The 461,373-nt window shown below is 38.1% G+C and carries 425 protein-coding genes, 3 tRNA genes, 1 other RNA gene and 1 pseudogene (2 of these 430 cut by a window edge); 172 read left to right on the top strand and 258 right to left on the bottom strand.

Annotation, left to right across the window (positions count from 1 at the left end):
- Together HDE70_RS08355 and HDE70_RS08360 are read right to left on the bottom strand one after the other, a co-directional pair.
- A protein-coding gene (locus HDE70_RS08355) for a GNAT family N-acetyltransferase (protein ID WP_183889346.1) crosses the window boundary here: on the bottom strand, nucleotides 1-220 show its 5' portion. 206 nt of this gene lie to the left of the window's left edge; the window shows 220 of its 426 coding nt (coding positions 1-220); it begins with the start codon at nucleotides 218-220; its stop codon lies off the left edge, out of view.
- 10 nt (nucleotides 221-230) lie between these two features.
- A complete protein-coding gene (locus tag HDE70_RS08360) occupies nucleotides 231-677 on the bottom strand; it encodes a DoxX family protein (RefSeq protein ID WP_183869682.1) in 447 nt (148 codons plus the stop codon).
- Between the two features lie 207 nt (nucleotides 678-884).
- On the opposite strand from HDE70_RS08360, the gene HDE70_RS08365 reads away from it, so the two are divergent.
- Complete coding sequence (locus HDE70_RS08365) at nucleotides 885-2,357, top strand: PLP-dependent aminotransferase family protein (RefSeq protein ID WP_183889348.1); 1,473 nt, start codon at nucleotides 885-887, stop codon at nucleotides 2,355-2,357.
- A 73-nt stretch (nucleotides 2,358-2,430) separates the two neighbouring features.
- Here HDE70_RS08365 and HDE70_RS08370 read toward each other — a convergent pair whose 3' ends face one another.
- From HDE70_RS08370 to HDE70_RS08400, 7 genes are all read right to left on the bottom strand, one after another.
- Nucleotides 2,431-3,432: an MlaD family protein gene (locus tag HDE70_RS08370; protein ID WP_068398743.1), complete on the bottom strand. Its 1,002-nt coding sequence runs from the start codon at nucleotides 3,430-3,432 to the stop codon at nucleotides 2,431-2,433.
- On the bottom strand, nucleotides 3,433-4,206 hold the full coding sequence (locus tag HDE70_RS08375) for an ABC transporter ATP-binding protein (RefSeq protein ID WP_183869685.1): 774 nt from the start codon (nucleotides 4,204-4,206) through the stop codon (nucleotides 3,433-3,435). It abuts the gene before it with no gap.
- 1 nt (nucleotide 4,207) lies between these two features.
- On the bottom strand, nucleotides 4,208-5,014 hold the full coding sequence (locus tag HDE70_RS08380) for an MlaE family ABC transporter permease (RefSeq protein WP_183889350.1): 807 nt from the start codon (nucleotides 5,012-5,014) through the stop codon (nucleotides 4,208-4,210).
- 228 nt (nucleotides 5,015-5,242) lie between these two features.
- Nucleotides 5,243-8,152 (bottom strand): FAD-binding and (Fe-S)-binding domain-containing protein, encoded by a 2,910-nt coding sequence (locus tag HDE70_RS08385; RefSeq protein ID WP_260160174.1) that lies wholly within the window; start codon nucleotides 8,150-8,152, stop codon nucleotides 5,243-5,245.
- Between the two features lie 27 nt (nucleotides 8,153-8,179).
- Complete coding sequence (locus tag HDE70_RS08390; RefSeq protein ID WP_183889354.1) at nucleotides 8,180-9,709, bottom strand: aldehyde dehydrogenase family protein; 1,530 nt, start codon at nucleotides 9,707-9,709, stop codon at nucleotides 8,180-8,182.
- Nucleotides 9,710-9,737: 28 nt separating this feature from the next.
- On the bottom strand, nucleotides 9,738-10,643 hold the full coding sequence (locus HDE70_RS08395) for a DUF1338 domain-containing protein (protein WP_183889356.1): 906 nt from the start codon (nucleotides 10,641-10,643) through the stop codon (nucleotides 9,738-9,740).
- A 5-nt stretch (nucleotides 10,644-10,648) separates the two neighbouring features.
- Complete coding sequence (locus HDE70_RS08400) at nucleotides 10,649-11,710, bottom strand: saccharopine dehydrogenase family protein (RefSeq protein ID WP_221270747.1); 1,062 nt, start codon at nucleotides 11,708-11,710, stop codon at nucleotides 10,649-10,651.
- 75 nt (nucleotides 11,711-11,785) lie between these two features.
- Here HDE70_RS08400 and HDE70_RS08405 point away from each other — a divergent pair, with 75 nt between their 5' ends.
- On the top strand, nucleotides 11,786-12,676 hold the full coding sequence (locus HDE70_RS08405; protein ID WP_183889358.1) for a LysR family transcriptional regulator: 891 nt from the start codon (nucleotides 11,786-11,788) through the stop codon (nucleotides 12,674-12,676).
- A gap of 26 nt (nucleotides 12,677-12,702) precedes the next feature.
- A complete protein-coding gene (locus tag HDE70_RS08410; protein ID WP_183889360.1) occupies nucleotides 12,703-13,374 on the top strand; it encodes a GDSL-type esterase/lipase family protein in 672 nt (223 codons plus the stop codon).
- Nucleotides 13,375-13,421: 47 nt separating this feature from the next.
- On the opposite strand, the gene HDE70_RS08415 is transcribed toward HDE70_RS08410, so the two are convergent.
- Entirely contained in the window at nucleotides 13,422-14,408 is a 987-nt protein-coding gene (locus HDE70_RS08415; protein ID WP_183889362.1) for a polysaccharide deacetylase family protein, read from the bottom strand.
- Nucleotides 14,409-14,600: 192 nt separating this feature from the next.
- On the opposite strand from HDE70_RS08415, the gene HDE70_RS08420 reads away from it, so the two are divergent.
- From HDE70_RS08420 to HDE70_RS08440, 5 genes are all read left to right on the top strand, one after another.
- The gene (locus tag HDE70_RS08420; protein WP_183889364.1) at nucleotides 14,601-15,398 is read left to right on the top strand and encodes an AraC family transcriptional regulator; all 798 of its coding nucleotides are present in this window, start codon (nucleotides 14,601-14,603) and stop codon (nucleotides 15,396-15,398) included.
- A gap of 232 nt (nucleotides 15,399-15,630) precedes the next feature.
- Nucleotides 15,631-16,224: a TetR/AcrR family transcriptional regulator gene (locus HDE70_RS08425; RefSeq protein WP_183869695.1), complete on the top strand. Its 594-nt coding sequence runs from the start codon at nucleotides 15,631-15,633 to the stop codon at nucleotides 16,222-16,224.
- Nucleotides 16,225-16,277: 53 nt separating this feature from the next.
- Nucleotides 16,278-17,441, top strand: coding sequence for an efflux RND transporter periplasmic adaptor subunit (locus HDE70_RS08430; protein ID WP_183869696.1), 1,164 nt, complete (start codon nucleotides 16,278-16,280; stop codon nucleotides 17,439-17,441).
- Between the two features lie 6 nt (nucleotides 17,442-17,447).
- Nucleotides 17,448-20,654 (top strand): efflux RND transporter permease subunit, encoded by a 3,207-nt coding sequence (locus tag HDE70_RS08435; RefSeq protein ID WP_183869697.1) that lies wholly within the window; start codon nucleotides 17,448-17,450, stop codon nucleotides 20,652-20,654.
- Between the two features lie 28 nt (nucleotides 20,655-20,682).
- Nucleotides 20,683-22,089, top strand: a complete 1,407-nt coding sequence (locus tag HDE70_RS08440; protein WP_183889366.1) for an efflux transporter outer membrane subunit — start codon at nucleotides 20,683-20,685, stop codon at nucleotides 22,087-22,089.
- Nucleotides 22,090-22,092: 3 nt separating this feature from the next.
- On the opposite strand, the gene HDE70_RS08445 is transcribed toward HDE70_RS08440, so the two are convergent.
- Both HDE70_RS08445 and HDE70_RS08450 read right to left on the bottom strand, forming a co-directional pair.
- Nucleotides 22,093-22,830, bottom strand: coding sequence for an NUDIX hydrolase (locus HDE70_RS08445; protein ID WP_183869699.1), 738 nt, complete (start codon nucleotides 22,828-22,830; stop codon nucleotides 22,093-22,095).
- A 57-nt stretch (nucleotides 22,831-22,887) separates the two neighbouring features.
- Complete coding sequence (locus tag HDE70_RS08450; protein WP_183869700.1) at nucleotides 22,888-23,409, bottom strand: hypothetical protein; 522 nt, start codon at nucleotides 23,407-23,409, stop codon at nucleotides 22,888-22,890.
- Nucleotides 23,410-23,570: 161 nt separating this feature from the next.
- Between HDE70_RS08450 and HDE70_RS08455 the strand changes: the two genes are divergently transcribed.
- On the top strand, nucleotides 23,571-24,248 hold the full coding sequence (locus tag HDE70_RS08455; RefSeq protein ID WP_183889368.1) for a pseudouridine synthase: 678 nt from the start codon (nucleotides 23,571-23,573) through the stop codon (nucleotides 24,246-24,248).
- Nucleotides 24,248-25,039 carry an alpha/beta hydrolase family protein gene (locus tag HDE70_RS08460; RefSeq protein ID WP_183889370.1) on the top strand — a complete coding sequence of 264 codons (792 nt, stop codon included), beginning with the start codon at nucleotides 24,248-24,250 and terminating at the stop codon, nucleotides 25,037-25,039. Before HDE70_RS08455 ends, HDE70_RS08460 begins: the two co-directional genes overlap by 1 nt.
- Before the next feature lie 7 nt (nucleotides 25,040-25,046).
- Here the strand turns inward: HDE70_RS08460 and HDE70_RS08465 are convergent, their stop codons facing one another.
- The 11 genes from HDE70_RS08465 to HDE70_RS08515 all read right to left on the bottom strand — a co-directional run bounded on the left by HDE70_RS08465 (nucleotide 25,047) and on the right by HDE70_RS08515 (nucleotide 32,130).
- Entirely contained in the window at nucleotides 25,047-25,466 is a 420-nt protein-coding gene (locus HDE70_RS08465; RefSeq protein WP_183867208.1) for a thiol-disulfide oxidoreductase DCC family protein, read from the bottom strand.
- A 13-nt stretch (nucleotides 25,467-25,479) separates the two neighbouring features.
- A complete protein-coding gene (locus HDE70_RS08470; RefSeq protein WP_183867207.1) occupies nucleotides 25,480-26,301 on the bottom strand; it encodes a hypothetical protein in 822 nt (273 codons plus the stop codon).
- A gap of 9 nt (nucleotides 26,302-26,310) precedes the next feature.
- Nucleotides 26,311-26,859 carry a hypothetical protein gene (locus HDE70_RS08475; protein ID WP_183889372.1) on the bottom strand — a complete coding sequence of 183 codons (549 nt, stop codon included), beginning with the start codon at nucleotides 26,857-26,859 and terminating at the stop codon, nucleotides 26,311-26,313.
- A 58-nt stretch (nucleotides 26,860-26,917) separates the two neighbouring features.
- Nucleotides 26,918-27,232: a hypothetical protein gene (locus HDE70_RS08480; RefSeq protein WP_183867205.1), complete on the bottom strand. Its 315-nt coding sequence runs from the start codon at nucleotides 27,230-27,232 to the stop codon at nucleotides 26,918-26,920.
- A gap of 144 nt (nucleotides 27,233-27,376) precedes the next feature.
- Complete coding sequence (locus tag HDE70_RS08485) at nucleotides 27,377-28,024, bottom strand: response regulator transcription factor (protein ID WP_183867204.1); 648 nt, start codon at nucleotides 28,022-28,024, stop codon at nucleotides 27,377-27,379.
- On the bottom strand, nucleotides 28,021-28,824 hold the full coding sequence (locus HDE70_RS08490; protein ID WP_183889374.1) for a sensor histidine kinase: 804 nt from the start codon (nucleotides 28,822-28,824) through the stop codon (nucleotides 28,021-28,023). Before HDE70_RS08490 ends, HDE70_RS08485 begins: the two co-directional genes overlap by 4 nt.
- Nucleotides 28,805-29,482 carry a hypothetical protein gene (locus HDE70_RS08495; protein WP_183867202.1) on the bottom strand — a complete coding sequence of 226 codons (678 nt, stop codon included), beginning with the start codon at nucleotides 29,480-29,482 and terminating at the stop codon, nucleotides 28,805-28,807. Before HDE70_RS08495 ends, HDE70_RS08490 begins: the two co-directional genes overlap by 20 nt.
- A 9-nt stretch (nucleotides 29,483-29,491) precedes the next feature.
- Nucleotides 29,492-29,977, bottom strand: a complete 486-nt coding sequence (locus tag HDE70_RS08500) for a hypothetical protein (protein WP_183889376.1) — start codon at nucleotides 29,975-29,977, stop codon at nucleotides 29,492-29,494.
- Between the two features lie 148 nt (nucleotides 29,978-30,125).
- Nucleotides 30,126-30,683 carry an NADPH-dependent FMN reductase gene (locus HDE70_RS08505; RefSeq protein ID WP_183867200.1) on the bottom strand — a complete coding sequence of 186 codons (558 nt, stop codon included), beginning with the start codon at nucleotides 30,681-30,683 and terminating at the stop codon, nucleotides 30,126-30,128.
- Nucleotides 30,684-30,755: 72 nt separating this feature from the next.
- Nucleotides 30,756-31,649, bottom strand: a complete 894-nt coding sequence (locus tag HDE70_RS08510) for a dihydrodipicolinate synthase family protein (protein WP_260160181.1) — start codon at nucleotides 31,647-31,649, stop codon at nucleotides 30,756-30,758.
- Nucleotides 31,650-31,659: 10 nt separating this feature from the next.
- Nucleotides 31,660-32,130: a cupin domain-containing protein gene (locus HDE70_RS08515; RefSeq protein ID WP_183867199.1), complete on the bottom strand. Its 471-nt coding sequence runs from the start codon at nucleotides 32,128-32,130 to the stop codon at nucleotides 31,660-31,662.
- Between the two features lie 89 nt (nucleotides 32,131-32,219).
- Between HDE70_RS08515 and HDE70_RS08520 the strand changes: the two genes are divergently transcribed.
- The 3 genes from HDE70_RS08520 (at nucleotide 32,220) to HDE70_RS08530 (ending at nucleotide 36,249) form a co-directional block, all read left to right on the top strand.
- The gene (locus HDE70_RS08520; protein WP_221302022.1) at nucleotides 32,220-33,686 is read left to right on the top strand and encodes a PLP-dependent aminotransferase family protein; all 1,467 of its coding nucleotides are present in this window, start codon (nucleotides 32,220-32,222) and stop codon (nucleotides 33,684-33,686) included.
- A gap of 49 nt (nucleotides 33,687-33,735) precedes the next feature.
- On the top strand, nucleotides 33,736-34,848 hold the full coding sequence (locus HDE70_RS08525; RefSeq protein WP_183867198.1) for an aminotransferase class I/II-fold pyridoxal phosphate-dependent enzyme: 1,113 nt from the start codon (nucleotides 33,736-33,738) through the stop codon (nucleotides 34,846-34,848).
- A 132-nt stretch (nucleotides 34,849-34,980) separates the two neighbouring features.
- Entirely contained in the window at nucleotides 34,981-36,249 is a 1,269-nt protein-coding gene (locus HDE70_RS08530) for a YeiH family protein (protein WP_183889378.1), read from the top strand.
- 15 nt (nucleotides 36,250-36,264) lie between these two features.
- On the opposite strand, the gene HDE70_RS08535 is transcribed toward HDE70_RS08530, so the two are convergent.
- The 3 genes from HDE70_RS08535 to HDE70_RS08545 are packed head-to-tail and all read right to left on the bottom strand — an operon-like array spanning nucleotide 36,265 to nucleotide 40,299.
- Nucleotides 36,265-37,530, bottom strand: a complete 1,266-nt coding sequence (locus HDE70_RS08535) for a hypothetical protein (protein WP_183889380.1) — start codon at nucleotides 37,528-37,530, stop codon at nucleotides 36,265-36,267.
- Nucleotides 37,531-37,532: 2 nt separating this feature from the next.
- Nucleotides 37,533-39,599 carry a hypothetical protein gene (locus HDE70_RS08540; protein ID WP_183889382.1) on the bottom strand — a complete coding sequence of 689 codons (2,067 nt, stop codon included), beginning with the start codon at nucleotides 39,597-39,599 and terminating at the stop codon, nucleotides 37,533-37,535.
- Nucleotides 39,600-39,621: 22 nt separating this feature from the next.
- The gene (locus HDE70_RS08545) at nucleotides 39,622-40,299 is read right to left on the bottom strand and encodes a hypothetical protein (RefSeq protein WP_183889384.1); all 678 of its coding nucleotides are present in this window, start codon (nucleotides 40,297-40,299) and stop codon (nucleotides 39,622-39,624) included.
- An 88-nt stretch (nucleotides 40,300-40,387) separates the two neighbouring features.
- Between HDE70_RS08545 and HDE70_RS08550 the strand changes: the two genes are divergently transcribed.
- On the top strand, nucleotides 40,388-41,287 hold the full coding sequence (locus HDE70_RS08550; protein WP_183867193.1) for a retropepsin-like aspartic protease: 900 nt from the start codon (nucleotides 40,388-40,390) through the stop codon (nucleotides 41,285-41,287).
- A 2-nt stretch (nucleotides 41,288-41,289) separates the two neighbouring features.
- On the opposite strand, the gene HDE70_RS08555 is transcribed toward HDE70_RS08550, so the two are convergent.
- The 5 genes from HDE70_RS08555 to HDE70_RS08575 form a co-directional block, all read right to left on the bottom strand.
- Nucleotides 41,290-44,232 (bottom strand): DNA polymerase III subunit alpha, encoded by a 2,943-nt coding sequence (locus HDE70_RS08555; protein ID WP_183889386.1) that lies wholly within the window; start codon nucleotides 44,230-44,232, stop codon nucleotides 41,290-41,292.
- A gap of 4 nt (nucleotides 44,233-44,236) precedes the next feature.
- Nucleotides 44,237-45,391: a DNA polymerase IV gene (dinB, locus tag HDE70_RS08560; RefSeq protein WP_183867191.1), complete on the bottom strand. Its 1,155-nt coding sequence runs from the start codon at nucleotides 45,389-45,391 to the stop codon at nucleotides 44,237-44,239.
- Between the two features lie 151 nt (nucleotides 45,392-45,542).
- Nucleotides 45,543-46,934, bottom strand: coding sequence for a DNA/RNA non-specific endonuclease (locus HDE70_RS08565; protein WP_183889388.1), 1,392 nt, complete (start codon nucleotides 46,932-46,934; stop codon nucleotides 45,543-45,545).
- A gap of 299 nt (nucleotides 46,935-47,233) precedes the next feature.
- Nucleotides 47,234-48,493: an MFS transporter gene (locus HDE70_RS08570; RefSeq protein WP_183889390.1), complete on the bottom strand. Its 1,260-nt coding sequence runs from the start codon at nucleotides 48,491-48,493 to the stop codon at nucleotides 47,234-47,236.
- Nucleotides 48,494-48,500: 7 nt separating this feature from the next.
- A complete protein-coding gene (locus HDE70_RS08575) occupies nucleotides 48,501-48,887 on the bottom strand; it encodes a winged helix-turn-helix transcriptional regulator (RefSeq protein WP_183867188.1) in 387 nt (128 codons plus the stop codon).
- Nucleotides 48,888-49,000: 113 nt separating this feature from the next.
- Here HDE70_RS08575 and HDE70_RS08580 point away from each other — a divergent pair, with 113 nt between their 5' ends.
- The 11 genes from HDE70_RS08580 to HDE70_RS08630 all read left to right on the top strand — a co-directional run bounded on the left by HDE70_RS08580 (nucleotide 49,001) and on the right by HDE70_RS08630 (nucleotide 63,618).
- Entirely contained in the window at nucleotides 49,001-50,425 is a 1,425-nt protein-coding gene (locus HDE70_RS08580; RefSeq protein WP_183889392.1) for an MFS transporter, read from the top strand.
- 206 nt (nucleotides 50,426-50,631) lie between these two features.
- Nucleotides 50,632-51,153, top strand: coding sequence for a hypothetical protein (locus HDE70_RS08585; RefSeq protein WP_183867186.1), 522 nt, complete (start codon nucleotides 50,632-50,634; stop codon nucleotides 51,151-51,153).
- Nucleotides 51,154-51,253: 100 nt separating this feature from the next.
- The gene (locus tag HDE70_RS08590) at nucleotides 51,254-51,820 is read left to right on the top strand and encodes an RNA polymerase sigma factor (protein ID WP_183867185.1); all 567 of its coding nucleotides are present in this window, start codon (nucleotides 51,254-51,256) and stop codon (nucleotides 51,818-51,820) included.
- 95 nt (nucleotides 51,821-51,915) lie between these two features.
- Nucleotides 51,916-52,968, top strand: a complete 1,053-nt coding sequence (locus tag HDE70_RS08595; RefSeq protein WP_183889394.1) for a FecR family protein — start codon at nucleotides 51,916-51,918, stop codon at nucleotides 52,966-52,968.
- Between the two features lie 168 nt (nucleotides 52,969-53,136).
- Nucleotides 53,137-56,583 carry a TonB-dependent receptor gene (locus tag HDE70_RS08600; RefSeq protein ID WP_260160185.1) on the top strand — a complete coding sequence of 1,149 codons (3,447 nt, stop codon included), beginning with the start codon at nucleotides 53,137-53,139 and terminating at the stop codon, nucleotides 56,581-56,583.
- A 26-nt stretch (nucleotides 56,584-56,609) separates the two neighbouring features.
- Nucleotides 56,610-58,493 (top strand): RagB/SusD family nutrient uptake outer membrane protein, encoded by a 1,884-nt coding sequence (locus HDE70_RS08605; protein WP_183867183.1) that lies wholly within the window; start codon nucleotides 56,610-56,612, stop codon nucleotides 58,491-58,493.
- A gap of 3 nt (nucleotides 58,494-58,496) precedes the next feature.
- Nucleotides 58,497-59,456: a formylglycine-generating enzyme family protein gene (locus tag HDE70_RS08610; protein ID WP_183889404.1), complete on the top strand. Its 960-nt coding sequence runs from the start codon at nucleotides 58,497-58,499 to the stop codon at nucleotides 59,454-59,456.
- A gap of 41 nt (nucleotides 59,457-59,497) precedes the next feature.
- Nucleotides 59,498-60,817, top strand: a complete 1,320-nt coding sequence (locus HDE70_RS08615; RefSeq protein ID WP_183889406.1) for a Gfo/Idh/MocA family protein — start codon at nucleotides 59,498-59,500, stop codon at nucleotides 60,815-60,817.
- Between the two features lie 30 nt (nucleotides 60,818-60,847).
- Nucleotides 60,848-61,837, top strand: a complete 990-nt coding sequence (locus HDE70_RS08620; RefSeq protein WP_183889408.1) for an FAD:protein FMN transferase — start codon at nucleotides 60,848-60,850, stop codon at nucleotides 61,835-61,837.
- Nucleotides 61,838-61,861: 24 nt separating this feature from the next.
- Nucleotides 61,862-62,788, top strand: a complete 927-nt coding sequence (locus HDE70_RS08625) for a hydroxypyruvate isomerase family protein (RefSeq protein WP_183889410.1) — start codon at nucleotides 61,862-61,864, stop codon at nucleotides 62,786-62,788.
- A gap of 32 nt (nucleotides 62,789-62,820) precedes the next feature.
- Nucleotides 62,821-63,618, top strand: a complete 798-nt coding sequence (locus HDE70_RS08630) for a TerC family protein (protein ID WP_183889412.1) — start codon at nucleotides 62,821-62,823, stop codon at nucleotides 63,616-63,618.
- Here the strand turns inward: HDE70_RS08630 and HDE70_RS08635 are convergent, their stop codons facing one another.
- Complete coding sequence (locus HDE70_RS08635) at nucleotides 63,619-63,921, bottom strand: hypothetical protein (RefSeq protein WP_183867177.1); 303 nt, start codon at nucleotides 63,919-63,921, stop codon at nucleotides 63,619-63,621. It abuts the gene before it with no gap.
- A gap of 67 nt (nucleotides 63,922-63,988) precedes the next feature.
- Entirely contained in the window at nucleotides 63,989-64,228 is a 240-nt protein-coding gene (locus HDE70_RS08640; RefSeq protein WP_183889414.1) for a hypothetical protein, read from the bottom strand.
- Between the two features lie 177 nt (nucleotides 64,229-64,405).
- Here HDE70_RS08640 and HDE70_RS08645 point away from each other — a divergent pair, with 177 nt between their 5' ends.
- Complete coding sequence (locus HDE70_RS08645; protein ID WP_183889415.1) at nucleotides 64,406-64,663, top strand: hypothetical protein; 258 nt, start codon at nucleotides 64,406-64,408, stop codon at nucleotides 64,661-64,663.
- A 17-nt stretch (nucleotides 64,664-64,680) separates the two neighbouring features.
- Here HDE70_RS08645 and HDE70_RS08650 read toward each other — a convergent pair whose 3' ends face one another.
- The 4 genes from HDE70_RS08650 to HDE70_RS08665 are packed head-to-tail and all read right to left on the bottom strand — an operon-like array spanning nucleotide 64,681 to nucleotide 68,079.
- Nucleotides 64,681-66,192 (bottom strand): S8 family serine peptidase, encoded by a 1,512-nt coding sequence (locus HDE70_RS08650; RefSeq protein ID WP_183889418.1) that lies wholly within the window; start codon nucleotides 66,190-66,192, stop codon nucleotides 64,681-64,683.
- A gap of 37 nt (nucleotides 66,193-66,229) precedes the next feature.
- Nucleotides 66,230-66,601 carry a hypothetical protein gene (locus HDE70_RS08655; RefSeq protein WP_183889420.1) on the bottom strand — a complete coding sequence of 124 codons (372 nt, stop codon included), beginning with the start codon at nucleotides 66,599-66,601 and terminating at the stop codon, nucleotides 66,230-66,232.
- A gap of 31 nt (nucleotides 66,602-66,632) precedes the next feature.
- On the bottom strand, nucleotides 66,633-67,709 hold the full coding sequence (locus tag HDE70_RS08660; protein ID WP_183867172.1) for a hypothetical protein: 1,077 nt from the start codon (nucleotides 67,707-67,709) through the stop codon (nucleotides 66,633-66,635).
- Nucleotides 67,710-67,713: 4 nt separating this feature from the next.
- Entirely contained in the window at nucleotides 67,714-68,079 is a 366-nt protein-coding gene (locus HDE70_RS08665) for a hypothetical protein (RefSeq protein WP_183867171.1), read from the bottom strand.
- A 525-nt stretch (nucleotides 68,080-68,604) separates the two neighbouring features.
- On the opposite strand from HDE70_RS08665, the gene HDE70_RS08670 reads away from it, so the two are divergent.
- Complete coding sequence (locus HDE70_RS08670) at nucleotides 68,605-69,186, top strand: hypothetical protein (protein ID WP_183867170.1); 582 nt, start codon at nucleotides 68,605-68,607, stop codon at nucleotides 69,184-69,186.
- Nucleotides 69,187-69,237: 51 nt separating this feature from the next.
- Here HDE70_RS08670 and HDE70_RS08675 read toward each other — a convergent pair whose 3' ends face one another.
- From HDE70_RS08675 to HDE70_RS08690, 4 genes are read right to left on the bottom strand one after another with little or no spacing between them, the layout of a single operon-like run.
- Complete coding sequence (locus HDE70_RS08675) at nucleotides 69,238-69,852, bottom strand: class I SAM-dependent methyltransferase (RefSeq protein ID WP_183867169.1); 615 nt, start codon at nucleotides 69,850-69,852, stop codon at nucleotides 69,238-69,240.
- A gap of 34 nt (nucleotides 69,853-69,886) precedes the next feature.
- Nucleotides 69,887-70,810 (bottom strand): hypothetical protein, encoded by a 924-nt coding sequence (locus HDE70_RS08680; protein WP_183867168.1) that lies wholly within the window; start codon nucleotides 70,808-70,810, stop codon nucleotides 69,887-69,889.
- 36 nt (nucleotides 70,811-70,846) lie between these two features.
- Complete coding sequence (locus HDE70_RS08685) at nucleotides 70,847-71,662, bottom strand: family 16 glycosylhydrolase (protein ID WP_183867167.1); 816 nt, start codon at nucleotides 71,660-71,662, stop codon at nucleotides 70,847-70,849.
- A gap of 35 nt (nucleotides 71,663-71,697) precedes the next feature.
- On the bottom strand, nucleotides 71,698-73,548 hold the full coding sequence (locus HDE70_RS08690; RefSeq protein ID WP_183889422.1) for a glycoside hydrolase family 30 beta sandwich domain-containing protein: 1,851 nt from the start codon (nucleotides 73,546-73,548) through the stop codon (nucleotides 71,698-71,700).
- Between the two features lie 451 nt (nucleotides 73,549-73,999).
- Between HDE70_RS08690 and HDE70_RS08695 the strand changes: the two genes are divergently transcribed.
- The 5 genes from HDE70_RS08695 (at nucleotide 74,000) to HDE70_RS08715 (ending at nucleotide 81,816) form a co-directional block, all read left to right on the top strand.
- On the top strand, nucleotides 74,000-76,432 hold the full coding sequence (locus HDE70_RS08695; RefSeq protein ID WP_183889424.1) for an outer membrane beta-barrel protein: 2,433 nt from the start codon (nucleotides 74,000-74,002) through the stop codon (nucleotides 76,430-76,432).
- Between the two features lie 126 nt (nucleotides 76,433-76,558).
- Nucleotides 76,559-79,120: an excinuclease ABC subunit UvrA gene (uvrA, locus tag HDE70_RS08700; protein ID WP_183889426.1), complete on the top strand. Its 2,562-nt coding sequence runs from the start codon at nucleotides 76,559-76,561 to the stop codon at nucleotides 79,118-79,120.
- On the top strand, nucleotides 79,096-79,608 hold the full coding sequence (locus HDE70_RS08705; protein ID WP_183867163.1) for a hypothetical protein: 513 nt from the start codon (nucleotides 79,096-79,098) through the stop codon (nucleotides 79,606-79,608). The genes uvrA and HDE70_RS08705 overlap by 25 nt, the downstream gene beginning before the upstream one ends.
- A gap of 27 nt (nucleotides 79,609-79,635) precedes the next feature.
- Nucleotides 79,636-79,842, top strand: coding sequence for a YdeI/OmpD-associated family protein (locus HDE70_RS08710; RefSeq protein ID WP_183889428.1), 207 nt, complete (start codon nucleotides 79,636-79,638; stop codon nucleotides 79,840-79,842).
- 93 nt (nucleotides 79,843-79,935) lie between these two features.
- A complete protein-coding gene (locus tag HDE70_RS08715; protein ID WP_183889430.1) occupies nucleotides 79,936-81,816 on the top strand; it encodes a sensor histidine kinase in 1,881 nt (626 codons plus the stop codon).
- 44 nt (nucleotides 81,817-81,860) lie between these two features.
- Here the strand turns inward: HDE70_RS08715 and HDE70_RS08720 are convergent, their stop codons facing one another.
- The gene (locus HDE70_RS08720) at nucleotides 81,861-82,454 is read right to left on the bottom strand and encodes an LURP-one-related/scramblase family protein (RefSeq protein WP_183889432.1); all 594 of its coding nucleotides are present in this window, start codon (nucleotides 82,452-82,454) and stop codon (nucleotides 81,861-81,863) included.
- 135 nt (nucleotides 82,455-82,589) lie between these two features.
- Between HDE70_RS08720 and HDE70_RS08725 the strand changes: the two genes are divergently transcribed.
- Nucleotides 82,590-82,958 (top strand): YccF domain-containing protein, encoded by a 369-nt coding sequence (locus HDE70_RS08725; protein WP_183889434.1) that lies wholly within the window; start codon nucleotides 82,590-82,592, stop codon nucleotides 82,956-82,958.
- Nucleotides 82,959-83,073: 115 nt separating this feature from the next.
- Nucleotides 83,074-83,147 (top strand) — tRNA-Arg (locus tag HDE70_RS08730).
- 73 nt (nucleotides 83,148-83,220) lie between these two features.
- On the opposite strand, the gene HDE70_RS08735 is transcribed toward HDE70_RS08730, so the two are convergent.
- The gene (locus HDE70_RS08735) at nucleotides 83,221-83,610 is read right to left on the bottom strand and encodes a winged helix-turn-helix transcriptional regulator (protein WP_183867158.1); all 390 of its coding nucleotides are present in this window, start codon (nucleotides 83,608-83,610) and stop codon (nucleotides 83,221-83,223) included.
- 102 nt (nucleotides 83,611-83,712) lie between these two features.
- Between HDE70_RS08735 and HDE70_RS08740 the strand changes: the two genes are divergently transcribed.
- The gene (locus HDE70_RS08740) at nucleotides 83,713-84,570 is read left to right on the top strand and encodes an enoyl-CoA hydratase/isomerase family protein (RefSeq protein WP_221302023.1); all 858 of its coding nucleotides are present in this window, start codon (nucleotides 83,713-83,715) and stop codon (nucleotides 84,568-84,570) included.
- Nucleotides 84,571-84,646: 76 nt separating this feature from the next.
- On the opposite strand, the gene HDE70_RS08745 is transcribed toward HDE70_RS08740, so the two are convergent.
- The 6 genes from HDE70_RS08745 to HDE70_RS08770 form a co-directional block, all read right to left on the bottom strand.
- Nucleotides 84,647-85,039 carry a RidA family protein gene (locus tag HDE70_RS08745; RefSeq protein ID WP_183867157.1) on the bottom strand — a complete coding sequence of 131 codons (393 nt, stop codon included), beginning with the start codon at nucleotides 85,037-85,039 and terminating at the stop codon, nucleotides 84,647-84,649.
- An 88-nt stretch (nucleotides 85,040-85,127) separates the two neighbouring features.
- Nucleotides 85,128-85,820 (bottom strand): helix-turn-helix transcriptional regulator, encoded by a 693-nt coding sequence (locus HDE70_RS08750; protein WP_183889436.1) that lies wholly within the window; start codon nucleotides 85,818-85,820, stop codon nucleotides 85,128-85,130.
- A 105-nt stretch (nucleotides 85,821-85,925) separates the two neighbouring features.
- Entirely contained in the window at nucleotides 85,926-87,050 is a 1,125-nt protein-coding gene (locus HDE70_RS08755; RefSeq protein ID WP_183889438.1) for an FAD-dependent monooxygenase, read from the bottom strand.
- Nucleotides 87,051-87,131: 81 nt separating this feature from the next.
- Nucleotides 87,132-88,013, bottom strand: a complete 882-nt coding sequence (locus tag HDE70_RS08760; protein WP_183889439.1) for an AraC family transcriptional regulator — start codon at nucleotides 88,011-88,013, stop codon at nucleotides 87,132-87,134.
- 141 nt (nucleotides 88,014-88,154) lie between these two features.
- Complete coding sequence (locus tag HDE70_RS08765; protein ID WP_183889441.1) at nucleotides 88,155-90,752, bottom strand: ATP-binding protein; 2,598 nt, start codon at nucleotides 90,750-90,752, stop codon at nucleotides 88,155-88,157.
- A 69-nt stretch (nucleotides 90,753-90,821) separates the two neighbouring features.
- Nucleotides 90,822-92,027, bottom strand: coding sequence for a DUF2252 domain-containing protein (locus HDE70_RS08770; protein ID WP_183889443.1), 1,206 nt, complete (start codon nucleotides 92,025-92,027; stop codon nucleotides 90,822-90,824).
- A 169-nt stretch (nucleotides 92,028-92,196) separates the two neighbouring features.
- Between HDE70_RS08770 and HDE70_RS08775 the strand changes: the two genes are divergently transcribed.
- From HDE70_RS08775 to HDE70_RS08785, 3 genes are all read left to right on the top strand, one after another.
- Nucleotides 92,197-92,715, top strand: coding sequence for a GNAT family N-acetyltransferase (locus HDE70_RS08775; protein ID WP_183889445.1), 519 nt, complete (start codon nucleotides 92,197-92,199; stop codon nucleotides 92,713-92,715).
- 105 nt (nucleotides 92,716-92,820) lie between these two features.
- Complete coding sequence (locus HDE70_RS08780) at nucleotides 92,821-95,085, top strand: tetratricopeptide repeat protein (protein WP_183889447.1); 2,265 nt, start codon at nucleotides 92,821-92,823, stop codon at nucleotides 95,083-95,085.
- A gap of 152 nt (nucleotides 95,086-95,237) precedes the next feature.
- Nucleotides 95,238-96,053, top strand: a complete 816-nt coding sequence (locus tag HDE70_RS08785; protein ID WP_183889449.1) for an SMI1/KNR4 family protein — start codon at nucleotides 95,238-95,240, stop codon at nucleotides 96,051-96,053.
- A gap of 72 nt (nucleotides 96,054-96,125) precedes the next feature.
- Here the strand turns inward: HDE70_RS08785 and HDE70_RS08790 are convergent, their stop codons facing one another.
- From HDE70_RS08790 to HDE70_RS08810, 5 genes are all read right to left on the bottom strand, one after another.
- Nucleotides 96,126-97,472 (bottom strand): hypothetical protein, encoded by a 1,347-nt coding sequence (locus HDE70_RS08790; protein ID WP_183867149.1) that lies wholly within the window; start codon nucleotides 97,470-97,472, stop codon nucleotides 96,126-96,128.
- Between the two features lie 21 nt (nucleotides 97,473-97,493).
- Nucleotides 97,494-98,159: an SMI1/KNR4 family protein gene (locus HDE70_RS08795; RefSeq protein WP_183867148.1), complete on the bottom strand. Its 666-nt coding sequence runs from the start codon at nucleotides 98,157-98,159 to the stop codon at nucleotides 97,494-97,496.
- Between the two features lie 10 nt (nucleotides 98,160-98,169).
- A complete protein-coding gene (locus HDE70_RS08800) occupies nucleotides 98,170-99,033 on the bottom strand; it encodes a WGR domain-containing protein (RefSeq protein WP_183867147.1) in 864 nt (287 codons plus the stop codon).
- A gap of 44 nt (nucleotides 99,034-99,077) precedes the next feature.
- A complete protein-coding gene (locus HDE70_RS08805; RefSeq protein WP_183867146.1) occupies nucleotides 99,078-99,554 on the bottom strand; it encodes a hypothetical protein in 477 nt (158 codons plus the stop codon).
- Between the two features lie 100 nt (nucleotides 99,555-99,654).
- Nucleotides 99,655-100,308 (bottom strand): alpha/beta fold hydrolase, encoded by a 654-nt coding sequence (locus tag HDE70_RS08810; protein ID WP_183889451.1) that lies wholly within the window; start codon nucleotides 100,306-100,308, stop codon nucleotides 99,655-99,657.
- 90 nt (nucleotides 100,309-100,398) lie between these two features.
- Here HDE70_RS08810 and HDE70_RS08815 point away from each other — a divergent pair, with 90 nt between their 5' ends.
- Together HDE70_RS08815 and HDE70_RS08820 are read left to right on the top strand one after the other, a co-directional pair.
- Entirely contained in the window at nucleotides 100,399-101,250 is an 852-nt protein-coding gene (locus HDE70_RS08815; protein WP_183867144.1) for a hypothetical protein, read from the top strand.
- A gap of 12 nt (nucleotides 101,251-101,262) precedes the next feature.
- Complete coding sequence (locus tag HDE70_RS08820) at nucleotides 101,263-102,132, top strand: hypothetical protein (protein ID WP_183889453.1); 870 nt, start codon at nucleotides 101,263-101,265, stop codon at nucleotides 102,130-102,132.
- A gap of 43 nt (nucleotides 102,133-102,175) precedes the next feature.
- On the opposite strand, the gene HDE70_RS08825 is transcribed toward HDE70_RS08820, so the two are convergent.
- Entirely contained in the window at nucleotides 102,176-102,556 is a 381-nt protein-coding gene (locus HDE70_RS08825; protein ID WP_183867142.1) for a hypothetical protein, read from the bottom strand.
- Between the two features lie 1,063 nt (nucleotides 102,557-103,619).
- On the opposite strand from HDE70_RS08825, the gene HDE70_RS08830 reads away from it, so the two are divergent.
- Nucleotides 103,620-103,853, top strand: a complete 234-nt coding sequence (locus HDE70_RS08830) for a hypothetical protein (protein WP_183889455.1) — start codon at nucleotides 103,620-103,622, stop codon at nucleotides 103,851-103,853.
- Between the two features lie 60 nt (nucleotides 103,854-103,913).
- The gene (locus HDE70_RS08835; RefSeq protein ID WP_183867140.1) at nucleotides 103,914-104,411 is read left to right on the top strand and encodes a D-glycero-alpha-D-manno-heptose-1,7-bisphosphate 7-phosphatase; all 498 of its coding nucleotides are present in this window, start codon (nucleotides 103,914-103,916) and stop codon (nucleotides 104,409-104,411) included.
- 87 nt (nucleotides 104,412-104,498) lie between these two features.
- Here HDE70_RS08835 and fsa read toward each other — a convergent pair whose 3' ends face one another.
- A complete protein-coding gene (gene fsa, locus HDE70_RS08840; RefSeq protein ID WP_183867139.1) occupies nucleotides 104,499-105,164 on the bottom strand; it encodes a fructose-6-phosphate aldolase in 666 nt (221 codons plus the stop codon).
- 103 nt (nucleotides 105,165-105,267) lie between these two features.
- Nucleotides 105,268-105,367, bottom strand: an RNA gene (ffs, locus tag HDE70_RS08845) — signal recognition particle sRNA small type.
- Between the two features lie 438 nt (nucleotides 105,368-105,805).
- On the opposite strand from ffs, the gene gltB reads away from it, so the two are divergent.
- The 3 genes from gltB to HDE70_RS08860 all read left to right on the top strand — a co-directional run bounded on the left by gltB (nucleotide 105,806) and on the right by HDE70_RS08860 (nucleotide 112,497).
- On the top strand, nucleotides 105,806-110,317 hold the full coding sequence (gene gltB / locus HDE70_RS08850; protein WP_183867138.1) for a glutamate synthase large subunit: 4,512 nt from the start codon (nucleotides 105,806-105,808) through the stop codon (nucleotides 110,315-110,317).
- A gap of 2 nt (nucleotides 110,318-110,319) precedes the next feature.
- Entirely contained in the window at nucleotides 110,320-111,786 is a 1,467-nt protein-coding gene (locus HDE70_RS08855) for a glutamate synthase subunit beta (RefSeq protein WP_183867137.1), read from the top strand.
- Between the two features lie 189 nt (nucleotides 111,787-111,975).
- Nucleotides 111,976-112,497: a hypothetical protein gene (locus tag HDE70_RS08860; protein ID WP_221302024.1), complete on the top strand. Its 522-nt coding sequence runs from the start codon at nucleotides 111,976-111,978 to the stop codon at nucleotides 112,495-112,497.
- Nucleotides 112,498-112,540: 43 nt separating this feature from the next.
- Here the strand turns inward: HDE70_RS08860 and HDE70_RS08865 are convergent, their stop codons facing one another.
- Together HDE70_RS08865 and HDE70_RS08870 are read right to left on the bottom strand one after the other, a co-directional pair.
- Nucleotides 112,541-113,071 carry an RNA methyltransferase gene (locus tag HDE70_RS08865; RefSeq protein WP_183889457.1) on the bottom strand — a complete coding sequence of 177 codons (531 nt, stop codon included), beginning with the start codon at nucleotides 113,069-113,071 and terminating at the stop codon, nucleotides 112,541-112,543.
- A 15-nt stretch (nucleotides 113,072-113,086) separates the two neighbouring features.
- Nucleotides 113,087-114,238 carry a galactokinase gene (locus tag HDE70_RS08870; RefSeq protein ID WP_183889459.1) on the bottom strand — a complete coding sequence of 384 codons (1,152 nt, stop codon included), beginning with the start codon at nucleotides 114,236-114,238 and terminating at the stop codon, nucleotides 113,087-113,089.
- Nucleotides 114,239-114,383: 145 nt separating this feature from the next.
- Between HDE70_RS08870 and HDE70_RS08875 the strand changes: the two genes are divergently transcribed.
- The 7 genes from HDE70_RS08875 (at nucleotide 114,384) to HDE70_RS08905 (ending at nucleotide 120,437) form a co-directional block, all read left to right on the top strand.
- A complete protein-coding gene (locus HDE70_RS08875; protein ID WP_183889461.1) occupies nucleotides 114,384-115,409 on the top strand; it encodes an aldose epimerase family protein in 1,026 nt (341 codons plus the stop codon).
- 10 nt (nucleotides 115,410-115,419) lie between these two features.
- On the top strand, nucleotides 115,420-115,989 hold the full coding sequence (locus tag HDE70_RS08880; protein ID WP_183867133.1) for an NADPH-dependent FMN reductase: 570 nt from the start codon (nucleotides 115,420-115,422) through the stop codon (nucleotides 115,987-115,989).
- Nucleotides 115,990-116,016: 27 nt separating this feature from the next.
- Nucleotides 116,017-116,673 carry a DsbA family oxidoreductase gene (locus HDE70_RS08885; protein WP_183889463.1) on the top strand — a complete coding sequence of 219 codons (657 nt, stop codon included), beginning with the start codon at nucleotides 116,017-116,019 and terminating at the stop codon, nucleotides 116,671-116,673.
- Between the two features lie 15 nt (nucleotides 116,674-116,688).
- A complete protein-coding gene (locus HDE70_RS08890) occupies nucleotides 116,689-117,303 on the top strand; it encodes a phosphatase PAP2 family protein (RefSeq protein ID WP_260160196.1) in 615 nt (204 codons plus the stop codon).
- Nucleotides 117,304-117,452: 149 nt separating this feature from the next.
- On the top strand, nucleotides 117,453-119,321 hold the full coding sequence (locus tag HDE70_RS08895) for a TonB-dependent receptor plug domain-containing protein (RefSeq protein ID WP_183889465.1): 1,869 nt from the start codon (nucleotides 117,453-117,455) through the stop codon (nucleotides 119,319-119,321).
- Between the two features lie 85 nt (nucleotides 119,322-119,406).
- Nucleotides 119,407-120,123 carry a pirin family protein gene (locus HDE70_RS08900; RefSeq protein ID WP_183889467.1) on the top strand — a complete coding sequence of 239 codons (717 nt, stop codon included), beginning with the start codon at nucleotides 119,407-119,409 and terminating at the stop codon, nucleotides 120,121-120,123.
- Nucleotides 120,124-120,125: 2 nt separating this feature from the next.
- Nucleotides 120,126-120,437 (top strand): hypothetical protein, encoded by a 312-nt coding sequence (locus HDE70_RS08905; protein WP_183889468.1) that lies wholly within the window; start codon nucleotides 120,126-120,128, stop codon nucleotides 120,435-120,437.
- 74 nt (nucleotides 120,438-120,511) lie between these two features.
- Here the strand turns inward: HDE70_RS08905 and HDE70_RS08910 are convergent, their stop codons facing one another.
- On the bottom strand, nucleotides 120,512-120,946 hold the full coding sequence (locus HDE70_RS08910; protein WP_183867128.1) for a YtxH domain-containing protein: 435 nt from the start codon (nucleotides 120,944-120,946) through the stop codon (nucleotides 120,512-120,514).
- 220 nt (nucleotides 120,947-121,166) lie between these two features.
- Nucleotides 121,167-121,619 (bottom strand): DoxX family protein, encoded by a 453-nt coding sequence (locus HDE70_RS08915; protein ID WP_260160197.1) that lies wholly within the window; start codon nucleotides 121,617-121,619, stop codon nucleotides 121,167-121,169.
- 147 nt (nucleotides 121,620-121,766) lie between these two features.
- On the opposite strand from HDE70_RS08915, the gene HDE70_RS08920 reads away from it, so the two are divergent.
- The 5 genes from HDE70_RS08920 to HDE70_RS08940 all read left to right on the top strand — a co-directional run bounded on the left by HDE70_RS08920 (nucleotide 121,767) and on the right by HDE70_RS08940 (nucleotide 128,894).
- Nucleotides 121,767-122,114, top strand: a complete 348-nt coding sequence (locus tag HDE70_RS08920; RefSeq protein ID WP_183867127.1) for a hypothetical protein — start codon at nucleotides 121,767-121,769, stop codon at nucleotides 122,112-122,114.
- 52 nt (nucleotides 122,115-122,166) lie between these two features.
- The gene (locus HDE70_RS08925) at nucleotides 122,167-124,791 is read left to right on the top strand and encodes an MGH1-like glycoside hydrolase domain-containing protein (RefSeq protein ID WP_183889470.1); all 2,625 of its coding nucleotides are present in this window, start codon (nucleotides 122,167-122,169) and stop codon (nucleotides 124,789-124,791) included.
- Between the two features lie 33 nt (nucleotides 124,792-124,824).
- Nucleotides 124,825-125,901 (top strand): glutamate 5-kinase, encoded by a 1,077-nt coding sequence (gene proB / locus HDE70_RS08930; RefSeq protein WP_183867125.1) that lies wholly within the window; start codon nucleotides 124,825-124,827, stop codon nucleotides 125,899-125,901.
- 46 nt (nucleotides 125,902-125,947) lie between these two features.
- The gene (locus tag HDE70_RS08935) at nucleotides 125,948-127,192 is read left to right on the top strand and encodes a glutamate-5-semialdehyde dehydrogenase (protein WP_183889472.1); all 1,245 of its coding nucleotides are present in this window, start codon (nucleotides 125,948-125,950) and stop codon (nucleotides 127,190-127,192) included.
- Nucleotides 127,193-127,388: 196 nt separating this feature from the next.
- Entirely contained in the window at nucleotides 127,389-128,894 is a 1,506-nt protein-coding gene (locus HDE70_RS08940; protein ID WP_183867123.1) for a malate:quinone oxidoreductase, read from the top strand.
- On the opposite strand, the gene HDE70_RS08945 is transcribed toward HDE70_RS08940, so the two are convergent.
- Together HDE70_RS08945 and HDE70_RS08950 are read right to left on the bottom strand one after the other, a co-directional pair.
- The gene (locus tag HDE70_RS08945) at nucleotides 128,891-129,763 is read right to left on the bottom strand and encodes a lysophospholipid acyltransferase family protein (RefSeq protein ID WP_183867122.1); all 873 of its coding nucleotides are present in this window, start codon (nucleotides 129,761-129,763) and stop codon (nucleotides 128,891-128,893) included. The two genes, HDE70_RS08940 and HDE70_RS08945, sit on opposite strands and share 4 nt — an antisense overlap.
- Nucleotides 129,764-129,914: 151 nt before the next feature.
- Complete coding sequence (locus HDE70_RS08950) at nucleotides 129,915-130,376, bottom strand: Lrp/AsnC family transcriptional regulator (protein WP_183867121.1); 462 nt, start codon at nucleotides 130,374-130,376, stop codon at nucleotides 129,915-129,917.
- Nucleotides 130,377-130,597: 221 nt separating this feature from the next.
- On the opposite strand from HDE70_RS08950, the gene HDE70_RS08955 reads away from it, so the two are divergent.
- A complete protein-coding gene (locus HDE70_RS08955; protein WP_183867120.1) occupies nucleotides 130,598-131,464 on the top strand; it encodes an RNA polymerase sigma factor RpoD/SigA in 867 nt (288 codons plus the stop codon).
- A 17-nt stretch (nucleotides 131,465-131,481) separates the two neighbouring features.
- Nucleotides 131,482-131,874, top strand: a complete 393-nt coding sequence (locus HDE70_RS08960; protein ID WP_183867119.1) for a hypothetical protein — start codon at nucleotides 131,482-131,484, stop codon at nucleotides 131,872-131,874.
- Nucleotides 131,875-131,936: 62 nt separating this feature from the next.
- On the opposite strand, the gene HDE70_RS08965 is transcribed toward HDE70_RS08960, so the two are convergent.
- Nucleotides 131,937-132,257 (bottom strand): hypothetical protein, encoded by a 321-nt coding sequence (locus HDE70_RS08965; RefSeq protein ID WP_183867118.1) that lies wholly within the window; start codon nucleotides 132,255-132,257, stop codon nucleotides 131,937-131,939.
- A 133-nt stretch (nucleotides 132,258-132,390) separates the two neighbouring features.
- Here HDE70_RS08965 and HDE70_RS08970 point away from each other — a divergent pair, with 133 nt between their 5' ends.
- Complete coding sequence (locus tag HDE70_RS08970) at nucleotides 132,391-133,203, top strand: mechanosensitive ion channel family protein (protein WP_183867117.1); 813 nt, start codon at nucleotides 132,391-132,393, stop codon at nucleotides 133,201-133,203.
- 15 nt (nucleotides 133,204-133,218) lie between these two features.
- On the opposite strand, the gene HDE70_RS08975 is transcribed toward HDE70_RS08970, so the two are convergent.
- From HDE70_RS08975 to ribD, 5 genes are all read right to left on the bottom strand, one after another.
- Nucleotides 133,219-134,448, bottom strand: coding sequence for a multidrug effflux MFS transporter (locus tag HDE70_RS08975; RefSeq protein WP_183889475.1), 1,230 nt, complete (start codon nucleotides 134,446-134,448; stop codon nucleotides 133,219-133,221).
- Between the two features lie 77 nt (nucleotides 134,449-134,525).
- Nucleotides 134,526-135,401, bottom strand: coding sequence for a nucleoside phosphorylase (locus tag HDE70_RS08980; RefSeq protein ID WP_183889477.1), 876 nt, complete (start codon nucleotides 135,399-135,401; stop codon nucleotides 134,526-134,528).
- Nucleotides 135,402-135,435: 34 nt separating this feature from the next.
- Nucleotides 135,436-136,050 (bottom strand): IMPACT family protein, encoded by a 615-nt coding sequence (locus HDE70_RS08985; protein ID WP_183889479.1) that lies wholly within the window; start codon nucleotides 136,048-136,050, stop codon nucleotides 135,436-135,438.
- The gene (locus HDE70_RS08990) at nucleotides 136,040-136,903 is read right to left on the bottom strand and encodes a DMT family transporter (protein ID WP_183889481.1); all 864 of its coding nucleotides are present in this window, start codon (nucleotides 136,901-136,903) and stop codon (nucleotides 136,040-136,042) included. Before HDE70_RS08990 ends, HDE70_RS08985 begins: the two co-directional genes overlap by 11 nt.
- Nucleotides 136,900-137,955, bottom strand: a complete 1,056-nt coding sequence (gene ribD, locus HDE70_RS08995) for a bifunctional diaminohydroxyphosphoribosylaminopyrimidine deaminase/5-amino-6-(5-phosphoribosylamino)uracil reductase RibD (protein ID WP_183889483.1) — start codon at nucleotides 137,953-137,955, stop codon at nucleotides 136,900-136,902. Before ribD ends, HDE70_RS08990 begins: the two co-directional genes overlap by 4 nt.
- An 83-nt stretch (nucleotides 137,956-138,038) precedes the next feature.
- On the opposite strand from ribD, the gene prmC reads away from it, so the two are divergent.
- Complete coding sequence (gene prmC, locus HDE70_RS09000; protein WP_183889485.1) at nucleotides 138,039-138,881, top strand: peptide chain release factor N(5)-glutamine methyltransferase; 843 nt, start codon at nucleotides 138,039-138,041, stop codon at nucleotides 138,879-138,881.
- A 1-nt stretch (nucleotide 138,882) separates the two neighbouring features.
- Here prmC and xerD read toward each other — a convergent pair whose 3' ends face one another.
- Nucleotides 138,883-139,782, bottom strand: coding sequence for a site-specific tyrosine recombinase XerD (gene xerD, locus HDE70_RS09005; protein WP_317617400.1), 900 nt, complete (start codon nucleotides 139,780-139,782; stop codon nucleotides 138,883-138,885).
- 42 nt (nucleotides 139,783-139,824) lie between these two features.
- On the opposite strand from xerD, the gene aroQ reads away from it, so the two are divergent.
- Nucleotides 139,825-140,244, top strand: a complete 420-nt coding sequence (gene aroQ, locus HDE70_RS09010; RefSeq protein ID WP_183867110.1) for a type II 3-dehydroquinate dehydratase — start codon at nucleotides 139,825-139,827, stop codon at nucleotides 140,242-140,244.
- Here aroQ and HDE70_RS09015 read toward each other — a convergent pair.
- Nucleotides 140,219-141,244 carry a glycosyltransferase family 2 protein gene (locus HDE70_RS09015; protein ID WP_183889487.1) on the bottom strand — a complete coding sequence of 342 codons (1,026 nt, stop codon included), beginning with the start codon at nucleotides 141,242-141,244 and terminating at the stop codon, nucleotides 140,219-140,221. The two genes, aroQ and HDE70_RS09015, sit on opposite strands and share 26 nt — an antisense overlap.
- 106 nt (nucleotides 141,245-141,350) lie before the next feature.
- On the opposite strand from HDE70_RS09015, the gene HDE70_RS09020 reads away from it, so the two are divergent.
- From HDE70_RS09020 to mgtE, 3 genes are read left to right on the top strand one after another with little or no spacing between them, the layout of a single operon-like run.
- Entirely contained in the window at nucleotides 141,351-141,962 is a 612-nt protein-coding gene (locus HDE70_RS09020; RefSeq protein ID WP_183889489.1) for a WbqC family protein, read from the top strand.
- Between the two features lie 3 nt (nucleotides 141,963-141,965).
- Complete coding sequence (gene corA / locus HDE70_RS09025; RefSeq protein WP_183867107.1) at nucleotides 141,966-143,090, top strand: magnesium/cobalt transporter CorA; 1,125 nt, start codon at nucleotides 141,966-141,968, stop codon at nucleotides 143,088-143,090.
- A gap of 45 nt (nucleotides 143,091-143,135) precedes the next feature.
- Nucleotides 143,136-144,485, top strand: coding sequence for a magnesium transporter (mgtE, locus tag HDE70_RS09030; RefSeq protein WP_183867106.1), 1,350 nt, complete (start codon nucleotides 143,136-143,138; stop codon nucleotides 144,483-144,485).
- Nucleotides 144,486-144,516: 31 nt separating this feature from the next.
- Here mgtE and HDE70_RS09035 read toward each other — a convergent pair whose 3' ends face one another.
- The 11 genes from HDE70_RS09035 to eat all read right to left on the bottom strand — a co-directional run bounded on the left by HDE70_RS09035 (nucleotide 144,517) and on the right by eat (nucleotide 156,648).
- The gene (locus HDE70_RS09035; RefSeq protein ID WP_183889492.1) at nucleotides 144,517-145,533 is read right to left on the bottom strand and encodes a hypothetical protein; all 1,017 of its coding nucleotides are present in this window, start codon (nucleotides 145,531-145,533) and stop codon (nucleotides 144,517-144,519) included.
- Nucleotides 145,534-145,543: 10 nt separating this feature from the next.
- On the bottom strand, nucleotides 145,544-145,969 hold the full coding sequence (locus tag HDE70_RS09040) for a hypothetical protein (protein ID WP_183889494.1): 426 nt from the start codon (nucleotides 145,967-145,969) through the stop codon (nucleotides 145,544-145,546).
- A 72-nt stretch (nucleotides 145,970-146,041) separates the two neighbouring features.
- Nucleotides 146,042-146,452, bottom strand: coding sequence for an organic hydroperoxide resistance protein (locus HDE70_RS09045; protein WP_183867103.1), 411 nt, complete (start codon nucleotides 146,450-146,452; stop codon nucleotides 146,042-146,044).
- Between the two features lie 45 nt (nucleotides 146,453-146,497).
- On the bottom strand, nucleotides 146,498-148,660 hold the full coding sequence (locus tag HDE70_RS09050) for an FUSC family protein (protein ID WP_183867102.1): 2,163 nt from the start codon (nucleotides 148,658-148,660) through the stop codon (nucleotides 146,498-146,500).
- Between the two features lie 66 nt (nucleotides 148,661-148,726).
- Nucleotides 148,727-149,941, bottom strand: a complete 1,215-nt coding sequence (locus HDE70_RS09055) for a TCR/Tet family MFS transporter (RefSeq protein WP_183889496.1) — start codon at nucleotides 149,939-149,941, stop codon at nucleotides 148,727-148,729.
- A 26-nt stretch (nucleotides 149,942-149,967) separates the two neighbouring features.
- On the bottom strand, nucleotides 149,968-150,696 hold the full coding sequence (locus HDE70_RS09060) for a ThuA domain-containing protein (protein ID WP_183889498.1): 729 nt from the start codon (nucleotides 150,694-150,696) through the stop codon (nucleotides 149,968-149,970).
- Between the two features lie 42 nt (nucleotides 150,697-150,738).
- Nucleotides 150,739-152,106: an aldehyde dehydrogenase family protein gene (locus tag HDE70_RS09065; protein ID WP_183889500.1), complete on the bottom strand. Its 1,368-nt coding sequence runs from the start codon at nucleotides 152,104-152,106 to the stop codon at nucleotides 150,739-150,741.
- Complete coding sequence (locus tag HDE70_RS09070; RefSeq protein WP_183889502.1) at nucleotides 152,103-152,816, bottom strand: gamma-glutamyl-gamma-aminobutyrate hydrolase family protein; 714 nt, start codon at nucleotides 152,814-152,816, stop codon at nucleotides 152,103-152,105. The genes HDE70_RS09065 and HDE70_RS09070 overlap by 4 nt, the downstream gene beginning before the upstream one ends.
- Nucleotides 152,816-153,964: an iron-containing alcohol dehydrogenase gene (locus HDE70_RS09075; protein ID WP_183867097.1), complete on the bottom strand. Its 1,149-nt coding sequence runs from the start codon at nucleotides 153,962-153,964 to the stop codon at nucleotides 152,816-152,818. Before HDE70_RS09075 ends, HDE70_RS09070 begins: the two co-directional genes overlap by 1 nt.
- A 12-nt stretch (nucleotides 153,965-153,976) precedes the next feature.
- Nucleotides 153,977-155,335, bottom strand: coding sequence for a glutamine synthetase family protein (locus tag HDE70_RS09080; RefSeq protein WP_183889504.1), 1,359 nt, complete (start codon nucleotides 155,333-155,335; stop codon nucleotides 153,977-153,979).
- Nucleotides 155,332-156,648: an ethanolamine permease gene (gene eat, locus HDE70_RS09085; RefSeq protein ID WP_183867095.1), complete on the bottom strand. Its 1,317-nt coding sequence runs from the start codon at nucleotides 156,646-156,648 to the stop codon at nucleotides 155,332-155,334. Before eat ends, HDE70_RS09080 begins: the two co-directional genes overlap by 4 nt.
- Before the next feature lie 603 nt (nucleotides 156,649-157,251).
- Between eat and HDE70_RS09090 the strand changes: the two genes are divergently transcribed.
- The 5 genes from HDE70_RS09090 (at nucleotide 157,252) to HDE70_RS09110 (ending at nucleotide 164,546) form a co-directional block, all read left to right on the top strand.
- Nucleotides 157,252-158,481 carry an aspartate aminotransferase family protein gene (locus tag HDE70_RS09090; protein WP_183867094.1) on the top strand — a complete coding sequence of 410 codons (1,230 nt, stop codon included), beginning with the start codon at nucleotides 157,252-157,254 and terminating at the stop codon, nucleotides 158,479-158,481.
- A 1-nt stretch (nucleotide 158,482) separates the two neighbouring features.
- Nucleotides 158,483-159,505 carry a zinc-dependent alcohol dehydrogenase gene (locus tag HDE70_RS09095; protein WP_183867093.1) on the top strand — a complete coding sequence of 341 codons (1,023 nt, stop codon included), beginning with the start codon at nucleotides 158,483-158,485 and terminating at the stop codon, nucleotides 159,503-159,505.
- 18 nt (nucleotides 159,506-159,523) lie between these two features.
- Nucleotides 159,524-160,189, top strand: coding sequence for an HAD family hydrolase (locus HDE70_RS09100; RefSeq protein WP_183889506.1), 666 nt, complete (start codon nucleotides 159,524-159,526; stop codon nucleotides 160,187-160,189).
- A 64-nt stretch (nucleotides 160,190-160,253) separates the two neighbouring features.
- Nucleotides 160,254-161,399 (top strand): MFS transporter, encoded by a 1,146-nt coding sequence (locus tag HDE70_RS09105; protein ID WP_183867091.1) that lies wholly within the window; start codon nucleotides 160,254-160,256, stop codon nucleotides 161,397-161,399.
- 258 nt (nucleotides 161,400-161,657) lie between these two features.
- Nucleotides 161,658-164,546: a TonB-dependent receptor gene (locus tag HDE70_RS09110; RefSeq protein ID WP_183889508.1), complete on the top strand. Its 2,889-nt coding sequence runs from the start codon at nucleotides 161,658-161,660 to the stop codon at nucleotides 164,544-164,546.
- Nucleotides 164,547-164,757: 211 nt separating this feature from the next.
- Here the strand turns inward: HDE70_RS09110 and HDE70_RS09115 are convergent, their stop codons facing one another.
- Nucleotides 164,758-167,439, bottom strand: a complete 2,682-nt coding sequence (locus tag HDE70_RS09115; RefSeq protein ID WP_183889510.1) for a CBM35 domain-containing protein — start codon at nucleotides 167,437-167,439, stop codon at nucleotides 164,758-164,760.
- Nucleotides 167,440-167,714: 275 nt separating this feature from the next.
- Here HDE70_RS09115 and HDE70_RS09120 point away from each other — a divergent pair, with 275 nt between their 5' ends.
- The gene (locus tag HDE70_RS09120; protein WP_183889512.1) at nucleotides 167,715-169,223 is read left to right on the top strand and encodes a hypothetical protein; all 1,509 of its coding nucleotides are present in this window, start codon (nucleotides 167,715-167,717) and stop codon (nucleotides 169,221-169,223) included.
- A complete protein-coding gene (locus HDE70_RS09125) occupies nucleotides 169,220-169,744 on the top strand; it encodes a hypothetical protein (protein WP_183889514.1) in 525 nt (174 codons plus the stop codon). The genes HDE70_RS09120 and HDE70_RS09125 overlap by 4 nt, the downstream gene beginning before the upstream one ends.
- Before the next feature lie 76 nt (nucleotides 169,745-169,820).
- Here HDE70_RS09125 and HDE70_RS09130 read toward each other — a convergent pair whose 3' ends face one another.
- The 5 genes from HDE70_RS09130 to HDE70_RS09150 form a co-directional block, all read right to left on the bottom strand.
- Nucleotides 169,821-170,966 carry a tetratricopeptide repeat protein gene (locus tag HDE70_RS09130; protein ID WP_260160206.1) on the bottom strand — a complete coding sequence of 382 codons (1,146 nt, stop codon included), beginning with the start codon at nucleotides 170,964-170,966 and terminating at the stop codon, nucleotides 169,821-169,823.
- An 89-nt stretch (nucleotides 170,967-171,055) separates the two neighbouring features.
- Nucleotides 171,056-172,156, bottom strand: a complete 1,101-nt coding sequence (locus HDE70_RS09135; protein ID WP_183867088.1) for a tetratricopeptide repeat protein — start codon at nucleotides 172,154-172,156, stop codon at nucleotides 171,056-171,058.
- 105 nt (nucleotides 172,157-172,261) lie between these two features.
- The gene (gene gyrA, locus HDE70_RS09140) at nucleotides 172,262-174,865 is read right to left on the bottom strand and encodes a DNA gyrase subunit A (protein ID WP_183889516.1); all 2,604 of its coding nucleotides are present in this window, start codon (nucleotides 174,863-174,865) and stop codon (nucleotides 172,262-172,264) included.
- Nucleotides 174,866-174,963: 98 nt separating this feature from the next.
- Nucleotides 174,964-175,857, bottom strand: a complete 894-nt coding sequence (gene hemF, locus HDE70_RS09145; RefSeq protein WP_183867086.1) for an oxygen-dependent coproporphyrinogen oxidase — start codon at nucleotides 175,855-175,857, stop codon at nucleotides 174,964-174,966.
- A 120-nt stretch (nucleotides 175,858-175,977) separates the two neighbouring features.
- Nucleotides 175,978-176,466, bottom strand: coding sequence for a fasciclin domain-containing protein (locus HDE70_RS09150; protein WP_260160518.1), 489 nt, complete (start codon nucleotides 176,464-176,466; stop codon nucleotides 175,978-175,980).
- A gap of 289 nt (nucleotides 176,467-176,755) precedes the next feature.
- Between HDE70_RS09150 and HDE70_RS09155 the strand changes: the two genes are divergently transcribed.
- The 5 genes from HDE70_RS09155 to HDE70_RS09175 all read left to right on the top strand — a co-directional run bounded on the left by HDE70_RS09155 (nucleotide 176,756) and on the right by HDE70_RS09175 (nucleotide 181,677).
- Nucleotides 176,756-177,241, top strand: coding sequence for a DUF4442 domain-containing protein (locus HDE70_RS09155; protein ID WP_183867084.1), 486 nt, complete (start codon nucleotides 176,756-176,758; stop codon nucleotides 177,239-177,241).
- 28 nt (nucleotides 177,242-177,269) lie between these two features.
- Nucleotides 177,270-177,902 (top strand): helix-turn-helix domain-containing protein, encoded by a 633-nt coding sequence (locus HDE70_RS09160; RefSeq protein WP_183867083.1) that lies wholly within the window; start codon nucleotides 177,270-177,272, stop codon nucleotides 177,900-177,902.
- A gap of 30 nt (nucleotides 177,903-177,932) precedes the next feature.
- Complete coding sequence (locus HDE70_RS09165) at nucleotides 177,933-179,297, top strand: MATE family efflux transporter (protein WP_183867082.1); 1,365 nt, start codon at nucleotides 177,933-177,935, stop codon at nucleotides 179,295-179,297.
- 100 nt (nucleotides 179,298-179,397) lie between these two features.
- Complete coding sequence (locus tag HDE70_RS09170; RefSeq protein WP_183867081.1) at nucleotides 179,398-180,315, top strand: cation diffusion facilitator family transporter; 918 nt, start codon at nucleotides 179,398-179,400, stop codon at nucleotides 180,313-180,315.
- Nucleotides 180,316-180,489: 174 nt separating this feature from the next.
- Nucleotides 180,490-181,677 (top strand): metallophosphoesterase, encoded by a 1,188-nt coding sequence (locus tag HDE70_RS09175; protein WP_183889518.1) that lies wholly within the window; start codon nucleotides 180,490-180,492, stop codon nucleotides 181,675-181,677.
- A gap of 45 nt (nucleotides 181,678-181,722) precedes the next feature.
- On the opposite strand, the gene HDE70_RS09180 is transcribed toward HDE70_RS09175, so the two are convergent.
- Together HDE70_RS09180 and HDE70_RS09185 are read right to left on the bottom strand one after the other, a co-directional pair.
- Nucleotides 181,723-182,067: a hypothetical protein gene (locus HDE70_RS09180; protein WP_183867079.1), complete on the bottom strand. Its 345-nt coding sequence runs from the start codon at nucleotides 182,065-182,067 to the stop codon at nucleotides 181,723-181,725.
- A 64-nt stretch (nucleotides 182,068-182,131) separates the two neighbouring features.
- Nucleotides 182,132-185,530, bottom strand: a complete 3,399-nt coding sequence (locus tag HDE70_RS09185; protein ID WP_183889520.1) for a glycosyltransferase — start codon at nucleotides 185,528-185,530, stop codon at nucleotides 182,132-182,134.
- A gap of 142 nt (nucleotides 185,531-185,672) precedes the next feature.
- Between HDE70_RS09185 and dinB (HDE70_RS09190) the strand changes: the two genes are divergently transcribed.
- Together dinB (HDE70_RS09190) and HDE70_RS09195 are read left to right on the top strand one after the other, a co-directional pair.
- Nucleotides 185,673-186,806: a DNA polymerase IV gene (dinB, locus tag HDE70_RS09190; RefSeq protein ID WP_260160209.1), complete on the top strand. Its 1,134-nt coding sequence runs from the start codon at nucleotides 185,673-185,675 to the stop codon at nucleotides 186,804-186,806.
- Nucleotides 186,807-186,866: 60 nt separating this feature from the next.
- Complete coding sequence (locus HDE70_RS09195; protein WP_183867077.1) at nucleotides 186,867-187,442, top strand: pentapeptide repeat-containing protein; 576 nt, start codon at nucleotides 186,867-186,869, stop codon at nucleotides 187,440-187,442.
- 25 nt (nucleotides 187,443-187,467) lie between these two features.
- Here HDE70_RS09195 and HDE70_RS09200 read toward each other — a convergent pair whose 3' ends face one another.
- The 9 genes from HDE70_RS09200 to HDE70_RS09240 form a co-directional block, all read right to left on the bottom strand.
- A complete protein-coding gene (locus HDE70_RS09200) occupies nucleotides 187,468-188,640 on the bottom strand; it encodes an esterase-like activity of phytase family protein (protein ID WP_183889522.1) in 1,173 nt (390 codons plus the stop codon).
- 137 nt (nucleotides 188,641-188,777) lie between these two features.
- Entirely contained in the window at nucleotides 188,778-189,569 is a 792-nt protein-coding gene (locus HDE70_RS09205) for a M12 family metallopeptidase (protein ID WP_183867075.1), read from the bottom strand.
- Between the two features lie 178 nt (nucleotides 189,570-189,747).
- Nucleotides 189,748-190,539, bottom strand: a complete 792-nt coding sequence (locus tag HDE70_RS09210; protein ID WP_183867074.1) for a M12 family metallopeptidase — start codon at nucleotides 190,537-190,539, stop codon at nucleotides 189,748-189,750.
- Nucleotides 190,540-190,605: 66 nt separating this feature from the next.
- Nucleotides 190,606-192,429 (bottom strand): cytochrome c peroxidase, encoded by a 1,824-nt coding sequence (locus HDE70_RS09215; protein WP_221302025.1) that lies wholly within the window; start codon nucleotides 192,427-192,429, stop codon nucleotides 190,606-190,608.
- Complete coding sequence (locus HDE70_RS09220) at nucleotides 192,416-193,807, bottom strand: purple acid phosphatase family protein (RefSeq protein WP_221302026.1); 1,392 nt, start codon at nucleotides 193,805-193,807, stop codon at nucleotides 192,416-192,418. The genes HDE70_RS09215 and HDE70_RS09220 overlap by 14 nt, the downstream gene beginning before the upstream one ends.
- A gap of 1 nt (nucleotide 193,808) precedes the next feature.
- Nucleotides 193,809-194,897, bottom strand: coding sequence for a phytase (locus HDE70_RS09225; RefSeq protein WP_183889524.1), 1,089 nt, complete (start codon nucleotides 194,895-194,897; stop codon nucleotides 193,809-193,811).
- Nucleotides 194,898-194,919: 22 nt separating this feature from the next.
- Entirely contained in the window at nucleotides 194,920-196,182 is a 1,263-nt protein-coding gene (locus tag HDE70_RS09230; RefSeq protein ID WP_183867072.1) for a right-handed parallel beta-helix repeat-containing protein, read from the bottom strand.
- Nucleotides 196,183-196,201: 19 nt separating this feature from the next.
- Nucleotides 196,202-198,964, bottom strand: a complete 2,763-nt coding sequence (locus HDE70_RS09235) for a TonB-dependent receptor (protein ID WP_183889526.1) — start codon at nucleotides 198,962-198,964, stop codon at nucleotides 196,202-196,204.
- A 282-nt stretch (nucleotides 198,965-199,246) separates the two neighbouring features.
- Nucleotides 199,247-200,842, bottom strand: a complete 1,596-nt coding sequence (locus HDE70_RS09240) for a tetratricopeptide repeat protein (RefSeq protein ID WP_183867070.1) — start codon at nucleotides 200,840-200,842, stop codon at nucleotides 199,247-199,249.
- Nucleotides 200,843-201,062: 220 nt separating this feature from the next.
- Between HDE70_RS09240 and HDE70_RS09245 the strand changes: the two genes are divergently transcribed.
- Entirely contained in the window at nucleotides 201,063-201,263 is a 201-nt protein-coding gene (locus HDE70_RS09245) for a DUF3606 domain-containing protein (protein ID WP_221270626.1), read from the top strand.
- A 15-nt stretch (nucleotides 201,264-201,278) separates the two neighbouring features.
- On the opposite strand, the gene cls is transcribed toward HDE70_RS09245, so the two are convergent.
- Nucleotides 201,279-202,739 carry a cardiolipin synthase gene (gene cls, locus HDE70_RS09250; RefSeq protein WP_183889528.1) on the bottom strand — a complete coding sequence of 487 codons (1,461 nt, stop codon included), beginning with the start codon at nucleotides 202,737-202,739 and terminating at the stop codon, nucleotides 201,279-201,281.
- Nucleotides 202,740-202,948: 209 nt separating this feature from the next.
- Between cls and HDE70_RS09255 the strand changes: the two genes are divergently transcribed.
- Nucleotides 202,949-203,314, top strand: coding sequence for a PleD family two-component system response regulator (locus tag HDE70_RS09255; protein WP_183867068.1), 366 nt, complete (start codon nucleotides 202,949-202,951; stop codon nucleotides 203,312-203,314).
- A 2-nt stretch (nucleotides 203,315-203,316) separates the two neighbouring features.
- Here HDE70_RS09255 and HDE70_RS09260 read toward each other — a convergent pair whose 3' ends face one another.
- The 9 genes from HDE70_RS09260 to map form a co-directional block, all read right to left on the bottom strand.
- Entirely contained in the window at nucleotides 203,317-204,501 is a 1,185-nt protein-coding gene (locus HDE70_RS09260) for an aspartate aminotransferase family protein (protein ID WP_183889530.1), read from the bottom strand.
- Between the two features lie 92 nt (nucleotides 204,502-204,593).
- A complete protein-coding gene (locus tag HDE70_RS09265; protein WP_183889532.1) occupies nucleotides 204,594-205,847 on the bottom strand; it encodes a sensor histidine kinase in 1,254 nt (417 codons plus the stop codon).
- Between the two features lie 22 nt (nucleotides 205,848-205,869).
- Nucleotides 205,870-206,544 carry a response regulator transcription factor gene (locus HDE70_RS09270; protein WP_183889534.1) on the bottom strand — a complete coding sequence of 225 codons (675 nt, stop codon included), beginning with the start codon at nucleotides 206,542-206,544 and terminating at the stop codon, nucleotides 205,870-205,872.
- Nucleotides 206,541-207,821, bottom strand: coding sequence for an NAD(P)/FAD-dependent oxidoreductase (locus HDE70_RS09275; protein WP_183889536.1), 1,281 nt, complete (start codon nucleotides 207,819-207,821; stop codon nucleotides 206,541-206,543). Before HDE70_RS09275 ends, HDE70_RS09270 begins: the two co-directional genes overlap by 4 nt.
- Nucleotides 207,822-207,928: 107 nt before the next feature.
- On the bottom strand, nucleotides 207,929-209,122 hold the full coding sequence (locus HDE70_RS09280; RefSeq protein ID WP_183889538.1) for an anhydro-N-acetylmuramic acid kinase: 1,194 nt from the start codon (nucleotides 209,120-209,122) through the stop codon (nucleotides 207,929-207,931).
- Nucleotides 209,123-209,126: 4 nt separating this feature from the next.
- Nucleotides 209,127-210,560, bottom strand: coding sequence for an AcvB/VirJ family lysyl-phosphatidylglycerol hydrolase (locus HDE70_RS09285; RefSeq protein ID WP_183889540.1), 1,434 nt, complete (start codon nucleotides 210,558-210,560; stop codon nucleotides 209,127-209,129).
- Nucleotides 210,561-210,569: 9 nt separating this feature from the next.
- Complete coding sequence (locus HDE70_RS09290; RefSeq protein ID WP_183867061.1) at nucleotides 210,570-213,164, bottom strand: phosphatidylglycerol lysyltransferase domain-containing protein; 2,595 nt, start codon at nucleotides 213,162-213,164, stop codon at nucleotides 210,570-210,572.
- 91 nt (nucleotides 213,165-213,255) lie between these two features.
- On the bottom strand, nucleotides 213,256-214,485 hold the full coding sequence (locus tag HDE70_RS09295; protein ID WP_183889542.1) for an MFS transporter: 1,230 nt from the start codon (nucleotides 214,483-214,485) through the stop codon (nucleotides 213,256-213,258).
- Between the two features lie 16 nt (nucleotides 214,486-214,501).
- Nucleotides 214,502-215,302 (bottom strand): type I methionyl aminopeptidase, encoded by an 801-nt coding sequence (map, locus tag HDE70_RS09300; protein WP_183889544.1) that lies wholly within the window; start codon nucleotides 215,300-215,302, stop codon nucleotides 214,502-214,504.
- A 415-nt stretch (nucleotides 215,303-215,717) separates the two neighbouring features.
- Here map and HDE70_RS09305 point away from each other — a divergent pair, with 415 nt between their 5' ends.
- From HDE70_RS09305 to HDE70_RS09325, 5 genes are all read left to right on the top strand, one after another.
- Nucleotides 215,718-216,176, top strand: coding sequence for a GNAT family N-acetyltransferase (locus HDE70_RS09305; RefSeq protein ID WP_260160217.1), 459 nt, complete (start codon nucleotides 215,718-215,720; stop codon nucleotides 216,174-216,176).
- Between the two features lie 138 nt (nucleotides 216,177-216,314).
- Nucleotides 216,315-217,022 carry an aquaporin Z gene (aqpZ, locus tag HDE70_RS09310; RefSeq protein WP_183889546.1) on the top strand — a complete coding sequence of 236 codons (708 nt, stop codon included), beginning with the start codon at nucleotides 216,315-216,317 and terminating at the stop codon, nucleotides 217,020-217,022.
- Between the two features lie 78 nt (nucleotides 217,023-217,100).
- Nucleotides 217,101-217,943, top strand: coding sequence for a helix-turn-helix domain-containing protein (locus HDE70_RS09315; RefSeq protein ID WP_183889548.1), 843 nt, complete (start codon nucleotides 217,101-217,103; stop codon nucleotides 217,941-217,943).
- A 59-nt stretch (nucleotides 217,944-218,002) separates the two neighbouring features.
- Nucleotides 218,003-218,689: an ankyrin repeat domain-containing protein gene (locus HDE70_RS09320; RefSeq protein WP_260160219.1), complete on the top strand. Its 687-nt coding sequence runs from the start codon at nucleotides 218,003-218,005 to the stop codon at nucleotides 218,687-218,689.
- A 13-nt stretch (nucleotides 218,690-218,702) separates the two neighbouring features.
- Nucleotides 218,703-220,115 (top strand): amidohydrolase family protein, encoded by a 1,413-nt coding sequence (locus tag HDE70_RS09325; protein ID WP_183889550.1) that lies wholly within the window; start codon nucleotides 218,703-218,705, stop codon nucleotides 220,113-220,115.
- Between the two features lie 191 nt (nucleotides 220,116-220,306).
- Here the strand turns inward: HDE70_RS09325 and HDE70_RS09330 are convergent, their stop codons facing one another.
- The 6 genes from HDE70_RS09330 to HDE70_RS09355 form a co-directional block, all read right to left on the bottom strand.
- Nucleotides 220,307-221,491 (bottom strand): MFS transporter, encoded by a 1,185-nt coding sequence (locus HDE70_RS09330; protein ID WP_183867055.1) that lies wholly within the window; start codon nucleotides 221,489-221,491, stop codon nucleotides 220,307-220,309.
- A gap of 136 nt (nucleotides 221,492-221,627) precedes the next feature.
- Nucleotides 221,628-222,203, bottom strand: a complete 576-nt coding sequence (locus HDE70_RS09335; protein ID WP_183889552.1) for a helix-turn-helix domain-containing protein — start codon at nucleotides 222,201-222,203, stop codon at nucleotides 221,628-221,630.
- 66 nt (nucleotides 222,204-222,269) lie between these two features.
- Nucleotides 222,270-222,536 (bottom strand): hypothetical protein, encoded by a 267-nt coding sequence (locus HDE70_RS09340; protein ID WP_183889554.1) that lies wholly within the window; start codon nucleotides 222,534-222,536, stop codon nucleotides 222,270-222,272.
- Nucleotides 222,537-222,580: 44 nt separating this feature from the next.
- Nucleotides 222,581-225,379, bottom strand: coding sequence for an outer membrane beta-barrel family protein (locus tag HDE70_RS09345; protein WP_183889555.1), 2,799 nt, complete (start codon nucleotides 225,377-225,379; stop codon nucleotides 222,581-222,583).
- 180 nt (nucleotides 225,380-225,559) lie between these two features.
- The gene (locus HDE70_RS09350; protein ID WP_183889557.1) at nucleotides 225,560-226,510 is read right to left on the bottom strand and encodes a FecR family protein; all 951 of its coding nucleotides are present in this window, start codon (nucleotides 226,508-226,510) and stop codon (nucleotides 225,560-225,562) included.
- A gap of 128 nt (nucleotides 226,511-226,638) precedes the next feature.
- Nucleotides 226,639-227,223 carry an RNA polymerase sigma factor gene (locus HDE70_RS09355; protein WP_183889559.1) on the bottom strand — a complete coding sequence of 195 codons (585 nt, stop codon included), beginning with the start codon at nucleotides 227,221-227,223 and terminating at the stop codon, nucleotides 226,639-226,641.
- Nucleotides 227,224-227,371: 148 nt separating this feature from the next.
- Between HDE70_RS09355 and HDE70_RS09360 the strand changes: the two genes are divergently transcribed.
- Nucleotides 227,372-227,833 (top strand): GNAT family N-acetyltransferase, encoded by a 462-nt coding sequence (locus HDE70_RS09360; RefSeq protein ID WP_183867050.1) that lies wholly within the window; start codon nucleotides 227,372-227,374, stop codon nucleotides 227,831-227,833.
- 4 nt (nucleotides 227,834-227,837) lie between these two features.
- Nucleotides 227,838-228,209, top strand: a complete 372-nt coding sequence (locus HDE70_RS09365; RefSeq protein ID WP_183889561.1) for a DUF2784 domain-containing protein — start codon at nucleotides 227,838-227,840, stop codon at nucleotides 228,207-228,209.
- Nucleotides 228,210-228,383: 174 nt separating this feature from the next.
- Here the strand turns inward: HDE70_RS09365 and HDE70_RS09370 are convergent, their stop codons facing one another.
- Together HDE70_RS09370 and HDE70_RS09375 are read right to left on the bottom strand one after the other, a co-directional pair.
- The gene (locus tag HDE70_RS09370) at nucleotides 228,384-228,917 is read right to left on the bottom strand and encodes an RBBP9/YdeN family alpha/beta hydrolase (protein WP_183889563.1); all 534 of its coding nucleotides are present in this window, start codon (nucleotides 228,915-228,917) and stop codon (nucleotides 228,384-228,386) included.
- Nucleotides 228,918-228,955: 38 nt separating this feature from the next.
- Complete coding sequence (locus HDE70_RS09375; RefSeq protein ID WP_183889565.1) at nucleotides 228,956-229,627, bottom strand: hypothetical protein; 672 nt, start codon at nucleotides 229,625-229,627, stop codon at nucleotides 228,956-228,958.
- A gap of 266 nt (nucleotides 229,628-229,893) precedes the next feature.
- Between HDE70_RS09375 and HDE70_RS09380 the strand changes: the two genes are divergently transcribed.
- A complete protein-coding gene (locus tag HDE70_RS09380; RefSeq protein WP_183889567.1) occupies nucleotides 229,894-230,301 on the top strand; it encodes a DUF2007 domain-containing protein in 408 nt (135 codons plus the stop codon).
- Nucleotides 230,302-230,373: 72 nt separating this feature from the next.
- Here the strand turns inward: HDE70_RS09380 and HDE70_RS09385 are convergent, their stop codons facing one another.
- Nucleotides 230,374-231,117: an SDR family oxidoreductase gene (locus HDE70_RS09385; protein ID WP_183889569.1), complete on the bottom strand. Its 744-nt coding sequence runs from the start codon at nucleotides 231,115-231,117 to the stop codon at nucleotides 230,374-230,376.
- A 184-nt stretch (nucleotides 231,118-231,301) separates the two neighbouring features.
- Here HDE70_RS09385 and HDE70_RS09390 point away from each other — a divergent pair, with 184 nt between their 5' ends.
- The 5 genes and pseudogenes from HDE70_RS09390 to HDE70_RS09405 all read left to right on the top strand — a co-directional run bounded on the left by HDE70_RS09390 (nucleotide 231,302) and on the right by HDE70_RS09405 (nucleotide 236,048).
- Nucleotides 231,302-232,120, top strand: a complete 819-nt coding sequence (locus tag HDE70_RS09390) for an SDR family oxidoreductase (protein ID WP_183889571.1) — start codon at nucleotides 231,302-231,304, stop codon at nucleotides 232,118-232,120.
- Between the two features lie 61 nt (nucleotides 232,121-232,181).
- A pseudogene (locus HDE70_RS27485) lies at nucleotides 232,182-232,649 on the top strand (hypothetical protein); the annotation flags it as partial.
- 260 nt (nucleotides 232,650-232,909) lie between these two features.
- Nucleotides 232,910-232,993 (top strand): hypothetical protein, encoded by an 84-nt coding sequence (locus tag HDE70_RS27490; protein WP_411268046.1) that lies wholly within the window; start codon nucleotides 232,910-232,912, stop codon nucleotides 232,991-232,993.
- Nucleotides 232,994-233,502: 509 nt separating this feature from the next.
- On the top strand, nucleotides 233,503-234,696 hold the full coding sequence (locus HDE70_RS09400; protein WP_183889573.1) for a cytochrome c3 family protein: 1,194 nt from the start codon (nucleotides 233,503-233,505) through the stop codon (nucleotides 234,694-234,696).
- A gap of 275 nt (nucleotides 234,697-234,971) precedes the next feature.
- Nucleotides 234,972-236,048, top strand: a complete 1,077-nt coding sequence (locus HDE70_RS09405) for an acyltransferase family protein (protein ID WP_183889575.1) — start codon at nucleotides 234,972-234,974, stop codon at nucleotides 236,046-236,048.
- Nucleotides 236,049-236,406: 358 nt separating this feature from the next.
- Here the strand turns inward: HDE70_RS09405 and HDE70_RS09410 are convergent, their stop codons facing one another.
- The 3 genes from HDE70_RS09410 to HDE70_RS09420 all read right to left on the bottom strand — a co-directional run bounded on the left by HDE70_RS09410 (nucleotide 236,407) and on the right by HDE70_RS09420 (nucleotide 239,474).
- Nucleotides 236,407-236,580, bottom strand: coding sequence for a hypothetical protein (locus tag HDE70_RS09410; RefSeq protein WP_183889577.1), 174 nt, complete (start codon nucleotides 236,578-236,580; stop codon nucleotides 236,407-236,409).
- Nucleotides 236,581-236,930: 350 nt separating this feature from the next.
- A tRNA-Lys gene (locus HDE70_RS09415) sits at nucleotides 236,931-237,003 on the bottom strand.
- A gap of 188 nt (nucleotides 237,004-237,191) precedes the next feature.
- Nucleotides 237,192-239,474 (bottom strand): GH92 family glycosyl hydrolase, encoded by a 2,283-nt coding sequence (locus tag HDE70_RS09420; RefSeq protein ID WP_183867042.1) that lies wholly within the window; start codon nucleotides 239,472-239,474, stop codon nucleotides 237,192-237,194.
- Nucleotides 239,475-239,660: 186 nt separating this feature from the next.
- Between HDE70_RS09420 and mnmA the strand changes: the two genes are divergently transcribed.
- On the top strand, nucleotides 239,661-240,752 hold the full coding sequence (gene mnmA / locus HDE70_RS09425) for a tRNA 2-thiouridine(34) synthase MnmA (protein ID WP_183867041.1): 1,092 nt from the start codon (nucleotides 239,661-239,663) through the stop codon (nucleotides 240,750-240,752).
- A 4-nt stretch (nucleotides 240,753-240,756) separates the two neighbouring features.
- On the opposite strand, the gene HDE70_RS09430 is transcribed toward mnmA, so the two are convergent.
- The 3 genes from HDE70_RS09430 to HDE70_RS09440 form a co-directional block, all read right to left on the bottom strand.
- Entirely contained in the window at nucleotides 240,757-241,689 is a 933-nt protein-coding gene (locus HDE70_RS09430) for a bifunctional metallophosphatase/5'-nucleotidase (protein ID WP_183889579.1), read from the bottom strand.
- Nucleotides 241,682-242,440, bottom strand: coding sequence for a 5'-nucleotidase C-terminal domain-containing protein (locus tag HDE70_RS09435; protein WP_183889581.1), 759 nt, complete (start codon nucleotides 242,438-242,440; stop codon nucleotides 241,682-241,684). The genes HDE70_RS09430 and HDE70_RS09435 overlap by 8 nt, the downstream gene beginning before the upstream one ends.
- A gap of 126 nt (nucleotides 242,441-242,566) precedes the next feature.
- Nucleotides 242,567-243,076 carry a glutathione peroxidase gene (locus HDE70_RS09440; protein ID WP_183867038.1) on the bottom strand — a complete coding sequence of 170 codons (510 nt, stop codon included), beginning with the start codon at nucleotides 243,074-243,076 and terminating at the stop codon, nucleotides 242,567-242,569.
- A gap of 226 nt (nucleotides 243,077-243,302) precedes the next feature.
- Here HDE70_RS09440 and topA point away from each other — a divergent pair, with 226 nt between their 5' ends.
- Genes topA through pbpC form a run of 4 tightly spaced genes read left to right on the top strand, consistent with a single transcriptional unit; the run spans nucleotide 243,303 to nucleotide 254,337 of the window.
- Complete coding sequence (gene topA / locus HDE70_RS09445; RefSeq protein ID WP_183889582.1) at nucleotides 243,303-245,900, top strand: type I DNA topoisomerase; 2,598 nt, start codon at nucleotides 243,303-243,305, stop codon at nucleotides 245,898-245,900.
- Nucleotides 245,901-245,903: 3 nt separating this feature from the next.
- On the top strand, nucleotides 245,904-246,308 hold the full coding sequence (locus tag HDE70_RS09450) for a hypothetical protein (RefSeq protein ID WP_183867036.1): 405 nt from the start codon (nucleotides 245,904-245,906) through the stop codon (nucleotides 246,306-246,308).
- A gap of 56 nt (nucleotides 246,309-246,364) precedes the next feature.
- Entirely contained in the window at nucleotides 246,365-251,944 is a 5,580-nt protein-coding gene (locus HDE70_RS09455; protein ID WP_183889584.1) for an alpha-2-macroglobulin family protein, read from the top strand.
- Nucleotides 251,945-251,946: 2 nt separating this feature from the next.
- The gene (gene pbpC / locus HDE70_RS09460) at nucleotides 251,947-254,337 is read left to right on the top strand and encodes a penicillin-binding protein 1C (protein ID WP_183889586.1); all 2,391 of its coding nucleotides are present in this window, start codon (nucleotides 251,947-251,949) and stop codon (nucleotides 254,335-254,337) included.
- Here pbpC and HDE70_RS09465 read toward each other — a convergent pair.
- The 4 genes from HDE70_RS09465 to HDE70_RS09480 all read right to left on the bottom strand — a co-directional run bounded on the left by HDE70_RS09465 (nucleotide 254,334) and on the right by HDE70_RS09480 (nucleotide 256,679).
- Nucleotides 254,334-255,038, bottom strand: coding sequence for a lysoplasmalogenase (locus HDE70_RS09465; RefSeq protein WP_260160229.1), 705 nt, complete (start codon nucleotides 255,036-255,038; stop codon nucleotides 254,334-254,336). The two genes, pbpC and HDE70_RS09465, sit on opposite strands and share 4 nt — an antisense overlap.
- Before the next feature lie 109 nt (nucleotides 255,039-255,147).
- On the bottom strand, nucleotides 255,148-255,462 hold the full coding sequence (locus HDE70_RS09470; RefSeq protein WP_068398171.1) for an RNA recognition motif domain-containing protein: 315 nt from the start codon (nucleotides 255,460-255,462) through the stop codon (nucleotides 255,148-255,150).
- Nucleotides 255,463-255,573: 111 nt separating this feature from the next.
- Nucleotides 255,574-255,813 carry a hypothetical protein gene (locus tag HDE70_RS09475; RefSeq protein ID WP_183867033.1) on the bottom strand — a complete coding sequence of 80 codons (240 nt, stop codon included), beginning with the start codon at nucleotides 255,811-255,813 and terminating at the stop codon, nucleotides 255,574-255,576.
- Between the two features lie 98 nt (nucleotides 255,814-255,911).
- A complete protein-coding gene (locus tag HDE70_RS09480; protein WP_183867032.1) occupies nucleotides 255,912-256,679 on the bottom strand; it encodes a queuosine precursor transporter in 768 nt (255 codons plus the stop codon).
- Between the two features lie 69 nt (nucleotides 256,680-256,748).
- Here HDE70_RS09480 and HDE70_RS09485 point away from each other — a divergent pair, with 69 nt between their 5' ends.
- From HDE70_RS09485 to HDE70_RS09510, 6 genes are all read left to right on the top strand, one after another.
- Nucleotides 256,749-257,894: a methionine aminotransferase gene (locus tag HDE70_RS09485; RefSeq protein ID WP_183889588.1), complete on the top strand. Its 1,146-nt coding sequence runs from the start codon at nucleotides 256,749-256,751 to the stop codon at nucleotides 257,892-257,894.
- 29 nt (nucleotides 257,895-257,923) lie between these two features.
- Nucleotides 257,924-258,730, top strand: a complete 807-nt coding sequence (locus tag HDE70_RS09490) for a nitrilase family protein (protein ID WP_183889590.1) — start codon at nucleotides 257,924-257,926, stop codon at nucleotides 258,728-258,730.
- Between the two features lie 124 nt (nucleotides 258,731-258,854).
- Complete coding sequence (locus HDE70_RS09495; protein ID WP_183889592.1) at nucleotides 258,855-259,889, top strand: N(4)-(beta-N-acetylglucosaminyl)-L-asparaginase; 1,035 nt, start codon at nucleotides 258,855-258,857, stop codon at nucleotides 259,887-259,889.
- 11 nt (nucleotides 259,890-259,900) lie between these two features.
- A complete protein-coding gene (locus HDE70_RS09500; protein WP_183889594.1) occupies nucleotides 259,901-260,641 on the top strand; it encodes a copper homeostasis protein CutC in 741 nt (246 codons plus the stop codon).
- A 30-nt stretch (nucleotides 260,642-260,671) separates the two neighbouring features.
- Nucleotides 260,672-262,459, top strand: a complete 1,788-nt coding sequence (lepA, locus tag HDE70_RS09505; protein WP_111635660.1) for a translation elongation factor 4 — start codon at nucleotides 260,672-260,674, stop codon at nucleotides 262,457-262,459.
- 30 nt (nucleotides 262,460-262,489) lie between these two features.
- Nucleotides 262,490-263,371 (top strand): bifunctional 5,10-methylenetetrahydrofolate dehydrogenase/5,10-methenyltetrahydrofolate cyclohydrolase, encoded by an 882-nt coding sequence (locus HDE70_RS09510; protein WP_183867026.1) that lies wholly within the window; start codon nucleotides 262,490-262,492, stop codon nucleotides 263,369-263,371.
- 63 nt (nucleotides 263,372-263,434) lie between these two features.
- Here the strand turns inward: HDE70_RS09510 and HDE70_RS09515 are convergent, their stop codons facing one another.
- Nucleotides 263,435-263,779: a Rieske (2Fe-2S) protein gene (locus HDE70_RS09515; RefSeq protein ID WP_183867025.1), complete on the bottom strand. Its 345-nt coding sequence runs from the start codon at nucleotides 263,777-263,779 to the stop codon at nucleotides 263,435-263,437.
- Nucleotides 263,780-263,877: 98 nt separating this feature from the next.
- Here HDE70_RS09515 and HDE70_RS09520 point away from each other — a divergent pair, with 98 nt between their 5' ends.
- Nucleotides 263,878-264,501: a 7-carboxy-7-deazaguanine synthase QueE gene (locus tag HDE70_RS09520; protein WP_183867024.1), complete on the top strand. Its 624-nt coding sequence runs from the start codon at nucleotides 263,878-263,880 to the stop codon at nucleotides 264,499-264,501.
- A 66-nt stretch (nucleotides 264,502-264,567) separates the two neighbouring features.
- Nucleotides 264,568-266,469, top strand: coding sequence for an OmpA family protein (locus HDE70_RS09525; RefSeq protein ID WP_183889596.1), 1,902 nt, complete (start codon nucleotides 264,568-264,570; stop codon nucleotides 266,467-266,469).
- Between the two features lie 59 nt (nucleotides 266,470-266,528).
- On the opposite strand, the gene kdsA is transcribed toward HDE70_RS09525, so the two are convergent.
- Both kdsA and recQ read right to left on the bottom strand, forming a co-directional pair.
- Nucleotides 266,529-267,344, bottom strand: coding sequence for a 3-deoxy-8-phosphooctulonate synthase (gene kdsA / locus HDE70_RS09530; RefSeq protein WP_111635656.1), 816 nt, complete (start codon nucleotides 267,342-267,344; stop codon nucleotides 266,529-266,531).
- Nucleotides 267,345-267,352: 8 nt separating this feature from the next.
- On the bottom strand, nucleotides 267,353-269,542 hold the full coding sequence (gene recQ / locus HDE70_RS09535) for a DNA helicase RecQ (RefSeq protein WP_183867021.1): 2,190 nt from the start codon (nucleotides 269,540-269,542) through the stop codon (nucleotides 267,353-267,355).
- Nucleotides 269,543-269,630: 88 nt separating this feature from the next.
- Here recQ and HDE70_RS09540 point away from each other — a divergent pair, with 88 nt between their 5' ends.
- Complete coding sequence (locus HDE70_RS09540; RefSeq protein ID WP_183889598.1) at nucleotides 269,631-270,596, top strand: SIS domain-containing protein; 966 nt, start codon at nucleotides 269,631-269,633, stop codon at nucleotides 270,594-270,596.
- A gap of 12 nt (nucleotides 270,597-270,608) precedes the next feature.
- Nucleotides 270,609-271,700 (top strand): mannose-1-phosphate guanylyltransferase, encoded by a 1,092-nt coding sequence (locus tag HDE70_RS09545; protein WP_183867018.1) that lies wholly within the window; start codon nucleotides 270,609-270,611, stop codon nucleotides 271,698-271,700.
- Between the two features lie 19 nt (nucleotides 271,701-271,719).
- On the opposite strand, the gene rlmB is transcribed toward HDE70_RS09545, so the two are convergent.
- Complete coding sequence (gene rlmB, locus HDE70_RS09550; RefSeq protein ID WP_068398125.1) at nucleotides 271,720-272,490, bottom strand: 23S rRNA (guanosine(2251)-2'-O)-methyltransferase RlmB; 771 nt, start codon at nucleotides 272,488-272,490, stop codon at nucleotides 271,720-271,722.
- A gap of 207 nt (nucleotides 272,491-272,697) precedes the next feature.
- On the opposite strand from rlmB, the gene dnaB reads away from it, so the two are divergent.
- Nucleotides 272,698-274,275 carry a replicative DNA helicase gene (gene dnaB, locus HDE70_RS09555; protein ID WP_183867017.1) on the top strand — a complete coding sequence of 526 codons (1,578 nt, stop codon included), beginning with the start codon at nucleotides 272,698-272,700 and terminating at the stop codon, nucleotides 274,273-274,275.
- Between the two features lie 22 nt (nucleotides 274,276-274,297).
- Here the strand turns inward: dnaB and chrA are convergent, their stop codons facing one another.
- Together chrA and HDE70_RS09565 are read right to left on the bottom strand one after the other, a co-directional pair.
- A complete protein-coding gene (gene chrA / locus HDE70_RS09560; RefSeq protein WP_183889600.1) occupies nucleotides 274,298-275,497 on the bottom strand; it encodes a chromate efflux transporter in 1,200 nt (399 codons plus the stop codon).
- Between the two features lie 8 nt (nucleotides 275,498-275,505).
- Nucleotides 275,506-275,841, bottom strand: coding sequence for a tetratricopeptide repeat protein (locus HDE70_RS09565; RefSeq protein WP_183867015.1), 336 nt, complete (start codon nucleotides 275,839-275,841; stop codon nucleotides 275,506-275,508).
- Nucleotides 275,842-275,968: 127 nt separating this feature from the next.
- Between HDE70_RS09565 and HDE70_RS09570 the strand changes: the two genes are divergently transcribed.
- The 6 genes from HDE70_RS09570 to HDE70_RS09595 all read left to right on the top strand — a co-directional run bounded on the left by HDE70_RS09570 (nucleotide 275,969) and on the right by HDE70_RS09595 (nucleotide 281,873).
- Nucleotides 275,969-276,706, top strand: a complete 738-nt coding sequence (locus tag HDE70_RS09570) for an electron transfer flavoprotein subunit beta/FixA family protein (protein ID WP_183867014.1) — start codon at nucleotides 275,969-275,971, stop codon at nucleotides 276,704-276,706.
- 44 nt (nucleotides 276,707-276,750) lie between these two features.
- On the top strand, nucleotides 276,751-277,722 hold the full coding sequence (locus HDE70_RS09575; RefSeq protein WP_183889602.1) for an electron transfer flavoprotein subunit alpha/FixB family protein: 972 nt from the start codon (nucleotides 276,751-276,753) through the stop codon (nucleotides 277,720-277,722).
- Nucleotides 277,723-277,769: 47 nt separating this feature from the next.
- The gene (locus tag HDE70_RS09580; protein ID WP_183867012.1) at nucleotides 277,770-278,387 is read left to right on the top strand and encodes a bifunctional nuclease family protein; all 618 of its coding nucleotides are present in this window, start codon (nucleotides 277,770-277,772) and stop codon (nucleotides 278,385-278,387) included.
- Between the two features lie 67 nt (nucleotides 278,388-278,454).
- Nucleotides 278,455-279,720 carry a NupC/NupG family nucleoside CNT transporter gene (locus HDE70_RS09585; RefSeq protein WP_183889604.1) on the top strand — a complete coding sequence of 422 codons (1,266 nt, stop codon included), beginning with the start codon at nucleotides 278,455-278,457 and terminating at the stop codon, nucleotides 279,718-279,720.
- Nucleotides 279,721-279,732: 12 nt separating this feature from the next.
- Nucleotides 279,733-280,830 carry a DUF3667 domain-containing protein gene (locus HDE70_RS09590; protein ID WP_183889606.1) on the top strand — a complete coding sequence of 366 codons (1,098 nt, stop codon included), beginning with the start codon at nucleotides 279,733-279,735 and terminating at the stop codon, nucleotides 280,828-280,830.
- A gap of 98 nt (nucleotides 280,831-280,928) precedes the next feature.
- Entirely contained in the window at nucleotides 280,929-281,873 is a 945-nt protein-coding gene (locus HDE70_RS09595) for a ketopantoate reductase family protein (protein ID WP_183889609.1), read from the top strand.
- Here HDE70_RS09595 and HDE70_RS09600 read toward each other — a convergent pair.
- Entirely contained in the window at nucleotides 281,870-282,046 is a 177-nt protein-coding gene (locus tag HDE70_RS09600) for a hypothetical protein (RefSeq protein WP_183867008.1), read from the bottom strand. The two genes, HDE70_RS09595 and HDE70_RS09600, sit on opposite strands and share 4 nt — an antisense overlap.
- Before the next feature lie 96 nt (nucleotides 282,047-282,142).
- Nucleotides 282,143-282,541 (bottom strand): hypothetical protein, encoded by a 399-nt coding sequence (locus tag HDE70_RS09605; RefSeq protein WP_183867007.1) that lies wholly within the window; start codon nucleotides 282,539-282,541, stop codon nucleotides 282,143-282,145.
- Between the two features lie 112 nt (nucleotides 282,542-282,653).
- Between HDE70_RS09605 and HDE70_RS09610 the strand changes: the two genes are divergently transcribed.
- Together HDE70_RS09610 and HDE70_RS09615 are read left to right on the top strand one after the other, a co-directional pair.
- Entirely contained in the window at nucleotides 282,654-283,247 is a 594-nt protein-coding gene (locus tag HDE70_RS09610) for a 2OG-Fe(II) oxygenase (protein WP_183867006.1), read from the top strand.
- A gap of 32 nt (nucleotides 283,248-283,279) precedes the next feature.
- Entirely contained in the window at nucleotides 283,280-284,455 is a 1,176-nt protein-coding gene (locus HDE70_RS09615) for a retropepsin-like aspartic protease (RefSeq protein ID WP_183889611.1), read from the top strand.
- 112 nt (nucleotides 284,456-284,567) lie between these two features.
- Here HDE70_RS09615 and HDE70_RS09620 read toward each other — a convergent pair whose 3' ends face one another.
- Entirely contained in the window at nucleotides 284,568-285,854 is a 1,287-nt protein-coding gene (locus HDE70_RS09620) for a citrate synthase (protein ID WP_183867004.1), read from the bottom strand.
- A gap of 118 nt (nucleotides 285,855-285,972) precedes the next feature.
- Nucleotides 285,973-286,509, bottom strand: a complete 537-nt coding sequence (locus HDE70_RS09625; RefSeq protein WP_183867003.1) for a DUF3347 domain-containing protein — start codon at nucleotides 286,507-286,509, stop codon at nucleotides 285,973-285,975.
- A gap of 352 nt (nucleotides 286,510-286,861) precedes the next feature.
- Between HDE70_RS09625 and HDE70_RS09630 the strand changes: the two genes are divergently transcribed.
- Both HDE70_RS09630 and HDE70_RS09635 read left to right on the top strand, forming a co-directional pair.
- Complete coding sequence (locus HDE70_RS09630) at nucleotides 286,862-289,291, top strand: TonB-dependent receptor (protein ID WP_183889613.1); 2,430 nt, start codon at nucleotides 286,862-286,864, stop codon at nucleotides 289,289-289,291.
- Nucleotides 289,292-289,301: 10 nt separating this feature from the next.
- On the top strand, nucleotides 289,302-290,168 hold the full coding sequence (locus HDE70_RS09635; protein ID WP_183889615.1) for a DUF4249 domain-containing protein: 867 nt from the start codon (nucleotides 289,302-289,304) through the stop codon (nucleotides 290,166-290,168).
- A 7-nt stretch (nucleotides 290,169-290,175) separates the two neighbouring features.
- On the opposite strand, the gene HDE70_RS09640 is transcribed toward HDE70_RS09635, so the two are convergent.
- Nucleotides 290,176-292,056: a sensor histidine kinase gene (locus HDE70_RS09640; RefSeq protein ID WP_183889617.1), complete on the bottom strand. Its 1,881-nt coding sequence runs from the start codon at nucleotides 292,054-292,056 to the stop codon at nucleotides 290,176-290,178.
- Between the two features lie 155 nt (nucleotides 292,057-292,211).
- Here HDE70_RS09640 and HDE70_RS09645 point away from each other — a divergent pair, with 155 nt between their 5' ends.
- Nucleotides 292,212-293,216: a GNAT family N-acetyltransferase gene (locus HDE70_RS09645; protein ID WP_221270623.1), complete on the top strand. Its 1,005-nt coding sequence runs from the start codon at nucleotides 292,212-292,214 to the stop codon at nucleotides 293,214-293,216.
- Here the strand turns inward: HDE70_RS09645 and HDE70_RS09650 are convergent, their stop codons facing one another.
- The gene (locus HDE70_RS09650; RefSeq protein WP_183866999.1) at nucleotides 293,217-293,765 is read right to left on the bottom strand and encodes a phosphatase PAP2 family protein; all 549 of its coding nucleotides are present in this window, start codon (nucleotides 293,763-293,765) and stop codon (nucleotides 293,217-293,219) included.
- A 307-nt stretch (nucleotides 293,766-294,072) separates the two neighbouring features.
- Between HDE70_RS09650 and HDE70_RS09655 the strand changes: the two genes are divergently transcribed.
- On the top strand, nucleotides 294,073-294,273 hold the full coding sequence (locus HDE70_RS09655) for a hypothetical protein (RefSeq protein WP_183889619.1): 201 nt from the start codon (nucleotides 294,073-294,075) through the stop codon (nucleotides 294,271-294,273).
- A 61-nt stretch (nucleotides 294,274-294,334) separates the two neighbouring features.
- Here the strand turns inward: HDE70_RS09655 and HDE70_RS09660 are convergent, their stop codons facing one another.
- The gene (locus tag HDE70_RS09660; protein WP_183866997.1) at nucleotides 294,335-295,477 is read right to left on the bottom strand and encodes a histidine decarboxylase; all 1,143 of its coding nucleotides are present in this window, start codon (nucleotides 295,475-295,477) and stop codon (nucleotides 294,335-294,337) included.
- A 161-nt stretch (nucleotides 295,478-295,638) separates the two neighbouring features.
- Between HDE70_RS09660 and HDE70_RS09665 the strand changes: the two genes are divergently transcribed.
- From HDE70_RS09665 to arsB, 5 genes are read left to right on the top strand one after another with little or no spacing between them, the layout of a single operon-like run.
- Entirely contained in the window at nucleotides 295,639-296,109 is a 471-nt protein-coding gene (locus HDE70_RS09665; RefSeq protein ID WP_183866996.1) for an Lrp/AsnC family transcriptional regulator, read from the top strand.
- A 46-nt stretch (nucleotides 296,110-296,155) separates the two neighbouring features.
- On the top strand, nucleotides 296,156-296,485 hold the full coding sequence (locus HDE70_RS09670) for an ArsR/SmtB family transcription factor (protein ID WP_183866995.1): 330 nt from the start codon (nucleotides 296,156-296,158) through the stop codon (nucleotides 296,483-296,485).
- Nucleotides 296,486-296,522: 37 nt separating this feature from the next.
- On the top strand, nucleotides 296,523-297,059 hold the full coding sequence (locus tag HDE70_RS09675; protein WP_183889621.1) for a DUF6428 family protein: 537 nt from the start codon (nucleotides 296,523-296,525) through the stop codon (nucleotides 297,057-297,059).
- Nucleotides 297,060-297,071: 12 nt separating this feature from the next.
- The gene (locus HDE70_RS09680) at nucleotides 297,072-297,491 is read left to right on the top strand and encodes an arsenate reductase ArsC (RefSeq protein WP_183866993.1); all 420 of its coding nucleotides are present in this window, start codon (nucleotides 297,072-297,074) and stop codon (nucleotides 297,489-297,491) included.
- Between the two features lie 13 nt (nucleotides 297,492-297,504).
- Entirely contained in the window at nucleotides 297,505-298,593 is a 1,089-nt protein-coding gene (gene arsB / locus HDE70_RS09685; protein WP_183889623.1) for an ACR3 family arsenite efflux transporter, read from the top strand.
- Here the strand turns inward: arsB and HDE70_RS09690 are convergent, their stop codons facing one another.
- Nucleotides 298,594-299,016: an acyl-CoA thioesterase gene (locus HDE70_RS09690; protein WP_183889625.1), complete on the bottom strand. Its 423-nt coding sequence runs from the start codon at nucleotides 299,014-299,016 to the stop codon at nucleotides 298,594-298,596.
- 150 nt (nucleotides 299,017-299,166) lie between these two features.
- On the opposite strand from HDE70_RS09690, the gene HDE70_RS09695 reads away from it, so the two are divergent.
- The 5 genes from HDE70_RS09695 to HDE70_RS09715 all read left to right on the top strand — a co-directional run bounded on the left by HDE70_RS09695 (nucleotide 299,167) and on the right by HDE70_RS09715 (nucleotide 305,255).
- Nucleotides 299,167-301,275: a carboxypeptidase-like regulatory domain-containing protein gene (locus HDE70_RS09695; RefSeq protein ID WP_183889631.1), complete on the top strand. Its 2,109-nt coding sequence runs from the start codon at nucleotides 299,167-299,169 to the stop codon at nucleotides 301,273-301,275.
- Between the two features lie 55 nt (nucleotides 301,276-301,330).
- Nucleotides 301,331-301,978, top strand: coding sequence for a hypothetical protein (locus tag HDE70_RS09700; protein WP_183889633.1), 648 nt, complete (start codon nucleotides 301,331-301,333; stop codon nucleotides 301,976-301,978).
- A 1-nt stretch (nucleotide 301,979) separates the two neighbouring features.
- Nucleotides 301,980-303,080 (top strand): sensor histidine kinase, encoded by a 1,101-nt coding sequence (locus HDE70_RS09705; protein ID WP_183866988.1) that lies wholly within the window; start codon nucleotides 301,980-301,982, stop codon nucleotides 303,078-303,080.
- On the top strand, nucleotides 303,073-303,828 hold the full coding sequence (locus HDE70_RS09710) for a LytR/AlgR family response regulator transcription factor (protein ID WP_183889635.1): 756 nt from the start codon (nucleotides 303,073-303,075) through the stop codon (nucleotides 303,826-303,828). Before HDE70_RS09705 ends, HDE70_RS09710 begins: the two co-directional genes overlap by 8 nt.
- 74 nt (nucleotides 303,829-303,902) lie before the next feature.
- Nucleotides 303,903-305,255 (top strand): DUF6138 family protein, encoded by a 1,353-nt coding sequence (locus HDE70_RS09715; protein WP_183889637.1) that lies wholly within the window; start codon nucleotides 303,903-303,905, stop codon nucleotides 305,253-305,255.
- Here the strand turns inward: HDE70_RS09715 and HDE70_RS09720 are convergent.
- Nucleotides 305,252-307,279, bottom strand: coding sequence for an ATP-binding protein (locus HDE70_RS09720; RefSeq protein ID WP_260160521.1), 2,028 nt, complete (start codon nucleotides 307,277-307,279; stop codon nucleotides 305,252-305,254). The two genes, HDE70_RS09715 and HDE70_RS09720, sit on opposite strands and share 4 nt — an antisense overlap.
- 103 nt (nucleotides 307,280-307,382) lie before the next feature.
- Here HDE70_RS09720 and HDE70_RS09725 point away from each other — a divergent pair, with 103 nt between their 5' ends.
- Entirely contained in the window at nucleotides 307,383-308,576 is a 1,194-nt protein-coding gene (locus HDE70_RS09725; RefSeq protein ID WP_183889641.1) for an NAD(P)/FAD-dependent oxidoreductase, read from the top strand.
- A 34-nt stretch (nucleotides 308,577-308,610) separates the two neighbouring features.
- Here the strand turns inward: HDE70_RS09725 and HDE70_RS09730 are convergent, their stop codons facing one another.
- Nucleotides 308,611-310,239 carry an ABC1 kinase family protein gene (locus HDE70_RS09730; protein WP_183889643.1) on the bottom strand — a complete coding sequence of 543 codons (1,629 nt, stop codon included), beginning with the start codon at nucleotides 310,237-310,239 and terminating at the stop codon, nucleotides 308,611-308,613.
- A 184-nt stretch (nucleotides 310,240-310,423) separates the two neighbouring features.
- On the opposite strand from HDE70_RS09730, the gene HDE70_RS09735 reads away from it, so the two are divergent.
- On the top strand, nucleotides 310,424-311,896 hold the full coding sequence (locus HDE70_RS09735) for an amino acid permease (RefSeq protein ID WP_183889645.1): 1,473 nt from the start codon (nucleotides 310,424-310,426) through the stop codon (nucleotides 311,894-311,896).
- Nucleotides 311,897-311,944: 48 nt separating this feature from the next.
- Here the strand turns inward: HDE70_RS09735 and HDE70_RS09740 are convergent, their stop codons facing one another.
- The 5 genes from HDE70_RS09740 to HDE70_RS09760 form a co-directional block, all read right to left on the bottom strand.
- Nucleotides 311,945-313,099 (bottom strand): FAD-dependent oxidoreductase, encoded by a 1,155-nt coding sequence (locus HDE70_RS09740; RefSeq protein ID WP_183889647.1) that lies wholly within the window; start codon nucleotides 313,097-313,099, stop codon nucleotides 311,945-311,947.
- Between the two features lie 6 nt (nucleotides 313,100-313,105).
- Complete coding sequence (locus tag HDE70_RS09745; RefSeq protein ID WP_183866981.1) at nucleotides 313,106-313,702, bottom strand: TetR/AcrR family transcriptional regulator; 597 nt, start codon at nucleotides 313,700-313,702, stop codon at nucleotides 313,106-313,108.
- Between the two features lie 131 nt (nucleotides 313,703-313,833).
- Entirely contained in the window at nucleotides 313,834-315,117 is a 1,284-nt protein-coding gene (locus HDE70_RS09750) for a short-chain dehydrogenase (protein WP_183889649.1), read from the bottom strand.
- Between the two features lie 39 nt (nucleotides 315,118-315,156).
- Nucleotides 315,157-316,026 carry a hypothetical protein gene (locus HDE70_RS09755; RefSeq protein WP_183889651.1) on the bottom strand — a complete coding sequence of 290 codons (870 nt, stop codon included), beginning with the start codon at nucleotides 316,024-316,026 and terminating at the stop codon, nucleotides 315,157-315,159.
- Nucleotides 316,027-316,062: 36 nt separating this feature from the next.
- On the bottom strand, nucleotides 316,063-316,761 hold the full coding sequence (locus HDE70_RS09760) for a hypothetical protein (RefSeq protein ID WP_183889653.1): 699 nt from the start codon (nucleotides 316,759-316,761) through the stop codon (nucleotides 316,063-316,065).
- Nucleotides 316,762-317,004: 243 nt separating this feature from the next.
- Between HDE70_RS09760 and HDE70_RS09765 the strand changes: the two genes are divergently transcribed.
- The 3 genes from HDE70_RS09765 to HDE70_RS09775 all read left to right on the top strand — a co-directional run bounded on the left by HDE70_RS09765 (nucleotide 317,005) and on the right by HDE70_RS09775 (nucleotide 320,898).
- On the top strand, nucleotides 317,005-319,071 hold the full coding sequence (locus tag HDE70_RS09765) for an OPT family oligopeptide transporter (RefSeq protein WP_183866977.1): 2,067 nt from the start codon (nucleotides 317,005-317,007) through the stop codon (nucleotides 319,069-319,071).
- A gap of 205 nt (nucleotides 319,072-319,276) precedes the next feature.
- Nucleotides 319,277-319,349: transfer RNA gene (locus HDE70_RS09770), tRNA-Lys, on the top strand.
- A 244-nt stretch (nucleotides 319,350-319,593) separates the two neighbouring features.
- Nucleotides 319,594-320,898 carry a site-specific integrase gene (locus HDE70_RS09775; RefSeq protein ID WP_183889655.1) on the top strand — a complete coding sequence of 435 codons (1,305 nt, stop codon included), beginning with the start codon at nucleotides 319,594-319,596 and terminating at the stop codon, nucleotides 320,896-320,898.
- A gap of 110 nt (nucleotides 320,899-321,008) precedes the next feature.
- On the opposite strand, the gene HDE70_RS09780 is transcribed toward HDE70_RS09775, so the two are convergent.
- From HDE70_RS09780 to HDE70_RS09895, 24 genes are all read right to left on the bottom strand, one after another.
- Nucleotides 321,009-321,473 (bottom strand): hypothetical protein, encoded by a 465-nt coding sequence (locus tag HDE70_RS09780; RefSeq protein ID WP_183889664.1) that lies wholly within the window; start codon nucleotides 321,471-321,473, stop codon nucleotides 321,009-321,011.
- A gap of 717 nt (nucleotides 321,474-322,190) precedes the next feature.
- Nucleotides 322,191-323,324: a PepSY-associated TM helix domain-containing protein gene (locus tag HDE70_RS09785; RefSeq protein WP_183889666.1), complete on the bottom strand. Its 1,134-nt coding sequence runs from the start codon at nucleotides 323,322-323,324 to the stop codon at nucleotides 322,191-322,193.
- A gap of 11 nt (nucleotides 323,325-323,335) precedes the next feature.
- Nucleotides 323,336-325,519: a TonB-dependent siderophore receptor gene (locus tag HDE70_RS09790; RefSeq protein WP_183889668.1), complete on the bottom strand. Its 2,184-nt coding sequence runs from the start codon at nucleotides 325,517-325,519 to the stop codon at nucleotides 323,336-323,338.
- A gap of 174 nt (nucleotides 325,520-325,693) precedes the next feature.
- Nucleotides 325,694-326,074, bottom strand: a complete 381-nt coding sequence (locus HDE70_RS09795; protein ID WP_183889670.1) for a hypothetical protein — start codon at nucleotides 326,072-326,074, stop codon at nucleotides 325,694-325,696.
- Between the two features lie 185 nt (nucleotides 326,075-326,259).
- Nucleotides 326,260-327,090 carry a DUF4595 domain-containing protein gene (locus HDE70_RS09800; RefSeq protein ID WP_183889672.1) on the bottom strand — a complete coding sequence of 277 codons (831 nt, stop codon included), beginning with the start codon at nucleotides 327,088-327,090 and terminating at the stop codon, nucleotides 326,260-326,262.
- A gap of 30 nt (nucleotides 327,091-327,120) precedes the next feature.
- The gene (locus tag HDE70_RS09805) at nucleotides 327,121-327,894 is read right to left on the bottom strand and encodes an MbnP family protein (protein ID WP_183889674.1); all 774 of its coding nucleotides are present in this window, start codon (nucleotides 327,892-327,894) and stop codon (nucleotides 327,121-327,123) included.
- A 23-nt stretch (nucleotides 327,895-327,917) separates the two neighbouring features.
- On the bottom strand, nucleotides 327,918-328,070 hold the full coding sequence (locus HDE70_RS09810; RefSeq protein WP_221302028.1) for a hypothetical protein: 153 nt from the start codon (nucleotides 328,068-328,070) through the stop codon (nucleotides 327,918-327,920).
- An 18-nt stretch (nucleotides 328,071-328,088) separates the two neighbouring features.
- Complete coding sequence (locus HDE70_RS09815; RefSeq protein ID WP_183889678.1) at nucleotides 328,089-329,420, bottom strand: c-type cytochrome; 1,332 nt, start codon at nucleotides 329,418-329,420, stop codon at nucleotides 328,089-328,091.
- A gap of 5 nt (nucleotides 329,421-329,425) precedes the next feature.
- Nucleotides 329,426-330,871, bottom strand: coding sequence for a c-type cytochrome (locus HDE70_RS09820; protein WP_183889680.1), 1,446 nt, complete (start codon nucleotides 330,869-330,871; stop codon nucleotides 329,426-329,428).
- A 180-nt stretch (nucleotides 330,872-331,051) separates the two neighbouring features.
- Nucleotides 331,052-331,447, bottom strand: coding sequence for a hypothetical protein (locus HDE70_RS09825; RefSeq protein ID WP_183889682.1), 396 nt, complete (start codon nucleotides 331,445-331,447; stop codon nucleotides 331,052-331,054).
- A gap of 50 nt (nucleotides 331,448-331,497) precedes the next feature.
- Nucleotides 331,498-332,364, bottom strand: coding sequence for an AraC family transcriptional regulator (locus tag HDE70_RS09830; RefSeq protein ID WP_183889684.1), 867 nt, complete (start codon nucleotides 332,362-332,364; stop codon nucleotides 331,498-331,500).
- A gap of 28 nt (nucleotides 332,365-332,392) precedes the next feature.
- Complete coding sequence (locus HDE70_RS09835; RefSeq protein ID WP_183889686.1) at nucleotides 332,393-332,779, bottom strand: hypothetical protein; 387 nt, start codon at nucleotides 332,777-332,779, stop codon at nucleotides 332,393-332,395.
- Nucleotides 332,776-333,402, bottom strand: a complete 627-nt coding sequence (locus tag HDE70_RS09840) for an SCO family protein (protein WP_183889688.1) — start codon at nucleotides 333,400-333,402, stop codon at nucleotides 332,776-332,778. Before HDE70_RS09840 ends, HDE70_RS09835 begins: the two co-directional genes overlap by 4 nt.
- 5 nt (nucleotides 333,403-333,407) lie before the next feature.
- A complete protein-coding gene (locus HDE70_RS09845) occupies nucleotides 333,408-333,710 on the bottom strand; it encodes a hypothetical protein (RefSeq protein ID WP_183889690.1) in 303 nt (100 codons plus the stop codon).
- An 86-nt stretch (nucleotides 333,711-333,796) separates the two neighbouring features.
- Nucleotides 333,797-334,525 carry a DJ-1/PfpI family protein gene (locus HDE70_RS09850; RefSeq protein WP_183889692.1) on the bottom strand — a complete coding sequence of 243 codons (729 nt, stop codon included), beginning with the start codon at nucleotides 334,523-334,525 and terminating at the stop codon, nucleotides 333,797-333,799.
- Between the two features lie 10 nt (nucleotides 334,526-334,535).
- Nucleotides 334,536-335,462 carry a transporter gene (locus tag HDE70_RS09855; RefSeq protein WP_183889694.1) on the bottom strand — a complete coding sequence of 309 codons (927 nt, stop codon included), beginning with the start codon at nucleotides 335,460-335,462 and terminating at the stop codon, nucleotides 334,536-334,538.
- Nucleotides 335,463-335,464: 2 nt separating this feature from the next.
- Nucleotides 335,465-336,511, bottom strand: a complete 1,047-nt coding sequence (locus HDE70_RS09860) for a cytochrome-c peroxidase (RefSeq protein WP_183889696.1) — start codon at nucleotides 336,509-336,511, stop codon at nucleotides 335,465-335,467.
- A 5-nt stretch (nucleotides 336,512-336,516) separates the two neighbouring features.
- Nucleotides 336,517-337,374: an MbnP family protein gene (locus HDE70_RS09865; protein ID WP_260160265.1), complete on the bottom strand. Its 858-nt coding sequence runs from the start codon at nucleotides 337,372-337,374 to the stop codon at nucleotides 336,517-336,519.
- Nucleotides 337,375-337,376: 2 nt separating this feature from the next.
- Nucleotides 337,377-338,462, bottom strand: coding sequence for a cytochrome-c peroxidase (locus HDE70_RS09870; protein ID WP_183889698.1), 1,086 nt, complete (start codon nucleotides 338,460-338,462; stop codon nucleotides 337,377-337,379).
- Nucleotides 338,463-338,466: 4 nt separating this feature from the next.
- Nucleotides 338,467-339,249, bottom strand: coding sequence for an MbnP family protein (locus tag HDE70_RS09875; RefSeq protein WP_183889700.1), 783 nt, complete (start codon nucleotides 339,247-339,249; stop codon nucleotides 338,467-338,469).
- A gap of 199 nt (nucleotides 339,250-339,448) precedes the next feature.
- Nucleotides 339,449-339,670: a hypothetical protein gene (locus HDE70_RS09880; protein ID WP_183889702.1), complete on the bottom strand. Its 222-nt coding sequence runs from the start codon at nucleotides 339,668-339,670 to the stop codon at nucleotides 339,449-339,451.
- A 528-nt stretch (nucleotides 339,671-340,198) separates the two neighbouring features.
- Complete coding sequence (locus HDE70_RS09885) at nucleotides 340,199-341,170, bottom strand: DJ-1/PfpI family protein (RefSeq protein WP_260160267.1); 972 nt, start codon at nucleotides 341,168-341,170, stop codon at nucleotides 340,199-340,201.
- A gap of 9 nt (nucleotides 341,171-341,179) precedes the next feature.
- Nucleotides 341,180-343,522 carry a TonB-dependent receptor gene (locus tag HDE70_RS09890; protein WP_183889704.1) on the bottom strand — a complete coding sequence of 781 codons (2,343 nt, stop codon included), beginning with the start codon at nucleotides 343,520-343,522 and terminating at the stop codon, nucleotides 341,180-341,182.
- 273 nt (nucleotides 343,523-343,795) lie between these two features.
- Nucleotides 343,796-344,185: a hypothetical protein gene (locus HDE70_RS09895; protein ID WP_183889706.1), complete on the bottom strand. Its 390-nt coding sequence runs from the start codon at nucleotides 344,183-344,185 to the stop codon at nucleotides 343,796-343,798.
- Between the two features lie 955 nt (nucleotides 344,186-345,140).
- On the opposite strand from HDE70_RS09895, the gene HDE70_RS09900 reads away from it, so the two are divergent.
- The gene (locus HDE70_RS09900) at nucleotides 345,141-345,674 is read left to right on the top strand and encodes a hypothetical protein (protein ID WP_221302029.1); all 534 of its coding nucleotides are present in this window, start codon (nucleotides 345,141-345,143) and stop codon (nucleotides 345,672-345,674) included.
- A gap of 106 nt (nucleotides 345,675-345,780) precedes the next feature.
- Here HDE70_RS09900 and HDE70_RS09905 read toward each other — a convergent pair whose 3' ends face one another.
- Nucleotides 345,781-347,514 carry a hypothetical protein gene (locus HDE70_RS09905; protein ID WP_183889708.1) on the bottom strand — a complete coding sequence of 578 codons (1,734 nt, stop codon included), beginning with the start codon at nucleotides 347,512-347,514 and terminating at the stop codon, nucleotides 345,781-345,783.
- On the bottom strand, nucleotides 347,514-348,608 hold the full coding sequence (locus tag HDE70_RS09910; RefSeq protein ID WP_183889710.1) for a dsDNA nuclease domain-containing protein: 1,095 nt from the start codon (nucleotides 348,606-348,608) through the stop codon (nucleotides 347,514-347,516). The genes HDE70_RS09905 and HDE70_RS09910 overlap by 1 nt, the downstream gene beginning before the upstream one ends.
- 174 nt (nucleotides 348,609-348,782) lie before the next feature.
- On the opposite strand from HDE70_RS09910, the gene HDE70_RS09915 reads away from it, so the two are divergent.
- Entirely contained in the window at nucleotides 348,783-349,496 is a 714-nt protein-coding gene (locus HDE70_RS09915; protein WP_183889712.1) for a DUF4145 domain-containing protein, read from the top strand.
- A 660-nt stretch (nucleotides 349,497-350,156) separates the two neighbouring features.
- Here the strand turns inward: HDE70_RS09915 and HDE70_RS09920 are convergent.
- Nucleotides 350,157-350,546 (bottom strand): GNAT family N-acetyltransferase, encoded by a 390-nt coding sequence (locus HDE70_RS09920; RefSeq protein ID WP_183889714.1) that lies wholly within the window; start codon nucleotides 350,544-350,546, stop codon nucleotides 350,157-350,159.
- 37 nt (nucleotides 350,547-350,583) lie between these two features.
- Complete coding sequence (locus HDE70_RS09925) at nucleotides 350,584-351,495, bottom strand: hypothetical protein (RefSeq protein ID WP_183889716.1); 912 nt, start codon at nucleotides 351,493-351,495, stop codon at nucleotides 350,584-350,586.
- A 132-nt stretch (nucleotides 351,496-351,627) separates the two neighbouring features.
- On the opposite strand from HDE70_RS09925, the gene HDE70_RS09930 reads away from it, so the two are divergent.
- Nucleotides 351,628-352,356, top strand: coding sequence for a hypothetical protein (locus HDE70_RS09930; RefSeq protein ID WP_183889718.1), 729 nt, complete (start codon nucleotides 351,628-351,630; stop codon nucleotides 352,354-352,356).
- Nucleotides 352,357-352,359: 3 nt separating this feature from the next.
- Here the strand turns inward: HDE70_RS09930 and HDE70_RS09935 are convergent, their stop codons facing one another.
- Nucleotides 352,360-353,271 carry a hypothetical protein gene (locus HDE70_RS09935; protein WP_183889720.1) on the bottom strand — a complete coding sequence of 304 codons (912 nt, stop codon included), beginning with the start codon at nucleotides 353,269-353,271 and terminating at the stop codon, nucleotides 352,360-352,362.
- A gap of 341 nt (nucleotides 353,272-353,612) precedes the next feature.
- Nucleotides 353,613-354,389 (bottom strand): hypothetical protein, encoded by a 777-nt coding sequence (locus HDE70_RS09940; RefSeq protein ID WP_183889722.1) that lies wholly within the window; start codon nucleotides 354,387-354,389, stop codon nucleotides 353,613-353,615.
- Between the two features lie 423 nt (nucleotides 354,390-354,812).
- Here HDE70_RS09940 and HDE70_RS09945 point away from each other — a divergent pair, with 423 nt between their 5' ends.
- From HDE70_RS09945 to HDE70_RS09955, 3 genes are read left to right on the top strand one after another with little or no spacing between them, the layout of a single operon-like run.
- Entirely contained in the window at nucleotides 354,813-355,598 is a 786-nt protein-coding gene (locus HDE70_RS09945) for a hypothetical protein (protein WP_183889723.1), read from the top strand.
- Entirely contained in the window at nucleotides 355,598-356,152 is a 555-nt protein-coding gene (locus HDE70_RS09950; RefSeq protein ID WP_183889725.1) for a hypothetical protein, read from the top strand. Before HDE70_RS09945 ends, HDE70_RS09950 begins: the two co-directional genes overlap by 1 nt.
- Nucleotides 356,153-356,185: 33 nt before the next feature.
- The gene (locus HDE70_RS09955; RefSeq protein ID WP_183889727.1) at nucleotides 356,186-356,419 is read left to right on the top strand and encodes a hypothetical protein; all 234 of its coding nucleotides are present in this window, start codon (nucleotides 356,186-356,188) and stop codon (nucleotides 356,417-356,419) included.
- A gap of 178 nt (nucleotides 356,420-356,597) precedes the next feature.
- On the opposite strand, the gene HDE70_RS09960 is transcribed toward HDE70_RS09955, so the two are convergent.
- Together HDE70_RS09960 and HDE70_RS09965 are read right to left on the bottom strand one after the other, a co-directional pair.
- The gene (locus HDE70_RS09960; protein ID WP_183889729.1) at nucleotides 356,598-357,326 is read right to left on the bottom strand and encodes a class I SAM-dependent methyltransferase; all 729 of its coding nucleotides are present in this window, start codon (nucleotides 357,324-357,326) and stop codon (nucleotides 356,598-356,600) included.
- 715 nt (nucleotides 357,327-358,041) lie between these two features.
- Nucleotides 358,042-358,368 carry a hypothetical protein gene (locus HDE70_RS09965; RefSeq protein ID WP_183889732.1) on the bottom strand — a complete coding sequence of 109 codons (327 nt, stop codon included), beginning with the start codon at nucleotides 358,366-358,368 and terminating at the stop codon, nucleotides 358,042-358,044.
- 157 nt (nucleotides 358,369-358,525) lie between these two features.
- Here HDE70_RS09965 and ligD point away from each other — a divergent pair, with 157 nt between their 5' ends.
- Entirely contained in the window at nucleotides 358,526-359,494 is a 969-nt protein-coding gene (ligD, locus tag HDE70_RS09970; protein WP_183889734.1) for a non-homologous end-joining DNA ligase, read from the top strand.
- A gap of 107 nt (nucleotides 359,495-359,601) precedes the next feature.
- On the opposite strand, the gene HDE70_RS09975 is transcribed toward ligD, so the two are convergent.
- From HDE70_RS09975 to HDE70_RS10105, 27 genes are all read right to left on the bottom strand, one after another.
- Nucleotides 359,602-359,784, bottom strand: a complete 183-nt coding sequence (locus tag HDE70_RS09975; RefSeq protein ID WP_183889736.1) for a DUF3606 domain-containing protein — start codon at nucleotides 359,782-359,784, stop codon at nucleotides 359,602-359,604.
- A 91-nt stretch (nucleotides 359,785-359,875) separates the two neighbouring features.
- The gene (locus tag HDE70_RS09980; RefSeq protein ID WP_183889738.1) at nucleotides 359,876-360,160 is read right to left on the bottom strand and encodes a hypothetical protein; all 285 of its coding nucleotides are present in this window, start codon (nucleotides 360,158-360,160) and stop codon (nucleotides 359,876-359,878) included.
- Between the two features lie 104 nt (nucleotides 360,161-360,264).
- Complete coding sequence (locus HDE70_RS09985) at nucleotides 360,265-360,939, bottom strand: SOS response-associated peptidase (RefSeq protein WP_183889740.1); 675 nt, start codon at nucleotides 360,937-360,939, stop codon at nucleotides 360,265-360,267.
- A gap of 67 nt (nucleotides 360,940-361,006) precedes the next feature.
- Nucleotides 361,007-361,201 (bottom strand): hypothetical protein, encoded by a 195-nt coding sequence (locus HDE70_RS09990; protein WP_183889742.1) that lies wholly within the window; start codon nucleotides 361,199-361,201, stop codon nucleotides 361,007-361,009.
- A gap of 117 nt (nucleotides 361,202-361,318) precedes the next feature.
- Nucleotides 361,319-364,261 carry a DNA polymerase III subunit alpha gene (locus tag HDE70_RS09995; RefSeq protein ID WP_183889744.1) on the bottom strand — a complete coding sequence of 981 codons (2,943 nt, stop codon included), beginning with the start codon at nucleotides 364,259-364,261 and terminating at the stop codon, nucleotides 361,319-361,321.
- A gap of 4 nt (nucleotides 364,262-364,265) precedes the next feature.
- Nucleotides 364,266-365,426: a DNA polymerase IV gene (gene dinB, locus HDE70_RS10000; RefSeq protein ID WP_183889754.1), complete on the bottom strand. Its 1,161-nt coding sequence runs from the start codon at nucleotides 365,424-365,426 to the stop codon at nucleotides 364,266-364,268.
- A 250-nt stretch (nucleotides 365,427-365,676) separates the two neighbouring features.
- Nucleotides 365,677-365,871 carry a hypothetical protein gene (locus tag HDE70_RS10005; protein WP_183889756.1) on the bottom strand — a complete coding sequence of 65 codons (195 nt, stop codon included), beginning with the start codon at nucleotides 365,869-365,871 and terminating at the stop codon, nucleotides 365,677-365,679.
- Nucleotides 365,872-365,888: 17 nt separating this feature from the next.
- Nucleotides 365,889-366,263, bottom strand: coding sequence for a hypothetical protein (locus HDE70_RS10010; protein WP_183889758.1), 375 nt, complete (start codon nucleotides 366,261-366,263; stop codon nucleotides 365,889-365,891).
- 45 nt (nucleotides 366,264-366,308) lie between these two features.
- Nucleotides 366,309-366,788 carry a hypothetical protein gene (locus tag HDE70_RS10015; RefSeq protein ID WP_183889760.1) on the bottom strand — a complete coding sequence of 160 codons (480 nt, stop codon included), beginning with the start codon at nucleotides 366,786-366,788 and terminating at the stop codon, nucleotides 366,309-366,311.
- A gap of 40 nt (nucleotides 366,789-366,828) precedes the next feature.
- Nucleotides 366,829-367,302, bottom strand: a complete 474-nt coding sequence (locus HDE70_RS10020) for a J domain-containing protein (protein WP_183889763.1) — start codon at nucleotides 367,300-367,302, stop codon at nucleotides 366,829-366,831.
- Between the two features lie 4 nt (nucleotides 367,303-367,306).
- Nucleotides 367,307-367,480 (bottom strand): hypothetical protein, encoded by a 174-nt coding sequence (locus tag HDE70_RS10025; protein WP_183889765.1) that lies wholly within the window; start codon nucleotides 367,478-367,480, stop codon nucleotides 367,307-367,309.
- A 59-nt stretch (nucleotides 367,481-367,539) separates the two neighbouring features.
- Nucleotides 367,540-368,112: a hypothetical protein gene (locus HDE70_RS10030; protein ID WP_183889767.1), complete on the bottom strand. Its 573-nt coding sequence runs from the start codon at nucleotides 368,110-368,112 to the stop codon at nucleotides 367,540-367,542.
- Nucleotides 368,113-368,666: 554 nt separating this feature from the next.
- Complete coding sequence (locus HDE70_RS10035) at nucleotides 368,667-368,843, bottom strand: histone H1 (RefSeq protein WP_183889769.1); 177 nt, start codon at nucleotides 368,841-368,843, stop codon at nucleotides 368,667-368,669.
- Between the two features lie 62 nt (nucleotides 368,844-368,905).
- The gene (locus tag HDE70_RS10040) at nucleotides 368,906-369,895 is read right to left on the bottom strand and encodes a hypothetical protein (protein ID WP_183889771.1); all 990 of its coding nucleotides are present in this window, start codon (nucleotides 369,893-369,895) and stop codon (nucleotides 368,906-368,908) included.
- A gap of 22 nt (nucleotides 369,896-369,917) precedes the next feature.
- A complete protein-coding gene (locus tag HDE70_RS10045; protein WP_183889772.1) occupies nucleotides 369,918-370,973 on the bottom strand; it encodes a hypothetical protein in 1,056 nt (351 codons plus the stop codon).
- Nucleotides 370,974-372,029, bottom strand: a complete 1,056-nt coding sequence (gene traM / locus HDE70_RS10050) for a conjugative transposon protein TraM (protein ID WP_183889774.1) — start codon at nucleotides 372,027-372,029, stop codon at nucleotides 370,974-370,976. It abuts the gene before it with no gap.
- Nucleotides 372,030-372,274: 245 nt separating this feature from the next.
- Entirely contained in the window at nucleotides 372,275-372,892 is a 618-nt protein-coding gene (gene traK / locus HDE70_RS10055; RefSeq protein WP_183889776.1) for a conjugative transposon protein TraK, read from the bottom strand.
- Between the two features lie 13 nt (nucleotides 372,893-372,905).
- The gene (traJ, locus tag HDE70_RS10060; RefSeq protein ID WP_183889779.1) at nucleotides 372,906-374,096 is read right to left on the bottom strand and encodes a conjugative transposon protein TraJ; all 1,191 of its coding nucleotides are present in this window, start codon (nucleotides 374,094-374,096) and stop codon (nucleotides 372,906-372,908) included.
- Between the two features lie 10 nt (nucleotides 374,097-374,106).
- A complete protein-coding gene (locus HDE70_RS10065) occupies nucleotides 374,107-374,742 on the bottom strand; it encodes a TerB family tellurite resistance protein (protein WP_183889781.1) in 636 nt (211 codons plus the stop codon).
- Complete coding sequence (locus HDE70_RS10070) at nucleotides 374,729-375,382, bottom strand: hypothetical protein (RefSeq protein ID WP_183889783.1); 654 nt, start codon at nucleotides 375,380-375,382, stop codon at nucleotides 374,729-374,731. Before HDE70_RS10070 ends, HDE70_RS10065 begins: the two co-directional genes overlap by 14 nt.
- Nucleotides 375,366-376,067, bottom strand: a complete 702-nt coding sequence (locus HDE70_RS10075; protein WP_062548558.1) for a hypothetical protein — start codon at nucleotides 376,065-376,067, stop codon at nucleotides 375,366-375,368. The genes HDE70_RS10070 and HDE70_RS10075 overlap by 17 nt, the downstream gene beginning before the upstream one ends.
- An 84-nt stretch (nucleotides 376,068-376,151) precedes the next feature.
- Nucleotides 376,152-378,620: a TraG family conjugative transposon ATPase gene (locus HDE70_RS10080; RefSeq protein ID WP_183889785.1), complete on the bottom strand. Its 2,469-nt coding sequence runs from the start codon at nucleotides 378,618-378,620 to the stop codon at nucleotides 376,152-376,154.
- Nucleotide 378,621: 1 nt separating this feature from the next.
- Entirely contained in the window at nucleotides 378,622-378,942 is a 321-nt protein-coding gene (locus HDE70_RS10085) for a DUF4133 domain-containing protein (RefSeq protein ID WP_183889787.1), read from the bottom strand.
- Nucleotides 378,943-378,944: 2 nt separating this feature from the next.
- Entirely contained in the window at nucleotides 378,945-379,277 is a 333-nt protein-coding gene (locus tag HDE70_RS10090; RefSeq protein ID WP_062548555.1) for a DUF4134 domain-containing protein, read from the bottom strand.
- Between the two features lie 55 nt (nucleotides 379,278-379,332).
- Nucleotides 379,333-379,851 carry a hypothetical protein gene (locus HDE70_RS10095; protein ID WP_183889789.1) on the bottom strand — a complete coding sequence of 173 codons (519 nt, stop codon included), beginning with the start codon at nucleotides 379,849-379,851 and terminating at the stop codon, nucleotides 379,333-379,335.
- 132 nt (nucleotides 379,852-379,983) lie between these two features.
- Nucleotides 379,984-380,841 (bottom strand): RteC domain-containing protein, encoded by an 858-nt coding sequence (locus HDE70_RS10100; protein ID WP_183889791.1) that lies wholly within the window; start codon nucleotides 380,839-380,841, stop codon nucleotides 379,984-379,986.
- Nucleotides 380,842-381,108: 267 nt separating this feature from the next.
- Complete coding sequence (locus tag HDE70_RS10105) at nucleotides 381,109-382,362, bottom strand: hypothetical protein (RefSeq protein WP_183889793.1); 1,254 nt, start codon at nucleotides 382,360-382,362, stop codon at nucleotides 381,109-381,111.
- Between the two features lie 410 nt (nucleotides 382,363-382,772).
- Here HDE70_RS10105 and HDE70_RS10110 point away from each other — a divergent pair, with 410 nt between their 5' ends.
- From HDE70_RS10110 to HDE70_RS10120, 3 genes are all read left to right on the top strand, one after another.
- Entirely contained in the window at nucleotides 382,773-383,354 is a 582-nt protein-coding gene (locus tag HDE70_RS10110; RefSeq protein ID WP_062548551.1) for a Crp/Fnr family transcriptional regulator, read from the top strand.
- A gap of 252 nt (nucleotides 383,355-383,606) precedes the next feature.
- A complete protein-coding gene (locus HDE70_RS10115; RefSeq protein WP_183889795.1) occupies nucleotides 383,607-384,065 on the top strand; it encodes a MauE/DoxX family redox-associated membrane protein in 459 nt (152 codons plus the stop codon).
- 12 nt (nucleotides 384,066-384,077) lie between these two features.
- Nucleotides 384,078-384,380, top strand: coding sequence for a hypothetical protein (locus HDE70_RS10120; RefSeq protein WP_183889797.1), 303 nt, complete (start codon nucleotides 384,078-384,080; stop codon nucleotides 384,378-384,380).
- 32 nt (nucleotides 384,381-384,412) lie between these two features.
- Here HDE70_RS10120 and HDE70_RS10125 read toward each other — a convergent pair whose 3' ends face one another.
- The 6 genes from HDE70_RS10125 to HDE70_RS10150 form a co-directional block, all read right to left on the bottom strand.
- Nucleotides 384,413-385,933: a TlpA family protein disulfide reductase gene (locus HDE70_RS10125; protein WP_183889799.1), complete on the bottom strand. Its 1,521-nt coding sequence runs from the start codon at nucleotides 385,931-385,933 to the stop codon at nucleotides 384,413-384,415.
- A gap of 22 nt (nucleotides 385,934-385,955) precedes the next feature.
- A complete protein-coding gene (locus tag HDE70_RS10130) occupies nucleotides 385,956-387,362 on the bottom strand; it encodes a RagB/SusD family nutrient uptake outer membrane protein (RefSeq protein WP_183889801.1) in 1,407 nt (468 codons plus the stop codon).
- A 7-nt stretch (nucleotides 387,363-387,369) separates the two neighbouring features.
- A complete protein-coding gene (locus HDE70_RS10135; protein ID WP_183889802.1) occupies nucleotides 387,370-390,597 on the bottom strand; it encodes a SusC/RagA family TonB-linked outer membrane protein in 3,228 nt (1,075 codons plus the stop codon).
- Between the two features lie 423 nt (nucleotides 390,598-391,020).
- The gene (locus HDE70_RS10140; RefSeq protein ID WP_183889804.1) at nucleotides 391,021-391,515 is read right to left on the bottom strand and encodes a hypothetical protein; all 495 of its coding nucleotides are present in this window, start codon (nucleotides 391,513-391,515) and stop codon (nucleotides 391,021-391,023) included.
- A complete protein-coding gene (locus tag HDE70_RS10145; RefSeq protein ID WP_183889806.1) occupies nucleotides 391,512-391,874 on the bottom strand; it encodes a hypothetical protein in 363 nt (120 codons plus the stop codon). The genes HDE70_RS10140 and HDE70_RS10145 overlap by 4 nt, the downstream gene beginning before the upstream one ends.
- A gap of 93 nt (nucleotides 391,875-391,967) precedes the next feature.
- Entirely contained in the window at nucleotides 391,968-392,267 is a 300-nt protein-coding gene (locus HDE70_RS10150) for a hypothetical protein (RefSeq protein ID WP_183889808.1), read from the bottom strand.
- A 646-nt stretch (nucleotides 392,268-392,913) separates the two neighbouring features.
- On the opposite strand from HDE70_RS10150, the gene HDE70_RS10155 reads away from it, so the two are divergent.
- Nucleotides 392,914-393,444, top strand: coding sequence for a hypothetical protein (locus HDE70_RS10155; RefSeq protein ID WP_183889810.1), 531 nt, complete (start codon nucleotides 392,914-392,916; stop codon nucleotides 393,442-393,444).
- Nucleotides 393,445-393,628: 184 nt separating this feature from the next.
- Here the strand turns inward: HDE70_RS10155 and HDE70_RS10160 are convergent, their stop codons facing one another.
- Genes HDE70_RS10160 through HDE70_RS10170 form a run of 3 tightly spaced genes read right to left on the bottom strand, consistent with a single transcriptional unit; the run spans nucleotide 393,629 to nucleotide 396,213 of the window.
- Nucleotides 393,629-394,096 (bottom strand): hypothetical protein, encoded by a 468-nt coding sequence (locus HDE70_RS10160; protein ID WP_183889812.1) that lies wholly within the window; start codon nucleotides 394,094-394,096, stop codon nucleotides 393,629-393,631.
- Entirely contained in the window at nucleotides 394,086-395,279 is a 1,194-nt protein-coding gene (locus tag HDE70_RS10165) for a PAAR-like protein (RefSeq protein ID WP_183889814.1), read from the bottom strand. Before HDE70_RS10165 ends, HDE70_RS10160 begins: the two co-directional genes overlap by 11 nt.
- Nucleotides 395,272-396,213 carry a hypothetical protein gene (locus tag HDE70_RS10170; RefSeq protein WP_183889816.1) on the bottom strand — a complete coding sequence of 314 codons (942 nt, stop codon included), beginning with the start codon at nucleotides 396,211-396,213 and terminating at the stop codon, nucleotides 395,272-395,274. Before HDE70_RS10170 ends, HDE70_RS10165 begins: the two co-directional genes overlap by 8 nt.
- A gap of 1,319 nt (nucleotides 396,214-397,532) precedes the next feature.
- Between HDE70_RS10170 and HDE70_RS10175 the strand changes: the two genes are divergently transcribed.
- The gene (locus HDE70_RS10175) at nucleotides 397,533-398,069 is read left to right on the top strand and encodes a hypothetical protein (RefSeq protein ID WP_183889818.1); all 537 of its coding nucleotides are present in this window, start codon (nucleotides 397,533-397,535) and stop codon (nucleotides 398,067-398,069) included.
- 12 nt (nucleotides 398,070-398,081) lie between these two features.
- Here the strand turns inward: HDE70_RS10175 and HDE70_RS10180 are convergent, their stop codons facing one another.
- The 4 genes from HDE70_RS10180 to HDE70_RS10195 all read right to left on the bottom strand — a co-directional run bounded on the left by HDE70_RS10180 (nucleotide 398,082) and on the right by HDE70_RS10195 (nucleotide 402,514).
- Nucleotides 398,082-398,738, bottom strand: coding sequence for a TetR/AcrR family transcriptional regulator (locus HDE70_RS10180; RefSeq protein WP_062548538.1), 657 nt, complete (start codon nucleotides 398,736-398,738; stop codon nucleotides 398,082-398,084).
- Between the two features lie 77 nt (nucleotides 398,739-398,815).
- Nucleotides 398,816-400,855: a conjugal transfer protein MobC gene (gene mobC / locus HDE70_RS10185; RefSeq protein WP_183889820.1), complete on the bottom strand. Its 2,040-nt coding sequence runs from the start codon at nucleotides 400,853-400,855 to the stop codon at nucleotides 398,816-398,818.
- A 10-nt stretch (nucleotides 400,856-400,865) separates the two neighbouring features.
- Nucleotides 400,866-402,122 carry a relaxase/mobilization nuclease domain-containing protein gene (locus HDE70_RS10190; RefSeq protein ID WP_183889822.1) on the bottom strand — a complete coding sequence of 419 codons (1,257 nt, stop codon included), beginning with the start codon at nucleotides 402,120-402,122 and terminating at the stop codon, nucleotides 400,866-400,868.
- Nucleotides 402,107-402,514: a mobilization protein gene (locus tag HDE70_RS10195; protein ID WP_183889824.1), complete on the bottom strand. Its 408-nt coding sequence runs from the start codon at nucleotides 402,512-402,514 to the stop codon at nucleotides 402,107-402,109. Before HDE70_RS10195 ends, HDE70_RS10190 begins: the two co-directional genes overlap by 16 nt.
- A gap of 915 nt (nucleotides 402,515-403,429) precedes the next feature.
- On the opposite strand from HDE70_RS10195, the gene HDE70_RS10200 reads away from it, so the two are divergent.
- On the top strand, nucleotides 403,430-405,085 hold the full coding sequence (locus HDE70_RS10200) for a PAS domain-containing sensor histidine kinase (protein ID WP_183889826.1): 1,656 nt from the start codon (nucleotides 403,430-403,432) through the stop codon (nucleotides 405,083-405,085).
- A gap of 359 nt (nucleotides 405,086-405,444) precedes the next feature.
- Here the strand turns inward: HDE70_RS10200 and HDE70_RS10205 are convergent, their stop codons facing one another.
- The 8 genes from HDE70_RS10205 to HDE70_RS10240 all read right to left on the bottom strand — a co-directional run bounded on the left by HDE70_RS10205 (nucleotide 405,445) and on the right by HDE70_RS10240 (nucleotide 411,722).
- On the bottom strand, nucleotides 405,445-406,134 hold the full coding sequence (locus tag HDE70_RS10205) for a VIT family protein (protein ID WP_183884171.1): 690 nt from the start codon (nucleotides 406,132-406,134) through the stop codon (nucleotides 405,445-405,447).
- A gap of 1 nt (nucleotide 406,135) precedes the next feature.
- Nucleotides 406,136-406,798 (bottom strand): cytochrome b/b6 domain-containing protein, encoded by a 663-nt coding sequence (locus HDE70_RS10210; protein WP_183884170.1) that lies wholly within the window; start codon nucleotides 406,796-406,798, stop codon nucleotides 406,136-406,138.
- Nucleotides 406,799-406,850: 52 nt separating this feature from the next.
- Nucleotides 406,851-408,068: a DUF3570 domain-containing protein gene (locus HDE70_RS10215; protein WP_183889828.1), complete on the bottom strand. Its 1,218-nt coding sequence runs from the start codon at nucleotides 408,066-408,068 to the stop codon at nucleotides 406,851-406,853.
- Between the two features lie 9 nt (nucleotides 408,069-408,077).
- Nucleotides 408,078-408,308: a DUF4266 domain-containing protein gene (locus HDE70_RS10220; protein WP_111636083.1), complete on the bottom strand. Its 231-nt coding sequence runs from the start codon at nucleotides 408,306-408,308 to the stop codon at nucleotides 408,078-408,080.
- A gap of 1 nt (nucleotide 408,309) precedes the next feature.
- A complete protein-coding gene (locus HDE70_RS10225; RefSeq protein WP_260160292.1) occupies nucleotides 408,310-409,242 on the bottom strand; it encodes an FAD:protein FMN transferase in 933 nt (310 codons plus the stop codon).
- 8 nt (nucleotides 409,243-409,250) lie between these two features.
- Nucleotides 409,251-409,685 (bottom strand): thioredoxin family protein, encoded by a 435-nt coding sequence (locus tag HDE70_RS10230; RefSeq protein WP_183889830.1) that lies wholly within the window; start codon nucleotides 409,683-409,685, stop codon nucleotides 409,251-409,253.
- Between the two features lie 88 nt (nucleotides 409,686-409,773).
- Nucleotides 409,774-411,048, bottom strand: a complete 1,275-nt coding sequence (locus HDE70_RS10235; protein WP_221302030.1) for a sensor histidine kinase — start codon at nucleotides 411,046-411,048, stop codon at nucleotides 409,774-409,776.
- The gene (locus HDE70_RS10240) at nucleotides 411,045-411,722 is read right to left on the bottom strand and encodes a response regulator transcription factor (RefSeq protein ID WP_111636085.1); all 678 of its coding nucleotides are present in this window, start codon (nucleotides 411,720-411,722) and stop codon (nucleotides 411,045-411,047) included. The genes HDE70_RS10235 and HDE70_RS10240 overlap by 4 nt, the downstream gene beginning before the upstream one ends.
- Before the next feature lie 184 nt (nucleotides 411,723-411,906).
- Between HDE70_RS10240 and HDE70_RS10245 the strand changes: the two genes are divergently transcribed.
- Nucleotides 411,907-412,686, top strand: coding sequence for a DNA-formamidopyrimidine glycosylase family protein (locus HDE70_RS10245; RefSeq protein ID WP_183889833.1), 780 nt, complete (start codon nucleotides 411,907-411,909; stop codon nucleotides 412,684-412,686).
- A gap of 205 nt (nucleotides 412,687-412,891) precedes the next feature.
- Here HDE70_RS10245 and HDE70_RS10250 read toward each other — a convergent pair whose 3' ends face one another.
- The 3 genes from HDE70_RS10250 to HDE70_RS10260 form a co-directional block, all read right to left on the bottom strand.
- The gene (locus HDE70_RS10250) at nucleotides 412,892-413,329 is read right to left on the bottom strand and encodes a restriction endonuclease (RefSeq protein ID WP_183889835.1); all 438 of its coding nucleotides are present in this window, start codon (nucleotides 413,327-413,329) and stop codon (nucleotides 412,892-412,894) included.
- A gap of 168 nt (nucleotides 413,330-413,497) precedes the next feature.
- Nucleotides 413,498-413,779, bottom strand: coding sequence for a helix-turn-helix domain-containing protein (locus HDE70_RS10255; RefSeq protein ID WP_111635236.1), 282 nt, complete (start codon nucleotides 413,777-413,779; stop codon nucleotides 413,498-413,500).
- A 578-nt stretch (nucleotides 413,780-414,357) separates the two neighbouring features.
- Nucleotides 414,358-414,591, bottom strand: a complete 234-nt coding sequence (locus tag HDE70_RS10260; RefSeq protein ID WP_183866955.1) for a hypothetical protein — start codon at nucleotides 414,589-414,591, stop codon at nucleotides 414,358-414,360.
- Nucleotides 414,592-415,284: 693 nt separating this feature from the next.
- Between HDE70_RS10260 and HDE70_RS10265 the strand changes: the two genes are divergently transcribed.
- Together HDE70_RS10265 and HDE70_RS10270 are read left to right on the top strand one after the other, a co-directional pair.
- Nucleotides 415,285-415,464: a hypothetical protein gene (locus HDE70_RS10265; RefSeq protein ID WP_183866954.1), complete on the top strand. Its 180-nt coding sequence runs from the start codon at nucleotides 415,285-415,287 to the stop codon at nucleotides 415,462-415,464.
- 5 nt (nucleotides 415,465-415,469) lie between these two features.
- The gene (locus tag HDE70_RS10270; RefSeq protein WP_221270620.1) at nucleotides 415,470-415,679 is read left to right on the top strand and encodes a hypothetical protein; all 210 of its coding nucleotides are present in this window, start codon (nucleotides 415,470-415,472) and stop codon (nucleotides 415,677-415,679) included.
- A 393-nt stretch (nucleotides 415,680-416,072) separates the two neighbouring features.
- Here the strand turns inward: HDE70_RS10270 and HDE70_RS10275 are convergent, their stop codons facing one another.
- Nucleotides 416,073-416,861 carry an AraC family transcriptional regulator gene (locus HDE70_RS10275; RefSeq protein WP_183889837.1) on the bottom strand — a complete coding sequence of 263 codons (789 nt, stop codon included), beginning with the start codon at nucleotides 416,859-416,861 and terminating at the stop codon, nucleotides 416,073-416,075.
- 92 nt (nucleotides 416,862-416,953) lie between these two features.
- On the opposite strand from HDE70_RS10275, the gene HDE70_RS10280 reads away from it, so the two are divergent.
- A complete protein-coding gene (locus HDE70_RS10280; RefSeq protein ID WP_183889839.1) occupies nucleotides 416,954-417,178 on the top strand; it encodes a hypothetical protein in 225 nt (74 codons plus the stop codon).
- A gap of 114 nt (nucleotides 417,179-417,292) precedes the next feature.
- Here HDE70_RS10280 and HDE70_RS10285 read toward each other — a convergent pair whose 3' ends face one another.
- Together HDE70_RS10285 and HDE70_RS10290 are read right to left on the bottom strand one after the other, a co-directional pair.
- Nucleotides 417,293-417,727: a VOC family protein gene (locus tag HDE70_RS10285; RefSeq protein WP_183866951.1), complete on the bottom strand. Its 435-nt coding sequence runs from the start codon at nucleotides 417,725-417,727 to the stop codon at nucleotides 417,293-417,295.
- A gap of 48 nt (nucleotides 417,728-417,775) precedes the next feature.
- Nucleotides 417,776-418,363, bottom strand: coding sequence for a uracil-DNA glycosylase family protein (locus HDE70_RS10290; protein ID WP_183866950.1), 588 nt, complete (start codon nucleotides 418,361-418,363; stop codon nucleotides 417,776-417,778).
- Between the two features lie 50 nt (nucleotides 418,364-418,413).
- On the opposite strand from HDE70_RS10290, the gene HDE70_RS10295 reads away from it, so the two are divergent.
- Complete coding sequence (locus HDE70_RS10295) at nucleotides 418,414-419,610, top strand: winged helix-turn-helix domain-containing protein (RefSeq protein ID WP_183889841.1); 1,197 nt, start codon at nucleotides 418,414-418,416, stop codon at nucleotides 419,608-419,610.
- 96 nt (nucleotides 419,611-419,706) lie between these two features.
- Here the strand turns inward: HDE70_RS10295 and HDE70_RS10300 are convergent, their stop codons facing one another.
- The 4 genes from HDE70_RS10300 to HDE70_RS10315 form a co-directional block, all read right to left on the bottom strand.
- Nucleotides 419,707-420,150, bottom strand: coding sequence for a hypothetical protein (locus HDE70_RS10300; protein WP_183889843.1), 444 nt, complete (start codon nucleotides 420,148-420,150; stop codon nucleotides 419,707-419,709).
- Between the two features lie 485 nt (nucleotides 420,151-420,635).
- Entirely contained in the window at nucleotides 420,636-421,439 is an 804-nt protein-coding gene (locus HDE70_RS10305; RefSeq protein ID WP_183866947.1) for a helix-turn-helix domain-containing protein, read from the bottom strand.
- A 19-nt stretch (nucleotides 421,440-421,458) separates the two neighbouring features.
- The gene (locus HDE70_RS10310; RefSeq protein ID WP_183866946.1) at nucleotides 421,459-421,860 is read right to left on the bottom strand and encodes a GlcG/HbpS family heme-binding protein; all 402 of its coding nucleotides are present in this window, start codon (nucleotides 421,858-421,860) and stop codon (nucleotides 421,459-421,461) included.
- A gap of 6 nt (nucleotides 421,861-421,866) precedes the next feature.
- The gene (locus tag HDE70_RS10315) at nucleotides 421,867-422,799 is read right to left on the bottom strand and encodes an SDR family oxidoreductase (RefSeq protein ID WP_221270618.1); all 933 of its coding nucleotides are present in this window, start codon (nucleotides 422,797-422,799) and stop codon (nucleotides 421,867-421,869) included.
- A gap of 219 nt (nucleotides 422,800-423,018) precedes the next feature.
- Here HDE70_RS10315 and HDE70_RS10320 point away from each other — a divergent pair, with 219 nt between their 5' ends.
- The 3 genes from HDE70_RS10320 (at nucleotide 423,019) to HDE70_RS10330 (ending at nucleotide 426,441) form a co-directional block, all read left to right on the top strand.
- Nucleotides 423,019-424,962 (top strand): oleate hydratase, encoded by a 1,944-nt coding sequence (locus tag HDE70_RS10320; protein WP_183889845.1) that lies wholly within the window; start codon nucleotides 423,019-423,021, stop codon nucleotides 424,960-424,962.
- A 184-nt stretch (nucleotides 424,963-425,146) separates the two neighbouring features.
- Nucleotides 425,147-425,902: a TonB-dependent receptor gene (locus HDE70_RS10325; protein WP_183889847.1), complete on the top strand. Its 756-nt coding sequence runs from the start codon at nucleotides 425,147-425,149 to the stop codon at nucleotides 425,900-425,902.
- A gap of 26 nt (nucleotides 425,903-425,928) precedes the next feature.
- Nucleotides 425,929-426,441, top strand: a complete 513-nt coding sequence (locus HDE70_RS10330) for a DUF4249 family protein (protein ID WP_183889849.1) — start codon at nucleotides 425,929-425,931, stop codon at nucleotides 426,439-426,441.
- Between the two features lie 38 nt (nucleotides 426,442-426,479).
- Here the strand turns inward: HDE70_RS10330 and HDE70_RS10335 are convergent, their stop codons facing one another.
- The gene (locus HDE70_RS10335; RefSeq protein ID WP_183866943.1) at nucleotides 426,480-426,833 is read right to left on the bottom strand and encodes a glyoxalase superfamily protein; all 354 of its coding nucleotides are present in this window, start codon (nucleotides 426,831-426,833) and stop codon (nucleotides 426,480-426,482) included.
- 3 nt (nucleotides 426,834-426,836) lie between these two features.
- A complete protein-coding gene (locus HDE70_RS10340) occupies nucleotides 426,837-428,132 on the bottom strand; it encodes a M20 family metallopeptidase (protein WP_183866942.1) in 1,296 nt (431 codons plus the stop codon).
- A 162-nt stretch (nucleotides 428,133-428,294) separates the two neighbouring features.
- Here HDE70_RS10340 and HDE70_RS10345 point away from each other — a divergent pair, with 162 nt between their 5' ends.
- From HDE70_RS10345 to HDE70_RS10360, 4 genes are all read left to right on the top strand, one after another.
- Complete coding sequence (locus tag HDE70_RS10345) at nucleotides 428,295-428,630, top strand: NIPSNAP family protein (protein WP_183889851.1); 336 nt, start codon at nucleotides 428,295-428,297, stop codon at nucleotides 428,628-428,630.
- Nucleotides 428,631-428,804: 174 nt separating this feature from the next.
- Nucleotides 428,805-428,960, top strand: a complete 156-nt coding sequence (locus HDE70_RS10350) for a DNA polymerase beta superfamily protein (protein WP_183889852.1) — start codon at nucleotides 428,805-428,807, stop codon at nucleotides 428,958-428,960.
- Between the two features lie 38 nt (nucleotides 428,961-428,998).
- Nucleotides 428,999-429,268: a DNA polymerase beta superfamily protein gene (locus tag HDE70_RS10355; protein WP_183889854.1), complete on the top strand. Its 270-nt coding sequence runs from the start codon at nucleotides 428,999-429,001 to the stop codon at nucleotides 429,266-429,268.
- A complete protein-coding gene (locus HDE70_RS10360) occupies nucleotides 429,265-430,329 on the top strand; it encodes a DNA polymerase beta superfamily protein (protein WP_221302032.1) in 1,065 nt (354 codons plus the stop codon). Before HDE70_RS10355 ends, HDE70_RS10360 begins: the two co-directional genes overlap by 4 nt.
- A 140-nt stretch (nucleotides 430,330-430,469) precedes the next feature.
- On the opposite strand, the gene HDE70_RS10365 is transcribed toward HDE70_RS10360, so the two are convergent.
- Nucleotides 430,470-430,910 carry an SRPBCC domain-containing protein gene (locus HDE70_RS10365; protein WP_183866939.1) on the bottom strand — a complete coding sequence of 147 codons (441 nt, stop codon included), beginning with the start codon at nucleotides 430,908-430,910 and terminating at the stop codon, nucleotides 430,470-430,472.
- A 167-nt stretch (nucleotides 430,911-431,077) separates the two neighbouring features.
- Nucleotides 431,078-431,728, bottom strand: coding sequence for a DUF1349 domain-containing protein (locus HDE70_RS10370; protein ID WP_183866938.1), 651 nt, complete (start codon nucleotides 431,726-431,728; stop codon nucleotides 431,078-431,080).
- A gap of 94 nt (nucleotides 431,729-431,822) precedes the next feature.
- Here HDE70_RS10370 and HDE70_RS10375 point away from each other — a divergent pair, with 94 nt between their 5' ends.
- A complete protein-coding gene (locus HDE70_RS10375; protein ID WP_183866937.1) occupies nucleotides 431,823-432,587 on the top strand; it encodes a helix-turn-helix transcriptional regulator in 765 nt (254 codons plus the stop codon).
- On the opposite strand, the gene HDE70_RS10380 is transcribed toward HDE70_RS10375, so the two are convergent.
- A complete protein-coding gene (locus HDE70_RS10380; protein ID WP_183866936.1) occupies nucleotides 432,588-434,975 on the bottom strand; it encodes an outer membrane beta-barrel family protein in 2,388 nt (795 codons plus the stop codon).
- A gap of 158 nt (nucleotides 434,976-435,133) precedes the next feature.
- Here HDE70_RS10380 and HDE70_RS10385 point away from each other — a divergent pair, with 158 nt between their 5' ends.
- The 3 genes from HDE70_RS10385 (at nucleotide 435,134) to HDE70_RS10395 (ending at nucleotide 437,750) form a co-directional block, all read left to right on the top strand.
- Nucleotides 435,134-436,579: a sensor histidine kinase gene (locus tag HDE70_RS10385; protein WP_183866935.1), complete on the top strand. Its 1,446-nt coding sequence runs from the start codon at nucleotides 435,134-435,136 to the stop codon at nucleotides 436,577-436,579.
- Nucleotides 436,576-437,268 (top strand): response regulator transcription factor, encoded by a 693-nt coding sequence (locus HDE70_RS10390; RefSeq protein WP_183866934.1) that lies wholly within the window; start codon nucleotides 436,576-436,578, stop codon nucleotides 437,266-437,268. The genes HDE70_RS10385 and HDE70_RS10390 overlap by 4 nt, the downstream gene beginning before the upstream one ends.
- Before the next feature lie 86 nt (nucleotides 437,269-437,354).
- Nucleotides 437,355-437,750, top strand: a complete 396-nt coding sequence (locus HDE70_RS10395) for an immunity 22 family protein (RefSeq protein ID WP_183889856.1) — start codon at nucleotides 437,355-437,357, stop codon at nucleotides 437,748-437,750.
- 13 nt (nucleotides 437,751-437,763) lie between these two features.
- Here HDE70_RS10395 and HDE70_RS10400 read toward each other — a convergent pair whose 3' ends face one another.
- Together HDE70_RS10400 and HDE70_RS10405 are read right to left on the bottom strand one after the other, a co-directional pair.
- On the bottom strand, nucleotides 437,764-438,069 hold the full coding sequence (locus tag HDE70_RS10400) for a hypothetical protein (RefSeq protein WP_183889858.1): 306 nt from the start codon (nucleotides 438,067-438,069) through the stop codon (nucleotides 437,764-437,766).
- A gap of 102 nt (nucleotides 438,070-438,171) precedes the next feature.
- On the bottom strand, nucleotides 438,172-438,963 hold the full coding sequence (locus HDE70_RS10405; RefSeq protein ID WP_183889860.1) for a response regulator transcription factor: 792 nt from the start codon (nucleotides 438,961-438,963) through the stop codon (nucleotides 438,172-438,174).
- A gap of 127 nt (nucleotides 438,964-439,090) precedes the next feature.
- Between HDE70_RS10405 and HDE70_RS10410 the strand changes: the two genes are divergently transcribed.
- Nucleotides 439,091-439,642: a hypothetical protein gene (locus tag HDE70_RS10410; protein ID WP_183866927.1), complete on the top strand. Its 552-nt coding sequence runs from the start codon at nucleotides 439,091-439,093 to the stop codon at nucleotides 439,640-439,642.
- 22 nt (nucleotides 439,643-439,664) lie between these two features.
- Here HDE70_RS10410 and HDE70_RS10415 read toward each other — a convergent pair whose 3' ends face one another.
- Complete coding sequence (locus HDE70_RS10415) at nucleotides 439,665-442,061, bottom strand: outer membrane beta-barrel family protein (protein ID WP_183889862.1); 2,397 nt, start codon at nucleotides 442,059-442,061, stop codon at nucleotides 439,665-439,667.
- A gap of 111 nt (nucleotides 442,062-442,172) precedes the next feature.
- Nucleotides 442,173-443,231 carry a helix-turn-helix domain-containing protein gene (locus HDE70_RS10420; RefSeq protein WP_183889864.1) on the bottom strand — a complete coding sequence of 353 codons (1,059 nt, stop codon included), beginning with the start codon at nucleotides 443,229-443,231 and terminating at the stop codon, nucleotides 442,173-442,175.
- A 137-nt stretch (nucleotides 443,232-443,368) separates the two neighbouring features.
- On the opposite strand from HDE70_RS10420, the gene HDE70_RS10425 reads away from it, so the two are divergent.
- Nucleotides 443,369-443,932, top strand: coding sequence for a hypothetical protein (locus HDE70_RS10425; protein ID WP_183889866.1), 564 nt, complete (start codon nucleotides 443,369-443,371; stop codon nucleotides 443,930-443,932).
- Here the strand turns inward: HDE70_RS10425 and HDE70_RS10430 are convergent.
- Nucleotides 443,929-444,891, bottom strand: coding sequence for an aldo/keto reductase (locus tag HDE70_RS10430; protein WP_183889868.1), 963 nt, complete (start codon nucleotides 444,889-444,891; stop codon nucleotides 443,929-443,931). The two genes, HDE70_RS10425 and HDE70_RS10430, sit on opposite strands and share 4 nt — an antisense overlap.
- A 120-nt stretch (nucleotides 444,892-445,011) precedes the next feature.
- On the opposite strand from HDE70_RS10430, the gene HDE70_RS10435 reads away from it, so the two are divergent.
- Nucleotides 445,012-445,365 (top strand): winged helix-turn-helix transcriptional regulator, encoded by a 354-nt coding sequence (locus tag HDE70_RS10435; protein ID WP_183889870.1) that lies wholly within the window; start codon nucleotides 445,012-445,014, stop codon nucleotides 445,363-445,365.
- 229 nt (nucleotides 445,366-445,594) lie between these two features.
- Here HDE70_RS10435 and HDE70_RS10440 read toward each other — a convergent pair whose 3' ends face one another.
- Nucleotides 445,595-445,762, bottom strand: coding sequence for a hypothetical protein (locus HDE70_RS10440; RefSeq protein WP_183889872.1), 168 nt, complete (start codon nucleotides 445,760-445,762; stop codon nucleotides 445,595-445,597).
- 431 nt (nucleotides 445,763-446,193) lie between these two features.
- Between HDE70_RS10440 and HDE70_RS10445 the strand changes: the two genes are divergently transcribed.
- A complete protein-coding gene (locus HDE70_RS10445) occupies nucleotides 446,194-447,684 on the top strand; it encodes a serine hydrolase (protein WP_221302033.1) in 1,491 nt (496 codons plus the stop codon).
- Nucleotides 447,685-447,709: 25 nt separating this feature from the next.
- Here HDE70_RS10445 and HDE70_RS10450 read toward each other — a convergent pair whose 3' ends face one another.
- The 3 genes from HDE70_RS10450 to HDE70_RS10460 are packed head-to-tail and all read right to left on the bottom strand — an operon-like array spanning nucleotide 447,710 to nucleotide 449,769.
- The gene (locus tag HDE70_RS10450; RefSeq protein ID WP_183889874.1) at nucleotides 447,710-448,969 is read right to left on the bottom strand and encodes a Na+/H+ antiporter; all 1,260 of its coding nucleotides are present in this window, start codon (nucleotides 448,967-448,969) and stop codon (nucleotides 447,710-447,712) included.
- Nucleotides 448,970-449,001: 32 nt separating this feature from the next.
- Nucleotides 449,002-449,550, bottom strand: a complete 549-nt coding sequence (locus HDE70_RS10455; RefSeq protein ID WP_183889876.1) for a hypothetical protein — start codon at nucleotides 449,548-449,550, stop codon at nucleotides 449,002-449,004.
- A complete protein-coding gene (locus HDE70_RS10460) occupies nucleotides 449,551-449,769 on the bottom strand; it encodes a DUF4287 domain-containing protein (RefSeq protein WP_183889878.1) in 219 nt (72 codons plus the stop codon). It lies immediately after the preceding gene.
- Nucleotides 449,770-449,995: 226 nt separating this feature from the next.
- Here HDE70_RS10460 and HDE70_RS10465 point away from each other — a divergent pair, with 226 nt between their 5' ends.
- On the top strand, nucleotides 449,996-450,598 hold the full coding sequence (locus tag HDE70_RS10465) for a hypothetical protein (RefSeq protein WP_183889880.1): 603 nt from the start codon (nucleotides 449,996-449,998) through the stop codon (nucleotides 450,596-450,598).
- 152 nt (nucleotides 450,599-450,750) lie between these two features.
- Entirely contained in the window at nucleotides 450,751-453,126 is a 2,376-nt protein-coding gene (locus HDE70_RS10470; RefSeq protein ID WP_183889882.1) for an outer membrane beta-barrel family protein, read from the top strand.
- Between the two features lie 61 nt (nucleotides 453,127-453,187).
- On the opposite strand, the gene HDE70_RS10475 is transcribed toward HDE70_RS10470, so the two are convergent.
- The 5 genes from HDE70_RS10475 to HDE70_RS10495 form a co-directional block, all read right to left on the bottom strand.
- Complete coding sequence (locus HDE70_RS10475; RefSeq protein ID WP_183866915.1) at nucleotides 453,188-454,375, bottom strand: glycoside hydrolase family 88 protein; 1,188 nt, start codon at nucleotides 454,373-454,375, stop codon at nucleotides 453,188-453,190.
- A 49-nt stretch (nucleotides 454,376-454,424) separates the two neighbouring features.
- The gene (locus HDE70_RS10480) at nucleotides 454,425-455,669 is read right to left on the bottom strand and encodes an alginate lyase family protein (RefSeq protein ID WP_183889884.1); all 1,245 of its coding nucleotides are present in this window, start codon (nucleotides 455,667-455,669) and stop codon (nucleotides 454,425-454,427) included.
- A 46-nt stretch (nucleotides 455,670-455,715) separates the two neighbouring features.
- Nucleotides 455,716-458,178 (bottom strand): glycoside hydrolase family 2 TIM barrel-domain containing protein, encoded by a 2,463-nt coding sequence (locus HDE70_RS10485; protein WP_183890947.1) that lies wholly within the window; start codon nucleotides 458,176-458,178, stop codon nucleotides 455,716-455,718.
- Between the two features lie 2 nt (nucleotides 458,179-458,180).
- Nucleotides 458,181-460,862 (bottom strand): glycoside hydrolase family 2 TIM barrel-domain containing protein, encoded by a 2,682-nt coding sequence (locus HDE70_RS10490; protein WP_221302034.1) that lies wholly within the window; start codon nucleotides 460,860-460,862, stop codon nucleotides 458,181-458,183.
- Between the two features lie 68 nt (nucleotides 460,863-460,930).
- Nucleotides 460,931-461,373, bottom strand: partial view of a hypothetical protein gene (locus HDE70_RS10495; protein WP_183889886.1) — the 3' portion only. 70 nt of this gene lie beyond the right edge of the window; only the last 443 of its 513 coding nucleotides appear in the window; the start codon falls outside the window, past its right edge — the gene reads right to left on this strand; the stop codon is at nucleotides 460,931-460,933.

A 461,373-nucleotide genomic window follows, 5' to 3' on the forward strand; every position in this document is an offset into this window, starting at 1 on the left:
TATAGATCGTTTTCCCCGTAAAAAGCTTCTGGATATAACGGTATCCTGCAAAGCCCGCAATTTCTCCATTATCAATTATATAGATTAAATGAAAACCATTTTTAATCATCTCTGATAATTCCTGCTGGTAAGTATCTTCCCGCAAATTGGTTCGAAAAGTACTGAGCACATTCCAGAATCCGGACAGCTCATCTGTTGGTTTTAAAGTTAATATTTCCATGTTTTAAATTCTATAAGACCTCTTTAGATAGATAATTATCCAGACTCCATTTGTATACAGGAATACAGGCAAGCAAAAGACTTGCTGCGCTATCTGCAAACACGGAATAATTAAATGGTGCCCTTATTCCTAAGAATATAGCCATACTTAATCCAAAAGCCAGTGTAAGCAAAAAGCTGCCTTGTGCTGCCAGCCGCGTTTTGTAGCCTGTAATTAACAGTACAGCAAAAGCTGCTTCTGCCAGGGTCGCAATCAGCCCCATGAATCCAGCGGCAGATTTTCCTAAGAATGGCATAAGCGTATTGGTATAGCTGATAAAGTTTTCCCAGTTACCCCAGGCCACATTTTTTGTGCCCGCAGGTCCAAGAATTCCCAGACGATCTAAAACAGGGAGGATAAAACCTAAACCCAGTGCCAGGCGTAAGAACAATTGTGGGATTGAAAATTCGTTTTTCATTTTTTATTGATTTGATAACTCAAAAGTAGCACAGTAAACAAAGGCATTCATGTACCAGTTCTACCTAATTGAATAGTCCAGAATAATACAAGAACTAATCATAAACTTTACCGGAATAAAGAAATTTGTATCTTTAAAATCTGCTGTATCAGGTTGAATTTGCGCTTTTCAGCAGGCTTATTATTATAAATTTACAGCTTAAAACAAATGCTTCCTTTTAAAACCCTGATCATAATTGATGAAAGCAGCTCTGTAGCTGTATATAGACAAATTGCTGATTGTCTAATTGTTATGATAACAGATGGGGTAATACAACCCGGAACTTTTTTACCCAGTACAAGGGAAATGGCTGTATTACTTGATAAACACCGGAATACAATTGTTGCTGCTTATGAAGAGTTGATCACGCAAGACTGGATTGAGACTTTGCCCAGAGTAGGAATCAGAGTGGCTCTTGATCTGCCCTTAATCAAACCAAGGTCTTTTCAGGAAGGTGGAAAAAATAAAACCTATTCCGATCCTGCAAAATTCAGTTTCAGGCATGATATCCCTGGCCCTGTTCAGCATAGTTTTCCGTTAAAACGCAACTCAATAATTGTTAATGATGGTTTTCCGGATGCTGATCTGGCTCCGTTTGATAGTATGCTTCGGGAATATAGAAAATTGATGCAAGGTTCAAGACTCAAAACATTAATGTCTCTTAAGGATTTTGGGGGTACGCAAGCATTGAAAAATTCTACAGTCAATTTCCTGAATGATTCCCGTGGATTAAACATATCAACTGATAATCTTTTGATTACCAGAGGTGCACAGATGGCTATTTATCTTGCAGCGGCTATGATCCTTAAGCCTGGTGATCATGTACTGGTAAGTGACCCAAGCTATTATATTGCTGACGAAGTCTTTAAACAGCTGGGTGCCAATCTTATCCGGATACCGGTGGATGAGCATGGAATCGATATCGAAGGAGTGGAGAACGCCTTAAAAAGCACGAAAATCAGTTTACTTTACATTATTCCTCATCATCATCATCCAACAACTGTGACGATGAGTCAGTTGCGCAGAACCAGGTTACTCGAATTGATAAGATCTTATCAATTGCCAGTTATAGAGGATGACTACGACTATGATTTTCATTATAACAATAGCCCGGTTCTTCCGCTTGCAAGCTCAGCTCATAATAGTAATGTACTTTATATAGGGTCTTTTACAAAGCTTTTAGCACCTTCTTGCAGGATTGGATATTTGATCGGTGCGGCTAATTTTATTATTCAGGCTACAAATTTGAAAAGATTGATTGACCTGAGAGGGGACACTATGATGGAAGAAGCACTGTCAGTTATTATTAATAATGGAGAGTTAGACAGGCATATCAAGAAATCCAAAAAAGTATACAATGAGCGCTGCGACCAAACTTCATTGATGGTAGCTAATCAGCTTTCTCATGCCGTAGATTTTACTAAACCACAGGGAGGTTTAGCCTTGTGGTTGAAATTTAAAGCGGAATATCCACTAGGAGATATAATTTCAAAAGCCCGTTCCGCTGGTTTATTATTTGCCGGTACTGCCTACTACGAAGGAGAAGATCAAAAACATAACGGAATGCGTTTCGGATTTGCTTCTTTAAAAGAAAGCGAAATGCAGCGTGCTGTAGAAATCCTGCGAAAAATCACAATTTAATCAAGAAATAAAAAGCAATAAAAAACCGGCCGCATTTAATTATGCGGCCGGTTTAACTAGCTGATAAGCTATATTATTTAGGATCTTGTGTTGATTTTTCTTTGGCAGCTGCTTCCGCTTTAGCTTTCTTTTTAAAGAATCCTCTTAACAGGAAGTTATGTTGTAAAGCTTCCATGTTTTCATCCAGTTTTTTAGTACTTGATTCCAGATTAGAAACTGTATTTTTCAATTTAGCAGCAGTTTGTTCATCATTCAGTAAAACACCTACAGCATTTTTATCCGAATTCAATTTATTGCTGGTTACCTTCAGGTTATTCGTCATTTCAGAAGCTGATGCTGCTGTATTCTGTAAACTTTTAACCGCTGTTTTTAAGCTCGCAAACACAGTAGTGTCAGTTAGCAATTCGTTAGTCAAAGTACCTTTGGTATTCAGTTTAGAAGTATACTGGGCAACTGCTGATGTTACTCTTGCAGTACTTGCTGAAGCATTCTCCAGATTAATGGTCATCTGACGTAAGCGGCCTGCCATCACAGTATCGGCCAGTAAAGTTCCCAGTGTCCCTTTACCTTGCAGCATATCTGTCGTTACCTTTTTAAAATCTTCAGTAATCACCAGTATATTTTTATTGTTGGCCTGTAAAGTCTTCATGATATCTTCAGGGCCTAAAGCAGTGGCGACATTAATACGGTCTCCATCTTCCACTTGTGGCGCGTCACCCTGACCAGGCAGGATTTCAATCATTTTATTTCCTATAAAGCCTTCAGAACCTTGTTTAGCCACAGAGTTCTTATGGATATATTTTTGTGCAGCTTCTTCGATGTGCATCGTAACTTCTACTTGTGCATTCCCGTAAAAATTGATTTTGCTTACTGTTCCGATTTTTACCCCCGAAAAGAAGATGTTATTACCAGCCTGTATACCATTTACGTTATTGAAAACTGCTTTTAGGGTAATACTGCTCACAAATCGTTTTTGCTTCCCACCTAAAGTAAGTACCGCGGCAATGAAAATAGCAAGTCCGATAAAGATGAATATTCCTACAACTATTGATCTTTTGTTTTCTGTAGCGCTCATTTATTGTGTAAAATTATAATTGTAAAAAGATTGAACACGTTCGTCTTTACTCGCAAAGACTTCATCAAATGTTCCCTGTATCGCAAACTGACCATCTAAGAGCATAGCAATTCTATCGCCAGTTTCTTTAGCACAGGTTAAATCGTGTGTAATAATAATAGATGTTGTCTTATATTTTTCCTGAACCTCGTTGATCAGGTTATTAATTTCAATACAGGTAATAGGGTCAAGGCCGGCTGTAGGCTCATCATAAAGCATAATTTCTGGTCTTAGGATCAATGTGCGTGCAATACCTATTCTTTTACGCTGTCCACCGGAAAGTTCTGAAGGCATTTGTTCTATTGTTTGTGATAAACCAACCGCATCCAATACATCTTCCACTTCACGATTGATTTCTTTACGTCTCAGATTTCTTGAATTTCTTACTAAAGGGAATTCAAGATTTTGACGTACAGTCATACTATCATATAAAGCACTATTCTGAAACGAGAAGCCTACTTTTAATCGTAAGGCCATCAATTCTCTGGTACTTAAATGCTCTACGCTTTGCCCGAGTACATCTACATCTCCCGCGTCAGGAAGAAGTAAACCTGATATAACTTTGATCAATACAGATTTTCCAGTACCTGAGCGGCCCAGTACAACCAGGTTTTCCCCTTGATAAACCTCCAGGTCCACACCCCTCAGTACTTCAAGGTCACCAAAAGCTTTCTTTAAGCCTTTGATAGAAATAACCGCATTATTTCTGTCTATTGCTTTCTGTTCTTTTACCATATTAACGGAAAGCATTTACAATTTGAACAATAATAATCTCTTCCACAAAGATCAGGAACATGGCGGCAACTACTGCCGAATTCGCTGCTCTTCCAACACCTTCAGTACCTTTGGAAGAATTGTATCCGTGATAACAACCAACTACGCCAATCGTAAAACCAAATACCGTTGATTTAAAGGTAGTTGAAAATATATCTAAAAAGCTGATGGTATCAAATACTTGTGAGAAAAACATGGAGAAACTGGTTTGCTCATTGCTGTGGACACTTAAAAAAGCGCCCATTAAAGCTACACAAGCGGTATACATTACCAGTATAGGGATCATAAAGGTAGTTGCCAGTATCCTGCTAACTACCAGGTATTTAAAAGGATTGGTTGCCGATACTTCCATCGCATCAATCTGCTCTGTAACTTTCATTGATCCAAGCTCGGCACCCATATTAGAACCTACTTTACCGGCAGCAATTAATGCGGTAACTAAAGGAGCTAATGCACGGATAATCGCAATAGAGATCAGAGAGGGTAACCAGGATGTTGCACCGAAATTGGCAAGTGAAGGCCTGGATTGATTGGTAAATACAATCCCGGTAATGAAACCAGTAAGTGAGATCAGGGGCAGGGATTTATAACCCACTTCATAACATTGATGTATGATTTCTTTAAATTCGTAGGGCGGTACAAAAACTTCTTTAAAAAAGCGAAGTACAAACTGATAAGCGTGATATATACCGAAGAACATGCTGTCAAGTTTTTTAGAAATGACGTATTTGCGAGGCGTGATGTTCGGATTTTCTATGTTAGGATCCATTCTTTAGGTTTGTGCAGCCAAATATAATTTAAATCAGGGTTTTATTTTTTCTATTTATATGTAAGCAATAAAAGCGCAAAATTGTTTTGGTTTTATGCTGACTATAGCTGCATTTTGGTCAAATGTAATACATCAGTAATTATTCACAAGTTGGATTACATTAAAATGACAAAATAATGATGTGTTCGTTTAAACACCAGTATCTTGAAAACAGGCTTAAAAACAATTTTAAACCAGTGCATCATACAATACTTCTATTGGGTGTAATGCCTTTTTACTGGTGCCATCCTTGATCTGATGCCGGCAACTTGTTCCGGTCGCAGCAATAATTACATTTTCTGGTTGCTTTCTGACTTCAGGAAACAGAACCAATTCTCCGATTTGCATAGATATTTCGTAATGCTTCTTCTCATAACCAAATGAACCAGCCATACCGCAACAGCCAGAAGGAATAACTTCTACTTTATAATTTTCAGGAAAAGCCATTATTTGTTTAGAGGCGCCTACAGCTGCCCATGCTTTCTGCTGACAGTGCCCATGTAATTGGATCAACCTGTTTTCTTTAGTGAAACTGGACTGAGAAATGTTTCCATTTTCAATCTCCCTGGCAATGAACTCATCTATCAATAAACAATTTTTAGCAAGTTTTTCTGCCATCTCTAACTGCGGCAAATCTACCAGATCAACATACTCATCCCTGAATGTCAATATCGCAGAAGGTTCTATACCAATTAAAGGGGTGTCTTCAGTGATAATTTTGCTGAGCTGGAATACATTATGCTGTGCAATCTTTTTAGCTTTGCGTAGCAAACCTTTGGAAATCCAGGTTCTCCCACTTTCCAGATGCTCAGGGATAATTACTGTATAACCTAATTTCTCTAATAAAAGGACCGCTTTAATCCCTATTTCGGTATCCAGATAATTGGTGAATTCATCACAGAAAAAGTAAACAGATTTTTGTTTTAAAACATCAGGTTCAACACGCTTTTGATGTTGAGTAAACCATTTTCTTAAAGTTGTTTTATACAATAGCGGGAGGGAACGTTCCTGAGCAAAACCACAAGTCTTCTTAATAAAAGCATTCGTAGTTTTATTGCCGATACTCCAATTGTATAATCCCGGAGATAAAGAGGCGACCCGGTTAAGCTGATTAAAGCCAGCTACTATCCAGGTTTTCAATGGAACCCCATTCGCGTCATAATAACCCTGTAAAAATTCAGCTTTAAGTTTGGCCATATCCACATTCGAGGGACATTCTGATTTACAACCTTTACAGCTCAGGCACAAATCCATCACATCTTTAAGTTCCTGATGATCGAAACGATTGATTTTTGTGGAATGTGTGAGCATTTCGCGCAGCATATTGGCTCTTGCCCTGGTGGTGTCCTTCTCATTCCTTGTAGCCATGAAAGATGGACACATAGTGCCACCGGCTAAATGAGATTTCCGGCAATCACCTGAGCCATTACATTGTTCAGCATGCTGTAAAATATTCTGATTCTGATAACGGAATACGGTCTTGATTTCAGGTGTTTGCTGATTGGGTTCATACCGGAGCATGGTATCCATAGCAGGCGTGTCCGTAATCTTTCCGGGATTGAAGATGTTTTTGGGATCCCAGGTTGATTTAATGTCCTTTAGCATTTTATAGTTACGCGGGCCAATCATTTGCTCAATGAATTCACCGCGCAGCCTGCCATCACCATGTTCGCCACTGAGTGAACCATTGTATTGTTTAACAAGTTTAGCTATTTCTTCTGCAATTACCCTGAATAAGCGGTTACCTTCTACTGTTTTAAGATTCAGTATAGGCCGCAGGTGTATTTCTCCTGAACCAGCATGTGCATAATGAACGGAAAACAGGCCATGCTTTTTAAGGATTTCATTAAAATCGCGGATATAAGCCGGCAAATCTTTTACATCCACAGCTGTGTCTTCAATCACAGCTACTGCTTTTTCGTCGCCGGGAAGATTGCTTAATAAGCCAAGACCTGCTTTTCTTAAAGACCAGATTCTGGACATATCCGGGCCAAATACCAAAGGAAAATGATAGCCCAGCCCATTCGCCCTCATTTCTGCCTCAACTCTGGCTGCCTTTTCTGTAATTTCCTGTTTATTCTTTCCTGAATACTCTACGACAAGAATAGCAGCGGGGTCACCTGAAACAAAAAAACGATTTTTTGATTGCTCCATATTTTCTTTGGTACATTCAAGAATCAGATGATCTATCAGTTCACTTACCCTTGGCTTATACTTTAAAGCGATCAGATTAGCCAGCAATGCATCGTCAATACTATTGAAATGTATACACAATAATGCTGTTTCTTCTTTTAAAACAGGTTCCAGGTTAAGTTTGATCTCTGTAATGAATGCCAGTGTACCTTCGGAGCCAGCAATGAGCTTACAGAAATTGAAGTCTGCTGTTTCCGCTGTAAAAGGAGAGGTGTCCAGCAAAATATCAATCGCATAACCAGTATTTCGCCTCTCGATGCTTTTAGCTGGAAATTGCTCCCGGATACTCAGCTGATTTTCATAATTGCTGAGTAAGGACCTGATATTTCTGTACAGCTCATTTTCTAAAGAATCACCTTCACACTTTTTAATGAATTCTTCAAATTCAAGGGCTTTAAAATCTACCGCAGAACCATCAGAAAGCAAGGCTTTAATTTCCAGCGTATGCTCCCGGGTACTTCCATAAATCAGGCTGTTTGAACCACAGGAATTATTACCAACCATTCCGCCAATCATCGCCCTGTTAGCCGTTGAAGTTTCGGGCCCGAAATACAGGCCAAATGGTTTAAGATACTGGTTAAGCTCATCACGAACAACTCCGGGCTGTACTTTTACCCATCTTTCTTCTGCATTAATTTCCAGGATCCTGTTAAAATACCTGGAAACATCAACCACAATACCTTTACCTACAACTTGTCCTGCAAGTGAAGTGCCGGCAGTGCGGGGAATCAGCGAGACCCCATGTTTGGTGGCAAACAAGATCAGTTTTTCCAGGTCTGAAACAGACCTGGGTATCGCAACAGCGAGTGGCATTTCCCTATAAGCTGAAGCATCTGTAGCATATAAAATACGCGTCTGATTGTCAGTGAAAAAATCCCCGTCCAGTGAGCCGGACAGGGATTTCATTTGGTCATTGCTGATAGTCATATCAATCTAAAGATCGAATTTAATACCTTGTGCCAGTGGTAATTTATTCGCGTAATTGATTGTATTGGTTTGTCTGCGCATATATCCTTTCCAGGCATCAGATCCACTTTCTCTACCACCACCTGTTTCTTTTTCACCACCGAAAGCACCGCCAATTTCAGCACCAGAAGTACCGATATTCACATTTGCGATACCGCAGTCAGATCCATTAGTAGATAAGAATAGTTCAGCTTCTCTCAGGTTTAAAGTCATGATTGCAGATGAAAGCCCTTGCGGAACACCATTTTGAAGGGCAATTGCTTCTTCCAGAGTTTTATAACTCATGATATATAGAATAGGTGCAAAAGTTTCTTCCTGTACAATTTGATAATGATTTTTCACTTCTGCAATACAAGGTTTAACATAACAGCCTGAACCATAAGGGCCGCCCGCAAGAACGCCACCTTCTGCAATAAAGTTTGCACCCTGAGCCCTGCCTTTTTCAATAGCCTCTAAATAAACCTCTACAGCAGCTTTATCAATCAGCGGGCCAACATGATTGTTCTGATCTAACGGATCTCCAATACGAAGTTGTCCATAAGCTTTGACAAGCTTAGTTTTAAACTCTTCATAAATTTCCTCATGAATGATTAAACGCCTGGTCGAAGTACATCTTTGTCCTGCTGTTCCTACTGCGCCGAATGCAGCGCCAATAATAGCGATATCCAGATCCGCATCTTTGGAAACGATAATCGCATTGTTACCACCAAGTTCAAGAATCGTTCTTCCGAAACGACCTGCTACCGCAGATGAAACCAGACGGCCAACTCTGGTTGATCCTGTAAAAGAAACCAGCGGAATTCTTGGATCGTTATTAATCAGATCGCCAACAGGATTTCCTGTAATTAACGCGCTGATTCCTTCCGGCATGTCATTCGCTTTTAAAACTGACGCAATAATATGCTGACAGGCAACTGCACAAAGTGGCGTTTTAGAAGAAGGTTTCCAAACACAAACATTTCCGCAAACCAATGCTAATGCAGTATTCCAGCTCCATACAGCTACAGGGAAGTTAAATGCAGAGATTACACCAACAATACCCAGCGGATGCCATTGTTCGTACATTCTGTGATCTGGCCTTTCAGAGTGCATCGTCAAACCATACAGTTGTCTGGATAGTCCAACGGCGAAATCACAGATATCTATCATTTCCTGAACTTCCCCAAGGCCTTCCTGTAAGCTTTTTCCCATTTCATAAGAAACCAGGATACCCAGATTTTCTTTATTCAAACGAAGTGCTTCACCCAGTTGCCTCACTATTTCACCTCTTTTTGGTGCAGGCACATTACGCCAGAATAAAAATGCTTCAGCACTCGTACTGATTACTTTTTCATAATCTTCAGGACTTGTTGTGCTTACTTTTGCTATTTCTTTGCCATCTACAGGCGATGAAGAAGTGATAACTTTTGCGCCCGATTCCATCCATTGATGTCCGGTTGAAGTACCACTGTTATTTTCCGCAATGCCTAATTGGCTTAATACTTTTTTGATATCCATATCTTTAATAATATATCTTTTAATAATTTCAGGACTTTACTTGTCCGGTGTAAGTGCTTTCGAAAATCTTATCAGCATTGCTGGTTTCAAAACCTTCTCTCCGGTGTACTGGCTGAATCTCTTCAGGTTTAAGATGACTATAAGCAGGCAGCACTGAACGTTCCGCAAACTCTACATAACTGCCGGCAATCTGTGTTTTTGCACCATCAGCAAACTCGACTTCATGTAAGCCGGCCACGGTACTGCTTTGACTTAATAAGCCGTCAGCACTTGTTTTAATTTTTCCGCCAGCATCATTCAGTTTGATTCCCAGACCTTCTACAAACTGATTAAAATCAGGGAGAGACTGATAACCTTCAGGCAGTGCGTGGACACTGATTGTATAATGGTTCAGGTAATACCGATTATAAATTACCCAGGCAGCATACTCACTTTCCTGGAGCAATGCAGTATAATCTTTTAAATCTGGTAATTTCCATAATGGATGGTGTAAAAATGCAGCGATAGCTTCACCATCGTTCAGATCCAGCGCATCCACAGGATCTGATTTGATATCACCCGTATATTTTTTGATAATCTCCTGTGTATTTTGACTCAGCTGATCTACTTTAAGTTCGCTTAAAAAGATTCGCGGATATTCAGGAGCAGGAGGGGCGTACCAGTAGGCATCCAGTTTCTTCTCTTCAAAATAGTAATGATCTCTCTTTTGATAACCATGAAACAAAAAGATCTTTTCAAAAGATTTGATGCCAAGGTCCGGAACTCCAAGCGTTCTGAAAGCGATATGATCATTTACTATTTCATCCTGAGAATTGACCACACCATTTTTTAATAAAGCGGCTGTGATTTTATTGACCTCTGGCACGGCTTCGCGGTACCGGTCAAAAAGTTCAGTCAGAAAAATATCTAATGGACTGTTATGATTAAAATTCATGTTCTTTATTTAAAGAGACTACCGCATTTTGTATTTAAAAGGGCTTCGAACGAAATTTCTTCCTGTTTGATAAAGCCTTTTGAAGGTAATGACCCATTGGCAACCATTTCTACCACTGCAACAATACTTGCTGCTGTAGTCCAGGAAATAGCTCTCCAGGAATTACCATTTAACTCAATCGGGCCGTAAGATCTACAGAATTCATTGCGTTTCAATTCATTGTTTTTCCATCCTTCGGCATCTGCATAGATAATAACAACATCTTCATCGACCGGAGGTTTGGCATTTTTAAGAATATCTTCCAATCGTTGTTTATCTTCCTTCATATGTAATTCATTAATCAGGAAGTTCATCAGGTCACAATGTCCCGGATAACGAATAGTTTTATAATCAAGTCTGTCCAGTTTGCCGGCATAGGTTTCGCACATCGTACCCAAACCGCCAGAGGTATAAAACGCTTCATATAAAGCACCATTAATCTGGATAGCTTCTTTGCCCTGTAAAGAGGGGACCATTTTTCGCTGGCCATGGTGAATAGCTTCAGCATCGTTAATATATTCATTAACTACCCCAGCAGCAGACCAGTTAAATGCATAACCCATTGCGCCGTTCGGATACTTTGGTAGAGCGCCAACACGCATATCAATTGATCTTAGTTTTTCAAAATCATTTCCCAGATGGGCACCAATAATACCTATTAATCCTGGGGCCAAACCACATTGAGGAGCCATTACAGCCGTTGCTGTTTCACTTAGTTTTCTGATTTCATTAGTCGTAGGAACGTCCTCAGTTAAATCAAAATAGTGTTTTCCTAAGCTGTGTGCGATTCTTGCAATCGGACTGTTTAAGAAAAACGGCAGGGCAGAAACCACCGCATCAAACTGACCGATCATCTTTTCCATTAAAACCAGGTCAGATACATCGCCAGTGGCAATAGCGAATGGAAGCTCATAATCATAATGTGGAGCTTGTTTATCCATTCCGGTCACTTCGAACTGGTCACTTAGCAATGTGGCTACCAGCGTACCTACCTTGCCAAGGCCCAGGCTTAAAATTTTATTGATCATTATAAAGTTTATTTTGGTTTACAATCTCAAATATCATTAGTTTTACCATTAGTAATAATTCTGATTACTTAAACTATGATAAGTATCACTAATCAAATAGAACTGCGGCACCTTAATTATTTTAAGCTGCTGGCCGAAGAACTGCATTACCGGAAAGCTGCTGAAAAGTTATTTATATCCCAGTCGGCTTTGAGCCAGCAGATTAAGCAACTGGAACAATGCCTTGGTCATTCATTATTTGACCGGAATAACAAACGTGTGGTCTTAAATGAGGCCGGAAAACTCTTTTATAAAGATGCCGTTCAGGTCATTCAAAAAATGCAAATAGCTGTTAATAATGTACAGCTGCTGCAAAAAGGGAATACCGGGCAGCTTGGAATTAGCTTTGTAGCCTCAGCAATGCAGTCTATACTACCAGTTTTACTTAAACAGTTCAACAGTGATTGTCCGAATATTGAATTCCATTTAGAAGAGTTAACCAATAAAGAACAGTTGCTGGCCTTAGAAAAGGGAGATATTGATCTTGGCTTTATGCGTTCTAACCAGGTTGGACAAGAGATGATGATCAAAAGTGTATATAAAGAGACTTTTACACTAGTATTGCCAGCAGATCATCCCATGTCTGCTCAGGATTTCAAACATATAGGGGAGTTAAAAGATGAATATTTTATACTTTTTCCAAATGATCAGAGCCAGCTGTATTATCAGCAGATCATTAATTTATGCGCTGATCAGGGTTTTACACCAAAACTATCGCATCGCTCTATCCATGCGCCAACTATATTCAAACTCGTGGAGAATGGAATGGGACTTTCTATTATCCCGACTTCCTTAGCTACCCCGGGCAATCAAGGGGTTAAATTTATCGAATTGAAAAACATACCTCAGCAAACTGAGCTGTATGCGGTATGGAAAAAGATCAATGATAATCCTGCGTTGCCTTATTTATTAGAAATGCTTGTCTGATGCTATTATTATAGATAGTTTTGGGGATGTTGAAAATTTTTAAAGCAATCGCGTTTAGCTCCACATTCCTTTTACTATTTAATTTCAATTCTTCTGCACAGGATAAGCCTGCATTTTGGGATGATATACAAGCTATCAAACAATATGACAGAGTTTATGCACCTCCAAAAGACCCGATTTTATTTATTGGAAGTTCTTCAATCAGGTTATGGGTTGATTTTACCAGAACATTTAAAGATTACACCGTATTAAACAGAGGAATTGGTGGCGCAGTGACCAGTGACGTAGACCGTTATCTGGAAGATATTGTATTTCCTTACCATCCAAAACAACTGATCATTTATGTAGGTGAAAATGACCTGATTAAAGCAGCATCCGGAGAGGAAGTATTCCAGAGTTTTAAAAAGCTGTATACTGATATAAGAGTTAAATTACCCGTAGTCCCTATTGTTTATATAGCGATCAAAGCAAGTCCTTCCAGAGCACAATACTTATCAAAAGGGGTAAAAGCTAATCAATTGGTACAAGATTTTTTAAAAGGAGAGCAGAATACCGTATTTCTTGATATCTACAAGCCGATGTTTGATAAAAAAGGAGAAATGCAGCCTGAATTATTTAAAGAAGATATGCTGCATATGAATGCTTCCGGATATGAAATCTGGAATAAATTACTGAAACCTTACTTATTAAAAGATTAAGATACAAGATGATCCCTGCCCGTAATAAACCAGGGATCATCTTGTATTTAGCGATAATCAGGATCAATCATCGTGGTATGATCCTTAAATGCCAGATTTGCAATCTCATCCTTTCGCATAAATTTAACACCAGGTTGTTTAGCCGCGTAAGCTAGAAACTGATCTAAAACTTTGACTTGTGCAGGTGTTCCACTGATTCTATCATGCGTGCTAATTGACATTTGTCTGCGGTATTTTTCACCTTCCTCATACAATTGATCAAATTCCAGTCTTAACTGTTCACCAAATTGTTGTGAAGAAAAATAACGGCCTTCCAGCAATTGGATATCATTACAGCGCAGGGTGTAAGGAACAACGGCAAAATTCTTTCCTTTTACAGGGATTAAAAAAGGTTCATCCCGGCTTAAGTCATCAATATGATAAGTAAAACCGAGCTCCTGTAATATAGCCAGCGTATTTTTACTTCTTCGTAACCAGTTGCAATTGTAACCAACCGCTGTTTTTCCAGTGATCTCTTTAATAATTGCAACGCCATCCTGAATAAATTTCTTCTCTTGTTGGTAAGATAGATTATACTGTGGTGTCCAGTTTAAACCGTGCGCTGCTGCCTCATGGCCGCGTTTTACAATTTCACGCGCCAGATCAGGACTATGTTTTACCGCCTCACCGATCATATGGCTGGTCACTTTGATATTATATTTATCCCACAGCGCTAATAAACGGGGAATTCCCTGTTTATAACCATACTGAAACCATGTTTTAGCAGGTAAATCGGTATAACCTTTTTCCAGGTTTGGTGGAAAAGGGCTGTCAAAACCCGTTTCTGGTTCTCCGCCAGCTTCAAATTGCATGGAAATGGAAATAACAAGCCGGCTGCCATCAGCCCATTTTGACGGCTTTTGTAAATCTCCTACAGGAGCCTGAGGTTGTGATACCGGCTTATCAATTACTTTTGAAAATCCTGTAGCAGGTAACAGGAGGGAGCCTGCACCTAAAATTGCTGACTGGCGGATAAAATCTTTTCTTGTACTCATCTTATTTTCTGCTGATTAGTTGATCAATTGATATTTTATTAAAATCCAGGTAGCGATATAATACAGCAAAATATGCCCCATGGTAAGCGGGCAAGCACATAGGTTATATTGATATCTTTCATAAGTCAAATTTGAGAGGAAAACAGACCAGATTATAAGTAGAACACTGCTAAGTTTTTGTATCTTTCCGCTATGAAGCGCTATCGCCAGTTTTTGCCTGTAATTATTTCAGATTTTGAAATTACGAACTGGGAGCATCCTGTGCATAATCATAACCACTATGAGCTGATCTATATCAAAAAAGGAACGGGTCTTCATCATCTCAATAAGGGAATTATCAATTATAAACAGGGAGATCTGTTTTTGCTGGGGCCTGAAGATGAACACTACTTTGAAATCAAAGAGAGTACCCGTTTTGTTTTTCTGAAATTTACTGATTTCTATCTTCATGGAGAGGAGAAAGTAAAAGATCAGTGGGTTCAGGAAATGGAGTATCTGATCAAGAACAAGGAAATTGGTTTATCAGGGTTTGAACTGAAGACTATCGATCAGCTGGTAATAGACTCTATTTATGAAGTTATTATCAATCTGAAGCCCGATCTTCAGACCAATGAGCGTTTAATCTGGCTTCAGATCATGGCCCTTGCGACCATCCTCAGAAGAAACCTTCCTGAAATTACTTCCCAAGAAAGAAAGGGTAAAGAAATGGAATCGGTTTTCGCTTATATCCACGAACATATTTACACGCCTCACCGGCTTAAAGCACAGGTTATGGCCAGTCATTTTCATACGACTCCTGATTATATCGGCCCTTATTTTAAAAGAAATACAGGGATAACCATGCGTGATTATATCGGAAACTACCGCAGAACACTTATTCAAAAAAGAATGGCCAGCGGATACTACAGTCTGAAACAAATTGTACTCGAATTTGGACTAACCGATGAAAGTCATGTCAGTAAATTACTAAAAAATAAACAAAACCTATAATTCATTCCATCCTGTAGAACCAGTTGTTCGTCGGTGTGTTTCTGCCGTTGGTCAATTTCTTCTATCTGGCATTCCTTATTTGACTAATTTGGTCTTAAAGTCGATTGTTATAAAAAACAATAATCGTATTTAAAGCTCAGCCTTGATTGCATTCATGTGAAAAGAGGCTGGGTATTTGCTAATATCATTGTTTAACAAAATTGTCAAACATTAATATTAAAAACAGGTCACAATGCCAGTAAAAGATAAAGGAACAGAACAACTAATTAAAGATACCGCCAAGAAATTGTTTTTTGCGGATGGAAAGTTACATGCTACAACTCAGGACATCGCCGATGCCGCAGGTGTAAACAGAACTCTTGTTCATTATTACTTCAGATCCAGAAAACTATTATTTGAGCAGGTTACTGAGGAGGCTATGAATGAATTGCGTCAGATCATGTCGGATGCTTTTACAGGGAAACTGACATTTAAAGAAAAATTAAAAAAACTGATCAATGTTTTCATGGATCAGACCATAGCCTATCCTTACCGGGAATTGTTTCTGATTACCGAGACTAACCGTTATAACCAGGAACATGCAGACGAGGTTCATGACACACATACTAAGCCGTTTCTGGCAGAGATCAAAGAGGAAATGGACAAAGGAAATATCCAGGTAATGGATCCCCGTCATTATATGATGAACCTATTTGCGCTAATGGCTTATCCATTACTATCAGCTAATCTGAGTAAAAGCTTTATGAGAATAAGTGATCAGGAATATCATAAACTAATGAAACAAAGAAAGCAGCTCATTTTTGAGATGATCTATCCTATAAAATAAATCGTATTCAATATAAATTCACAATAGAAACCAATCAGCAAGAAAAAGTAAATATGAAAACATCAATACAGATTGGGCTCCTGTTCATTACAGGACTAACCCTAGCCTCATGTGGCAACGATAAAAACAAAGCGGCACAGGCCGCAGCCGCAGCTGGGCAGGTTAAGGAATATAAAGTCCTGAAACTGGAACCCAGATCTGCTACATTAAATACAGACTATCCTGCAAGTATCCAGGGGCAGCAGAATATCGAAATCAGGCCAAGAGTAGATGGCTACATCGACAAAATATTTGTGGATGAAGGTGCGATTGTTAAAATCGGCCAGCCGCTATTCAAAATCAGCGCGCCGCAGTACGAGCAGGATGTAAGAACAGCGAATGCCAGCATTGCAAATGCAATGGCACAACTAAACGCTGCTAAATTGGCTATCAATAAGGTAAAACCATTGGTAGAGAAAGATATTGTAAGTAAATACGAACTGGAATCAGCACAGTACACTTATGAATCTGCACAAGCAGCAGTAGCCACTGCGAAAGCAAGTCTGGCCAATGCCAAAACGAATTTAGGATTTACCACCGTAACCAGCCCTGTAAATGGAGTAGTTGGTTCTATTCCTTTTCGTTTAGGAAGTTTGGTAAGCAGCACAACCGCAGATCCTTTAACCACTGTTTCCAGCATAGGTAACGTATATGCTTATTTTGCGCTGAATGAAAAGCTATTGTTAGATTTCACAAAAGATGGCAGTGGTTCATTTGCCCAGAAGCTGGCTAAATTACCTAAAGTGTCTTTATTACTTTCTGATGGATCGCCTTATACTGAAGAAGGGCGTATAGAAACAGTAAACGGATTAATTAATACAGCTACAGGTTCAGCAAATATCAGGGCCCGTTTCCCTAACCCTAAAGGTATTATCCGCAGCGGGAGCAGTGCAACTGTAAGAATCCCTAATGCTGTAAAGGATGCAATTCTGGTTCCTCAAAGCGCAACTTTCGAATTACAGGATAAACGCTTTGTAGTTGTAGTAGGGCAAGATGGTAAAACTAAAAATGTTGCAGTAACGGTAATGCAAAATACCGCTGGTAATTTCTTCGTGGTTGAAACCGGTTTAAAAGCAGGTGATCAGATTGTATTAGAAGGCGTTGCAACTTTAAAAGATGGTACACAGATTAAAGCAAATGCCGAAAATCCAGAAACTGTTTACGCAGATTTAAAATAAGAACAGATGTTTAAGATATTTATACAGAGACCAGTTCTCTCGACAGTAATCTCAGTGATTATTGTTATTCTGGGTATACTCGGACTCACGTCCCTGCCTATAGCCCAGTACCCCGATATTGCACCGCCAACAGTTAACGTTGCTGCCAGTTATACTGGGGCAAGTGCTGATGTGGTTTTAAAAAGTGTGGTTATCCCCTTAGAAGAGCAGATTAATGGGGTGGAAAACATGACTTACATGACTTCTACTTCTGCGAACGATGGTACAGTAAGTATCAGTATCTATTTCAAAGTAGGTACAGATCCGGATTTAGCCGCAGTAAACGTTCAGAACAGAGTTTCAAGAGCAACCAGTTTATTACCTGCGGAGGTTACTCAGGCAGGGGTAACGGTGACGAAAAGTCAAAGCAGTAACTTATTGATTTTCTCTTTATACAGTGATAATAAGGCTTATGACCAGACATTCTTGCAAAACTATGCTAAAATTAACTTAGTACCACAGATACAACGTGTTACCGGGGTAGGTAATGCATCCGTTTTTGGTGCCAAAGATTATTCGATGCGTATCTGGCTAAAACCAGATCTGATGCAACAATACGGTTTAATTCCGGGCGATATTACCACAGCACTGGCAGAACAGAATATTGAAGCTGCTCCAGGAAAATTCGGAGAGAACAGTAATCAGTCATTCCAATATGTTATCCGTTATAAAGGCCGTTTAACACAAGTAAATGAATTCGAAAATATAGTCATTAAATCGGCAGGTAACGGACAGTTATTGCGCTTGAAAGATGTGGCTAAAGTAGAACTTGGTTCTTTAAGTTATGCTTCTACCATTGAAACAGATGGTAAAGAATCGGTAGCGATGGCTATTAGTCAGACGCCCGGATCTAATGCAAGGGACGTAATTAATCAATCGAAAAAGATCATTGATGAGGCTGCAAAAACATTCCCCAAAGGAATTAAATATGCAACACTTGTCGATGTCAATGAAAACCTGGATGCTTCTATTGATAAAGTAATCCATACCCTGGTTGAAGCATTTATCCTGGTATTTATCGTTGTATTTATCTTTCTTCAGGATTTCAGATCTACATTGGTGCCGGCAATTGCGGTTCCGGTAGCGATTGTAGGTACTTTCTTTTTCCTGAACCTGTTTGGTTTTACCATCAATTTGCTAACACTTTTTGCTTTGGTACTCGCCATTGGTATTGTGGTCGATGATGCGATCGTAGTCGTCGAGGCGGTCCATGCTAAACTGGATCATGGCTATAAATCTGCCAGAAAAGCTACGATTGATGCAATGGATGAAATATCCGGTGCAATTATCTCGATTACTTTAGTAATGGCAGCGGTATTTATTCCGGTAACTTTTATTACAGGTTCTACCGGGGTATTCTATAAGCAATTTGGTATTACACTGGCAGTTGCGATTATTTTATCGGCAATCAATGCATTGACTTTAAGCCCGGCATTATGTGCTTTGCTGCTTAAACCTCATAAAGATGACAAGCATAATCAAACGTTTTTACAACGTTTCTATACTGGATTCAACGTTGCATTTGACAGCCTGACTAACCGTTATAAACGTTCTGTACAATTCCTTTCAGTAAAAAAATGGATTGTTCTAGGTTCAATTTTAATTGCCGGTGCAGCTTTGTTTTACATGATGAAAACTACACCTTCTTCTTTTGTTCCGGCAGAAGATCAGGGAACTATCTTTGCCAACATCAGTTTGCCGCCTTCATCTTCCATGGAGCGTACAGCAGCAGTGACAGTTAAGGTAGATAGTATTGCAAACACGATACCCGAAGTACAGCATACATTACGTATTGTTGGACAGAATTTCACCGCTGGTGCTGGTAGTGCATACAGTATGGTAATTCTGAAGTTAAAAACATGGGATCAGCGTAAACGTACTGTAGATGATGTTGTTAAAGAGTTATTTGGTAAAACTGCCGGAATCAGAGAAGCAAGTATCTTCTTTATTTCTCCGCCAACTATCCAGGGTTTTGGACAAAGCGGAGGTTTTGAATTTCAATTACAAGATAAAGGCGGACATAGTACGGCTGATTTCTTTAAGATCAACAATGAGTTTCTGGCTAAGTTAAGTCAGCGTCCTGAAATTCAGTATGCGACCACTTCTTTCAATCCTAACTTCCCTCAGTACATGATGGATGTAAATCTGGAAAAGGCTAAAGATGCAGGCGTTAGCGTGAATACTATTCTGCAAACCATGCAAGGATATTATGGTGGTTTGTATGCTTCGAACTTTAATAAGTTTGGTAAGCAGTACAGGGTAATGGTTCAGGCAGCTGATCAGTTCCGTGCTAATCCTGAAGGGCTGAACAAGATCTTTGTCAGAAATAGTGCAGGCGGAATGGCCCCAATTACTGAGTTTATAAAAATGAACAGAGTATATGGCCCTGAATCTATTTCCAGATTTAACTTATTTAGTTCTATTGCAATTACTGGTGCACCGAATCCTGGTTTTAGTTCCGGAGATGCAATTAAGGCAATTCAGGAAGTAGCAGCCCAATCTTTGCCTCAGGGTTACGGATTTGATTTCTCGGGCCTTACCCGCGAAGAGCTGGCTTCAGGAAGTGAAACCGTGTTTATATTTATCCTGTGTCTTGTTTTCGTTTATTTCTTATTGAGTGCACAGTATGAGAGTTATATCCTTCCTTTTGCGGTGTTGTTATCTATTCCGTTTGGGTTGGCAGGAGCTTATCTGTTCTCCATTATCTTTAAACTGAACAGTAATATCTATTTGCAGATTTCCCTGATCATGCTGATCGGCCTGTTAGCAAAGAATGGTATTTTGATTGTAGAATTTGCGTTGGAGAGAAGACGAAAGGGGATGCCGATTGTACAATCTGCTGTGGAAGGTGCCGTTGCCCGTCTAAGACCTATTCTGATGACATCATTTGCGTTTATCTTCGGTTTAATGCCTCTGATGTTCTCTAGTGGTGCAGGTGCGGTTGGTAACAAATCTATCGGAACAGGTGCGGTAGGAGGAATGTTGATCGGAACAATTTTAGGGGTTTTCGTGATCCCGGTATTGTTCATCATCTTCCAGGGTTTACAGGAAAAAATCAGTGGCCCGGCTAAACCAAGTTACGATTATGATGAAGAGGAGGAAGAAGAAGCACAGGAAACTAAAAGGATAGAAGGTGCGGATGAGCATAAATTGCTTGAACCACCAACTGCTTAGTTGATTTTAAATTTTAGAACAGAATAAGATGACTCATAAATATAACAAACAGGTTTTTGCTTTACTGGTCGCCGCCACCTTTTTCAGCGCGTGCTCAGTAACGAAAACCTACGAAACACCCAAAGTGAAGACTGATGGATTGTATCGCGGACAAAATTTAACAGACTCTGCAACTATGGCGTCACAGCCATGGCAGACACTGTTTACAGATCAGAAGCTAAAAGTACTGATTCAAAAAGGTCTGGATCAGAATGTGAACCTGAAAAATGCAATCCAGAATATTTTACAGGCTCAGGCTTCTTTGCAGCAGGCAAAACTGGCTTTTCTGCCAACGCTGAGTGCAGATGCAAATGCCACAAGAAGTAAACAGTCATCTGCGGGTTTAAATTTTCCTCCCGGGATTAATATCAATACGCTGACTAATACTTATAAGTTATCCATGAGTACTTCGTGGGAAGCAGATATCTGGGGTAAATTGAGCAGTACTAAACGTGCGGCTTTAGCCAAGTACCTGGAAACAGATGCGGCTAAGAAAGCCGTCCAGACACAATTGATTGCTGATATTGCAAATAACTATTATGGATTATTAGCGCTGGATCAGCAGCTGGCTATTACGCAAAAAACACTGGAAAGCAGGATTGCAAATGTAGAAACGATGAAAGCACTGAAAGAAGGTGCCGTAGTTAATGGTGCAGCTGTAGTACAAAGTGAGGCGAGCCGTTATGCTACTGAAGTTTCTATACCAGATTTGAAAAGGAGTATCCGTGAAACAGAGAATGCAATCAGCATATTATTGGCTGAGAGTCCGGGATCTATTGACAGAAGCACTATGGACGCACAAGCTATTCCCTCAGATTTAGCGACTGGTGTTCCTGCGCAGTTATTGCAGAACCGTCCTGATGTTCAACAGGCTGAACTTGCTTTCAGAGGGGCTTTTGAGAACACGAACCTGGCCAAAACTTATTTCTATCCAAGTTTGACTTTAACAGCTTCAGCTGGTTTTTCAAACCTGACTCTGAAAGACTTTTTTGACCATTCTGTCTTCTACAATTTAGTAGGTGGGTTGACACAGCCAATTTTCAACCAGGGATTAAACAAAGCACGTTTAAAAACTGCGCAGTCCGCACAAATCCAGGCATTGAATAACTTCCAGCAAAGTTTACTGGTTGCGGGGCAGGAGGTTTCCAACGCACTTTATGCTTATCAGACTGCGGTAGAAAAACAAGATTCAAGAGCTAAACAAGTTGCTGCACTGGTTAAAGCAGTTGATTATACACAGGACTTATTACGCTTTAGCTCTGCTACAAACTATACTGATGTATTAACGTCAGAACAAAGTTTATTAGCAGCGCAATTGAGCGGTGTAAGTGATCACTTGCAAAAAATGCAGGCTGTGGTTAATCTTTACCGTGCTTTAGGTGGTGGCTGGAAATAGCGATTACCAATCGAGCCCTTGCAGGGACTCGTGATATTTCAGAGGATCAAAGCTGTAAAGGTAGGGTGATTTATGCGCCCCGCCTTTACGCAGGTCTTCTTGCTTGATCAGGATATCAAAACGCATAATACGGCGATAAAAATTACCTCTGTTTAATGGTTTCCCTAATATAGTTTCATAGAGCTTTTGCAGTTCCGGCAGTGTAAACTTCTCCGGAAGTAAATTCAGGCCAATTGGTTTATAACTTAGTTGTTGTCTTAATACAGTCAGTGCATTCATATAGATTAATTGATGATCCATCGCCAGTTCCGGCAAATCATCGATACTTCGCCATTCACAGGTTTCACTATATTCATCAGCAATCACATTTACCTCGGTGTAATCTACAAGCGCGTAAAACCCGGCAGAGATAAAACGTTGTTTGTACCACAGGTCATCTTCATAGCCCTCAAAAAATCCTTCAGAACGGTTTAAAGCACCAAATACCCCGAATTCTTGCAGGTAAACACGCTCTGCACCTGTCCGTTCAAGCAAAACACGTTGCGCGGCATCTTGTAAACTTTCATTTTTAAGAATATAACCACCTGGTAATAACCATTTTTGGGCAACATTCATTTTGAGTAATAAGACTTTAAGCTGGTTTTCATGAAACCCGAATACTACGCTGTCTACGGAGATATGGGGCAAACAATTTTCCCACATCCACTTACTTTTCTTTATTATGCCCTGATCTAATTTCATGATGGGGCAATATAAGAATCTGTTTAAAAAGATCTGGGGAAAATTGGTTAATCGTATTTATTTGAATTCTGCACTTTCCAGTATTTCTTGCATAATCTGCTCAGATTTCTCTTTTTCGCCTGCTATTAATTTATATTCAATTTCAATATTAAAAATTTTCCTGGTTTTGGGATTGTAAACTTTGGCCCTATTGTGGCCTAAAGTTTTAATGTGAAAACTAATATTTAAATAAGAATTACCTTTAATACTTTTAATTTCCGAATTATAATCATTCTCAGCTGTAGGTTTCAAATATCTTTCATAAGATTGCTGTTCTGATTGCAAATACTCATAAGATCTTTCTCCATTTACAACTGCAAAACGAAGAATGATGTTATCAATCTTGTAAATATCTTTTGTAAGCCTTTTAAAAGCTTCCCCAGTACCGAAAGCACTCATGCTTTCTTTAAATTTCTGGTCATCAAATGCATTAGCTCCCTTAGGTAGTATAATACTGATTTCGGGACTAAGAAAAATTCTATTTTGTTTGTTAATACTAAAGGATAATATAATTGTTAATAGGACTGTTGCAATTTTCATAAGTATAAATTTAGTATAAAAAACATGGGTAATATGCATGAACCAGGAAAGCAGCGCGCTTTTGAATTAGGAAACCCATTTTATGTTCGATATTATTACTACAAATCAGAACTTTCATCTTCTGGAGAATTTATAAAAAGCTATATTCGCGAAAAAAATTAATGCTTGAAATCGTATACCAGGATGATCATATCATTGCGATCAATAAACCACACGGACTACTTGTACATCGTTCCTCCATCGCAACCGATGCGAAAGAATTTGCCTTACAACTCTTAAGAGATCAAGTTAACAGACGCGTAAGTCCGGTACACCGGTTAGACAGAAAAACAGGCGGTTTATTATTATTTGCTTTTGAGAAAGATGTTGAAATTGCACTGCATCAGCAGTTTCAGAATGGAGAAATACAAAAGAAGTATCTTGCAATTGTCAGAGGATATGCTCCTGACAGTCAGGATATAGACTATCCCTTAGTGAAAGAAAACGGTGCAATTCAAGAAGCTTTTACTTCGTTTGTTACCCTAAAAAGAGCAGAACTGGATATTCCTTTGGGTCAACACCCTACTTCAAGATACTCTTTAGTAGAAGCAACCCCTACAACCGGGCGGATGCACCAGCTTCGCAAACACTTTGCACACATCTTTTACCCAATTATAGGTGACCGTAAGCATGGGTGTAACAAACAAAACAGGTTCTTCAAAGAGCAGTGGGAAATGACAACGATGCTATTACACGCTTCAGAACTCAGCTTCAAACACCCGGTTACTAAAGAAGATATTCATCTGAAAGCCAGTGTACACGAAGAATTTAAAAGAGTGATGGATCTGATGAGCTGGTAATGAAAATACTATTATCCATTCTTTTACTTTTAGCGGGAGCTGGCAGCTTGTCTGCACAGCAAAAGCCATCTGTCGTATCAGCAGCCAAATCGCTAACTAGCGTAGTTAAAATGGATACCCTCAACTGGGTCGATCAATCCAGAAAACGCTTTGTGCCAGTAGCGATTTATGAACCTGAAAAATCTATAGCTTCTCAAAGAAAATTAAATCAGGTCATTATTTTAAGCCATGGTTACGGCCAAAACCAATGGGGATCGTATAAAGCGTATAGTTACCTGGCCAATTTTCTGGCCTCAAAAGGTTATACTGTAGTAAGTATTCAACATGAGCTCTCCACAGATGATTTGCTTCCCACTACCGGTAAACCGATTGAAACACGCTGGTCGAACTGGGAGCGGGGAGTTCAGAATATTTTATTTGTAATCAGGGAATTGAAAAGAACCAGGCCCGATCTTGACTATAAACACCTTAACTTAATCGGACATTCCAACGGGGGAGATATGAGCATGCTTTTTGCGACACAACACCCTGAATTAGTGGATAAGGTGATCTCTCTTGATAACCGGAGAATGCCATTTCCAAGAGTTAGTAAACCCAGGATATACAGTCTGCGCTCTTCAGATCAGCCAGCTGATGAAGGTGTTTTACCTGCACCTGATGAACAGCAGCAATTCGGAATAGAGCTTGTGAAGTTAAAAAACACTATACACAATGAAATGGACGACAATGGGAAAGCCTGGCAGCAGGAAGAAATTAACCAGTTGGTTTTAGGCTTTTTGTTAAAAAAATGAGCTGGGTTCAAACCAGGAATTTCTTTCTCATTTCAAGAGTCGGCACTACACAACTGTTCATTTGCCCAAACCACGAATACCGGCGGTTGGCAAATAACGTATAACCATAATTCCGGATAGAACGTGGAATAAATTCTATCAGGAACAACAACCATGACCACCTGCTCTTTAAATGTTTGGCTATGTGAATAATCCCATCAGACTGGGTGAGCACCCTTCTGTTGTTGATCACCACTATACTATTCAGATCTTGCAGGTCTATGTGGTGAATTGCTGATAACTCTTTCGCGACATCACTTTGTAAAGAAGCAAAAACGAATCTGTTATGCTGATCGTGACTGATGACATAATTGATATAACTGTTACAGAAATTACAAATTCCATCAAACAGTATAATATCTTTTTTTCCGGCTAGGTTTAATAACATTGGCATTTCCTGATTAGTACAAATAAGCTTGAATCTGGTGATTGATGAAAAACAAAGCAGGGTAAGCAGCCATAAAAGCCCAGAAGAATGAATTTAAGCCCATTATAATAGCCGTAAACAAGTGGAACAGAAAACCCCAGATGATAAACACCAGTGCATAATTAAAAGGCAGAATCAAACATAACGGAAATAAGGTTTCCATGATCATCACATTCCAGCACAGAAATACATTCAGACCCGGATATTTTTTCATTAATAGTGCAGCCCATTGTGAACCATAAGTTTTAGTTGAAAACACATCCTTAATCGCTGTAGAAGCACGCCATTCTGCCGAAGCAAGTTTAGCAATACCAGCTACTGTATAAGAAAGACAAGTTTGCAAGCCTATAAACCAAAGACCTATTGTAGCTAAACGTGACCCCGAACCTAAAGGGAAATGACAAAGAAAAAGTGTGATAATAATCAGCATATTCATCTGATCTGACCCATCACTTCCATAAAAGGTAATCATAGAGCTTGCCAGCAAACTGCAACCTAGTAATCCAACTAAAATCCAGCCATAAGTACTCTCTAAAGGGAAAAATATCAATCCTATAATAATCACACATCTCAATGCAAAAATAACAGCCAGTCCTTTCTCATTAAATAATTTGAATAACGGGCTGAAAAATGAATTGTAATCTTTCTTTTCCCAACGTAACTGCATTACATTCCAGGATAGTAAACCTGTAGCAGAGAAGATCTGTATCTTTTTAATATACTCCATGGTGGAGATAAACAAGCCAATACTTAAAATGATTAAAATGAGCTGATTGGTTTCTATAATAGATATCATAATTGAAATTTATATTTGGTGAAATACAGACAATAAAATAACAGAAGGCGGGTTTTCTTTCAAATACCCGGAAGTTTCGGCAAGCATAAACTGTCTGTGGCCAGAGCCGGTTTGGCATTCACAATTACTTACCGCATGCAATACAATCAAATAAGGCATGGAGAACATAAGCAGATCATATCCATTAGCCCCTTTATAATGCGGAATACTTGCAATCAGGCTCTGAATTACATCTGATAATATCTTTTTATCCCTTTTATCAGGATTCCAGCACCATGACCATAAAGAACGTTCTTCGGTAATGTCCATCTCTTCCCATTCACTATTATTCTCTTCATCAATTTTATCTCTGTACAATAAATGATAGTCGCTTTTTCCAGGATTAGGCGCAAAAAACGTCCATAAGGGGATAAGGCCGAAAATATCAATCGTGTGCCTGATATAGTTAGAAAATTTAGTACTTCTGAACTGGCATAAAATTGTGAGCAAAAACCATATCGCAAGAAAACTTGCTACTATAGCTTCATAAATGATATTGATGTCTGTATGCGTAGCCATATTGAAGAGGGTTAAATTTTAAAGGCGGGTGCAATCAGGCCCGCCCTTAAAACAGTAATTAATTAAACTTTTTACGAAGTTCTATTAGTTGCTGAACATTGATACCAGCTTTAGCATGCTGCTCTAAAGATTTGGTTGCTTCGTCATGTGTTTCTCTACCTAAAACAGCAGTTGCTACTTCTACGATGTCAGTCACATAAGGAGTTGCTTTTACTACAACTTTAGTAGCCTGAGCTGTTACTCTTACTACTGCTGTAATAAATGCTTTTACATCTCCGATTTCTGCTTCTACTCCTTTGTGGTCACCTTGCATTTCTGCAATAAGGGCATCAAGTGCAGCTAATTCTGCATGTGTTAATTTTAACTTTGCCATAATTTAATTTGTTAAATAAAATAGTTTTTTAGGTGCATTCATTGAAGCTTCATTGCACAGCATAAAGGACGGGAGATCACAGGAAAATAGCCATAGTAGATCTACGCAAAGAAAATAATGAGTAATTCTACTTAGCCAAAAAGGTTAAATCAGCCCATTCTTTACAGCGAACAAAACAAGGCCGGCAGTATTGCGGACACCAATCTTATCAATAAGACGTTGTTTGATACCTTCTACAGAACGGGGACTTAAAAAGATTGCCGAACCAATTTCTATGGCTGTTTTCTCATCACAAATTAATTGCAGAACTTCCAGCTCACGTTCTGATAAGGCAACTTTATTTGTAAATGTGGGCTTGAAATTTCCCTTATGAATCAACTTTTTGAGCAATGCCTTATTCATCAGCTCATTAAAATAATAACCATGTAAATGTACCGCATAGATTGCCTCCCTGATATCAACAGGATTAGCATCTTTCAGTAAATAAGCATGTGCGCCAATTTCCATCAGATGAACTACAAAACTATCTTCATCATGTAAAGTGACCGCAATGATTCTGATATGCTCATATTTCTTTCGTATTTGTTTGGTAGCCTCCATACCATCCATTCCCGGCATCCTCAGATCCATCAAAATGACATCTACTTCATTTTGTGCCAATCCATCCAGCAGCTCAGCACCATTCCCCGCTTCCAGGACTACCTCCATGGTTTCATCCTGATTTAAACCTACTTTTAAGCCATCCCGGAATATTGCATAATCATCTGCTATTGCTATTTTTATTCTGCTCATATATTTATCTGGTTAGTTGGAACGTGAATATCAATCTGATAACCTGTTTCCCGTTGGGAGAATATCAGTTCTCCATTCAGAAATATGGCTCTGTTTTGTATGTTCTTAAGCCCCAGGCCATTTTTCTCAAACCGCAACTCTTCAAAGCGCTGCTGAGTCAGGCCCAGACCATTGTGTGAAATTTTCATGATTAGTTCCTGACTGGTATATTCAGAAATGATATGAATTTTAGTAGCATTCGCATGCGTAATAATATTATTAAGCAGTTCCTGAATAATACGATAAACGCTGATATCATTTTTCATAGGGTAGTGGTGTACATGATCAAGCTCAACTGTAACCACAATCAGGGACTCATGCGTAATTTTTAGAGCGAAATGACTAATTGCTTCATTTAGCCCAAACTCCTGCAAAATTGCGGAATGAAGACTGTGGGATATATTTCTCACCTTTTTAATGCCTTCGTCCAGTAATTCCCTGGCTTTATTATAAATACCCAGATTATATTCTCCCGCACCTAATTTGATACTGTGGAAATGTAATTTTGAAGAGGCCAGAATTGCACCGACTTCATCATGCAATTCTTCGGCTATACGATGCCTCTCGGCTTCTTCACTTTTGATTGCCGCTTCTATCAGTTGATTCTTCTGCCGTTCACTTAATGCCTGGAGAGAATTCTGATACTGTAATTTTTTACGTTGTGTAAATATAAAAATCAGCAAAAAGCTAATAAACAGCAATAGCATTGCCGCAATACCTACTACAAGAAAAAGTCTGATATCAATGTTTACCAGATGCATAAAAACCTTTAGCAATGAAGAGGTTAAAAAAGATATAAGAGATATTATGGACATTCCATAGATTGATCGCGAAATTTATCATGTGTATAGTAAGTTCATTGTACAAAAGAAAAATAAAGAAATTAACAGCCACATACAAACCAAGCCCGGTGGCAATCCAGAAGTCACTTGTGAATATGTTCACATTAACGTTTTCGTGAACCTTAAATAAAAAATAGCTCAGTGAGTAAAACAACAATAAAATTGCCTCAACTGATAATAACCGGCTGCTCAATCGCCAGTAATCAAAAAAGTTTTCATAAAAAATAAAGTTGACCAGTAGAAAAACGATAAAGGCAATTTGAATTGTCTTTTTTAATTTTACTATAACTTGTTGTTTAAGGCCAATAAAAAATGAACTGAATAAAAAGAACGTTACCACTGAGTGTAAATTATATAGCCAGTTGTTTGAACTAAAGCTTACAGGCAGTACGATTCTAAACTTCCAGACGATATCAATGATGATATTTATTCCCAGTGCAATCCATATATAAAAAACAACCGGTTGATGAATGGCCGGTTGTTTTTTATAGAGCAGGACGGCAATGGGAATGAACAACGCCCAGACTTCTGACCAATCCAGAATAACTTGTAGCATATGCAATAGCTGATGTAGCATTTTCCTGGTTTATGTAGCAGGAGGGGACGGATTAGTATCTTTAGGGGGAGGACCGGATAAGGCCGGTTTCTGTGCAGTACCAATTGCCGAAGCATCATTGTAATGCGCTTCTACACTATAATACACATTCCTGTCTGAATTTACATTTGGAATCAGAACTAAATAATCAGGCTTTTCAGGATTATCAATTAATTCCAGCATTTGAGTTAGTGAGAGTACATTATTGCTGAGTATTACAGGGCCGCAGATTTCCTGAGTTTTGTGTTCGTAATCTGATAAAGTATCATAATACGTACTGTATATACCATCAGGATGAGCAGCATTTACCATGTGCGCATAGGCAACTAGTTGCAGTGGTTTATCTGCATGATCAGTTGCTGGATAATAGTAAGAAAATACAAAGTTATCTATTCCATCAGAGCTGTCAATTAACTCTTCAATAGCGCTAACTTCGTACCTTAACCAATAAAATCTGAGCGTTTGTAGATCTTTCATTTTTCGAATATTTGGGGTTTGATGATCCAAATATATAGTAGAAAAATCTAGAACCTACAACGTAGAAATACGCATTTTTCAATTTAGGTATTTTTACGGTTTGATTATTTAAACCCGCCTCTATTCATATTTGAACGCCTTTATCGGATTAGCAAGGCAATAAAAGTTCATTGATAGTATCTTTAAATTTAAGGATTACTGTTTTAATCTCTTCCAGTGTTTTTTCGTCTGTAATCTTACCCTCACCATTAATTTTTGTTTTGGCGAAAGGGATCAGCAATTGCAGGTCCTCTATATTTTTTGCTTCTATAACCTTAAGTGTTTCCAATAAGGATGCATGTCCGTATTTTCCGTCAGTAGAAGCAGTGATCAGCACAGTAGGCTTATTGGAGAATTCGGCACTGGAAACCGTCCAGTCAATTGCATTTTTCAAAATTCCCGGAACGCCATGTGCATATTCCGGCGTACAAATCAATATACCATCAGCAGTCTGGAGCAGGGTTCTGAAATCAAGGACTTTTGCAGGTGTATTTTCAAAACTCTCCTCAGGATTAAATGCTGGCAAATCCAGCAGGTCTTCAAACATTGTGATTTCGAAGATATCATTTGATAGCTCCCCAATAGCTTTAATTAAAAGATAATTGGTAGAGTTTTTTCTTGTGCTGCCTGAAATGGCAACTATGTTTTTTAGGGATAAAGGTTTCATAAAGCAATAATACGCAATGAAACCATCAATAGACAATGGAACTTAAAATGCCCCATTGTCTGAAGCTATGTGCTAGCTGCATTCTTTTAAAAGTCCCTGCAATTGTTCTTTATCTGCCTTTGTAAGTGGCATTAAAGGTGATCTGAGGTAACCTGCCGGGATACCTTTAAGTTCAAGTCCTGCTTGTATAGCTCTTGGTAATCCTTTACTCACAATAAATTGCAATAAACCAACTTGTTTATAAAATATAGCTCTTGCCAGCTCATAATTGTTGTTTTGTACCGCATGATATAAATCCTTCGTTAATTCTGGAATTAAATTAGGGGCAGCAGTACACCAACCTGTAGCACCAGCAGCAAATGCAGCCAGTGCAAGAGGATTAGAGCCATTGAAAAAAGCAACCTCTTCTCCAAGCGCTCTGCGCAGATCATGCATCCTTTGCAAATCACCAGTGCTTTCTTTAATCATAGTGACATTGGGTATTTCCAGTAAACGCTTTAACAGCGCAGGCGACATATCGATACCACCTGTTGCCGGGTTATTGTAAGCCATGACCGGAATAGAAATTGCATTGGCAACTTTTTCATAATGTGTAAAAACTTCGTCGTCGGTTAGTTTCCAATAAGACATTGGAAGGATCATTACCGCAGTAGAACCTGCTTTTTCTGCGAAGCGCGCATGGTGGACTGTGCGTTCCGTAGTTAGATTAGACACCCCTGTAACAATAGGGACCCGGCCTGCTACCTGCTGAACAGTTGCCTCAGTGATAGCTTCTTTTTCCTGGTCGGTTAAATAGGGTAAAACCCCCGTACTGCCTAGCGGTGCAATTCCATTAGCCCCTGAAACTATTAATCTTTCTACCAGCACTTTAAACAAGCTGATATCAACTTTTTCCTGCGCATCAAACGGAGTAACTGGGTAGGCAATAATGCCTTTTATTTCATCTTTATTCATGTGTATGCTCATTAATAAGTTATTAAAGATCTCTTCCTTCTTCTTCACGTAATGCTACGCCCAGGTTTTGCAGTTGTGGGGCATTTTCACAAGCAAGATATTTTGCGGGTTCACTTTCGCTTAAATTCTGGTGACAGTGCCATGCCCAGCTCGGGATATAAACTGCATCACCAGCTTTCCACTCTACTTTGAGGCCTTCAACTTCTGTATATCCATGACCTTCCAATACAAAAAGTACAGTTTCATAAGTATGTCTGTGTTTGTTAGTCAACTGCCCCGGAAGTAAGCCACCAATAGTCATGCTCACGTTTTTAGCAGGCAGATCCACGAAGAAAACAGGATGTTTCCTTTCTGTTGAAAATTGGTTATGCTCACCAGCCTGTTCCACATTTCTGTGGATTAACTTATCCGGCATGATAAAAGTTGGCCTCGCAAAAGTCTGGTGAAAATCTTTGGATGTAAATGCTGATTTGTTTTCTTCTGTAGTTTCCATTTCTTTATTATTTAAGGTTATCAATTATTTATACGACAAAAATAGATTACATTGGACCCCATATAATCCTCCAGAATCTACATAAACACATGGTCCAGATCCTTCGTCCTTGGAAAACTATGCTGCCTGTCACTTTGGATAGTGGCGAAGCGGTATATCGTCAAATCGCAACAGGTATAATTGAAGAAATCAAAAAAGGCAGGTTAAAACCGGGGATGGCCTTACCGGGTACCAGGCAATTGGCAGCCGATCTGAAACTGAACCGGAAAACAGTAATTCTGGCTTATGATAGTTTAATTGCAGAAGGATGGCTCACTACTGCTTATAAGCAAGGGACATTCGTTTCGGATAAACTCCCTCAGAATATTAAGCTTTACCGGGATCATAAAGCAGCAATAGCGCATAAAGATATTCCATTCAAGTACCGGGAACAGCAGTATACGGCTTATCTAGATAAAGAGAAAAGCCTGGTTGTTTTTAATGATGGTTTACCTGATGTCCATTTAGCACCCATGAATGAACTAATGCGTGCTTATAAAAGAATATTTCAGCAAAATGCAAAGTGGCGGATGATGGGGTATGGAGATCCGCGGGGAACTGAACGCATAAGAATCGCAATTGCCAGTATGTTGATCCACGATCGGGGAATGAGCGTAGAAACGGGACAGCTTTGTATCACCAGGGGAAGTCAGATGGCCTTATACCTGGCCGCAAATGTTTTAGTAGAAAAAGGCGATTGTATCGTGGTAGAAGACCCTGGTTATGCGCCGGCATGGAAAGTTTTTGAGCGTGCAGGAGCGAGGTTGCTGCCGATAAAGGTTGATCAGCATGGTATTTGTGTGGAGGATTTGGAAATCCTTTGTGCAAAGACCTCAATTAAAGCGGTATATGTTACCCCACATCACCAGTTTCCAACAACGGTCAGTATGAAAATTGACAGGCGTTTAAAGCTGATTACACTTTCCAATCAACATGGCTTTGCAATTATTGAAGATGATTACGACCATGAATTCCATTTTAGTTCCAAAAGTTTATTTCCACTGGCCAGCCATCAAAATGCGGATAATGTGATTTACATTAGTTCACTGAGTAAAATTGTCGCGCCTGCTTTAAGGATTGGTTATATCAAAGGGCCGCAGAAATTCATAGAATCAGTAGCTGCTTTAAGAAAGATGATTGATGTACAGGGGGATAATGTGATGGAACATGCGGTTGCGGAGTTAATGGAGGAAGGCGCAGTTAAAAAGCATGCAAAAAAAGCTTATGCCGTTTATAAAGAACGGAGAGAATTGATGGAGAAAATGCTTCAGGAGTATTTTGGAGATTCTATTACTTTTAAAAAGCCGGAAGGCGGGTTGGCTTACTGGATTACTTTCAAAGAAAACAGAGATACAGGAGTTTTAGCAGCAAAGTTATTGGAAAAGGGCGTGTCTGTTATTCCAACTGAACCATTTTCTTTTGATGGCAGTAGCTTGAATGCATTGAGATTAGGTTATGCTTCTTTAACAAAAGACGAAATGGAGATGGGATTGAGGTTGATTGGAAAAATGGTTTAATATATATTAGCAACCGCAATACGCATAGCTTAAACCTAAAAACCTATATATGAAAATAAAAGATTTTGCTGTAGAAAGATACTTTGCCAGATATGAATTTACAGCTAAATATCTGTTATCAAGTTCTGACTGTGATGGTTACCCAATGGAATATGTGCTTAACCTGGCTACAGCAGAAGAAAAAGAAAGATGGAATGGCTTAAAGCTAGGTTATACAGAAACACGTGGGAGCCTGGAACTCCGTACCGCAATTCAGCAGCATTTCAAAACTATTGAACTGGATGAAATCGTCGTTTCTTCACCCGGTGAAGCAAATTTTGTCCTGATGAATGTTTTACTTTCCCAGGGAGATCATGTGATTTGTATGTCACCGATGTATCAGTCTTTATATGAGATCGCTAAATCTTTAGGCTGTGATGTTTCCTCGTGGAAAGCCAGCCAGGAGCATGACAATTGGTACTATGACCCTGAAGAACTTGAAAAACTGATCAGTCCTGCTACAAAAATGATCATTATCAATTTCCCGCATAATCCTACTGGTTTTATCCCGACTCTTGAAGATTATAAAAAGATAATAGCCATAGCTAAAAAACATAACATCGTTCTTTTTTCTGATGAAATGTACCGCTTTTTAAATCATACGCAGGACGAAGATTTACCCTCTGCCTGTGATTTGTATGAAAATGCAGTCAGCCTTTGGGGCACGGCAAAAACCTTTGGCCTAGCCGGTTTAAGATTGGGCTGGCTGACTTCAAAAAACAAAGACATCCTGCAAAAAGTAGAGAATTTTAAAGATTACCTGAGTATCTGTAACAGTGCAACCAGTGAAATACTAGCTACTATTGCACTCAACAACATGGATAAATTTGTGCAACCTAACTTATTGAAAATTAAAAGGAACCTTAAATTGTTTACTCAGTTTCATCAGGACAATGCAGACTTTTTTGATTTTCCCAAACCAGTTGGAGGTTCAACAGCTTTTATCAAGTTAAAAATCAAAGGAACATCCCTGGAATTTGCAGAGCAGCTGGTTAAAGAAACAGGGATTATGTTATTACCAGCTGAAACTTTTGAATACGGCGACAAACACGCAAGAATCGGATTCGGACGGGAAAACCTGCCAGAGATCCTGGAAATATTCGGAAAGTATATCAGGAAATAAAGCGAAGAAAGAGCATCAAATGTGAAGACTGCTAATTTAGCATACTAAATTAGTAGTCTTATACTTCGTATAAGTTAAATTTTAATATATTAGTGCGCTTAACCAATTGGAAGCCTGACCTTAATTGTTAAAATGACTGATAAAATTAAACCTCTCCATGAAGATTGGACAGTAGTTATCCTGGGATCTCTTGTAATTCTCTTTTCTCTTGTTTTTTATATTGTTCCTGTACCTGTCTATAAATGGAGCAGCCCTGCTGAACTTGGAACTGCTATTTTTAATACAGGCAACCTGACGACAATCTTCATTCAGTTTATTTTTGTACTGATAGTAGGTGCTATTGGCGCGCTGGTAACCGGTAAGCCAGTTAAAAACTTCTTAATCAGTTTTCCTGCGGTTTACCTGCTGACCATTTTTGCACTTGTCCTGGCAGGAAATTCATTTATCAAATCAATTAACCTGGAAGCTGTAATCTTTAGTCTGGCTATTGGCCTGATCATCGGTAATCTGTTTAAACTTCCGCAATGGTTCAAAGACACGCTATCTACAGAGCTTTTTGTTAAAATTGGGCTTGTATTACTGGGAACCACTGTTATTTTCTCAGATATCCTCAAAGCAGGCTCATTAGGGCTGATGCAGGCATTAATTGTAGTACTCTCTGTATGGTATTTTGCGTTCTGGCTTTGTAAAAAGCTGAAAGTAGATGATGAATTGACGATGATGATCTCCAGCGCAGTGTCTATTTGCGGCGTTTCTGCTGCAATTGCGACTTCAGGGGCTATTAAAGGTGATCCCAAAAAGTTGTCTTACGTGATTTCTATGGTACTGATCACTGCCATTCCAATGATGATTTTTATGCCCTATATCGCGGCTTATTTCTCTTTCCCACAACAAGTAACTGGTGCATGGCTGGGTGGCAGTATTGACACCACAGGAGCAGTTGTGGCGTCCGGAACTTTAGTAGGAGAGGAAGCATTAAAAATCAGTACCATCGTTAAATTTTCACAGAATGTGCTGCTCGGAATTGCAGCTTTTGCCATTAGTATTTACTGGTCTTATAATAAAACTGCCAAGGGCAGCGATGTAGTAGAAAAACCCACTTTAAAAGTAATTTGGGAGAGGTTTCCAAAGTTTGTACTGGCTTTTATAGGCGCTTCGGTAGTTTTCTCCTTCTTTTTATCGCCGGCTACAGCAGCTCCGGTAAAGGACAGCCTTAAGAACCTGCAAAATGCATGGTTCACGCTTGCTTTTACCAGTATCGGACTGGAGACTAACTTTAAAGATCTGTTTAAGAATGAGAATAAGAAGCCACTGTATGCATTTTTATTAGCACAGTTGTTTAACATCTTCATCACCTTAATTATTGCCTGGTTCCTTTTTAATGACGCAGCGCATATTTAAGTAAAAGACGTTAAGCTAAAAGTTGATGTCGCCGTTAAACTTCAATTCAATTTCAACTTTCCCGACCTCACGATTTTGTTTGATCGCCTTCACCTTCAGCGCGCTCAAATCTTTGATATAACTGTTAAATATGGTAAACTGGTTGTGTTTGCTGAGCTGATCAAAATCAAGTTCCGCAAACAGGAAATAAGGGGTTATCACAGTTGCAGAGGCTATAGGTCTGGCTTTATTCGTGCTGAATTGTAACTCCCGGTTATCATATTTACCGTATACCTCATATAAAGGAAACAACTCTTTATTCAGCTGATTATCTGAACCAATAACCCTTTGCTTTTGCAGGTAATGAACCAGTGGGGATGTATTCCCCTTGAAGGATAAAGTGATTTCCGGAACCTTGACCTCTTTCTGAACTACCTGTTCAACCTGCTCAAATTCATCATTGAAAGTATAACTGATTACTGATTGAGACTGATTTACTGAATTTCCAACTTCCATAGCTGCGTACCCTTTATAATATTTTAACAGCGAATCCTTTTCCAAAATATAATCTTTGAACCTGATGTCTTTAGTTAATAACCCGCTTAAATTACCATTGATCCACGCATTAACACTTAATCCTTTAGCTAAAGCAGCGGGACACTTCAAAGAATCCGTTACTCCAAAACCCTCCACAGGAAAGGTGCCGGTTAATAAAATATGGTGATCAGCTAAGCTTGCCTGTCCGGAGTAATTTTTGAAATCATAAACAATAGGGGCGCCTTCCTTTTTCAGCCTGACAATCCGATCAGCTGTATCTGCTAAAAAGCTTTTTCCTGCCAGCAATTCTCCCATGATATCATTTACATTTTCCTTTAGTAAAGAATAGCAGAACACTACGTTCCTGTCATCATATGCTATCTTTATACTTTGATCCTGATTATTTCCCCATACTGATCCCTGCGCATTTACTATAAAATGATTAATCCTGAATGCTTTTTTAAGATAAGTCTTTAGTTCTACAGTATCGGTTACCGGAAGAGAGCAGAAAAACGTCAGTGCTGATTTATTAGTCACCGTATAAATGAAGATATTAGCTGGTACACCAAACCCACGGGCATCGCTTTTTAAATTGCTCAAACCTCTCTTTTTCACGATATGATCTACATTGATTTTAAAAATCAGTGAAGCCTGCTGATGAATCCTGTTCTGATAAGAACTGTACTGTCTGTATTGAAGTAAGCCGTAAACAGCTAACAGCAACAGTAAAACTACACCTGTTGCTGTTATGAATATCTTTCTCATGTTTATTTTTCTACATCTTCCGCAATAGAGAATAAGTATTTTAAAGCATTTTGCTCCTTCGCCGGGATATCCATACTGATTTCACCAGAAAACACATTTCCTTTAATCTGGTTAGATTTCAGATAAATATCCCCTAAAGAATTCAGCAGTTTGTTGGTTCTGATCAATTGTACAGGATTGGTCAATTCATTTTCAGGAATCTTTCCGGCCAGCCTTTTAGAACTGAAATACGCAGAGAAGTTACTTTTCAGAATTGCATCCCTATGTTTAGCGGAAACCTTCGCCTGGTATCGATTACTAACGATCTGTTTAATCTCATCCACGTTTGTTCCGACAAAAATAATCCCCTCATGAATCGCGAAATAAACAGGCATAGGGGTTTTTGAAGTAAAAATCTCATAATAGCCTTGCTGATTTTTCACAACATTTTTCTTAACTCCATATGCAATCAGCTTATTTAATAACCTGGTATCTTCTGTAGAAACCATCAACAGGAAATCAGGAGAGGTTTCTTTTTTAGTTTTGGTGACTGTGTCTTTCTCAAAATTATCCTCATTGTACTCATAAGTTTTATAAGTAACCTCATTTTGCTTTAAGCCATTGAAAATGAAAAGCGCATCCCCCTTAATGACTTTACTAACTGCTTCCTCATCCAGTAACAGGGAGAATAAATCGGTCGCCATGTCTGCTTCATCCTTATAGATTGAACCGTACATCCTGTTCATTAACTTAGGGTATTCCTGCAAATAAGCCTTAGTATCCAATGCATAAGCCATATACCCTGTAAGCTTATCCTCATTCACATAGTTCAAAAACTTCTTGTTTACCTTTCTCTTATTGATTTTGATAAAGGCTTCTGCCATTTCGTTACTTAAGGTAATCGATGAACCAATTCTGATGGCATTCTTTTCCAGGTAAAGTTTCACATTTGCACTTCCATAACCGTTTAGAAAATTGATGCCTTTAAAAATTGCAGCTGGCATAAAATCCAGCATTGCTTTTTCAGTATTTGCAAGCCATGCTGTAACTTCTGCTTTTTCATCTATACTTTTAACAAAGTCTTTATTGCTTAAGATAGAACTGTGGTTATCCTTAGCGAAGAAACCAGATATCATCTTTTTTGTCCAGCTAACTACTTCTTTATTCTTTATAGCTGCAATCCGTTTATTCGCATTTACTGTAGCTGTGTCAATTTCAATATCCTGCCCGTAAGCAGAAACCGGAGCATTTTCATCAATAATAATATCCGAATTAGTCGTATCAATTATCGCATAACTTTCTTCCTTAAGAGGCTGTTCATCAATGCTGATCGCTTTCTTTATCTTTTTTCTTTTCGGATATTTCTTTGATATTTTATGTTTTGGAAGATTATGGCGCCCAGATTTATGTTTACGCAAAACAGCTTTCTTTTTCTTTACCGGTACTGTTTCTTCCAGGTAAGGTTCCGTAGCCGTTATGGCAGAGTCTGCATCTTTTGTATAATCAAGACCACGGTAAGCAGGTTCAGCCGCAGTCGTTGCAGAATCTGTTAAACTATAATCTTTGGTTACCGGTAAACCTAATCTTTTACTCACTTCTGGTCTGGAAAAATAAGCGTCTTTTCCGCTGCTCTTTACAAAAAGCAACATTTCATTATTCCATATCACCACTTCTGTAGAATCATGGTTATAAAAAGATCTTAACTGATCATTTCTAGTAAATTTCTTATCAGACTGCTTGAATAAATCATCTATCTGTCCGGAATTGTTGACAGGAGCGAGGACACAGTTATAACTTACACTATCATTACTCTGGTTGTAATAGTAAAAAACAGAAGCCAGGTTAATCCCAAAATCTGCAATAGTTTTAGTCTGGCCTTTCACAGATTCAGGCATTTTTTCAAGCATTTTTTTTCCCAGAAAAGTAGTATTGAACTCTTTTACGGACATCAGTTCGATCAGGTTGTCCCCCTTAAGGGTAACAACAGCTTTGGCATCTGCCGGAATTTTATGGGTCAGGTCCTGCGCATTTGCGCCCAGCGCAACTATAGAAAAAATAGCAGTAACCGCACATTTGGAAAGATGATTCATGAGAATGATATATTATAGAATGTTATTTAGACAGGATAATTTGATTAGAGATATTGGTTTTGCCGTTAATCAGGCCCAGAACACCTGTATTCAGCAAAATAGCTTTTTTAGATTTAGAGACTTTAGCCAGCGGATTAGTGGAACTCACAACCGGTTTTTCAAATCTGTAGATACTGGTATAAGTCGCTTCTTTAAAGACGTTTTTTACTTCTGGCTTTAGCTTATTATATTGTATAAATGCTTCTTTAGTATGGGTATAATTGCGCTGAAATGTTCCGGTTGCTATATTAAAAGTATATGAAGAGTTATTTACCGCATTAATTTTTAGCTTCTTAAGGACACTTTGATTGATATTATTAATATTAGAAACTTGTTCAAAAGCGAAACTTAAATTCACGATATAATTGTCGAAATCTACTTTCTTTTTGACGTTACTAATCCCTTTGGCCTTTTTTAAATAGGCAACTATTTCGTCCATTTCTCTCTGGATGGTCTGTTTAGTTGGTACTTTATATCCATTGATACTATCTAAAAGCATAATAGAGGCTACCTTAGTTCTGCTCGCACTCAAATTCACCGTTAGATTTACTGTTCCTGAGCCATCATTGGCCATGTTAATCTCTTCAATGATTTGAAAACAAGAAGAAAAGCAACATAGAGTTAAGAGTAATAGCAGATATCTGAGCGTTTTATTTTGCATTTAAAAGGTAGAATAATCGTTATATAATATTTTTTAAAGGTAGAGTTTTTTTCAAATCTTCTTTTGTATCTTCCACTTTCCATTTTTTATGCCAAAATCAACGCTCTGCTACTTAAAACCTTTATTATTTCTATTTTTCATCGCATTAACCAGCGAGACATTACAAGCACAGACCACAGTTCCGATCACTATAACCAACCAGGGACACGTGATGGTCAAAGCAAAAATCAATGGTGTTGAAGGCAATTTTGTGTTCGATACCGGCGCAGGCTTAACGCTGGTCACCAAAAAATTCGCCAGTAAAATCAAAGGATTAAACAAGCAGGATGGAGGTTATACAGCCTTCAGAGCGACGGGAGAAAAACTTGATGCCGATCTTTATGATGCCGCTTCTTTAACTATAGGAAGTTTTACTGAAACACATCCGGTGCTGACCATTTTTGATGTGGACTTTGGCCCGATAGACGGATTGATTTCTTTAATGAGCTTTAAAAAACAGGTAGTGACCCTGGATTATACCAATAAACAGTTGATTTTTGAAACGCCAAAAAGCTTTACTGAGCTGAAGGCCAGGGGTAAAACAGTTGCTTTACAACTGCAAATATCAAGAGATAAATCATTGGATATGTTCGCTTATTTTAATATCAATGATAAATTGAACCTGCAATTTTCTATAGATAGTGGTTCGGGAAATAACGTTTACCGCATCAACTCTAAATACATGCCTTTACTGGGAATCGATAGTACAGATACTGCTAAAGTGAAGGTGAATGCCAAACCAAGTGATTTTAATCCTGCTATATTAACCAAAATTTACACCACTAACCTGCCATCGATAGCACTTAAAGACCTTCCTTCGGCAAAACTTGAAAACCAGAAAGTTTCCTTTGTAGAAGGGCTGATTTATGACGGTATCGTTTCACTCAACTGGATCGGAAAAAAGATTACTATTGATGTCAATCATGCACAGCTGATTATCAATGAATAGTATTATTCCAATACAGGATTGCCGGTAATAGGTAATTTGGCAAATTTGATCACTTCTATACTTGGATAGCCAAAGTCTTCCACTACTTTACCTAAAATCAGGTAACAACCTGCTCCACGGAACGGGTAGGATGGGGTACTGCCTGAAAAGTGCGTGGTATCAAAGAAATTGCCCTCCGCATCCAGAAAAGTGCCAAACCACATCTTTTTATTGTTCTTGGTATGTACCGTCTTTTCACATACATAAAGTCCAACCATTTTAACGATCTGCCCTGCGTAGCTGATCAGGTCGCTGGTTTGGGGATGTCCGCGGTAATCAGTTTGCAATAAATCAAAAGGAGACAAGCTAAGCGGAAAACCCAATAGTTCAAGTTCGTGATACGCATCTTCCAATGTGGTATTCACTAATTCGGGCAATTGATAATGTTTATGCTCTGCTTCAAATAACTGTGCGTGATTCAAAACTTTCACTTTATTACCGAGTAAAGAATGTACATCCCAAAGTAATTCCTTTTTACTGCGTCCGGTAAAACGTAAAGCTCCTGTACGGATCAGGATAATTGCCTGATCCAGGCTAATCGCTGTACGTTTTACAAAATCGTCCAGGTTAAGATAATCACCATTTAAATGCCGTTCTTCAGGAATCTGTTCCATCAGCTTCAAGGTCAATCCCAGTATACCTATAAAGCCCAGATAAGCATCAATTCCATGTAAAGAGACTACCGGAGTACTTTTATTCACGCAAGGCAGATGCACCCGCGCACCCGCTTTACGTAATTCATGTACATATAACCAGCGGGGATAAAAACCACCGTAATTATTCAATACAGCCACCATAAACTCTATCGGATAATACGTTTTCAGAAATAAACTCTGGTAACTTTCTACTGCAAAACTCGCAGAATGTGCCTTGGAAAAGCTGTAACCTGCGAAGGAAGAAACTTGCCGCCATACTTCTTTAGTCGTTACTTCTTCGCGTCCGAGTTTTTTGGCGCCTGCAAAGAATTTATCAATTAACTTATCAAACTCCATACGCGAACGGTATTTCCCGCTCATTCCTCTGCGTAATATATCAGCATCACTACCATTCATCCCTGCATAATGAATACAGACTTTAATCACATCTTCCTGGTACACCATGACCCCATAAGTTTCCTGCATCTGTTCTTTCATCACCGGGTGCAGGTACTTCACCGTTTCTGGCTGATGGTAGTTCTGAATATAAGTCTTCATCATGCCGGATTGTGCCACACCGGGGCGGATAATGGAACTCGCAGCAACCAGTGTAAGGTAATTGTCGCATTTGAGTTTAGCCAGCAGCTGGCGCATTGCAGGTGATTCAACATAAAAACAACCAATTGTATTTCCGGATTGCAGCCTGACATTCAGTGCCGGGTCTTTCATAAAGTTCTTTACCTGGTGCACATCTATTTTTAAACCCAGATTCTGCTCCACCAGCCTTGCGGCTTCTTTAATGTGACCAATACCCCGCTGACTTAAAATATCATATTTATCATAACCGATCAATTCTGCTTCATACATATCCCATTGTACGGTAGCCATTCCTTTAGGTGGCAGGTCCAGCGCTGTATAATAAGTAATCGGCTCTTCAGAAATCAAAACCCCACCCGCATGAATACTGCGCTGGTTAGGCATACTGCTCATCAACCCGGAAACAGCCATGATCTTTTTAAAAGTGGGATTACTCTGGTTGGCCAGATCCTGCGTACGGTCTGTAAAGCTGTCAATTTCAGCTTTGGGCAATCCCATGACCTTCCCAATTTCCCGGATTACAGAACGGTCTTTGAAAGTAGACATCGTCCCTAATAAAGCGGTATGTTCCGCACCGTACTTCTCAAAAATATACTGCTGTACATTTTCCCGTTCATCCCACGAATAATCGATGTCAAAATCGGGAGGGGAAGTTCGCTGCGCATTGAGAAACCGGTCAAAGTAAAGGTCTAACTCCAAAGGGTCAACATCAGTGATCCTCATACAGTAAGCTACTGTACTGTTCGCTCCTGAACCACGCCCTACATGATAATAACCCTGGCTTACTGAATACTGAATAATATCCCAGGTGATCAGAAAATAAGCACAAAAATTCAGGTCATGAATAATTTTAAGCTCATATTTCACCTTCTCCAATGCCTTTTCATGGCCTTCTCCATAGCGTTCTGCCAATCCTTTCATAGCCAGTTCTTCCAGCAATTCTTTGTCTCTGGCCATGCTTCCGGTAAAGGTTTTCCGGTTCAGTTTAATCTTACCCTGCTCATAATCCATCACACAGCTATCCAGCAGCCGCTGCGTATTTTCCAGGATAAAAGGATATTTACTGTACCGGGTTTCCAATTCTCCCGGGGCAAGGAAAGTATCCGAAGGACTGCATTTATCAGCCGTGCTTGTTTTGGTTAAAAGTGTATTCAAATCAATACTACGCAGGTATTCATGTAAACGATAACCTATTTTATCCAGAAAAACGACAGGTTGTAAAACGACAAGTTTAGCCGCAAAGGCTGTGATATCTTTGCCGTAAAGCTGGTGCAGCTCATCAAAACGAATTCCCATGACCTCATTTTCTCTGAGTATTTTCCCATGTGTATAAGGATAAACGATGAAACAGTGCCTAAATACAGGTGGCTGATCGGGCAGTTCCTGCTGTTTCAGGTTATGAAAGGTCAGGAAATCATTCAATTCCTTCATGCCTTCTTTATTCCTGGCAATGCCGATGTAGAGTAATCTTTTGTTTTTGCGGAATTCTAATCCACCAATTGGTTTAATCCCATTTGCATTACATGCCCTCCAAAATTCCATGACCCCGGTAGAATTATTCAGATCGGTCAGTACCATCCGGGTAATTCCATTAGCCACGGCTGCTTCGATCAGCTTAGGGATTGCAATTGTGCCATAACGCAGGCTATAGTGGGAGTGGACGTTCAGATACATCAGCTTAAATTTTCAAGTCCAGTACAGAAGCCATTGTGATTGCTTTTCCACCAAAGCGCTGACGTATTTTATCCATCGCCTGGCATAAATTATATTGCTCCTGCGAGTTCTCATACAAATCAATCTGCTCAAAACCATTCACCAGGTTAGACAGGCGTACACCAACCAACCGGATCAGCATGCGTTTCTGATACAATTGTTTGAATAAATCTTTCGCTTTGCGGATCAGAACAGCGTCCATGGAAGTGTAAGAAATCGTTGCCTGTTTAGTTACATCCTCAAAATTGGAATAGCGGATGGTCACTGTGATACAAGCGGCGATTTTCTGCTTTTGCCGCAGTTCAAAACCCAGATCCATCACCATCGAGGTAATCAGGTTATTGATAGTTTCCACATCAATAGAATCGGCTTTAAAAGTACATTGTGTGCCTATACTTTTTTGTTCCTGGTAAGGGATAACCTCAGACTCATCAATCCCCTTTGCCTTTTGTAATAAAGACAACCCATTTTTACCGAGTAAGCTGACCATCTGGTCCGGGTGGATCTGTGACAGGGTAAAAATCTTTTTAATCCCCATATCACTGAGCTTCATAAAGGTTTTTTCACCTAATCCGGGAATTTTTCTGATTGATAACGGGTTCAGAAACGGCTGTACTTCCTCTTGTTTCACATCGCGTTCTCCATTCGGTTTACATTCATTGGTTGCCATTTTAGAAACCGTCTTATTGACTGATAAACCAAAGGAGATAGGCAACCCTGTTTCCCGGATCACGGTTTGGCGCAGTTCATGGGCATATTGACGTGTACCATGAAAACGGTCCATTCCCGTCATATCTATATAATGCTCATCGATACTTGCTTTTTCAATCAGCGGAACGCGGGATCTTAAGATTTCGGTAATTTCTTGTGAAGCCTGAGAATACGCATCCATATTCCCCCTGATAAAAACAGCATGTGGACAAAGCATTTTTGCCATACGGGAAGACATGGCAGAATGGACACCGAATTTACGGGCTTCATAACTACAGGAGGAAACCACACCACGATCAGAAGTCCCGCCGATAATAACCGGTATGCCAGCTAGTTTAGGATCTTTCCGGACTTCGACAGAGACGAAGAAAGAGTCCTGATCCATATGTATGATGTGTTTCTCTGCCATAAAACGGTTTATTTTTACACAAATGTATGTTAAAAATAGTCGTTATAACAAGTAATTTACTAAATATATTAGTAATTACATCTGGTGATAAAATAAAAAAGGAGGGTGAAACTTATCGTCTCCTCCTCCTTTTTAAATTTACGGATTCAGCTTAAACGCCCGAATCGGTACGGTTTTCAAGAACCGTTTGTATGCTTTGACTCACGTTAGACATGATGTTAATGCCTGCGGCTGTTTCAATAGATTTTACAGTAGTCAGGTATTGTTTCCAGTCTGCATTGACTGTACTCTGATCGTTTGGTGTATCTACAGCAATCACACGTGTTGAGGTAGTAATGCGTGAAAGATCGTTGTTGCCATTAGGAAGTACAACGATAACTTTCCAGACGCGGGAAGGTACATTTACTTTTCCACCATCAATAGTAGTCTGGTAACCATTTGAACCTGTACCACCAGATCCATAAGATCCCATAACTACATAAACTTCATTACCAGCAGTTACTAAAGAACGTACATAATTTTCAAGATTTGCCCACGTTTGCTGATTGTTTTTAGGCGCTTGTGGAATCATGTTGGTCATTAAAAACGTAGCTGAGTTTGCAGTGCTGTTTGAAGTCCGGTCACCTGAAGGACAATTGTGTCCGCGGTCAAATCCAGAACCAGAATAGCTTGTATTGCTTACACCATACCAGCCAGAAGGCAGGTTGATATCTGCTCTGAAGTTGTCAGAACGGGAAGCGCTGCCCAGATCAGCACTGCTGATATGCCATGATACCCAGTTAGGCGTACCTTTATCTCTGTTATAAGACTCTGTAAAATAAGTCTGATCCATCAGGTAATTTGCTGTTGAATTGATGCTTGGTTGTGCATTACTTGGGTTTCCCAGCAATAAGTTGTTATTGTCGGCGGTGTTACCCGGAGTACCCGGCGTACCTGGATCTGTGCCCGGATCGGTAGGAGGAGTGCCACCACCTGTACTAAAGCTGACATCATCGATGTTAATACGTGCAGTACCACCTGATACTTTACGGATTTCAAAAGTCAGGTTGCCTGTTTTAGTAATTGCAAAAGTTGCAGTAGCTAATTGGCTGGAAGAAGTAGTGATCGTAGCGCCCACTTGTGAATAAGTGCCGCCGTTATCACCTGATACCCATAATTGCCAGGTAGAAGCGTTATCAGTTCCGTATACAGCATGTTTAACGGATACTGAAGTTGGACTGCTGACATTAAAGTTCATCCCAAGAATACCGTTGTTACGGATACGTACAGATTTTGTTCCTGCTTTGATATCGGCACTTGTTGAACCAATCAATGCATCGTCAAGGCTCCATGAGCCGGTAGTTAAGGTAACATCTCCGGTAGCATAAGAACTTTTGCTCCCTGATTCAAAGTCTTCAGTGATGACTGTAGCGGTAGCTTGATTAGCAGCGCTCTGATTAGAAGGGTTTGGGTTAGATGGACTGAAGTCTTGCGTAGTGTTTTTCGAGCACGATGCAAATGCCAGTGACAAGCAGCTGGCGAAAAGTAGATTTCTGAATTTCATAGGTTGATTAATATTTAGGTAAAGAGACTCATGTAATATTAAAGTTATATTATTTGAGTGTTATCTAATTAAAAATATATCAATTGATATGAAAAATAAAAATTACTGATAGGAAACCGGTAATTCAGACAAAAGATTCTGCCCTAAAATCAAATAGCTGAAAAAGGTATTTTTACAGGAGTTTTGTAGGGGTACTGTAGGGGTTGTGGTATACATTAAACTAGTATTGAAGTAGCCTTCAACCTACAACACAACCCCTACAGTACCCAGCCAGAACTACCCGGAATTCAGTAAAAAACTTATGCTATTACTGATACTTTCTCTGCTTTATTACTTCCGGTTTCTTTCAGCAGCAAACTCACCACTATAGCGATCACGATTCCGGCAATCCAGAATAATCCGGCAGACTGGAAATGACTGGCTTTATCTGTTGCGCCAGTTAATGTTTTACCAAAGAAGTGGCTAAACAATGGGCTTACTAAGGTAGTTACACTAAAAGTGATGAAATTAATTGCCCCGGTAGCACTTCCTTTCACATGATCAGGATTAGATTCTTTGATAATTGAGTAGGGGATCATGGCAGCTCCGGAGGCTACACCTAACATAAACGTACTCACATACGCTGGTACCAGGTTTGGCAAGAACAATAATTGTAATAAACTTAAAATCATCAGTGACGCACCACCAATCAGCACAGGCTTACGCTGACCAATTTTGTCGGTCAGATAACCCAGCAGCGGACAACCAAATACCCAGCCCATAGGCACCATTGCACAGGCAATTGTGGCATCATGAAAGCTGAAAGCCCTGTCTTGCTGGAAAAAGGCTACACCCCAGGTCATGGCAAAAATAGTGGTTGGTGCAAATAAAAGACCTGAAATAATACCACAAAGCCAGGACTGCATGTTAGAGAATACGACTTTATAAGGACTTAAAAAACCTTTTGAATGCAGTTGTTTGGTCGATTTCTGTTCTTCTTTAGCTTTTGGGATAACCAGTAATAGTCCAAAAGCAACGAGGATTGTAAAAACCCCTGAGCCAATCCAGAAAAGTTTCTGGTCAACTCCTTTTTCAATCAAAGGGCCTACTACGAATTGTCCGGCAGACCCACCCAGCATCCCTATACATTGTGTAAAACCAATGGCTGTAGCTAATGACTTAGGGGAGAACCCTTTGGTAGCCAGGTAAACACAGCCGGGAAAAGCAAATGCACAGCCTGCTCCCTGTAATAAACGCCCGGTATTTCCTGCAAATTCGCTTGAAATCACAAAAAGTAAGGCGCCGATCCCCAGGATCACTGCACCGGCAAACAAAGAATATTTAGCGCCAAACCTGTCGAGTGCTATCCCCGCAATCAAACTGCAAGTTGAATAAGTATAATAATAGGTGCCTATAATAGACACCAGGCCAATGGTAGAAACATTAAACACTGCTGATAATTCAGGGATCATAACTGCCGGAGCAGCCCTGATCACATAATCCAGAAAGTAAAAAAGAAGGCCGAAAACCCAGGCAATAACGTAATATTTGGTAGCAGACGATTTGTTGATGTGATCCATGAGGAGTTTAATGTGTATTAACTTTAGTCAATTGGCAATAGTTATCGCCCCAGTCTGACAAGACCTGCATAACCGGGATCAGTGTTTGCCCCAGTCCGGTGAGTTGGTATTCTACTTTAGGTGGTGATTCTGCATAAACTTTTCTGGAAATGATGCCATCGCGTTCCAGTTCACGCAATTGTACAGTTAAGGTAGTTTGCGTAATATCCTGCATTTTCTTTCTCAGTTCTCCGAACCTTGCAGGACATTCCTGACGGATTGCATTTAATAAAAGTAATTTCCATTTCCCGCCAATCACCTTCCATGCGTTTGTCATTGAACAGTTATCTTCCGGCTGCCCGTAATTTTCTTGTTTTATAACCAGCTGAGGGTCATCATTAGTACTGTTTTCCATACTTAGTATTGTCCGGCAAACTACTTGTTTAACTTCAATGGAGCTTCCATCTTTGGGTGGTAAAGTTAACCATAATCGGGCGATCGCCCCTATAAAAACATATTAAAATAGCTATGAGCAAGCAAACTTCCAAATGGATAATACTCATTATCCTGTCCTCTTCAATCTTTTTATCCGTTATTGATATCTTCATAGTCAATGTTGCGATACCTGCTATCAAGAAAGGAATTCATGGTACAGACGGCGATATACAACTCGTGATTGCTTTATACCTGCTGGGTTATGCTGCATTTTTAATTACTGGTGGCAGGGCAGGAGATTACTATGGCAAAAAGAACGTTTTTATCGTGGCGATGCTATCGTTTACTTTTGCCTCGCTGTTATGTGGGATTTCTCAAACAGCTTTTCAACTGAATACGGCCCGTTTCTTCCAGGGAATCAGCGCTGCTTTTATGGTACCGCAGGGCATCACTTATATTCAGCTTCTTTTTCCTGCTCCGCAGGAACGTATAAAAGCAATGGGGATTTATGGAAGTATAGCGGGAGCAGCATCTGTGATTGGCCAGTTTCTGGGAGGCATATTACCGGATACCCATTTTTTTATCGCAGGCTGGCGCCTGATTTTCCTGATTAACCTTCCACTGGGTATTATCTCGGCCTTTCTGGCAGCAAAACTATTGAAAGATAACACGATCACAAAGACAGGTAAATTTGATTACTCTGGCGTACTGTTATTGACCATAGCATTGGTCAGTTTGATTTATCCATTGATACGCGGATCGGAACTAGGCTGGCCCTGGTGGAGTATAGTCCTGATCGTATTATCAATTGTGCTGCTGTTTATCTTTTTATATGATCAAAAGAGAAAGCTGCTGCAAAGAAAGGAACCTCTGATTAATGTCAGGTTGTTCGGTTATAAAGATTTTAATATAGGCCTTTGTGCAGTTTTGTTTTATTTTATGGCACAGGATTCCTATTTCCTGATCAATGCGATCCTGTTACAAACCGGATTTGGGATCAGCTCTTCGGAAACGGGTATCTTTTTTGTCTTTCAGGGAGCCGGATACGTACTTGCTTCGCTGGTAGCGATCCAGCTGATCCCGGTTTATGGAAAAAAAGTTTTGCAGGCCGGCGTCCTGATTATGGTGACTGCATTAATTCTCCATATCCTGTTTTTTAAATCAGCAGCCGTGAGCCGGATGATCTTTTTACCAATTTTATTCATTTATGGTACTGGTTGTGGTTCTGTATTACCTTCTTTACTGACCATGGCACTGAAAAGTATTCCGCCGAAATTTGCTGGTGCAGCCTCAGGTACTTTTTCGACCTTTCAGCAAACAGCAATTGCTTTGGGAATTGGCATTGTAGGGGGAGTCTTTTTTTATGTATTAGGAAAGGCCGGAACACTTCAGGCTTATTTATCCGCTTATCAAACGGCTACCATAATCAATGTGATCCTCTTATTATTTGTGAGCGTTTTTCTCTTCCTTTTACCGGAGAAAAACACCACTTTAAGGAATAATCGGGTAAAAAGATAAAACGTTTTAAAATATTCAGCAACAAAAAAGCCTGTCGTTTGTTAACCTTAACGATAGGCTTTTTTGTTTGCCAGAATCATAAATTTATAGTAGTTTGGCTCAACAAGCCGCCAATAGTTTTATTAACCTGGCTATGGCAGCTTCTTGCTAAACAATTAAAAATAACGGTGGGATAAGGAACTGGAAATCCCTTTGTGAATTATAAAATGGAGATCATTAAAAACATTTATAAGTTAGTAGGTATTGTCAGGCATATAGACCTGTTGAGGTTGGAAGAAGGCGCTAAACAATGTTTGACTCAATTTGATATTAGTTTTGAGATTATCACAGCCAGATCTTCCGCATTAAAAGTAAAAACCCGGCAATGGAAATGCACAAGCGGTCAACCTTTAGAAATCCCAAAGCTAATCTCCCTTACTCAGGATCTTTTTGACAGATTTATTACTGGCGTGCCCGTAACAGTTTATCCTATAGCTTATACACCTGCGGTAGCAGATGAAGTTGAACCCGACTGGATCAGTGATAAAATGCTGAATATGGGGGTTACACTAAAAGATATCCACCAGGATACCGGAGTTGACCGGTTAAATCTTTCTTCCTGGATCGATGGACTTCAGCCGATGAGCCAGGATGTTAAAGCCATGTTCTTTTATTATTTCGAAAGCATACAGCTACGAAAAAATCCATATTCAAGCCCTAACACGTTTAACGAACCTTGTTACAATTGATTTCAACCCTTTAAAAAACTGATAACCTTTTGCTCTGGCGCAGAAGAGATTTGGATGGTATGGTTAAATTGTTAAATTTGAGTTAACCAAATATATCCCGATGCCTAAACCTGCTACAGACCTCTCTTATCTGATCTGTGATATAGCTTTATATGATAGTGAAAATGCGTATGAAAAGCTTTTTAAAAGTCTTTTTCCTGCATTATATCGCTTCTGTTACTATTTGTTAAAGTCAAGAGAACTGGCTGAAGAGGTTGCAAATGATGTAATGATTACGCTTTGGAAAAACAGGAAGAAATTACCTGAAGTGCAAAATATTAAAGTTTATGCCTTTGTCATTGCACGTAATCTTTGCTTAAATTTTTTAAATAAACATTCCAAAAGAGAACTCATCTTTTTGGAAGACATTGATGTACAAATCGTACTGGACAGCCTGAACCCCGAACAGATCCTGATCAATGATGAGCTGAAAAAGAAGTTAGAACAGGCTACTGAAGCTTTACCTAATAAATGTAAACTCGTTTTTAAGCTGATCAAAGAGGATGGATTAAGTTATAAAGAAACAGCTGCGATTCTGAATATCTCTACAAAGACTGTTGACGCCCACCTGGTCACGGCTGTAAAAAAACTGACTGCCGTTCTTAAAGTCGAATTTAACCTGATGTAATCTTTATTTATTTTTTTTCATTCCGGACTAGGGAGTTTCCTGATATATATTGTCTTATCTACACTAACCAATATAAAACTCTTGCGGCGGTCTTTATGAAAAGAAGCAGAATTATAGAATTATTAGCTCGTAAAATGGCTGGTGAGGCGACCCCATATGAATTGGAGGAGCTGAATATGCTTATTGATAGCTATCCTGACTCTGTTTATTATGAAGAAGTCCTTAAACAAATCTGGCTCAACAATGAACAGGACGAAGCGGACCTTCCAGATGTAGACCGCATTTATCAATGTCACAGGTTACGGTTTTATGATGAGCTGACAACGCCTGTACCAGAAGAATCAGTTCCATTCTTTCGTCAATATAAAAACTTATCTATCGCAGTTCTTGCTTTATGCTTAATCTTCTTTGCCGGCTTATTTTATATCCACAGCAATGAACAGGATAATTTCAACACACAGCTGATTGCAGGAAAAGGGGTACGCAAAAAAGTGAAACTGCCGGATGGTACTTTAGTCTGGCTCAATTCTGACAGCAAATTAGCTTACCATTCAGATATTAATAATAAAAAGGTACGTATTGTACATTTAACCGGCGAAGCTTTTTTTGATGTCGCCCATCATGAGTCGCAACCGTTCATAGTGCGTACCAATAAAATTGCCATTAAAGTGTTAGGCACTGCATTTAATGTGAAGGCTTATCCTGTAGATCAGAAGTCTGTAGCTACACTATTACGGGGTTCTATTGAATTATCTGTCAATGAAAGGCCTCAGCAAAAGATCATTTTAAATCCTTCGGAAAAATTTGTACTGCAAGATGGTCAGCAGGGGGTAATGAAAATGGATTCTCAGGATATTACCTTAATGATTGAGCATATTATGCCTATCCATATTGGAGGTAATGAATATATAGAAGAAGTTTCCTGGAAAAATAATACGCTGGTCTTCCACAATGAATCATTCGTTGATTTAAAACCAAGACTTGAACGCTGGTTTAATATCAAAATTCATCTGGGTTCATCCAGAGCAAAATCTTATCGCTTTACCGGAGTCTTTAAAAATGAAAATATTAAAGAAGCCCTGACGGCTATGCAGTTAATCAAACCCTTCACCTTTAATCTTAGCGCACATGACGTGACCATCTACTAAAAAAAGGGAGTAAATGCGCCAACATTCCCTCCCTTTTCAACCTTCCAATCCGTAATGTAACAAACGGTTTATCAGATTTTTAACTTTGAAATTCACAAATCTATGAAAAAAAAAGGACTGTGCAATAAAGTTCTATGCGTCCACTTTTCCCAAAAAAAACTAATATTAATGCTAAACTGGATCTTTGTTTTGTCTTTTCTCTTTTGTTTTCAGGTATCTGCCAGCAGCTACTCTCAAAACAAAAAGATTGATTTAAACCTTCAGCGAATAAAACTAAAGGATGCTTTGGTTATTCTGGAGCGTAAAGGGAATTTTCGTTTGCTGTACAGCGAAGAAGATCTCCCGCTGGATAAAGATATTACCCTGATGCAAAAGGACATTCTGGTCTTTGATGCGCTGAATTTCCTTTTGAAAGGCACTGACTTGAAATTTCAAGCTATGGAAGATGATCTGATCGTCATCAGGCCTAAAAATGGAGCTGCTGCTGATATCGTGGTCAGGGGGGTAGTAACTGATGAAAAGGGTGGTGGTATTCCGGGAGTCAGCATTAAACTCAAAGAAACCACTGCCGCTGCAACTACTGATGCGTTGGGTAAATACAGCATTAAAGTTCCTGACAATGGCGTACTGATCTTTTCCTATCTGGGTTACAATACACAGGAAGTTCCGGTCAATAACCGCCCTGTAATCAATGTCAAACTACAGGAAAATAGCCAGGCATTGACAGAAATCGTTGTGGTTGGTTATGGTACGCAGAAAAAGGCAGTGGTATCTGGTGCAGTCACTTCGGTGAAAGGTTCGGAACTGGCCAAAGCGCCAAACGTCAACCTGTCTAACTCTTTAGCGGGGCGTTTACCTGGAGTAACAGCATTACAATCAAGCGGAGAACCGGGGGCTGATGGCTCTACCATCCGGATTCGCGGGGTAAATTCATTAGGAAATAATGATGCCCTGATCGTAATTGACGGAGTACCAAACCGCGCAGGTGGTTTAGAAAGGATCAATCCGAATGATGTAGAAAGTGTGTCTGTGTTAAAAGATGCTTCGGCAGCAATTTACGGATCGCGCGCAGCAAACGGGGTAATCCTGATTACGACTAAACAAGGTAAATCCGGTAAGCCTCAGCTTTCTTATGATTTTAGCTATGGTCTGCAACAACCAACCAGAACGCCTAAAATGGCCAATTCAACACAATATGCAGAGATCTTAAATGAGCTGAATATATTTGGTGCAGATTTGCCTGTTGACCAGTGGAGTGCGGCCTCACAGGCATTTAAAGCTACTGGTACTTATAAAAGAACTGATAATGGAAATGTATTATCGGCCGTTTACCGTCCCGATGAGATGCAGAAATTTCGTGATGGTTCTGATCCCTTGCGTTACCCGAATACCGACTGGTTCAAGACGACTTTAAAAAACTGGTCACCTCAGCAAAGACATAATTTGCAGTTAACTGGTGGTGCAGAAAACATTAAATACCTGGTGTCTTTAGGTTACCTGGATCAGGATGGTTATTATAAAAAATCTGCTACGGGTTATAAGCAATATGATTTAAGGATTAACCTGGAAGCCGCAGTAAGTAAATATGTGACTTTAACTTTAGGTCTTACCGGCAGGGAAGAAGCCCGTAATTATCCAACTGTTGGTGCTGGTGATATTTTCAGAATGCTGATGCGTGGTAAGCCTACTGAACAGGAAGTATGGCCAAATGGGTTACCGGGGCCGGATATTGAATTTGGTTACAATCCTTACGTGATTACAACAGACCAGACAGGTTATAACAGAGATCAGCGCGATTATTTTCAATCGACTGGTAAAATTGATATCAAAGTACCGGGTGTAGAAGGGCTGAAACTTACAGGTACAGCTTCTATTGACAAGTTTGCGGGCAGACAAAAAAGATGGCAGACACCGTGGACTTTATATTATTGGGACAAAAAATCTTTTGAAGCTGACGGAGTTACACCTTTGCTGACCGGATCTGTACGCTCTGAACGTACCGACGCCAGTTTAGGGGAAACAGCAGGCGCACAACTTGCCATTAATTTAATGGGGATGGCTACTTATGATAAGAAAATCGGAGACCATACTTTTAACCTGATGGCAGGGGTAACCAAAGAGACTGTTAACAATGATGGTTTTAGTGCAACACGCAGGTATTTCCTTTCTACAGCTTTACAACAATTAGTGGCAGGAAGTGATAGAGAGCAAACTGTTGGCAATCCTACAGACGGGCCTAATAATTTATATAACAGAGCACGCTTAAGTTATTTTGGCAGAGCTGCTTATAATTACAAAGAAAAGTATCTGGCAGAGTTTTTATGGAGAGTGGATGGGTCTTATATCTTTCCGGAGAATAAACGGTTCGGATTTTTTCCGGGAGTTTCGGCAGGATGGAGAGTATCGGAAGAGTCCTTCTTTAAAGACCATATTAAGTTTATCAATAACCTGAAAATCAGAGGTTCATATGGACAAATGGGCGCTGAAGCTTATTTTGGTGATGCTTTGGCTGAGTACCAGTATTTAAATACCATGGGCTTTGGAAATTACATTATTAACAATCAATACAGCCAGACTTTAACAGAAAACCGTGTACCTAATTTAGATTTCGGATGGGAAGTAGCCAACAATGCGAATCTGGGTTTGGATGCTTCGTTTTTAAATAATAAGCTGAGCTTTGAGTTCGATTATTTTTATAACAAAAGAACTAAAATCCTGATCAGCAGGGGAAGTTCTATTCCAGGCAGTTCTGGTATCACTGATAAGTTGCCTCCTGTAAATTTGGGAAAGGTAAACAACAAAGGATTTGAATTTAAATTAAGTTACAATGACCATGTTGGCGAACTGAACTATGGGGTAAGTGTAAACGGTGGATATTCTAAAAATAAGATCATTTTCTGGGATGAAACACCAGGGGCACCTTCATGGCAGCAATCTACAGGAATGCCAACGGGTACAGATTTAATTTATGAGTATATAGGGGTGTTTAAGGATGCTGCGGAAATTAAAGCTAATACGATTAATTACAGTGCGTTAACTAACAATCTGCTGCCGGGCGACATGAAGTTCAGAGATGTAAACGGAGATGGTAAAATTGATGGGAATGACCGGATCAGGTCTGACAAAACCAGCACACCAACTTTCACTGGTGGTTTTAACCTGACTTTACAATATAAGAACTTTGATTTTTCAGCTTTGATACAAGGTGCGAGTGGCGGGGTGCAGATTGTAGGTTTAACGGAATCGGGAGATATTGGAAACTTCCTGGACTGGTCTTATCAAAACCGCTGGACAATTGATAATCCAAGCAGTGAGTTCCCTCGCTTGTCGAACCGTGGTAAAACGTATTATACAGATTTTAACAATGCGGGCAGAAATACCTATTGGCTGCGCAGCAACAATTATGTCAGGCTGAAAAATGTAGAGATCGGGTACACGTTGCCATCTGTTTGGTGTAAAAAAGCCGGTATTAGTGCGGTAAGAGTTTATGTTAACGGCTTAAACCTGATTACAGTGGATAAAATTGGAATCTGGGACCCGGAATCAACAAATTCCAGTGCGCAGTATTATCCACAGGCAAGAGTGATCAATACAGGGATCAAAGCCACTTTTTAAGCTTATAATCTATAGATCTAAACAATATGAAATCGATATTCAAAAATACATATATACTACTGACTACTGCACTGCTGGCCTCCTTTGCGAGCGGATGCAAGAAAGATTTCCTGAGCGTTACGCCACCTACTCAGATACCTTCAGAACTGGTTTGGAAAGATCCGGCGCTGGCACAGGCCTTTGTAACCGAAATCTATAATGGTTTAGGAAATGGTGGGTTTCCAGAGCAAATGTTGTCTTCTGTGACTGATGAATCTTTATTTACCCATCCAAACAGAGGGATTGATCTGGTAAATGCCGGAATTATTAACCCTACAAATTTAGGCTGGGTCGACGATACCTGGGCTTATAATAAAATGTATAACCGGATCAGGTCCTGTAATATCACTATCGAAAAGTTATCCGGAGCAGATAATGGGATTACTGATAAAAATGTAAAGGACCAGTTATTGGGTGAAGCACACTTTTTAAGAGCTTATTTTTATCATCAGCTGACCCGTTTTTACGGCAGTGTACCATTGATTACTAAAGTTTATGCACTGGATGAGGATTATTCAGCGAAAAGGGCAACCTATGAAGAGTGTGTGAATTTTATGGTCAAAGATTGCGATGATGCGATTAAGGAGTTAACAGGAAAGTCTACGCAAAAGGGAAGAACTTCTGCTTTAGCTGCAATGGCTTTAAAGTCAAGGGTGCTCTTATATGCGGCAAGTGATTTACACGATTCACCGACTGCCAGATCAAAATCTAAAGGAGTTATTTCGGGCTATGCCAATCCGGAATTTCTTGGGTATCTGACAGGAGATCGTATGCAACGCTGGAAAGCAGCACAGGATGCAGCTAAAGCTGTAATAGATGCAGGCAGTGGTTATAAGCTGTCCCTGAGCGAGAAAGCATCTGTTAAGGATGGGATCAGCAATTATAAAAGTATTGCGATGGGCGGAGAGAGTAAAGCGCCGGGTATAGATCCTTCGGCGAGTTCAGAGCTGATATTTGCCCGGTATTTTATTGACCGGAGTGATAACCGTTATGCGCGTGCGAATGGCCCGAATGGCTATCATAACTGGGCTGGTAATACACCCATTGGTTTAATGGTAGATGATTACGAAATGACAGACGGGACTAAGTTCAGCTGGGCAAATACAGCGCAGAAGAGTGCGCCTTATCAAAATCGTGATCCACGTTTTTATGCTACTATACTGTATGATGGCGCTGGATGGAAGCCAAGGGATAAGGTTTCTGGAAATGTCGATCCTGCGAACCAGATTCAGACTGGTGAGTATGATTTGAAAGAGGGCAGTAATGTGATCAATTTCAAAGGTTTGGATACCCGCGGAAGTTCTATTGAAAACTGGAATGGAAGCTGGACAGGTTATTATATGCAGAAATTTACAGATCCGGACCCATCTATTGTAGATGCTTCGATGCCTCAATTTGTGCCGTGGCCATTTTTCAGGTACACAGAAGCAGTGTTGAATTATGTGGAGGCGAGCATTGAGTTAGGACAAACTGACCAGGCAATCGTTTGGTTGAACAGGATCAGGTTCAGATCTGGTATGCCAGCTGTCAGCTCAACTTCACCAAGTGAGTTAAGGGAGATTTACCGCCACGAACGCAGAATTGAAATGGCTTACGAAGAGCAGCGTTATCATGATGCACGCCGCTGGATGATTGCCGAAGAAACATTGGGCAGGCAGCCTACTTATATCAAAGTTTCGGGCAAGTTTAAATCCGGACAAACGATGTCTGCGCCTTATCATTATGACACTTCAGTTTACGATTATACTTACACGCCAACCATTGAAACTGCTCAGGAGAGTCGTTTATGGGCAGAAAAAGTATATTTCAGACCATTTGAGCGTGATGAAGTTTTTAAAAATAAAGAGTTAAAACAGAACCCCGGCTATTAAATTATGAGCGTTAAAGTATTATTTACAGTCCCATTGCTGCTGAGTGCATTTCTTTCATTTGCACAAGAGAAATCTTATACACAGCAAATTGAAGGCACCAAACTAAGTTTCACCATGCAGGCTATCCCCGCGGGAGAATTCCTGATGGGGAGTAAAAAGGGAAAAGCAGACGAACTGCCTGTACACCGGGTAAAACTGGATGCTTTCTGGATGGCTGCTTTTGAGCTGACCTGGGATTTATATGAGCCTTTTTTGTATAAGGATTATGAAACTTCGCATAGTACAGGGCCTGTACCTGCAAATGTAGATGCGGTAACCAGGCCTACCAAACCTTATCTGGATATGACTTTTGGAATGGGAAAGGAGAATCATCCCGCGCTGGCGATGACGCATTACAATGCGATACAGTATTGTAAATGGTTATATGCGAGAACGGGAGTATTTTACCGCTTACCTACAGAGGCTGAATGGGAGTATGCTTGCAGAGCAGGGAGTACTACTGAATATACTTTCGGGGAAACTGCTGCCGGATTGAGTGATTATGGCTGGTTTAAGGAAAATAGCGGCGGCAAAACTCATCCTGTAGGGCAAAAAAAACCGAATCCATGGGGCTTGTTTGATTTGTATGGGAATGTAGCTGAATGGACATATGATCAGTATGCGGCCGATTTTTATGCGGCGCAGCAAAATGGAGTTGCGGTTAATCCTGTAGCTGCTCCTTCAAAATTATATGCCCATGTGATTCGCGGAGGTTCTTATGAGGATACCCCGTCAGATTTACGTTCAGCAGCAAGACTGGCTTCAGATCCGGTCTGGAAACAGCTTGATCCGCAGATCCCAAAAAGCAACTGGTGGTTTCCTGAAGCTCCATTTATTGGAATGCGTTTAGTCAGACCTGTAAAGACACCTTCTAAAGCTGAAATCATAGCTTATTATGATCAACCTGTGATTGCCGATTATTAAAACACAATAAACAACCAAATAGAACCTAAAAAGATTTTACTATGAACAATGAAGAATTGCGTGAAAAACGCCGTGAATTTTTAAAGTCTTCGGCACTGATTGCCGGAGGTGTATTGTTAAATCAATTCGCTTTTGCAGGCGGACACACTTCAACTGATGATACGATTAAGATTGCCTTGATCGGTTGTGGAGATCGTGGAACTGGTGCAGCTTTCCAGGCTTTGAGCACGGTTCAGAATGTGAAGCTGGTGGCTATGGCCGATGCTTTCCAGGATAGAATAGACAATAGTTATAAAGTCCTTTTTGATAAATTTAAAGATAAAGTTGATGTGCCTAAGGAACGTCGTTTTATTGGTTTTGATGCTTATAAGCAGGCTATTGCCCTGGCAGATGTCGTTTTATTGGTGACGCCCCCGGGATTCAGGCCTGGCCATTTTGAAGAAGCGGTTAAACAGGGGAAACATGTTTTTATGGAAAAACCTGTAGCAGTTGATTCACCAGGAATCCGTAGGGTACTGGCAGCAGCAGAGATTGCCAAACAGAAAAAACTAAATGTAGTAGTCGGTTTACAGCGCAGATACCAGGCCAATTACAGAGAAACGATGAAAAGGATACAGGATGGGGCGATAGGTGAAATTTATAGCGGACAGGTGTATTGGAATAGTGGCGGGGTTTGGGTTAAAAAGCGTGAGGCTCAGCAAACTGAAATGGAGTATCAGATGCGGAACTGGTATTATTTCAACTGGCTTTGCGGAGATCATATTGTAGAGCAGCATGTGCATAATATTGATATTGCCAACTGGGTAAAGGGTGCTTATCCTGTTTCTGTACAGGGAACCGGCAGCCGTGCCTGGAGAACGGGAAAAGATTATGGTGAAATCTATGATAACCATGCAGTAGAATTAACATATGCGGACGGAGCTGTGATTTACAGTCAGTGCCGCCACTTTGAAGGAACTGAAAACCGGGTGGATGAAACTTTCCAGGGAACGAAGGGCCGCACGTATTTATCAGCTGGAAATCATGGGGTGTTATGGGATCATAAAGGGAAAGAAATATTCAGTCATCCAACTAAAGGAAATAAAAATCCTTATCAGACAGAACATGATGAGTTATTTGCTGCAATTGCTAAAGGTGAGTTTAAGTTCAGTGATGCGGAACGCGGAGCGAAAAGCTGTTTTACTTCAATTATAGGCAGGTACGCAACTTATTCTGGGCAGACGATCAAGTGGGATGATGCTTTGAAAGCAGATAATAGTCTGTTCCCGGCAGAACTGAACTGGAATTCTAATCCTCGGCTGATGCCTGATGGGAATGGATTATATCCAATTCCAACGCCTGGAAAAACTAAGGTAATTTAATTATAAGCGGTGGTTTTTATCCATAAAACTATGGTGATTGTTGTATTGCTGTTGCTTTCCTTCTTTGTACAAAAGAAGGGACAACAGCAATATACTTTACGTGGTTACGCCCAGGGAACTGACTATTCCATTAAGTATTTTGCTGAATCACCTTTAGTAAGTGGAGCTGAAGTGGATAGCATTTTGTTAAAGATAGATTCATCCATGTCTCTATATCAACCCTATTCTTTGATTACTAAATTTAATAACGCTACTAAAGCTTTAAGTATAGATACTCATTTTTTACGCGTGATCAATAAATCATTTGAGATTTATAAGGCTACTGATGGCAGGTTTGATATTACTGTAGCCCCGCTGGTCCAGGCATGGGGTTTTGGGCCAAAACCGATTACCGTATTTCCGGATAGTACCAGGATTAAGGAATTACTGAAAAATGTGGGGATGAACCTGCTCAGTATTCAAGGGAATGAGCTCTTTAAAAAGCAGCCGGGTGTACAGATTGATCTGAATGGAATTGCACAGGGATATAGTGTAGATGTGGTCGCGGATTATCTGCTGCATAAGGGTATCCGATGTTTTGTGGTAGAAATAGGCGGGGAGATCAGGATGAAAGGGCCAAAACCTGACGGAACGGCCATGCGGGTTGGTATCGAAGGGCCAGCTTTAAATGAGCAGTCAGAACCTCAGCTCAGGCATGTAATTAGTTTTAAGGAAGGTGCAGTGACAACTTCTGGAAATTACCGGAAGTATTTACAGGCTGGTGGAAAAAGGATCTCTCATTTGATTAATCCGAAAACAGGTTATCCGCTGGATAATCAATTGATCAGTGTGACTATTTTTGCAAAAGATGCTTTAACTGCCGATGGGTATGATAATGCAGTGATGGCCATGTCTGTAGAACAGGCGCTGGCCTTTGTAGGTGCAAAGAAAAACATGGAAGCTTATATTATTTATCACCGCAAAGATGGGAGCGTTACAGACACGCTGACTGCCGGATTTAAGAAAATGATTGTAAATTAACATGATATATTAATCAATTTTAATATGAACAGAATAGAATTTTTAAGAAATAGTGCAATAGCAACCGGTGCAATGATTGCAGGCTCTTCCGTAAATGCGGTAGCCAGCTCTTCAGAAAAAATGCAGGCGTTGGCTGGCAAAACATTTAACCTCGATTACGCGCCTCATGAAGGTATGTTTGCCCAGCATGCTGGTAAAAGTTTTCTGGATCAGATCCAGTTTATGTACGACCAGGGGTTCAGGTCAATTGAAGACAATGGCTTTTTAAACAGACCTGTAGCAGAGCAAACAAAAATCGGTGATTTACTGGCTAAACTTGGCATGCGGATGGGTGTATTCGTGGTAGATGGCGGTGATAACTGGAAAACATCACTGACTACTGGTAAAAAAGAATTCAAGGCTAAGTTTGCAGAGACTTGCCACCGTTCTGTAGAAGCTGCAAAACGGTGCAATGCCAAATGGGTAACTGTAGTACCTGGGTTTTATGAACGCAAACTTCCTTATGGAATCCAGATGGCAAATGTGATCGATGCGATGCGCGCAGGTGCTGAGATTTTTGAGCCGCATGGCCTGATCATGGTATTGGAAACTTTAAGTGACACACCAGAACTATTTCTACAGCAAACACATGAGACTTATAGTCTTTGTAAAGCAGTTAATAGTCCGTCCTGCAAAATCCTCTTTGATATTTATCATATGCAACGGACTGAAGGGAACCTGATAAACAATATAGACCGCTGCTGGGAAGAAATTGCCTACTTGCAGATTGGTGATAATCCAGGAAGAAATGAACCGGGGACTGGTGAAATTAATTACAAAAATCTATTCAAACATTTGTATCAAAAGGGATATAAAGGTGTAATGGGAATGGAGCATGGCAACGCTATCAAAGGCAAAGAAGGGGAGTTGCGCGTTATTCAGGCTTATAGAGAAGCAGATAGCTTCCTGTAGGAAATGTTCAGGTTTTAAAGTAAGTTTGGCACATGGATTTTTTACACACGATTCTGGGCCCGGATATTAAAGCTGGATTACTGATTATTTTAAACCTGATTGTTATAGAAAGCTTGCTCTCAGTAGATAATGCTGCGGTATTAGCCACCATGGTTATGGACTTGCCCAGGGATCAGCGTAAAAGAGCCTTGAAATATGGGATTATCGGTGCTTATGTATTTCGTGGAATTTGTTTATTCCTTGCGGCCTGGTTAGTCAAAATATGGTGGCTAAAACCTTTGGGAGGTCTGTATCTTTTATATCTTGCTTTTGATTTTTTCAGAAAGAAAAGCGTGAAAAACAATCCGCATCAAGAAGAACAAATTGATAAATCAAAAAGCTGGTTTTATAAAAACACAGTTGGCCTGGTTGGAACATTCTGGGCAACCGTGGCTCTGGTTGAAGTTATGGATTTAGCCTTTTCTATTGATAACGTGTTTGCGGCTGTCGCTTTCACAGATCATATTTACCTGATTTATATCGGCGTATTTATTGGGATTTTAGCGATGCGCTTTGTCGCGCAGGCATTCGTCAGACTAATGGAGAAATTCACTTTTCTGGAAACGGCTGCTTTTACGGTAATTGGTGTGCTGGGCATTAAACTGACCTCATCGCTTTTGACACATTTCTTCCCTGAATCACAAATCACTTATTTACTGGAGAGTGAGAAAACAGATCTTTTCGTTTCTATCTTCACCGTTGCTATTTTTGTTTTACCAATTGCGTCCTCTTTGTTATTTAACTTCCCTAAAAAGAGTAAAACACACGAGGAAATTGAAAAAGAAGAGTGATCAGCTTTTAATCAGGATTAACAGGGCTACAAACAAGCTCAAATCAAAAGTGAAAGTACATACCCAGATAAATCCTCTGGATAATCCCATATTACGGTAGTAGTAAAATTCCTTCTTTTTATAATTACTTAAGTAATAGCCTACTATCCCAAGTGTAATCACCTTGAACCAGATAATCACTGGCTGGAATTCTACACCCATCAGTTGGTAAGCTGCCATACCAATTAAAAAGAGGGTCAAAGTGGCGGCCATTAAGCCGAGATAAGAAGTCAGCAAAAGCCTTAAAATTTTGAGAGTTTTCATACTGGAGCAGGTTAGATGCTTAAATATATATAATTAAATAACTATCCTGACATTTTTAGTAGTAATATTAATGCGATTTCCTGATTTTTTTTCTGGGCGACGGGACATGATATTCTTCCTCCGGATAAATATTCCATTCATTGAGCGCTTGTTGCAAGCTTCCAAGCGTAGATTCTTCCATATTAACCAGGGCAGTTTCAGGCCACAGGCTATTATCCAGTATCTGTACATGGTGGTTTTCCAGAATTGAGCATACTTTTTCCAGGTTTGGCTCTTCAATCCCCTGATATTTTATAATGAAATTCATTTTCGAGGCATAACATTTAAATAAATTTAATCAATATTTTGATTAAATACTGTACTGAAATTTTTATGTGGTAATTGGCCAGCCACGTATTTGACACCCTTTTCAAGTATTTATACGTAAACAAAACCGTAATTTACACCTATTGATGGGATCTTTGAGAACTGATACTTTAGTATCATGCATAAATACACCTATATCGCGGACGTTAATGAAACAAAATTGACATTAACGATTAATACTGCAACAGCAGTTGTGCCACTTTACCAGGTCTTTACCAATGGTAAATTAGTGGGATGCTTACTGAAAGAAAAAATGGAAGAAGATTTATTTTGGAGCGGAACAACACTGCTAACCCAAATACTGGCCGCAGAGATTGGTGACTTCATCAAAAGAACTGACGAATTGTTTATTAAAGAGGGATCATTATTGAATTGAAAATGATCCCTCTTTAATTATTTTGTCGCTGCCGGTGGCTGTAACATACCTTTGCCTTCATATAGATTTCCGAATCCCAGGGCTTTGATATTAATAGAAAGGTATTTTACCATTTCATCTGCCCTGGTTTGATTTCTCGGTAAATTAAGCAGGTCAGGATTGCCAGCCAGTATTCTTGCTGCCATACCTGTTGCTGCCGGACAGGCCATGCTGGTTCCATCCATCACAGCATAAAGGTTATTGGGATAAGTAGAGATAATCCCGACTCCGGGTGCAGTCAAATCAGTTTCCGGACCAATATTAGAAAAATCAGCTATAAAATTAGCTTTATCTGTACCATAAGGCTCCTGCACTGATCCACTCTCAACGCTATCGGGAGGAAAAGTATTCAGTCTGCCCATAGCTGAGACCGCAATAGAAAGACTATCATTGGCAGGAAAACTTACCGGGCTTCTGTTATCATTGCCATTTGCAGCAAAACAAACAATTCCGGCATTATAGGCTTCTTTGATATAACTCGTAATTCCTTCATCGGCCTGAGATTCTCCAAGACTCATATTGATCAGGTCACATTGATCAGTTATGGCTTGATTGATCGCTTTCATGATGTCAAAATTCGACGCACCGCTACCTTTCGGGAAAACGCGGTAACTCATGATTTCCACGCCGGCAGCCACACCATTCAATGCACCATAGGCACCAATTATTCCACCCACATGTGTACCATGACCTTCTCCGTTATCCTGGTAATCAGTTTCTTTTTCACCTCTGACCAGGTTTTTTCCGTCTGTAACTTTCAGATCACGGTGAGGTCCAACGCCAGTATCAATAATGCCAACACGGACTTTTTGTGTAAGCTTAGGCAAATTAGCGGTATCATAAAAGTATCTTAAGCTGTCTTTAAAATCAAGCTTGATGGGTACAAGCTGAATGTCCAGCGTAGCGTCCAGCTGCACATCTTTTTTAAAATACCCCCAGTAGCTATGGTCTGCGTAGATATAAATACGCTCCGCAATACTTTTATCGAGATTTAAAGAAATAGTTCCCTGTGCATTCGTAATGCCGGAAGCTCCTTTACTCGCTGTGAAATCAGTAAAAAGCACTACTGTAGCATTTGAAATACCTTTGCCTTCAGGATCTTTAATGGTAACGGTTACCGCTGTTTTTGTTTCAGCCTGTTCAACCTGGATCAGTATTTTTTTTGGAGAACAAACCGCAGGTTCATAAAATTTCTCTTCAATAATCCTTAATCCAGGATAGGAGAAGCGAAAATTAGCGAGCTCATCTGCATTAATCCGGATAAGTTTTGCACCTTGTTTTTCAATAGAATCCAAAACGACAACAGGAATGTCATCACTTGATTTTTGGTGCATATTTCTGCTGGCCAGACTAACCGTAGAAGAATGTTCAACAGAATTACTAAGCATAGTGAGGAACCTGGCTACATTAGGGCTGTCTTGTTCGGTAATATTGGTACGGAAGACGGGGAGCAGAATGTAGTTTTTCGAAGCAAAATTGTTCTTTTTCATAAGGACGAGGATTTAAAATTAGGTGAGGGAGGAATATTTACCACCAGGTGGTATTGAAGCGTCTTTTCGTTTTGATGGTTTGCCTGAAACCAATCGTGGCAGCAGTTGGGGGATCAGCTTTTGAGCCCAGCACCTGGTTGGTACCGGTTGCGGTAGCATAAATCAGAAAACCATTTAGCAAAGCAATAAAATACCTGGAAATCTCATTTCCGGCAGATTGTGTCAATAGCGCCGCCGCAAAAGAGATCAGGATAGAAACGAGCAGGGCAAGCCACTTCGGATTAAAATCAAAAACTTTCTGGATCGTACTGCAAATAATATAAACCGCACCAGTAGCACCTGCTAAAGTACTCAGACTAGCTGTAGTGAAAAAATCTCCGGGAATACCTGCGGAATGTAGCTCTTGCATGGCTTAAAGGATTAGATAAAACATTAGGTTTCTATTTCGCGAAATCTCTGGACATAATTGAACTGAATGAATATTTAGCAACAATACCAAAAGAGAGCCGCTCGTGGAACTGGTCTGTACTATGAAGGCTGTTAAAGACATCGTTTGACTGCAAGTAAAGACCGCCTGCAAATTTACCTTCACTTTTATAGAAATTGATTGCAGTACCCGCCTGAAAGACCTTATTAATCTCTTTCTCCTGTAAAGGCAAAATAATCCGGGTATACAATGTATTCCAAACCAGGCGATAATCACTGCTGACACGACCATAATATAGCGCGTCAGTTTTAATATTTACCCTGTTATAAGCCATATAACCACCCTGGTAAGCATTGATCTTACTTTCGGTAGATAATTCAGAATTATTTACTATGGTGGTGTTTTTCAGCGTATAACTGGTCAGCGTTAAAGAATCAAGATTATTGTAACGTTCATAGCCTAATGCAATACCAAATACCCAGCGTGGCGCATATTCATAATTTAAACCAATATCCACAAAACCTCCCCGGAAATTCACTTTTTCGAACCGTTTGGGCAGGGAAGGGGCATCTTCTGGCTGGTATAGCCTGAAGTTATCTGCATTCAGACCCGCATTGATATAAGTGGTCAGAGATTGGGTATGCCTGGTGCTGCGATTCTCTTCGATTTGCCGGTTCAATAGCTTAATGGCATTGATGGCTGTCTCATTTTTATCAGGGTTTGCGTCTTCAATTTCTCTAATCCTTTTTAATAATTCGAGTACGGTAGTCTGATAGCTCTTTCTTAAACCAATGAAAATACCAACTTTAGACTGTGGGGTCAGTTTACCGCCATTAAAGAGATCAGCTATTCCTTCTCTGTTATTTCCACTGGCAGACAAGCCCCAGATAATTTGTGAAGGCTTTTCTATAGCAAGCTTTCTGAAATTATTCCATGAAGCAGCTAAAGCTGCTTCATTCAGGTTAAATGAAACATTTGAATTTTTAGTGATGATAGCAGATTCTCCTCTTGCATCTTCGGCAATAATTTGCGCACCAGCCCCGCCTGAAAGGACTACACATAACAGTAATAGCAGATAAAGCGTTTTCATAACGTTATTTTATAAGTTGATTATAATCCAGGTTCCCTTTTGCATCTGTATACACTTTGATTGTATTTGCGGCCAGCGGTACACCATCAACCTGAATGTCTAAAGTCCAGAAATCACCAGACAGGCCGCCTGCATATAGGGTAACCTGTAAGCCATCTTCTTCCAGCAGACATAAATACTTTTGAGAGCCTTTGGTCGTGAAATTATCGGGGTTGCTATCCTGGTCGTGGGCCAGGTCAATATTGGTATAGCCAATATGGAAACCATTTTCAAGGAAAGTTACATTGGAAGACTTTTTCAGACTGTAAGTTACAGCAACAATTTTCCCCGATTTGCCCTTGGCAGCATGAGAAAGCTTGAAAAATTTCATAGAGTAAGTTGTTAGTAGTCAGTATCAAGATAAGGATTTATAAATATCAATTACACTAATTAGAAATAATTTTCTCCACCAAATTGACAGGTTATACACATGTTTTTATGGCTAAAAAGAACATCTGATGAAAAATCATATTAGCAAGGCTAAAAGTTTTCTTAAAATCAAGCACATAAGAGAATTTACGGCTAATTAAAGGAAGTAAAAGAAAATATATCCTTAAAAATTTTAATAAATACAATCATTACTATAAATATTGTAATTAATATTATTATAAATTGAGTTTAAAGCTGCTTATTCTTATAGTATTCAATCGTTAAAGGTTAATTATCAACTAAAAAATAAATATAAATTAAACCTGTAGTTATACCACATAGATGCACGCATCAGACTGTAGCGCAGGCTTATAAACAATTGTTAAAAAAATCAAAAAAAATTAAAACATTTCACTAATCATTGGGTTTTTAGGGTATTCAAGCAAGAATAGCCTGATAATTTTTAACAGTTTAAAACAAATATCTTATGAAAAAATTTACTTTATGCCTGCTAACTGCAATCTTAGGAGTTGGCTTGTCTGCAAATGCACAAATCCAAAAAGGTAACGTAATGGTTGGTGGTAATCTGGCTAATCTGGGCTTAGATCTGAATGGTTCTAAAAACTTTAGTTTAGACATTACACCGAAGGCAGCATGGTTTATTCAGGATAATGTAGCCTTGGGAGGTTACGTGAATTTAGGATTAAAAACCGTTAAGGATGGCCCGACTACAACAAACTACGGTTTTGGTGGTTTAGGCCGTTACTATGCTGGTTCAGACACCGAAGTACTTAAACACGGTCGTTTCTTTGGAGAGGCTACAGTTGGTTTTGGTGGTACAAACACAAGTAAAGGTGGTAGTAACACGAACGGTTTAGCATTCAGTTTCGGCCCTGGTTTTGCTTATTTCATTACACCTAACATTGGTTTAGAAACCTTGTTAAAATATAATGCAACAGCAGGATTTGGAAATACAGGCTACCAGAATAACCTTGGTTTGTCTTTTGGCTTCCAGATTTATCTGCCAGGTCAGCGTTCAATCAACAAAGTTAAAGGTGACGTAAAATAGTTTAAACCCTATGATAAGAAGCCCTGTTGTGAAAACAACGGGGCTTTTTGTTTATAATTTTTGCAGACACCAGGTAGTCATGCAGCGCAGGTTCTGAACATTTGTAGTTTTAACAGGCTCATACAGATATCCACTGAGCTCTTTCGTATAGTTCAGTAAAGTTTGTTCATTTACCAGAAAACGCTCTGTTCCGTCCGGTAACAAGTACCGGCCGTTGCCTAAAGGAGAAATCAGCTCTTCTATTCCGATGTCAGAAGCAAGTCTGGCAAAAAAGAAACCTCCTGGTTTAATAACCTTCCACATCGCCAGCAGCATCTCTTTAAAGTGCATTTCATTTTTGGCAAAATGCAGCACTGCACTGCAAATCAGCAGGTCGAAATATTCTTCACCAAAAGGCATATCCTCGGCACTGGAAACCCTGAAATTAATTAATGGATGTGTTGGTGAAAGGCTCTCAGCTAAGGCTTTAACTGTATTAATAGCGGCAGGGTTGGGGTCTATTCCGTATACTTCAAAGCCGTTATTCAAGAAGTAGACCAGGTTACGACCGCCGCCACAACCCACATCTATTACTTTTTGACAATGGCTATAATGGCCTTTCAATAACTGGTCAAAGAGATAAATATCTATGTTACCATAAAGCTGTTGCAGAGAAGATGGTGTCATTGCTGTATATTATTTTTTTGAAATATACACCAATTTACAGATTTAAACCAATACCCGCAGCTAAACCAGCTCCGTGCCTTGTAGCGCTGTTAAATTGAGATTGAACAGCTTTACCGTCTGCTAAAAACAGCTCATCGGTACCTTTACCGGTATTGGAGTAGCTATAATTACCTCTTGCAAAAACAGATAAAACAGAGGTGAAGTGAAAGTTTATCTGCAAAAGGCCATCTGTTCCATAACCGTTAGCGGTATGCCGGAAACTTACGGGATGTTCGAATGAGTCAATCAGATTCCAATCGGCAGTTGCTTTATATTTAAGCTGTTTATAATTCACCATTCCATGCAGTGAAAGCTGGTTACTAAGCCGGAAATCGGCTTCTATACCGATGATCGGACCTGTCCAGTTAGCCTGGTAAGTACTGTTTAAAGTTTTGATAGCAGGATCAGTTTCTTCGTTGAAGTCTTTGAGGTGTAAATGTTGTGCGTCTTTCAGATAACCTGCAAATGGGCTGAGTTTAAGAAAAGGGTTAATTTTAAATTCATAACCACCAGCTACTGCATAAGTGCGGGTAAGGCCTTCGTTGCTATTTAAATTGGCCTGGTAAACAGGATTAGTCCTGTTATCAGAACCATAGTCTGTATCAGAGACTTGTCCGGTTTTAATAAAACTACGTTGATAACTTATTTTCAAAAAAATAGGAGACCAGATATTCAAACGAATATCCAGTCCCATACCCGGGCCTTTTATATCTTTCCATTTGACCTCTGATAATACATTGGGGTTTTGTCCCATGCTGTTGCCAGCGATCGACCAGTTAAAATCTTGTGTGCTATAAGTACCATAAATATTGAGTTCTATGTTGTTTTTTTCGTAACTGCGTTTTGAATGGATAGCAGTGGATTGCGACCTGGCAGATAGTGCAATAGCGAACAGAAAAAGAAACAAGTAAAATCTCATGGTATTTATAGCTAAGCTGAGGGCCCTTTTCAAAAATTATGAACCTACAATTTTGTAAACCTTCACGTAATCTACATACATTTTTGCAGGTAATCTGCTCTCATCAATGGTTTGTCCCGGAAGGTTACCACCAACAGCCATGTTTAACAGTAAGAAAAACGGACGGTGAAACTCGTCAGTACCATTGATACTATTGGCAATGTTTCCTACATGAAACTGTACGTTATCTACATACCAGGTAATCGCAGTAGGAGTCCAGTCTACACGGTAAACATGATAGTCCTGAGGATTGGTGTTTGTATGGCCGCCATAAAAAGCATAAGCCTGGTCAAACCAGTGCATCGTACCCAATACTTCTGAAGAGGTATTTACATTCTCCATAATATCGATTTCTCCGCATTTTGGCCATCCTACGCTACCAATATTCGCACCAAGCATCCAGAACGCAGGCCATTGTCCTTGTCCCTGAGGTAATTTGATTCTAGCCTCAAATCTGCCATAAGTGTATTCCTTTTTACCTCTGGTAATCATTCTTGCAGAGGTATAAGGTGCTCCGCCAACACTCTGTTTTTTTGCAGTGATAATCAGATTACCTCCACTTACAGTCGCATTATCTGGCTGGTAGTATTGCTTTTCATTATTTCCCCAGCCGCCAGCGCCAGTTTCAAAACTCCAGTTTGCCTGGTTTACTGCATTTCCATCAAATTCATCAGACCATAGCAGCTGATAAGTTACTGCACGAGGGTCAGTATTGGTGGAAGAATTCTCTGAGGATGCATTCACATCCTTTTTACAAGAGCTCAAAAGTTGTGCGCCAGCTATCAGGCACAGCATTAAATTAATTGTTTTCATAGGTGATAGGATTAGATTTGGTTATTAGGATTTGATTAATTCAAACTAAAGGCTTCCCATCCTGAGATAGTTGGCCTGGTACAGGTCATTTCATTTACACCATTTTCTGAAGAAAGGTAAAAACCGTTATTGCCACGAAAAGAAATTTTACCATCAGCATTGACTACCCAGTCGAATTTTTCCCATTCACTGATCGTAGCTCTGCTGCAAGTCACTGAAGCGGCACCGTTTTCAGAAGAAACATATTTGTTCATAGACATCAGCGCAATTTTGCCGCCACCTGCATCTACAATTGTGAATTTTTCCCAGTCCCCTGGAGTTGCCCGGTTACACCACATCGCTTTAACGCCGTTTTCGCCGCTCACAAACTGGTTGTTGAAACCTCTTAAACTTACAATTTGTCCGATAGGTGCTGTACCTGGATTTCCTGTTGCAGAGCCAGACCATTTAAAGGTAGCTACTGCACCGGCAGGAAGGGTATAAGTAAAAGATTGCGCTCCCCATTTAACTTTAAAGGTATTGCTTGATGATCCGCTGTTAGAAGCAATCAGTACTTTAGTACCATCGGCATTTTTAAAGGCTACGTTCTGGATGCTGCCTGCTATATTTGAAGCGATCCTTACTGCTCCAGGTCTCACAAATTTAGAAGCATGTGCAATAATGTAATAAGATACATTTCTGGTTACATTGCTTCCGTTAACTGTTAAAGCACCTTCACAAGTACTGCATCCGCCTTGCGTGTGCGGGCCATAATTTTGATCAGCAGCAAGATTCCATTCCAGCACATTACGGCTCCAATTTCTTGTAGCGCCAATAATCAGCGTATTCACGTGCCATTGTAAGTCACCGGCAAAGTTGCTTGGCCCGCCAACCCATTGCTCTGTGAAATAAATATTTTTATTAGGATAAGCATTATGCACGTCAGTCAGGGCACTGATATTTCCACTGTACAAGTGAAAAGCAGAACCATCCACGTAAGCATTTGCCGCAGCGTCGTTTAGTACAGCCAACGGATAATCAGTACGGTCTGTATTGTGATCATAAGCAATAATTTTAGTATTGATCTGATTTGATCTGAATTGTGGCCCAAGGTTGTTTTTGATGAAATTAGCCTGGTCAGTGGCCTGCATCACCATACTTGGATTGTTATAAGGGTTTAAAGGCTCGTTTTGCGGAGTGATCGCATCAATCGTAATGCCCTGATCGCGCATCGCTTTAATGTATTTAACCAGGTATCTTGCGTAAGCATCATAATATTCTGGTTTTAAACTACCATTCACATAAGCTCCGTTTGTTTTCATCCAGACAGGCGCTGTCCATGGTGAGCCCAGGATTTTAATATTCGGATTGATAGCCAGAATACTTTTTAATACAGGAATCAGATCTGTCATTTCCCGGCTGATGCTAAAGTTATTCAGGTTATTATCTGTTTGACCTGCGGGAAGGTCGTTGTACGTAAAAGGTTGAGCACTTAAATCAGATGCGCCAATAGAGATCCGTAAATAGCTGATACCTATATTGGATCCGGTTGTTGCAAATAATTCCTGAAGTAAGGTGTTTTTCTGTCCTGCGCCAAGTCCGTTAATTAAAGAGGCACTTGCTCCGGTTAAGGTATAACCAAACCCGTCAATTCCCTGGTAGGAAGTGGCTTCGTCAACGTTAATGGTCGATGGATTGGTCCCGGCATCTGGTGCGAAGGTTACGTTGGCCTGTGTTTGCAATAATTTGCTTTTGTCTGAGGTCGTTATCCATACGCTTACAGATTCATTAGCACGTGCAATTGTTGGTGCTGCCGCTGCTCCAGCGGATGAGAGATCCTTTTTACAGGAAAATAAGACGGCACAGCATAGGAGTGCACAGCCTAATAAAGACATGTTTTTGTTCATAGGGTAAATTATAATATTTGGTTATTGGTTTAGGGAACGGCCGTAAATGTGACTCAACTGAGAGAGAAAAGGGGATGCTCGGATAAAATGTAGTTACAATATAATGCATTATTTAACAACATTTTGCTAATTAATTTAATATTTCACAAAAAGGGTTTATAAACTGTATTTATTGTTAAATATAATTTCTTTCTTTTGATGGAAACAAGGTTTTAAACACTTGCTGTAATTGCGTTAATTTTACACTATGAAAAATAATTAAACCTTTTAGTAAAAATATATTATCCGTTAAATCATTATTTATTTAGCATAAAAAGCCTATTATATTTTAATATTTAACTTCAAATTCTCTTACAGAATAAAATTTGCTTAGAAACAAGTTTATTACACAAGCTTTGCAACAATTGAAATATGCTTGCGTCTTATGATCAAATTACCAACCTAAAAACCAATGACCAGGAACTACACAACCTTATTATTTTTATTCTGCCTCTCTATTTTTTTTACTTTACCTGCTGCCGCACAATCTCCAACAGGAACTATTAAAGGCTCGGTCATTGATTCTGCCACGAACAAACCGATCGACTTTATGACGATTGCCCTTAAAAGGGATAATGCTGTGATTAAAACCATGGTGGTTAATGCCTCAGGGAACTTTAGCTTTGAGAAGATCGCTCCGGGTAAGTACATTGTAACCGCAATTGCTATTGGCTATAATGCCAAAAACGTTTCAGTAACCCTCACCAACGGAGCTGCCGACTTAGGAAGCATCCTGATGGTTTCCCAATCCAATAATTTAAAGGAAGTTTCCGTTACCGCAGACCGCCCTTTGATTAAACAGGAAATTGACCGGATTAGCTATGATATCCAGGCAGATCCTGAAAGTAAAGGACTTACTGTGCTTGATATGATGCGTAAAGTACCATTGTTATCACTTGATGCCGATGATAATATCAAATTAAAAGGAAGTGGTAATTATAAGATACTGATTAATGGCAAGCCTTCTACCATGGTAGCCAGAAGCCCTAAGGATGTATTACGTAGTATGCCAGCTTCTTCTATTCTTAGAATAGAGGTAATTACTACGCCGCCTGCCAAATATGATAGTGAAGGCTTATCGGGTATTATCAATATCATTACTTCAAAGAAAATTGACAACGGCTATAATGGAAGTTTAAATTTACGTTATCAGGGGCCGGTTGGCGGACCTGGAATGGGAGGTTTCGTCACTGTTAAACAAGGTAAGTTTGGAATGACAGCTTATGGAGGAACTGGTTTTTACAGTTCACCACGAACAGAATCTTCTACGAACAGAACGACAACGGGAGATTTACCGACTACATTAATCAGTAATGGTACACGCAGATTTGATAACAATTACCGCTATGGTGGTGTAGAGTTAAGTTATGAAATTGACACTTTAAATTTGATCACTATGGAATTGAATCCTTATGGAGGTTATAATAAATCTTATACCAGCCAATTATTCAGTTTGACGGATGGCCATAACAATATTGGCTACAACCAGCAAGGTACAAACAGATACGGATGGAATGGTTTTGATGCGACACTGAATTATCAATTAGGTTTTAAAGGCCATAAAGATCGTCTGCTGACTTTTTCTTATAAAAACGGCAATTCGGGAAATCCGCTGGAAAACCACCTGATTTTTCTGGACAGAGCTAATTTTACTGATCCGGACTTCAACCAGAAAAACAATAGCCGAACCAAGGAGCAAACGTTGCAACTGGACTATATACATCCTTTAAAAAGTATTACTGTTGAAGGTGGGGTTAAAGGAATATTGAGAACAAACAAAAGTAATTTCGAATACGAAAGCCTGAACAGCGCTACGGGGGAATTTGAGACCGATCCTGCACGTACGAATAAGTTCAACAATGATCAGGACGTTATTGGTGCTTATAATTCTTATGCTTATAACCTGAAAGACTGGGGCTTTAAAGCCGGAATACGTGCTGAAGGTACCTTTGTAAAGGCAGACTTTATTAGCGCGGGGTCTAATGTGAATACGAATTATTTCAATCTGATCCCTACTTTATCAGTTAACCGCAAGTTTAAAGATCAGAGCAGTTTGAATTTCGGCTACACGCAAAGAATAGAAAGACCGGGTATTGATAATTTAAACCCTTTTGTAGACCGTTCTAATCCTAATTTCTGGACTACAGGTAACCCTGATCTGAAAGCTGTACTGAGTAATAATTTTGAACTGACTTACAGTAAGTTTAAAAAAGGATCAATAAACGTAGGGTTAAGTTACAGATTTGCAAATAATACGATTCAGAACGTTGCAGTTTACAATGAGGAGGATAAAATTACCAGATCTACGTTTTTTAATATAGGTAAAGATAAAGCATTGAGTACTAATCTGAATATTAACTACCCGATTACTCCGAAATGGAATGTTGCGATGAATGGAAACATTGGCTATATCTGGATCCAGGGTGCTATTGACGGACAGCTGACTAAAAATGATGGATTAACAGGACGTGCTTATATCAATACAGGTTACAAATTTGAGCATGGATGGAAAGCAAATGCAAGCGCGACATTTGAAGCACCAGAGATCCAGTTACAGGGGCAAACCAGTGCATTTTTCTTCTCTTCTTTTAGCGGAAGTAAAGAAATCATCAAAGATAAGCTCACACTCTCTGCTGGTATCAATAACGTCTTTTCAAAATTCAGATACTACACCAATACTACACAGGGAGCTAATTTTACACAAAACTACCGTTCCCAAAATTATAACCGGGCTTTTAACGTGAGTTTGAACTGGCGTTTCGGAAAATTAAAGGATGCAATTAAAAAGAACCAGCGTGGCATTGATAACAGTGATGTAAAGAAAAGCAGTACTTCGGGAAGTTAATTGCTATAAATTTAAATCAATTCACTGGCTTGACTGTTGTTCTGTAAAAGACAATCTATAAATTGCCCGTGCTCAATAAAGGTTCATTATGGCCTGAAAAGAGGCAGGATTGTACGGAATATTAGAATGACAAACAAGAAAGAACAAACATTTACAGGCTTCGTTAAAGTACGCGGAGCACGCGAACATAATCTTAAAAATATAGATCTGGAAATCCCCCGTGATGCATTAGTTGTATTCACGGGTGTTTCTGGTTCCGGCAAGTCTTCCTTAGCTTTCGGCACCTTGTATGCTGAGGCACAACGCCGTTATCTGGAATCGGTATCTCCTTATGCCAGAAGACTATTTAATCAGATGGCTATTCCTGAAGTGGATGAAATAGAAGGCCTGCCTCCAGCTATTGCTTTACAACAGCAACGCGGGTCTGGAACTACACGTTCTTCTGTGGGCAGTGTAACTACTTTATCCAATTTACTGAGAATGTTGTATTCCAGAGCCGGAGATTATCCGGACGGACAGTCTATTATCTATGCCGAGGCATTTTCTCCCAATACGCCCGAAGGAGCGTGTCCGGAATGCCATGGTTTAGGCAGAGTCTATGAAGTTACGGAGAAATCCATGGTCCCTGATGATTCGCTGACGATCCGGGAGCGTGCTATTGCAGCATGGCCTGCTGCTTGGTTAGGTCAGAATTTCAGAGATATCCTGACCACATTGGGTTATAATGTAGATGTGCCCTGGCGTGATCTTCCAAAAAAAGAACGGGATTGGATCCTGTTTACGGAAGAAAAACCGGTAGTACCTGTTTATGCCGGATTTAATCCGGCACAGGTGAAAGAGGCACTTCAAAATAAACTGGAGCCCAGTTATATGGGGACTTTCACTGGTGCTAAAAAATATGTGCTCCATACTTTTGCTAATACGCAGAGCCAGCTGATGAAAAAGAGAGTGTCAAAGTATATGCTGAGTGGCGAATGTCCGTTATGTCACGGTAAGCGTTTACGCCAGGAATCTCTCTCCGTGAAATTCGCGGGTCTGGATATTGCGGAAATGTCCAGGGTTACGCTTTCCCGCTTGAATGAGATTTTTAGCCCCTATGCGGAAGAAAAAGCCACACGTTTAACTAAAGCTGAAAAGGAGCATCCTGAAAAAGGTATGGTCAGACAGCGGATTGCTCAGGATCTGGTTGCCCGTATCGGCGTTATGCTGGATCTGGGCCTTGGATATCTGAATTTGGAAAGAAGTACGCCTACACTTTCACCAGGAGAGTTGCAACGTTTAAGATTAGCGACACAGGTACGCTCTAATCTTTTCGGTGTTGTTTATGTATTAGATGAACCTTCCGCGGGATTACATCCCGCAGATACTGAAGCGTTGCTTAGAGCGCTGGATAGATTAAAGGATTCAGGAAATTCACTTTTTGTTGTGGAACATGAAGTTGATGTGATCCGGCATGCCGACTGGATAGTAGATGTAGGGCCTTTTGCGGGTGAAAAAGGAGGGCATGTTTTGTATAGCGGACCACCTGAAGGCCTTCGTGAAGTTGAAGATTCTCAGACCAGAAATTATATTTTTGGAGAAGAGCGTATCATCCCGCGAACAACCAGAACACCTAAAACATGGCTTCGTTTAGAAAATGTTACCCGTAACAATCTCAATAATTTAGCTGTTTCTTTTCCGCTGGGTGTATTTACGAGTGTAACGGGAATTTCAGGTTCAGGGAAAAGCAGTTTAGTAAGCCAGGCCTTAGTTGAACTGGTGGCTGGTGGGCTGGGACAGCAGGCAGACCTCAATGCAGAAGAAGAAACAGAGACACTGGAGACCACTAAAGTGCTCACGATAGACGGAAAGATAACGGAAGGAATGGAAGCGATCAAACGCCTGGTCCGTGTAGATCAGAAACCTATAGGCAGAACCCCAAGGTCAAACCTGGCTACCTATACCGGGTTATTTGACCAGGTCAGAAAGCTTTTTGCAGCAACCGAAATGGCAAAAAGCCGCCGTTATGATGCAGGACGTTTTTCATTCAATGTAGTGAAAGGCCGATGTCCGCATTGCGAGGGAGAAGGGTTTGTAATGGTTGAATTGTTATTTTTACCTAGTGTATATGCACCTTGCCCAACTTGCAAGGGAACAAGATATAATCCCAAAACACTGGAAATAAAATATAAAGAAAAGAATATTGCTGATGTACTGGGGATGACTGTAGACGCTGCCTGTGAGTTTTTTAGTGCAGACCCGCAGGTATTCCGTGCATTAGACGTGGTGAGGCAGGTTGGTTTAGGCTATTTGAGATTAGGGCAGCCGGCAACGGAGCTTTCTGGCGGTGAAGCACAGCGAATTAAACTCGCTACCGAACTCCAGCGTGTTCAGCATGGCAATACCCTCTATATTCTGGATGAACCAACTACCGGGCTGCATCCATCCGACGTAGAAAAATTAATGGTACAGCTGGATAAACTTGTGGAACAAGGAAACACGGTTGTTGTGGTGGAGCATGATATGCATGTTATCGCAGCAAGCGATTGGGTAATTGATATTGGCCCTGAAGCAGGCGAAAAAGGAGGGATGGTTGTCGCTTCCGGCCCTCCGGCATTGGTTGCGAAGTCGAAAAATAGCCGTACTGCACCTTATTTGAATAAATTTTATAATCCTGAACACACATGGAAAAGCCCGAGGCCACTATAAGAATGAGATTACCGCTCCCAATGGGTAAAGCGTTGTTTGCAGGGGTATTGTTATTTATCGGATTTGTGGCTACCTTGATTTTATCTTTTGAATATCAAAATCAGCTGGAAGAGTTCATTGGAATAAACCTTGCTCAAATATCAATTGTTACAATAATGATAGTAATGGTTATTCCGTGGGTAATTATTGCCTGGGTGCTGCTCAGAAGATTTGCACATTATGGCCTTTTAAGCTTATACAATGATTATTTAACGATTACCAGTATAGAAAGTAGAAAACTCATTAAGAAATACCCTGCAAATGTAATTGCTTTTGTAAAAATACAGCACCTGTCTTATAGTTTTACTTTTAAGGATGATTATAGTTTCAATAGTATTAACATGTCTGTAGATCGGAATTGTGAAAATCAGCTGCTGGAATTCAATCCTGTTTTTCACGCTTTCATCCAGCGAAATCAAATACCTATACAAGAAGGAGTAGTGCTGTAATTTTAAGAATGCATTAAATCAATTTAAATGGAAACTAACGATATGATACCGGCAGATTTGCAAAAACTGTTTGATCAAAAAGAAACGGCTTATAAAAATTTTCAGTCATTTTCGGCTTCCTCTAAAAGGATCATCCTGGAATGGATACTGAAAGCAAAAAAGACGGAAACAAGAGAAAAAAGAATAGTACATACCGTTGAGCTTGCAGAAAGAAACATAAAAGCTAATCATTAATCACTGATAAACACCTGATTTTAAACATGGCCGGATATTTGATTCCTTTATCAACGAGTGGATTTTTTAATCGAGCTGCTCACTGCCTATCTTATGTTTAAATGTTTTGTTTTCCTCTCTCTGCTTAGTATTTCCTTATTTAGCGCTAATCACATATTTGCTCAGACCCATGAAATTAACAGGCTTGAATCGGGTCTTCCGTTAGTCAAAGACAGTCTGAAATATGTAGATGTACTAAACCGGATAGCGATGTTATCTCATATGGATTATCGTGACTCCTGTAAGTTTTATGCACGGAAAGCTAAAGCGATTGCTATCAGGCTTAATTATAGTAAGGGGATAGCGGACGCTTCGAACTGCGAAGCTATAGCTAATGTTTCAGTCAACAATTACCTCTCCGCAAAATATTTCAATGAGGCGCTCAGGATTTATAAATCAATTAATGATCAGGAAAATGTATGCCAGGTGCTCATGAATATTGGTTTACTGATGGATGTAGATAAAGATGAAAAAGCAGCCTTAAGGTATATTTACCAGGCTTATGACAAGAGTAAATCACTGAAACACGATTCGATCCGTTCACTGATCATCAGCAATATTATGTCTGTAGATCAGAATCTTAGCCAGAAAAAACTGGCTCAGTTACTTCAGGAGGGCCGGGCAATAGCCGAAAAATACAAAGACGAAAGATTACTCTTGTTTTATGAAGGGGCACGGGGAATGCAGCTTTATAATGCTGGAGAAAAACAAAAAGGAATAGCTATACAGACTAAAATACTGCACAAAGCAGATAGTTTAGGACTTCAAAATACAAAGGTAGAAGCCTATATTGGTTTAGGTGATACTTTTCTTGACTCTGAGAATGCGGAGATCGGTCTTGATTATTATAAAAAAGGATTAGATACTTCCAGAAAATATGGCTATCCGGAACTTTATTTGTTATTCGCAGAACGGCTGTATAATTTTTACAAATCGCATAACCAGAAGGACAGCGCTTACTATTATATGTCGCTTTTACTTGATAAACGTGACATCATTAGTAAAGTGACCAATAAGTCCGGATATAACTACATGAACTTTGCATTGAACGAGAATGAGAATAAACAACTCAAACTGAAAGAAAATTCAAGTCTTAAGATAATTGCTCTGCTGGGTTGCTTGTTTGCCTTAAGTGTGGCTTTGTTGTTTTTGATTTACCGCTCCTTAAGGATTAAAAGACAATATGGAGAAGTACAGCATGAATTACATGAAACCGCATTAAAGCAAAATACAGAACTTCAGCAAACCAACCATTTTAATACGATGCTGATTTCTGTCATTGCCCACGACATCAGACAACCTTTCAGCACGATCGTTATGCTTTCCAGCGTCTTCAATACTGATGTTGATTTGTTAACTGAACAGGAGAAACTGGAGATCATGGCAGAATTGAGTGAAACTTCACAAAAAAGCCTTTCTTTTATGGACGGGTTGCTGGAATGGATTAAATCTCAGAAAAGTGGCTTCAAATATCAGCCTTCAAGGCTTTTGCTTAACGAGTTGATTGCTGAAGCAAATTCTTTCTTTAAAATAGCCCAGGCTAAAAAGAATATCCAGCTGGTTATGGATATTCCAGTGCAAACTGCAGTACTTGCTCATCAGCATATGTTACTTTTTATCATTCGGAATGTGCTGAACAATGCGACCAGATATTCTCCGGCAGAAGGAATTATTCACATCTCCAGTTATTCAAAAGATCAGCAGATCGTAATTGCCATCAAGGATCAGGGGCCGGGAATGAGTCAGGATAAGGTAGACCAGCTTTTCAAATCAAATGCAAGTGACTGGGAAAATACAAACGATCAGGGAGCTGGCCTTGCGCTAAGTATTTCTTATGAAATGGCGTTGATGATGGGTATAAAAATATATGCTACAAGTAAAATAGGAGATGGAACTACTTTTTATATCTCCAGAATACAAAAAGATTTAGCGTAAACTCCTGACTTGAAGATGAATATTATCAAAAATAGGCTTTCAGCCTATTTTTGATTTTTTAATACCATATCAATAGTAATCGCTGCTGATAAAATAGCAACTTTATGTTTGCTTTGCGTATAATTGGGATCAATATGTACGTTATATTTATCAGCCTTCGTGAAAATCTCCCGCATTGCACCAGCCCATTTTTTACTGATCGTACCTATTTCAGCTTCATTGTTGTCTTTGATCTGGAATGACCAGGCTTTCCAATCTCCTTTAATCTCAGCGATTAATTGACCTGAAGTATCTAAAATTCTGAAAGTTGGCTTAAATAATTTAAACTTCTGCTGAATAGAAGCCAGTTCATTTCCATCGGGATCACTGACTACAATTTTTGACATGAAAAATTTCCAGCCTCTGGAAATAGTAGCCTGTAATTCATCATCATTGTTTACAATTTCCAGCTTAAATGGTAAAGCAGGTTTACCGATTAAAAGTGTCAGGACTTTTTGTCCAAATGATAAGGTCTGTTTGACCGCACCAATATTTTCACCAGTTTCATTGAATATATTATAAACGTTCGCGAACTTGAAAAAATGTACTTTTTCATCAATAAAATAATCGTGACCGTTAAAGAAATCTGTCTTACTCATAAATTTGCTTTAATAATGATCGGCTAATTTGTATCAAATAATTGGAAATTTATAATTAATGATAATAATTATCACGCGAATTGTAACTAATCCGGTAATTAGTTATCTTAATTACAAAATATAAAAGCACACAGTATGAACTTTTTATGCAATATAATATGGATTATTTTTGGTGGAATATTTATTTTCTTTGAATATATAATAGGAGGGCTGCTTCTTTGTCTTACCATCATAGGAATCCCGTTCGGACTTCAATGTTTTAAATTTGCCATAGTCGGACTGGCACCGTTTGGCGTTAAGATCACGGATACTTCATCAAACACGGGCTGCCTGTCAACTGTTATGAATATTATCTGGTTCTTTTGCGGTGGTGTGTGGATTGCACTGACACACTTATTTTTTGGAATACTTTTATGCATCACTATTGTAGGTATCCCATTCGGAAGACAACATTTCAAATTGATGAACCTGGCATTTTCACCATTCGGAAAATCTATCAGTTAACGACAAAATTATTCTGCCTGATTGCAAAGTAGTTAGTGTTTTTCTTCAAAAAAAATGCATTTCAGATTTGCGACTTCTGATTTTTTCTCCTATCCTTGCGACCCTTAACAGGAATGCATCCATAGCTCAGCTGGATAGAGCAACGGTTTTCTAAACCGTAGGTCATAGGTTCGAATCCTATTGGGTGTACGCAAAAGCTCTTAACTTAATTGTCAGGAGCTTTTTTGTTTTGGCTTTTGGCGTTAAATATAATTGCATTCAATTATATTCCTATTTCTGTCGGATTAACCATTCTGATAACTTGTCGATGTTGCTTTCCCCAATCTATTAAATTTTCCACAATAGGGTATAAAGACTTGCAATAATCCGTCAGCATATATTCTACAGTTTTCGGAAAATCAGGATCTTCAATTCTTATGACCAATTTGTTGAGTTCCATCAATTGCAAATCCCTGGAGAGCATAGTAAATGTTATACCCGGTATATTTCGTGCGATGTCACGATAACGACGTAAACCATTGTATAAAGCTATGATAATAGGCATACGCCATTTGCCACTTAATACATAAAGTGCATCCTGGGCATACTTGATTTCTTCCTGGTTTTTAATCGTACAGATATACGGTTTCTCTTTATTTTCTTCATCTACCATGTGCTATGGTCTGTTATAGCATTTCCAAAAATTAAAAATGCAGCTTTTACCTTTACTAAAAGTAACCATAAAAATAGGAACAAGAATCTTAACAATAAAAAAATGACGCAGATTAGTACAGTAAAATTTAAAGAGAATGAATATCAAATGTTACATTTCAACATCAAGGACGGTGTAGCAAATATAACCTTAGACAATGCCCCCGTAAATGCATTGAGTGGCAAGCTGATAATAGAATTAAAACAGGTACTCAATAATTTATCTACTGATAAGAACGTTAAAGTGATCATATTCGACAGTATAAATCCTGATTTTTTCATCGCTCATGTAGATATTAATATTTTGGAAGAACAGGCTATACTAGAAGAATTAGGCAAAGCTGCACCACAAGGGCTAAACATCTTCCAGGCAGTTGGCGAAATGCTCAGAGAACAACCTCAAATAACAATTGTAAAATTGAAAGGTATAGCACGTGGTGGTGGCGCCGAATTTGTTGCAGCTGCTGATATGAGTTTTGCCTCTTTGGAAAAAGGAAAATTGTCTCAATGTGAAGCGCTGATGGGTATTATTCCCGGAGGTGGGGCTACACAATACCTTTCTTCGAAAATGACCCGTGGCCGTGCTTTAGAAGTTATTTTAGGTGCCGATTTATTCGACGCTACTACTGCCGAACGTTATGGCTGGATTAATCGTGCCATACCGGATGCGGAAATAGACACATTTGTAGATCGCCTGGCTCAAAATATTGCAAACTTACCTGACGGTGTAATAGAAACAACAAAAAAAGTATTGTCACCGATCAGAAACGTACAAGGTTTTCAATTGGAAAATGATGGTTGGGCTGCGTTGGTGTTTAATCCGGAAACAGCACGAATCATGAAAGGAGCCATTCAAAATGGGGCACAGACAGTAGAGGGTGAATTAAAGCTCGAAGGGATTCTTAGAGCTTTGAATAAATAATCCTTACAGATATTTATATACAGACCAGACGTGATATTCCAAAATGGAACTTCAAGTCTGGTCATTGTTTTAATTGTTATTTCACTACAGTTGCCTCCATTTCAACTGTTAAGGTTGCAAAAAGACCTTTCACTTCAATTAAGGTAGTCGCCTGTTTAATACCGTGCTTAGTAATCCACTCCTGGTACAGGTCAATGCAGTTGCTGAAAAATTCTGTTGTCGAGGTGGTAAAAATATTCAATCTCACGATACCCCCGCATTCATAACCCGATTCTGTGATTAATTGCTCCAGATTTTCAGTGGTTTGGATAAATTGTTCTCTCATGCTACCATTGCTTGGTATCCCATTAGCATCTATGGCCACCTGTCCGGAACAATAAAGCGTACCTTCAGGTTGTTTGATTTCTACTGCTTGTACAGAGTTAGTTCTTTCGCCCCATTTCCAGGGATCAATTGTTCGCTTTTCCATTTAATTTTTTATGTAATGATGATTTATATTTTAATTACACAAAAATCAGCGTCGCAGTTGACAACCTTATGTCAGGGGTACAAAACGATTAATAATATTTATCAAAATATTCTTGCAGGGTCATTTTATGGGGGCTAAATTTTTCGTCGAGTATTTCCAGCCTTTTAATTCTATCTAACCGGAAGTATCTAAAGTCATTGCGTAACCGGCACCAGGCAACTAATAACCAATTCTCTGTGGTACTGAGTAAAGCAAAAGGCTCTATCAATCTTTCACTATCCTGATTAGCTTCGTTGAGATATCCGATTTTTACCACCGAATAATTTGTAAGGGCAAATTGCAGATCAGAAAGATTATTGCTGTTTTTTTCACTGTTAATATTTTGATTAAATCGGGTACGTTCTGCAAGCAGATTGGCTTTGTCTTTTACTTTATGTCCTAATACTGCTTTAATCTTTTCAATAGCTTCAACATAATCTTTAACAAATGAGGCATCTTTATTCTTTAATACTAACTGTTCGGCAAGAATTAATGCGTTGGCCTGTTTTTCGGTAAACATGACCGGTGGAACTCTATAGCCCTCCATCAAAGTATAACCTTTACCGTCTTCTGTCAAAACGGGTACGCCTGACTGCTCCAATGCCTTGATATCCCTGTAAATAGTCCTGATACTTACAGCAAACTTTTTAGCCAGCTCTGGTGCGGTCATTATTCGTTTTGTTTGAAGCTGGGTCAAAATTGCGGTCAGTCGGGAAAGGCGATTAGTGTCGTTGTTGTTCATTATTTAATGATCGTCAAAATTGCCACATTGCTTTAGTGCTCAATCAAAACAATTGGCCTGATGCAAATTCGCTTTTGAACATGATACCAAATGTAAGCATAAAAGCTAAAAAGGCTTTTGCTGAGCATTTCTTTTGCGGATAGCTTCATCGGTTTTCAGTACAAGCATCTCTAATCCAAATTTTATAGCATTGGCTTGAACTTCTTCAATAAAAGGACGAAAATTAGTATTGTAATCCTGAAATGCCAATTCAAAATTCCCGTTGTGTTTCTGCATAGCATCAGCTAATGCGCCAGCTCCATCAATTGCCAACGATCCACCCATCCCAGCAGCTGGCGAAGCACAATAGCCTGCATCACCTACCAATGCCACTCTTCCTTTAGTCCACGAGAGCATTTTTATCTGACATAATTTATCGAAGTAAAAAGTTTCTGTATGCTTTACTTCTTCCAGTAATTCTGCGATTCTCCAGCCTTGCCCGGCAAATTGTTCTAAAATGATTTTTCTTTGTTGCGCTTCATCACGATAATCGTAAGGAATTTCTTTTTCTGAAGAGAAGCAGAGCACAATATCAGTTTTATTGTTGTAGGCATTAAGCATAACTGCTTTATAGGGCACATTGTACATTTGTCCTGTATTTTGTCTGATCAACAGTTTATTTACGATTGTTATAGAAAAATACTGTCCAAGAGAATGTAAGTATTCATCTTCATGACCAAACCAAATCCGCCTTACAGCGGAATGTAAACCGTCACAGCCAATGACCAGGTCAAATTCATGTTGCGGCCCGTTTTTAAGCGTAACTTGTAGACCATCTTTTGTTTCTTTTAGTGCTGTAATACTATTATTGAAAATAAATTCTACCTCATTTTTTACGGCATCAAATAGAATATCCAGTAAGATATCCCGCTCAATTTCAAATTCATCGTCAGTGAGTTCTTCAACCTCTTGTTTCATAGGTATTGAACCTTCAGTAATATCATTGGAGTTTTTAAATTCCATAACCTCCATGTTCAATCTGTTAGCTTTAATTGGCTCAAAAATCCCCATACGCTTAACAATGTCTACTGTATTTTCGCGAATATTCACAGGCGTACCTCCTTTGCGAAGTTCATTTGCAATTTCAACTACAGTAACTTTGTAACCTGATTTGTTCATCCAATATGCGGTGGAGAGTCCGGCAAAACTTGCACCCGAAATGAGTACCTTTTTTTCTTTTAATGTTTCCATTTTTTATACGGGTTTATTTGTCGACGTAAAGAAAAGCCGTATAACAGGAATAAAAAATGCCTATACAAAGTAAGTATTGGACTAATCGAAGTTTTTGTTACGGAAGGTCAATGCAGTCATCCCTGTAACATTGGCAAACAGCCTTGAAAAATAGGGGTAATCATCATAACCCAATTCTATAGCAATTTCATTTACAGATTTATCAGAATGATAAAGCAAACGTTTTGCCTCTAAAATTATACGTTGATGTATATGATGTGAAACGGAATAACCTGTTGTCTTTTTGACACATTCGTTTAGGTAAGGTGTAGATAGGTGTAGTTTTTGGGCATATTGAGCCGGGCGTTTAAGCGTAGTATAATTACCTTCCAATAAGCCCCTGAAGTCTTTGGTAACAATTTCAAACCGTGAAAATTTGTCTGTCGGTTTAGTTTGTGCTAAATATTGTGAGAGCACCAGCGCGACCAGTGCGTTACAACTATCTTTTAATAATGAATGATATAGTTTGTCGCTTTTCCGTTTAGAAAATTGAACAGCCATTGATACTGCTTCTGAAATAAGGAAAAACGTTTCTTCATTCAGCACTAATGGTTTTACGGGTGTAATGGCTTCCAGTACTTCCAGATATTCAGGATTCAGGCTTTCATTGTCCATTGCCCAGCTGCTAACGGTCACATTTTCTAATGCGATGATACGATGTACCTGATCGGGGTGAAGGTAGATGAAAGACGACTGGTTAATTTCGTACTTTTGAAAATCAATTTCCAGGTGAACTGTTCCCTCTTCAAGTAAGAAAAAGGAATGCCTGTCTTCCCGATGTGATTGATTTGCAATTTCAAGCTCTTTTGAAGTTGCGTTATCTAAAGTGGGCAAACTTTTAAAAGACACCTTTTCAATAGCAATGCCTGCGTCAAAATTATCAGTCATCGTATTTACAGGGATGGATTTACTTTGTTTGCGCATCGCTCTCGATTGAAAATGAAAGGTATTAAATTATTTTTTCAATGCTATACAATATTTAGTTCATTCTGACGCTTTAGTATATGAGAGCGTTAATTTAGATAAGCGGAAATGGTCTTCGATCATTTCCGCTTTCTTTTTGTATTATGCTATAACCGCATATATAGGTAAGCTAAACCAAAAAGTACTACCTGCCCCAAATTCACTTTCTACCCCGATTTTTCCCTGATGTCTTGCTATAATTTCGGCACATAGATAAAGGCCAATACCAAAACCCGAAATAATATCATCATTGACAACCCTGTAAAAGCGATCGAACAGTTTATCCTTATCTTGTGGCTTAATTCCTCTTCCCTGATCTTTAACTTCAACTAATAACTCGCCATTTTTAATTTTATTACTAACCAGAACCTGACTTCCTTCGGGTGAATATTTTACGGCATTACTCACAAAGTTATGGATGACCTGACCTACTTTATCCCGGTCAGCATTTAAAATTACTGATTCAGCTTCAGTGAAAATCACCTGATGACTGAATATGGTAGAACGTGCTTCTTCATCTGCCTCCTTAAAAAGAGAGGTGATATCAAAATTCTTTTTCTCTATATGAATTTTACCAGAATCTAAACGGGAAACGTTCAAAAAGCCGTTGATCATTGTAATCATTTTTTTAATCTGGCTATTTGCTTTATCATGCATCAGTATTGAAGTACTTTCCTGTGCTTTTTTAGCTCTTTGCTCTAAAATCTGCAAATAGCCTTTCAGAGAGGTCAGCGGCGTTTTAAGTTCATGACTTACCATCGAAATAAAATCATTTTTACGCTGCTCATCTTGCTTTTGCTCGGTAATATCTATGATCGCTCCGGAAAAGTAGATTTCCCCATCTGCTGTATATTGATTGAGTTTTCCAACTGCTCTTACCCAGCGTAACTGCTGATCATGAAATCCAGTTAATGAATATTCTATAAAATAATCTTCTCCCTTAACAAATGCAGCTTCGACAGCTGCGAGTACGCGTTCCCGGTGCTCTTCTGAAATCTGTACTACAGCAGCATCATAAGGCATTTCTTCCTCAGGATAATAGCCAAAGATCTCTTTTAAGCGGGGAGAGGCTACCATGACACGGGTAGTCTGATTGATTACAAAAGTGCCAATTTTAGCCGCTTCTACAGAAAAGCGAAGCATATCTTCTGCTTTTTGCACTTCTTTTTTTGAATCTACCTGCCGGGTTACATCAGTTGCTACAATCAGAATTCCGGTAATAACTTCCTTATCATCCTTAATGGCCTGATAAGTTATATTAAAATATCCCTCCACAAGCTGACCATTCCGATTTACAATAGCCTTGGTTTCATTAAAAACATGGGTTATTCCAGTGGTATATACATCATCAAGCAGCTTTAAAAAAGGTTGTCCTTCTAATTCCGGTATAGCATCAGCAAAACGCTTTTGAACTATATCTGCCGGTTTACTGATGATACCAAGCATGGTATCATTTACGGATTCAATAATCATTTCTCTGCCGTTACAAACCATAATACCCGCAGTTGCCTGCTGTAATATTCCACGGAACCTGGATTCACTTCTATTCAGGTGCCCATTTACTTCTATCAGATAATCCTGAGAACTAATCAGATCTTCGTTTGAAGCTGTTAGTTCTTCATTGATTACCGCCAATTCTTCATTCATTTCTGTTTCCCGCAACCGGCTCGCTATCTTTTCACTGACATCAGTGCCTACAACGATTACCCCGGTTACATTGCCCAATTCATCTTTGAGCGCTTTATAAGTAACATCAAAATATTTCTCTTTCACTATGCCCTGGTCGAGTACAGGTGCTTTAACTCCCAATCCTATATGATCTTTCCCTGATTCCAAAACATTCCTGATTACTTTAAGGTAGGGGTGAGCAATCAGTTCCGGTCTTGCGGTTAATATAGGCTTTCCAATAATTTCAGCAGTCCTGCCCAGCATATTAAGCATAAAAGCATTAGCCTGTTCAATAATCAATTCAGGCCCGCTATAAATAGAAATCGCTACCGGAGCCTGTTCAATAAGTTCACGAAAACGATGCTCACTCTTTTTCAGGTTCCCGTTCAGCAGCTGCAAATGTTCTCTGGATTCATTCAGTTCTTCGTTGATTACGGTGAGTTCTTCATTGATACTTTGCATCTCTTCACGATGTTGCATCAATTCGTCATTAATCATTTGTTGTTTACCAATTTCTTCTAGTGCCGACAACCTCAATTCCAGCTGATCCATAACAGCTGAAGCAAGTCCTTTTAAGATTATTTCTTCCTGTTTAGAAAATGTACGGGGTTGTTGATCAATGATACATAAGGTTCCAATCAAAAAGCCATCATGTGTAATCAGTGGTGCGCCTGCATAAAATCTTAAGCCAAAGTCTCCTGCAACATTCGGATTTGCAATCAGACATGGTTCTTTTAAAGCATCTTCAAATATTGTTGGCTCCGGATTCAAAACAGCCAGTGCACAAAGGCTCTTGCCCCGGTTTGCCTCTTTAGCTTTCCCCATGCCTGCATTAGCCTTGAAGAACACCCTTTCAGCATCAACCAATGATATCAAAGAAATTGGAACATTAAATATTTGTGTACATAAACGTGCAATATTGTCAAAGGAAGCCTCAGAAGGGCTATCCATAATCCTGTATCGTTTAAGTGCTAAGAGCCTTTCGGAATCATTATCCGGAATAATATCCATTCCGAAAGTATTTTCAATCATTTGATTCTTTTAAAGAGGTTAAGAAAGTTTGTAAATATAAGTTATTCACAGAATAATACCTGCTACATGTTATTTACCGGTATAGATTCCTGAATCAAATCCGGACTTGAACAGTTTAAAATCTTTTTTCACCTTTTGTGCATATTTAAAGGCATAGTCAATTAGTTCTTTCTGCCAATTTGTACGGGTACCGAATTCAATAAGCTCATCAGCAATAGCAGATCCTTTTCTACCTGAACTTCTGATATGAGCAGATGCAGTTAATGCAGCCATATCATCAATTACCTGAAAAATATCTCTATACTGATCCTGAATCAGCCTGAACTTGATTTTATCTTCAGAAGGCTGCATTTCTTTGACCACAAAAGAATCACCCTTGAATACAGTGTGACTTAACAGTGAACAAGGCATATGCTGAGAAAGTTCCTGTGCAAACACCACACGTTCTGATTCAGTTTGCCAATCAGGTTGCGATGCTTTAATATAAGGAGTTAGTGCACTTGGTTGTGATTGTTTCATATCTACAATCAGGTATTTCCCTTTTTTAAGGACGTTTTCTAATAAAAACATATAGCGTTTAGTACCCACACTACCAGTGCCGGCAAGACGAAAGACCACATCCCGGACTTTATAATTATAAGGGCTCTTGCTGTGGTTATTGATCCAGTCTGTTAAATGTTCAACTAACTCTTTTCTAAGCTCTTTATCTACCTCAAAATGTCTTTCATCTGCCAGGGATAGTACCAGTCTCCGTTTTCTGACTTCAGTACGTTTATCTAACAGACGGCTCTGTTTACGCTTGGATACCGCCATCAGAAAAGTACATATAATACCTTTGGCAATTCTTGGTTCAATAGCAAGCGCTTTCCCCCTGGCTAAAACAGCAGCATAATTTTTCAAAAAGACATTTGCCATATTCATTGCTTTAAGATCTTCCAGTTCTAAAAAATCAAAGCAAAGGAAAATGCTGGTCAGCATTCTGACCAATTCAAACGCTACCGGTGCAAGGAGTGCTTCATCAAAATCATTCAGATCAAAATAAACCTGTCCGTCATCGGCTTTATAACTTCCAAAGTTCTCTACGTGAAGATCCCCGCATATCCAGCTCAAAGGAGAACTGGGCATTGATTTCCAAAGTGATAAATCCTGATAAAAGATTTCACAGGTTCCTCTAAAAAACCGGAAGGCACTTTCAGTCATTGCCTGGTATTTGAGTTGTACCATATCAGCAAGCATGCCTTTATTGGAGGCAATAATTCGTTCGGATAAATTCATATCTGGGGCAGTGTAGTATTAGATTTCATATTGAGCGACTAGATTGGCGCTATAACCTATAATAAGACAAATGGTTTTAATTTTGGAGTGTTTTATCACATTTTATTATTAAACATCAAATTATCTCCAGGTGCAGGTATATGATATTATATTTGTTTTTTATTCCATTATGTCAGTTTCAAAAGCTTCAATTTCTGATTTATCAGCGCTATTAAACTTAGTCAATACTACTTATCGTGGTGAAACTTCTACCAAAGGATGGACATCTGAAATTCTTCTATTAGCGGGTGATATCCGGATTGATGAAGAAATATTAACTGATTACCTTATAAATCCGGCCGTTTCAGTATTAAAGTATATGAATTCCGAAAATCAGCTAATTGGCTGCGTTTACCTGGAACAGAAAGAAGAAAATCTTTACTTAGGTATGCTCGCAGTTAATCCCGGATCTCAGGATGGTGGTATCGGAAGATTGTTATTGCAAAGTGCTGAAGAACATGCCAGACAACTTATCTGCAATAAGATCAATATAACTGTTATTGAAGACAGAACAGAACTTATTGCCTGGTACCAAAGAAGGGGATATGTAATCACAGGTAAAAAGTTCCCTTTTCCTGTTGAATATCATAAATATGGCAAACCGTTAAAAGAAATTATTCTGATTGAAATGGAAAATAATCTCAAATAATAGAACATGAACAGCACTCTTTATTTCGCGTAATATTATATTTGCCATTTAATTGAGCCTCGCTATTAGAGCGATCAGCATATGGCTGATTTTGACAAACGCAACATGACTACTATACAAGACTTACAATCCCTTTATAATCAAGGTGAATTATCAAAATGCCTGGAATCTTTGAATCCTTTTTTACTGGTAAATCCAGATAGCATTGAAGCGCTGCTGCTTAAAGCTAAATGCGAATATCAGCTAGCCAGTCAAAGTTTTAATACTGAGCGAAATGATATATCATTATATACAACTGCTTATCATAGTTTTGAATATGTTTTAAAAATTCAGCCAACACACGAGGAAGCAATGTTATATGCTGCTTACATCAATATTTTTGTGACGCAGGATAATTTACCAGAAGCACAGGTTTACTGTGATATCCTCGTTCTTTCAGAAAATGAAGATACCAGGTTAAAAGCAATCGGTTATCGCCGCCAGGTTAATTTTATGCTGGGCAATATGGAACTGGTTCTGGAAGATATAGAACTGATGATCAGTCATTATAAAGCATTATTTCCTGAGAACAGAAGTATTCTGGATAAGGAATTAAGCTTATTGTATCTGGAAAAAACTAACATTTATCTATGGCATAAAGAAGATGCTTTGAAGGTGTTCCAAACTTTCAGGGAGGGTAAAGCATATCCACATCAAAATTATCTGACTCATAATGCTGTTGCACTGCTTGCTTTAGATTACCAGCGATTGGAACTGGCTGGAGAAGCTGCTTTTATGGCTTTTACTTATAGCGATGATCAGCCGAATCAAGAGTTGATTGACTTGTATCACAGAATCAATGGCCTGAGTGACAAAAGCAAGTTAAATAAGCTTTTAGTGCATAGTTTAATACTTGCTCTGAGAAGATTTTCAAAGCAGCTAAAGGCAGATGAGGTAGAAATATTAAGTCTTTCTCTTAGTTATATGAAGATTTACCCTGACTGGGATGTGCCTTATCATTTTGCAGGTACATTTTTGTTTGATGAGCAAAAATATAAAGAGGCTTTACCTTATCTGAAGAAAAGTTTAGAATTAGGGGGCATGGCACGTGGGCTTCGACGCTATATTGACGCCCATTTTCGTGTTACAGGACAACTACCAAATATCGGGTCTCTGCCTGCTGATTCTCCTGAGGCCTATTATGCTGCTGGCTGTGATTTTTATTATGAATCTATTCCAAAAATCTGGACTGAAGAACTTGCTGAAGAATTACAAGAACTTAAAATCAAGTTTTATGAGGTTTCTTATCAAGGTTTTTATGAATATTTTTATACGAATGCCGGTGAAAGTTTAGCTAACGAAACCCACACATTTGCGATGTGCTGTAATAACTATGGCATAGCACTTACTGAAATTGGAAATTTTGAAAAGGCAACTGAGGTACATTCTATTGGGTATTCCCTTTCTCCATTTTGGGAGCAACTGAATAGTTGGGGAACAGCACTTAAAGGATTGGAGAAATATGAAGAGGCGATAAAAATATTCGAAGCAGCTTCAGCTTATAACGGTGATTACCTGTCATTTTCGGATTATTTAAGGATAAAGGCAGAGATATTAGATATGACTTATAAACTGGGGCTTGATGAAGATACTTATGAAATTCTAGATGCGATAACTAAAGAATATGATTCTTTTCTGGAACTTAACATAAATGAACTTACAGAAGATCATTTATTTGAACTAAGCGAACAATATATTATTATCCAGAATGTCCGACACGATTTACTGAGTAAAGGGAGTCCGGAAGACGCAATTAAAGCCTGGCAAAATGAGCTGGTTAAAAACCCTGATGATAATTCTGCATGGTTTATGCTGATGCAGGAATATTATATAATTAAGGATTATAATCAATGTATTGCTTGTGCGGATAACTATCAATCGGTAAAAAAAGATGCAATCCAGGATACATCACGGTGTAAAATCCATTATATGCGCGGATTATCTTATATGAACCTGGGTAATTATGAGAAAGCAATTGTAGATTTAAATGCTTTAATTGCACCGTTAAAAATAGTTTATCCTGACAATGAATATGAATTGAGCAGGGCCTATATTCATTTGGCTGATTGTTATTTTACGTTAAAGAAGTGGGATAATTGTAATGAGGTTGCTTTTGAGGCGATCCAATGTTATATCAGAAATAACTGGGGCTGGGATGATGAACTATTGAAAGTTAAATTACAATATGCAGATGCTTTATATACCACAGGATCTAAAGGTGAAGCTCTGGAAAATATAAAGAATATTCTAGAGGCATACCCTGCAAACGCAGATGCTCTTCAAAGAAAAAAGAACTGGAAAACAGGATTGTTCTCTTTTTTAAAGTTTTAAATAACTGATTCTTTTAGCCAGTCCTATTGATCAGATTTTAACTGCTGGACTGGCTATACAATTTATTTCTTTGTATGTGACTGATTACAAAGTTTCTTTATAAATTGGGAGAAAATTGGATTTAGGATCGGTTAACGAACCCTATTAAAGTCATGAAAGAAAGTGAAATAAAAACAATCTGGGCGGTACCCAAATACTTACCTTATGTTCAACCAGAGTTAACAAACGAGATTTTATCTGATGCTGAAAAACAACTAGGGTACAAGCTTCCTAAAGCTTACATTGAATTACTAAAGATTCAAAACGGTGGGTATACACGTTTTACATTGAGCGGAGATACCGGACAGCTCTTTGGAATAGGCCCTCAATTTCCTTCGATAATAGCTAACAGTCTTGCAGACTATACAGGTACAGTGAGTTATGAACTCCATGGACTTATCCCATTTGATGGCGACGGACATTGGTACATTTGTTTTGATTATAGAAGCGGTAGCGCTGATCCTGAAATTACTTTTATTGATCTGGAATGTGACGAGGAAGAAGTCATTGCTGACAGTTTTAATGCGTATCTTGGTTTACTTGAAATAGATGTAAACAATGTGTATGTAATTGATACAGAATCAGTAATAGAGGAAACTTTAAAAGAGATTTCAAAGATTACAAATATTGAATTTGAGAAACCTGATTTCTATAATTATGGATATGCAGATTACAAAGGTGGGTATAAAGATGGCCTTATCTGGGTAAGCCCTAATCAGGTACCTGATAGTTTTATTCGGGAAGAAGATGAAAATTATGAACAATTAAAACCTGCTGTTGTGACTACTTCTTTAAGATACCCTGAACTATCAGAAAGTTGTTTATTGATCAGTTTTTCTGATAATAATATCAGAAAAGAGTTTATTAAAGTATTAACAGATAGTTCGATTAAGCTACAGGAGTTAGAGGATTTATTGGATTTTGATTAACAATTTTGATTAACAATTTTGATTTATAGGGATACTATTCTCATAGCGTACATGAAAGAGGATTGATACCTATCAGGAAAGTCTTTCAATTTTCTTCTGGAATTTTTCGGTGTATTTATTCCAGGTGGATTCTTGTTGTTTGTTATCATATAGTTTTTTGGCATAATGATATACTTCTTCACGGAAATGAAAACCCCAGATTTGTTCTATGTAGTCAATGCCTGAGTCCAATGCTTTTAAAAGTACTGTGATTTTAGAAACCTTAGCAATTTCACAGTATTTGTCCAGCCATAATCCACGTCCCAGTTTCACGTAGTCTACTAATAATTCTTCTGTGATGAACCGTTCAGGCACATTATCCATTTCCGAGTCATTATAATGGATGACCTCTTTGATTAGTGATTTATCCAGATAGGCTGTTGGGATAGACGATATGTTTGTTTCATGTTTGGCTGCCAGATAGCAAAGATCTTTAGTAATCAAATGTTCTGGAATATATTTAAGATTGATACCTTTCTTTTCTATTTCCTGCTCGCAAATGCTTTGGGTCAGGAAGGTATCCGAAAAATAAGAGAAGCAAAAGGCCCCGTATTTTTCATATACTCTTTTAAAGAAGTATTCTGTTTTAATGGCTTCTGGAATACGTTTTAAGTTGCCCCAGTATTTAACCGCTTTTAATAACCAGTAGGCTTCATCTTTAATTGGTAATTGGGCTGCTTTGTTGAAGACGTACTCGCCTTCATTCAGATCGAATATCAATTCTTCAAAGGCAGGGGTAGGGTTGTCTAAGAGCTTCGTTAAATTGGGAGAGCATAACCAGTCTTCACCAGTTTCTTCATCTTCATAACAGGCATTTTCTGACGGGTATTCACCAGTTTTATCATTGTAATAAAATAAATCAGCTTTATAATTATTCAGATGGGTATAGTGATCGTTGATAATCAGTACGGGAGAGGTAACGGTTGAATCACATTTGAGATATCCGTGGTTGTAATGACTGATAAAAACTTCTTCGGTGGTTATATTTCCTTTGATATACGTAGTAGATCCGCCAGCGACAAAACTTTGACAGGTCACCTGACCAGATACATATAAAAATGCACCATAGTCGCCTTCTTCATTAAGGATAGATCCTTTTACGGACAGATTTCCAAAAATGAGTATTCCTTCTACAAGTTCATCAGATTTTTGAGCTTGTAAACCAGGAAACTGTTTAATCCAGTTTTGATCATTGCTCTTCCAGCCCAGATCAATATCCAGTCTTAAATGTTCTGGAAAATCCACATCACCATTACTGACAACGAAAATAGCTTCTTCTTCAAATTCTTCACCTTGACAGGGAAAAATGTTTCCCCAGGATTTAGTGAAGTGATCAATGGTCAGGAGTTCTTTGAATGTTGTAAAATAGAAGTTATTCATTATCTAAAAGCACTTATAGTTTTATATCGCCGATTCTTTAATTGTATTGTCCAGCCATAGTTCATACCAACTCAAAAAGGAGATTTTCCCTGTATTTTCAAGTTCTACAGATGGATATATACCGCCATCATTGACACGATCATCTGTCCATATATTACCTTTTTCTTCACCATTGACAATCAGGCTGATTGTAATTCCACATCCATAATCTGAAATATTTAATCTGCCATAATCATTCTGAGGTAGGTTAATAAGTGCCGATTTTTTCGTCAGCAGTTGTTCTTCTAATTCTTCATTTCCGTCTTCATAAGCTTGCTCTATTTTTTCATCCAGTGCGGCAAGCTCTTTTTCAACGTTCCAGCTATCGGTATAGGGAAATGGCTTTGAAAGCTCAAAATAACTATGCTGAGCTTTCTCTGAATTATCAAAATACATAATCCGGCTGTCTATTAAAGTATTTAAGCCATGAAATGGGCCTGCTCCACCATCTCCAAGTGTGGTTAAGAAAGCAATGTATTCTTTCGGCAGGCTTACCTGATACTCATCCTCAAATTGTTTGATACGATCAAGTGTAAGCGGTGGATTTAATACGTATTTATGGTTCTCGGCACCAAACTGTTTAAATTCGGAATCAAATTCTTTTAACTGAATCAGTTTGCCTTTAATTCTTTCTATTTGTTCGTCCATTCAAACGTATCTATGATGGTTTTCTGATAGCAACTATTTCTTCAACTAGTTTAGGATAGCGCTTATGATATCCTGCACCACTTTCAGTTTCTCTGTTCATTTCTTCGAAATCATCATAATGAACTACATCAGGATATAATTCAGAAACAGCATCACTGATTTCAGATTCATCCTCATTATCGTGATTGATACTGTAAGCTTCGTCAGCTACATACAATAATCCTTCTGCCCAGTCACCACCAATGCTAAAGTCAAAATCTGGGGATAAAAATGTATTAAGATCTGTTTTTAATCCTTCGAAGAACTCTTTCCCTTTTAACAACAACCAGCATCTGAAGTAAATAAATCCATCGCCAGAAATAGAATCATCAAAGGTAATTACACCATTTTCATTTTTAAAATCGTTATCCAGGATAACATATAGCTCTGCAATTTCTGCGGTATAGAGTTCATGAAGTTTTTCCTGCAAACACTTCTCAAATAAGATTAGTCGCTGTTTTCCGCTTTTAGAGAGTAGTTCTGTCAGATTTTCTATATGTTCGTCAGGGTCATAATCTTCCCAGTTTGAGTTTCTGTATTTATTTGATTTCCGAATAGATTCCCAAAAAAACAGATCTGCTACTTCACCTTCTGAAAGCTCTTCCTTAACTGGAATATCAGCGTTATCATTCAACTCCACATAACCTGATTTGGTTTTCTGTGCGATTAGTTTAGCCGTTTCTGCCTCACATTCTGCCTCTGTGGTAAATTCTTTGAGTAACTCACGACCTTTTGTGCCTACTTTACCAAATGTTATAGCTTGAGTCTTATTTTCTGTAGTTATATTCCAAAATTTATTAGAGTTATTGTCCTGGTTTACAAATCTTCTGGTCATAGCTTGTTAAATTGGTTCTGTTATAATTTACTGGTTAAAAAAGATTATTTCTTCTTTTTAAATTCTTTCCATTGTTCAAATCTTTCATCGATCCTTGCTTTAAGCAAATCATAGTTGCTCCATGAATTTTCAATTCGATACAAAGTATCCTGGTCAAGCAGGTTGTTAACGACTCTGATATTGAGTAGTCGTGCATAATCACCTAAATAATCCTTATGGACTTTTGCAAATTTTGTTCCGTCTTCATAGTAGGCTCTGGCAAATTCATTTCCAGTTTTATTCAAGTCATTGCTGGTTAATTTACCGTCACAATTGCTCATCAGATATTCACTCCCAGTAAATGTTCTGTTTTTCACATTTTGGATATCATCCTCAAAATTACAAACTTGTTCTTCTGATAATAAATCATTTTCGATGAACCACGTAAGGAATATGCCGATGTGTGTGGCACCATTTATTTGCGGAAGGTCAGGAGGGAAGTCACCACCATAATGCCAGGAGGCATCGTCGTATTTCTTCATAAATCTATATTCATTGCTTTATATGATATTGCTAATATATCAAATTTAATATATTTCGATAAAGAGAATTGCAATGCGTATTGAAAAATGAAAAGTTGATTTAACATTTAGAGGTTATAATCTTTATGATAGCTGTGGCATTTGCGTAAACCATAAAATGCCCGCCACCCTTAATTATAATATCAGGTTTTGTTGTAAATCTAAAAGGTAAAATGTTATCTGCTGTTCCATGAATATGGGTCAGATTCACTGGCCGCTCTGTGTTTCTCCATTCGAGGATACAGGTCAGTGCCCATTTCATGAAGTATGGATCACTAGCTGTAACGAGTTGTTTGAGCAAAGTGATTTCTTCCGGTGTTTTAGCCCCAAGTAGTTTAAGGCCTATACCGTTACCCTTTTTCAAAAGACTAACTGGCACTAACTTCTGTAATCTTAATTTTCCGGCTGCACGGTAGTACCAGGGCAGCCCTTTAAATGAAGTGGTACTTGAAATCAGAAAAGTATGTACAGGATTCAGTTCTTTAGCAATTTCCGTGGCCAGCATACCGCCAAAGGATAAACCGACTAGATAAAATGGTACAGATGTATCTATTGACAGGGCAAGTCTGGCTGCATAATCAGCCAAAGATTCATTGGGATGAGGGGAAATCCACTCAAGATGTATTAATTCAAAATCAGGTGGAAAGATGAGCTTTCTGAAAGCACGTCTGTCTGCTCCTAAACCACTGATAAAATATACAGTTTTATTCTTCATTTTGAACTTTCTAAATCAGTGATAGGAACTTATACAAAGTTACGCTTTATTATAAATTTAATTCAAAATTAAGCTTAAAAGGCTTCTGCAATGAAATTAATAACTATTTTGCGCCAAATGAGAAAGTGTGTGGTGATAGCATTGTTGCTATATATAAGCTGTGGGGTTAGTGCACAGGTAAAGAAGCAGGCTGTTTATCTTGGGTTTGAATTAATGAATCCTGAGTTTGGCAGCTATTTTCCCTTGCAATTATTCAACCTCAAAGGGGTGAAAAACATGAAGATCAACAGTAATGAAAATGAACTGTTTAAAGATCTTCGGATTGAATTTAACAGCAAAGGTCAATTGATTAAGGCAGTAGGAAAAAAAGATTCTCTGGTGATCACTTATAGAGACAATGCACCAATCAAATTCACAACTAAAAATCAAGCGCTCGAATTTCGCTATTCAGGAGATACGGTTATCGTAATGGATCATCAAATAATTGCCTTGTATAATTTACGTGGCTCTGTTTTCCTGAATACAAAAATATATGCACTTGAAGAAGGTAACCAGACAAAGACAAGTTTGGTATTAAAAAGTTCGAGGATAGTTGAATTTAAAGGTGATAGTTTGCAATTAATAGCTGATCAAAATAATAAACCACGCTATATTACGAGTTCAAAGAATCAGATTCTGCCTTTTACCAGAACGTATAATATGGGAGATCAGGAGCAGAGCTATCTTGTTCAGGATGCTTATGCTAATGATTCGCAGGGAAATTTGATTGTAGACAAGACACTGAGCCTTGAAGACAGACTTCGTTTTCTATTTACAATGAAAAATGGAAGACCTGTAAGCATTTCCACGACCAGACATTTTTTGTCAGAAGATGGACAGACGGTACGTAAATCTACGCTGAGCCCGGGAGTTCCGGTGATTAGCTATGAATATTTCAATTAGTACAATAATAGCATGAAAAAGTATATAATAATAGTATTGATGCTATTGATAAACTGTGGGGTTATCGCTCAGGAAAAGAAGGCAAAAGAAATAAAAAATGCAGCTAAAGCGGCTATGTATCTGGCTTTTGATCAGGCTACCAGAGATCGTTATGTTTTTCCTATTCAATTTTTCAAGCTCCATAAAATAAAAAAGGTTATAGCCAGTAATACAGCTGATCCTGACAATGACTTTATTCTGGAGTTTGATAAAAACGGACGATGGATTGGCCTGGGTAATAAAGGCGATAATCTAAGATTAAAGTATAAGAATAATATGCCAGATGAATTTACAAACAGAACAGGCAAAATGGTTGACTTTAAATATTCAACAGATACACTAATAGTTAAGATAGAGTCAAGGGCATGGCAGTATACTCTTAATGGCAGTATGTTTTTAAGGATAAAATGTTATATTCAGGATAAAGCTGATTCTTCAGGAAAACTGACAATCAGTACGAATCAGGTCACTATTAGAAAAAAAGCTGGCACTCCGGAAGTTATTTCAGAACCGGCCAATTTGATAGAACAGGACTATCTTCCAAGAGAGATCACCACATACAGTAACACCAACTGGGATTTACCACTGTCGATTGATAGTGATGATCTTGCGTACAAAGGAAGAACTGATATCGGCAACGTGAGCAGAGAAAGGTATTACAAAGACAAAGAGGGGAATTTTGTTGAAGATAGAACTGAATCAGGTTATACCACACACCATGTTTTTAAGATGAAGGATGGAAAACCGCTAAGCCTTACCACGAGTTACAAGGGAAGACAATTGAAAGGGACTCCTGAACCAAAACCTGAAATCACTACTTATAAGTACACCTATTTTCAATAAAAGTTATCAATAAGGATTAAGTCCTTATTGATAACTAAAAAGATTACATCCATTTTGAGGCAAAGCGATAAAACTCGTGTCTGAGTTCATTGAATAGCCTTTCTTCTGTCAGATAGTCTTCATGTAAATTGTGATTGTCTGAAATTGTGATTTTCTCTACTGAACCATCAAATTCGCTGATCTGATCTTTGATGTTGTTGTTATTCTCGTGGATACTGCTCTTCAGCTCATCAATTGCATGCTTGTGGATGATAAATTCATTCTGAAAATGCTCAACCTGCTCTGCTACCTCTTTGTTGGTATTGTCAGCAAGGATCTCTTCCAGTCTTTCTTGCAGGATTCCAAGTTCCTGAGCATAAAAGTCAAGGCCCCTCAAGGAGTCGCTATGTAAATTCGTAATATGTTTAATACTTAGCTGTTTCATAGTACTAATATATCTATAATTATAATGAGGGTTTGTTAACTCAAAATAATCTTTCACATGCTGATTTATGGCTGACACTCAACATTTAAGCAAGTCATCCCGGATTTCCAACAAACACAGCTACTGCTGCTTTAAAAATGAAACCGCCCAGGATTCCCTTTAAAAATTTACCCGTTAAACTTCCCATAATAAATAAATGTTTTCCACCTATGTAAGCTATTCGCGTTAAAGATTATCCTGATGCGTAAAAAATGTCCGCAATTGTCCGCAGCTGTCTGCAATTGTCCGCATTTGTCCGTGGGTTAGTCCAAGGGAAAATTATAATTTCATTAATCTTCAACTGGTTATGGTTTGGTTCTGCCTGAGTGTTGGTCGGGGTGACACCAGGTTGAAAACAGGCTGTAAGCATGGCAAGTCCAATTGATTTCAACTAGTTGTTTTGACTTGGACTTGCCATGGACTCACGTTACTTTAGCATTGCTCTTACCCTAACGACTACTCAGGCAGTACCCGGCCGGTATAGATTTATTATTTAGCTATTTTGAATTTATTTACTACCAGCCCGGCCTTGTTTTGGCTGAGTCATTCCCATGCAAATTGAAAGCTTTCAGCGCAAATCCACAGGCATAAGCGCATCCGTGATCTGTTTAGCACGTCAAAAATTTATGCTTAAAAAAGAGACTGCTCCACAAGTTGATGACTTGATCCCTTAAAGAGAGGAAGAAACGAAAAACCCGGCGATATACTGCCGGGCTTTTACTATTTGGGTGTGTTGTTGCATTCTATTGGGTGTGTCGTTGCATTAAAAGCATTCTAAGTAGCTGTTTACTGTATTCTACACTTATGACTGTAAAACCCGCTATTGGTTTAATCGGATATTAAAATAAATTATTGAAAGATTAAATCATTTGTTCCTCGTAAAATAGAATATATCGGCAAAAAGGATATACGCATGAATAACAAGTGTTTAAACACATTTGTGTTTACACAATTTAACCACAAGATGAACAAAAGTAACATAAATTTAATTTGTTTTCTTATTAAAGGTTAATTACATTTGAGTATGGATATATTTAACAGAGAAAAATACGACCTTGTATTTAGTAGCGGTTTAGAAGCCAACAATGCGGTAAAAGACGGAGAGTCCCGCACAGTAATGAATAAATACATTGCATTTTGTGAAAAATTAATAACGGAGAATCCCGACACTAAAGTGGACGATCTTTGCGATTCTGCAATAACCGGATTCCGCTATTTGAAGAAATATGGAGAAATCCCCGTAGTAAATACACTATAATTCACAAATCATCATTGGTTTTTCATTTATATTTTGATCTTTGGCAGCAAATCAAAAATAATGAATAAAGCAATTTTTTTAGACCGTGATGGGGTCCTTAATCATGAGCGGAATGATTACATCTGCCGGGTAGAAGATTTTGAAGTACTGGAATATCAGATTCCTCCTTTAAAAAAATTCTTTGACGAAGGCTATCTTTTGGTAATTATTACCAACCAGGGAGGAATTGCCCTGCAACGTTATACGGAAGATACATTGGCTGAGATGCACGAAATACTGTTCAATAAGTTTGAAGAACACGGTGCCGAGATTATTCATGCTTACTACTGCCCGCATCACCCGACTGTAAATGGTGAATGTGAATGCCGCAAGCCTAAATCCGGAATGCTGCTTGAAGCCATTGCAGAATATAATATTGATCCTGCATTGTCAGTAATGATTGGTGATAAACCAAGAGATGTAGAAGCTGCAAATGGAGCAGGAGTGAAGGGTATCCTGATCGCACCTGATGAGCAGATTGATTATGATAAAGTAAAAGCAGTTCTGGAAGGGGAATAGTTTTTAGATCTTCTATAAAAGGCAAAAAGGCCGTTTCATAAATGAAACGGCCTTTTTGCTTTCTAACCTTATATATTAAGCGATAACTTAAGCCTTAGCTTCAGCTGCTTTTTTGTGATCAGCAAGGAATGTAGCTAATCCGCTATCAGTTAATGGGTGTTTTAACAGACCTAAAATAGCTGATAATGGGCCAGTCATTACGTCTGCACCTAATTTAGCACAGTTGATGATGTGTAATGGTCCACGGATAGAAGCTGCAAGAATTTCAGTTTCATAACCGTAGTTGTCAAAAATTAAACGAATGTCTTCGATTAATTGTAAACCGTCTGTACCTATGTCATCTAAACGACCCAGGAAAGGAGATACATAAGTAGCACCTGCTTTGGCAGCTAATAAAGCTTGTCCTGACGAGAAAATCAATGTACAGTTCGTTCTGATTCCTTTTGACGAGAAATATTTGATGGCTTTAACACCGTCTTTAATCATCGGAACTTTAACTACGATCTTTGGATCAAGTTTAGCTAAAGCTTCGCCTTCTTTAATAATATTTTCAAAATCTGTAGAGATAACTTCAGCACTCACATCTCCGTCAACGATCGCACAAATTGCTTTGTAATGATCGATAACATTCTGATCGCCTGAAATACCTTCTTTAGCCATAAGGCTCGGATTGGTCGTTACACCATCTAATACACCAAGATCTTGTGCTTCTTTGATTTGCTCAAGATTAGCTGTGTCAATGAAAAATTTCATGATTTATATGATTTAAGGAAAAATAAACTATGGATAAATTTAGCGTATGCTCTGGACGGAAGATTGTGCAATGAAAGCATAGTCAATCTGCTAAAAAATAAAAAATGGGCAAGCAACCTTTATCGCACCGCTACAACCTTCTACCCTTGCTTCGTTCCCGCCCTGGGGGAGTTCAAAGGGAGCTGATCGTAAAGGACTTGCCCACTGCAAATGTAGCAAAAGAGTTCAGTCTACAAAAGCGAAATCAAGAAATAATTGATGTTTTTTATTGAAAAATTGATAATAGATTGAATTTTAAGGGTTTGTATTTGAATAAAAATTTAATTTATATCTATATTTAGTGAAATAACCTTAAAAATTGGGCTGGCAACCTAAATTTCCGCTCTTTTTTATCCCGACAAACGAAATAAAAAGAGAGATTTTGTCTGAAAACTTCTGATTACGACTTAGATTTAGAGAGCTAATGCAAAATAATTCTAAATAATACGTTTACGAAGTTGACAATAATTACATACATTTATTATCAACTTCATAAACTAACCAGCGTCAAATTATGCTGTTATTTATTTTTCGCAAAAAAAATGTCAAAATGGCAATTATTCCGGTAAATTATTATCTTAGTGTTTCGAATACATTAAGATATGGAACAAATAGAAGAAAATCAGGGCTTATACAATTCAAGCTTTGAGCATGATGCTTGCGGTATTGGTTTTGTTGCCCACGTAAAAGGAAGGAAGTCACAACAAATAATTTCAGATGCTATTACAATCTTAGAGAATCTTGACCATCGGGGGGCTTGTGGGGCTGAAATTAACACTGGTGATGGTGCCGGGATTATGATACAGGTTCCACATGAGTTTTTATATGACGAGTGCCTTAAAATTGGGTTTAGCCTGAATCAATCTGGTGACTATGGTGTTGGGATGTTATTTCTCCCAAAGGATGTGAGAGCGCGCGAAGAATGCCGGGAAGTGATTTACCGCGCTGCTGAAAAATTAAACCTGGAAGTATTAGGGTTTAGAAAAGTAAATACCAATACAGAAGGTATTGGAGATATGGCTTTATCTGTAGAGCCTGAAATGGAGCAAGTATTTGTAGCGAGACCTGACCAGATCGCTGCCGGTGCTGACTTTGAACGTAAACTATATGTATTCAAAAATTACCTGACTAAAACTATTCTGAATACAGTTAAAGGAATTAAAGCAGATTTTTATATCGCTTCTTTTTCTTCTCGTACTATAGTTTACAAGGGTCAGCTGACTTCCATGCAGGTACGCACTTATTTTACAGAGTTAAGCGATAAAAGAGTTGTTTCTGCGTTTGGATTAGTCCATTCAAGATTTGCAACAAATACTTTTCCCTCGTGGAGACTGGCACAGCCTTTCCGTTACATTGCCCACAATGGCGAAATCAACACCTTACAAGGCAATTTAAACTGGTTCCGTGCCAGCGTAAAATCTTTTGCCTCCAGTTACTTTACTGCCGAAGAATTAAACATTCTGTTACCGGTAATTGATGAAACGCAATCTGATTCTGGCTGTCTGGATAATATTATAGAGTTATTACTGCATGCGGGCCGTTCTCTGCCACATGTATTGATGATGCTGATACCTGAGGCATGGGATGGCAATGATGACATGGATGAGCTTAAACAAGCTTTCTATAAGTTCCACGCGACTTTAATGGAGCCTTGGGACGGACCTGCGGCTATTGCTTTTACGGACGGTAATTTAATTGGTGCAACTTTAGACAGAAACGGATTAAGGCCTTCGAGATATGCGATCACTAAAGATGACCGCGTAATTATGGCTTCTGAGTCTGGCGTATTAGCTTTAGATCAAAGTCAGATTATTGAAAAAGGAAGGTTGACACCAGGAAAAATGTTCGTGGTAGATATGGAGCAGGGCAGAATTATCAGTGATGATGAAATCAAAACTGAAGTTTGCAGCCGTCGTCCTTATGCGGACTGGTTAAATCAATACCAGATCCGTCTGGAAGAGTTGTCTGATCCAAGAGTGGTGTTTACAGGCTTATCTCAGGAATCTATATTTAAATATCACCAGGTATTTGGCTATAGCAGGGAAGATATAGATCTGATCTTAAAACCAATGGCTATTGAGGCGAAAGAACCAATAGGATCTATGGGGACTGATATTCCTCTGGCTGTTTTATCACAGAAACCTCAACATCTGTCTTCTTATTTTAAACAGCTTTTTGCACAGGTGACAAATCCGCCAATTGACCCGATCAGGGAAAAGGTAGTGATGAGTCTTGCCGGGTTTATGGGTAACAACGGTAATTTACTAGAAGAACATGCCATGCAATGTCATTGTGTGGGTATTAAACATCCGATATTAACTAACCTGGAGTTAGAGAAAGTAAGAAGTATTGATACCGGTGTATTCCAGTCTAAAACATTACAAACTTATTTCAGAGCTGATGGTAAACCGGGATCTCTGGCTAAAGGTTTAGAGCGTTTATGTCGTTATGCGGTTGATGCAGTTGAAGATGGTTTCCAGGTGATTGTGTTATCTGATCGTGCATTGGATTCAGAACATGCTGCAATTCCTTCTCTGATGGCCGTATCTGCGGTGCATCACCATTTAATTCGTAAGGGTCATCGTGGAGCTGTAGGAATTGTTGTTGAGGCTGGGGATGTATGGGAGGTTCACCATTTTGCCTGCTTAATTGGCTTTGGTGCTACTGCTGTCAATCCTTATCTGGCTTTAGAGACTATTTCAGACTTTGACAAGGAGAGTGGTCTTAAACCAGAAAAATTAATTCAGAATTATATATATGCTGTAAACAGTGGTTTATTGAAGATCTTCTCAAAAATGGGAATCTCAACATTACAATCATACCATGGTGCACAGATATTTGAAATATTAGGTATCCACAAAAGCGTAGTAGATAGTTATTTCAGCGGCGCAGTATCAAGAATCGGCGGATTAGGATTGGATGATATCGCCAAAGAGGCTTTAATTAAACACGGCCGTGTATTTGGTAAATCTACGCGTCCCGATATGTTGCTGCCTACTGGTGGAAATTATAAATGGAGAAGAAAAGGTGAACAGCATTTGTTTAATCCACAAACGATCCATTTGTTACAGAATGCAACCCGTAAAAATGATTATAATGTTTATAAGCAATATAGTAAGCTGGTTAATGAGCAAACTAAACAGGCTTACACAATCCGCGGTTTATTCGAATTCAATTACAACCGTGCACCTGTTTCATTGACGGAGGTTGAACCTGTTGAAGCTATATTAAAACGTTTTGCTACAGGAGCGATGTCTTTCGGGTCTATTTCCCATGAAGCACACTCTACTTTAGCGATTGCAATGAACCGTATTGGCGGAAAAAGTAATACTGGTGAAGGTGGTGAAGATGAATTAAGATATGAAATCCTGCCAAATGGGGACTCTATGCGTTCTGCGATTAAACAGATTGCTTCGGCAAGGTTTGGGGTAACGAGTAATTATCTGACTAACGCAGATGAGTTACAGATTAAAATGGCCCAGGGAGCGAAACCTGGTGAAGGTGGACAGTTACCTGGACATAAGGTAGATGACTGGATTGCAAAAGTCCGTCACGCAACACCGGGTGTAGGCTTGATTTCTCCGCCTCCACACCATGATATCTACTCTATTGAGGATTTAGCACAATTAATTTTTGACCTTAAGAATGCCAACAGAGCAGCAAGGATCAATGTTAAATTGGTCTCTAAAGCTGGTGTAGGTACAATTGCAGCTGGTGTAGCGAAAGCACATGCTGATGTGATCCTGGTTTCTGGTTTTGATGGTGGAACAGGGGCATCGCCGCTTACTTCTATACAACATGCTGGTTTACCATGGGAATTGGGACTTGCTGAGGCGCATCAGACTTTGGTTAAAAACCGTTTACGCAGCAGGGTCGTTTTACAAACTGACGGTCAGTTAAAAACGGGTAAGGATATTGCGATAGCGGCTTTATTAGGTGCTGAAGAATGGGGGGTAGCTACAGCTGCTTTAGTAACTTCAGGTTGTATCATGATGAGAAAGTGTCATTTAAATACTTGTCCGGTTGGAGTGGCAACACAAGATCCTGATTTGAGAAAGTTGTTTACTGGTGATCCTGATCATGTGGTTAATCTTTTTCACTTCCTGGCTGAAGAACTTCGGGAAACAATGGCTGAATTAGGTTTCAGAACTGTTGAAGAAATGGTTGGCCAGGCAGATGCTTTGAGTTTACGTGCAATTGATGATGCAGACTGGAAATTGAAAAATCTTGATCTTTCTGCAATTTTATATAAAGCACCTGATAATGGTTTGAGTTTATTCAATACTGAATCACAGGATCATGGAATCAGCAATGTGCTGGATCATGAACTGATTGCGGCTTCGCAGCCTGCTTTATTGAATAAAGAACCTATTTTCAAAGAATTTGAGGTTAAAAATACAGACCGTGCGTTGGGTACTATGTTATCAAACGAAGTGTCTAAAATCTATAAAGGAGTAGGCTTACCTCCTGATACGATCAACTTCAAATTCCATGGTTCTGCGGGACAAAGTTTTGGCGCTTTTGCGGCAAGAGGAATCTCACTTGAATTAGAAGGTGAAGGAAATGACTATGTAGGTAAGGGATTATCCGGAGCACGTTTATCAATCTATCCGTTCCGCGAGGTAACCTATGTACCGGAACAGAATATCATTATTGGTAATGTGGCCTTATATGGTGCTACTTCGGGTGAATTGTTTGTAAGAGGGCTGGCAGGTGAGCGTTTTGCAGTTAGAAACTCTGGTGCTACAGCTGTAGTGGAAGGTTTAGGAGATCATGGTTGTGAGTATATGACGGGTGGTGAAGTACTTGTTCTGGGAAATACAGGCAGCAATTTTGCAGCTGGTATGAGCGGAGGAGTAGCTTGGATTTATGATGTGAATGGCGATTTCCCTAATAAATGCAATAAGGAAATGGTAGATCTTGATCCTTTAAATGAGGAAGATGAATTACGGATCAACAGTTTACTAAAAAAACATATCCAGTTGACAAAAAGTAAATTAGCTGAATTCATATTAAGTGATTGGACAACACAGTCTGCACATTTTGTTAAAGTATTCCCTAAAGAATACAAAGCGGTTTTATTAAAAAGAAGTAATAAAGTTAAGACATCATAATTATGGGAAAAGTAACCGGATTTTTAGAGTATGAGAGAACTGCTCCTGTAAAGCAAGATGCAAAAGAGCGTTTAAAACATTATAATGAATTTGTTGTCGCGTTTGAGCAGGATCAGGTCAAACAAGAAGCTGCACGTTGTATGGATTGTGGGGTACCATTTTGTCAGTCGGGTTGTCCGCTGGGAAATGTAATACCTGAGTTTAACGAAGCGGTATATAAAGCGGAGTGGGAGGTGGCAGCCAATATTTTACTGAGCACCAATAACTTTCCCGAGTTTACAGGTAGGATTTGCCCTGCGCCTTGTGAGTCTGCTTGTGTATTGGGAATCAACAAATCTCCTGTTTCTATTGAAGACATAGAAAAACATATTATTGAAATTGCCTTCAATAAGGGATATATTAAAGCAGAACCACCATTGATCCGTAGCGGTAAAAAAGTAGCGGTAATTGGTTCTGGCCCTGCTGGGTTAGCGGCGGCTGCCCAACTAAATAAAGCTGGGCATGAAGTGGTAGTTTATGAGCGTGACGATACACCAGGCGGATTACTAAACTATGGTATTCCTGATTTTAAATTGCAGAAAGATGTAGTGGCCAGAAGGATCAGCCTGATGGAAAAAGAAGGAATTGAGTTCAAGTGTAATGCTAATGTTGGTGTTAATGTTGAACTGAATACCTTATTGCGAGAGTATCAGTCAATTGTTCTGGCTGGCGGTTCTACGATTCCACGTGATTTAAACGTAACTGGAAGAGCAGCTAAAGGGGTACATTATGCAATGGATTTCTTAAAACAGCAAAATAAAAGAGTTCGTAATTTCAGTATTGATGAGGAACAAATCCTGGCTACCGGAAAAGATGTTATCGTAATTGGTGGAGGTGATACAGGATCTGATTGTATCGGAACTTCAAACCGTCAGGGGGCAAAGTCTGTAACTCAGTTTGAGATTATGCCTATGCCTGCTCAAAGCCGTACCGAGAATATGCCATGGCCTTCTTATCCAATGTTATTGAAAGTAACCAGTTCTCATGAGGAAGGTTGCAGCAGAGCATGGGGTGTAAATACAAAGGCTTTTATTGCGGATGAAAATGGCGCACTTAAGGCTTTGCAGGTTGTGGATGTGGAATGGGAAATTGATGCAGTTGGACGTCCTGTGAATTTTAAAGAAATTGAAGGCACGGTACGTGAATTACCTTGTCAGCTGGTATTGCTTGCCATGGGATTCTTATATCCTCAGAAAGAGGGACTTCTGGAGAAATTAGGAGTTGAATTGGATAACAGAGGAAATGTAAAAGCCGAAGAAGGTAAATATCAAACTAATATCGCCAAGATTTTTGCAGCAGGAGATATGAGAAGAGGACAATCATTAGTAGTTTGGGCAATATCCGAAGGTAGAGAAGCGGCGAGAAAAGTCGATGAATATCTGATGGGATCCAGCAGACTACCTACTAAGGATGGTATTCCTTACGCATAAGAATTTAAAATCAACCTTAACCAAAGAAAAAAACTAAGGACAAAACAATAATAACTATTACTAACCAAAAAGAAGAGCCGTTCCATATCTATGGGCGGCTTTTTAATTTCAATTAATTTAATAGGACAATAATTAATTATTATTTCTATATTAGTGCATAAATTATGTATTTATCCTCTATTTAATCACATGAAAAGAAATAATGTATTCATTTTGTTGCTGATGTTAACGGCAATAACTTTCTTCACTTCTTGTAAAAAGAGTATAGATTATAAAAATGATTATGACCGGAGCCACGACTCCTGGATGAGCTTCAGGAAATCATCCAATAATTCTTATAGTTATAAAGTCAGCTCAGGATCATGGACTGGCACGAGCAATGAAACTGTGATTACCGTGAAAGATGGTAAAGTCACTAATCGCACTTATGTATATAAAATACCAACTAAAACACCAGGTGAGGGTATTATAAAGGAAGAATGGCAAGAAGATCAGGCTACACTGAATACGCATTCTGCTGGTGCACCTACTTTAACTTTAGATGATGTTTATCAAAAAGCCAAAACTGAATGGTTATTAAAAAGAAAGGATGCCGAAACCTACTTTGAAGCAAATAACAATGGAATGATCTCTACCTGCGGATATACGATGAATGATTGTCAGGATGATTGTTTTAACGGAATTAAGATTGCATCAATCATAAAACTATAAGATAATGAGGGGTTTTCAATTTCAAAACCCCTCATTATCTTATTTACAATCTTAACTTAGCATAGAAATCCCACAACACTATTCCCGCAGAAATTACGATGTTAAAAGAATGTTTAGTACCAAACTGCGGTATTTCAATACATTTATCAATTTGCCCCATTACATCATCACTCACCCCATTAACCTCATTACCAAAGATCAGAGCGTATTTTTTTGCTTGATCTGGTTTAAAAGTATTCAGCATAATGCTGTCTACGGCTTGTTCAATAGCTATAATTTCATATCCATCTGCGCGTAAATCTTTAATTGCATCCAGCGTTTCTTCGTAATGTACCCAAGCTACAGATTGTGTTGCGCCAATGGCAGTTTTCTCAATTTCACGATGCGGAGGCTGTGCAGTGATACCACAAAGAATCATTTTCTCTATAGCAAAACCATCTGCTGTTCTGAAAGCAGACCCCACATTATTCATGCTGCGCACGTTATCCAGTATCACAACTACCGGTAGTTTATCCTGTTCTTTAAATTCCTCTATACCTACACGGTTTAATTCAGCTGTCTTTAATTTCTGCATGGCGCAAAAATAGAATTAAATTGTGGTAGCTCCATTACCAATTTCACTGATATATACATCTGGTGCATAACCAACGTGTTCTGTATAGTAAGCGGTCAGTTTTTCTCTGAAATCTGCCTCTGCATCTTTTTTTAGCAGCGCTATTGCACAACCGCCAAAACCAGCACCTGTCATTCTTGCGCCTGTAACTTCAGGATAAGTTGCACAGAATTCCACAACGGTATCCAGTTCTTTACCAGTAACTTCATATAAATCCTTCAATGATTGATGTGAAGCATACATCAAACGGCCAAATTCATCCAGATCACCATTATTTAATGCTTTTGCTGCAAGATTTACCCGGTCATTTTCTTTGATAACATGGGTAGCCCGTTTTAAGATAGTTTCATCTTTAATCAAATGGCTGTGTAAGGCAAATTTATCAGCAGTTAATTCACATAGATTTTTCAGCGTGATTTCCTGATTTAAGGCTTTAAGTGCAGCCTGACATTCGGCTACTCGTTCATTATATTTTGATTCTGCGAGCTCACGTGGTTTATTTGTATTAATGATGGTTAAGACGTGATCTCCAAGGTTGCAGTCTACAATCTTATATTTCAAAGTGTCACAATTCAATACAATTGCTTTATCTTTTTCTCCGAAAGCAACGGCAAACTGATCCATAATACCACTGTTTACGCCAATAAACTCATTTTCTACCTTCTGAGCAAGTTTCACTAATGCTAAACGGTCATAATCCAGACCGAGATAAGCGGTGATTGCATAAGCCGTGACAACTTCTATGGAAGCGGAAGATGATAGTCCTGATCCCACAGGAATATTGCCAGCATATAAAAGATCAAAACCTACCGGGATTTGGAAATTTTTTAGAATTTCATTAAAAACTCCTAACGGATAGTTATACCACGCAGTACCTTCTTTTTCATAAGCAGGCTTTAAAGGGATCACTGCTTCTTCAGGAAAATTTACACTTTTAAAACGGATAACCTGATCGTTATTTGGCGCAAGACAAAGCCATGTACCCAGCGTAATTGCACAGGGCAGTACTAAACCTCCATTATAATCAATATGTTCACCGATCAGATTTACGCGGCCGGGAGTAAAATAAGTAGCGGCCGGTTGCTGGCCGTAGGTATCAAAGAATTTACTGGATAGTTCAGATTTCATTACTGTTTTGTGGTTTGGTTGATCAATGGAACAACAGCTACTGGTCAAAAAACAAATTTAAACTGATTAAATGTTCATTCGGGTTTAAGATTTGCTTGTATTATTTGTAGTATTGTTATTGTAAATATCGACTAATATACGTTTTATGAAAGAAAATAAAATTAGCACCGGGCGATTTATTGATGATAAAGAAATCTTTGCGGTAGAGCTAACTAACAGTCTTGGCAGCAAGGTGAAAATATATAACTATGGAGCTATTGTAAGTGAATTTATTGTAAAGAATGCAATAGGAGAGAAACAGGATATCGTATTAGGTTTTGATGATATTGATGGCTATCTGAATGAAGATTATCTGGCCAATGACTACCCTTATCTGGGGGTCATCGTCGGACGTTATTCTAATCGGATTAAAGACGGAAAATATAGTATTGATGGGGTAACCTATGAAATGGCTCAAAGTCTTCATGGTGGTTTAACTGGTTTCGATAAAAAGGTCTGGGATATTTTGCCTACGGTTGACCCGAGTTTAACATTACAATATGTAAGCCCTGATGGGGAGGAAAGTTTTCCAGGTAATTTAACAGTTCAGCTTACATTTAAGTTATCCGACGCAGACGAATTAATTCTTGATTATAAAGCATTTACTGATGCACCCACAGCACTTAACCTGACACATCATACTTATTTCAACCTAAATAAAGATGGTGAAAATATAGCTGGCCATTATTTAAGAATTCCTGCGAGTAATTATTTAGCACAAGATAAAGATTATGTAGTGACTGGTGCATTGGTTCCTGTAGCGGGTACGAGTCATGATTTTCTGGGTGGTAAAACTATCGGACAGGATTGGGATGTTGAAGAAGGGTATGATCAGAGCTTTGTACTGGATAAACCTTACGGCGAATTAGGATTGGCTTCGGAAACTACAGAAGCATCTTCAGGATTAAAACTTGAAGTTTATACGACAGAGCCTATTGCTCATTTTTATACTGCTAAGTATCTGAATACAGCCACTGGTAAAGGTGGAAAAGCTTATGGCCCGTATAGTGCTTTTTGTATAGAGACACAGCACTATCCGAATAGTGTGAATGTTCCGGAATTCCCAACTACAATTTTGCGTCCTGGACAGACTTATGCACAAACCACAATTTTCAAAGTAAGTCATAAATAAATAAACGGACATGGATCGGTTAAAAATCATTAGTGCTACAGTTAGACCGGGTAGGAAAGGGCCTTTAGTGGCAGAATGGATTGCTGAAATAGCAAGAAAATCGGGTACTTTTGAGGTCGAGTTGATAGATTTAGGCCTTCTGGATCTGCCTTTAATGGATGAAATCAATCATCCTGCGATGCAGAAATACGAACATGAGCACACCAAAAAATGGAGTGCTAAAATTGAACAGGCTGATGCTTTCATATTTGTAACTGGCGAATATGATTTTGGATATCCTTCGCCTTTGAGAAATGCGTTGGAATATCTGTATAAAGAATGGAATTACAAAGCTGCCGGAATAGTAAGCTACGGTGGTATTTCTGCCGGAACAAGAGCTGCCAATGCGCTGAAGAATGATCTGAGCACTTTTAAAATAGTACCTTTGTACGAAGCAGTGAATTTTTCTTTCTTCACAGAGCTGATTAATGAGGACGATATTTTCGTGCCTCATGAACGTTCTGAGAAAGCAGCACAAGTGATGCTGAAAGAATTAGTACGCTGGACAAAAGGGTTGAAATTAATCAAGGCTGACCTATAAAAGGTTAACCTTATAAATGAAAATACAATGAAAGTAGATATCTGGTCGGATGTGAATTGTCCGTTTTGTTATATAGGAAAGAGAAAGTTTGAGTTGGCACTGGAACAGTTTGAACATAAGGATAAGGTTGAGGTAGAATGGCACAGTTTTGAGCTGGACCCAAATGCAGAAACCAAACCAGAATTGAATGCTTATGATTATCTGGCAGAGAAAAAAGGACAGACCAGAGAATGGTCTGTACAAATGCATGAACAGGTTATTGGTGCAGCTGCTGAAGTGGGTTTAAAGTTTGATTTTGATCAGGTTGTAATCGCGAATTCTTTTAATGCACACAGGCTGATTCAATTGGCTAAAACAAAAGGGCTTGACAATGAAATTGAAGAGCAATTATTTATTGCACACTTCACAGAAGGAAAAAACATTGATGATTCTACCGTTTTAATTGAAACAGGTAAGGCTGCTGGATTAGATCAGGCTGACATCGAAGCTTTGCTTTCTGATCATACTTTTACAGAAGAAGTCCGTGCAGACGAACAGATTGCACAGCAAATTGGCATCAGCGGGGTTCCTTTCTTTATTATCAATCAAAAATTAGCAGTTTCTGGTGCACAGCCTCCTGCTACTTTTTTAGGGGCATTGGAACAAGCCTGGACTACCAGCTTATCAGAGGGACAGCAATCCTAGATAATGGACAGCCTTTTGAAAAAACATATAATGGTATTGCAGCTTGTTGTTTTTGCTGCAATACCATTTAAATTAGCTGCACAGGGCGGTTTATCTCCTGATAATCCTATACAGAAAATTGATAACCGGATCATGATTGATCTTTCTGAACATAGGACACCAGAAAAAACTAACGTGTTCATGTTTTTATCTAAGTATAATAATCTGGTTAATGTAGCGGTTCCCGTAGGCATATTTGCCGCTGGTGTAATTGACAATGATAAAGGAACCCGCCAGAATGCAATGTATATTGCCAGTAGTTCTGCTGTTAATTTACTGCTGACACTGGTTATTAAAAAAATTGTAAAACGTCCAAGACCATTTTTGGGACAAGTTAAAATCAATGCGGTCTATTATCCGGGACAAACATCTTTTCCTTCTGGTCATACTTCCTCTGCTTTTACAACAGCAACTGCTTTAACACAGGTTTATCATAAATGGTATGTGATCGCACCTGCTTATTTATGGGCATCTTCTATTGGATATTCCAGAATGTATTTAGGTGTACATTATCCTTCTGATGTAGCTACTGGTGCATTGGTTGGTACAGGCACTGCACTCTCTATGGGATTTTTAAGACCCGGCCATTAAACCATGTTTTCGAAAAATCACCAGTTACACTTACTATAAGTTAAGCTTATCTTCTGAATAAATAAATTAAATCTTCTGACCGGTTAAATAGAAGAGTTCTAAACAATGTAATCACGTATTGCCTATATTCGCTGCAATTTTAATCGAATATGAAGAAAATGATACCTATGTTGGTTACATTATGTCTGTCTGCGGGTTACGCAGCAGCACAAAGTGATACTACAAAAAATCTAAACGAAGTGATGGTCAGAGAGAACCGCCTTAAACTTCCGTTCTCTAAACAAAACCGTAATATCTGGATAATTGATAACCAGCAAATTAAGAATCTGCCTTCAAGGTCGATTAGTGAATTACTGAGTTATGTAACAGGAGTCGACGTTCGTCAGCGCGGGCCTGGTGGGGTACAGGCAGACATCAGTATTGACGGTGGAACCTTTGACCAGACGCTTGTTTTAATCAATGGGGTTAAGGTTTCAGATCCTCAGACGGGTCATAACATGATGAATTTACCAATTTCTGTAGATGACATTGACCATATTGAGGTATTAAGAGGCTCTGCATCACGCATATATGGCACAAATGCTTTAACAGGAGCAATTAACATTGTAACTAAAGCTGTAACCAGAACCAGTGTTTCTGCAAATGTATTTACCGGGAGCAGTTTTAAAAAGGATGAAGTTAGTGGAGACACTTATGCAAATTACGGGGTGCGCGCTACCGGAACATTGGCGTTAAAAGAATCCAGTCACTTGTTTTCTGCCGGGCAGGAAGCTGGAAATGGGTACCGTTATAATACTGCTTTCAATAACCAGAAGTTCTTTTACGAAGGTAAAGTCAACGTAGGAAAAACAGATCAGCTGGAAATTACCGGTGGTTATATCCATAATAAATTTGGTGCAAACGGTTATTATTCATCTCCGGGTGATAAAGAAGCCGAAGAAACAGTAAAAACAGCGATTGCAGCTGTAGCTTACAAAACGCAGCTAACTTCTTTTTGGAGTTTGATGCCAAGATTGAGCTATAGAAATAATGTTGATGATTATTTATATATCAAACAAACTCCAGATAAGTTTCATAATCACCACGTTACCCAGGTATTGAGTGCTGAGCTGAACAATAGTTTTCAAACCGGAATTGGTGAATTTGGTTTAGGGCTTGAAACCAGAAAAGAAAAAATCAACAGTACAAACCTGGGCAAAAGAAACAGAGATAATGCTGGCATATACGGAGAATATAAATTTGACCTGGTGAAGAATTTGCTGGTAAACGTAGGGAGTTACGTGAATTATAACTCTGATTATGGGTGGCAGGCTTTCCCTGGCATTGATGCGGGATATAATTTTTATGGAAACTGGAAAGTTTTTGTGAATGTTGGAACAGGGCAACGTTTACCAACTTTTACTGATCTTTATTATAAAGGGCCAACCAATATTGGTAATGACCAGTTACAACCAGAAAAATCCCGCTATGCTGAGGGAGGGATTAAATACAACTCAACGCATTTTGTATTAAATGCAAGTCTCTTTAAACGCAGAATTACTAATTTTATTGACTGGGTAAAGGATAAAACAACCGATCCTTGGCAACCTAAGAATTTTAGTGAATTGAATACCATGGGCTATACATTAAGTGCAGATTATAATACCGGCGCGCTGGAGAACTCTGCTTTTAATAGCTTAAGGTTTGGTCTGGCTTATACGTATCTTGATCCTAAGGTTAAAACAACCTTACCGGAAGCTAATATCTCCCGTTATGCTGTAGAATCTTTAAAAAATCAACTGACCGCTACTGTAAATGCAGAATTTTTGAAAGTAATGGCACTAACCGTAACTGCAAGATATTGCGAACGGATTAGTTATAAAGATTATACTGTGATGGATGCAAGATTAACTTATAAATTAAAGCGCAGCAGTATTTATGCAGATGCTTCGAACATCTTCGATGTGAACTTCATACAGGCCGGAGCAGTTCCAATGCCTGGTGTATGGGCAACATTGGGTTATAAAATTGCTTTATAGCATTTTTATTTATTTCTTATTCTATGGTAAGATGCAGCAGGATTATTGGAAGTAAATTTGTATAACAAACCAAAAGAATAAGAATATGGCACAAACAGTTTTGCATACTGCAACCTCAAGAGGTGGAGCAGATCACGGATGGTTAAAAAGTTATCACACTTTTAGCTTTGCTAGTTACTACAATCCTGAAAGAGTAAATTTTGGTGCATTAAGAGTTTTAAATGATGATGCAGTAGATGGAGGAAGGGGTTTTGGAGAACATCCACATGATAATATGGAAATTATTTCTATTCCTTTATCTGGGTCATTAGAACATAAAGATAGCATGGGTAATATAGGGACTATTGAACCAGGAGAGATCCAGGTTATGAGTGCCGGAACCGGAATTTATCATACAGAATATAACAAAAATAAAGATCAGACAGTTAAATTTTTGCAGATATGGGTATTCCCGAATAAAAGGAACGTTGAACCAAGGTATGATCAGGTAAAAATTGATACTCCTGAAAAACCAAATACTTTGGTACAGATCTTATCGCCAAAGCCAGATGATGCAGGTGTATGGATTCATCAGGATGCCTGGTTCAATTTAGGAAAGCTGGAAAAAGGAAGTCAGGTAGACTATTCGTTGCAGAAAAAAGGAAATGGTGCCTATATCTTTGTTTTAGAAGGTGATATTGAGATCAATGGTCAGGCATTATCTAACAGAGATGGTTTTGGGATCTGGGACACAGATAATTTCATTATACAGGCATCAGCGGATGCGGAATTTTTAATTATGGATGTTCCAATGGAATTCTAATTATGGAAAACAGGACAGAGATTTTAGTAATTGGCACGCATGAAGACATTTTACAGACTATACTCAGGTTGTTAAATGCAGAGAGTTTATGGCATGCTGAAGGTGTTTCCAACTGTGAAGAAGCTATTGCGAAATGTAAATCTCATGCTTACCAGGTAATATTGCTTGGCGGTGGATTAACTGAACTGGAAGAAATGAAGTTGAAAACGGAAATCAGATTAATACATCCCGCAATACATATTATTCCACATTATGGTGGTGGGAGCGGGTTACTTTATGCGGAAATTCATGGCGCACTAAATACTGCGAAATAAAACCTGATTCTATAAACATAAAAAAACCGGCTATCTGCCGGTTTTTTTATGTTTATTATTCTAACCAGAATAAATTAAGCGTTTTCTATATCGCTTTTTACAGCATTCGCTTTATCCTTAATTTCTTCTTTAGCATCCTTGATATCATCTTTAGCATCGTTGAATTTAGATTTTACAGTTTCAACTGCTCTATCTTTTAAATCAACAAGCTCATCGGCTCCGTTTTGCAATTTTTCACCGTAAGTCTGATATTTATTTTTTGCAGTGTCGGCTATTTGATCCGCACCATCTTTTAGCTTTTCTTTATAAGTCTGCAATTTATCCTTTGCATTATCTGCAAGATCTTTAGTCTTATCTGCTAACAGGTTCCTGGTTTCTGATCCGCTGCTTGGTGCAAATAATACACCTAAGGCCGCTCCAACTGCTAATCCAGCTAATAAAGCTACAACAACAGGAGTTTTATCAGTTTGCTTGCCTAAGTGGTCATTAATTAATTTTTTGTAATCCATGGTAATTAGTTTTTTATGATTAAACTGTATTAATTTCAAGTTGGTAAACAGATTTGTTGTAATTATGCTTACAGATTATACTGTTCAAAAACCAGTCCATTTTAGATTTTTGAGAAAAATAAATAATATAAAAGCTTTTAACCTACCGGCCGCATCAGACAGTTTAAAAAAAAAGGCCCCCCGACTAATCAGAAGGCCGTTAGTATAAATGGTGAATCTGTTAGCTTTCAGAAGTAACAGGCTTTCTAACTGTTTCAATGGACAGTACACCGTCTCCTTCAATCAGAAAGCAAACCAAACCGGCCAGGACCAGGCATGAAAGCCAGAATTCTGAATAAGGTCTGAATATTTGCTGCTGTGGGAAATTAACATAGAAAACTGCAACCATTAATATTGGGATAATTAACAGGCAGAACAGGCGTGTATGTGTCCCTAAAGCAATGAGCAGACCGCCAATAATATGAAGTGCTATAATTAAGTGTGCAATTAAACTGATGGACACCGCTGTCCCCAAACCCGAATCTTCCATCAGGACGGTAAACGCATGTAAATTGAGTGCAAATGCAACTCCTTTCCAGATCAGTGTTATGCCTAAAACTATTCTCAGATAGTCCAGCCATTTCGGATGGTGGTGATCCCCCCAGTCCTGAATTTTTGATAGTAGGTTCATCATGATGTTATATTTTGGTTACATCAATGTACGAAATAATCTCCTGCATATCAAGCTATATAAGGTTAATTATATTGTTATTATAACCATTGGATTAATATGCCCGATAACAAATTAAATTAAATAAATTTGCACACTTATAAATTATACATGATCGAGCCAACATTATATTACGAAACCATCAACAGGAATGCAGTCCTGATCAAAGCGAAAAAACCATTTTATGACTGGATCAACTATGTAGACCCTGAATTCCCTGTAATTGATAATGATGAAGGGACTGTATATCTGATCAAGGAACAAAAAACAAAGGCAAAAATTGAAAGCTGGTTAAAGAAAAACTTTGATCAATTGTTTAAAAATGAGCTTAGAGACTACCATACAGATGAGAATGACTGGCCTCAGAAACGTACTTATAAAGTTTTCCAGGAATGGTTCACCATTGAAATATCGTCAATGATCGTTGATCTTCAAGATACTGATATTGTAAAAAGTTAAGCTATTCTGTGATCCTTTCTTTAATTCGTTTAACAATCGTTATTATTGAAATATGAACTCCAAAGAACACCTTAATCCAGAACAGCAGCGCCTCAGCAGCCATTACAATCAAGAAAACAACTGGCTTAAGTGGGGGCCTTATGTATCTGATCGTCAATGGGGCACAGTGAGAGAAGATTATAGCTATAATGGAGAGGTCTGGGACTATACAACCCATGATACTGCCAGAAGTAAAGCTTATCGGTGGGGTGAGGAAGGGATAGGGGGTTTTAGTGACGACCAGCAAAACTTATGTATTGGCCTTGCACTTTGGAATGGTAAAGATGCCATTCTTAAGGAACGCCTTTTTGGCCTGACCAATGCCGAGGGAAATCATGGAGAAGATGTAAAAGAGTTATACTATCATCTGGATAGCAGTCCTACACACAGCTACATGAAAATGCTGTATAAATATCCTTTTCAAGCCTTTCCTTATGAATTACTTTTGAGTGAAAATGCAAAGAGGAGCAAAACAGAACCGGAATTTGAATTGATTGACACTGGTTTGTTCGATCATGATGAATACGGAGATATTTTTATTGAATATGCTAAAAATAAAGAAGAGGACCTGCTGATTAAATATACTGTATTTAACAGATCTGCCGCTCCGGTAACTTTAGATATCATCCCTCAGCTATGGTTCCGGAATACCTGGTTTGATGGAGAACATGGGGTTAAACCTGAAATTTTGAATCAGGGTAATCACACCTTACTATTAAGATCAGACCATATTGGGGATTATCATTGTTATGCAGATGGGAATTCGAAATTTCTGTTTACAGATAATGAAACCAATAACCAACGTTTATATCAGGCTGATAATGTGAGTCGTTATGTCAAAGACGGAATCAATGAATATATAGTTAATGGAAATAAAAATGCTGTTAATCCTGATAATCTAGGAACAAAAGCAGGCATCTGGTATCATTTAACCATTCCAGCGGGTGAAAGCAGTACCGTCAGAATCAGGCTAAGCAAAGATAAAGTGTCACAGCCCTTTAATGATTTTGATGAAATATTTTCATTGCGCCTTCAGGAAACAGACGCCTTTTATGCAGCTAAACAAGCTGAGACCACCGATACAGATGAAAAATCAATGCAGCGTCAGGCATGGGCCGGGATGTTCTGGAACAAGCAATTTTACAGTTTTGATGTCAATAGATGGCTGAATGGGGACGCAGGACAACCAGCACCTCCTAAACAAAGAAGAACTGGCAGAAATTCACACTGGAAACATTTTGTAGCTAACGATATCCTTTCTATGCCTGATAAATGGGAATATCCATGGTTTGCAGCATGGGATCTTGCTTTTCATTGCATCAGCTTTGCACCTTTAGACCCTGATTTTGCCAAAGAACAATTAAGATTAATGGTTAGTGCCAATTATATGCACCCAAGCGGACAATTGCCTGCTTACGAATGGGATTTTGGCGATGTAAACCCTCCGGTTCATGCGATGGCCACCTGGCATGTATATCTGGCAGATAAAGCTCTTAAGGGTGAAGGAGATATTAATTTTCTGGTAGAAATTTTCAATAAACTACTGCTCAACTTCACCTGGTGGGTAAATCAGAAAGATAGCGAAGGAAACAATATTTTTGAGGGTGGCTTTCTTGGCCTCGATAATATCGGGGTATTTAACCGGAGTCAGCCAGTACCAGGGGGCGGTTTTCTGGAACAGGCAGATGGTACCAGCTGGATGGCCATGTATGCATTAAATATGCTGCAAATCAGTATGGAGCTTTCGCTGCATTTTGACGTATTTGAAAGTATGGCTATCAAATTTTCTGAACACTTTTTATATATCGCAGGTTCAATTTCCAATATGGGAGAGGATGCTATCGGACTGTGGGATGAAGAGGATGGTTTTTATTATGATATGCTCAGAAGACCAGACGGATCTGCTGACCGATTGCGCCTGAGAAGTTTAGTTGGCCTGATCCCAATGTTTGCCCAGATTGTATTTGATGAGAGTAAATGGGGTAAGCTGCCGAAATTAAAAGAGCGCCTGGAGTGGTTTATGCTTCAAAGACCTGACTTGGTTCAACTGGTAAGTCACTGGACAGATACCAAAGGAAATAATCAGCATTTACTTTCCCTGTTAAGAGGACACCGGATGAAATTATTACTGAAACGCATGCTCGATCCGAATGAATTTCTTTCAGATTATGGTATTCGTTCTGTTTCCAAAGCCTACTGTGCCTATCCTTTTAATTACCAGCTGGATGGCATGGATTATACTGTAAAATATATTCCTGCTGAAAGCGATTCAGGAATGTTTGGCGGGAATAGTAATTGGAGAGGCCCCATGTGGATGCCTGTCAATTATCTGATCATTGAATCTCTTAAAAATTTCCAGGAGTATTACACCGATGATTTTAAAGTGGAATGTCCAACTGGTTCCGGCGAATTTCTAAGTCTTAAAGAAATCGCAGCTTTATTAAGTAAAAGGTTAAAGTGTATTTTCCTGAAAAATGAGGACGGTGAACGACCCGTATCGGGTGGGAACCCTAAGTTTAACCATGACCCTCATTTTAAAGATTATATATTATTCCATGAGTATTTCAATGGCGATAATGGTAAAGGGCTTGGCGCTAGTCATCAGACTGGCTGGACAGGCTTGATTGCTCTTCTTTAGTTTTTTATTTATAACCTTTACGCTCAATAAACTATGGCTGTTGCCTATAAAAGAATCGTTGTTAAAATCGGTTCAAATGTCCTCACGCAACCTGATGGACTGCCTGATCATGCCCGCATTGAACACCTTGTTGCTCAAATCGTCAGCCTTAAAAAGGCTGGTATTGCAGTAGTTGTCATTTCTTCTGGTGCTGTTGCCGCTGGCAGAAGTATGATCAGGATATCTGAAAAACAAGATGCTGTTGCAGCAAGACAACTCTTAGCATCTATCGGACAAATTAAACTGATTAATACTTACCTGTCCCTGTTTGAGAAACAGCAGATGCTTTGTTCGCAGGTACTGGTCACCAAAGAGGATTTTCGTGACCGCAAGCATTATTTAAATATTAAAAATTGTTTGTCCATTTTATTGAAACATCAGGTTATTCCTGTGATCAATGAAAATGATGTTGTATCTGTTACGGAACTAATGTTTACAGATAACGATGAACTGGCAGGGCTGGTGGCTTCTATGCTGGAAGCAGATGCTTTGATTATCCTTTCTAATGTAGATGGTATTTACAATGGCGATCCAAAAGCTCCGGCTTCCAGTGTGATCAGAGAAATCAGAAAGGATGATCATATTGGTTCATTCATCAATACGACAAAATCTGGCTTAGGCAGAGGTGGGATGGTCACTAAATTGGGAATGGCACAAAAAGTTGCAAAACTGGGTATCCCGGTTTATATTGCCAATGGCACCCGAAACAATATTCTAACTGATTTAATAGCTCAAAAAGCAGAACATACCTATTTTGTACCGGAAAAGAATACCTCAGGGAAGAAAAAATGGATTGCACATTCTGAGCATTCTGCCACAGGAAGTGTTCAACTGAATAAAGGAGCTGAAGAAGCGCTGATTTCTGGTCAGGCACGCAGCTTATTACCAGTTGGTATCACGGCAATACTCTCTCCATTTCAAAAGGGAGATATTATCAGGCTGCTTGATGAAGACGGAAACCTGATAGGTTTGGGAATAGCGGATTACGGTTCAGATAAAGCAAAAGAAAGAATAGGACAAAAGGGACATAAATCTTTAGTTCATTATAATTATTTTTATGCTGTAAGCTAATACAGCATTCCAATATGACAACATATTGGCTCTAAATGAAAAGAAAATGGAATATCAGTTATATTTTGAAAACGCTTTAAACGCGAGCCGTACCTTATGCCGTTTAGATCAGCTGGCAGTTAATGAAATTCTGAAAGATCTCGCTAATCATGTGAAACTGTTTGCAGAAGATATATTATTTGCGAATGATCTGGATTTAAAACGGATGTCTGCTGAAGACCCTAAATATGACCGGTTAAAATTAACCAGAGAACGGCTGAATGATATCACACAGGAAATATTAAATGTAGCTCAACTGGAAAGTCCGCTTGCTGAAGTCATGGAGGCGAATACACTTCCAAATGGTTTACATTTATCCAAGATCAGGGTTCCCCTGGGCGTGATAGGAGTTATTTATGAAGCAAGACCTAATGTGACTTTAGATGTTTTTTCACTCTGCTTCAAAACAGGAAATGTAGCCGTATTAAAAGGAGGAAGTGATGCTGAATTTTCTAACCAGGCACTAATTAAAATCATTCATCAGGTTCTGCTTAAGCATAGCGTAGATATTCATGTCGCTGTATTATTACCTTCAGAAAGAGAAGCAACTGCGGCACTTTTAAATGCAACAGGTTTTGTGGATGTTTTGATCCCAAGGGGCAGTCAGGCATTAATAAATTATGTACGTGAACACAGCAATGTCCCTGTAATTGAGACAGGAGCGGGGATAGTCCATACTTATTTTGATTTATCGGGCGATAAAGAAAAAGGCAAGGCAATTATTTTTAATGCTAAAACCAGGAGAGTAAGTGTTTGTAATGCGCTGGACTGCCTGTTAATTCATACAGAACGTTTAGATGATCTTTATACTTTAATAGCACCACTGGCAGCAAAATCTGTTCAAATTTATGCAGATCCTGAAGCCTTTGAAGCTCTGGAAGACCTGTATCCTGAGAGTTTATTATATCACTCCAGTCCTGAAGATTTTGGAACGGAGTTTCTGGATTACAAAATGGCTATTAAAACAGTAGCAAGTCTGGAAGATGCTTTATCGCACATCGCCCTTTATAGTTCTAAACATAGTGAAGCTATAATTGCGGAGGATGAAAATCAACTGCTTACATTTTTGAATGTAGTAGATGCTGCTGCTGTTTACGCGAATGCCTCAACTGCCTTTACTGACGGCGGACAGTTTGGCCTTGGCGCTGAAATTGGGATCAGTACTCAAAAACTTCATGCAAGAGGACCAATGGGACTTAAAGAATTAACAAGTTACAAATGGGTAGTCAGAGGTAATGGGCAGATTCGTTAATTTAAACACATATTTTCATTAAAAAGACCTGATTCTGACAATTCTAACTTAAAATCAGAACAGAATCAGGATCAATTTTATGTTTTATCAGATACTGGTAAAAATATTACTTATTAAATTGAAATTTAGGACTCTTTTCCCGGTCATTATATTAATTTTGTGGCCGATATAAAGAGAATAAATTATCTATCCTTTCATGACCAGTAAAAGTACTAATTCAGATAAAGCAGTTGATGTCGTGTTAATTGGCGCCGGTATTATGAGCGCAACACTTGGTGTACTACTCAAAGAACTCTCACCGGATTTAACTATACAAATTTTTGAACGGCTTGATGTCGCGGCAGCAGAAAGTTCTGATGCCTGGAATAACGCAGGAACGGGGCATTCGGCCTTTTGTGAATTAAATTACACCCCTCAATTAGCAGATGGTACAGTAGAAACAGATAAGGCTGTAGCGATTGCTGAATCCTTTGAAGTATCGAAACAATTCTGGTCATTTCTGGTACAGAATAAACTGGTTAACTCTCCTGAGACTTTTATTAAAAGTATTCCACACATGAGTTTTGTGTGGGGAGCAGATAATGTTGCCTTTTTGAATAAACGATTTAACAATTTACAGGAGTGTGAATTGTTCAAAGAGATGACTTATTCTGAAAATCCTGAACAACTGGCGCAATGGATGCCTCTGGTAATGGAAGGAAGGAATCCTGAGGAAAAAGTAGCAGCAACAAGGATGATGCTGGGTACAGATGTAAATTTTGGTGCTTTAACCAGGATGATGCTGACTACTTTGCAAAGCAAGCCTAATGTGGCCATGGATTTCAATCAGGAAGTACGTAAACTGAAACAAAAAGATGGTTTATGGGAAGTTAAAGTTAAGGATGAAGAAACTGGCAAAAGAAAAACAGTAAAAGCTAAATTTGTTTTTATTGGTGCTGGTGGTGGTTCTCTTCCTTTATTAGAAAAATCTGATATTCCTGAAGGAAAAGGTTTTGGTGGTTTCCCGGTTAGCGGGCAATGGTTAAAATGTGTGAATCCAGCTGTAATTGAACATCATCATGCTAAAGTATATGGCAAGGCATCAGTTGGTGCTCCGCCAATGTCTGTTCCTCACCTGGATACCAGGATGATTGATGGCAAAAAGGCTTTACTTTTTGGTCCCTATGCAGGATTCTCTACACGTTTTTTAAAAAACGGGTCCTTACTGGATCTTCCGCTGTCTATTAAAGCAAATAATATCCGTCCGATGATCGCAGCAGGTCTTGATAACCTGCCATTGACAAAATATCTTATAGATCAGGTCAGACAATCCCCTGAAGATCGCATGGAGGCACTGAGAGAATATCTTCCGGCTGCTGAAATGAAAGACTGGGAGTTAGAAACCGCAGGTCAGCGTGTACAAGTTATCAAAAAAGATGAAAAACACGGTGGTATCCTTGAATTTGGTACTGAAGTGGTTGCTGCCGGAGACGGCTCTATTGCCGCTTTATTAGGTGCTTCACCGGGTGCTTCAACCGCAGTATCTATTATGATCAGCTTAATGAAACGTTGTTTTAAAGAAGAGATGGAAAGTGAAGAATGGAAGACTAAGCTAAAACAAATGATTCCTTCTTATGGCAAGACTTTAAGCGATGATCCACAGCTTTGCAGGAATATTCGTGCACAGACTACACACGCACTTAATCTTCAGCTTACTGATTAATCAGGCTGATGTTTCCATCTTTTATGACTCCATAACCAGTAAGCAGGCTCGTCTTCAATTAGTTTTTCTAACAGGTGGGTATGCTTCTGGGTTATTTCATTGATTGGCGTTCCAGCAGGGTCAGGGCATATAGGCATACATTCTACCTCATAATATCCTCTTTTCACTTTGGTAAGCTGAATATAAAATACTGGTCTGTTTGTTTTTATAGCTATTTTCTCCATTCCCTGTTGAACTGAAGTCTGCTGATTCAGAAAGGTAGTCCAGTAATGAGATTCACTTTTTGGGGGCGCCTGGTCGTTGCCAAATAAAAACATAGTTGGCCTTCCTTTAGTTTCTGTTAACACCCTTAAAGTTTGACGCATGGGTACAACTTTATTTCCAAACCTGGTTCTTATTCTTTGAAAAAAATCATCAAAGACCTTGTTGGAAAGAGGTTTATAAATGGCATAAGTATCGCATTTCAAAACAAGTCCGATAGACAACGCTCCCCATTCCCAATTACCATAATGACCAGAACAGGCCAGAACACTTTCGCCACGTTCAAAATAGGCATTAATGAGTTCAATATTCTTGAATTTAAAACGTCTGCGCAATTGACCTTCAGAGATGGTTGCCATTTTAATAATTTCAAAAATAAGCCCTGAAAGATATTTGTAGAATTCCTTTTCTATAGCCAGAAGTTCTTTTTCGTCCTTTTCAGGGAAAGTATTTTTAAGATTTAATCTGACTACAGCTTTGCGATATCCTAAAACATAGTAAATCAGTAAATATACAAAATCAGAAATTGCATATAGCACTGGTAATGGCAATAATGAAAGCAGATAAATAAAAAATATTGCTAGGTAAGAAGCGGCCTTTTTTAACATTAATATTGATTAAGGTACAAACTTAATTTTTTTTCCTCCTTCTTAGGTTACATTTTTTCAGAAATTCAGTGGTTTACCCGTTTAAGATGAGTTCAGATGACCGGATCTTAAACCGGCTCCCGATTTTATTCTCCAGAGCCGGTTTATTCACTTAAAAATTGAATCCGGTATCAGTAATGATATTATCGAGGACCAGATAACTTTCAAGCGCCTGTACATTTTTGATGTTGGCTATGTTTCTTTGTATGCCTGAAAAGGAAGTATTATCGGTAGTCACAATCTTCAGCTTAATATTATACTCACCAGTAATTGTACAGCACTCACAGACTTCTTTGATCCGGGAAACCTCTTCTTTAAATGTATTAATGATTTCATCAGAACAGTGACTCAGCTTGAGATGAATAAAAGCCAGAACCTCCTGGTTTAATTTCCTGCGGCTCAGTACCGCTACTGAAGTTACAATATAACCTCTTGTCTTTAATCTCTTTATACGATCACAAATAGTAGTAGTTGATATATTTATAATTCCAGCAATTTGTTTGTGCGGACGTGAATTATCCTCCTGTAAAAGTTTAAGAATAGAAATATCTATCGTGTCAAGCTTCTTCTCCATAATTATGTTTTTGTAATTCGTGAATATAACGCATTAATGTTTATTTAATTAAATAGATTAACCTTAGATAAACTTTTTATTCTACGGTTTACTAGCAATAAAATAGAGTTTAAATGAATTATTTTCGGTTTACATCCTTATAATCGTTATTTTATCGGATTAATAGCATCAACTTTCTTTATTCGATTCTTATCTACAACTTTACTCAATAACCTAAATATATGAGAGAATTAAAGATCAATTGTGCTATCATGGGCAGAGACATGGAATCACTAAACAGATATCTTCTGGAAGTGGGCAGAATAGCATTGCTCACGATTGAAGAAGAAATCCAGCTCACAATCAAAATCAGGCATGGGGATCAGGTTGCGCTGGACCGTTTAGTAAAGACGAACCTGAGATTTGTAATTTCAGTAGCAAAAAAGTATCAGCATCGTGGGTTAAGCCTGGGTGACTTAATTAATGAGGGCAATCTGGGCTTGATTAAAGCCGCCTCTCGTTTTGATGACACAAAAGGGTTCAGGTTTATTTCCTTTGCGGTATGGTGGATCAGACAAGCTATTATGCTGGCTATTTCACAACAAACACGTGTTATTCGTTTACCACTGAATATGATCAATTCCATTACTAAAATAAATGGCACCATAGCTTGTCTGGAACAGCGATTGGAACGGCTGCCGACTACAGACGAAATTGCAGGGGAAATGGATATTAAAACTCAGCAGGTAGCCGGTTATTTAAGTAAGGTACGCAGATGTATGTCTTTGGATGAAACGATGAAACCAGATTTTAGTAATACATTATTAGAAGTAACTCCAGCTCATCAGCCATATCCTGATCATTTGCTGATTGTTGATTCTGACAGGATAGAGGCTACACAACTTTTAAAGATCTTAACCAAAAGAGAAGAAAAAGTATTGAGTTTGTTTTTTGGCTTAAAAGGAATGCAACCTTTATCACTTGATGATATCGCTTTGATTTTCAAATTAAGCAGAGAACGCATCAGGCAATTAAAAGACTGTGGAATAAAAAAGCTGAGATTAAAGCTCCGCAAGGAAAAAGCCGCTAAGAGAAATGGAAATTTATAAATCAAAAGAGAAAACTTATGCCATATTTATACTTAGCAGAAAGCTATAATGAACTTGATTTGCTGACCAGACTGGTCTATAAAATAGAAAATACCGAAAGGCCATTAAAAGAATTGAGTGAAGCGCATTATCTTTCGGCCGAATTACAGCGTATTAAATGTTCAGCTTCAAGGGATATCCTGATTTTTGGAAGTCATGCAGACAAATACCTGAACTTTCACCTTTGCCAGGTTTATGCCTTACATATCCGGATCATAGATATGTTAAAGTATCTGGATGATAAAATGTATTTATGTGAACGGGAAGCGTATGTCTATAAACATTGCAAAATCTTTCACCTGGAAATGGGTAACCTTGCGGTATTTTATGAAAGGCTTGGTAAAATGATGATCAGAGCTGAAAACAGGTAACTCAGTCATTAATGAAATAATTGAGTTACCCGTACACTGTGCTTGCTTGCTGACATGTCAGATTAAACAAATGCCGGAACTGATGAGTTTGGGTCATTTCCCTGAATTTGATTTCTCCGTATTTGCGAAGGGTCAGTTGGTCTTGCTGGATATGTATCTTTAATACCCTTTACAGCTTCATACATCAGGAAACCTCCCAAAAAGGTTTCTTGTAAACCTATTACCGGATGCTTATAAAAACATCTGATACCCCTTTGAAAAATATAAGCGCCGGCTATAATTGATACCAGCCGTTTAGCTGTACCCAGATTTTCTGCATTATTGGTAGTCAAAATCTTCTTAGCGGCTAAAATGGTTAAGTTATGAGTGATTTTGTTTAACATGTGTTCTCTATTATTTCTACTATATGAATTCAACATCCGTGCCACCTTTTTGTTTTGTAATCCTGGAAAATCTTAAACTTTTCGATTGGGATCACGTTATTATTTAATCAAATAAGAATTTAAAGATTCAATTATGAAATTAGCTAATCAGAACAATAGTGACTTACTTTATGATAGGGCGATTACGTGGCTTGTAGAAAAAGGACCTAACATTCTTATAGGAATAGCAGCCTTATCAGTTGGATTATGGCTCATTAAAATTTTCTCCCGATGGATCAAAAAAAGATTTTATAATAAGGATGTTGATCCTTCTTTAAAACCTTTTTTCATCAGCCTTTCTGTCACAGCACTGCGCGTTTTACTTGTGTTCACAGTAATGCAGTTTATCGGCATACAGATGACAGTATTTGCAGCATTAATTGGTGCTTTAGGAGTTGCAGCAGGTCTGGCTTTATCAGGCACATTACAGAACTTTGCAAGCGGAGTACTTATCCTGATGCTTAAGCCGTTCAGGGTCGGAGACAATATTATTGCACAAGGTCAGGAAGGAACTGTAACTGATATTGAGATTTTTTATACCACAGTTACCACTTTTGATAACAGAGCAGTAGTTATACCCAATGGAAAACTATCAAACGAAGTTATTATCAACATCAGCACTAAAGGAAGCCGGAGGCTCGATATTGAAGTTAAGTTTAGTTATGGTATAGATTATGATCAGCTGTTTAAGCTGGTTACACAAACCATCAATGATTCATCAGACTTACTAAAAGATCCTGCCCATCGGATAGGAATTTCACTACTGGAAGAAACAGGATATAAAGTAATGATCAGTGTCTGGTTAAAATCACATGGGTTCAATGATGCTAAACTCCTTTTTCAGGAAAAACTGATGGAAGCATTAAAAAAAGGGGGTATCCCGCTTCCGGGTATTACCCCCAAATAACTGATCCGGTCCGTTTTAATGAAAAGATATGACTGCGCTATCTTTGTCCAGTTCGACCTTATGTTTGATATTTTTTCTTCCAAAATAAAGAATAGCTAAAGCAAGAATTGAAGTTGAAGCCATAATAGATACCATCGGTACTGATGAATGTGCATCAAACAAACTTACAACAACCGAAGCTAATGTACCCAGCCCCATCTGAATTGCTCCCATTAAAGCTGATGCACTGCCTGCATTTTTAGTAAATGGGGCTAATGTAAGGGCAGACGCATTTGGACTGGCAAAACCAAGACAGCTTAAGAATATAAATAGTAAAATGATTGTTTCTGTCAGGCCAAACCAACCATTGACGCTACCAATCAAAAATACAATACCAGTAATCGCCTGGCAGGTCAATGCTCCAAATATAAGCTGCTCACTGCTGTATTTTCTAAGCATCAGTGTATTGACCTGGCTGGCACCAATTAAACCGATTGATAAGAAAGCGAATATCCAGCCATAAGTTTTCTCACTTACAGCAAAAATCTTCATAAATAACAGGGGAGAGCCCGATATATAAGCGAAGAGCCCTCCGAATGCTACAGCTCCTGTAAAGGCATAAGTATAGAACTGTGGCTCTTTTAAAACAGCAAGGAACCCCATTATAATAGGTTTCGGCTTTAAAGAAATTGTGGTATCAGGCTTATAAGTTCCAGGAAGTCCAAAAACACTTGCAATAAGGTTTAGCAGCCCTAATAACATTAACACCAGGAATACAGCGTGCCAGCCATAAGTAGAAGTTATATAACCACCAACGGTTGGCGCAATCATCGGAGAAACTCCTACAACCAACCATAATAAGGCAAACACTTTGGCATTCTCATGGACAGGAAATAAGTCTCTGACCATAGCAATTGAGGCTACAGCGGCAGCACAACTACCCAGCGCCTGTACACACCTGAGTACGATTAATGCATCAATACTTGTAGTATAGGCACAACCTAAAGAAGCAAGGATATAAATAACCAATCCGATAAACAACGGTTTCTTTCTGCCAAAACGATCTAACAATGGCCCGTAAAGTAACTGTCCGAGGGAAATTCCTATGAAAAACCCAGATAATGATAAGGAAACACGTGCAATTGAAGTATTTAAATCTTTAGCAATTGCAGGAAAACCCGGCAAATACATATCGATAGAAAATGGGCCCAATGCAGTTAGTGAACCTAATAGAAGAATAAGGAAGAAGTGCTTTTTTTTTGTCATTGAAGGTGATTGCGAAGAGAATTTCGCGATTGATATTATTCAGCACCCATCTGATTGAACAGGTGCTGAATTCGTAATTAATTAGAAGCTGTAATTCTTTCTAAGACAAGCTTAATAGCCTTATCTACAACTGAATTCGGATCTTTACTAAACTGATAATTTACCCTGCTCGCTAAGATAGCGTTAACAGAAAGTGCCTTATGTCCAAGAACTTTCGCCAATGCATAAATACCGGCAGTTTCCATTTCAAGATTTGTAATTCTATAGTTTTCATACTTAAAAGTATTCAGTTTCTGAATAAAATCAGGCACTGCATTCTGAGCTCTTACCTGACGACCCTGAGGCGCATAAAAGCCAGGCGCTGTTACTGTAATTCCCTGTTCCATTCCTTTTCCTATCGTATTCAGCAATACTGGATCTGCCGAAGTCAGGTAGGGGTTTACAGCATGTAAATCCTGGAAATGTGTTTTTACATGTTCAAAAAGACCTTTTTCTTCATCTGGTACTCCATGAACATAATAATGCATTAAAGCATCCAGACCAAGTCCGAAAGTAGAAGCAAGGATAGTTCCCATAGGCAGGTCAGGCTGTACAGCTCCCGAAGTCCCAACTCTGATAATAGCTAATGAAGTTAACTTTTCTTTCACCTCACGGGTTTTGAAATCTACATTGACCAGTGCATCCAGCTCATTGAAAACGATATCTATGTTGTCAGTACCGATTCCTGTAGAAATTACAGTAATACGTTTCGTACCGATATAACCTGTGTGCGTTAAAAACTCTCTTTTTCCTTTTTTAAGCTCAATACGGTCAAAATGTTTAGTTATTTCTGAGATCCTGTCAGGATCGCCTACAGTAATTACTGTATCCGCGACATCTTCAGGAAGTATATTTAAATGGTAAATGCTTCCATCCGGATTGATGACTAAGTCTGCTTCTGATAATTTTTGCATGGTAATTGGGTTAATGATATTCTAAATTAAGGTTTTAAACAGTGCCAAGGTATTTTATTTCAACACCTGACTGTTTTTCGACTCTTTGTAAAACTTTATTCAATTGGGATTTTCTAACTTCAAATCTGATGGTACATTCATTATCAAACTGTTGATTAAGAACAGTCAGCTGTTCTTCCTTCACCAAACGCATCACATCGTTCATGACCAGGTAATCAAACTTAATCTCATAAATATCGTTAACCGTCTTATCAACAATCACAGCCATGTTAACTGCCTCTACAGCAGCAGATTTATAAGCGTTGATTAAACCAGGAACTCCAAGTAATGTACCTCCAAAATAGCGAACTACAATGATCAGTATATTGGTCAGACCAGCTGATAACAAGGCATTTAAAATAGGTCTGCCAGCTGTACCAGAGGGTTCACCATCATCATTTACACGATAAACACTTTTATCAGGCGTAAGGCGGTAAGCATAACAGAAATGGTTGGCCTTTGTATGTTCAGCTCTTAATTTCATCAAATGTGCTTTAACATCATTTTCTGAAAGCAGCGGATAGGCAAAAGCGATAAATTTACTCCCTTTATCTTTAAAGGTTCCTTCTGCGGGATGATCTATCGTCTTATAGGTATCATCAAACAGCATATTTTTGCGATAATGTAATCAGTAAAATGGCCGCAAGAGCCATGGCTATACCGACATAATTCAACTTACTGACTTTCTCTTTAAACAAGACTATACCAATTATACTCCCTAGAATAATTACCCCCATATTCATTGCAGCAAATACCGTAGAAGGATTGTCGGCCATTGCCCGGTGAGCTTTCATATAAAACAGGATATTTCCAAAATTGAAGCATCCCAATACAATACCACAAAAGAAATTGATCAATTCAACTTTTTTCTTTCTGACTAAAACAACATATCCTAAAATAACTGCCGCGATTATAAACGAGATACAAAAAATAACCATTAATGTACTGGTATAAGGAATAGACTTATCCAATGCCAGTTTTTTAAACATGACATCAATCAGCCCGAATCCAATAAAGACCAGAATGGGATAAACATAAGAGTTTGTTTCCGTCTTCACAGTCGACTTACGGGAAAGCGTGAGTACAATAGCTAAAAAACCGACTAAAAGTCCGGCAACCTTTAATCCTCCAAAGTTTTCTCCGAAAAGATATAACGAAGCCAGAATAGGGATAAATAAAGACAAACGCTGTGCGATATCTGATTTCACTATTCCTATGTTTCTGACAGATGCCCCAAGGATAAGAAATAAGACAGGTAATAATACACCAATTGCAATAGCAAGTGTAGTCGGCACCGCTACAAGCTGAACCAATTCTGGCCTGAAGAAAATATAACTTAGAATTATGGCCGCCAGGTAATTCCACATTACCGCTTGCAGCACATGAATATTATAGCGTTTTGCCAGTTTTAGCAAGACTGCTACGGTTACACTACAGCTGATACTGAGTAATATGTATATCATTTATTATTGTAATTTTTATATATAGTTAACTGATCTTTATCTACTTGCGTAACTGATATAATGTTTCCATTGATCACAGGGGAATGTATTCCAGTATCCCAGCTTGAAGAGGAATTAAAGACTCTGGCCTCATCCCATAATCCAGAAGAGATAAACTGGTTCAGAATATTCGCACCACCTTCAATAATAATAGATTGTATATCCATCAAATACAATTGATAAGCGATCTTCTGCGGAAGATAATATTGCATATCTTCCATTTCAATAAAATGGATATTCCCCTCTACACTCGTTTTCTGTTCGTTGAATATAATGGTTTTAGCATCTGTATTATATAATTGACTATCTGCTGGTATTTCAAGTTTACGATCAATAGCAATCCTGATTGGGTTTTTCCCCGGCCATTCCCTTGCACTAAGGGCAGGATTGTCTGCAATTGCAGTCTGTTTACCAACTAAAATGGCATCTTCCTCCGTTCTCCATTTATGAACCAGCTTTTTTGAAAGCGGGCCACTGATCCACTGCTGCACAGAATTCTTAGGTGCAAAGTATCCATTCGCTGTTCTGGCCCATTTCAAGATAATATAAGGCCTCTGCTGAGCAATTCTTGTAAAAAAACGACGATTCACTTCAAAACACTCTGCTTCAAGCACCCCGGAAACTACTTCAATGCCTGCATTTTTTAATCTTTCAATCCCCTTGCCATCTACGTCAGGAAAAGGATCACGATTACCAATCACTACCTTTTTTAGTTGATGGCGAATCAGTAAATCAGCACATGGAGGTGTTTTCCCAAAATGAGCACAAGGTTCAAGACTTACATAAGCAACCGCATTTTTTAATAATTCTGCCGCCTGTTCACCATACCGGTCTGTAACAGAACGGATAGCATTCACTTCAGCATGAGCCTGACCATATTTCTGATGATAACCTTCTCCTATAATCTTTCCTCCGCTGACAATTACGCAACCTACTAATGGATTTGGGCTTACCTGACCGTTCCCCATTTCTGCTAACTCCAGACAGCGTTTCATGTACAATTCATCGCTCATATGGACAAAAATAGCTTCAATTTATGAGCTATTGAAATATTTCGACCACAGAGATGCAACATTTATTAATACTTTTGCATTTAATGAATGTTAAGCAATTAGAACAATACTTTATCAAAGAACTATCCGCACTGTATGATGGGGAAGAAGCAAAGCAATTGTTTTGCCTGGCAGCCGGACAAATATCTGAATGGAACAGGAGTCAATTACTAATCAATGCAACGACGCAATTAAGCGCGGAACAATCTTCAGCTTATAACTATATCCTGCTGGAACTGAAAAAGGGAAGGCCGATGCAGCACATCTTTGCAGAAGCATGGTTCTACGGGCTTAAATTTAAAGTCACTGAAGCTGTCCTGATTCCAAGACCCGAAACAGAAGAATTAATAGAGTGGATTCTGGATACAGTAAAAACACAACCCGTTTCCAGCATATTGGACATTGGTACCGGCAGCGGATGTATTGCGATTACTTTAAAAAAGAACCTTGAACAAGTAGAAGTAACCGCACTTGATGTTTCTGCTGAGGCATTAAAAGTGGCCGCGGAAAATGCAATAACTAATACAGCTGCTGTTAATTTCATTCATTCAGACATCCTGACTTATAGCAGTCCGTCCAAATACGACCTGATTGTAAGTAATCCACCATATATTACTGAAAACGAAAAAAAAGAAATGCATCAGAATGTTTTGGATTACGAACCACATCTGGCTTTATTTGTGAGCAATGAAAATCCTTTATTATTTTACAAAGGCATCGCAGATTTCGCACTGATCAATCTGCATCCAAAAGGGAAATTATTTTTTGAAATTAACGAGTATCTAGGTAAGGAAACAGTAGAGATGCTTTCTGCTAAAGGATTCACTGACATTATCTTAAAACAAGACATGCAAGGTAAAGACCGCATGATTTTATGCAATTTATAAATTACGTTCTAGGGTGAAACTGTGTGATTATACCTCTTAAATAATCTTTGTCCAAATGCGTATACACCTCTGTGGTAGTAATACTTGAATGGCCTAACATTTCTTGTACAGCCCTCAGATCTGCACCACCTTCAATCAAATGAGTTGCAAAAGAATGTCTGAAGGTATGCGGACTGATCGTCTTTTGTAAACCTATGGCAACTGCCAATGCTTTAATCATAGTGAATACAGAAATCCTGGATAACCTTGAACCCATTCTATTCAGGAATATATAGTCCTCATTTCCCTTTTTAATGGCCAAATGTACCCTAACCTGGCTTAGATAAATATCAATATACTTCAGCGCAACTGCTCCAATAGGGACAATCCTTTCCTTATTTCCTTTACCAGTTACTTTAATATATTCCTGCGTAGGGTTCAGGTCTGAAATACGAAGGGTTATCAGTTCAGTTACCCTTAGTCCACAACCATACAAGACTTCCAAAATTGCTTTGTTTCTCATCCCTTCTGGTTTAGAAGCATCTATAGCCTCAACCAAAGCATTAATTTCTATCACATTCAATATATCAGGAAGCTTTCTGCTTAATTTAGGAGAGTCCAGTTGCTGAGCAGGATCAATATCAATTAATTGTTCCAGCATCAGATAATTGAAGAAAGACTTTAATCCAGAGATGACCCTGGCCTGCGTATTAGCCAGCATACCAAGCTCACTCAACCATTTAACAAAATCATGTAATACGCTATCAGTTATACTTTTAACAGAAAAATCCTTACCAATAACTTCATAATACTGAAACAGCTTGGCAACATCATTCAGGTAGGCATCGACAGAGTTTTCAGAAAGTCCGCGTTCCAGTTTTAAGTAGGCCCTGAATGCATTATAGTAAGGATAATTAATCACTCGAATTTTTATTTATTAGTTTTTAAGTCTAAGTTTGAAAGGATGAAGATACAGATTATTAACGGACCTAATTTAAATCTGCTGGGCATACGCGAACCAGGAGTGTACGGAAACAAAAGTTTCGAAGGATACTTTACAGAATTAAAAGACAAATACAAATATATAGAACTCGAATATTTCCAAAGTAACGTAGAAGGGGAGCTGATCAACAAATTACATGAAGTTGGCTTTTCATTCGATGGTATTATTTTAAACGGCGGAGGATATACACATACTTCAGTAGCCATTGCGGACGCAATTTCGGGCATCAATACACCAGTCGTAGAAGTACATGTCTCTAATATTTATGCCAGAGAAGAATTCCGTCACGTTTCTCTGACCGGAAAAAACTGCAAAGGCGTATTAACCGGTTTCGGATTAGACGGCTATCGTCTGGCTATCGAAAGTCTTTTAGCTGGCTAAACTTTCTGATTCCCTTTATAAAAAAACTCCAGACCACACTGGAATGATAAACGCCGGTGTGTTTGGAGTAGGCTAATTGCGTTTTAGCTCTTTTAGCGCCCGTCTTTCTAAGGTTGGCTAAGAACTGAAAATGTGCCTTATTCACAGCAAATGCGAATTTGGTTTCTCCCTTAATCAGAAACTGTATCCAGGCTACAAAGTCAATAGTCATCCTGAGGGTTATACTCCATACCGCTTCCAGCGCAGGAAGGTTCTTTTGCATAATCATCAGGTTATTTCTAAAGTTCAAAAACACTTTATAAGGACTATTTGTCGCTAAAGTGCCTCCACCAACATGGTAAACCTCCGCATCAGGACAATAAATAATATGATATCCGAGGTTCTTTAAACGCCAGCAAAGGTCAATTTCTTCCATATGCGCAAAAAGATCAGGATCTAAACCTCCCGTTTCTTCCCATTGTGCTCTTTTAATAAAAAAGGCTGCACCACTTGCCCAGAAGATCTCTTTAGAATCGTTATATTGCCCTAAATCATCTTCTACCTGATCAAAAATCCTTCCCCTGCAAAAAGGAAAAACATTAATATCCAGAAAACCACCCGCAGCACCAGCATATTCAAATTGAGTTTTATTCTTCTGCCATTTAATTTTAGGCTGAGCAGCCGCGATACGAGAATCCGCTTCCATTGCCTTAATGACAGGTTCAATCCAGTTTTCAGGAACCTCTACATCAGAATTCAGTAAAACATAATAATCGGCACTTACCTGTTTAAGAATCCGGTTATAGCCCTCTGCAAATCCATAATTATGATCATTCACAATAATCTGTATCTCAGGAAAATTGGCTCTTACATAATCCACAGATCCATCTGTGGATGCATTGTCACCTACAACTAACTGAAGATTCGTATACCTGGTTTTAACTACTCCGGGTAAAAAATCAGACAATAATTGTTTTCCATTCCAATTGAGGATCACAACAGCTACACTCGGCTCTGACATTAGCTTAATTTCTCGTTTACGTTCATAAAAAAATGGAGATCAAATAGGAAAAAAGCCTTTTTTATCATTATTTTGCCTGATTGAAAATGCAAACATAAATTAACCAATGCACAATCCAGCTATATTTCCTCTTTTTTATCTTCCTCCTGTAAGTTATTTCTCTGCTTTAAACGCTCATAATTACGAATTCATTTTAGAAAAGGAAGAACATTTTCCTAAACAAACTTACCGTAACAGAACCAGAATTTATTCACCAAATGGTGCTTTAGACTTGTTTCTGCCAGTAATTAAAGGTTCAAAATACCATACAAAGGTCAAAGATGTAAAAATAAGTTATGATTTTAAATGGCAGCGCCTGCACTGGTTAAGCTTAGAAAGCTGTTACCGGAATTCTGCCTACTTCGAATATTATGAAGATGAACTCGCAGTTTTCTATAACAAGAAATTTGAGTTCCTTTTTGACTATAATCTGGAAATATTAGAGTGGATCTTCAAACAACTAAAAAAACCGGCAGATTTTAATTTCACTACAGAATACGTTAAAGAAATAGCTCCTGAAAATGATTACAGGCTTAAACTTCATTTCAAAGAACCTGAATTGATTACCCCTGCAAAACCTTATTTCCAAGTATTCGAAGATAGAATGGGATTTATGCCAAACATGAGTATCGTTGATTTGTTATTCAATCAAGGTCCTCAGACCAAAAACTATCTTTAAAATATGGGCATTGATAAAAAAGGCAAATCACGTAAAAAGAAAAAACGTTTAAAAATACCTCTGGCGGGCTCCAGTCCGGGAGTAGTATATATTGATGAAAATTCACTAAAACCAGTAATTACACTTCATAAGATCAATGCAACAACTTATGAAACGAAAGAGCTTCCCAATATCAATCAGATTGCTCAGTTGCTGGCAGATAAGAATTTCACTTTCTGGATAGAAATAAAGGGATTCGGATCTCCGGAATTATTCGAAACCTTAAACAGTGAACTTCATGTCAACCGGTTGATCCTTGAAGATATTACAAGATCCTATCAAAGACCAAAACTAGAAGAATACGATGATTATGTTTTCGCGGTCAGCAGAATGCTTTTGCTCGATGAAGAAAAGAATCTGGAAAACGAGCAATTATCATTTATCCTGACAGATAATGCCTTGATTACTCTTCAGGAAAACTATTCTGACTGTTTTAGCCCGGTTATCCAAAGGTTAAAAGCAGGCAAGGGGAATATCAGGATTTCGGGGAGCAGCTACATTATGTATGCACTCATGGATATTGTTGTAGATAAGTATTTTGAAATCCTTAGTTTCTGGAGCGAAGAGCTTGACCTGATAGAAGATCGCCTGTTTGATAAACCGGATAAGAGTTTTATGTTCGACGTTCAGCTGATCAAAAGAAACTTAATTAATATACGCAGAGTTGCATGGCCAGAAAGAGACAAACTAAATGATATGCTTCGCAGTGATAGTCATCTGATCACTGAGCAAACCAAACCCTATATTCGTGATGCTTATGATCATTGTATACAAGTTATTGATATAGTGGAGTCTCTGAAAGAGATTTCGGCCAGTAATATTGATATGTATCTATCAATTATCAGTAACCGGATGAATGAAATCATGAAAGTACTCACGATCATTTCTTCCATATTTATCCCACTTACTTTTATTGCCGGAGTCTACGGAATGAATTTTGCCAAAGAAGATCCGGTAACTCATAAATTTATGCCTTACAATATGCCCGAGCTGTACGCTTCGCACGGATATTTGTATACGATGTTGATTATGGTAGTTATTGCAGTGCTTCAGGTTATCTATTTTTGGCGAAAAGGATGGTTTAAGTAAATGTCAGCGGTCATAAAAGAGAAAATATAATTACCTTAGCCTGGCATGCAATCCTATGAACTAGACAAATCTGATGTTACCAGAATAAAATCCGCCCTCAATGGCAGCGATAATCAATTAGCTGTAATTCTGGATGAATATCACGCGTCCGAAATTGCCATCTTATTTGAAAGCCTGACACAAGAGGACAGACAGCGTATTATCAACCTTCTTCCCGTTGAAACTGCATCAGAGATTTTTGCCGAGATGCATGAGGAAGCGCACCCTGAAGAATTACTTTTCCAGCTTCATCCGGATAAGCGTACAGAGATTGTAGAAGAACTCGATTACGATGATGCGACAGATATTATTTCGCAACTAGAAGAACACGAGCAAAAAGAGATCCTTGAAGACCTGAGTGAAGATGACGCCTCTCATATCAGAAACCTGCTGAGTTACGATGAAGATACAGCAGGAGGGCTGATGAACACGGAGTTTATCCGGATTCAGCTTCACCTGAAGAAAAAGGATGCTATTGACGAGATCATCAGACAAAGTGAGGAAATTGAAGAATTCTATACCATTTTTGTGGTAGATGAAAACAACGTATTCCAGGGAATTGTCTCCTTAAAAGATATTATCAAAGCTAAAGGCAATGTAGAAATCACTTCACTTGTGAAGTCTGATGTGGCCTGGGTAAGTCCGGATACAGATCAGGAAGAAGTAGCAAGACTGATTTCTCAATATAATATTACCAGTATTCCTGTTCTGGACAACCAGATGAAACTATTGGGGAGAGTAACTTTCGATGACGTTATTGACGTTTTAGAAGATGAAAACACAGAAGACATTCTGAAAATATCCGGAGTATCAGAAGATGAAGAATTAAGTGGTAACTGGGTAGAGGCCGTAAAATCAAGACTACCCTGGTTAATTATCAATTTAGGAACTGCTTTTCTGGCTTCGGCAGTGGTCAGGCACTTCGAACCAACCATTGCTAAAATTGCAGTGCTTTCTGCTTACATGACTATTATTGCAGGAATGGGGGGTAATGCAGCAACTCAGGCACTGGCTGTAACTGTCAGGAGGATTTCCTTATACGATTTGACTGATAATCAAGCTTACCGGACCGTCTTAAAAGAATTTACTGTAGGTCTGATCAACGGTGCCGTAACCGGATTAATTGTTTTCATCTTTGCTCTTGTATTTGATGCAAATCCATTATTAGGGCTTGTTATTTTTCTGGCAATGACAGGCAACCTGGTTATTGCAGGTGTAACAGGAGCGGGGATACCACTTATGCTGAAAAGAGTAGGTATCGACCCTGCAATTGCTTCATCTATCATCATCACCACTTTTACCGACGTATTTGGCTTTTTACTTTTACTCGGAATGGCCAGTAAATTATTGCTTTAAGTTGGTAAAAGCTGCTTTAGTACAAAGCAGCTTATTCGTCGTCCATATTAATCTGTGAAGGAGAATAGTCAAAAAGACCCAAAATAGTATTTGCTTCGTCAATAAAGCGTTCGATCTTTTTAGTATTTCTGAAATTAATCAAAATCAATTGCCTGGTCTTTCCCTGACCAGGAAGATCAAGAATAGCCTTTACTTCTGTACCGGTATAGATAAAGTTCATAGACTTACGAACAATCAAAAACTGGATAAAATCATCAAATGAATAAGTCTTTCGAATAGCACCACCTAAAGTTGAATAGATAATCTGGCGGTTACCCTGATCAAAACTTACAGAAGTGAAAAACGCATTTACGAAAACCGCACCCAATACTAAAGGAAGATAAGTAACCATTAATCTTTTATAAGTTTCCCTGTCATTCATAAAATCCGGATAAGCCAGGATAACAAAAGTCAGCGCAATTAGTAATATTCCTAGAATAAGACCACCTGTTTTGTTAAAAAGCACCTTATAAATTCCATTTTCTTCTTTAAAGAACTGAAAATCAAAAACGGGTGATTTAACATGCAGGGGACGATTAGAGAACACAAGCTCATTGATCCTCGGTAAAACTTCTTCCTCATAAGCGATCAGGTTTTTATTCGTTAATTTGGAATAACCACAAGAAATAAGAATTCCTTTCCCATGTCTGTTTTCCTTGGAAAACACCTTATAACTTATAGCCCCCATCGTATCATAGGGAGTAATTGTCGCAATCTGATCAAAAGGAATACTATTGGTTGTTATTCCGAATACCCTGGTATATAATTGCCTGCTATCCCCATCAAAGATAGCTTTTCGCTCGCCGCTCCCGTATAAAACAAGTGCAAGCAATACAATCAGGCCTTCAAATATCAACAGCGTAGAAACGTTGGTTAAAGTATCGGTCAGGAATAAAGTAATATTCAGCACAGTAAATGCAATCAGATAAATTATACTGATTCTGCGCGCCATTCTCGCCGGGTAAATAGTCAGGGTATCAGCTTCGTTAATCCAGTAGGTTTTCGCCATTTTGTTTATATTAGTTTAGATTGCAGGACTCACAAAGGTAAGTAACCTGGTAATATTTTTTACCGTCCTCATAACGGGTAGTTCCACTGGAGATTATCTTTTCTCCTCTTAAAAAAGTCTTTTGATCAACGCCGGTCAGCTTTTGATACTTTGTCTTTGTTGGAACTAAGTAACTGATAGTTTCTGTGGTCATTGCCGGAGTATAGTAAATAAACAAGTACTCCTGCGCAATTTTATGATGATACAAATATAAAAATCCACCTGCTTTTCTCGGGCCACCATAAACCTCTTTAAAGCCATTTTTCTTTAAGATCTGCGGATGTGAAACAGCAGCATCTTTCCAAAACGAGAACATACTGCTGCCTTGAAATGTTTGTGCTGCACAATACGTGCTAAAAAAAAGCGGGAGCGCAATAAGGATTAAGTATTTCTTCATTTTATAATATAATTTATCTCATAAAAAAGCCGCTGCCTTTGATAAAGCAGCGGCTCTATATTTATTTAAGCACTATATAGCGGTAACTCTTGTTTCAATATTACCTCTTGTAGCTTTTGAATAAGGGCATGCCTTATGTGCTTTGTCAGCCAGTTTCTGAGTTTCCTCATGACTGAGCCCAGGAATATGTACATCCAGTTCTGCCGACAACACATAAGCATTTCCATCCTGATTAAACGAAACCTGTACATTTACAGTAGCATCAGCTACCTCTACACCTTCATTTTTTGCTACCGCATGTAATGCACCCAGATAACAAGGGCCCCATGCCGCAGCAAATAATTGTTCAGGATTTGTTGCTCCTCCCTGACCACCCATTTCTTTAGGTGTTCTTACTTCAAATTCTATTGTTCCGTCACTTGATTTTATATGGCCATCACGACCTCCTTTAGCTAGTACCGCAGCTGTATATAACTTTTCCATGTTTTCTTGTTTATGCTATTACAACAAAAATCTATGCCTTAAGTTTTATATTTTAATCCTTTCAGTTAATTTAAAGATATCATAAGCTACCTTCTGGATCATCTCATACTGCTCAATAACCATCATTTCATTCGGGTCAATCCCTTTCTTATCATCCTGTATACTTTTGATTAAAGGCACGTTACTAGGCTCTTCATTATTTTTAATCAGGTACTCCACAGAAAGATTCAACAGGTAAAGTGTATTGTTTACCGTTGGTTTTAAATCCTCAGGATGGGTTAATATAAAAGAGTGCTCCTTAAAATAAAGCGAAAGTGTCGCTGTATAAGAAGACAGCAAATGATTTAGTGCTGTAAACTGATGCATCTCGGGCATTAACCGCTGTTTGCTCTTAGGCTCAGAAAACATCTTTTGAAAAATAGAAGATAGATTCGCAGACGTGACATAAACCTCTTTGCGTGAAAGTCTGTAATTGGTCAGGTTGTGTTCGGTTTCCGTATACAAAAGTGTAACCTGATCAAAATAGGCCATATTTGCCCTTAAAGTACTCAGCATAGCTTCCTTTAAATTCTTATTCTCCCAATTAGGGAATAGCGTATAACTCCCTAATAAAGCGATTGCTGAACCAATTAAAGTATCAAAAATCCTTTCCCTGGCTACAGACAAACTACCCATTCCTAAAAAGTCGAACAAGACCAGGATATAAGGCGTCATAAACAACACACTCACAATATAATTCTTCCTTTGAAAGCTGTAGGTCCCGATCATACAAAACAACAGGATAAAAAACAGTGTATGCTTATCATGGATATAAATCAGGATTCCCATCCCGATAAGCGCACCGACAACCGTTCCTATTAAACGCTCGTAATTTCGCTGCTTGGTCAGACTAAAAGCTGGTTTGGAAATAACCAGTACAGTTAGTAAAATCCAGTAACTATGGGAGGAATCCAGCATTTTGGCAACCAGATACCCGATCAGCATGGCAATTGATACGCGCATGGCATGTCTGAAAGTAGAAGAACTAAAGGTAAGGTTATCAAAAAACAGCTTGGCATCAAACTTCTGTCTTGTAATAAAACGCTCTGTATCTACCGCACTGCTATTCTTTAAATTCTTTTTCTCTTTCTTATTGAAGTATCCATTGATAGTTTTAACCCTTGCAGCTATATTTTCAATATTTACTTCTATATTTTTCAGTGCAATCAGACCCAGTGTATTATACTTGCCGTCTGTATTATCTTTTTCAAGTGCATTGATTTCATCTTTCAGCCGTTTCACATCTTCCGTTAATACCGCAGGCGGACGGGGAGTACCACCAGTTTTAAGTGCAAATGCAATCTCATCCAGCTCCCAGGCAATCCGGTTGATAATTCGTTCATAGCGGGAAAGTATTCCAGCCTTATCAAACTGATCATGGAGTTGTTTATAATTATAATACGTGGACATCACCTGTTCATACAGATCCACCATATCTACAAAAACCAATAACAAGAAACGGCCTTCCGGCGTTGACTCCCTCACAATTTCACGCGTCTTAAAAAGTACCTCTCTTACCGCATCCTGCTTTTCATGAACAGCCACCTGAAGCTGGATCAGCTCTGCATAATTGTCATCATAATTAGTACTTTCATGATAAAACTTAGCCTTCGCTCTTAAGAATTCACTGACCTCATGAATAGAATCACTCAGCGTTTGCTGCACCAGGCGATAAGGCCTGAGTCGGTAAAAGAAATAACTTAAAACGGTATACCATAAACTACCCGAAAAAACCAGTCCAGAATAGATCAGTACATCTTTCCATGGCCTTACGTCATCAATACTCAAAACCATGATCAGCAAAGATGCCGTACCCACTAAAGCCGCTCTTGTACCGTAAAGGAAAAACATAGAGAACAGAAAACTACAAGCCACCAGCAGCACTGCAATAAAATACTGGTTTTTATTCGTTAAACCGACAATCACTGACAACACCGTGATCAGTACCGTAGTCACTAACATCGCATTTCTTCGGTGAACAATCGGCCCGGGGGTGTCAACAACGCTTACACATAGCGCACCTAACGATAAAGTCATTCCATATTTAAGCAGACCAAACTGAGCCAAAATCAAAGAGGGCAGAAGCACCCCGAAGGTGATCCGCAGCCCATCTGCAAAATAGGTGCTCAGTAAAAAATCATGTATACTTCTGACGGGACGGTTAAACATTTCTGGAGGTTAATATTTGAATGGAGCAATAATCTGACCGAAACAACCTGATTTAATAAATGTAAATCAGGAATGGTGCTTTTTAAGTGCAGCAGAGCAAATAAACAGGCCGATAAGCGTTAGAAAAGCAGCCATTAAAAATGGTGCACCAGGAAAATAAATTGAATGTTTTGGATTGGTGAAATAAGCAAAAAGGTTATTCATCATTAGCGGGCCGAAGATTGCCGCAACACTCATCAAACTCGCCGTAAACCCCTGTATCTCACCTTGTGCATTTGCTTCGACATTGTTGGAAATAATCCCTTGCATCGCCGGACCATAAATACCCGCCAGCCCATAAGGGAGCATGAAAGCGAACATCATCCAGCCCTGTGTCGCGAATGCAAAAAGAACAAATCCGACTATGTATAAAACCAATCCATAAAAAACAGCTTTTTCCTGTCCGATTTTAGGAATAATTATCCGGATCAATCCACCCTGTACTACACCCACTACAATTCCGACAAAACCCAGAGAATATCCTACCCAGGCTTCATTCCAGTGAAACTTTTCCATGGTATAATAGGTCCACGTAGACTGAACTGCATGTGCTGCCAGGTATAAAAGAAATAAAGCAGCCAAAAGACCTATCAATTTAGGATATTTTACAACCCGCAACAAAGACCCGACAGGATTTGCCCTTTTCCAGTCAAAACTTCTTCTGTTTTCTTTGGCTAAGGATTCTGGTAAAATAAAATAACCATAAAGCCAGTTGACTAATGCCAGCACAGCTGAAATAATAAAAGGGATTCTAAGCCCAAACTGACTGAATATACCACCAATAACAGGCCCTACAATAAAACCTATACCAAACGCAGCTCCAATCATTCCAAAGTTCTGTGCCCTTTTTTCCGGCGTACTTACATCAGCAATATAGGCCATAGCTGTAGTAAAGCTTGCCCCGGTAACTCCTGCCAACGCCCTCCCTACAAATAACCATCCAATAGTTGGTGCAAAAGCCAGGAAAATATAATCAATACCCAAACCGAACAGCGAAGCTAAAAGTATAGGTCTGCGTCCAAATTTATCGCTTAAACCACCTAAAACAGGGGCACTGATAAATTGCATAACAGAGTATGACATAGTCAGATAACCACCGTAAAGCGCAGCAACACTTATTCCGCCACCAGTAAGTTCTTCAATTAATTTGGGCAGGACAGGGATGATAATTCCAAATCCCGTAAAGTCAATCAATAATGTAATAAAAATAAATCCAATTGCGGATTTCTTTGGAGAGGCCATATGATAAATTAAACCGTAAAATTAGATTAATTTTTGCCAATTGCATATTGAATACCACCTAATAAATGTTGAAGATAATTCTGGTCAGCATAAGATTCCTCAGTATGACCTAATTCTGTATACCAGGATCTGCCGCCATCATATTTATGATACCAGGCCATTGGATGTACCTCACCATTGATACCTCCTGTATAAGACTTTTCATCTATTGTAATTAACACTTTGATATCTTTACTCACGTCTTTGAAATTGTACCACTCATCTTTCCTGGTCCAGACTGCTGGCAGGTGTTTCGTTGAGATATGCGACCGGTCTGTTACATGCAGTACCGCTTGCTGCTGCGCAGGATGACTTACAAAATAAGCACCAACCAATTTACCATACCATGGCCATCCGTATTCCGTATCTGTAGCTGCATGTACGCCGGCAAATCCGCCGCCACCTTGTATATACTTCTCGAAATCCGCTTGCTGATCATCATTCAACACATCACCTGTAGTTTGAAAGAAAACTACAGCCGCATATTTTTTTAACGAATCTGTATTAAAATAAGCTGCATTTTCAGTAGTATCCACCACAAAACCGTTTTCCTTACCTAATTTAATAATCGCTGTTTTTCCAGTAGCAATAGCACTATGTCTGAACCCGGCTGTTTTAGAAAACACAAGAATACGGGGTTTAGCTGACTGCCCATAAGCAGTTACGATCAAAAATGGCAGTAAAATAAAGCTGAATAACAGGGTTAGATTTTTCATATTGAAATATACTTATAAATCATAATAACATAAGAATTAATATTAACCTTTAAGAAGATGCCACGACTTGGTTTTAGTAAATGTCCTCAGTCCCTGATGAGACAAAGTTGCGCCAATCCCCGAATGTCTTCTTCCGCTCCAGGGAAGGCCTGCACTTACCCGGTCACAACAATTCCAATAGCCAGTTCCAGAATCTACCTGAGAAAGTATTTCCTTTGCCCGTTCCAGGCTACCCGTATAAACGGACGCCGTTAGGCCGTATACAGAGTCTTTCATCAGCCGGAGCGCCTCAGCATCATCTTTCACCTTCATAATGCCTATAATCGGCCCAAAACTCTCTTCCTGCATAACTTTCATATCATTAGATACTCCGGTCAGCACAGTAGGCTCAAAATTATACCCTTTACCAACAGTTCTTTTTCCACCACTCAATAAGACTGCGCCATTAGCTAAAGCATTCTGAACCTGCTCATTCAAAACATCAATTTGTTCTTTACGCGTTAATGCAGCAATATAAACACCTTCTTCAGTTGGAAGACCTATCTTCCATGACCTAACCTCTTTAACAAAAGCAGAAACGTATTCATCATACACAGCCTCATGAACATATATCCTTTCCACTGCACAGCAGCTCTGTCCATTATTATAAAATGCGCCATCCGCAGTTCCGGCAGCTACCGCTTCAATATCCTTCACATCATCAGCCACATATAAAGGATCTTTACCACCCAGTTCAAGTTGACAAGGAACCATTTTGGCTGCCACCCGCTGATAAATATGCTGCCCCGTGCGGTAAGAACCTGTAAAATAATATCCAGCAAAATCCATATCCAGCAAAAGTTCGCCAGTTTCCCCAGCACCTAAAGCGACCTGAAAAACCCCGTCAGGTACTCCAGCCTTTTTAAGCAGCTTTTCGATTTCCAAACCAGTTAATGACGCATATTCAGAAGGCTTATACAGTACCGCATTTCCAGCCAGCAATGCAGGTATAAAAACATTCACACCAACCAGGTAGGGGTAATTCCAGGCAGAAATATTACAGATTACCCCAAGCGGATCATAAGAGATAAATTCCTTCAGGTCAATTGTATTAACAACCTGTTCATCAGACAGATATTTAACAGCATGATTATACATCCATTGAATTCTTGCCCTTGCACCATTAATCTCATTGCGGGCTTGCTGTAAAGGTTTTCCAACCTCCGAAGTCAGTATACCAGCAAGCCTTTCTTTTTCCACTTCCAGTAAATCATCAAATTGCTGAATCACTTTGATCCGTTCAGATAAACCTATTTTAGCCCATTCCTTTTGTGCTTTTATTAATATTTCAAGTTTTGTATGCAACAAAGACTCAGTATCTTCCTGAAGTGTTGCAATGATCTCTTCTGTAGCAGGATTTATTACGTTCATTTTTCCATTTTTTTTACCTCTTCCAAAAACCGGTCTTTGAGCTTCTGAGAGAGTGGATTTATTTCCTTTTCCTTCATTCTTTCCGGATGCCATTGCACCGCAAGCATAAAAGACTTATCTGTTTTGTCTTTAAATTCCAGACCCTCAATCAGTTGATCCGGGCTGTCAGCATAACAATTTGCTATTAAATTCTTACTTAAGCTATATCCGTTAACTCCTTGATGATGTGCACTATTAACTATTCCATTTTCTGATCCAATTATAGCGTATAACATAGAGTTATGACCTATATTGACATAATGCACCTTATCTTCAGTCTCTTTTTTATGAATCAAATTTGCTGAACCAATGTCTTCCAGAACTTTTCCACCTTCCAGGATATTGATGTATTGCATCCCTCTGCAAATCCCCAAAACAGGTATCTTCAAAGCCTGTGAATAATCATAGATCAGCTTTTCAAACTCATCTCTTTCCGGCAGGAAAATATCAGGTTGCCCGGGATATTCCAGAGCACCTCCATAAAAAGAAGGAGTGACGTCAATCCCTCCGGTCAACAGAAAACCAGCACACAATTCAATATCCTTTACATTGTTTTTTTCGAAGGACAATTCAATCAGCTCTAAATTATCACCCAGATCAGCAGGTGTAAACCAATTCCAGTAATTTTGAAAATTAGTCTCCGTATAACTTATTCCAATCTTCTTTTTCATTAAAGTGCCTTTAAATACAACTGCTTAAAATCCTCCCGGCTTACCGGCTTTGGATTATTAGGGTGTGCAAAATCGGCTAACGCCAGATCTGCCAGCGTTTCAATATGTTCAGATTTCACCCCAATTTCACTTAACCGCTGAGGGATATGAACCTTTGAATTCAACTCAGCCAAATAGTTCACTACCGCTGCACCGGTTTCTTCTTTCAATTCCAGAGTTCTTGCAATACGCCTGAAACGATCTTCAAAACCAGCAATATTAAACTCCATCCCATAAGGGAGATTAACTGCATTTGCTAAGCCATGATGCGTGTCCAGCAAAGAAGAAAGCGGATGTGCCAGAGAATGTACCACACCTAAACCTTTTTGAAAAGCAATAGCGCCCATCATAGAAGCCATCAGCATTTTGCTTCTGCTTTCTAAATCCGGATGATTGGTTGCTTTTTCAAGCGAATCTTTGATCAGGTATATGCCTTCCAGTGCAATCCCATCACATAAAGGGTGTGGATTCTTCGCTAAAAAAGCCTCCAGATTATGTGTAAGCGCATCCATACCCGTTGCCGCAGTTATAAAAGGAGGTAGATCCATCGTCAATACCGGGTCAGCAAATACGATCTTTGCCATAAGTTTCGGAGAGAACAGGATTTTCTTCTGGTGGGTCACATCATCCGCAATAATTGCACTCCGGCCAACCTCACTTCCTGTACCCGCAGTAGTTGGAACAGCAATAAAATGAGGCACATCATTTGTTACATAAATATCACCACCAATAAGATCATCATATTTAAACAGATCTTCCCGGTGATTTACCCTTAAAACAATAGAGCGGGCCACATCCAAAGCTGCACCTCCGCCAATTCCAATAATACTGTCCCGCAAAGTGTTATCCCACACCTCAGTTCCCTTATAAACATCACTCTTTACCGGATTTTTATGGATTTCGCTAAACACCTCAACAGAGAGCTGATTGGCCTGTAAATCACTTACAATTCCCTTAAAAAAAGGTAAACTGGCAATAGTCGGATCAGTCACAATCATCGGGCGCTTTAACCCATTCTGCTGTAAATAGGCAGGTAATTCTTTAACCGCACCTGCACCAAAGCGAATGATCGTAGGAAAGTTATACTGATAAACCTTATCAAATGTCATAGCTATAATCGTTTAAATAATTTCAAAGTATCTTTTGAGTTCCCAATCGGTTACTACATTTGCATATTGTTTCCATTCCCATTCCCTGGTTAAAGAAAAATGCTCCACAAAATCAGCTCCGAACAACTCTTTTGCAACTGCCGAATGCTTCATCAGCTGCGTAGCTTCATGAAGATTGTGTGGTAAAACACCATAGGCAATTTCCTGGTAGCCATTGCCCGCAGTGGCTGGCTGTGTTAATTTCAACTGATGCTTAATTCCATATAATCCGGCAGCAAGGCAAGCTGATAAAGCCAGGTAAGGATTAGTATCCGAGCCAACAACCCTTGTTTCCAGTCTTGCAGCCTTTTTACTTCCCGGTAAAGCTCTTAAAGCAACCGTTCTGTTATCAATCCCCCAGGTCAAAGTAGTCGGTGCCCATGCGCCCTCCACAAGTCGTTTATAACTGTTCACTGTAGGGGCAATCAGCGGTAAAATATGTGGAAGACAATACAACTGTCCGGCGATATAACTTTTCATCAGTTCACTCATTTTATCCGGATCTGTTTCTTCATAAAACAGGTTTTTCTTCGACTCCTTATCCCATAAACTCTGATGCACATGACCACTGCATCCGGGCAGGTCTTCACTGAACTTCGCCATAAAAGTGGCCATAATCCCATGCCGGTAAGCAATCTCTTTCACTGCCGTTTTAAACAGCACAGCCTGATCTGCTGCCTGCAAAACCGGTGCGTATTTTATAGCTGCCTCATACACCCCAGGCCCGGTCTCCGTATGTAAACCTTCAATCGGAATCCCAAACCTGCAAAGCAAATCAAACAAATCGGTCATGTAATCATTTTTCAGGGAACTCCGTAAAATAGAATACCCGAACATACCGAGAGTTAAAGGCGTAAGCTGATGGTAACCTTTCTGAGCCGCACTTTCAGGTGTTTCGGAAAAATTGAACCATTCAAATTCCTGCGAGAAATAAGGAAGAAAGCCCTGTTGTTCAGTATCCGCAAGTACTTTACGCAATAACTGCCGCGGACAAGTATAAGCAGGAACATCACTTTCATCCACAAAGTCTCCCAGAAAAAATGGCACCTCATTTTCCCATGGAATTTTACGGAACGTACTTAAATCAAGTTTGACCAAGGCATCCGGATAGCCCGTATGCCAGCCCGTAAACTTGACATTATCATAAGCCACATCGCCCATATCCCAGCCAAAGGTGACATCACAGAATCCAATCCGGCCTTCAACAATAGTGGCAAATTTTTCAGCGGCAATATACTTGCCCCTTAAAACGCCGTCTATATCGGCAACAGCTACTTTTACTTTTCCCGAAGGATGTTGTTTTACATACGCTAATATTTCTTGAACTGTCATGGAGCAGAGGATTTAAACGTTCGGTATAACAAAAAGGTAATGGCCAATATGGAAAAGTAAATCAGCCCTAACTTAAAACTAAAGATCAGCATCGCTATGATGGAAACCACAGCTATAACCAGCGAAATTATCGGAAACAAAGGATAAAAAGGGACGCGAAAAGGACGATCCAGCTCAGGCTCATTCTTCCTTAAAAGCAGGATTGAAACCATAGATATAATATATAAAGTCAAAGCACCGAAAACAGAAATTACGATGATCTCTGAGGTTTTACCTGATAATAGTGCAAAGATCCCGATCACCATATTCCCAAACAAGGCATTTGCAGGTGTCTGAAAACGCGGAGAGATCTTACCTAAAAAAGAAGGAATGTTATGTACACGTCCCATTTCATAAGTAGAACGTCCGGCAGCGAGAATCAGCCCGTGAAAGGAAGCAACCAAGCCAAATAAGCCTACTGTAATTAACAAATGATACATCAGATGATTACTTCCGGTTATTTTGGCCAGCGCCAGTGGAAGAGGGGAATCTGAAGTTTCACCACTTATCCCGTTTTTATAAACTATTGCTTCCCATCCGGCGATACCTGTAGCTGCAATAAATACCAGCACACACAATACAACCAACGTAAATATCGCCCATCCAAAGCCCTTGCTAATATCTCTTTGAGGGTTTTTGGTTTCTTCCGCTACATTCGCCAGCCCTTCAATCCCTAAAAAGAACCAGATTGCAAAAGGGATGGCTGCAAAAACACCGTTCCAACCATTAGGGAAAGAATTGTGCGTCAGATTTACCGCTTCAAACTTCGGCAGTGCCAAGCCCGAAAACAGCAATAATTCGCCAACAGCCAGCACAGTCACTATGACTTCAAACGAAGCAGCAGCTTTAATCCCGTATATATTTAAACCGGTAAATATAAAATAGATCACAATCGCACTTGTTAAAACAGGAACCTGTGGAAAGAAGGCGTTAAAATAGGCGCCAATAGCGAAAGCAATTGCAGGAGGGGCGAGTATAAACTCAACAATCTGTGCAATTCCGGCAATAAAGCCAATATTTTTGCCCATTGCTCTATTGGCATAGTCAAATACGCCGCCAGCCTTAGGTATTGCACAAGCAAGTTCGGTATAACTGAACGTGAAAGTGACATACATCATAGCCACTCCAATAGTCGCAATAGCCATTCCGCCAGTACCGCCTTTTTCAAGGCCTAAATTCCAGCCGAAATACATGCCTGAAATTACATAACCAACACCAAGCCCCCAAAGCATAAATGGAGTCAGTGTTTTTCTTAAGCCCTTATTTTCTGTCATTTATGCTTCAATTACGCCCGTTACTAAATATAGGATATTTATTTAAAAATGTATCTGCCTGAGAAAATTCAACTCACTTTCTTTAAAGGAAAAACAAATCACATCATATTTGATAAAAGCCCGGTTCTAAGACTCTTGGATAACCAGGATCTGATTAAAAGACTTAGTAATTTTCATTTCACAGGAGGCAGATTACCGAAATTTCTCAATCAGGATATTTTAAAAAGTATAAAGTGTTAAAAATACACGACAACAGACATCAAAAAACTGCTCCCATTATTCACAGACGCATATAATATTAGTTTAAAGCCTTGTTTTATCGTATTAGCAAGATTTTCGTTCACCACGTGAATAGGTATGTTTCGTCAAATAAATTATGATCTTAAATTATAATTACGAAAGTTTATACACTAATTATTTAAATCAGTTGAACGAATATAAAACACAAATACAGTTCCGTCATATTGTTTTCAGCAGCAGAATTGGCACACAGCTTATTTTTTCTTTTAATGACCAAAGTTATCTTAATGTTAAATTAATAATTTCATAAACCCTGTATAAACACGTTAATAGCAAATAAAAAAAACCAAATACAATCAAAAAATGGCAGACAACATTAAATTCATTAAGGGTGAAGGTATTCGCCTTTACACCCCAGAAAACGAAGAGTACATTGATGCTGTTTCCGGGACTTTTAATCTCTCTTTGGGATATAGTCATCCGGAATTAGTAGATGCCTTAAAAAAACAAGTAGAAGACCTGATCCACGTATCTTCATCTTTTACTGGTGAACTGGCACAAGAAGTACTGGACAGCATTCTTGATGAAGCTCCGGAACATATTACCGATGGCTGGATGCGTGACATCATTGGCTCTACAGCAAATGAAGGCGCAGTAAAGATTGCGAATAAATTCAATGGTAAAAGTGAGGTATTGAGTGTATCACTATCACACCATGGGCAAACACTTTTCACAACTAATATCTCCGGAAATGCTTTCAGGAGAAAATCCTTCCCCAATACAATAACAACCAACAACGCTGTTATTCCGGCTCCATATTGTTACCGTTGTCCTTTTTCGGCAAAAGGCCCGGATTGCGGATACCTTTGTGCAGAAGCAATTCATGATTACGCGCAGTACGGAAGTTCAGGAGGTGTATCCTGCATGATTATAGAGCCAATTCTGGGCAATGGCGGGAATATCATCCCACCAGACGGCTACTTTAAAAAAGTCAGAGAAATATGCGATGAACTGGACATTACCCTGATTGCCGATGAAGTACAAACAGGGATAGGAAGAACAGGTCATATGTTTGCCAGCGAACATTATGACATTAAACCGGATATTATTACGCTTGCTAAAGGTTTAGGTGGTATTGGTATCCCGGCAGCAGCTATTCTTTATAAAAAAGAATATGCAGTACTCGAAAAATTTGAACATTCCTATACTTCAGGAGGGAACTTGCTCTCTCTCACCGCTTCACAGAAAACAATGGAAGTAGTTTCCAGACCAGGTTTCCTGGAGAATGTACAGGTATCAGGAAAAATACTAGGCGATTTCTTATATAAATTAAAAGAAAACTACCCTGTTATTGGCGATGTACGTGGTATCGGTTATATGTGGGGGCTGGAAATCGTGGATAAAGACGGTGCACCCGACGTTGATCTGGCCAATAAAATCGTTGACGTAGCCTTGTCAGATCACAAAATGATTCTTAGAGGATCCCGTTACGGATTTGGAAATGTGGTTAAAGTGCGTCCGGCATTAACCGCCACACAAGATGATATCGAAGAAATTTACTTCCGCTTAAACAAAATATTCAGTCAATTATAAAATGAAAGCAATCGTATACAACGGAGCCTGGGATATCCAGCTCAAAGAAAGAGAAGAACCCGTAATCACAGCTGCCGATGAAGTCATCGTCGAAATCAAAGCTACAGGTATTTGCGGAACAGACCTGAGTATTATTTCTGGTGAATACAATGCAAGTCCGCGGGTAATTATCGGCCACGAATCCGCAGGGATTATTGTAGCTAAGGGTGACGGTGTCGAAACCTGTAGCATAGGACAACGTGTTATCATTGATCCGACCTTTTATTGCGGCTACTGCGAGAACTGCCGTAAAGGCCTTCGCAATCACTGCCTGCTGAAATCAAGTACAGAAGCAGGCGTTTCTATTGATGGTACTTTTACCAAATACTTTAAAACCACCAAACAGTTTATTTATCCACTGAACGATAACATTCCTTTTGAGCAGGGCGCAATGTCCGAACCGCTTAGTTGTGTACTTACCGCAGTAAAAAAACTGGCAGTAACCCCATATATGCGTACTGCAATTCTGGGTGGCGGGCCAATTGGTTTGCTGTTTTATATGGCATTAACCCAGCACGGTATACAAGAAGGTGTAGTTTACGAAGCTTCCCGTGACCGGATTAAACTCATCGAAGAAAACAACGTCCTGTCTAAAAACTGGAAAATAGAGCCTTCATTTATCCCACAAAAGAATCAATATGACCTGATCATTGATACTACAGGCTCACTATTGGAAAAATCAATGCAATCGATCGCAGATGGCGGTAAAATCTGTATGATGGGCTTACGCAACAACCAGCAGACCATTAATGCAAGAGAAATTGCCGACCGCAGTATCTCAATTATTGGTTCTATTGATTCTATGGACACTTTTAGACATGCCGTAGACCTGATCAATAAAGGTAATTTAGGATTGGAAAAAATCATTACCAACGAATATGGTCTGGACGATTTCAAATCAGCGATCAAAGATCTGGGTTGCGACGTAGGCACCAAAGTAAGAAGTAATAATATTTCGAGTCTTAAATCTGTAATCAGAATTTAACCACATTAAAAACTAACCATGAGATACATCATATTTGATATAGACGGAACATTGACAGATACCACGCAGGTAGATGATCACTGTTTTACACAAGCCTTAGAAGAAACTTTCGGTTTCCATGGCTTTGAAACAGATTACGGACATTATGAGAATACAACAGATTCTGGCATTATCCATCAGCTGTTTATGGAACGCGACCAGCGTACCTATACCGAAGCAGAAAGAGATCTCTTTATCAGGAATTTCTTAGTTTTACTGAAAAATGCACACACAGAACGTAATGAATGTATGAAAGAAATACCTAAAGCAGGTAAAATACTTCAGGCACTTTGCGCGCAGGAAGGGGTCAGTGTTGGTCTGGCTACCGGTGGCTGGAGAGAGTCAGCCTTATTTAAATTGAGCTGTGCAGGAATTAGTACTGCTGGTTGTGCAGCTGCCTCATTTGCACAGGACGCAAGAGCAAGACGTGACATTATAGGCAATACTATTCTGCAAATGAATACTCTGCACCGGATAGATATGCCTTTGTCAGAAATCATCTATGTAGGTGATGGGAAATGGGATTACCAGGCGACACAACAATTAGGTATACAATTTATTGGAATCGATAACAAAAAGTTAGAAGATCTTGCAGATATTGTAAAGATTGCAGATTACGACGAATTACAACTGCACCTGGTATAAAAACAAAAATTAACACCAAACAGGGCATTGGATAAAAATCCAATGCCCTTCTTAAAACATAAATATGCCTTTATCTATTGATAAAAAACGTTCTCATCGTATTGCAACCAGTATCTTCTTTTTTATAGCCGGGCTTACTTATTCCAGCTGGGCATGCCGTATCCATGATATTAAATCTTTCTATACTTTGAGTGATGGAGAACTGGGAAGCGTGTTGTTTGCTTTACCAGTAGGCTTAATGATCAGCTTACCAATATCCGGGTGGATGGTTACCAAATTTACAAGCCGTAAAGTATTGATTGCCGCAGGCCTGCTATTTCCTTTCGTGTTATGTATCATTGGATTGACTTCCCATATCTGGCAATTGGTTATTGTTTTATTTCTCTTTGGATTTTTAAACAATGTTTTTGAGATCGCAATGAACACACAGGCTGTAGGAATAGAAGAGTTATATAAAAGGTCAATTATGGCCTCCTTTCACGGATTATGGAGCTTGGCAGGCTTTACTGGTGTCGCTATCGGAACCCTGGCTATTGCTCTTAAATGGCCTTTCTGGATACATTTTTCATTGGTTGGTATACTTTGCTGGATCCTGGTTTTTTATTCCTGGCGTTATCTGTTACCGGAAGACGGCGCTTCAGAATCACAACCCTTATTCGCAAAGCCTGATAGTAATATTTTGAAGCTGGGCCTTATTGCTTTTGCGAGCCTGATTACAGAAGGTACTATGTTCGATTGGAGCGGTGTATACTTTAAAACAGTAGTTACAGTTCCCGAAGCACTAACCACAATGGGATCAATCGCATTTATGGCTACAATGGCAGGCGGACGTTTTGCAGCAGATAAGTTTGTAACCCGGTTCGGGATCAGCAAAATCCTGCAATTCAGCGGAATTATCAGTACAACCGGGCTATTACTGGCAGTTATGTTTCCAAATATTTATACGGCTACTTTAGGCTTTTTAATGGTAGGAATTGGTGTATCATCTGTAGTCCCCCTGGTATTGGCATTAGCTGGAAAGTCTAAGACTATGGCTCCGGGGATGGCAATCGCAGCAGTATCTACAGTTGGGTTTTTAGGCTTTTTGATCGGCCCGCCGATGATTGGCTTTATTGCGCAGGCAACCAATCTTCGCTGGTCATTCTTATTAATTGCCATACTTGGATTTGGAACTACATTATTAGCTTCTCAGATTAAAAAAATGATTTAAAAACTAATATACAACACACTGTAAGTCAGCCAATAAATACACAAAAACCGGCTTTTAAGAGCTTTAAAAGGAATCTTCAATGAATTCATACTGAATATGAAAGGGGAGAGCTATGACCCTTATTTCAGCCTCAAATTTAACATTTACGGTATTAAATTAATGGTTTTACCCACCAAAATAATTGGGACTTAAACGTTGTAAATTTTCATTTAATTACATTAAATTTAAGTAAGTGTAAACCAAATAATAAATTAACGTATGATGAGAAGATTTACAAAACCAGTATTCTTGCTTTTAATGCTCTGTATCACAGCAATCTGTGTTCAGGCACAAAGCGTCGTAATCAGCGGATCAGTAACTGATAAGCTCAGCAAAGAACCTGTCCCTGGCGCAGGAATTACCGTTAAAGGAAAAACAGTCGGTACCACCACCAATCAAAGTGGAAAGTATGCATTCAGTACCAAACAAAAAGCACCTTTTATTCTTATTATTTCATTTCTTGGCTATACCACCGTTGAAAAGTTGATTACCGGAAATACAACCGATCTGAATATAGAACTGGAACAGGAAGGTATTCTCGGACAAGAAGTTGTTATTTCAGCTTCCAGAACTCCGGAAAGGATATTAGAATCTCCAGTGTCTATAGAAAGAATGGGAAGTAGTGCAATCAAAGAACAAGCCGCTCCGTCTTTTTATGACGCACTGAATAATATGAAAGGAGTTGAAGTGAGTACCCAGAGTTTAACTTTCAAATCTATCAACACCAGAGGCTTTAATTCGAACGGAAATACCAGGTTCAATCAATTTGTCGATGGAATGGATAATCAGGCTCCGGGGCTTAATTTTGCGGTAGGTAATATTGTCGGGATTAATGACCTGGATGTGGACAATGTAGAATTGCTGCCTGGTGCATCATCAGCGCTTTATGGTGCAGGCGGGATTAATGGTACGATGCTGATGACTTCCAAAAGCCCGTTTGATTATCAGGGCCCAAGTTTTCAGTTTAAGACAGGGATTAACCATGTCAACGATAACAATACCGGCGTACAGCCTTATAATCAGCTGGACGTCCGTCTTGCAAAAGCCTGGAATAATAAATTCGCTGTTAAAGGAACCTTCTCTTTTCTTCAGGCACAAGACTGGCAGGCAGATAATTTCTCCAACTTTGACCGCGCCGCAAGAACCGGAAAAGATGGCAACAGAACTTCAGACCCGAATTATGATGGGATCAATGTATATGGTGATGAGGTAAGCCAGAACATGCGTAATGTGGCACAATCTGTACTCAATGCCGGGACTTCTGGCTTTGTTCAGGGTGCGCTTGGTTTGCCAGCTCCTCCAACTGCCGCACAAATTGATGCATTTAAGTCAAATCCAGCCGGATTAAATGCGTTAAATGGCTTTCTAAGAACAAATGCAACCATGAGACCATTTTACGCAGGGCTGAATACACCAGGTTTGTTACCCGATCAAAACGTATCCCGGACGGGTTATGAGGAGAGTTCACTGGTAGATTACAAGACACAATCACTTAAAATCTCCGGTTCGGCGAATTACCGTTTCAGTAAGACTGTAGAGGCTATTGCGCAGGTTTACTGGGGCAGTGGTACCTCTGTTTATACAGGATCGGATCGTTATTCTTTGCGGAATTTTAGTATCGGACAGTACAAATTGGAGTTAAAAGGACAGGATTTTTTTGTCAGGGGTTATACCACACAGGAACGTTCTGGTGATTCTTATATCGCTTCAATCCTGGGAAGTTACATCAATGAAACTTCTAAAAAATCAACAGATTGGTTTCCGCAGTATGTAGGAAATTATATTGGTGCGAAGTCCCAGGGCGCTACAGATGCAGTAGCCTATGCGGCGGCAAGAGCAGCAGCAGATCAGGGCAGGTTTGTTCCGGGTTCCAGAGAATTTGCACTGGCTAAGGAACAAATATTGAATACAACCATTTCAGGTACTGATTTTAAGAAAGGGATTTACGGAGCAAAGTTCAATGATAAAACTAATTTATATCATTACGAAGGCATGTATAACTTCAGTAATCTGTTTAATAACGTTGTTGAATTTCAACTGGGCGCATCTTATCGTTTATATCAGTTAAGATCCAACGGAACGATTTTTAATGATCTGGTGGATGAAATTAATATCAAAGAATACGGCAGCTTTGCACAATTGGGCAAGAAGTTTTTTGAGGATAAACTTAAACTGACAGTTTCAGGCCGTTATGATAAAAGCAGCAACTTTGATGGCCGGTTTACACCAAGAGTGACCGGTGTCTATACCGTCGCAAAAAATAACAATATCCGGGTTTCTTACCAGACCGGATACCGAAATCCGACTACGCAGAATCAGTACATTGATTTATCAGTGGGTGGCGGCTCTCAGAGGCTGATTGGCGGTATTCCTGAAATTCTGAATAAATATAGCTTGTTTACCAATCAGGCATTTACAGATGTTAGTTATAGAGCTTTTCTGGCTGCTGCTGCCGCTGGAAAAGCTGATCCGGCTTTATTAAAAGGGTATAGTTTCGATGCGAAAGGGGTGAGGCCTGAAAGTGTTCAGGCTTTTGAGGTGGGTTATAAAGGTTTATTAGGGTCTAAATTCCTGATCGATGCTTACGCTTATTACAATATTTATAAGGATTTTATTACTGCGGTCGATGTTTATCAGAGAAATACTGACGGATCTGGTTTTACAAAATTCGGTGTTCCGGTAAATGCGACAGGCAAAGTAACTTCTTATGGTGCAGCACTGGGAATTGACTATTTACTGGGCAATTATAACCTGAGCGGCAATATATCTTATAATAACATTGGAGATATTCCTGATAATTACATCAATGATTTCAACACGCCAAAAATCCGCTATAACCTGGGTATAGCAAAAAAAGAAATCATTAAAAATGTTGGTTTTAATGTAAATTATCGCTGGCAGGGCAAATTTTATTGGAATTCTTCCTTTGCTTCCGGCAATGTTCCTGCATTCGGTTCACTTGATGCACAGGTTAATCTTAAAATCCCTTCAGTGAATTCTATGATTAAAATTGGCGGTTCCAATGTGCTGAATAAATACAATTTCACTTCTTACGGGAATCCGGCAGTTGGCGCGATTTATTATGTGGCTTATGCATTTAATCCTTAACAAGACCTTTTATATCGTGTGGAATGAATATTCCACACGATATAAAATTATAAATTATAAAACTCCTGATTTTAGCACTTAACTACCAGTAAATGTGTACATTATTCCTTTTTATATTATTGTTATATAATTAACATTATGTTAAGTACGTTTTTATCATACGCCCCTGACCACCAAAATCAGCTTCAAATTCTGAGCTAGAACTCATTTTCTAATTTTTTATAATCTTATAAGTTTTCACCACACCATCCGAACCTGTCACGGTCAACACGTAAAAAGGATCCTGATAATCTTTCATATTTAATTCCAGATTTTTACTGTTTACATGCGTCACTGTCTGAACGATCTGACCAGTTCTTAGCGAAGTTAGTTTTGCAGAAGAAATTACAGTTTCACTATTTAACTTCAGCCAGTCTATAACAGGATTTGGAAAAGGAAGAAATTCTTTTGGCGTTTCAGGAATAATTTTCCGTTCAGGAATATTTGAAGCCTGGCTCGAACCACCCAGATCAAAACGATAAATTGCAGCATCTGCGGCTCCTAAATTTGCAGTTAATGTGCCTGATGCCGATGAATTATTCCCGCTGTACAACTCTTTAACTGAATAATTCTGCGAAGGATTTAATCCGATACGGTTCATATCAATAGTATAGGATTTAGCCGATGAACCGTAATTTAAAACGGCCAGATAAAAATATCCCCCTATCTGCCTGGTAAATAACTCACTTGCCCCCTGCCCGGTATTTCCTTCTACGGGCCTGAATGCAACTCCGTTTCTTGCGATATCCAGTACATCCTGGTTCTGAAATAAAGTCTGCGCTCTGCCGCTCCATTGGCCGGTGGTAGAAAAATCATCCCCGGCAATTAATGTTCCGTTGACCACACCAGAAGTTACCCTGGCTTTATTCGTACCTAAAGACTCATTTTTAAGCACTAAATGATCACCATCAATGTAATTATAGATATAAGTTTGCCACCAGCCATAGTTTGTGCTGTTCAGCGTATATTGAGTTTCTCCGATAGCAGAATACGCATCACAGGCAATCCTTCTGGTATGTGCATACCGGCCAGTAGCCAGATTTGGCGAAATAGCTGCATAAACCAGCATTTTACCCTCCAGCTGATCAGTCAGATATTCCATTCCTTTGCGAAAAGCCTGCATCCCGGTATGTACAGATGGATCATAATAACTATCCGCTTCAATCGCTGCATGACCAATAAAGTCAATCTTTATCATTTCAAAGCCAGCTGTTTTAAAGCGGCCAATCATATAACCAATGCGCTGTTTAGTGGCAGGATGTGTTGGATCGATAGCCCGGCAACCATCCAGATCATGGTAAGCACCATTTTGTTTAGTCCAGATCTCTGTATAATTAACTGAGCTTCCCTCTACAGTTCTGCTAGTTTTACTCCAATCTACAAACGGAGCCCAGTATATTCCAGGTTTCAGGCCTTTACTTTTACAATAATCAGCAAATTCTTTTAATTGACTATCATTCAGATTATCCCAATAAGAATCAAGATCTATATAAGCCGTATTTCCATTACGGTACCCTTTTAAACTGGTATTCACAAAATCAACTACTCCTTTCGCATTTGTTAAAGAAAGATTGCTTTGAATTGCTCCCCAGCTATTCCATCCAAAAGGCGTTGGCTGTGTCCAGCTAAATATATAACGCGATTCAGCTATACTGTTAGACTTACCATATTCTTCCATCCCTTCACGCCAGTCGTTAAAATAACCAACCAGCATTTTGGGAGATTTTGCGGTTGAGGTTCCTACCCCTACCCATCCATGCCCTCTTTTATCCCTGGTAGTTTGTTCTTCCACAAAACCGCCAAATATTTCCAGTGCATTAAGGTTTGTACCCGTACCATTGATTTTAATCCCGGTTTTCCAGTCACTGTGCTCTATTGAACCGAATACAAGGCCATTACGACTGTTATTGTCATAAATTGCACTGACTTCAGCGCTGGTGGTATTTACAGCACTGCTTAAGGATTTAGCATCATATCTTATAAAAGTATCATTATCAAAAGGAACATATAAAGCTTTAAGATCTCCACTAAAAGGGAGTTTTGAATTAGTTGAAACCAAAGGCGACATATAATAACTGTTAGCACCGGCACCATTCAGGATGACCTCAGTATAAAAATAATTTCTTGAATTATAGACATAAAAAACTTGCTGCATTGGGATTAACCCATTTCCAGACATACTGATAGTATGCTTTGTTCCCGCACCAAATCCATCATTAATGGCAACAGCAGCGTAAGTACGGGTGGTATAACCGGTACTCGAATTTGTCGCATTTGCCTTCGCACTCGCATAAGCATCTATAATCGTTTTAGTATTATTAAAATAAACGTCGTACTTACCAGTCGATAGATTATAAGCGATCCGGTTACCTGTGCCGAAATTGATAGTCTTTACCGCTGCATCTAAAGGAGAAATTTCCAATTTATCGACATTAGGTGCCCAGCCCGAACTGTTGTCCAGTCTGATCCTATTATTTCCCTGATTGAGTGTCACAATTGTGGTTACAGCAGCTACAGTACTCCACTCCCCAGAAGGAAAACAAGGTAATTCTACGCTTGTACTATTATTAACTTTCAGAAATAAAGACCGGGGATCATTAGTCGCATAATAAATAGTAAGATTATAGGTGCCCGCTGTATTGACATTAACGGTATTGACCTGGCTTCCATTAGTTGTTCCACCAAGGTTACCAACCATTTTTGCTCCCGAACAGGTGGTGCAATTCTGAATATTCGCACCGTTAGCTAATACGCCAAATTCGGCTTCATAAGTGGTCTGCTGAGCAAGAACAGACTTCATCGGAGAGATAAATAAAATACATGCCAAGGCGGCAATATGGAATAAGCTTCGCATAAAATAGAGGTTAATTATATTTGGTTTAGTGATGTTACCCCTAAATTAACCAGAACCACTGAGCTAAGATTATGCTTTTTTGGCCTTATATTAAGTTATACTCTGAAAAATAGATTATTAAAGTTAAATGGATTAATCATCTTTAGTAAGATCAACATAATATATTATGCATTAGCACTTAAATTATCGTATTATTATATATAAATTTGACGATTATTAAACTCCTTTTCCTTCTAATTTATATTTAAAATTAATCTCCAAAAAAGACTATTAGCATGGCAAAAGGCAGTATCATTAAAATTTCAGGTGGTCATATGACTGAGACGGCAAAATTAGATTACACTTTGTATGCTGACAAAATTCAATCCAGTGCTGCAAGAAAAATAGTTGAACATTCTAATGACGGAATAATTTACGGAGAGCCACTAGCTCCACCGGTAAAAGAGGCCACTGACTTTGATATTAAGATTGAGATCTTAAAGAAGGAAAAGACCTTTTTGCCTCTTGGCATCGTCGATTACAAGGGGAAATTAGAAAACAAATTATTATACTTTAAGGTGACTATAACTGGAAAAGGCGTTCAACAATGGCAATTAAGCATTAAAAAAGAGGATAAAGTAATTTACACAGGATATTCGGCCACTTTTGAACTTAAAACTGTAGAAATAAAGGCAGGATCAAAAAGTAAGAATGAAGATAAAACGCAATCTATTGCAGAAAAAATAAACCCGAGGTTTTGGCCAGCCGGTGAATATGAAATCATATGGGATGGGTTTGATAATGAAGGTATTTACAATAGTAAATTATTGACAGATGAGGGTAGTTTTACAGCTATTATTAAAGGTCAAGCTAATTATAGAGCTAAGTACGCAGTTACAGAACCGTTCTCTTTTAATTATGCAGAAGTAAAATGGGTAGATTTAACGATAAACAAATTAAATAAACAAATTGATGTTACCCTCCGTGTAAAACTAGAAGATGGTGGTTCAAAGGGTATAGATCCAATAAAGATGGGTGGAATGGCGGATCCCAATAGGACAATAAATCCATGGGATTATATACCCGCTGAAAGTATAGCAAAAGAAAAAAAAGAACCTTACAAAATTCCGGTACGTAGCTTTGAAGAATTAAAAAAATTGACGTTGTATGGTTTGGCCGAATATTGGAGCAGAAACCAAAACAAAAAGAAGTATACAGAGACAGATGAAAATATAAAAATTAATAACGAACCTTATAACGTTTTTGTTAATGCTATAGATACAAAGAAAAATGCCTTAAATAGTGTTGATTTGGTTTTTAATACAAATGGCGATTGGGATAGAAGTGGCAATCCCGGTATATTAGCAAAATTATCTTATAATGTTGGGTATATAAAGTATTCTAACGGTTGGGGTTATCAAGAAGCCGCAAATGAAGATATTGATTTTTCTTTTACTGCTGCTCATGAAATAGGTCATCCAATATTACAAGCATATAGAGGATATGGATACTCCTGGCAACATAAAGGAAGTTCTTATTTATTTCCTCAGGACACTAAACCCACCCCAGATGAAAGTACAATTGTAAAAGCTTGGAAAGATGCTACACATATGGATCAATATCCTTATATATCCGGAGAATATTATCCCGAAAGTGGAGAATTAGATCTAATGAAATATTATAAGCAAAAAATAAACAAGACTACAGGAAGGGCGGAGCCCGTACTTTTAAAGTATCAAAGATCAGTAGCAGCTCAAGAAGATGTTATTGGATTGCTATGGTTAACTAAATTAGAGATAAAATGAAAAACAAGATCCTTATATATTTATCAGGTATAATTGCTATACTAGCCTTATGCTTTGGTGCCTTCTACTATAATTTCTTCGGTGGTTCAGACCCCCGGATAAAAGAAGCTGAAAATAAAAATAGTATGAAGACCTTTTCAGTAATCAACAATACTGATTCGCATTTATTTCTTGTCTCTTGTTTTCAATATTCCAAAATAGAAATTGAAAACTACAAGAAAAAAGGAATAAGTATTTCAAATTTGCCTGAATTTCAATGCAAAGACACCTTAGAATTGAAGGGCAAGAATGATTTAGGTTATAACCAGTTAAATCAACAATTACCATTAGCCAAATTTGATGCCGTAAGACTACCCGCCAGTTTTCTACTTACAATTTTAGACACTAACAAAGTGGTTCTAAAAAAATATAACAGGGCAGTTTTAGAAAAAATGCCTTTTGATACCTCAGGAAAATCAAAAGAATGGTATTTCAATATAGAAATTCAAAATAATAAAATACAACTTGTAAATGCAAAATAAACGCAAAAAGCATCAGAAAATCAAACCCTTGCGAATCCTCTTCTGATGCATTTTATATTTTCAGACCTCTACCCTTCTAAAACTCTTCTAACTGGGCTTTCAATTCCTGAGCCCTGTCAAATCTGTTTTTACGCGTATAAATATCAATTAATAAATTAATAGTCGGCTTATCCTTTCTATTCACATGATGCGCTTGTGATAAAATGATCTCAGCACGGTTAAGATTAGAAGTAAATGCCAGGATATCCTTTTTAGGAGTAGCCAATGCATCATTGCTCAAATTAAGATAAACCAGACCTAACTGATATAATGCGTCAAAATAATTGCGGTCTATCTCCAAAGCCTTGTTGTAAGCTAATTCGGCAGTCCCCATATTTGTATTTTTCTGATGCAGATAACCAAACAAATAATATAACAACTTACTTCTGGTCTCTACCTTTAAAGTATTTTCAATTACCTGTCTGGCTTCAGTATACTTTTCAGTATCCAGCAACAAGTTGATATAATCATTATTTAATAAATCATTATAAGGATTGTAAATCAATCCCTCCTGTAGTGTTTTTAAAGCCAGGTCATTATCCAGCTTACGCTTATAAATATCAGCCATACGCTGAAATACTACAGCATTCATGATTCCATTCTCTTTAGCACGTTTGTAATAAGCTAAAGCTTCGTCCTCATTTTTAACACCCTCCGCACTTAAAGCAGCATTTACAGCCAAAATTGTATCCTTAGGAAAGAAATCACTTACCTCTTTCAAATATTTATAGGCAGCGCTAAAATCCTTCGCCTGGTAAGCAGACTTTCCTTTTTGCTGTTTCTTGATATTTACGTTATAGCTTGATGCTTTGATCAAACCTGAGTTATCTTCAAACTTATCAAACCTTTTAGCAGAATCTATCGCATTAATAGCCAGATCAAAATATTTATCAGAATTATCCTGACTTGGATCAATAATAGCAATATAAGAACTCAGGTAAGACTTTAGCGCCCAGGTTTCAGGCCATTTCTTTGTTTCTCTATCCTTTTCAGCAGCCTCTGCCGCTTTAATACCTTCTGCCAAGATCGACAATTGTGTCTTTTGATCCTGTTTGTTTGCAATTGCTGCCTGAAGCTTTCCTACACTATTTCTCGCAATATAGAGTTGGGTCTTTTGGGAAAACGCTGAAGTGGAACTCACCATTAAAATAGTAACTGCAAATAAATATCGTTTCTTCATCATATGCTTCATTAGGCTTAGCTACAAATTTATACAAAAAAAAAGAGGGATAAAATTTATCCCTCTTTTAATATCACATTTGTGATCAATAATTATTTTTTTGGTGCAGCAGCTGGCGTACCATTTTGCGCATCCAGTAATTTTTTAGTCGCCTCATAGTTTACTTTGTCATCTTTAAAAGCATAAATAACTTTTAAGTTTTCTAAAGCAGAAACCATTTTAGGATCTAATTCATAAGCTTTTTTGTAGTAAGGTAATGCCTGATCAATAAAACCTTTCATCTTAGCAGTTACATCATCAAATTCCTTTTTCTTTTTAGGGTCGATTTTGTTTCTTTTTCCTTGTAAATCTAAAGCTTGTTTGTAGTAAGTATCGCCCATAGCATATTGGTATGAAGCATTTTTACCGTCTTTAGCAATTAATTTAGCTAATGATTCCTGAGCTTTTGCAACATTACCCTGTTTGATATAAAGGTCAGTCTGCATACCAGAGAAATAAGAATTCTCAGGATATTTAGCTAATGCAGCTTCTAATAAAGCAGTACCAGCAACTGTATCTTTCACCTGGCTGAATTCAGTAGAAATGATTTCACTGTATAAAGATTCTGAATCTTTAGATCCTAAATCAATTGCTTTTTTGAAGTTTTTAACCATTTCAGGATAATCATTAATCTGTTTAGCAGTAACACCTGCGTTTACAAAGGTTGAAGTATCCTGAGGATTTTTAACCGTTAATTCATTGAAAAACTGAAGTGCCGACTTGAAATCTTTTTTATTGTAAGCAAAAATCGCTCTGTTTCTTAAAGCATTAGACAAAGTTTGTTCCGCTTCTTTAATGTTTTCTTTCTCACCACCTTTTGTATCTAATTCTTTAGCTTTTGCAATAGCCTCTTCAGCGATCTTATCCTTAGCAACTGCATTTGCAATATTTAAAGAATCTACAAATGAGATTCTTGATGCAAATAATGCTCTGTAAGACCACGCCTCAGGCATATCTTTAGACTTTTCGTTTGCAATAGCATTGTCAGTAGTCTTTAATCCATCTTCAAGAGATTTTAAGGTCTCATCTAAAGTCTTAGCGCTAGGTAAACTTGCTAATGCCCAGGTATTTTTAGCTTTGGAAACTTCACTCTTCTGAGCGTTTGCATAGGTGGCAGCACCTATTAAAAGCATACTTAAAACTACTTTTTTCATATTGTAAATTGGTTTTAATGAACATAAACCCTGGAGCTTAAAAGGATAAGAGATATCCGTTACTACTACAGGGTTTATTGGGTCTGTTTTTAATTTAATTTATACTTAGTTTTCTTCTGTTTCTTCAGTATCATCTGCTTCACCTTCTTCATCCTCTTCTTCAGTTTCAGCTTCCTCAGTACCAGCTTCTTCAGGCAATACATCAGCAGGATCTACAAACAACAGCTCTCCGTTAACTTCTTCTTCAGGATCATCCTCATGCTCGATTTTCGCAACAGATGCAATAGAGTCATTACCTTTTAAATTAATCAGACGAACACCTTGTGTTGCTCTTCCGATAACCCTAAGCTGACTTAATACAATTCTGATAACGATACCCGATTTATTGATAATCATTAAATCATCAGCATCAGTAACCGCTTTAATAGCGATCAGATCACCTGTTTTCTCCGTAATAGTAATTGTTTTTACACCTTTACCACCACGGTTAGTAACGCGGTAATCTTCTACATTAGTACGTTTACCGTAACCTTTTTCAGAAACTACCATTACCGTTGCTGATGGATCATCAACAGCAATCATGCCAACAACTTCATCAGCAGCATGACCTAAAGTAACACCTCTTACTCCGGTAGCTGTTCTGCCCATCGGTCTTACTGTCGCCTCATTGAACCTGATAGCACGTCCAGACCGCAATGCCATGATGATTTCGCTTGATCCGCTTGTTAAACTAGCTTCCAGTAACTGATCACCTTCATTGATATTAATTGCATTGATACCATTTACCCTTGGTCTTGAATAAGCTTCCAGAGAAGTTTTCTTAATCGTTCCCTTTTTGGTACACATGATAATATAATTGTTCTCCAGATAGTCCTGATCTTTCAGATTCTTAACCTTAATATAGGCCTTGATTTTCTCTTCCTTAGGAATATTGATAATGTTCTGGATCGCTCTTCCTTTACTTAGTCTTGAACCTTCAGGAATTTCGTATACCCTTAACCAGAAACAACGTCCTGTTTCAGTAAAGAATAACATATAGTTGTGGTTAGAAGCAATCAGTAAATGCTCAATGAAATCTTCATTTCTTGAATCACTTCCTTTAGAACCTTTACCACCCCTTGCCTGTGTACGGTATTCAGTTGCAGGTGTACGTTTGATATAACCTTCATGAGAGATTGTGATCACGACTTCTTCATCTTCGATAAAGTCTTCCATGCTCATATCTTCGGCTGAGTGAACGATAGTAGTTCTACGTTCATCACCGTATTTATCCATCATTTCAGCAAGCTCATCCTTGATAATCTGCATTCTAAGACTTTCATCAGCTAAGATAGATTGCAAGTATTCAATCGTTTTCATCAACTCATTAAACTCTTCTTTGATCTTGTCTCTTTCCAGTCCTGTTAAACGGCGTAAAGTCATATCCAGAATCGCTCTCGCCTGAATATCACTTAAACCAAACTGCTCCATTAAGCCTGTTCTTGCTTCTTCAGGAGTATTTGACGCTCTGATTAACTTAATTACTTCATCTAAATGATCTAAAGCAATTAATAAACCTTCCAGAATGTGTGCACGTTTCTGCGCTTCATCCAGTTCAAACTTAGTACGGCGTACAATTACATCATGTCTGTGATCTACAAAGTGTCTGATCAGATCTTTCAGATTCAGCATCTGAGGTCTGCCATTCACTAAAGCGATATTATTTACACTGAATGAAGTTTGTAATGCAGTTTGTTTGAAAAGGTTGTTCAATACAATCGAAGCATTCGCATCACGTTTAATTTCATAAACGATACGGATACCATCCTTGTTTGATTCATCCTTAATATTAGAAATACCTTCCAGTTTTTTCTCTCCGACTAATTCAGCAGTACGCTCAATCATCATTGCTTTGTTAACCTGGTAAGGAATTTCAGTAACGATAATCGTTTCGCGGTCTTTAACAGTTTCGATCTCAGCTTTAGCGCGCATTACAATACGTCCTCTACCAGTTTCAAAAGCATCTGAAACGCCATTATATCCGTAAATTATTGCTCCGGTAGGAAAATCCGGGCCTTTTACGAATTTCATTAACTCAGGAATAGTAATCTCTGTATTTTCGATGTAGGCGATAGTCGCATTGATTACCTCTGTAATATTGTGAGGAGGCATATTTGTTGCCATACCTACTGCAATACCCGAAGAACCATTAATTAAAAGGTTAGGAACTTTTGCCGGAAGCACTGTTGGCTCTTTTAAAGAGTCATCAAAGTTTAACTGAAAGTCTACAGTATCTTTATTGATATCTGCAAGCATATCTTCAGCGATTTTCTGGAATCTCGCTTCCGTATAACGCATTGCTGCCGGAGAGTCACCATCAATCGAACCGTAGTTACCCTGACCTTCTACCAGTAAATAACGTAAGCTCCATGGCTGTGCCATACGAACCATAGTCATATATACTGATGAATCACCATGCGGGTGATACTTACCCAGTACTTCTCCTACAATACGGGCTGATTTCTTGTAAGGCCTGTTATTCGCCAAACCAAGATCAAGCATCCCGTAAAGTACACGACGGTGTACAGGTTTTAACCCATCGCGTACATCAGGTAACGCCCTTGATACAATAACAGACATCGAATAATCGATGTAGGCAGACTTCATCTGCTCGTCAATATCAATTTTTATAATTTTGTCGTTTTCCTGATTTTCTAAATCTTCTGCCATAAAATATTGATGTTCGTTAAAAACGATTTAAATAAGGTAATGTTATAACCTTGCGAATTTAAGAAAATATTGCCGTTTAAGCGCATTGTGGAAAAAAATTAAGCCCAGTCTATACCTTTTATTAACTTGGTCAGAGTTGCAGCCTCTGGGCTGTTTTCTGTAGTCTGGTGATTATATATCCACTTTGCCATTGGTGGTAAGCTCATTAAGATAGATTCTATCCTTCCGTTTGTCTCCAAACCGAACTTTGTACCTGAATCATAAACTAAATTAAATTCTGCATAACGGCTTCTTCTTACGTATTGCCATTCCTGCTGCTCCGCTGTAAATTCAGTATTTCTGTTCCGCTCAATCAGCTCAGTATAAGCCGGAACGAACGAATTACCAACCGCAAGGGAGAAATTAAACAATTGATCCCAGTCCAGCCCGGTATTTTCAGGTTTCAGCCTGTCATAGAATATTCCGCCTACACCACGCATTTCATTGCGGTGTTTAATGAAGAAATAATCATCTGCCTGTTTTTTGAATTTCGGATAAAACGAAGCATCAAACTCATCGCAGGTTTGTTTTAGCAACTGATGAAAAAAGCGGACATCCTCATCAATTACATAATGTGGTGTTAAATCTATCCCGCCACCAAACCATCTGGTTTGCTCATCCATTTCAAAATAACGGATATTCATATGTATAATAGGTACAAATGGATTCGAAGGATGAATAACGATAGATACTCCGGTAGCGAAAAATTCATCATTTTCTACCTTGAATGCCTTTTTGACTGCTTCCGGTAATTTACCATATACAGCAGAGAAATTAACTCCACCTTTTTCAATTACATTTCCATTCTGAAAAATGCGTGTGCGGCCACCGCCTCCACCCTCTCTGGTCCAGATTTCTTCTTCGAACTGCACTCCGCCATCGGCTGAAGCCAAAGCCTGGCAAATTTCATCCTGGATCTTTTGGTACGCTTCTACAACTTTATCTTTTAACATCGTTCCGTGAATATATATAGGGGAACAAAGTTAGATTTTTATATAACATTTGTTATATAAAAAAGGCTTTGCTATTCAACCAGCAAAGCCTCAAAAAAAAATCAACTACCTATTATTAAACTATTTTTTTGGCATTAACACTGCGTCAATAACATGCGTCACCCCGTTGCTTGAAACTGCATCAGTAATAGTAATTTTTGCATCATTCACATACCATTGACCATCTTTTTTACTGAATTTAATTTTTTGTCCCTGAACAGTAGTCAGTTCTAAACCATCTTTTAAATCAGCAGCTTTATAATTTCCTGCAACTACGTGATAAGTTAAAACACCAGCCAGGTCTTTTTTCATTTCTGGTTTAAGCAACTTAGCTACTGTACCAGCTGGTAATTTATCAAAAGCTTCATTAGTAGGTGCAAAAACAGTAAAAGGGCCTTTTCCACTTAACGTTTCAGCTAATCCAGCAGCTTTAACAGCAGCAACCAATGTAGTATGGTCTTTAGATTCAACAGCATTTTCTACAATATTTTTTGTAGGTACCATTAAAGCTCCACCCACCATAACGCCTTCCTGAGTGCTCATTTTAGAAGTATCAGCCATACTTGACATTTTACTGCTGGTATCTGCCATTTTAGACGTAGCTGTATCCGTAGCAGTCTCATGTTTTGATGAATTGCAAGCTGAAGCTAAAGAAAGAAATGCAACAGCCATTGCAACCGTAAAAATTTGCTTTTTCATAAAGTTTAATTTTGTTATATCAGTTTTGTAAAATGATATACGGGATCAAAAGCCAGCCGGTTTTTTTAAAGCAGAATATTCTCTGAGAACTGTAAAATTTATCACATTAATTTTTACAGTTTCTACAAGATGCCAATAATCTTTCTGATATTTAAAGCTCATGATAGTATCAGAAAGAACACTTAAATGGGGACTGCGTTTTTATCCCCCACTACTTTTCCAGCGTATTTGGGTTAAAAAATTCCATAAAGGGTTCAGGGGAGCTGATGTTAAAATCTATAAAAGCCTTTTCAATAAAAACTATAATGGTTCCATATTTGGCGGAACTATTTATGCCGCAACAGATCCATTTTATGCTTTATTATTCGATCAGCTTTTACAGCGCCAGGGATTTAAAATCAGAGTATGGCTCAAAAGCGCAAGTATACAATATCTGAAACCAGGGAGATCAGCCTTATATTTTACGATTCTGATTACCGATGAAATGCTGAATGATGCCATTGAAGCGTTGAATACCAGTGGAAAATTTGTTAAAGCATATCCCATGGAAATTAAAAACAGAGATGGCGAGGTTTGTGCCACAGTGATGAATGAGGTATATGTCAGAAACCTGCACAGTGGCGAGAATGGCCCGGTAGCTTATTAAATAGAAATGTCCGTTAAAACCTCTAAAAATGAATATCAGGAAACTTATTTTGCAAGGAGAAGGAACTACACTGGATTTTAAAAAGACAATTAACAACTATGAAAAGATTGCAAAAAGCCTCGTAGCCTTTGCAAATAATAAAGGAGGACAACTATTGATAGGCGTGGCCGATGACGGCACGATCAAAGGCGTTAAATCTGAAGAAGAAGAAAAGTACATGATTACCAAATCCGCGCATCAATTCTGCAAACCAGCGATTGAACCGGAATTTGAAGAAATATACGTTGATAGTAAACTGGTACTGGTCGCTAAAATTCCGCAAAGTGATACCAAACCCCATTACGCGCTCGACGAAAACAAAAAATGGTGGGTCTATTTCCGGGTCAATGATAAAAGTATCCTGGCCAGTAAGATCATCGTTGATGTTTTGAAAAAAGAAAACACCCATAGCGGGCAGCTGATCACTTATACAGAACAGGAACAAAAGTTATTAAAATATCTTGATCAGGAAGGGCGGATTACCTTAAAACAATTTAGTAAACTCACTAAAATCTCTAATCAGAAAGCGCAGAAAATACTCGTCAGTTTCATACTTGCTGACCTGATTCAGCCCCATTCTTCCGAAAAAGAAGAATATTTTACCATGACAACACTTAAATAGCCGTACCTTTGCCGGTTCAATTCAATTGTTATGTTCAGTTCCTTTTACGCAAAATACAAGCCTTATTATTCAGATAACCTTAGATTAGCTATGCCTATTGTGGTTTCTCAGTTGGGTCAAACCCTTGTGCACCTTGTCGATAGTGTGATTGTTGGTCATTTTGCAGGAACGGTCCAATTAGCAGCAGTTTCGCTGGTGAATAGTTTGTTTATGATCATCCTCGTGTTGGGAATGGGTATTTCCTATGGATTAACTCCCCTTATCGCACAGGAAAACGGGCGTAAGAATTATAAAGAATGCGGAAGATTATTATCAAATAGCTTATTAATTAATATCATGATAGGTATCTTCCTGTATCTTTTGACACACTTTGGAACCTTATTGATCATTGATAACCTCGGACAATCCCCGGAAGTTGTTGCCTATGCAAAACCTTACCTTGGATACCTTAGTTTTTCTATCATTCCATTGATGATTTTTAATACTTTCAAGCAATTTGCAGAAGGACTGGGTTTTACCAAACAGGCTATGTTTATCTCTATCTGGGGAAATATTATCAATGTTATCCTTGGGATAATCCTGGTTAAAGGAATGTTCGGCATTGCGCCTATGGGCGTTAAAGGTGTAGGGATCTCTACCCTGGTCGACAGGATCTTAATGGCTACTGTGATGTGCATTTATGTCTTTAACTCTAAGAACTTCAAAATATACCTGCAAAACTTTAAACTGACGCTGATTGATAAAATAAGAAGTATTAAAATCTTAAAAATCGGTGCACCCGTTGCTTTGCAATACTCTTTTGAGATTAGTGCATTCAGTGGTGCTGCGATCCTGATTGGTACCATTGGCGCTGTAGAACAGGCAGCTCATCAGGTGGCCATTAACCTGGCTTCTGTAACTTATATGCTGGCCAGCGGAATTGCCTCAGCAGCCACCATTAAAACAGGTAACAACCTGGGTAAAAGCAACTTCCTTGACCTCAGAAGATCAGCCATAGCAAGTTACCATGTCGTTGCTGTCTTTATGAGCATTACCGCTGTAGCTTTTGTTTGTGCGAACCATATTTTACCTTATATCTATACGGAAGATACCGCTGTAATTCATATCGCAGCTCAACTATTGATTATTGCTGGTTTCTTCCAGTTATTTGATGGGACACAAGTAGTTGGACTCGGAGTTCTAAGAGGTCTGGGGGATGTAAATATCCCAACGGTCATCACTTTTGTTGCTTACTGGATTATTGGTATCCCATTAGGTTATTTTTTAGGTATTACTTTAAAAATGGGCGTAAACGGAATCTGGTACGGTCTGACTTTTGGACTGCTTACCGCTTCTGTCATGCTGTTTTTCAGATTCCAGAAAAGGACAAGAATGCTGATCCCTGTTACTGCATAAAAAATACGCGGGATCGTTTTAAAACATTTTGTCCTTTTGTTTTGTACAGTAAAGGTTAAAGTCTTTTTAACATTCTTATTTTCTTGCGTATTTTACACCTATGGCTAATCAAAAAGCATCCATTTATAGTGCGCTGGCAGCGAACCTGCTCATTGCCATTACCAAATTTATAGCAGGCGCATTCAGCAATAGTGCCTCTATGATTTCAGAAGGAATTCATTCCCTCGTTGATACCGTTAACCAGCTTTTACTGCTTTTCGGATTAAAAAGAAGTAAAAAACCGGCAGATGCACTGCGCCCTTTCGGTTATGGAAAAGAGCTCTATTTCTATTCATTTATTGTTTCTATCCTGATTTTCGGTTTAGGTGGAGGAATCTCTATTTATCAGGGTATTATCCATATCTCAAATCCCGAACCGCTTGGAGATCCAACCTGGAATTACGTAGTACTGGCTTTATGTGTTGTTTTTGAAGGTACATCTTTAGTGATTGCCGCTAAAGCTTTCAACAAAGTGAGAGGTCAGGAAACCTGGTGGAATGCGATTGTAAAAAGTAAAGATCCTTCCAGCTTCTTAATACTTTTTGAAGACGGTGCTGCTGTTTTGGGATTATTCACCGTCATGATTTGTATGGTACTCAACCACTGGCTTAATTTACCAAAACTGGATGGCGTAGCCTCTTTACTGGTCGGGCTGCTATTGGTTGGAGTTTCCTTAATACTGGCCAGAGAAAGTCGTAGCTTATTAATGGGCGAAGGGATCTCTGCGATGTCCAGGCAGAAAATCGTGGAAATCACTGAAAGAGTTCCGGGAATTTCCAAAGTTCTAACCGTTGTGTCTACTTATCAATCACCGGATGAAGTGTTATTAATGCTGATCGCAACTTTCAAAGAAGATTTGAATACCCATCAGATCAATGAAGCTATTGACATTATCCAGGCTGCGATCAGAAAAGAATTCCCGCTCATCCGTTATATTATTATCCAACCAGAAGAATTTACCAGGCAATTTAAATTTTAAGAATTTGATGTTTACTCCTGAAATAGCTGTACAATCCGGCACGGTTTTGCAGGGGTACTGGCGTAGTACTGGTATACCACAACCCCTACAGTACCCCTACAAAACATAGCCAGAAACCCTATTTTTAGTATTTACTACCTGACGCCCGGAATTTATTTATATTTATTGCATATTATGAAAAGAAAAATCAGTCCCCTCCCCTTTATACTTTTTGCCATTTTTATCTTTCTGTTAAACTGGTACGTACTTTCGGGGTTATTAATTATAAGCACATCGGCTTTGACTACACCAGTCTTCTGCCTGTTTATCATAGTCGCTATTGGTTCCCTCTTTCTCGCAATCAGAAGAATGAATGCACATGGCATGGACATGTTTTTCAAGGTATCCAGCCACTTGCTGCTTACGCTTTTTGCTGCCGAAGTAGTGGTCTCAGTTTTCCTGCTTATCGGTGATGTACCGCGGATTTTTACAGGCGCAGGAAGAAATCTTTACTGGGTAGAACTATCCTTTCTGATGTTCCTGCTAACTATTGTACTTTTTATTTACGGAATGATCTTTGGCAAATACAATTACAAAGTCATCAATCATGTACTTTATTTCGATGACCTGCCAGATAAATTTGACGGTTTCAAACTCGCACAAATCTCTGACGTCCACGCTGGAAGTTTCAATAATCCAGCTGCTGTACAGCGCGGAATCAGCCTGATCAATGCACAAAAAGCTGATCTGTTTGTTTTCACAGGAGATCTGGTCAACAATAAAGCAGAAGAAATAAAGCCCTGGATCAGCTATTTTTCACAGATCAAAGCACCATATGGTCAATTCTCTATTTTAGGAAATCACGATTATGGTGATTATATCAAATGGGAAAATGAGCTTGAAAAAGCTAAAAACCTGCAACAATTAAAAGCCTATCACCAGGATCTGGGCTTTAAATTACTACTGGATACGCATGTTGAAATTAAAAAAGACGATCAGCATATTATCCTCGCAGGAGTAGAAAACTGGGGACTTGGCTTTGGCGAAAGAGGCGATTTGCCAAAAGCACTTGCCGGCACAAATAACAGCGAATTTAAAATCTTATTGTCCCATGATCCAAGTCACTGGGAAGAACAGGTTAAGGTTTTTGGTAATAAAGTACAATTAACACTTGCTGGTCATACCCATGGAATGCAGTTCGGCTTGGAAGCATTTGGTATTAAATGGAGCCCTGTTAAATATCGCTATGCACATTGGGCAGGTATCAAATCAGAAAACGGCAGAGTATTGAATATTAACCGCGGTTTTGGTTTCCTTGGTTTTTCAGGGAGGATTGGCATCTGGCCGGAAATCACAGTGATCGAACTAAAGAAAACCGTTTAAAACAAAAACCCGCTTATCTCTCGATAAGCGGGTTTTTTATGTCTCTTATTTCGCGTCCTGCGCGTAGATATAAATCTTACTGTTTCTTACCGGCTGACCTTTAATAGCCAGGTATTCACCTTTATTATCTCTCAGCATTTTGATTACAAACGGATCATCTCCTTTAGCTCCAAGATCAAAAGCGATCTTAAGCCTGTCAATATGTGTATCTGCATTCACTTTCCATTTTCTATCCTGATACATAAAGTGTGCAAAAATTACGCGGGTATCACCTTTAGTTTTGCCATCTAATCTTACAAAGATTGGATTCTCTTTTTTTAAAGGTTCAACAGCTTTTACATAGAATTCATTAAAATCTGCAAATATTTGTTTTGCGTTATCGTTAGTCATATTATTATTCTTTCGTGTTGTATATGTTAATGTATTATTATTAATTAGTAAGGTAAACAAGCCGCTAAGACTGCTCTTTTACATTACCGGTACGTTTTAGAACTCCCCAGCCTTCCAGCTCCCCTTTCAACGCCTTACGTACCGATCTGAATAAGACCAGGTACATCAATTGTCTCCAGTAAAAACGTTGCGGGATGATATAAATCAGTTTCTTATAAGACTCTTTCTCCATTCTGAAGGCGATTCCTGCAAAGAACAAATCTACCAGAATAAATACACAATAGAAGAAAAATACCTGTCCAAAACCATTATCAAGGCTTAATAAGCTACCCATTCCTTCTAAGGTAAGTGAATTTACGGAAGATAAAGAAAACAGCCCTGTTATAATAGAAAGCACCATAAAGAAATCTGCCAGCGGAGAAAACAGCGGAAGTATAATTTGATAGATCAGGATATTCGGCATCCCCACCATTCCAAAATACCCATATTTCTTATTCAGGATAGTTTTCCTGTTTTTCCAGAAACTCTGCATTACCCCAAAACTCCATCTCAGCCTTTGTTTCAATAACATGTTCACAGTTTCAGGAGCTTCCGTATAAGCAATCGCCGTATCACAATTTCTTACCGTATAACCAGCTCTTAAAATACGCATCGTTAAATCACAATCTTCCGCAAGTGTATCGGTTGTAAAACCACCAACTTCCAGGATAACCTGTTTTCTGAACGCGCCAATTGCCCCCGGCACCACAGTAATAGTATTTAAAATATCAAACGCCCTTCTGTCCATATTCTGAGCAGTAATGTACTCAATAGACTGCCAGTTTGTAATCAGGTTAATCTTGTTACCAACCTTTACCGTACCCGCTACAGCAGCAATTTCCTCGTCATAAAAATAACGCATCAATTCATGGATTGCATCAGTTTTCAGTTGTGTATCTGCATCAATACAAATCACAAAATCAGCCTCAGCAAGTGCAATACCAAAGTTCAAAGCAGACGCTTTACCCCCATTTGGTTTAGTATATATTTTGATATTCGGCAGCTGGCTGAAATGTTCCTTAACCAATTCTACAGTACGGTCAGAAGAACCATCATCCACAAAAATGAACTCTGCATTGGTATAAGTCGTTTTCAGCAAACTGTTTAAAGTTTGTACTACAGTCACCTCCTCATTATAAGCAGGGATGATGATACTCACTTTCATCACTGGATCTTTCAACAACAATAAACTATCTTTTTTACTTGATATTTTTTGTTTAACAGCTAAAATCGCAATAAAAATACTTCTCAGCATGGCTAAGATAATGGCCATGATAAACACGTAGTTTAAAATCAGTGTTCCGTAAGAGAACACATTCAGGAACAATGTATTTCCCGACATAATAAAACCATTTCCACCCGAATTAACCGGAGGCATCAGCTCATCTTTTTTCTTACCGATCAGATTTCCTATCGTTACAAATTCATAACCTTTATCCTTGAAATATTTGATAATTCTTGGCAGAGCTGCCACAGTAGCTGCGCGGTTACCACCAGCATCATGTAACAACAGCACGTTCCCGTTATCCTGGTACTTGACAACCGCGTTAAAGATTTCATCAGCACTAATTCCCGGGCGCCAATCCTGAGGGTCAATAGACTCCCCGATATTGATATAATTCTGATCCCTGCTTTGTGCTACCGGGAGAATCTCTGCCGAAGTTGAAGGCTCTGCATCCGCATTAAACGGAGGCCTGAACAAAATTGTACTATGTCCGGTTACAGACTCAATCAGTTTTCTTGTGGCATTCAACTCAAAATTCACCCTTTCCGGCCCTACTTTTGACATGTCGGGATGGAAAAAAGTATGGTTACCAATCTCATAACCCAGGTTAAACTCCTTCAATAGAAGCCCCATATTCTGCTCTGCCATAATCCCTACCACAAAGAAGCTGCCTGGTACCTTTTCCTTTTGTAAGATATCAATAATCTGAGGCGTATAAACCGGATCAGGTCCATCATCAAAAGTCAATACAATCTTTTTCTCTGCATGGCCATATCTGCGAATGGTATATTTTGTAGGAAGATCGACATAAATCTGATCCGCAATCACAAAATTCTGAGTATCCAGCTTCACATCAATCTTACCCTGTTTAGGCACTGATACTAAATCCAGGACCTCACCTTCACCAGAGTAATCAATTCTATCATTTAACCCGATATGAGTCAATCTTTTGATATCCACACCACTTTTTCTTACCGAATCGATACTCAGATCTTTAGAAATGAAAGACCATAATCTTGGATCTTCAGCCCCCATACGCCAGATCGCAATACCTGCAACATCCCAGTCGTCGGCTTTTCTGATCAGGTTAAAATTGGTTGCAGCATCCGTAAAATACACCTGGTGATGTAAACCAGACTCATCTGTATAATTATAATTCAGATTCGCTGAAATTGGGTCATACTTTATTTTCCCGCCATATCTGCTAGCATTGGCAATAGCCTGCTGATAGGTCACATTTTTTCCGACATCCTGATCCGGCCAGTCATATCCATAACAAGCAAGCGCAAGGATAACTTTTTCAGAAGAAATCTTTTCACATATTTTATCCAGCTGCTCCTCTACCCACTGTTGGTGAGAAACATCACCCGCATTACTACTTTCGCTATGCTGATCATAAGCCATTACAAAAATATAATCATTATACATTGATAAGATCTGCAAGTTATAATCATCATTTTCCGGAGAAATATCCTGTGTTACAATCAGGTTCTGCGCATGCAGCTTATCGTACAGGTTCTTTTGGAATTCGGCCAGTGGGGCATCAGACTTTTCTTTGATTTCTTCGAAGTCAATATTTACACCATGAAAACCGTATTTCTTTAGAGATTTAATCAGGTTAGCAATAAACCTGTTTTGTAAAGACTTATTTTGCAGCAACTTGTGGATTGCATTTCCATCAAAACGATCTTTACTAAAGTTGGAAACCATCGCGATGGCTACTTTTTTATGCTTATTGATCACTTGCATCGCCTCTACATTAACCTGATCAATCAGGGTATCTGCCCCATTCTTGATAAAGAAAGACTCTGTTACCACCATATCAAGCTGTTTGATATGATCTTTTAAATCGGTCAGTGACTGAGGATCCCAGTTCACATAAAAACCAGCATTGATCCTTGCTTTGTTATTCGGATGTTTAAGTCTGTTTAACTTTTGGTGCTCCTGTATACGCAGCAACCTTCTTTTAGAAATTTTGAAATCTGAATACGTTTTTGATTTCTTGATTTGCTCAATCTGTTTCTTGCTTAATGTAGCTGTACTATTGATAATGGGCAAATTCGGATAGTGATTGGATAGCAGCGTATAAGCTACACAAGCTGATGCAATAATAAATACAATAAGGAGCATCCTTGTTACCCATTGAAAAGTTATCCATCTGCTTTTCTTTGTGGTTTGAAAAATCTGTTTTTCGGGCATTTGAGAAATAAATAATTATTATTTAAGATAAAACTACAGCCATCCCCTGCTTGAGGCAAAGGGAAATATTGAGTGCGCTATAATTAAAAAAATCCTAATATTGCTCAAATATAAGGAGAATTTGACAAAAAAACCGGAGATAATGGGGAGATTTACCGAACCAGAATTAACGATGTCAGATCCAGCAGAAAAAACGCTTCAAAGAAAAATAATTCATATCGATATGGACGCATTTTATGCGACCGTAGAGCAGCGTGATTTCCCCGAATACAGAGGTAAACCTATTGTAGTAGGCGGCTCTCCTGATGGTCGTGGCGTAGTAGCGACGGCGAGTTATGAAGCGCGGGAATTTGGCATCCATTCGGCCATGTCGTCCCGTAAAGCCATACAACTCTGCCCACATGCCATATTCGTCTACCCCAGGTTTGATGCTTATAAAAGTGTATCGGTCAGTATTAGGGAGATCTTCAGACGTTATACAGATCTGATTGAGCCACTTTCATTGGATGAAGCTTTTTTAGATGTCACTACGGATAAATTAAATATCGGCTCTGCGCTTGAAATTGCTAAACAAATAAAAGATGCGATTAAAAACGAGCTTAACCTTTCAGCTTCAGCCGGGGTTTCCAGCAATAAATTTGTAGCCAAGATTGCTTCAGATATGAACAAACCAGACGGGCTGACCTTTATTGGCCCCTCTAAGATCAATGCTTTTATGGAACAGTTACCCGTAGAAAAATTCTTCGGTGTAGGTAAAGTTACAGCGGATAAAATGAAGAAGATGGGCCTGTATACCGGAGCAGATCTTAAAAAGCTGTCTGAACAGGAGCTGATCCGGAAATTCGGCAAAACAGGCAAATTCTATTATAAAATAGTAAGAGGGATTGATGACCGCCCGGTACAACCCCATCGTTTAACCAAATCGCTGAGTGTAGAAGATACTTTTGGAAAAGACCTCATATCCACAGAAGAACTGGTTGCAGAACTCGAACTCATTGCCGAAAAAGTAGCAGAAAGATTAGAGAAGAACAGGCTAAAAGGAAAAACCCTAACACTTAAAATCAAGTTTGACGATTTTAAACAGCTCACCAGAAACGTATCATTTTCTGCCGGGGTCTCTGATTATGCGACTATTATTACTTCAGCAAAAGAACTGCTGCTTAAAGTAGAAACTGAAGACCGGAAAATCCGTTTGCTGGGTATTACCCTAAGTAATTTTGGAACGCCAGTTAACTCTGGCAAATTTACAGATCCAGATCAGCTGGAATTATTCTAGCTTTTGCAGATTATGTTTTAATTTGCAAATTAATCACTCAATAAAAAGAAAATCAATTATATGGCACAGGTATTCATAGAAGAAAAAACATTTGAAAAGATAGACTTTAAAGTAAATCCGCTGGAAAAAGGCGAATATGAATATTGTACTTTCAAAAACTGCGATTTCTCCAATGCCGACCTTTCAAGCTTCGTTTTCCTGGAATGCGACTTTTCAGGTTGTAACCTGAGCCTGGCCAAGCTGACAAAAACAGCTTTACGGGGGATTAAATTTAAAGACAGTAAGTTATTAGGTCTGTCTTTTGACAGTTGTAATGAATTTGGCCTGGAGCTGACTTTTAACAACTGCACCTTAGATCATTGCTCCTTTTACCAGGTAAAGCTTAAAAAAACAACCTTTAAGGATTCCAGGATTCACCAGGCAGATTTTACCGAGGCCGATTTAAGCAGTTCTGTTTTTAACAACTGCGACCTCAACAGTACAACATTTGAAAATACCATACTGGAAAAAGCCGATTTCATTACTGCTTATAACTATACGCTTGATCCTGAATTGAACAGAATCAAAAAGGCTAAATTCTCTATGGCCGGAATAACCGGACTTTTAACGAAGTATGATATCGATATCAAAGCATAACAATTCTTCTGAAAAAACAAGCTACTTAAGGAATTACCTCAAACAACATGAACTGATTCTGCTCCTTCTCATTGAAGTTATTATCTGCTACAAAAATTAAAGTCTGATGTCCATTTGGCAAAACAGGCCCTATAGTTGCCCCTTCAATATTATCTATATAAATGCCCAGGTCATCCATGTTTAAAAGCATCTTCTTTTTTACAGGATGACTTGCCGGGTTTTCTTTCAGAGATTTTGTCGTTAAAATATTTGTTGCCCCCTTCAGCTCTGCCAGGAATACTTTAATAGAAGTTCCTTTCTGCCCTTCAGAATAAGAACGTTCAGTAACCAGCATACGGTGGTTACCCAGCCAAAGGATGTCAGGAATCCCATTAACATATTCCCCATCTGCTTTTAATGGCGGTAAAGCCACCGGCTCCAGCTCGTAAGCATATTGCCCGGTATTCTTTTTAGTCTTTAAATCAAACTGGTAAATTCTGACAAAGGCATTATTTCTGACACCTACCTCTGCACGCGGCCCATCCTGATACAAAGGTTCTTCCAGGTTTACATATAAAGTCCTGAAATTATCTGCAAAAGTAAGTCCTTCTAAAACCCCGTTTCTTCTGGGGCCGCTTTCTATACGCTGCATTCTCAGATTATCCGGCAAAGGAATAGAATCCACATATTTCCCATTGGTCGCAATAATATTGATAGTTGGATCAATCATTACGGTGTCCCCTGCTTTCATTACCCGGTCCCCCTCACTTGTCCAATACAAGTGCCTGGTTGCGCCATTGTAACGCATGGCTTCCGGATCTGTAGTCCGGGTGGCCCCTTTACTGAGTTTGGGATACGCAGAACCATCCTGCTGATAAAGCGTATTCACGGCTATCATACTGACATTATTGATTCCAGTAGCAGAAAGGGAGATTTTCGCTGTATAAAACCTGGCCGGATTGATCGCTGACCGGTCATCGCTGATCAGATAATAAACCTGTTTTACCGGATCAAAATCTATGGCAGATAAACCACCAACTGTGGTCCCTTCAAATTGCTGGTTATGTGGAAAAACATAAGTATTGATATACTTCAAACTACGCACTGAAGATAATACCTGCTGTTTGGGAATTACATTTTTAGTCACTGAACAACTGCCTAAAATTAAGGCAATTAGTAAGGCAAAGGCTATTTTGGAGCACTTTTCACGTTTTAACATAGCAATTGGATAAATGGAAATTTTATTGTCTCCACTAAAACGCCGCTAATATACGTTGAGAACCAAAATAAAAAAGGATGCTTATCAAATAAGCACCCTTTTTTAAAAATAACAATTAATTGATTAACTCATACTTATTAGCTCCTTCCTGGATAGTAAGTCTTCATATATAACACATCTTTTGCAGAGATAGTCGTGTTATTAGCTGCAATAGTTTTGTTGTTAGTTGTAAAACGAGCTTCAACCGGGTAATGCATAATTGATGAAGAATCATAGGCAGTGTAATTTAAGCCTGTTCTTGATTCTACGGCTAACACGTTGAAATCTACATCTGCTTTAGACCAGTTATTAGGAGGTCCCATGTAGTAATCATATACCGCCTGCGTATTCCATGGAATATTAGCATCAGGATGAGACTGCTCATGGTTAAGTCCTAAAGCGTGACCAAACTCATGTGTAACTGTTCTTCTGAATTCTGTGTCGCTGGTGCTGTCATTAAACCAGCCATAATTCATTGAAGGTGAGTAGTTTTTAGACTCCTTGCCTACATATGACCACGAACCGTCATTGGCAAAAGCAATTTTAATATCAGCCGCTGCGTTGTCTGCAACAAATGAAAAGGTAATGTTTGCAGAAGTTTCCCAGGTTTTAGCATACTGTTTTACTTTGCTGCGGACATAAGTTGATCCACCAATAAATTTCACTTTAATGGTACTTCCATTTGTCCAAAGTTGATTTGCGGGGCCGTTCGCCTCTGTTTGAGGGCCAGTGTGCACAGGCACTTTCATCTGGCAGGTAAAGCCGGTGTGTAATCCGGTTTCCTGAACCTTTTGATCGTCTTGAACTGGCGCTGAATTCTCAGCATTTTTCTTACAGCTGGTCAGGCAGAACAGCATAGCTGTACTGATCAGTAAAAATTTGTTTTTCATGGTAATAGGTTTAGTTGTATAGGTAACAGCAATTTATGAATAATATTTTTATTACAAAACAATATTTGACATTTCTCTTAATATTTTGTTTCAAATCGAATTGTTCTGTAATATTTAGAAAAAAAGTGGCGCTCAATTGATTGAGCGCCACTTCAAGCTAAATGCTGTTATTTATCAGTTAACTTCTGCCTGGGTAGTAAGTTTTCATATATAAAACATCTTTCGCTGAAATTGTAGTGTTATTGGCTGCGATAGTTGTATTGTTAGTAGTAAATTGAGCCTGTACCGCATAATGCATAATTGAAGTCGGATCATAGGCAGTATAGTTTAACCCTGTTCTTGATTCTACACTTAATACGTTAAAGTCAACCTGTGCTTTGGACCAGTTATTTGGTGGCCCCATATAGTAATTATAAACTGCCTGTGTATTCCATGGGATATTAGCATCAGGGTGAGACTGCTCATGGTTAAGCCCCAAAGCGTGACCAAATTCATGTGTAATTGTTCTTCTGAATTCTGTGTCACTTGTTGCATCAGTAAACCAGCCATAATTCATTGACGGTGAATACTGTTTAGAAGTTGTACCAATGTAAGACCAGGAGCCTCCGCTTGCAAATCCAACTTTAATATCAGCTGCTGCATTGTCTGCAACAAATGAAAAAGTAATATTAGCAGAAGCTTCCCAGCTTTTAGCATATTGTATAACTTTGTTACGAACGATGGTTGAACCACCAATAAACTTCACTTTAATAGTACTCCCGTTAGCCCATAATTTATTTGCCGGGCCATTAGCCTCTGTTACCGGGCCGCCCGGGGCCGGTTGTTTCATTTCGCAGGTAAAATCCTGATGTAATCCGGTTTCCTGTACTTTTTGATCGTTCCCGATTGGCGCTGAATTCTCAGCATTTTTCTTACAGCTAGTCAGGCAGAACAGCACGGCAGTACTGAACAATAGAAATTTGTTTTTCATAAAAATAGATTTAGTTGAATAGATGTAAAGCAATTTATGAAAAAATAATTCTAAAATTATATACTATTATAGATTATCCGTTAATGATTTCATAAAAGTCACTATGTTTTTCATTTCTATTTCCGTAAGATTTAAAGGTTTAGCAGAAAGCGTTTGCCCAGACAGGTTAAGTCCTAAACCTGCTCCGCCCCCTTTATTATAGAAATCCACCACCTGGTACAAATCCTTAAATGCGCCATTGTGCATATAAGGAGCAGTCTTTTCAATATTGCGTACGGTAGGGGTTTTAAATGCAGCCTCATAATAACTGATTGGGAAAAAGTTATACCTGCCCCGGTCATGATCTTGTTTCGGGTATTTAAAATCAGCATTCTCAGGAGCCCCAAGAACCTCATATTCAGTGAGTTTATAATAAGGAGGGATCAGTCCGTTGAAAAGCGGGGCGAAATGACAACTACCACATTGCCCCTTCCCCATAAACAGATTAAAGCCTTTCAATTGCCTGGCATTCATAGCCCGGCGGTCGCCATTTATATACCGGTCAAAAGCTGAGTTGCGGGGTGCAAGACTTTGTACATAGGCCGCCAATGCAGTCGCTATTGCATCTATATGGATTAAATTTCCTTTTAACAATGGAAATGAACCTTTAAAATCACGCTGATAAGCTGCTGACCTGCTGATTCTTTCCATGATCACCTGATGTTCTCCATTCATCTCCTGTGGATTAGCAATCACCGCTTTGACCTGTTCTTGCAGACTTTTGACACGACCATCCCAAAACTGGCTATATTGAAAGCCCGCATACAATAAGGTTGGTGCATTGCGCGGAACATTGCTTTTACCATCAAAAGCCACGCTGGTTTTCAATGGCTCGTTAAAATACTGATCCGGACGATGACAACTGCCGCAATTCCTTTTCAAATTGCCTGACAGTGCATTTTCCAGAAAGAGCTTTTTCCCCAAAGCAACCATTTTAGCATCCGTTTTTACTGCTCCGGGAAATACGTTCAAAGGGATAGCGTCCCGGCTAAAAATATGTTTAGCCTTATAATTCAGTGCACTTTGGGTATTCAGATCAGCTTTTGAAATCCTGATAAACCCTGATAACTGTTCTTGTAAAGGCAATGCATAAACTGTTAAAAATTCCATCCGGTCAAAACTGTCAAAATCCGGATGCTGATGTAAATAAGCCACTGTCTTATTCAAACCTTGAAGCAGGGAAAGCGATACGGGATCTGCTCGATTCAGCAAAGGTAAAAGGGCTTTTTGAACAGCACGGACACTCTGTTCTGCCTCCATTATCCCACTTTTCAATTCAGGCGCATCATATCCAGTAATACTTAAGGTTATCACCCTAACTAACTCTAAACGTAAACTTTCCAATAGCTGTTTATCAGTTGCAGTAAAACCATACAGTAAAGCTGGTAAATCTGAAGAGGAACTTGTGAGCAGCTCTGCCTGTGCAACTAATTCTTTTTGATGCATCAGAGGCTGAGCTTCGAATAACAGGGCTTCTATCACCTGGAATCCCGAAGGCTCCTGATATTCCATATAAGGCTCTTCTACCTCTACTTTTGCGGGTTTATTATAAATCAGCGAAGAACTCTGGAAAAAGTAGTCCATGAAAAAGGCGACTCTTTTATAAGCCAGGCGGCTATTTTTTAAAGCGTTTTTAGCACGGGTAATGCTTTGAGGATTTTCATTCAATGCTGTAACTGCCTTTTGCAGCTCATTTGTACTTTGTGCAAATAGCTTGAAATTGACTTTAATTTCCTCTACTAAAGGAATTAATCCTGTAGTGTCTGTTGATTTTTTTAAGCCTAAAACAACAGACAGACAGGTAATAAATAATAAAAACTGGATAACAAGCTTCAGTTTATTTCGGTACATGGGCTCCGGCAACTTTCTTAATGATCGTAAACTGATCGCGGATTTCTCCATCGGCACAAACCCATTTCAGTTCTAAACGGTTACCTTCTATTTCTAAAACACTTGCACCGCCATGTTCTGCATCAGAAAAATACATCGCATTGTGCGGATAGGTTGCTTGTTTACCCCCCAGTTTACCAGCAGAACCACTCACTACATAAACAGTCCCCTGGTTATGTGCGGGATCTTTCCGATAAGGCGCTGAATCCGGGCTTCCATCATTTTTTCCTGAAGAAGTACTCAGGTTATGTTTTTTAGCATCAAAGGTATTCGCAGGCCCATAATGCCCTTTCATCATTCTGCTGCGTTCATAATCATGACTATGACCGTTCAATACAAGATCTACTCCTTCACGCTCCATAATACGGATAAAATTTTCCCTGATTTTAACCAGTTCTTCTTCCTGATCAGAATTATGTGAACCCATAGTATAAGGCGGGTGATGCCAGAAAGCGACAACCCAGCCTTTGTTTTTATTGGCTGCCAGATCTTTTTTAATCCATTGCACCTGCGGGCCTAAAGTATCATATAAACGGTAGGTACGGTCTTCTTTTCCATAAGAGTCCAGAGAAAGGAAATGTATGTTTCCAATGTCAAAAGAGTAAAAGGCCTGTGTATGCGAAGGCACACCACCTGATTCTCCGTTAACAGGCATAGAGAAATTCTGGTAATAAGCAGTCTCATGAGTTTCCTGTGCATGTTTTTCCGTAAGATCAGTATCATGGTAATCATGATTTCCTGGCGTTGGGAACAAAGGATATTTTTTCAGCAGATCGTCTTTATAAATATTGAAAAACTTACTCTGAAATTCTGAATCTGTTCCATCAGAATAAGCATTATCCCCCAATAAAATCCAAGCAGTCAGATCTTTATCACCCGTATATTTAAGTACTTGTTCTTTTACCTTGCGCTGATTAATAGAATTGTCCCCGCAATCCCCCAAAGCAGCAATGCGGTAATGTCCAACTTTACCCGGTTCAGGTAAAGTAGTAAAGTAGTTATCCTGATTGCCTTGTAAAGTATCTTTAAGGCCACCAATTGAATAATAATAACGGGTAGCAGGCTTCAATCCTTTCAACTGTACACGATGCTCAGTTAATAGCGTAAGATCTTCAGCAGCCTGATCAAGTTTGGACGGGCTTGTTCCATACCGCACTTTACTTCTGGCAGAAACATCAGTTCTCCAGCGGATTAGTATCTCTGTACTGCTGGCCACTTGTAAATAAGGCCCTCGGATTAGCCTGACAGGTTCGGTTGCCGCACCTTTTTGTTTTACCTGTGCGCAGAGCATCACACTCAGCGCACAGGAGAAAAATAACAATACTGATTTTTTAAGCATTCTATCGGTTGATTTTAAGTTTTTTACCTGCTATATCTTCCCAACGGTAATAATGGAAGGTCTTGTCATCACTCATGACTACAAATAAACCATGTTTAAAAGTCTCATTCAGTGGAACATTAACTACCTCTGACCCATCACTATGATTTGCACTTACTTTTACTATTTTCAAAAGTTCATGTGCATAAGGATTTTTGGCTGTACCTGCTCTGTTAAAGATATGAAATTGGTTTGCCCCCTGATCTGACACTAAAATATAACCTTCATTAGCTGAGGTCTTATAAATAGAAATACCTTCATGATCTTCTTTAAAACCTGTGGTCGCAAATAATGCCAGTTGTTCATTTCCCTTTTCAGGATCGGCATAATATTGACGTACACCGAATTGTTCATCTGAGTAATAAATATAGCCCAGTTCATTATCTACTGCAATGGCTTCAATTTCCTTTTTACCGCTGTACTGACCAAACTTTCTAACCAGTTCTGCTTTAACGTGACCTGTTCCATCATCAGTTAACAGGTATTGCCATAGATAAGTACCGTCTTTAGGCCCCGTTTTACGGCCAACAATCGCATACATCTTTCCTGCTTTGCTGGTATAAATAGAAATCCCCATCAGATCTCTGAATTCGGGTGCTGTTTCTCCTTCAAATACCGGAAGGCCTCCATTGTCGACCGGCTTCAGGTCAGGCAAAGAAAATATCCGGAGTTTATGGGTAAAACGCTCTGTAGTAATGGCGATATCAGTCGCTTTACCATTGAGCTTCAGGCCATAAGCAACATCCACATTGTTCGGCCGTTTAAGACCTTTGACAACCAGGTTATGCTGGATCTTACCTTGTAAGTTAAAAACATATAATCCGCCTTCAGTTGCTTTGTCTGTACCAATGACCAGGCTTTTTGAAGCATCCTGAGGATTAACCCAGATTGCAGGGTCATCAGAATCGAATTGTACTTGCTCTGAGATGATTACAGGTTGAACTATTGCAGTATCTACAGCAACCGCCGTAGTATGGGTAATTTTCTGATTGCAGCCTGCCGCTAAAACCGGCAGGGCAAGCAAAAGAAATTTTGTAGGGTATCTTAACATAAATTGATTTGCTTAAGGCTGATTATTTTAATCCAAATGCGCCGATATTGACAGATGGTGCTGGTGAAGGATAAAGGATTCCGTTAACGGTTAATCCATCCGGGAAATTACGGACAAAGGCTACTGTTCCTTTATTCAATGCTGCTGAACCTGGCATTAAATGGAAGTCCCAGCTTTCATTTAATGTTGGGTTATCCGTAGCAGTATTGAGTGGGTAATTCACAAATTTCGGATCGTTCTCCCCTGCCACTTTACCAATCACATCATTTGTTCCGCCAACAATATCAGTCTTTGGCTGAAACTGATCAACTGTAGCCTGGCTGTATCCATAATATAAAGAATTTTTGAAAATTGAACGTTTATCTTCCGGAAGTTTCAGATCTCTTTTAATTCCGAAACGGGTATTAGCGAATAAATTATTATAAAGTTCTGCAAATACCGTAGATTCTAACCATACAGATCCACCTTTTGCAGTTGGTCTTCTCCAGCCGGTGTTCAACATCGTATTGTTATAAGCCACTACGTGTGCCTGCGGGGTACGATCACCAACATTGGAAAGTTTAAGTGCATTGGTATTGGTTGCGTAAAACAGGTTATAACTGATATCGGCCAAACATCCAGATTTGATATTAATTCCCTCACCACCTACTAAACCAGTGCTATAGAACCTGTTATTTGAAAAGATAATCTTTCCACCTTCTATATAAGTACAATCATCTCTGAAATACCTGAAAGTACTGTTAGTCACGACCAGTTTACCTTTTACATTTGAAAACCATAATGCCGGTGTATTTTCACCACTTTTAGCTTTGTATAAGCCCATTTTCACAGACGTTGAAGCTTCTGTAGTTGCACCGCCACCATATTCAATTGTCGTGTTATCCAGTAATAATTCTGTACAACTTGGTGCAGCAAGGATACCGCCCCAAAGCTTACCAAATTTATTCGCAGCAGTTCTATAATTCTCTTCTACTGTGATTTTAACCGGATTTGCAGCACTTCCCATGGAGTATAAATTCCCCAGAACGATAAATTCTGGTTTGGCGACCGTATCCATGATCACCGTTACACCCTCTTCGATAGTTAAAGTTTTAGTTGCAGGAACAATAATGTCTCCAGTTACCCGGACTACACTTCCTTTAGTCCATATCCCAAATACTTCACCCGAAACACCATTTCCATTTTGTGCAATCGGTGTCGTATCTACATCTATATTCGCTTTTTTACAGCTCGTAAATAGTGCAGCCATTAAGGCTGCTACTATGAATAATCTATTTAGTTTCATATACTTTTATATAATTCGTTTATAACTTATAGCGTAAGCCTATCAGGTAAGTTTGTTCGTAAAAATCTTTTCGGATCAGGGTTTCATTGCCTCCTTCTTTTTGTTTTGGCAAGTCTGCATTTAAACTGTTTTTACCTTTGATAAATAACTCGTTAGGTGTATTCAGCAAGTTTCCAGCTTTAATAAAAACACTGATGTTATTCTTGAATTTCTTCTCTACAGAAGCATCCATTTGGATGAATCCTTTTTGCCATAAATCATTGTCCACAAACTGAGAGATCGTATTGATTCTTTCACCTGTATAAGATCCTGCCAGTTGCGCATCCCAGCCATGTTTACTGTCTTTATAAATCAAAGATAGATTTCCGGTATGTGCAGACTGACCGAACAAAGGCCTGCTTTGCTCTACATTAATTAATTTAAGATCACCACTTTCAGTTCTGATCCTGCTGCTTTTATCGGTAGTGATTCTGGAATGTGTATAAGTGTAATTAGCTTTAATCCCTATTTTATTGAAGAACTTGATATAATCTACTTCTAAACCGTAATTTTTAGCCGTTCCAAAATTACCAGGTGTATAATACTGATCCTGTCCCCTGGTCGCATCTGCCTGTATAGTATATTCAATCGGATCTTTGATGTTCTTATAAAACGCACCTGCCAATAACTGATCAGTGTTGTTCGGGAACAATTCATAACGTAAATCAAAGTTATCAGCAATAGCACGTTTCAAATCCGGATTACCACGTTCCTGATATTCTTCAGTCACAGTTTTTGAAGGCACAATCTCATAAAATCCAGGACGGTTCAGAGAGCGGAAATAAGTTGCTCTTAAGTTTTCATTTTTACTCAGGCCATATTTCAGGTTCAGACTTGGAAGCAGGTCTGTATAGACCTGGCTACCAGCCGGATTTGACTCTCCCGCAGGAAATAACAGGTTGTATCCTTGATTGGTATGCTCTACTCTTGCCCCGCCGATTACTTCCAGTTTCGCGATTTTAAAATTGAACATTCCATATCCAGCTGTAGTTTTTTCAGAAGCATCATAAGTCAATGGATTGGCTACTGCCCCTTTTGGATTCTGAACCTCCCAGTTAATGTCTGTATAGTTCATGAAATCAGTTCCGTATAAGCCTGCTCTGTTTAATGGATAAAGGACGTAGTTATTATAGAAACTGCCTCTTTGTTTATCTCTGTAAAGCCCGCCACCTGTAAAATCAACTTTTGTACCTGCAATATCTGCCGTATAAGTAATGTCCAGATAACCCGCTTTGTCTTCATCTGTGTTTCTTGACCATCTGTGATCACTTTCTTTAGCTGTGGTCCGGTTATCCAGAAAATTTCTGCGTGTTCCGTTTAACGTGATCGTTGTTTCATCCGGAATATCATTTTTAGCCGTAGAGTAAACTGCTGACCATTGTACTTTTAATTTCTTCGGAATCAGTATATGTTCACCATGCAAAGTGCTGTTATAAATTTGCTGCTCTGTATATCTTGAACGCGTTGCATAAGAGATCTCTGCGCTCCCTGTTGCTGCATTGTATTCTGAAGTAGAGAAATTTGTTGTGATCTGATCACGTGTCTGTATACTGGTCAGGTTCACATAAGAGTTAACCAGCGACAGTTTATTTCTATCATTAAAATTATAATCTATTTTACCGTGTAATCCGTAACGTTTCTGCTGTTCGCTAAACTGTCTTTCGGCCATAGAAGTAATTCTTGAAAACTTATCTGTTTCTGCAACAGTTGAGTTAAAGAAAGTACTGTTTGTACCACGGTATGTATTCTGATAACTGCCTGCAATTAATACGCCCAGTTTGTTATTTAAAAAGCGTTGTCCAATAGAAATACCACCTACCAGGTTAGGATCTGCCTGTTTTGCTTTGTAATCCACTGTTCCTTTGGAAAAATCGGCTGCTTTAGCTTCATAAGCTCTGCCATTATTTTCATAAGGAGATTTCGAATTGATTGCACCTGCATCAAAAGCAAGAAATTTACGGTCAAAAAGCATCTGGCTGTAACCTGTAGCCAAATTTGCATTCACTTGCAATTTAGAAGGTGCATCTTTCATGACCATATTAACCACACCACCCACGGCATCACCTTCCATATTTGGTGTCAATGACTTATAAACTTCCAAACGCTCCAGTAATTCTGAAGGAAAAATATCCAGAGGTACATATCTGAATTTGTTATCAGGACTTGGTATTTTGATACCATTTACCAAAGTATAGTTATACCTTTTGTCCATTCCGCGAAGAATAGCATATTGCCCGTCTCCATTATTGCTTCTTTCAATGGTTACGCCCGACACCCTTTGTATGGCATTGGCTACCGTTAAATCCGGGGAAATTTCCATTGCCCTTCCAGAAACCACATTCATCACCTGCATAGATTTCTGCTCTATTTTTCTGGCTGTACGTTCTGTAGAACCTTCCTGTTTAGCTGCAATCACAATTTCACTCAGGTCATTGGTATTGTCTTCACTCAGATACACATTAAGCGAAGGATTATGTTCCTTGTCTACTTCAATCTGTTTGGTAAAGCTTTTATAACTGATATAAGAAACCTTAATAGTAAAAGTTCCTGCCTTCACGTGTTTGAACTCGAAAGAACCGTCCAAACCTGTCTGGGTTGTTTGTGTTGTGTTTTCCAGCTTAACCGAAGCACCAATCAAGGCTTCCCCGGTCCGATGGTCGTACACATGTCCTTTAATGTTACCGGCTTTTGCCACCGCTATGCTTAAGAATAAGCAAAGAATCGTTTGTAAAATTAATTTCATTGTTCAAATTGTTTGTTTGTGAGCGTGTTGTTTTTTCGCTGTGACAAAAGTGTGTTATCATTTCTCAGCAGACTAAAAATCACCGTGTACAAAATGTAAACACCGTGAACCGGACTGTATACAAAGCGCATACAGCGTATACACACCTATCATAACCAATTGATTTTCATATAATTAAAAAGAACAAAGCCGCCGTTATCATTCAGTTAGCGTAACATTAAGGAATTGTTAATAGCCGAAATTTGATTTTTGTAGTCAGATCCGATCCCGTTCTTAAGCAAATCAAATTGTCTGAATGAAGGTGCTTAAATTATCTCCCTGACCGATATTCAGTTTTTTTCGCAGCCGGTACCTGGCTACTCTCAGGCTATCCTGAGAAATACCGAAGATTACGGCCATGTCTTTGGAACTCATATTCATTTTTAGCAGGGCGATTAACCGGATATCATTTACAGTCAGTTCTTCGCAATGCGCCTTAAGGTTATCAAAAAATGACTGGTGCAATTGTTCGAATACCTGGGTAAAATCTTTCCACTGCTGGTCATGATTGATATTCTGGTTTAATTGTCTGACCAATTGCTGCAATTGCTTTTTCTGATCCCGTTTATCTTCTTTGATCATCTCATCGAGCTTGGTACGTAAACTATCCAGAAAATTATTATGCTGTATCACTTGTAAAGTATGCGTAGTGAGCTCCCTGCTTTTAAGCTCTAATTGTTCCTGCTGCGCCTGGTTAAGCTGCTCATTTTTTTCTGCGATGGCCTTGTTTTCCCTCAGCTTCAGCCGCTGACGGGAGATCGTCAGTATGCCCATGACAATCAGCAGCAGAATAACCACAACTACTGCTATACTGATAATCAGGTTTACCTTTTTGCTGTTTTCCAAAGCGGCAATTTCATCGTTTTTCTTATCTATATTATAGATGATCTGTAAAAAGGACATTTGCTTATTACTTTCATCAGAATACAGGTGGAGCACATGTTTACGGCTCAGTTCCATATAATAATAGGCACTATCATTTTGTCCGGTCAGGTTATAGGATTTAGCAATATCCCGGTAGGCAGAAGCCTGCTGATATTCATTTTTGGTAGCGATGGACAAACTTAAAGCAGTCCTTGTATATTTCAACCCTTGTTTATAATCACCAGTTTTACGAAAAATATCACCCAGATTATTGATCACTTCAATACTGGAAACTTCGTTGTTTACGGCTTTGTATAATTTCAGAGATGCATCGAAGTAATATTTCGCGGAATCATAACGAACCAGATCTTCGTGAATACTCCCCAGGTTCTCATAGATTTTAGCTTCTCCCTGTTTATATCCTGCCAGCTGGTACTCTTTTAAAGCATGCCGCTGATAATAAAAAGCACTATCATAACGCTGTTCTTTCTCATACAAATGACCAATATGTCCGTAAGTCTCTCCTAATCCTATATGATTATGCGTCATTTTATAAAGCTTCAACGCCTGATCATACTGCTTTCTGGAAGACTTTTTATTGAAGTTCTGCTCATAGACTACTCCCATATCATTCAGATTATCAGCCAGTAAGTCTTGTTCGCTAAGCTGTTTGAATAACTTATCTGCTTGCTGATGGTATTCCAGAGATTGCGCATAATGCCCCTGGGCGTAACATATTTTCCCCATCTGCTGCAAGCACATTCCAATAATCTTCTTGTTATTGTCTATCAGCGCCTGATGATAAAGCTTTTTCAGCTGGATAAATGCAGAATCCGGGAAACGGTTACTCAGCGCTAAAGTATGTTTAAGTTCTTGTTCAGGACCTGATTTTGCCTCAGCTTTGCTCAGATGAAATAAACAGATGAATAGTAAAATCGAGGTTTTAAGATATAATTTGCAATTGACAGCTATCATTGGAGAACAATTAAACAGCCGCTTGATTGGAGATCCGGCCCCTGCAAAGGAAGCCTTCTAGTGTTAATACAATGTTAAGCCAATGGTAATGAATACTGAAATGTTAGGTTTTGTTTAATAACATGATAACATTAATTGTACAAAATAAGAAATAAAAGATTTAAATTTAGGCATAGGTATTGATATACATTCCATACTAAAACTATTTAACACAGATTATATGCTCAGACACACCTATTACGATCAGAACGAAACGAATATGCCGGAAAACAAATTGATCGACTTACAAGAATATTACGAGATTGAATATTGGTCTAAAAGATTTGGTGTAACACCAGAATTATTAAAGCGCGCAGTAAAAGAATCAGACAGTGCTGTCGCTGACGAAGTAGAAAAATATATCAGAACTAAATACGCTTAATAAAAAGGCGCTCCATTACATTAAAGGAGAAAACAGACGACTTAACTTTTCAGGAAACTGTTTATATAAAGGTCTTTTTTCCCACTCTTCAGGATTAATCTGTATCGCATCTTTCAGATCCTGATAGAATATTTTTGTCATTTCCTGAGCGGTATGACTATCGTAAATGACACTGTTCACCTCAAAGTTCAGTTCGAAACTTCTATTGTCCATATTGGCGGTTCCAATTACAGATAATTGCTGATCTGACACCATTGTTTTCGCATGGATAAAACCTTTCTGATATTCATAAATCTCTACCCCTGCGCTCATCAGATCGCCATAATAAGACTTCCCTGCGGCAGAAACCATTCTTGAATCCGATACTCCGGGAACCAATAAAACTACTTTTACGCCACTCAGTGCCGCCACAACAAGTGCATCCAGTAAACTTTCGCCCGGAATAAAATAAGGTGTCGTGATTAAAATTTCTTTCTCTGCCATCCCTATCGCCTGTATTAATGAAAACAGAATGGTAGGATTGTCTGAGTCAGGTCCGCTTGCAGCAATCTGCATCACCGCATTTTCACCGTTTTCCTGGGAGGCCGAGAAGAAATCTTTTTGCGGAACAAGTTCTTCATCTGCACAAAAATTCCAGTCACAGATAAACAGGTACTGGAGATAATAGATCCCTGGACCTGTTATTTTTAAATGCGTATCCCTCCAATAAAGCTGATTTGGGCGTTTTGGACTATTGATATAACGGTCACTGACATTAATTCCGCCCGTAAATGCAATATTTCCGTCAATGACAATGATTTTGCGGTGATTTCTGTAATTAATCCGGTTGGCTAGTGCAATAAACAAGATCTTATAAAATGGATAGGCCTGTACTCCCGCATCAATCAATTCGGGAACAACCTTTTTACGGATGCTGCTGCTGCCAAAATCGTCATAGATTAAACGTACCTGCACTCCTGCCCTTGATTTCTCCATTAAAATATCTTTGATCGCATTGCCTATTTCATCATCTTCATAAATATAATATTCAATATGGATGTGATGTTTTGCCTGTTTTAAAGCTTCCAGTACCGCAGGAAATTTCTCTTCCCCATTTTTTAAGATCTCCACTTTATTATTTCCGGTCAGGTTACTCAATCCATCATTCAAAAGGAGTTTAACCAATTTCTGATATTTCAGGAGTTCAACAGGCACGCTGTTCCATGTCTTTTCAGATTCTTTTAAAATCTGCTTTTCAATGTGACGTTGCATCAGTTCATTCTTAACGATCTTTTTGCTGTATAGTTTTCGCTTGCGGTAATTGGTTCCCACGCAGAAATAGATGATAATCCCCAATACTGGAAAAAAAACAGTTAGCATCAGGTAAGCCAGGGTTTTACTGGTTGAATTGGTATCATAAATAATGCGCAGACAGGTTGCGATAACAACCAGAGTATAAACAATTTCCAATAAGAGTATCCAGCTGATTTCTTGCATATTATTTTAAAAAGATAGCGTAAAGCATATTCCCCAAATGTAACCAAAGATTTAATTCTGCTGTCCACAGATTTACATTTTAAGGTGGACAAAAATAAATAGTAGTCATTCAGTATCAACAGATTGAGTATTTGGCTATTTCATCTGAAAAAAGCAAACCTTGGCATAAAATTGGTGGTATAATTTTCAATTAACGAAACTCATAACCAATGAATAAGAAAATTTTAATATTTGATGACGATCAGGAGGTACTTACTGCAATGGAGTCATTACTTGATTTTGTAGATTGGGATTTAATTACCTTTTCAACCGGCCAGGATGCCCTAAAGAAAATTGAAAGGGAAAGCCCTGATTTAATTCTGATGGATGTCGAATTAGATGGATTTGATGGCAGGGAAATTTGCAGGTCAATCAAAGAAAACCAGGCACTGCAACATATCCCTATCATCCTTATTTCAGGGCAGCTCCGTCCCGAAATGATCATAGATACGGAGTTTGGCCCGGACGATTTTTTACCAAAACCATTTAATATTGGTGATCTGATTGATAAAGTCTATTTTCAGCTGGCTTCTTAAATTTACAATGCGTCCAGCGCTTTTAAAATTGTGGAGCAGGCTTTCCTGATCTCTTCTTCAGTGATAATTAATGGAGGAGCAACCCTTAAGGCTGTTTCACAATGTAAAAACCAGTCTATAATAATACCATCAGCGGCACAAAGCTGGCTTACTTTTTCTACTTGCTCAAAACTGTCCAGTTGAATACTCATCATTAATCCCTTACCCCTAACCTCACGGATGAGCTGGTGAACGAGTAATGTTTTAAATAATTCCCCTTTTGCAGCTACACCAGCTACCAGATTTTCTTCCAGGATAACTTCCAGACTTGCCAGACCGGCTACGCTCGATACCGGATGTCCGCCAAAAGTAGTAATATGCCCAAGAATAGGATTTTCTTTGAGCACCCCCATCACTTCCCTGTTAGCGATAAATGCCCCAATTGGCATTCCGCCTCCCAATGCTTTGGCCAGCAGCAGGATGTCTGGTACAATATCATAATGTTCAAAAGCGAAGAGTTTTCCTGTACGGCCAAACGCGGCTTGTATTTCATCCAGAATAAGTAGAGTACCAGTCGCAGTACATTTATTCCTTAGTTTTTGCATATAAGTTTTAGAAGCTACCCTGATTCCTGCCTCTCCCTGTACCGTCTCCATAATCACACAGGCTGTATTTTTAGTGATCAGCTCCAGGTCTTCTTCTTTGCCATAGGTTATAAAACGAACATCAGGCAGCAAAGGACGGTATTTCTGTTTAAAGTGTTCATTGCCCATTACGCTTAAAGCACCGTGTGTACTGCCATGATAGGCATGATGACAGGAAATAATTTCGGACCTTCCAGTATAACGCTTCGCTAATTTTAGCGCTCCTTCTGTGGCTTCCGTTCCCGAATTGACAAAGTATACGTTATTCAGCTTTGAAGGCAGCACACTGATCAGTTTTTCTGCAAACCTGACCATCGGAGATTGTACAAATTCACCATAAACAGTAAGGTGAAGGTATTTATCCAGTTGTGCTCTGATCGCATCCAGTACTTTTGGATTTCTATGTCCAATATTGCTGACTGCAAATCCAGAAACAAGATCCATATAACTTTTCCCGTTTAAATCATACAAATACATTCCCTCTGCATGGTCAACTTCAAGCATATTCGGACTGGTAGATGTTTGGGCGTTATTACGTAAAAAAAGTTCTTTGTGACTGATCATTGGATTTTCTGAATTTTGCGGTAAAACTACTTATAATTTAAACAGGCTCTAAGGAAAAGAAGATCTTTTCCTTGTAAAAATCGGTAAGGCGTTTAGAATTTCAGGCTAAATATATGGTGCTCTGCCTGGTAGCTGTAACTCAGCTTATACTGATAAAGATTGCAGATTTGACTGGTAATGGCTAGTCCCAGCCCGGTCCCTTCAGAAGAAGCATCTTTATAAAACCTTTCAAACACACTATGACCATTCAGTGCTTTTTGTGATCCGGTATTGGAGATGGTAAGCAACCCGGTTTGCAGCGCTATTTTTATTTTTCCATGCTGCTTGTTATGCCTGATGGCATTGTTGATCAGGTTATTCAGCAGAATATCTGCCAGATATTTACTCATATGTAACTGCTGGGGCTCCAGGTACTTTTCCACTTCAATCTCATTGGCAATAAATAGTTCATTGAATTGGCGAAGCTTTTGCGCCAGTAAAACATCCAGTGCTATATCTTCCTCATCCTTAATCAGGTTATTCTCAATTTTGGCCAGTAATAACAACGATTGATTGAGCCGGGATAATTTATTGACCGCCAGATAAACATCCTCGATCAATTCTCCCTGTTTATCTGTTAACGATTCTGTTTGGATCAGTGTATCAAGTTTAGAGTTAATGACTGCTAAAGGGGTCATCATTTCATGCGAAGCATTATCGGTAAAACTTTTCAGTTCTTTGTAGTCTTGTCTGACCCTGGAAGACATAGAAATCACGGATTGATTTAATTCCTGAAATTCATCAATCTGAGTATGCTGCACTGAAAACTCATTTTTATCAGCCAGATTAAAGGCTTTGAGTTGTTTAAGCATCTCATAAAATGGACGCCACAAGCTACTGAGGACAAATCGATTAACTACTGTCAAACTAATCAGTAACAATACAATTATCCCGAGGGTAATCAGAAAAATAAGCCTTACCAGATCTTCTGCTTCCAGACTGGATTTGGTGATAGTGACTGCGTAATCTTTTTCACCAAGTTTAACCGATGTATTCAGGCTGCGTCCTGGTTCTGTTTCTTTTTCCTCCGGATTATAGTACCAGGTATTACTAAAGCCCCTGTCTGTGGTATCCCCTTTTTTTAATTCATGATAGGTTACCTTCTGATCTTTAAAGTCACTGGGCAAAGGCAGTTTATGATATTCACGGACACTGGCCAGAATTTCTTCTTCTTCAATTTTAAGGTCGTTGTCCAGCTTATTGGTTAAGATATAGTGGATAGCAAAATAATAAATAGCCCCGCTTAACACCAATATGATGAGTGAAGTGAAGAGATTTACCCTGTTATATTTTTGTGCTAATCTCATCCTTCTTTTGATATGACTCTTATTAGCTGCTAAATTTGTAGCCTACGCCATACATAGATTTAATGTAGTCATTACATCCCGCTTCCACCAGCTTTTTTCTCAGATTCTTAATATGTGTATAGATAAAGTCAAAGTGATCAGAAAGATCAATTTCATCACCCCAAAGATGTTCTGCAAGCGCACTTTTAGTAATTACTTTCCGTTGATTGGCAATAAAATAGACCAGCAGGTCATATTCTTTTTTGGTCAGATTGATATTGGTTTCGCCTACTGTTGTCCGCATGGCCAGGGTATCAATATTGATTTCGTGGAAAACAATCAGGTTATTTCCATCAAAACTTTTCCTTCTTACAATAGCTGATACTCTTGCTTTTAGCTCAGACAAATGAAAGGGTTTAACGAGGTAATCATCAGCACCCAAATTAAGTCCGGACAGTTTATCATCCAGAGAATGCCTTGCTGAAATAATCAGTACCCCATCTGTTTTATGCATTTGCTTCAGCTTGCGTAAAAGCTCCATTCCATCGCCATCCGGCAAAGTAAGGTCAAGCACAATACAGTCGTAATTATAAATATTTATTTTAGTTAATGCTGCCGCGTAATCCTCTGCTGTTTCACAAATGTTCCCTTCTTCAGTGAAATATGCAATGATGCTGTCCCTCAGGGCTGTTTCATCTTCTACTAAGAGGATTTTCATGGTGCAGGTTCCTCATGGATATCAACAGGTCTGATAATCATCCTTAAAGACTGATCTTTGGAAAAGTAAGCTACAGTCCAGTTGTAGAAAGTCCTGAACCTGTTACGGTAAGAAATTAATGACATCAGGTGAATAAATAACCACGCAAGCCACGCTATAAATCCGTTCAGGTGAATCCTTGGTTTTGGTAAATCTACTACTGCCTTATTGCTTCCTATAATTGCCATGCTTCCCCTGTCTTTATAAATGAAACTGCGCGGCACTTTTTGTTCTGCAATACGGATAAAATTCGAAGCCAGGTTTCTACCCTGCTGAATTGCAACTTGTGCAACCTGCGGGTGACCTTCCGGATAACCAGGATCACCGGATTGCATAGCGGTATCACCAATGGCATAAATATTTTCCAGTCCCTGTACTTTATGGAAGCCGTCAACGGTCATTCTTTTTCCACGTCCATAACTCGTCGCAGGGATTCCTTTAAAACTCATTGCACTGACACCCGCTGCCCAGATCAGGTTCTTGGTGGCAATTTCCGTTCCGTCAGAAAGGATCACTTTATCATTCACGAAATCGTTTACATGGCTGTTCAGCAAGATCTTCACCCCTAATTTAGTCAGAGATTCGTAAGTGTTCACCTGAGATTTTGTACTCATGGGCTTCAGCAAAGCTGCCCCGCCATCAACAAGGTAGATCTGAGCACCTGTATTTTTCAATTCAGGATAATCTTTATGCATGATATTATGGCGCATCTCTGCGAACATTCCTGAAATCTCCACTCCTGTAGGCCCGCCACCAGCAATAACAATAGTCAGGCTTTTTGCAATCTCTGCTCTGTCTTTGGTGATCGTAGCTTCTTCGAAATGCGTGAGTAACTTATTACGCATTTGTATCGCATCACTCAGTGTTTTCATTGGAATGGCGTTTTTCTTCACGTTCTCCATCCCAAAATAGTTCGTCTCTGCACCAGTTGCAAATACGAGTTCATCATATTCAATAGTCCCGTTGCTCAATACAAGCTGACGGGATTCGGGAATTACCTGAAGTAACTCGCCCAATCTGAAATGTAAGTTGCTTTTATTTCTGAATAGTTTACGGATCGGATAACTGATACTGGAAGGTTCCAGAAATGCCGTAGCCACCTGGTAAATCAATGGTGGGAAGAAATTATAATTGTTTTTATCTACCAGGGTAACTTGATAGTGTTTCTTTTTTCCAAGTTCCAGGGCTAAGTTAATGCCTGCAAACCCTCCGCCTATAATAACTATTCGTTTCTGCATAATTTATATTTTAACTATCAGCGCCGGGAACACCTGGTGATAGTCTCTGACTAATGACAGTTAAAAGTAAATAATGTTTTGAAACCTGAATGTAAAAATTATTATAGTTAAGCTGGCAGGCTGATTTTACCCATAGTCACGCCTGGTATTCCACGGCGATGGCCAAAATCAGTTTGTCCGCCTGCTACACACTCATTCGCGAGTAACGCAAAAAGCACTGCTTCTTTAGCATCCGGATCTATCCCTAAATCAGCAGTATCATTCACTGAAAATCCTAATCCTTCGCTGATCTGCTGCACCAAAAGCGGATTGTGCATTCCACCTCCGCTTAAATAAACTTTAAACGGCTGCGCACCAATAGCCTGTTTGATCGCAGTAACGATACTGATCGCGGTAAATTCACAAAGTGAGGCTAAGGTATCTTCTTTGGAAAGCATGAGCTGTCCGGTGGCTTCTTTTGCGTTTTCCAGATAAGACAAATTGAATAATTCAGGCCCTGTAGTGCGCGGAAAAGGTTGTTCAAAAAATGGATGAGCTAATAGGGCTTTAACAAGTTCAGGGTTCGGAATTCCGGCTTTTGCTATTGCTGCATCCTGATCATAATATTTACCCGGATAATTGAGTTGTACAAATTGATCCATTAAGGTATTACCGGGGCCAACATCTGTAGAAAATACGAGATCAGGATTTCTGCCTCCGGGCAGATAAGTAAAATTCGATATGCCGCCAATATTTAATAATATCCTGTTTTCAACCGGACTGGAAAGCAATAAGTAATCTCCATAAACGGCCAATGGTGCACCTTCTCCACCAGCAGCCACATGTTTCTGTCTAAAGTCGCTCAGTGTGATTATCCCTGTTTGTACGGCAATATGATCGCCATCCCCTATTTGCAGTGTAGCATTGGGGTAAGAGTCCAGCTGATGCAGGGAAACAGGTGCATGAAAGATGGTCTGTCCATGGCTCGCTATCAAATCAACGGAGGCAGCCGGGTATCCCCATTCCTTTAAAGCTTCTAAAACCAGCTGCGCAGAATAACTTCCGATAACTGCATTTAACAAAGTAACTTTCTGCAATTCTACCTGTGTTTTGAAGGAAATCGCTTTCAATTCTTCTTTAAACTGCTGACTATAAGGCATTGTAATAAAATGCAGCACCTTGACTTTAGTTTCCAGTCCTGATCCGGTGAATTCACATAAAGCAATGTCTAAACCATCCAAAGAGGTTCCGGACATTAATCCGGCAATTATTCTGGAAGGGGCTGCGGCTATTCTGGCTAAATCAGAGAGGTGGACATTCATATTTCTATTGAGGGATGCTTTTTAAAAGATCGAGTGATAGTCCCTGGAAATTATCACCAAAATGATGATCACCCGGAACCAGTTCTGTTTTCAAACCTGCTTTGATAAATTTTGAGGCGATACCACCGCCTTCTTCTGTTCCAAAAAAACTGATTACAGGTACGTTTTTGATCTTTTTCATCTCAGCCTGCACATTATACGTTTCTGTAGTACTGCCAAAACTAAGCATATCCAATACATGAATTTCAAAGTCGGCAGTGACATCCGGCGATAAAGAAAGTACAGCCGAAAGACGTGATTTCAAAGCAGGGTCTAACCGGTCGGCAACAAAAGGAACAACTGATGCACCAAAGGAATAACCCGCCAATACAAATTTCTCTTTGTTAAACTGAGCAGTATAATGCAGGATGGCCTTGCTCAGATCTGAGGTGGTTTTCTCAGGTGTGCGGGCATCCCAGAAATATTTTTGTGCATCCAGACCGACTACAGACAGCCCTCTTTCTGCAAGAGATTCTGCAAGTGACTGATCAAAACTTGTCCATCCGCCATCTCCTGAAATCATCAGCACCAAAGGAAGGTTATCCTTTTTAGCAGCAGGAATAATTGTTAAAGGCAAATCTTCTCCATAGAGTTTGATCGCCTGCGTTTTCAATTCTTTATTTTCCCCTTGTTTACGTTCTGCAAAAGATGGTGCATTAATTACTTTTTGAAAAGCGGCTTTGAATTGTGGCTCCCATTCACTGGTCACAGCAAAACCATGTCCCACTTTTGGCAATTCAATCAGTTCTGCCATTGGCATATCTTTCAAAAAAGAGGCGGTGGCAGCATAAGGACAGGCTTCATCTTTAAATCCATTCAGGACAATAAAGGGAGCAGTGAGCTTTTCAGTCCTTTCCAGCCAGAAGGAAACACCCGGTTTAAGCACGTGCTGTGTTAATCCGCTTCCTTTACAAAAAGGTTTTTTAGCGACAATATCCGGGCAAAAACCTAAAGCAACAGCACCTTTAAAAGTGTTGGCAGGTGCCTGGGCCAGAATTCCGTAAATCAGCGTTGCTCCGTAAGAATAACCAACCAGCACAGGTTTGGTATAATTACTGAATTTGTATTTTTTCTGAATCATTAAACTCAGCTGCTCGAAATCGGCAGCGGGATAATAACAGTCAGTTTTACGTTTTGATAAGGCTTTCTGATAATTCCGGGCATCGATACCCAGCACCAATGCGCCTTGCGCGGTAAGCTCCTGAGCCATATCAATAACACCGTCTTTCCAGCCTCCGTCACCAGAAACAAACAGGACAACTGAGGTTGGCTTTTGAACAGGGCGGTAAATCGTGATTTTACCAAAGGCACCATACCGAAGAGATTCTTCTCCTTTTATCGCAAACGATGGTTTGCCGAAACAAAATAACATTGCGATCACGAGAATCAATCTTTTCATAGGCTCATTTTAAGGTTTAATCACTTTGGACAATACTGCCGGAATTTGAATAAGGTCATAATCCTGTGCATAAATCAGGTATTTATTATGCCATACTGGTGAAAATTTATCCTTCGCATCTCTGAGCCCTTTGTAATGAGAGAAAGATTTGATCTTCTCATAAGCAAATTTCAAGGAGCGTTCAGGAAGGTTCTTTGGATCATTCAAGCCTGATAAGGGTGCAAAACCAATATTAACTGAAGTATATCCTTTTTCTTTCAAGTGTTTAAATAACTCCACCAGAATAAAGTCAATAACACCGTTTGGTGCATCTGCTGTTTTTCTGATCAGATCGTAAGTACCTTCCCCTTTAGCATAGTCAGGAATGATATTTAAAAAGGCAACAATCTTTTCTTCCGAATTCTCTACAGTGATGATCGTTTGATTTTTCAGTTCTTCCCAGTCAAACATTCCCTGAGAGAAAACAATCTCTTCCCGTTCTGTTTCTGCCAGCCATTCGTCAGAGACTGATTTTATTTTTTGCAACAGACCGTCCTTAACCGGTGCTTCGTAGATCTTGCTATGGTATCCTTTTTCACCTACCTTTTTAAGCGCATTACGGATTGATTTTCTATTTCCTCCATCCAGCGTAAAAGTAGTCAGGTTAACCACCCCTTCCTGACCTAAGAATAAACGCTTTTTACCACTTTGGGTAAAGGCATCCACATTTTCTTCAGCTACACGGTAGTAAAAGCTTTTCATGCCGCTTTCAAAGCAATACTTATCAAATGATTTGATAAACGCTTTTAAGTTTTCAGGAGCCGTCACAGGTGATTCCAGCACTACGGCAAAGTTTCCGGCGATCCGGTAAGAAATAAAGCCCTCCAGATCTGGCGAGCGGTAAATCAGCTTATCAGGATAGGTTTTGAAATAATCCATCGCTGAGTTTCCATATTGATCCAATTGAGTTCTTGCCCAGTCGAATTCTTCTGCATCGGTTGTGTCTTTGATAATATATGGACGGATCAAAGTATAAACCAAGAAGGCTACAGACAAGAATCCACTAATATTGATAGAATACAGAAATCCTCTTGCAAAAGCATCCTGTGGCATAAGATCACTACTATCAATCAGCACAAAATTCTCTAAAGTATATTTTATAGATTGAAGGATCCCGAAATCAACGTTAAAGTGTTTGGCATCCAGGAAATAAAAACCAATAGTACCGTATAAAACTACCGCAACAACACTGAGTAAGGTCGTTTGAATACCTATAAAGCGAAGTCTGGAGTTATGTTTAACATAATATTCTTTTCTGGAAGCAATCAGGCCGATAATAACGATGACTGAATAAAGTGCTTCTTCATAATCAAAAGCCTTGGTCAGGTTTCCAAACAGCGAGAATACACATAAACTTAAGGCAAAGTACCAGGCCATTTTAAGTCCCCGGAGCATGAATGCAGCAGTAACCAGTAAAAACAAGCCGACTACAAGTACAAAATAGTTTGAGGCTGCAATAGCTGAGATCGGCAGAAAGTTCTTTAAGAACACCAATCTTTCGTGAATTGCCGGTGTGAGTACGGAAACTATATTTACAATTCCTAAAGCCAGGATCATCAGTGCTGGTACGATACGCATCAGTAATTTATTGATTTTAACCAGGAAGCTTAAAGCACCTAATAACATTGGGATCCAGAATTCCATGAAACGATAAAGGAAAGTAACCGATACTGCCGCTGCTTCTGAATAGCCTAAACGGATCAGCATAAAGGTCATTGAAGCCTCTACTGCACCTAAACCTCTTAAAAATGGAGAGATAATCAGGAATACAACGCCAACCACATAACTGATAGTAGCGATAATGATAGACGGTTCAATATTCAGTGCTACCATAGCAATATAGATATGCACTACACCGATGATCTCGATCAGCATACTGTAAACGAACGTCCAGATAAAGCCGTTACGCTCAATTTTATTGCTTTTGAATTCTGCAAGAAAAACTTCTACGGAAGGGATGTATTTCACTAATAACTGATAAACCTTACCACTATTAGCTATAGACCTGTAAATCAAATATATACCACCTATTAAAACAAAAATGGAAATCAATCCGATCCATTCTCCCGCCCCTATACTTCCTTTGAAGATCGCATAAATAAATACCGGGATAGCAATAACAACTACCGAAAGTATACCTACAAAACCATAAATGGATGAAGCAAAATTAATCTGAGATTTAGTTACCCCTTTTTTCTCGATGTCTCCGCTAAAAAAAGCCAGTGAGGAAACTCCTCCTGCCGGAAGAAATACACTGACAAAGTTCCTTTTCAAGTACAACATGGTGGAATCAAGCAAATTAACTTCACTTCCTACTGCTTTAAAGGCATATTTATACATTATACCGTGTACAAAAATGTAAACGACACTGAGTGCAATACCCAAGGTGATCCAATCCCATTTAGAGGTCAGAACAAGATGTTTTACTTGCTGGAGTTCTGCTTTTTCGTGTTGAATAAACCAGATGCCCAAACCAATAAAAAACAGCGTGAAAATATAACTCGCAATGATTTTATAATTGTCCTTTATAAAAGGGACCGGGTTATATTGTGCAGATAATTTCATGTATAAGTAACGCTTTTCAAATAGTAATCAGGATAGCAAAAGTATGACATTTCTGCTGATTAAAGAATCTAATATGCCTAATTAGCCTAAACTAATTCCTTAAAACGTTTTCTGCCATAGTTTGTTTTTTCTTTGTCCTTGATTTTGAAAAGATAACGATGCTGATTGCAATGAATGACCATAGCAGCATTTGCCAGGTAGAAAGTGCCCATCCTCCGTGTTTCCAGCACAGCAGGCCAAAAAAGGTCCCTATTCCTCCCCCAATAAAATAGGTAGTCATATAAATGGTATTTAAACGGCTGTGGGAGTTTTCGTCTAAGGAATAAATCCTGGTGAAATTGGTAATCTGTGTTGCCTGTACCCCAATATCGAGTATAAATATGGCGATAATCATCACGATCACCGAAACTGGAAAGAGTTTAAGCAGTACCAGGCTGAATATAATCATACTAACACTGATGATTAACGATTTCTTCGTATTCCCTTTGTCTGCTAATTTCCCGAAATAAGGAGCTACTAATGCACCGCCAATCGCAACAATACCGAAAAGCCCTATAGTATCTGCGTGGAAGCCAAAGGCCGGCCCGCTCAGATAAAAGGTTACGGTTGTCCAGAAAGAACAGAAAATACCAAATGTAAATGCACCCAGAATTGCCGACCTGCGCAGAAGCTCATGTTCTTTGACTAAAGCGAGTGTTGATTTAAGTAACTCAACATAAGTACCTGTAAATTTATGCTTTACATTTGGAAGATAAAGTTTTAAAAGCACAGTTATAGTTAAGACCATGACGGCCGAAATCGCATAAACGTAACGCCAGCCGAGCCAGTCGGTGATAAATCCGCTGATTACCCTGGAGCCCAATATACCCACCAGAATTCCGCTAAAAACAATCCCAACGGTTTTACCCCGGTTTACCTTGTCCAGACTGGCGGCCATAGGCAGGATAATTTGTGCGGGAGCTGAACATACCCCGATCAGCAGACTCAGTAGCCAGACAAAAACAACACCTTTAGCGACAACCATCAGGATCAGCATCACGGCCAGGCTCAGCATCAAAATAAGAATCAGTTTTTTCCGGTCTACTTTATCGCCAAGAGGGATCAGGAAAAACATACCCAGGCCATAGCCCAGCTGTGCAAACATGGATACTCTTCCTATTTCTGCATCAGTAGCCTTCAAAGAAATTGCCATTTCCTTTAAGATTGGCTGATTGTAATAAATATTGGCAACAGTAATACCCGCAGCAACGGCCATTAACAAAATTGTACCTGATTTTAACGGGTCACCTTCCTGGTGCAGCTTCTTATTTTTACGATCCATCTGACCGCAAAAATAACTAATAATAGGATGAATTCAGATTTCTGTTTGCTTTCTCTGCAATTTCTATCAAAGTATAATTTGATAAGATCATGGCATGCCCAGGTTTGACACAAACATCATGTTCAAAGTGAACGGACGGTTTACCATCAGCTGTTCTGACTGTCCAGCCATCTTTTGACATATGGATATCTTTAGTACCCAGATTTACCATAGGCTCAATCGCAAGCACAAGATTTTCTTTCATCAGTATCCCTTCGTTTCTTCTTCCGTAGTTTGGTACCTGCGGATGTTCATGCATTGAACGGCCCAGACCATGGCCTACAAATTCTCTGACCACCCCATAACCATTCCCTTCTGCATGGCGTTGTATCGCACTGGAAATATTAGTTAAGTAACTGCCTGCCACAGCATTATTAATGCCTTCATAAAGACATTCTTTAGTTACCCTCACCAAGTCTATAACTTCCTGGTCTGCTTCTCCTATAATGAAAGTATAGGCGTGATCTCCATGAAATTCGTTTTTAATAACCCCTATATCTACAGAAACAATATCACCGTCACTCAGCGGCTTGTCATTCGGCATACCATGTACCACCACATCATTTACTGAAGTACAAATATGATGCGGATAGCCTTCATAGTTAAGAAAGGATGGAATAGCACCATGATCCGCAATATATTCAGCTGCAAGTTTGTCCAGGGCCATCGTAGTGATCCCTGGCTTTAAAACCTTAGCGACTTCAGTCAGGGTGGAGCTAATTAAGGTAGCACTGATCCGGATCAATTCTACTTCTTCTTCTGTTTTAAGTATAATCATTTAGATTGCGGGTTAATTTTCTTGTGATGAGAATATTGAATAGGCTTTTGCTATTGACAGCAGATAAAAGATAATCATAAAATCTCTTATTTTCAGTATAATCCTTATGCTTTGCATACTTCAGCAATACAGCGGGAGACAGTCCGCAGACTGCTAAAATTAGTAAAACGATTTGCTGAGGAGGATCAGGTGATTTGAGGCAGAGCAGATATTGGCCGGAAATTGCTAATAAACTGTATGTCAATATTTCGTTTGTTCAAATTACCATAACTATTTATTAGTTAGGGTCAGGAATCAAAAATAGCATGTTTAAATGAGGAAACAAACAAAAATAAAAACACCTTATTTATAACCCGGTTTCGCCATATTCTCAGGTTATTTACCAGATTTTTTTACCTTTATTTTTTAACAGATTATGATGGAATATACCGAGATATGTAAGCCTTTTGACTCCCTGACTGTAAAAGAGCTTTATGCGATATTAAAATTGAGAAGTGAAATATTTGTAGTAGAACAAAATTGCGTTTTCCTGGACACAGATGGTAAGGATTTGTCTTGTCAGCATCTGATGCTTTATCAGAATAAAGAGCTGATGGCTTATGCAAGAATAGTACCCGCAGGATTATCATTTACTGAACCTTCTATAGGAAGGATAGTAAGCAGCTATGCGGCAAGAGGAAAAGGATTCGGCAGACAGCTTGTCTCTCTGGCTATTGCTAACTGTCAGCGCTTATATGGAAATAAGCCCATTAAAATTGGCGCACAGCTTTACCTGAAGTCATTTTACGAGTCGTTTGGTTTTGTAGTTCATGGAGAAGAATACCTGGAAGATGATATTGTACATGTGGATATGGTCAGACCTGTAACTTCCTGATAATTAATACGGAACCAGATTATAATCTGATACAATTAATTGTCATTTAATTGTACGTTTCCGGGAAAATATGATTAATATTATATAAGGATATAAGTTTTTACACTTAAAAATCAATAATAATTTAATCAATCTCTCATGGAAACAACTACTTTTTCAAAATTCTCTGCCGAATTTTTCGGTACACTGGTGCTGGTCCTGATGGGCTGTGGCAGTGCTGTAATTGCTGGTGCAGATGGTACTAGTGGAGTCGGTTTGCTAGGCATATCCTTCGCTTTTGGGCTATCTGTAGTCGCTATGGCTTATGCCATCGGACATATTTCAGGTTGCCATATTAACCCGGCAATTTCTATTGGTATGGTGGTAGTCGGACGTATGAAATCAAGTGAGGCAGTTATCTATATTATTGCACAGGTGCTGGGGGCAATTGCAGGTGCAGGAATTTTATACCTGATTGCTTCTGGTAAAGATGGTTATTCCCTTGCTGATGGTGGTTTAGGACAAAATGGTTACGAGGCGGGCTCCCCTGCTGGTTATAGCCTTGTTGCTGGCTTTGTTGCCGAAACAGTATTTACCTTTATTTTCCTGATGGTGATTTTCGGATCAACTTCTACAAAAAACATAAACGGTGGTTTCGCTGGTCTTGCAATTGGTTTAAGTTTAGTATTGATTCATATTGTTGGTATCAAAGTAACGGGTGTATCTGTAAACCCTGCAAGAAGTATCGGCCCTGCATTATTGGTAGGCAGCCGGGCAATCAGTCAGGTTTGGTTATTCATTGCAGCACCTGTTTTAGGGAGTATACTGAGTGCTGTGGTATGGCGGTTCCTGCTGGAAAAAAATTAGTTCTGTAAATCATAAAAAAAGACCCTGTTTTTTCGTTTATTGCGAGACGAAACAGGGTCTTTACTATTAAAACCATTGATGCTTTTACCAACTGTTGGCATAGAAAAGATTTTCAACCTGCCTTATACACAAGAAGATTTTAAGATTGTTTACCATACGCCTATTGGCATGCCGGTTATACCGCAGGCACATAAGCACGATTTCTATATGGCACTGCTGATTGAAAAAGGTACGGGTACGCATACCATAGACTTCTTTGAACATGAAGTTAAACCTAAAACGGTATTCTTTTTAGCTCCCGGCCAGGCACATCAATGGAATTTGTCAAAGGATACCTCCGGATTCCAGGTCATGTTCTCTCCTGATTTCCTTTTACAAGTACAGCAGAAATTCCCTTTTTTCACACCTTCAGGAAAAAGTTCTTTAGTACTGACTGACAATGATTATCATCAGCTAGTTATAGAACTGAAAAGTCTTTTACTGGAAGCCAGTGACCAACAGGCTTTTTACCTGGATCTGCTGCAACATAAACTACAAATTGTGCTGCTCTTGCTCAAACGTGCTTACCAGGCAAGTTTTAAAACGGAGCTTCCCCATGCTGATCACCGCATACTGAGCCGCTTCCACCAGCTGCTGGAAAAACATTACCATACCAATAGTGACGTAGCATATTATGCTAATATACTGAACGTTACACCTAATTACCTGAATCAGGTATGCCGTAAGAGATCAGGAAGTACTGCCGGTGATCAAATTCGCGAACGCATTTTACTGGAAGCCAAAAGGATGTTAACACTGACTAGCCTGGATGTCAAAGAGATCGCCTTTACACTAGGTTTTAATGACACTTCTTATTTCTCCAGATTCTTTCGGAAATACACAAAATCCAGCCCTGTTGAGTTTCGTAAAATAAACAATTAGTACCCGTGATGTACTAATCTGTCCTATATCCTGGTAAACAAAACTGCTAAGTTTGCCGGATGATGAAACAGTATAAGTTGCAATTAACGGTTTTGCTTTGTCTGTGTGGCATCGCATTCAGCGCTTGTGCCCAGGAAAAGCATATGGAAAAAGAAAAAATAACAGTTTTTAAGATTATCACTTCAAATGACGTCAGCGCATTAAAACACTGGATTGCGGAACGGAATAATCTTGAAATCCGCAATGACAAAGGTGAAACGCCATTGATTACCGCTACTTATGCCAACCATATAGAGATGGCTAAGTTATTGATTGAGGCTGGTGCTGATGTCAATGCACAAGACAAACTGCTGAACAGTTCCTTTTTATACGCCGGAGCTTCTGGTTACCTGGAAATCTTAAAATTGGGATTAAAAGCCGGTGCTGATTATAAAGTGTTTAACAGGTATTATGGCACAGCATTAATTCCTGCATGCGAAAAAGGACATACCGCAGTCGTTGCTGAATTATTAAAGGATAAGTCTTTCCCTGTAGATCATGTCAATAAACTGGGCTGGACAGCACTGCTTGAAGCAATTATTCTGACAAATGGAAATAGCAAGCAAGTGGAGATCGTAGCAATGCTCATTCGTGCTGGCTGTAATGTAAATCTTGCAGATCATGAAGGAGTTACTCCATTAAGTCATGCAAAAAACAAGAATTTCAAAGCTATCATAGCTCTGTTAGAAAAAGCTGGTGCGCATTAATATTATTCAAAGCATGAAAAGACTATTTATTCTAACCGTTTCTTTATTTCTTGGGAACGTCGCCTTTGCACAGAAAATACAGGCAGACCTGATGATTACCGGCGGAAATATCATTGACGTTAAAACGGGAAAGCTGAGTTCAGGCAAAGCGATTATCATCCGCAATGATAGTATCATTACAGTGATTGATATGAAAAAGATTACCTCCTGGCGGGTGAAACAAAGTTATAATGCAGCAGGAAAGTTTATCATTCCCGGACTTTGGGATATGCATATGCATTTTGGCGGTGGAGATTCACTGATCCAGGAAAACAAAAATTTACTTCCTCTATTTCTTGCAAATGGAATTACCACAGTCAGAGATGCTTCGGCAGATTTAAGTAACAGCGTTTTGCAATGGAGAGACGAAATCGCAAAAGGTAAGCTTCAGGGGCCAGCTATATTTACTTCAGGGCCAAAAATAGAAGGCTATAAGTCTATCTGGCTCGGTGATATTGAAGTGGGTACTATACAGGAAATCAATTTGGCCTTAGATTCTTTACAAAAATTAAAGGTCGACTTTGTGAAAATCACCGACAATACATTAAAGCCAGCTTTATTTCTGGAAGCGATTAAAATGGCCAGGGCAAGAGGCTTTAAAGTTTCTGCACATATCCCCTCCTCTTTAACTATGACCCAGGTAGCTGACGCCGGGCTAAGTGCAGTAGAGCATATTGGTTATGCACTAAAGGCAGGAACTAAGGATGAAAAAGCTATATCTGATGAAATTGCATCTGGTGTATTGAAAGGGAAAGCTGTTAATGAGCGCATTATTGCTGATTTTGATGAGGCTTCGGCTTTTAAAGCCTATAGAAATATGGCTAAACATGGTATGTCTTTGACGCCTACGCTTTCGATCAGCCGTACAGTAGCTTATCTGGATCAGGATGATCATAAAAATGACCCTTATTTAAAATATATTGGGAAAGGGCTTCGTAAAACATACAATTGGCGGGTAGAAAGAGCAGCGAAAGATGGCCCGGACGCCATTGAATTCAGGCATCTGGTTTTTGAAAAATCGGCAGCCGTTTTACCCCTTTTACAAAAGGCAGGTGTGAAAATTCTGGCAGGTACAGACGCAGGTTATTTAAACTCCTTCGATTATCCGGGAATTGGTTTACATCAGGAGCTGGAATTGTTTGTCAAATATGGCCTGACACCACTACAGGCTTTACAGGCTTCAGTAATTAATTCACCAGAATTTCTTAATCAAAAGCAATATGGAAGTATAAGTTCTGGTAAAAAAGCTGATATTTTAGTGCTGGATGAAAATCCATTGATTCATATCACAGCAACTCAAAAGATAAATGCAGTGATTGTAAAGGGGCAGTTACTGGATCGCAAGCATTTAGATCAAATGCTGGAAGCTATTAAAGCTATGAATTAGATAGCGTATTTCTACGTAGCAGTATAGGTAGTTTAACTGCATGATTCATGCCTTTATCTTGTAAATTTGAGGTAAGGTTAACATCTAAATTAATCAACGCCCTCTTTTACCTCATTTTAAACAGAAAAAGCCTCGTAAATGGAATATCCTTAAAAGTTAGACACTACAGAGGCACCCGGAACGAGGCTTTTTCAATTTGTTTTTTTCCTGATCAGCATAAAAGTCAGCATGGAAAGCACAACCAGAACCATGTAACTTAAGCCAAGGCTTGTCTGAGATTTCGCCGGGATCAGTGAAACTATACCATAACTTAAAATAGAAGTAATCACATATAAGGCTCCTCCGGTTACTCCACTGGCAATACCTGCATTTTTAGGAAATAGTCCAAGACAATAAGAAAAGTAATTATTGAAAACAAAACCGGCAATGAAATGAATGCTGAAGGCAAATGCCATCATCGTAATTAAATTAGTATGCGCTGTTGGAATTAAAATCATTGCCAGGGTAAGCACAAACTGGATACTAATGGCAATACTTAACTTTTTAACGAAAGGATACCTGATTAATGCTTTTCCCAGGAAACCACCCAGCAACAGGGAAATCCCAAGAGTTAAGGAACAATAACCCGTTGTAATCGGTGAATCATGAAAAGTGTGTTCAATGATAAAAGGGCCGCTCATCCCATAAACCATAAACATAGAATTGGATAGTCCCAGCATAATCAGGCCAAGGCTAAAACTCAGTGTTTTAATCATGTTTCCATAAACCTGCACAATTGATTTGAAATGAAATTTCTGATAGACTTTCAATGATTCACCCCCGAATATCAGTTCAAGGACAAGCATAATCAACGCGAAATAACCGATCAGGTAGAAATTGGATTCCCAGCCGAATGCGGTTTGGAGATATCCCCCGAAAAAAGGGGCAATAATCGGAGCTGATGACCAGACTATGGAAAATAAACTGGTATAGTGTTTCAACTTATCTCCTGAAAAGATATCTACGAAATAAGCTCTTTTACCTACTACAATAGCCGCCACGGTTATACCATGGATTACACGCATCAGGTAAATGACATATACACTCTGTGCATTGGCAATTGTAAAACTTGCAATACTGAACAGCAGTAAGGCAGCTATAGTTAGCTTAAAACGTCCAAAACTATCTAATAAGCTTCCAATAAATAGTTGTGATATCCCATAACTGATCAGAAAAAATACAATCGTCAATTGTACTTCTGCATGAGTGGCATGCAGCTTATTTGCCATATCGGGTAGCGAGGGCAAATAAATGTCGGTAGCGAAACCCGAAAGTGGTATTAAAACGAATGCAAGGATAGTCCCGATTCCGTCATGATCTTTTTCAATAGTTCTCATTCTCTGTTGCGATTCTTATTTACACTTTATCTTCCAGTGCAATGCGTACTGGAAGATAAGGTGATCAAAGATATAGGCAATGGCAGAAAAGCTACTTTCAAAAAACAAAGGAATGATTACATAAATCAAAGAATAGCTATAAATTATATTTAAAGATAGATGGAGTAACTCCTGTATGTTTTTTGAAATAATTATTGAAATGCGCAGGATAGTCAAATCCAAGACAATATCCAATTTCCGCGACATCCCAATCTGTGTTTTTCAGCAGGGTTTTGGCTTCATCAACAATCCTGTTACTGATCATTTGTGTAGTGGTTTTGCCTGTATGTGATTTAATCACATAATTTAAATGATTTACATGGATGTTCAGCTGACTGGCAAACTCAGAGGCACTTTTGATTTTAAGTGGGTTTTCTGGTGAATCTACGGGAAACTGACGTTCGAGCAACTCGATAAACATCGGTGTTATCCGGTCAGAAACGTCTTTATGCTCGATTAAATGATTAACCGATTGTATCTTAATCCCCTGGTGTATGATGAGTTTGAGTAAACTTCTGATCACTTCAAATTTATACTCATAATCACTTTTCAATTCCGCTATCATTTGTTTAAAATACCCGCCAACTAAATCTGTTTGTTCCTGATTCAGAAAAAAAACAGGATCAAGTACAGGGTTAAAAAGCGGACAGGTCAACTCTAATCCTTTTTTCAATTCGGCCGAAATGAAAGAGTCATTGAACAAGCATAAATAGCCTTCCTGGGTCTCTGTGGTAGATTCCTAGGAATAAGGTACAGAAGGATTGGAAAAAACAAGTGCCGGCTGATTCACTTCAATCACCTTGTCCGCGAAGTGAAGCCTGCCTGCTCCTATGGTCAGACACATTTTATAGTGGTCTCTCCTGTTGTAAGGAGTCACTTTATTGCAGTAAGACCTGGGCTGGACATTAAAATGACTCGAATTACCTTTAGGGTTTAACAAATCGGAAGGAATAACCTGATTTGTTCTGTGGTAATAATCTCCAAGGGTTTCTATAGCTGCCTGCATATTGAATTGAATATTTCAAAGAACAAAGATAATTAAAAATAGAATTAATTCTTCACTCTTCCTTTTTCAAGTTCAGCACTTCCTGTATCCCGCTTATTTTTTTTACCCAGCGAGCTTCCAAAATTATAATTGAATCCGACAGTAAATACCCGGGAATTAAATTGGTTCCTGAAAGCTTCTGTAGCGTTTGGAATATTATTGGTCAGACCATTATTTTTATAAGTCTTTAAAAGGTCCCTCACACTTAATTTAACCGACCCTTTATTGTTTAACACCTTCTTTTGGACACCTGCATTTAACTGCCCGGTTCCATTATTAATAAACTGACTATTAGCTCGTTTAGAAACGTAGAATCCGCTTAATTCGGCACTCCATTTGGGAGATAAGGTAAATATATTTGATATATTAATTTCGCCCATAGTCCTTGATTCATCCAGAACAGTTGAGAATAACTGCCCTTTAAAGACATTATTAAACACCTGGATATAGGTATTATTAAGCCACCATTTAAAAGGGTTGAAAGCAAGTGTAACTGAGGCTCCAAGATATTTGGCCGTACCAATATTACCTATACCGTCAATAAAAATATCACCTTGCTGCTTCACAACTTCATACTGTAAATCAGCAACATGAGTGTAATATAGCGCGGCTGTAATTATACTTTTATAACTATAGGATAGTTTGATAATATCAGAATATTGTGGACGTAAATAAGGGTTTCCTGAGAAATAACTGTATTTATCTACTATGGTAACAAAAGGGTTTAAATCCTGGTAGTATGGCCTGCGAATTCTCCTGCCATAAGAAGCAATCAACAAATGATGCCCCGGGCTATCTAATTTATAAGACAGATAAGTTGTTGGAAATAAGTTGGTATAACTTTTCGTGAAGGAGGAATCAGGTCTTCCAACCCCTCCAAGCTGATGTCCACGTGTATTTGTATTTTCTGCACGTAATCCCGCCTGGAATGAAAACCGCTGATAAACCTTACTATAATTCAAATAAGCTGCATTGATATTCTCTTTGTATAAAAAGTGGTTGGTAAAATCAGGATTTGATATACTTACTTCGTCAATTACATCAAAATAATTGGCTTCATTATCAGTTTGGATATAACTGCTTTTCAGGCCCGCTTCAAATTTGGCTTTACCGCCCAAAGGAAGTGTATAATCTGTTTTAACAGAATAAATATTGATTTTAGTAGGTAAATGATCAGTAATAACCTGCGTACTGGTAAGTTTGCCATCCTGATCATAAGTCTGGTTAGAAAACTGCTGATTATTGATAGAATTATAAATCAATCCGTCCAGATCAAAGGTGATTACTTTACCTAAACTATCAAACTGATGACTATAGTTCAAATTAACTCCTGCATTATTAAAATGTCCCTTACTCCTGTTATCAGCGAAAATTACCGAGTCCAGCAGGTGATTTTTATTCAGCAGCTCATTAGTTGAATTCGTTTTGCCCGACTTTGGTGTAACTGAACCTGTCAAAACTATACCCCAGGTAGTTTTAGCAGATTGATAATAATCCATACCCATTTTGATATTGCTGGAATTGCTTTTATCCCTTAGGGTAGATTTGAGCCTGAATGCGCTGTTAAAAATGCCGTTAGGACCAAAATAATCACGATCCTCTTCAAATTCCCGATAACTATGAGCAAGCGTATAAGAGGCACTTGAAAAAAGATTGATTTTATTTACTCTGTAATTCAGGTTCAGACTTTCATTAGTTTGTCCTTTATGTGCACGACTATAATTAGCCGATAAAGAGCCGTTAAACCCATTCGCTTTAGATTTTTTCGTCTTGATATTGATGACTCCCGCACTACCGGCAGCATCATATTTAGCCGGAGGATTATCCATGAGTTCTATCTGATCTAAAAGTGATGCTGGTAAAGACTTCAGATAACCTGCCAGGTTATTCCCTGAAAGATAGGTAGGTTTTCCGTCAATAAAAATGGTGACCCCGGACTTACCTTTAAAGCTGACAGTTCCATTTCCATCAACCAATACTCCGGGTGACTTTTCAAGTACCTCCAATGCATTTGCGCCGTCATTTGAAATCAACGAGCCTACATTAATGACCGTACGATCCAGCTTTTGTTCAATATATGCTTTCTTTCCTGTGATGGTGACTTCGTTCAGGTTCCTGCTGTTTGCACTGAGCAGGATAAATGGCAATTGTATAGTCTTAATATCAGCAAGAGTGACTGCAATACTCATATTATCCATTCCAACTGCCGTTATTTCAATCAGATAGTCGCCTTTATCTTTGACAGTTAACTGAAAATTACCTTCCAGATCAGTCAGTTTTTTTTGCAGGATCTGATCCTTATTGATTGCTTTGATACTTATGGTAGCAAACTCTACTGGCAAATGATTTAAGCTGGTTACATTGCCCTTAATTGTATAATTTTCCTGTAAGCTATTCTTCTCCAGTAAAATGTTATGCTCAATTTGTCTGAATGTAAAGAATGTATTCGACAGCAGTTCGTTTAAAGTTTCTTCTACAGTTCTTGTAATTACTGGAATATTCAGCGCTGAAATATCTTTAATATCAGCTTTACGGTAATAAAATCTAAAGGAGCTTTGTTCCTCTATTTTTTTCAAAGCAGTGGCCAGGTTATCATGTTTCAGGCCAATAGTAACCCGGTCAGTTTTGATATTCTGCCCGTTTAGCGAAGTAGCAAACAGCAACTGTAATGTGGTAAATAATAGAAGAGTTGATAGGATGCTTATACGCATTAATTGATAGATAAATTGTCTTTTTAATATCTTGCTGTCAGTAATAATGGCATATAATGCCCCCTGTCTCCGCATTTTCGCAGAAATATTCATACTTTTAAATGTTTTAAGTGATACCAATTATTTAAAACCCCGGTTTCCGGGATACCTGTGAGCTGATTGCCGTCGGCTTACAGGTTTTTGCTTATATTACTTACCTTGAGTAATTACAGCCTGATTAATTCTATCTTTTGTCCATCTTATTTTTATAACCCTTTTCTGAATTCATTTGTCTCAATCACATCCCTGCCCGCTAATTATTATGTTACCGTCTTTTTTAGTGGTATAGCCAGCATGATTAAAAGCACAAATCACTTTTAATATTTTATCAAGTTTATCATAAGAAAGTGCAGTTCCACTAAACCTGCAATTTTTGATCTTTTGATTTTCGAAACTGATTTTCACCTTAAACCGCTGTTCTAATTTCAAAGCCGCCTGCTCAAAAGTAATATCCTCAAATAAAAGGTCATTCTGCTGCCATGCTATAGCTTTCTGGCTATCAGTTTCTTCCTGAACTGCTTTATTCTCCGGAATATTAAAGATCACCTGCTGGTTGGGTTTAAGAATGGCTAATTGATTAGTGCCATTCGCGACTTTAACTTTTCCGCGGGTTACCGTTACAATGATCGTTTGTAAAGATTTGTTTTCTTTAATATTGAATGCCGTACCTAAAACAGTGGTAACTATCTTTCCTGTGTGAACGATAAATGGTTTATTGCTATCATGTTTAATATCAAAATAAGCCTCTCCTGATAAGTTAACCTCCCTTACCCCATCCTTAAAAGATTGCGGGTAACTCAGCACTGAATTTGAATTGATCCAAACCTGGCTGCCGTCTGGCAGAATAATTTGTTTTTTTTGATCGGAAGAAACTGTCAATTGTTTAATTGCTGAAGATTCAAGCTGCTGATGCGTAGCCGGCCATAGCCAGTACAATGAAAAAGCAACAACTATAATTGCCGCAACAGCTGCCCATCTCCGCCATAAAGATACTTTTACAGGAATAGATTGAGTTGAATGTATAGTTTGATGAATATCATGATATACACTGGCAAGCCATTGCTCTTTCTCCGCCTTATCCATACCTGACCACTCATCAGATTCATTTTTTAAATCAGATTCAAGCCACTGTGCTATAATTAAATCTTCTTCTTTCGATGTCTCTCCCTTAAGATAACTATCCATTAGGGACTCTATATCATTGTGATTCATTGACCGGAACTTTCGCAGTAGCCGTATGAACTTCCATTTAGTACTATCAAAAAATCATTAAATTTTAAATGATTGCTTAAATTTCTCTGCTAAAGGCCAGCTTAAGAAATTATCCAGTATAAAAATGCGGTAACAGATACCTGAGCGAGTACTTTCTGTAAATGTTTTAATGCCGTTGAAAGTTGATTTTTCACAGTCTGTTCTGCTAATCCGAGCTTTTCAGCAATTTCCTTAATACTCAGCTCTTCTACCCTGCTCATTTGATAGATTTCCTTTACCCTTGGTGATAGCTCATTGAGCGACTTTTCAATAGTATCTTCCAGCTCTTTCAGATATATCTTTTGTTCAATACTATTATGATAAGCATAACGCAAATATTTTAACCCATCGGCATATTCTTCACGGGTAATGTTCTTTCTGATCTTATCGATAATACGGTGACGAACTAATAAATATAAATACGTCTTTAGGCTTGAACTGATAGCCAGTTGTTTTCTATTTTCCCAGAGCTTCACAAACAGATCATGTATAAGATCTCTTGCATCCTCTAAGCTATATAATTTTGAGCAGGCAAAGCCGGCCATATTTTCCGCGTAACGGCTATAGATTTCCGCAAAAGCAGACTCATCATCACCTTTAAGAAGTTCAATTAATGCAAAGTCGTCTAATTGTGTGTATATCGCCATTATTGAGAAGGCTAATGTACAAATCAGCTATTAGGAATGCAACTCTATAAAAAGGTTTAGGAATAGTTTGATTTACAACTATATTATCAGTTTTTTATATCTTTATAAGCATATAATTAGTCATCATTGACACTAAAGAGTACATAAAATGATTAAAATATTAAGAACAGACTCAGAAAACACAGACTTTGTTAAACTTATTAAGTCTCTTGATGAACATCTGGCAGAAAAACATGGCGATGATCATCTTTTTTATGATCAATTTAATAAAGTTGACCAGATTAAGCATGTTGTTGTTGCTTATGAGAATGATGAGGCAATTGGCTGTGGTGCAATTAAGCAGTATGCTCCGGATACAATGGAAGTTAAAAGAATGTATACTTCCCCAGTTGCCAGAGGTAAAGGTATTGCAACAAATATCTTAACTGAATTGGAGATATGGGCAACTGAGCTGGCCTATGAAAAGTGCATTTTGGAAACTGAAAAAAGACAAGTTGGAGCTATAGAACTTTATAAGAAAAATGGTTATCAAATCATTCCAAATTACGGTCAGTACGCTGAGATTGAAAACAGTGTATGCTTTGAAAAAGAGATGATCCATATCTTTTAACAGGATGAATTATCTACTGCTGGATTGGTTTTTCACCTTACTTCATTTAATAATTATTGGCTTTAATTTATTGGGATGGATATGGCAGGCTACAAGAAAGCTACATCTTATGGTAGTTGCGCTGACTTTAGGCTGCTGGTTAATTCTGGGCATCTGGTACGGATTAGGCTATTGTCCGATTACAGACTGGCAATGGCAGATTAAGGAAAAACTAGGTGAAGTTAATCTGCCAAATTCTTTTATTAAATACTATGCTGACAAGATTTCCGGGCAGGATATTTCTTCTTCATTTATCGATATAGTAACCGGGGTTAGTTTTGCGCTGGCAGTAATACTTACTATATATATGAATTTTATTAAGAGGAAACGTATTTAGCACTCAAATGCTCATGTATTAATTGTGGTCGGTTAGTGATCGTAGTTGGAAGGGTGTTGGAAGGGTACGGGACCCTTCCAACACCCTTCCAACTACGATCACTAATACATGTTGAATAATACTTCTTTACCTTTATCAAGTAAAAAATAGTAAATGTGTGGCGTTTGTTCCTTTTTAAAATAATCTCTTTAAGATCAATTGTCCTTCTTCCCAGAGTCCCAGATTCGAATCTGAATTGATATGACCGTTCAGCCCGATATTAATGAACTCACTTCCCCATTGCGCTGCAAAATAACCAGCTCTTTGCACATCAACATAAGGATCATTCTCACTTGTGATAACGATGGAAGGAAAAGGTAGTTTTGTAATAGGTATCGGAGAAAAACTTCTTACAGAATCAGGCGTATGCGCCGGAGAATCAACATCTGCCGGAGCTACAAGCAAAGCCCCTTTAATATGAGAATTAGTATATTTAACTGCCCAATGTGCCACTAAAGAGACAGCAAGACTGTGGGCAACTAAAATAACAGGGCTGTCTAATTTTAAAAGTGTTGTATTTAACTGTCCGAGCCATTTATCAAGTTCTGGTTCATCCCAGTTTTCCTGTTCAAGCCGGGTTGCATTAGTGAAGCTTTTTGCCCAAAAGCTTTGCCAGTGCTTTTCTCCGGAACCGCCCAGTCCTGGCATAATCAATATTTTTGTTTCCATTATTCAGTCATAGAAATTCCTGAGTCCGAAATTATAAATTAGATTTTTGAATTATTATATTCATGAACAAGCTTCTCTATCGCTTTAAATGTAAAAGATTTGATCTGACTATAATTTTGTGATACTTTATCATTATCCGCCAGCATATCTTTTAATAGTTCTTTACGCTCTTTTCTTGTTTTACTACCAGCGCTTACCACATTATTATATTTAATAGAAGTAAGCTGAGAACTATCTTTCTCTATGAACCAGCTCGTATACTCAACGTTTGGAATTCCTCCTGTAACTACAATAGAGCTAATTGCACTGGTTACATCAAGTGCATTATCCATCTGCTTACCGAAAGTATGGGATTTGTACTCATACAATTTTATTTTTCCATCTGCTATACATTTTAGCCAGGAAGCATTTTCAGGTATAGCCATTTTTTTCGCTAAATCCCGCGGGACAAAACCCGGGAGTATCTTACTGCGGTAAAGCACTTTATTTTTCGCATTGTAATAAGCGATATATAAGTTTGGATCTAACTTATAACTAGTATCTGCTGTAATCAGTTTTACTCCGCCAATTAAGTAATTGGCTTTAATTCTGCCATATATGGTATCATTAGTTTTAGTTACTACATAACTTTTATCTTTCATTGGTGAAGCAGCGCTCGCTGAAAGTCCCAATATCAATAACGGAAATACTATAAGTGATTTAATAGGCATAATTGAATGTTTTTAATCGGTTAAAGATATATAAAAGACAGAAGATCGTTTTAGCTATTCACTGAACAGCTATACATTTTTTGTAAAATTTACTGTTTTTGAAATGGTATACGTTTGTGCATTCGCAGCCACAGCACCCGTTAAAAAATTAATAAAATAAGGGATTCCATTTTCATACACGCAAGTTAACCGGAAAAATTCAGACTAAAATAACATTTTACACTAAATAAATATTAAAACCCAACCTATTGAAGTAAATTTATCGAATGGATAAAATCGTCGTATTTGAAACATTCTATAATCCTATAGAAGCAAACATTGTAAAATCAAGATTAATGGATGCGGAAATTCAGTGTTTTTTATCTGATGAAAATACAATTATTATGAACCCTTTATATACACAAGCCCTGGGCGGTGTTAAGCTTCACCTTTTTGAAAGAGACGTTGAGTTGGCCAGAATTATATTAGGAGAAACAATCCCGGTTTTAGAAACAACAGATGAAGAAGAGGGAGAATATGTTTGCCCTAAATGCGGATCTCACAACGTTGGTTACGTCCAGGCAACTAAAAGACGATTTGGTATTTTGACGATGCTGATTTCAATAGCCTTTTTTATTTATCCATTCCATGTGAAGAAAGTTCATCACTGTTTTAACTGTCTCCATGAGTATTAAGCTATACCAGAAAATCACACCGAACTAAAGCGCTCCTGAATATTTTCCAGGAGCACTTCCGAAAAACGATCCTTACATCGGCTGTAAAGTGGGCCTGATTATAATTTCACTCGTATCTACATCTTCTGGTTGGCCTATAGCATAAGCAATGGCATTGGCAATACTTATTGCTGGAATAGACATTTTTCTCATTTCGTCTATTGATGTTTTTACTTGTTCTACAGAAATCGTATTCGACAATTCACTTTCTGTAAGTCCTGGAGAAATGATCGTTGTACGAATATTATAAGGTTTTACTTCCTGCCTGAATCCCTCACTAATTGCACGCACCGCAAATTTTGTAGCAGAATATACAGCGGAAGTTGGCGCGACGATGTGTCCGGCTACCGAGGATACGTTAATTACCTGTCCTGATTTTTGCGCTTTAAAATAAGGCAAAACAGCTGCGATCCCATGCAACACACCTTTTATATTGACATCAATCATCTGATCCCACTCGTCAAATTTCAGACTTTCAAGTAATGACAAAGGCATTACTCCTGCATTGTTTACAATTACATCTACTTTACCGAATTCTTGTACTGTATCTTTAACCAGGTTTTCCAGATCTATCCTATTGCTCACATCGGTACGACGTGCAATGGCTTGCCCTCCATTGGTTTCAATCGCTCTTACCAGTTCTTCCAGTTTATCCATACGCCTGGCGCCCAAACTGACGATAGCTCCCTGTTCACTCAACTTTTTAGCTGTGGCCAGCCCAATGCCACTACTAGCCCCTGTAATCACTATTACTTTTCCTGAAATGTTAGTATTCATTTTATGCAAATTTTAGCTAACAAATGTCGGTGGTAAAAACTACAGCGGATTTTCTCTAAGGCTCAATTTTCACTTGCTGTACAGTTCAGTAAATGAGCCGTATAGCAAGTGAAAATTGAGCCTTAGAGAAAACTAGAATCCAAATAAAGAGATGAAATTTGTTGATATTATAAAGCATAGCAACATGAACAAAACAATTTTAATAACAGGAAGCAGTAGCGGTATTGGCAAAGCGACGGCAATATTTTTTGCAGAACAAGGCTGGAAAGTTATTGCAACAATGCGCAAGCCAGAACAGGGAACAGAATTGAGTGCATTGAAAAACATATGGGTACATCCATTGGATGTACTTGACCCGGTAAGCATTCAGAAAGCCGTTAATGAGGGTATTGAACGTTTTGGTAAAATAGACGTTCTGGTCAATAATGCCGGATATGGTGCCTATGGTCCATTAGAGGTTTTTGAACGTGAAAATATTATCCGTCAGTTTAATACCAATGTTATTGGCTTGCTGGATGTCACTAAAGCGGTATTACCACACTTCAGGGCAAATAAAGATGGAATCATCATCAACATATCTTCTATGGGGGGAAAATTAACCTTTCCATTTGGAGCCCTATATCACGGAACAAAATTTGCAGTAGAAGGAATATCAGAGTCTCTGAGTTTTGAGGTAGCCGCATTTGGTGTAAAGGTCAAAATTATTGAGCCAGGTGCCACGGCTACTGATTTTGCAGGAAGATCATTTGATTTTAAAAACGATGAAAGTATAGATGAGTACCAGGGATTAATGAGCAGACTTATGAAAATGCTAAACGAGATTGGTGAAAATAGCGTACCGGCCCGTGTAGTTGCTGAAAAGATCTACGAAGCTGCAACAGATGGCAGCGACAAATTACGCTACCCTGCTACTCCGGATGCCGTAGCTTTATTGGAAAAACGTGACCAGGAAGGCGACGATGTTTTTATCACAGATTTCAAAAAACAACTGGGCTTACTATAAGTCTTTGCGAACCTTAAAATTATATAACTAATTTACCACGAACAATTAAAAAGTCTTCACAATGAATTTGGACGAGATTAACTTTGGAAACGCTTTTCTCTACTCTTGCTATGTTGACAAAGCTTTAGGTCATGAACAGTTTGTATCTGAACATGTCATATCCTACCAGATTTCCGGAGAAACGCATATAGACCATCAAAATGGTGTAATCATCCTGAGAGAAGGACAAGTATTGATTTCCCACCGGCATCAACTGGCTAAAGCTTTCAAACATCCCGCCAGGAATAAGGAATACCGATCGCTTTCTGTCATGCTGCACACCGAAAGACTAAGGAAATTTGGTATAGACCATCATTGTGCTTTAGATAAAAAATATAATGGAGTGCCTAATATAGTATTAAGCTCCAACCCTTTTCTGGATGGTTTTTTCCAATCCTTAGTGCCTTATGTAAAACAAAACAAACTTGTAAGTGCACAAATGGAAACCATAAAAGTGAATGAGATCCTCACTTTGCTGCTGGAAACGAATCCTGAGCTCCAAACTTTTCTGTTTGATTTTTCTGAGCCTTTTAAAATCAATCTCGAAGAGTTTATGCTAAATAATTACCAGTACAATGTGCCTATTGAAAACTTTGCCAAACTTACAGGGCGAAGTCTGGCCAGCTTTAAACGGGATTTTCAGAGAATTTTTGAGAGTCCCCCACGTAAATGGCTGAAAGAAAAAAGACTTTCTGAAGCTTATTACCTTATTAAAAAAAACAACAGAAACCCACAGATATTTATCTTGAGCTGGGCTTCGAAAATCTTTCACACTTTTATTCATCTTTTAAGGAAAAATTCGGGGTAACTCCCGCAATGATTATTGCTAAATAATATTCAATATGCTTATTGTAATAACTACGTCACCAGGCTTTACTATTACTTTATTAATGTTTGAATTTTGTCTGACTGAAGATCCATCTTTTTGAACTCTGCTTATTTCTGGCATACACTTTATAGACAGGTGTACCCATAGTATGGTTTACTGAAACCATTTTAGCGTTTCTAAGTTTTTATAAAGCGATGGTCTTATCAATTGCCCTATTTGAGTAAAATCTTTGCGTGATAATTCATCTGATAAAAAATAATCAGCAAACGTCAGGTGATTCATAAAACGCCTTACAGACTTTTTCGGATCACGGAGAAGCTCAGGACGAGCTACAAATCAATTAGTAAAGGAAGCAAAAGTTTTTTTATAATTGATCAAAGTTAACATAGTATACATTTCAATGTAAAAACGCAATCGTAATAATAAAATAGCCCTTTACGTTTTTTTGGCGGTTGAAGTTAAATTATTTATTATTTTAGTTAACAATTTCTAATATTCTAACCAAAGCTAATTTATGGGCCTGAGACGCTTCTTCCTGATTTTTTGTATGCTGGCAATTTTTGTGTTTGCGCTTGTACAATGTACACAGGTAAAAAGTAAAAGTAATGATAGCAGAGGGCCTGCCTATGCAGGGAGTTCTACCTGCGTAAGTTGTCACAAAGACCTTACAGAATCTGCGGTTCACAATTCCCATTTTAATGCTTCAAAGATGTTGACCAAAACTAACTCTGCCGACAGCCTGCACATTCCTGATGGTGAGTTTATTTTTAATGAACAGACTAGAGTTCAGGTCAAAAATCGTGCTGATGGCCTTTATCAGTCTGCAATGATCAATGGAACTGATAGAAAAACTGAGCATACAGACATGGTTTTTGGCGCAGGAAACAGTGCTTATACATTCGCATATTGGTATGGTAAACAACTGATGCAAATGCCATTGAATTACCTGACCAAAGAACATCAATGGGTAAACAGCCCTGGTTTTCCTGATAACCAGATTTATTTTGGCAGGCCAATCATTTCGCGTTGTTTAGAATGCCATAGCTCCTTCGCTGATAAAAAGCTGGTACAGGGTGCTAATTTTTCGGTAACGGAAGAATATGTTAAAAACTCAGTTATTGCCGGTATAGATTGTGAACGTTGCCATGGCCCGGCGGCTCAGCATGTAACCTTTCATCAGGAAAATCCTACGGTAAAAAAGGCCAATTATATGGTGAGTTATAAAAAGCTGGCGCTATTGCGGAGAATAGATGTTTGTGGGGTATGCCATTCAGGGACGGGTATCAAAACCGTGAGTTCTACCTTTAGTTTTAAACCCGGGGACACGTTAAAAACACTACCCGAATATAGTGCTTATAGAGGAGAAGATCCTGACGTACATGGTAAACAAAAGCAGTTGCTTGAGGCTAGTATGTGTTATAAAATTGGTAAGGCAGAATGTATTACGTGCCACGATGTGCATGAGAATAAGAAACCTGATCTGGTAGTTTATTCCGCAAAATGTCTTAGCTGTCATCAGGACGTGAAACATGAAACATTGAAAGATAAAAACAAAGCTATGCTGGCAAAGAACTGTATCGACTGCCATATGCCGGTTAAAGAGTCTCACGCTATTGGTTTCCAGATGAGTAACAGTAAGGAAAAAATACCTTATAAACTGCGTACACACCGTATTGCGATTTATAATGATTTGATTAAGGGTAAATAATGCTTTAAGATATTTTACATCATAATACGCTGCCAAACTGAGGGTATACGATCACCTTTTGAGAAAGAGTTTAGTAACAGTAAACGGCAGACGATACATAAGCAGCAATAATCCGGTTTAGGCATTTTAATTATTATGTTCTTATTTCAATCAAATTGTTAACTTCGCCGAATCGTTTATAGGCTTCAGTAGATTATCATTCAAAATATGTTATAAACTAATAGCAAGTTGCCCTAAAACTATACCATAACTAATATCGATTTTGATTAAAAAAAATGAAATACATTCTTAGTGGTTTAAATAATTGTTTTTCAAGTAAGAATGACACCATCATACCTGAAATTTTTGCAGACAAGAAATTTAATGGCATTGATGGCCTTCGTGCGGTGTCTATTATAATAGTATTTGTGGGCCATTTCAATGTCCATTACTCACATATAGATTGGCTTGGAACTTTGCTTGAACGTGGAGGGTTAGGTGTAAATTTCTTTTTTGTAATAAGTGGATTTTTGATCACCACATTACTACTTAAAGAAAATGCTGTTAATGGTCAAATCAACATTAAAAAGTTTTATATAAGGAGGTCTTTAAGAATCTTTCCTGTGGCATATTTATATTTAATATTTGTTTTTTTGTTAAACTATTTTCTACACTTACAAATACCAACTTCATTTTTTTTATTAGCTGCATTATATGTATCCAATACAACTTATTTAATGTATCAAAAAGATACGGTGGGCAATAGCGTATTACTTGGGCATTATTGGTCTTTATCAACAGAAGAGCAGTTTTACTTACTTTACCCCTTTTTATTTAAATACTGTAGAAAATATTTAGTAGTCATAATTCTGACAGTATTGGCAGGAATTAATTTTATTACTTTTTGGACATCACACGTTTATTTTTTTACAGCTTTTCATGGGATATTGATAGGTGCTTTGTTTTCTTTTTTGTGTTTTAGATTGCAATTAAAAAAACGTACTTTATCTTATGCTTCAGTTTATCAGGCAGTGATAATTGTACTAATTTTTGGCATAAATTATTTAAATTTAAAATATGGTGCTCTCTTAATATGCACTCTCTTCGCATTTTTTTTAATTATATTACTTGTCAATAATAGCGTTAATTTTTTCTACAGATTCCTGAATAACAGATTAATGGTATTCATCGGCATATTATCATACAGTATATACATCTGGCAACAGATCTTTATTTATCCATCAGGTTTAAATGATAAAGTTCCGCTTACGAACAATGCATTAATTGCAACCGTTTTGTCAATTGCGGTGGGTTATTTGTCGTATAGGTATTATGAAAGTTATTTTCTAAAATTGAAAAATAGATTTGGATAATGATTAAGATTAAAGGAGCTTGATGAAATAAAGGACAAGGCGCCTAATAACGCTAATTTTATATGTTATTTATTCCATATTCTGATATATCCAGTAAACGTATAAAGCCCTGCAAACTATAGTTTGCAGGGCTTTATACGTTTTAATTTAAAATCTTGTGATCCCGCTGGGATTCGAACCTGGTTCAAATATGAGCTCTGCGTGAATGTGATAAAGATAGTGAATGGAGTTTCGCCATGTGTCCTTGTATTGTGGGCGGGTCTATCTCTTGCTTGATGAATATCGTCTGGGAGTGGTCATGCAGGATAAACCACCATACTTCAGCTTCTTATTGGTGCAAATTTGTCAGAATAGTAAATTAACCTCCTTTACGACCACTACCTCTGAGTACCGGAGGTAGTATCTTTCCGGAATTTTCGTCACTATTTTCATTTTCCACTTCAGGTAAAATATTTTCGACAGCTTCCTGTGGTTCAGGCGTTAGGCTGATTTCCGATAAGTTTAAATTATTTTTTTTAGATTTATCGCTCATTTGTATTTTGAGTATTTGTAAATCGATAAACAAGGTGTTCACCAATAGATTAAAGATACTAATAATTGTAGTCTATTTTAAAGGAGCTCAGAATTTTTCAGGTGGTCAAGTTGAAAGGGGCCGCCAACCGAGTAAATGATAACTTTACCGTTGAGCTTAAACTGATCAGGGTTTGCCCGGCTTGACTCAAAATGAAAATTCTAGTTTGGTTTACGAATGCAAAAGAAAGAATTTATTTCCTTCCTCCCAAGAATTCCGCTTGATCCCTTATTTTGATATATCCTTTAAACGAAAAAAGCTTGCAATCATATGATTTGCAAGCTTTTACGTATTTTTAATACTATTCTCTGTGATCCCGCTGGGATTCGAACCCAGGACCACTACATTAAAAGTGTAATGCTCTACCAGCTGAGCTACGGAATCAATTCCTTTTTTGAAGGACTGCAAAGGTAGAAATTTAATATTAACATGCAAATCCTTATGAAAACAAAACGTCTTTAATTAGCCAACAAGCTGTTTTTCAATAGAATTAATTTTAACACATCCGTTTTAAAACCAAAACAGGGCAGAGATAATATTACCCCTGCCCTGTCTAATCTATAACATAAACCCTATTTTGCCGGTTTACTGCTCATATAAAATGTCAGTTTTCCACCCGCAGTGATATCACCATGCTTAATCGTGTGTGTAGTGATTGCCTTTCCATTCAGTAAAACCTTTTGTACATATACATTTTTATCACTCTGATTAATTGCATCCACAGTAAACGTTTTTCCATTCTCCAATTTCAATACCGCAGACTTCACAGCTGGGCTACCTAAAGAATATTCATCCGAACCAGGTGCTACAGGATAGAAACCCAGTGAAGAGAAGATATACCACGCACTCATCTGTCCGCAATCATCATTTCCACCTAAACCATCAGGCGCATTTTTATATTGCATTTTCAAGATCATTCTGATCCTGGATTGAGTTTTCCAGGGCTGATCTGTCCAGTTATATAAATAAGCGACGTGATGTGCCGGCTCATTACCGTGTACATAACCACCAACAATTCCTTCTCTGGTAATATCTTCTGTATCGGCAAAAAACTCATCAGGCAAATGCATCGTAAACAACGTATCCAATCTGTTTGCAAACTTCTGCTTCCCTCCCATACGTTCAATCAGCAATTTCGGATTCTGCGGAACAAAGAAACTATAGTTCCATGAATTACCTTCAATAAAACCCTGACCATGCGTACTCATCACATCAAATTTTTTCTGGAAAGTACCATCAGCCATTTTAGCGCGCATAAATCCGGTTGAAGAATCAAAATTATTCTCCCAGTTTCCAGAACGTTTCATGTATTCCTGGTAAATATCCTGCTTATTCAATTTTTTGGCCAATTGGGCAATACACCAATCATCATAAGCATATTCCAATGTATTTGAAATGGAAACCCCACTCTTCTCAGCCGGAATGTATCCTTTATCAATATAATCCCCTATCCCTTCATAATCCCTGTGGTTAGAAGTTACGATACAAGCCGCAAGAGCCGCTTCAGGATCACCATTATAAACCCCCTTAATAATCGCGTCCGTAACTACTGAAACACTGTGATAACCACTCATACACCAGTTATCATTTGCATAATGCGACCAGATAGGCAACATCTTCAATGAATTCTGATCATAATGCGCCATCATAGACTTCACCATATCATTGTTACGTGATGGCTGAATCAGGTTGAAAAACGGATGTAAAGCTCTATAGGTATCCCATAATGAGAAAGTTGTGTAATTCGTAAAACCTTTCGCTTCATGAACCCCCTGATCCAGTCCTTTATACTGACCATTTACATCTGTATAAACTGTTGGATTGATAAAAGCATGATACATCGCAGTATAAAAGTTCACCTTATCATCTTCTGATGTATTGACAGTAATCTTATTCAATTCTTTATTCCACTCTTCTTTTGCCTGTTTTTTAACCTGCTCAAAATCCCATCCTGGTATTTCAGCACGCATATTTTCCAAAGCATTTTCCTGGCTTACCGGAGATAATGCGAACTTGATCTTCACTTTTTCCTGATCCTCAGTTTTAAAGTCAAAATACATTCTTATCTGTTTACCAGCAATTTCAGGGAAGTTTTTTGTCTGATCAAACTTGCCCCAGAATCCCTTGTATGCCTGTTTACGGTCATAGTTTTTCTGACCATATTTAACAAATGGTTTAGAGAATGACATCGCAAAATAAACTGTTCTTGTTCTTGCCCATCCATTAGTCTGACGATAACCAGTTACCAAAGAATCATTGACTACGCGTACATAAGTCCATACATTCTTATCTTCATAGTTATAAATACCAGCTATCAGATCCAGGATAATATGTGACTGATCAGATTTTGGGAAAGTATACTGATGCATGCCCACTCTTTTCGTAGCCGTCAGTTCTGCAAGAATATTATCATCGTCTAATTTAACTTTGTAATACCCCGCTTCCGCAACTTCATTCTGATGCGAAAAGGCAGAACGGAATCCACCTTTAGGATCAGAAGCTACACCTGGATTTAACTGCAATTTGCCCTGCGTAGGCATAATCAGGAAATCTCCAAGATCTGAGTGACCAGAACCGCTGAAATGCGTATGACTAAATCCAACTATTGTTTTATCCTCATAACGGTAACCTGCACAATATTTATACACATCACCATTATATTTCCCGTTCAGTTCATACGATAACGTATCCGTTTCCGGACTTAGCTGAACAGCACCGAAAGGGACTACTGCTCCCGGATAAGTATGCCCCATTTTCTGCGTTCCTATAATTGGCTTCACATATTTAGCCAGGTCTTGTTGCGCGTTACCGATAAAGGGAATAAATAAAATACTGTAAAATAGAAATTTCTTCATCAATTAGTCTGTTTTGGTTTGTTTTTTATCAAAGCACTAATATATCACATAAGATTGTAAAACGCTGTATCATATGTGCTATATCGTTTAATCATAGTTTTCATTTACCTTTTTACAAGGATCTGACTCCTTAAAAAATGAATCTTTAACTAAAATCAGTTATTTTTGTCTCATATTAAAATACTAATGAGTAAAAGGGGTAGAATTCTGGTAGCCATGAGTGGCGGTGTAGATAGTTCAGTAGCAGCAGTAATGTTACACGAACAAGGGTATGAAGTTATTGGTTTAACGATGAAGACCTGGGACTATGCAACATCCGGAAGCAGTAGTAAAGAAACCGGTTGCTGTAGTCTGGACAGTATCAATGATGCCCGTACCTTAGCAGTAAATTATGGCTTTCCACATTATATATTAGACATCAGAGAAGAATTTGGTGATTATGTAATTGATAATTTTGTTGACGAATATCTTGCAGGCCGCACACCAAATCCATGTGTGTTATGTAATACCCATATCAAATGGGAAGCATTGCTGAAACGTGCAAACAAACTGGATTGTGAATTTATAGCAACTGGTCACTATGCAAATGTCAGACAACATGAAAACGGCAGACATGTAATTTCTAAGGGACTGGATGAAAATAAAGATCAGTCTTATGTTTTATGGGGCGTTTCTCAGGAAAACCTTGCACGTACACAATTTCCGTTAGGATCTTTTGCTAAAGCTGATATCAGACAAATGGCACTGGATATGGGACAGGAAGAGCTGGCGAAAAAAAGCGAGAGTTATGAAATCTGTTTCGTACCTGAAAATGATTACCGTTCGTTCTTAAAACATAAAGTAGAAGATCTGGAAGACCGTGTTGCAGGTGGAAATTTCATCACCAGCGATGGAATGATCGTTGGACAGCATAAAGGATATCCTTTTTATACTATCGGACAGCGTAAAGGACTGGGCATCGCTTTTGGTGAGCCTATGTTTGTAACGCAAATCCTTCCGGAAAGTAATACAGTTATGCTGGGCAGAGCCGAAGAACTGGAAAGAAGTGAAGCAATGGTACGTAACATTAACCTGATTAAATATGACAATATTTTTGAACCAATGGATAATGTGATTACCAAAATACGTTATAAAGATGCAGGTATGTTAAGTACCATCGTTCAGGAAAAAGATAGAATGCGTGTCGTATTTGACCACAATGTATCTGCGATTGCACCTGGACAATCAGCTGTGTTCTACGAAGGAAACGACCTTTTAGGAGGCGGTTTCCTTGTCTAAATAATTAGCTATCCAGCTGATCTGAAATCATATAGGGAGAAGAAGTTAATAATTTCTTCCCTCTGTATGCTTCAAAATAATAATCAATACGTCCTAAGTTTATTCCTGCAAAACCAACCTGATTGATCGTTGTGATCTTTCCGGCCCTGTTTTTAACATCCTGAGGTTTAGCCATAAAAGTATGTGTATGTCCTCCAATGATTAAATCAATATGATCATTATTCTCGGCCAAAGTCTGATCTGATACTTTCTTCTCTGAATATTTATACCCCAGATGAGACAGACATATAATTAAATCACATTTATGGTCGTTTTTAAGCAATGAAGCAGTTTCGTTAGCTTTTGAAACGGGATCCTGATAAATTGTGTTCCCATAGTTCTTCTCTCCTACGAGCCCTTTCAACTCAATACCAATTCCAAAAACACCAATCTTCAAACCGCCTTTATTAAAAATCTTAAAAGGCTGGGTAGATTTGTGCATAATCGTATCAGAAAAATCGTAGTTACTCACCAGGATCGGGAAATTAGCATGTGGCAGCTGCTTATAGAAGCCTTCCACCCCATTGTCAAAATCATGATTCCCCATTGTTGCGGCATCATATCCCATCTCGCTCATGAGCTTAATTTCAAGCTCTCCACCATATAAATTAAAATAAGGAGTACCCTGGAAAATATCACCGGCATCCAATAAAAGTACATGCTGCTGTTCTGCTCTTATCTTTTTAATCAAAGCCGATCTTCGCGCTACACCACCCAATCCCTGGTTCCTGCCACCATCCATAGCAAAAGGCTCGATCTGGCTATGTACATCATTCGTGTGTAAAATAGTCAGGTGCTTTAGTTCTCCATTTGCCAGCGCATCTAAAGAATGTATACTCAGAGCGGTCGCAGCTGCCGCAATACCACCGGTTTTTATAAATTTTCTACGATTAATCATTGGTTATCCTCCCGTCTAATTTTGAACTGATCTTTACCCCTTTATCCTTGCTTTCTTTAATATACTGAATTAACGCATCGCGGATTTTAAGTCCCAGTACTTTGCTGGAAACAGGTTTTTTAAAACTGCTGATACCATCAGCACCACCTGCGATATAATCAGAAGTCAATACGCTGTAACTTTTTGAAGGATCAAAAGGTTTACCGCCAATTAACACGTCTGCCGGTTTCTTTGCTTTGATTTTCATCGTTAAGCCACCTACGGGTTGTCCGCCGCTCACTGCAATATAATCCAGTAAAGTCTGAACGTCTGAGCCTTTCAATTCAAAAACAATCAGTTCATTTTCAAATGGCATCAGTTGAAAGACATTAGACAACGTGATCGCCCCCGAAGGTAAATCGTTACGCAAGCCTCCATTTCCGCTAGGCATGGTGAAATCTATTTGCGGAACGATTTTGCGCGCTTCAACTAAAGAGGCATCGGCAAGAAAATTCCCTAAAGAAGACTCTCCGTTCACCAGTTTTTTAGTAAGCTCATTCTCCGAATACCCTAAAACCTCATTCATTTGTGAATCCAGCTTCAGTTTATAGGGCTGATAAGTACGGATAACCGAGCTATCGGCTGTTACATCCTGTGTTACTTTATATTCTCCCCGATTTGATTTGACAACCTGATAAGTGCTGCTGCAAGCACATAAAAAGAAAGAGCCCAGAAGAAAACTGAGTGTACTGAGCTTTGTTGAATTTTGCATAGTTGAAATTAAGTTGCAAATGTAAATCAATCCCCCAATTTCCAGGTTAAAAAAAAGAGAAATCCTTGTTAAGGGATTTCTCTTTTTCATGCTTTAATACCTCTGAAAGGCTTTGTATAGCAATTGTTACAAGTTCTTGGTCAGTTCAGGGCTCATTGGTGTAACCTTAGAACGGAAACGGTGAACCAGCTCTCCTTTTTCATTAATCAGGAATTTTTCGAAATTCCATTTGATATCTCCGGTAAAATCAGAATTACTGGCAGAAGTCAGATATTTGAAAATCGGATTAATGTCATTTCCCTTTACGCTCACTTTTTCACTTAATAAAAAAGTAACGCCAAAATTCTTTTTACAGAAATCTTGTATCTCTGAATTAGTAGCCAGTTCCTGTCCACCAAAATTACCCGCCGGAAAACCAATCAGCACTACATCTTTACCATACTTCTGATGTAATTTCTCCAGGTCTTCATACTGTGGCGTATAGCCGCATTTTGAAGCTGTATTTACAATAAGAATTTTCTTACCCTTAAATTTCGAAAGCTTAATCTCTTTACCATCAATTGTTTTCATGGTAAAATCGTAAATGCTTTGCGGCGGGGTAAATAACAAACTGAATAAAATAAGTAGGGTGTTCATAGTTTTAAATTTTATGTTAGAACGAATATATGGACAAATTATTTACACGTATATAATAGGAAGGTAAACTTAATCGATTCCTATTCATTATACGTACAAATTCAGGCCTCAGATTTAAGAAATGAGCAATAATTTCAACGTCTAAATCATACTTTTTGAGATTTATTCTTAGTAGAATTTTGATTTTAGGCTTATTTATAGTTTTATTTGCAGAAAAACCTTCTAGATGGCCAAAAATTTATTAATAGTTGAATCACCTGCAAAAGCGAAAACAATAGAAGGGTATTTGGGTAAAGATTTCATTGTTAAATCGAGCTACGGACACATCCGCGATTTAATTAAAGGAGATATGGGAATAGATACGAACAATGACTTCGCCCAAACCTATGAAGTACCCGCCGATAAAAAGCAAGTGGTAGCTGAACTTAAGAAATTAGCAAAGGAAGCCGAGATGGTATGGCTCGCATCCGATGAGGACCGCGAAGGGGAAGCAATTTCCTGGCACCTGTTTGAGACGCTGGGATTGAAAGAAAACAAGACTAAACGTATTGTTTTCCACGAAATCACCAAGCCTGCAATTTTAAAAGCGATTGAATCTCCAAGAACAATTGATTATAACCTGGTTAATGCACAACAAGCAAGACGCGTGTTAGACCGCCTGGTAGGTTTTGAACTTTCTCCGGTATTATGGAAAAAAGTGAAACCTTCTTTATCGGCTGGTCGTGTACAATCGGTAGCGGTACGTCTTATTGTAGATAGAGAACGTGAAGTAAATAAGTTTAATGCGGCCGCTGCCTATAAAATTACAGCGCGGTTCAGCACAGGAAAAGCAAGGGAATTTGTGAAAGCAGAATTACCTCAGCGATTTGAACAGGAAGCAGAAGCAGAGAAATTTGTGCGCGACTGTGTCAATGCCGGTTTTAAAATCAGCAGCCTGGAAACTAAACCAGCTAAACGTAATCCTGCGGCACCTTTTACTACTTCGACCCTGCAACAGGAAGCATCCCGGAAACTGGGCTTCCCGGTATCACGTACCATGCAGGTTGCACAACGTTTATATGAAAGTGGAAAGATCACTTACATGAGAACGGATTCGGTAAATTTATCTGAAACGGCTTTAACAGCTGCGGCTAATGAGATCAATTCCGCTTACGGACAGAAATATCATCAGCTGAGAACTTATAAAACTAAATCCGCGGGGGCTCAGGAAGCGCATGAGGCCATCCGCCCTACTTACTTTGATCAGCATACCGTAACAGGTGATAGTTCTGAGCAAAGGCTGTATGAGCTGATCTGGAAACGCGCAATCGCTTCTCAAATGAGCGAAGCACTGTTTGAAAAGACGACTGCACAAATTGCAGTGAGCACACGCAGTGAAAGCCTGGTCGCAGAAGGTGAAGTCATGAAATTTGATGGTTTCCTGAAAGTTTACCTGGAATCAAGTGATGATGAAGATACTGAAGACAAAGACAATGAGAATATCCTTCCTCCTTTAGCTAAAGGTCAGGACCTTTTGCTGAATGTGATGAATGCAACAGAACGTTTCTCCCGTCCGCCTGCAAGATATACAGAGGCGAGCCTGGTTAAAAAACTGGAAGAGCTTGGTATTGGCCGCCCGTCAACTTATGCGCCTACCATTTCTACGATTCAAAACCGTGGTTATGTAGTCAAAGAAGATCGTGATGGTCGCAGCCGTTCATTTGGTTCGATTATCCTTGAAAATGGTGAAGTTACTAAAGCCATTAAAACTGAAATTACCGGTGCGGAAAAATCTAAATTATTCCCTACGGATATAGGCGAAGTTGTCAATGACTTCTTAGTAGAACATTTTAAAGGTATTGTTGATTTTAACTTTACGGCTAAAGTAGAAAAGGAATTTGATGAGATTGCCCAGGGATTACAGAACTGGACAAAAATGCTTCATGCTTTTTATACCCCTTTCCATAAGGAAGTTGAAGTGACTACTGAAACTGCCGACAGAGCAAATGGGGAACGCTTATTAGGTGTTGACCCGATAAGTGGTAAAAATGTTTATGCTAAGGTTGGAAAATTTGGCCCTCTGGTACAAATCGGTCAGAATGACGACGAAGAGAAACCAAAATATGCAAGTCTGATGAAATCTCAGTCGGTAGGTACAGTAACTCTTGAAGATGCCTTAGAGCAGTTCAGGTTACCTTTCCAGCTGGAGAACTATAAAGATAAAGAAGTTGCTGTAGGTGTTGGACGTTTCGGCCCTTACGTGAAATGGGGTGAAACTTATATTTCCATTCCTAAAAACGAAGATCCGTTAACAGTTGATCAGAGCCGTGCAATCGTCATTATTGAAGAAAAAATTACTGCTGATGCTCCTGTAGCGCATTACGAAGGATTACCGGTTACTAAAGGAACCGGACGTTTCGGACCATTTATCAAATGGAATGATTTGTTTATCAACGTACCTAAAGCTTATAACTTTGATGAATTATCTGATAATGATATCAAAGAACTGATTGGTAAAAAGGTAGAGAAAGAAGCGAACAGGTTTATCCAGCAGTGGACTGCCGATAAAATTGCTATCGAAAACGGCAGATGGGGACCTTTCATCCGTTTTGGAAAAGATATGCTTAAACTGGGTAAGAACCCGGCCACTAATGATAAGTATACACCTGAAGAACTGGCTGTACTTTCGCTGGAAGAGGTTAAAAAGCTGATTGTTGAGCAAGTTCCGAATGCTTTTGAGCCAAAGGCGACAAAAAAGAAAGCAGCTGGTACTAAAGTTGCCGGTACAAAAAGTGCAGCGGTAAAAGCGCCTGCAAAGAAAAAAGCCCCAGTTAAAAAGAAATAAAATATGAAGAAAGATCTGCCGGAAAATATTGTGGAAGACCTTGCCATGGCAGTCGTATTGATCAGTGAAACGCCGGAAGTTAAAAACTGGACTGTTTACCTGATCAATCTGAAAAATGTACAAATTGATAATGTACTGATCAGCTCCAAAGGATATGGCGAAAAGGATGGCAGACTCGTAAAGACTTCTGTATTGCGTCACTTTTTAGGTGATGTACCAGCTAACTCCTTTAAAGGAGTGGAAGCGATAGATACAGAAGTTTTCGGACTGACAAATGAATATTGGCTGAGTTATTATATTGACGGTACTATTTATGATAAGAAATTTATCTTTTTACCAGAAAGTATAGTGGATGATAATCTGATCAAAATACCCCTGATGAATAAACCGGGCGTGATGATTAAATAAATTTCCAGTTCGATAATTTTTCGTATTTTCCCTGAGATATCTATTGCAAGGAAAATATGAACACTGAGAACAACGCCTTTTTTAAAAATAAAAAACCAATCTTAATTGGTTCAATTGCAGTTATTCTGATCGGAATAGCTGCTTTTTTTATTTTCAGAAAACATAAGCCGGCAGAAATGCAGCAGGCTTATGCGAAATATATTGAAGGCTATACTTCTGGTACGGTCTCTAAAAAGAGTTTTATCAGAATTCAGCTGGCCAGCCAGGTGAAAACAATGGGTGAACTGGGTAAACCGGACGAGCGTAATTTGTTCAGCTTCTCCCCTTCCGTAAAAGGTAAAACTTACTGGATAGATGCGCAAACCGTAGAATTCAGGCCGGATGAAAAATTAGAATCCGGAAAAACATATACAGCCAGTTTCAACCTTGGCAAAGTAACTGAAACGGAGAAAGATCTCGAAGAGTTCGATTTCGAATTCAGTGTCATCAAACCCGGTTTGGTACTTAGCCAGAATGGTCTGATTTCCCAGAATAATACTTCCCTGGGCTATATGAAACTGACCGGAGAAATCAGCACGGCTGATGAAGAAGATCCTAAACAACTGGAAAAATGTCTGGAGCTTGAATTTGATCAGCACTTAAAGATAAAATGGCAGCATAGTCCACAGAAAAACTCTTCCACTTTTCTGATTGATAGTATCAAGAAAACATCAAAAGAAGAAAAACTGGTTCTTAAATGGTCTGGCGATGCAATAGACGCTAAAAACAAAGGTGAAGAGAATTTAGCTGTGCCGGCAAATGGCGTATTCAAAGTGCTTGCTACAAAAGCCATACAGAATCTGGAAGATTATGCATTGGTACAGTTTTCTGAACCAGTAGGTATCGGACAGGATTTAACAGGTTTGATCACACTGGGAACGGGTTCAGATTTAAGGTATACCATAGATGGTAGCCAGGTTAAAATTTATACGCCGGAACCATTACTTGGAAATTATACCTTAACCGTCAACAAAGGAGTTGTCAATAGTAACGAGCGCGTACTCAATGCAAGTACAACAGCCAACATTGTGTTTGAGAATAAACTGCCTACGGTGACTATTGCCGGCAGCGGAACAATTCTTCCCAATTCAGGCAAATTGGTCCTTCCTTTTGAGGCAGTGAACCTGAAAGCTGTAGACGTGACGATCGTTAAAGTATATGAGAATAATATCCCGCAGTTCTTCCAGAACAATAACTATAAAGAAGCAAACGAATTAAGACGTGTTGGTAAACCATTACTGCAAAAGAAAATCCGGTTAGATGAAGATAAAACGCTGAATCTTCATAAAAAGAACCGGTTTGTACTGGACCTTGATAAAATCCTTAAAGCAGAACCTGGTGCCATGTACAGGGTAACTTTCAGTTTCCGTCAGGCTTATAATATTCTGAATTGTACTGAGGGTACGGCTGTTAAAGAAAATCAGGAGGAGAACGAATATGAATATTATAGTGAAAAGATAGACGAAGATGATGACTTTTGGCGCACCTACAATAACTATTACAGCCCTGACTATAACTGGAGCGATAAAGACAACCCTTGTACACCATCTTATTATACGAGTGACAAATTTGTAAGCCGGAATTTATTAGTCTCCAATATCGGACTGGTGGCTAAAAGAGGAAATGACAACAGCATGCTGATTGTTGCGACCGATCTCCTGACAACGAAAGGATTAAGCGGGGTTACACTTGAATTACTGGATTATCAGCGCCAGGTTATTCACACTGTGAAAACTGATGGCGATGGGATGGCTTCCTTTGACTTGAAAAGAAAACCTTTCCTGCTGGTTGCCAAAAATGGAGATGAACGCGGATATTTAAAGCTTGATGATGGAAATTCACTTCCGCTGAGTCGTTTTGATGTTGGTGGTGATGTGGTACAAAATGGCTTAAAAGGATTGATTTATGGAGAACGTGGTGTCTGGAGACCAGGAGATTCACTCTTCTTATCTTTCATTCTGGAAGATAAACTGAAGAAACTTCCTGCCGCCTATCCGGTTACTTTTGAACTGTATAATCCACAGGGCCAACTGGTCAAAAAAGCAATCAGCGGTGCCTCTTTAAATGGATTTTATGCCTTCCGTACAGCGACTGAAAGTACTGCACCTACCGGAAACTGGGTAGCGAAAGTAAAAGCAGGCGGAGCTTCCTTTCAAAAAACAATCAAGATCGAGACGGTTATGCCTAACCGTTTGAAAATTGGTTTTGACATAGGCAACCGTAAATATTTAGGCACAGGGGCAACAGCAACTGCTGCCCTTTCTGCCAACTGGTTATTTGGCGCAGCTGGTAAAAACCTGAAAGCTAAAGTAGATGTGAATTTGAATACCATGGAAACTACGTTCCCTGGATTTGGTGGTTATAATTTTGATAATCCAACTGTAAATTTCGTCTCCCAGGTTAAAACTATATTTGAAGGCAGACTGAACGAAAACGGAATGGCAGCTGTCAATACAAATCTGAACGATAATGCAACCGCACCGGGAGTACTGAAAGCTAATTTTACCACCAAAGTATTTGAAGCAGGTGGAAATTTCAGTATTGACAATTTCTCTGTCCCCTACCACGTATTTACCAATTATTATGGGATCAAAGCACCAGAGGGAGAAAAATTAAGCGGAATGCTGGTGACCGGTAAAGATCATAACTTTAGTATCGTGAATGTAAACCGCGATGGTAAACTGATTGGTGGTTCTAAAAATGTTCAGGTAGAATTATACAAAGTACAATGGCGCTGGTGGTGGGAACAGGATACTCAAAATTCCTTCGCTAATTTTACTCAGAACGAATATAACAAGCTGATTCAGAAAGAAAATGTAACCTTACAAAATGGAAAAGGGAACTGGACGTTACACATTAATGAACCCGAATGGGGACGTTACCTGGTTTTGGTCCGCGATTTGAATGGAGGCCACGTAACCGGTAAAGCTGTTTATGTAGATTGGCCGGGATGGGCACAACGCGAACAATCAGCGAACCCGACCGAAGCATCCATGCTTTCTTTTACTGCAAATAAAACTAAATTCAAAGTAGGTGAAGACGTAGTCTTAACGATCCCTACCGGCGAAAACGGAAGGGCTTTAATCTCTATTGAAAATGGAAGCCGGGTTTTAAAAACTTATTGGACGGATACCAAAAAAGGTCAGACTCAATTTAAATTCAAGGCAGAGAAGAATATGGCGCCAAACGTGTTTGCGAACATTACGTTATTACAACCGCATGCACAAACAGTCAATGACTTACCAATCCGGATGTATGGCGCTATTCCTTTAATCATTGAAGATCCGGAAACGATATTAAAGCCAGTCATTAAAATGGCTGACAAGATCAAACCTGAAACTGAAAATACGATTACCGTTTCTGAACAGAACGGAAAAGCAATGACCTATACGATTGCACTTGTAGATGAAGGGTTACTGGACTTAACAAGATTCAAAACTCCGGACCCGCATGCTGTATTTTATGCACGTGAAGGTTTGGGCGTTAAAACATGGGACCTTTTTGACTATGTATTAGGTGCATGGGGCGGTAATCTGGAACGCATTCTAAGTATTGGAGGTGATGGCAGTGCAAATCGCAACCTGAATCCTGCAAAAGCAAACCGCTTTACTGCCGTTGTTAAATACTTAGGCCCATTTGCTTTAGGCAAAGGGGGCAGTCAGACGCACAAATTCAAGTTACCGCAATATATTGGCGCAGTCAGGGCAATGGTTGTTGCCGGACAAGACGGTGCCTATGGATTTGCAGAGAAATCTGTGCAGGTGAAAAAACCATTAATGGTATTGGCGACCTTACCAAGGGTTATAGGGCCAGGGGAAAGTTTCACTTTGCCAGTCACCGTATTCGCAACAGAAAAGAATCTTAAAAATGTAAACGTACAACTGCAAACACAAAATCTACAGGTAGCAGGTGCTAAAACAAGGCAATTAACTTACGCGCAACCGGGTGAACAAATGGCTTATTTTGAAGTCACTGTGCCGCAAATGACAGGAATTGCTAAAGTGAAAATTGTAGCACAAAGCGGAGCGGAGAAAGCAGTTTACGATCTTGAACTGGATATCAGAAACCCAAATCCATATGTAACTAATGTAGTTTCTGCCATCATACAGCCGGGGCAAAGCTGGACTGCAAATTACCTGCCTTTAGGTATTGCAGGCAGTAATTCCGGAAGCGTAGAATTATCGGCTATCCCACCGGTTAACCTTAAAAAGCGACTAAGTTACCTTATGCAGTATCCACATGGTTGTGTAGAACAGACAACTTCGGCTGTGTTCCCGCAATTATTCCTGAATAAATTAAGCCCGCTGACTGAACAGCAGAAAGCCCAAACGGATAAAAACATCAAAGCTGGAATTAACAGACTGCGTTCTTTCCAAACTACAGAAGGCGGTTTAGCTTACTGGCCGGGTGAGCCTGCTGCTGATGAATGGGGGACTAACTACGCCGGACACTTCCTGGTAGAAGCACAAAACGGTGGTTATAATATTCCTGTGGGTATGCTGGACGAAGTTTTACGTTACCTGAAAGGCAAAGCAGGAAGCTGGGTACCCAATAGCAACAATTTCTATGGCGGCGATCTGTCACAAGCTTATCGTTTGTATGTACTGGCGCTGGCGCGTAAACCAGAAATGGCAGCCATGAACAGGTTACGCGCTTTTGAATATCTGTCAGTTAGTGCTAAATGGAGGCTTGCAGCTGCTTATCAGCTTGCAGGACAGGCTTCGGCTGCTAATGCGCTGATCAAAGGCCTTGAAGTAACGATCAAACCTTATACACAACTGGGTGGCACTTATGGCTCTGATAGTCGTGATGAAGCCATGATCCTGGAGACTTTAACGCTGATGGGACAAAGAGGAAAAGCAGCACAGGTATTACAAACGCTGGCAGCTAAATTAGGTACAAATGACTGGTACAGTACACAAACTACAGCGTATAGCTTATTAGCCGTGGCCAAATTTTGCGGACAGAATTCAGCTTCTGCCAAATTGAACTATAGCTATCAGCTGGATGGAAAAAAAGGAACGTTGAATGCAAACCAATACTTAAGCAGTTTACCTATCAATTTTAAAGGAAAAACAGCAGTAGTGACTAATCATGGACAAACTGTACTTTTTGCCCGGTTAATTCTGGATGGACAACCAGCCGCTGGTCAGAATAACTTCAAACCTAACAACGCGGAGATTCTGGATATGTCGATCAGCTATAAATTACTGAACGGGAAACCAGTTGATCCTTCAGTTTTAAAACAAGGATTGGATTTCTACGCTGAAGTAGTCGTAAAAAATCCGGGTAAAATGGGTCTTTATGAGCAGATGGCCTTAACACAGATATTCCCTTCTGGCTGGGAAATTATCAATACAAGAGTAAATGATAACGAAAGTATTATCTCTTCCTCTCCGTATACTTACAGGGATATCAGAGATGATCGCGTATTCACTTATTTCAACCTCAGAGAGAATGAGACGGTAACTTATAAAGTATTGTTAAACGCTTCATATATTGGTAAATACTACTTATCAGCAGTACAGTGTGAGGCCATGTACAACAATACAATTAGTGCAACACAAGATGGAAAATGGGTGCAGGTGATTAAATAAAAATGAACATAAAAATAAAGCCGGTATCAAAACTACTGATTGGCGATGGTATAGTATTCCTGTTATTATGTTGGTTTTTAGTATGCCTGCCTGCCAGACTGTTTGTCTCTCCCACTTCTTATGTCGTGGAAGCTTCCAATGGAGGACTATTGAATGCCGCCATTGCCGCAGATGGGCAATGGCGCTTTCCTGCTGCTGACACTGTACCTGACAAATTTGCAAAATGTATTGTCGCTTTTGAGGACAAAAGGTTTTACAAACATCCCGGGATTGACATTTTGGCTATGGCAAGGGCGATGAAACAAAACTTCCGCGCCAAAGGAATTGTAAGTGGCGGCAGTACGCTGACCATGCAAACTATCCGGCTCAGCCGCAGACAAGACCGTACGGTTGCTCAAAAGTTATTCGAAATCTTACTGGCAATCCGTTTAGAGGTTAGAAGTTCAAAAAAAGAAATCCTCAAATTATATGCTGCCAATGCACCCTTTGGAAGTAATGTGGTTGGCCTGGAAGCAGCAGCCTGGCGATATTTTGGCAGGAGCCCTCAGTCACTTTCCTGGGGAGAAATGGCAACATTGGCCGTTTTACCCAATAGTCCGAGGTTAGTACATCCGGGCCGTAATATTACAAGGCTGATTACCAAGAGAAATAACCTGCTTGATGAGCTCGCTAAATTAAAAATCATTGATCAGGCTACGGCCAATCTGTCCAAACTAGAGCCCGTACCCGGTAAACCAAGGCCGTTACCACAAGACGCTCCCCATTTATTGAATAGATTTAAAACTGAAAGAATCAGTTTAAAGATCCCGAACACGCGTGTAAGGTCAACTTTAGATGAATCCTTGCAGTTAAAGATCAATTCCTTATTAAAAAGATATAACAACCGCTATCGCGCAAATGATATTGATAACATTGCTGCGCTCGTCCTGAATGTAAAAAACGGGACAGTGATGGCTTATGCAGGGAATATTTATCAGCCGGAAAATGCAGCATTGGAAAGTCATGTAGACATGATCAAAGCTCCGCGCAGTCCCGGCAGCACCTTAAAACCACTGTTATACGCCAGTATGTTAAATGACGGACTGATCCTTCCTAAAACTCTGATTCCGGATATCCCTACTCAAATCGGCAACTATTCTCCACAAAATTATGACCTGGGTTACGATGGAGCAATTGCTGCCGACCGTGCATTAAGCCGTTCACTGAACATTCCGGCAGTTCGTTTATTACAGACTTATAAATATCCCCGCTTTTATGATCAATTAAAAAAACTTGGATTTTCAACGCTTAACCAACCGGCAGATCATTATGGTTTGTCATTAATTCTTGGAGGCAGTGAAGTCACCTTGTGGGATCTTGCCAAAACTTATATGGGCATGGCCAGATCACTCAACCATTATAATGACTATAAAGGATATTATAATCCACATGATTACGACGCCCCGGTTTATGTACAGTCAAAAAACACAGAAAAACCAGATGAAAATGAAATGCAGCGTAACTCCTTTCTGGATAACGGAGCTATCTGGAGCACATTTAATGCAATGGAAGAATTGATGCGCCCCGGTGACGAAGGGCTCTGGGAGCAATTTTCTTCTGCACAACGTTTAGCCTGGAAAACCGGGACAAGTTTTGGTTTCAGAGATGCCTGGGCAATTGGCCTTACGCCCGATTATGTAGTTTGTGTGTGGGTAGGAAATGCAGATGGTGAAGGCAGGCCCGGATTAACAGGAATTGATGTTGCGGCGCCTGTATTATTTGATATTTTCAGGCAATTACCTAAAGGTAAATGGTTTGAAACACCAAAAAACAAATTGAAACAACTGACGATCTGTCGTCAAAGTGGCTATAAAGCCAGTCAATATTGTCCTGACCGTGTTAATGAGCTGGTTCCTTTTGCGGGAGAAAAAACTGTAGTTTGCCCCTACCATAAAATCATACATCTTAACCAGGGCGCTGCTTTCAGAGTCACAGATCAATGTGTAAGCCCGGCAGATATGGTCCACCAACCCTGGTTTATTTTGCCGCCAGCAATGGAATATTATTATAAGATCAAGCATAGCGACTATAAACCTTTGCCCCCATTTATGGAAGGATGCGGCGATACCGGTAATAATTATGTAATGGATATGATCTATCCGAAGAATAATGCCGCTATTTATATTCCCTTAGAGTTTGATGGCAAAAGAGGAAAAGTTGTATTTACAGCAACGCATAAAAATGCTGCCGCTCAGATATACTGGCATATAGACAATGAATATGTGGCCACAACCGCGCATACACATCAGCTGAGCCTGAGTCCGGCACCCGGCAAGCATACCTTAACACTAGTGGATGATCAGGGAGAAAGATTTGTTCAGCAGTTTACTATACTGGACCGGGATAAAAACTAATCAGCCGTTAAAGGACGGATTAATTTTCGTTCTGCCCCGCCTATCACGATCAGGTACTGCGCAATCATGTAAATTACACTAATCAGCAGATCAGAAAATTCAAAGGGGCTAATAAAGTAAGTATGCGCTAAAAGTGCATCAGCAAAGATAAAAAACAAGACACCTGTAAGAATCAGCTTAAAGCTCAGTTGATTTACACGTTGATTTCTAAAGGCGGCCATCATAATAAGCAGGGCGACAATAAAAATGCAGGCCAGTACAGGTAACCTTAAGGTACCCAAATGTGGTCTGAGATAGAAATAAAAAGCAGTAAAAGTGATGGCGCTACTGAAAATGGCGATCCTTGCCCCTTTTTTATCAAGCTCTTGCGCAGAGCGAAAATCAAGGTAAAAAGCACCCATATAAAACAGATGGCAAATCAGGAAGGCGACCAGTCCATAAGAAAACCAGGACGGATTATAGCCCCTCAGCAGAAACAAAGCACTGCCGGTAAGGGCAAAAACCAAACCTGTAAATAACCTTTGATGGAAACGGCCGCTTAACTTTGTAGTCAGGCAGAAAAACACCATTAGTACCAGCGTAATGCACGGTATCAGACCATAGTTTAAAAGCGTAAATTGCTTGTATCCGGAAGCCAGCACCAATATAAATAGCAGTGCATAAGCCAGGTTAAATAGCAGGTATTTTTTTATCAACCCCATATATCAGGATAATTGTGTTAATCACCCGAAGTAAGAACCAGGAATTATTGTGTTAAAGCCTGGTTCTCTATGTGATGATAGAAAAATCGATCCAATAGAAAAAAGCTAATTAATAGCTTCTTTCTCTGTTGTTGTTGTTGCGTTTGAAACCACCGCCACCACCACCAGCACCGCCAGTATTAGGTTTTTCCTGTGCTTCAGCAACTTTAATACGGTTACCATTGTAATCACCACCGTTCATTCTCTTGATCGCTTCTTTAGCCTCTTCGTCTACTGGCATCTCTACGAAACCAAAACCACGACTCTGACCAGTTTCACGATCTTTGATAATTCTAAGTGATTTTACCTGACCGAAATCACCAAATACGGCTGTTAATTCATCTTCCCCTACTTCTAACGGAAGGCCTGTAATAAATATCTTCATTAATGTCTAAAAATTTCCTCAAAGGTACAAAAACCATACCTTTTATTTGCAATCAGATTGTAAGTAATCGATAAAATATTTATTTAATTGTTTAAAGTCCGTAAACACGAGCTATAAAACAGCGCCGGTCGACTCAATTGTTCTTTCCATGCAAAAGTCCCTGCCTTCATAATTCCATTCCAGCATCAGCTTCCATGTGCCTTGCGGAATAGCATCAATAGGGATATGCAGTAGCCCCCACTCATCACTGCGTAAAAACTTGATGTCCTGTTTAAGCTGAGGGTCCGAAATGCAATTGAAAAACACTTTTACGGCCACCGGATGATCGAAAGAAAAAGTTACCGTTTTCATCTGTTATCATTAAGCTATCATTCATATTGCCTGATATTAACAACACAACAACAAATTTATCCGCAATGTTTTAAAAAACTTAAGGAACAGCCTTTATCCTATCTTCCTGCCATTTTGATCAGCTTATGTGCCAGGTCTTTCCCAAGGTAATTATCAATGATACCATGAACCAGGTAAAGTATAGGCGTCATCAGAATAGCTACCAAAAACTTATAAGTATAATTCACTAAACCTATCGCTGCTACCATTTGCCAGCTCCAGTGATATTGAGGATTTAAATAAAAAGCAATAAATATGACGACAAAACTATCGATCAGCTGAGAAACCAGTGTAGAGCCGGTAGATCTAAGCCATAAAGCGCGTTCACCGGTTATTTTTTTAATTTTATGAAAGATCAGCACATCGGCAAACTGGCCAACCAGAAAAGCGACAATAGATCCGACAATAATCCACATTCCCTGCCCGAATATACCTGCAAAGGCATTATCCATATTCACCTGCTGCCCATTAATCTGCTGATTTACCCAGAAATCTGACGAGCTGAGGTTCATTGCACCCCAGACAATAAAAAAAGCATATCCAATCAGCACAGCAGTTAATACCGAAAGAAACCGTACCTGCTTCATCCCGAAATATTCATTGATAATATCAGTCATGATAAAGATCAGCGGCCAGGTGAGCACCCCGGCAGACATATGAAATGATAAATTTGGAACACCTAACAAATTGATATTAAAATGTTTGATTCCGAGTGTGGCTTCCACACTAAATATTTTAACGCCAATAAACTCAGATAGAATAGTATTAGCTACAAAAAAACTCCCTAATACGAGTAATAACCTGCTCTCTTTTGTTTTAAAAGTCATAATGCTAAAATCATAAATATAGATGAATTTTAAACGGGCTCTTAATTTATTTTATAATTTTGCCGTCACATGATAGCTACATACTCGAAACTTCCGGGAACATCCAATAGTATTTTTTCAGTGATGTCCCAGTTAGCGGCTGAACACAACGCCATTAACCTTTCTCAGGGATTCCCTGATTACGATTGTGATCCTAAATTAATTGAACTGGTTGCTGATGCCATGAGAAGCGGACATAATCAGTATGCACCGATGGCTGGTATCCAATCTTTAAGAGAACTGGTTGCCGATAAAGTAAACCTGAAGTATGGATCAAACTACCACCCCGACACTGAGGTAACCATTACCGCTGGTGGTACACAAGCGATTTTCACCGCTCTGACTGCTTGTATTCAGGCTGGTGATGAGGTTATTATTTTCGAGCCTGCTTACGACTGTTATGCACCTACCATAAAAATGCTGGGCGGCCTGGTTAAATCTTATGAAATGATACCTCCCGATTATACAATTGATTGGGAAATGGTCAAAAAACTATTCACTGCCAATACAAAAATGATCATTCTGAATAGTCCGCATAATCCAACTGGTGCGGTATTGACAGAGAAAGATATCAAAGCGCTGATTAAACTGACTAAAGGTACTGATGTATTAGTGCTGAGTGATGAAGTTTATGAGCACCTGGTTTATGACGGTGTAAAACATAATTCTTTAGCTTCGTATGCAGAGTTACGTGACCGGACTTTCATTGTGGCTTCTTTTGGCAAGCTATTACACACAACAGGCTGGAAAGCTGGCTATTGCATTGCACCTGAACAATTAATGAAAGAGTTCAGGAAAATACACCAGTTTAATGTTTTCAGTGTAAACACTCCGATGCAGGTTGGAATTGCCAATTACCTGAAAGATCCTGCTGTTTACCTCGGATTAGCTGACTTTTTCCAGGAGAAACGTGATTTATTCCGTTCTTTGCTGGAGCAAACCAAGTTTAAATTACTACCTTGTAAAGGTTCCTACTTTCAATGCGTGAGCTATGGCCATTTTAGTGACGAGGAAGATACTGTTTTAGCAAAAAGGTTAATTACAGATTTTGGTGTGGCATCCATCCCCGTTTCCGCATTTTATATCCGGAACACGGATCACCAGGTACTGCGCTTTTGTTTTGCTAAAAGGCAAGATACGCTCGAAAAATCCGTTGAAAGATTAATGAAACTATAATTTTCACTTGCCTATTACCTGATCAAGATATGGAGAACCCAAACTATCTCAAAATAAATAATCTAAAAATCACCATTTTTCAAGCTTATTTATTCTGGGAAAATATAGATAAAAACTTGCAGAATATATCCCTGCGTTTGTCTTCGGGCGTAAAGGAAAAAACAGATCTTATTGTATTACCCGAAATGTTCAATACAGGTTTCAGCATGAATGCCAAAGAACTTGCCGAAGAAATGGATGGTAAGACCATGACCTGGATGGCGGATTCAGCAGCCCGATATGACTGTGTAGTCACAGGAAGTCTCATTATCAAAGAAAACAATAACTATTATAACAGAATGATCTGGATGCTGCCAACAGGTGAATATCAGCATTATGATAAAAGACATCTGTTTGGTATGGGCGAAGAAGATAAGACATATACCTCAGGGCAGGATAAGATTGTGGTAGAATTAAAAGGCTGGAAGATCAGGCTGGCTGTTTGTTACGACCTTAGATTCCCGATCTGGTTAAGAAATAATGATCCCTCTTACGATGTACTGCTGATTGTGGCAAGCTGGCCGGATAAACGTATTCCGCATTGGAAAGCACTGATCCCGGCAAGAGCCATAGAAAACCAGAGTTACGTGGTAGCTGTGAACCGTGTAGGCCATGATGGCAAAGAAGTTTACCATAGCGGTCATTCCATGTGTATTGATGCTTTTGGAAATACGGTATATTATAAGCCGGAAGATGAAGATCTTTATACTTTTAGTATCAATTATGACGATCTGATAAAAATACGCAGGGACTTTCCTTTCCTGAAAGATGCTGATCAGTTTAAACTGATAAATTAATAAGAAATCACTTTCATTATATCTCTTATTTAAATCCGGCCCAGGCCGGATTTTTCTGCTTACAGACCTTTTACAAATAACATTTTTAATGTAATCTTGTAACTCAATAACCTAAACCGTTTTTATGTTTGACCGTAGAAAATTCATTAAATGTTCCGCATTATCAGCCTCCCTTCTGGCAATTGATAAAAGTGGAATGGCTAACATTCTTCCTCCCTCCTCCGCTGCTGCTGCCGGAAAACCAATCGTTATTTCTACCTGGGATTTTGGGATTGCCGCTAATCATGCAGCCTGGGAAGTATTATCAACTGGTGGCCGCGCACTTGATGCTGTAGAAAAAGGCGTACAGGTTCCAGAAGCAGATCCTAAAAATCAAAGTGTAGGTTATGGTGGCTTACCGGACAGAGATGGAAAAGTAACTTTAGATGCCTGTATTATGGACGATTTAGGCAACTGCGGTTCAGTAGCTGCCCTTGAACATATCATGCACCCTATTTCCGTGGCCAGGCTCGTGATGGAAAAAACGCCTCATGTAATGCTTGCAGGTGATGGAGCCTTACAATTCGCTTTGGAAAATGGTTTCAAGAAAATAGACCTGTTAACACCAGAAAGTGAAAAAGCATGGAAGGAATGGCTTAAAACGGCAAAGTATGAGCCAATCATGAATATTGAAAATAAATTATACGACAAAGCATCCCCAACCAGGTTACCAGGAAATCAGTATAACCATGACACCATAGGGATGCTTGCCCTTGATGCCAATGGTAATTTATCAGGTGCTTGTACCACAAGTGGCATGGCCTTTAAATTGCATGGACGTGTCGGTGACAGTCCTATTATTGGTGCAGGCCTTTATGTAGACAATGAAGTTGGCGGAGCGACTTCGACCGGTGTCGGTGAAGAAGTGATCCGCAATGTAGGCAGTTTCCTTGTCGTTGAATTAATGCGTCAGGGTTATCCACCAGAAGAAGCTTGTAAAGAAGCAGTAATGCGCATCATTAAAAAGAAACCGGCAAAAGCCAAAGAAATCCAGGTAGGCTTTTTAGCGTTAAATAAAAAAGGACAATACGGAGCTTATGCAATTCAAAAGGGATTCAGCTATGCGATTTGTAACGCGGAAAACAAAGACCTGCTGATTCCTGGAAAAAGTTATTATTAAAATTGACTGCTATGATTGAAATGGAAGTTTGCGCCAACTCTGTAAGCTCTGCACTGGAGGCACAACTTGGAGGCGCAAAACGGGTAGAATTATGTGCAAGCCTGACTGAAGGTGGTACTACACCCAGTTATGCTGAAATTAAACTGGCCAGACAACTGCTGACCATTGAAGTTTTCCCGATCATCAGGCCACGTGGCGGAGACTTTCTGTATTCAGATCTGGAATTTGAACTCATGAAAGAAGATATAAAAATCTGTAAGGTGCTGCAATGTGAAGGTATCGTCACTGGTATCCTGACAGCAGCAGGCAAAATCGATAAAATACGTTGCGCAGAACTAATTGAAATCGCAAAGCCGATGCAGGTTTCTTTCCACCGCGCATTTGATATGGTTATTGATATGGAAGAAGCTTTAGAAGATCTGATTTCCCTTGGCGTGATCCGTGTACTGACTTCGGGAGGTAAAGCAACTGCACTGGAGGGATCGGAGAAATTAGCCGGGCTGATCAAACAGGCAGCAGGCAGAATTACGATCATGCCTGGTGCTGGTGTCAGCAGCTCAACTATCAAACAATTGATTTTTAAAACCGGGGCGAAAGAATTTCATGCTTCAGCCAGAAAAAACCACGCAAGCAAAATGCTGTTCAGGAACAGCGAATTAAGTATGGGAAATGAGGCAGATGAATACAGTTCTTCTTTTACAGACGCAGAACTGGTCAAAAAATTACTTGAACTGGCAAACAGTGTGGAATAATCAAGCTAATATTCTATATTTGCGGCACTGATGAAGCACATACGTAATTTTTGCATAATTGCACACATTGACCACGGTAAGAGTACCTTGGCCGACCGTTTACTTGAATACACGAATACAATCACCCAGAGAGAGTCACAGGCTCAGTTACTGGATGACATGGATTTGGAGCGCGAACGCGGTATTACCATTAAAAGTCATGCGATCCAAATGGACTATATCCAGGATGGACAGCCTTATATATTAAACTTAATTGACACGCCCGGACACGTAGATTTCTCTTATGAAGTTTCCCGTTCAATTGCTGCCTGCGAAGGTGCATTATTGATCGTAGATGCTTCACAGGGAATTCAGGCCCAAACTATTTCCAACCTTTATTTAGCACTGGAGCATGATTTAGAAATCATCCCGATCTTAAATAAAATGGACTTGCCGGGTGCTATGCCAGAAGAGGTAAAAGATCAGATCATTGAACTGATTGGTTGCAAAAGAGAAGAAATCATCCCTGCTTCAGGAAAAACAGGTCAGGGTGTTCACGATATACTTCGTGCAATCGTTGAACGTGTACCTGCACCAAAAGGAAACCCTGAAGGTGAATTACAGGCATTAATCTTTGACTCCGTATTTGATTCATTCCGTGGTATCGTTGCTTATTTCAAAGTATTAAACGGAGAAATCCGCAAAAAAGATAAAGTGAAATTTGTCGCTACCGGCAAGGAATATATTGCAGAGGAAGTAGGTACTTTAAAATTAAAACAATCTCCTAAAGATGTCATCAAAACTGGTGACGTGGGTTATATCATTTCTGGTATTAAAGAAGCCAGAGAGGTAAAAGTAGGTGATACAATTACACATAAAGACAGACCAAGTTCTGAACCGATCAAAGGTTTCGAAGAGGTTAAGCCAATGGTATTTGCCGGTATTTATCCGGTAGACACAGATGAGTTTGAGGACTTAAGAGAGGCAATGCACAAATTGCAGCTGAATGATGCTTCTATCGTCTTTGAACCTGAATCTTCAGCAGCATTAGGCTTTGGTTTCCGTTGTGGGTTCCTGGGTATGTTACACATGGAGATTATCCAGGAGCGTTTAGAGCGTGAATTTGACATGACAGTAATTACTACTGTTCCCAACGTGTCGTACCAGGCGATGACCACCAAAGGTGAGCTGATCATTGTAAATAACCCATCAGATCTTCCTGATCCAAGTAAAATGGAGTATGTAGAGGAACCTTATATCAAAGCAAATATAATTACCAAATCTGAGTTTGTTGGCCCGGTAATGTCCCTTTGTATTCAGAAAAGAGGAATTATTGTCAATCAGTCTTATTTGACTTCAGACCGTGTGGAGCTTGTTTTCGAGATCCCTATGGGAGAGATTGTATTTGATTTTTATGATCGTTTGAAAACTATCTCTAAGGGATATGCTTCTTTTGATTATCATCAGATCGGTTACCGTAAGTCTGATCTGGTTAGATTGGATATTTTGTTAAATGCAGAGCCAGTTGATGCTTTATCTTCGTTAATCCACCGCAGTAATTCTTACGATTTCGGAAAAAGAATCTGTGAGAAACTGAGAGAATTGATTCCTCGTCAGCAGTTCGAGATTATTATCCAGGCTTCTATTGGTGCTAAAATTATCGCCAGAGAAACTGTGAAAGCTTTACGTAAGGATGTAACGGCTAAATGTTACGGTGGTGATATTTCACGTAAGCGTAAACTGTTGGAGAAACAGAAAAAAGGTAAAAAACGTATGCGCCAGGTAGGTAATGTGGAAATTCCACAAACTGCATTTATGGCGGTACTTAAATTAGATTAATCGTTTAACACACAAAACATAACGCTTGATATGCAGTTACTGGACGGAAAATTCGCATCGGAGAAGATTAAATTAGAAATAGCAGCAGAAGCGGCTGATTTCTTAGCACAAAGTGGACGTAAACCTCATTTATTAGCCATCCTGGTTGGTAATGATGGTGGAAGTGAAACTTATGTGGCCAGCAAGATGAAAAACTGCGAGAAAGTAGGCTTTCAATCTTCGCTGATCAGATATGATGCAGATGTAACTGAAGAAGAGTTACTTCAAAAAATTCATGAGATCAATGGTGATGCAGGTATTGATGGATTGATTGTTCAGCTCCCTCTTCCAAAACACATTGATCCGGAGAAAGTTACTGAAGCGATAGACCATCGTAAAGACGTAGACGGATTTCACCCGGTAAACTTAGGCCGTATGATGCGTAATCTGCCTTGTTTCATTCCTGCTACTCCTTATGGGATTTTACTTTTATTAAAAGCTTACGGAATTGATACCGCAGGAAAACATTGTGTCGTTGTAGGACGAAGCAACATTGTAGGCAGCCCGATGAGTATTTTAATGGCCCGGAATGCAAATCCTGGAAATTGTACGGTAACACTTACACATAGCAAAACTACAAATCTGAAAGAGATTGCTTTGCAGGCAGATATTATTGTTGCTGCTATCGGTAAAAAGAACTTTGTAACTGCGGATATGGTTAAGCCTGGTGCAATCATTATTGACGTAGGTATTAACAGAGAAACTTCTGAGACAACTAAATCTGGTTATAAATTATATGGCGATGTTGATTTTGAGAACGTAGCTCCTTTAGCTTCATGGATCACACCTGTTCCGGGTGGAGTTGGTTTGATGACTATTGTTGGTTTGCTTAAAAACACATTGGCTTCAGCTAAAAAAGAAATCTATTCTTAAACGAAAAATAATAACATAATTAAAACGGCTTGTAGAAGAAATACAGGCCGTTTTCTTTTAAACTTACTTTTTCCCGAAAAAACGGCTGAACAAACCCTGTTTAAATCCGGCATATAAACCGTCAGGCTCTTCCTTTACAGGATACAAATCTATATAATCTCCTTGCCCCTCTGCTCCTCTCCCAGTTGACAAATCATAAGCATACCGATGGATCGGACAGATTAATTTTCCATGTTCACACCATCCGCCACTCAGAATTCCACCCGCATGCGGACATGAGTTTTGCACCAGGTGAATTTCGTTCTGATGTCTGAGCAGACACAATTTTTTACCCGCCAGACTAATCTGCCGGATAAAATCTCCCTCTGGAATTTCTTCTTCAATTTTATACCAGCGTAAATCAGCCATTGCTGCTGTACTTATTCATAGATTAGTCATTTAAATGCCGTCAATATACATATATTCCTATTTTCCAGCCATATTTATTTAACTTTGCCAATTGATATATGGCACATAATATTCCAGCAGACGGCACATTGCTTCCATTAATGGAAGAATTTTACACGATTCAGGGTGAAGGTTTTAACACAGGCAAAGCTGCCTATTTTATTCGTCTTGGAGGTTGCGATGTGGGTTGTCACTGGTGTGATGTGAAGGAAAGCTGGGATGCTGAACTTCACCCCTTAACTTCGGCTGATGATATTGCTGAAAAAGCAGATACATTTCCTGGTAAAGCGGTAGTAATCACAGGTGGTGAGCCATTAATTTATAATATGGATTACCTGACAAAAAAACTTCAGGAAAAGAACATCCTTACTTTTATTGAGACTTCAGGAGCTTATCCATTGTCAGGCAGCTGGGACTGGATCTGCTTATCTCCAAAAAAATTCAAAGCACCGCGTCCGGACATTACTCCTTTCGCCAATGAATTGAAAGTGATTGTTTTTAATAAAAGTGATTTTGAATGGGCTGAGAAATATGCAGAAACGGTATCTCCTTCCTGCAAACTTTATCTTCAGCCGGAATGGTCTAAATCAAAAGAAATTACGCCAATGATTATAGATTATGTGATGGCCAATCCTAAATGGGAAATTTCCTTACAAACACATAAATACTTAAATATTCCTTAGACGGATTATTCCTTTTTTTTATTAAGTTTATAGGGCTCTCAACGCCCGGTTTAATAGAAAAAACACATGAGGAAGATTACTATAGTATTTTTTTGTCTGTTATTGATCAGCAGTACTTTTGTCCGGGCACAGGAGTCTGCTATAAAAAAAGCACAGCAGAATTTCGAGTATGCACAAAAGTCATTATTGGCCAAAGATTATGACGGGGCTGCTAAATTCTTAGAAGATGCAGTTGCAGCAGATCCTTCTTTTCAATTTGCTTTTGTTCAACTGGCTGATGTTTACAAACTGAAAAGATCTTTTGAAAAAGCCAGATCTAATTATTTAAAAGCGATTGAAATTCAAACCGTTCCGTTAGCACCCAGAGTTTATTATTCTTTAGGTGAAGCAGAGCTGAATAGCGGACAATACGCTGATGCCGGGAAACATTTCTCTTTATTCAAATCTACTTATAAAGGCAAAGATCAGGAAATAGTCCTGAAAGCAGAAAAGTATATCCGGGATTGTAATTTTGCTGTGGTTGCCATTCAGAAACCCGAAAAATATGTCCCCATTAATTTAGGCCCAGCAATAAATACCAAAGACAGGGAATATTTACCTACACTCACTGCGGATGGCTCAACGTTAATTTTTAGCCGTACAGTAGATGGAAATGAAGATTTTTACATCTCCCGTAAAGTGAATAAAGAGTGGAAGACGGCGATTCCGCTAAGTGATAAAATCAATACAAGATTCAATGAAGGCGCCCAATCTATTTCACCAGATGGAATGTACCTGTTTTTTACGGGCTGCAACCGCCCGGACGGCTTTGGAAGTTGTGATTTGTATGTGAGCCATAAAAATGGAAATCAATGGGATGCCCCCTTTAACCTTGGATCTGTAGTAAACTCCTCTTCCTGGGATTCTCAGCCAGCGGTAACTCCGGATGGAAATACACTTTATTTTGTGAGTAACCGCCCCGGAGGAATCGGAGGATATGATATTTGGAAAACCACTTTAAATGGTGAAGGAGAATGGAGTAAACCCGTAAACCTTGGACCGGATATCAATACGATTTATGACGAAAATACACCATTTATACATCCTGACGGAAAAACCTTATACTTCTCCTCTAACGGATGGCCGGGCATGGGAAGCATGGATATTTTCTACAGCCGTGCACAAGCAGACGGAAAATGGGGGAAGCCTGTAAACATCGGTTATCCTATCAATACCTTCAATGAAGAAAGTGGATTAATGGTAAGTCCGGATGGAACTGAGGGATATTTCTCTTCCATACTTAAGGACGGCCTGGGAGATATGGATATTTACAGATTTAAATTACCAGAAGCCGCCAGACCGCTACCCATTACTTATGTTAAAGGAATTGTCCGGGATAAAGAAACCCGTGGTTATCTGGAAGCTAAAGTACAAGTGGTAAACCTGAAAACAAAAGAGACTAAATTCAATGACTTTACCTCTAAAGATAATGGAGAATTTCTGGCAGTTATGCCACTGGGCAGTACTTATGCCTTTAATGCAATAGCCGATGGTTATTTGTTTTATTCCGAGAACTTCGAGCTGAACCAGGCAAAACCCGGTCAGCCATATGTTCTGGAAATTTACCTTGAAAAACTTAAACCCGGTGCAAACGTAGTTTTAAGGAATATCTTTTTTGACACGAACAAATCTGAGCTGCTTCCGCCATCAATTACAGAATTAACGAATCTTCTGCAATTGCTACAGGCGAATACTTCTGTAAATATTGAAATTCAGGGACACACTGACAATGAAGGTAATGCGGAAGCGAACCAGGCATTATCTGTACAGCGCTCCAAAGCAGTTTACGATTATCTGATTACAAATAAAGTAAATCCACAGCGCCTGACATTCAAAGGTTTCGGCGCTACTAAACCAATTTCATCCAATGATACTGCTGCTGGCCGTCAGCAAAACCGCAGAACATCATTCATTATTACCAGCATATAAAAAAGGTGCTGTATCAATGATACAGCACCTCCTATTGCTATTGCCATAGTTTATGAATACTAAACTACTGCTTTTCTAATCTTAATTAACTTCACTAATAACTGCTCTAATAAATCAAGGTGAAGCATATTTGCACCATCAGATTTTGCATGCGCAGGATCAGGGTGCGTCTCAATGAACAACCCGTCCGCTCCAACAGCAATTGCTGCCTTCGCAATGGTCTCAATTAATTCAGGTTTACCACCCGTAACACCAGAACTTTGATTCGGCTGCTGTAAAGAATGTGTTACATCCATCACCACAGGTACACCAAAAGACTGCATTTCAGGTAAACCACGGTAGTCAACAATTAAGTCCTGATAACCGAACGTATTCCCCCTATCTGTCAATATAACCCTCTTATTTCCAGCCTCATAAATCTTATCAACTGCAAATCTCATCGAACCCGCAGAAAGGAACTGCCCTTTTTTCACGTTGACAACTTTTCCTGTTTTTGCAGCAGCAATCAGTAAATCTGTCTGTCTGCATAAAAATGCAGGGATCTGCAATACATCTACATAAGCAGCGGCCATTGCAGCCTCAGCACTCTCATGAATATCAGTTACCGTTGGCACGCCAAAAGTCTTACCAACCTTTTCTAAGATCTTCAATGCTTTCTCATCACCAATACCCGTAAAAGAATCGCCTTTAGAGCGGTTTGCTTTTCTGTAAGAACCTTTAAAAATAAAAGGGATTTCTAACTGATCAGTAAGGGTTACAATTCTTTCCGCAATTCTCATTGCGATTTCTTCCCCTTCAATTGCACAGGGGCCGGCCATCAAAAAGAAATTACCGGAAGTCGTATGTTTTAATTTATCTAATTCAAAATTGACCATGCTGTAGCTTAATTTCCAAGTTCTGACATGAACTTGATTCTCATTAATTGTATCTCTTCACGCGTATAATCCGTCTCTCCCAAATCTTTCAAAGCTTCATCAATTGAATCGTTCTCAGCTGCACGGAAGTAATCAAATACTTCGTCCTGACGATCGTCATCCAGCATTTCATCTACAAAATAGTTCAGGTTCAGCTTCGTTCCGGAGTTCACAATCGCTTCAATCTCCTTCAGGATTTCACTATAAGTGATCCCTTTAGATTTTGCAATATCTTCCAGTCCGATCTGTCTGTCTACATTTTGTATAATGGAAACCTTTAATTGTGATTTATTAGCCTGTGTTTTAATAATTAAATCTATAGGACGCTCAATATCATTGTCTGTCACATATTTTTTGATCAGTTCAATAAAAGGCGTACCAAATTTCATGGCTTTACCGTTTCCAACACCCGAAATCTGTTTCAGCTCATCCATTGCAATCGGATAGTGCGTACACATTTCTTCCAGTGAAGGATCCTGGAAAACTACGAAAGGAGGAACATTTTTCTGTTTTGCGATCTTCTTTCTCAGATCTTTCAGCAATAAAAGCAATTGCGTATCCAGTGTTCCACTACCATGTTTTACATCATCTTCATCATCATCTGCCGAACTTTCAATAGGCACATTCAGAATGAATTTAAGGCTGTAAGGGTTTTTGATAAAATCATTTCCTGAATTCGTCAGCCTTAATAAACCATAGTTGTCAATATCTTTTGATAAGAAGTTATTCAGTACTGCTTGTCTGATTAAAGATTTCCAAAGGTTTTCCCCTTCTACTTTGCCCAGTCCAAACTCCTGCAATCTGCTATGCTCATAAGCGATAGTTTGTGCAGTCTCCATTCCTAATAAAACGCACAGGATGTGTGCATCATCAAACTTCTCCCCGATATTTTTGATCAGCGTTAAAGCAACTTTTAAGTGCTCCTCGGCCTCAAAATACGTTTTAGGCTTTTTACAGTTATCACACATACAGTTACAGCCTGTCTCATTGAAGTTTTCTCCAAAATAATGCAGGATCTGCTTTCTCCGGCATACGCCTGATTCTGCGTAATCAATAACCTCTTTTAAGATTTGCGTACCAATTTCACGTTCAGCCACCGGCTTGTCTTTCATGAATTTAGCCAGCTTATCTACATCCTTCTGTGCATAAAAAGCAATACAAACACCTTCTCCGCCATCACGTCCGGCTCTTCCGGTTTCCTGGTAATAGCCTTCCATACTTTTAGGAATATCGTGGTGGATCACAAAACGTACATCAGGTTTATCAATACCCATCCCGAAGGCTATGGTAGCGACAATAACCTCCACATCTTCCATCAGGAATTTGTCTTGTGTATCTGCTCTGACTTTAGGTTCTAATCCGGCATGATAAGGCAAAGCCTTGATTCCATTCAGGTTTAACGCTTCAGCAACTTCTTCCACCTTTTTTCTGCTCAGGCAGTAAATAATACCGGATTTACCTGTATTGTATTTAATGTACCTGATAATTTCTTTGATCACATCCCTTTTAGGGCGTATCTCATAGAATAAGTTAGGCCTGTTAAACGAGGACTTAAACAAGGTAGCATCAGCCATCTGCAAGTTCTTAATAATATCCTGCTGCACCTTAGGTGTTGCCGTTGCAGTTAATGCAATAATCGGGATGTCTGGTCCCAGGCCGCTGATCACCTGGCGTATCCTCCGGTACTCCGGACGAAAATCATGTCCCCATTCTGAAATACAATGGGCTTCATCAACCGCAACAAAAGAGATAGTAATAAGCTTCAGAAATTCAATATTATCTGGCTTGGATAATGATTCTGGTGCTACGTATAATAATTTAGTCTGACCACTTAACAAATCGCTTTTTACCTGGGCTATTTCCGATTTATTTAAAGAAGAATTCAGGAAGTGTGCAATACTGTCACTTCCGCCAAAAGCCCTTAACTGATCCACCTGATTTTTCATCAGCGCAATAAGCGGTGATATCACGATGGCAGTACCTTCTGACATTAAAGCTGGTAATTGGTAACAGATAGATTTCCCCCCACCCGTTGGCATAATTACAAAGGTATTTTTCCGCTCAAGAACATTGGTAATAATTGATTCCTGATCCCCCTTAAAATTGTCGAAACCAAAAAAGGTTTGTAAGTTGTCAAACAACGACTTTTTCACATCCATTTTGTGTATAAAATATTCAGTGCTATTTTTGATTCAAAATAACATAATTTTGCACCAATTAAAGCATCAATATACTAAATATTTCTCTTTGAAAAGTAAAAAATCTATTATCACAGCGGGGATCAACACTTTACAAGCGGAAGCGCAGGCTATACTTGGGCTGGTAAAACATATAAATGACGATTTTGCAACGATTGTGGAGCGAATTATCGCCTCAAATGGTCGTGTAATTGTTACAGGAATCGGTAAAAGCGCCATTATTGCGCAGAAAATTGTCGCTACTTTGAATTCTACAGGCACTCCATCGAGCTATATGCATGCCTCAGATGCAGTACACGGAGACCTTGGAATGATACAGAAAACAGACATTGTAATCTGCATTTCCAAGAGTGGAAATACACCCGAAATCAAGGTGCTTGCGCCCTTGTTAAAACAGTGCGGGGCTTTGCTGATCGGGATGGTCGGACAACTCGAATCTGAACTTGCCATACAAGCAGACCTGATCCTGAATACGACCGTAGAAAAAGAAGCTTGTCCGAATAATCTCGCACCTACCACAAGTACAACTGCCCAGCTGGCTATGGGAGATGCGCTCGCGGTAAGCCTGCTTTTAGCCAGAGAATTCAGTGCACAGGATTTTGCCCGCTTCCACCCTGGCGGATCTTTAGGAAAAAAGTTGTATCTTAAAGTTTCTGAGCTGGCAGAACGCAATGCTAAACCGGGTATTCTGGCTGATGCTGCTGTGAAAGATGTCATAATTGCAATTAGTAAAAACCGTTTAGGTGCAGTCGTTGTTGTTGATGGTAGCCAAATAATTGGTATCATTACAGACGGTGATATCAGAAGAATGCTTGAAAAACATTCAGACCTGACAGATCTGAGAGCAAAAGACATTATGAACAGCAACCCTAAAATGATAGATAAAGACACTTTAGCAGTTACCGCATTCGAGCTGATCAGGGAATCTAATATTACACAATTATTAATAACCGATGCCAATGGTTACTTTGGTATTGTACATTTGCACGACCTTCTTCACGAAGGTTTATTATAGTTTAATCCTAATATGAACAAAGATAATTACGCCCTAATCATGGCCGGTGGCGTTGGCAGCCGTTTTTGGCCTGTAAGCAGAATCGAACATCCGAAACAGTTTATTGATTTTTTTGGTGTAGGGAAAACACTTATTCAAAGTACATACGACCGTTTTTTAAAGATATGTCCACCTGAAAATATTTTCATTGTCACCAATGAAATTTATATAGATAAGGTAAAATCACAGTTACCGGACCTTCCGGATAACCAGATTCTGGCTGAACCTATCATGAGAAATACAGCACCCTGTATTGCTTATGGTTCTATGAAGATTACGGAGATCAATCCGGATGCGACTATTGTTGTTGCCCCATCAGACCATACCATATCCAATCTGGACGCCTTTATAGCTGCTATAGAGCAATCTCTGACAGCTGCCAAGGAGAACAACTGCCTGATCACTTTAGGGATCAAGCCAAGCCGCCCTGATACGGGTTATGGATATATACAATATGTAGAAACCACTTTGCCTACAGATCCGCAGATCAACAAAGTGAAGATATTCACGGAGAAGCCTAACCTGGAACTGGCAAAATCATTTTTACAAAGCGGCGATTTCTTGTGGAACGCAGGTATTTTTATCTGGTCTGCCAAAGCAATCAATGATGCTTTCAGCAAACACCTGCCGGATATGTATGATATTTTCCACCTGGGCGCTTCTTCATACAATACACCAGAAGAGAAAGCATTTATTGGCAATGCCTATTTACAATGCACCAATATTTCGATAGACTTCGCAATTATGGAAAAAGCCGATAATGTTTATGTATTGCCAACCGATTTCGGATGGTCAGACCTTGGCACATGGGCTTCTATTTATGATATGGCAGAGAAAGATTATGTAGGTAATGCAGTCATCCCTTCTGAGCAGGTGATGATGTTCAATTCCTCAAACTGTATGGTCAATGTACCTGAGGACAAACTGGTTATCCTTCAGGGCTTACATGACTATATTGTAGTGGAATCCAACAATACACTGTTGATTTGTCCCAGATCTGAAGAACAGAGCGTGAAACAAATCGTAGCAGATGTAAAGTCTAATTTTGGACAGAAATTTATCTAGAACCTGTTTTTACAGGTTCTTAATTAGTACCGCGCTGTCTGATCGCTTCGTACAGAATAACGCCGGTAGAAACCGAAACATTTAGTGAACCGATCTCTCCGAACATAGGGATCTTCGCTAAATGGTTGGCCATACGCATAATATCATTTGATATTCCTTCGTCCTCCGCTCCCATTACAATAGCTGTAGGGGCAGTATAATCCGGTGCATAAATCAGGTCATTTGTTTTTTCAGTACAGGCCACAATCTGCAATCCGCATTCTTGCAGGAACAACGCAGTTTTGTGTAAATTTTGCTGACGGCATACCGGAATGGTAAATAAGGCTCCTGCTGAAGTTTTAATCGCATCTGCATTAATCTGTGCAGAGTTTTTTGCCGGTACAACAATCGCATGTACACCTGTACAAGCAGCTGTTCTGGCAATAGCACCCATATTTCTTACATCAGTAATTCCATCCAGGATCAGGATTAAAGGAACTTCCCCTTTTTCATAGATCAAAGGAATGATATCTTCTATTTTCTGAAAAGTAATCGCAGAAATTACAGCAACCACTCCCTGGTGGTTCTTTTGCGTCATTCTGTTTAACTTTTCTACAGGAACATTATGTACAGGAATATCAGTATCTCTCAGCAAGCCTTTAAGTTCAGGAATGATTTCTCCTGTAAGACCGCGTTGCATGTAAATGCTTTCTATATCTTTTCCAGCTTTAATTGCTTCAATAACAGCACGTATACCGAAAACAAACTCGTTGTTTTCTTTAGGCCTGGGTGACCTTCTAAAGTTTTCCATTGATTATATTTTACCTGCAAAAATAGCTGAAATAATGAGAATTGAGGAATCGAGTTTTCATCGTCTGATACACAGCCCCTTATCAACAAGATTCTGTTAGTAAATAGCAGAATTTTTATTAGTTGCGCAAAAAACTATGATATTCACGTGTTAGAATGTTCATAAAGAAATCTTTACAGGAGTAAATTTTTCGCTATTTTTGGGGCTATGAATACGGATAACGGAACACAAGGTCAGGACAGGCAGAACTTTACCTCTTCCAGAAAAAACAGAGTCGGTGCCCCAATGAGTAATATGGGTAAAATACCCCCGCAAGCTATAGATTTAGAAGAAGCTGTGCTTGGTGCACTGATGCTTGAAAAAGATGCACTTTCTACCGTTATCGATATCCTGAAGCCTGATGTTTTTTACGCAGAGGCGCATAAAAAGATATTTGAAGCCATTGCTATTTTATTTCAGAAATCTAAACCTGTAGATATTTTAACCGTAACCTCCGAACTCAGAACATTGGGTACGCTGGAAATGGTAGGTGGTGCTTACTATATTACTAACCTGACTAACCGCGTTGCTTCAGCAGCAAATATTGAATACCACGCCCGTATTATTTCACAAAAATACATTCAGCGTGAACTGATCAGGATTTCATCTGAAATTATTCAAAACGCTTACGAAGATACAACGGATATATTCGACCTGCTGGATAACGCAGAGAAAGGTCTTTTTGATATCGCTCAGAATAACCTCCGCAGGGACACCCAGAAAATGGATGAGATTATTAAACAATCTCTGGCCACGCTCGAAGAATTAAGGACAAAGTCTGACGGATTAACGGGTGTTCCATCTGGCTTCACAGCACTTGACCGGATTACCGGCGGCTGGCAGCCTTCAGATTTAGTCATCATTGCTGCACGTCCGGCGATGGGAAAAACCGCTTTCGTACTAACATGTGCCAGAAATGCAGCCGTTGAATTTAAACGTCCGGTTGTTGTATTCTCCCTGGAGATGTCCTCTGTACAGTTAGTGAATCGTTTAATATCCGGGGAAACAGAGATTGAACAGGAAAAAATCCGTAAAGGAAACTTAGCAGAATGGGAATGGCAGCAGTTGCACAGTAAGATCGGTACGCTGACAGAAGCCCCGCTGTTAATTGATGATACCCCTGCCCTGAATATTTTTGAATTCAGAGCAAAATGCAGAAGATTAAAATCACAATACGATATCCAGATGATCATCATCGATTATTTACAGTTGATGCATGGTAAAGGAGAAGGTCAGAGTGGTGGTGGTAACCGTGAGCAGGAAATTGGTAGTATATCCAGAGCCCTGAAATCGGTAGCTAAAGAATTAAATGTTCCGGTTCTGGCCCTCTCGCAGTTAAGCCGTGCGGTAGAAACCAGGCCGGGAGTAAATGGTAAACGTCCACTGTTATCCGATTTGAGGGAGTCCGGCTCTATTGAGCAGGATGCGGATATGGTACTTTTCCTGTACCGTCCTGAATATTATGGGATCACGGAAGATGAAAGCGGAAGATCTCAGGCTGGTGTTGGTGAAGTTATTATCGCGAAACACAGAAATGGTGAAACCGGTATTGTACCGCTGAGATTTATCGGTAAGTATGTGAAGTTTACCGATCTTGAAGAAGATTTTATGCCACCGAATTCGTTCTCTATGGATAGTCCGGCTGCCGGCATGCTGCCTTCAGCTGATTTTGACCGTCCTTCGGGCAATGTGATTATCAAGCCATCCCGTATGGATGATTTCAATGACGACGATGCCCCATTCTAAAATATAAGCTGATATTACCGGGCTACATAAAGTAGCCCAGTAATATCCCTGCCAATACAATCAGCGGAGGGCTGATCCTGGTAAAGTTCAGGATCAGAAAAGTAACCGCAATGATGACAATCGATAACAGATCAAAGCCAACCGGCTTGACCAGTAATACAAATGCGGCGATAATAAAGCCGACACTCACCGCGTTAATTCCGGATAACGAATGTTTGATCCTGGTGATTTTCTTCAGATCTTCCCAGAACGGAACAATAAACAAGACCAGGATTAATCCAGGAAGATTAATACCCAGAACCCCTACTATCCCACCCAATACCTGTCCATAAGTACTATAACCAAAGTTTTTCATACTGATCGCACCCAGGTAACTCGTAAAAGAGAAAGTTGGCCCGGGTAATGCTTGTTGTAAAGCAAAACCTGATAAGAACTCAGAAGAGCCCAGGTAATGTTTCATTTGAACAAATTCTGTAAACATCAGCGGAACTAAAACCTGCCCGCCACCAAAAATAAAGATCCCGTTACGGTAAAAATTTTCAAAAAGCCTGATCGGCAAACTAAAAGGAGAAGTCCTGTTAATAATTGCACCCAGGGCAGCCAGGAATAATAAAACGCCGAAAAAATAAGCCAGTTTTTTCGGGTTAATGTTCGCAAATAGCTTTACCCTGATCTCACTTTCCTCTTTTGGTGTCTCTAAAGCAGAAGAAATCATTCCTCCAACCAGGATAGCCAGTGGAAAAACATAAGCATTTCTTAATACCAATGTCACAATAACAGCAGAGATTGCTAAAAAAACAGCTGTTTGTGTGACCAGTACTTTTCTGGAAAGCGTGTATGCCCCAAAAGCAACAATACCTAGTGCGATAGGCTGGATATATTTTAAGATCAGTACAAATTGCACCTTATGATCGAACTGGGCAAAACTAATGGCTGCAAAAGTCATAATTGCTGCCGATGGAATAATCCAGATCAGAAAAGTAATCAGCGCCAGCTTTAATCCGCCAACCTTATGTGCAATCCCAACCAGGGTCTGCGTGGAAGCCGGCCCGGGTAAGATTTGTGCGAGCGCATTCAGCTCCAGTAAATCTTCTTCAGAAATATAATGAGTTTGCTTCACAAAATACTTTAGCAAAAGAGAGATATGTGCCTGAGCACCACCAAATGCTGTAAATGTGAAAAGAAAGACATCTTTAACAAACAGGAGTTGTCGTTTTTCCATCCCGTTCATTAATCGTCCTCATAATCCAGACCTGCCGCCATGTTATAAGCGCCCTGCAATTCTGAGAAAGCATGTCCATCGCCCTTTTCTCTGGCCCTTTTCATACCGAGCTGATAAATCTCCACAGCCTTATCGGTCTGCTCCTGTTTTTGATATAATTTACCTAAATGATAATAAGTTCCAACATAAGACGGATGATCCTCCACTAATTTATGATAATAATGAAAGGCTTGTTCAGTATCATTTAACGAGTTATACTCTGTTGCCAGTGCATATAAGATAAATGGATCATTCGGTTCTGTTGCTAAAAAAGATAATAACTTGTTTAATCGGGTACTTTGCATTTTAAATCCCTGCTTTTTTAATTAGATTTGCAAAAAGACATTTTTTTGAAATCGTTATATTTAGACACTGATAAAAACCAATAACAGTAGATAATGGCTTCATCAATTTAAAAAACAACTTATTCATATGAAAATATTAGTTTGTATCAGTAACGTGCCCGACACAACGACAAAAATAACTTTTACTAATGATAATACCCAATTCAATACTGCGGGAGTTACGTTTATCGTAAATCCGTATGATGAAATTGCATTATCAAGAGCGATTGAACTTTGTGCTGGCGGAAAGGGGACAGTAACAGTAATTAATGTTGGAGAAAGTGCTACTGAACCAACAATCAGAAAAGCATTGGCCATTGGTGCCGATGACGCTGTCAGAATTGATGCAGCTCCGCGTGATGCTTATTTCACAGCTTTTCAGATCGCTGAATATGCTAAAGAAGGTAATTTTGATATGATCCTTACCGGTCGTGAGTCAATTGATTATAACGGTGCGCAGGTAGCTGCAATGGTAGGTGGCTTTTTAGATATCCCATCTATCTCTATTATCAAAAAATTAGACTATGACGGAACTACTGCAACTCTGGAAAGAGAAATTGAAGGTGGTAAAGAAGTAGTAACCGTAACTGGTAAATTTGTAGCCAGCTGTGCTGAAGGCGTAGCGGTTCCAACTATCCCAACCATGAGAGGTATCATGTCAGCAAGATCAAAACCATTAGTAGTAGTTGCTGCACAGCCAATTGAAGAAGTAATTAAAGTAGTACAGTTTGAAACCCCTCCTGCCCGCGGAACCGTAAAGTTGATTCCGGCAGAAGAAGCTGCCAGCCTGATCAGCCTGCTGCATACCGAAGCTAAAGTAATCTAAGGTCTGTTTTAAAAAATTAAGTATAAAAATCTAAGCGAAAAAATATGTCAGTTTTAGTATATGTAGAACAAGTCGACGGTAAGTTTAAGAAATCCGTATTTGAAGCGGTTTCTTATGCAAAAGCCATTGCAGATAAAACAGGGACTAGCCTTACCGCAGTATCTATCGGTAACGTTGCAGATAGCGAATTACAAGAATTAGGTAAATATGGTGCTGCCAAAGTATTAAACGTGGCGAGCGCAGAATTAAAGAATTTCGTAAACCAGGCCTATGCTGCTGTCATTGCAGAAGCTGCTCAGAAAGAAAGTGCTGAAGTTATTGTACTTTCCAATTCCTTTACAGGAAAAGGGCTTGCACCACGTGTAGCTGTTAAATTAAAAGCAGGTTTAGTTGATGGTGCTGTAGAGCTTCCACAATTAGATGGCGGTAAGTTTTTAGTTAAAAAAGGCGCTTTCTCCGGAAAAGCATTCGCTGTTGCTGAGCTGATTTCAGCAAACAAAGTTATCGCATTGAATCCAAACGCTTTCGGCGTTAAAGAATCACCTGTTACTGCAACAATCGAAGCCTTCTCTCCTGCTGTTCAGCCTACTGACCTTGCAGCAATTGTTAAAGAAATCGTAAGAGCTACAGATAAAGTTTCTCTGCCTGATGCTGAACTGGTTGTTTCTGCGGGAAGAGGTCTTAAAGGACCGGAAAACTGGGGTATGATCGAAGAATTAGCAGGATTGCTAGGTGCAGCTACAGCTTGCTCTAAACCAGTTTCGGATGCAGACTGGAGACCACACTCAGAACACGTTGGTCAGACTGGTATTGCAATCAGTCCAAATTTGTATATTGCTATAGGTATATCGGGAGCTATTCAGCATTTAGCCGGAGTAAGTTCTTCTAAAGTAATTGTAGTCATCAATAAAGATCCGGAAGCTCCTTTCTTTAAAGTTGCTGATTATGGAATCGTTGGAGATGCCTTTGAGGTTGTTCCTAAATTAATTGAGGCTCTAAAAGCACATCAAGCTTAATATTAATATCAGGCGGAGATGAAAGTTTCCGCCGGATATTCATAAATATGAAAAAAGTAAAACTAGATATTGTTGGCTTATCCTATAGCCAAACCCAATCCGGAGCCTACGCACTGGTACTTGGAGAAGTAAACGGCAGAAGACGTTTGCCTATCATCATAGGTGCATTCGAAGCTCAGGCTATTGCAATTGAGATTGAAAAAATGACCCCAAGCAGGCCATTGACGCATGATCTATTCAAAACATTTGCGCAGACTTATAAAATTGAAATCAAAGAAATTCTAATCTACAACCTGGTAGATGGTGTCTTCTTCGCTAAACTGATCTGTACAGACGGTGAAAGAACGGAAGAAATTGATGCCAGAACATCAGATGCGATTGCACTGGCTGTTCGTTTCAATTCCTCAATTTACACTTACGAATTTATTTTATCCTCCGCAGGTATCGTTATCGAAGGTAACGACTTTGTTTTTCTCGAAAACATGGATAACCTGAATAAGGAACATGGACAGGACGATATTGATACGTCAATACCTGGAACTGGCTTTGGAAGCCTTAGCGTTGAGGAACTTAATCAAAAACTTCAGGAAGCTATTGCGGAGGAAGCCTATGAAAAAGCGGCCCGCATCAGAGATGAACTGAACAAAAGAAATTCATCCCAATAGTTATTATTTGCAAGTTTATACACATCTTTATTTTTTCTACCCAAATTTTTTTATTTGAATATTTTTTATGGAGCGTTTTCACGGAGTAATTGGCGTCATTTTTATACTGGGCCTGGCTTATCTTTGTTCTAACAACAAGAAAAAGATTAATTTTAGACTAGTAGCAAGTGGCCTCACGCTTCAGATAGTCATCGCAATTCTTGTATTGAGAGTTGCTCCAGTTCAGCACTTCTTTGAATTCCTTGGAAAAGGAATGCAGAAAATCGAGCAGTTTGCTAAAGTAGGTGTTGATTTTGTTTATGGTGGTGTTGCCGTTATTGGTTTTGATGGTAAAACACATGCTTATGCTGCCCCTGAAAGTTTCATTTTTGCTTTTAATGTGACGGCCACAATCATCCTGGTTTGTGTGCTGGTAGCTATATTTTATCATTTCGGTATCATGCAGCGTATCGTTTCTGTAATTGCCAAAGGAATGAACTTTATTATGCGTGTCAGTGGCGCTGAAGCTTTAAGTAACGTAGCCAGTGCTTTTGTTGGCCAGGTTGAAGCTCAGGTCATGATCAAACCTTATCTTAAGGGAATGACAAAAAGTGAACTGCTGGCTTCTATGAGTGGTAGTTTAGCTTGTATTGCGGGTGGTATCCTGATTGTTTATGCCAATATGGGTGCCCAGGCCGGAATGAACCTTGCCCCAAAACTAATTATGGCCAGTTTAATGGCAGCTCCCGGAGCTTTGATTATTTCCAAGATAGTTTTCCCTGAAACAGAAGTTTCGCAGACTATGGGTAAAGTAAAGCTTGAAGTTAAAAGCGAATATACGAACCTGATTGATGCCATTTCACATGGTGCAGGAGAAGGTTTTAAGATTGCAATGAACGTAATTGCGATGTTAATCGGCTTTATTGCCTTAATCGCTTTAGTAGATTATACATTAGTTAACATTGGTCACCTTTTCAATCCAGACTTTAATTTATCTCTGGACTGGATCTTTGGCAGATTATTCTATCCATTTGCCTGGTCAATGGGTATTCCTGATGTAGATGTAAGCAATGCAGCTACCCTGCTTGGTCAAAAATTAACTGTGAATGAATTCCTTGCTTTCAAAAACCTGACAACTAAAGCAGTTCCTATTGTTACTGAAAAAGGTGTACTGATTATCAGTATCGCTATTTGCGGTTTTGCGAATTTCAGCAGCGTCGGTATGCAGATTGGTGGAATCGGAGAATTGGCTCCGGAACGTCGTGCAGATTTAGCTAAATTAGGTTTAAAAGCGTTAATGTGCGGAACATTGGCATCTTATCTTTCTGCTTCTATTGCAGGTGTATTAATGTAAAATATTATATATATGTCAGGAGCTTATCGTCATGAAAAAAACTGTCTGAATTGTGGTTACCTTGTTGAAAAACATTATTGCACTCAGTGCGGGCAACCAAATCTCGAATTGAAAGAACCTTTCTGGGGCTTTATTTCACATAGTATAGGACACTATTTTCACTTCGATTCTAAATTTTTTCATACGCTTATTCCGCTGCTAACTAAACCAGGGCAACTTACATTGGATTATCTCGCAGGTAAAAGAGCGAGATATATCCATCCTGTCAGTCTCTATATTTTTGTCTCGATTGTTTACTTTCTGATTGTTCCACATGCACTTGAATATGGACATCACCAGGAAAGCCCGGCTACTGAAAAAGCAGCCTTGGTAAAAGACAGTATGCCGCTTAGTAACGACGATCTTGAAGTTGTTCCCGAAATACTTGCAGGCCAGATCTTCAAAGCACAATACCGGACACTTAGTTTTAAAACACAGCAACTTATTCTGGACAGTTTGAATAAAGCCTATGCGAAGTCCCCATCTCCAGCTTTAGAGAAAAAAATAGGTAATTTCAGTGCTATTCATAACGAGAAATTGGACAGCACTTTTGAAGCTTACAGTATCAGGCAGAAAGCTTTACCTCAAGCTGAGCAGGATAACTGGATCACCAGACAATTTAAAAAGAAACAAATTTATATTAACCAGAAGAAAGCCAAAGATCACTGGGATATTAAAGAAGAAGTTAAGAAATATCAGCCTAAGCAATTCTTCCTCTTAATGCCACTACTAGCTTTCTTTATCATGTTGAATTTCAGAAAAAACAGGATCTATTACATTGATCATTTGATTTTTACAATTCATGGAATGACCGCCTTCTTTATCATCTCATCGATTGCCGTTCCTCTTAAGCAATATGTATTTGGAGAAAATTCGGTAATTAGTTCAATTATTGGATTGGCAGTAGTTGCAGGTATTGTATGGTATTTATATACCGGCCTGAAATTATTTTATAATAGGTCTGTCTATATGACTATTAAGAAGACGATTACTGTAATTATTTTATATTATGTCACCTTCGCTTTGTCCGAACGAGCCATTGAAACTGTTATTAAGTATTTAATCGCCTAGTCTTTTTTACATTTCTTTATTAGGTTTTACATTGGATAACCTGTAATTTGCCCGTCTTGCGAATTATTAATTATATCAGTTAAAATTTTAACAGAAAAATGAAAACAACAGAATTTGCTATAATTGGATTAGGTGGTGTTGGTGGTTATTTCGGATTTAAACTTGCTCAGCAATACGCAACAGACAGCGCAGCCAATATTACTTTTATTGCCCGTGAAAAGACTTACGAAATTGTCAGAGAAAAGGGACTTACCCTGCTTTCTGCCGAAAGCGAGGATCCTATAGCCAGACCTCATCAAATTTTAAAAGAAGTAGCTGAACTAAATGATATTGATGTATTCGTCATCTGTGTCAAAGAATACGATCTGGAAAACATCTGCAATCAATTAAAAGATAAAATCAAAAGTGATACGATCATTCTGCCTTTAATGAATGGGGTTGATATCTATGAAAGAATACGCAAAATAATAACCAATGGAATTGTATTGCCTTCGTGCGTTTATGTAGCCTCACATATTAAAGAAAAAGGAATAGTTGAGCATAAAGGAAATCCTGGTAAAATCATTGCAGGAAAAGACCCTGAGCATCCGGAATTCGATCCTCAAAGTATTGTTGAGCTGTTTAAGAAAGCTTCAATTGATATTGATTACAAAGTTGATTCATTCCCGGCCATCTGGTCTAAATACTTTTTCATCGCAAGTTTCGGACTGGTTTCTGCCAGGTATAACAAGTCCATCGGACAGGTTAACGAAGAGGAAGAATTACACCAGAGAGCTTTAAAAGTGATGCAGGAAATACAGGCCATCGCACTCAGAAAAGAGATTGATCTTCCCGAAAACATCATTGAACAAACCTTTCAGAAAGCAGCCTCCTTCCCTTTTCAAACACCAACTTCTTTGCAACTGGATGTACAGTCAGGAAAAGAGCACACGGAACTTGAATTATTTGCAGGGGCAATTATAGCCTATGGACAAGCCCTGGGTATCCCTGTTCCGGAAACCACTGAGATATACAATGAAATCAAAAACGGAATGCTGGTTTAGCTTCTGTTTTTGAAATAATTCAGGCCAAATAAAGTAAGTGAACAACCTATTAAACCAGAAAGTACGGTAGATGAAAAGCCTTTAGTTAATAAAAGCCACGCATCACCAAGGATAAGAATGAGTAATAAAATTGAAATGATTTTAATTCCATTCTTTTTAAAGAAATCTGCCATAGTTATTTTTGAAGAATTGCAAACTTAAATATTTTTTGTCACCTAAGTGGTGGTGAGATTCAAAATGAAGAGATTTCCTATTGAAATCTCTTCATTTTATGCCAGCATTTCCTGTAGCAGATCAAATAAAGTCAGGTTCTTGGCACAACCAAAATAATTATGGTCCAAAATCAGGTAAATCGTCTTTTTCGAAATCCCATCATTGGTTACAATTCTAAGCGGCTGGCATAACAAACCCAGATTTTTCACAAAATTACGCTGATAACTTTCATCAAAACCTACATAAACTTCCTCTATATCTCCCAGTGAGATCTTCAAATCTATATCCTGATCATCACCCCGAACCAATAATCCATGTTCGGTTAAAACTAAAACCCCGGTATGATCATGTACCGGAGGAACACCTGTAAACTGGGCAGCAATGTTGTTAATCCCTGTTTTTGATTCCAGTTCATAATCATAACTCCATAATACTCTTGCGTCTAATAAATTCATTGCTTAAAATTGAGATGCTCGTTAGGGTTGCAAAATTAGCATTTTATTGATTAATTAAGCCTACCTTCACCAACATGATGGCGATTTGCCATATATTTTCCCACCCCGCTCCTTGCAAAACACCTTCAATACGCTAATCGATAGTTTTATAGACAATAAGGTAGGCATTACAGAAAATTTTTTAAGCGTGGCTTTAGCCGCACAACTCAAAGAAAACCTGTATGGCCTTTACCAGGATAAATTACTGCTATCCGCAGGCACAGGAAACGAAACTATAGTCTCTCATGATCAGCTGGTGAGAAGTGACAAAATCTACTGGCTGGATAGAAAGCATGACAATATTCACGAAAACAGCTTTTTTGATTTGATGGATAGTTTTGTCAGTTATCTGAACAGTACCTGTTATACCGGCATTACTGATTATGAATTCCATTATACACTATACGAAGAAGGGAGCTTTTATAAAAAACATCTCGATCAGTTCAAGAACAATGATAGCAGACAGTATTCAATGATCATTTATTTAAATGCAGGCTGGCAGGAAAATGATGGCGGAGAACTTTGTATTCACCATTCGGATAGTTTGCAGAAAATATCACCTGATAATGGCAAAAGTGTTTTCTTCAAAAGCAGTGAACTCGTACATGAAGTTTTAATCACGCATAAACCGAGACTAAGTATAACCGGCTGGTTGAAAATTAATTAAAAACGTTTAAATTGCTGCGTTAATACGACGCAATGAAACTCATTTTCAACCTCTGTTTACTGCTGGCATTTTGCCTGCGGGCCAATGCCCAGGAATTCACCTATAACCAGGGAGGAACTTCTGCTAAAAACTATTACGAAGAGATTCCCTATCAAACGATAAATGGCAAGATGTTCATCCAGGTGGAACTGCATGGCAAAAAGCATAAATTCTTATTTGATACCGGTGCACCGGTAGCGATCAGCCCGCAACTGGTTACGCTGCTAAAAGCCAAATTTCTGGATGAAGACACACTTTCGGATGTCAACGGCGTTACCGATACTATGGGAGTTGTGCAAATCCCCCGGATTAAAATTGGTAAAGTCCGGTTTGATCATATTCCTGCAATTACACTTTTCCCTGATTTTTACAGATGCTGGGGTATAGACGGCGTAATAGGAAGTAATATTCTCCGCAATTCCATTGTGAGTATCGATGGAAAAAAGCAGGTTATCATTCTGACCGATCAGCTGGAAAAATTAAAACTGAATGATAGCTATGGTTCTCAGATGATTACCAATACAAGTTATCAAAGTAACCCGATCATTAAAATCCAGCTAAAAGATAATATTACAGTCGATCTGGGATTCGATACTGGTGACAATGAATTCCTGCGGATCTCTGAAGAGCTGGTAAGCCAGCTACCTGATTCTGGCGTTTATGAAATTCTGGCCAAAGGTTATGGAGCCAATACAATAGGTGGACTGGGCTTGCAGCAAAGTGCTGAAAAATACCTGTTGAGACTTCCCCAGATAAAAATAGGTAACGGATTGTTTAACAATACCATTATGGAAACCAATAAAAGCGGCACTTCAGCTATAGGATCAAAAATTCTGCTGTATGGAATTGTCACGTTAGATTTTATTCACAGTAAATTCTACTTTAATAGTATAAAAAAGGACAATGAGGTCAGAGAGAAACAATGGCCATTTGTGCCTACAGTAATTAATGACCGGCTTGCTATTGGCGTAGTCTGGGATAAATATAAAAACGAAGTAAAACCCGGGCAACGTATCATGGCCATTGATGACGTAGATTATTCTAATGTTACCCTATGTGACATGCTAAACCGTCCGCATATCCTGGCAGGTAAAGAAACAGCCAATATTACCGTTAAAGATGAGCAGGGGAACCTGCAAAAAATACAGATCAGTAAGCTGCACTATTAAATTCCGGCTACCCGGTTAAACATAAAAAATCCCCGTTAAAATTATTAACGGGGATTTTGACACTATCCTCTTTGCTGAAACTTAAGGTATTTCTCAGCTCAGGGTGTAAATACTATCGTTTTTCTATTTCAACAAAAGCTCTGTTCGTGTGTCCAACATAAATTTGACGCGGACGGCCGATAGGCTCTTTATTTTCGTGCATTTCTTTCCACTGTGCAATCCATCCCGGTAAACGGCCAAGGGCAAATAATACAGTAAACATATCTGTAGGGAAACCTAAAGCTCTGTAGATAATACCTGAGTAAAAATCAACATTAGGGTATAATTTACGCTCTACAAAATAAGGATCACTTAAAGCTGCTTCTTCCAGTTTTTTAGCAATTTCAAGCACAGGATCATTGATACCTAATTTCTCCAGGATATCATCACATGCTTTTTTGATAATCTTAGCGCGTGGATCAAAGTTTTTATATACCCTGTGTCCAAATCCCATCATACGGAAAGGATCATTTTTATCTTTTGCTTTATTGATCCATTTCTCGGTATCTCCACCATCTTCTTTGATCAGTTCAAGCATTTCAATTACAGCCTGGTTAGCACCACCATGAAGCGGGCCCCATAAAGCATCAATACCAGCAGAAACTGAAGCGTATAAATTACAATCTGAAGAGCCTACCATTCTTACTGTAGATGCAGAACAGTTTTGCTCATGATCAGCATGTAAAATCAATAAAGTATTCATTGCTTTCACTACTACCGGGTCAATTTCAACCTCTTCTGTACGCTGACCGAAAGTCATGTTCAGGTAGTTACTTACATAATCATATTTATTTTTTGGATAGATCAGCGGATGACCTAAAGATTTTTTATAGATAAATGATACAATTGTTGGGAACTTAGCCAGCAATTTGATCATCGTAAGGTTCATTGTTTCAGGCGAAGAATTAGCATTCAACGACTCAGGATAAAATGTTGACAATGAACATACCAATGAAGCTAACTGAGCCATTGGGTGAGATTTCGAAGGATAGCCGTCCAGGAATTTTTTCATATCCTCATGGATCAGCGTATGCTTGGTGATTTGAGATTGAAAATCTTCAAGCGCTTTAGCTGTTGGCAGATCGCCGTAGATCAGCAGAAAAGCAACTTCAAGAAAAGTAGATTTCTCCGCCAGCTCCTCAATTGCATAACCTCTGTATTTCAAGACTCCTTTTTCACCATCTAAAAAGGTAATTGCACTTTTTGTAGATCCTGTGTTTTTGTAGCCTAAGTCCAGGGTAATGTGTCCTGTTAAATCCCTTAATTTTGAAATATCAATTGACTTTTCACCCTCGGTACCAGTTACAATGGGAAATTCATATACTTTACCATCGATCTTAATTTCTGCAATATCTGACATATATCTTCTAATTTATAAATAACAAATTTAACTATTCTAATGAAATAGCCTACATACAATGATAACAAAGCTGTTAAATAATTGTTAACCGCGGGTCATCATTAAGTAAGAATTGAGCTTATTTCTTTGCTTTAATCACTTCCAGCACTGCGCCGCAAGTCAACATTTCTTTTCCATAATATGGATTGCTGATCTTTTTCTCTGAAGACAACCAATCTCCCCCATCACCATTATTGGCCATCGGGCAATGTTGTACATAAATAGATCCTTGTGTAATATCAGCATGTTTAAAGAGTGCAATTACATCAGAACTCAACGCAGTGAATTCTTTACGCTGGATCTTAATATCCTCAGTACCTGCAATTTTCTCTGCAATCAAAGCTGTATTTTCACAGCCTTCATAAGCTTTAAGGGAAGTGGCCAGATCAAGCGCAGTCTGGTGGGCAGCTGCTGCATTACCGGCAACCAGCGAATTTTTCAGGCTGATATAGCCCTTATATATACTTTCCGATTTAGGATCAGCAAGCTTAACATCATTCACCTCTGCCGCCTGACCGGCAGCAGCTGTGCTGTCTGTTACAGCAGTTTCATTTTTCACGGCACCAGTACAAGCCATCAAAGTTGATAAAACTGCCATTCCAATATATTTCTTCATCAATTTCGTTTTTTGCTCAAAATACTATTTTAATTTTAAATACTTAAAAAACCACAGGATAAATGAACTGCTTTTCATAAATATTGCAATTAGTTGAGAAGTGAGCCTGTACGAAATTATAAAATAAGATCAATTAAGATCTGAGTTTACCCCTGCAACACAGGAGCATAAATTTAAGTAAGTGAAAACATATCTTCATTTTATAGCCGAATGAGATTAATAGTTAAAAAATAGTTATCAAGAGGTAAAACGTATGATAACTATATAATGCTACAGTGCTTTGCAACAATATTTTTTAAGCTATAGGGGTATCACCTGCCCGATGCGTCTTAGTTGTGAATTTAAATCAAACATGAGCACACCTAATTTCAGAAATTTTACCAGATTAACCCTACTCTCCTCTTTTTTATTCATCAGTCTTAAAAATAACAGTACACAGGCACAAACCAGTTTAAAATCTGCACCCCTGCAAAAAGGCGGGTCAAAAACATTAAATGGAAGAATAACAGATCAGGCTACTGGCGAAACATTGATTGGTGTAAGTATTACTACAAAAAATATAAAAACTGGTACTACAACAAATAACTACGGCTATTTCAGTCTCACGATTCCCACAGATACCGCCACTTTCCGTATCTCTTATATAGGTTATCAAACTATAGATACCCTGATTAACTTAGCAGTAAAAAGTACGGTTGCTTTTCGGCTGAAGCCTCTGCAAAACGAATTAAATACTGTTATTATTAAAGGGGCTAACAGCACGCCTATTCAAAATACTTCTCAAATGGGCAAAATTAACCTGCCCATCAGCCAGATTCAGGCCTTACCCAGGTTTTTTGGCGAACCTGATTTATTCAAAGCCCTGCAAACACTCCCCGGCGTACAACAAGGAAGTGAAGGTACCAGTGCAATGCTGGTCCGCGGAGGTTCGCAGGATCAAAATCTGATTTTACTGGATGGCGCTCCTTTATATAACCCGTCCCATTTATTAGGGATATTTTCAGCCTTCAACACCTATGCTATTAAAAATGTAGATCTCTACAAAGGTGCTTTCCCGGCCCGTTATGGAGGCCGCTTATCTTCAGTTGTTGATATCTCGATGAATGATGGCAATATGAACAAAGTGCATGGGCAATTTACCTTAGGGCTGCTCGCCTCACAATTAACCGTTGAAGGGCCATTGAAAAAAGATAAAACCTCTTTTATCATTTCCGGCCGCAGAACTTATCACGACTTGATTATTTCCCCGATATTAAAAAGCAGCCAGCGGGATGTAGAAAAATTTCAATTGTACTTTTATGATCTCAATGCTAAAATTCACCATAAATTCTCCGATCAGGACCACCTGTATTTAAGTTTTTACAACGGTCAGGATAAGTTAAGAACAAAAGTAAAACAAGCAAGCAGTGATGATGGCGCTACTGCTCTGGGTGATTTTGGTTTAGGCTGGCGTAACCTGACAGGTGCAGCAAGATGGAATCATATTTTTTCCAATAAGCTATTCGCAAATACAACCCTGACCACCTCGCAATACAAATTTAATACGTCCATGACCTCCTCAATTTTTGGTTCAAAAGAGAATCTGAACTCAGATGACATCCTGAACATTAATTCAGGAATTACGGATTATACGGCAAAAATAGATTTTGATTATCAGCCATCACCTGCGCATAGTATTAAAATGGGGCTTTCTTCTACCCTGCATACCTTTACTCCCGGTACCAGTCTTTCCAAACAGTCTTTCAATAATGAAACTTTAAAAGACGAAAACCTGGGTAGTAAAATTAAAGCAACTGAACTGGATTTATATGCAGAAGATGACTGGACGATCACTGATAAACTAAAAGCAAATATAGGCCTGCATGCAAGCGGATTTAATGTACAGGGGAAATTCTACACTTCCCTGCAACCACGCATCAGTGCACGTTATTTATTACCAGGAGACTGGGCACTCAAAGCATCTTATGCAAAGATGACCCAGTATATGCACCTGTTAGCCAGCAATTCTATTTCCCTGCCTACCGATCTTTGGGTTCCTGCAACAAATAAAGTACTTCCACAGCAATCCAATCAATTTTCGTTGGGTGTATCCCGTAATATTTTTAATGATCAGTTCGAATTCTCTGCCGAAAGTTATTATAAGACAATGAATAATATCATTGAATATAAAGACGGCGCAGACTATGTAGTAACCAGCGAGCATAATGACTGGGAAAACAAAATTACCACTGGTAAAGGTAAGGCCTATGGACTGGAACTATTCCTTCAGAAAAAAACAGGCCGCTTAACCGGCTGGGCCAGCTATGCACTCGCCTGGACAAACCGCAGCCTGCCAGAGATCAACCAGGGAAAAACTTATCCTTATAAATATGATCGCAGGAATACGCTTAACCTGGTCGGGGTTTATAAGTTAAAACCAGGAATTGAACTTTCTGCAACTTTTGTCTATCAGAGCGCATCTCCTTTCACCATGCCTACCACACAGTTTGAAGGAGTCAGCCCCGGACAGGATCAGCAAGAAAGAACTAAAAAAATTGATTATATCGAATCCAGAAATAATGTCCGTATACAACCCACACATAGATTAGATGTTGGCATCAGCTTTATCAAACTCAAAGAAAGCGGTAAAGTCCGTACCTGGAATGTCAGTATATACAACGTTTATAACAGGCAGAATTTATTCTATTTCAAGGTCAACGACTACAAAGGCAATACTGCTAACCTGACCGGAAATAGCTTGTTGCCAATCATGCCAAGTGTCTCTTATAGTCTTAAATTTTAATTCTGAAATCATGAAAACATTTAATTTCTTACCCATATTCGCCACTATCTTATTAACCTCTTGTGAAAAGAAACTAACTATCGACTTAGCCTCAGATGCAGACCGCCCGGTGCTAAATGTACTGATGAATGAAAATGCCCCGCTAAAAGCACGCTTTACCTTATCCGGCCGGTTAGCGGATGGGGAATCGTTTAAAGACCCTGCAAATGCGGAAACCAGATTATATGAAAATGATGTTTTTAAAGAGTCATTGAAGCCTCAGACCATAGATGGCAAAAAATATTATGTAAGCACTATTGGTGTACTTAAGGATAAAAAGTATAGCATCACAGCTACTGCGCCCGGTTTTAACCTGGTAGAAGGCAGTGATATTATTCCGGATATCAATACTATAGAAATTAATAATCAGGCTGTTATCGAATCAAATAGCGATCAGTATAAATTTAAGTTCAATTTTCTGCTGAAGAATACCAGCAAAGAAAAGCAATATTACCGCTTCAGAATCTTATATGAAGAAAACAACTCCGGCAAAACGATCAAAAAGGCACCGTTTTATATCCGCCCGGTAAATACTTCCGATATTTTCGGAAGCGGAAACTCCAGCAAAAAAGAGTGGTTTGTAGAAAAAGCGCAACCAGCTGGTGAGACTATCTTTTATGCTTTCAGTACAGATGATAATCCAGCATCAAAGAAGAGATATATTGAGGTTACCCTGTTTACTGAAACCAGTTATAAATATTTAAAGAGTGTAGCTAAAGCAGAGGATAGTAGAAATAGCCCTTTTGCGGAAAAAGTAATTATCCACAGCAATATACAAAATGGCCTGGGCATAGTTGGAGGTTTATCTGCTAAAGAATTCCCTATACCGAACCCTTAAAACCAGGTTAGCCAACCGGTAAACGGAAAAAGAAAGTGGAGCCATAACCAGGCTCGCTTTCTATCCAGAAATTCCCCTGATGCCTTCTTAAAATTTCCGAAGAAATGAAAAGGCCAAGACCAAGTCCTTCAAACCGCATAGCATTATCTCCGACCCTATAATATCTTTCAAATAACCTCTTCCTATCTTTTTCAGCTATACCAATACCAAAATCCTGGACAGATACAATTAAATCATTCCCTTCAAGCGTTGACTTTACAATTATCTTTAGACCATCAGGAGAATATTTCACTGCATTGGTCAAAAAATTATGAACCACCTGTTCCAATCTGTACCGGTCTCCCAGGCAACTGATTTCCACTGCATTTTCCAAAATTATTGTATGATCCGGAGCAGTCAGCTGAACATTTTCTATAGTTTCGATCAGCATTTTTCTGAAGTCGAAAGGTTCAAGCTCATAGTTAATTTTCCCGGCATTGATCTTGGTCACATCCAGCAGATCTTTAATTAACCTTTCTAACCGGGCTATATTCTGAGCAGACTTCAGGATAAAACCATCCAGTGCATGTTCCTGATTTTTACGCTGAATCAGCTGATTAAATGCCTTGATGCTGGTCAGCGGTGTTTTAAGTTCATGACTTGCAATAGATATAAATTCATCTTTACGCTGCTCATTGCTTTTTTGCAGCTCAATATTGGTATTCGTTCCTATCCAAAGTAATAATTTACCATTTTCAATCAGTGGGATGGCTCTGGACAGGAACCACCTGTAATTCCCATCCTGGAACAATAACCGAAACTCAGTTACATACTCACATCCTGTTTCCAAAGCATTGCTCCACTTTTCAAGAGACTCCGCTAAATCATCAGGATGTACAAATTTCTGCCAGCCATGTCCTATAACTGTTGCGACATCAAAACCAAAATCATCGCACACTACCTGGTTTACATAATCCAGCAAACCTGCCGAATCAGCTGTCCACACCTGCTGTGGCAATGCATTCAGTAAAAACCTGATCCTGGATTCATTTTCTGCCAGTTCAAGATTGGAGAATGATAATTCTTCATTAATAGCCGTCAGCCTTTCTGCTAATTGTTGTTCCCGCTGGAGTCCCATGATATTGTCGGTTACATCTTCGGCCATCACCAGAATACTATCTGTCACTCCATCACTATTTTTCAGTGGTGTATAGGAAAAGTCCATGTAGACACTTTTTAAACGTCCGCCTACAACGAGTTGTACAACTGCACCTCTGTTACTAAACGCGATCCCTGAAGTATAAACCTGTTGTAATAATTTAGGAAATACCTGGTCCGTTAATTCTGGCATAAATTCCAGTAAAGGCAATCCTTGAATAGAGTCATTTCTATCCCATAAATTTAACATCTTCTCATTGACGATTTCCAGTACCATTGTTTCACCAGACAAGATGCAAAGGCCTATGGGAATATGACTAACGATATTTAACAGTTCAGGATGTTGTTGAATACCTGTATACTTTTGTTTTTTTTGAAGTTTAAGAGTCAGGATAATATATGGAGGCTGTCCATTTTCATTCTCTATGGGAATAATTTCCAGTTCCCAGCGGGTTTTGCCATGCCCGGTTGCGGCAAACTGATAGTCGAAATCATAAAGAAATAAGGTCTGCTTCAGTTCAACTGATTGAATCAGCGCATTTTCGAGTAAAACCAAATTGTCACTGCTACAATTTCCAGCATTAAATAAGTCCCAGATACTTTTACCAGCAATACTGAAAGTCTCATTTAAACTTGCACTTCTGAAAGCTTCATTATCATAAATAATTTTAAAATCCCGGCCATGAACACTTAAGAGTATACGCGGTGAAGAAATATTGAACAAAGCTTGAAAAAGGGCATCAGTAAGCATGGCTATCCATAAAGTAAGTCAGATTTTAAAGACAGTAAATATATTAAACCTGCATAACTTATTTTTATCTAAAAAATTACTAACAACATTAGTAAACAATAGAAATAAACGATTCTTTTCATATTTTCGTTAAATCTACTATAACTAACTACTCAATGAAAATCATGATTTTTGGAGCATCAGGCTCTGGTACAACCACTTTAGCTCATCGGCTCTCTATTGAGCTGGGCTTTAGCCACCTTGATACTGATGACTATTACTGGCTTAAAAGTGAAATACCTTTTGAGCTCAAACGCGATTCGCAAGAGCGCGATAACTTATTTACCAGCGATTTTAAGAAAAATGAAAACATTGTTGTTTCTGGCTCAATATTAAATTGGAACGAGAAATTTTTCAATTATTTCGACCTCGTTGTATTTCTATGGATCCCCCCTGCTGTAAGAATAACCCGCTTAATTAAAAGAGAAACGGAAAGATTTGGAGACTTGCTGAAAACAGATGAATACCTGAAAAAAAAGTATGATGAATTTATTGAATTGGCATCAGGCTATGATCAGCCAGGTTTTCAAGGCAGGAGTTTCGAACGACATACCAATTGGCTCAATAAATTACAAGTTCCGGTCCTCAGATTAGAGAGTGATATTACAATTGAAGAACGGCTGCGGCTGGTCAGGGAAAAAATTGAGCACCTGTCTATCCATCAGGAATTGACTTTTACAGAGAAAAATGAAATCAACAGGACACTCTATGACTTGTTGTTATCTGCCGATCCTTCTATAGAAGTTATCAATTCATATACACACAATAATGAGATTTTTGTTGCCTTATACCGGACAAAAATCATAGGTGCTTTTGTATTGCTGCCTTTAAATAAAAGCACTATTGAAATCAAGAATATTGCTGTTAAAACTCAGTATCAGGGTATTGGTCTGGGTAAACGCCTGCTGGAGAAAGCTGCTGTTGCTTCTTTAGCCAAGGGGTTTAAGACACTGAGGATTGCAACTGGTAATTCAAGTATTGGTCAGCTGGCCTTGTATCAAAAAGGAGGTTTTGAACTCGTGGGTATGAATCACAATTTCTTTATTGATCACTACCCTCACCCTATTATTGAAAATGGGATCCGGTGTAAACACCTGTTAATTTTGGAAAGGAGTATATAGCTACTGCGTTTTTTTCAGGTAAAGAATTACAATAAAATATAAACAGATCAGTCCGAGTATAAATCCACCTAATACATCTGTCACCCAATGGGCCCCCAGGTATATCCGTGAAAAAGGTATCGTTACGATCAGGAATGCTGACAGCAAAGCTACTATTATCCTTAAAACCAGGTTAATCTGTTTAAGATTCCACATCAGGAACAGGAGAAAGCCAAAAAATATGGTGTAAAATAAGGTATGTCCACTTGGAAAGCTTTGCTGTTTAGCAACTTCTACTATTCTGACCAGGTTTACAGTAGGCCTTGGCCGGTTAACCAGTATTTTGATCACCGTACTGATCAGTCCTGAAATAAAAGTGAGTATCACAAAAAGTGCTTCTCTTCGGAATTTGAAGACATAAAAGACTATTGCTACTGCTAAGCCCATAAACATCGGAACAGGAAAGGCGCCAAACCAGCTAATCAACTCCATCATCTTATCCAGTTCAGGACCCTGAGTGGACTGTACTGCCGCAGAAACTTTTAAATCAATAGCCGATGGTGGAAACAATGCTACAAGGAAGGATAAAAACAAAAACCCCGAACACAGGATTATTAAAAGCCAGATCAAAAATCTTTTTCTACTTACAGTTGTGGTATCTATCAATTTATACAAGATTACAGGAAATACCAAAAATACAAATCATAATGGGAACCAATGACCAGTCCGGATATCAAAAATTGGCAATATTTTGATATTAATTTAAATTATATAATATTTTATCCAATTAATTTAAGTTAATGAGTTTTGAGAAACATTATCGCTATATTGTTACAATTATGGTCCTTACATCTACCCTGGGCCATATACCCTACCTATGGAAAAAGAAAAATTAACACCTGTCTGGTACCCTGATCAGCTAACCGTCAAATTACGAGAAGATGCTGCATCTTTTAGTTTTGAGGTTAAAAACTATAGCCGTTTTCCTAAGCGGATGCAGGTCGGTTTCCAAAAAAATATTGCTTCTTTTTTGGGAATCTCTCTCCAAAAGCTCAGTAGCTTTCGCAGTAAAAAATGAGCAATAAAAAAGGCAGAAACGTTTCTATAACGTCCTGCCTTTTTTATTGAGAAGCTTGTAATTAACCTGCCAAAGGCACATTCGCAACCAGGTCTTCTTTTAAATCAGCAACAAAGTGATCAATCTGTTCCTTACTTACGCCAGGCATACAGATTACATGGCTGTTACCATCTTCAGTTGCAATCTGCCATTTCTGTCTCAATGCGATAGAAGGAGCAGGAAATACAACCGTTAATGCCGAAGGATTAGTCCATGCTTTAACGCCGATGGCATTCATAGTTTTAACCGTATAAGCTGCGATTTCCAGACATTCCAGCGCACGCTGCTTCAACCCTTCTTTGCCTAATTTCTTAATCGCATACCACATAAAGATGGGACTGTGACCATTACGGCTGCCAGTAATTGTAGTATCCACTGTGCCTATATAAGGAATTGCTTTCCCGATTCTGTCTTTATAGTTCTTTTTAACCAGTACCAACCCGCAAGGAATAGGCGAGCCAATAAATTTGTGTCCGCTAATCGCCATACTATCTGTACCATTTGCAAAATCAAACCCCGGTTTAAGATCTAATAGTGCACTGTAAGTACCTGCTAAAGCTGCATCACAATGGATGTAATGATTTTTTATCGCCTGTTTGCGTAAAATTTGCTGGATCTGCTTTAAGTCATCTTTCGCTTCCATCATCGTTGTACCAATATTGGCCAGGATAATTACAGGCTGATCACGGTGCATTTGTACCATTGCATTTAAATCCTCATAATCCATTTCCCCGTTTTCCTGTGTTCTGATCACAATACTACGCAGATTCAATAACTGGATATTCTTTTGTACACTGTAATGAGTTGCTTCCGAATAATAAACGATTCCATTCGGATATAATTCTCTCGCTACATATAAACCATATAAGTTTCCTTCCGATCCACCGTTGGTTACATATCCCCACCAGTTCTTTGCAGGTGCATTAAACAGTTCTGCGAAAAATTCTAAAACTTCCAGTTCCAGCGAACGCGAATTCAGGTCATAAGTAGACTCTACCCATGGATCACCCACATTATTTAAAGGCAGTTTAAGCAACGGGTATAACTCTGAATAATCAAAGTCTTGCGCAATAGGATACCCAATAAAATATTTTGAGCGTTCCTCTGCCATTTTCATATAAGTACTCAGACGATCATTATCCTGAGTGTTCAATTGTGTTTTCATTTGGGGCCTGCGTATATGGTATTTAATTCTTCAAAATTATACACCTGCCATATTATTTTCTTTGATTAAATGATATTCAATAAAAAATACTGTTTAGAATTACATTCACAGTAAAAAATATCATATTTGCACCTTGCTGAATCCCATTTCAGTAAAATACAATGATTGATAAATTAGATAAGCTGGATACCCGTATTTTAAATATCCTTCAAAAAGACTCCTCATTAAGCACTAAAGATATAGCGCAGCAGATTGGGCTTAGTGTTTCTCCCACCCATGAACGGATTAAAAGATTAAAAACAGAAGGATATATTGAGAAATATGTGGCACTGGTAAACCGGGAAAGGCTCGGTAAACATTTACTCGTACTCTGTACAGTGACGCTAAAAGAACAGTCGATTGAGACTTTGAAGAATTTCGAAGAATCAGTTGTTTGTTTCAAAGAAGTACTGGAAGTATTATGTATTGCTGGTGGCCAGGATTACCTGTTAAAGATAGTTGTCGATGATGTGGATGACTACCATACTTTTGTTGTGACCCATCTCTCCTCTCTATCAAATATCTCTACGCTGAGCAGCAGTTTTGTCTTAAAAGAAATCAAACGCGAAACAGCTTATTACCTTAATTTCTAAAATTATTTGGAGATTAAATATATACATCGTAATATTGCAATGTAATATGGGACTTACAAAAACAGAAATATTTACAGACGAACAAAATCAGTTGTCACAGTTGCTAAAAGCAATGGCACATCCTGCCCGTATAGCTATTCTGCAAAGGATCTTAAAATCAAACACCTGTATTTGTGGTGATCTGGTTGAAGAACTGGGCCTGGCACAGGCTACAATTTCTCAACATTTGAAAGAGCTTAAAAATGCAGGTATCATACAAGGTACCATTGAAGGTGTTAGTGTATGCTATTGCATCAACCCTACCGTATGGAAACAATTAGAACTACAATTAGGCGCTTTTCTAGGTTCATATAAAGGCGAACCGAACTGCTGCTAACTTTTTTTTAACCCTATCAATCGTTAAATTGCAATATATGAATACAACAAACTTAACCACCTGGAACGACTTCAAGACAACATTACAACAACATCCTGAACTTTCCCTGCAATTTCAATATGCAGCAGATCAGTGGGTAGATGCTTCTTATCATATTACTGAAATTAAGCAGGCTCCTATTGTTTCTGTAGACTGTGGCGGGGTGATGAATTCCTGGACAGAAATTATTGTTCAATTATGGGAACCAGCAGTAAAAGACAGCGAAAGAGCAATGCAGGTTCATAAAGCATTGGCTATCGTAAATCTGGTTGAAAAATCACTCGCACTAAATCCTTTAGGCATAGTTAAAATAGAATTCGGCAACTCAGCCTTTGACACCAGGCAAATGTATCCCGGAAGTATAACTGTTGAAGGGGAAAACCTGGTTGTTAACCTTAGTCCTGATTTTACCCAATGTAAAGCCATTGGCAGAGGTGAAAGCTGCGGAGTGCCTGAAACAGAAAAACCAAAAATTCAATTATTCAACTCAGGTGACTCAGGTCAGTCTTGTACACCAGGCTCAGGTTGCTGCTAAATCAATATCCAGATGAAAAAAGTATTAGTATTATGTACCGGCAATAGTTGCCGTAGTCAATTAGCAGAAGGCTTTCTAAGACAATTCGCAGGTAATCAGGCAGAAATTTACAGCGCGGGAATTGAAACGCATGGTGTAAATCCAAAAGCAATACAGGTGATGAGCGAGGTCGGAATAGATCTATCCGCTCATACCTCAAATCATGTTGATGAGTACAGCAACATCGATTTTGATTATGTGATCACCGTTTGCGATAATGCAAAAGAAAGCTGCCCATACTTTCCATCCCAGGCTGTGAAGCTTCATTATAATTTTCCTGATCCCGCAAAAGCCAAAGGGACTGACCAGGAGATTATGCAGGAATTCAGAAGAGTCCGTGACCTCATTAAAGATTACGCTTCAGTATTTGTTCAAGAACATTTTAATTCTTAAAAATTACCTGATTATGAGTGCTAACCATTGCGCCCCCGTAACGGGCAGAAAGAAACTAAGTTTCTTAGACCGCTATTTAACCCTGTGGATTTTCCTTGCTATGGCTGCGGGGGTTGGAATTGGTTATTTTATTCCCTCTTCCGCTGGTTTTATCAATTCCTTTTCCAGTGGGACAACAAATATACCACTGGCCATTGGGCTGATCCTGATGATGTATCCGCCCTTAGCAAAAGTTAAATACGAAAAAATGGGTGAAGTCTTTAAAGACACTAAAGTCTTAAGTATTTCTCTTATTTTAAATTGGGTTATTGGCCCCTTCCTCATGTTCTTTTTAGCGATTACTTTTTTAAGAGATTATCCGGAATACATGATTGGGTTGATTTTAATCGGTCTGGCCAGATGTATTGCGATGGTTGTGGTGTGGAATGAACTGGCAGATGGGAACAGAGAATATGCAGCGGGCTTGATTGCCTTAAACAGTATTTTCCAGGTATTGCTATACAGTGTTTTCGCTTATATATTTATCACTGTACTTCCCCCATACTTTGGTCTTAAAGGTTTAGAAGTGAACATCACGATTGCTGAGATCTCAAAAAGCGTCGCAATCTACCTCGGCATCCCTTTTGCAATGGGTGTGATCAGCAGATATAGCCTGATCCGCTTTAAAGGAGAAGAATGGTTTCAGACTAAGTTTATCCCGATGATATCGCCGGTTACACTAATTGCGCTGCTGTTTACAATCGTCATCATGTTTAGTCTTAAAGGCAATTTGATTGTTCAGATTCCATTTGATGTTATCCGCATTGCGATACCACTGGTCATTTACTTCACTATTATGTTCACGTTAAGCTTTTTTGCTGGTAAACACTTCGGGGCTGACTATTCAAGAAGCACTGCAATTGCTTTTACTGCTACAGGTAATAATTTTGAACTGGCTATTGCAGTTGCTATAGGAGTATTTGGGATTAATTCAGGTCAGGCTTTTACGGGGGTGATCGGCCCGCTGGTAGAAGTCCCGGCACTGATTGCTCTGGTTAACCTTGCTTTTTGGTTCAGAAAGAAATACTATACCCCTTCTGAACCAATTGAAGCAAAGTCTTAATTAAACTTCTTCATCCAATACTGGTGCATCAGCAATTTTTTCAGTGATCGACGCCGGCAAATAAGGTCTGCCCCCGGATGCCGGAATACAAGTCCCTGTAAAAGTTGCTTTTGTCATTACTTTACCGTTCAGCATAATTGCCTGTTTAAAATGCAAACGCGGCAAACCAGCTTTATCAGTATATAAAGTACAAGTCACCGAAAAATTATCACCCTTTTTAAGCGATCTTAAAAAGCTGATTTTATAACCTGATAATACCATATATATTCCTTTTCCGGCTTCTTCTTCGAAGTCGAATCCAAGGATTTCCCTGATATAATCGTGGCGGCAGTACTCCATATAAAACGGATAGTATAAGCCGTCCATTATTTCCTGAACATCTATGTGTTCATCCTTTACAGTGTAGGTTTTAGTATATTCCATTTGATGTGTTTGTGTGTATAATCGCGGCGGAATTTAGTAATTTTTCTTAAAAAACTACCACTCATCCTGTCAATACGACCAGTCATCGGCTTTGCCCTTGAATCGGCCCAATTACCAGCCATATTCGTTCTATAATTAATACAGAACGCTATGCAAACCTTTAAATTATCGCTCCTCTTCATTTTTTCTTTTACCCTGGCCAAAGCACAGACTAAAATATCCGGCATCCTTAAAACCACGAAAGGAATAGCCGTAGCCAATGCCAATATCAGTTTAAAAAATAGTTACGATGGCGCCTCTACAGACAGTACAGGAAGATTCGCTTTCACTACAACACTATCGGGCCCGGCAGTAATCCTCTTCTCAGCTTTAAACTTTGAGAGAGATTCTGTTCAGGTTAACCTTGATCATGGAAATTTAACTCTTAACCTGAGTATTAAAGAAGCAATGAACCAATTACAGACCGTGAGCATCAGTGCTGGCTCTTTCATTGCCGGCGATGGAAAAAAGGGGGCTATATTAAGTTCACTCGATATTGCCACTATAGCTGGCTCACGTGCAGATATATTTGCAGCGCTGCAAACCTTACCCGGTGCACAAACCTCTTTTTCAGAAAGCGGATTGTTTGTACGGGGAGGATCTGCTTCAGAAACCAAGACCTATTTTGATGGAATGCTGGTTAAAAGCCCGTTTAACGCAACTGTTCCCGATCAGGCATCCAGAGGCCGTTTGTCCGCATTTTTATTCAAAGGAACTTCTTTTTCTGCTGGCGGATATTCTGCCCAATATGGCCAGGCATTATCTTCAGCACTGGTTTTAGAAAGCACAGATCTTCCCGAGAAAACAACCACTGGTATCTCTATATTGTCAGTTGGTGGCGGAGTTGATCAGAATATCAGGTTTAAAAACAGTGCAATTACTGTTGGAGGTTACTATTATAACCTATCTCCGGCATATAGTATCATCAAACAGCATCATGATTACGTCAAAGCACCTGAACAGTTAGGAGGCAACTTTCAGTATAAGCTAAAAACATCCTCAACTGGTATGTTTAAAATTTATGCCTCCTATGGCCGTACTAACCTTGCGTTGTACAAAGCGAACATCGATACACCTGCAATGCCAAATTACTTTAGCAATCGCAACTTTAATATTTATCTTAATTCTACTTACAAAGAATACTTTGGCAATAGCTGGAAACTGGAAACGGGCCTTGCGTATAATAAAGACAAAGATGCAGGTTTGATGACTATTAATGATTACAGCCGTCAAGACCACCTGCTGGAAGGAAAAGCAACAGTAACCAAATCCTTTGGACAACTCTCCAATTTCAAATTCGGTACAGAAACATTCCATACCGGCAGACTGGAAAGTTTAAATGGACTTGCCAGAACATATAATGATCAGATCAGTTCAGGGTTTGCAGAAACAGACCTGTTTTTAACACAGAAAATTGTTGTCCGCCTGGGTCTGAGAGGTGAATATTCTTCTTACCTGCAAAAATACAACCTGGCCCCAAGGTCGTCTTTAAGTTTCAAAACAAGCGCACATGCACAGGTATCATTTGCTTATGGACGTTTTTATCAGAATCCTGAAGATGAGTACCTGATTATCAAACCTACGGATTTTGAACATGCTGACCATTATATTCTTAAATATGAAATCAATACCACAGACCGGAACTTCAGAATCGAAGGATATTACAAAGACTATAACAGGCTGACTAAAATCAGCAATGGTACCCCTGATAATTCAGGCAGTGGTTATGCCAAAGGGTTTGAATTGTTCTGGAGAGATAAAAAAAGTATCAAAAATGCAGATTACTGGTTATCTTATTCTTTCCTGGATACCAAAAGAGATTTCAGGGATTTCCCGATGATGGCTACTCCATCCTTCGCAGCAAAACATACAGTGTCAGTTGTTTATAAACATTTTATCGAATCCTTACACACTCAGTTTGGCGGAACTTATAGCTTCGCATCCGGCAGACCATATGTAAACCCTAATAACCCCGTTTATTTAGCCGACAAAACTCAGAATTTCAATAGCCTTAGCTTAAATGTCAGTTATCTGACCCATGTTTTAAAGCAGTTTTCAGTGCTTTACCTGAATATTAACAATGTACCAGGATTCAACCAGGTTTATGGTTATCAGTACAGCACAAACGGCCTGAACAGACAAGCTATTGTACCGGCAGCAAAAAGGGATTTTTTAATCGGCATTATGATCACTATCGGTGATGACACTTTTGTCAGATAAGCAAACTATTCAAATAAAATATATAAATCTTAAACCATACCTCAAACAAATCATCATGAAAAATCTAATGAAATCAATTACCTTACTCCTTGTCCTGATCAGCTTAAACAGCTTTGCACAAAATGCTGATCCCAAATTCTTACAAGCTACAAAAACAGGTCTTGAAATGATTGCAAATGCCAAAGGAGCTGAGGATTACCTCAAAGCCGAAAATCATTTTGAACGTATTGCTGCGGTAGAAACTAAAGAATGGCTTCCCTCTTATTACGCGGCCTATTGTAATCTTTATGCGGGATATACAACAGCCAATAAAGAATTAAAAGATCAGTATTGGGATAAAGCGCTGCTGGAAATTGACAAAGCCGATGTGTTATCTGCAAATAACAGCGAAATTTATGCCCTGAAGGGTGCGGTTCAATTTATGAAAATGTCTGTTGATCCCAGAACAAGAATGTATCTGATGGGTGAGTCTGCTGAATCACTGGGAAAAGCAGCGGCGCTTAATCCAGAGAATCCACGTATCGATTTAATCAGAGGTCAGGACATCTTTTATACCCCAGAAACCTTCGGTGGTGGAAAAGCAAAAGCTAAACCAATTTTAGAATCAGCGGTAGCAAAATTTACTATATTTAAGCCCGCAAATACAATAAACCCTAACTGGGGAGCAGAAGCTGCCAAAGCATTATTAGCACAGTGTAAATAAGATGAGAATATCAGATAACTGCGATCAGGATCAGCACCAGGAAAAACGTCTGAACAATTTCAGCTCCATCAGCTGGCTGAGGTTAAACCTTTATAATATCCCTGTAGGAATGGGAGTAGGTATTGCACTTTGCTTACTGATCAGCGCATTCAAAGGACAGTGGATTGGTACAAGAGGCCTTATTTACCAGGTTTTGTTTAGTACGGTCATCGCGTTTTGCATCGTCAATACCATTTTCGTTTCTCAAAAGATCATGAAGCTGGGCAGTGGAAAAGGATGGTTGTTCCTGGTTGTTTATTATCTGTCCAGTATCCTGGGGATGCTGATCGCTATAGAAATGATCTACCTGATTAAAGCATGGCTCTTTCATGAGGAATATCATTTCTTACATCTGGAAGATGCCCGGTTCAGTATTGTTGTTGTAGTCATTGTCTGTACGGTTATTAAAGTTTACACTTCGCAAAAAAGCAATATGAATGCGAAGTTAAGAGAGAAAAACATGAATCTGCTGAAGCTGAATCAAATGAAAACCGAGGCAGAGCTGGCCACACTCCAATCTAAAATTAATCCTCATTTTTTATATAATTCTTTGAACGCGATTGCCAGTTTGATACATGAAGACCCTGATAAAGCCGAGCGCATGACTATACAGCTTTCTAAATTATTCAGATATAGTATCAATCAAAATCAGGAAAACCTGGTTACTGTTCAGGAAGAAATGGAGATTGTAAGTACTTACCTGGATATTGAAAGAGTAAGGTTCGGCGACCGGATTGACTTTGTAATTGAAGTTGATGAAGAATTATCAAATGATAAAATCCCCCGGTTTCTGATTCAGCCGCTGGTAGAAAACGCGCTGAAGCATGGACTGAAAAATATAGCTGACCATGCTCTTTTACGTGTTGAAATACAAAAAACAGATAAAATTATTATCGCTGTCATCGATAACGGTGTTCCTTTTCCTGAAGAGCTTGAAACTGGATACGGTCTGCAAAGTACTTATGAAAAATTACAGCTGCTTTATGGCAGTGATTACGAGGTGCAAATCCTGAACCAACCAATTAAACAAATAAAAATTATCATTCCTTTTACACATGGGTAAGCAGTGGAATACCATTATTATAGACGATGAAGAATTGGCAAGAAAAAGGCTTAAAAGGTTGCTTGCTGCCCATGATTGTATTCATATTATTGGAGAAGCAGCGAATGGAGCTGAGGGTTTGCAGCAAATAGAAAAGCTTAATCCGGATCTTATATTTCTTGATATAGAAATGCCGGTTCTGAATGGCTTTGAGCTATTAAGCCGCCTGGCCAAACCACCAAAAGTAATTTTCACGACAGCTTACGATCAATATGCTGTAAAGGCTTTTGAAGAAGAGTCTATCGATTATTTGTTAAAGCCTATCGAGGATGAAAGACTGGCAAAGGCTATTAAAAGATTACAAACACAGCAACAAGGACCTGACTATACTATTCCTCTGGATTTATTAATGCGACAGCTGAAGATAAAAAAGGAAGTTAAAACACTCACTGTTAAAATAGGTGATAGAATTCTGTTAATTAAAATACAGGATCTGGTTTACATAGATGCAGAAGAAAAGTATGTCTTTTTAAATACTGTAGATGGGAAAAGGAGTCTGACTGATTTTACCATCACTGCACTGGCAGAAAAACTACCTGATCAATTTGTCAGAATTAACCGAGGTACAATTATCAATTCTGATTTAATCAAAGAGATAAAAAGAGGTTTTAATGGCGCGTTCTTTTTTATCATGAATGATATTGAAAACACTAAACTCAATTCCAGCAGGAGTTTCGGCCCCGTTTTAAAAGATATTTTTGACCTATAGGAACTATTTTTTCTCTTGTAATAATTACCAGGTATTTGTTTTTTATATCTTAGCAAAAAAATTACCGGGTAAAAATGAATAGAAACTATAATATACAAATCGAAGGAAACGAAGCACTGATCGAAAAATTTATTGAAGCTATTCAACAAGGTACTTGTAAAATCATCGAAGATGATCCTAACCAATATATTATCCCAGGTGGAGAAACGATGCTGAATTACAGCATCGTCGAATACTTCCTGAACAAAGAACCCTTCGTAGCAGCCCGGGCAATTCAATTTTGTGAAAAGATAAGAATGCATCATGAATTAAATATCCCAGGTCACAATATCATTTTAGAAGAGTGGATTGAAGAAAGAATTCATAAAGTATATTATACCAGGGCTTCATCATATACTAATGATTACACGCTTAAGCCTACTGCCGATATTTCCACAGTAAATCCTGAATATCTAAAATTAATGTGTTACGTAGCTATTAATTTAATTAAGTATGGAGCCAGCTATGAATCTGTAACTGCAAACAGATACTTCACTATGGTTAAAGAATTAGGATCAGATGAAGTTGAAGAACTTAAGAAAAATGGTTCAGGAAACCTCTCTAAAAATATTACTGAATATAAAGATCAGCAGGTAAGCTGTATCGCTAATGATGTCTTCGCAACTATTAAAATAAAGATAAAAGAGGAAAACGAAGAAAGCTATCGTACTATCTTTGAGTACCTTTGTAACCTGTTAAAAAGTGACTTCCCTAAAAGCTATAGTATCGAATTCTCTGGCAAAACCAAGAACAACTTGCCTATCAAGGGATTACCTAAATCAGGCGTGCATTATCTTTTTGCCAATGGTGTTCAATATCCCCGTCTTCACCCATTAATTGCGACATATAGTATACTGGCCATGAAAAGATGGGAATGGTATAACAATATGGAAGATGAAAACTGTGCAATGCCTTCTACTTTTGCCGTATTTGCTTTAGGATTGGAAAGTGAGGAATATTTTGATCTGGTGATTAAATACATGCAGACTGTCGATGAAGGACATCAAAGTATACAGGAAAAATTCACACCGGCTTTTGTAGAAAAGTTCGGAATTAACAAAAAGTCATTCCCGGTTTTTATCAGTTGTATCTTATCCATGCAGGAACATAAACCTTTTAAGGTTTTTGCTGAACAGTTCAATAACCCGGAGAACCTGGAACTCTTGTTAGCCTGCAAAAAGAATTTCTTAAGCTTTATCAGTGAAGAAAGTAAAGCTGATTGGAACGAAGAAGATTTCAAAACAATGCCTGATTACATTTGGAACTACGTATTGTATAGCATCTGGGGCCCGGAAGAAAAATATCCAGCCATTATCAAAAAATCACCGGCAGCATTGAAACCTTTCTATCAGGAACTACTAACGGTCCATTCAGAATTTGAAGATTAAAGCGGCAGAATAAACCAGAAAGTGCTGCCCACTCCTACTTCACTGTCTGCACCTATTTTCCCCTCATGTTTAGCAATAATCTCCGCACAAATATAGAGTCCTAAGCCTAACCCAGGTTGCTTGGACTCTTCTACCCTATAATAACGATCAAACAGGTAAGGAGTCTTTTCAGCGGGAATACCAGGCCCTTTATCCGTAACTGATACTCTGACAGTATCCGTTATCTTTTCAATGTTTATATTAATCTCTTTTGAACCCGGAGCATATTTGACTGCATTGGTCAGCATATTAATGATCACCTGTTCTATCCGTTCCTGATCTGCATGAACTGACAAATCCTTGTCCCCGGTAATGATAAGCTGACTTTGATCGTCTCTGAATACATGTACTGCACAGCTCTCAATCAATTCATAAAGATTAAATAGTGTTTTGTTCAGCGGGATTCCACCCTGAGCCAACTGATTTGAATCCAACAAACTATCTATCAATCCACTCACCTTATCTACACTTTTACCCGCCAAACCGATCAGACTTTGCATCTTCTCAGAAGAATTATGTTTCATCCGATCCAATAACTGCATTGAAGCCTTTAAAGAAGCTACGGGAGTTTTCAATTCATGACTGGCTATGCTGATAAAATCATCTTTCTGCTGCTGCAAAATTTTAAGGTCATTAATATCGGTTGCTGTTCCTATCCAGAGTAAAACAACACCTTCATCATCTTTAATAGGCTGCATCCGGATCAGATACCACTTGTACCCTCCGTCTTCATCTTTCAAACGCGTCTCATAATGTCCGCTATCTTCACTGGCCAGAATGGCTTTAAACTTTTCAATGTGATTTTTGAGATCATCAGGATGCATCATTTGCCTTAAAGCCATGCGCTGATTTTCTTCGCCATCCATCCCGGTATAACTATACCACTGCTCATTGTAGAAATTGATTTCACCCTCTACTGTATTCGTCCAGGCAATTTGTGGGATAGCATTTAACAGCAAACGAAAACGTTGTTCATTTTCTTCTACTTCAAGCCTGACTAAAACCATGTCCGTAACTTCGTAGACAAACAATAATATGCCATCTATTTTTCCGGCCGAATCAAAACGTGCCTGGTAGATAAAGTTGAAATAACGTTCCTCCGCATTTCCAGTCTCTTCATTTGCAAGGGGAATAAGCATCTCACTTCCCTGAAAAGTCTCTCCTGTGGCATAAACTTCCTGTAAGATTTCCCACATCAGCTGTCCTTTGATTTCTGGCAAAGCTGCTACAAAAGTTTTCCCAAGAAGATCACGGTTAGGGAATAACTCCTGAAAAGAAGGATTAATCAATTCAAAAACAAATTCAGGGCCATCCAGTACACAAATACCCGCAGGAGCTTGCATTAAAAACCGCTTAAGCCGGTCCCGCTGACTCTCTACTGCTTGTTTTTTATCAGAATGATCATCAAGACTCTCTTTTTCTTCCAGCTCCTGACTCAGTTTATTCAGCTTTTCCTGAGTCTGTGTCAATTCATCATTAATGGCCTCTATCTCCTCAACAGCAGCTTCAAGTTGTTCAGTACCAGCCTCTAATTGCTCACCCGTTGCTGCCAGCTCCTCACCAAGCTGAGTTTGAGCAGCGGGCAAAATCTCAGCATGAATATGATCAGTATGCCATATGGTCAATAAATAATCTACTTCCTGTGCATGATTTAAAACCGGTACAATTTCTATCCGCCAGCTATGCTCAGTGATATCATTTACAGGTGCAAGAGATACAAATTGAAAAGAAGGCAATTGAACAACTTCTTTGCTATTCTTTGATAACATCAGATTATCCATCAGTAAAGTCAATGCTTCAGCCGGTGTTAGAGACTCAAATGCTGCACTGACATTAACACCTATAACGTCCTGATCAAGTGTATTACTTATTATTTTGTGCTGTTTATTATGCGCAATTATGATAAAATCTGTATTGACCACAAACATTGGTAAGGTGGCATAATTAAATACAGACTGAAAAAGCTGTTCATTGGATGGAATCATCAAAATAGGTAGATTTGGATAATCTGTCAAAGATAAGATTCCTTTAACAAACGAAAGATATTGTTTTATTGATTCAAAAAGATAATTATAAAAATTAAACAGCATGAAGGAATTTGATATCATTGTTATTGGTAAAGGATTAGTTGGGTCGGCAGCCGCTAAATACCTTTCTTTCACCAACAAAAGAATTGCCGTTATAGGCCCGGATGAACCATCCGATTATGATAAAGCCACAGTTTTTGCAAGTCATTATGACCAGGCACGTGTACAAAGACTGATCGGAAAAGACAAAGTATGGACACGTTTAAATCTGGATTCCGTTAAACAATACTACACCATACAGGAACAAAGTGGCATACATTTCCACAACCCTGTTGGCTGTCTATATGTAAATCCGGCAGGAAGAGATGAATATTTAAATAAAGCAGCTTATCTGGCCAGTCAATTTAACCTTGATTATACGGCCTATGCCAACGGTAAAGAATTGGCTGCGGATTTTAATGATTATCATTTCCCTGAAAGCGCACAGGGTTTATCAGAGCACTCACCTTCAGGTCTGATCAACCCAAGATTGCTGTTAAAAGCGCAATTAGCAATCTTTGAACAGCATAAAGGAACAAATTTTAAAGATACTATTATAGACATTACGCATCATAAACGCGGATATATAGTGACCTCGCAAGAAGGCCATACCTATCAGGCTCCTAAAATATTACTGGCCGCCGGATCGTTCGTGAATTTCCATAATTTAGCTGCTCAGAAACTGGCGTTACAGGTAAAAAATGAAATTATCCTGTTAGCTAAAGTGACGCCTGAACAAGCATCAGAACTCGCAAAACTTCCATCATTGCTTTATGAAATAGATAACACAATCACCGAAGGAATATATCTTATCCAGCCTGTTCAGTACCCGGATGGACATTATTATATAAAAATGGGTTGTAATCTGCCCGAAGACATTTACTTTGATCGCATTGAGCAGGTACAAGATTGGTTTAGAAAAGGAAACAGCGATCAGTTTATCCATAGATTAAAACAAGCACTATTAAAGATATTACCTCATATTGAACCTCTTGAATACCTGACCAAACGCTGCATCATCAACCGTTCGGTACATGGAAGACCGTATATTGGGGAAACCAACCAGCCTGGATTATATGTAGCAAGTGGTTGTAACGGCTATTCTGCTATGTGTTCTGATGCAATTGGCGGGGTAGCTGCCCATTTAATCAGTCATAGAAAATTGCCTGAACACTATTCGGAGAAAGATTTTGAAATCTTTTATCACCAGGAATGAACCTACAGGAATGCAGCTGGAAAAACCAGCTGCCCTATTTCTTTTTAAAGATTGCTGATACCAGGATAACTATCCCCACTATCAAACTGATAACCAGTCCGCCTATTGCCAAAACCGGTATACCATTAAACTTAGGGGGTTTATCTGCCAGAATCAGAATAGCAGAAGTGATTAATAATCCAGACATAAAAACACTCAAACTAAGATTGGACATCCCGCGGTCTATTGTCTTTTTAATGGCGGGTAAATCCTTCACTTCCTGTACAATTTTTAAATCTCCACTGTTCAGCTTGCTGATAATCGACTGCACATCATCAGGCATAGTTTTCAAAGCTTCGGTCAATGTCCTTAAGAGTTTTAAACCACTTTTCTTCAGTTCTTCGGGACTAAGCCTGCGGAATGCAATCTTTAAAATATAAGGGCGTAAGCTATCCAGAATATTTAAATCTGGTACAAGCGCTCTGCCAATACCTTCAATTAATACAATCCCACGAACTAAAAGGTAAAGATGGTCAGGCATGAGTATCTCATTGTTATTGAGGATGGCCGAAAACTTACTTAACACTTCCTTAATATCCATTTGCTCCAGAGAAACCCCGTCCAGCAAATTAAAAAACTCATGAATATCCCTTTCCAGTTTGCTTTCATCAGCTACATTAAACCGGATCGCCATTTTTTTCATGGTAGCGATTAATCTTCTGGCATCCTGCGCCATAAAATAGGAAACAAAATCTTCCAGCATCACCTTCTCTGTGGGCATCATACTGCCCATAGAGCCAAAATCTATAAAGGAAATCTGACCACTTTTCAGAACCAGCAAATTTCCGGGATGTGGATCTGCATGAAAGAAACCATGTTCCAATACTTGTGTTAAATAAAGATCCAGACCACTGTGGGTAATTTTCTCCGGACTCAATCCCATTGAAACAATAGCTTCCTTATCTGTTATTTTAGCCCCTGCAATAAATTCCATGCACAGGATATTATCATTAGATAACTCAGGATAAGCGCTTGCCAGGTAAATCGCTTCATTTCCTTTAAAGTTTCGGGAAAAGCGTTCAATATTCGCCAGTTCATTCAGAAAGGAAAGTTCCTGAAAAATAGACTTCTCGAATGCTTCCAGTACCTCTACAAGATTAATTTTGCGAAATGCATCACTGTAACTCGTTAAGAACCCGGCGATATCTTTCATGATCAACATATCTGAAGCAACTACTTCACGTATTCCCGGACGTTTTATTTTCAGGATTACTGGCTGACCATTTTTCAATTCTGCTTTGTAAACCTGTGATATTGAAGCAGAAGCAAAAGGCTCTTCCGCAATATGTGTAAAGAACTCTTCAGGATCAATGCCCAGATCTGTTTTGAGCAAACTTCTCACATCTATTGGCCTGGACTCCACTTTATCCTGTAACTTCTGTAATTCCATAATCATTTCCTCAGGCAGCAAATCTTCTCTGCTGCTAAAGGCCTGCCCGAATTTCACATAAGTTGGCCCTAACTCTTCCAGAGCCATTCTTATACGTTCGTAAACAGTCAATGATGAATCATTCGTACTGGATTCACTGCTTGTATTATTCAATAATTCCTCAAATCCGTACTTCGCCAATATTTTAACAAGCGATGCCGTTCTTTTGAGTTTTCTCTTCTGGTTTTCCATCATAGGTTTGCGGCCTTAATTAGCTTCATAACGAAGCCAAAACAATCAACTCCTCTGCTCCTTCTTCTTTACTCAATTTTAACGCCAGAATAAAGACTACCAGTTTAGTAGTTTAATTATATTATTTATACATTTGCCCCCGGAAATCCATTTAACTATACAAGCGTTTATCCTTCAAAAATTACATATGCTGTTCAAAAAACCAATAACACTGCTCATAGAAGAACAAAAAAATAAGGACGGGAATGGGCTTACCCGAACATTGGGCCCTTATAATCTGATCGCATTAGGTATTGGCGCAATTGTCGGGGCCGGGATCTTCTCGCTTACCGGAATCGTCGCTTCTGAAAATGCAGGGCCTGCCGTTATTCTATCTTTCATTCTTGCAGGTGTAGCTTGTGCATTTTGTGCGCTTTGTTATGCAGAATATGCATCTATGATACCCGTTGCTGGTTCTGCTTATACTTACACTTACGCTACATTAGGTGAATTTATGGCCTGGATTATCGGCTGGGATTTAGTTCTTGAATATGCACTGGCCTCTGCCACAGTTGCGGTAAGCTGGTCTAGTTATGCCGTCAAATTATTAGCACAATTACAAATCCATCTGCCACCTGAATTAACCAGCTCTCCATTTGATCCGGTCAAACTAGCTGATGGAACGCTTTTACAAGGAGGAATTATCAACCTACCCGCAGTTTTTATTGTTGTTATCCTTTCATTGGTTTTAGTTAAAGGGACACAAGAATCTGCAACTATAAATAATTTACTGGTAATTTTAAAAATAAGTGTTATCCTTCTTTTCATTGCCTTAGGCTGGTCTTTCATCAATACAGCTAATTACAGCCCGTTTATTCCTGAAAACACAGGAGAATTCGGACATTTCGGCTGGTCTGGAATTGTAAGAGGCGCAGCTGTTGTCTTTTTTGGCTTTATTGGTTTTGATGCAGTCTCTACCGCCGCCCAGGAAGCTAAAAACCCACAAAAAGATATGCCTATTGGTATTATTGGTTCTTTATTGGTAGCGACGGTTCTGTATGTTGCTTTCTCTTATGTGATGACTGGTCTGGCTCCTTATACGGCGTTTAAAGGTGATGCAAGCCCTGCTGCTACCGCTTTTGCGGTCACAGGCTATCATTTTTTGAACAGCGCATTAATCATCGCCATTCTAGCTGGTTATACTTCTGTAATTTTAGTCATGTTACTAGGGCAATCACGTGTTTTCTATAGCATGTCCAAAGATGGACTATTACCCGGATTCTTCAGTAATATTCATCCCCGTTTTAAAACACCATGGAAAAGCAACTTGTTTTTCCTGGTATTCGTAGGACTATTAGCTGGCCTGGTCCCAATTTCAGATTTGGGTCACATGGTCAGCATCGGAACTTTATTTGCTTTCTCATTGGTAGCACTTGGAGTAATCATTTTAAGACGTACAAACCCGGAAATCCCAAGGTCATTTAAAGTACCTTTTGTTCCTCTTGTTCCAATTCTGGGTATCGCTGTATGTGTCTGCTTAATGGCCGGTTTACCTATTGAAAGCTGGGAACGTCTATTTATCTGGATGGCCGCAGGAATAGTTTTTTACTTCCTTTACGGAAAAAAGAACAGCAAACTCAGAAAACAACACCGGGAAAGTAATGGTAACCCGGAATTATAGCTCTTTTGTCTTGCTGATCTGCCTGTTGCAATTTTTTTACTATTTATCTTAACTAATAATATTAATCATATAAGAAATAGCATCCGGAGAATGTAAAGCAGCGGTCGATTCCAATGTAGCTTCAGTAACTTCTACAGCCCGGGTACGCATGTTCTCTTCATAAGCAGCAATCGCAGATTTGATATCAGTAAAATCACTATTGATCAGGCAATCACTTAATTCCAGGGCATCGAGCATAGCCATATTTACACCTTCACCTGCATAAGGAGGCATCAAGTGCGCTGCATCGCCCAGCATAGTCAGATTAGGTAAAGCTTCCCAGTTTTGATCCAGTGGCATATAGTATTGTGGACGGGGGATAAAAGCTGAACTTGCATTTTCAAACAATTCAAGCCATACTTTATCCCAACCTTCATATTCCTTTTTAAACCAATTAATTACCTGTATTTTATCAGAAAAATCAATTCCGCATTCCCGGCTCCATAATTCCGGTATATTAAATCCTGTATAAAACACCAGGCTCCCATCTCCTTTCGAGCTTACAATCAGAGACCTTTCATTTCCCATTGCAAATATTTTTCCATCATTTAATAGCTGATGTATTTCAGGGCATGCTATTTCGCTATTATATACAGCCCCTTCAACTACCGTAACTCCGGAATATATAGCTTTTACAGGAGTCATATAGGGTCGGATCTTAGAGTTTGCACCATCCGCAGCAATCACCAGATCAGCATAAGCAGCAGTCCCATTTTGAAATTCCAGTTTCCAACCTTCATTTTGTGGAGAGAGTGAAACAAAACGACAATCCCATTCTACTGTACCCGGAAGTAAAGAGTTCAGTAAAATTTGTTGTAAAGGGCCACGATCAATTTCAGGACGGAAGCTTTCCTTTGCTTCACTCTCTTCTCTATTTCCCTGATCATCAAAAACAATATTGGCATGCTGATCCACAATCCGCAGTTTATCTGCACCAGGACGATAATTCGCCTTAAACTCATCCATCAAGCCAGCCTCTATAATAGCTTTTAAACCAGACTCATAATGCAAATCCAGCGTAGCTCCTTTCGGCCTTGCCTCACTATCTGCATCTCTTTCATATACTTTTACTGCTGCACCTCTGTTTTGTAAAATCCTGGCCAATGTTAACCCGCCCGGACCTCCTCCTACTATTGCAATTTTTTTGTTTTCAATCGTATTCATTTCTGTTTATTTAAGCATTCCTTTGATCACTGCCTCGCAGCATTCTAAAATTATCTTTTCTGTAATAATTTGCTCTGGCCTCTCCTGATAGTCAAAATATTCATTAACCAGGTCTAGCAGTGGAGAAAACAACATAGCCCGATGTACATCATGCGGAAAATCCCTGATGATATTTTTGGAGACATTTGATCGTAAAAAATGATGTATAGGTGCAAAGAAATGTCCTTGTTTAATATTTTCTTTTTGGAAGGCTTTGTTTAGCAGCGGTGACGATTTCCCATACTGGAGCAGTGCGAAAGAGTTTCTGTTCTCTTTCAGATATCGAAAAGTGTTCAGCCAGATCTTTTTAACCCCCTGTGGAAAATCCACCTCCGGATTAAAATTCTCCAATACAGCTTTTTCATAGGCTCCTAATACATCTTCAATAAAAAGCGTAATTAAGAGGTCTTCCTTATTTTCATATTTGATATAAATGGTACGAGGAGAAACATTAGCTGCTTTCGCAAGCTTCTGCATGCTCAAATTCTCCAATCCCTCCTCTGCAATTATCTGTAATGCTATGGTACGGATCGCTTGCTCTTTTTCTAAATTTTTTGGTCTCATGGTCAAAGATTTCCTTTCGTTGCAGAAAAGAATAAATCATAGGACAAATGTAAGTAAATAAACATTTACTTACAAAGTAGAATACAAAATAATTGATGTGATGCCATTTTAATGCTCACTAACAACTATTTTCAGAATAAATCAGGGATATTGTCAAGCAATTTCTTGCTTTTATCTTTCAGCTCATTGCCTTTTTGGATAATGGATTTGGGATCACTCATCTTTTGCAGCTCCGCATTGACTACTTCAAACCGATCTATAGTATCAAACATTTTATCAGTTTGCACGACGTTGTGTTCTTTCAGGAATGTTCTCCAATCAATTTTAGCCAAAACAACCAGCATTTGCCGGGTCGCTATTTTACCAATAAAGAATTTGTCATAAACACCGTCAAGTTTTGCATCAGGTTCTCTTTTATTCAGATATTCAATAGATTGTTGTATAGATTCACGCTCACTATCACTTAATAAAGGGCTTGTCTTTAACTTATTCAGAGAAGCTATAGCCTGCTCATTTTTACCTTTTTTGATATATACAAAACTCTCGATGCTCCATACTGTCTCATTCTGAATTCCTAATTGATGTGCATCGGCCAGGAAAATTTCAAAGTCGTCCAATGCCCTTGTTTCATCAATATCACGCTTCATCATTAAACGATCCAGACCTCTGAAAACATGATTTAAACCATGAAAAGCAACGTGTGTCTGCTCATTGTTAAACCTACCCCACTTGAAAAATGCCCTTGTATAAGGCAAATCAACTTTTTGCTGTTTGTCAAGCCATTTGATATTATTACCAATTTCATCCTCCGATAAATAATAAAACTTGTTGGTAAAAAATAGTAAGCCCCTTACAAATTGAAGCAAGGTTTTTATTTCACTATCAGGTAATTTATCCGGCTGTGTCTTACTGCATTCATAAAGAGAGATTTCCATACCTAAATCTTTCGCTGCCAATGCCAGCATACTCAAAACAGCATGCTCTGCGTTTTGTAATACAATTTTATCAGCTTCAGAACGACGAATGGGCGCCGTTTTTGGTTGTATCCCATCCAACAACGGAGGAAAAATATCTTCATCCGTCCTGGTCACGAAACTCTTAATTTTACTGTAATCCCGATACAATAGCGCAGCATCTACCAGTGAAATATTATTTTTTCCAGTACCCATTTTATCAATAATGCCGGATACTGCCCGTAATTCTTTAGCGTGATCACGATATTCAGGCATCGTTGTATCCTTTACAGCGGATGCACGTACGCCCAGCTTAGCGAATTTCCAGAATATGATCTTATCCGATGTCAGGCTCTTCACTAATCCCAGGCGATCTTTCTCTAATAGTAATTTGTCAGTTTGCTCACCTGAACATCCTGTCATCATCAAAGCAATAATTGAGCACGTTAAGTATCTATTCATTAGGGGAAAAATAATAATTTAAATCGATTATTTTAAAACTTAACAGCCTCCGAAGCTGTAAGTGATAATGACACCATCTTTTGTTTCTTTCAGCGTTATACTTGCTGAACCACCCTCCTGATAAAAAAAGAATTCTGTATCAATGTTCCGCTCTTTCATCGTATCCTTATCCAGATCTTTATTATACCACCAGCAGAATTTATCATATAAACTATTGGTCATTACTCTTTTCTTAACATCATGAAAATCAATATCTATTGAATCATTATATGAAGTCAGCTTTAACAATAACAATATAGCTTCATGCTTCTTTAAACCTTTTAAAAAGAGCGTATGTGTTTCACCTCCCGGACCATCTTTCTCGAAATACTGATACGCTGAAACCTGGTAGTTACCATTCTTAAACCGGTAAGTCTTTTGATAATTAATCTCGTCTTTACTTCCTTTTGGCAACTCTTTTTTACTCCTGGAAACTGGAGTACCAAAGAACCTGGTCAGATAACCAGTTGTTAATTCTTCAAAATCATCTTTACTGTTTTTAGCTACCTGCAAATCCGGTAAACAAGATAAGAACAGCTGCGGCACGTACCCGGTTTTATCCTGATATTTTACTTTTGTCCAGGTTCCAGGCATGCTATACCATGTACCACCATTTCTGTCTAGTTCTTCTTTTCCCGGTAATTCCATAACACCATAATAGCTTAATATGATATTGAACGCTGGCAATACTGCCTGACTAACATTTTGCTGTAATCTGGCTCCATTGGGAATTTTGAGCAGCACACGGCTTCCGGTATCTGGTTTTTCATATAAAGGAAGTTCACCCCCCTTCCAATTGTATACTGGTTTTATTTGCGAACGGGAATTCAGGCTACTGAAAAGCAAGACAAAAAATATTGATATTTTCAACACGTACATCTAGAGTTATTTAATTGTATGATCTGATTATTCGAAGTGAAAAGGAATTTTTTTCACTGGCGGTTTACCGATAAAGTTTTGTGGCGGAAGTGCATCGTCTCCTTTTGTGCTCAAGAGTTGCACTTCCTTAATAAATGCCTTTCCACTCACTGCAAAACCAATCTGGCCTTTAGCTTTAACAAAGTTTCTGGTATCTGTAAAAGAGATTACTTCTTCATCATTTATCCATATAAAAAACTGGTTGCCGGTTCTTTGTATTTTCCAATTCTGCCAGGTATAAAGTTTAGGTCTGTCTACTTTTGGCAGCGTACCAATATGCCCTGTACTTTGAATAAAACTTCCTCTTTGATCCAGATTTAGCAGTAAGGAACGGTCTTCAATGGCTACTCTGTCTTCTAACTGATTGAGCAGTATTCCAAGAAATTTAGGGCCATTTAAGTTAAGTATGACTTCAAAAAGGTTTGATTCCGGCTCTACTAAGGATGAAAATGTCAGGATATAGTTTTCCGGAACTGATTTGTTACAAAGCAGAATTGCCCAGTTCATATCCCGGCTTCCATGAATCATATGATCTTTAACCTCCCAGTCGCCATTTACTGTCAGCCAATTCTTCTGAAGCTTATTTTTTTTGAATGTTTCTTCAAACACGACTTTACTTTGTGCATTAGTAATCAATACAGTACTGAAAATTAAAAAGAATAATAAAAGGATTTTACGATAATTCATTATTGATATTTAAACTACTAAAGCTTTTTAGAACCCGCAACTTATCACTTTCTATTGAACTACTGGTTAATTATTTTAAAATTTTCACAGTATATTCATAGTATTTTACGGGTTATCTGACCCGTTGTTTGACAATCATTGTGTTCTAAATACACTCATTAAAACACTAAAATGCATGGTTTATTCCTACTTAGGCTTGTTAGGTGGTCAAAAAAAGATATCTTTAAACCATATTTTTTTATAATGATTAAAGAAGATTTTAAGCCTTTCATACCTGCGGAAAGTAATGTAGCAGAATTTACAATCAAGTCCATTTTACTGGGATGTATTGCCGGGATCATATTTGGTGCCGCCACCGTTTATCTCGCTTTAAAAGCAGGATTAACCGTCTCAGCATCAATCCCGATAGCCGTACTGGCAATCACGCTGGGTAAAAAGTTTTTTAAGACTACGATCCTGGAGAATAATATTATTCAGACTACAGGATCTGCCGGTGAATCTATAGCTGCCGGAGTGGTATTTACCCTTCCGGGATTTCTATTTTTGAGTACGGATATTGGCGGACAAAGTTCAGGAGAGGCATTTTTCAACTATATGACCATTCTGATTCTCGCAATTCTTGGAGGAGTTTTAGGAACAATGATGATGATTCCATTAAGAAGATCATTAATTGTCAAAGAACACGATACACTGCCTTATCCTGAGGGAACAGCCTGTGCATCAGTACTGAAAGCCGGAGAAAGAGGCGGAACATTTGCCCGTACAGCTTTTTGGGGCTTAGGTTTTGCCATGATTTATGCAATGATGCAGAAAGTTTTCCATGTGATTTCAGAAGCACCAACCTGGGTAACTACTCAGGCTAACAAATTCCTGCCTTCTGCGCAGGTTAGCGGAGAAATCACCCCTGAGTATATGGGGGTTGGTTATATCATCGGGCCGAAAATTGCCGGAGTACTGGTAGCGGGTGGTGTACTGGCATGGCTTGGACTTATTCCTTTATTAGCAACTTTAATTGATCCTGCATTAGCAGCTCATCAATTGGTAAAACTTGGATTACTTGCTGATATTACCAAAGCAGGCGGTTCTGTAGGATGGAATCCTGCCACACAAACATTTTCAGACTATCCACTGGCAATTTATCAGGCCTATGTGAAACAAATAGGTGCAGGCGCCGTAGCTGCCGGAGGATTTATCACTTTATTAAAGACTATACCTACGATTATATCATCATTTAAAGATAGTTTAGGTTCTATCAAAGAAGGAAAAACAGTAGCAGATACTAAACGGACAGACCGCGATCTTTCTCTGAAAGTTGTTGGTGTGGGAAGTTTAGCATTGATTATCCTGGTGGCAGTTTTACCACAAATTCCAAGTAACGGGATCTTAAGCAATTTACTGATTGGTGTGCTGGTTGTAATGTTCGGTGCATTCTTCGTAACTGTATCCAGCCGTATTGTCGGTTTGATCGGATCAAGTAACAACCCTATTTCAGGAATGACAATTGCAACGATCATGGGTACTTGTCTTGTTTTCATCGCAGTTGGATGGACTGGTAAAGTTTATGAGCCTATGGCATTGGTTGTAGGTGGTATGATTTGTATTGCAGCAGCTAACGCAGGTGCAACGTCTCAGGATCTTAAAACGGGTTATATTATTGGGGCAACACCAAGATATCAGCAGATCGCCTTATTTATTGGTGTAATTGTATCCTCTATCGTGATTGGGCTTACGGTTCGTATCCTGGATACCCCTACTCCTGAAATGCTTGCACAAGGTATTAAACATGCGATTGGTACTGAATTGTATTCTGCTCCTCAGGCTACACTGATGGCTACTTTAATTAAGGGTATGCTTTCTTTTAACCTTGACTGGCAATATGTACTGGTTGGTGTTTTTATCGCTGTTACCATAGAGTTATGTGGTATTAATTCTTTATCATTTGCTGTAGGGGCTTATTTACCTTTATCTACTACCCTTCCAATTTTTGTGGGTGGAGCGATCAAAGGAATTGTAGACTGGAAAGAACGCAAAAAAGTAAAAACTCCGGAAGAAGAAGAACTAGGCCCTGGAAATCTCTTTGCAACGGGACTGGTTGCTGGTGGTGCACTGGCAGGAGTTGTCGTCGCAATTCTGATGGTTATCCCTTCTGTACGGAGTAACCTGAGCAAAGTCGATGTTCAGCCATTATTTACCCGCTGGTTTGGTGCTGGTGGTTATGAATTACTGGGTGTATTGATCTTCCTTTTCATGGGATTTGTATTGTACAACATCTCAAAAAAGAAAAATGAGGCAGAAGATATCATAAAATAGGTATCACTAAAGGAGGTTTATCGCTCTCAAAACCTCCTTTAGCACGTTAATTTAACAGTTTTTTAACCTTAAATACAATTAATCAGGCTTAGGATCAGGCTACTATAAGATAAGGGTAATATTTATTTGCACTATAAGCCCCCTACTCCTATATTTGCATCACTTTAAACGGAAACGCTTAGAGTATTGTTCTGAAAAGAATGATGATTCCGTAGCTCAGCTGGTAGAGCATTACACTTTTAATGTAGTGGTCCTGGGTTCGAATCCCAGCGGGATCACGAAAGGCGCAAGAAATTGCGCCTTTTCTGTTTAAAATGTTTTTTCAAAGGTGTTTTTCAAAAAATAATAAGTCATTTCACACCAACTGAAACCAATCTGAATGGTGCCCTAACTGGTGCCCGATTCTAATTGGTAAGTTTGGGCACCAGTCAAAAAGATTCATTTGACTCCAAATTATTAAAGAGCAAGCTGTTACCGGGTTATCCGGCCATAAACAAGTTTTTAACTTTAACAGATTGAGAAATGAAAAGTAACCAAAACATGTCCATTCTTTTTTGGCACCGTAAATCAAAAGCTGACAACAACGGCTATGCCCCTATTATCTGTAGAATTTCCATTGATGGAAAACAGATAGAGTTTTCTACTGCCAAAAAAATTCCTAATGATAGGTGGGATGTGGAAAAGAAAAGGATATTGCCTTGTCCAGAAGCAAAAAGCATCAATTCAGCCTTAAACAGGATACAATGTGAACTTGAAAAGCATTTTACTATACTACAATCACTGCATGAGATAGTAAGCCCTGCAATGCTCAGGAAAAGTTATAGAAACCTTTCAATAGATAATAGTAAAAAAAAGGAACAAACAGGAAACAAGATTCCAACCCTGCTGGAATTGGCCTCTCTTCATATTGAGTGCTTCACTTTACTAGTGGAGAAAAACCAGAGATCAAAGGAAACTTTAAAGCAGTGGAAATCGACAAAGAAAAAGATAGCTGAATTTATTACATACACTTTTAAATCTAAGGATCTTGAACTTTCAGAAATAGATCAGTCTTTTGCTCATAAATTTTATACCTTCTTAATTGTTAAAAGAAAACCATCTATTCAGCAGGCGGCAGCTATGAAGCAGATTAAAAACACTAAACAATTGCTCAACATCGCTGAAAATAATAAGTGGATTATTAGTAATCCGATAGAGAAATTTAGATGCGGATCCGAAGAACCTGAAATTCTACCTTTAGAATTGTTTGAGGTCGAAAGTATCTGGCGCAAGAATCTTAGCATTGACAGGCTTATAAAAGTACGAGACGCATTTATATTTCAGTGTTTCACTGGCTTCGCTTACCAAGATATATACAATCTATCACCCCAAAACATTGTAAATGTCGGGGCAGAAAATGAAAAGTGGTTAATCAAGGAAAGAGGTAAAACAAAAGTTACCGAAATGGTTCCAATTCTCCCGATAATCACTGAAATTATTGCGAAATATAAGGACGATCCTTATTGCATATTTCATAAAAAATTGATTCCAGTAAACAGCAATTTCAGGTATAATTGCTATTTAAAGGAGCTTTCTGACCTATGTGGAATTGGTCGACCGCTTAATAGCCATTTAGCCAGACATACCTTTGCTGATTTGATGCTCAACACTATGGATTTCCCCCTGGAAGATGTAAGTAAAATGCTCGGACATAAGAACATCAGGACAACACAAAGATATGCTAGGATCAAAAAGAAAAGAATTAGCAAAAAAATGAATCTCTCCAAACACTTGTTATTTGATGCAGACGGACAACTCAAAAAGACTGAGCTTCCGCCATTCATATAAACCAAATTTATGAATTTAAGGAGGGAATAACTAAAGTGATTACCTCCTTAAACTATTTAGAGTAATAGGCATCATATGTGATTTTGCTTTAAATTAATGGAAAATTAGATCTAAATCAATAATGTATTTAATATTGAAATAATAGTAACCTCTCTTTCAATAATACCTGATAACAGATCAAAAAAAGTACCTTTCATTTCGGGATCGTCTTCCGAGTATGTGAATAAATCTTCATTGTCTAATTCAAGAATTTCAGCCCTTAAAATGGCACTAATTTTCTTCCATTCTAAGTTGACAGACTCTATAGATGGATATCCCCTATTAAATTGGACGCCTTTATTAAACCGGAAAATTGTATCCGGATTTTGAACCTCATCTACCCCTAGTAAATTTGCAACTTCAAATCTCAATTTAACTTGGCTACCGATTAACAATGGGATTTTATCAGCGTCATTTCCTAAAAGACTTAAATCAAGTGTTTCAATTCCATATATTACTTTAGAGATAAGGACTGTATGCAAATCGTACTTATGAATGAGTGTTGATAAGCGGATGTCAGCGTTAGGTTTAACCATAACTTGGTAATGGGTTATAATTTTATCTTAGGGATGAAGTATTTATAAACATATTATTATTGTCCAACATCCAGGAAATAGTGAGTCAAGCTTTTGCTTTAACTTTGTCTATATATAATATAAACAACGGAGTATCTAATTTGTTGAAGTTATTATATCAAATTAATAATCTATGACGTAGACATTTTTCATTATAGGGATAGGTACTTCTGCTGGTGGTATTCCTTCATCAATTGAATTTTTCCACAGCCTGCTTTAAATATTAAATCAGCATTTATTATAGCGACCTATTTAATTCGGTGGAGATCATCCAATAGCTATAGAAAGACCAGGTGAGATTGCAAGATACTTAGATAATTTATGTAGTATATATTACGACGACATAAAACCAAGTGATCAGCTTGAGTCAGGTCCAAAATGATAAAGTAAGGTTAATGATAATTATCTTCTAAAAGCAGGCATGAATCCTCTATTCAATATTGTATCTATGGCTAGATGGGCACGATTTATTAGGTATGAATCTATTAAAGAGTAAAAAATTATTAAAATCACTTTCAGAAAAAATCCCTGTGTCTAAATTAAGCTAATTCCGGCTTGGTACCCAACCGTACTAAGGTCGAACCATTTTGTACAAATTGATAAAAATGGAAGTTTACCCATGAATATCCATTGTGCATAAAGATCATTTAATTTATGTTTTTGAGTGATATTTAGATTCTATTTTAACGCAAAAAAAATCTCCTTGTAAAACGTTATTTTTTTTCCGGTTCTTTTCCACCACAATATTGCTCCTGTTATAGAAAGTAAACCCGGGCTTAATCCAAGAATAACATATAACCATCTGATAAAATCACCACCATAATGGCCTATATGAAATTGATAAACTTCCCATTCAAACCGATCAGAAAATGACTTCTGATCGATATCACTAATACTTTTAAATTTCCCGTTAACGGCATCAAAAGACAAACCACTTGCTTTTCCCTGGTGTAAAAAAAAGGACGTAGAGGGTAACTTCCCCCTAACAACAATATCCTGACCTCGAGCTGTGGGAATGTTGATGGCTATGGGCTTAAATCCACTTACCTTCAATCTGGCTGATTCAAGTACCTGGTCTAGATTAGCAGAGACCTCATAAGCTGTTACCGGAGGATTCAATTTCCAGGCTGAAGGTTTAAAGTGCTCCTTGTTCATCCAGAATCCGGTAAAAAACAACAAAGCATTAAATAATACTGCCCACACCCCTACAATCCTGTGTAAGGATGAAATTGTAGTCCTTTTGTTTTTAAAGTTAAGGCCTGCTTTAAACCTTAAAGCATCCCAGAAATGTTTCCTGTAAATGATCGTTCCGGTGATCAGAGATAACAGCATAATCAGTCCAATAATTGCGCTGAATAATTTTCCCGGCATTCCAAGTTGTAAACTATAGTGAAATGAATAAAGCCATCTGAAGAAGGAAGGCGTAATATCCTGGTAACTTCCTTCATTCAATATCTCCCCTGTATAGGGGTTGACAAAAACAAAATACAGGTAATTTTCAGTTATACTTTGCTGGTTTTTATACAGCATGAACTCATAACAATCGTAACGGTCCGCAGGAAAATCATGTAGAACAATCTTTTTCAGGTCTGGATGTGTTTGAGCAATGCTACGATAAATGTGATCTATAGAAAGCCTGGATGATGTTGGATTCAGCTGGTGTAATTCCGGATTAAAGTAACGGTCAAGATCAGTTCTGAACATCAAAGCAGAACCACTAAGACCATACAGCAGGAGAAATACTCCTGCTGTAAGCCCCAGCCAGCCATGTAATTTAAAAGCCTGTTTAGTGATTCTTACTTTTAACTTCATGTAAACAATTGTTAAAAATGATACCCCAAAGTAATCCTTGCTTCCCTTGGAGGATAAGGCACGTAGGCAAATAAACCTGTAGCCGGACCAACAGCAGCCGGAGCTGGTGTAACCCAAGCACTTCCATAGTTAAAACGGTTCAGAATGTTGTTTACAATACCATTGACGGAAAACCGGGTATTTGACCAGCCAATGCCACCATCTAAACGGAACACAGGTGCAAGGTTCAAACCTGTTTCCTGCGAATATCGGCCACCTCTGCCGGCTTGTAGCTGATAACCACCTGAAATGGTGAAGCCTTTGATATTTTGGAATGGCAATGCGTAATTAAGCCAGGTATTCTGCATGTGCTTCACAACATATGGAGACGGCAAACCAATATAGGTCGGTCGTGCATCTTTGGAGATATAAGAATCGGTATAAGCATAATTAATCACAGCATTCAGGCCCTTAACTATTTCACCCTTCAGATCGAACTCAATCCCTTTAGATTTGGTTTGTCCAATTTGAGTTTGAAGATTGGTTGATGGATCTGTAACGATGATATTGTCTCTGGTAATATGATAAACCGAGACAGTTGTATTCCATTTACCACCCATCCAATCCTTTTTCAAACCAGCTTCCAGATTCTTGCCACGCAAAGGCTCAAATACTCCACCAGTGGCATTGATCCCACTTTGGGGTGTATAGGTCTGGTCAAATAAAGCATAGGCAGAAAAATCGGGCCTAATGGAATAACTTAATCCGATACGAGGGGTTAAGACTAAATCAGATACACTTGAAACACTTGGAATAGCTACGCTACTTTTTGAGCCGGTAAGTCTTACTGCCAGTGTTAGCCTTAACTTATCATTCAACAGATTTAACTCATCTTGTATATAACCAGCATAATATTCTACCATTGACTTATTGGTGGCAATGTCGGCTAAGGGCCCTGTTCTTTCATTCGAGTCAAACGTAATACCATATACAGGATTGTTTATATCTAAGTTGTACAATGCTGGATTCGCCGTCTTATCATTATAGCCTGAATAAGCTAGTAAATTTTTCCTGTTGAAATCAAATCCACCTAAAACCTTATGCGTAATACGTCCAGTTTTGAATTCTCCATTTAGAAATCCCTGGAAAGAATACACATTCGTTCTAAACCGTTCGTAAGTAACCCTTCTTGGAAGAAGATTAGGGGTATTCTTATTGTAAGAGGAAACAAAAAAGTAGTTACCGTCCAGATTATCCTGTGCAAAAGTAGCCTTAGCAGTAAAGTCCCACTTATCGTTGAATTGGTTATGGTAGGTTAAAAACGCATTATTTTCTCCACTGTTTACCGGTTTTTTATTTGGATCTGCGATGCTGAAATCTTTTGGCAGAGCAGCAAAACCGTTAGGAGAAAAAACGGTTAAAAGGTATTGCTCAAATCGCTGTTTCTGATAAATATATTCCCCTGAAATGTAAGAATGATCATTGATATTGTATTTAATGACCGGATCTACAAGTACCTTATCATTAAATGCAAACTTCTGGAAAGATCTGGCCTTCTGTCCTACCGCATTTAGCCTGTATTCCCATTTTCTGGCCTTATCAAAATGACCATCCAAATCAGCTGTAAGCCGGTAAAGATCAAAACTGCCTGCAGTAAAACTAATGTTGTTTGAAGTTACTCCAGTGGGTTGTTTGGTTACAATATTGAATGAACCTGCCGGATCTCCGATGGAATTCACAAAACCCGCGGGCCCCTTAATAAATTCCATGCGGTCAATAATTGCGGCATCTTCGGGTGCAGGGCCATAATAGATCATAGAAAGGTCAACTCCGTTGCGCAAGGTATTAATCGCTGCTCCCCTCATAAATATAAATGGACCATAAAAATCTGCGGTATTGTTACGCATTGCGCCACTAACATTTCTTGTAATGCTCTCATTAACATTAATTGCCTGCTGATCCAGAATAATGCTTTTATCTATCTCCTGGATATTCTGAGGCAATTGCAACAAAGGTGTTTTTAGCTTTAAGCTATTGGAGGACTTATCTATCTTGTACTTTTTATAATATTTAGAACTGATCTGTACTTCATTTAAATGCCGGGCAGAAGTATCTACTTTTACCGCAGCACTGTCTTTTTTATTCTTTTTGTAATTTTGAGCCTGTACCACCGTGCCAAATAGCATCAACAGGCAGACCATCCATAATTTATTCATTTTTTTTCTATAAAACTGTAAGTATTGAAAGCAATGGAACGTATTTACATTACTTCTTCAAGTGAGCCTTTGAGTCTGTCAGGTTTGATTTTGTAAAAAAGCCTATCAAGCTATTTTCTTGATAGAATCAAAGACAGCTGTGATATTAACAATAGAAACAAAGGCGATATGATCCTAGCTGCATAAGCTTGGGGGTGGATCAAGAATTTCGAAATGCGATTGAGGAAGAGAAAAACTAATTTCGGAATATATATTCTTTTTGAGAATGCATACAGCGGGACTAAATTCAATCCTATGTCTTGAAAACAAACTGTCTTGCAAGCCTTTTTTAGAACGATTTGCCTCTTGTCTTTTTTCTTTCTCTTCCGCTTGTTTTAACTTTTTAGCCAAATAACATTTACCATTGCAATGCATTTCAGGCTTATCCTTATTTTCACAAATTGTAGTAGCAATATATTTCTGGTTCATTTCATACCCAGCATAAACAAAAACCCTTGAAAAGTTTGAGCTTGCCAATGCAATTAATAAAACTATAGCAATAAGCCGGTTGATCATTTAAACGCAAAGATAAACATATCTATTAGATCCGTAAAGCTATGAGAAGAACATTTTCAAGACAAAATACCTATAGAATAATAAATCGTTGACTTCTATAATATCATAAGGAAGCCGCAGAAGAAAAACTATCCTGCGGCTTCCCTTAGAGACCATGTAATCGGTAAAAATTTATCTCAGATCACTTATTTTTCTACATACCTGAACGTATGCTCCATATAATCTATACTCGTATCTCCAGTTTCTTTCATTTTAACAATATGGCCATTATCATCCTTTGTATAAATGAATCTATAAGACGTTGAAGTTAAAGGTGTATTGATCTCAGAAACCTGGTTCTTAGAAACTCTACCATAATACCCTCCATTATATAAAACGGCCATAGCAAAAGGAACGTTGATTGGCGTTGGGGTGCGGTGAAGTGAGTTAATGTGATAAATTGGAACAGTAACAGCAAGTGGAAGATGTTGAGACACTGCATCTGTGTATACAAAATTGGTGGTACCATTATCGCCTTTCAATTTATCATTGAAACTCATCAGATTACCATTGCTGTAGGTGAATTCAACTTTTTTACCATCCTCTACAATAGCAGAAAGAAAGCCATCACTATTATACTCAAATCCTTGAATAACATAATCCTTCATTGCTATATCCCAAGGCATGAGTGCTTTTCGAACTAAAGATTTTATTCTGCCTTTTTCATCTAAAGTGAAATAGTCTGTCACTGTATTCGGTGCCGGATTGCTATACTTTACAGTGATCTTATCTGAATAATATTCAAAAGAGATAACCCCCGTTCCTAAAGGTCCTAATACGATTCTGCCTTCTTTGTCATAAGTTATCTTAGATTCTGCCGCATTACTGCGTCTATCTCCTTTAAACCAATTACTAGTCACACCCGCAACTTCATATACAGGTTGTTTTGGATCCTCAGTTTGTTTATCGTCTTTTTTACAGGAAAGTGTAAATAATGTGGCAAATAAGAATAAAGAAAATTTAGAAAAATAAGACATTGTGAGAATTGTTTTTTTAATCATTGTGAGTTACTTAATTGAATTGATAGTGAATACTTTATTGGAGAAATTATTGGAGATAATTGACATTTTTTCGGGCAAATTAGCACCTATAGTTGGATACTCCCATGCGTCAACACCATCCAGCAATTTGACGATATCAGCTTTCAATGTGACCACATTATCTTTAGCATCAGAAACGAGCAGTACTTTAGGAAAAGTAAGTTCGACAGTTTTATAATTGCTGTTCAATCCTGTTTCAGCTTTCAGAAGTTTAGTAGTACCGTTTTCCATTGTTCCTTTAACCGAGGAAAATATATAGCTGGTATACCACATCCAGGAGGTATTTGTCATCCCGCTCATTGGAGACAATTCTCCGCCTGATAAGCTGAGGTTATTGTTTTTTACTGAATCAACACCCACATGAAACCTGATAGATTTGTAATTACCTTTTGGTACTGCATTAATGGCTATTTGTTCCCTTTTAACTGCTGGGTAGGAAAATAGCCCTTCCTGAATGGTTATGGCATCAGTTTCTTCGACCAAATAATAAGAATTTGGTACGGAGTAAGTAGTTCCATTTTCCTGAATAAATTCAACGTTACTAATCCAATACCTCACGCTATTAAACAGGAAGATTTTTCCTTCAATGGAAAATATCTTATTTAACACTAAATCCTGACTCCCGACAACGTTATCAAAAATCAAATTCACCCCTGAATCTTTAATTTGGATATCTTGTTTCTTACAAGAAAAGAGGCTTAATGTCATTGCCGAGATCGCTAATATTAATCTTTTGTTCATCTTAATTTTTATAAATTCATTAATTAGTGTAATCCTTTGATAAACTCATATTCCACTTCTTTCTCATTATCCTGGGAAATGATTTGTTTATCCTTTCTTACCATCGATAACAAAGCATATAGATCGATTACAGCTTTTAATAGAAATACAAGCAGGGCTACTAAGAAAACTAACATGTAGGGCATCATAACTTTTTATTTAATGGTTAAAATATATTTACTCAATTCTGTCAGATCGTCCTCACTTAATTTCTCTCCAAAGGCAGGCATTTGTGGAAAATCAGGCCTCTTCTTTCCAGGAGATTTGATCCAGTCTTTTAACCCAGCTTCATTGCCTTTATAAATTGTCTCCATTTCAATAATCGGAGGGCCAACTACTTTCACATCCTTTGAATGACAAGCTGAACAGTTCTGTTTAAAGATGGCTGCCCCCTTCGCAACTTCACCCAGAGATTCATCTAATTCCAATTCCTCTTCAACAGGGTTCTTTCTGGCTTCTTCAGAAGCTTTGATAAATGCTGCCGTCTTCTCAGCCATCATTTTCCTGTGTGGATTAAGTGAGTTTGCGCGATAAACGTGTCTTCCTGAACCCATAAAAACTACCGTTATAGTTAAACACACAGCTACCTTCCAGAAATTCTGATTGATATCTTCCGGCTTTCCTGTTATCGCCTTGTAGATCCAGTACATGGCAGGTATAGCAATTAATGCCCCCGAGAAAATGATCAAAAGCAAGTTCCATCCCATACCCTTAGACGGCAGTGTCAACAGTACAACAGGGCCAATTAAGAACTGTGCTGCACTTGCAGCAAGCACCAGCGAATAGGATTTCTTTTTAAGATCATATCTGGTAAGAACTTTAAACTTTTCCTCAAAGGGATAATTTTTCCTGCCGATATACCAAAAGAGGAATAAACCTGTAACAGCTAAAGATGCAAAAATAAAGTGCAGATAGCGGGGAAACACATTAGGTAGCACGAGTGCGGACATAAACCCCTTTACGGTTCCCCATTTTTCGGGGAAAAGCATCAGGTTAATATTCGTTAAAAACACTAAAGGAATAATCAAAAAGATCACACAAGCCAATGCAATGATGCTCATGTGGAGCGGTTTGTTATTTTCAAGTATCCTCCAAGTATATTTATGTAAATAGGTAAGCAAAAAAGCTACAGTTACCAGTGGTATAATTGCAATCCACATTAAACCTGTGAGTGAATTTGCTGTATAGAAGTAAATCGTGTAAAGCGCATTAATCGTGAGCAAAGGTGCAACCCCCATCACTACTGCTAAACTCTTATTCACCGTGATCGTTTTGGCTATTTCATGAGCAAGTTCGTCATACTCCTTTTCTTTTCGGCCTTTAATCTGACACCATAAAGTAAGCAATGAGCCACCCAACATCAGATTCACAAAAACGATATGCACTAAAAATGAAACAACTAAAACAACCACCAATACAGGTTCGGGAATGGGTAGTGGCAGAGGGATATCGTGAGGTAATGGAACTTTTGATTGAAGTAATAACATCGGTATTAATTTTGTTTTGGTTTAAAAGCTTCTACAGATTGGTCTGGATTTACGGCTACTCCGGTTTCTTGCGCCCCCTCCAGTACCTCGCTGGTTACCTGTAATTGTTTGATATAGGCAACCAAGGCATCAATTTCTTTTTTATTGCCAGGAAAAGGAGGCATATATTCTCTGGCATTGTGGAGGCTCTCGATATATGTTTTCATAGCGTCTGCTGGAAAAGGTTTTCCCTTGCCTCCATACATCCGGTCAAATACAAAGTTGATGGAATTAACACCTTGTGTGGTGTGGCACCTACTACAGGTTAACATGAACACATTTCTACCTGCCTCTATTTTATTTTCTGGTGTGATTACCGGTGTGCTGGTATAAGTTGCCCATTTCAGGACGCCATCTTTCTTATACAGGGGGTAATCTTCTTCCCTCAATAGGTTAGAATACATATAGGTGCTAATGATATAGGGCTTCCGGATAAATTCCCTTACCCGTTCAAAAAGGCCCATAAAGGCGAGCGAAAAGATCAACGTAATTCCCAGAAATGGCGCACCAAGCTTTTTAGGCTTCCATATACCAATCACTGCAGCAACAAGGATAATAGCAGATGCGCCTAAAATGACTTTCCACATGATGTCATACCAATCCTGAAAAGACTGAGTACCCACAGCTACAGACATATTGGCCAGATTAGTCTCTGGAATTACTTTAAAATAATAGATAGAGCCTGCAACCGCAAAAGGTAACCAGCACAATATCCATCTGCCAATTGCCTGAAAAGCTTTAATCCGGTTTTCATCCCCTCTTTTGGTAAATATGGAAACCAGGAAAAATCCAAAAGTTCCACCCAGAACCATCGCTAAGGGTGTTCTGTAAATCAGTTGAGGAAGATACAAAGGATTGGTAAAAGCCGTCATAAATGTCCGATCATTGTTCCAGTTTCCAGGATCCATCATAAAACCCAGAATAGAAACGATCAAGGCCATTGTAACCCAGGAGAACACACTTAAGTACCAGCCAAATTTGATGTGACGCATCTTTGCTTTTAGCGACTTATTCGCATTTTTCCAGGTTAGAAAATAAATCAAGATCAAAACTACCTCAGTAACGAAAACCGTCCACTCAGTAAACCAGGCGAAATAAAATACCCTTATTAAGCTGGCAATTGAGTTTGGACTTACCAATGAAACAGAAAACCAAATACCAACTCCGGTCATTGCACCAATAGTTGTCGTGATGATAAACGCTGTCCACATCATATTGTAAACCATCTTGTCCCATTTAGGATCGGTGATCTGATCCGGCCTGCTATTCATTACACCCTTATTCTCCAGCCAGGCCACTAGCGGCATAAAACCCACGGCCAAAGAATGGTTAATCAGCGCATGAAGTGTGGCAATCAAAGCAATCAACATCCGATTGTTGAGCCAGTCCAGATGAAACAAAGGAATATCCATATCAAAAATATTAGGCTACAAAAATCCTCTTTAAACACCTAAATCAGCAGAAATAACAAAGCAGGATGTTTATAAAAACAATCCTGCTTCGGGTGTTAAAATGGAATTTTATATCAAAAAAAGGTTTTGAAAACTACATAAACGTGCCTTTTATTTACATATTCAATCCTAACCAGTTTATCAATTATAAAACCGTTGCTCCAACATCAGAATTAGCGGTGTTACAAACTGGAGTGGCTGATCAATTGCTTTGCTCTGATGCAGTACAGACCACCCAAAGTTGTTCTTTTTGAGGATGAGGACTTTCTTCCCTTCATGAGTAAGGAGAATATACGTTCCATTTGATTTTGCATCCACATAAGCAGAAAGACATTGGTATTTGCTATGAAGTTCTACCGGGACTAAACGTTCAAAATGAGTTTCAAAAAGATATTCAAGTCTGTTTTTTAACTTGGGATTTTGATTCCCTTTCGGATGTAATTCCAATTCAGAATGCTGAAGATTGAACTTGATCATCAGGTAAGTAAAAAGTATTGCGGGCGTTGCCGCAGAGAAAGCCAGAAGACCATTTCCCATAATATAAATCTAATTTGAGATTAAAAATCTGTCTATTTTTTTTAAACACATTAATTTTGCTTCTTGCGAAACTGCTCAGGAGTTAGGCCAGTCTGTTTTTTAAAAGAAGTGACAAAATAGGATATACTTTCAAAGCCCAATTGGTTGGCAATTTCATTTACAGATGAATTGGTATAATGCAACAACCGCTGTGCTTCAATTGTGATCCGTTTTCTGATCAGGTCACCAGCAGTCTGACCGGTTTCTTCTTTGCAGATTTTGTTTAGGTAGTTAGGACTAACATGTAGGAGATCTGCATAACAAGATGGGAGTTTTTTCAACTGAAAATGCGTATCGATCAATTCTTCAAATTGATGGATTTTTTCCTTTCTCATATTATTAAGTTTAAAGAAACCCGCAGGATTATAAAGCCTGTTCAGTTCGAATAGGATAATATTCAAATAAGACCGCAGCACAGTTTTTGACTCTCTTTCCTGTAGAATAAATTCTTCATAGGATAATCTGATCAGCTGGTGCCAACGTGTTTTTTCCTGATCCTTTAGACGAATATGAGGTTGTGCCTCTCTTTGTAAAAAGGAGAACTGATACAAAATATTATTGTTATACCGTAATGAAAAAAACTGCTCGGTGAAACAAATAATGTGCCCTTTTGCCTGTCTGTTAAAATCGATACTTGAAATGCAGCCTGGTTTAATGATGATTGCTTTTGCATTGTCATGTAGGCGTATCCGCTGGTTATCTACCATTACTTCTCCCAAAGCATTATCCACAAGCAGCAAAGCATAAAAGTCTTGCCTGTGTGGGTACTCCAAAATCGGAAATGTGTCGACTAAACCAGATAGTTCACCCATCCAGAAATGCCTGATGCTATCACCAAATAAACCTATGCTACAAACAGGTAATTCTGTTGTTTGCATGATGTGTTAGATGTGTTTGTGATATGATTTAAACTTCAGAAAGTATAATTGACTGCGGAGGATGAAAGATGGAACACCAAAAATCACTTTGATGCTGTTGTGACTGTGGATAAATCGTTGGTTTTAAAACCGGGGATTTCAGAAATGAAAATTTGAAATTAACCAATTGAGCAAAAAAGAGTTGGACATCTTTCAGTTTGATATCCGGAATATTCTGTTCCTGTTTATCACTCTTTTTAAGTTGGCTGGTCAAATAGCACTGACCCTCACAAATTGGGATCAGATCAAACCTGTTGATACAGATGTTTTTTGCAATATAATCTTGCTGGATATAAAAAGAAACCATAATCCATAGCTTATTCGTGCTTTGAAATAAAAAAGCAGCAAGTAAAAATATGGATAGTAGTTTTCTCATTTAATAGCCCGTCCAGGGAACTCTTCTTTTATTAAAATTTCTAAGTCTGAAATCAGTCTTGTCGTTTCCTCAGCACTGGTTCCGTCATAGACTCCTCTAATGTGTTGATTTTTATCGATCAGCAACAAGCCCCCGCTGTGTACATATCCACCGGGTGCTTTACTATCTGCATGTGCTGTGGCAAAATAGCTATCTGCGGCAATGGAGTAAATGGCCTCTTTTTCACCGGTCACGAAATGCCATTTTAGAGGGTCGACCCCTAATGCATCACTATGCGCCCTGAGTTTTTCAACAGTATCATGCTCTGGATCAATAGTGTGTGATAAGAATAACACATCTTCATCCAAATAATATGCATCATATACCTTTTTCATCTGTATAGTCATTTTGGGACAAATTGTTGGGCAGGATAAAAAGATGAAGTCAGCAATATAAACCTTCCCTTTAAAGGTATCATTTGTTACAAGCTCATTTCGCTGATCGGTAAATGAGAAAGGCTTGATCGTCGGGTAAATGGTATCTTTTCCAATCACCTCAGGATTTCCAAGTATAGGCAGTCGGATCTCGTTCCTGGAACAACCAAAAATCAATACAATAAAGACCAATACCAATACAATTTTCAAAACAATTATTTTTTAGTTTTAAGATAAGCTTTTGGATTCTTAACAAATCTGGATTTACAAGATTTGCTGCAAAACCCATAGACCTTTTTATCTGCAACAGCCGTATCTGCCAAAAATTTAAATGCAGGCATTCCACATACCGGATCTTTTTTATCAGCCAGGTCCTTTTCTGCAATTCTAATTTTTGTGGTGTCATTAGAACATTCAGAACTCATTCCAGTTATTGCTGGTGATGGATTCACATTGGTCATTGAACACATTAGTATGATTGTTCCCAATGTACTTAATAGACTTATTAAACTTTTCATAATTCTTTAAATTAAATAATTTACTTGAACACTACTGTTATATTACCTGATCTTCTTTTTTCAATCATACTTCTCAGAGTGTTCCTCTATTTAGTATTGGCAACTTGTTTAATATTGGGTTTTCCAACCACAAGGCCAGCATTTGCATCCCATTTATCGTATTCCATTATTGCACTTACAAATAGTGCTTCCTTCATTCCTCTATATTTGGCTACAACATGTAATGCTCCATCAATACCAGCAGAAACCCCAGCTGTAGATAGCAGTTTGCCATGCTCCACAAATCTTACATTGCCTACGAATTTCGAATTAGGTGTAAGCCTTTGTAAAGTATCTATAGCCTCAGCATGTGTAGTAACAGTTTTATAATCCAATATACCTGCTTTTGACAAGAGTTGTGCACCTGTACATACGGACATCGTTAACTTAGTTTTCTTATGAACTTCTTTTATCCAATTGATTACTTCTCTATTGTTCACCACAGGATCAAGTTCTTCCAATGGGGCTCCCGGAAGTACGATGATGTCAGGTTGCGGGGCATTAGAAATTGTATAATCGGGATAAATCCGAATTACAGATTTTTCAGTTCGCATCAGTCCCAAATCTGCTGCAACTGTATACACACGAAATCCTTTGGCATTACTAAAAACTTCAGCTGGCCCTGCAAAATCGAGCAGTTCCACACCTGGGTAAACAAAAATGGCGACATTTAATACTGCACTACCCCCTTCAACATATTCAGCAGTTCTATCATGACAACCATTAGTAATTAATAGCACTAGAAGAGAGGCAATCTTCAAAAAACATCTATTCATAGCTATTCCTTTAAAAAGGTAAGGACATGTGAACCATAAGGCGATTTCCAGCATACGCTCTACCTCCTGCAAGATCCTGCGACCGCACATTTTGATAATTAGCGCCGAATGAAACCCCTTTCATCGCTACCTCTACACCACCAACAGCAGATAGAGAATATCCACCTGATACAGCTACGTCATATTTCTTACTTTCCACATCTTTAGACGCAGTTTCATAAAGTACGCCAATATTAGGAGCAACAGTTACTTTATTCGCTATCCTGAATTTATAATAGGCCAATACATTTGTGGTGAATTTGTTACCATAACGATATTCATACTTATTTTCTGTATTGATCTTATAGTTCACATTGGCATTGACGCCCATATCATTGTAACGGATATCATAAGCCGCATTTAAGGTAAAATCTGTACTAGCAGTTCCCAATTGGAAGTTGTTCGGAGATTCGCTTACAGCTAAACGTTCAGTAGGCTCATACTTTCCGGTAGGCACCTTAATTCCACCACCTATCCATAAAGATTGAACCAACAAACGTTCACCCAAAGTCCCTTTGTGGTCAAGCAATTTATAATATCCCATAAGGGCAATATCACCCAACCCTGTTTTTGTTCCATTTCCAGTCTGACTAACACGTTCATTGAAATTATAAGGTACAAAAGCCAGTACCCTAAATCTAGTTCCAAAATTCCAACCACCCCAAAGCTCCGCACTCCGGTAAATCTCCTCAGCTGTGATTGGCGTACGTTCTCCGAAAGGACCCAGATGAGTCCTTAATGTTTTATGCTGATAGCGTAAGCCAATAAAACGCTTATTGTACTCTGGTAAAATCCCCAAATAATAGCTCCCAACACCGCAACCACATATATCACATGCCCGGGTAGCTGTTATACTTATCATAACCAACACCAGCGCAGTCATTATTTTATTTTTCATATCTATTGTTCTGATAACATTTTGTTATTGATAAAATCCATATCGTTCAGGGTATTCAGAAATGCTGTAAGTTTAGCTTTTTGATCTTCATTTAATGCTATGCCAAGCTTTCCATTCTGATTCAGTAACGGGTCTAAATTAGGCGTAGCCTGAACCTCCGAATTATAATGTTCCAATACACCAGCCAGTGATAAAAACCTCCCATCGTGCATATAAGGTGCAGTATATTGCAAGTTCCTTAGTGATGGTACCTTAAACTTATATTTATCTGTTTCTATTAGCGTAGCACCATATAAGCCTTTGTCATTGATCGTACTGATTCCTAAACCATTGTTACGGAAAGATCCGTCGGTGAATAAAGGCTCGGAATGACAAGAGGCACACTTTTCTTTAAATATTACATAGCCTGCCTGCTCATTTGCCGTAAAGGTTGCGCCAGCTTCCTTACGCATCACCTTGTCGTATTTGGAATTGCTGCTCACACACATTACCATAAATTGAGACAAGGCTTTCATGAAACGTGCCGTTGTTACTTCTTCTGTTCCAAAAGCACCTTTAAACATGGCTGTGTACTTAGGCAATGCACGGATTTTGTTCAATACATTATCAAGATTTTCATCCATTTCTTCATGGGTAGTGATAGGTGTGATCGGTTGAAGATCAAGATCAAAAACGCCACCACCCCACATAAATGCCTTGCTCCATGCGAGGTTCATAATTGGCGGTGAGTTACGTGTTCCTAATCGGTCATCGATACCGTGGCTCACATCATGTCCGTGCTGCGTAAATGCAGAAGACTGGATGTGGCAAGAGCCACAGGTAATGGTATTGTTTCGTGAAAGTCTGGGTTCGTAAAACAACGCCCTACCTAGTTCAAACCCTTCTTTTGTAACTGGATTATTGGCAAAATTATACACAGGCTCCGGAAAATTCGCCGGTTTTTGAAATCCCAGAAACTTTTCTATCTCTTCTTTGATCGGATTGTCTTTCTTACAGGCCAATATAAAAAGGCCAAAAAGACACAGTACGATCCAATGTTTCTTCTTCATGGTATTTAATTTTCAGTATGGTCATGTCTGAACATTTCAAGAAAATTCACTGCAATTTTAGCAGTAAAATCGTCAAACATCACATTTGGATGTTCAGCAATTCTAAAACTATTCTTACCATTAAAAACCTTCATTATATCAACAAAAAGATGGATGTTACTCTGACGGTCTTTCCTTACTTTAGCTATTCCTGCTGTCCTTAAATCTACATTAATCAACTTAATGTTATTGAGTGTCGGTGCACTGTAACCGCCGAAAAAGCCAATATGGTATTTCATCTGTTTCTTGCCCGTAGGATCACCATTTGCGTCATCTGATACTACATTCGAGTTCCCTTCGAACTTAAAGAAGATGTAACCGCTGTTCCAACCCCAATACATCCCACCGCCATCGTGACCACCACCAGCTGCAGGATCGAGTACCCCTGTACGTTTGTCTATTGGCATAGTACTACGCAAACTATCTACACCTAATGTGAAGGTTAAATTGGTATAATCTCCTTCAGGCACATTGACCTTCGCAAACCGGGTGCCCTTGTCATCACCTTTAATCAGGAAATAACTACTGTCTGGATTTACGGTGAAGATGTTTCCAGCCGCAGTGGTGACCTTAATATTACTGATGAAATACTGAACCCTTGATACCGTAAAGGCTTCACCCTCCGCATTTTTATAGGGGTTGCCTGTATTGTTAAAAGCCAATGTTCGTTCCCCCACAATATTATCAAACTCAACAGAAAGTGGTGCCAGGTTTTCTTTCTGAAAATCTGGAGTAGAATCGTCTTTTTTAGAACAGGCTGCAAATAGCAGCATGAAGCTGAAAAGCAGTATTGATTTTAAGCTTTTTCCTTTTGTAATCATCATGATTATGGATTAGGGTTATTAATTTTTTTATTAGTCGTGAATTCATAATCGGTAAGCGTACCCAGAAAAGCAATAATTGCCTCTCTTTCTGTTTGAGAAAGCGGTATGCCTGCCTGACCATGATTCTGATTAAGCAACATATCTGTAGTCGGAGAGATTTTAATCCCGGATTGATAATGATCCAGCACCTCATCAATGGTTTTAAATCTGCCATCATGCATATAAGGCGCAGTGAGCATTACATTTCTTAGTGAAGGCGTTTTGAATTTACCCATGTCGCCGGGATCAAAAGTCACCCTAAAACGACCTTGAAAAATCCCTTCATGCTCGTCGGTGAAAGCAGCATCAATGCCGTTATTATGGTAACCATCATCCGTAAACAACTCCCCGCTATGGCAAGATTTACATTTGCTGTTCACCAGGCTCATGCCAAGTAATTCAGTAGCTGAAAGACTGCCCCCTGCTTCAGCTCTTTTGAACTTGTCATATCTAGAAGTACCAGAAACCAACGTACGCTGGAACTGAGCCAATGCTTTCACCATATTTGCAGATTTAATATCCTCATTAAACGCTTTTCTAAACAGGCTTACATAACCAGGTATTTGTTTCAGTTCACTTTCCAGCTCTAGAAGGTCCTGATGCATCTCATCAGCACTAGTCAAAGGCCCAAATGCCTGAGATTCGAGGTTCTTCGAACCGCCATCCCAAAACAGTCCGGTTTTTGCCCAGGCCAGATTAAACAATGCAGGAGCATGCCTGTCTAATTTTTTGCCTGAAACGCCAATCGTACTCAATGCTACTCCATCAGTAAAAGCAAGATCCTGACGATGACAAGAGGCACAGGAAATCCTGTTGTTGCCAGAAAGCCTGACGTCATAAAAAAGCATTCTGCCCAATTCAATTCCTTCAGCAGTTAATGGGTTATCCAGATCCTGCTGAGCAGCCGGGAAGTTACCCGGCACCTCCAGCTTTATAGCATGAGGTACCGGATTAGGTTCTTCAACGGTATTATCCTTTTTACAAGATGATACAGTAGCCAGTAATAGAATAAAGACAGGAATCCACAAATCTGCGATCTTACCTGCCATTGGATTAGTTGACAGATTTTACTGAAAATACTTTTGTTGAATAGTTTGTTGCAACTGCCGCCATTATTTCTGCTTTTGAAGCGCCAACCACTGGATTGGTTACCACATCCATACCATCAATGGTTTTCGCCACATCAGCATTTAAAACAATCTTAGTATCCTTGGCAGAACTGATTTTAACGGCTTGAGGTAAATCAAGTGTTACTGTTTTGTAATTTGCGTTTAAGCCTGTTTCTACTAATAAAGTTTTAGATGAACCGTTTTCAGTTACTTTACCGCCAACAGATGAGAAAATATAACTGGTCATCCACATCCAGGAGACATTAGTCATCCCATTTAACTGAGAAAGTTCGCCTGTTTGCAGACTTAAATTGTCATTGTATTTCTGATCTACACCGATAGAAAATTTGATGGTTTTATAATCTCCCAATGGGATATTTGACAAAACCACATCTTCCCGCTTTTTAGCAGGATAGGTAAATGCTCCATCCTGAACAGGAACAGCGCTCGTTTCTTCAACCAGATAGTAAGAATTAGGCACTTTGTACTCTTCACCTTTGCTATTTACAAGGGTAACATTACTTACCCAATATCTGAATTTACTGAAATTAAGTGTCTTTGTCCCAGAAGTAAAGTCCTTATTTAATGCAAAATCCTGGGATCCGAATACCGCATCAAAGGAAACAGTTGCTTTACCGTCGGCTTCAGCCGGAACTGTATCACTGTCTTTTGAACATGATGTAAATAATAAAGTAGATAAACTTATGATAGATAATAATTTTTTCATTTTTGTTGTATAAATTTTGTGGTGCGTCCAAAAGGAGACATACTTAATAGGTAGTGATCAATACAGTCTGAATTACAGCAACTGTATTAAAGACAATAAATAAATTGAGGTAAACATCTCGCTATGATCGCTCAAAGGCATAGCATCAATACCTAAATTGTCCAAAGACAAAAAAGTAATGCATAAAGTGATGTTTTAACTAAGAAATGAGACTAAATGTAGCAGGTGGTGGATGAGGTACTTCAGAATTAACTTTTGGCAAAGCTGAAGAGATTTCAATAGGGTGATTCTTTTTTATTTGATTAGAAAAAAGAGCCATTGTAATACTTTGTTTCAAAATGAATTGATCAACAGATCCTTTCTTTTGACTATCCTGCTCTTGCTTCTTCTCTTTCTCCTCTGCTTGTTTTAACTTTTTCATCAAGTAGCATTTACCATTACAGTGTCTTTCAGGCTTATTCCTATTTTCGCAAAGTGTACTGGCAATATAACTTTGATTCAGGTCAAAACTGGCATAAATAAACAGCATGCTGAAGTTAGACAACACCAGTAAGACTAGAATAAATATGGCAACAGCGCTTTTGAACATAATTCTCCGCAAAAGTAAGGTTTTATTGTCTAATTAAAAATTTGTGGCGACATTAATAGTTTAGTTATTCAGGCTTAATGTTTAGATAAACGTGACTACAAATTCATATTATTTATTTCACATTCAACAAAGTAACGCATTTATTGATCCTCAGTATTTTATTACAAACCCTTTAATAAGTTATGGGTCTATTAAAATTATGCCTAATGTCCTGGATATACATTCGTACTCTTGTTATACAGCTTGGAATATCAGCCAGTAGCTTAGTTTCAATCAAAATAAGTTATATTTATTTAAATAACCTGCGTTCTCTTAATTAAACGCAGGTTGTGATTTTTCGAGATGTATGATTGTCCCTTATTATTTTGTTCCCAGGTAAGAAGCTGGATTTTCCTTGAAGGCATCCTTGCACATGGCTGAACAAAAACCAAAAACTTTTCCTTTGTAATTGGCCGTGTCTGCATAGCCTGCTGATAAAGACATGCCACAAACCGGGTCTTTATCATTATCGATTTTTATATTTGCCGATGTTTTTTCAGGATGTAATAATGGTGTTATAGCACTGTTGTACATCGAACGCACATTCTCCACAATATTTTTATCGGTATTTTGTTCATTGCCTCCTTTGACCGGTGGCTGCGGGTCATACTCCAGATCCAGCATCACCATTTGGGTATACTTTTCGCCTCTGATTTCATTGATCAGGCCCAGGCTCATATCAATACCGGCGGAAACACCAGCACTGGTCCAATACTTACCGCTTTTCACATAGCGCTTATTTTGAGGGATTATTCCGAATTGATCTTTCAAGATTTGCTTTCCAAACCAATGCGTTGTGGCCTGCTGATCCTTTAATAAACCGGTAGCAGCTAAGATCCAGGCACCAGTGCACACACTTGTGGTATATTTAGAGTGAAGGTCGATCGCTTTTATCCAGTTCAGCAGAACGGTATCTTTAGTAGCCATGTAAGTTTCGTTCAATCCGCCGGGAATAACTAAGATATCTAACTGCTTTACCTCAGCGATGGATGAGTCACATTGCACTTTCAGGCCATTTCCCGTAGTGATGAGTCCTTTATGCCGCCCCACAAAAAACACCTTAGCACCCATCAGTTCGCTCAATACATGATAGGGCCCCATAGCATCCAAAACGGCGTAATTATCATAAAGTAAAATGCCTACGGTCTTAATCTTCACTTTAGGCTCAGGAAAGCTTATTGGCATCTGTTGTTCATTATGCTGTTTGGTTGTTGTTCCTGGATCCTTTGTTTTGCTTTTACAAGCTGCAAGCATGAACATCATGGTTGCAGCAAAAAATAGTTTTTTCATCATTCTTGTTTTTTAGAATTTGGCAATAAGGGTTGTTCCATAAGTTCTTGGGCTTCCTAACAGGAATGAATTAAAAGAACCATAGGCTATATACTTTTTATCGGTGATATTTCGGGCCCAAAAGTTTAGTTCAAAATGTTTTGTACTTATACCCGCTTTTGCATTGAATAAACTGTAAGCAGATTGGTTCTTATTGTTGATAAAATCAAATTCGTATGAACCCAGATAGCGATATTCTCCCCGGATAAATGCAGACAGGTTATGTTTGCTGCCTGCGAAGTCATAGGTGTATTGAGTCGCCAGCATTGAACTGACCGGCGGCGTATTGATCGGTTTATTTCCTTTAAAGTTGACCACTGCACCTGCATCAGCACTGTACAATAACAGCGATGCATAGCGTGCATGGGAATAACTGGCATTCCAGTCGATCTGTAAACCTTTTACCGGCAGTGCGGTGACTTCGAGTTCCATCCCCTTGTTATGCATTTCTCCCACGTTGAGGATCAATGCATTGATGCCGTCCATTGCCGTGCTGATTTGTTGGTTATGCTGTTCCAGGTAGAAAGCGGTCAGGTTTAATTTCAGCTTATTGTCCAAAAACGTATTTTTCAAGCCGATCTCGTAATTATCCGAATGCTCGGGCTGGTAAGGAACTTGTGCGGGATTTTTAGCATTGGTATTAAGCCCCCCTGCACGGAAACCACGAGCATAACTGCCATACAATAACACGTTATCCTGTAACTTATAGCTCAGGACAAATTTTGGGGTTACTGCATTGAAATTTGCTGTGTAATACTGCTTTGGTGATGAGACTACCGGATCAGGATCCTTCTCATAATCGGTGTATTGATTCAGACTACGGGTCTCGTGGTCATAGCGGATACCCGCAGTAAAGTCCAATTTGTTTGTGATGGCATAAGTTGCTTGTCCAAAAAAGGCATAACCTTTGTTATTACCGCTGCTCAAACTGGTGCTCGTGTACGGGGCATTGGTAGCTTTAGGATCAAGTAATACGTAGTCAGACCCAAAGAAAGTGGGTGCATTCATATGAGTGTTTTGCGTAAATCCATAGGCTCCTGCCACCCATTTAAGCTGGCTCCGACTTGCCGATGGCGAGGTAAATCTAACTTCCTGCGAAAGAATATGCTGCCGCTGATCGGGTGCGGTACTTAGGGCATCTAAAGGACTAAAGTCATAATCAACTCCCTTTCCCTCGTAATAAGCATGCCAGTCAATGTAAGAAGACACTGAAGTAAAGTTAAAATGTTTGCCATAGTAATTGGCAGCTAAAGAGGTATTGAAATTTTTCCGTCGTTCCACATTTGTGTTGTTGGTGTTCACCTGGTATGGTTTAGCGAATACTTCTTCAATTGATCCCAGCCAGGGAAAGCTGCCACGGTCATTGTCATTTTCTAATTTTGCATTCAGTGCAAGTGACCAATTCGCCGATGGCAGGTAACGCAAGTTGAAATTGCCTGAGTAGTCCTCTCTCCGGTCGAAACCGCTTTTAGTAAATTCGTTGTAATAGATCGATCCTCGATGATTATAGGTAAAAGAGCCGCTGGCAAAAAGTTTATTCGCGACAATTGGGCTTGATAGACTTGCTGTATAACGCTGTTGTCCGTAGTTGCCAAACGTGGTTTCAAAATATCCACTTGGCGTATTACCTGGTTGTTTGGTGGTAATATTTACCACACCACCAAAAGCATTACGCCCATAGAGCGTTCCCTGCGGCCCTCGCAGGATCTCAATACTTTGTACATCATTAAACAAGGGCGGTGCAGAAAAGTAATCAAATTGGTAAACACCATCTACATACGTGGCTACAGCTTGTTCATTGGAAAACCCCATCACCCCGCGTATGTTGAAGAAATTAGAACTCGTGCTGTTACCATGTTCTACGGTAAACAAATTAGGTGCGATCGCGGTCAGGTTGGTGATATCCCAAAGGCGATAGTCCTTAATCTGTTTGGCATCTAACACAGTAATTGCAGCAGGAACTTTTTGAACATCCTGCTGCTTATTGTCTGCAGTCACAACTACTTCGTTCAGCTGCCGGTTAGCTGCCTGAAGTTCGATCACTAAATTGATGGGTGCCTGATTAGTTATGGTAACCTTTTTAAATTGAGTGGCAAAACCAACAGCGCTTATTGACAACAGATAATTTCCTTCCGTTAAAATGAGGCTAAATTTGCCGTTCTTATCAGAAGTAGTCACTTTAGTGCTGTTTAAAACACTGATGGTTGCTGTTTCAATAGGGCTCCCATTTGATGCGTTGACTTTCCCATTTATGGATTGCGCCTGCACGTTTGCGGTTAAAAATATTCCAAGTATTATGTATAAGAACTGCTTCATGAAATCTTATTTGTAATTGTTTTTTGTAATCTATTGCGACTTAGCTGAAAAATCTATTTTTTTACATACCGGAAAGTACTTCATATAATCCCATTTAGGAACGAGTGATATATCAATCATTCATAGGGATACACTTAAATTAATGTCCGATAGAACCTGAATTACCGAGTAATAAATAAAATTTACGTAAACATCTAGCTGTCGATGTTATAAAATAGCGTCATGATCTGAATTGTCAAAAGACAAAAAAGACGATGAGCAAATGATCTTTAATTAAGAAATGGGATTAAATGTGGAAGGCGGTGGATGAGGTATTTCTAAACTAAAATTGGGCAAATCAGAAGCGATTTCAAGAATATGGCTTTTCTTTATTTGATTAGAGAATAGAGACAGTGTAATACTTTGTTTCAAAATGTATGGATCAACAGATCCTTTCCTATGACTATCTTGCTCTTGTTTCTTTTCTTTTTCTTCCGCTTGTTTTAACTTTTTCATCAAGTAACATTTCCCATTACAATGTCTTTCGGGCTTATCCCTATTTTCGCACAGTGTACTAGCAATATATTTTTGATTCAGGTCAAAACTGGTATAAATAAACAGCCTACTGAAATTAGATAACATCAGTGAAACTAAAATAACTATGGCAATAGCACTTTTGAACATAATTCGGCACAAAATTAAGCTTTATTGTCCACTTAAAAAATTACGATCATATTATTATCACACGTTTTAAGGAAATTATCAATTATATGAGCCATTTTAGATTGCATAGTAAATTGTCTAACTACTTATGTAGGAATTTTAGAAAAACATATAACTTTTAATTAAAAGAGCTATCTTTTTATAAGAGGATGTTGATTTACCGGATTACAAAAATGAAATCGATAAAGCGCTCAGAAAGCTTATAATCCTTTCTCAATTTTACAAGAAGTTGATTTTCTAAAAAAAAGGATATTTGATTGATTCGATCTTTGAAGAAAAAAATTAACAATTATTTTCAATAAAAGCAGAGCTGGAAAATATAACTAATATAATTATTTAAGTTATCTCTCAGATTGACAGAATGCTAAGTTTTGAAAAAATTATAGTTTGAATTAAGATCAGAACTAACTCCGGCTCCGTACCCCCGGCCGTACTAAGGTCGAACCATTTTGAGCAAGTTTTGATAAGAATGGCATCTATACCATTAAAATATGCCTAATAGGGAGTAATAGATGTAGCTTCTATTCTAATTTTTCTCTTTTTACTACGAGAGTATATGGAGCATATATAAGCGCTGATTTATCATTAAAAGAAGTTTTAACTATTAAAGAAATTTCAGAAGGAAAATCCTTCTAAATACATTCAAACAATGTTTTATTTTTTTAAAAAAGTTAAAAAATGGTCGAAATACTCTGTCTTTGTCCTAATTTCCCCCTTTTTAAAGTTGAACATAATTTACAGAAAGTGATCAGATTGTGTTATTGTTGAAATACCTATTATTGTATCAAATCAATTTACTCTTTGCACCGTAGAGAAGATTTTACTGCACTAACACATTTCATTGGCAAAAGTGCCTTTAGACTGGCAAAAATTAGATTAGTGCACAGAGATGAATATGTTTTTTTTCTATTAAAATATGAATGACAAACTCCAATATAGATTATCAAAAAATCAAAAGGTTGATATAGCAACAAATCTAATAGATATTTTGCAAAAAGATATAATGATTACTAAACATACAAAAACGTTTATTGGTAATTGGCTCCTTACAGGACATGACGAAAAAAGAAAAGCATTTTATGATGTTTGGGATATTGTTTTGAGGAATTATTCACCAAAAAAAAGACCAATTTTATTCCGATCCTGCGCAAGAAAAAGCAAACATGGTAAAATAGTAAGTTTTACAGGTCGAATAGAATGTGCGAGAAGATTTAGTGATAACAAAGGCTTACTCATCATTTGTGATACGAAGGAAGCACTACAATTTGAAAAGAAATATTATAACCCTGGTGAATATGTGCATACATTTTTTCCCTTAGTCGATGTTTTACTAAAAGCTAGAGCTTCGGGGGGGTGGGGCTTCTCTGAACGGCTCTTGAGTTTTATTGGTGAAGATGAATATATTATGAGATTCAATTTAGGCCACATTCATAGCCTTAGATGGACATAATTCATATTTGAAACAAATAGAGATACTGTTGTTTAATCTCCATAATTTATTTAATGCTTTCTTATGCAAAAGACGAAACTCTGTTTCCAAATTACTTCAAAACAGATTAGTTATTTTCGATATATTCAAGTGTTTCCTTCAATAATCCAGGCTGTTGTCCGTTATAGTCTGTCAAGAATGATTTAACATTAATTCCATCGCCAATGAATATTATTTTACCTTTTCCACCAAAATAATTTGCATTATAATCTTGAACAAGTTTTTCATGATCTGATTTTTCTGCAATTGAAATAATAGTTTGGGTATCGTCAGGCATATAATTGGATATAAATTTTAAGATCAACCCCCTAGTATAAGTTTCAATATCCTCTTTAAAAATTGCATCAAGCATAAATGGTAATCGATGGATATTGTTAGTTAATTTTATGAGCTTGTTAAATGCGAAGTGATAAGCCATCACTGTTTTATGGAGCTCCACACCATCAGATGGAAATGCAGTGATATCATAAAGTTGGTTAAATCTTGGCTCATCTAGATCATCAACTGTTTCTAATGCAGTACGGTATTTAGAGAAAATACCAGCAAATTCGATATTCTTTTCTATTCTAAGCTTTTCAACCTCTGCGGCTGTTTTATATTTTTTTAGTTCGTCTTGATATGCGTTTTGCTTAATGACAAGTTCACCAATCTTTTGATGAACATTTTGTGATAGTCTGATATTAGTTTTATTATTAAGCCATGATTCAAAGGAGTGCTCGGAATTTGTATATTTTGATACAACTCGATAATTATTTTCCACCACTACTTTATTCTCACGTATTCGTTTATTCAATGTATTAATCTTACTCTGAACATTTTTTATTTGGGATTTGTAGGAAGTTATCTCAGTATTAGTATCATTTTGTTCTTGCAAAAACTTATAAGAGGCACTCAATGGGTGTGCTAAACTCTGTTCACAAACAGGACAAAGTCCTGTTTCTGGATCCTGATGACTGTGGTTTCGTGAAACTTTTCGAAGAACAGAAAGGCGTTCTATTAGAAAACCTAATTCATTACATTTCAGAACGTAATCATTCTCATCTGCTGTTAACTCTTTTAATTTCTCTGAATACGATTCAATGTAGCTAATTGAGTGCGCACTATAATCTTCATCGGATAATTTGCTGATTTGAAAATCATCATTAGAGACTTCAGCACGCTCTAGAAATCTAATTTCTTCGCTTACAGCTTTTAATTTAAGCTCGATTTCTTTCTTCTTGGAACGCTCAAAGTCATTTTCGATACCCAAATAATAATCCAAATAGTCATTCTTAAAATTTCTAAAAAAATCAAGGCTGCTAAATGATTTCCTCATATATACCCAACCGACTTTCTGTGATATGAAATATGGCAGAAAAATAACCTCTATTGGAGATAACTTGTATTCGTTTTGAGACTCTAAACTTAGGTGAAAATTGAAGAGATCATGAAAATATTCCTTTAATTTAACATGCTCTGCCGAATTATTGGCACTTATCCCATTAAAACGTCTTATTGGTAAATTTCCAATTTTAATAAGAAGCATTTCATCCTCCCTTATAAGAGTTAACGTTGTATCCTCCGTTCCTTTTTGCAACACGCAATCAAGACGAAAAATAGGTTTATAATCTAAAATAGCCCTTAATTGAGAATTAAAGTCATTAATTCCGAATGCATAATTAATTGCCAGAAAAAATGTACTCTTTCCTGAAGTATTCCTTCCAGAAATAATATTCAAACCGTTGGAAAGCTCTGCATAGAAATACTTCTGGGTGCTTTCAGAATAAACGAACAGGTGGTTTATTATAAGTTTTAACTTCATCACAGTGTATCTAATATTTCAATATAAGCTGCGAATAATGTCGCTTTTATGTCAATAGGTTTTAATTGGGTATTCTGTTGGTTCATAAACCGATTGTACAATTCTTCAAGACAATCAACATCAGAAGTATGAATGTCAAAAGCATCCCGGTTCTTGTTTACAAATTTTAAAATCTTCTGGTGCTCAACCTGCTTATTATCTTTGAAAAGATCAAAGCTATTTTTGAATGCCAATTCAAATTTAGTTTTTTCTGCTAAAGATATTAGTATTTTCTTGGATATTTCATCTGACTTAGAACGCCAAAACTCGTATGCCTTCTGTTCCTTAGTAATAACATCGATAGCCTTATTGATTTCCTTATAATCAACTCTTTTAGATTTATCCATTAATTGCACTATTCCTCCCTGATTTAAAACATTTTCAGCATTTCTAAAAAGTCTTAAAAGCGTTTCAACTGCGGCTGAGTGATCTGCTACCGTTTTCCCGAAAAGTAGATTAAATTGACCAATGAGGGTCTGCTTTTGCTTTGTGTAGCTTTTGTTTAGATCAATAAAACCAAAAGACATTTTAGTAAGCTGACTATCATTTATCAGACTTGATCCAGAAAGTACATTAATTTCATCTCTAATTTTTTTTGCAATTTCCGGTTTAAGGCTAGTAAATAAGACTTTCTCCCTAGAAACATTAACGGTATCTGAAATTGCAAGCTTTCCTTTTTGCTTAATTGACAACTTGATATCATGATTTGATATAAAATTCAACGAATGATCATAAGTTGAATCCTTAGGCATTGTATCAATGTCTAACGCAATCCCAACATTAGTCATTTTATGGAGTATATCAAAAAGCTCTGCGGAAAGCCCCCAGTTTTCGGATGCCTTTTTAGCTTGATATGAATCAACTGACCTTACAAGGTCTGCTGCGGTTAGAAAACAGAAGAGAAAATCCTCATGGTGCTCAAGACAGATGAAATATCGGTTATTTTTTAAAGTGGAATACTGCTCCAGCAAAACGTAAAGCGCACAATGCTTTTGAAATTCATAACCCGTTGAGCCATGAACCCCTGAATTAGCGCTTGAGTTCGTCGTAGTCATATTTTTCTCAATAATAACTATTTTAATTAAAAGTATTATGCTTTTCGCTAGTTAAATACAACACGAGTTTAGTAGTGGAAGACAATTAGGAATAAAATTAATTGAATTGACATAGCTTTGAGGCAACTTGCGATCTAAACCTGTATATTAAGTAAAATTAAAATTTGCTCTACAATGAATAAAAAGATATGGATAGATTGGCGGGTCAATAAGCCTTGTCCAAATTGTATTACTGGTGAATTAATATCTATTGATAAAAAATACATTCAAACAGAAACAAGAGCATCATCAATTCAGACTACAGAAGAGCCATCATATCCTTATACGGATTTTATCTTTACTGAGCATTTAAAGTGTAACTATTGTGCTGAGATAGTTGCAGCCTTAGGATATAAGTCTGAAGACAATTACCCTGATCAAGACAGTCACCATAATACGGTCATTAAGTACTCCTCTTTTATTCCTGCTCCTCATATTATTGAGATGCCTAAATCCTGTCCTGTAATAGTAAAAAAAATACTTATTGACTCCTTTAGTTTATTTTGGATGGATGAAAATTCATGTGCGAACAAAATTAGAATATCTGTTGAGGCATTAATGGATGCTTTGAAGGTTAAAAAAACGAAGATGACCAAAAAGGGAAGAAGAGAATTGTCTTTACATTCAAGAATTTTAGAGTATAAACTTAAAAATCCTGAAATTGCTGAATATCTATTGGCTATTAAATGGATCGGAAATACTGGCAGCCATTTATCAAATGTATCAGAAGACCATATCCTAAATGCTTATAAATTACTAGAATATGCACTAGAGCTGATTTACAACGATAAAAAAAAGGAATTAACTAGGATGAGCAAAGCGATTAATAAACGAAAAAAGCTAATTTAACTTAACTATTTGTTCCGGAATTTAACATCTAACACTACGCTCTAGTGACACGGAAAAAAAAAACATGTTTCCAATTCGCATTACAAGAAAGACCCCAAAAGATGAAATACAATATTTACCCGTCTACTATGAAAATTTTTGAATTCGGGTATAAGCCGTTTATAGATGTAGCAAACAAAACAAGCTTAAAATGTATTTAAAACTTGTTTTGTTGGGTCAAAAATGTTAATAAAGGGTCGAAATAATTCTGTTTTTTTCCCTAATTTTTCCCTTTTTGCAATTGCTTTTCAGCCGATTTTGATGTTCTATATTGACAAAAGATTGGTTTAACATAGTTAAAGTTGTTTTTATGAAGACAATGAGGCAACAACTTATCTGAATTTCATACTTTAATAAATGTGCATTTACTCCCTGTCCGCACTAAATTAGAATCATTTTGAGCAAGTTTTGATCAGAAAGGCATCAATACCATTGAAATATGCAAATATTAAGTAAAATAGATGTGATTTAAAACATCACATTTATTCTAGCTGGTCGCATATAGAGCAAATTAAGAAATCACTTATCATTAAAGGATCTTAATTTTCTATAAATTGATTAAATCTTCTTTGGAAAAATGCTCGAAGTTAGAGGGACATATAAAAACGATAGCTAAAGGAATTAATAAGGACTATGATCATATTGCTTTTTGAAAATTCGAGGTAAAATCCTATTCCTGAAACAAGAATTAATTAGGTAAGCTCCTTCGTCAGTAAGCTTATTAGTAGCATTAACAAAACATTCTGGCTTCGGAAGTAAGAATTCGCCATGCTTATTAACTGCATACGTCATTAGCGATTTGCCTATACCTAAATTCTTGTAATCGGGCTTTACATTCATGAAAAGTAGTTCCAAATTATAACGACTACCATCTTCAGTTGGTTCAAATTCAAATCTTCCAATTTCTTCAGTGTCATGGAAAGCAACTACATCATCATTATCTTCAATTTCGATCCGGATAGTGATTTGGGCATTTGTACCTTCTAAATTAATTTTTAAGTATTTCGACATAGATATTAGTTTCAAAATAATGAATAAATATTATACACTAACAGAGGCCATAATATTTTCCAATAATATTACTCAATATGAAGCCTGCATTGCTGATCTTTACGTTCCAGCTTCCATCCACAGCCTTTACCAGCATATTTTTGATCCAGTTATTGACATCATTACTGTAGGAATCAATTTGTTCGGATATGTGATTATCAATTATCGCTGTTAGTTTTTTGATATCATTTTGGTCTACAGCATGCTTTTCAAGATTATTAATCAGTTGTTCTTTATTTCCTTTGTTGATTGTGATATCTGCTGAAATTTCGTTGTTAGACCCTGAAGTAATCACGTTTCCATCCCCATTATTATTAATTGTGGTATGTAGGATATGAGTCACCTGGGCATTTTTTGATTTCAGATCTTCGATCTCGGTTTCCTGACCAAATTGGGTTTCTATTTCCAGCATAAATTCCAAGAGCCTGGATCGTACTACAGCCAAAATATTTGTAAGAAAGGTGGCGGGAATTTCAAGATGGACATTGAGGATTTGAAAGTGGGGATTGCCCAAATTGATGATTGACTGCTCTAAATAGTATTTTTTATGTGAGCTTAAACTTATTTTAATCCCCTGTTGAGTAGTGAGTTTTTCGACCGCAGAGATGCTGTCCCGCATAAAGATACACGTTAAATTTTCCGTTTGTTCTTTGTCCAGATGGGCAATAGATATTGCCGAAGATGTGTATTTCCAGTTCCTATTCACATAATTTCCCATCGGAAAACCCTCAGTAGAACGGTAGTCAGGCAGTGACGCTGATTCTTCATAACCATTTAACTCACCATTTACCCATTCCTGCAATGGTTTGTTATGGATTCTTGCCGCCAAAACTTTCGTTTTAAGAAGCGCACCTGAGATAGGTGTTGCATAATCCATAAGTTCGTTAATTATATCTCCGATCAGCTTCATATTCTTACGAATATAACGAAACTTTAAATATTGAGTTCATTTATTCGCCATCACTGTTCCGGCTAAAGCATTAGGGCTTTTAAGAGATTTTGCCCGAATTTTCTGTAAAAGAATGGTAACTTTATAAATATTATGAGCGGAAACCATACCTTTCTTTTACAGGATGTTATAAACGACCTGATTAACACAAATATATCTATAGAGGCTGCTTTATTCCGGTTACAGTATTTTGCAAGGTTGGTAAAAAACGAAGAATTACTAAAGTATACTGAGTCTGAAATAAATGGCTATAAGAATGCCGAACTTCCTGACTATAGAAAAGGGCTTGCCAAAATTACCGCAAATTTTCAAGTAGGCAATAATCATCACACTGGCGAAATTCCTGTAATTATGCTAGAAGCTCCCTATAATGAACTGCTGCAATATCATGGTGTACATGAAGGGATAAAGGTTCTCGAACAGATGTCATTACGACCTGTCAGCAAAGAAAGTCAAACACTTCGGGTTGACTTCCCGATGGAATGGCTGCACATATTACAGCCGGCCGCAGTCAAAATCTACAAGACCAATATGAAATTGCAGGTAGTTGGGGCTGTAATCACTTCTAATGCCAATATAATTATTCAAATTTTAAGTACTGTTCGCGCACGCTTACTTGCCTTTAGCATGGAATTGGCGGAGCAATTTGGTTACGATATAGAAATAAGGCCATTTAAGCAGGAAGGTATTATTAATAATCAAACCATCAATTATTTGATTAAGACCGAAATAAACAATAATGGTGACGGCAATGTAATCAACACGGGTGATGATCAGAAAATCATCGCCCGTGTTGATATTAAAAAAAGTAACGAACTATAGTTCTTACAATCCGTAATATTTTTTAATGGCTTCTGCCAATAGAGTTCCCGCTGCGCCAATTCCAACCTGCCAGCTCCCATCGAGTGATTTTCCTAACATTTTTTGGAACCATATGTTTACCTTGGTTCCAAATCCAGTTGGCGTTGGTTCTTCCATATCTATAACAGTAAGCAGTTCCGAAATATCTGCCTGATCAACAGCGTTATTTTTTAGCGTCTGTTCTAGCTGTTCTTTGCTGCCTTTGGAAATGTTTATAGTAGCCGAGATGTGACTTTCTTTGCCAGTATTGATCAGGTTTCCATCACCTGTATTATTAATCGTTGTTGCCATAATGTAATTTACTTTAGAATTGTTGTGCTTTAGGTCTTCGATTTCTGTTTCCATTCCAAATTCTTTTTCCAGTTCAAGCATAAACTCTAAAAGTTTGTCTTTAGCAGCAGAGAGAGCCTGAGCTGCGAAATGGATTGGTACAGTGACACCAATATTCAATAATTGAAAATACGGCCCATTTGTACGACGTAACATATCTTCTAAGGAATTTTTTATATTCTCCGGAAACCTGAACATTAGATTTGGATTTTCGTTCTTCATGAAAAGTTCCAGAGTTGCAGCGCTCTCTAATAATGAAAACTGCCTTAGTTGGCTATCTGTTGCATCACCAAATTCAGGAAGCGGAATTGGATAATTGGAAACTTGGTGACGTCCATTGATAAAATCCCCCAAAATCGTTCCATGGGTTTTCCTGTATTCTGGAAGTGAATCATTGTTTGGATAGCCTTTTAATTCATAATTTACCCAATTTAAAAGATTTGAATTTCCGATCCTTGTTGCTAAAATCTTGGTTTTATTTAAGGCCGCAGAAAAGGAAAGTTGATCATCAACTAGATCATTTATTATGTCGCTGATTAATTTCATTAAAGATTTGGTTCAGTGCGCTTTTAAAATACATAGATATCATTGAGAATACCGATATTTTATTAAAAATCAATATTTTTTTTACACATTAAAAGAATCAGGTCATATTTATTTTATATCTATAAAAAAGCTCAAAATAATTCTTTTTTATAATTCCCCCCATTTCCAGTTGCTTTTATGCCGATTGATTTCTTATTTATTTATCAAAGATTGGATTTAATAAGGATAAACAGTAAATCTTCGGAAATCTAAAATGATAATTTTAAAACCAACAAGAGGGGAATATTTCATTCATTGTTATTCCCGATATTGTATTTTAGGACTGCCTTTTTGAAACTGCCCTATATAGTAGCTTCGTAATTTTCAATAGTATAGTTCATTAAGAGTCCAAGTAAATTCAATCGTTCCTTTTGATCTTTTCGTATTATCCCAAAAGGTTCAAGCTTTCTGTAAATTTCAGGTGCTATCGATCCACCTTTTTGCTCGAATTTGACTACTTCTTTAAAACCTTTCCATAATCCTGCCAATTTTATATCATTAGCCGTTTTAAGTAAGCTTGGGAGTGGAATACGTGAATTTTTCCAAAATTCCGTGTTTTCTTCATCAAAAAATATTTTAGATGCGATTTGATAGAATTCCTCTAATACATCTAATTTATTTTGCAGGTTAATAATTTCGGATTTAGCTATTGCCAATTCTTTTGTTAATTTTTCATTTTTTAAATTTTCTCTAGACAATGTTGAATTTAAATTATTGATTTTTTCATTCAAATCCGTTATCAAATTATTATTTTCAGTGACAGTCTGATTTTTGTTTTTAATTTCCTTTAATTGTTCATCATAACTCTTTGACAGCTCTCTATTGTATTTTCTTTCGCTTTCATATTTTTCCGCATAATTATCCCTTTCTTCTCGTACTTCCTCATATTGACTACGTAGCACAACATTTTTATTAATTACCCTTCTTGTAATCCGTGGCATTATACCGTGTTCAATAAAAAGAGATAAGGTTCGTGTTCCTACCACAATCACATATCCCACTAATACAATAAGCAATGTCCACAAAACATCCTCGGTAATATTTCGCCAATAAAACTCTCTGGAACCAATAGTTTTCAATATTGAAATTTTAGTATTCAGATCTGTTTTCGAACTGAAATTAAAAAGTATATACCAAAATTCCCAATGATGAATTAGCATTATAAAACATAGAGTCCCAAAAAATGGGCTTGTCAGTTTATCTTTGACATTTTGAAAGAAGGAATTAAAAAAATCCATAGAGCGTTATTTAGTTGCTAACATAAAACAAAGTATTGCTTCTCAGAAATAATTATTAAAAAGATTATATATAATATTGCATTACTGAAATACAAGAGTCGTTTTGGCGATTAGCCATAAAACAAAACTTATTTATAATTCTGAGTATAATATATAATTGAAACTATTAAAAGCAATACTATTTTCATGAAATATGTTTAAAAGTATTCAATTCAAAAGAACATTTTCAGAAAAATATTTATCTTGTATTCAAACCAAATATAAATGAACGTTCAACATTATTACGTAGATTCAGAATTAAATGATGATTCTGCTTACAAACAAGCAATGAAATTTGCGTGCGAATTAGCTAATAAAGACGCAAAAATTAAAAGAGTAGTACTCCTTGCAATCACAAAGAAAAATGTAGACTGGCTAGAAAGAGCATTTGATAGTAAAACCGTAAAGGATTTATTTCAGGGGTCACGTTTCAAAGGTTGTAATCCACTATATAAAATAGAAACTGTAAAAACTTATAAAGAGCAATACCGTAATCCTGAAGACCTTGTAATTACGATGGCCTTAGATGATAAGGACGTACTTCCTCTTAATGATATGCTATCAGTTATAGCAATAATTGCTATACCTTGGCAGCAATCTGGCTTGAAACAGTATCTCGAAACTTGGAATCCGATTGAGATTAGAAGTAATAAGAATTTCAAAACTGAAGTCGCCGAACCCAATTGCATAGTTAAAAAAGCTCTGGAGCAATTGACAAAATCCATCAACTTATCAAATGGCATCAACCATCACTCAGACAATGAGAGAGCTAAAACAACGATAAGAGCTTTACATAAGTACGAAACAAATCTCAATGCTGATTTAGTAAAAGGTTATTTGACAAGGGAATTAGGTTGGGAAAATGATGTTGCGGATGATCTTACTAAGCTAATAAGAACTTTAAATGCAGGTAAGTATTTTAAAGGGGGAGAAACTTCCGGCCTGCAAAACCATTATAAAACATGGAAACAAAAATGTGAGAAAATTAATAATAAAAATAATATAGGATAATGAATAAAGGTGAATTATTAGCACTGATTGGGGTAATTATAGCGGTTTGCATCCCTATTGTGATTTTTCTTTATAGAAGGTACTTTGTTGGTGGCTTCTTAACAATTAAAGTTGATTTTAGTAATGGTTTGAGTGCACCAAAAGATGTAATACAGGAACATTTAGATAATGAGGGATTTACAATTCGAGACAAATCTATTGTAAGGCACGAATTAACATGGACATATAAGATTACAATTACAAATAATTCTGACAATACCGCATATTTCCCTAGACTACTATATAAAAATGAACTTTTCCCAAATATTACTATCGAAAATTTAGAAGAGTTAAAACCAATTGGCAGTAAAGAGTCTGTGGTAATCAAGGTGAAATTTTATGAATTGAGTGATACGTTACCAACTCAGAGAAAGAGAACAAGTGAACCCCCGAAGGATTTTGATTCGCTTGAGCTTCTACTTGAATACTACAATAGTAATCATGCTAAATTTTATACACTTTATAAAAACAACGATAAAATTAACCATCAATCTAAATTAAAACCTAAATTTTAAATATTTCTATTTGTAACAATAAACTTAATAATTATGAGCGATAAAATATGTACGGTCGATATAGGGAAAAATAGTCTAGACAATGATTATACATTTTATTCAGACGGTCGAGTGGAACATTTTTACGATCGAAATCAATGGAAATTAAATCAGACAGAGTCCCTAACAATTAATGAAATTTCTTCTGATCTACGAGCTATCTTATTAGAAAAATGTGATCCAAGCGACAAAGACAAATTGATGGCCTTTTTTTCAGCAAATGAATAACGCATAAAACAGCCCGAATGGAAACATTCAGGCTTGTAAAACTTTTACTAAATCTCATTTCATCACAATATAAATCCTTGGTTTGTATTTAATTGTCGTCATCCAACGATACTTCAAAAATGGCAAAATGAGAAGTTAAAAATTATCCGATCACACAGAAATAATGAGATAATTGAATTTAGATAATTACCAGAGCAGCCTGGTTACCATTCCATTCAACGGGACTCTCCGTGTGGGCAAACCAACGATAGCCCAAACCTGTAGATTTTATAAAATCTACGAAAGCTCGGTATTCATAATCTTTGTAATTTTGGTAGTTGAAAAACTCATCAAATAAGATTACTGTTCCAGGAATAATTTTGTCAGCATTAAACAACTCATTCAACACATCGATGGTTGAGGAGTACAGATCACAATCAATGTGAATAAAAGCACAACTTTCTTTGTGGGTAGCGCAAAAGTTATTTAATGTTTCGGAAAAAAGGCCAACAACAAGCTCAATATTCTCCACAGCTACGTTTGGTGCAATTCCATCCCTGGAGTAGCTATTTTTGGCATAAATCCGTTTGTCGCTAAACACCCAATCTTCTGGGAGACCCATAAAACTATCAAAACCATAAATGATACTTTCAGGTTTACGCTCCGCAATAAAAGATAAAGATTTACCTGATCCCACACCAAATTCCATCCATAGCCCTGGAATACTCACCTGCTTTATACAATAATTTAAGTAAGTCCAATAAGAATGATTTGGGTCTGCCAGATCCGGCTCATGGGTATGCCTGTATCTGGATATACTGCATTTTTCACATTTGCATCCTGTTTCCAGATGATTATAGCCTTCTACGAATTTTGTACTTAATTTAAGTTCTTTAATAATTGAGTCATTCATATTTATTGTATTCATAATTCCGTTAGATACCTCCAAAACAATTATTTAAAAAAACATGCCTTGCCTATTTTTAAAAGATGATCACCGCTATCAATATATTTTTTGATAACTACTTGGTGCTTATAAATAAGCTATAGTTTACTAACTACAGATTTATATTTATAGCTCGATAAAGAAGTTTTAAAATATGGTTCTTTCTTGTTTTTTAACATGTAAAAATTGCAATAGTTAAATATACAAATTTGTTAGTGTAAAAAATACACTATGTTCAAATTTTCACTTTTCTATAAAATAGAGGTCAACAATTAATACTTATCCAAAATCTCCTTAAAGGGCATCTATAAAAAAGTCATTACTTTTTCATAGCTTAAAACAACCTATATATGTGATTGCTAGTATTATTTCAACATGTAATTTCATTGTAACGATTATGCAAAAAAAGAAAAAACAACAAGGTTGAAATGCCGGAACATATCTCTCCAATGCTTTGTACGCTTGTGCAAGAGCCTCCAACGGATTCTAATTAGCTCTTTGAGTTAAAATGGGATGGATATCGGATTATTTGTAAAAGAAACATGTTTTAAATTTGAAATGCCTATCAGAAATCTTAATAAGGTATTCCCCCGTTAACAAATGTGATTATCACTACTAAATAAGTCTCTTATATGGCTGAAATCTATTCACTCCGTTTTGAGATAGATAGAAACAAGGTATTGAAGAATAGCGTCTCTCAACTCTTTAATTTGAGTTTCCCTAACAATTTTAATTTATCAAAGTAATCATTGTAGTGCTGGTTTGATTGTTGAGGATGCGAGTCCTCATTATAAAAAAATGCCTTGACTGCAATGCCATTTTCATCTTTGAGGATAGTTACTGCAATCTTATTGAGAAATTCGTCAGTTAAACCATTATAAGATAAGCCTACCCATTCTTCAGTATTATGAGCCATATTATTAGAACCCAATGGTAAATATTTACGATTGAATATAACCCATTCATCTTTACCAACTTTTTGGATACCATAAGGCAAATTAATATTCAAAAAATCGTAAATCATAGTATCTATATTATGTAAGTTATCATTAAGCTAATAAATCTATGATTTTCTATTCAGATAATGCTATTAAGAAATCCGGATACATCTTTATTTCTCCAAACAACCTATATATGTGATTGTTAGTATTATTTCTACATGTAATTTCATTGATACGATCATGCAAAAAAGAAAAGACAATAAAATTGTAATGCCTGAACATATCTCTCCAATGTTATGTACACTTGTTCAAGAGCCTCCTACAGATACGAATTACCTCTTTGAATTAAAGTGGGACGGATACAGGATTGTTTCAAAAGTTAAGAATGGTGAAGTAAGAATGAATTCTAGAAATGGGTTAGATTATACAAAAAGATATCCACCCATTGAAGAAGCTCTAAGATCTTTAGAACATGACATTATTATCGATGGCGAAGTTGTTGTATTTACAAGTGAAGGCAAACCTGACTTTGATGCCATACAATTATATAACGGACATGAATCCCCTATTCAGTATTGTGTCTTTGACTTATTATGGCTAGATGGGCACGATTTAACCGATATGCCACTAGTAAAGAGAAAAGAATTATTAAAATCACTTGTAGCTAAAAACGCCGTACTGAAATTTAGTGAAAGCTATGATGACGGTAAAGAATTGTATCAAAAGACCCTTGACTTAGATTTAGAGGGGATTATAGCAAAAGACAAAAATAGCCCTTACCTTTCCGGTAGCAGAGGATCAGCATGGTTAAAAGTACCAACCCGCAAAAGACAAGAGTTTGTTATAGGTGGCTGGGCTGATTCAGATAAAACAAGATCCTTCAAATCTTTATTGTTTGGAGCTTACGAAAATGGAAAATTCACATGGATCGGCAGGTCAGGTGGCGGTTACAAATTAAAAGATATGCCTGGCATTTTGGAAAAATTAAAGGCTATAGAAACAGACAAATCTCCTTTTGTAAATGAGGTACTGGATACAAAAGGTGCCCTTACCCATTGGGTTAAACCGCAGCTTGTAGCAAATTTCGAATTTGCCACCTGGACAAAATCAGGACGAATACGGAAACCAGCAACCTTTTTAGGTTTTAGATACGACAAGAAACCAAAAGATGTTGTCAGAGAGATACCTAAAGATACAAATGGTAAATAAAAAAGAAAGCGGTGAACAGTCCTCCGACTCTTCACCGCCTATCTAAATTAACGCTCTCGAATATTAAACGCTGTAGTAATACGATTATTATCAAGAGATTCATTTTACTATTTTGCTTTTTTCCCTTTAATATAATTTTCTATATCACTTCTATCATTTGACCCTGTTGCTCTTTTAGCTCCTGTGATTGCCTGAATACTTACTCCTAGCTTATCTGCTAAGTATTTCAATTCATACGGTTGTGAAGAATTAACGGATGTCCGTTCAACTTTTGATCCTTTTGTTGCCATGTGTCTAAGTTTAAGGTAAATCTATTAAACAAAGGAAATTTGACTAGGTTTTTATTTTGTGACTTTTCATGAAAGAGACTTCCCGAAAAAATCACATATCCTCAGTATATAAATCCTTGGTTTGTATTTGATGATCTTCATCCAGCCACACATCAAAAAATGTATCACTATCGACATACACGTTCATTGGTTCCCTTTTGGAGTAATGTCCCGCCTCCAGAATGGCTTTTAATTTTAAGCCTGACTCAATCACTTCATTACTTAAGTCCCCCGCATATGATCCCCAATAACTATTGAGCTGAAGGTTCAAAAAGTACCAGTCACAAGCAATGTCGTTTTTTGCTTCGTCATCAAGTAAATTTACATCTATAGTCATATTTTATCCACAACAAATTTTATGCCTTTTAACCATACATACACACGATACTTAACTAATAATCAAACGATTGACACTCAACAAACTCCTATCTCTGATAATCATTAACAGAAAAGACCAATCTTCTGAAACTCTTCAACATTACCAACTTTTTCCATTTTAAATGATTCTAAAAAATCGTTATTAACTGGATCTATGAGCTTTAACCTTTCTGTTGGCGATATTGAAATGTCCAACCAATGATTAACCTTTTCTCTCTCAATAAAAGCTGGCATCCTATCATGTATATCTAACATATATTCATTAGCATCATGGGTAATCATAGCGCAATTTGGGACAAGCTCCCCTGTTAAGCGGTTTTTCCAAACATCATACAACCCTGCCATAAAGGTTAAATTTTGGCCTTTCTCTTTGATGAAGTGAATTTGCTTTTTCGTTTTAGGGTTATCCTTCTCTAATTTTTGCCATTCGTAAAAACCAGTTGTAATAAAAGCACATGTCTGTGTTTCAATTAGTTTACTCCACATGTTGGACGAATATAATTTATCAAATCTAGCGTTGAATGTGTGGTACTTATAATCCGGCTTACCTGTAGTGTTATATTTCGCTAATAAGCTCCATAAAAAATATTGTAGTTCATTAGGGCTTTGACTTGAAATTATCGGCACTAAAGCACCTGGCGGGGCATTTAAATTGTCTGGAACGGGATCACCCTTATAAACAACCCCTAGTTCTTTTACAATTTCCTCACTTCCAGCAAATACTGTTCTTCCACACATAATTTTATTATAAAGTATGTTCGTCTATTGCCCGTCCAATTTTATCGATAGCCTGCTGATCAAGGGCTCATTCAACCATTCGCCATTTTGTATCCTCTACGTGCTCGACTATTGCAAAGGTTACACCATCTAAAACTGTTAAATAACTAGTCGTGGGGTATGTATCTTCTTCACTTAATGTTGGAATGACAAGTAATTTCAAGCTTTCTGCTCCTTCCAATAAGTCTACCTCTATGGTAAATGAATCTTCTTTCTCTTTCATGGCCGTTTGAATTATCAATTTTCAACTATCTTAATATAACAAGAATTAAGCCTTTTTACAAAAAAACAGTACTCAAACCCTAAAAATCAATGGTTTGAGTACCACCATGTAAAAAAACTAGTCCATTACCGGGTTTCCAATGATAGGAAGTTTAGCAAACTTGATGACCTCAACGCTAGGAAATCCAAATTCCTGAACTACTTTACCAAGAATTAAATAACAGCCCGTCCCCCTAAATGGATATGTTGGAGTCGAATTTGGAAAATGCGTGGTATCAAAAAAGTTCCCATCAGCGTCTAAGAATGTTCCAAACCACATCTTTTTATTATTCTTTGTATGTACAGTTTTTTCACAGACATATAAACCTACCATTTTAACTGTTTGACCAAGATACTTTATCAATTCTTTTGTTCGCAAATCCCCTCTGTATTGTGTTTTTAGGAGATCAAACATAGATAAGGTGATTGGGAAACCTAAAAGTTCCAATTCATGGTAAGCATCCTCAAAATTTGTATTCACCAATTCTGGCAAAGTGTAATTTTTGGGCTCTAAAATAAAGAGTTCTGAATCATTGCGGGGTTTTACTTTGCCACCAAGCAACATATGTATATCCCACAATAATGCCTTTTTGCTCTTGCCTGTGAATCTAAGAGCACCCACCCGAATTAAAATTATCGCTTGCTCCAGTCCAATAGCCGTTCTTTTTACAAAATCTTCTAAATCTAGAAAATCACCATTCTGTATACGTTCTATGGGTATAAGCTCAATAAATTTGTTTTCTAAGCCCTGTACCCCTATTAAACCTAAATAGGCATCAGTTCCAGAAATTGAAACTACAGCTGAACTTTTATTCACACAGGGCAAATTAACATGGGCACCAGCTTTACGAAGCTCATGGATATACAACCATCTTGTATAAAAACCGCCATAATTATTCAATACGCCAACCATAAATTCTATGGGGTAATACGTCTTCAAATAAAGGCTCTGATAACTCTCTACAGCAAAACTTGCCGAATGTGCTTTTGAGAAACTATAACCTGCAAATGAAGAAACCTGCCGCCACACTTCATTTGTAACCTCTACCGGCCTGCCCAATGATGCAGCACCTTCATGGAATTTTTGCACCAATTTATCAAATTCCGCCCGTGATCGATATTTACCACTCATTCCGCGCCTTAAAACATCTGCATCTGTACCGTCCATTCCTCCATAGTGAATGCACACTTTAATAACGTCTTCCTGATAAACCATTACCCCATAGGTTTCTTTAAGTTGTTCTTCCATGACCGGATGAAGGTACTTTACAGTATCGGGGCTATGATAATTTTGAATATAAGTTTTCATCATACCTGATTGCGCTACACCAGGGCGAATGATAGAACTGGCGGCAACCAAGGTCAAATAATTATCGCACTTTAGTTTTGTAAGCAATTGACGCATTGCCGGGGACTCAATATAAAAACACCCAATGGTATCGCCGGATTTAAGTTGATCATTTAACCTTTGATCCTTCATAAACCCTTTAACCTGATGTATATCCAGCCTTACTTTTTGATTTTCTTCCACCAATTTAACAGCCTCTTTGATGTGACCAATACCACGCTGGCTTAAAATGTCATATTTATCATAACCAATTAGTTCAGCTTCATACATATCCCACTGTACTGTAGCCATTCCTTTGGGTGGTAAATCGAGGGCAGTATAATAAGTAATAGGTTCTTCCGATACCAGAACACCGCCCGCATGAATACTTCTTTGGTTGGGCATATCAGCCATAAGGCTATAAATAGCCATGATCTTTTTAAAGGTGGGATTATCTCTATTCTCCGTAGATTTAGTGGGATCAGTGAAGCCATCAATTTCAGATTTAGGCAGTCCCATTACTTTTCCAATTTCACGAATAATTGATCTATCCTTAAAAGTAGACATTGTACCTAATAAGGCCGTATTTTCTCTGCCATATCTCTTAAATATGTAGTCCTGTACGTCTTCCCGCTGATCCCACGAATAATCAATATCAAAATCAGGGGGGCTCGTACGTTGCGCATTTAGGAACCGTTCAAAATACAAACTAAGCTCAATCGGGTCAACATCTGTAATCCTTAAACAATAAGCTACTGTACTATTAGCGCCTGATCCCCTGCCAACATGGTAATAGCCTTGCGCCATTGAATACCGGATAATATCCCAAGTAATCAGAAAATAAGCGCAAAAATCTAAATCAAAGATTACTTTGAGCTCATCCTTTACTTTCTTCAGTGCCTTTTTATTGTTGTTTCCATAACGGTACACCATTCCCTCTAATGCCAACTTAGTCAGCAGCTCCTGATCATCTTTTTTATTACCAGTAAAAGTCTTGCGGTTTAATTTCATCTTACCCAATGGATAGTCCATTTCACACTGATTCATCAGGTTCCTGGTGTTGTCAAGAATAAAACTATATTTAGAAAACTTCTCTTCCAATTCGCCCGGTTTTAAAAAATGATCGGTCTCCCGGCACTTGTCTTCGGGAGCAACCATTGTTAATAATGAATTAAGGTCAATCCCCCTGAGATAACCATGTAACCTGTATTCTATGCGCTCGGCAAACACAACGGGTTGTAAAGCCAATAATTTTGGTCTAAGTTCATTTAGATCCTGGCCATAAAGCGTATGCAACTGATCATACCGAATGCCCCAAAAATGATTCTTTTTTAATTCAACTTTATATCCAAAAGGATAAACAAAATATGCTTCAGAAAGAACAGGTGCTTCATCGGGTAATTCCTGTTGTTCAAGATTATGATGGGAAAGAAATTCATTGATTTGGCGCATTCCTTCCTTACTTTTAGCTATTCCAATATAAAGTAGTCTGTTTTCCTTACGAAACTCTATACCGCCAATAGGTTTGACTCCCTTTTCACGACACTTACGAATAAATTGCATTATTCCCGTGGAGTTATTAATATCTGTAAGAACCATTTGGTTAATCCCACGAGCTAACGCCTCATCTATCAATTTGTTAATTGACATCGTACCAAATCTTAAGCTATATTGAGAATGCACATTCAGATACATAATTTTAAATATCTAAGTCCATTATTGAAGCCCTGGTTACTGCTTTTTGACCAAATCTGCGTTTGATTTTATCCAACGCCTGTACTAAATCATATTGCTCATTTGACTCACTATATAAATCAATTTGCTCAAACCCCGTAACCAGGTTTGAAAAGCGTACACCAATCAGACGTAATAACATTCTTTTTTGATAAACCTGCCGAAACAGGTCTTTAGCTTTTTCTATTAAAACGCTATCTAGCGAAGTATATGGGATAGTAGCCTGTTTGGTCACATCCTCAAAATTGGAATACCTTATAGTTACTGTTATGCAAGCGGTTAGTTTCTTTTTTTCACGCAATTGATAGGCAATGTCAATAACCATAGAAGTAAGCAGGTTATTGAGTAAGTTCACATCAATGGTATCAGCTTTGAAAGTACACTGTGTCCCAATAGACTTTTGTTCTACATAGGGAATAACTGGGGAATGGTCAATTCCTTTTGACTTTTCAAGCAGAGATAAACCATTCTTACCAAGTAACTTTTGCATTTGTTCGGGATGCACTTGAGAAAGGGTGTATATTTTCTTTATGCCCATGTCACTCAACTTGATAAATGTCTTTTCACCTAATCCCGGAATTTTGCGAATAGACAACGGGTTAAGAAAGGGTTGCACATCAGCTTGAACAACATTTTTTTCACCTGCTGGCTTACACTCATTTGTAGCCATTTTAGCTACAGTTTTATTGACAGAAAGACCAAAAGAAATCGGCAAATGAAGCTCCTTGATGATCTTCTCCCGTATTTCATGGGCATATTGCATGCACCCATAAAACCGATCCATTCCTGTCATATCTATATAATGTTCATCTATACTAGCCTTTTCAAACAGCGGCACCATTTCACGTATTATATCTGTGATTTCAAGAGAAGCCTTAGAATACGCATCCATGTTGCCTTTTACAAAAATGGCGTGTGGACACAGTTGTTTGGCCATTTTTGATGGCATAGCCGAATGTACCCCATATTTTCTTGCTTCATAACTACATGAGGCGACAACTCCTCTATCAGAAGTCCCACCAATTATAACGGGCTTTCCTGCTAACGTTGGGTCTTTGCGGACTTCTACAGAAACAAAAAAAGCATCCTGATCCATATGGATGATATTGTGTTTATTGTTGTCCATTATATAAGATTTAGAACAACAAAGTTATGCTAATATTTTTAGCATTATCAAATATTTTCTCAAATTTTTAGCAACTAAAAGGATTTTATTACCAGTGGTAGGAATATTATTTTTTGAAGAAATATCATAAGTATTTGTTAGCTCCTATCGATGATCCAATTATGACCTCTTAATCAGCTCTTAAGGCGAATGCGCAAAAGCCCCTTATATCTAAATGATAGATATAAGGGGCAATTCTTGATGTTAAATTTTACAAAGTAGCTATTTGAGTTAATTTTTTATAAATATCATCCCAATAGGCTATACAGTCCAGATCTACCTCTTTTTGAGGGTCAGTTACATCATTTTCCAAAAACATCCTGTATCCTTTTACTTGTTCTATGGCTTGATCCAAATCAGTTACTTGGATTAAATTATCATACATATCGTTTATGATGAGTGTCATAATCTTAATTTTTAAGGTTAAAGCTTATACAATAATTCTACGGCAATTTTGAACTTTTCGTTATGGCTAATCTTGTCCGCATACTTTATAATACGGTCATTCAAAAAAAGGCAAGTGTAGCTATAGCAAAGCTGATTAGCGAATACGCTACTGCTTTTGAGCATGTCAACACGATACTGTTTGATCAAATTTGCAGTTTCTTCAGAAAGGCTAAACCAAAAATCGAACGCTAAAAAACCGTTCTTCCAAGCTTCTCTATGGGCTTCTTTGTTCTCTCTGAAATCAGCACAAAACGCTTCGATGGCGTTTAGTAGTTTCGGGATTTCTTGCGGAAAAAATCCATGCAACAATTTTGCTTTATCTGTATTGGTATATTCATTTAGTGCTTTCATAATAATAGGGTTTATGGGGATGCTCCCCGGTTGCGTATTAATGGATTAAAAGTGAATGATCAAAATTCGCTGGTCAAAATCTTTATGACTCACCCAAACATGATCCCCACCTCTACCTGTTATAAATAGCTCGGAATAAGGCTCAACAAATACCTGGCAATCTGACAGTATACATTTTAGTATAAATTCAGAGTAAGTTTGACCATCCTTACCATTTATCTGAAAACAGCCCTCCCCTTCTTGATTCCAAAATGTTAGGCAATGAACAATCTCATTTAATTGAATTGGTAAGGTTTCAGCTTCTAAGATTCCAACTAGAATTTTATCATAATCAACCTGTTTTGTTGTGCCTCGCAAAAAATAAACAGCGTTTGCCCTTTTCGTAGCATAATTATGAAGAGCGCAAAAGCTCTGAGCTTTTTGAATCGATTCACTAGAAAAATCGTTCGTATCTAAGAATATATTTAGCCCGTTATAGCTTATAATGCTATATCTAGATTCAGGGCTTTCGGATATAAATCTCATAATAATAGATTTTATGGGGGATTGCTCCCCCGGTTAAACATTAGGCTATTTTTCGACGTTTATCAGCTTTTAAGACCTCAGAGCCATATTTTGAGCGGATTTCATCAAGAGATTTATCGCCACGGCTAGAAACCTGATATTCTCCAGTACGGAAATACCACGCTAATTTTTTGGAAGCAAAGAAAAAACCCGCATCTTTTAGGATAGCTTTCACAGGATACGTATTTCCAGTAACCCAAATCCAAAAGCCCACCAATTCAATATTGACATCCTCCAAATGAATGATCTTTTCAAGGGCCACACGGTATTCCTCAGAAAATTTGATTTCCTGTTCCGTTTTTTCATCCGAAAAATTAGCGCCCTTAATTACCTTCGCACACGCAAAAGCATATTCTTTGTTGATCTCCTGCATGGTTACTGTATCGCCTCCTAAATCCGGATGGTGCTGTTTAGCTAACTTTTTATAAGTTGCTTTGACCTCGTCCAGTGTCTTACATTCGTTAAACCATTTCATAACTTTAAGAATTAGGGATTACCGTTTCAAGAATCTGAGTTTCCAAAACCCTTACATTTTCAGTACTTCCAATTTTATAGCTCGTTTGGCTTTCCAGTTCTGTAATAGCTTTAAATAAGTTATCTGCCGTGGTTTCGACTTCAACGCGAACAACTAAAAACAAAGTGTACTTTTTCATAATCAGGAAATTTAAATGAATGAAGTAACGCCCCTGCACCCTGCAAGGGCGGTAAATAACTAAGCGGGAATAAAGATTTCGCTTTCAATTTCACCCAATTTTTCAGTGCACAAATCGTAAACAGTTGTTGCTACAGCACGAATTATAAAGGAGTTTTTTGTTGTAAATTTCCGGCCTTCATCGTCTCTAATTGTTAGTTCGCAACCTTGAAAATGATTAGTTCCTGTTTCCTCGGCATCATCCTGTTGTATAATTTCAAAGGCTTTCAGGTTATCAATGGTTTCTATCAGTTTGCCCCGTTGACCAATCCGACGGTTTAGATTTAAAACCAATTCTACAGTAGAATCTAAATTACGTGCGGGTTTATTTTCCTGCATATCCTCTTTGATCTCTACTTTAGATGTTTCTTTAGGAACTTCGGTATTATACGCTACCTGGTCATCTTGTTTTTTTGGCTGTTCTTCAACTATAACCATCAGTGGATTTTGAGGGGTCTCTACATTGTCAAAATCTTTGTTAGGTACAATTGCACTTTCTTTCGATGACAAGGAAGGGCGAATGGCTGTTTTTTCGGTAACGGCATCATTGTTTACTTTTCCTGTTGTTGCGGTGTTTTTTACTGTAGTTTTCATGATAATATTTTTAAAAATGATTGATAAAAAAATGATTGGTTTGCCCGGTTAAGGCGGTAAAATTTGCGGGAGCTATATCAGCTCGGTGTTTTCTGTGGGGGGCTTCTGCCTTTTTTTGTATTCATGGTACTACGGGTTAGAAAAATCAGTCGGCGGTAGCCTCCTGGCCTTTTGTTATCACCCGCGCCTTAATCAATACCCCATTTCTACAAGACTTTGTCAGAAAAAAATACGCTCTCCGAAGGAGAGGAAGATTTTTTTTTGCAAACCCGAAGGGTTCAGTCTTTTAGAAATGGGGTATTGTTCAGACCTTTGTATCTCAAAAGGTTGGGGGAAATTTTTCCCTGACTTAAGGCGCTTAACACGAGCTTAATTAACCGGGAAAAGAAAACAGGGCAATGGAAACACGCTATGTTGCAAGATCAATTTCGTTGCAAACTGTGAAGAGGAATAAGCATGATTGAAATTTGTGAAATGAAAAAAGGGGAAGGAGAATGAGCGGTAAATAAAAAAGCCTGACTGTTTCCAGTCAGGCCATAAATGGTAAGTGTTGCTTATTTGGAGTTCTTTTTGGCAGAAACTTCATTTCTAATGTTCTGTGCCAAAGATTTACTCTTTTGTAAAGCAATACGTAACCTGGTACCTGCGGTCTTATTGCCTTTTGTAAAGAAAGCGTTAGCATCCTTTTCTAAGGATAATACCAATTCTTTTAATACTTTGAAATTTTCCATGCTTGTAAATTTAAATGGATCAATAATTATAACAATTTCGTTTAATCAGATCGGCTCCAACTTTAACGGCCGATGCTCATCGCTTTATCCTGTTCCTTATTCTTAGATAGGTTTTTAGCTGTTAAATCTGCTTTAAGATTTACGGACTCTTTCAGGAACTGTTCCCGTTTTTCATACATACCTGATTCTGAGAAGAAGTTTAGATTATAAAACCTTGGTACAGGCTCAATAAAGACTTTGATGGCTTTACCTTCTTTTTCTACGGTCACCAAAACCCGGTTTCCTTGTTTCAAAGAATCTTCCAGCTCTTTCCGGTTTTCTGGTTTTTCAAGTTCTTTAATATTAAACTCATCGAGTTTTTTACCAAGATCAAAACCATAATTAGGATCTCGCCATGCAGAAAATTGATAGTGCCCATTTTTTTTCCCGGATTCCATATCAAATTTGATCCATGCTTTATACGTTTCACCCCGACTGGCATCAAGCATATCATCCCGATAAATCGTTCTTCCCTGAATTAAATTAGCAGATTGTTCTTTTGTGAAACCTTTGCCCCTGTCTAAACGGATAGTCTCGGTAATCGGCGGGGTACGAAAAGCGGTAGCGAATGTCCTATCAATAAAATTAATTTTACCTTTTTCCATACTGGCAAGTAACCCGCTTTTTTGAAAAGTTTCGCCCACGGATAATTTACTATTCACTTCTTGTTCTTTAAAAAGGGCTATAGCATCTGCCCGATCGCCTACCTTTTTGAATTGTTGCTTTCCATCCTTTTCCGGCAATGTCACAAAGAAACTCTTACCCTCCTCCAGCGGTTGACCTTTGTGAAAGGAAATATCATATTTATTCAAAAAATAATAATCGGACTGGCTAGATTGTTTAAAGGGAAGGTCAAAGGTCACATACCCTTTTTCGGTAATATGGATACCTTCCTTCAACTTAAATTCCGGTACACCAGTTTTCATTTTTTCTTCCATGTCAGAAACTAGCATTTCACTGAAACCTAACTTTCTTAACTCCTCTTTGAGGTTTTCCAAATTGTTTAAATTCATATCTTTTTATGTTAAAATTGATTTAACGGATCATCGCAAGGCTTTGCCTTGGTGAGATGTCCTGTAATTTGATGAGTAGCTTAAATTTGTTTTGAGCTTGTTTTTCTGGCTCTTTAATTTTCTCGACTATTGAAGTAAAGCTGATTGGTTTTTTATCCTGGTCGAAGAAATTCAAAGTTTTATGAGCAGGATCAGCATTCAGATAAAATTTACCTTTATCTGGAATTTCAAATGCTATTGTACTCCCCTGTTCTAAACCCTTGCGGATGCTTTCCTTGGTTAACCCAAAACAATTGAGTTTATCCGCATGCGCGATGATTTCTTTTTTCAGATCAAAATCATATAAAGGAGAATAGCTAATCAATTGACTTTCACCGTTAATTGTTTTCTCTTTAGTATCAACTTGAACCCAACGCTGACTTATAGTACCATCCGAGTTTTCATAGTCCTTATAAACAGGTCTGCCCTGCAATAAATTAACTGCTTCAATGACACTGATGTTATTTTCAATAGGTAGCTTGCAGGTGATGGATTCCCCATTTTCAGGTATCAAAGTTGCTGTAAAGCCATTGTAGTGATAACTACCAAATCTGTCTTTTTCTAAATGGATGTTAACCTTTAACTTACTATTGTCATTTAATTTGTTTAAGGATTCGACATCAATTTTAGGGCTTTCAAAATCTAGTTTGTTATCCAATTTACCCGTGAATGAACTGAGTTCGGCCTTTTTCAATTCCGCTTGTAATGACTCCAGATTTTCAGCACTATTTTTTTCGAACATTCTTAAGTGGCCTGGCTTATCAATTAATAAAGACTTGGCACGAATAAAGAGTCTAACGATTAAATTTGGGTATAGCTTTTTTTGAAGATTATGGGTCACGGTTTTAATGACCTTCAAAAACAACTTTTCTTTATCGGAAGGATTAACGCTTATTCGATATGCACCTTTTGTGAGAAAATCATACTTAAATCTTAGGGTGTCTTTATTGTCAGTTATTCCAGTGAGTTCAGCAAATGCTTTTTGGTGTTCTTCCCAATTTTTCCAGAGCTGCTCAGCCCGGTTGATCTGGCTGGCCATTTAACGTACTTTTAAATCGTTATTACGTAAAAGGATAGCTTTGCCTGCCTGGAGCTTTACCTTGACATTTCGCAATTTCTTACTCACCAAACCTTTTGCCGCTTCTATTCCAGCACCAGCGACTTGGGTAACGAGTGTTTGATCAAAACCAAAGCCCATCCCACGAATAGCATTATCAGTACCACTATTAAGTGCATCGCCAAACATCGCTTCGGGGGCATCAATACCAATCATCCCGTCTAAGCTATATACAGAAAGGTTTACTGGAATGATAGAAGTACCTAACCTGATCAGCTTGATATCAAGTAGTAATCGCTGGTTAACAATTTGGCAAGCCCCAAAAAGTGCATGACCTTTTGGGATCAACATACCGTTTATACGCATCGTATCTTGCAGGATGACTTTAACGGTAGCTCCTTGTACAGCTTTTTTATTGTCAGCAATTGTCGCTGGAATAGCTTTAAAAATACTGTCAGTAATAACAGGCTGATTTTTGTATTTCTGCTGAACACGCTCTGGATGCTGAATATCAAGTATATTTTGCATCAGTCCATTAAGCTGGGTCATTTCAGGATCTTCGGTTTTATTGTTCTGCATGGTCTTCATTAGGTTTTCCAACCGATCAACATCATTTTTAATCGATGATCCCTGTACACCTTGCTGAAATGAACTCGATTTGTAACCAGTTTCTACAGGCTTATTAATTTCTTTGTTCAATGCTTCGAGTTTTGCATTAATTTCTTTAGTCTGCGGCTGGGTTGATTCAGCAGTAAATCCCAAGCGTCCTGCAACATCCTGAATACTACCAGATTTATTATGACCAGAAGAATCGTTATCAGCCAAGTCGTAGAAGCCTAATTTGTCCTTGGGTTCGTCCTTGTTAATATTTGCATCAGGTAAATTGGTATTCATTCCAGCTTTAACATTTTGCTGGTTAAGGCCGGTAGCACTTTTACCACCGCCTAAGTAGGAAAATGTAAAAGCAAGTAAAGGGATAATCAAAACCGGGAGAAATAGTAATATTTTTCCTGTGGTCATTCGTTTTTTAGTTTCCATATAGTCTATTTATGGTTAAGAATTTATTAATGAAAAGCACTAACAATAAGGTAAAGGCAGTATGAACCGAAGGTTGCTATGAATATGATTAAAGCAAATAACAGGGTCTTACTATTTAACATACTGGTTTTGCTGTTTAAAAAATCAGCCCATTGTCGCTGTTTACCAATTACCTTGATAGAAATTTGTTCACTGAGTAGCTTCTGTTGTACAGGCCGTTTAGTTCTTTTAAAAAATTTCATAATTTAAAATTTAGGGGGTAAGTCCCTGTTTTCCAGAATCTCCCAATTTCGGATTAGAAATCCGTGTGGATTATCATCTGTCTGATTTTTGATATCGTCAATAAAACCTTGGGTTACTAGCTTACGAAGCGTCGTGCCGCTAGACCTCCTTAACTTTTGGGTAGCATAACAAGTAAATTGATAGGGATATACGTTTACATCCAATTTGATGCTATCCGGTGTAATTTCCTGGCTAATGTTAGCAGAAATGAGATTATTATAATAACCAGATTCCCGCAAATTGTCATACTGCTTTTTAGCTGATTCATCGGCTAGGTAAAGGGATTTATTGATCGATGCCCGAATTGCTTTATCGTCGGGACTTAGATCAAAAAAATAATGATGAAATGTCTTGACGTGATCCCGCAGCTCTACTGGTAGATTGCTCTTTCTATCTGAAGCTACTGCTTCGAGTACTTTACCATTATACAATACAAATATCTTTTGATATGCTTTATCAATAATTCGGTTATTGTTATAGATGGTAAAGCAGATAGTAATTGCATTTGCAATTATTAAAAAGATGCTGAATCTTTTGATGTGTTTGAAAGCAGTGTCGATATTCCTGAATTGGCTGAACATAATTTGGATTTAGTTATTTGCCTGAAAGTTTGTCTTTAAAGTAATCCTGCCCTGATGCTTCGGCCATTCCATTAGCAAGATTTCTCCTTGCATCGTCAAAACGGTCAACGATCATTCCTGCTCCTGCACTGGCTCCCGCTAAACTTCTTGCACCGACACTCTGCCCCATATTTATAGAGGTACCAGCCATGGAATTAACTTTTGTTAAAATTGAATTTCCACCTCCTGCATGTATAATAAAGTTGGCTACAGTTGGAACACATAGATATCCGGCAATCCCAATGATCAAAAAGACCAGGTATGCTGTATCCGCACTACTAAATGAAGTATCTCCAGATTTTTGTACCTCAGCAATATCCAGCTTGATCATATTTTGCTGTATTTTACCTAAGATTGCCCCAAAGATGTTAGCTATAGGAAGCCATAAGAAAATATTAATGTATCTGGCGATCCAAACAGATAACGTATGGTTGAGGCCGTCAAAAACTGAAAACCCCAATACAAACGGGCCAAGAATGGCAAGAACAATGAGCATAAAAGTTCGGATAGTGTTGAGGCAAAGCGAGGCAGCATAATAAACCACTTGTAAAACCTCACTTAAAAAAGTCTTAAATCCTTGTCGCATTTTGTAATCTTGCTTATCAAGCCAAAACCGCATATTATTCCCAATAGAAGCTAACCATCCCTCTTTGTCGCCCTTCTTGTCATCGGGATGGGTATACTTGTACCATTCTTTCCGATCTCCAAATCCATCCTCGCCTACTAGGAACTTCCATTTATCGGTTTTTTTCAATTCGAGTTCTTTTCGCTTTAAGAGAGCTTTTATAGTAACATCGCTCTTTTCTACCATAGAAGCTGTGGCTGAGATTGTAGGATTAAGTATCCCATTCATTACACCGAGAACAGACGGATAAAGAAGAATAGCAAGACCAAGAGCGAAAGGACGCATTAAAGGATAAAAGTCTATTGCCTCGGCGTTCGCAATGTTGCGCCACACACGATTACCAATATAAAAGATGGCACCAAATCCAGCTATTCCTCTAGCCATAGAGGTAAGATCAGAACATAGTGGGATCATTTCATAATAAACCCCATCTAAGACTTTTTGTAAACCGCCTACATATTCACCTACTCCCTGAGCCATTGAGCTAAAAGGCAATAAAAGTGATACGATCACAACGGTAAATACTATTGTGTTTTTCATAATGTTAGGTTTAAGGGTATAAATCCAGAGTCCCGGCAATGTCTTTTCTTTGAGATTCGCGCTGAAGCGAAAGTGAAAGTGCCTGGTTATTGAAATTTCGCAAGAAAATGAGCTTATCTTCTGTATCTAAAAATATTTTATCGATTGCTCGCAGACGTTCATCATCACTCATTCTTAATTTTGAAGAGGTAATGATCATTGTCAGTTGATCAAGGTTTTCCATACTCTGATCAAATAGTTGCTTGTAAACCCTACCTAAATACTCAATTTCTAAGGGGTTGAAATTATTGGTGCTTTTGAACTGCCTGAAAGCATTCTTATATTCTGAAAGGATACGCTTTTGATAGGTTATAATATCGACTACTCTACGGTATTTTTTCACTTCGGGGCTTACCAGCATCAGTCCGTCAAGAAAAACCTCGTGTAAAGAGAAGTTGCCCTGAGAAATATTTCTAATGGCATTATAACCACCTGAAACAATAGAATATCCCTTTTTCATATCACTGAGGATATTTTTTAGCTGGCTTAATTTCTCTACGTTCAAAAGGAGCTGTTGTACTTCGGTAGATTGTGCACGGCTTTGTGATCCGATCAGGCAAAAGATCAGCAAAAGCAATATTTTGAGATTGGATTTAATTAATTTCATAATTCCTCCTAAGCTGATTGATCCATAATTGTTGTTGCTCTGATTGTCTTAAAAGGGTGTTTACCTGTCCAATAAAATCCATTGTAAAGGCATATTTGTCGATCATAGAATCATATAATTTATCCAGCCGCTTTAATCTTTCTTCATCCCTCATTTTTATCTTACCGGAAGTAATAATTAAAAGCAATTCCTCCAGATCATTTCCACAATCCAAAATAACCTGAGATTGAACATCCCCAACATAAGATTGATTAGGCAGAGAGAGCAGATCATTATATTTTACCGACGCAAAGGCTTTGCTGATACGGATTTGATAGTCAATAATTTCAATGACTTTATAATTTTTACGAACCGCAGGGCTTACCAATTTAAGAGAGTTAATGAAACCCGAATGCAGATTAAACTCACCGCTGGTAATGTCCCTGACCGTCTGGAGTCCCGAACTCGCAATATCATATCCTTTTTTAGCGTAGCCTATATAAACTTGTAATGCGGCTATCTGTTCCAGTAGATATCTCTTTTGTGTCTTTTTCTGGTTAAAAAACTCACCAAAGGTCTGGCCTTGGCTTAATTGTACAGTAATCAGCATGATCAGGGCAACTGAAACTGAGATTTTCCAGAGATTATTTTTCAATTCCATATATTTCTTTTAATTGAGCGGTTTCGTCCAACGAGGTAGCCCGCTGAATACTTAAGGTTATATTTCCAGTATTAAACTGTTTGAGGTCATTGTAATTATCGTCCATCTGATCGGCAGCTCTATTAATGACTTCGAGTCTTTCAGCATCAGACATTTGTGTTTTGAATGAGCTGATTACCATCAATATTTGATCTAGGTTTTTGATACTTTCATCCAGTATGCCGGAATACACCTTTTCCATGTGATTTAATTCCTCAGCATTAAAATGTTTATCCTGTCGGAATAGGTTCCACGCCCACTTATACTCGTCCACAATCGCAACCTGTTTTTGAGTGAGGTCTTTGATTCTTTTGTAATAAGCGATAGAAGATTTAATCTTCCAAAGCTCATCGTAATACTCACTGTAAAGGTTTTTCTGTTTTGTCGTCCAGTCAGCGATCTCAGTTAGTTTTAATTTGGAAAGTTGATTTTCTAACACCTTTTGGGCATTTTGAAGCCAAATAGTTTGATTCTGCAAGCGCTGAATTTTAAGATCAACTGCTTTAATTACTTTTTTTACTCCAGCCTTAATCACTTCAACAACCGCTATTTGAGCATCTGCATTTTGCGGCAAAGCAACAAATAATGTCATTGTACTGATAGGTAGGATGACCATATACTTCTTCATAAGTTTTATAATTTTCATGGTTATCAATTTTGTTTTTTATATGTATGCTGACAGACAAGCCAACACCTGTTCATTAAGATCTGATAGATCTGATTTTAGAAATCAAATACGTTTTCCATCCCTAATCTCCTGTGCTAGAATCCCTATTCCTTTAAGAATGCCCCCATACTTTCCAGCATATTCATGTACCAATAGTTTTTCTCTTTCTTCGGTACTGTAGGCTAGATATTCTTCAATAGAAACTTCAGTGCGGTAGACTTTTGAATGGCCGTTCCCCAACGAGATAAAAACCTCCTTATACTTGCGGGCAGGATCATTTGCTTTATTGAGGGATAATACCTGTGCCTTTTCCTTGTCGGTTAAGCCAAGTAACTCTTGGATAATCTCAAATTTGTTCTCGTATTTACTTTGATCCAATAAGATTTTACAATCACTATTATTAATGATTGCGTTTTTCACAATTGGGGAGCTGATGATATCTTCAATCTCCTGAGTCACCACAATTGGCTCCCCATAGAACTTCCGCATGGTTTTGAATAAATAGCGGATATATTCAGCAGTTCCGGGTTTTATGATCGCTTTCCAACATTCCTCAATGAGCATTATTTTGCGAATACCTTTAAGCTTACGCATCTTGGAGATCACAAGCTCCATAATGACCATAACGGTCACGCCAAATAAAATGGGATGCTCCTTCAAATTGTCCAGTTCAAAGACTATAAATCTTTCGTGAAGCATATCCAGGTTCTCGGTTGCATTGAGCAGGTAATCAAATTCACCACCTTTATAGTAGGGATTAAGAACATACAGGAAATTACCAATGTCAAAATCTTTCTCTTTAACTTTTCCGTTCTCCAACACCTGCATATACTCGAACATTAAGTACTCATAGAAGCTATTGAAGCAGGGGAATATATCTTGGTTCTTTTCTAAATGAGCTAGATAAAGAGTTAAGGCATTGGATATGGCGACATATTCGGAACGGCGATAAGGTTCATCATCTTTTTTCCAAAGTGCCAAGAGAAGGGTTTTAATGCTCTCCCGTTTCTCGGTATCCATCACGTCCCCGTCTGCCAAATAGAAAGGGTTAAATTTTATCGGATCTTCCTCTGTATACGTAAAATAATATCCTCCTACTAATTCACATAGCCCCCTATAGCTGTGTCCAATGTCCATCACTACCACGTGAGAACCTTGTTCATAATAGCTTCTAAGCATATGATTGAGTAGAAAACTCTTTCCCGAACCGCTTGCACCCAAGCAAAATTTTGATCGGTTATTAATCCAACCAAGATCGAACGGCTCATTACTGATATCAACATTTATAGGATTTCCGGTAAGGCGATCACCAAACCGAATACCATATTGACTAACTGATGATCTGTAGTTGGTTTCCAGATTAAAGAAGCAGGTAGATTGTTCTAAAAACGTGTCGAATGTGTCGTTCATGGGAAAATCTGCTTCATTTCCCGGTAATCCTGCAAACCATATTTGTGGTTGTCCGTCGGTTTCCTGTTTTGCAACTGCATCCATTTGAGCCATTGCTGAAGAGACAAGATTTTTTAAGTCCTTTGCCTTTGCCTGATTGTCAGACCAAGCCATCACATTAAAATGAGCTTTTACAGGCAATCTGCCCGAAGCAATAGCTTCATTTAAAAAGTCATTGGTAGCGTCACGGTTGATCGAATTTTCCCGCGAATAGGCTGATAAGGATTGAAGTCTTAGTTTTTTTGACTCCAATCGTTTAATAGTTTTCTGCGCATCTTCGATAAACACATATTGATTAAGGATGTGATTACAGTTTAATAGCGCCCCCAATGGACTGGCAAAACCGATACTAAATTTGGTACGATCAGTAGAATACTTATCATAATTTATACGACTTCCACATAAGGCAGGCAGGTCTTCGGTGTCTGAAAGAGAATAGACTTCTACTTTTTTGTCACCCACACGAATGCCATCTTTGATATGCACATCACGAATTACTGGCATTTGTTCCTTGGCCAATAAAAAACAGTAACGTTCGATTATGCCCGCTTTATTAGCTGTACCCGCAAGCTCATCGTCATTAAGCCTTTGTAGGGACACAAACCCGCTATCTTTTAAAACACTTTCGAACTGGCCTGCGGCATCCAAAAAATCCCCTATAAGAACTGGATCAATGGTTTGAACAGGCACTATGGTCTTACGCAAGATATTATTGTAAACAGAGCTGGAAAGTTTTCTTCCTGCTGGTTTCTTCGTTAAATAGATAAAGCACTCATGTTCCAGAAATGGTCTTTCATTAAAGAATTTCTCGCTGGATTTGGTTAGAAAACTTTGATCGTCCTTCTGAAAATCCGCCTTATAATTTGATGCTATAAACCAATCTTGTTTATGAAAAATGCTATGCTGCGGAAGGAGTTTAATAGCCCTGGTTAATGCCTGATGATAGGTTTCGTAATCCCGTTCAGAAAGGGTAAAAATCTCTGGCAAAGATGCTTTATACACGATAGTGATGTCGCCGTGCATGGAAAGAATACAGTTATTTTCCACTTTCCAGATCGGAAATATGTTTGATGCTTCTACCATATTAATGCTGTTTAAGTTGGGTAAAAAGTCTGCGGGATCGGAATTGGATGTGGGTAGGTAAATTTCTTTTAGCAAGAAACTTCATTAAGCCATGTTCTCCGAAACGGTGGCTGAGACGGAAGACAGCGAAAAAAAGTGCTGATCCTAATATGCCAACTACTGGCAAAAGGATAAACAACCCGACCTTTAGAATATAACCGATAGCAAAGCCAAGCAGTAATAACACCAGACCAATGGCTAAATATGCAATGTACTGTGCCTTTAGTCCTTTGAACATGATCGGCTTGGAAACGCCTTTGTTAATTTGATATACGCTTGCCATGATCAGACTCCGAAAAAGGATTTCAATACCGTGATGACAATGACAAGAAAAATACATGAACCAAACCATGCGGCTGCCACCTTGCTGGTATCCGGTTCTCCAGCATTCCATTTGTTAAAAACCTTGACAGCACCAATGATGCCCATCACTGCTCCGATTGCGTACATTAATGTACCTCCAGTATCAAAATATCCTTTTACTTCTTCAGCGGCCTTTTGTATACCTGCTTTCCCGCTCTGGGCTGATACGGTAAAAGCATACAGTAAGTTATAAATACAGAGAGTAAAGCCCAATAACAGAGTTTTTGCGAAATATTGTTTTTTTGAATTGACCATATGATTTTACATTTGCTAATGTTGGAATTGATTAAAGGAATAAATCCGGAAGGCATTAATACCAGATATCTTCAAGCTCCTTTGTAGTGATATGAAAGGACGCGTGATCAATGATAAATTCGTTAATGCGGTGCAGATTGGGATTGGAAGCTATTCCTGGGTAATTTTCCCGAATAGCAGAAATGAGGTTTAAAAAATCGTGTTTATTACCATCTTCCTTAGCAAGGATGCCGAATATGATTTTGATCTCTTCCAAAACATCACTAACCACACCGAGCCTTTCCTCTTTCTCATCATCACTGACGAAAGAAACCTCATCAATACTCACTTTGGACATTCCTTCAGGTAGTTTAGATTTGCCCATAAGCTCAGGTTCATCATCGTCACTGAGTACATCTACGTTTTTGTCCCATTTGTGATCAAGTGGATGATCTTCTTCATCGGCTGTAGACTTCCTATTCAGAAGAGCTTTTAATTGTTTTGGGTAATAGATCAGGATTACACCGATATACCAGACGATTGTCAGTACCAGGGTTGCAACAAGAAATTGTTGCCATGTAAATTGTTGTAACATAATTTTCGCTTTAAATCCGAAGTACCATTACCTGGATCTAAAGCAAATTTTGTGATGTAGCAGATTCTTCCTTGACAACCACTTAGGTAGTCACCATAAATAAATCTGTTATATGGATGAATCTAGCAGGACTTAACCTTTCAAATTCGGACGAAAGGCATCCTCGTCGTCTATCTTTTTATTAATTGATTTGACCATTTCATCCAGATACTTTGTTCTACTGAGCCGTTTTCGCTGTTTTATTTCCGAAAACCTACGATATGGCCTTCCTATATTTACATTAAAAACCTTTTCAAACTTGCGCACTAACTCAGCAAGACCTATTTTCCCATTATTAACCTGGGCAGTTTGATAAATTCCATACGCCATTTCTAATAGATTAATACTTTCTCCAGTCCATTTTGTTTCAATATCATCACCTGAAAAAGGATGAAAATCAACACCTGCAATTGCTGCTTCCAGGTACCGGGCAATCTGTTCAGTTGCTATAATCCGGGCATAAATATAGTCACCAGCGGTAGAGAACCTTTCATCCTGATCTACCCTAACTTTACATAACCAACGTGGCGTATCAGAAACTCCACGAAGAAATAATTGGCTGTCTAGATAATCATCTTCAGAGCGGTAATAGGCGTAAATTTGCCTGTTACCTTCAAAAAAGCGTTTAATGGTTTTGAGTTCACTTTCATAATAACCCTTTAAATGAAGCAAACCACCCTCTGGTTTATCAAATTCTAAACGTTCAACGTTGCTATAGAAAATTAATAGGCTGCTGAATTTGGGCTTAATCACTTTAAAAAAGTTAATTTCTTCTTCCTGGGAAGTAAATGAATAATCAAGCACCTTTTCTTTTAATAGGGATAGAAAGGTAGATGCTGTTTGCACACGCAATTTTCGTTGACTTGTGATCGAATGATCTGACGAATTATCAATTTCATCCAGTGCAATGCGTTGCATTTTGTAGAGGTCTTCTGCAATTTCTTTGATCATAATTAATAAGTTTACATTTAAAAAAGAAAAACAAAGTGGAAAGAATTAACCTAGTTGGAAAGTGACACAGATGACACCCTAAAAGTGTCACATTGGAACATAATCCGTTGTAAAACTATTGATAACTGCATTTTTACATTACACTTTTAGTCTTTCATTTTTATTTACGTACCCAAAAAAAAAGTGTGACCTTCTCTGTAAAAGAAAAAATCACACTTAAACTTAAGAGGGTATGTAACCAAATAACCGGACTCGAAACATTATAAGTTATAGATCGAAAAATTCCAATAGGTAAGGCATGGTTAATATTCCAAGAAACCATAATTTCAAACAATCTGTGTAATGAGTATCAATATAGGTGATCATCGCAACAAGCCAAAACCGTATTTTTTTCACAATCCTTATTGGAACAACTTTATTCATACTAAAAACATTCCTCATATATTGTGCAGAGGGATTGTTAGACCGATCTGTTTTAATGTGATTGGCAACGAAACTATAAAGGTTAGCTTTATACCTGGTTTTAATAAAGCGGACTTCGAGCATTACCCGTAAAAGAAAAAATAGCTCTTCAATAGTAGTACTAACAGAAAAATAATAGTTGGAGCCTCGTTTCCCTTTACCATCAGTGGGAAATGGAGCAATAACCGCTTTCATTTTTGAAATTATATCCAGTTCCCGGTGAACATAACTGGAAATTGACTCCAAAATTGTCGGTACCTCCGTATTGTAACCATCTTTAATTTCTGGTCTAATATTATCAATGATTTTCAATAATACCAGCCATTCCATCTCTTGATCCTCATATGGCATATCTGGACTTACTATTGTAACAGCGTATTCAAGGAAAAATTCATAAAAAGGCAATGGATTAAAGTTCTGGCCAATTAGGAGCTTGATCAATTTCATTGTCTCTCCAACCTCTGCTTGATCAAGATAAACAACTAGTACATCAACCAAATTTTGCATGTAAAGGAACTGCCTCCAGGATTTGATCGCATTATTTTCGGGGTGATGAAGACCGATCAGATAACTATCCAAGATTAATATGAGGTCAGGTTCAATATGTTTAACCTGCATTTTATGGATTATTGTTTTATGTAGCGGTATAGCCTGCTTATTATTATAGACTAGCCAAAACGGAATATTGCCATTTACGTCAAAGTGATCAGGATAGTTATCAAATAATTCCTCTAATTTCTTCACCGACTGCAATCCTATTTCTTTGAGACAAGCTTGAATGTCTGACCGACAATTATCATTACAAGGCTCAAATTGCTGATGAAGGTGGTATAAATTATTTGAAAATTCAGTTAATGTATTTTGTGCCATTTTAATGAACATGGCTAGTTTATCATCCTGTTCATTTATTCTTGTTTCCAAATCACAGGTGAGTTCAGACCAAATGCTAAATAACACAGTTTTCCCATTGCGCCCTGAAGAATCATTCAGGCAACAATTTTCTTTCAGCACAGAGACAGCCTCCATAAAGGCATCTACTTGAATAAATCCAGCAATCACTTGTGTTTTCCTTTCTCGTTCCTAACCAATTGCATATTGCTGATAGTCTCACAAAAGGCCATCAAGTATCTGATTTTCAGCAGCGTGCAACAACTATAGTAAATATCACAATAAAGTGATAAAATAAGTAATTTATTTTTGTCACCTAAAATCAACGTTTAAAGCCCATTTGAGCCTCATTTCAGGGCAATGTTACAGATTTTGCGAAGTAAAGTGTCATGCAAATTGATGATTAAAAATTTGTTTATTGCCGTTGTTAAGGAAATTTCTTGAACAAATTGAACAAAATGAACTTTATTAAGCATTTAACAGGATGCAAGTTTTTTCAAGAAAAAAGTGACTACCATGAATTTATAAACCAGTATGATTAACAATTGACTTTTTACTTTCGGTAAACGGCATAAGAGCAGATGACTAATCCAGCATATAAAATGTTATTCGAGGAATTTGAAAGGTACTACCCTCAAATCTCCTCTGGATTTAAAATAAAAGTCCAGGAGAAATTATATGAAGTCACCTATAAAAAGGGTACAAGAGTATTAAGTTACAAGCAGATCCAGGAATCTGGATTGTTTATATATCATGGGTCTGCTATTGAACTGTTTGTTGATCCACTTACACTTGAAGAGACTACCACAAATTTTTGGTTTGAAAGAGATTTTCCATACACCACTCCTGGCTTATTCAGCAGGGAACCATCGCAAAGTTATATCATGCTTTTAGAAGATACTCACTTCGTGGGGATACCTTTTGCAGATTTTACGATGCTGAAAAATGAATTTCCTGATGTTGAATTACTAACTGAGAATATTAGGAGCCATTATGATAAGCTTCGGTTGCAATATTTGGCAGACTTTAGATATCCAGCATATGAAAGGGTAAAAAAACTGGAGAAATTGTATCCCGACATATATAAAAGGTTAGAAATTCAACATATAGCCCAATATCTTAAAATAAACGTAAAAACTTTGAGCAGGCTACGTAAGAAATGAGGGTTATTAAAATCTGCGAATAATATTCTTAATCGGACATTTATCCCCTTTTTCTAACACAAATGCCCAATTTTTTTACCCCAAATGTCTGGTGTTTTTTTTCATTTACAACCGAACTTTAATTTACAGTTCGTTCAAATTTTCATTTAAAAAAGAAAGGAAAGCCGTGACAAAGAGTATTCTTAGAAAAAGTAGGATACGCACCTGCTAAACACAAAATCACCTATTTGATAAATAATTTGCAACTGAGTTATGGGAACTACGTTCATTAAAAGAACATTTAAATTTTCTGAGGTTACTAAAGAAAAAGTGATCTTTGGTATTTGTCTGGCCTGCATATTTCTATTTTTATCTTCTGCTTATAGTAAAATAGCTGACCATAAGACCTTTGTTCAGGGCTTAAGCAGGGTATCATTAATTGGGTCATATGCCGAGATAATTGGTTGGCTCGTTCCACTCATAGAAATCACTGCATCTATTTTGTTAATAGTACCAAAAACATATAAAATAGGACTTGTGGTTTTTATATGGACTATGTCTGTCTTTAGTTTATATATTCTTAGTATGTTATTATGGGCTAAAGAGCTTCCATGTCATTGCAATTTGATTATCAATTCATTTAACTGGGTACAACATGTCTGGTTTAATCTTGCTTTTATTGGGATTGCTGGACTTGCGCTCAGGATTAGTAAACAAAATGTCAAATCTTAACAATGGACAACAATGAAAAATTATCAAAAAATTGCTTTAGCACTTATGGTAGGTGTTTCTGCATTAGGATTCAGTGCCTTTCAAAATTCGGCAAATGCCAACTTGAAACTATCTCAACAAACATTCTATAATATTAAAGGAATTACGAGTACAAATCCTGCCGATTACATTTACAGACCAAATGGCAGCTGTCTTACTTCTTCAAAAGCTTGTAGTGCTGTTTGGAATTATTCAGGAACTTTAACCCCGGGGTCTCATCCAAACGGAACAAAAGTTTCTCCATCGGACGCAGTGGGTACATATGACGGAAATTAAAAGAAGAAGGGCTGTAAACAGCCCTTCTTCTTTTAATTTTTATTTATTGCATCTGAAAGAATCTGAGATAGCCTAACAGCTGAAATTCTGAGATCAGTTCGGCTATTATTATATAGCTTACCTTGTTTATCAATTACTATAGGCCGTGGATAAGAATATACTGCCAACTGTTTCAGGATTGCATGATTACTACCCAAACCATTTGTATATAAATTGACAGCATGAGGTGAGGTATACTTACCATCTTTGATGCTTTTTAGCCATTTTTCTTTATCTCTATCAATAGAGACGGAGATAAAAACTATCTTTTTATTATCTTGGAAGTCCTTTTCAACTTTAGAAAGTAGATCTTGATAGTATAGTGTGCATCCCGAACAGCCTGTATACCAAAAATCTATAAAAACAACTTTACCAAGGAATTGGCTTAATTTAACTTCTTTACTATTTTCATCAACTAACATAAAATCAACAACCTTTGTTCCAAAGCTTTGATTTTTGATTAACTCTTTAAGCAATTGGATATACTGCGGATCATTCATTTTTTTTATAGCATTGCTAGCTATTGTTTCTTGATCATCTAAATGGGTATAATAATTAAGGATATACTCAGTCAAAACACGTTCCCTCAATTTGTCGTTAGATATCTCGTAAATCTGATCCAATAAACTTCTTCCATTTATTGTTCGTCCTTCAAACAAAAATTGACGTAATAAAAAAGAGGGATAGAATGCAGAATTAGCCAAAACATCTTGCGGAATGGCAATATTAGATTTAATCCGTGTTTGATAAAAATTCATGAATTTTCGCTTATTGGTATCGTTCAGTGAATTAATTCTTTCAGTGAAAATATTCAAATGCTTATATATGATGTTCATCTTTTTTGCAAACAGATTAAATTTGATTAGTTGGTACGCCTCGTTAGAAATGAGAGATTCGTAGTTTAACGAAAGTGAGTTGCTACTATCATCTAAAGTGTTAGCAAAGCTTATCGTCCGCTCCAATTCAGCTTCAATTGTATTTTTAACAACCAAATTTTTCTTTAATTCCCATTTGATTTCATTATCGTTCTGATTCTTGTTTAATAAATATTGATACTTATACTTCTGGATTCCTTCACCAGAAAATGAAATGTTTTGTGCGAAAATGGTGTTGTTTGCAGTTCCATTAAGGTCTACGTTCTGAATAAGCATATCTACATTGTCATTTGGTTCTGCTATATATGAGTTTAGGATTTCTTTGATATTACCATCTTTGGCTTTGTAGGAAAGATTAAAATAAACCAAACTAGTATCAGGCAATTCAAATTCAAATCCACCTTCATCGGAAATTGCTACTGTTTTTTGGTTGTAAGGAAGATATGCCGATTCTCCAAGAGGAAGTTTACAGCTTCTATATGTCAGGACAATTGAGTCCTTTTCGAAAACATTTAAAGTTCCACTAATCTTGATTTTTGAAAAAGAATTTTGCGCAGAAACCGTGCTGATTGTGCCAAGGCAGTAAAATGTCGCACTTAAAGACAATATAAGAAGTCTGGTAATAGATTTATTTATCATAGTATATTTCTTAGGGCGATTATTAATCTCTTTTATTTTGAACAATGTCACTTAGGTTTATTTCATCGGGTGGAATTGAGAGGGTATATTTAGGATCATTAGGAGAAAGTGCATAAACCTGATTATTTATTTTCCGCTTAATGGTTATGGCATAATTCGGATCACTATTTAATCTCCTTAGATCAGTCCACCTTAACTCCCTAAAGGGTAATTCCTTTCTTCTCTCTTCGAGTATTATTTTAAGTGCTTCCAAGGAATTTGAAGCCGTCAACTCATTATATTCACTGGTTCCATCACTATTTTTCTTCCACCTGGTTTTAAGTAGCGTATTAATGTCTTCCATTGCCCGATTGACCATATTCTTTCGTGCGTAACATTCTGCTCGAATAAGCATGATTTCATCTACGGCAAGACCGTTAAAAAAGGCATTCGATCCACTGTAATTTCCCCTAAAGATCGCATCTGCACCAGAAACGGTATAAAACAATGATTTACGGAGATCATTATTTTGATAAGTCCGGTATAAGGTTGTATCAACATTAAAGTTTGATCTGTAAATTATTGTATAATTAGATGCCTCACTATGAAAAATAACCTCACCATTAAAGCGTGGAAATGATAAATTATCGGCCTCTTGTAAAGTATTATAATCAATGAGGAAACTATTTTTATTTAGGGACAGTTTAGCATATTCTAAAGCTTTATCATAATCCCTCATCCCTAAATAAACTCTTGCTAATAATGCATAAACAGCATTTTTGGATGGCCTTGTTAAGTAAATTTGTGATTCTGGAAGTAAGCCAATTGCAACATTTAAATCTTTTAGAATTTGGTCGTAGGTTTCCCGAATTGAAGACCTTTGCAACTTCGCATTAACATCTGAAGATAACCGCAATGGGAGTCCTAAATCAGTAGTACTGCTTATTTCTTCATAGGGTTTACAAAATAGTTGGGAAAGATTGTAATAACTAAATGCTCTATAAAACAAGGCTGTTCCCTTAACATTATTCCAGTCATTTAAATTTTGGTTGGTTGAGGTTATTTTATTTACGCCCTCAATCGCAATATTAGTATAAAGGATTCTCTTATAACTATTGTTCCAATCTGCATTATACGTTTCTCCTGCATAAAGTTCTTTTGACCATGTATACGAGTTCCTTTCCAGCGCACTGCCACTATTTTGCCAATTACCGAAAGTGACATAATAATTATCAGAGCTGACTTCATTTAGACCCGGATAATTTGTGTTAAAAACATCTGTATTATCTAAGATTGCCTGAAAATCTTGTAATGTTGTTGGCACGACCAAAGATTTATCCGGCTTAGCATCTAACCAGTCTTTTTTACAAGATTGCAAGATGAGTATTGTGAATGCTAATAAAAAGCATTGAATATATTGCCTGTAAAGCGAAATATGTTTTTTCATCATTTTAAGTTTAAAAGTTAACTTTTAGTCCAAAAGCAAAAGACCTTAGATTGGGGAAAATTGAAGCTGTAGTTGCACTTGGTATAAAGTCAGGGTCGATATTGCTCTTGTTAGCTCTCCATAGGATTCCAACATTATTGACATAAGCGTAAAGTTGAACGTCACTAACCGGAAGGAAGGGAAATTTAGATTTTTTTAAGGTATAAGATATGCTGACATCCTGTAATCGGATATGGTCTGCTTTTTCAACAAGCACAGAAGAGTTTGAATAAAAATCATCCCTAGCTGAATTTATAGGATAAACTGCTGAAGGGGTATTTGTGATTAGCTCATCACCTGGTTTCTGCCACCGCTTATGATAATCTATATTTCCAATAATTGCATTTTGGTACAGGTCTGTATAATTAACAGATGGACGCCTGAAAAAATAATTAAACTTAAAGCTGATATTTAAAGTAAGCGCAAAATCTGCGTAAGTAAATGTATTTGACAGTCCTCCAAATAGCGTCGGGCGTGCAGGGCCATTATATACTAACCCCGATAAACCTGTAGAATTAATAGTTGCGTAATCTTTACTTTTTACACCATTTACGTATCCAATTGGGTCACCGTTCTGCGGATCAAGCCCACCCCAAGGTAAACTAAACACGCTATACACAGGCTTTCCCACAATCGGGACAATTGAACGACCATTTAATCCGTCAGCATTAACTAATTGATTATTTGATGCGGTTAAATCATATTTAGTAACCTTATCAGTAGCATAACTGACAAGCAAGGAAGTGAGCCACCCAAATCTACCCTTTAAATTTCTCGAATTTAGGGTAATATCTACTCCATTACCACTCATTTCTGCAAAGTTGCCATTGAAATTAATTACACCAGTACTAGGTGCTAATTTTGTACTCCCAATGAGGTCTACACCTTTTTTAAAAAAGTACTCTACACTACCAGAGATCGTATTGTTCAGGGTCGAGAAATCAATTCCAAATTTCGCTTGACTGTTCCTTTCCCACCTTAAATTTGGATTTCCTATATTACTGACATCTGCATAGTTGATCCTAGTAAACCTAGCATTTGATAATCGATAAAATGTGGTTATACCTGTAGTTGATCTATCTAAGTTTCCATTATATCCATAGGAAGCAGTTAGATAGAGTTGAGGAAACCAATTTAATTTATAAAAATTCTCATCCGATAACTTCCATTTCCCTCCTACAGACCATAAAGGAACAGATTTTTGATTCGTTGAAACACCAAAATAATTAGAACCATCTATCCTTGTACTTCCTGTTAGCGTATATTTATTTTGAAAGTTATAAGAGCCTATAGCATAAGCCGACTTTAAACGTTCAAGCGTTCCACCTATTACTGTACCGTCGGGAATGTTAGCACCGCCCGTAGGATTAACATTATAGTATGTATTATAATTAACAAGTCCGTAGGTAGCAACATCATCATCATAACCATAAACTGAACCTCCTTTTATTTCTGTTGAAGCCTGACTAAGCTCATATCCAGCTAGAATAGTAAAGTCATGTTGGCCATAAGTTCGGCTATAATTTAACTGTGCCCTGAAATTTTGAGCAGCCGTATTACCATTGGAATAATTCAAAAAACCTCCAATTGGTACATTATAATCCACAACTTTGTCATTTGCTAAAACAGAAAACTGATTTATTAAATTCCTGGCGTAATAACTATCCTTGGTATAAATTGTCTTTTTGTCGGTTATCGTTTTCTGATATTGATATTTTAAATCAATATTTAATCCCTTGAATAATTCATACTTTATGCTGGTAGATATTCTAGTATCTGTGCCACGTGTATTATTTTGGCTCAGTCCCAATTCGTTTAATGGAAAATAAGACCAATTAAGAAAACCTTTTGATTGTGCTGAATTTATAAAACTAGTGCGTAAATCTCGTGTAATAGATAAAGGGTTATTATTTAAATCAGCATATTGATTATAAGGGAAATTTGTAGCCTGTTGCCCTAAAATTGACATTAATGTATTGTCTGTCTTGAAAAGCGATTGAGTGTAGTACAGTCCGGTAGAAATCTCCAGATTCTTTACAGGTCTGAAAACGTTTAAGGTACTTAATGTAATTCTTTGATTTTCATTGTTTTTTAACATTTGTAAGGCTTTATCCATCCCTGCGGAAACATAATAAGTTACCTTATCCGTGCCTCCACTCAGATTAAGGGCATATTGTTGAGAAATAGCCTTTCTGTAAAAATATTTCTGATTCTGATCCCTTACATCGATATTTTTAAGGTGATTGATAGCGGATAACGAGTCGGCAGATGAGAGTGAGCCATTATTAGCCATAATCTCTACAGCAGGAGATACTGAGGGATAATTAACATTATCAGAAAGTGCAGAAGTATATTTTCCTTGATCAAAAAGAAACTTTTCAATACCTATATAATCATTAGAGGATAAAAAGTTGGGATTATAAAATAAATCCGGTTTGTTGGCGATTGTTATGTTAGCATTTAAAGAAATCCTAAGCTTTGAATTAGGTAAACCTTTTTTAGTAGTTATAACAATAACCCCATTTCCGGCTTTGACACCCCAAACAGACGATGCGGAAGCATCTTTCAAAATAGTTATAGAAGCAACATCATTAGGGTTGATATTATTAATATCCCCACTGTAGGGAAAGTTGTCAACTATAATTAAGGGTTGGTCGTTTGCCTTAATTGTACTGCGCCCCCGGATATTAATATCAAATTGTCCATTCGTAGTATTACCCGTATTGGCATTGAATACCAGTCCTGAAGTTATCCCGTTTAACTTGCTTAAAACATCAGGAGAAACCCTGCTTTCAAACGCCACTTTTATAGGTTGTGCAAAAGAACCTGTTGCCCTTTCTTTGGGAATATTTTGATACCCGGTACTTACAATTTCAACTTCTTTCAAAGAAGTATTATCTGTTTGGATGACGATAATCTTTAAATCCCAATTTTGGATATTTGGTAATTGCTTAGTTATATAACCTATTCCAGAAATTTTCAGGTTTGACCCTGCTTGCACATTTAAAAGATCAAATATCCCATCTTTATTAGTAATCGTGTGGATTTTAGTATCCATAACAGAAAGATTAATTCCGGGAACTGGCACTCCATTTTCGTCTATTATTTTCCCTTTTAGATTTAGGGTTGTGACCTGCGCAATTGAGCTAAAATTTAGGCAAAGCGTGGCCATTACGATGTATATCGTTAGTTTTTTCATGTTTATAGTTTAGTTGATTAAGAAGTTTTAAAAAAGCATTTAAGCTATTTTCCCACTAAACTGGTGGTTTAACGATGGTTTCAAATAGTACATGTTGAAACCTGTATTTTTTCCTGTAGAGGAATTTGATCTTTAGCATGGCCGTTAATAATCAATTTTCTAAATTATTATGTAACGGAATTGGGAATACCCTGAATTGGGTATGGGCTCCAATCTCGCCACCGTCCCTGCCGGGTTGAATTAGCGAGGAAGCACCACACCCATGTCAGGGCATGGTCTTCACTCTTTCCGTGCATTCACATTCTTGGCAGGGACGGTGCATGGTTAAAGTGTGACCTTAAATTTAAGGGTGGTTATAGTCTGTAATTGTTCAAGGTGGTTGATTTTTAATCTTCATCATTTCGTTTAGTTTGTGGTGGTTTGTTAATTCTGTGAAATCTTAGGATTGAGACATAAATTAGTAATTGCCCTTCTAAGAACTTTTTTAACTTCATCGGGATGAAGGAACATTTCTACCGCAGTTTCTTCTACTTTATTACCTTCTAAATAGATACTTTTAAAAACGCTAAATTCATCTGGTTTAAGAGCTTTCAAAAATCCTGCTCTAGTGGGTTCTAAATAGTTAGAAATTCGATTTCTAAATTTTAATTCCTCGATTGCACATTTATGTGCAAGATTAATCATCCAAATAAATAACTTACTTCTATCAGGATTGTACTGATCTATTGAAAACCATATTTTAATTATTACTTTTTGGAGCACATTAATTTTTGTTTCCTCGTCAATTAAAATCATGGATATTATTCCAAATAAATAATGTGCATAGTTATTGTACAATATTTCGAAAGCAATGTCATTTTTAGATAATAGAGCTTCGAGCAAAACTTTTTCAGTTAAAGATGTATTTGGCTTTTTCATAATGAAGCATATGAAGTAGAATTATCAGTCATCGTATCTAAAAAATCACTCCAGATTTCCAAGTACCGATCTACATGTTTACTTTCCATCATTATCTTAATTGCTTTTTTAGTAAACATCGATTTGAGATATTGTAATAAATCAGTTTCAGAGCTTATAGTAAACCTTGTTAACCATAATTCATTGTAGGCATAACAAATAGGTTCATCTACTTGCTCTTTATCATGGATAAGCATCCTTTTAGAAGTTTTGTACAAAATCCTATGGTATCTATTTATCGATTCGTCAAAAGCCATGTTATCACTCTCTTTAATTAAGGTCAAAAGGTCATCATCTGACAGGGAAGTATACATACTCATTTTCAGGTAATTAAATTCGGTTAACAGAAACAAAGCTGGACGACGCTACCAGAACCGTCTGTTCAGTAGGTCGCCCGCTTTGTATAACATATATTAATCTATTGGTTGGTTTGCTGGTTTGGGCAAATAGCCATCTTTCACACCTTTTATATAGGAAACTTCTACGAACTCAATTAGTTGCTCTTGGAATAGTAACATGGCAGAAATATCAGAGGGCTCAGCATAGACATTTAATAATCGTAACCATGCTCGAAATAACAATTTGATTTTCTCTCTAGTCTCCGGTATAGGATGAAAACTAAAAAATATATTAATCGCAGAATCTGGATCAAGAACAAATTGTTCCGGTATGTTATGAGGTTGATAGTTCAAAATTCTATTATAATCTTCCATCTTAATTCTTTTATTCGTTTGTTTCTAAAAAGTGATTAAAAAAAGAAAAGACAAAGCAAGGCGGGCTCTCGTTACTATGAAAAAAGAAACCGCCTGCTTTGGTATGCTGGAAATCAAATTGGATTTTTAGGTTTAAGAGGAAACATTTTACTGGATGGGGTGATACCAAGGACTGTTGTCAAAATCATATCATTACCATTCACCATTATCAGATGAATATCAGAACACTTAGATTGTAATAATTTATGTTTTCTCATAGCTCGTAAGTCTACGAGCCTCGATGGTGATAAAATAGGCAGGGCCTTACATACCACCGCATCTTAGTTGACAGCCAAGAACGTGGATTTATAGCAAGGCCCATACCTATCTTAAAGGCAAATATATGCACTTTAAGGTGATATGGGCATTTTATCTTACTACCTCGCGTTCTTGGCTGTCAAACTTTTTGCGACGAGACTCTTAAAAAAAATGCCTTCCTTTTATAGAAAGAAGCTTTATATATAAAATGGTTTAGTTTAAATTACTCATAACCAAAGATATAAAAAGTATTGACTTATTCAAAATATATTTGAATAAATGCAAGTAACACACGGATAATTGCTGTTTCAACCATGCATGCCTACTTTTAAAGAAAGTTGGAAGGAAATTGAAAGAGAAAGCACCAGAAAATTCGTTAGGCATCTATTTAACTAATAGAAAGATCGGTAATATCGAAATTTATGCTAAAACGAGTATTCCAACTTCAGAACTTAGTCGCTTAAGAAGCGGTAAAATAAGTTCGATTCCCGCCAACAAGTTATATTTAATTTCTTTGGTTTCTGAAGAGCCAATTGGTAAGATAGTTGAAATCATTTACCCTAATTTAAATCTAGTTAGTAACCGAACCAGTCAACAAAAATCAAAAGAAAAATTCACTAAGTTAGGATCGTTGTTAATATCGGTACATAATGAGGTAAACAGTTTAACTTCTATCTCCTTTAAAACTGGAATCAAATTACCGAGATTAAAAGACCTTATTAAAAAAGAATCAGCAGTTATCTTAGCACATGAACTATACTTGATTGAGCTGGCGACTGAAGCAAAGGTTGGATCTTATTTTGAAAGGCTCTTCTCTGGACTTCAACTCAATAGCAGCAAAATGCAAGAGAAGCTGAAAATTGAAGAAAGAAATAGATAATATAACATAATTAACCCTGCATGGTTAAAAATGCTTTGCATTGGATCATTAATTTATTGAATCATTACTCAAATTGCGGGATTAAAAAAAACTCGCTATTTAAATTTTTAGATACATAAGCAGTAAGTGTTATACTTTTGAACTTAGCAAAAACTCATGGTATAGTTATTTATGATCTCATCAGTTACGAGATCAATCCAAAAACCTTATAATATTCCATGATTGCAAGTATCCCGGCAAGTCCAGCCATAATAAAAAAGCCACCACCACCTTTACCAAAACCAATATGATAGAAACTGGTTTGCTGATATATAAAACCAATGCAAAGTAAACTTAATAATGTACCACCATATATGGCATACAGACTATCTAAATTGGAGAAAAAACGATGCCCCATATGAGAGCCCAGTACCTGATAAAATTCTGGATTTGATTGAGCTACAATTAACAATACGAATGGTAAAACCAAAGAGGCAGAAAAGAGTATCCAAATCAAACTACTTAAGCGTTCTTTTTTATATAACGTAAATAGGAGATGAATCAATATAAATAAAATACTACCTAGAAAAAAAGAAAGATAATACCCTATTATAAATCCAATCACTGCGCTAATTAGCAGGACAATTCCCCAATTGTTTTTTTCAGTGTTCATCTGCCAGTATTTTTATACTTTGTCTTGCCTGCATTTCTTTATTCATTCCAAATTTATCTAAATTCTTTTGTGCATATCGGGAAATTAAATCAGATACAATAAATGCAGCTAATATGCCATAATCAGCTCGATTGAGATTTTTTGCGACTTCCTTAGTAACCCGTTTTTCATATCTGCCAGATAGTTCTCCACTTTTTTTCTCCCCAAGAGCTTTTGCTTTACTATTCAACTTCTCTTGTTTACCTATCTGCCTTCTGTAGTGTGGACTGTTTTTACCTCGGCTATAACGATGAACAGGATTATTGGCTTTAAATACTTCTGCCTGAGATTTTCCATAAGCGTCAAATCTACCCGCATTATCCGTCATTTTTCCATTTTGTCTATCAATTGGAACCCCGCGCATCTTGTCTCCTTTAACTATAGCGTCACGTTCACCATCTGTATAGAGTGGGTCAGTAAAGGGTTTTTGATAATTGGACATCGTATAGCTTTGCGTGGTGGCGTCTTCACCACCTGTTAATAAATCTGATGAGCCCTTCAATGGATCTTCGTCTACCATAACATTGGATATAGTATTATTAAGTTCAGAACTACCATATCCAATCAATAGACTTTTTATAATACCACTACCAAAAGAAGTAGAAGCGTTTATCCATCCACTGATCTGAATGGAATTTGCGAACATCCTAAATGATCTACCCATAAAAGCAGCACCAAGTATCTCAACAGAATTATTAAATATATTAATGTTATTCTGTTTTCCAGCAGTGTCAGCATCATAAAAAATCTTAATATCACCACCAAATACCGGACATATTAGTTTTGAATCTCCTAATAAAGGACGAATACCCTTTATTCTAACTTTACTATGAACTTCCTGCCAGGTTGCTCCACGTAAAGCAATCCAGCATAATAAATCTCCAATTGATAAAGAAGCCAATATGCCAATTAAAAACCCAGCTAGTACTGCTACAATAAATGGTGCAGCAATGCATGCTGCGACTACAATAGCAACCAGAACTCCCGCCCATTTACAAGCAAAATTCTTGGGTTTATCCTCATAAGTAGCGATCAGCTTACCACCTGCAATAAATACGCCCCTATTTTTAACTAGTAATGTACTCGTATGAAATCCATTAGAGCAGGTAAGTGTTACTTCATTATGTACGTAAGGTTCAGCCATTATACACCTCTTCAATTTCTAAATTTATTGCATTTTCAATAGATTGGTTTATCTTTTCATTCACTGTTATTCTTGCGAATTTTAGCCAGTTATCCTCCTTGTTGAGGACATATAGTGCCTGGAAATCAAAAGTATAACGCTCAAACTTTTCCTGTAAAAATGGATATTGTTTATTATATAAAGACTTTGCTTTCTCAGTGTCAAAATTTAGCTTGTCAACATTGCCTTCATACTTTAAAATGTATTCATCATATTGTTCGTCATAAGCAACTTCCAAATGAACACGCATTGGAATACTAAGTTCTTCAAAAAAAGTAGACATGATTAAAACATTTGCAACTGGATAACGATCCCCCAACACAAGGGGTTGATTGTAAAACCCCCTGAATAAAGAAGAATGGAACAATGATTTTTCAAGTTCCTTATGCAAAGGGTAGCTTTGCATATATTCTTCGTCTCCCTTAGCTATCATTTTACGTAGTATATCAGCAGGAAGTGCTTGGATTTCGGCTTCCAAAAGTAAACTAGCTTTTAGCGTCTCCCACTTTTCTTTCAAAAAGGCTTTATTAGTCACATCTTTGATTTTACCTGAAGGATTGAGATCAAATTCGAGGACATTTTTCAAATCCGTAACTTTTTTTAATATACCTCCAAGTTTTTCTTTTAACCCTAAACCATCCTCATAATTTGATTTATTAACGGATAAGAGTATATGATAAATTTTCCCAATGGCATTAAGTTCCAAATCAAATTCCTGTTCATGAAAAAAATCTGTGATTAGAGACCCATTAATTGACATTTCTGTATTATGCCTGCTTTGATATTTTTTTTTGGTTAAATCCCTAAGGGAAAAAACAACAGTATTAGCTGTTATTGAATCCGTTGTGTTTTTGATTGGTTCAGAATCATCAGAAAAAAAACTAAATCGAGACATATTTAAGAGGTTAATAAATTCTTTTTGTTTTATAACAAATTTCTAGCCAATTTTTTTATTTTTATTGGAGAATATAAATAATGGCATTATAGAACAATTGGAATTCTTCAGTTCAAAACTCTCACTCTCAGGTGTTAGTTTATCAAAAGTATGGGATCGCCTTTCATCCAGTGTTGTTCTAATAAGGTCCAGTATACTTTTTGGATTTAAAATAATATCATTCCTGACTTTTTATGAAGTTATTGGCTTCACTATCCAACTTTTACAATCTAAAAACAGTTTCTAATTGCTTAAACATTAACCCTTACCTATTCTGCGAAAAATTAATAAATAGCCAGATCTGGCTTTTCACTATGAAATTAATTAATTTAATTGGTATAGATAAAACTATCGATAACATAATTAAGCCGAAGGAATAGTAAATCACATCCTTCGGCTATTTTTAGTTCCTGGCTGTATTCGTAGTACTTCTGCAATTAATTATAAGGTTTACATACAATTTTTTAGTAAAATGCTCCTTTTTATTTCATGTCAACTCTAGCGTAAATTGTTGCAAACTACAATAGCCTAGATCTATAACAAAGATTATATTTCTTTAAAGCCTCTTGCAGAATGTCAGCAAATAGGCAATGTCCCCACTCACCAGGGACATTTGCCTAAAACAATATCTTACTGTAGTTCATAGCTACATCCTCCAATAGTAATTTTAATATCTTCAACTCTCCCTACAATGTAAATAAGTATTTATATTCTCCAATATACTTTGAAGCACCATTTTATAAGAATTTTCGATCTGTTATTAAACATCCCGACCAATATATTATTAAAATGTATTTCGAAGTGAACGACCATTCACGCTGAACAGCGTGACAAAGCGCATTACAATACTATTGAACTAAATCAGGTTTTCGACCAATTAATACCTCCGTTTATACCACATAATTGATTTTTCAAAACAGTAAAAGACGGATTGTTCTAAAATGGGAAATGAAATTGTTAAAGAAATGGATGTAATGAACAAGAACGGCGCATTATCAAACCGTAAAATTTTACTTTTCCATATTTAATGTTGTGGGGGATAATATTGATTTAAGTTATTAAAATGGAAATATAAATTCAATGTCAATCATCAATAAATTTCTATTATAAAAAATTCATTATCAAATTGATGGAATTTATTTCTAAATATTGGATGAGTTTTAGTAAATTTAAATTATGGGGGTTTTTCGAGGTAAAACTTAATGCTTTCCTCTCGATTCCTTTAAAAAGCTATACGAACTACCAATTCGTATGGAGATTGTTAATTAAAACTCTCTTTTATGAAAAATTTCATTCTAATCTTAATTTGTGCTGTTTTTGTTGGTTGCTCATCAAAAGAGCTAAGCAGAGAAAAAGCTTTTGAATTAATTGTTCAAAGCAAGAAATATCCACAGATATATGATGAGGATATTTTTGCTGGTGATCCTGAACATGCTGAAAAAGCAAGCAAGACTAACTTAGAAAAGCTAGGTTACATAACCTTTAACCGTAAACGAACTTTTCTTGATGATAGACCTTATATCGAATTTACTGCAAAAGCTAAGCCTTTTTTCCTCGAAACCCCAAAAAGTGACGTGGAACACCAGGTTCAGAAAGTTAAAATTTCAGATATAGTTTTAGGAGAGGTAACAGGTGTTAAAATGTTAAATGAAAACAAAAGTGCCGTTGCAGAATATACTATAAAGTATAAAAACATAACACCATTTGTTGAATTAATTCCAGGAAAGTTTAGTCAAACAGATACTATTAAGGCATATTTTTCATTATTTGATGATGGCTGGAGAATTGAAAATAAACCAGGTTCGGAATTTATGTAAGGTATTCTATATTCATTCTTTTGGTTTTTTCTGCTTTTCAGCGTGGTTATACGTATCATCAATGACTCTTGAAATGACATTCTTAATACGTGCCATTCCCTCCGGGGAATTAACATCTATTTCGCAAAAAAGGCTGTTCGCTTTCTTCGCATGTAATATTAGGAAATAAATCCCTCCGATTAATAAAGCTACTGTAGCCCGTAAATCCACGTCTGTATCTTTGAAATTGTAGTCCGCTAAATTAAATAGTTTGCTGCCAATTTTTTCACGCTCCTCACACACCTCAGAAATTACAGCACTGTTTTCACTAACCTGCCACAGTACAAACTGTTGCATATCAACATTAGCATTAAAGTAATCGAGATAGTCTAATAATTGGTTTTGAGAGTCTTTTTTCCCGAAATCACCGCTTCTTTCACGAACTAGTCTATCTGCTTCAGCGGCAAACATCACCCAATAGTCTTTTGTTCTAACATAAGTCTCAATCAGGTTATTAACCGTCCCAAAGTAATCATAGATTAATTTTCTATTAACCCCGGCTACCCCTTCGATTTTCACAAGCTTAAGTCCTGAATAACCTTCACTCCTTATGATTTGTCCTACTGCATCTAATAATTTAAGTTTGGTTCTTTCTTTATTCCTGAGTGCGCCACCATATTTTCTGGCCATAACGTTATTTCTTATTAATGAAAATAGCTATTCTAGGTGGACATAACAAATCTATGACATTCAATTATTCATTTTGATTATCGTGACACACTAGTCGGGGCTTGTCCTTTTGATTCGTTACTATCTGTTGGAGGTAAAGGAGCCTCAGCAGGTAAAGGATTCCGAGCTAAAATTTTTTGAAGCTCACATTCAAATAATTGATCAATATCCCTTTTAATCCGGGTATAATTCTCAATAATATCTCCATAGCTTACCTTCTCAATGATTGGAATTGGCTTAAAATTATCTTCATCTTTTTTCATAGCTACATGATCATTTTGAATTTCACTATGAAATACTTTTAATTTTATTTTACAATCAGGATTGTCAGAAACAATACCAACAAATTCTCCAGAAGACAGACGTGCAATCTTAGAGGCAGGAATTGCATAATCCATTTGAGTGGATTTAGTTATAGATATATCAGAACTGCTAATACTCTTACTCTCTTTATCCTGTACGATTTTGCCGAATGTCTCTGACATTTTTTTTGCAGTGTCACCTATGACCTGGCTACTTATGACATTACCAATTAAGCCAACTATTACATCTGCCTGATCTACTCCATAATCTTTCTTAAGTTGACTAAAATCTTGCACAGCTAATGTTGTAGCCACTTCATTACTTCTTGCTGTCGCAATCGTACCCTCAATTCCGGGCGAGCCACCAACATAGATAGTCGCAAACTCATCGAATACTAAGCTTACTTTTTTCTGACCTTTACGGTTAACTAACTTCAGCATCCTTGAAATATAAAGGGAAAGCACCGCACCATATATCTGCAATTTTTGTGGATTATTACCCATACAGATAATTTTCGGTTCTTTTGGGTTATTGACATCAAGCGTAAAGTCATTTCCACTTAAAACATAATATAATTGCGGAGAAGAAAGTCTGGCAAGGCCAATTTTTGCAGATGCAATTTGCCCCTCCAATTGTTCCTTTGCTTTATTCTGTAATGCAGAAATAAAGGGATTGATAAGTACCTTTATTTCTTCTTCTTCCTGCAACACAGCAAATAAGGGATCATACTCCGCCTGCATCAATTCTATAACATGAGGTAATGTACAGTATTTACCATTTTGATATTTTCTCAAATACCAGATGATGGCAGTCAGAAAATTAATCGGGCTTTCTACAAAAAAATCACCTTGCTTTTTGATCCAATCCCTATTTAACCCCATCATAATTGTACGGCTCGCTTCTGTTGCATCAGTGATATCGTCCATACTCTGCGGATCAAGCGGATTACACCTGTGAGTACGATCTAGGTCATCAAAGTTAATTACATAAAATTTTGGCTTAATCTCATAATTGTCCTGGTATTTTAAAAGCCCGTTGTATGCTATTTTTGATAGGTCATCAAATTTAAAATCGTATATAAACATGGAAAACCCCTTTTTAAGGTGTTGGTTTATAATGTGACGTATTACAAAATAAGTCTTTCCAGATCCTGGGGTACCTGCAATTAATAATCCCCTAAACGGATTAATAATATTGATCCAGCTATCACGTATCTTATCCTTCAATTTGTATTTTGCTGGTAGATTAATCGAATATTCATTTTCTAATAGCCTCTCTTCCTGGGGAAATGTTTCATTCTCTGTATTAAAAATATCCTTTTTAAGTTTATCTATAATAAGCCGGGACATAAGACCGCCCCCCATGAGAATAAATAAATAACCTAAAGATGTTGTTCCTATATATGCAAAGGCGATAATTGATAGTTCTGAACGTAAGAAAAACCAAGCGACACTGAGGAAGTACAATAAGAATCCGACGATTAAATAAATTGCAATTGATTTAATTCGGATATCCTCATCCTTCTTGCCTTTTACTCCAAATAGGGAGATTACCAGAAATAGTAATGCGGCAAGTTTCGGTCTTAAAATTCCATTAAATAGTCCTGTTTTAGATATATTAAGGATAATTCGATCCGTAATTTCTGCCGTCCATCCCCATTGCTTAAAAGCTAAATAACAGCACAAATAAAAATGTATGCTGATTATGAAAATACTGATAAGCCTCGTAAAATCTATAATTTTTCTTAAGCTTTGAATGTCTTCTCCTGTATTCATAAATTTATGATTATCTAGTTAATCCCCTTTTTCTTTTCTTCCTTTTATTTGGCATTGGGTTATAATCTATCTCCGGCTTACCGAAAATGTCACCAATAGATATTGTAGTTGTTTGTATTGGAAATAGACGAGCTTTAAATTGCTGGTCTGTATTGCTTTTTAAATAACCATTCTGCCCATTTAGAGGCACTAAATAAGTCTTAATGGTATCATTAGTACTTATCCGTTGTGAAAGGTTATTAGCGCTGTAGAGCTTACCTAAGTCGCTTCCATTGAAAACAGTCTTATTAATGTGATCAACAAATGTTGTCCCGTAGATCCGACCTTGCTCGTTCGTTCGTAATATAAGGTTGACACCAACTTTCTTCAATTCTGTGATAAGGGTATTCTTAGTTATGCTCTGATAAGATTCGAGAACTTTGTTAATCCGTTTTAATAGATCATGTTTTAAAGGCTTTCGCAATTCTGAATTTTTCTCGTACCTCTTCTCCAGATTTTGTAATGTAGGTTTACTATAAAAAGAACTTGATTTAATTGGTACACCTATCTTTTTCCCGTGTTCATCAATGATTGAATAGATCAAACCTTTCTTTTTATACATTTCAGTTTCTTCCGCCCCTCTATCTGCAAGAACATTAAACTGCTTTAACACAGCATTCAATTCTGCAAGTGAGGTATATTTATATGAGCCAATTACTGTACTGAGAACATTATTAATAGACTTCTTTGTAGGTAAACGACCATAGGTAATGATACTTTGGTCAATTGGTTTAATACCTGGCTCAGGGCTGAACCTTTTATTCTCTGCAATAACTAAGTTGAAATCTTTTTCAATTTTCTTTCTAGCTGGCTCCGAAACCAACCTACCTATATTATGGGTTTTAATGGGCTTACCGTTGCGTTGAATACTTGTTGTAGCTATATGTATGTGCTGATGTGCCGCATCATTATGTCTATACACCAAAAAAGGTTGGTCACCAAACCCGATTGACTCCATATAAGCAATTGCAATGTCCTGCATCTTGGTATCATCGATATTTTCGCTTGAATGAAAATTAAGGGAGATATGCAGTGCATTGGTTTTAATACTGGGTTTAAGCGTAGTTAAATGCTCAAATCTTTTCAATTTATGCTCAAAATCCATGTTTTCAATTTCTCCGGCAAAACCACTCGCCAATATTAATTTAGCAACGCCCTCTATCACTTTATTCTCATTATAATGGAGAATTCCACCTATGCTTTTTCCAATTTTTATTTTTGCAACCATTTTTCAGCTAGTTTAGAAATTAGGAAAATGAGTCTTTCAATCTTAGGCTCGATTGTTTTGTAGGTTTCTGCCGTTTTAATCGAATAAAATTTTCGCTCCATTGGGTTTTGGCTAATATGAAAACTATGGGTTTGTTGATTAATATTTACACCTATACTTTTAATCTCTTTTCGGATTAGAGCCATTTCTTCCATTGGGGCATTCATAGAAATGTCCTTATGCAAAATTTTTATAGGACGATTAGAAATGATTTTTCTAACCACATCACCAATGGACTTACTGTCACTCTCTATCCACAAATCTGCAAGCTTCTTATATTGACTTTCTGTTAATCTGATAATAATAGGATGGCTTAAAATCTTCTCCTGATCTCTTGATTTTCTCCTTGACATAAATACACTTATTTTGACTTCAGGATCACGAGTTCCGAGTGATCCCCTGTCCTTAAGGACAGCAAAGAGATTTTCGTATACGAAAATACATCTTTGCTAAGCACACGAGTGCTTCAAGATACCTACTCCGATAGCTCGGTGAACTTCGGTCCGTTTTATTAATTCTTTCTGATTGTCTTAGTAAATACTTCTAAAAGCACTTACAGTTAATCGTCAAATTCCAATTGATTTCTGACTTCAATTGCAGGGATAGATGATCGTAAAAATTGTCTGAACCGCTGGCAGGGTTCTTTAATAATCCGCTTAATTTTTGGTTGAAATGTGCCTAGAAAATCACTGGCTTTATTAGAGGTCTTTTTATGGATTGTTTTCATTGGATTATCAATTATTCAAATCCAAAGTAAACCGTAAATCAAATTGCAATTGACAACCAATTAGTGAGTACCTAGAAATAATTAGACTATAAATGGAATTGAGAAAGTTGATCACACCATCAGCAGAACCACGTTTTGACTTTCCCATCAATTCTAGCTCCAGAATAATTTAATAATCTTCTTTTTTTAATATTCACTCATCCTCTGTCGACTTTTCATAGATCTAATACAATTCTTAAATAAAGTACTATTTAACACTTATTCATGCTTAATAGCGTTGTAAAGAAGTGTAATTACATTTATTTTTGGTACATAAAAAACTATTTATAAGACTTAAAATTCAATAAAATGACAAACATTCAAAACAGTAAGATTATTAACCTAAATTCAGAAAGCTTTTTTCAATGCCATTTATCACAATTTGAATGGTCGGAATTAAATCAAAACAAATCTTTCATCAAACCACTTGTGTTTAAAGATCTTGATAATTGACAATTTACACAGGTACTTAGAAGTAAACTTTTTTTGAAAATAGACGTATATGGATAGTGATTACTCTTTTTTAAATGCTGGAGGAAATGTGGGTAGTTTACTTAGAATTTTACAATCCAAAATAGCAATATTAAATTCCCCGGAAATTTGTACACCGACACTTAAGACTTCATTAGGAATTTGCTTGAACTCTGGCTTTCCAATCGCGATTTGCTGGGGCAAGGACTTCACTTTCTTTTATAATGATCAATATTCGTTGATTTTAGGCGAGAAGCATCCCAAGGCACTTGGTAGCCCTACAGAAATTGTCTATGCAGAAATTTGGGATACCCTGGAACCGCAGCTAACATCGGTAATAAGTAGTGGTATCACTATAAAATTACCTGATGCACCTTTTCTGCTATACCGCAATAGTTATTTGGAAGAATGTTATTTTGATTATACCCTATCCCCAATTTACAATGCTGAAGGGAAAATAGAAGGCATTTTTAATGTAGTTATAGAAACTACAAACAAAGTTATTGGACAAAGACGAAGTCAATTAATGAATAAGCTAATAAAAATTGAAAACACCGCTCAAACTCTTGAAAAGTGTATCAATAATTGTAAAATGGTATTAAACGAGGAGCAGCAAGAAATTCCATTTTACTTAATTTACCTAAAACGGAAAGACAAAATATATGCACTTGCTGCCTCTGGGGGAATTGATCAACCAATAGATCATCACAAATGGCCAGTAGAAGATTTACTAAAATCTGGAAATACAGTATTTCTCGACTCCATTGCCGACTATTTAGCAGAGCCGATTATAACTTTTTATCCTGAACCCTGCTGTGAGGCCGCAATCATACCACTAAAAAATCAAAATGCACCAATTTCGGGTTATATGATAGTTGGATTATCACCGAGAAAAAAAAATGACACCGACTACAAACAATTTATTGAAAATGTTGGTAGTGTGATAGGAAATTGTTTATCAAGTGCGTTTTCTTTCGACGAATTTCTTTCTTTAGAAATAGAAAAGGAAAATCTTTTGAGGATTGTAAGCCATGAGCTTAAGGCCCCAATAACAAGTATTAAAGGATATGCTCAACTGGTAATGAGAGTTTCAGAAAAAAAATGGGATGATGATAGTTTTAAACTGTTGATTAAAATGACTTCACAAATCAATAAACTTAACCTTATCATTACGGATATGCTCGATGGAACGAATTTTAACAGCGGTAGAATTCACGTGACTGTTACAGAATTTGGTTTCGATAACCTTGTAAAGAAGATCGTAAATGAAATATATACTTCTAATAGTAAGCATAATATCCAAATAGAACTTGGGTGCATAAACTTGTACAATGGGGATAAGACAAGAATTGGTCAGGTAATTTCAAATTTACTTTCAAACGCCATTAAATATTCACCAAATGGCGGAAACATATTAATTCGTACAAGTGAAGATAACGAAAAAATTAGCTTTAGCATATCAGACCAAGGTATTGGAATCAGAAAAGCTGAACAGCAAAAAATATTCGAACGCTTCTACAGGTCAATTGAAATCACACGATATCCTTATCCAGGTATGGGTTTAGGCCTGTTTATTTCTAATGAGATCATCAAACTTATGGGTGGAAAACTCTGGTGTGAATCTGAAGAAGGGAAAGGTACTATTTTCTATTTCACATTACCTCTTGACTACAAATCAACCAATTAAATCAATGAAAAGCCCCTATTCTCCTTATGGAAAAAGTGGGGCTTTAAAAAAATTTAATAAAATCGGGAGAAGTTTAGTTTTTACTTTTAGTTAGTTGTTCGCGAACTTAAAATCCAACCAGAGTTGTTTTAATTGAATGACATCTTTAATACTTCAGTTACGCGGACAGATATTAAATACCTGAAAAACACCTCACAGGTTCACTGGAAACAAACAACACAAAATACTCGAGTGACATTAAATTATAATTTTGAGGTTAAAAGAAAAAAGTCAGCCCAGTTCTACGTTTAGGATAAATTAAAAAAGCACAAAAACTACACATTTTAAATAAAGAAATAGATAAATAATCCATAAAAAAACTAGGCTGTTTTAACACCGAAAAGATAGCCAACAGCAGCAGTCATTAACATCGCTGCTGTTCCCCAGAAACAAATCCGGATAACAGCTTTACTCACTGAAGATCCGCCTGCTTTCGCTGCAACAATTGCAGAAAAAGCTAAAAATACGATCGAAAAACTATATTGATAAATGACCATCAGGTGAAGTGGTGCAAAAATAGACACTAGCATCGGGAGCATTCCGCCCGTAATAAATGAACCTGCTGAAGCTAAAGCAGCTTGCATTGGCTTTGCCTGGGTAATCTCATTGATGCCGAGTTCATCCCTCGCATGTGCGCCTAAAGCATCATGCGCAGTGAGCTGTGTAGCAACCTGCAAGGCCAGACTTTCTTCCAGACCTCTCTGTTGGTAAAGTTTGGCTAATTCCTTCAGTTCAATTTCTGGCATCTTTTCCAATTCCATTTTCTCCCTCTTCAAATCGGCAGTTTCGATATCCGATTGTGAACTCACAGAAACGTATTCTCCGGCAGCCATAGACAATGCTCCGGCAACCAGTCCTGCCAAGGCAGCCAATACAATTGGTCCTCGTGTAGTACTCGCTGCGGCAATGCCAATGGCCAGACTGGTTGTAGAAAGAATACCGTCATTTGCGCCTAAAACGGCTGCTCTTAACCAACCGCTTCTATTGGTGTAATGTTCTTCAAGTTCCATATTATGTTTTTCCTCCGTTAATCATGTCTGATACTATCCCTTTGCTTTCTTTCCGTTCTGCCAGAAGTACACCAACGATATGTACCAAGATAAAGATCAGGATTAAATACATACAAAAACCATGAAATCCTTTAATGCTGTGACTTACAGTTTTACTGATGCCTAATTCCTGATCGAATGTCATAGCTAAGCCTGTTATAACCATGATGGCAAGTAATGAATAGAAAATAAGGTATAAGCATTTAACCGTAAACTCGTGTAAGGCTACATGAGATTCCTTACTTTGTTTACGATAAGCCTGGTAAGCACTTTTTAAGTTACCGAAAAAGCCTTGCCCTGTAGACGAAGAAAATGCAGAGAGTAGCCGGAACAAGAATAATGCTGCAAGTGTATAACCAAAGTAAATATGAATACTCCAAATCTGATCTTCCATACCATTTGCTATATCTTTGGCTTGTTGAGCGGTTATTGAGGTACCAGATTGCTGTAGTATAAATTTGGTATTACTTTTTACATCGAATAAAGTTGAGTTTAACAGCACTGTGAGTAGTGATCCGGTAATGACCAGCAGATTTAGCCAATGCCACAGCCTGATAGATCTGCTGTGCTTTTTCAATTTAGCAGGATGATCAATGTCGTTCCTCAATGGTTCAATGATAGCCATGTTGATTGCGTTTTAATGCATCTGGATTTTATGTTCCAGATGCTTTGTGTTTTTATTTTACTTTTAAATTTAAAGTAATGATGTTGGAAACCAGTCCTGTAGATCTGCTATAATGCCCGTATCTCAGTTCCAGCATATTCAGATGTCGCCAGCCAAATACACCGTGCGGAGGTGCAAGCCGGATTCCCGCCCCATAAAAATCACTGTTCAGGGTTGACAGGTCATAATCACTGGTAAAATAGGTAGCAGAAGGATCATGTTGCCCATAGGGTGCAAAATATCGGGTTCCTGTTTGCTTGTTATAGCGGTAAAATGGACTTAAGGAGACAAATGAGGTGAGTTTCACCGGAACTTCTATTTCTGCGGTATGTGCTCTGATGCCCCAGTTATCCATAAAGTAACGGTAATAAGTCCGTATAATCACCTGGTCAGTGGCAAAGTAGTTTAACCTTGCGGCAATAGGTAATTTATATCTTTTATCAGGCAGCGTTTCTGCTCTTACAGAACCATCTGTAAAATAATCACGTTGGTATTTGGTGGCTAGTAAACCCTTTTGATAAGCAGGTTCAATAATAATCAGTGCCTGAAGTTTTGGATTGATAACCTGTGAAATAGAAAAAGAAGTGCTGAATGAATTTCTTGGGCTAGAGCCTTCACTTCTAGATTCGCGACCGTTGCCGCTTGTTGCGGGCCGCAGTTCAATAGGCAAAATGACTTTCCATGTATCTAAAAATGCCTGTAGTTTAAAATCAAACTGAGTGTTTTTATCTTTCGATAAGCGGGTCAGGTTAAATCCGGCACCTAGTGACTGATAATCATATTCTTTGGAGAAAGAACCTGTAAAACCAAAAGCATTTCCGGTTTTTTCATTGCTTTTCGTCCAGTTTAAAGACGGATAAATACGAGTATCAGCCATCGATGCTGAAGAAATCGTACTTGGATCAATCTTATCAGAAGAAGCAGAAGTATAATGATCTACACCCAGTTCAAACAAAAAGGTGTTTTTCTTGCCTGCTTTATTGAAATTGGACATTTGCAGATCGATTGTATTAGCAAAATCTGTTAGTTTTTCAGTTCCAATACCACCTGTAACGGCTGAATTGTTGCCGTTTTGATGATAGTAGGCCGATACCAGGTTGATTTCGTCCAGTTTAAGTTTCCTGCTTTGATAATTACTGCTGTCGGCAGGGGCAGGTTTGCTTTTAATTTGTCCATGGGCACCTAAAACACCGAGGAACAGCAGCAGTACATGCAGATAGATCTTTCTCATGATTTTTATTTAATTACAACCACAACCACCACCGCTTTTGCCACCATTGGCACCAGAACCGCCTTCACGGTATAACTGGAAACTCTGTTCAAACTTTTGCGCCGTTCGGGAGGATAAAGCCATTTCAGAATCATTGAGCTTATTTTTCTGATACGGTTTTACTGTTGCACATGCGCTCAGCAGGCTCATTGCAAAAATGCCCGAGCCGAGTAATACTGCTATTGGAATGGACTTTTTCATATCATTGTTTTACATTAATGTTCTTTGAAGTATACAACTGATCCTGATCATCTATAATGATACAGGCCACATGTTTTAACTGATTGATCAAATCAAGGCCTATTTGCACACCCATTACAATCACAGGTGTAGCGAGTGCATCGGCTAGTTCGGCGCTTGGACAAATGATGCTTACACTTTTAATTCCACTAACCGGTAAACCCGTTTTGGGGTCAATCGTATGGGAGTATCTGCGACCGTTTATAGTAGCATACTTTTCATAATCTCCAGATGTTGCAATAGCCATATTGCTAATGTTTAGCGCAGAAAAAGGGCGGCTGCTTTGATCAGGATCGGCAATGCCTATCGTCCAGGGCTTACCAGTTGATTGGCTGCCCCAAGTAATCAGGTCACCTGCTGCGTTTACTATTCCATGTTCGATTCCTATACGCTGCAATATTTGTTTGGCCCTGTCGGCTGCATATCCTTTTCCTATGCCACCAAATCCGATCCGCATGCCTTGTTGTTTAAGCATGACCGTAGAATTTTCAGGATCTATAATTACATGTTGGTAGTTGATCAGACCGACTGATTGACGTGCTGTTTCAAAATCTGGCAGTGAGGTCATATTGACATCAAAGTTCCAAAGGCTTTTATCGATAGAACCATAGCTAATGTCGAAGGCACCCTGGGTAATGTCTGATATTTTTACTGCACGCTGAATGAGCTCAATCACTTCAGGATCAACTTTAACTGGCTTTATACCTGCATATTGATTGATGAGGCTGGTTTGACTGGTCTCTTTGAATGTACTTAGTAATTCTTCAATCCTGCTAACCTCTGCTATAGCTGCATCAACAGCTTTTTCGCCAGCAGTTCCATGATCCGCAATTACCGTAAACTCAAAACGGTTACCCATGAGTTTTAATACCCTATTGTAAGTTGCGTCCGCCATCTAATAATTTATTTAACAGATTCAATGCTTGTGATTTCCTGAATAAATTTTTCAGGAGTTTCATTAGGATAGCCGTCCCATGATTTTAAAACTTCCCCATTTTCATCTACGAGCAGGGTGTAAGGGAATTTACCATCAGGGTTATATTTTTCTGCCAATGCTTCATTGAGTTTAATCTGTTCGGCAGACAACTGGTTTTTCTTTTGACGTGGGAAATCTGCACGTACTAATACTAAATGAGCTTTAGCATAAGTTTCAAAAACCTCTGATTCTAAGATTTCTTTTCTTAAACGGATGCAGGGGCCACACCAATCTGACCCTGAGAAATTGACCAGGATTTGTTGATGAGTGCTTTTAGCCTGCTGTTGTGCCTGGGTAAAATTGCTCATCCAGCTTAACGAACCAGCAAGAATTGATAAAAATGTGATTAGTAATAGTTTCATCTGTCTGTCCTTAATGTTAAGCTAATATCAAGGTGAATTCTGAAGACATTATGAAGTTGTCTGTTAAAAAATGTTAAAGCATTATTAGCTAACTTTTATTCTCGGAGCTTTTAAAATTGATAATGAATTGGTGATATTCCTGATTATAGTTGTAACTCAATTCATAGTTTTGTTTTAAACAGACCTGTTTCAGAATGGCCAGGCCCAGACCTGTACCATCTGAAGCATTGTCTTTATAGAATCTTTCAAAAATCTTTTGAGGATGAAGCCCGGTACGTGATCCGGTGTTTGAAAATATAAGGCTATCATTTTTTATGGTAACCATCATTGAGCCGCCATCGTTATTGTGTCTTATAGCATTGCTGAAAAGATTATTGATTAATATCTCTATTAAAGAACGGTTTGCAAAGACAGAGAATGCGCTGATCTTTGTTTCTACCTGTAGCTCTCTTTTTTGAATGAACTCCTGGAAATAGCTGATCTTCTCCTCAATTAATGCTTTAAGGTCGATTTCTTCTTTGTCCTGAAGCTGATCATTGTCAATTTTGACTAACAGCAGGAGTGATTGATTTAACTTCGTCAATTTTGAGGTAGCCTTATACAGATCCGCCAGAATTTCACTCTCTTCTTTACCGAGTGCATTGGATTGCAGCATAGTGTCAAGTTTGGAGTTGATCACTGCAAGGGGAGTCATCATTTCATGAGATGCATTTTCAGTAAATAGCTTAATTTCTTTGTAATCTGATTTTACTTTCAGCGATACTTCAAGAACGGCATTATTCAGCTCTCTGAATTCTTCAATATTGGTTTGAACCGGCTCAAATACTTTCTCCTGGTTAATGTTAAATGCTTTAATATTGATTAACAATTGGCGGAACGGCAACCACATTCTTTTAATCAGAATTCTGTTGACCAGCCATAAAATCAATAACAAAATAATTACTGGTAATAAAATAATCAGAATAATACTTTTGATCTGTTCCTGCCGCTCAAATTTAGAAGCCATGATCATCACTTCGTATGGTTGTCTGTTTAAGAGTAATGCTGTTTTCAGATATCTTGCTGATTCGTCGTGTTTCTTTTTAGGATTGTAGAAAGTTGTATCGGCGAAATATTTACGTTTATCAGATAGCTTGTTTATTTTTTTATAGTCAACAATAACATCATCAAATCCATCCGGGGATGGGAGGATATTTTTAACGTGCGTAAAGTCACGTACTTCGAGAAGCTCCTCGTAAAGATGATCATCAATCTGTTTATTGATATATTGTCCGAGGGTTTGATAAAAAAGAAATCCTATAACAATAAGACCTGTGAGTGTGATGATAGCTAAGATCCTGTTATAACTGCTGAATAATTTCATGAATCGGTAAATTTATAGCCCACTCCATAAACCGAATGGAAATAGTCTTTGCAGCCTGAATCTGTTAGTTTTTTTCTCACATTTTTGATGTGGGTATAAATGAAATCGAAACTGTCGGCCATATCAGCATCATCACCCCAAATGTGGACTACTGCTGCGGCTTTGGAGATTACTTTATTTTTGTTGACTACAAAGTACAACAGGAGTTCAAATTCTTTCCTGGTCAGGTATACAGGTTTCCCGTTGACTTTCGTTTCCTTAGCAGTAGTATCAATTTCTATTTCATTGAAATGAAATATACTATTTCCATTGAAATGCCGGCGTCTTACTATGGATTGTACCCTGGCGTAAAGCTCAGACAAATGAAAGGGTTTGATCAGGTAATCATCAGCACCCAGACTTAATCCTTCAATTTTCTGATCTAAAGAATTGCGTGCAGAAATAATCAGTACACCGTCTGCTTTATTTATTTTTTTTAAATATTTTAATAGTTGAAGACCTTCTCCGTCAGGCAGGGTCAAGTCCAGTAAAATACAATCATAATCATAAATGGATAGCTTCTGGTAACCTTGTTCATAGGTAGATGCATGATCACAAATGTTTCCCTCAACTGTCAGATATTGATTAATACTGTTTCTCAGGCTTTCTTCATCCTCAACAATTAGAAATTTCATAAATAAATATAATGTTAAAATCTGAAGACTTTTTGAAGCTTAATTAATTTAAGAATGCAATAATTTTATTATTAAAATCCATGTTAGAATTGATTTAGATCAATACTGAATTGATAAGAGACATAATATTACAACCAAAGCATCGTATCATTACTATTAACAGCATCTAATTCCTAAGAAAACTATGTTTGAAATACCCTATTTAGAGAATTGTGCCGAAATCTTAGAAAAAAGATTTAAGAATAAAGTTCTGCAAAAAGTTGACCTTCAATGTGAAAAATCTATAAATGTTTCTAGAGAAATACTAAGTGAAAGCATTGTCGAACATGAATTAAAAAGAGTATGGCGAGATGGTTTGTCACTGAGGTTACAATTCAAGAGTTATTCTGTCTTGGAGCTAAGTTTCTCAACTTCTGCTTTCATTCAGGTAATAGAACAAAATTTGAAGGCAGATCCTTTTTTACTGAATCTCCATTTTAGCGGAGGATCAATTATTTCTGTAAAAGATACCCGAAAATCAAGTACGTTTCGATTGAATCCTATCAATACAGATATTCCTGATGCCTTAAGTAAAGAATTCACCTTTAATTATTTAATAGGTTTATTTTCTAATAAAAGTGAAGAAATTAAGTGTGTATTGATGGATCAAAATCTGATTAGAGGAATTGGAGAAGCCTATGCGGATGAAATTCTTTGGTATGCTGGAATCTCTCCTTTTTCAATAGTAAGTAAGATTCCACTTGTTAAGGTAAAGCTGCTATACAAAACAATCAAATATGTTTTTATTGATGCTATTAAACAAGTAAGAAAAATAAATCCTATAGGATATAATAAAACAGATAATAATTTATTGTTGATTCATAATATAAGCAAAAAGAATAGTCCAACTGGAGGAATGATTAAAATGAAAGTTATTTCTGATAAAAAAGTCTATTATACTGATGAGCAATACCTCTATATATAACCAGAATCTGAAATAAGTTTGAATATATATTGAGTATTCAAGACATATTTAAAACGGATAGTAGCCCCTATGGCTAATTTGCTTTTAATTAAGAAAATATTCAGACATATGCTAAAACTTTCTAATTCACTTCTATTAATCGATAAAAATCAAAAAAGTCACTTCGGAGATTCTATTCAAATACCCCATTAAGTTGATAAATGCTTTATAATAATAAATTTATTGGGTTTGTATTCAATTTCTCACCAACCTCAATAAGCATAATACCTTTATTCTTTGCAAAAATGTTAGCTCCACTCTCAAAAGTACTAGTAGTAATCATCACAGGTTTAACTCCCATATCAGAAACTTGAGAAGCTTTTGCCCAAAACTCTTCCACATCATCAATTGGAACTTTATGAGTTCTGTAATCTTTACATTCAATTAAATAAAGAAGTATTCTTCGTTCGGCACCTTCAGGCAAAACTTCCAAGCTAATATCAAAAATGATATTCTTTTCTCTTGTAACAGAATAATATGGCTGTTTTTTAAATACTTTACAGCATGATGGAAGTAAGCCAAATTTGAAATTATTTAACGCCTCTTGTACTAAATTGTACGATAAAGTTTCAAATGCCTCTCCTTGCTCGTAAGTCTTTTTCATAAACCATTATTATTAATTTTCATGTAAAGAACTGAAACGCAATTTAAAAAGTTTTCAAATGCCTTTAATGAAATAATTATGCAAGTTATTAACAATAAGTTACTCACTCCTTCTGGTTTCGACCGAAACACACATGAAAAATTACAGATATTGAAAGTTGTCTGCTCCTTATCTACCTCTCCCATTTTTGCCTTCAACTAATGTGACCACATCTTCATATTTGTAGTAAATAAGCCCTCCTACTTTATTAAACTTTAGAGCACCATTATTTCTCAAACTCTGCAACGTTCCAGGCGATATACTTAAAAGCTTTCGAACCTCATAACTTTTCAACCATTCCTTTTGCTCGCTTTGCTTATGTAACTTTTGCCCAGGTCTTCTAAGTTCTACAAACAGCTCTAATTTAAACTTTTCAAGATCTTCTTTAGTGATAAATTCCAATATTGCCATATTTTGTATATTTAAACTTGATGGTACAAAATTGGAAATGAAAAATTGTTGATCTTGACAATCTACTAGGTAGTACCTAAAATTAATTAGTTACAGTAACATATTACAGTTAAATTAACTATAAATTGAACTTCCTAGAGATTAATTTAAGCAAAAATATATAAGATAATATTTGCGGTTTAAGCTAGCAATCAGTATATTGCATAAACAAATTGTTCTTTAAAATTGGTCAAACCGTATCAAAATAACTGGTGCCTAATTTGGTGCCCACATTGAAATGACGATCGAATATCATTCATAACTTGCTCATTTAGTACCACTTGGAATATTAGGTTATTATCCCAGCGGGATCACGAAATGCCTCAATGCAAATTGGGGCATTTTGCATTAAAGAATATTTCTATCTCCTGCTACTTTCAACTTCATTCCGGATCAAATTATAAACTTGTGGATCAGGGATTAAATTTCAAGTTTTGGGTTTGATATTTTTTTAGTTCAAAGCAGATGGTTACGATTTTTTAATAAGCCAATTACTTCCTGATTTTATAGTTCAATTTATCATTATTAAACGCTCCTGATTACTTTGATAAGAGATCGGCCAACGCTTCAGCGGAATTCTTAGGGGGAGGAAAGATCCTGATTTTTCCAGACTTGCTACTTTTACGAAAGTTCTCTGATGCTTTTTCGGTTTCCATTGATTGTTTCATTGTGCCCGGTACAGAACTTTTGAAACAACCTGTACTCCAAACTGCTGCTTTAAAAATGAAATCGCCCAGGATTCCCTTTGAAAATTTACCCTTTAAACTTCCCATAATAAATAAATGCTTTTCCACCAATGTAAGCTATTCGCGTTAAAGATTATCCTGATGCGTAAAAAATGTCCGCAATTGTCCGCAGCTGTCTGCAATTGTCCGCAGTTGTCCGTGGGTTAGTCCAAGGGAAAATTATAATTTCATTAATCTTCATCCGGTTATGACCTAAGTTGTGCCTAAATAGAGATCGGGGTGATACCAGGTTGTAAACAGCCTTTAAGCATACTTACTCTAAGTCATTTCAACTAGTTGTTTTTACTTGGACTTACCATGGACTCACGTTACTTTAGCATTGCTCTCACCCTAACGAGTACTCGGGCAGTACTCAGGCAGTACCCGGCCGATATAGATTCATTATTTAGCTATTTTGAATTTATTTATTAACAGCCCGGCTTGTTTCGGCTGAGTCATTCCCATGCCAATTGAAAGCTTTCAGCGCAACTTCCAGAGGCATAACAGCATCCGTGATAGCAAAGACTTTCTGTTTAGCGTGTCAAAATTTATGCTTAAAAAGCCTGCTTCACAAGTTGATGACTTGATCCTTCATTTCTGTGTTATGATCTATATAAACAACCGGAAGCCTATCATAAATTTGAAGACATCTTTGGGTACCACTAAACTTAGTTATCATACCTAACTGAGATTGTGTAATCCAGATGGTATGTGTAAATTGCAATATAATTTAGGAGCGATATGAAAAAAGAAACTAAAGACAATCTTAAAAAACTTCCAAAAACATGCGTTACCGAATTATCTGATAATGAGCGTCTAAATAAAGATATATTTCGTTCTGATTTTGATAAACTTAAACTCTTTACCAAAATGTTACGCACAAATAATCTTTTCAATAAGGCAGTGATTATTCATAAGTAGTTTATATGGACGTTTTAGATGAAGTATTACTGCGATTTTGGAGTTCTTTAAATAATCATGATGTAAAATATATTATGGTTGGTGGATTTGCTACTAGATTTCATGGTTTTAACCGAAGTACTGATGACCTGGATATTTGGTTGTACGATACCCTGGATAATAGAAAAAATCTCAGGGCTGCATTTAATGAATTATTTTGCATATCAACCAACTAATAGCTAATAAAAAAGCTGTAAACAGACCAAAAGATCAAATCGACGTAATTGAGTTGGAAAAAATCAGGGAATTTAGAGATCATAAATAATTATGTTTCTTAATTGATATTACGTAATTTGGAAAATAGTAATTGCAGCTCAAACGTATCGAAATAAATGGTGAGTGATTCGGTGAATCGAATTTAAAAACCAAACCAAATACTATTTAAACGCTGATATTTGAACTAGATTCGAATCCCAGCGGGATCATAGAAAAGCTTCACTGAAAGTGAGGCTTTTTGTTAAATACTGCCAAAACTACTACCTGATCCATTTCTATGACAACTTTAAATTAACAGTCAGTGAAAATCACTCCATTCTCTTATAATTAGAAAGTAAAACACACAATTTATCCTACACCCTTGACATTGCCTTAAATTCCGTAGGTCTCATATTTGTCAATTGGTGAAAATTATTACTGAATGCAGCTATATTAGAATATCCAATCTCATACGCGATTTCTGTCATATTCAGATCGCTGTCTTTAATCAATTCCATAGCCCGGATAATCCTCAACATTTTTATATACTGAATAAAGGTGATTTGAAGTTTTGTCTGAAATAATCTGGTCAGACTTCTTACACTCATGCCCCATTGCCTGGCAGTACTTTCTAAAGTAAGGTTTTCATTCAGCATACCCCGAAGCTGACCAACAATGACCTGGAGCCGCTGATCGTTAGTAGTAGGAAGTTGAATCGAAAACTTTTTGAGGTTTTCTTTAGGCAGCACGTTTCTCAGTGTTGTAAAAAACTCAAATTCCCACGATCCTTTAAAATAATCACCGTGCCATTTTTCGCTAAAAGATAGCATTTCAGATAAGAGCTTACTCACCGGATAAATACCCAATTCATTATAAAATCCGCTGGAACTTTCTCCCGGAAAATAAATGTTGATGATATACAGATCCTGCGTATTGAACATCAGGTTATGTGGATAATTTTTGGGTATCCAGATATAATGACTGGACGGAATATAGAAATCCTTTTCGTCTGTTTGCAGGTAAGCAATCCCTCCAAAAACTAATAGTAACTGAGCTTTATCATGTTGATGTGAAGGCAGACGTTGCTCGGTTTGCTGCCGCACCACCAAAATAGAATCAGGATTCTGGTCAACACTATTTACAAGTTGCTTAAGAATATCCATATGGCCGAATATAACAAATATTAGGCTTATTATATAAAAAGATACTTTACCAGTATGAATAATTTTGATATGTAAATAATAATAGAATCATTATGAAACAGAAAATCACAAACCCAAATAAAAATTTTGAGCTTGTAACAGAAGAGAAATCTTGTGATCATGTAGAATCCAATTCAGCAGAAGAAATTGAAGCACTTAATCTCTTCTTGCTTGCTTATCCTTTCATGCCCATGATCGATTTAACCCTTGTTTTCAATGAATTAAGAAAGATGGTAAAAAACTGGTTCTTAAACAAAAAAGAACATACAAATCATTAATAAATGCTTCAATCCAAGTAAAAGCTTGCAAATTATATGATTGCAAGCTTTTACATTTTAAGGAATACACATAAAAAATGACATGATCCGAGGTATTTCTTCTCCTTGTAATTTTTACCCGTTGTAATTTGGATCAAATTCCACAATCCATTCAATGCCATATTTATCTCTAAACATTCCTGCATATGTGCCCCAGGGACTGTCGCCAATCTGCCCTTCAATATCACCGCCTGCTGACAGTCCGTTAAATATATTATCTGCCTCTTCCTTACTTTCGACACTCAATGCTATTTTTGACCGGTTTTCGTTTTCACTTACCTGTCCCATAAATTCAGGAACGTCATTGGCTATTAACAAATTATTTAGGCCAATAGGCAAAGCAATGTACATGAGTTTATCTGCGTCATTAGCTGCTACCGGAAATTCGGCAGTTGCCAGTTCTTTGAAACGAATGATCTTTGTGAACTCTCCTCCAAAAACTGATTTGTAAAAGGTGAATGCTTCTTCGGCATTGCCATTGAAGTTAATCCAGGGATTGATTGCTTTCATAATTTTATCTTAAGTGGTTAATCTTTTTATTATTTCTGCTTTAATGTATTAAAGCAAATTATCAATTTTAATAATGTCAGCTGTAACATCCCTCAAAAATGGGACTACCTCATATTCAAACCATGAATTTTTCTTTTGCCAGATCTTATTTCTTGGTGATGGGTGTACAATTGGTAAAAATGAAGGCAGGTAATTCCTGAAATCCCTCACCCTTTCTGTAAGTGTCGTATTCTTTATATCTTTCAAATAATAGTTTTGGGCATACTGGCCGATAAGCATGATCAACCTGATATCATTCATTTCGGCAAGTAAAGGCTGATGCCATCGGGGTGCACATTCAGGACGAGGAGGAAGATCTCCTGAAATACCTTTACCGGGATAACAAAACCCCATTGGAACTAAAGCAAACAGTTTATCATCGTAGAACTGCTCCTTACTCACCCCTAACCACCTTCTTAACTCATTTCCACTCTGATCATCCCATGGAATACCACTATTCTGAACCTTTTGTCCGGGCGCCTGCCCTATGATCACAATCTTAGATTCAACACTAGCCTGCACAACAGGCCTTGGAAAATTAGGTAATTTACCCTTACAGATTGTACAAGACCGGATCTCTTCTAAAAGCTCTTCCACTGGTTTAAGATTAAAGGACAAAAATAATAAGAATATATTATTTTAGCGTAATGGAACCTATTTCCCTTACCAAATCACAAGCCCGTAAAATTATCATTAACGCTGCCGGTCTCGCCAGGAAAGCACAATTCGGAGAAGGAATCGAAGCCGTTTACCGGGTAATCGACCATTTAGGGTTTGTACAACTGGATACAAATTACGTCGTAGAGCGCGCGCATCACCACGTAATGGCCGCACGCATACCAGACTATCAAACAGAATGGCTCGCTGAACTTTCTGAAGATGGGCGCATATTTGAGTACTTCACTTCAGATGCTGGTTATCTCCCTGGCCACGACTTTCGCTATTCATTGCCTGTTAAAGAAGCATTTGCAAATAATGGAAAACCGATGACTCCGGCAGAAACCCGGATGATGAAAATAGCGCTTGACCGGGTAGAACGTGAAGGGCCTTTGATGGTAAGTGATTTCGATGACGACAGAATAGAAGCAAGTACTGGCTGGTGGGACTGGCGGCCAGCTAAAGTAGCACTCGAACGCCTTTATCTGGAGGGCCATCTCATGATCAGCCGTACCAAAGCCTTCCAGAAAATATACAACCTGCCGCTCAACCTGATATCTCCGGAAACAGACCTGACTATGCCAGCAAAGGAAGAATTTGCCAGGTACATTATCCGCCGTACACTTGGCGCACTGGGAATAGCCTATGTTAAAGAGTTAATATGGCGGGCAAGGCGCGTAAAAGGAAATATGGTAAAAACCGAACTGGAGAAAATGGTTGCAGACGGCGAAGTGCAAATAGTTAAGGTTGATGGACTAAAAAGCGCGCCGCTGTATATATTATCGGATCAGAACCTTGATATTAAACTAGCTGAAGATGTCTTCATCCTATCCCCTTTTGATATCCTTAACGTCTTTCGTCACCGCTTAAAGGACTTCTTTAATTTCGATTACCAGATTGAATGTTTTGTACCGGCCGCTAAGCGCAAATATGGTTATTTCTCGCTGCCCATACTTTCTGGTGATACTTTTATTGCACGGATGGATGCGAAAGCCGACCGCAAACAAAAAGTGCTGATCATCCATAATCTGCATTTTGAACTAATTGAGCTCGACCAGATTGCTATTGAAAAAATTATCGAAGCTTTAAAAGCCTTCGTTTTATTCAATCAATGCAGGAATATCATTTTCAGGAAATCCAATAATGAGACGTACCTGGAAGTTATAAAAAAAGGCCTTTCCAATTAGATTCAATGACTTTCCTGACCGCTATTTCTTCTCAAAATGTTTTTCTAACCGGCATGATCTTAAAGATATGGATCTGGTTAGCAGATCAGTCTATTACTATATTGCACCATCCCGTTTTTGAATATCATGAACTGTTCGGTTATACTTATCATATATCATTTTAAAAGGTTCATAATTACTAGCTGGCTTCCACTTTTCTATTGTGGTATGCGTATTTCCTTTAGTAAACGTTTCCGAATTTATTAAAGTCCCCTTCCTGCTGTCTTTAAATTCAAAATCAACTGTTGATAGTAAGTACTGTTCAACCAGATCAGGTAGCGCTTTAAAATTTACAGCATCACTTTTTATTCTTATTTTATTGTGTTTCTGCTTGTAAGGGAATAACTTATTTGGCCACCATGGTTTTTCTTTCTGAGTACATATGGGTAATTCATTTACAAAAATGATATACTCGTCGTAATCCTCATTTCTGGAATCCGAATAAATAATGGTATCAATGCTATTCCATTTGATGAAACAAGAACAGTCAAATAAAGCCATTTCAAAATTAATTCCATCTGGATTGAAAACCAATTGATTGCTATTGGATTCTACAGTTTTTGAAGGACTGAAACCAAATACGAATATGTCAATAGTATTGGGATGATGATAAAAGCTCCGATAACAACCCAGCCGTAAAATGGGACGCCTTCATTTTTCAGGACTGCGAAATAAAGCAATGCACAGCCTGTTAAAAAGAAAATGACAAGCGGAATAATAAAGAATAAAACGGGATTTTTTTCAATTATTTTCTTCATAAAACCTCAATGCACTGCATTACTCATTTAATAAAGATAACATTTTGATACACATCAAAAAAAACAATTAAATATTATACCCTTTGACGTTAATGCGAAAGGAACTTTCTTTACTGTACAGAAAGCACTTCCGCTGCTGAATGACAGAGGCGTTATATTAATGGTATTGATCTGGTTGCCGACGGTGGTATGACCCAGGTATAATTTATAAAAACAGTATTTTACGATTTATATTTCAGAAGTAGTTAAACCAAATTTTTGTTTAAATGAAAAATAGAAATGGGACAAGTTTTCAAAACCTAAATCCAAATAAAAATCTGCTGCCTTTTGTTGCTTGTATTTAATTAAATAATAGGCTTCATCCAATCTTTTCTCTCGCAACCATTGCTTTGGGGTGGAGCCAAATATTTTAGTAAAATCTCTTTTAAATCCTGAAAGGCTTCGTCCTGTGAGGCTGGCAAAAGATTCTACAGATACGTTAAACATATAGTTTTGGTTCATAAACTCTTCCAGATCCATCTTGTAGGGCTCAGAAAAATCAAATAAAATTTGCTTAAAATCAGGATTGCTTTGTAAAAGCAACTCTATCGCTTCCCTGATTTTTAAATCTGCCAATCGCGGCGTCGCTTCTTTTTTCTTATTCACGTAAGGAGACAATGAAATGAAATAATTTTGCAGAAAATCATCAGGCTCAAAAAATAATTTCTGCTTTCCTTTGTAATGGTTTTCTATTACAATTTTATTTTCAATCGCATATTGCTGCAAGGTTTCTTTATCTAGTGTAATGGAAAGAAACTGGTATTTTCCCGACTTTGAAGGATATTTCACCGTTCGGATGAGCTGATTTTTCCTAACTAATACAACCGTACTTTCAGGAATAACAGTATTTCCATCTGCGTGGAAAGCGTGTGTTTCGCCAGATAATTGAAATCCCAAAAAATGTTCAGGAATAAACTCTTCATACCCTCTGTGCTTTTCAAAAGCGCATGAATACACCAACCTGTCGAATATTATCTCGCGCTTTCCTTCCATATTGTAAATATCCTAAATTTTAATAAAGTACAACTGCTCCCGTACTTGCTATTTCTTTATCCTGTTCTGGAGACCCTCCAGATGAAGCAATTGCACCAATTATATTTCCTTCTTTGTTTTTTAGAACAACACCCCCGGCAACCGTCAATAATCCATCGTTTGAATTCAGCATTCCATACCCATGCAATTCCGCACCTGCAATTATAGTTCCCATCACGTCACTATCCACACCAAACATTACAGCTGTTCTTGCTTTTTTTACTGCGAAATCTATAACACCATAAACACTGTCTAATCTTGCAAAAGCCACCGGGTGCCCGCCTGCATCTACAACTGCAATACTAACAGGAATATTTAATTTTTTCGCCTTTTCTATGGAAGCATTCAGCGCTTTTGCCGCTTGATTATAAGTTATATTCATATTTGATTAGCTTTTAGCCGTCCAGGCATCTGTCTGTAATTGTTTTATAAAATCTTCAGTTTCTTTGGGATGTACATTTCTAAAGTTTGAATTCTCATCTAAAGCTACCTCTACAATACAATCAGCCATAGACTGTGGGTCTAACTGATTTGCTAATGCTTCTGCTGTACCGTCAAAAGCAGATGGAGGTGTGAAATTAACTTCAGGATTGTACCAACGGGAAATAGTATCTACACCACGGTCATTAAAACCAGTTCCAAAAACACCAGGGTTACAAGTCGCAATTTTAATATTGAATGGTGCCAATTCTGTTCTTAAGCCTTCTGCTATAGAGCCCATTGCGTGTTTCGATGCACAATAAGCAGCAACATAAGGAACTGTCCATAATTCACCCATAGAAGTGGTGAAAACAATTTTACCGGTTTTTTTCTGGTCTATAAATTTTTTAATAAAACCCTGAGCCAATTGCAGTCCGCCGAAAACATTCACATCAAACATCGAACGGATTAAATCTATTGGTTGTTCAGCAATTGGCCCCCCTTCCATAATTCCGGCATTACTGATTAAGATATCGATATCATATTTTTGTGTGATATAAGTGATATCTTTTGAATTGGTCACATCCAATTTATCAACAATAAGTTCTATTCCCTGCTCTTTTGCTTCTCTTATCAAATCGCTCATTTGGGGATAAACTTGTGTTGTGGCAATTACTTTGTATCCTTTTTTTGCTAAATCAAATGCAGCGATTTTTCCAAAACCACTTGCAGCTCCTGTAATTAAAATTGTTTTGCTCATTTTTTTATCGTTTAAAATGTATAGTACAAATTTGGTCTGATCAGGCATACATTTTATTGCTGTAAAGTCCATTTTTGTATTATCCGGAGGTTCATTTGAATAGCTCAGATTACCTGCATCCCCCAAAGTGATCTTTATCATTATTTTGAATGATACTTTACATTTAAACGTCCTGCTCTACCCTATATCTTTGTTTTGAATGGTAATCACATCAAACAAGAAGTACATTCCATAGAAAATGATGAGTCAGCCCTCTCCTTAACTCATCATAAATCTATACTAAACTTCCGCAATCCGCATATTAAACACATGCTGACCGGGAGCAAAGTCTTCTTTATTTCAATATTAAAACAAGAAACAATGAAAGCAGTCACTTCTAAAACCGGCAAAATCTTAAACTCGTCCTTTGATTATAAAGATGTAGATCACGAACCCGACTCCAGCAAAGAGCAGCAACGTAATACGCCACAAAAATCTATGCCTTTTTCTGATCAGATTGGAAATTATCAACGCAATAGAGGGATTCCTGGCAAATCCTATAAGGATAGCAAAATCTTCATTATAGGCAGTGGAATTGCGGGTATGTCTGCCGCTTATTATTTTATTCGTGACGGCCAGGTACCAGCTAAAAACATCCTGTTTTTAGAACAATCGCACATTGACGGAGGATCATTGGATGGTGCAGGTAATGCAAAAGACGGCTATATTATCCGGGGAGGCCGGGAAATGGACATGACCTATGAAAACCTATGGGATATATTTCAGGACATTCCAGCACTTGAAATGCCTGAACCTTATTCCGTTTTAGATGAATATCGCTTAGTCAATGATAACGACTCCAATTACTCAAAAGCACGTCTCATTCATAATCAAGGAGAAATAAAAGATTTCAGCAAGTTCGGTTTAAATAAAAAAGACCAGCTAGCCATCATTAAACTTCTGCTTAAGAAAAAGGAAGAACTGGACGATCTGACAATTGAAAATTATTTCAGCGAAACTTTCTTAAGCAGCGATTTCTGGACGTATTGGAGAACTATGTTTGCCTTTGAAAATTGGCATAGCTTACTCGAATTAAAGCTTTATATGCACCGCTTTCTCCATGCAATTGATGGATTAAACGATTTTTCGTCCCTGGTATTCCCAAAATATAACCAATACGACACCTTTGTAACGCCTTTACGCAATTATCTAAAAGATAAAGGTGTGAATATTCAACTAAATACGCTGATCAATGACCTGGACATCCAGATCAATACCGAAGGAAAGGTAGTTGAGGGCATTATCACAGAACAAGATGGAAAAACAGTTAAAATACCCGTTGGAAAAGAAGACTATGTAATTGTAACCACTGGTTCAATGACCGAAGATACTTTCTATGGCGATAACAATAAAGCACCGATCATTGCTATTGACAATACTACAAGCGGAAATAGTGGCGGATGGAAATTATGGAAAAACCTTGCCGCAAAATCAGAGATCTTTGGTAAACCAGAGAAATTCTGTAGCAACATCGAAAAATCGGCATGGGAATCTGTGACTTTAACTTGCAGACCTTCTGCACTGGTTGAAAAGCTAAAGGAATATTGTGTGAATGACCCCTATTCCGGAAAAACAGCCACCGGAGGAATTGTTACGATTACAGATTCCAACTGGCTCATGAGTTTTACTTGTAACAGACAACCCCATTTCCCGGAACAACCAGACGATATCCTGGTCCTTTGGGTTTATGCTCTGTTTATGGACAAGGAAGGGAATTACATCAAAAAAACAATGCCTGAATGTACAGGTAATGAGATTCTTGCCGAACTATGTTATCATACAGGCATTATAGACCAATTGGATAATGTGGTAAAAAATACCATAGTACATACCTGTTTTATGCCTTACATTACTTCGATGTTTATGCCCCGGGCTAAAGGTGACCGCCCAGGAGTTGTTCCGGAAGGATGCAAAAATCTGGGATTGATCGGACAGTTTGTAGAAACCAATAATGATGTGGTATTTACAATGGAAAGCTCAGTGAGAACAGCAAGAATTGCCGTTTATAAACTATTAAACCTGAATAAACAGGTACCTGATATTAATCCTCTGCAATATGATATACGTCATTTGCTCAAAGCTGCGAAAACGCTAAATGACAATAAGTCATTTTTGGGTGAAGGTATTTTACGGAAAGTATTGAAAGGAACTTATTTTGAGCATATTTTACCAATAGGCCCTGAGGAAGAAGAAGAACATGAATCTTTTATAACTGAACAAATCAGCAGGTTTAAAGATTGGATAAAAGGCGTAAAAGATGAATAATCATTTAACGTAGCTGAATAGCAGAACGAAAAGATAAGGGTTTATAAAACTTGTAAGCCCTCTGTTTTTTCGTTCTGCTTTTACATCAATATTATAATACTGTTTACAGCTATTAATTAATCAAATACAGATATTTTATTCCTTTTTTGTTATCGATGTTTGCGATTCAAGCACATCATAAATAATGAAACAACGAATAATTTACAAATCAATCTGGATAAGCAACCTCATTCTCCTCCTCTTTACAACTGCTTTATTTGCTCAAAAGAAATTCACCATTAGCGGAACGCTGAGAGATGCACAAACAGGCGAAACTTTAATTGGGGCAACCATAAGAATAAAAGAATTGCCTCAGATAGCGACTTCCACTAACGCATATGGCTTTTATTCTCTTTCCGCCCCCGAAGGTAGTTACCAGCTCCTGTTCAGTTATATAGGTTATGAAGCTGTCACTAAACCTGTCAACCTGCAACAAGGCCAGGTCATAAATCTTTCTCTGAGTTCCAGGAGCGAATTAAACGAGGTAGTAATCAGCGCCAATAAGCGAACTAATGATAATGTAGCCTCCCCCCAAATGGGACTTGAAAAAATAAATATGGCTCAGATCAATAACGTTCCCGTATTAATGGGCGAAAAAGATATCCTGAAAACGATATCCCTGATGCCGGGCGTAAAATCAGCAGGAGAAGGAAATACAGGTTTTTATGTACGTGGCGGAGCTTCCGACCAAAATCTGATCTTACTAGACGAAGCTACTGTTTATAATGCCTCACATTTGCTGGGCTTTTTCTCCACGTTCAATTCTGATGCGATAAAGGATGTTGACCTTTATAAAGGTGGAATGCCAGCACAATATGGCGGAAAGCTCTCCTCAGTACTGGATATAAAGATGAATGACGGGAACAATAAAAATTTCTCTGTTCAGGGCGGTATCCTTTAACCGAGACTGCTCCCGGTAATTACACGATGGATCTTTTGGCTGGGGTCCCAGGAAACACCTATACAATGAATGTACTCACCAATGGAAAAAACTATATCGCCCAGTCTGTAATGCCAGCGGTTGTCAAGCTGGATTCAGTAACCACAAAAACTTCTGACTTTGATAGTAAAAAACGCCAGGTTATTATACACTATCAGGATACCCCTGGAATTGCCAATCAATACCGTGTGGTTATGTATGTCAATACTGTTCAGGTTAAGGCCGTTTTCGCCTACAATGACGATTTCAACGATGGTAAATATGTCCGTAACGAAATCCGGGAGCAGGACATCGATATTTATCCCGGTGACAAGGTAACTATAGAAATGCAATGTATTGATAAGCCAGTTTATACCTATTGGTTAACCTTAATGCAGCAAAGTGATTCGGGCCCGGGAGGAGGTGTTACCCCATCCAACCCTCCTGCTAATATAAGTCCGCAGGTGCTGGGTTATTTCAGTGCACACACTACACAAACTATATCAGTAATTGCGAAATAAACGGTGAGGGTAAACAAAATTGTTTCTTCGAATTTTGTTTACCCTTTATGAGCGAGTATATTAACCAATTTACCAAAAGGATCACGCACAAAAAAACGACGTACTCCCCAGGGCTCATTTGTTAATCCGTACTCAATTTTAAAGCCATGAGCTTCCATTAATTGATAAGCAGTATCTACGTCATCAACCTCGATTGACAAATCCGGAACCGGGGTGCCCGAACCACCCTCACTGGCAAAGCTAATTTGCACAGTCATCTTCTCCTCTGAACCATAAGTAGTTATCCAGCCCTGATCCATTAACATCTCCATTCCTAGTAAATCTCCATAAAACTGTTTTGCTTTAGCGATTTCTAATGAAGCGATGTTAGTGACGATGCGTTTTACTTTCATTATTTATAAATTTCTATTCAGCCTTTCTACCATTAAAGAAGAAAAGCTCCTGACTCCTACCCTAATACTCTCCTCATCAACTTCAAAATTCGGTGTGTGGTTCATGGCAATAATTCCTTTTTCGAAATCAGAACCACCCAAAAAGAAGAAAACACCAGGTATTTTTTGTTGAAAATAAGCAAAATCATCGTTAAAATATGGCACCTGACCATAATCAGAAATGGCTAAATCTTTTCCATAAATCTTTTCAAAGGTTTTCATTGCAATACCGGTTAACCTTTCATCATTGATAACCGTTGGATTTTCTTGTATAAATGAAACAGAAAGTAATTGGTCTTTGTATTCACTATCTTCTATTATATGTTTAATTTTAGGAATGATATCTTTTAAGTTAGCTGAATTTGTCTCATATAAATACGCTTCCAGGAAGAGTTGACCGTTTTTAGAATAGGTAGTGAAATTCTGATCCATGATCAGGTAATCTTTAAAAATTGTATTGGGTTGCATTAATCCAATTTTGGGGTCAACTATAGCTTGTAATTCCCACGGCTTGCTCCCAGTACTTGCACGGCATAAAAAGCTGTAAATTTTTTTTGTCAGTTCTTTTGCGTTCTCAATTGGCAATTCATTTTTCAGCTTAATTCTTATTCTTTTTTGATAGGCAAACATTTCATTTGGTCTAACCATTATTTGTCCCACAGGTAATGCTGACACATGCAAGCCATAAATTTCGTCAGGACTTATTTTGGAAAGCAACCCATTATCAATCATACCTTTTGCCCCCATAAATGTCTCTTCTTCAGGTTGAAATATAAAATATATTGTTCCATTTAAAGATTCTTTATTTTTCGCCAGAACTTCAGCCATTCCCAATGCAATTGCCAGGTGTATATCGTGACCACAGCCATGCCAGATGCCTGCTTTTCTGGATTTGAAAATTACCTGGCCAGACTCTTCAGCAGGCAGTGCATCCAGTTCAGCCCTCCACACTATATTTTTTCCCTTTTTCCCTCCCTTTAAAATACCTACAATACCGTAACCATAAATATTTGTTTCAACTTCGAGCCCTAAGTCAAGTAAATGTTGCTTTATGATCTTTTGGGTACGTACTTCATGACCTGCCAATTCTGGATTTTCATGAAGATCTCTTCTGATTTCAACTAACTTGTTAAAAATATGATCAGTTTCGAGCTTTATAGCTTCATGAATTAAAATCTTTTTTGAAGTCTTCCTCTCTTGTGCAGACAAAACAGAAATTGAGATCATAAAGCATATTAAGATTGATAAAGGTTTTTCCATAATTTACAGCTAACATATATTAATTCAGCATTTATTAGAATATCCAGGAGGTTAATTGTTACAATATTATATTAAATCTTTATCAGCTTATTAAACTAAAATATGACCATTTAGCAGATTACTATTACATTTACCAAAATCAATTTTTAATCAGTATGTACTATGGTCACTTGTTTTCTTAAATACAAAATCAACCCTGTCAAAATTAAAGAATTTGAAAATTATGGCAAACTTTGGATTGACCTGGTTAATGAGATGGGGGGCTTACATCATGGTTATCTATTACCTCACGAAGGTGCTAATAATGTAGCATATGCCTCCTTTTCGTTTACCTCGCTGGCAGAATATGAAGTTTATCGGAACAAAATTCCGGATTCTCCTAAATGTATGGAAGCGATAGCTTATGCAGAGCAAACTCAGTGTTTTATCAGTTACAAAAGAAGCTTTTTAAAACCTGTTTTTGAAGGTATATCAGATCAGGCAAAACTGTTTTACTAAGTCTGCATAAATGCATTTATCAGAATAATATTTTTATGTTTATAAATTGGATCTGTTTTATTCTTAATGCTTATGTTTACAGTGATTCGCTTATACAGACAACTTAGACGTCGATTTAGCTATGCAATGTAACAATTGATCTGAGGCTTTAAAGCAGATTGAAAAAACAAAACAATGACTGATACGATCAAACAAAAGCTGCTTGAGATAGAGCAATCAGAAAATATAAAAATATGTTATGCCTGTGAATCAGGCAGCAGAGCCTGGGGATTTCCCTCACCAGATAGCGATTTCGATGTTCGTTTTATTTATACAAGATCCGTTAACTAAAACGTTATTTCTATGCATTACGTCCGGCCCTGGCTTGTTTGTGGATCATAAAAAAACAAACACTGCCACCCATGGAATTTGACAAACTCCGCGTATTGATTACAGACAATGCTATTCAGAAAAGCATTGATGAATTAATGGATATAAAATTGGTAGCTTATGAAAAAACAATAATTACGCCTGTACATTTGCTAAATGACTGGCTCACAGCTATACTTAATTATTGTAAAGAGCAGGTGCCTTTGTTACCCTCATTATTACAGAAGCCGGATGAATTGGATGATCTTTTCAGAAACCATGTAAAATGATAACCTTTAAGCAATTAAAACAGCAAAAAGAACTGATTCTGCTCGATTGTATCAGTGGTAGTATGGCTTATAACCTTAACATTAAAGGTTCTGATATAGATAAAAAGGGTGTGTTCATTATGCCTAAAAATCAACTGTATGGTTTTGAACAGCAACAGCAGATTTCCAATAGTAGCAATGACGAGGTATACTACGAAATCGGCCGCTTTCTGGAACTCATCCTTAAAAACAACCCTGGCCTGCTTGAATTGCTGAGTACCCCTAAAGAATCTATATTATACCGTCACCCATTAATGGACTTAATCAAGCCAGAAGATTTTCTTTCGAAACTTTGTATGGACACCTTTGCAGGATATGCACAGACACAAATCAAAAAAGCACGTGGCCTGAATAAAAAGATCAACAGACCATTAGCTACTAAAAGAAAAACGGTACTGGACTTTTGTTTCGTCATGCAGAGCAATGGTACGATACCACTAGAGGAATGGTTAACTAATAATAACTTTTCACAAGAACAATGTGGCCTTGTAAACCTGGATCATTTTAGGAACGTCTATTTATTATTTCACCAGGATCAACTACAAGAAGGAAAGCTGAATGGTATAATTTCCGGCCCCGATGCCAATGACGTTCTTTTAAGTTCCATTCCAAAATCAACAGCAAATATTGCAGTAATGCATTTCAATAAGGATAACTACTCTATTTATTGTCGCGAGTATAAAGAATACAGAGAATGGGAAAATAAAAGAAATGAGCTAAGGTATCAGGGAACCCTATCCCATGGTAAAAGCTATGACACCAAAAATATGATGCATACTTTTCGTTTATTGAATATGGCTGAAGAGATCGCTCTATATGGACGAATAATTGTGAGGCGTGATGACCGCGATTTTCTGCTCAGCATCCGTAATGGTGAATTTGAATTCGATACACTGATGTCAATGATTGAAGAAAAAACGGAATTGATAAAAGAATTGTATGAAAAGTCTTCCTTACCAGAAAGGCCGGACTTTAAAAAGGCAGAGGCAATTTTGGTACAAATAAGAGAAGATTTTTATTAAAGTTCTAATCAATAATTATAATTTACCAGTTGAAGCAGTTGTTTGCCCCCCAAACAACTGCTTTTTTTGGCCTCTCCAAACGACAGGACTATGATGAGGTCTCAAAAAGTGTCTATTGCGGAAGCTTTCAAAATTAAGAGCTAACCTTCGGCAAGTTCCTTCACCTTTTGTAATGCCAAAGGCCATGTTTTATTCATATAATCGACATATTCATCATTCATGTCCATATTCACGCGCCATAAAGTCTGATTATCATTCACTGGTTCAAGCGTGTAATTTTCTAAAGCGTCTCCCCATTCTTCCCCTTTGTAAGTGGTTGGATCTTCCACGCCGTTTTTTACTTCCCCAAGATGATGAATGGATAAAAATTTGCCTGGAATGCTTTCCACAATCTCAGAAACCATACCATTACCTTTGCCATCCAGAAAAAGTGCCTTACTCCCATTTTTCCAGTCCGTTTTCACCGTTGAACCAGCAGCAAAAGCCGCAGTCCATAAATCATATGTATCTTTTCCAATAATCACTTCCCACACTTTTTCAGGCAGGGCATTAATCGTAATACTGAATTCCATCTTTTTCATAGCCTATTTCTTTTCCTAAAGTTACCCCCTCAGTTTGACATTTCTAAGGGGCAAAAAAGCCATGATCAGGAGCAATTCGCGACAAATCCTAAAAACGCATAAACCCCTGCCAACATCATGTTAACAGGGGCCCGTCTTGATTTTCCTGGTATTCAGGAAAATTTATCTTAGTTTGCGTTTTTCTTCAGCCATTCCAATCTTCGCTGATCAGCCAATTGTTTTACTGAAAAACCTTCAAATTTCGCATTGAAACCATTTCCATCAGGACTAGCTGCCATAAATCCAACCATTACAGGCTTATTATCCTGTAAATAGGCATTACGCAACATCACATAAGTTTTATCATCGTAAGAATAAAATATCTCCACAGCATCTAATCTTCTTACTGCTTTTATCCATACAAAATCAGGTGTTTTGTCCAATGTGGTTACACTCCAATCGCTCGTTTTATGTGTCACTACAGTACTCAGGTTATATTTTCCATCTACAAATTCGATTCCTGCTTTGATATAATTCTCATGATCCGTACGCAACATCAGACCCATCTGATCAAAACGAACTTTATAATTTCCAGTAATCTTCACCTTCGCTTCAAACTCACCACCATATGTACTATAATAGAACGGAGCATCATCAACAGTAAATCCGTAATGTGAAATTCTCCAGTAATCACTTTGAGGGGTTACAGACATGCTCAGTGCGTTATTTTTGATCTCCCATTTTTGTGGTTCATTAAACCACTGCATCTTTTCCAAAGTCTGAGCAAATCCTGTTTGCGCGATTACGAATGTAATGATGCATAAAATAATTTTCTTCATTTCTTGTTTTGAGTTAATAACCATACGTTATATTTACCTACAAATGTAAAATCCAGTGAACGGCTCTCCAATGCTGATTAATAACCATATTTAAATGAATATTCTAAATACCCTTAATGAAAAACTATTAAAACAACCTTTTGGAGAAGAACTGAATAAACCGGCAAATCTTGCGCAATACCAGTATATGGCCTTCATGTATTCCCAAATAGAAAATTCATTAGCTGTATTAAGTGATATGGAGGCTAATAAAAGTTATATTTATAATGGAAGAGCAGCGAAAGAACTGGGTTTTGATGAAAATGCTCATGCAAAAGAAATAAACTCCATCTGGGAAGAAGATATTTTCAACAAGATCCATCCGGATGACCTTGTTGAAAAACACCTCTTAGAGCTTCAGTTTTTCAACTTATTAAAAAATCTGCCCATAGCTGAAAGATCTGATTACCAGGTGAAGAGCAGAATCCGGATGCGCAATAAAGAGGAGAATTACAGCACTGTTGAACACCGGATGTTTTATGTATGCAGCTCTTCAAATGGCAGCCTTTGGTTAGCACTTTGTCTTTATAATCTTTTTGATGATGAAACTATAGCCGGCAAAACAATTGGTGTAATCCTCAATTCTGCAACAGGTGTTACGCTTAAACCCGATCAAAAAGAATATGATAAAATACTATCCGTTCGTGAAAAAGAGATATTAAAGCTGATCAGAAAAGGTAAAATGAGCAAAGAACTAGCTGATCTCTTATCTATCAGCGTGAATACAGTCAACAGACATCGTCAGAATATATTAGAAAAGCTAAGGGTCAGTAACTCGCTGGAAGCATGCCGCATCGCAGAAAGAATGAACCTGATTTGATTAATCCGCTCTTTTTCTCTCTTCTTCACTCGCTGTAGTACGTTTACGTGCCGCAGCTACGCTTTTACCCAGTTTATAAGAGAAACTTACCGTAAATGTACGTGTGTCATTTTTCTGATAAATCCCATTATTCTGCCCTCCGTTATCGATTAAAATCCGGTACGGATTACTATACAGCAAATCAGCAGCACTAAATTTAATTGTTCCCTGTTTATTAAATACCTGTTTACTGATACCAGCGCTTAAATCATAGGTTTGAGCAATTCGTAGTGTCCCCTGCTGTACCGGGCTATTATACCAGGCACTGACTTCTGCTTTTAAACCACTGTTTTTATCAATTGTAAATGCATGATCAGTTCTGAGGTAAAAATAAAACTGGCGGTAATTATAAGTATTTCCCGGTTGATCTGAGTTTTGCGTCCTTAAATATCCTTGTGCAGTATTATTGATTTCCCACCAGGAAAATGGATGATGAACGGAAGAAAGTTCTGATCCCAGATCTTTGATACTTCCTATATTTCGCTGTGTATCATAAAAGGTTTTATTTACATTATCCTGAACAGTCACATTACTTGCCAGATCATCTATTTGTGTATACACAGCTGAGAAAGTATAATTCTGGTGTAAAGTATAACTCAATTGGAAGCTATTGATAATAGCAGGCTTCAGGAACGGATTGCCACTCCAGTAATTATACGGACTTGAATAACTTTTTGCAGGGTTCAGTTGTCTGTAATCCGGTCTGTCTATTCTTTTTGAATAGTTAAAACCAAATTCATTGTTTTCTGAAGCTTTATAAGTCACGAATACAGTTGGAAATATCCTCAGATATTTATTGACGTTAATAGAATCCAGAGATTGCGATATACCTTTGGTTGTTGTATATTCTGCACGTAACCCACCTTTAAAATCCCAATGACCAAAAGCTCCGTTTATACTGGTGTAACCAGCAGCTGTATTTTCTGTATATTTAAACTGGTCACTCTTTGATGGATCAAGTACTGGGGCAGCCCCGGCTGTATTAAAAAAATCAAACTGGTTTTCACTCACCGTGCTGGTATATTTAAGGCCGGATTCCATGGACCATATCTTGCCCAGCTTGTACTCATAATCTATCTTTCCAGACCATATATTTATCTTTTGAGTGGCCGGGAAAGAAGTATGATAAGGTGCTGAAGCTAAACTACCATCCGGCAAATAAGTGAGGTTATTGAGTTGCTGCGTATTGTTCCGGGTATAAGGCGCATAGTCCAGGTCCACATTCAGGCTTCTGCCAGAACTATCTAATTTTGCTTTATAATTCAGGTTAAAACTGTATTGATCCAAATGTCCTGCACTTGTACTATTCGTATGGAGAACAGAATCAGGATTAACACGATAATTATTATAAATATTGGTCAACGCTGTGCTGCTACCGGTATTTGCAGAATTATTACCAGTAACCAGCACACCAATCACCTGGTTATCTGTCAGGTTATAATCCGCACCAGCCGTATAATTATGTACTTTATTACCATTTATATTGATTTTGTTCATATCCCAATACGCATAAGAAGATGGCGTCTGAAAAATAGTATACTGACTTAAATTCCGTTGGATATCCCGGTCAGCATAACTATAAGTTCCAAAGATATTCAGTTTATTTTTGCGGTAATTAAATATTCCGCCACCAGTATACCGGTTTAACTGTCCGCGGGTATAACCGCCATTTAAAGTGGCATTAAATCCATCCGATTTTATTTTCTTAGAGATGATATCAATCACTGCTCCCCCTTGCGCCTCATATTTGGAAGACGGATTGGGCATCACTTCAATCTTTGAAATCTGATCAGAAGGAATACTTTGCAGGTAAGCTGCAAGGTCGTCCCCGGATAATCTTACCGGTTTACCATCCATATAAACTGTAACCCCTTTATTATTTGCTGTGACTCCACCATCATTTGCAGTCTTTACACCCGGTGCCTTCCCTAAAGCATCCCACGCAGTTCCGCCGCTGGCCATAATGCTGTTTTCAACGTTGAAAACCACCCGGTCTATTTTTCGTTCAACAGTTGGTTTAGTAAAAGTTATTGCAACTTCTTTCAGCTGCTTGCTGTCATTCAGCATGGTCAGGCTGAGACTATCTTTTGGTAAGCTGAATGTACGTAGTATTGGCTTGTAACCTACCAGTGAAACCGAAAGCTGATAAGGTGACTCATTGAGATTAGTCAGTATAAATTTACCCAGATCGGCCAGTTGACTGCTGATTACTTGTCCCTGCTGTGAAATTGTTATGGTAGCCGCATCCAGCGGTTTACCTTGTTCGTCTTTAACAATTCCACTTAATTTTTGCTGAGCGGAAAGTTGAAAAGGAAACAACAATAATAACATATAAAGTATATTTTTCATGAGTATATATTTTTTTAATGGTTATGAAGGTTTCATGTTCTTAAATTATACCACAAACCTACCCTGCCGCTTCCTAAACGGAAGTTAAGTTGAGTTAAATAGAGTTAAATCGTATCTTAATGGGATTATAGCAGATAAATTATGAGGAACTTCACCTTATGAAATGGCTCAAAGCAAAATATACTTATATACTGATCGTACTCTCACTACTGGTGAGCACCGGACTTCAGGTGGTATGGTTACAGCAACTTTTTGATGCGCAGCAGAAACAACTTAAAGATGAAATAGAAAGTTTGGTGAGCAGAACGGCTCAAACCAATTTATATTACAGTCTGACTATATTTAAAGATCCAGGTAATCTGCTACTGGCTAAACAACTCTTTCTTTCCCCGCAATGGGAACAATTGCGACTGGCATTTGATAATATGAAAATCCCGGGTATGCATACTTCCACCAGTATCATTGTTGACACCGACAGTACAGCAGTAATCATGGGTTTAAACTTAAAGGAAAATTTTAAAGATAAACGTAGAAAACCTGTGGTAACCAGTACAGGAAAGAATCCGGAGGAACTGAGGTTAACTGATAGCCTGTCCCTGGTAAAAATGAAAAAAAGCCTGAATGCCAGTTTAAAGAAAATTGGGATCAACTCCAAAGCTTACTATAACATTTATTCTTATAACGCGGCAAAAGCAGTTAAGAGTGACGTCCCAAAGAACTTTAAACCAGCATTTACCAGCAGGAGTTATCTTTATAATATTCAGGATATCTACAGATGTCAACTGAACCTGGATAGCATTAATTCCGTAGTGTGGTACCGGATGCGGTATTATCTAGCCTCCTCCATTCTCATGATCCTGCTTACCTGCACCGCTTTCTATTTTATACTCAAACTATTACGCAGTCAGCAGTTATATGCGGCAGCAAAAGCAGATTTTACCAGTAACATGACCCATGAGCTCAAAACACCTATTGCAACTGTACTGGTCGCTATGGAATCTATCAAAAAATACAATCTGATCAATAATCCCGAAACCCTGCAAAACTATCTTGACATTAGCCAGCATGAAATGCGGAGGTTAGACCTGATGGTTGAAAAAGCTTTAAATATCAGCAATGGCACTGAAGCAGATCAACCACTAAGCCTGGAATTATATGATGTGCAATCGGGTCTTCAGCAAGTGGTTTCCTCTATGCAGTTACAAAACAGCGATGCAAATATTCAGTTCCATCTTTTAGAGGAACCTTGTTTTGTATATGGCGACCCGGTACATCTGACTAATATATTCTATAACCTGATTGATAACGCTTTTAAATATTCCGGGAAGAAACTGTTTTTAGAAATCAATTGTAAATATGATGCTGAAAAGGTAACGTTGAGCTTCAAAGATAACGGGCCTGGCATTCATAAAATCTATCATCAGAAGATTTTTGAAAGGTTCTTCAGGATTCCTGTAAAAGGTGATACACATGATATCAAAGGGTCTGGTTTAGGGCTTCATTATGTTAAACAAATCGTGGAAAAACATGGTGGGACTATCAAAGTTAAAAGCGAACCCGGCAATGGAACTAATTTTATAATCACCTTACCTATAGCATCATGAGTTTAAAAGTATTGTATGTAGAGGATGAGCCTTTTTTATCTCACATTGTTAGCGACGGGCTAAAAAGCAGTGGTTACACAGTTCAGGTTGTTGGGGATGGCAACCTGGTGATGGATGCTTATCTTTCTTTAAAACCTGATATCTGCATTTTGGATATCATGCTGCCTTCAAAAGACGGCTATACACTGGCAAAGGAACTCAGGGCCAGTCAGCCAGATCTGCCTATTATCTTTTTGAGTGCAAAATTACTTCCGGCAGATGTGGTCAAAGGCTTTAAATCGGGTGGTAATGACTACCTCAAAAAACCGTTCAGCATGGAGGAGCTTCTGGTCAGAATGGAAGCCTTACTACAGCGTTTCGGGAAAGATATAATCGGTGAAACGGTTGAAAATAATAAAATTTATTCCTTTGCAAATTGCCAGCTGGATACCGTTTTGCAGAAGCTTAGTACCTCATCTGGTGAGCATTCCCTATCCTTTAAAGAATGCGCCTTACTGGAGATGATGATCCTGCGCAAAAATGATGTATTGGAACGTCAGGAGGCACTGATCAAAATCTGGGGAGACGACAATTATTACAATACCAGAAGTATGGATGTATTTATGACCCATTTAAGGAAATTGCTGAAAGATGAGCCCGGTATTCAAATCATGAATTTAAGAAGTATTGGTTATAAATTGATCTGTTAACTTAATTATAAGGGCTAAATTACCATTTCCCTTCCAAAACCCTTACCTTGCAAGGCTCCATTAAAAACCGGAGCTAATAAAAAAAGATGGCACAGCAAAAGATTCACATATGGGCAGGAACCACAGATAAAACAGAAGAACAGTTTGATAAATATTTTGATCAGTCTAAATTCATCAAAGATAATTCAGACCCTAATCAGCGCAGTCAGTTTGGTAAAGACCTGAACCTGGAGAAAGCCTATGATGAAAACTGGATTACCGTTTACCATAGCAGAAAAAGGATCAGTATACAGAGCGCTATTGAAGAATTGCCAATCTGGGATGACCAGTTAGAAGTTGCAATCTACCAGGCGGGGGTTAAAAAAGGAGTTCCGTTAGTCAATGCGATTATTAGTTACGCAGATGACCAGTTGACTATAGAAAAGCCATTGAATAGCTATAATAACCTGGTTTATCTGGGCAGTTTTACCAATCCTTCTTAGGTTTTATCCCAGTTTAATTCTTTGTAATTAGCTGAAACCAAAAAAGGGATGCTGCTGCCCAAACAGTTGTCCCTTTTGGGTTTACACTAAAATAAGAGCGATAAGAATTCGTAATTGCCTCCCGTTCTGTCTGATCATAAACAGTCGCCGTAGAAACAGCGGCAGCAGCGGTAGCTGCTTGCGTAACTGAAGTATCCAGCACAGCACTATCTGTAAACGCCGAATCTATCTGGCTGCTATCAGCGGGTTCTGACGAGCACGCGTATAAACAAGCAATCAGGACACAGACCATAGTTTGGTAAGGTTTGATTTTTTTCATAAGCATAGGGATAAGAGATGATGAATTAAAGCTCATTTTTTCAAGCCTCCGATACAATAGCAATTTCTTGCTATTCTACATACAAAATTGATTCATCATTGCTCAAATAATCCCGCTTTTAATTGCAAAACCAACGAGCGCAATCGCATTTGGCATATTGCTTTTTTGCTGCATACTTCTGCGGTGATTGATCACCGTATGTTCACTGACAAATAACTTATCCGCAATCATCTTACTGCTTAAACCTTCGGCCATCCACGATAAAACTTCTTTTTCACGTTTAGAAAAAATCTGATCTTCTTTATTTAAGTAGTAAACTTTCTTACAAATGATTTCATTTTCCTTCTCTCTGTTTGTGTCAATTCGCTCAACGGTTTGCAAAACAGGACTATAATCCCCCAGATCATTAATTTTGATCATGATTCCCATACTATAAACTGGATTTCGGTCTTCATCTGAAATAAAACAGTTACGTTGTAAAAAGTGCTCGTGTTGACCGTAGCGGTTTTTGATCACAGATTGATAAGAGAATATATGATTTTTATGATCTTCGGGTGCTATTTCCTCTAAAATCTGCAAACGGTCAGGAAAAATCTCTTCATCAAATAGTCTTAAATGATCCTGCTGATAAATTTCCAGTGTATGGTTAATCCCTTCTTTCAGGAAACATTCAGCACTATAGCCCGCAAAGTTTTCAGACATATTAATGTATAAGCCACTTTGATAATCCAGTAAATAGACAAAGGGAATACTATGCATAAAAAACGATTGAGCGAAGTCATTAGCGAGGAAGAAATCATCAAAGCCTGTTAATTTTAACTGTTCAGCTTCGACTCCCTTATTTTTGAGCGCATTCAAATAGCCAAGCCAGGTTGGCTTGTTGTTCGTTTTCATGAGAGCGTTAATTCTGTGTAAACTAGCGAGGAATACACACCACAATATACAGACTATCTGTCACATAGCAATAAAAAAACAACAATAGTTACAGATCAGTATAAATAAAATACACTATTTTTAACTCATGCTTTCTTATTCTCTGCTCGATACATTAAAAACAACACTGCAAAAAACCAAAGTAGAAAAACTGGCTTCGATTGCAGCAGAACAAGCCTTTTCGGTACAGGAACTTATCGATTTAACTTTTCATCAGGAAGAACAAATCGCTTTCAGAGCTGCCTGGGTTTTAGAAAATGTATTTTCCTTATATCAGGAAAGATTTTTACCGTATACCACCTATTTCCTGCTCAAATTCCCTGCTCAAAATAACCTCTCTGCGCGCAGACATTACAGTAAGATCCTGGCTTTAATGACTAAAAGGAATGCATCACCTGCTTTAAAAGAAATCTTGACAAATTATGATACAGAATCTCTGGTGAATACAGTTTTTAGTTGGCTGATTGATGAAAAAGTACCTGTGGCCATCAAATCACACTGTCTGAATATCCTTGCTAATCTTCATACCAAACATAACTGGATTAAAGAAGAACTTATTCAGACAATGGATTTCCTGGTTGATAAAGAGAGTATTGGATTTTATGCAAAAGTAAAACAGATTAGAAAACAGCTGAAATAAGCCTATTCTCTATGATTTGACGCTAATTTGCCCGGCTATTTTCAGTTTGGCCAGTTTGTTTATTCTGATAAACAGTGTTCTTCAGCCTCCCAAAAGTATAACTTGCAATGAGCCTGAAATAATTGGTATTGAGAGTTCTGTCAAAATAGATATAAGTTTGCCCCACACCATAGTTTCCCGCAGTATTCGATTTGTGAAAAATATCATTCGCAATAAGTCTTGCTTTTAGTGAATTATGGAAAAAGTTCTTTTCCAGCCCCAAAGTTACCGTAGACCTGCTTTTGTTATAATAAAGGCCATAATACCGGTCACCAAGATACCAGGCAAGCACCTGAACTTTAAACAGATCATGTATATTAAAAGTATTATTTGAATATAAATACACCTGAGGTCTTGGTGTTACGGTTACAAAAGAAAACTGATGGTCAATCGATTTGCTGTAACTCAAGTTAACCGTATTTACAGTTGTCCACCATTTAGTATTAAAAGATGAAGACAAAGAGGTAAAAAAGGTATGATCCCGTTCCAGGTTGATTCCTTTTAAGACATAGCTATTTGGTTTTTCACCTCTTAAAGCTGCTGCACTCAATGGATTTAAAGTATAATTGTAACCTGCTTTCAGATCAAAAACCTTATAATTAGCGCCCAGTTCAAAAGCGTGTACTTTTTCAGGAATCAGGTTAGGATTACCTTCAATAGTGGTAAAAGGATCCTGATAAATCACAAAAGGATTGAGCGCCTGATAGCGTGGCCTTGTTATTTTTGAGGTATAGGCAGCACGAAGTTTGAATTCTTCCGAAATATTTCTCTGGATGAACAGGTTAGGAAAAACATTAAAATAATGATCATCAATCACTTGTCCGCCACCTACAGTAGTTTTTAAGCTATAGCTTGTCCATTCTCCCCTGATGCCAAATCCATATTTCGTCTGGTTATTAATAACATCACTATAGTTAAGGTAGGCAGCAGGTATAAGCTCTGTATAATTGAAATCACTGGATAAATCCTTGTCTGGTTTAAAGTCTCCCCCATTTTCAGCGATCAGAAATTTTGTACCTGATGAGGTATAGGCATAACTGAATTTAGTACCCGCCTCTAGTTTGCGGTTCGCATTGAATGCTTTCGTATAATCTGCCTGCGTACTTGAAATAGTGATTTGATGCTGCACATCATTCTTAAGAAATCTGTAAATATTGTTGTCATTCACAGTATTGGTCTCCGAAATCAGATCATGAACAGTCGTGTTAAAGCGTGAATATTGACTTCCTACAAAAAAGGCTGATCCCAGTGTATCGAGTATTTTATTATAATTTAAAGTCAGCGAATGGTTAAGCCTTACCTCATCTTTTGCAAGATTGCTACTGTAAAAACTCGTGCCCTGATTTGAAATGATCTTATTTTTACTCTGCTGAGTTCCACCTAAATCTTCCAGATTGCCACTATAACCCAGCGAGATATACTGTCGTGGATCTTTATTGTATTGGATGCCAAAACCAAAATTCGAGAAGTTATTATACTTACGTTTCCAGTCTGTGGTTAATTCAGATTTTAAGTAATCATCCTGAGCTGGCCTGGTTCTGATCGTATATAAGATTTCCCTGTTTTTCCCAGTCAAAAGGCCATAATTCCCTGTCATAGAGAATTTGCCATCAGTGTAACTTAAATCCAGCAGGGTATTGAAGTCAGCACCTGCAAATTTTGAGGCACTAACCTGCTGGCTTGCAGAGCCAAAAAGCCCTTCCATGGTATTAGATTTCATCACAATATTAATCACAGTTTTTCCCTCTGCATCATATTTCGAAGAAGGATTAGAAATAATCTCAATCCTGGAGATCTGCGAGATCGGGATGGATGCCATTCTTTCATTGGTAATTTGCCTGCCATTCAGATAAATAATAGCATCTCCTTTACCAAATACCGAAATTCTCCCTTCATTCACAATCACATTCGGAGCCCTCGATAAAATTTCATTGACAGAACTACTACCTGCTAAAATAGTATTGGCCACATTGACTTCCACATTTCCATTAGGATTTGACCTGATTAAAGGCGTATGGCTCCTGATACGGATCTCATTCAGCTGCGTTTTGGTTTCTTTGATGATAATACTGCCCAGGTTAATGAATGCCTGCCCTTGATACCTGACGTGTATAATAGTGTCGGCAAATAATAGTGAGGACAATTTCAGCAGGAATTCTTTGTGCTGCATACCTGAAATTTCAAAGTCACCATTGTAAAAACTGGTTCCTTTAATCAAAGTAGAATCGGTGGCAGTCAACACGGATATATTCCCCATTAGTGGTTCTTGATTTATATTTTTAACGTGGCCGGAAATGGTAGAGATATGCTGGGCTTTAAGCCTTGCAGGAAGAAAAATAAGTGCAGTAAAATTGACTGCTAAAAGAAAAAAGAGCTTCATGGATTTTAGCGATTGAATTTGGTTTCAAGGCGAAAGTCCAAAAGAAATCGTATCCGGAGGTATTGTAAACAGGAATCAGGAGTACGGATTTATAAATCCATACCAAGAACACTATCGTTTCAGCATGTTTTGCTGATAATTTAAGGGAGTAGTGTTGGTTTGTTTTTTGAAAGCAGCAAAGAAAGTAGATTTAGAGTTAAACCCTACTTCATAACCAACGGATTCAAGGGTAAGCCGATCATCGGTGCTAATAATTTTACAAGCTTCTCTGATCCTGAATTCATTGACGAATGTGGTAAAATTCTTTCCTAAATTATCATTTAACAGCTGTGATAACTGATGACTGGAAACATTAATTCCTTTGGATAAGTCGCTTAGTTTTAAATCCGGATTTTTATAAGCTTCGTTTTCAGTCATTACTTTTTCGAGTTTCCTGATCAGAATTTCTGCATCTGCTTCATTCACCTTTTTAACGGGAGATTTATTGGGCGTCAACAGGAATAAATCATCCGTTTTCTTTCTATATAAAATAACAGAAATGACCAGGTACAGGATGAAAGAGAAAACAACAGCACCAGAGATATAAGAGGCAAAGGGTGCATTGATGATAGCAAGGAAATAAAAAATAAAAATGATCACATTACTGATAAAAATCATTAACAGCCATGTTTCAGGCGTATGCATTGACGATCCTTTAAGAAATAATTTTGCAATCATTCCTTTCAGTAACAATCCGGCGGAAATCAGGTAAATAAGCCATTGCGTATAAATAATCCATACGAAATAACCCCAGACCGACGGATAATCCTGATATGGAAATCTTATTCCAACTGTTGTAATGAGTATCAACAACAGACCAAGACTCCAAATCCAATTTCTTTTGATCGTACTGACTTCCTCTATAGCAGATTTTAAAAAGTAATAAAGAAAGGGCCCAATGAAGAAACAGGCAGAAAGTCCTATTTGCAGATAAATTTTAGGCAGGCTCTCAATAAAATGCAGCAGAACAGATTTTCCGACCCGCACACTCAGAACAATTAACAATGCACCTAAAAAATAATTGGTCAGATACTTTTTCCTGGTAAAGAAGAAAAAATAGATCCCCAGAATCAGGGCATTGAAAGTACCTAAAGCACTGAAAAAGAATAAGAGTTCTTTACTAACGTTCATATTAAATTATTTATTCTTTACGTGGATTGGGTATTAATTTTTCAATTTAAATTACAAGGCATAATTTCACGAAAAATAGGGAATATTATGATTCAATTTTATATTTTTAACTGATAATTTAGTTAAAGCTGTATTGTATGAGTTTTTTAAAAAACATATTCTCTTCTAAAAAGATAAAAGATAGTAATCAGGAAGAAAGTGAATTTAAAGGTGTGTATAGCACTGAAGCTTTTGATCAAAGATACGTAGCACAGGATTATGATAAGGATCAGAAGATTTATGGTGACAGCTTAAAAATGATTGAAAGTTATTTTATAGATAATAAGCTGGAAAAAAACATAACATCACCTATAAACCATCCATTAAATTTGGACCAGGCTATAGATGATGGTATGGGGTTCCTAAACTATGGTAAGGCATTTCAGCTTCAGGACAATGAAATCATCCTGTTTTTAGCATTTGCTTTTAATGATTTTATGATCAGGAACATGGATTTTAATCTGTACCTGGACAAAGAGCCTGAATTTCCTTTGAGAACTATGGTACTGAAATATGATCAGGATGAAGTTGTTTTATCCGTTTATCCATTTGAATATGCGCTAAAGGTCATGAATAATGAGTCCTCGTTTAATAATTTATATACTAAAGTGAAAAATCAGCTGGAAAGGATTCCCCGCATGAATAAGAACTCCGATAACTAATTTTGAACAGTTGCCAGTAAATCATGCGGATAACCTAAAGTAACAGCACTCAGCTGATCGAGCTGAATAATATGATCCGGACTTAATTGAATAGATGCAGCTTGTAAACCAGCGTTGATATGATCAATTGTACGCGCTCCGACTATCGGGAAACCATCTTTTGATAAACCCCAGGCTAAAGCTACCTGACCAGGTTCAACATGAAGTTCTTTTGCAATAATAAAGAGCTGATCGATTATTTTTGTTGTGGTTTCATTTTCGTGATAGTCCGAAGCTTGATTAAGATTCATGCGTCCGGTCTCCCCTTTGCGATACTTTCCTGTTAACAGTCCACCTGCCAATGGAGAATACATCATCGTACCTAAACCAAATTGTGCAGCCATAGGCATAAGTTCACGGTCAGCAGTACGCTGCAATAAGTTATATTCCAGCTGAATGGCAGCTAAATGTGCCTGACTTGCAATCGCAGCAGTTTTCCAGGAGGGAAAGTTTGCCAAACCTGTATACAGGATTTTCCCGGCACTGACCAGGTCTTCAAGCCCTCTTATAATTTCATCAAAAGGAGTTATACCATCATCGAAATGCGGCATATAAATATCAATATAATCAGTTTTCAGCCGTTTCAAACTTGCTTCTACACCTTGTCTCATTGCTTTGCGGTGATTTCCTGAATTACTGATAGCTGGCCTGGCTTCACTGCTGCGCGTATATTTAGTGGAAATGATGAAATTACTTCGTTGATGTTCAATAAATCCCCCAACCAGTTCTTCTGATTCTCCAAGCTGATAAGTGTCTGCTGTATCTATAAAATTCCCTCCTGCATCTGCATAAGCAGCCAATATCTTCCTGGCATCTTCTGGGCTTGCTCCGTACCCCTTTCGTACGCCAAACATAGAGGCACCTAATATGATTTCACTGGCAAACAACCCTGTATTTTTTCCGAATAATTTATACTTCATGATCTTGATTTTATCTTATAAAATTGAGGATATGAACCATAGCATACAAGTACGGCTAAATTTAGCTATAGCTAATATTATATTGGTATGACCTATATTTGATCATTAAATCAATTTGCCATGTACATAAAAAAGATACCTGTTTCACTGGATTGCGGATTACATTTATTCATGGAAGTGATCAATGGGAAATGGAAGATCAATTTGATCTGGTGTATTTACTCCGGTATTAAACGCCCCGGTGAGTTGCAGCGTAAATTGCCCAAAGCATCCAGAAGGGTTTTGGATACACAGCTGAAACAGTTAACTGATCATGGTATCATTTCCAAAGTCACTTACAATGAGCTGCCTTTAAAAGTAGAATATGAATTAACTCCTTTAGGAGAAACATTAATACCTGCAATTAGCCATGCTGCCCATTGGGGCGAAGATCATCGCACAGCATTAGAAAAAGTGATCAGATCACAGGAATGATGTGACCACAATCTTTTCTTAAGCCTTAGATTATTCTTTAACCGCACCTAAAGCGGTTAAGTCATTAAAACCTACTATATTTTTAAAAGATTTTGCGCGTGCCGATGCCAGTCTTCATGCGACTTAGGGTTTTCATCCCAATTATATCTTGCGGTAAACAAATACACAACTCTATATTTTGAAATTCAAAAAGCCCTGTAGTATATACCAATTTCAGACTGGTACTTTTTTACTTCACATTGATTGATCGTAATTCATACCGATCACTTAAAGCAATAAACAGTGAGGTTATTAATTTTCCTGCTGTACTTGCAAAAAATCTGCTGATTGGATCGATTTCTTTAGTTTCCAGACTGGATATATATTCTTTGCGGCTTATTTTCAGGGATTTATTCATTCTCGTTGAATTTTCAAATGTCGGCTACTAATGATGCGGAAGATAATTAAATAAATATATTACAGGGTAGCTTAGAAACCATATAAATACATATTAATGCATATTATTAGGCTAATAATTTATAAAAAATTTTTATGTTTGTTGTCTAATACAAAAGATATGAAAGATAACACAATAACAGCCCTTTTAGGTTTTTTCTACATTGGAGTATGGGTATTTATTACTTTGGGAGTTTTATATTGTTCATAGTTATATAACATTACTGGCTATTAAACTTATAGCAATACTTGATTATCCTTGCAGATTTTATGTTTGCAGGGATTTTTTTTTCCTGAAAATTGGATGTAACATAAATCGTTAATGCTGGTCTTATGCTATATCCTTTATTTTTTGAGGCGGATATAATCAAAATAATTAATCTCTCTTACAAAATGGGCTTTAAACAGCTTACAGTAACGTTTTTAATTTCCGGAATGCTGATCCCTGCTTTATCTAAGGCACAAAATTCTGATCAACCAGATAGTATTGATGTATTTGTCGCACAAAAAATGCAGCAACAACACATTCCTGCTTTACAGCTGGCAGTAGTTCGTCACGGACAACTGATCAAACAAAAAACTTATGGAACTGCAAATCTGGAAAATTCTATTCCTGCAACGGATCAAAGTATTTTCTCCATCAACTCCATTACCAAAGCCTTTACAGGAGTTGCAGTGATGCAATTGGCTGAAGAAGGAAAGCTGAAAATTACCGATCCTATTTCACTGTATATAGATAGTTTGCCTGCTTACTGGCAGAAAATAACTTTGCAGCAGGTATTAACCAATACTTCGGGCTTACCAGATATTCTCGATGACAATGAACAGGTACTGGAAAATGCAAATGAATACCGTGCATGGGAAAAAGTAAAAACATTACCTCTGGAATTTAATGCCGGTGAGAAGTTTAGTTATAATCAGACTGGCTATGTTATTCTTGGAAAAATCATTACGAAACTGAGCGGCGTCCATTTCACGAAATTTATAGAAGAAAGACAATTTAAGCCTGCCGGAATGCAATTAACGCGATTTGGCGATTCCTATGATGTGATTCAAAACTCAGCAGGTGCTTATACGATGAAGAAATTTGTTAATGGCCGGATGGTAAGAGGTAACAGTCCTGGTACTGCTTATATACAGTTCCCCCTGTTTTTCAGAACAGCCGCAGGAATTTTATCGACTTCAAAGGACATGGCACAATGGCTTATCGCTCTGCAAGATGGCAAACTATTAAAAGATGAAAAAAGTATAGCTGCGTTGTGGACACCAGCAGTATTAAATAATGGAAAAATTGGCGGGTTTGACCAGCTGACAAATGGTTATGCACTTGGATGGCCAACGGTGACCAGAGCTGATCATCCTGCGGTTGGCCCGGTTGGGGGTGGCAGATCTGCTTTGTTCGTCTATTTAAAAGATGATCTTTCGATAGTAGTCCTGACTAATTTATTAGGGGCTAATCCGGAAAGGTTTATTGATGAAATAGGCGCATATTATATCCCTGAAATGCATGAAACAAACGGCTTTGGCTTATCTCCGGTTATCCGAAAACTAAGGGCTGCGTTACTTAAACAAGGTTTCGATAAGTCAGTGACTGTAGTGGCCGAACTCAAAAAGAAAGATCCGGCATTTTCTCCGGGTGAAGATGAACTTAATGGCTGGGGATATAAATTGTTAAGCCAGAAAGAAACGGCTAAGGCTTTAGCAATCCTTAAATTGAATTCGGTTCTTTATCCCCAAAGTGCAAATACACATGATAGCCTGGGAGAAGTTTTGGAAATTATGGGTGATTATAAAGGAGCGCTGGTGAGTTATAAAAAATCGCTGGCACTGAATCCTAAAAACACAAATGCTTTAAATCGTATCAAAGCGCTTTCAGGAAGTTAAATCTATCGTTTAAAAAAGCAAATTCTTAAGTTATTTTAAGGCTTTGCTTGTTTAACTTTTTAACAATCCAGGGTAAGCTTAATCCCTGTCCGATCAGCGTGAACAATACTACGGCTACTGAAATAAAGATAATGGCATTCCGCTGGGGAAAAGGGCTTCCATCAGTTAAGGTCATAGGCAAACCAATTGCAATAGCAAGCGATACTATTCCCCGCATACCTGACCAGCTGATAATTAAACTGGTATTAAAATCCAGTAATGCCTGTTCACTAACCCCACGTTTTTGTTTTTGAAATGCTTTTTGCAGGTTAATTTGTTGTAAAAACACCCTTGCCATACGGAATAATAAAGCGCCGATAGTAATGATAAATGCATAACCAACATAAGAAGGGATCAGCTCGCGGTTTATGTTTTTCATGATATAAGGCAACTCCAGGCCTATCAAAATAAAGATCAGTCCATTCAGCAGGAAAATGATAATATCCCATATCGATCTGGATTGAGTCTTTAACTTTTCAGGAAACACTTTAGTACTAAATCTTGAAATCCCCAGCCCTAATACAACAACCGCTATAACGCCTGAAACGTGTAATTCTTCTGCTGTCCGATAAGTCAAAAACGGCATGAGCAACATAAAGCTGATCGAAACTATCGTATTGTCTTTCACTTGCTGGAGTATAAAAGACAATATTCTACCCATAATCATCCCAATAACAAACCCTCCTGCCATCAGGATTGCAAATTCCAGTGATGCTCTCCAGAATACAAAAGCAGAACCGGTAACTGCGGCAACTGCAAATCTGTAGGCCACTAAAGCAGAGGCATCGTTCACCAGGCTCTCCCCTTCTAAAATAGTATTGGTTTTATGAGATAAACCCAGACCTTTGGTAATGCTCATTGCGGCTACAGCATCTGTTGCGGAAAGAATTGCGCCCAAAACAAAAGATAGTGGCCAGTTCATTCCAGGTATTAAATAATGCGCAATCACAGCAATTCCGGATGCAGTGATAAAGACGAGAGAAATGGCCAGAGCCGATATGGTATTAATATTTGTTTTAAACTCCTTAAACGAGATGTTAAATGCAGCATCATACAATAGCGGAGGCAGAAAAATCAGAAAAACGATATTAGGACTGATTTCAATATCTGGCAAACCAGGGATAAAACCCACAGCTATACCAGCAATAATTAATAATACAGGATAAGGCAACCTGATCTTATCTGCAATTGCAGATAAACCGATCATCAATGCCATAATAAAAATGACGATACTGTAGTTTTCCAATTTTACAATGGTTTATAGAAAGATGTAAAACCCTAAAATAATAAATAACCTATACAATTATCGTCCAAACCTGCCAATAACTGATACTTATCATCAGATAAAAAAATGATTAAAATATCATCATCGGGGTTAGCCTCAATTTGTCCGTTGGAAATCTTTTCCTGAAGATATCCGGCCTGATCGTACAAGATGGATATATTACATTTTTCATAAAAAGGTCTTAGCTCCCTTCCACAAAAACCAATACATTCAATCTTCCGGTTTTGCAAATTACTGACAACTTCCTGAAGCAGTTGTTTTGCATAGCCTTTACGTTTCACTGTAGACACCAAACCTACCAGTTCACAAATATCATATACTGTGTGCTTCAGCTCAACTTTAAAATCAAAATTCAGGTGTGTTAAACAGCATATACTGGAGTCATCATCTTTCAAAAGATGAAATTCAGAAAGGGAAAATTTCTTTTTAAATTCTTCCACGGTCAGGCTATCCCACTCCTGCTGCTCCCAGGATCTGAGGATGATTGCTATTTCTGAAACAGTGAGCTCATCAGCATTTTTAACTTCATAAAGTAACTTCATTTACTCCTTCAATCCTTTAAGCAATGCATAAACAGCCATTGAATGTCCGTGTCCCAATTCAAATTCTTCTTTTAACCAGCTCACAATCTGACCGGCTTTGACGTCTGGTTTAAGTAGTCCGTTTTCAGAAAACCCTTTTTGATCTGCAAGTTGTTTCAATTCTTCAGGGCCTTTACCTGTTTTCTTCTTGATAGTATCGAGATATGCTTGAAATGACATAAGATTAATTTTTGAATGGCAAATAGTGGGTTTGTTGCTACAATATAAGATTTATGAGCATGCAAAAAAAGGATTTCCTGAGTTTACCTTAAATTAATCAGAGACTATATTAGCAGCACTTTTTTAATTATTACTAACAATTAATGTAATAATAAATTAAAATAATCGCATATTAGATCGTTTTTATTAAAAAAACAAAGACAGTCATATTAAAGAACCTATACCCATGAAAAAAACAGTACTACTTAACCTCTTCCTTCTATTTGGGATCAGCACTGCATTTGCGCAAAAGCAGGATATCAAAGAATTATACTTTGATTATACGCAGTCCAGAATGAATGAAGATCAAAATGCAATAACCGTTGAGAAAGCTACCTCATTATTGAACCGTTCTTCAGAATTGAATGATAAACAGGTTGCCAATGTTAGTTTCCATCTGGCCAGAATCTATGAATCCATGGGCAAACCAGAAAAAGCAGAGCCTCTTTATGAAACGGTAACTAAACTTGTTCCGGGTTATTATGTGACTTATACTTCACTCGGGTTTATCAACTTAAAAAAATGCGATACGCTGGGCCGTAAGGTAAGTGAATCTGCAAAGCTTAAAGACGCAGCACTGAATGAGACTACTTTTAAAGCCTACAAAGTCCAGGTACTGAAAACGATTCACTATTTTGAAAAAGCAGAGGCTTGCGAAACCGACGAAAGAACGTTAGGTATCCTGACTTCACTTTATAAAAGTATCAAAGACACGACTTCTCTAGCCAGCCTTGCTGAACGTAAAGTACTGCTTGGGAAAGATTGCGTTTCTTTACTGGACGACGAATAGAACAAAACAACGCATTACAAGCCGTTTAATAAAAGTCGTACTTCAATAAAAAAAGTCGGACTATTTTTCTGAGCAGAAAATAGTCCGACTTTTTTTTGTCGGTCGGGCATGCGGATTTTCAAACGCAGATTTGTATTCATAATTAGAAACATATGAAAACAATCATCTTATACGCACTCTTACTATTGCCATTATGGGCTCAATCACAAGTACAGCTCAAAGGAAATGTAAAAGGAAACAATGAACCAATTGTATGGGCGAATGTGATTTTAACAGATACACAGGGTAAAGTAATTACAGGTGCACTAACCAAAGAAGACGGTTCTTTTGAACTGGAGCTAAAGAATGGATCTTATCAATTAAAGATCAGCTACCTGGGATTTACAGCATGGGAGAAAAGTATACAGATAGAAAAATACACCGACTTAGGAAACATCGTTTTACAGCAAAAGGACGATCTTCAGGAAGTTAAAATTGTAGCTAAGAAAAAACTGGTCGAGTATAAAACAGACCGTATCATCTTTAACGTAGAAAATAGTATTTCGGCCTTGGGAGGTAATGCAGTAAGTGCGATTGGAGCAGCCCCAGGTGTAACGGTTTTGAATAATTCTATTAGTATATTGGGTAAAGGGGCTACCCGCGTTATGGTTAATGGCAGATTAATTGAATTAAATGGTGATGAGCTGATCAATTATTTAAATTCAATCGCTGCTACCGATATTGCCAGTGTCGAAGTGATTACTAATCCACCTGCAAAATATGAAGCTGGCGGAAACGGCGGACTGATAAATATAATATTAAAGAACGGTGCCCGGAATTCCTGGAAGAATACAACCAGTGCGATCTACGATCAGAGTACTTATAGTTTTTACACCTTACGCGATAATTTCCTGTATAATAAAAAAAAGGTTAGGTTAGCTTTGAATATTGGTGGTAAAATAGGAAATCTGAAAGAAACGGAAAATTTAAACACTTATTATCCAAATGGTCTTTGGGAATTAAGCCGGGTGGGAAAACAGAAACAGGATAATTTTTCTGGCGGTATGGCATTTGATTATGATATCTCTGATCGCACTACTCTGGGTATACAATATAGCGGTAACCAGGAGAATCCGGATTCAAAAAGCGGGACAACTATCAAGATCAGGAATACTAAAGATCAGATTGATTCTCTTTTGATTAACGATGGATTATATAAGCTGAGCAATTCAGGTCATACGTATAATACGCATGTTATTACGAAACTGGATACGGCCGGCAGAAAGTTATCAGTTGATCTTGATTATTTCAATTACAATTCAAAAATTGACAATAATTTCGTGACCAATACATTTTTACCGGATATGGGTTTTCTGAATACCAATCAGTCTGCAAGTAGCCTTTCTGAACAAAACATTCGTAATACCAGTATAAAAGTAGATATGGAATATCCATTGAGGTTTGTGAACCTTTCTTACGGTGCTAAAATGAGCTTTATCAATAGCAAGGCTGATCTCGCCTATTACAATACCATTAGTGGAAATGCTGTTTTAGATAAAAACCAATCCAATGAATTTGAATACCAGGAGAATAACCAGTCATTATATGTAAATGGGATTAAAAACCTGGGTAGTCAGTTTAGCTTTCAAATCGGTTTAAGAATGGAAAATATCCAGACTAAGGGGTATTCTGGTACTCAAGGTCAAACTACAGTAAAGAACTATTTAAAGTTATTTCCGACCTTTTATCTTTCCTATAAAAAAGATGAAAACAATAGTTTTTTATTCAACTATGGGAGAAGAGTTAACAGGCCGGTTTTCAGAGATTTAAATCCATTCCGTGCTTATTTAAATAGCAAGGGTTATTCGGAAGGAAATCCATTTTTACAACCATCTTATAATGATAACTTTGATTTCACTTATGTATATAAAGGAAACCTGAGAACAAACTTATTCTTTAATAGCACGACTGATGGATTTGGGGTAGTATTTAATTCAGATCCCGTGACGAATATACAGATTATCAGCAGACAAAATTATTTCAAAGAATACTATTATGGAATTGGCGAAAGTTATACGGTTAACGTTATACCGTGGTGGCAAAGTCAAAACTCGGCTTATGTTCTGGGTTCAAAAAGTGTTTTTAATGGGCTGGTCAGTGCAACTCCGAAAAACAGTTTACAGTTGTATTTCACAACGAATAATACATTTTCCTTAAGTGCTGTAACCAAAATACAGGCAGACTATTTTTACAGTTCTCCGGTAAAAAGAGGTTTGTATGAAACCGGACAATTATCCGGATTAAACCTTGGAATCAAGCAAAGTATCCTTAAAAATAAGCTTCAATTATCTGTATTAGTGAATGATGTATTTAATACAGCTTATTTGAAAGATTACACCTCTGTAGTGAATAGTATCAAACAGGTTTATAGCCAGAATAACAGCAGCAGGTTTTTCAGATTTTCTTTAGCTTATAGCTTTGGAAATGACAAAGTTAATGTAAAGCAGCACAGTCTTGGGAATGAAGAGGAAAGAAGAAGAACAAACTAAAATAGAAATTCCCCCGAAAAACCGGGGGAATTTCAAAATGAAGGCTTTTTTGTCAGGAAGATTACTTTCCTCCTTTGCTTCTTTTCAAAGCCTCTAAATAATAGTAATCCGCATAAATAATAGGTACATCTATTTCAGATTTCGCAGGTTTATGACCAGTACTATGCGCTAAAATAAATCCATCATTTGTTCCGGCACTGCTTGTATAATTTTTAATCAGGCTGTTCAGAATCTGATCTGCCGTTTTTCTATAGCTTTTACCTTCTTTACTATACCCACTCAATTCATACAAACCTGAAGCAGTAATTGCCGCTGCTGATGCATCTTTCGGGGAATTTGGAATTTGAGGATCGTTATAGTCCCAATATGGTACTTTGTCTGCGGGCATTGCCGGATTAGTCAGAATAAACTTAGCAATACCTTCTGCTTGTTTTAAATAAGCAATATCTTTTGTTTCACGGTAACATAAGGTATAACCATATAAAGCCCATGCTTGTCCTCTTGCCCATGCAGATGGATCGCTATAGCCCTGAGCGGTTCCTTTCCATTTCACTGCACCAGTTGCAGGATCGTAATCGACTACATGAAAAGAACTGTAATCTTCTCTGAAATGGTTTTTAAGCGTCGTATTTGCATGACTAACTGCAATTTTATAAAATGAAGAATCTCCGGTCAGTTTAGTGGCTTCAAAAAGTAATTCCAGGTTCATCATATTGTCTATAATTACAGGAAACTGCCATTTATCAGCATTATGGTCCCAGGAACGGATCACGCCTGCCACCGGGTTAAATCTTTTGGAAAGACTTTTTGCAGCTTGTATAATAACTGATTTATAGCTCGTATCACCAGTTAAACGATAGCCGTTACCATAACTGCAATACACCATAAAACCTAAATCATGTGTTCCGGTGTTGAACTGTTGTGGCGCCAGTTTTTGTGTGAATTCTTTAGCTGGTTCCAGCCATTTAGGGTCTTTGGTCAGCTCATACATATACCAAAGCATTCCTGAAAAGAAACCGCTTGTCCAGTCTTTTCCAATTACCAATTTCAATTGGTTATTTTCCAGTGTACGTGGTGCTATATATTTCGGTTCTGCGGCCATAACTTTCACCGAATTTTTAAGCAGTATTTCCACTTGCTTTTCAGCAGGGACCAATGCCCTGGCTACATTCACATTTTGTGCTTTTACAGTGCTTCCAGCAGAAAGACACAGTAAGGTAACGAGTGTTAAGTTTATTTTCAATTTCATCTATTTATTTATTATTGATTTGTACTTATTTCTTAAATATTGACCGGCTTTACAGCCAGATCAGCGGGTGCCGGATAGGCAGGTTCCTGATCACTTCTACCACCTGCGGGTTATGATCCAGCTTTTTCCAGGTTGCGTACCATGCATTTTCCTGATAGGCGTTTGCTCCGAACAAAAGGAAAGGTTGTGCCACCGGCCAGTTTTCCCAGTACATCACATCTGGCTTCAGGCTCCATTTACTTTTATCAGCAATAAAAGGATATAAGTAAGAGAGTCCAAGTTTAATAGATTTACCGTCGGCAGTTTTAAATTCCCAGAGATTGTTTTCTGGTGTAGATAAAATCTGGCAGAGGATCGTCATTGCATCCAGGTTAAAGATCGCATATCCATAAGGTTTAGTACGTGCCATTTCCAGCGGAAAACTACCATCGGCGCCCATTTGATTAGGTAAAAGTACAGTTTTATAGCGCACACGCATTGAATCCAGCATGGGCTGATCATTACATAATTTAGCAAATGAAGCGACCTGAATTGCCCAGCAGGTGGCATGATTATTTTTCACCATTTTCTCCTGAATTCCAGGTTTACTGGTATTTAACCAATTGGTATAGGCAGAGAACCATCCTTTGATCGCTGTAGCGGTTTGTGCATCAAATACACTGGCTTTCTCCATCACGATCATCCCTTGTGCAACTTCCATTAAATGGATCGTATCAATGATACCATAGTTACGCCCGGTAAATTTCCCTTTGACTGCCTGTGCAAAATTAAGGTTAGGGTTCATTAAGGTTTCGGGATTTACAAACCATGCTTTCAGGTGGATGATGGCCTGTGTAACATATTTCTCGTCTCCGGTTAATTTATAGGCAGACGCCAATGCTCCGATCACTTTACTTAAACGGATCATCGCTTTGCGGTGTTCTACAAAATTATCAGGATTAGTTAGTCCATCCCGGTTGATATAAGGCCCGTCAGGATTTTGAGGATCCGGCCAGAAATAATCAGCTTCGGAGAAGAAATCATGTTTACCTCCTGCACTTCTGGGAGAGGAGGCATCGGTTATGGTAACTGGCTTCTGGGTCATTGCCCATGCGGCTTCTGCCAGAATTTGTTTCCGCAGCAAAGTCGTAGCGGCCTTTGTTATTCCATCTTTTTGAGGTGATACATTTTGTACATCAGGTATCCCCCGAACAGTTAATGTATCCAGCTCAGGAGTATTGGCATGACCAGTAGTAAATACAGCGGGGCTTATATAAATAACAGCGGCCGATAAAACAGAAAATATGACTTTCATAGCACTCAGTTAAATCAATAGGTTTAATTTCATTTGTTTCTTCTTCTTAAAGATTGGTAAAAGCGGCTGGCAGACCATCAGACTGAACAGCCACTACACTTTTTCCTTTGTTTAATTTCACTTTGATAATTGCCCGTCCATTATAGGCCTGTACTTTTCTTGAACCTGAGGATGTTCCTAAATCGTCTATAAGTTTACCTTCTCCCGCTAAAGAAAAGTTAATCCAGTTGACAGCATCCAGGCATTGTACATTTTTATCGTCATAGAGTTTCACTTCTACGGTCGCTATATCATCTTGCTGATCAATTTTAGTCAAGGTTAGTTTTGATGGCTTAGTCCATTTTTCGGTTTGATAGTTGAACTTAATCTCATCTTTCACTGTGATCTTTCCTTTTTTACCGATCACAGTAACTGTATTTTCACCTTTAACAAATGGGAGGTTCCAGCGCAATCCCGCAGCAGGAAAGTCCTGACTGTTTCTTTTCTTTACACCGAAGCTTTTGCCATTCAAAAACAACTCAGCTTCTGTACAATTAGCATAGACTTTTACCATTTTTTCTTCCCCTTGCTCTCCCCATCTTACCGGCCAGGTATGTCCGTAAATATGTACCATTGGCTGGCTTGTCCAGTACGATTGGAAAACGTAAAAAGCTTCTTTTTTAGTCAGATCTCTTTCGACCACACCTTTCTGGTTCATATAAGGCACCGGGTTGTCTGGTCTTACGGGTGTAGAGAAATCTTTAAATGGCCAGTAAGCCGTACCGCTTAACCAGGGCATGGTTTCCTGTTCTTTCAAATGCCAGTCTACCAGGTTAACCAGGTAAGATTCGCTCCAGTCTCCATCTTTGGAAATCCGCGCAGCGCCACCAAATAAGGAAGCATCTCCTGCCCGCTCGTCAGCACCTGAACCAGTTTTTATTTTACTCAATGCTTTATCAGGATTTTCGGAATGACGCATGGCATGGCTATCTCCTCCCCATTCTACATGGATAAAGCGTTTTACTTTTTTAAATTCTTCTTCAGAAACAGACTTGTAATCAGTATAGTTACCACGGTACCAGCCTGCCCAGATAGAGGGTGAATAAACATCTACAATGTCGCTGCAAAAATCACATCGCCTGATGGCGGTTAAACGGGAGTTATCAAGTTGATGAGACAGGTCGTTTAGTTCTTTCATGAAAACCCTGATTTTTTCCTTGTCGAACTCTGGAAAATCACCCGGCCAGTCATTTTCATTCCCCATTCCCCAGAGAATAACTGAGGCATGGTTATAATGCTGTTCGATCATATTGGTTAACATCCGGCGCGCCTGTTCTTTGTAAACGTCTCCGCCCAATCCACCACGGCACCATGGAATTTCTTCCCATACCATAATTCCAAGGCTATCACACAGGTTCAAAACGATGCGGGATTGCTGATAATGTGCCAGACGGATGAAATTAACCCCCATATCTTTCATCATGATCATTTCTTCACGGATCATATTTTCTGTCATTGCAGCTGCTACGCCCGCATGATCTTCATGCCGGTGCGTACCTCTGAGCAGTAAACGTTTTCCATTCAGCATGAAAGGCCCTTTTTCTACAAATTCAAAATTTCTGAAGCCAACTTTTTCTACGCCTTTAGCGACACCAACTGAGGAATGGATTTCATATTGCACAGTATACAATAAGGGCTGATCAGTTGACCACAATACGGGTTTCTTTACTTGAAGTTCCCAGAGTTTAGTATCATTTGATAAGGTGCTTAATTTTTTTTCTGTTTTGGCGACCACTTTACCCGATGGATCAACTAATTTCAGAAGGACAGTTGCTTCGCTGATTCCTGTAGGGTTATAAAACCTGCTGCTGACTGCAAGTTGACCAGATTTTCCGGCCGCATCAACTTCAGCTTTAGCAAATAGTTTATCAGCAGAAAGTGCTGGCGTATAAACCAGGTTTAAATAGCGGTAAATACCTCCGTAGATGTTAAAGTCAGAAAGATCTGAAGGAATCATCTCCAGATCTCTTGAATTATCGGTACGTACAGACACAGGGATTTTACTTTTGAACTGTTTCTTGTAGATTTCTGTTTTTTTGAAAGCTGCAACTGCATCAGTAATGTCAACCGTCCATTCATCATAACCGCCTGTATGTGAACCGACTTTTGTGGTATAGACATAAACTTCTGTTTTTTGTCCGGCGCCTTCAAAATGTAATAGTGTACGTCCATTTTGATAAGGGTTAGTCACCTCTATTGTGGTGCGGTACCAGGATGGCCCCTGGTAATAATTTACATCAGGGTCTACAGCATCTGTCGCATTAACACAATGCGGTAAGGTAACTGATTGCCAAAGCGGTACACTTTCCGGATTTCCTTTGCCAACCGGGCGGACAGCTTCCCAGATCCCACCTAAATCTTGTTTTACGAATTCCCAATTCTGATTTAAACGTTTCGATTCCTGTGCCTCTGCCGGACGAATTCCAAGCAGAGATCCAAGAATAACAAACACACAAAAATATCTGATCATCATTAATATATTTTTCTAAGCCCTAAAGCATTTAATACTGGTATACCTTCTATTGTCTTAAAATCTAAAGTGATTCCTTTTCCACCTTGTACAGTAATCCTGGTCCTTTTCTTTACAGCGGTCGTATAGCCATAATCTGCTGCAAGGTTCAGGTTTTCCAAAAAGTTTTCTCCATTAATGCTTACATTAAAGATGCGCTGTCTGACCACTTCGGTTTGATGATTATTATCTAAGTTATAAGCCAAAGCCTCTTTAGTTACCCCACCAATAAGCTCCGCGAAGTACAGAGAAAGCTCATATTCACCATCAGGTACGTCTAATTTGAACTGTTTAATTCCAACCTGCTGAGTTTGATAAACCGGGTCGTTATCAGTTTCCAGAATATTCTTATCACTTCCATAAGACATCCTGTTATTGGTTCCTTTGAATGCTTCACCACCTATGTATCCCCAGCTGCCTTTTTTATAAGGCTGATCTGGCATCCAGATTTGATGTGTTGTTTCATCGATATAAAAGCGTCTGGACCCCAAAAGGATATTCATTTCTTTAAATGGGACCTGACGATCTGAGAATTTAAAGGGTTGCAAGGTAAAATCTACATCCAGTTCGTCACTGTGAGCTGCTGAGGTTACTTTCAATTGATTTAAACCGTTGACAAATGGAACTTCCCATGAACAAACATGATCTGCTGCGCTTTTTACGCCTAAACTCTGACCATTGATAAATAGTTCTGCGGTTTTCTGATTTGTGGTAACCTGTACGGGCTGGGTAGCAAATGATTTGGAAGAATCGGCGGTTCCAGTTCTGATTTTCCATGTTCTAGAAGCTATTTTAAGAAATGGCGTATTCAGCAAATAAGCCTGATAAAGCAGGTAAATATCTTTGGGTTCCCTTCCTAAAGTCAGCAGTCCTTTATTGTTAATATGAGGCATGGTTTCTTCGCGGGTTTCAGAGTTAAAATCGGCCAGGTTCCAAACCATGGCACCACTTACAAAAGGTCTTTTGATAATATCATTTAAATAAACCTGGTTAAATTTGATAGCATACTCAACGCTTTTATCGAACCTGACAGGTGAAAAGGAACGGATACGCGGATCTGCATCTGCACCGTATTCAGTTACCAGCATGGGTTTATCGGCCAATTCCTGATGATGGCGATCTAAAAACTTACCGAAATCTTCAATATTACCTGAATACCAGCCAGAATAAAGGTTCCAGCCCACGATCATTGGAATTTTAGTTAAACCTATTTTATGATAGCTATCAAAAGAACCATGATTTGCAATCATAGTATATCTTGAGGGGTCTTCTTTTCTCGTTAAGCTATCCAGTGTCTGTGCAAGGGTTACGATGTGCTTGAAATAAACTGCTTGCCTGGGTTTGTCATCTGCAAACTTAGGACGCAGTAAAATCTCATTCATATAGGCCCAGATCACTACACTTGGATGGTTGAAGTTTTGACGGATCATCTCTACCTGCATATTTTTGCAGTTTTCTGTAAAAGCCGCCGACTCGGTAATGGTATTGACAACCGGAATTTCTACTGAAGCCAGAATCCCCAAACGGTCACAGGCTTCCAGTATCTGCGGATCCTGAGGATAATGGGAAACTCTTAGAAAGTTCCCTCCCATTTTTTTCAACAGCTCCACGTCTCTGATTTGTAAAGCATCAGGAACAGCATTTCCCATATCTTTATAGTCCTGATGACGACTCGCTCCTATTAATTTAAGAGGCTCTCCGTTAAGGGAAAACCCTTTTTCAGCTTCAAACTTAAACCAGCGAAAACCTAATGGATTAGCTACCTGGTCTAAAACAGCTTTAGTTTTAACATCAATAAGCTGCGTAATCACCCGGTACAGGTATGGTTTTTCCGGAGACCAGAGCTGAGGATTTTTAATGTTTTTAAAGTCTTGTACAAGGGCGCTAGTCTGATTTGCAGGCACTTTTAGCGTAGTTATATTTGTGGCCACAACCATACCATCAGCATCTGCTAAAGTGGTATTTACCTGAACTTTAATTTCTTCTGCCGAAGCATTCTCAATTAAGCTTTTCGCTTTTAAACTAGCCGTTTCTTTGGAAACATCAGGCGTTGTCAGATAAACACCAGCACTGCTGCCATGATCATTTTTGGAAAAATGAACCGGTTCTGTGATCATCAGGTTAACATTCCGGTAAATACCTCCAAAAAAGGTAAAATCAGCGGTTAAAGGGGCAATGTCTTCGTTAAAACGATTCGTTACTTTGACTTGTACTTCATCATCTTTATAATTCAGAAAACGGCTTACAGGAACAACAAACCTGGTATAGCCACCGATATGGCTTCCTGCCAGTTTTCCGTTCACATAAACTTCAGTTTCCTGATTTACGCCATTAAAAGTAAGGGAAACTTCTTTGTTTTTTACGCCGGCATCGAGTTTGAGTTTCCTTTTATACCAGCCTGTACCCCGATAATAACCAGGTTCATCATCCATTATATCTGTGGTATTCCAGCTATGTGGAATGCTAACGGTTTGCCAGCTTAGATCCAAAGAAGGGCTTTGACCGCCTGGCTGGTCTTTACTGAACTTCCACTGATCGTTTAAACTAATCAGTTTAACTGGTTTATTTTGGGCATAGGTAGTAGATGCGCCTAATAAAACGCAGGGTATCAGCAGTGTGATGAGGTGTCGGCAAGTATATTTCAAAATTCAGGGTTTAAATTACAATTCATTATTAATCCCGGATTAGTCTGTTGCTAACCCGGGATGTACATTTATTTTATTTCCAAAAAGCGTATATAGGATTGCTTAAAGGTCCCTACGGTATATTTTTCATTCGTATTTTTGATCAGGTCAAGTTCTATCTTCCTTGTTCCGGCAACTGTACTGTTCAATATCTTGATATAGATGGTATCAACCAATGCTTTCGCCTGCGGAAAATTAAGTGAATATATCGCATTTACTGCTGTAATTGCATTCCCATTTTTATCAACCACGGTAAAGTCCTGTCCTGCAACCGCAGGATTTGTAATTCCTTTAGTTACAAAAGTATATTGGGCTGCTGCATCGTAATCACGCACATAAGCGGAATAAAACTGAACCGGAAACTTCACTAATTTAGTTTGTGTGCGGAGTACCGATTCTGTACCTGTATTATTCCAGGGCAGAAACCCGGCGTAGTAATAATTCTCATATTCCGCCAGACCTTTCTTCGAAT

The sequence above is a fragment of the Pedobacter cryoconitis genome, from assembly GCF_014200595.1.
GTDB lineage: Bacteria > Bacteroidota > Bacteroidia > Sphingobacteriales > Sphingobacteriaceae > Pedobacter > Pedobacter cryoconitis_C.

Excerpts from the sequence above, each read along its gene's own strand:
- HDE70_RS10040 (WP_183889771.1), bottom strand. The coding sequence starts at position 369,895 with ATGAATTTAAACAATTTGGAAAACCTCAAAGAGGAGTTAAGAAAGTTA.
- HDE70_RS08805 (WP_183867146.1), bottom strand. The coding sequence starts at position 99,554 with ATGAAGAAATACGACGATGCCTCCTGGCATTATGGTGGTGACTTCCCT.
- HDE70_RS10165 (WP_183889814.1), bottom strand. The coding sequence starts at position 395,279 with ATGGCTGAACCTTACGTACATAATGAAGTAACACTTACCTGCTCTAAT.
- HDE70_RS08495 (WP_183867202.1), bottom strand. The coding sequence starts at position 29,482 with ATGCTACATCAGCTATTGCATATGCTACAAGTTATTCTGGATTGGTCA.
- HDE70_RS10115 (WP_183889795.1), top strand. The coding sequence starts at position 383,607 with ATGGGAACTACGTTCATTAAAAGAACATTTAAATTTTCTGAGGTTACT.
- HDE70_RS09090 (WP_183867094.1), top strand. The coding sequence starts at position 157,252 with ATGGCAGACAACATTAAATTCATTAAGGGTGAAGGTATTCGCCTTTAC.
- HDE70_RS09635 (WP_183889615.1), top strand. The coding sequence starts at position 289,302 with ATGAAAACATTTAATTTCTTACCCATATTCGCCACTATCTTATTAACC.
- HDE70_RS08650 (WP_183889418.1), bottom strand. The coding sequence starts at position 66,192 with ATGAAAAAGAACAATTTTGCTTCGAAAAACTACATTCTGCTCCCCGTC.
- HDE70_RS09815 (WP_183889678.1), bottom strand. The coding sequence starts at position 329,420 with ATGTTATTACTTCAATCAAAAGTTCCATTACCTCACGATATCCCTCTG.
- HDE70_RS09830 (WP_183889684.1), bottom strand. The coding sequence starts at position 332,364 with ATGCAAACAACAGAATTACCTGTTTGTAGCATAGGTTTATTTGGTGAT.
- HDE70_RS10255 (WP_111635236.1), bottom strand. The coding sequence starts at position 413,779 with ATGGCAATATTGGAATTTATCACTAAAGAAGATCTTGAAAAGTTTAAA.
- HDE70_RS10335 (WP_183866943.1), bottom strand. The coding sequence starts at position 426,833 with ATGAAAGTAAAACGCATCGTCACTAACATCGCTTCATTAGAAATCGCT.
- HDE70_RS10340 (WP_183866942.1), bottom strand. The coding sequence starts at position 428,132 with ATGGAAAAACCTTTATCAATCTTAATATGCTTTATGATCTCAATTTCT.
- HDE70_RS09655 (WP_183889619.1), top strand. The coding sequence starts at position 294,073 with ATGGAAAAAGAAAAATTAACACCTGTCTGGTACCCTGATCAGCTAACC.
- HDE70_RS09210 (WP_183867074.1), bottom strand. The coding sequence starts at position 190,539 with ATGAAAAACAAATTTCTATTGTTCAGTACTGCCGTGCTGTTCTGCCTG.
- HDE70_RS09880 (WP_183889702.1), bottom strand. The coding sequence starts at position 339,670 with ATGAAAAAGTTAAAACAAGCAGAGGAGAAAGAGAAGAAGCAAGAGCAG.
- HDE70_RS08635 (WP_183867177.1), bottom strand. The coding sequence starts at position 63,921 with ATGAAAACTCTCAAAATTTTAAGGCTTTTGCTGACTTCTTATCTCGGC.
- HDE70_RS09855 (WP_183889694.1), bottom strand. The coding sequence starts at position 335,462 with ATGAAAAATAAAATAATGACTGCGCTGGTGTTGGTTATGATAAGTATA.
- HDE70_RS09170 (WP_183867081.1), top strand. The coding sequence starts at position 179,398 with ATGGCTAATCAAAAAGCATCCATTTATAGTGCGCTGGCAGCGAACCTG.
- HDE70_RS09710 (WP_183889635.1), top strand. The coding sequence starts at position 303,073 with ATGGGTAAGCAGTGGAATACCATTATTATAGACGATGAAGAATTGGCA.
- HDE70_RS08450 (WP_183869700.1), bottom strand. The coding sequence starts at position 23,409 with ATGAAAATTGCAACAGTCCTATTAACAATTATATTATCCTTTAGTATT.
- HDE70_RS09110 (WP_183889508.1), top strand. The coding sequence starts at position 161,658 with ATGATGAGAAGATTTACAAAACCAGTATTCTTGCTTTTAATGCTCTGT.
- HDE70_RS09730 (WP_183889643.1), bottom strand. The coding sequence starts at position 310,239 with ATGATGGAAAACCAGAAGAGAAAACTCAAAAGAACGGCATCGCTTGTT.
- HDE70_RS09465 (WP_260160229.1), bottom strand. The coding sequence starts at position 255,038 with ATGGGGTTGATAAAAAAATACCTGCTATTTAACCTGGCTTATGCACTG.
- mgtE (WP_183867106.1), top strand. The coding sequence starts at position 143,136 with ATGCAATCCTATGAACTAGACAAATCTGATGTTACCAGAATAAAATCC.
- HDE70_RS08855 (WP_183867137.1), top strand. The coding sequence starts at position 110,320 with ATGGGAAAAGTAACCGGATTTTTAGAGTATGAGAGAACTGCTCCTGTA.
- HDE70_RS10135 (WP_183889802.1), bottom strand. The coding sequence starts at position 390,597 with ATGAAAAAACTAACGATATACATCGTAATGGCCACGCTTTGCCTAAAT.
- HDE70_RS09365 (WP_183889561.1), top strand. The coding sequence starts at position 227,838 with ATGAATTATCTACTGCTGGATTGGTTTTTCACCTTACTTCATTTAATA.
- HDE70_RS10190 (WP_183889822.1), bottom strand. The coding sequence starts at position 402,122 with ATGGTTGCAAAAATAAAAATTGGAAAAAGCATAGGTGGAATTCTCCAT.
- HDE70_RS08580 (WP_183889392.1), top strand. The coding sequence starts at position 49,001 with ATGAGCAAGCAAACTTCCAAATGGATAATACTCATTATCCTGTCCTCT.
- HDE70_RS10465 (WP_183889880.1), top strand. The coding sequence starts at position 449,996 with ATGAAAAAAACAGTACTACTTAACCTCTTCCTTCTATTTGGGATCAGC.
- HDE70_RS10480 (WP_183889884.1), bottom strand. The coding sequence starts at position 455,669 with ATGAAAGTCATATTTTCTGTTTTATCGGCCGCTGTTATTTATATAAGC.
- HDE70_RS08950 (WP_183867121.1), bottom strand. The coding sequence starts at position 130,376 with ATGGAGAAGAAGCTTGACACGATAGATATTTCTATTCTTAAACTTTTA.
- HDE70_RS08915 (WP_260160197.1), bottom strand. The coding sequence starts at position 121,619 with ATGATGAACCTACTATCAAAAATTCAGGACTGGGGGGATCACCACCAT.
- HDE70_RS10375 (WP_183866937.1), top strand. The coding sequence starts at position 431,823 with ATGAATATTCTAAATACCCTTAATGAAAAACTATTAAAACAACCTTTT.
- HDE70_RS10410 (WP_183866927.1), top strand. The coding sequence starts at position 439,091 with ATGCTTTCTTATTCTCTGCTCGATACATTAAAAACAACACTGCAAAAA.
- HDE70_RS09935 (WP_183889720.1), bottom strand. The coding sequence starts at position 353,271 with ATGAAATTAATCAGCGACATAATAAATGATCTAGTTGATGATCAACTT.
- HDE70_RS08395 (WP_183889356.1), bottom strand. The coding sequence starts at position 10,643 with ATGAATTTTAATCATAACAGTCCATTAGATATTTTTCTGACTGAACTT.
- HDE70_RS10080 (WP_183889785.1), bottom strand. The coding sequence starts at position 378,620 with ATGGTAGAAGCATCAAACATATTTCCGATCTGGAAAGTGGAAAATAAC.
- traM (WP_183889774.1), bottom strand. The coding sequence starts at position 372,029 with ATGGAAACTAAAAAACGAATGACCACAGGAAAAATATTACTATTTCTC.
- HDE70_RS08520 (WP_221302022.1), top strand. The coding sequence starts at position 32,220 with ATGGTCCAGATCCTTCGTCCTTGGAAAACTATGCTGCCTGTCACTTTG.
- HDE70_RS09845 (WP_183889690.1), bottom strand. The coding sequence starts at position 333,710 with ATGAAAAGTTTAATAAGTCTATTAAGTACATTGGGAACAATCATACTA.
- HDE70_RS09625 (WP_183867003.1), bottom strand. The coding sequence starts at position 286,509 with ATGAAGAAATATATTGGAATGGCAGTTTTATCAACTTTGATGGCTTGT.
- HDE70_RS09680 (WP_183866993.1), top strand. The coding sequence starts at position 297,072 with ATGAAAAAAGTATTAGTATTATGTACCGGCAATAGTTGCCGTAGTCAA.
- HDE70_RS10225 (WP_260160292.1), bottom strand. The coding sequence starts at position 409,242 with ATGGCGGACGCAACTTACAATAGGGTATTAAAACTCATGGGTAACCGT.
- HDE70_RS09315 (WP_183889548.1), top strand. The coding sequence starts at position 217,101 with ATGCTTTTACCAACTGTTGGCATAGAAAAGATTTTCAACCTGCCTTAT.
- topA (WP_183889582.1), top strand. The coding sequence starts at position 243,303 with ATGGCCAAAAATTTATTAATAGTTGAATCACCTGCAAAAGCGAAAACA.
- HDE70_RS09565 (WP_183867015.1), bottom strand. The coding sequence starts at position 275,841 with ATGCAAAGTACCCGATTAAACAAGTTATTATCTTTTTTAGCAACAGAA.
- HDE70_RS08865 (WP_183889457.1), bottom strand. The coding sequence starts at position 113,071 with ATGCAGAAATTAAAGACAGCTGAATTAAACCGTGTAGGTATAGAGGAA.
- HDE70_RS09040 (WP_183889494.1), bottom strand. The coding sequence starts at position 145,969 with ATGAAGAAATACTTAATCCTTATTGCGCTCCCGCTTTTTTTTAGCACG.
- traJ (WP_183889779.1), bottom strand. The coding sequence starts at position 374,096 with ATGAAAAACACAATAGTATTTACCGTTGTGATCGTATCACTTTTATTG.
- HDE70_RS08440 (WP_183889366.1), top strand. The coding sequence starts at position 20,683 with ATGACTCATAAATATAACAAACAGGTTTTTGCTTTACTGGTCGCCGCC.
- HDE70_RS10330 (WP_183889849.1), top strand. The coding sequence starts at position 425,929 with ATGGATCTTTTGGCTGGGGTCCCAGGAAACACCTATACAATGAATGTA.
- HDE70_RS09325 (WP_183889550.1), top strand. The coding sequence starts at position 218,703 with ATGAAAAGACTATTTATTCTAACCGTTTCTTTATTTCTTGGGAACGTC.
- HDE70_RS09800 (WP_183889672.1), bottom strand. The coding sequence starts at position 327,090 with ATGTCTTATTTTTCTAAATTTTCTTTATTCTTATTTGCCACATTATTT.
- HDE70_RS08465 (WP_183867208.1), bottom strand. The coding sequence starts at position 25,466 with ATGTTATTAAACCTAGCCGGAAAAAAAGATATTATACTGTTTGATGGA.
- HDE70_RS08585 (WP_183867186.1), top strand. The coding sequence starts at position 50,632 with ATGGAGATCATTAAAAACATTTATAAGTTAGTAGGTATTGTCAGGCAT.
- HDE70_RS08970 (WP_183867117.1), top strand. The coding sequence starts at position 132,391 with ATGAAATTAGCTAATCAGAACAATAGTGACTTACTTTATGATAGGGCG.
- HDE70_RS10180 (WP_062548538.1), bottom strand. The coding sequence starts at position 398,738 with ATGGCCAGAAAATATGGTGGCGCACTCAGGAATAAAGAAAGAACCAAA.
- HDE70_RS08800 (WP_183867147.1), bottom strand. The coding sequence starts at position 99,033 with ATGACCAGAAGATTTGTAAACCAGGACAATAACTCTAATAAATTTTGG.
- HDE70_RS08735 (WP_183867158.1), bottom strand. The coding sequence starts at position 83,610 with ATGGTAGATGAAGAAAATAAAGAGAAACCGTATATCTGTACGATTAAA.
- HDE70_RS09100 (WP_183889506.1), top strand. The coding sequence starts at position 159,524 with ATGAGATACATCATATTTGATATAGACGGAACATTGACAGATACCACG.
- HDE70_RS08815 (WP_183867144.1), top strand. The coding sequence starts at position 100,399 with ATGAAATTAATAACTATTTTGCGCCAAATGAGAAAGTGTGTGGTGATA.
- HDE70_RS08720 (WP_183889432.1), bottom strand. The coding sequence starts at position 82,454 with ATGAGTAAGACAGATTTCTTTAACGGTCACGATTATTTTATTGATGAA.
- HDE70_RS09390 (WP_183889571.1), top strand. The coding sequence starts at position 231,302 with ATGAACAAAACAATTTTAATAACAGGAAGCAGTAGCGGTATTGGCAAA.
- HDE70_RS09320 (WP_260160219.1), top strand. The coding sequence starts at position 218,003 with ATGATGAAACAGTATAAGTTGCAATTAACGGTTTTGCTTTGTCTGTGT.
- eat (WP_183867095.1), bottom strand. The coding sequence starts at position 156,648 with ATGACAGAAAATAAGGGCTTAAGAAAAACACTGACTCCATTTATGCTT.
- HDE70_RS08405 (WP_183889358.1), top strand. The coding sequence starts at position 11,786 with ATGATAAGTATCACTAATCAAATAGAACTGCGGCACCTTAATTATTTT.
- HDE70_RS09810 (WP_221302028.1), bottom strand. The coding sequence starts at position 328,070 with ATGTTAGTTTTCTTAGTAGCCCTGCTTGTATTTCTATTAAAAGCTGTA.
- HDE70_RS09910 (WP_183889710.1), bottom strand. The coding sequence starts at position 348,608 with ATGACTACGACGAACTCAAGCGCTAATTCAGGGGTTCATGGCTCAACG.
- HDE70_RS09340 (WP_183889554.1), bottom strand. The coding sequence starts at position 222,536 with ATGCAGGCAGCTATAGAAACCCTTGGAGATTATTACCACAGAACAAAT.
- HDE70_RS08990 (WP_183889481.1), bottom strand. The coding sequence starts at position 136,903 with ATGATATACATATTACTCAGTATCAGCTGTAGTGTAACCGTAGCAGTC.
- HDE70_RS08945 (WP_183867122.1), bottom strand. The coding sequence starts at position 129,763 with ATGTTAAAAAAGGCCGCTTCTTACCTAGCAATATTTTTTATTTATCTG.
- HDE70_RS10400 (WP_183889858.1), bottom strand. The coding sequence starts at position 438,069 with ATGAAAAAAATCAAACCTTACCAAACTATGGTCTGTGTCCTGATTGCT.
- HDE70_RS09835 (WP_183889686.1), bottom strand. The coding sequence starts at position 332,779 with ATGAGAAAACTACTATCCATATTTTTACTTGCTGCTTTTTTATTTCAA.
- HDE70_RS09265 (WP_183889532.1), bottom strand. The coding sequence starts at position 205,847 with ATGAGATTAGCACAAAAATATAACAGGGTAAATCTCTTCACTTCACTC.
- hemF (WP_183867086.1), bottom strand. The coding sequence starts at position 175,857 with ATGTTAAAAGATAAAGTTGTAGAAGCGTACCAAAAGATCCAGGATGAA.
- HDE70_RS08615 (WP_183889406.1), top strand. The coding sequence starts at position 59,498 with ATGAACAATGAAGAATTGCGTGAAAAACGCCGTGAATTTTTAAAGTCT.
- HDE70_RS10025 (WP_183889765.1), bottom strand. The coding sequence starts at position 367,480 with ATGAAAAAGTACACTTTGTTTTTAGTTGTTCGCGTTGAAGTCGAAACC.
- HDE70_RS09385 (WP_183889569.1), bottom strand. The coding sequence starts at position 231,117 with ATGAATACTAACATTTCAGGAAAAGTAATAGTGATTACAGGGGCTAGT.
- HDE70_RS09345 (WP_183889555.1), bottom strand. The coding sequence starts at position 225,379 with ATGAATATTTCTGCGAAAATGCGGAGACAGGGGGCATTATATGCCATT.
- HDE70_RS08775 (WP_183889445.1), top strand. The coding sequence starts at position 92,197 with ATGTCAGTTTCAAAAGCTTCAATTTCTGATTTATCAGCGCTATTAAAC.
- HDE70_RS08975 (WP_183889475.1), bottom strand. The coding sequence starts at position 134,448 with ATGACAAAAAAAAAGCACTTCTTCCTTATTCTTCTATTAGGTTCACTA.
- prmC (WP_183889485.1), top strand. The coding sequence starts at position 138,039 with ATGAATGTTAAGCAATTAGAACAATACTTTATCAAAGAACTATCCGCA.
- HDE70_RS09965 (WP_183889732.1), bottom strand. The coding sequence starts at position 358,368 with ATGATTTACGATTTTTTGAATATTAATTTGCCTTATGGTATCCAAAAA.
- HDE70_RS09990 (WP_183889742.1), bottom strand. The coding sequence starts at position 361,201 with ATGAAAGAGAAAGAAGATTCATTTACCATAGAGGTAGACTTATTGGAA.
- HDE70_RS10350 (WP_183889852.1), top strand. The coding sequence starts at position 428,805 with ATGACTGATACGATCAAACAAAAGCTGCTTGAGATAGAGCAATCAGAA.
- HDE70_RS09930 (WP_183889718.1), top strand. The coding sequence starts at position 351,628 with ATGAGCGGAAACCATACCTTTCTTTTACAGGATGTTATAAACGACCTG.
- HDE70_RS10425 (WP_183889866.1), top strand. The coding sequence starts at position 443,369 with ATGAGTTTTTTAAAAAACATATTCTCTTCTAAAAAGATAAAAGATAGT.
- HDE70_RS09920 (WP_183889714.1), bottom strand. The coding sequence starts at position 350,546 with ATGTCGAAATACTTAAAAATTAATTTAGAAGGTACAAATGCCCAAATC.
- HDE70_RS09360 (WP_183867050.1), top strand. The coding sequence starts at position 227,372 with ATGATTAAAATATTAAGAACAGACTCAGAAAACACAGACTTTGTTAAA.
- HDE70_RS10230 (WP_183889830.1), bottom strand. The coding sequence starts at position 409,685 with ATGAAACTATTACTAATCACATTTTTATCAATTCTTGCTGGTTCGTTA.
- HDE70_RS09675 (WP_183889621.1), top strand. The coding sequence starts at position 296,523 with ATGAATACAACAAACTTAACCACCTGGAACGACTTCAAGACAACATTA.
- HDE70_RS10345 (WP_183889851.1), top strand. The coding sequence starts at position 428,295 with ATGGTCACTTGTTTTCTTAAATACAAAATCAACCCTGTCAAAATTAAA.
- HDE70_RS09075 (WP_183867097.1), bottom strand. The coding sequence starts at position 153,964 with ATGACATTTGATAAGGTTTATCAGTATAACTTTCCTACGATCATTCGC.
- HDE70_RS09400 (WP_183889573.1), top strand. The coding sequence starts at position 233,503 with ATGGGCCTGAGACGCTTCTTCCTGATTTTTTGTATGCTGGCAATTTTT.
- HDE70_RS09080 (WP_183889504.1), bottom strand. The coding sequence starts at position 155,335 with ATGACAGTTCAAGAAATATTAGCGTATGTAAAACAACATCCTTCGGGA.
- HDE70_RS09490 (WP_183889590.1), top strand. The coding sequence starts at position 257,924 with ATGGAGAACCCAAACTATCTCAAAATAAATAATCTAAAAATCACCATT.
- HDE70_RS10445 (WP_221302033.1), top strand. The coding sequence starts at position 446,194 with ATGGGCTTTAAACAGCTTACAGTAACGTTTTTAATTTCCGGAATGCTG.
- HDE70_RS08740 (WP_221302023.1), top strand. The coding sequence starts at position 83,713 with ATGACGCAGATTAGTACAGTAAAATTTAAAGAGAATGAATATCAAATG.
- HDE70_RS09200 (WP_183889522.1), bottom strand. The coding sequence starts at position 188,640 with ATGTTAAAACGTGAAAAGTGCTCCAAAATAGCCTTTGCCTTACTAATT.
- HDE70_RS08555 (WP_183889386.1), bottom strand. The coding sequence starts at position 44,232 with ATGTATCTGAACGTCCACTCCCACTATAGCCTGCGTTATGGCACAATT.
- HDE70_RS09775 (WP_183889655.1), top strand. The coding sequence starts at position 319,594 with ATGAAAAGTAACCAAAACATGTCCATTCTTTTTTGGCACCGTAAATCA.
- HDE70_RS10305 (WP_183866947.1), bottom strand. The coding sequence starts at position 421,439 with ATGGAAGGAAAGCGCGAGATAATATTCGACAGGTTGGTGTATTCATGC.
- HDE70_RS09850 (WP_183889692.1), bottom strand. The coding sequence starts at position 334,525 with ATGAATAGATGTTTTTTGAAGATTGCCTCTCTTCTAGTGCTATTAATT.
- HDE70_RS09435 (WP_183889581.1), bottom strand. The coding sequence starts at position 242,440 with ATGCAAAATTCAACAAAGCTCAGTACACTCAGTTTTCTTCTGGGCTCT.
- HDE70_RS09420 (WP_183867042.1), bottom strand. The coding sequence starts at position 239,474 with ATGAAGAAATTTCTATTTTACAGTATTTTATTTATTCCCTTTATCGGT.
- HDE70_RS08505 (WP_183867200.1), bottom strand. The coding sequence starts at position 30,683 with ATGAAACCTTTATCCCTAAAAAACATAGTTGCCATTTCAGGCAGCACA.
- HDE70_RS09575 (WP_183889602.1), top strand. The coding sequence starts at position 276,751 with ATGTCAGTTTTAGTATATGTAGAACAAGTCGACGGTAAGTTTAAGAAA.
- HDE70_RS10170 (WP_183889816.1), bottom strand. The coding sequence starts at position 396,213 with ATGTCTCGATTTAGTTTTTTTTCTGATGATTCTGAACCAATCAAAAAC.
- HDE70_RS09410 (WP_183889577.1), bottom strand. The coding sequence starts at position 236,580 with ATGAGCGATAAATCTAAAAAAAATAATTTAAACTTATCGGAAATCAGC.
- HDE70_RS09630 (WP_183889613.1), top strand. The coding sequence starts at position 286,862 with ATGAGCACACCTAATTTCAGAAATTTTACCAGATTAACCCTACTCTCC.
- HDE70_RS08710 (WP_183889428.1), top strand. The coding sequence starts at position 79,636 with ATGGAAACTAACGATATGATACCGGCAGATTTGCAAAAACTGTTTGAT.
- HDE70_RS09135 (WP_183867088.1), bottom strand. The coding sequence starts at position 172,156 with ATGAAAAAAGTAGTTTTAAGTATGCTTTTAATAGGTGCTGCCACCTAT.
- HDE70_RS08625 (WP_183889410.1), top strand. The coding sequence starts at position 61,862 with ATGAACAGAATAGAATTTTTAAGAAATAGTGCAATAGCAACCGGTGCA.
- HDE70_RS09860 (WP_183889696.1), bottom strand. The coding sequence starts at position 336,511 with ATGAAGAAGAAACATTGGATCGTACTGTGTCTTTTTGGCCTTTTTATA.
- HDE70_RS10125 (WP_183889799.1), bottom strand. The coding sequence starts at position 385,933 with ATGATAAATAAATCTATTACCAGACTTCTTATATTGTCTTTAAGTGCG.
- HDE70_RS09060 (WP_183889498.1), bottom strand. The coding sequence starts at position 150,696 with ATGAAAAATCTAACCCTGTTATTCAGCTTTATTTTACTGCCATTTTTG.
- HDE70_RS09785 (WP_183889666.1), bottom strand. The coding sequence starts at position 323,324 with ATGAAGTTAAAAGTAAGAATCACTAAACAGGCTTTTAAATTACATGGC.
- HDE70_RS08960 (WP_183867119.1), top strand. The coding sequence starts at position 131,482 with ATGCCATATTTATACTTAGCAGAAAGCTATAATGAACTTGATTTGCTG.
- HDE70_RS10100 (WP_183889791.1), bottom strand. The coding sequence starts at position 380,841 with ATGATCAAAGAAATTGCAGAAGACCTCTACAAAATGCAACGCATTGCA.
- HDE70_RS09485 (WP_183889588.1), top strand. The coding sequence starts at position 256,749 with ATGATAGCTACATACTCGAAACTTCCGGGAACATCCAATAGTATTTTT.
- HDE70_RS08410 (WP_183889360.1), top strand. The coding sequence starts at position 12,703 with ATGTTGAAAATTTTTAAAGCAATCGCGTTTAGCTCCACATTCCTTTTA.
- HDE70_RS09375 (WP_183889565.1), bottom strand. The coding sequence starts at position 229,627 with ATGCCTATTAAATCACTTATAGTATTTCCGTTATTGATATTGGGACTT.
- HDE70_RS09695 (WP_183889631.1), top strand. The coding sequence starts at position 299,167 with ATGCAAACCTTTAAATTATCGCTCCTCTTCATTTTTTCTTTTACCCTG.
- HDE70_RS08860 (WP_221302024.1), top strand. The coding sequence starts at position 111,976 with ATGAAAAGAAATAATGTATTCATTTTGTTGCTGATGTTAACGGCAATA.
- aqpZ (WP_183889546.1), top strand. The coding sequence starts at position 216,315 with ATGGAAACAACTACTTTTTCAAAATTCTCTGCCGAATTTTTCGGTACA.
- HDE70_RS10035 (WP_183889769.1), bottom strand. The coding sequence starts at position 368,843 with ATGGAAAATTTCAAAGTATTAAAAGAATTGGTATTATCCTTAGAAAAG.
- HDE70_RS08905 (WP_183889468.1), top strand. The coding sequence starts at position 120,126 with ATGGAAAACAGGACAGAGATTTTAGTAATTGGCACGCATGAAGACATT.
- HDE70_RS09545 (WP_183867018.1), top strand. The coding sequence starts at position 270,609 with ATGAACAAAGATAATTACGCCCTAATCATGGCCGGTGGCGTTGGCAGC.
- HDE70_RS08900 (WP_183889467.1), top strand. The coding sequence starts at position 119,407 with ATGGCACAAACAGTTTTGCATACTGCAACCTCAAGAGGTGGAGCAGAT.
- HDE70_RS10280 (WP_183889839.1), top strand. The coding sequence starts at position 416,954 with ATGAAACAGAAAATCACAAACCCAAATAAAAATTTTGAGCTTGTAACA.
- HDE70_RS08705 (WP_183867163.1), top strand. The coding sequence starts at position 79,096 with ATGGAAAAGCCCGAGGCCACTATAAGAATGAGATTACCGCTCCCAATG.
- HDE70_RS08725 (WP_183889434.1), top strand. The coding sequence starts at position 82,590 with ATGAACTTTTTATGCAATATAATATGGATTATTTTTGGTGGAATATTT.
- HDE70_RS08475 (WP_183889372.1), bottom strand. The coding sequence starts at position 26,859 with ATGGCTACGCATACAGACATCAATATCATTTATGAAGCTATAGTAGCA.
- HDE70_RS09585 (WP_183889604.1), top strand. The coding sequence starts at position 278,455 with ATGGAGCGTTTTCACGGAGTAATTGGCGTCATTTTTATACTGGGCCTG.
- HDE70_RS09105 (WP_183867091.1), top strand. The coding sequence starts at position 160,254 with ATGCCTTTATCTATTGATAAAAAACGTTCTCATCGTATTGCAACCAGT.
- HDE70_RS08430 (WP_183869696.1), top strand. The coding sequence starts at position 16,278 with ATGAAAACATCAATACAGATTGGGCTCCTGTTCATTACAGGACTAACC.
- HDE70_RS09215 (WP_221302025.1), bottom strand. The coding sequence starts at position 192,429 with ATGTACCGAAATAAACTGAAGCTTGTTATCCAGTTTTTATTATTTATT.
- HDE70_RS09305 (WP_260160217.1), top strand. The coding sequence starts at position 215,718 with ATGATGGAATATACCGAGATATGTAAGCCTTTTGACTCCCTGACTGTA.
- HDE70_RS10195 (WP_183889824.1), bottom strand. The coding sequence starts at position 402,514 with ATGTCAAGGAGAAAATCAAGAGATCAGGAGAAGATTTTAAGCCATCCT.
- HDE70_RS09050 (WP_183867102.1), bottom strand. The coding sequence starts at position 148,660 with ATGTTTAACCGTCCCGTCAGAAGTATACATGATTTTTTACTGAGCACC.
- HDE70_RS08445 (WP_183869699.1), bottom strand. The coding sequence starts at position 22,830 with ATGAAATTAGATCAGGGCATAATAAAGAAAAGTAAGTGGATGTGGGAA.
- HDE70_RS08685 (WP_183867167.1), bottom strand. The coding sequence starts at position 71,662 with ATGAAAACAATTAATTTAATGCTGTGCCTGATAGCTGGCGCACAACTT.
- HDE70_RS09750 (WP_183889649.1), bottom strand. The coding sequence starts at position 315,117 with ATGAATAGATACTTAACGTGCTCAATTATTGCTTTGATGATGACAGGA.
- HDE70_RS08565 (WP_183889388.1), bottom strand. The coding sequence starts at position 46,934 with ATGAAATTCAGAAATCTACTTTTCGCCAGCTGCTTGTCACTGGCATTT.
- HDE70_RS08795 (WP_183867148.1), bottom strand. The coding sequence starts at position 98,159 with ATGGACGAACAAATAGAAAGAATTAAAGGCAAACTGATTCAGTTAAAA.
- HDE70_RS08750 (WP_183889436.1), bottom strand. The coding sequence starts at position 85,820 with ATGAACAACAACGACACTAATCGCCTTTCCCGACTGACCGCAATTTTG.
- HDE70_RS10260 (WP_183866955.1), bottom strand. The coding sequence starts at position 414,591 with ATGGGAAGTTTAAAGGGTAAATTTTCAAAGGGAATCCTGGGCGATTTC.
- HDE70_RS08500 (WP_183889376.1), bottom strand. The coding sequence starts at position 29,977 with ATGAAAGATCTACAAACGCTCAGATTTTATTGGTTAAGGTACGAAGTT.
- HDE70_RS08595 (WP_183889394.1), top strand. The coding sequence starts at position 51,916 with ATGAAAAGAAGCAGAATTATAGAATTATTAGCTCGTAAAATGGCTGGT.
- HDE70_RS10140 (WP_183889804.1), bottom strand. The coding sequence starts at position 391,515 with ATGAAAAAGCCAAATACATCTTTAACTGAAAAAGTTTTGCTCGAAGCT.
- HDE70_RS10015 (WP_183889760.1), bottom strand. The coding sequence starts at position 366,788 with ATGAGATTTATATCCGAAAGCCCTGAATCTAGATATAGCATTATAAGC.
- HDE70_RS10215 (WP_183889828.1), bottom strand. The coding sequence starts at position 408,068 with ATGAGAAAGATCTATCTGCATGTACTGCTGCTGTTCCTCGGTGTTTTA.
- HDE70_RS08895 (WP_183889465.1), top strand. The coding sequence starts at position 117,453 with ATGAAGAAAATGATACCTATGTTGGTTACATTATGTCTGTCTGCGGGT.
- HDE70_RS09640 (WP_183889617.1), bottom strand. The coding sequence starts at position 292,056 with ATGCTTACTGATGCCCTTTTTCAAGCTTTGTTCAATATTTCTTCACCG.
- HDE70_RS10390 (WP_183866934.1), top strand. The coding sequence starts at position 436,576 with ATGAGTTTAAAAGTATTGTATGTAGAGGATGAGCCTTTTTTATCTCAC.
- HDE70_RS10310 (WP_183866946.1), bottom strand. The coding sequence starts at position 421,860 with ATGAATATAACTTATAATCAAGCGGCAAAAGCGCTGAATGCTTCCATA.
- HDE70_RS08570 (WP_183889390.1), bottom strand. The coding sequence starts at position 48,493 with ATGGATCACATCAACAAATCGTCTGCTACCAAATATTACGTTATTGCC.
- HDE70_RS10085 (WP_183889787.1), bottom strand. The coding sequence starts at position 378,942 with ATGGCAAGCGTATATCAAATTAACAAAGGCGTTTCCAAGCCGATCATG.
- HDE70_RS10160 (WP_183889812.1), bottom strand. The coding sequence starts at position 394,096 with ATGAACACTGAAAAAAACAATTGGGGAATTGTCCTGCTAATTAGCGCA.
- HDE70_RS09745 (WP_183866981.1), bottom strand. The coding sequence starts at position 313,702 with ATGAGACCAAAAAATTTAGAAAAAGAGCAAGCGATCCGTACCATAGCA.
- HDE70_RS10270 (WP_221270620.1), top strand. The coding sequence starts at position 415,470 with ATGGACGTTTTAGATGAAGTATTACTGCGATTTTGGAGTTCTTTAAAT.
- HDE70_RS09235 (WP_183889526.1), bottom strand. The coding sequence starts at position 198,964 with ATGAAATTAATTTTACAAACGATTCTTTGCTTATTCTTAAGCATAGCG.
- HDE70_RS09295 (WP_183889542.1), bottom strand. The coding sequence starts at position 214,485 with ATGGATCGTAAAAATAAGAAGCTGCACCAGGAAGGTGACCCGTTAAAA.
- HDE70_RS09720 (WP_260160521.1), bottom strand. The coding sequence starts at position 307,279 with ATGATTCCATCCAATGAACAGCTTTTTCAGTCTGTATTTAATTATGCC.
- HDE70_RS10300 (WP_183889843.1), bottom strand. The coding sequence starts at position 420,150 with ATGGCTTTATTTGACTGTTCTTGTTTCATCAAATGGAATAGCATTGAT.
- HDE70_RS09985 (WP_183889740.1), bottom strand. The coding sequence starts at position 360,939 with ATGTGTGGAAGAACAGTATTTGCTGGAAGTGAGGAAATTGTAAAAGAA.
- aroQ (WP_183867110.1), top strand. The coding sequence starts at position 139,825 with ATGAAGATACAGATTATTAACGGACCTAATTTAAATCTGCTGGGCATA.
- fsa (WP_183867139.1), bottom strand. The coding sequence starts at position 105,164 with ATGAAATTTTTCATTGACACAGCTAATCTTGAGCAAATCAAAGAAGCA.
- HDE70_RS09165 (WP_183867082.1), top strand. The coding sequence starts at position 177,933 with ATGTTCAGTTCCTTTTACGCAAAATACAAGCCTTATTATTCAGATAAC.
- HDE70_RS08425 (WP_183869695.1), top strand. The coding sequence starts at position 15,631 with ATGCCAGTAAAAGATAAAGGAACAGAACAACTAATTAAAGATACCGCC.
- HDE70_RS08360 (WP_183869682.1), bottom strand. The coding sequence starts at position 677 with ATGAAAAACGAATTTTCAATCCCACAATTGTTCTTACGCCTGGCACTG.
- HDE70_RS09230 (WP_183867072.1), bottom strand. The coding sequence starts at position 196,182 with ATGAAACTAAATAGATTATTCATAGTAGCAGCCTTAATGGCTGCACTA.
- HDE70_RS09035 (WP_183889492.1), bottom strand. The coding sequence starts at position 145,533 with ATGGCGAAAACCTACTGGATTAACGAAGCTGATACCCTGACTATTTAC.
- HDE70_RS10095 (WP_183889789.1), bottom strand. The coding sequence starts at position 379,851 with ATGTTACAACAATTTACATGGCAACAATTTCTTGTTGCAACCCTGGTA.
- HDE70_RS09285 (WP_183889540.1), bottom strand. The coding sequence starts at position 210,560 with ATGAAAAGATTGATTCTCGTGATCGCAATGTTATTTTGTTTCGGCAAA.
- HDE70_RS08610 (WP_183889404.1), top strand. The coding sequence starts at position 58,497 with ATGAGCGTTAAAGTATTATTTACAGTCCCATTGCTGCTGAGTGCATTT.
- HDE70_RS10385 (WP_183866935.1), top strand. The coding sequence starts at position 435,134 with ATGAAATGGCTCAAAGCAAAATATACTTATATACTGATCGTACTCTCA.
- HDE70_RS08690 (WP_183889422.1), bottom strand. The coding sequence starts at position 73,548 with ATGAACAAAAACATGTCTTTATTAGGCTGTGCACTCCTATGCTGTGCC.
- HDE70_RS08540 (WP_183889382.1), bottom strand. The coding sequence starts at position 39,599 with ATGAATCATCTTTCCAAATGTGCGGTTACTGCTATTTTTTCTATAGTT.
- HDE70_RS09660 (WP_183866997.1), bottom strand. The coding sequence starts at position 295,477 with ATGAAAACACAATTGAACACTCAGGATAATGATCGTCTGAGTACTTAT.
- HDE70_RS10325 (WP_183889847.1), top strand. The coding sequence starts at position 425,147 with ATGAAACAACGAATAATTTACAAATCAATCTGGATAAGCAACCTCATT.
- HDE70_RS08785 (WP_183889449.1), top strand. The coding sequence starts at position 95,238 with ATGAAAGAAAGTGAAATAAAAACAATCTGGGCGGTACCCAAATACTTA.
- HDE70_RS09270 (WP_183889534.1), bottom strand. The coding sequence starts at position 206,544 with ATGAAAATCCTCTTAGTAGAAGATGAAACAGCCCTGAGGGACAGCATC.
- HDE70_RS09480 (WP_183867032.1), bottom strand. The coding sequence starts at position 256,679 with ATGACTTTTAAAACAAAAGAGAGCAGGTTATTACTCGTATTAGGGAGT.
- HDE70_RS08680 (WP_183867168.1), bottom strand. The coding sequence starts at position 70,810 with ATGAGATTTTACTTGTTTCTTTTTCTGTTCGCTATTGCACTATCTGCC.
- HDE70_RS08600 (WP_260160185.1), top strand. The coding sequence starts at position 53,137 with ATGCTAAACTGGATCTTTGTTTTGTCTTTTCTCTTTTGTTTTCAGGTA.
- HDE70_RS10365 (WP_183866939.1), bottom strand. The coding sequence starts at position 430,910 with ATGAAAAAGATGGAATTCAGTATTACGATTAATGCCCTGCCTGAAAAA.
- HDE70_RS09350 (WP_183889557.1), bottom strand. The coding sequence starts at position 226,510 with ATGGATAGTTATCTTAAGGGAGAGACATCGAAAGAAGAAGATTTAATT.
- HDE70_RS09570 (WP_183867014.1), top strand. The coding sequence starts at position 275,969 with ATGAAAATATTAGTTTGTATCAGTAACGTGCCCGACACAACGACAAAA.
- HDE70_RS08530 (WP_183889378.1), top strand. The coding sequence starts at position 34,981 with ATGACTGATAAAATTAAACCTCTCCATGAAGATTGGACAGTAGTTATC.
- HDE70_RS10295 (WP_183889841.1), top strand. The coding sequence starts at position 418,414 with ATGGAACCTATTTCCCTTACCAAATCACAAGCCCGTAAAATTATCATT.
- HDE70_RS09475 (WP_183867033.1), bottom strand. The coding sequence starts at position 255,813 with ATGAAAACGGTAACTTTTTCTTTCGATCATCCGGTGGCCGTAAAAGTG.
- HDE70_RS09915 (WP_183889712.1), top strand. The coding sequence starts at position 348,783 with ATGAATAAAAAGATATGGATAGATTGGCGGGTCAATAAGCCTTGTCCA.
- HDE70_RS09015 (WP_183889487.1), bottom strand. The coding sequence starts at position 141,244 with ATGTCAGAGCCGAGTGTAGCTGTTGTGATCCTCAATTGGAATGGAAAA.
- HDE70_RS08760 (WP_183889439.1), bottom strand. The coding sequence starts at position 88,013 with ATGCGCAAACAAAGTAAATCCATCCCTGTAAATACGATGACTGATAAT.
- HDE70_RS10020 (WP_183889763.1), bottom strand. The coding sequence starts at position 367,302 with ATGAAATGGTTTAACGAATGTAAGACACTGGACGAGGTCAAAGCAACT.
- HDE70_RS09195 (WP_183867077.1), top strand. The coding sequence starts at position 186,867 with ATGGCACAGGTATTCATAGAAGAAAAAACATTTGAAAAGATAGACTTT.
- HDE70_RS09895 (WP_183889706.1), bottom strand. The coding sequence starts at position 344,185 with ATGTTCAAAAGTGCTATTGCCATAGTTATTTTAGTTTCACTGATGTTA.
- HDE70_RS08415 (WP_183889362.1), bottom strand. The coding sequence starts at position 14,408 with ATGAGTACAAGAAAAGATTTTATCCGCCAGTCAGCAATTTTAGGTGCA.
- HDE70_RS10415 (WP_183889862.1), bottom strand. The coding sequence starts at position 442,061 with ATGAAGCTCTTTTTTCTTTTAGCAGTCAATTTTACTGCACTTATTTTT.
- HDE70_RS09820 (WP_183889680.1), bottom strand. The coding sequence starts at position 330,871 with ATGGATATTCCTTTGTTTCATCTGGACTGGCTCAACAATCGGATGTTG.
- gyrA (WP_183889516.1), bottom strand. The coding sequence starts at position 174,865 with ATGGCAGAAGATTTAGAAAATCAGGAAAACGACAAAATTATAAAAATT.
- HDE70_RS10220 (WP_111636083.1), bottom strand. The coding sequence starts at position 408,308 with ATGAAAAAGTCCATTCCAATAGCAGTATTACTCGGCTCGGGCATTTTT.
- HDE70_RS10435 (WP_183889870.1), top strand. The coding sequence starts at position 445,012 with ATGTACATAAAAAAGATACCTGTTTCACTGGATTGCGGATTACATTTA.
- HDE70_RS09905 (WP_183889708.1), bottom strand. The coding sequence starts at position 347,514 with ATGAAGTTAAAACTTATAATAAACCACCTGTTCGTTTATTCTGAAAGC.
- HDE70_RS10075 (WP_062548558.1), bottom strand. The coding sequence starts at position 376,067 with ATGAAAATTATAAAACTTATGAAGAAGTATATGGTCATCCTACCTATC.
- HDE70_RS09900 (WP_221302029.1), top strand. The coding sequence starts at position 345,141 with ATGAATGACAAACTCCAATATAGATTATCAAAAAATCAAAAGGTTGAT.
- HDE70_RS08385 (WP_260160174.1), bottom strand. The coding sequence starts at position 8,152 with ATGAAATCCCTGTCCGGCTCACTGGACGGGGATTTTTTCACTGACAAT.
- HDE70_RS10360 (WP_221302032.1), top strand. The coding sequence starts at position 429,265 with ATGATAACCTTTAAGCAATTAAAACAGCAAAAAGAACTGATTCTGCTC.
- HDE70_RS09095 (WP_183867093.1), top strand. The coding sequence starts at position 158,483 with ATGAAAGCAATCGTATACAACGGAGCCTGGGATATCCAGCTCAAAGAA.
- HDE70_RS08940 (WP_183867123.1), top strand. The coding sequence starts at position 127,389 with ATGACCAGTAAAAGTACTAATTCAGATAAAGCAGTTGATGTCGTGTTA.
- HDE70_RS09690 (WP_183889625.1), bottom strand. The coding sequence starts at position 299,016 with ATGGAATATACTAAAACCTACACTGTAAAGGATGAACACATAGATGTT.
- HDE70_RS08910 (WP_183867128.1), bottom strand. The coding sequence starts at position 120,946 with ATGGATTACAAAAAATTAATTAATGACCACTTAGGCAAGCAAACTGAT.
- lepA (WP_111635660.1), top strand. The coding sequence starts at position 260,672 with ATGAAGCACATACGTAATTTTTGCATAATTGCACACATTGACCACGGT.
- HDE70_RS09470 (WP_068398171.1), bottom strand. The coding sequence starts at position 255,462 with ATGAAGATATTTATTACAGGCCTTCCGTTAGAAGTAGGGGAAGATGAA.
- HDE70_RS08790 (WP_183867149.1), bottom strand. The coding sequence starts at position 97,472 with ATGAATAACTTCTATTTTACAACATTCAAAGAACTCCTGACCATTGAT.
- HDE70_RS09330 (WP_183867055.1), bottom strand. The coding sequence starts at position 221,491 with ATGAGAACTATTGAAAAAGATCATGACGGAATCGGGACTATCCTTGCA.
- HDE70_RS09795 (WP_183889670.1), bottom strand. The coding sequence starts at position 326,074 with ATGATCAACCGGCTTATTGCTATAGTTTTATTAATTGCATTGGCAAGC.
- HDE70_RS09455 (WP_183889584.1), top strand. The coding sequence starts at position 246,365 with ATGAACACTGAGAACAACGCCTTTTTTAAAAATAAAAAACCAATCTTA.
- HDE70_RS08985 (WP_183889479.1), bottom strand. The coding sequence starts at position 136,050 with ATGCTGTTTGATGATACCTATAAGACGATAGATCATCCCGCAGAAGGA.
- mobC (WP_183889820.1), bottom strand. The coding sequence starts at position 400,855 with ATGAATACAGGAGAAGACATTCAAAGCTTAAGAAAAATTATAGATTTT.
- HDE70_RS09945 (WP_183889723.1), top strand. The coding sequence starts at position 354,813 with ATGAACGTTCAACATTATTACGTAGATTCAGAATTAAATGATGATTCT.
- HDE70_RS09705 (WP_183866988.1), top strand. The coding sequence starts at position 301,980 with ATGAGAATATCAGATAACTGCGATCAGGATCAGCACCAGGAAAAACGT.
- HDE70_RS09515 (WP_183867025.1), bottom strand. The coding sequence starts at position 263,779 with ATGGCTGATTTACGCTGGTATAAAATTGAAGAAGAAATTCCAGAGGGA.
- HDE70_RS10395 (WP_183889856.1), top strand. The coding sequence starts at position 437,355 with ATGGCACAGCAAAAGATTCACATATGGGCAGGAACCACAGATAAAACA.
- HDE70_RS09065 (WP_183889500.1), bottom strand. The coding sequence starts at position 152,106 with ATGAACGTAATAAATCCTGCTACAGAAGAGATCATTGCAACACTTCAG.
- HDE70_RS09960 (WP_183889729.1), bottom strand. The coding sequence starts at position 357,326 with ATGAATACAATAAATATGAATGACTCAATTATTAAAGAACTTAAATTA.
- HDE70_RS08535 (WP_183889380.1), bottom strand. The coding sequence starts at position 37,530 with ATGAGAAAGATATTCATAACAGCAACAGGTGTAGTTTTACTGTTGCTG.
- HDE70_RS09595 (WP_183889609.1), top strand. The coding sequence starts at position 280,929 with ATGAAAACAACAGAATTTGCTATAATTGGATTAGGTGGTGTTGGTGGT.
- HDE70_RS10250 (WP_183889835.1), bottom strand. The coding sequence starts at position 413,329 with ATGAAAAAGACTTACGAGCAAGGAGAGGCATTTGAAACTTTATCGTAC.
- proB (WP_183867125.1), top strand. The coding sequence starts at position 124,825 with ATGGCTGTTGCCTATAAAAGAATCGTTGTTAAAATCGGTTCAAATGTC.
- HDE70_RS09890 (WP_183889704.1), bottom strand. The coding sequence starts at position 343,522 with ATGAAGCAGTTCTTATACATAATACTTGGAATATTTTTAACCGCAAAC.
- HDE70_RS09185 (WP_183889520.1), bottom strand. The coding sequence starts at position 185,530 with ATGCCCGAAAAACAGATTTTTCAAACCACAAAGAAAAGCAGATGGATA.
- HDE70_RS08485 (WP_183867204.1), bottom strand. The coding sequence starts at position 28,024 with ATGAGCAGAATAAAAATAGCAATAGCAGATGATTATGCAATATTCCGG.
- HDE70_RS09355 (WP_183889559.1), bottom strand. The coding sequence starts at position 227,223 with ATGGCGATATACACACAATTAGACGACTTTGCATTAATTGAACTTCTT.
- HDE70_RS10285 (WP_183866951.1), bottom strand. The coding sequence starts at position 417,727 with ATGAAAGCAATCAATCCCTGGATTAACTTCAATGGCAATGCCGAAGAA.
- HDE70_RS08365 (WP_183889348.1), top strand. The coding sequence starts at position 885 with ATGCTTCCTTTTAAAACCCTGATCATAATTGATGAAAGCAGCTCTGTA.
- HDE70_RS09700 (WP_183889633.1), top strand. The coding sequence starts at position 301,331 with ATGAAAAATCTAATGAAATCAATTACCTTACTCCTTGTCCTGATCAGC.
- HDE70_RS08620 (WP_183889408.1), top strand. The coding sequence starts at position 60,848 with ATGGTGATTGTTGTATTGCTGTTGCTTTCCTTCTTTGTACAAAAGAAG.
- HDE70_RS09765 (WP_183866977.1), top strand. The coding sequence starts at position 317,005 with ATGATTAAAGAAGATTTTAAGCCTTTCATACCTGCGGAAAGTAATGTA.
- cls (WP_183889528.1), bottom strand. The coding sequence starts at position 202,739 with ATGCAAGAAATCAGCTGGATACTCTTATTGGAAATTGTTTATACTCTG.
- HDE70_RS10090 (WP_062548555.1), bottom strand. The coding sequence starts at position 379,277 with ATGGTCAATTCAAAAAAACAATATTTCGCAAAAACTCTGTTATTGGGC.
- HDE70_RS08780 (WP_183889447.1), top strand. The coding sequence starts at position 92,821 with ATGACTACTATACAAGACTTACAATCCCTTTATAATCAAGGTGAATTA.
- HDE70_RS08745 (WP_183867157.1), bottom strand. The coding sequence starts at position 85,039 with ATGGAAAAGCGAACAATTGATCCCTGGAAATGGGGCGAAAGAACTAAC.
- chrA (WP_183889600.1), bottom strand. The coding sequence starts at position 275,497 with ATGGAAAAACGACAACTCCTGTTTGTTAAAGATGTCTTTCTTTTCACA.
- HDE70_RS09180 (WP_183867079.1), bottom strand. The coding sequence starts at position 182,067 with ATGACTAACGATAACGCAAAACAAATATTTGCAGATTTTAATGAATTC.
- HDE70_RS08515 (WP_183867199.1), bottom strand. The coding sequence starts at position 32,130 with ATGGAAACTACAGAAGAAAACAAATCAGCATTTACATCCAAAGATTTT.
- HDE70_RS09760 (WP_183889653.1), bottom strand. The coding sequence starts at position 316,761 with ATGAATTATCGTAAAATCCTTTTATTATTCTTTTTAATTTTCAGTACT.
- HDE70_RS08545 (WP_183889384.1), bottom strand. The coding sequence starts at position 40,299 with ATGCAAAATAAAACGCTCAGATATCTGCTATTACTCTTAACTCTATGT.
- HDE70_RS08605 (WP_183867183.1), top strand. The coding sequence starts at position 56,610 with ATGAAATCGATATTCAAAAATACATATATACTACTGACTACTGCACTG.
- HDE70_RS09520 (WP_183867024.1), top strand. The coding sequence starts at position 263,878 with ATGGCACATAATATTCCAGCAGACGGCACATTGCTTCCATTAATGGAA.
- HDE70_RS10315 (WP_221270618.1), bottom strand. The coding sequence starts at position 422,799 with ATGATAAAGATCACTTTGGGGGATGCAGGTAATCTGAGCTATTCAAAT.
- HDE70_RS10130 (WP_183889801.1), bottom strand. The coding sequence starts at position 387,362 with ATGATGAAAAAACATATTTCGCTTTACAGGCAATATATTCAATGCTTT.
- HDE70_RS08630 (WP_183889412.1), top strand. The coding sequence starts at position 62,821 with ATGGATTTTTTACACACGATTCTGGGCCCGGATATTAAAGCTGGATTA.
- HDE70_RS10455 (WP_183889876.1), bottom strand. The coding sequence starts at position 449,550 with ATGAAGTTACTTTATGAAGTTAAAAATGCTGATGAGCTCACTGTTTCA.
- HDE70_RS09645 (WP_221270623.1), top strand. The coding sequence starts at position 292,212 with ATGAAAATCATGATTTTTGGAGCATCAGGCTCTGGTACAACCACTTTA.
- HDE70_RS08420 (WP_183889364.1), top strand. The coding sequence starts at position 14,601 with ATGAAGCGCTATCGCCAGTTTTTGCCTGTAATTATTTCAGATTTTGAA.
- HDE70_RS10110 (WP_062548551.1), top strand. The coding sequence starts at position 382,773 with ATGACTAATCCAGCATATAAAATGTTATTCGAGGAATTTGAAAGGTAC.
- HDE70_RS08875 (WP_183889461.1), top strand. The coding sequence starts at position 114,384 with ATGAAAGAAAATAAAATTAGCACCGGGCGATTTATTGATGATAAAGAA.
- HDE70_RS08435 (WP_183869697.1), top strand. The coding sequence starts at position 17,448 with ATGTTTAAGATATTTATACAGAGACCAGTTCTCTCGACAGTAATCTCA.
- HDE70_RS10470 (WP_183889882.1), top strand. The coding sequence starts at position 450,751 with ATGAAAACAATCATCTTATACGCACTCTTACTATTGCCATTATGGGCT.
- corA (WP_183867107.1), top strand. The coding sequence starts at position 141,966 with ATGGGCATTGATAAAAAAGGCAAATCACGTAAAAAGAAAAAACGTTTA.
- HDE70_RS09780 (WP_183889664.1), bottom strand. The coding sequence starts at position 321,473 with ATGGTTAAACCTAACGCTGACATCCGCTTATCAACACTCATTCATAAG.
- HDE70_RS10175 (WP_183889818.1), top strand. The coding sequence starts at position 397,533 with ATGAAAAATTTCATTCTAATCTTAATTTGTGCTGTTTTTGTTGGTTGC.
- HDE70_RS09150 (WP_260160518.1), bottom strand. The coding sequence starts at position 176,466 with ATGTCAAGTATGGCTGATACTTCTAAAATGAGCACTCAGGAAGGCGTT.
- HDE70_RS09070 (WP_183889502.1), bottom strand. The coding sequence starts at position 152,816 with ATGAAAAAGAAGATTGGAATAAGTTATACGGAGACTAATTTTCAAAAT.
- HDE70_RS08390 (WP_183889354.1), bottom strand. The coding sequence starts at position 9,709 with ATGGATATCAAAAAAGTATTAAGCCAATTAGGCATTGCGGAAAATAAC.
- traK (WP_183889776.1), bottom strand. The coding sequence starts at position 372,892 with ATGTTCAGCCAATTCAGGAATATCGACACTGCTTTCAAACACATCAAA.
- HDE70_RS08870 (WP_183889459.1), bottom strand. The coding sequence starts at position 114,238 with ATGAAATCTGAACTATCCAGTAAATTCTTTGATACCTACGGCCAGCAA.
- HDE70_RS09735 (WP_183889645.1), top strand. The coding sequence starts at position 310,424 with ATGCTGTTCAAAAAACCAATAACACTGCTCATAGAAGAACAAAAAAAT.
- HDE70_RS08590 (WP_183867185.1), top strand. The coding sequence starts at position 51,254 with ATGCCTAAACCTGCTACAGACCTCTCTTATCTGATCTGTGATATAGCT.
- HDE70_RS09175 (WP_183889518.1), top strand. The coding sequence starts at position 180,490 with ATGAAAAGAAAAATCAGTCCCCTCCCCTTTATACTTTTTGCCATTTTT.
- HDE70_RS10205 (WP_183884171.1), bottom strand. The coding sequence starts at position 406,134 with ATGGAACTTGAAGAACATTACACCAATAGAAGCGGTTGGTTAAGAGCA.
- HDE70_RS09670 (WP_183866995.1), top strand. The coding sequence starts at position 296,156 with ATGGGACTTACAAAAACAGAAATATTTACAGACGAACAAAATCAGTTG.
- HDE70_RS09715 (WP_183889637.1), top strand. The coding sequence starts at position 303,903 with ATGAATAGAAACTATAATATACAAATCGAAGGAAACGAAGCACTGATC.
- HDE70_RS09605 (WP_183867007.1), bottom strand. The coding sequence starts at position 282,541 with ATGAATTTATTAGACGCAAGAGTATTATGGAGTTATGATTATGAACTG.
- HDE70_RS08830 (WP_183889455.1), top strand. The coding sequence starts at position 103,620 with ATGGATATATTTAACAGAGAAAAATACGACCTTGTATTTAGTAGCGGT.
- HDE70_RS09925 (WP_183889716.1), bottom strand. The coding sequence starts at position 351,495 with ATGAAGCTGATCGGAGATATAATTAACGAACTTATGGATTATGCAACA.
- HDE70_RS09495 (WP_183889592.1), top strand. The coding sequence starts at position 258,855 with ATGTTTGACCGTAGAAAATTCATTAAATGTTCCGCATTATCAGCCTCC.
- HDE70_RS08480 (WP_183867205.1), bottom strand. The coding sequence starts at position 27,232 with ATGGCAAAGTTAAAATTAACACATGCAGAATTAGCTGCACTTGATGCC.
- HDE70_RS08820 (WP_183889453.1), top strand. The coding sequence starts at position 101,263 with ATGAAAAAGTATATAATAATAGTATTGATGCTATTGATAAACTGTGGG.
- HDE70_RS08925 (WP_183889470.1), top strand. The coding sequence starts at position 122,167 with ATGAACTCCAAAGAACACCTTAATCCAGAACAGCAGCGCCTCAGCAGC.
- HDE70_RS10245 (WP_183889833.1), top strand. The coding sequence starts at position 411,907 with ATGTTTGAAATACCCTATTTAGAGAATTGTGCCGAAATCTTAGAAAAA.
- HDE70_RS09280 (WP_183889538.1), bottom strand. The coding sequence starts at position 209,122 with ATGAATGTCCACCTCTCTGATTTAGCCAGAATAGCCGCAGCCCCTTCC.
- ribD (WP_183889483.1), bottom strand. The coding sequence starts at position 137,955 with ATGAGCGATGAATTGTACATGAAACGCTGTCTGGAGTTAGCAGAAATG.
- HDE70_RS08455 (WP_183889368.1), top strand. The coding sequence starts at position 23,571 with ATGCTTGAAATCGTATACCAGGATGATCATATCATTGCGATCAATAAA.
- HDE70_RS10235 (WP_221302030.1), bottom strand. The coding sequence starts at position 411,048 with ATGAAATTATTCAGCAGTTATAACAGGATCTTAGCTATCATCACACTC.
- HDE70_RS09255 (WP_183867068.1), top strand. The coding sequence starts at position 202,949 with ATGAATAAGAAAATTTTAATATTTGATGACGATCAGGAGGTACTTACT.
- HDE70_RS09725 (WP_183889641.1), top strand. The coding sequence starts at position 307,383 with ATGAAGGAATTTGATATCATTGTTATTGGTAAAGGATTAGTTGGGTCG.
- HDE70_RS08755 (WP_183889438.1), bottom strand. The coding sequence starts at position 87,050 with ATGGAAACATTAAAAGAAAAAAAGGTACTCATTTCGGGTGCAAGTTTT.
- HDE70_RS09155 (WP_183867084.1), top strand. The coding sequence starts at position 176,756 with ATGATAGTATCAGAAAGAACACTTAAATGGGGACTGCGTTTTTATCCC.
- HDE70_RS08955 (WP_183867120.1), top strand. The coding sequence starts at position 130,598 with ATGAGAGAATTAAAGATCAATTGTGCTATCATGGGCAGAGACATGGAA.
- HDE70_RS10030 (WP_183889767.1), bottom strand. The coding sequence starts at position 368,112 with ATGAAAACTACAGTAAAAAACACCGCAACAACAGGAAAAGTAAACAAT.
- HDE70_RS08575 (WP_183867188.1), bottom strand. The coding sequence starts at position 48,887 with ATGGAAAACAGTACTAATGATGACCCTCAGCTGGTTATAAAACAAGAA.
- HDE70_RS10005 (WP_183889756.1), bottom strand. The coding sequence starts at position 365,871 with ATGACACTCATCATAAACGATATGTATGATAATTTAATCCAAGTAACT.
- HDE70_RS09405 (WP_183889575.1), top strand. The coding sequence starts at position 234,972 with ATGAAATACATTCTTAGTGGTTTAAATAATTGTTTTTCAAGTAAGAAT.
- HDE70_RS08470 (WP_183867207.1), bottom strand. The coding sequence starts at position 26,301 with ATGATATCTATTATAGAAACCAATCAGCTCATTTTAATCATTTTAAGT.
- HDE70_RS08645 (WP_183889415.1), top strand. The coding sequence starts at position 64,406 with ATGCATAAATACACCTATATCGCGGACGTTAATGAAACAAAATTGACA.
- HDE70_RS08695 (WP_183889424.1), top strand. The coding sequence starts at position 74,000 with ATGACCAGGAACTACACAACCTTATTATTTTTATTCTGCCTCTCTATT.
- HDE70_RS08675 (WP_183867169.1), bottom strand. The coding sequence starts at position 69,852 with ATGACACCATCTTCTCTGCAACAGCTTTATGGTAACATAGATATTTAT.
- HDE70_RS10070 (WP_183889783.1), bottom strand. The coding sequence starts at position 375,382 with ATGGAATTGAAAAATAATCTCTGGAAAATCTCAGTTTCAGTTGCCCTG.
- HDE70_RS10265 (WP_183866954.1), top strand. The coding sequence starts at position 415,285 with ATGAAAAAAGAAACTAAAGACAATCTTAAAAAACTTCCAAAAACATGC.
- HDE70_RS09615 (WP_183889611.1), top strand. The coding sequence starts at position 283,280 with ATGAAACTCATTTTCAACCTCTGTTTACTGCTGGCATTTTGCCTGCGG.
- HDE70_RS09450 (WP_183867036.1), top strand. The coding sequence starts at position 245,904 with ATGAAGAAAGATCTGCCGGAAAATATTGTGGAAGACCTTGCCATGGCA.
- HDE70_RS09580 (WP_183867012.1), top strand. The coding sequence starts at position 277,770 with ATGAAAAAAGTAAAACTAGATATTGTTGGCTTATCCTATAGCCAAACC.
- HDE70_RS08765 (WP_183889441.1), bottom strand. The coding sequence starts at position 90,752 with ATGATTGAAAATACTTTCGGAATGGATATTATTCCGGATAATGATTCC.
- HDE70_RS10045 (WP_183889772.1), bottom strand. The coding sequence starts at position 370,973 with ATGGCCAGCCAGATCAACCGGGCTGAGCAGCTCTGGAAAAATTGGGAA.
- mnmA (WP_183867041.1), top strand. The coding sequence starts at position 239,661 with ATGAGTAAAAGGGGTAGAATTCTGGTAGCCATGAGTGGCGGTGTAGAT.
- map (WP_183889544.1), bottom strand. The coding sequence starts at position 215,302 with ATGATTATACTTAAAACAGAAGAAGAAGTAGAATTGATCCGGATCAGT.
- HDE70_RS09975 (WP_183889736.1), bottom strand. The coding sequence starts at position 359,784 with ATGGCAACAAAAGGATCAAAAGTTGAACGGACATCCGTTAATTCTTCA.
- HDE70_RS08715 (WP_183889430.1), top strand. The coding sequence starts at position 79,936 with ATGTTTAAATGTTTTGTTTTCCTCTCTCTGCTTAGTATTTCCTTATTT.
- HDE70_RS09870 (WP_183889698.1), bottom strand. The coding sequence starts at position 338,462 with ATGGCAGGTAAGATCGCAGATTTGTGGATTCCTGTCTTTATTCTATTA.
- HDE70_RS09865 (WP_260160265.1), bottom strand. The coding sequence starts at position 337,374 with ATGATGATTACAAAAGGAAAAAGCTTAAAATCAATACTGCTTTTCAGC.
- kdsA (WP_111635656.1), bottom strand. The coding sequence starts at position 267,344 with ATGGTCAATTTTGAATTAGATAAATTAAAACATACGACTTCCGGTAAT.
- HDE70_RS08770 (WP_183889443.1), bottom strand. The coding sequence starts at position 92,027 with ATGAATTTATCCGAACGAATTATTGCCTCCAATAAAGGCATGCTTGCT.
- HDE70_RS09115 (WP_183889510.1), bottom strand. The coding sequence starts at position 167,439 with ATGCGAAGCTTATTCCATATTGCCGCCTTGGCATGTATTTTATTTATC.
- HDE70_RS08980 (WP_183889477.1), bottom strand. The coding sequence starts at position 135,401 with ATGCAAAAATTATCAGAAGCAGACTTAGTCATCAATCCGGATGGAAGC.
- HDE70_RS09885 (WP_260160267.1), bottom strand. The coding sequence starts at position 341,170 with ATGATGAAAAAACTATTTTTTGCTGCAACCATGATGTTCATGCTTGCA.
- HDE70_RS08375 (WP_183869685.1), bottom strand. The coding sequence starts at position 4,206 with ATGGTAAAAGAACAGAAAGCAATAGACAGAAATAATGCGGTTATTTCT.
- HDE70_RS09740 (WP_183889647.1), bottom strand. The coding sequence starts at position 313,099 with ATGAATACGATTGAAAACAAAAAAATTGCAATAGTAGGAGGAGGTCCG.
- HDE70_RS09825 (WP_183889682.1), bottom strand. The coding sequence starts at position 331,447 with ATGGGAAATGGTCTTCTGGCTTTCTCTGCGGCAACGCCCGCAATACTT.
- HDE70_RS09620 (WP_183867004.1), bottom strand. The coding sequence starts at position 285,854 with ATGTCAGATATTGCAGAAATTAAGATCGATGGTAAAGTATATGAATTT.
- HDE70_RS08460 (WP_183889370.1), top strand. The coding sequence starts at position 24,248 with ATGAAAATACTATTATCCATTCTTTTACTTTTAGCGGGAGCTGGCAGC.
- HDE70_RS09245 (WP_221270626.1), top strand. The coding sequence starts at position 201,063 with ATGCTCAGACACACCTATTACGATCAGAACGAAACGAATATGCCGGAA.
- HDE70_RS09045 (WP_183867103.1), bottom strand. The coding sequence starts at position 146,452 with ATGGAAAAGTTATATACAGCTGCGGTACTAGCTAAAGGAGGTCGTGAT.
- gltB (WP_183867138.1), top strand. The coding sequence starts at position 105,806 with ATGGAACAAATAGAAGAAAATCAGGGCTTATACAATTCAAGCTTTGAG.
- HDE70_RS09500 (WP_183889594.1), top strand. The coding sequence starts at position 259,901 with ATGATTGAAATGGAAGTTTGCGCCAACTCTGTAAGCTCTGCACTGGAG.
- HDE70_RS08825 (WP_183867142.1), bottom strand. The coding sequence starts at position 102,556 with ATGAAACAGCTAAGTATTAAACATATTACGAATTTACATAGCGACTCC.
- HDE70_RS08835 (WP_183867140.1), top strand. The coding sequence starts at position 103,914 with ATGAATAAAGCAATTTTTTTAGACCGTGATGGGGTCCTTAATCATGAG.
- HDE70_RS09665 (WP_183866996.1), top strand. The coding sequence starts at position 295,639 with ATGATTGATAAATTAGATAAGCTGGATACCCGTATTTTAAATATCCTT.
- HDE70_RS08665 (WP_183867171.1), bottom strand. The coding sequence starts at position 68,079 with ATGAAATTTTTCAAGCTTTCTCATGCTGCCAAGGGCAAATCGGGGAAA.
- HDE70_RS10460 (WP_183889878.1), bottom strand. The coding sequence starts at position 449,769 with ATGTCATTTCAAGCATATCTCGATACTATCAAGAAGAAAACAGGTAAA.
- HDE70_RS10240 (WP_111636085.1), bottom strand. The coding sequence starts at position 411,722 with ATGAAATTTCTAATTGTTGAGGATGAAGAAAGCCTGAGAAACAGTATT.
- HDE70_RS10380 (WP_183866936.1), bottom strand. The coding sequence starts at position 434,975 with ATGAAAAATATACTTTATATGTTATTATTGTTGTTTCCTTTTCAACTT.
- HDE70_RS10440 (WP_183889872.1), bottom strand. The coding sequence starts at position 445,762 with ATGAATAAATCCCTGAAAATAAGCCGCAAAGAATATATATCCAGTCTG.
- HDE70_RS09220 (WP_221302026.1), bottom strand. The coding sequence starts at position 193,807 with ATGCTTAAAAAATCAGTATTGTTATTTTTCTCCTGTGCGCTGAGTGTG.
- HDE70_RS09980 (WP_183889738.1), bottom strand. The coding sequence starts at position 360,160 with ATGACTATAGATGTAAATTTACTTGATGACGAAGCAAAAAACGACATT.
- HDE70_RS10405 (WP_183889860.1), bottom strand. The coding sequence starts at position 438,963 with ATGAAAACGAACAACAAGCCAACCTGGCTTGGCTATTTGAATGCGCTC.
- HDE70_RS09020 (WP_183889489.1), top strand. The coding sequence starts at position 141,351 with ATGCACAATCCAGCTATATTTCCTCTTTTTTATCTTCCTCCTGTAAGT.
- HDE70_RS09790 (WP_183889668.1), bottom strand. The coding sequence starts at position 325,519 with ATGAATAAATTATGGATGGTCTGCCTGTTGATGCTATTTGGCACGGTG.
- HDE70_RS10150 (WP_183889808.1), bottom strand. The coding sequence starts at position 392,267 with ATGGAAGATTATAATAGAATTTTGAACTATCAACCTCATAACATACCG.
- HDE70_RS08640 (WP_183889414.1), bottom strand. The coding sequence starts at position 64,228 with ATGAATTTCATTATAAAATATCAGGGGATTGAAGAGCCAAACCTGGAA.
- HDE70_RS09440 (WP_183867038.1), bottom strand. The coding sequence starts at position 243,076 with ATGAACACCCTACTTATTTTATTCAGTTTGTTATTTACCCCGCCGCAA.
- dinB (WP_183867191.1), bottom strand. The coding sequence starts at position 45,391 with ATGGCAGAGAAACACATCATACATATGGATCAGGACTCTTTCTTCGTC.
- HDE70_RS09055 (WP_183889496.1), bottom strand. The coding sequence starts at position 149,941 with ATGGCCTCTCCAAAGAAATCCGCAATTGGATTTATTTTTATTACATTA.
- HDE70_RS09525 (WP_183889596.1), top strand. The coding sequence starts at position 264,568 with ATGAGGAAGATTACTATAGTATTTTTTTGTCTGTTATTGATCAGCAGT.
- HDE70_RS09120 (WP_183889512.1), top strand. The coding sequence starts at position 167,715 with ATGGCAAAAGGCAGTATCATTAAAATTTCAGGTGGTCATATGACTGAG.
- HDE70_RS09430 (WP_183889579.1), bottom strand. The coding sequence starts at position 241,689 with ATGATTAATCGTAGAAAATTTATAAAAACCGGTGGTATTGCGGCAGCT.
- HDE70_RS10485 (WP_183890947.1), bottom strand. The coding sequence starts at position 458,178 with ATGATCAGATATTTTTGTGTGTTTGTTATTCTTGGATCTCTGCTTGGA.
- dinB (WP_260160209.1), top strand. The coding sequence starts at position 185,673 with ATGGGGAGATTTACCGAACCAGAATTAACGATGTCAGATCCAGCAGAA.
- HDE70_RS08885 (WP_183889463.1), top strand. The coding sequence starts at position 116,017 with ATGAAAGTAGATATCTGGTCGGATGTGAATTGTCCGTTTTGTTATATA.
- HDE70_RS09380 (WP_183889567.1), top strand. The coding sequence starts at position 229,894 with ATGGATAAAATCGTCGTATTTGAAACATTCTATAATCCTATAGAAGCA.
- HDE70_RS08655 (WP_183889420.1), bottom strand. The coding sequence starts at position 66,601 with ATGCAAGAGCTACATTCCGCAGGTATTCCCGGAGATTTTTTCACTACA.
- uvrA (WP_183889426.1), top strand. The coding sequence starts at position 76,559 with ATGACAAACAAGAAAGAACAAACATTTACAGGCTTCGTTAAAGTACGC.
- rlmB (WP_068398125.1), bottom strand. The coding sequence starts at position 272,490 with ATGGAAAACTTTAGAAGGTCACCCAGGCCTAAAGAAAACAACGAGTTT.
- HDE70_RS10010 (WP_183889758.1), bottom strand. The coding sequence starts at position 366,263 with ATGAAAGCACTAAATGAATATACCAATACAGATAAAGCAAAATTGTTG.
- HDE70_RS09160 (WP_183867083.1), top strand. The coding sequence starts at position 177,270 with ATGAATATCAGGAAACTTATTTTGCAAGGAGAAGGAACTACACTGGAT.
- dinB (WP_183889754.1), bottom strand. The coding sequence starts at position 365,426 with ATGGACAACAATAAACACAATATCATCCATATGGATCAGGATGCTTTT.
- HDE70_RS09510 (WP_183867026.1), top strand. The coding sequence starts at position 262,490 with ATGCAGTTACTGGACGGAAAATTCGCATCGGAGAAGATTAAATTAGAA.
- recQ (WP_183867021.1), bottom strand. The coding sequence starts at position 269,542 with ATGGATGTGAAAAAGTCGTTGTTTGACAACTTACAAACCTTTTTTGGT.
- HDE70_RS08920 (WP_183867127.1), top strand. The coding sequence starts at position 121,767 with ATGATCGAGCCAACATTATATTACGAAACCATCAACAGGAATGCAGTC.
- HDE70_RS08510 (WP_260160181.1), bottom strand. The coding sequence starts at position 31,649 with ATGAGCATACACATGAATAAAGATGAAATAAAAGGCATTATTGCCTAC.
- arsB (WP_183889623.1), top strand. The coding sequence starts at position 297,505 with ATGAGTGCTAACCATTGCGCCCCCGTAACGGGCAGAAAGAAACTAAGT.
- HDE70_RS08400 (WP_221270747.1), bottom strand. The coding sequence starts at position 11,710 with ATGATCAATAAAATTTTAAGCCTGGGCCTTGGCAAGGTAGGTACGCTG.
- HDE70_RS09205 (WP_183867075.1), bottom strand. The coding sequence starts at position 189,569 with ATGAAAAACAAATTTTTACTGATCAGTACAGCTATGCTGTTCTGCCTG.
- HDE70_RS09260 (WP_183889530.1), bottom strand. The coding sequence starts at position 204,501 with ATGATCAGTCACAAAGAACTTTTTTTACGTAATAACGCCCAAACATCT.
- HDE70_RS08670 (WP_183867170.1), top strand. The coding sequence starts at position 68,605 with ATGAAAAAATTTACTTTATGCCTGCTAACTGCAATCTTAGGAGTTGGC.
- HDE70_RS10210 (WP_183884170.1), bottom strand. The coding sequence starts at position 406,798 with ATGGCTATCATTGAACCATTGAGGAACGACATTGATCATCCTGCTAAA.
- HDE70_RS08380 (WP_183889350.1), bottom strand. The coding sequence starts at position 5,014 with ATGGATCCTAACATAGAAAATCCGAACATCACGCCTCGCAAATACGTC.
- HDE70_RS08880 (WP_183867133.1), top strand. The coding sequence starts at position 115,420 with ATGGATCGGTTAAAAATCATTAGTGCTACAGTTAGACCGGGTAGGAAA.
- HDE70_RS09805 (WP_183889674.1), bottom strand. The coding sequence starts at position 327,894 with ATGAACAAAAGATTAATATTAGCGATCTCGGCAATGACATTAAGCCTC.
- HDE70_RS10430 (WP_183889868.1), bottom strand. The coding sequence starts at position 444,891 with ATGAAGTATAAATTATTCGGAAAAAATACAGGGTTGTTTGCCAGTGAA.
- HDE70_RS09240 (WP_183867070.1), bottom strand. The coding sequence starts at position 200,842 with ATGATAGCTGTCAATTGCAAATTATATCTTAAAACCTCGATTTTACTA.
- ligD (WP_183889734.1), top strand. The coding sequence starts at position 358,526 with ATGCAAAAAAGAAAAGACAATAAAATTGTAATGCCTGAACATATCTCT.
- HDE70_RS09290 (WP_183867061.1), bottom strand. The coding sequence starts at position 213,164 with ATGAAATTATCTGCACAATATAACCCGGTCCCTTTTATAAAGGACAAT.
- HDE70_RS09875 (WP_183889700.1), bottom strand. The coding sequence starts at position 339,249 with ATGAAAAAATTATTATCTATCATAAGTTTATCTACTTTATTATTTACA.
- pbpC (WP_183889586.1), top strand. The coding sequence starts at position 251,947 with ATGAACATAAAAATAAAGCCGGTATCAAAACTACTGATTGGCGATGGT.
- HDE70_RS08490 (WP_183889374.1), bottom strand. The coding sequence starts at position 28,824 with ATGCATCTGGTAAACATTGATATCAGACTTTTTCTTGTAGTAGGTATT.
- HDE70_RS08935 (WP_183889472.1), top strand. The coding sequence starts at position 125,948 with ATGGAATATCAGTTATATTTTGAAAACGCTTTAAACGCGAGCCGTACC.
- HDE70_RS10065 (WP_183889781.1), bottom strand. The coding sequence starts at position 374,742 with ATGAAATTAATTAAATCCAATCTCAAAATATTGCTTTTGCTGATCTTT.
- HDE70_RS10275 (WP_183889837.1), bottom strand. The coding sequence starts at position 416,861 with ATGGATATTCTTAAGCAACTTGTAAATAGTGTTGACCAGAATCCTGAT.
- HDE70_RS10420 (WP_183889864.1), bottom strand. The coding sequence starts at position 443,231 with ATGAACGTTAGTAAAGAACTCTTATTCTTTTTCAGTGCTTTAGGTACT.
- HDE70_RS09130 (WP_260160206.1), bottom strand. The coding sequence starts at position 170,966 with ATGATGAAGAAACGATATTTATTTGCAGTTACTATTTTAATGGTGAGT.
- HDE70_RS09370 (WP_183889563.1), bottom strand. The coding sequence starts at position 228,917 with ATGGAAACAAAAATATTGATTATGCCAGGACTGGGCGGTTCCGGAGAA.
- HDE70_RS10475 (WP_183866915.1), bottom strand. The coding sequence starts at position 454,375 with ATGAAATTGAAAATAAACTTAACACTCGTTACCTTACTGTGTCTTTCT.
- HDE70_RS10120 (WP_183889797.1), top strand. The coding sequence starts at position 384,078 with ATGAAAAATTATCAAAAAATTGCTTTAGCACTTATGGTAGGTGTTTCT.
- HDE70_RS08965 (WP_183867118.1), bottom strand. The coding sequence starts at position 132,257 with ATGTTAAACAAAATCACTCATAACTTAACCATTTTAGCCGCTAAGAAG.
- dnaB (WP_183867017.1), top strand. The coding sequence starts at position 272,698 with ATGAATACGGATAACGGAACACAAGGTCAGGACAGGCAGAACTTTACC.
- HDE70_RS09995 (WP_183889744.1), bottom strand. The coding sequence starts at position 364,261 with ATGTATCTGAATGTGCATTCTCAATATAGCTTAAGATTTGGTACGATG.
- HDE70_RS09125 (WP_183889514.1), top strand. The coding sequence starts at position 169,220 with ATGAAAAACAAGATCCTTATATATTTATCAGGTATAATTGCTATACTA.
- HDE70_RS08525 (WP_183867198.1), top strand. The coding sequence starts at position 33,736 with ATGAAAATAAAAGATTTTGCTGTAGAAAGATACTTTGCCAGATATGAA.
- HDE70_RS10200 (WP_183889826.1), top strand. The coding sequence starts at position 403,430 with ATGGATAGTGATTACTCTTTTTTAAATGCTGGAGGAAATGTGGGTAGT.
- HDE70_RS09275 (WP_183889536.1), bottom strand. The coding sequence starts at position 207,821 with ATGCAGAAACGAATAGTTATTATAGGCGGAGGGTTTGCAGGCATTAAC.
- HDE70_RS08370 (WP_068398743.1), bottom strand. The coding sequence starts at position 3,432 with ATGAGCGCTACAGAAAACAAAAGATCAATAGTTGTAGGAATATTCATC.
- HDE70_RS09590 (WP_183889606.1), top strand. The coding sequence starts at position 279,733 with ATGTCAGGAGCTTATCGTCATGAAAAAAACTGTCTGAATTGTGGTTAC.
- HDE70_RS08660 (WP_183867172.1), bottom strand. The coding sequence starts at position 67,709 with ATGAAAACGCTTTATCTGCTATTACTGTTATGTGTAGTCCTTTCAGGC.
- HDE70_RS10145 (WP_183889806.1), bottom strand. The coding sequence starts at position 391,874 with ATGAGTATGTATACTTCCCTGTCAGATGATGACCTTTTGACCTTAATT.
- HDE70_RS09950 (WP_183889725.1), top strand. The coding sequence starts at position 355,598 with ATGAATAAAGGTGAATTATTAGCACTGATTGGGGTAATTATAGCGGTT.
- HDE70_RS10370 (WP_183866938.1), bottom strand. The coding sequence starts at position 431,728 with ATGAAGAAAATTATTTTATGCATCATTACATTCGTAATCGCGCAAACA.
- HDE70_RS08810 (WP_183889451.1), bottom strand. The coding sequence starts at position 100,308 with ATGAAGAATAAAACTGTATATTTTATCAGTGGTTTAGGAGCAGACAGA.
- HDE70_RS09955 (WP_183889727.1), top strand. The coding sequence starts at position 356,186 with ATGAGCGATAAAATATGTACGGTCGATATAGGGAAAAATAGTCTAGAC.
- HDE70_RS09600 (WP_183867008.1), bottom strand. The coding sequence starts at position 282,046 with ATGGCAGATTTCTTTAAAAAGAATGGAATTAAAATCATTTCAATTTTA.
- HDE70_RS08550 (WP_183867193.1), top strand. The coding sequence starts at position 40,388 with ATGCCAAAATCAACGCTCTGCTACTTAAAACCTTTATTATTTCTATTT.
- HDE70_RS10320 (WP_183889845.1), top strand. The coding sequence starts at position 423,019 with ATGAAAGCAGTCACTTCTAAAACCGGCAAAATCTTAAACTCGTCCTTT.
- HDE70_RS09225 (WP_183889524.1), bottom strand. The coding sequence starts at position 194,897 with ATGTTAAGATACCCTACAAAATTTCTTTTGCTTGCCCTGCCGGTTTTA.